The following is a 455181-nucleotide window of genomic DNA, read 5'->3' on the forward strand; positions in this document are numbered from 1 at the left end:
GCACGCCGAAACTGATCGGCACCGCCTTGCTTCGCGAATATCGCCCTAGCGGCCGCAGGAAATGGTCGGGCCAGATCTTCGTCCCCGACATGGGCCGCACCTTCGGGTCGACGCTGACGCTGGTCGACGCGAATACGATCGACGTGAAAGGCTGCCTGATCGGCGGGTTCCTGTGCAAGACGCAGACCTGGCACCGCGGTTGACCCGATGACGACTCGTCCGTTGATCATCCGGACCCGCGACTGGATCGCGCATCGCCGGGGCACGCTGATCGCGCTGGCGGTACTCATCGTCGCGGTGCTTGGCTTCGCTGCGATCCACAAGCTGACCGCCGAAATCCGTCTGTCCGAAGTGCGCGCCGCGTTTTCCGCGCTCGGCTGGTCGCAGCTCTCGGTGGCGATCGGGCTGACCGTCGTCAGCTATATCGCGCTGACCTTCTACGATTCGATCGCACTGAAAGTGATCGGCCATCCGCTGCCGTGGCGGACCGCTGCAGTCGCGTCGTTCACCAGCTACACGATCAGCCACAATCTCGGGCTGGCCATGCTGACCGGCGGCTCGGCGCGGTACCGCGTGTATAGCCGCGCCGGGCTAGACGAAGCCGCCGTGGCGCGCGTCGTGCTGATAGCCGGCGTGACGTTCTGGGCGGGGGTCGTCACGGTCGCGTGCCTGTCGATGGCGATCCATCCGGGGACGCTACCGATCGTGAGGTGGACGATGCCGCCTCTGCTGGAGCGCAGCGTCGGCATCGTCATCCCGCTCGTCATGCTGGGGGTCGTCCTGCGTCACCGGCGGGGTGGATCGATCGGGCTGCTCGGCTGGCGACTGCCCCTGCCGAATTGGCGGCAGGCCCTCGCGCTCCTGCTGGTCTCGACGGTCGACCTGGCGGCGGCAAGTGCGGCGTTGTTCGTGCTGCTCCCCAATGCCTCGCCCGAGCTCTATCCGGTGCTGTTCCTCGGCTACGCGGTGGCGATCGTCGTTGCGTTGATCAGCCATGTGCCAGGCGGGCTCGGCGTGTTCGAGGCGGTGATCATAGCGACGATGCCGCAGGACAATGCGACGGTCCTCGCCGCGCTGCTCGCCTACCGGATCATCTATTACGTCGCGCCGCTGATCCTCGCCGCAGTGTTGATGGCGTTCCACGAGGGACGCCAATGGCGTGGGCGAGGCACCGATCCGCTCGCAATCGCACTGCCGCTGGCGCCCTTGCTGCTGGGCGTGCTGGTGTTCCTGAGTGGCGCGATGCTGCTCGTGTCGGGCGCACTGCCCGCGGCGCCCGGTCGCATGGACACGCTGGCGACGATCCTGCCGCTGCCGATCAGCGAGATGGCGCACGTCGCGGCGAGCCTCGTCGGCGTCATGCTGCTGCTGGTCGCGCTTGGCCTGTACCGGCGGCTCGACGGCGCGTTCTGGGCGGCGCGGACGTTGCTCGTCGCAGGCGCGCTGCTGTCGATCGCCAAGGGCCTCGATTACGAGGAGGCGACGATCCTGCTGATGACCGCCGCCGCGCTGCAATGGACGCGCGCGGCGTTCTATCGGCGGACGCGACTGACTGCGGAGCCGTTGTCGCCCGAATGGCTGGTCGGCGTCGGCGCCGCGATCGGGTTGTCGGTGTTGATCGGCTTCTTCGCCTATCGCCGCGTCGGCTATTCGAGCGACCTGTGGTGGCAGTTCGAGACCAACGCCAACGCCTCGCGGTTCCTGCGCACCAGCCTCGCGGTCGGTCTGCTGCTGATCGGCGCGGCGATCTGGCGGCTGTTCGCGGCGGCGCCCGTGCCGATGGTCCACGACATGCTGCCCGACGACGTCGCGACCGCCGCGCTCGCGCATGCCGACCGCACCGACGCGATGCTCGCCTTCACCGGCGACAAGCGCTTCCTGGTCTCGGACAGCGGCGACGCGTTCCTGATGTATCAGGTGAAGGGCGCGAGCTGGATCGTGCTCGGTGACCCGGTGGGACCGAGCGAGGCATGGTCGGAGCTGTTATGGGCCATCCGCGCCCGCGCCGACGCAGCTCAGGGCCGGCTGCTGCTGTACCAGATCGGCCTGCGCATCGTCCCGATCGCGATCGAGATGGGCCTTAAGCTGGTCAAGTACGGCGAAGAGGCGACGGTCGAGCTCGACGGCTTCACGCTGGAGACGCCCGAGATGCGCAGCGTGCGGAAGGCCAGCCGTGTCGCCGAGCGGGCGGGCGCGGAGTTCGCGGTCGTGCCGGCCGCCGAAATGCCCGCGATCATCCCAGAACTGCAAGCGATCTCCGACTGGTGGCTCGCCGACAAGGATCATGCCGAGAAGAGTTTCAGCGTCGGTCGGTTCGAGCCGGGATACATGGCGAAGTTCGACTGCGCGGTGGTGCGGATCGAGGGCAGGATCGTCGCCTTCGCCAACGTCTGGGGCACGCCGAACAGGCAGGAGCTGTCGGTCGACCTGATGCGCCACGCCGAGGACATGCCGCAGGGTGGCATGGATTTCCTGTTCACGCGGCTGATGGTGTGGGGGCACGAGCATGGCTATCGGCATTTCTCGCTCGGCATGGCGCCACTGTCGGGAATCGAGGCGCGGCGGCTGTCCCCGACCTGGTCGAAGGTGGCGGCCTTCCTGTTCCGCCACGGCGAGCGTTTCTACGGGTTTGCCGGCCTGCGCGCGTACAAGGAGAAGTTCCGCCCGAACTGGACACCGCGCTATATCGCCTCGCCGGGCGGCACGTCCTTGCTGCGTGGATTGATAGATTTGCGGGCTTTGGTGAGTCGGTAAGGCTTGCTAGGGCTCACTAATGAGCTTCCTCCTGGCAATCGAAGGCGCCGACGGCGCGGGCAAGGCCACCGCCTCGGCATTGGTGGTCGAGCAGTTGCGCGCCACTGGCCGCACCGCCGACGTCGTGTCGTTCCCGCGCTATACCGAGACGGTCGGCGGCTGGGCACTCGGCGCGATGCTGGCCGGCACCTTGCCGCGCGGCACGTCGCCCAAGGCGGCGGCGGTGCTGTATGCGCTCGACCGGATGGAGTCGCGGGAGCACCTGCTGGCGACGATGGCGGCGAACGATGTGGTAGTGTTCGACCGCTATATCGCCTCGAACATGGCGTATCAGGCGGCGCAGGTGCCGGCGGACGAAGCGGACGCAATGATGGCGTGGATCGCCGACCTGGAAACGGGGTCGTTCGCGCTGCCGAAGCCTGATCTCTCGGTGTATCTTGACACCCCGGCCGCGATCGCGCGCGGGCTTATCCTGAAGAAGCGGAAGCGGTCCTACACCGACGATGCGTTCGATGCGTACGAGGCGGATACAGGACTGCAGGATCGGGTGCGGACTAATTACGCTGCGATGGCGGAGGCTGGGTTGCTGGGGCGCTGGGCGACGGTGTCGACGGTGGCTGACGGCGCGTCGCGCTTGCCCACCGAGATCGCCGCGGAAATCGTCGCCCTCCTCGCCTGACGCCGTACCACCCTGGCGGAGGCCGGGGCCCAATTGGAAATGTCACAGTAACGGCACGCGACGCTCGCCAAGCGTCGTCCCCCAATTGGGCCCCGGCCTTCGCCGGGGTGGTGTGCGGTTGCGCGTACGTGCGCGTCCGCAAATCCCTCTATTCGTTTTCAAACTTCTCGTTATGTAGCTCGACTATATAACGAAGGGGTGACGACAATGCGGGGACATGATTTCACGCGGCTGAGTGCCGCGCTGCTGGCTACAACTTGCCTGCCGATGATGGCAGCCGCGCAGGCCAGCGCCGCCAATCCGGAACAGGCTCGCACCGAAGGCAACGCGCAGGCGAGCATCGACCCCGACATCTCGATGGAAGTGATCGTCACCGCCCGTCGTCGCGCAGAAAACGCGCAGAAAATCCCCGGCTCACTATCCGTCGTCGGCGGCGCGTTGCTCGACCGCTCCTACACCGTAAACACGCAGCAACTGGCGCAGCTCGTCCCCGCGCTGAACTACAGCTCCGCGAACCCCCGCAACACCGCATTCACGATCCGCGGGCTCGGCAGCAGCGTCGTCGCGGTCAGTCAGGCCAATGACGGGCTCGAACCCGGCGTCGGCTATTATGTCGACCAGGTCTATCACGCGCGCCCCGCCACCGCCGCCTTCGACTTCAGCGACATCGAGCAGGTCGAGGTGTTGCGTGGGCCGCAGGGCACGCTGTTCGGCAAGAACTCCACCGCCGGCGCGATCAACATCACGACGAGAGCTCCGACCTTCACCACCGAAGGCGAGGCGGAGATCAGCTATGCAAGCTACAACTTCCTCCAGGTGAAGGGCGCTGTCTCAGGCCCGATCGTCGGCGACACGCTCGCCGGCCGCGTGTCGGTGGTCAGCACGCGCCGCGACGGCGTGATCGACAACGTCGTCACCGGCCGCGATCAGAACACCATCGGCAACCAGGCGATCCGCGGGCAATTGCTGTTCCGCCCTTCGGAAGTGTTCCAGGTGAAGGTCAGCGCCGACTTCACCAACTTCCAGAGCAACTGCTGCACGCAGGTCTATTACAATGTAGCGACCCGGCCCGGCAGTGGTACCGATGGCCGTCTGTTCCGCACCGCCACGCGCCAGTTCGGCGGCCCGACCGGCCTCGCCGCGCAGTTCAACTACGCACCGCCCAGCACCAATCCGTACGACCGCAAGACCGACATCGACGCGGCGCTCGGCGTCGATACCAACGAAGGCGGCGTCGGCGTGATCGCGGACTGGAACCTCGGGGCCGCGACGCTCACCTCGGTCAGCGCATGGCGGTTCTGGAACTGGGATGCCGACAACGATCGCGACTATACCGGCATCCCGATCCAGACCGAACAGCACATCCCATCGCGCCAGGACCAGTATAGCCAGGAATTGCGCCTCGCCTCGAACGGCGACCACAAATTGAGCTACGTCGGCGGGCTGTATTTCTTCCGCCAGCGCGTGATCGGCCGTCCGATCTCGATCTACGGCCCCGCCGCTGCACGCTACCTGATCGGCACGTCGACAGGCACGGGCGCCGCTGCAACTGCCGTCCCGAACAACCTGCTCGACGGCTACGGCACCGACGGCCGCACCGATTTCCGCTCGGACAGCTATGCCGCGTTCAGCGAAGTGAACTGGAAGCCGATCGACCGCCTGACGCTGACCGGCGGGCTTCGGTATACCTATGAGGAGAAGGAAGGGACGTACGACACCTTCACCTTCGGCGGCTTACAGACCACCAACGCCGCACTGAACGCGGCCAAGCTCTCGATCCTGCGCGGCCAGAACTACGCCGCCAGCGACAAGGACGGCGCGCTGACGGGGCGCGGCAACATCGCGTACCAAGCGACAGATAACGTCCTCGCCTATGCCAGCTACGCGCGTGGCGAGAAGTCGGGCGGTATCAACATGTCTGGCCTTCCGCTCAACGACCAGAACCGGCCGGCGATCGGCACCGCCGTCGTCCGCCCCGAGAAGAACACTGCGTACGAAATCGGCCTGAAGACGCAGCTGTTCGACAATCGCCTGATCTTCAACGTCGACGGCTATTACACGCGTGTCACGGATTTCCAGTCGAACGTGACCGATACGCGCGCCGCCGCCGCTTTGCGTACCTACCTCGCCAACATCCCGAAGGTCACCGTCCGCGGCTTCGAGGCGGACGCGACCGCGCTCGTCACCCGCAACCTCTCGTTGCGCGGCAGCGTCGCCTACGCCGACGGCAAGTTCAATTCCTACCCGGCCGCCCCCTGCCCGATCGAGCGGATCTTCAACACCGCGGCGTTCTGCGATCTCAGCGGCCAGCGCCTGTCGAGCCTGCCCCGCTGGTCGTACACGCTCGGCGCGGACTACAACCAGCCGATCGCCGACATCGGCAGCGGCTTCGTCCATGTCGACTCTAACACCCGCACGCGGCAGTTCGGTGATCCCTCGGGCTCGGCGTTCACGGTCATCCAGGGCTACACGATCGTCAACGGCAGCATCGGCTTTCGCTCGAAGGACGGCTGGGAACTCGCCGTCTTCTCGCGCAACCTGCTGAACAAAGACTACATCCAGAACGTGACGATCCAGGCGGGCAATTCGGGTTTGATCCTCGCCACGCCGAGCGACCCGCGTACGATCGGGCTTACCTTCCGCATCAAGCAGTAGGTAAGAGGGGGGCTATGACGCTACCGCCGGACCCCGCCCTCCACGCCACGATCCTGCTCGCCAAGGACCAGACCGGCCGCGTCGGCGCCGACCGGATCGCGCTGCTGCGCGCGATCCGCAACGGCGGCTCGATCACCAGCGCGGCGAAAGTCGTCGGCCTCAGCTACAAGGCGGCATGGGACGCGGTGCAGGTGATGAACAATCTGTTCGACCGCCCGCTCGTGCTCCCTGCGGCGGGCGGCAAGGACGGCGGCGCGAGCCCGATCACCGAGGCGGGCGTGGCGGTACTCGACGGCTATGCGGTCGCCGAAGCGGAGCTCGCGAGCGCGATGGCGCGGATCGAGGCTAGCGTATCGAACGGGCTGTCGCTGAAGCCGTTGCTGTGGGGAATCGGAATGAAGACGAGCGCACGCAACGTGTTGCGCGGCACCGTGTCGCGCGTGACGCCGGGGACGATCGATGCCGAGGTTACGCTGGCGGTGGCGGACGGCGTCGAGATCGTCGCGACGATCACGCGCGGCAGTGCCGAGGATCTGGGACTGGTACCGGGCGCGACCGCGCTGGCGCTGATCAAGTCGAGTTTCGTGATCCTCGCACGCGGTGACGAGAGCCTGCGGACCTCGGCCCGCAACACATTGGCAGGGACCGTGATTGCACGCGAAGACGGCGCGATCTCCAGCGAGGTGACGCTGGAACTGACGCTCGGCAAGACGCTGACAGCGACGTTGACCAAGGAGAGCGCGGAGGCGCTCGACCTACAGATCGGCACGCGCGCACTGGCGTTGATCAAGGCGAGCCATGTAATCCTGGCGGTCGAGTAAGACCTTTCCGTTGAGCGCACCACCCCGGCGGAGGCCGGGGCCCAATTGGGAGACGTCGCCAACTACACACTGCCCCCTGTTACCTAGGCCTTGCCAACGGGGCCCCGGCCTCCGCCGGGGAGGTGCCAATCGGTTTGGACGCCAATCCTAACATTTCCGTCATAAACCGATTCCGCATTGCAGCACACGCGATCACCATTACTTAGCACGCTAATGACTTCCCCCCGCGCCATCCTCGAGTCATCCTACGCTCGCACCCTTCTACCGCTTGCGAAGATGTGGCGGCGGGCGGCCGATCGGGCGTTGCGCGACATGAACGTGTCGGCATCGACCGGCTGGGCGCTCGTCCAGGTCGGGAGGCTCGGCGACGACGTGCGCCAAACCGACCTCGCGAACCAACTCGACGTGACGCAAGCCTCGCTGGTTCGCTCGATCGATCAGATGTCGGCCGCCAACCTCGTCGAGCGTCGCCGCGACCCCGTCGATGCACGCGTCAGCCGCATTCGCCTGACCGATCACGGCCGTGCGCTGGTCACCACGATCGAGGCGAAGTTCGCCAGCCTGCGCGCGGGGATGCTCGACGACGTGTCCGACGACGATCTCACCACTGCGTTGCACGTCGCGGAGCGGCTCGGCGCACGGTTCACGGCGGATCACGCCCGATGAGCCCGGCACGATGAACCTCACCCGGTTCGGCGGGAAGGAAGCGCTCTTCTCGGTCAAATGCCTGATCGCTGCTTTCCTCGCCTATTACATCGCGCTCAGGATCGGCCTGACGCGTCCGTATTGGGCGGTGACGACGTCGTACATCGTCGCGCAGCCGCTGGCGGGCGCGGTGCTGTCGAAGGCGGTGTTCCGCGTCGCCGGTACGGTACTCGGCGCGGCCGCGGCGGTGGTGCTGGTACCGAATCTGGTCAACGCGCCCGAGCTTCTCTCGCTCGGCCTGGCGCTGTGGCTCGGGCTGTGCCTGTATATCTCGCTGCTCGATCGGACGCCGCGCGCATATCTGTTCCTGCTCGCAGGCTATACGGCCAGCATCATCGGATTTCCGTCGGTCACGACGCCGGGCGCGGTGTTCACGATCGCCGCCTTGCGCGTGCAGGAGATCACGATCGGCATTCTGTGCGGGAGCCTGATCCACGGCTTCGTCTTCCCGCAGACCGTGACCGCCACTCTGCTCGCGCGGATCGATGCGATCCTGGCCGATGCCGAGCGCTGGTCGCGGGATTCGCTTGCAGGGGCGTCCGATGCCGCGCTCGACCGCGATCGGCGACGGCTGGCGCTCGACATCAACGAGCTTCACCAGCTGTCGATTCACCTGCCGTTCGACACCGCGCGCCTGCTGCCCCGCACGCGGACCCTGCGCGCGCTTCAGGCCGAACTGTCGATGCTGCTGCCCCTGGCGAGCGCGGTCGACGACCGGATCGTCGAACTGAAGCGCGGTGCCGACGCGCCCCGCCCCGAAGCGCTCGCGCTGATCGAGGACGTCCGCGAATGGTTGCGCGATCCGCCGCCCGTCGCTGAGCGTGGCGCGGCAGCGGACGCACTGATCGAACGCGCCCGCGTCCTCGAACCGGTGGTGGGCGATACGCTCATCTGGCGTGATGCGTTGCGGCTCAGCCTGCTCGCGCGGCTCGGCGAACTGGTCGACGCGCACCGTAACGCGCGCGACCTGCGCGACCAGATGCGCTCGCCGTCGCGCGCGCCGGTTACGCCCGCGGTCGCACGGCTGCTCGCCCGGATCGCCAAGCGACCGCTCCACCGCGACCGGGGTATCGCACTCCGCGCCGCCGCCGGCACCGTCGCCACCATCCTGCTCGGCTGCGTCTTCTGGATCGGTACGGGCTGGTCGGACGGGGCGGGCGCGGTGCTGATCGCCGGGGTGTGCTGCGCGCTGTTCGGCAACAGCGACGACCCCGCACCATCGATCCTGGCGTTCTTCTACGGCACGATCATCGGGCTGGTCATATCCGCCGTCTACGCCTTCGCGATTCTGCCGCGCGTGACCGATTTCGTGACGCTCGCCGCCGTGCTCGCACCGCCGATGCTGATCGGAGGGATGTTCCTAGCCCGTCCGGCGACCTTGCTGATGACGCTCGGCGGCTTGCTCGGGGCGCTGAACACGGTCGGCCTCAACGATCGGTTCGGTGGCAGCTTCGACGCGTTCCTCAATGGCGGCATCGCGCAGTTGATCGGCACGCTGTTCGCGGTCGTCACGGTCGGCCTGTTCCAGACGATCGGCGCGGATACCAGCGCCCGGCGGCTGATCCGCGCAGGCTGGCGCGAACTGGCGGCGCGCAGCGACTCGATGAGCCGCCCGGACGCGGCGGGCTGGATCGCCCGGATGCTCGACCGCATCGGCCTGCTCGCGCCACGGCTTGCTTTGCAGGGCGAGGATCCAGGCAAGCCGCTGCTCGACGCCTTGACCGATCTGCGCGTCGGCGTCGCGGTCGGCGAACTCAAGCAGTTGCGGATCGATGGCTCCCCCGACGAGGCCGCGATGATCACGCCGGTCCTTCGTGGTATCGGCGCGCATTACCGTGCGTTACGTCCGGATGAGCCCGCGCCACCCGAACCCGACCTGCTCGCCGGAATCGACGCCGCGATGACCGGTTTCGCGACCAGCACGCCCGATCGCCACCGCACAGGCGTGCTCGCGCTGACCTCGCTGCGCCGCAACCTCTTCCCGCAAGCGCCAGCCTACGGAGCACCCGCATGACCGGCGAAATCTCGATCGGCGGCGTCTATCTGCCGAGCATCCTGCTGCTCGCCGTCGCCGCGGTAATCCTCACCGGCATCGCCACGCGGCTGCTCGCGTTCGCGGGCGCCTACCGCGTGGTGACGTATCGACCGCTCGTCGACCTCGCGCTGTTCATCCTCATCCTCGGGCTGCTCGCCCTGCTGACCGGACCTTCCGCATGACCTCTTCCCGCCTCAAGTCGCTGTTCGCCCCGCTGGGTCGCTCGGCCGTCACGCTGATCATCGTCGCGCTAGCGGTGCTGGTCGCGCTGTGGCTGTGGAAGCGGTACGAGACCGATCCGTGGACGCGCGACGGGCACATCCGCGCCGACATCGTCCGCGTGACGCCCGACGTCGCCGGCCTCGTCACGCAGGTCGCGGTGCACGACAACCAGGCGGTGAAGCCCGGCGACGTGCTGTTCGTGGTCGATCGTCCGCGCTTCCAGCTGACGCTGGCGCAGTCCGACGCGTCGATCGCGAGCGCACGCGCGACGCTACTGCAGGCACGACGCGAGGCACAGCGCGATCTGGCGCTCGGCGATCTGGTCGCGAAGGAGACGCACGAGCAGAACGTCGCGCGCGTCGCCACAGCGTCGGCGGCACTGGCGCAGGCGCAGAGCGCACGCTCCACCGCGGCGCTCAACCTCGCGCGGACGACGGTGCGCGCGACGGTGCACGGGATCGTCACCAATCTCGATCTCCACCCTGGCGACTATATCGCGACGGGCGCGCAGGCGATGGCGCTGGTCGATACGGATTCGCTCCGCGTCGAGGGCTATTTCGAGGAGACCAAGCTCGGCAGCATCCGGGTCGGCGATCCGGTCGTCGTCCACCTGATGGGCGAACCACAGGCGTTGCACGGCCGCGTCGACAGCATCGCGGCCGGAATCAACGACAGCGAGCGGACCAACACGACCAACCTGCTGCCGAACGTGAATCCGACCTTCAACTGGGTACGACTGGCACAGCGTATCCCGGTGCGGGTCAAGCTGACCAGCGTGCCGAAGGGGACGCAGCTGATCGTCGGCCGCACGGCGACGGTGACGGTCCAGCCGCGCGTCGCACCGGGGACGACGGCATGATGTTCGGTCGCCGCCCCGCGTCGCTAGGCACCGCCCCTTCTTCCCCCCTCCCTTCAAGGGAGGGGCCGGGGGTGGGTCGGCTTCCACAAATCCGCACCGGTGTGCCTCAAGCAGGCCAACCCACCCCCAACCCCTCCCTTCCAGGGAGGGGAGCGGTTGCGTCGATGGCTGCCCTGGTAGCCTCCACGTTGCTAACAGCCTGCACGACCGCCGGCCCAAACTACGCGCTCCCCGAGTCCGCAGTCGTCAACCGCCCCTCCGCCCAAGGCAGTTTCGACAGCGGCCACGAGAAGGCGTTCGCCGACACCCCCCTCCCCGACCACTGGTGGCAACTCTACGGCGACGCCCGCCTCGACGCGTTCGTCACGGAAGCGCTCGCCGCCAACACCGATCTCCGCGCCGCCGACGCCAACCTGCGCCGCGCAGACGCGGTCGTCGCCGAAGTCGCCGCGGGCCGCACGTTGTCGACCGCTCTCGGCGGCGGCACATCGCTCGACCGTCCCTATACCACCGGCGGCAGCCTGCCCGGCACGCTCGACTACAACCTCGGCATCACGCTAGCCTACCCGCTCGACCTGTCCGGCCGCATCCGCCGTGCGATCGAGGCGGCTCAAGGCGATGCCGAGGCGGTCGCCGCCGCACGCGACAACGTCCGCGTCACCGTCGCCGCGGAAACCGCGCGCAGCTACGCCACCGCTTGCACCGCCAACTCGGTGCTCGCCGCGAACAACCGCATTCTCGCACTGCAACGCCAGACGCTAAACGTCACGCAACGCCTGCAACGCGGCGGGCGCGGCACCGCGTTCGACGTGACGCGCGCGCGCACCGCAGTCGACCAGAGCGAGGCGCTAATCCCTTCACAGGTCGCGACGCGCACCGCCGCGCTCTACCGCCTCGCCACGCTGATGGGCCGCGCCCCCGCCGACTATCCCAAGGACGTCGCGACCTGTGCGAAGCCCCCAGCGCTAACCCGCCCGCTGCCGATCGGCGACGGGACCGCGTTGATCCTGCGCCGCCCCGATATCCGCCAGGCCGAACGCTCGCTCGCCGCTGCCACTGCGCGGATCGGCGTGGCGACGGCCAACCTCTATCCGCAGGTCAGTCTAGGCGGCTCGGCCGGGTTCACCGGGCCGGTCTCGTCGCTCGGCTCGACCAATGCGTTCCATCTCGGGCTCGGACCGTTGATCAGCTGGAGCTTCCCCAACCGCCCGGTCATCCGCGCGCAGATCGCCCAAGCCGGCGCCACCGCGGACCAGGCCCTCGCGCAGTTCGACTCGACCACGCTCGAAGCACTCCGCCAGACCGAGACCGCACTGTCCGCCTATGCCCGCGAAGGCGACCGCAACGCAGCCCTCCGACGCGCGCAGTCCAGCGCCGCACGCGCCGCGGATCAGGCCGGCACGCTCTACCGCTTCGGCCGCACCGACTTCCTCTCGCTGCTGACCGCGCAAGCGGCGCTGACCACCGCGCAAGCCAACCTCGCCGCGTCCGATGCGCTGCTGGTCGATCGCCAGGTCGACGTCTTCAAGGCGCTCGGCGGGGGGTGGCAGACTTGAGGCTGCGTCGCCGCGGGCTGGCCTCGATCAACAGCGAAATCCGCGATGGCATCATGCCCGCCGCCGACACGATCGCGCGCGTTGCCAAGGACCCGGACGCGCTGCCGCACACGCCGAGCAACTACCGCATCACCGCGCTGATCATCGCCTGCGCGCTGTTCATGGAGCAGATGGACTCGACCGTGCTCGCGACCGCGCTACCGACGATGGCGCGCGATTTCGGCGTCCCCGCCACCAGCATGAGTTCGGCGCTGACGTCGTACCTGCTGGCGCTCGCGATCTTTATCCCGGCAAGTGGACGCCTCGCCGACCGGTTCGGCTCACGGACGATCTTCCGCGCGGCGATCCTGATCTTCGTGGGTGGCTCGATGCTGTGCGGCCAGGCGACCAGCCTGCCGTTCATGATGATCGCCCGCTTTCTGCAAGGGCTTGGCGGCGCGATGATGATCCCGATCGGCCGCCTCGTCCTGCTCCGCAGCGTCGCCAAGGAGGACATGGTCCAGGCGATGTCGTGGCTGATCATGCCCGCGCTGATCGGCCCGATCCTGGGTCCCCCGGTCGGCGGCGCGATCGTGACGTATCTCGACTGGCGCTGGATCTTCTACCTCAACGTCCCGATCGGCCTGCTCGGCGTGATCCTGGTGACGCGCTTCATCGGCGAGGTGCGCGAGAACAAACCGGCGCGCTTCGACGTACCCGGCTTCATCCTGTCGGGCGTGTCGCTCGGCTGTCTGTTGTTCGGGTTCGAGATGACCAGCCGCACCGGCGAACTCGCGCGTGCGATCGTGCTGATCGCGGTCGGGCTGGTCGCGGGCGTTGCCTATATCCGCCACGCGAAACATCGCAGCGACCCGATCCTCGACCTCTCGCTGATGCGCATCCCGACCTTCCGGCTGTCGGTGATCGGCGGATCGCTGACCCGAATCACGCAGGGCGCGCAGCCGTTCCTGTTGCCGATGATGCTCCAGCTTGGGTTCGGGATGACCGCGGCGGCGAGCGGCGCGATCACCATCGCCGGCGCGATCGGCTCGCTGATGATGAAGAGCCTCGCACCGCGCGTGCTCAGGCGCTTCGGGTTCCGCAACAGCCTGATCGTCGGCGGACTCTGCGCGAGTTCGGGCTATGCGGTCGCCGGCCTGTTCCGCCCCGACTGGCCGATCCCGGCAATCTTCGGCGTGCTGATGATCTCGGGCTTCTTCATGTCGTTCCAGTTCTCGGCGTACAATACGATCGCGTACGACGAGATCCCGTCGTCGCGGATGAGCAGCGCGACGAGCTTCTACGCGACGTTCCAGCAACTGATGCTGTCGCTCGGCATCTGCGTGGGGGCGGCATCGCTGCATGTCGGGATGCTGGGAACGGGCGCGACCCGGCCGGCGCTGACGGACTTCACACTGGCGTTCCTGGTGGTGACTGCGGTGTCGGCCTCAGCGACGATCTGGAACCGGCGATTTGCGGTGAATGCGGGGGCGGAGTTAAGCGGGCACCGGGCTTAGATCGGTTCAAAACGCGCCGTCATCCTGACGAAAGTCAGGATCCAGAGCCAAGACCGGCGACGCTTAGTTACCCTGGATCCTGACTTTCGTCAGGATGACGGAGGCTAGCCGCTATGCGCCGGCAGCGAAGGCCGCGAGAGCACCGATACATGCTCGCCGGGCTCGACGAACATCCCGTGCAACAGCGCCCACCGCCCCGCTTTCTCGCTCGCCGTCAGAATCGTCAGGAACGGACTGAGCAACAGCCCCAGCGTCACCGGCGCAAGCCACGCCGCCGTGACCGGCGCGAACGGCGTCACGAGCAACAACGCCACCCCCACTCCGACATGCCAGCGATACCGCGGCATCACGTCGCCAAGCGACAGCTCGTGCGCGTCACGGTTCTGCGGCGCCCAACCGGACTTCCGCCCCATTAGAATCCCCGCGAGGTCCATCGTCTGGGTCAGCGCGATCACCGGCGCGGACAGCATCGAGAACGGCACGTCGACCAGCACCGACCTGACGATCCCGCGCCGCCCGCCGAACCCCGCGCGACGCTCTGCATTCGAGAACGCCCAGATCACGCTTAGCAGCTTGGGCCCGAACAGCAGCAACAGCGTGACGAACAGCACCTGCAGAGACGTCTGCGCCTCGACGATATTCCGCTCGCCGATCAGCGCCTGCACGACGCTGGTCGCGATCATCAGCAGCCACACCGGCGAGGTGATGAACGCCGACGCGCCCATCAGCAATTGCAGCCGACTGACCCAGTGGAACCCCGACGACGTCAGCAGGCTTAGATGCTGGATGTTCCCCTGCGCCCAGCGCCGGTCACGCACCGCCGCATCGATCAGCGTCGGCGGATATTCCTCGAACGTCTCCTCGGTCATCAGCATATGGACGCGCCAGCCGCGCCGCCGTAACAGCGCCGCCTCGACCATGTCGTGGCTCATGATGACGCCGCCGAACGGCGCCCGCCCCGGCAGATCGGGGAGCCCGCAACTCGACGCGAACGCCTCGATCCGGATCATCGCGTTATGGCCCCAGAAGGTCGCCTCCGAACCCGACCACCATACGAGTCCGGCGGTGGAAATCGGACCATACAACCGACTGGCGAACTGCATCCAGCGCTGGAAGAACGTCACGCCGTTGATCACAGCCGGCACCGTCTGGAGCAGCGCCACCGCAGGCCGCCGCTCAAGCACCTGCGCCATGCCGATGATCGTGTTGCCGCCCATCAGGCTGTCCGCGTCGAGCATCAGCATGTAGCGATAGCCGCCGCCGAACCGCCGGATCCACTCCGCCACGTTGCCGGGCTTGCGGCCGACGTTCACGGTGCGGCGCCGGTAATAGAGCGCGCAGTCGAGCGTCGGGGCTAGGCGCTCCCACGCCGCGATCTCAGCCGCCTCCGCCGCTTCGCCGGAATCGCTCAGGATGAAGATATCGAACCGGTCGGCGACACCGCCGGCGGCGATCGCGCGCGCCATCCAGGCGATCCGCTCGAAAACCGCGTCGATGTCCTCGTTGTGGACCGGCATCAGGATCGCGGTGCGACCTTCGAGTGGTTCGGACTGGCGCGGCGTCGGAACGAACCCCGGATGCCCGCCGGTCATCAACAGCAAGAAGCCGATCGCCGCATTCATGAAGCCAAACGCGATCCAGGCGAACAGTGGGAAGAACAGCGCGAGCAATGCCGCGTCCCAGAAGCTCAATCCGTCGGCGAGCAGCGATTCCTGCACCGCCGATGACGCCGCGGTGGCCAGCAACCCGGTCATCAGCACGAGGAGGATGCGGCGCGCGAGCATGTCGTCGGAGGATACGACCATGCCCGGGCCCGGCTCAGGCGCGGACCAAGGCGGCGGCGGGCCGTCGAAACGCTGCGGGGGCATCTCGATCGGTGTTTCGCCCGGCATCATGGGAATCGCGGGCATCAGAAGATCGGGGTCAGGACGGTTTCGCTAAGCGCACGACCGCCGCGCGTGAGGAACAGCCTGACGTCGGCGGGCCCTTGCGCATCGGGGGCCACGTCGGCGGTGACGCGCCAGCGGTTCTTCTGGCCGACGACGGGATAGGCCGCGTTGGCGAGCACTTTGCCGCGGACGACATCGATCTTGGCGGTTACGCCGCTCTGGCGATCGAGACCAGCAAGACCCTCACCGATGAAATCGACCACGAGCTTCCGCGCGCCCTTCACCGGCTCGGCGCCCGGTCGGCCGGCGACGCCCTGCCAGCAATCGACGACGTGCGCTGTCGCGGCGACGGCGGTCGGATCGACCGATTTCCACGACAGCGAGTAATCGAACTGCAACCGCTGCCCCGCTTTCGCAGGCGCGGCCGGGGTCCAGAACGACACGACATTGTCGACCGTCTCACTGTTGGTCGGGAACGCATAGAGCATCACCGCGCCCTTGCCCCAGTCACCCTGCGGCTGGACCCACAGGTTCGGCCGCCGATCGTAAAAGGCGCCGTCGTCCTGGTAGTGATCGAAGTTCCGGTCGCGCTGGATCAGCCCGAAACCCTTGGGTGCTTGGTCCACAAAACTGTCCAGCGTATCATGCGGCGGGTTATTGAGCGGGCGCCAGATTCGTTCGCCGGCTCCGGTGAGGAGCGCCAAGCCGTCCGAATCGTGGATCTCGGGACGCCAGTCGACCGCAGCGGCGCGATTGCCTTCGCCGTACCAGAACATGCTGGTCGCAGGCGCGACGCCGAGCCGTTCGATGTCGCGACGGACGTTGAGCACGGACGAGACCTGCTGCTCGACGCCAGCGCCGGCGATGTGGCGCGACTGGATGCGGTACGCCCCGGTGACGCTGGCGCCGTCCATCAGCGCGTAGATCGTGTATGCGTCCGCGCCGGTCCGCTCGATCCAGAATTCGGTGAAGTCGGGAAATTCCTCGCGGCCCGGCAGCCCGGTGTTGATCGCGAGCCCGCGCGCGGACAGGCCATATTGGTCCTGCGCGCCGGCGGTGCGGAAATAGGATGCGCCCTGGAACGCCATCCAGTCGCTGGTGCCGCCCGGTGCCATCGCCCGGAATCCGGCGATGCCCAGCGCGGCGGCGTGGCCCTCTTCCGCCTCGAACAGGTCGCGCGAGAACTCGATGCGACGCGCCTGCCCGTTCTCGACGACGTTGATCGCGACCGGCATCGGCGCGTAGCGTCCGAGCGGGAACAGGCGGATGCCACCGGCGAGCGTCTTGTCGGCGCGGTAGCGGATGCTGCCGACCTTGTCGTAATCGATCGCGGCGGCGGCGGCGACCTTGGCCGGGGCGGCATATGGCTTGGTGGCGAGCGTCGCGGCGCGCTGCTGGAGCGCGTCCCAGGAGAACGGCTCGGCCTTGCCGGGCGCCGTACGCATCGCGGCAGCGGCCTGCGGGAGGACACCCAACAGACCCAGCGCGGTTACTACTTCGCGTCGACCGATCATGCAGAGCGCTCCCTTGTCGTCATCATGCTGCAATGCGGTAGCATAGAGACGACACGCGCGCGCGTCGACAGGTCCCGCCGCGGGCGCAGCCTATCGCGCGCGTTGCCAGCGGGCGCTGATCCTAACCGGGTCGTGGATATGCCCACCGACGACCACCAACATCGCGCCAGCACTCGCGCAGAGGAAGCCGATCGTGGCGAGCAGAAATGCGAGTGCGCCGGTTTGCTGATGGAGACGAGCGAGCGTGTAGATCGCGGTGGCGGCGATCGCGAGCGACAGGACACCGCTCGCGCGGAGGCTGAGATCGGTGCGGAGGCGGCGGGCGTCGGTCATGCGACACTTCAGCTATTTCCCCTCACATAAGCGTTCGAGATCGATAACGAAGGGAGCCATAGTGTTCACATAGTGCGCAACCCCGTCATCCCGGCGAAAGCCGGAACCTCGCGCGGCAGGGGCGACCTGCTGCGGGGAAACACACTAATATTCCCGGTTCAGGCGTCGACCAACAGCCGGTACCCGATGCCGAGTTCGTTCGCGATGACCGTGCCGACTCCCCCTGTCCCCTCCAGCTTCTGCCGCAAGTTACGCACGACGATGCGGAGATATTCGATCCGGCGGTCATGATCGGTCGGCCACGCTGCCTCCAATATCCGCTGATGCGTCACCACCCGCCCCGGATGCGCCGCCAACGCCGAGAGCACGTCGAACTCCTTCCGCGTCAGATGCGCCTCCTCGTTGCCGCGCCGGACGAGGCGGTGTTCGAAATCAATCTCGACCCCATGCGCATGCAGGACCGTCGGGCGAGACGTCGCCTCGCCCCGCCCGCGCAGCGCGACGCGGAGGCGGGCGAGCAGTTCCTCCGTATCGAACGGCTTGGTCACATAATCCTCGGCCCCCAGATCGAGCGCCGCGACCTTCTGGTCGGTCGCTTCGCGCGCGGACACGACAAGGATGATCGGATCGCCGAGCTTCTTCAGCAGCGGCACCAGTTCCAGCCCGTCACGATCAGGCAACCCCAGGTCGAGCAGCACTGCGGTCAACGGCCGGCTTCCCGCGATGCGCAGCGCCTCACGCGCGTCGACCGCTTCCTCGACGCCGTACCCCGCCCGCTCCAGCGTGTTCTTCAACAACCGCCGGATATGCAGTTCGTCGTCGACGATCAGGACCGTTTGCGTGCTCATAAGTTCGCTCCACCGATGTCGCGAACGAGCAAGGCCACGGGGAAGCACAGGCTGAACTGCGCGCCAGTGAGGTCTTCGCGGTTGCTGGCTTCGACGGTCATGCCCATCGCTTCGGCGAACGCCTTCACGATCGCAAGCCCCAGCCCGGTGCCGCCGACCGCGCGGTCGGAGCCTTCGAGGCGGCGGAACGTCTCGAACACCTCCTTCTCGCGGCCGGGGGGCAGGCCCGGTCCCTGGTCGATCACCGACAGCCGGAGCATTCCGAAGCGGTGTTCCGCGCGTACCACGATCGGCGTGCCGGGGTCGGCATAGCGGCCGGCATTGTCGAGCAGGTTGAGCAGGCAATGGTGGAGCAATTGCGGATCGACGCGGACCAGCGGCAGGTTGGGCGCGACGTCGAGGTCGATCGCATGGCCTTCGAGCACGCGCTTGGTGTCATGCACCGCGCCCGCGACCGCATCGGTGAGATCGGTTGGTTCAAGCCGCAACCGGAGCGCGCCCGCTTCCACGCGCGCCATGTCGAGCAGGTTGCCGACGAAGCGATTGAGCCGCGCTGCCTCGGTCTCGATCGTGTCGATCAGCTCGGGCGTGACGCCGCGGTGCAATTCCGCCGCCGCCGCCATCACCGAGGTCAGCGGCGTGCGCAGGTCGTGGCTGACCGACGACAGCAACGCCTGCCGCAACCGATCGCGCTCGCGCACCGCATCGACGTCGCGCATCTCGACCTCCAGCCGCGCGCGTTCGAGCACGAGCGACGCCTGGTCGACCAGGCTCATCAGCAACGGCAACTGGTCCGATCGCACCGGATCGCCACCCGCCTCACGCGCAAGGCCGAGCACCGCCAGCGTCCGCTCGCCCGAGCGCAACGGCTGGAAGAACCACTCCGATGCCGCCAGCGTGCCCGACCCACGACCTGCCGGCGTGCCCGTATCATAGGCCCATTGCGCGGCCGCCATCTCCATTGTCTCGAGCCGGTAGTCCGCGCCGTTCGCCGCCTGCACCGCAAGGCCGGGGTCCTCCGCGACGAGGATCACCGCACGCACGCCGAACAACCGGCCGATTTCCTCGCAGATCGCGCGGGCCAGCGCGACCGGCTCGTTGAGCGAGGTCAGTTGGCGGAGGAACCCGGCAAGCGCGGCGTTGGTGCGCGCGCTGGCGGCGGCGATGTCGGCCTGCGCGCGGACCCGCGACGTGAGCTGGCTCGTCACGAACGCGATGCCGAGCAGCACGAGGATCGAGATCACGTTCTCGGGATTGTTGATCGTCAGCGTGCCGGTCGGCGGCAGGAAGAAGAAGTTGTACGCGATCGACGAAACCACGCCTGCGAACAGCCCGGTGCGCAGGCCGAACAGGCTCGCCGCGGCCATCACCGGCAGCAAATAGAGCAGCGCGACGTTGCCGAGGTTGAGGATGTGGAACAGCGCGCTCGCCACGCCGGTAACGCCCGCGACCATCGCTGTCGTCCAGGCGTAGCCGGCTTTGCTACCCCATCCGCCGGTCCGCACGCGCGTGCCGCGGGGCGCAGTGGGCGGGTCCATCGGCAGGACGTGGACGGCGATCCCCGGTGACTCGCGGACCATCTGGTCGACGACCGAGCCGTGACGGAGTTCGAACCAGCGCGAGCGGGTGGACTTGCCGACGACCAGCTGCGTCGCGCGCGCCTCGGTGGTGAACGTCTTCAGGCCGTCGACCACCGACGTCGCCGGGACAGTCGCGACATCGCCGCCGAGTTGCGTCGCTAGGTTGAAAACCGCGGCAAGCTGGCGGTGCTCGGGCTCGCCGAAAGTCTGCGCGCGGGGCGTCTCGATATATACCGCGGTCCACGGCGCGTGCATCGCGTCGGCGATCCGCTTGGTCGCGCGGACGAGGCCAAGCGCGCCGGGCAACTCGCTGATCGCGACGACGATCCGCTCACCGCCCGCCCAGGTGCCGCCGACGCCCAATGCGCGGACGTGTTCGAGCATCTGCGCATCGACGGCTTGCGCGGCACGGCGGAGCGCGAGCTCGCGCAGGGCCGACAGATTCGACTTGGAGAAGAAGTGCGCGAGGGCGCGGGTGGCTTCGTGGGGGAGATAGACCTTCCCCGCCTTCAGCCGCTCGATCAGTTCGTCGGGCGGGATGTCGACGACTTCGATCTCGGCGGCCTCGACGATACTGTCGGGGACGGTCTCGCGGACGCGGACGCGCGTGAACGAGGCGACGACGTCGTTGAGGCTCTCGATATGCTGGATGTTGATCGTCGAATAGACGTCGATGCCGGCCGCGAGCAGTTCCTCGACGTCCTGATAGCGTTTGGGGTGGCGGCTGCCGGGGGCGTTCGTGTGCGCGAGTTCGTCGACGAGGACGAGCGTGGGCGCGCGTTCGAGGATGGCGTCGAGGTCCATCTCGTCGAGCGTGCGGCCTTCGTACGGGATCGCCTTTCGTGGGACGATTTCATGCCCCCGCGTGAGCGCTTCGGTTTCGACGCGACCGTGCGTCTCGACCACGCCGATGACGACGTCGACGCCGGCGCGGTGACGTTCCGCGCCTTCGGAAAGCATCTCGTAGGTTTTGCCCACGCCGGGGGCGGCGCCGAGGAAGATCTTCAGACGGCCGCGACCCTCCTGCGACGCCTGTCGCAGAAGGGCCTCGGGGGATGGTCGCGTGTCGTCGTTCAATGCGTTGCGTCGAGGGCGCGGTTGAGGGCGAAGACGTTCACGCGTGGCTCGCCGAGGATGCCAAACAGCGGGCCGTCGACGTTGGCGGTTACCAGCGCGCGGACCTTGTCGGCAGGAAGGCCGCGGGTACGGGCGACGCGGGCGACCTGGGCATAGGCCGAGGCTGGCGACAGGTCGGGGTCGAGGCCCGACCCCGAGGCGGTGGCGAGATCGGCCGGCAGCGGTCCGGTCACGCCTTCCGCGCGGCGCTTGGCGACGTCGACCTTGGTGCGGTCGACGAGCGCCTGGCTGGTCGGGCCGTAGTTCGAACCCGACGAGGCGAGGCCGTCATAGCCCTTGCCGGCGGCGGAGGGGCGCGTCTGGAAATAGCGATCGGTGGTGAAGGCTTGGCCGACGACGGTCGAGCCGATCGCCTTGCCGTTGGCCATGACGAGGCTGCCGTTCGCTTGCGCGGGGAAGATGGCCTGTCCGATCCCGGTCATGGCCAGGGGATAGACGATCCCGAGCAGCAGCGCGAACAGGATCGTCATGACGAACGCCGGACGGAGCGCGGAGGTGAAATCGGAAGTCATGCTGTCGTCTCCATGTGTCCCCGCGAAGGCAGGGACACAGTCTGGGCACCCGCCTTCGCGGGTGAACAATTCTTTGGGGTGAGGGCACACGTCGAAGCTTGCGACCAGCCACCTGGCACCTCCCCGGCGAAGGCCGGGGTCCAGTTGGGTGACGTTGCTAACTGCGGATGCGCTTCGTTACTGCGACCTTTCCATCTGGGCCCCGGCCTTCGCCGGGGTGGTGTTGGGGGTCGGTGCGAGGGTGCATGTGCGCGCAACGGACTGGTCTGGATCATCATGCGAGCCCCAGCGCACCGACCAGAAGGTCGATAAGCTTGATCCCGACGAACGGCGCGATCAGGCCACCCAGGCCATACACCGCCAGGTTGCGCGCCAGCAGCGGCCCCGCCGCCATCGGCTTGTACGCCACCCCCTTCAGCGCAAGCGGCACCAGCATCGGGATGATGATCGCGTTGAAGATGATCGCGGACAGGATCGCGCTTTCCGGCGAACCCAGCCGCATCACGTTGAGCACGCCCAACCCCGGATAGAGCGCGACGAACATCGCCGGGATGATCGCGAAATACTTGGCCACGTCGTTCGCCACCGAGAAGGTGGTCAGCGCACCACGCGTCATCAGCAACTGCTTCCCGAGACCGACGATCTCGATCAGCTTGGTCGGGTCGCTGTCGAGGTCGACCATGTTGCCCGCCTCGCGCGCGGCTTGCGTGCCGGTGTTCATCGCCACGCCGACATCGGCTTGGGCCAAAGCCGGCGCGTCGTTGGTACCGTCGCCGCACATCGCGACCAGTCGCCCGCCCTGCTGTTCCTTGCGGATCAGGTCGAGCTTGTCCTCGGGCGTCGCCTGCGCGAGGAAGTCGTCGACCCCTGCTTCGGCGGCGATCGCGGCGGCGGTAAGGGGGTTGTCGCCGGTGATCATCACCGTGCGGATGCCCATTGCGCGCAGCTCGCCGAAGCGCTCGCGGATGCCGGCCTTGACGACGTCCTTGAGGAAGATCGCACCTAGCAACCGACCGTCGCGTGCGACCGCCAGCGGCGTACCGCCTGCACGGGCGATCTCGTCGGTGATGCGGCGCAGTTCGGTGGCCGCGGCGGTTGCTCCTGCCCCCGGATTGGCCTTCAGGATCGAGTCCACGGCCCCCTTCTGGATCAGCGAGCCCCCGACGATCACGCCCGAGATTCGCGTCTGCGCGGTGAACGGGATGACCTCCGCGTCCCCCGGCAGTTCGCTGGTCGTCACGCCGAACTTCTCGCGCGCGAGGACGACGATCGAGCGGCCCTCGGGCGTTTCGTCGGCGAGGCTGGCGAGCAACGCCGCCTCGGCCAGATCCTCGTCACGCGTGCCGCCGACCGAGCGGAACTCGCTCGCCTGGCGATCGCCGATCGTGATCGTGCCGGTCTTGTCGAGCAGCAGGACGTCGATATCGCCCGCCGCCTCGACCGCGCGGCCCGACTTCGCCAGCACGTTGAAGCGCACCAGCCGATCCATCCCCGCGATCCCGATCGCCGACAGCAGCGCCGCGATCGTCGTCGGGATCAGCGTGATCAGCAGCGCCGCCAGGATCGCGACCGGCACGCGGCCGCCCGCATAGCTTGCGAAACCAGGGATCGTGCCGACCGCGATCAGGAAGATGATCGTCAGCCCGACAAGCAGCAACGTCAGCGCGATCTCGTTCGGCGTCTTCTGCCGCTCGGCGCCCTCGACGAGTGCGATCATGCGGTCGAGAAAGCCTTCGCCGGGATTGGCGGTGACCTTCACGCGGATCTCGTCGGAGATGACGCGCGTGCCCGCGGTCACCGCCGAGCGATCCCCGCCCGCCTCGCGGATTACCGGCGCGCTTTCGCCGGTGATCGCGGCTTCGTTGACCGAGGCGACGCCCCAGACGACTTCGCCATCCGCCGGGATCAGGTCGCCCATTGTGACCAGGACGATGTCGCCCGCGCGGAGCATGCTGGCGGGGACGGACTCGACCTGGTCGCCCTTCATGCGGCGGGCGGTCAGTTCGGCCTTGGTCGCGCGCAATGACGCGGCCTGCGCCTTGCCGCGGCCTTCGGCGAGCGCTTCGGCGAAGGTGCCGAACAACACCGTCAGCCACAGCCAGATCACCAGCTGTATCTTGAAGCCGACCGAGAGCCCGTCGCCGCCGACATTGACGAGGATCGTCAACAGCGTGGCAACGACCGCGGTGACGAACATCACCGGGTTGCGGATCAACTGCCGCGGATCGAGCTTGCGGAAAGCGTCGCCGATCGCGGGAACGATCAAGTCGGCAGTAAACAGCGACTTGGTAGGGGTGCGTGCCATTTTGGCTTGTCCCGTCAGAAGGTTTTGCCGCTGATCATCGCGAGATGATCGGCGATAGGACCGAGCGCGAGGCTCGGCAGGAAGGTCAGGCCACCGACGATCAGGATGATCCCGACCAGCAGGCCGACCCACAGCGCGCCCGTCGTCGGGAACGAGCCTGCGCTTTCCGGCGTGTATTTCTTGGCCGCGAGACCACCGGCGATTGCGAGCATCGGCACGATGATGAAGAAGCGGCCGAGCCACATCGCGACCCCAAGCAAGCCGTTGTAATAAGGCGTGTTGGCGGTAAGTCCGGCGAACGCGGAGCCGTTGTTCCCGACCGCGCTGGTGAAGGCGTAGAGGATCTCGCTGAACCCGTGTGGCCCCTTGTTGAGCGGCCCCGCGAGCCCGTCCGGCAGCACGGCGCTGAGCGCGGTGAAGCCGAGGATGACGAGCGGCAGGATGGCGATCGCCAGCACCGCCAGCTTCACTTCGCGCGCCTCGATCTTCTTGCCGACATATTCGGGCGTGCGGCCGACCATCAGGCCCGCGACGAACACGGCCAGGATGGCGAACAGCAGGAAGCCGTAGATGCCTGCGCCGACGCCGCCGATGACGACTTCGCCGAGCTGGATGTTGAGCAGCGGGATCATGCCGCCCAGCGCGGTGAAGCTGTCATGCATGCCGTTGACCGCGCCGCACGAGGCGGCGGTGGTGACGACGGAGAACAAGGCGGACGCGGCGATCCCGAAGCGGACCTCCTTGCCTTCCATGTTGCCGCCCGCAACGCCCATGTTGTGCAGGATCGGGTTGCCCGCGGCTTCCTGCCAATAGGTGATCGTGACGCCGGCGAGGAACAGCACGAGCATGGCCGAGAGGATCGCCCAGCCCTGCTTGGTGTTGCCGACGGCCTTGCCGAAGGTCCAGGTGAGACCGAAACCGATCAGGAAGATCGACAGCATCTGCACGAGGTTGACAAGCGCGGTCGGGTTCTCGAACGGATGCGCCGAGTTCGCGTTGAAGAAGCCGCCACCATTGGTGCCGAGCATCTTGATCGCTTCCTGGCTCGCCACCGGCCCGAGCGTCAGCGTCTGCTTGAGCCCTTCGAGCGTGGTGATGTCGACCGTACCGGCCATCGTCTGCGGTACGCCGCTGGCGATGTAGAAGAGCGTCACGACGACGCAGATCGGCAGCAGCACGTAGAGCGTGACGCGCGTCATATCGGCCCAGAAATTGCCGATCGTCGCACTCGAGCGCCGCGCGAACCCGCGGAACAGCGCGAACGCCAGCGCGATGCCGGTCGCCGCCGACAGGAAGTTGTGGATCGTCAGCCCGAACATCTGGCTGAAGTTCGACATGGTCGTCTCACCGGCATAGCTCTGCCAGTTGGTGTTCGTCGTGAAGCTGATCGCGGTGTTGAACGCGAGATGCGGGCTGAGCCCTGCGAGACCCTGCGGATTGCCGGGCAGCACGCCCTGCAGACGCAACACCGCGTAGGTCAGCGCCATCAGCATCGCGTTGAACATGATCATGTGGAGGGCGTAGCGGCGCCAGCCTTGCTCCGCCTTCGGGTCGATGCCGCTGAGCTTGTAGAAGCCGGTCTCGACGGGGCCGAGGATGGCGTGGATCGGCGTGCGACGGCCTTCGTACAAGGCGAACAGCCACATACCAACCGGTTTGGTCAACGCCAGCAGGATGCCGACGAAGCCCAGGATGAGGATCCATCCTTCGAATGTCATGATGACGCGCTCCTAAAAGCGTTCGGGACGGATCAGCACCGCCACGAGATAGAAAAGCAGCCCGAGCGCGACGATCGCGGCGAGCCAGAGGTCGAGGGTCATGATTGTGTCCTCATGGGCTCAGGCGTTGTCGCACAGGCGGACATAGGCGAGCGTCGCCGCCACCAGTCCGATCATGATGGCTATCCAGAGAAGGTCCTGCATGGCTGGGTTCCTTTCAGAAGGCTGCGGTGAGCGAGGCAACCACGGTGCCGTCGGCGATCGATCCGGTTCCGTCCTGGCCGCGGGAGAAGCTCGGCTGGAGATACGCAGCACTGCGACGCGTGATGTCTGTGTCGACATAGCTCACGTTCAGCGTCAGATTTTTATACGTAGTGTCCGCACCGAGCGACCAATCCCAGTAATCACCCGTCGGCGCCGCGCTGGTCGCGTTGGGGCCGAGCCCATCATTGCCCCAGCTATGGCCGATATGCGCCTTGGCGGTGATCGGCGTCCCTGCGATCGCGAACGCGCCGTCGCCGGTGAGGTAGAGGTTGTCCTCCTTGTCGCCCGCGTCGGTGTAGACTCCCGCCGCAGCATCGGCGCCGGTGCGATACCATTTGCCGAGCGCCTGCTGCTTCGGCGCATAGAAAGCGCTCGCGGTCAGCGTCGCAGGACCGGTCGTGCCGCTGAGCTTCACATAGGGCTCGGCATAGTCGGTCTTCGAGGCGCCGCCCGGATACATGTACCAGGTCAAGCCGACGTCGATCGTCGCATTGTTCGCGAGCTTGTGCTTGTAGCCGCCGATCAGGTCGAGCTCCATGTTCGAGCCGCCGAACGTGCCCCAGCCGGACAGGTTCGAGCCCCATGCGCCGACGTAGATACCGCTCTCGTGTGCGATCGTCAGCCCGCCCTGGATCGCGCCGTCCTTGTCCGACTGCGACACGCCGCGCAGGCGATAATCGGTCGCGAGCGTCACCGAACCGCTGACGGTCACGGGAGAAGGCGGCGCGGTGTCCTGCGCGAACGCGGGCGTGGCGATACCGGCGAGAAGTCCGGTGGCGGCGACGAAACGAAGAATGTGCATTGTGGTCCCCATGCGCGGGCCGCCGAAAGGATGGCGGTTCGCGAGGACTGGCAATTAGGCTCTAGCGACGTAGCAATTCGAGATCGATTGCCGGGGCGAAGCATATGTTTCACGTAGTATTGTCGAATTATTGTGCGGTGCGGCGAAGGATCAGCCAGCCAGCGACGCCCGACAGGATCGAGCCCGCGAACACCCCGACCTTTACCGCGTCCATCGCGTGCGGCGCGCCGGCGAAGGCGAGCCCGCCGATGAACAGGCTCATCGTGAAGCCGATCCCGCACAACACCGCCATGCCGTAGACCTGTGTCCAGCTCGCGTTCTTGGGCGCCTCGGCCAGCCGGAACGTCACGAGACCGCGGATCGTCGCGAAGATGCCGATCTGCTTGCCGAGGAACAGCCCCAGCATGATCCCGACCGGCAGCGGCGCGATCACGTCCGCCGCCACCATCCCGCCGAACGCGATGCCCGCATTGGCGAACCCGAACGCCGGCACGATCAGGAAACTCGACCAGGGCTGGAGCGCGTGTTCGAGACGCTTCAGCGGCGGCTCGCCGTCCCCGGTCCGCAGCGGGATCGTCAACGCGATCGCCACACCCGCGAGCGTCGCATGGACACCCGACAGCAAGACACCATACCAAATCCCGACGCCGATCAGCAGGTACAGCACCAGCGACCGCACGCCCGACAGGTTCAGAATGACGAGCACGCCGAGCCCGGCGCCTGCCGCAAGCAACGGCAACAGCGCTATATGGCCGGTGTAGAACAGCGCGATGACGAGGATCGCGAGCAGGTCGTCGATCACCGCGATCGCCGTCAACAACACTTTCAAAGAGGTCGGGACGCGCGATCCGAGCAGGGCAAGGATGCCGAGCGCGAACGCGATGTCGGTCGCCGCCGGGATAGCCCAGCCGCGCAGATTGTCGGGCGTTCCCATATTGACGAGCACATAGAGGGCCGCCGGCACCGCCATGCCCGCGAGCGCCGCCGCACCGGGCATGATGCGCTCGCCCCAGGTCGAGAGATGCCCCGAGACGAACTCGCTCTTCACCTCCAACCCGATCAGCAGGAAGAACAGCGCCATCGCGCCGTCGTCGATCCAGTGGTGGACGCTCATCCCGCCGACTGCGTGGTGCAGTGTCGCGAAGTACGTTGGCGCGAGCGGTGAATTTGCGACGAACAGTGCCGCTATCGCCGCCGCGAGCAGCACGATGGCGCCCGCCGCATCACTCGAGAAAAAGCGCCGGATCGCGGTCAAAGACCTTCGCCGCCGACCCATTGCGCGTTGGACAGGCGGCGCGCGAGATCCCAGCTCTGGACGCGGATATCGGGCACCGCGACCACCTCCCACAGCCCGCCGCGAGTCATCGGCCCGATGCAGTGGATCCGGTCATCGGGGGTCCCGTCGGCGCGGATCGCGCGCGACTGGGCATCGACGTCGACGCCGAGCCTGAGCGGGTCGGGCCGGATCGCACCCGCTCCGAGCAGGTGCTTCACGAGCGGCTCCTCCGAGCGCAGCAGGTCGCCCTGCGGCCCCGTGCAATTGACGATCCGCGCCGCGCGCGTGACGACCGGATCAGTCTCGCCCCGTGGTCGCCACGTCAACCTTGCCTGCGTACCGTCAGCTTCGGCGGACACGATCTTACCCGCCGCGAAGGTCAGCCGCCCGGTCGCAACGAGCGCCTCGACACGGTCCGCAACGGCCGGTGCGAGTCGGTGGCGGTGGACGTCCCAATACGGGCGTAGATGGCGAAGGAAGCGTCCGCGCACCTCCTGCGACGCTGCCGACCACAGCATCTGCGTGACCGGACGAAGCTCGTCGACGGCGCAGCGCCAGCCCTCTTCGGCGGCACGTGCACGAACATGGCGGACGAGGTCAGTCAGCCCGCCCTGGGGTTTGTCTGAGACACCGCGGTGCGCCGGCGCGCCATCGACATGCCGCCGTGGCGACAATCCGCGTCGCGACATCGCCAGGATGTTTCCGGCGAACCCCTGCGCATCGAGCAGCAACGCCGCGTCGATCGCGGTCAGCCCTGTTCCGACCAGCACGACGGTATCGTCCGCGCCCAGCCCCTCGGCGAGATTGGCCGCCCACGGGTCCGCGTAATAGACACCAGCCGGCAGCGCGTCCGGCTTCAACCCCGGCGGCGTGTGCGGGGGCAGGTTACCGAGCGCGAGCACCGCGGTATCGGCGGCGATCTTGCGCCCGTCCGCCATCGTCAGCGTCACGCCGTCGCCTTCGCCTTCGACCGGATCGATCGCGCAGACCTCACCCTCGACATGCACCAGCCGGCCGTCCGACTCCGCGATCGCGGCGTCGAGCAGTTCGCGCAGATACGCGCCATACGTCGTGCGCGGGACGAAGGTCTTGCGGTCGCCCTTGCCGTGCGCCTCCAGCCAGCGGACAAAGTGGTCGGGATCGTCGGGCAGCGCGCTCATGTTCCCCGCGCGGACGTTGAGCAGGTGATCGGGATGCGCCGCACTATACGCGACACCGCGCGCAAGCTGCCGGTCTCGCCTCTCGATCAACGTCACGCGCGGCCCCTCGTGGCGCATCAGATTGACTGCGAACAGCGCGCCCGAAAACCCGCCCCCGACGACGACGACATGATCCTCGGGCCCCGCAATACGCGGCATCGTCGCTCGGTCGTCCATCTGCTCGCTCACCTCGTTAGACGCAGACGCCATGCCTGATCGGCAGCGACTAGCCTACCCCCGAGCGACATCGCCACTTCCGAACCCGTCACATTGCCCCCTGTCCGTTCGCGCATCCCGAGCCGATTTACGACCACGTGATATCTGGCATTCCGACTGCAAGCCGAGCATGCTTGCGGGTGAACACGGCGCCAGCGCGGCCTGAGCTTACGGAAGATACGATACTATGCCGACCCTCCCTTGTGCCGCGCGCCTCCTGTTGATTGGCACGTGCCTGACGTCGGCAATCATGACGCATGCAAAGGCCGATCCGCTCGCGACGCTCGACCGCAACGGAAGCCTCGTCGCGATCGAACCCTATGCGCCGAACATCGTCCGCGTGACGATCTCGCTCGACCGCGCGCTTGCCGATGCGCCACCAGGCGAAGGCCCCAACACCAAGGCGGACGCGACCGGCTGGACGCACCGCACCGACGCAAGCGGCGACGTGTTCGCCTCCAGCGCGATGGCGCTGACCGTCAAGGCACAGCCCTGGCCCAAGGCGCCGTCGCAGATGGAACGGTACTTCGCGCCGTCGTTGCCGCCCGTATCGATCGCCGTGCGCAAGCCCGATGGATCGACGATCGCCGAGATGACCGGCTGGGAGATGTCGCCGCAGACCGTCAACGGCGAGAAGACGTTCCGCGTCGGCGCGAGCTTCGCGGTGCAGCCGAACGAGCATTATTACGGCCTCGGCCAGAACCAGGAAGGCGTGCTCGATCTCAAGGGGCGGACGATCGATTGCCGCCACAACTACGACGCGCCTGCGGGCGAAACGGTGTGCGTGCCGTTCATGGTCACCAACAAGGGCTACGGCATCGTCTGGGACAACCCATCGGCGACCACCGTCTCCCCCGGCCTGTCGAACTCGACGCACTGGCAGTCGAACGTCGGCGAGCGCGTGTCGTTCTTCGTCATCACCGGCAACACCACCGACGAATTGTACGCCGGTTATGCCAAGCTGACCGGCGCGACGCCGCTGCCGCCAAAGGCCGCATTCGGGCTGATCCAGTCCAAGGCACGCTACGAGACGCAGGCCGAACTGCTCGGTGTCGCCAACGGCTACCGGAAGCGCGGCCTTCCGCTCGACGTGATGGTGTTCGACTGGTTCTACTGGACGCGAATGGGCCAACTCGACATCGACCGCACCTATTTCCCCGATCCCAAGGGCATGAACGCCACGCTGAAGAACATGGGGATGCATTCGATCATCAGCGTGTGGCCGCGGTTCGAGAAGGAATCGCGCTATTTCAATTTCCTGGGCACCAAGGGGTGGCTGCTGAAGGACAAGGACGGCGGCGTGGTGGACGGCCTGCCTATCCGTTCGGACCGCGCCGGCGCGCTGCTCGATTCGACCAACCCGGATGCGCGCGGCTGGTTCTGGGACCGGATCCGCGACAATATCGCGAGCCAGGGCTTCGACTGGTTTTGGCTCGACGAGACCGAGCCGGATCTCGTGCCGGACGGCAATTTCTTCTCGATCGGGTCGGGCGACCGGTATCACAATCTCTATCCGCTGGTGCACACCAACAGCGTCGCGGAAGGGTCCGCGCGCGACCGGCCCGACTTCCGCAACCTGATCCTCGCGCGAGCCGCCTATCTTGGGACGCAGCGGAACGGCGCGCTGTTCTGGTCGTCGGACGTGCAGGCGAACTGGGAAACGCTGCACCGCCAAGTTCCCGCGGGGCTCGGCTTTACCGCGACCGGCATGGCCTATTGGAGCAGCGACACCGGCGGATGGCAGTACCCGAACGGGCCGAAGGCGGAGCATGCGCCGTTGCTCGATCCGGCGGGTGCGACCGCGATGTCACCGAGCTACAGCGACTATCCCGAACTGTTCACGCGCTGGTTCGCGTATAACAGCTTCACGCCGACGCTGCGCATTCACGGCCAGCGTCCGGCGACGGCGATCTGGGATTATGGTGCGGCGGCCGAACCGGTGCTCGCGAGCTTCCTGAAGCTGCGATATGCGCTGATCCCGTATCTCTATTCGCTCGGCTATCAGACCTACAGGACGGGCGCGCCGTTCATGCGCGCGCTGTTCATGGACTTCCCGAACGACCCCGCCGTCGCGACGATCGGCGACGAATATATGTTCGGTCCGGCCTTCCTGGTCGCACCGGTCACGCAACAAGGCGCCACAAACCGCAAGGTCTACCTCCCGGACGGGTCGGAATGGTATGATTATTGGACCGATCAGCGGTATGCCGGTGGTCAGACGATCGTGGCCGCAGCGCCGATCGACCGCATCCCGCTGTTCGTCCGCGCGGGTTCCATCGTGCCGATGGGCGTGCAGGTGCCGAGCACTGCGACGAAGCAGGCGCTCGAGACGATCAAGGTCTATCCCGGCCGTGACGCGAGCTTCACGCTGTACGACGATGACGGCGTGACCAATGGTTACAAGAAGGGCAGCGGATCTAGCGCTGCTCTTCGTTGGAACGATGCGGCGAAGACATTGACCGCGTCCGGTCCCCTGCCGACCCGCCAAGCGGTCAATCCGCTGGTGAAGATCGTGACGCCGCACCAGCCAGCGGCGGCACGCTAGGGCCCGGCGAAGGGCAGGTTCCGGCTGTTTAAAGGCGACCTGCCCTTCGCGTTCTCCTGCCCGGCTACGCGTCGATCAGGCGACTCAGCAGGTTCGCCATGCGCAATCTACCAAGTGCGGTGAGTTGGACATGCGATCGGCGGCCGTCGCGGGCATCGCGAATGCGTTCGACCAGATCCGCTTCCTGCAACATCGTCAGATAGCGTAGCGCGGTGGCCGACGGCGCGCGTGCGCCGATGCAGACCGCCGAGACGCTCAGCCGGCGCTGCTCGTGTTCCGAGATGAACAGGTCGAGCAGGATGTCCCAGGCAGGTTCCGAGAACAGTGCATCGCCGAGCATCGCATCCCGGACCTTGCGGAGTTCGTACAGCCGCCGGGCCATATCGACCAGAACGGTATCCGATACGGCGAACGGCGTCGCGCGCTTGGCGATATTGATTGGCGCCATGGCAAGTGCGTAAGTCATAAACGTCTTCCGAATTCGCTTATCGGATCGTGCGGTCCTGACGGCTCCAGTCGAGATCCCAGCCCTGGGCCTGGATCCGCCGCGAATGCCTGACCGTCCCGATCACGAGAAGCAGAACGATGGGATAACTCCAGACGGCAGAGAGGACGGCGTAGACGAGCCGGATGACGTCGGGGCTGATCGCCTTGGCCAGATGAGCCCCCGTCCCCAATGCGTGGAGCGCGGTGACCCAGGCTGGCCAGAAGCGATCGGCATGCAACGTGATCACCATCATCACGACGAGCAGGATCAGGTCGACGACCATGACACCGACCTCCGTCCCGGCGAACAATACCGGGATGTCGCGCTGGATGACGCTGGTGGAAAGCGCCGCCAGCAACAGGGCCAGGCCCGTCAACCGCTCCGGTGCCCCGCCCCGCAGGAGCGCATAGCCGGATGCGGTCAACTGTATCGCGTAGAACACCCAGACCCGATCCAACTCTTACCTCCGCAGGACCGTAGTCGGTCGTTCAGGCGACCGCGGCCAGATGGACCGGGGCGTCGAAGTCGGTTGCAAGCCGCAGCGCGCCTTCGTTCGGCGGGCATTCCGCGGTATCGCCGTAGCCGTAGAACTGGCCGAGACCGATCTCGGTACGGACGTCGACCAGCGAACGGTGCGCTTCGATGAAGCGCTGCCGGACGGCGACCATCTCGAACGACGCCTGCGAGACCATCTGCAATGCAGCGGCGCCCGTGCCGAGCGGCAGGTTCGCAGCGACGCGTTGCTGCATCAGTGTCGCCATGCACGAGGCGGTGAGCATCGCGGCCTTGTCGACCGCGGCCTCTGCCTCGAGAAAGTCATTGGCTACCCTGTCGGCAGCGCGGCGGCGTTCTCTCAACATCGAAATTCCTCCCCTGGGCACCGACGTTGCGGTGCCGTGCTCAGGAGCGTTCTGCTCTCGGTTCGATCGTAACAGCGTCGTCAACGTCATCGCCATATTGACCACCGCCATCGACGTGACAGCGATCAGTCCCATGAGTGCAAGCAGTCGAAATATCCTGTCGCCGATCGAAAACCGATTGCGCGCGCCCCCCGTCGATCCGCTGCCACCGGACAACCCGAGGAAGCGGCGAACAAACCCCCGCGGCTCGCTCTGATCACTGCTTGCAGACTTGGAGGGGCCGGGGGGAACGTCGAGTGGTTCGGATGGTAGCCGTTCGTATGCGGCGGCCGGGTCGGAAGGTAATACTGGCTCGGCACGGGCGTCGGGGTAGGAGGGAAGGCGGTCGCGAACGAGCAGGGCGTCGTCGGCCCCACCGCGCTCGTGCTCCTGCAGGCGACGCGCCGCCTCGAACCGCGTCCCGACGCCGAGGATCTGGATCGCACGCTCGATCCGCTTGTCGATCGCTGACGGCGACACGCCGACGATCAGCGCGATCTCCTTCGAATTATGATGGGTTAGTACGAGCCGGAGACAGGCGCGTTGGGCTTCGGTCAACTGATCGATGCGTCCTGCGGTCATTGCGCGATGGTAGCGCGAACCCATGGCGGTTGCACCTTCCGCGTGAGAGCGGAAGAAACTGAATTACAAACCTCTGAATTGGAAAGAATTTCTGGAGCCCAATCGACGGGCAGATCTTAGTATCGCCGCAAATAGAGAGGGTGCGATGATCGATGCTGCGGCAAACGCCAGGCTGGGCCTGCGCGTGGAGGAAAGGCAACGCCTGAGGCGGGGCGGATTTTCCCTGATTGCGGCGGCGATACTGTTCACGATGCTCGCCGGTTGCGTCAATCCGGTTGGCCGTTCGCTGTACCAGCCTGCCCCGCTCGCAACGACGCCGACATGGACCGGACGGACGCCAAGGCTGGTCGAAGCAATCGCGGCTGACGGAGTTCATTTGCACGGCTTGTTCTGGCCGCCGGAAACACCGGGCGGCGCGGTGCTGATCTATGTCCCAGGACGTGCGGGCAATCGCGACATCGCGGCGAAGGCAGCACAGGCCTTCGCGCGTGACGGCCGAGGCGTCCTCGTCGCGTCGTATCGAGGCTATGGCGACAATCCGGGCGTTCCGGACGAACGCGGACTGTACCAGGATGGCCGCGCGTTCGTGGATTTGGCGCAACGGCTCGTGCCAGACGGCAAGCACTTCCTGTTTGGCGACGGACTCGGCGCCGCAGTGGCGTTGCACGTGGCCGCGGATCTATCGGCCGGAGCGGGCGTCGACGGAGTCGTGACGCTCGGCGCGTTCGACTCTTTCGCGCGGTTCGTGCCTGGCCTGGAGCGTGGCCTATATGCAGCGGCGTTCGACAATGTTGCGGCTATTCGTCGCGTGACGGTGCCGGTGCTGCTGATGCACGGTCGCAAGGACGAGGTCGTGCCGTTCGCCGCGGCGGATCGGTTGCGCGCGGCGGCTGGTGGCAAGGCGTTGGTCGTGCCGATCGACGGTGAGGCGTATCACAGCTTCGACTTGAGCCACATCGCGCCAGTGGTGTGGCGTGCGCTGGACCAGATTGCCACGGACGGGGCAGCGACCAAGTAGCGAGTCAGTCTCGGGCGAAGATTTCGGCGTGGGGGATCGTAAGGCCGAGCGAGGGAATGACGAGGTCCAGCGAAGTCGAGAACAACGTCTCGATCCAGCCGCCCTCGATCCGCTGGTGAACCGACAGCGCCTCGGCATCGACGTCGACGAAGGCGAGCGTGTCGACGGAATCGATCGCGCGGTATTCGTCTCTCTTGACGGTCAGATCGAAGTGTCGGGTCGAGGGGGATAGTATCTCGATTATGACGCGAGGATCGGACAGGGTCAGATCGTCGGGCCGGTCGCCGGGCGCGCCACAGTCGATGGTGAGATCGGGGTAGCGCACCGATCGATCCTGCGTCCGGACTGCCATGTCGGAGCCGTAGGGTGTGCAGCCCGAGCCGCGCAGGGCAGAACGGACGAACGCCGTCAGGTTCACCTGTACGCGTGAATGATCGCGTGTGCCGCCGGCCATCATGCGGATGACGCCGTTGTCGAGTTCGGCCTTCATGTCGGCGCCGAAATCGATCTGGAGGAATTCCTCGGCTGTCAGCAGCCGGTAGTGCGGGTCGCTCGCCATGACGGGGGACATACGCTGGTTGGGTAGACAAACAAAGGGCCGGGGATTGCTCCCCGGCCCTTTGCTTTGGTCGGTGTGTTTGGCTTGGAACCGAGCAGCGGCAAAGCCGCTGCTTTCGTCGGACGGGATCGGTGGCTTGCGCCGCCGACCCGCCGGCCGTCCTCGAGCGAGTCCGTAGCCAGGGTGGCTACGGCCGCCCTGCGGATCAGAAGTCCATGCCGCCCATGCCGCCCATGCCGCCGCCGCCCATGGGCATGGCGGGCTTGTCTTCGGCCATTTCGCTCACGGCCGCTTCGGTCGTGATCAGGAGGCCTGCGACCGATGCTGCGTTCTGCAGCGCGGTGCGGACGACCTTGGTCGGATCGATCACGCCGGCTTCCACCAGGTTCTCGTACGTGTCGGTCGCGGCGTTGAAGCCGATGTTCGAGTCGTTGCCGTCGAGCAGCTTGCCCGAAACCACCGCACCGTCATGACCCGCATTCTGCGCGATCTGGCGAACCAGAGCCGTCAGCGACTTGCGGACGATATCGATACCGCGGGTCTGGTCGTCGTTCGCACCCTCGAGGCCATCAAGCGCCTTGGTTGCGTACAGCAGAGCCGTACCGCCGCCGGGGACGATGCCTTCTTCAACGGCTGCGCGGGTTGCGTGCAGCGCGTCGTCGACGCGGTCCTTGCGCTCCTTGACCTCAACCTCGGACGAGCCACCGACCTTGATCACGGCAACGCCGCCGGCAAGCTTGGCGAGACGCTCCTGGAGCTTCTCCTTGTCGTAGTCGCTGGTCGTGTTCTCGATCTGCTGGCGGATCGCTTCGGTGCGGCCCTTGATCGTGTCGTGATCGCCGGCACCGTCGACGATGACGGTGTTGTCCTTATCGATCGTGACGCGCTTGGCGGTGCCGAGCATGCCGAGCGTGACGGTCTCGAGCTTGATGCCGAGGTCTTCCGAGATCATCTCGCCCTTGGTCAGGATCGCGATGTCCTCGAGCATCGCCTTGCGACGATCGCCGAAGCCCGGTGCCTTGACCGCTGCGACCTTCAGGCCGCCGCGCAGCTTGTTGACGACGAGCGTGGCCAGAGCCTCACCCTCGATGTCTTCTGCGATGATCAGGAGCGGACGACCCGACTGGACGACGGCTTCCAGGATCGGGAGCATCGCCTGCAGGTTCGACAGCTTCTTCTCGTGAATCAGGATGTAGGGATCCTGAAGCTCGACGGTCATCTTCTCGGGGTTCGTGATGAAGTACGGCGACAGATAGCCGCGGTCGAACTGCATGCCCTCGACGACGTCGAGCTCGAATTCGAGACCCTTCGCTTCCTCGACGGTGATCACGCCTTCCTTGCCGACCTTCTCCATGGCTTCGGCGATCTTCTCGCCGACTTCACGGTCGCCGTTTGCCGAGATGATGCCGACCTGCGCCACTTCCTTCGAACCCGAAACCGGCTTCGAACGCGCCTTGACGTCCTCGACGACCTTGATGACGGCGAGATCGATGCCGCGCTTCAGATCCATCGGGTTCATGCCCGCTGCGACCGACTTCATGCCCTCGCGAACGATGGCCTGCGCCAGAACCGTCGCGGTGGTCGTGCCGTCACCGGCGATGTCGTTGGTCTTCGAGGCCACTTCGCGCAGCATCTGCGCACCCATGTTCTCGAACTTGTCCTTGAGCTCGATCTCCTTGGCGACGGTGACGCCGTCCTTGGTGATGCGCGGTGCGCCGAAGCTCTTGTCGATGACGACGTTGCGGCCCTTGGGGCCCAAGGTCACCTTGACTGCGTCGGCGAGGATATCGACGCCGCGGAGGATGCGCTCACGCGCGTCACGACCGAATTTTACGTCTTTGGAAGCCATGCTAGCTGCCCTTTCGTATAAGTTGAAAAGTCACGATTAGGTTACACCAAGGTAACCCGGCAGAAGTCAGCCGACGATCCCGAGGATGTCAGATTCCTTCATGATCAGAAGGTCTTCGCCGTCGACCTTGACCTCGGTGCCCGACCATTTGCCGAACAGGATCTTGTCGCCGGTCTTGACGTCGAGCGGGGTGATCGTGCCGTTCTCGGCGCGAGTGCCGGTGCCGATGGCGACGACTTCGCCTTCCTGCGGCTTTTCCTTGGCGGTGTCGGGGATGATGATGCCGCCAGCCGTCTTCTCTTCGGCTTCGAGGCGCTTCACCAGCACGCGATCATGCAACGGACGAAAGTTCATGGGGTCCATGTCCTTTTGGATTGTGACAGATTTCTGGCACTCGAGGTTATCGAGTGCCAACGGACGGCATATGTGCCTCGGGGTGCGGCATGTCAAAGGTTCCGGGGGTGAAATTTTTTCGGGCGAGCGTGGTATTCGGGCATCGTGGCTGAGGAGCATTGAACGACAGCACTGCCGTTCTCCTGCGAACGCAGGAGCCCAGGGTGGCGGAGGGCGGTGCCTGGTATCCTGGGCTCCTGCGTTCGCAGGAGAACACTTGGGCGGTTGGATGCTGCCTTCTGCTCCCCTTCCGCTTGCGGGAGGGGTCGGGGGAGGGGTTTCTTGGCCGGGTGCTCGTAGGACGCCCCTCCCCTAACCCCTCCCGCAAGCGGGAGGGGGATTGCGTGGTGATTGGGGCCGATGTGAGGGCTAGAACGCTTCCTGTGTTGGACGCGTAATACAGGGCATTTACCTGTGCGCCCCGTTGCTCTAGCTCTCGTCCCATGACCGATACCGCTGCGCCGTCCTACGCCCCCTCCTATGTCGACCCTGCCCGCCCGCCGCGGCGGAAATGGCGGCTCGTGCGGGGCGTGTGGAAGTTCCTTGTCGCGATCAAGGATGCGCTCGTCCTGATCGCGATGCTATTGTTCTTCGGGCTGATCTTCGCGGCGCTCAACGCGCGGCAGAGCACCACGGCGATCAAGGATGGCGCGCTGGTCCTCGACCTCAACGGCTCGATCGTCGAGCAGCCCGAGGAGCAGGCCGCGTTCGCAGCACTGTCGGGGCAGAGCCGGACGCGGCAATTTCGCCTGCGCGACGTGGTCCGCTCGATCGACACCGCGCGGACCGATGCTCGCGTGAAGGTGGTCGTGCTCGATCTCGACAGCTTCGGCGGCGCGTATCCGGCGGCCCTCGGCGAGGTCGGCGATGCGCTGGCGCGGGTGCGCGCGAGCGGCAAGCCGGTGCTCGCCTATGCGACCGCGTACACCGATGGCGGCTACCGTCTGGCGGCGAACGCGAGCGAGATCTGGGTCAACCCGCTGGGGGGCACGATCTTCATGGGGCCGGGCGGCAACCAGCTCTATTACAAGGGCTTGATCGACAAGCTCGGGGTCAACGCGCACGTCTACCGCGTCGGCCGTTACAAGTCGTTCGTCGAGCCCTACACGCGGGCGGATCAAAGCGAGGACGCGAAGGCGGCGAGCACCGCGCTGTACGGCACGTTGTTCGCGCAGTGGCGCGAGGCCGTCGCGAAAGCACGGCCCAAGGCGCAGATCGCTCAGTTCATGACCGCGCCCGACAAGGTGATCCTCGCGGCGAACGGCAACATCGCCGAGGCGAATTTGCGCGCGGGCATCGTCGACAAGCTCGGCGATCGGACCAGCTTCGGGCGGCGGGTGGCGGAGATCGCCGGCAGCGACGCCACCAAGCCGGCGGGCAACTACACCGCGATCAAGTACGACGCGTGGGTAAAGGCCAATCCCCTCCCCACGGCGGGCGATTCGATCGGCGTACTGACGATCGCGGGCGAGATCGTCGACGGCGAGAGCGGCCCCGGCAAGGCGGCAGGCAAGACGATCGAGAAGGCGGTGCTCGACGGGCTCGCCAAGAAGACGCTGAAGGCGCTGGTGGTGCGCGTCGACTCGCCGGGTGGCTCGGTGATGGCGTCGGAGCAGATCCGGCTCGCGATCCTCGAAGCCAAGCGGCAGAAGCTGCCCGTGGTCGTATCGATGGGCGGGCTGGCGGCCAGCGGAGGATACTGGGTGTCGACGCCCGCCGACGTGATCTTCGCCGAGCCCGGCACGATCACCGGCTCGATCGGCATTTTCGGGGTCGTGCCGACGTTCGAGAACGCGCTCGCCAAGATCGGCGTGACCAGCGACGGCGTGAAGACCACGCCGCTGTCGGGCCAGCCCGACATCACCGGCGGCACCACGCCGATGTTCGACGCGATTGCGCAGGCGGGAATCGAGAACGGCTATCGCCAGTTCGTCTCGCGCGTGGCGGCATCGCGGAAGATGACGCCGGCGCGGGTCGACGAGATCGGCCAGGGCCGCGTCTGGGATGGCGGCACCGCGCGTCAGATCGGGCTGGTCGACCGGTTCGGCACGTTGCAGGACGCGATCGACGAGGCGGCTAAACGCGCCAAGCTCGATCCGGCGAAGGTGCATGCCGAATATCTGGAGAAGAAGCCGGGCTTCCTCGCGACGATCGCGCAGGATTTCGGCAGTGACGGCGACGATGATGCAGGTGGTGGCGATGCGTTCGCGCATGTCGCGGCGGACCGGCGCCAGATGCTCGCGCGCGCCGTTGGTGACATGAAGCGGCTGGCGACCTCGGGCGCGATCCAGGCGCGCTGCCTGGAGTGTGGCGGGATGGGGCCGACGAGCGCGGGGATCGGCGATGCCAAGCTGCTCGATCTGCTGCTGGCACGGATCGGGTTCTGATGGCGATCCCCGCAACTGGCAACGGCGGCGGGATCGTCATCCGGGCGGCGGTCCCCGAGGACGCTGCGTCGATCGCGGCGATCTATGCGCCGCACGTGCTGGTCGGGACGGTATCGTTCGAGACCGAAGCACCCGATGCGCGGCAGATGCGCGCGCGGATGGCCGCGTCGGACGGGCTGTATCCGTGGCTGGTCGCGACGATCGGATCCGAGGGCGGCGTGCTTGCCTACGCCTATGCCGCGCCGTTTCACAAGCGCGAGGCGTACCGGTTCGCGTGCGAGACGACGGTGTATGTCGCGGATGCGGCGCAGCGTCAGGGTGCGGGGCGGCTGTTGTACGAGGCGCTGATCGATACGCTGCGGGCTCAGGGGTTTACGCAGGCGATCGGGGCGATTGCGCTGCCGAACGATTCGTCGATCAAGCTGCATGAGGCGGTCGGGTTTCGACGGGCCGGGGTGTACCGGGAGGTCGGGTACAAGAACGGGCAGTGGATCGATGTCGGGCATTGGCAGTGTGAGTTGAACGAGCCTGCGGTGCCGCCGGTGGAGCCGAAGCGATTTGCGAATGTCGGGGTGGTGCGGGGGTGACGCCTTTCTTGGGGTGGCGTTGACCGTAGTCGGAGTGGCGCACTCTGGCGGAGGCCACCACCCCGGCGAAGGCCGGGGCCCAGTTGGGGAACGTCGCTGACGTGCGCTGCGCTCCGTTACTCCAACCTTTCCAACTGGGCCCCGGCCTTCGCCGGGGTGGTTGCTGCGTTGGAGCGTGTCGCTCTCAACAAGTAGAGATCAGGCGCGCAAGATTGGATCGAGTAAGATCGGACCGTCGGCTCAAGCCCAACCACCGGCCCACCCATCCTTGTTCTCCCGCGAAGGCGGGAGCCCAGACTGGGTCCCCGCCTTCGCGGGGAAACATAGTAAAGGTCGGTGAGGTTAGCGGCGGCCGCCGTACGCAGGCAGCGCTAGATGAAAGCGGATTGCGGCCGCCCTCAGGGTGAAGCCGGCGCTCGCCGCAATCACCGCGGACAACCCGAGCGGCATCCCCAACAACACCAGCCCGACATAACTCGCCGCCGCCAGCGCCGCCGCCGTCACGTACAGCTCCGGTCGCATCAGTATCGACGGCTCGCCCGCCAGCACGTCGCGGATGATACCGCCGACGCACGCCGTCATCACCCCCATCAGCGCCGCCGGCACCGGTGGCACGCCATACCCCAAAGCCTTGGCCGCGCCGTACACCGCATACGCCGCCAGCCCGACCGCGTCGAACCAGCCGAGCGCTTCGTCCTTCCACCACCGCTCGGGCGTCACCCAGATCAGCAGTGCCACGCCCAGGCACACGCTCGCGGCGCGTGCGTCATGCACCCAGAACACTGGTGCGCCGATCAGCAGGTCGCGCACCGTGCCGCCGCCGACGCCGGTGATAAGCCCGAAGAACACGAGCGTCACGAACGTCTGCCCGCGCTTGGCCGCGGCGAGCGCCCCCGACGCGGCGAACACCGCGAGCCCGGCCAAGTCGAACCAGGGGGCGGCGACGGGGAGGATCTCGACGGGCAAGGGCACGGGCAACATCGCGGCGGCCTAACCGGCCTGCCATCCAGCGTAAAGCGGGACCGCGGAATGATGCCCGTCGGCTGTTGATAGCAATGCGCCGATGCCGGTCCCGAAGATGAACGCCGTGTTGTTTTTGGTTCATGCAACTGGCGGTATAGTCCCCTCGTTACATCAACAGATCAATTCACTAGGGAGTTACATGATGCGTAAGTTCGTTCTGGCCATGGGCCTCAGCGCAATGGTCCTGCCGACCGTCCTCGTGCCGGTTTCGGCCGCAGATGCGCGCGATCGTCGCGAATGGCGTGGTCGCGACGGCCGGGTCTATTGCAAGAAGAACAACGGCACGACCGGCACGATCATCGGCGGCGTCGGCGGCGCACTGCTCGGCCGCACGGTCGACACCCGCGGCGACCGCACGGTCGGCACGCTGGGCGGCGCCGTTCTCGGTGGCCTCGCCGGTCGCGCGATCGACAAGGGCACGAGCAACAATAACCGTCGTTGCCGCTGACACTCATCGGCTAAATCGATGCCGCTATTTCGATAGTTGCGCGTTGTGTAAGGGCGTCGTGGGAAACCGCGGCGCCTTTTTTCTTGTCCAGGTAAAGGATCAAACGATGACCACACGCAGCGGTTCGGCAAAGTATGAGGGCCTCGGCAAGAGCGGCAAGGGCCATGTCTCGACCCAGTCGGGCGTGTTGTCCGACAGCCCCTACGGCTTCAACACGCGGTTCGAGAACGAGCCCGGCACCAACCCCGAGGAGCTGATCGCGGCCGCGCATGCATCGTGCTTCACGATGGCGCTGAGCTTCGCGCTCGCCGGCAAGGGCTATGAGGCAGGCACGCTCGAGACGTCCGCCAAGGTGACGCTCGACAAGGATGGCGACGGGTTCAAGATCACCAAGTCGGCGCTGACGCTGAACGCGAAGGTCGACGGCATCTCGAAGGAAGAGTTTGAGGCGATCGCCGCGGATGCCAAGGCGAACTGCCCGGTGTCGAAGGTGCTCAACGCCGAGATCACGCTGGAGCACAACCTCGCCGAATAATTGCGGGTAGGTTTCGCAATCAGGAGGGCCCGGTGGAAACGCCGGGCCCTTCTTGCGTCAGATGATCCCGCCGCCGAGGCTGAGGCGGAGCGCGAAGATGATGATCAGCACGATGTTGAGGTTGCGGCCGCCGCTGCTCGACGAGAGCGCGCCGACTGCGGCACCGACGATGCCGATCGGGATGACGAGCCAGTTCATCCAGCCGAGCAGCGGGATGAACGCAACGAGGCCAAGCACCAGGGTGACGAGGCCGATGAGGATCGAGACGATGTTCAGCATAGAGTGAACATGGCGAGTCGCATGGGTTCGGGCAAGATCGGCGTCACGCGCTCGACTGGGGACATGCGGAAAACGCTTTCTTCACCGTCTTTCGCGCATAGGATGGCGGTGATGAGTTTTCCCCTGCGCCCCGCCCTGATCCTTTTGCCGCTTGCGCTGGTCGCGTGCGACCGGTCGTCGACCGACCAGCAGGATCTCAACAGCCTCGATGCCGAGCTGACCAACGGCGCGGCGCGCGATCCGGCGCTGACGTCGTCGCTGGGGGGGCAGATCATGGTCGATCCCCGGCTGGCGCAGTCGTCGAATACCGACGCGGTGCGGCCTCCTCCCCAGCCGGATAGTGGCGCGGTGCCGCCGGAAGGTCCGCTCAAGGCCGATCCGGTGGATCCGCGGACTCTCAAGCGCGCGCCGGCAGCGTCCAACGACTGTCCGGAGTGCAAGACCGCGAACGGCGCGCTGACGCTGGGGGCACTGGCGGAGCGGCAGACGACGCCGGATGCCGGGGTTTGCGCGCAGAAGATTGGGTATTCTGCGGGGTGGGCTAACCGGTTGCCGGCGGACCTGCCGCTGTATCCGGCGGCGCGGTTGACCGAGGCTGCTGGGGCGGATCGGGACGGGTGTCGCCTTCGCGTGGTGAGTTTCGCGAGTGCTGCGCCGATGCAGAAGATGCTCGACTGGTATTTTACGAAGGCTAGCGTGGCTGGGTATTCGGCGGGGCATAGCACCGACGGCAAGCAGCATGTGCTGGGCGGGGTTCGGGGGAATGACGCTTACGTGGTGTATGTGACGGCGCGGGCTGGTGGCGGGAGCGACGTGGATCTGGTTTCCAACGCTGGGCGGTGAGGTGTTGCGATAGGTGCACCACCCCGGCGGAAGCCGGGGCCCAATTGGGAAACGTTGCTAATTGAGCGCCGTCCTTCGTTACTCCGACCTTTCCAATTGGGCCCCGGCCTTCGCCGGGGTGGTGGCGTGCGGCGTGGTGGCGTAGTGGGTGGCGTCAATTCTTCCCTCCTTGTTCTCCCGCGAAGGCGGGAGCCCAGACTGGGTCCCCGCCTTCGCGGGGAAACAAGCTTTGGGACAGGGCTCGCACGGTGATCTCGAACTGACGCGGATAACGCGCGCACCCCTACCCTCAACCCCACCTTTCCGTTTTGCCCGATTCACGCTAGGGCGCGAGAATGCTTCCCCTTCTCTATGTCATGGTCGGTGGTGCGGTCGGATCCGGCGCGCGCTATCTGACCGGCCGCGCGATGCTGTCGTTGCTCGGCCCTGACTATCCCTTTAGTACGCTTGCCGTGAATCTGATCGGTGGGTTGCTGATGGGGGTGCTGGTTGGCGTACTCGCCCGCAATACCGCTTCGGAAACGTGGCGGCTGTTGCTCGGCGTAGGCGTGTTGGGGGGATTCACGACGTTCTCAGCGTTCTCGCTGGACGTCGTCACGATGATCGAGCGGGGCGCATTCGGCGTCGCGTTCGGGTATGTTTTGGTGTCGGTGATCGGTTCGGTCGCCGCGTTGTTCGCGGGTCTTTCCGCAGTAAGGGCCGTCGCATGACTGCGGGCAAAAGCGATAGCGATACGGGTTTCCGCGAGTTCAACGTCGGGTTCGACGATGACGGCATCCGGCTCGACCGGTGGTTCAAGCGGCATCTGCCCGACACGAGCTTCACGACGGTGGCGATGTGGGCGCGCACCGGGCAGCTCCGCGTCGACGGCGCGCGTGCGACGCCGGGCGACCGGATAGCGGCAGGCCAGATGCTCCGCGTGCCGCCGCCCGAAGCCGACAAGGCCGCCGCCGACGTCGACAAGCCCAGGCGCGTCCGCGAGCGCGTGATCCTGTCCGACGAGGAAACCGAACTCGCGCAGAGCATGGTCATCCACAAGGATTTCCAGGCATTCGTGCTGAACAAGCCGCCGGGCCTGGCGACGCAGGGCGGGACCAAGACGACGCAGCATGTCGATGGGCTGCTCGACGGGCTGCAATACGACAACGAGGGGCGGCCGAAGCTGGTCCACCGGCTCGACAAGGATACGTCCGGCGCGCTGCTGGTGGCGCGGACGTCGCGAGCGGCGGCGTTCTTCGCCAAGGCGTTTTCAGGGCGGACCGCGCGGAAAGTCTACTGGGCGCTGGTGGTCGACGTGCCGTCGATCGAGGACGGCATGATCGAGCTGCCGATCGCCAAGCAGCCGGGCACCGGCGGCGAGAAGATGCACGTCGACGAGGCCGAGGGCGCACCGGCGCGAACGCGGTACCGCGTGATCGAGCGCGCGGGCAACCGTGCGGCTTGGGTCGAGTTGCAGCCGTTTACCGGGCGCACGCACCAGTTGCGCGTGCACATGGCGGCGATCGGGCATCCGATCGTCGGTGATGGCAAGTACGGCGGGGCCGCTGCGTTCCTGACCGGCGGGATCTCGCGGAAAATGCATTTGCATGCTCGCCGCATCAAGGTCGATCATCCGGATGGCGGGTCGATCGACGTGACTGCCGAGCTGCCGACGCATTTCGCCGAGAGCCTCAAGCAATTAGGTTTCGAGGAGAAGCAGGGCGACGACCTGGTGCTCGACGAGAAGACCGCGCCGACGCGCGAGCAGATGAAGTCGCGGGCTAAGGCGCATGCGAAGTCGGTGCGGAAAGACCGTAAGGGTGAGCGGCGTGGGCGTGGGGTTGTCGAGGAGAAGGCGACGGGCAAGCCTGCGCCGAAGACGGGTGGGCCTCGGACCGGGGCTGGGTCGAAGTTCGGAGCGCCGCGGAGCGGGCCTCGGGTTGAGGGCGCCAAGCCGGCTGGGCGTGGGCGTCCGGGCGGGGCTGGTAAGCCTGGACCTCGGAGTGGGCCTGGGACTCGGTAGTTGATGCTCGTCGGCTTACGCGTGCCCTCACCCTTCCCACGGCCAAGCGGCCGCGGGCCCCTTCCCTCTCCCCTGAGGGGAGCGGGTGAAATGGGTACGTTTGCGCTGATCTTATAGTTGCCCCACCCCGGCGGAGGCCGGGGCCCAGTTGGGGGACGTGCTGACGGAGGGCATCGCTCCGTTATTGCCACCGTTCCAACTAGGCCCCGGCCTTCGCCGGGGTGGGGTATTTGGTTAGCGCTAGCTTCTCCGCGCATTGCATTCCCCCGCGAAGGCGGGGGTCCAGGGGCCATGATCGTCGCGCTGCTTGACTCCTGGGCCCTTGCGTTCGCGGGGGAACTGGTGAGCGCAGTTAGCGCCCTACCTCAGCCACCCGAGCAGCAACCGCCGCACGCCCTCCGTCACCGTCCCGAACACGATATGCGACGCCGCGCTATACAGATGCGTGGTCGGCGTGGTGTTCCACGGCGCATCGCCAAGCCCCACCGCCGGCACCGCCGCCTCATCGAGCAACGCCGTCGTCGCCGCAGCGAACGCGGTGCCGTAGCCGGCGGTCACCGAAGGCCGGTATTCCGCCGCCACCGCATAGGCGACCCCCAGCCCTGCCCCGAGCGCGTAATGCACGACCTGCCCCGCAAGCGGCTTGCGATCGTCGGGGATGTCGTGGCCGACCACGACCTGCGACACTTTGTCCGCCGCCTTCTCCGTCGCCGGTTCCGCATCGCTATCCGATGAGGACAGCGCGGCGATGCCGGCCTGGAACAGGTCCATCGCCAATGACGCGGCCAAGCCGGCGACCAGTCCCGCAGCGGCGGCGGCCCAGATGTTCGGGGTGTGGGTCTGTGCGTGCGCCATCGTTGAGTCTCCAGAGCTATCCGACACGAACCGTTCGCAGGCGCGCGCGTTCCGGTTTGGCGTTCCCTCGCGTGCACGCGTGATCTACGAGGCGGCGATGCGTTGGAAAATCTCATGATCCGTCTTGCCGTCTTCGATTGCGACGGGACGCTTGTCGACAGCCAAGCGAATATCTGTGTCGCCTGCGAGCGTGCGTTCGAGGGCGCCGGGCTGATCCCGCCGCCACGTGCGGACATTCGGCGGATCGTGGGCTTAAGCCTCGTCGAGGCGATGCAGGTGTTGCTGCCGGAGGCGGACGATGCGCGGCACCGGTCGCTCGCCACCGACTACAAGAACGCCTTCCATGCGATGCGCGCGAGTGGTGAGCTGGCCGACGAGCCACTGTTCGAGGGGATCGCCGAGGTGATCGAGACGCTCGCCGATGACGGCTGGGCGCTCGGCGTGGCGACGGGGAAGTCCGATCGCGGGCTCGCGCATATTCTTGCCGCGCACGGGATCACCGATCGGTTCGTGACGTTGCAGACCGCGGATCGGCATCCGTCGAAGCCCGATCCGGCGATGCTGCTCGCGGCGATCGCCGAGGCAGGTGCTGCCGTGGAGACGACCGCGATGATCGGCGATACGAGCTTCGACATGGCCATGGCCCGCGCGGCCGGTGTGCGCGCCGTCGGGGTCGCGTGGGGGTATCACGACGTGCACGAGCTTTCAGACGCGGGGGCGGATGTCGTCGCGACGGCCGTGCCGGACCTGCTGCATATGGTGGCTCGGCCATGACCGACGCGGACAAATTGGCGCAGCGGCGCTGGTTCGTGTTGGTCGTCGTACGGATGGCGGGCGTGGCAGGTGCGCTGCTCGGGCTGATCCTGATCGCGCGCGCGCATGACTGGGCGCCAAAGATCCTCGGGACGGCGATCGTGCTGTCGGCGATGGCGATGATTGCGATCGTGCCGCGCAGTCTTGCGCATCGCTGGCGGAGTCCTGACGCGTGAAGCGGTTCTGGAAAGACGTCGCGATCGATACGGATCGGGTGGTGACGCTCGACGGCAAACCGGTGCGGACGCCAGGGCGGCGGCCGCTCGCGTTGCCGAGCGATGCGCTGGCCGAGGCGGTCGCGGAAGAGTGGCGCGCGGTCGGCGAGACGATCAACCCGCGGACAATGCCGCTGACCGGCCTAGCCAATGCCGCGACCGATCCGATCGCGAACGATCCTGCGCAGTTTGCCGCGCGGCTGGCGGCGTATGGCGAGAGCGACCTGCTCTGCTACCGCGCCGAGGGGCCTCCTTTGCTGGTCGAGCGGCAGGCGGCGGCGTGGGATCCGCTGCTGGCGTGGGCGCGGGGGCGGTATGACGTGACGTTCGTGGTGACTGCGGGCGTGATGCACGTTGCGCAACCGGACGCGACGGTCGCGCGGCTTCATGAGGCTGTGGCAGCGTATGACGATTTTAGGCTGGCGGGCTTGTCGCCGGTGGTGACGTTGACCGGGTCGCTGGTGATCGGGCTGGCGTTGATCGAGGGCGAGATCGATGCGGATGCGGCCTGGGCAGCGGCGGGGATCGACGAGGACTGGTCGGTCGAGATGTGGGGCGAGGACTGGCAGGCGACTCAGTTGCGCGAGTTGAAGCGCAAGGAGTTTGGAGTCGGGGTGACGTTTCTGGGGCTGCTCTAAGCGTTCTCCTGCGAACGCAGGAGCCCAGGATACCAAACGCTACGGCCTGTAACCCTGGACTCCTGCATTCGCAGGAGAACGGGTCAGCGGGTTAGCGCGTCAGGCGGCGGATGAAACCGATCAGGCCGGTTTGGCGCGAGCGCTTGAGGCGTTCCGCCGCCAGGATCGTCTTCACGCCGCGGATGCAGCTGTCGACGTCGTCGTTGACCAGCACATAGTCATAGCCGTCCCAGTGGCTGACCTCGTTCGCCGCGCGCGACATGCGGGCTTCGATCACCTCGGTCGAGTCGGTGCCGCGGCTGGTGAGGCGGCGGTGGAGTTCTTCCATCGAGGGCGGGAAGATGAAGACGCGGACGACGTCGCCGCCGGCGATCTGGAATAGCTGTTGCGCGCCTTGCCAGTCGATGTCGAACAGCACATCCTTACCGGCGGCGAGCAGCTCCTCGACCTGTGCGCGGGGGGTGCCGTAGCGGTGGTTAAAGACGTGCGCCCATTCGAGAAACTCGTCTTTCGCGACCATGTCGCGGAAGCCCTCGAGGTCGGTGAAGTGGTAATCCTTGCCGTCGACTTCGCCGGGTCGCACCGACCGGGTCGTGACCGAGACCGACATCTCGAGTTCGTGCTCGTCCGCGAGCAATCTGCGCGCGATGGTCGACTTGCCGGCACCGGAGGGCGAGGACAGGACGAACAGGACTCCGCGACGACGGAAACCATGCGGGTCGGACGGAAGTGTGTGGGGCATGCGCGCCCTTGCCGCGGACCGCATATGGGCGTCAACCCATGCGCGGCCCGCGCGTGGTATTACGAAGGCGGATTAATAGCCGGCCTTGCGTGCCTTGTTGCGGTCATACGCCTTTTTGGCTGCGTAGCCGCCGCCGAGGATCATGCCGAGCGGCCCCATGCGGCGCATCAGGCCCATCGCCACGACGCCCTTTACTGCGCCCGAGGCGCCACCCGAGCCGTCGCGACGGCCCATCTCGCGGCCGACCAATGCACTGATAATACGTCCGATCATGCTTCTGACTCCCCGAAAACCTGGTCCTTGAGTTCCGCTGCACCGCGCAGCACTGCCCAGCCGATCGCGTAGGTCACGGCAATGGGCACGACGATCTTGAGTACGTTGGCGGTGATCGCACCGATGATCGCGCCGTCCGCGTTGCCGTCGTCGCCGCTGAGCGAGTCGATGCCTGCGCCGATCAGCGCGCCTATGGTCGTTGCGCCCACGTAATTTCTCCTGTCCGTGTGGCGGGTTAGCGTTTGGCGGAGGATTGGGTTCCCGCGCCCCACCGTCATCCGTCATCCTGACGAAAGTCAGGACCCAGGATTACTCAGCGGGCCGATCGTGGCTCTGGTTCCTGACTTTCGTCAGGATGACGGTGTGGGGAGATTACCGGCCCAACATCGACTCGGGTTTGACGACGCGGTCGAAGGTTTCGGCGTCGACGAGGCCTAGCGCGAGGCCGGCTTCCTTCAGCGTCAGCCCTTCGGCGTGCGCATATTTGGCGATTTTCGCCGCCGCGTCGTAGCCGATCTCGGGTGCTAGCGCCGTCACCAGCATCAGCGAGCGGTCGAGCAGGTCCGCGATCCGCCCGCGATTGGGTTCGATGCCATCGACGCAGCGTTCGGCGAATCCTTCCATCGCGGTGGCTAGCAGGTCGATCGAGCGGAGGACGTTGGCGCCGATCAGCGGCTTGAAGACGTTGAGTTCCAGATGGCCCTGCATCCCGCCGACGGTGACCGCCACGTGGTTGCCCATCACCTGGCCCGCGACCATCGTCAGCATCTCGCACTGCGTGGGATTGACCTTGCCGGGCATGATCGAGCTGCCGGGCTCGTTCGCGGGGAGGTCGATCTCGCCGAAGCCGCAGCGCGGGCCCGAGCCGAGCAGGCGGATGTCGTTGGCGATCTTGGTCAGCGCGACCGCCAGCGTGTTGAGCGTGCCCGAAAGGTGGACGAGCGGATCGTTCGACGCCAGCGCCTCGAACTTGTTGCGCGCGCTGACGAACGGCAGGCCCGTGATTTCCGCCAGTTCGTGCGCGATCGCGTCGCCGAACCGGGCGGGGGCGTTGAGGCCGGTGCCGACCGCGGTGCCGCCCTGCGCGAGAATGACCATGCCGTGGCTGATCGCGGGCTCGATACGGTGACGGCAGCGGTAGAGCTGGTTCGCATAACCTGAGAATTCCTGGCCGAGCGTCAGCGGCGTCGCGTCCTGTAGGTGCGTGCGGCCGATCTTGACGATGTCGTCCCAGGCGTTGGCCTTCGCGTCGAGCGCGGCGTGGAGCTTGTCGAGGGCGGGAATCAGGCGGCGTGTCGTGGCGATCGCGGCGGCGATGTGGAGTGCGGTGGGGAAGCTGTCGTTGGACGACTGGCTCATGTTGACGTGGTCGTTGGGGTGGACCGGGGACTTGCCGCCGCGGGTGCCGGTGAGGACCTCGTTCGCGCGGCCGGCGATGACCTCGTTCGCGTTCATGTTCGACTGCGTGCCGCTGCCGGTCTGCCAGATGACGAGGGGGAACTGGTCGTCGAACTTGCCGTCGATGACTTCCTGCGCGGCGGCGTCAATTGCGGTGGCGATGGTTTCGTCGAGGCCGTGCGACCGGTTTACGCGAGCGGCGGCTTGTTTGACGAGCGCGAGCGCGTGGACGATCTCGATCGGCATGCGTTCGCGGGGAGCGAAGGGGAAGTTCTCGATCGAGCGTTCGGTTTGGGCGCCCCAATAGGCGGCGGCGGGGACTTCGATCGGGCCGATCGTGTCGGTTTCTGTGCGGGTGGTCATAGAGGGAGAACCTTCCGGGGCTTGGCGGGATCCCTCGCCCCTTTGGGGAGAGGGAGGGAGGAGCCGCAGGCGACGGAAGGGTGAGGGGCGTTGGGAGAAAGCGGCTTTAGCCTCACTCCCCTCTCCCTTCCCACCGCAAGTGCGGCGGGCCCCTTCCCTCTCCCCGAAGGGGCGAGGGAGTTTGGGTCACTTCTTCCGTTTGAAATCCACGGCTACGACGTTCGAGCCATCCTCGATCGGCACTGCGGTCGGGCCGTCGTTTTCCGCTTCGTCGTGGTCGCCAAGCGCGTCCTCCGCACCTTCCTGTGCTTGGAAGCGGAGTTCGAAGCTTACCGCCGGGTCCTGGAACGCAGTGATCGCCGAGTATGGGATCACCAACTTCGAGGGCACCTGATTGAACGAAAGCCCGATCGAGAAGCGCTCGTCGTCGACGATGAGGTCCCAGTAGCGGTTCTGCATGACGATCGTCATCTCGTCCGGGAAACGCTCGATCAGCCGCTTGGGAATGTCGACTCCCGGTGCCTGCGTCTTGAAGGTGATGTAGAAATGATGCTCGCCGGGAAGCCCGCCGGCCTCCGCGACGGAGCCGAGCACGCGGCCGACCACGGCACGCAGGGCTTCTTGTACGATCTCGTCGTACGGAATCAGGCTATCGGGCAGTCCATCGGTCATCTCCCTTGGGTAGCGTCATTCGATTGGCGGTCAAGATTGCATGCGTCGTGGCGCACGTTATGGGAGGTGGCATGCGCACCGCCACGATCACCCGCTCCACCGCCGAGACGGCGATCGACGTCACCGTGAACCTCGATGGGACCGGCGTGTACGACGTCGAGACCGGGGTCGGTTTCTTCGATCACATGCTCGAACAATTGTCGCGCCACTCGCTGATCGACATCCGCGTGCGGACCAAGGGCGATCTGCATATCGACGAGCATCACACCGTCGAGGATACCGGCATCGCGATCGGCCAGGCGTTTGCGCAGGCGCTCGGCGATAAACGGGGGATCGTGCGGTATGGCGATGCGCTTTCGCCGATGGACGAGACGCTGACGCGGGTGGCGCTGGATATTTCCGGGCGGCCTTGGCTGGTGTGGAAGGATCTGTTCTCGCAGAAGCGTCTGGGCGGGATGGATACCGAGATGTTCGAGCATTTCTTCCACAGCTTCGCGCAGGCGGCGGGGATCACGCTGCACGTCGAGACGCTGTACGGGTCGAACAACCACCACATCGCCGAGGCGGCATTCAAGGGTGTCGCGCGCGTGCTGCGGACCGCGATCGAGATCGATCCGCGCAAGGCCGACGCGATTCCGTCGACCAAGGGGATCTTGTGAGCGAGCCGTTTGCGCGGACCGACGCGCCGTTGTGCGTGGTCGTACTGACCTACGTCGCGCCACTGGACGCGATCGATGCGCAGATGAAGGAGCACGTTGCATGGCTCGCCAAGGGCTATGCGGAAGGCGTGTTCCTGGCGTCGGGTAGGCAGATTCCGCGTACCGGCGGCGTCATCCTGATCCGTGGCGAGAAGGCGGCGGTCGAGGCGGTGGTTGCGACCGATCCGTTCGTGAGCGGCGGACTTGCGACGCCTGAGATCACCGCGTTCACCGCGAGCATGGTCCTGCCGGGGATTGCGGAGTTGCTGGCGTGACGCTCGCGCTGATCGATTACGGTGCGGGGAATCTGCATTCGGTCGAGAACGCGTTGCGGACGGCTGGGTGTGTCGATCTGATCGTGACTTCGGATGCGGACGTCGTTGCCAAGGCCGAGCGGATCGTGTTGCCGGGGGTGGGCGCGTATGGCGCTTGCGCGGCGGCGTTGCGCGCGGTGCCGGGGATGGTCGAGGCGCTGAACCGGCGGGTTCGCGACGAGGGTGCGCCGTTTCTCGGGATCTGCGTCGGTATGCAGTTGATGGCCGAGGCGGGGGAGGAGATGGGGACCCATGCCGGGCTCGGCTGGGTTCCGGGACGCGTGCGGCGGCTGGAGCCTGGGACGATGGAAGCAAAAGTGCCGCATATGGGGTGGAACGACGTCGTGCCGACCGTGGCGCATCCGCTAATCGAGCCGGGCGAGGCGTATTTCCTGCATAGCTTCGCGTTCGAGGGTTCCGACGTGCTTGCGACTACCGAGCATGCCGGCCCGGTCACCGCGGCGATCGGTCGCGATACGATGATCGGTGTGCAGTTTCATCCTGAGAAGAGCCAGCGCTACGGTCTGGCCTTGCTCGAACGTTTCCTGGAGTGGCGGCCGTGAGCCTTATCATTTTTCCTGCGATCGACCTCAAGGCGGGTCAGGTGGTGCGTCTCGCCGAGGGCGATATGGACCGCGCGACCGTCTATGGCGACGATCCCGCGGCGCAGGCGATGCTGTTCGCCGAGGCGGGTGCGGAGCATCTGCACGTGGTCGATCTCGACGGCGCGTTTGCGGGGGCTTCGGTCAACGGCGATGCGGTGCGATCGATCGTCGCGCAGTTTCCGGGGCATGTGCAGCTTGGCGGCGGGATCCGGACTCGGGCGAGCGTCGAGGGCTGGTTCGACCTGGGCGTATCTCGCGTCGTGATCGGCACGGCGGCGCTGGAGGACCCCGAGTTCGTGCGCGGCGTGGCGAAGGATTTCCCCGGCGGGATCGTCGTCGCGGTCGACGCGAAGGACGGGATGGTCGCGACCAAGGGCTGGGCGGATGTGTCGACCACGAGCGCGGTCGATCTGGCGCGGCGGTTCGAGGATGCGGGGGTGGCGTCGTTGCTGTTCACCGATGTCGGGCGCGACGGGATGCTGAAGGGGTGCAACGTCGACGCGACGGTCGACCTGGCGCGGTCGGTGGACATTCCGGTGATCGCCAGTGGCGGGGTGAAGGGGATTGCCGAGATCCACGTGCTGGCTTTGCATGTGCGGGACGGGGTCGAGGGCGTGATCACCGGGCGGGCGTTGTATGATGGGCGGCTCGATCTCGCTGCGGCGTTGAGTGTGGCGAAGGCTGCATGATGGTTCACGCGGAGACGCGGAGACGCGGAGAGAAGTTGAGCGCCGCAGGCAGAAACTTGTTCGCGCAGAGGCGCAGAGGCGCGGAGAGCAAGAAGTCAGGCCTTGCTCCCTTCCTCGCTCTCAGCGCCTCTGCGCCTCTGCGCGAAATATTCTTCTCAGCGGCTCTGCCGCGTCTCCGCGTCTCCGCTTCTCCGCGTGAACAAAACCTACGGCACAGCGCATGACAGTTCGCGCGCGCGTCATTCCGTGTCTCGACGTTGCCGATGGGCGCGTGGTGAAGGGTGTGAACTTCGTCGAACTGCGCGATGCGGGCGATCCGGTCGAGCAGGCGCGAGCGTATGACGCGGCTGGGGCGGACGAACTGTGTTTTCTCGATATCGGTGCCTCCCATGAGGGTCGGGGGACGATCCTCGACGTCGTGCGGCGGACGGCGGCGGTGTGCTTCATGCCGTTGACGGTCGGTGGCGGCGTGCGGACGGCGGATGACGCGCGTGCATTGTTGCTGGCGGGGGCTGACAAGGTGGCCGTGAACTCCGCGGCGGTCGAGCGGCCCGAACTGGTAGCGGATATCGCCGAGCGGTTCGGCAGCCAGTGCTGCGTCGCCAGCGTCGATGCGCGGCGGTCGGGTGAAGGCTGGGAGGTGTTCACGCATGGCGGCCGCCGCGCGACGGGGATCGATGCGATTGCGCATGCCTTGAAGCTCGCCGAACTCGGGGCTGGCGAGTTGCTTGTCACGTCGATGGACCGTGACGGGACGCGCAGTGGTTACGACCTCGACCTGATCCGCGCGATTTCTGATAGGGTAAGCGTACCGGTAGTCGCTAGCGGCGGGGTCGGCGGGCTCGACGATCTGGTGGCGGGCATCCGCGACGGGCATGCCAGCGCGGTGCTGGCGGCGTCGATCTTTCATTTCGGGCAGGCGTCGATCGGCGACGCGCATGCCGCGCTGGCGGCAGCGGGGATTCCCGTGCGCTCGCCGGTTCGGTCAGCCTGATCCGATGATCGCCCTGCCTCTCCTTGCGGTGCAGTCGGGGCATAGCGGCATCGTCCATCCCCGCACTGGCCCCGAACTGTCTGACATCGCGCTGTTTGCGTTTGCGGCGATCGGCGTGTGGCTGGTGCGACGGGCGTTGCGCAAGCGGTTCGCGAAGACCAAACCGCCCGCGGAGGATTGACCCGCCTGCGCGCCTGCTCCAGCACGCCGCGCATGGACCCCGTATTCGACCGCCTCGAGGCGACCATCCGCGCGCGTCGCGATGCGCCCGCCGACACCAGCTACACCACGAGCCTGTTCGCGAAGGGTCGGCCCAAGATCGCGCAGAAGCTCGGCGAGGAAGCCGTCGAGACCGTGATCGCGGCGTGCTCGGGCGACGAGGCGAGCATCGTGCCGGAAGCGGCGGACCTGATGTTCCATCTGGCCGTGTTGCTGGCGGATGCAGGGTTGAGTTTGGACGACGTGCGCGCGGAGTTGGAGCGGCGCGAGGGTGTTGGCGGTTTGGTCGAGAAGGCCGGGCGGACGGGGTGACCTGCTCCCCTTCCGCTTGCGGGAGGGGTCGGGGGAGGGCATGACGCACATGCTCCGCCGGGATCGGGATGGCCAGCCCCTCCCCTAACCCCTCCCGCAAGCGGGAGGGGAATATATGCCGATCGACGCCACCCAGCCTTATGACGACCAGAACATCTTCGCGAAGATCCTGCGCGGCGAGATCCCGTCGCAGCGGGTCTATGACGACGATTTCGCAATCGCCTTTCATGACATCAATCCGCAGGCGCCGACGCACCTGCTCGTAATCCCCAAGGGCGCCTACGTCTCGTGGGACGACTTTTCCGCGCGCGCACCAGACGCCGAGATCGCAGGCTTCATCCGCGCGGTCGGCACCGTCGCGCGCGCCGCTGGCCTCGTCGAACCGGGCTATCGCCTGCTCGCGAATGTCGGCCAGGACGGACACCAGGAGGTGCCGCATCTGCATGTTCATGTCTTCGGCGGGCGCCCGCTCGGGCCGATGCTGGCGCGATAGGCCAGCTTCACCGCACTAAAGGATTGCGCGTAATAAAATTGCCATTAGGCTCGCGGGATTGAGCAAGGGGGCCATTTGACCCGGCCCTCGCTATCCCCGGGGGACACCGCGTTGATTTTTGGTCGCGTAAAATCGCTGGATGCCATTCTGGCGACGGCAGAGAAAAAGGGTCTGGCGCGAACGCTCAGCGCCTTCCAGCTGACGCTGCTGGGCGTCGGTGCGGTGATCGGCACGGGTATCTTCGTGCTGACCTCCGAAGCCGCGCAGAAAGCCGGGCCGGGCATGTTGCTGAGCTTCGTCGTCGCGGGCTTCGTCTGCGCGGTCGCGGCGCTCTGCTATTCCGAGCTTGCGTCGATGGTGCCGGTGTCGGGCTCGGCCTACACTTACACCTATGCGGTCACGGGCGAGTTGCTCGCCTGGATGGTCGGCTGGGCGTTGATCCTCGAATATGCGGTCGGCGCTAGCGCGGTCGCGGTCGGGTGGTCGAACCATCTGGCCGGGCTGCTCGACGGGATCGGCTTCCATATTCCCAACGGGTTGCGCAACGCGGACGCGCTGATGGCGAACGTCCAGGTCGCGTTCGGCGCGACGCCCAACGCAGATCTGCAGACCGCGATGACCGTTGGCGGCTTCATGAACCTGCCCGCAGTGATCGTCATCGCGCTCGTCACGTGGCTGCTGGTGGTCGGCACGACCGAGAGCGCACGCGTCAACGCGGTGCTGGTGCTGATCAAGATCGCCGCGCTGACCGCGTTCATCGCGCTGACGATCCCGGTGCTCAAGGCCGACAATTTCCATCCGTTCCTGCCCTACGGCGTCGGCAATCCGCTGAGTTCGTCGGGTGTCGGCGTGCTGGGTGCGGCGGCGTCGATCTTCTTCGCCTATGTCGGCTTCGATGCGGTCTCGACGGCGGCGGAGGAGACCAAGAATCCGCAACGCAACGTGCCGATCGGGCTGATCGCAAGTCTCGGCATCTGTACGTTGTTCTACCTGCTGGTCGCATCGGGCGCGATCGGTGCGATCGGTGCGAACCCGGTGACGACAGCCGAGGGCGGCATCCTGGCACCGGGTTCGGCGGAGATGGCCGGGCGTTGCGCGGCGATCGTCGCAGGCGGGGCGATGGAGCCTTTGGTGTGCTCGAAGGAAGCACTCGTTCACGTGCTTCAGGTCATCAACTGGCCGATCATGGGTCGGCTGGTCGGGCTTGCGGCGGTGCTCGCGCTGCCGTCGGTCGTGCTGATGATGATGTTCGGCCAGACCCGCGTGTTCTTCACGATGGCGCGCGACGGTTTGTTGCCCGCCAAGCTCGCGTCGATCCACCCGAAGTTCCGTACGCCACACGTCGTCACGGTCGTGACGGGTATCGCCGCGGCGATCGCGGCGGCGGTACTGCCGGTCGGCAAGCTCGCCGATTATTCGAACGCGGGGACGCTGTTCGCGTTCATGATGGTCGCGATCTCGGTGATGGTGCTGCGCAAGACCGATCCGGCACGCAAGCGTCCGTTCCGCACGCCGGCGGTGTACATCGTCGCGCCGCTCGCGATCATCGGTTGCGTCGGGCTGTATTTGTCGCTGCCGCTGACGGCCAAGCTGGTCCTGCCGGGCTGGGGCGCGATCGGGCTGGCGATCTACTTCCTGTACAGCCGCTCGCGCAGCCATGTCGGGCTTGGCCTCGACGATGGTGCGGCCGAGGACGATCGGGCGCCTCCGGGTACGCTCTGAGACTGGACGCGAAAAGGGCCGCGGGAGGAAACTCCCGCGGCCCTTTTTTATCTGCATGAAAGCTTGTTCTCCCGCGAAGGCGGGAGCCCAGTCTGGATCCCCGCCTTCGCGGGGAAACAGTCTCCGTCAGCCAGTATGCTTGGTGGCGAGCGCCTTCATGTCGACCATGGGACGGGCACCGACATGGCTGATGATCTCGGCTGCGCAGACCGCGCCGAGCTTCAGCGATGCGTGCAGGTCGTAGCCCTGTGCCTGACCGTGGAGGAAACCCGCCGCGAACAGGTCGCCCGCGCCGGTGGTGTCGACGACCTTGGCGATCGGCTCGGCCTTGACCTCTGCACGCGCGCCGTTCTGGATCGCGCAGGCGCCGTGCTCGCCGCGGGTGACGACCAGGGTCGGGACCTGTGCCGAGATCTTGGCGACGGCTGCGCCGAAGTCGTCGGTCTCGGCGAGCGCGGCGAGTTCGCTCTCGTTGGCGAACAGGATGTCGATCAGGCCGTCCGACAGCAGCTGGCGGAAATCGCCGCCGTGGCGCGAAATGCAGAACACGTCGCTGAGCGTGAAGGCAACTTTTCGGCCTGCCCCGCGTGCGCAGTCGATCGCGGCGCGCATCGCGGCGCGCGGCTCTTCGGGATCCCAGAGATAGCCTTCGAGATACAGGATCGCGCTGTCGGCGATCATCGCGGTGTCGATCGCGGCGGCGGGGAGGAATTGCCCTGCGCCGAGGAAGGTGTTCATCGTGCGCTGGCCGTCGGGGGTGACGAAGATCAAGCAGCGGCCGGTGGTCGGGTCGCCGGCGCGGACGGGGGTGGCGAACTCGATGCCGATGCTGCGGACGTCGTGCGCGAAGACCTGGCCGAGCTGGTCGTCGGCGACCTGGCCAATGAACCCGCATTTGCCGCCGAGCGCGGCGATGCCGGCGACGGTGTTGGCGGCCGACCCGCCGGAGATTTCCATGCCCGGGCCCATCTTGGCGTAGAGCGCGTCGGCTTCTTCCGACGAGAACATGAGCTGCATCGAGCCCTTGGCGACGCCGATCTCGGCGATGAACGCGTCGTCGGCGGTGGCGAGGATGTCGACGATGGCGTTGCCGATCGCGACGACGTCGTAAGTGGGTGTGCTCAAGGGGAAACTCCGGGGGTGCGGGAAAGCCCTGCCGTAAATCGCGGGGGGGATTGGTGCAACTGGTGTGGGGGTCGAGGGATGCGCTCCCGCTGTTAGGCGGCAGGCTATGCGATGGCAGTACCCCCCCGGCGGAGGCCGGGGCCCAGAAAGGTGGTCGTAATGAAACGTGATCCGTTATTACCGTCGTTCCCCAACTGGGCCCCGGCCTTCGCCGGGGTGGTGGCTTTGGTTGGGGGGGCAGCGGTTACAACTGTTCGGACAGTTACAGCGGCTCGCGCGGTTCTGACGGTCGTCGCGGCACAAATACCTACATTTTTTCAACCGCACCGTCCTTTCCTGTTCCCCCGCGGACGCGGGGGTCCAGGGTCTCATGCGGTAGCCTTGGTTTAGCTGGGCCCCCGCGTCCGCGGGGGAACGGTGAGGAGCGGTATCCGCAGACGGGCCGACCCGTGACCGCTAAGAGTCGCGTTGACCTTCGCCTGCCCCCGCGCCATCCCGAGCCAATGCTCCGCGCCCTCGCCCTCTCGCTTGGTCAGCTTACCGATCCGCCCGTGCTCCGGGTGTTCGTCAAGTCGATGGTCGTCACGCTGCTCGTCTTCGCGCTGCTCGGCGTGGGCACGTGGTGGGGCACGCAGGCTGCGCTCGCCGCGTGGCTCGACTGGCATTCCGACGGACTCGCCGCTGCGTTCGCATTGTTCGTCACGATCCTGGCGCTGTGGCTGCTGTTCCGTGCCGTCGCGATCGCCGTGGTCGGGATTTTCGCGGACGAGGTCGTCGAAGCGGTCGAGGCGCGGCATTATCCCGACGCGCTGCGCACCGCCCGGCCGGTGCCGTTCGCCCGGAGCCTCGCAATGGGACTCCGCTTGGCCGGTCGCGTCGTGCTCGTCAACCTCGTGATGCTGCCCATCTACATCGCGCTGCTCGTCACCGGTGTCGGCACTGCCGCCGCGTTCTTCATCGTCAATGGCTGGCTGCTCGGGCGCGATCTGGGGGATATGGTCGCGGCGCGCCACATGGATGCGGCGGCGATGCGGGGCTGGCGTGCGACGACCAAGGGGAGCCGGTTCGTGCTGGGGCTTGCGAACACCGGGCTGTTCGTGGTTCCGGTCCTCAACATCGCCGCGCCCGTGCTGGGGGCCGCGATGGCGACGCATTACTTCCACAGCCAGTATTCTCGCAAAGGCCGACCATGACGCGATTGACCACTATAGCCATCGCGCTGGCCCTCGGCGGCGGCTTGGCCGGTTGCGCCGCTCCGGTAGCCAAGCCCGCAGTCGGACGTCCGGCCATCCCCTATACGAGCGTCGGGCTAGAGCGCGTGCTCGGCCAGGATGCCGCCGGCCTGACCAAGCTGTTCGGTCAACCCGACGCCGACGTGCGCGAGGGCAGCGCACGGAAGCTTCAGTTCCAGAGCGGGATCTGCGTGCTCGACGCGTATCTGTATCCCAAGGGATCCGATGCCCCCCGCGTGACGTATCTCGACGCACGCGAACCCGACGGCAGCACGATCGACCGTGCGAGTTGCGTCGCGGCGCTGACACGACGGGAAGGCGGAAAGTAACGCACGGTCGTGCGGTAGGCCAAGGTTTCCGCCTTCAACGCATCCGATAAGGATTAACCGCGCCGGCTTCGTCGATGAGCAACGGGAGTGCGAGATCGGTTCACCGTGCCGTCGCGTAAGGCGATCGCATACGACCTGCCGACACTATGGACGTGCGCTCCATCACGCCTCACGACGGCGATCCACCCGGGGGGCCGGAGTCAGTGATCGTGTTGAAGACCATGTGGAATATGCCCGCAAAGGTAGTGCGCGAGCATGCGGCGAACGAAGAGGACATCGGCAAGTCCGTCGCCAGCGGATCTTTGCAAGAGATGGTTCGGGCATTCGACGGGTATGACGACGCCGAAGCAGCGGACTTGATCATCCAGTGCGCGGGCCGCGACCGACCGATCACCTGGTACGAAATCCGGGACCTGCGACGTATCGAGGCCAAGACCGCGGGAGACTGACACGCGTCGACACCCCGCTGGTCATGGACTTGGTGCGGCGGAACGTTATGGGCGCCTGGAGACCCGACAGCGAAAGACGATCATGGCAACGACCGTAATTACCCCGAGCGGCCCCGGCGCGATGGAAGCCGGCCTGATTCTCGACGAAGACGGCCAGCGCTTCGTCGTGCTCACGTTCAAGGAACCGGGGGGCGAGCCGACGCTGGTTACCTTCACGGTTCCGATTTTCCAGCATTATGTCGAGCATCTTGTCCGCACGGCCGCATCGGCTGACGATGAGGCGAACTGGGGCATTCCCGGCTGAGCCTAGGCGGCGGGCAACTCGTCCGGAACAGGCCCTGCTTCAGGGCGCTGGCCGCTCCACCTGAGCCTCGGCCAGATACACGCCGAACAGACCTTCGGGATCGGTCCATGCCGCCACCGGCGTCCATCCGCCCGACCGCAGGAGGATCCGCGCATCCCGTGCGCCATATTTGTGGCTGTTCTCGGTGTGGATCGTCTCACCCGCGGTCATCTCGAACGATTGCCCGTCAACGGTGAACGCGACGTCGCGCACCGCCTCGAGGTGCATCTCGATCCGAGCGCGATCGTCGTTCCACACGGCTTTGTGCCGGAACGCGTCGACCGGGATGTCGCCGTCCAGTTCGCGGTTGATCCGTTCTAGCAGGTTCAGGTTGAATGCAGCCGTCACGCCCTGCGCATCGTCATACGCCGGCACCAGCACGTCCTCGCTTTTGATCCGGTCCATCCCGATCAACAGCATCGCGCCCACGCCGAGCGACGACCGCATCGCGCGCAACAGATCGACCGCCATCAGCGGGATCATGTTGCCGATCGTCGATCCCGGAAAAAAGCCGAGCTTCGGCGTATCCGCGATCGTCTTCGGCAAGCTCAACGGCCGCATGAAGTCCGCCTCGAACGGTAGCACCAGCAGGTCGGGGAACTGATCGCCCAGTACCTTCGACGACTCCCGGAGGAAATCGCCCGAGATGTCGATCGGCACGTATACCGACGGCGCAACGGCATCGAGCAGGATCGGCGTCTTGGTCGACGATCCCGAGCCGAACTCGACGACGGCACGCCCTGCGCCAGCAAGCGTCGCGACTTCGGGGCACGCGGTCTCAAGGATCGAGCGCTCGGTCCGCGTCGGATAATATTCAGGCAGATCGGTGATCTTCTCGAACAGCTCCGAGCCGCGCCGGTCGTAGAACCACCGTGCCGGGATCGCCCGCGGCCGCCGCGCGAGCCCGTCCAGCACGTCCGCGCGGAATTGCGGATCGGCGAGCGTCTGCTGGCCGTCCTCGATCTCAGGCTTCAACATCAAATATCTTTCGCGAGACGCACGCCGGTGAACTGCCACCGTTGGTGCGGATAGAAGAAATTGCGGTAGCTCGGCCGGGCATGACCACGCGGCGTGGCACAACTGCCACCACGCAGGATGAACTGCGAGCTCATGAACTTGCCGTTGTATTCGCCGACGGCGCCGGCCGCGGTCACGAAACCGGGATACGGGCGGTACGCGCTGCCGGTCCATTCCCAGACATCGCCGAAAAATGCCGGGCCATTCGCCGCCGGCCGAGGCTCGACCGGCCCCGCCACGTCCATCTGATTGCCACCGTTCGCGTCGTGCGAGGCCGCCGCCGCCTCCCATTCGAACTCGGTCGGCAACCGTGCGCCGGCCCAGCTCGCATACGCATCCGCCTCGAAGAAGCTCACATGCGTCACCGGCGCCGCTGGATCGATCGCGCGTCGGCCGTCGAGACCGAACCGCGTCCAGCCCGCCTCGCCCTGCTCCCAATACAGCGGCGCGACGATACCCTCGGCCTTCACCCACGCCCAGCCGTCCGCCAGCCAATGCCGCGCTTCGGTGTAGCCGCCATCGGCAATGAACGCCGCCCATTCGCCGTTCGTCACGGTCCGGTCGGCGATCGCATGCGGCACCAGCAAGGCGGCGTGACGCGGTCCCTCGCAATCGAACGCGAACCCGTCGCCGTCATGCCCAACCTCGACGATCCCGCTCTCGCGCGCAATCCAGCCGATCGGCCCCGGCATCTCGACCGGCACTTTCCGCGGCGCCGGCCACATCGCCGGCTCGAGCGGGTTCTCCGAAAACATGTGAAGAATGTCGGTCACCAGCAATTCCTGGTGCTGCTCTTCATGATGACACCCAAGTGCGATCAGCGTCTGCGCATCCGCCGACAGCCTAGGCAGCGCGTCGAGCAGTGCCGCGTCGACATGCGCGCGGTACGCCCGCACCTCGTCGAGCGACGGCCGCGTCACCATCCCGCGGCGATCGCGTGCATGGCGCCGCCCTTCGGCCTCGTAATAGCTGTTGAACAAAAACGGAAACCGCTCGTCGTGCAGCGCATAGCCGGCGACATGATCGCGCAGCACGAAGGTCTCGAAGAACCACGTCGTATGCGCCAGATGCCACTTGGTCGGTGACGCGTCGTCCATCGACTGCACCGTCGCATCCGCATCCGACAGCGGCGCGGCCAGAGCAAGCGACAACGCGCGTACAGTCGAGAAGCGCTCGCTCAAATCCGACGAAGGAGCGGGGGTGAGTTCGGGACGAATCGGCTGAGGCATCGGTTATCCTTCAATGCGTCGCCCAGTACCGCAACGCGCGAAAGCCGATCACGCCTGCGCGCGCGTAGCCCCCGGTCGCCATAGAACGTCGCCGGCCCCGTTTTGGTTCACCGCCCGCGACGCCACGAACAGGAAATCGGATAGCCGGTTAACATACGCTAATGCCGCCGGATTCAGCGGCAAATCGTGCGTCGCCGCGACCGCGGATCGCTCCGCGCGACGCGAAATCGCTCGCGCCAGATGCAGCGCTGCAGCCTGTGGCGATCCGCCCGGCAGGATGAAGCTCCGCAACGGCGCGAGGTGCACGTTCATCGCATCGATCTCTCGCTCGAGTCGCTCGACCTGCGCCGGCACGATCCGCAGTACCATCTCGGAAGGCTCGAATCCGTCGTTACCGGCGGGAGTCGCAAGGTCGGCACCAAGATCGAACAGGTCGTTCTGGATGCGCTCCAGCGCAGTGGCGAGCGGATCGTCGCCGAGCGCCACCACTGCCACGCCAATGGCGGAGTTCGCCTCGTCGACATCGCCGATCGCCTGCATCAGCGCACTCGCCTTCGACACCCGCGACCCGTCGACCAGCCCCGTCGTGCCGTCGTCACCGGTTCGCGTGTAGATCTTGTTGAGCTTGACCATCGGTCGATTCCTTCTGTCCGACCATGCTGTGCCACAAGTCCGTCACCCCAGCGAAAGCTGGGGTATCCCTCGTGGCTCGCGACATCCGCCTAACGTTGAGATCCCAGCTTGCGCTGGGATGACGGTGGTTAGGAAAGCGCGTTAGACCCTAGTTCCGCCCCGCCGCGAACAGGATCACGACGACGATCAGGATCGCCAGCGCCTGGAAGAAAATCCGCTGCTGCATCATCCGATTCGATTTGAGCGACGCCGCGCTCGGGCCGTTGCCGTCGCGAACCTGCGCAGTCCCCTCCTGCAGGAACGACACGACGCCCCGCACTAGGGCCACGACGGTCGCGATCATCGCCGCGATCAGGAGGATGACGAGGAATGTGTTCATGGACTGAATGTAAGCGCGCGCGCCGACGCTAGCAATGGCAAGGATAGTGTTGCGGACACGCTTGTGATGCGCGCAAATGCTGCATGTTATACTTGACGCTGAAAGCCTTGATTTCCGGCATTCTTATCGCCGCCGCCTCGGAGATCGCCAAGCGCTATCCCGGCTTCGGCGCGCTCGTGGCGTCGCTGCCGCTGGTGTCGGTGCTCGGCATGATCTGGCTCTGGCGCGACAAGCCCGACCCACGGACGATGGCCGCACACGCCGGCGCGACCTTCTGGTACGTGCTGCCGTCGCTGCCGATGTTCCTGCTGATCCCGGCGATGCTGCGACATGGCGCGCCGTTCTGGGCATCGCTGGTGGCCGGGTGCGTACTGACGATCGCGCTGTATGCTGCGATGACTTGGGCCGCGCCAAGGCTGGGGATCGAGCTGTAGCGCACCCATACAAGCAAAAGCCCCCCCCAAAAAAGAAGCAACACCCCGGCGAAGGCCGGGGCCCAGTTGGAAAGGTCGCAGTAACGAAGCGCAGCGTTCAGTCGACAACGTCCCCCAACTGGGCCCCGGCCTCCGCCGGGGTGGTGCGAGATTACTGACGTCCCACTCTCCTCATTGTTTCCCCGCGAAGGCGGGGACCCAGACTGGGCTCCCGCCTTCGCGGGAGAACAAGGAAGTGCAGACTGCGACCTTTTACGACCGCATCGCCGCCGAAAGTTGCAAGCACCGATTGATCCCCGCGCTGACCGCTGGAAACCTATTAACCCCCACCCCGCACCCGAGCCGCCAGTACCACCCCATCCTCCCCCGCAGCCCGCATCTCAGCCAGCGACAAAGCCCCGTCCCGCTTGGCCAACCGCCGCCCCGTCGCATCCACCACCAACGGATGATGATGATAGCGCGGCACCCCCAACCCCAGCAAAGCCTGCAAAACCCGGTGCACGTCGGTCGCCGCGAACAGGTCCACCCCACGCACCACGTCCGTCACGCCCTGCGCCGCATCATCCAGAGTCACCGCCAGATGATAGCTAGCAGGCGCATCCTTCCGCGCCAGCACGACGTCCCCCTGCGCCAACGGATCGGCGACAACCGTCCCCGCAGTCGCATCGTGCCACGCGAGCACGCCGGTAACCGCCACAGCCTTCGCCATGTCGAGCCGCCAGCAATGCGCCAGATCCCCCCGTGCAGCGGCCTCGTCCGCGGTCAGGCCCCGACACGTCCCCGGGTAGACCGGCCCGACATCCCCCTGCGGCGCCGACGCGCTCGCCGCGATCTCCGCCCGCGTACAGAAACACGGGTAGACCAGCCCGCGCGCCTTCAACTGCTCCAGCGCAACATCATACGTCGCCAGCCGTTCCGACTGGAACACCAGCGAATCCCACCGTAACCCGAGCCAGGCCAGGTCCTCCAAGATCCCCGTCACGAACTCCGGCCGGCTCCGCGTTCCATCGATGTCCTCGATCCGCAGCAGGAACCGCCCACCCCGCTCACGTGCGTGATCGTGCGCGCGTATCGCCGACACCACGTGGCCCAGGTGCAACCGCCCCGTAGGGCTCGGCGCGAACCGCGTTACGACCGGTCCGTCGCTCACCACGCTTGACCGACCGCCACGCGGCGTGCTGTCATGCCGGTGTCATCGCTGTCGTCCATAGGGCGCTCTGCGAAGCCTGAGTGGGAGGAGCCGTGTTTCACCCCGATCTGATGCGTCATCCGGATGGTTGTCCGGCGCTCGTGCTGAATGCCGACTACACGCCGCTTTCCTACTATCCGCTCAGTGTCTGGCCGTGGCAAACCGCGGTCAAGGCGGTGTTCCTCGACCGTGTCGACATCGTCGCCACTTACGAACGCGAAGTCCGCAGCGCCAATTTCGCGCTGAAGCTGCCCTCGGTGATCGCGCTCAAGCAGTTCGTCCGACCGTCGCAATTTCCCGCCTTCACTCGTTTCAACCTGTTCCTGCGCGACAAGTTCACCTGCCAATATTGCGGCAAGCTGCGCGATCTTACCTTCGACCATGTCGTCCCCCGCGCGCAAGGCGGTCGTACCACCTGGGAGAACGTCGTCACCGCGTGCTCGCCCTGCAACCTCAAGAAAGGCGGGCGCACGCCAAAACAGGCGGCGATGCCGCTGCACATCGAGGCGATCCGCCCGACCAACTGGCACCTCCAGGAACACGGCCGCAGCTTCCCGCCCAACTACCTGCACGACACGTGGCACGACTGGCTCTATTGGGACATCGAACTCGAAGCCTGACGGCATCGATACGACGGGAGATTCTATGCAGGTGAAACTGGTAACGGCGCTCGCCGCGACGGGAATTCTGGTGTCCGCGTGCGGCGACAAGGACGCCCAGCGCGCGCAGGCCGACGCCAACGCGGTCGGCTTCGTGCCGCCTTCGGTGACGTCGCGGCTCGATTTCGGCGCCAGCATGGAGCGCCGCTTCCGCACGCTCGACCGCAACGGCGACGATCGGGTTACCAAGGACGAACTCCCCTCGCCCAACGCGCGCATCAAGGCGTTCGACCGCAACAAGGACGGCGTCATCACCGCGATCGAGTGGAGCGAAGGCACGCTCGCCTGGTTCGACAGGATGGACCTGAACCACGACGGCACGGTGACGTCGGAAGAGCGCGCGGAGTCGCGGAAGCGCTGATCGGTGCAACAATCTGTCGCTCGGAGGTCCGTCGAAGCGACTATTTAAGCGTGTCGCCTAGCGTTCACGGTTGACCTGATCCCTGCCGCAGCGCAGCAGGGAATCATGGCAAGCCTCCCCGCAATCGCGAACAATTCCGACATCCGCTTCCTCGGCAAACTGCTCGGCGACGTCATCCGCGCCTATGGCGGCGAGCGGCTGTTCGCGGCAACCGAGACGATCCGCAAGGCGTCGGTCGAGCGCCACCGCGACGCCTCCGAAGGCAAGCCCGGCGACGATCGCGCGGTCGATCTCAGCCTCGAAAAACTGAGCCTCGACGAGACGCTCGATTTCGTCCGCGGCTTCATGCTGTTCTCGATGCTCGCCAACCTCGCCGAGGACCGCCAGGGCATCGCCGCGGAAGACGGCGCCGACCTCGCCTCCGCAATCGCCCAGCTCGAATCCGAAGGCATCGACCGCGCCCAGATCCGCACGCTGCTCGACCACGCGCTGATCGCCCCCGTGCTCACCGCGCACCCGACCGAAGTCCGCCGCAAAAGCATGATCGACCACCGCAACCGCATCGCCGAGCTGATGGCGTTGCGCGATCTCGGCCGCGACACCACGCCGGATGGCGACAGCGTCGACGACGCGATCCTCCGCCAGATCGCGCTCCTCTGGCAAACCCGCGTCCTCCGCCGCGACCGCCTCTACGTCACCGACGAGGTCGACACCGCGCTCAGCTACCTCCGCGACGTGTTCCTCCCCGCGCTCCCCGCGCTTTACCAGCGCTGGGACCGCGCCCTCGGCGAACGCACGCCTAGTTTCCTGCGCCCCGGCAGCTGGATCGGCGGCGACCGCGACGGCAACCCGTACGTCACCGCGGACTCGCTCAAGACCGCGCTGTCGAAGGCGAGCGAAGCCGTGCTCGGCTACTACTGCGACGCAGTGCACGCGCTCGGCGCCGAACTCTCGATCTCGACCGAGCACGCCCCCGCCGAAGCCGCCGTGCAGGCGCTGGCCGACGCCAGCGGCGACGATGCCGCGAGCCGCAGCGACGAGCCGTATCGCCGCGCGCTCTCCGGCATCTACGCCCGGCTGTCCGCGACGCACGACGCGCTGACTGGCAAGCACGCCCCCCGCCCCGGCCGCCTCGTCGGCGAGCCCTATGCGAACCCCGCCGACTTCCGCGCCGACCTCGTCACGCTCGCGCACGGGCTCGGCATCGCGCTGAAGACCGGCGGCGCGCTCGGCCGGCTGATCCGCGGCGTCGAGACGTTCGGCTTCCACCTCGCCACCTTGGACCTGCGCCAGAACAGCGCCGTCCACGAACGCGTCGTCGCCGAACTGCTGAAAGTCGCCGGCGTCGAGGACGAGTACCTCGCGCTCGACGAAGAAGCCCGCGTCGCGCTGCTCCGCCGCGAACTCGCAAACGCCCGCCCGCTCACCTCGCGCTTCGCCGAATATTCGCAGGAAACCGCCGGCGAACTCGCGATCGTCCAGGCCGCCGCCGACGCGCACGCAGCGTATGGTCCCGCGTGTATCACCAACTACATCGTGTCGATGGCGCAGTCGGTCAGCGACCTGCTCGAAGTGAACCTGCTGCTCAAGGAAGTCGGCCTCTACCGCCCCGGCGAAACCCCGACCGCGGCGATCATGGCCGTGCCCCTGTTCGAGACGATCGGCGATCTCGAAGCCGCCCCCGCCGTCATGACCGCCTGGTTCGCGCTCCCCGAGATCTCCACCATCTCGAAGGCGCGCGGCCATCAGGAAGTGATGATCGGCTATTCCGACAGCAACAAGGACGGCGGCTACCTCACCTCCACCTGGGAGCTCTCGAAAGCCTCGACCGCGCTCAAACCCGTCTTCGCAGCCGCCGGCGTCGGCATGCAGCTGTTCCACGGCCGCGGCGGCGCAGTCGGGCGCGGCGGCGGCTCGGCGTTCCGCGCGATCCGCGCGCAGCCGTCGGGCACCGTCCAGGGCCGCATCCGCATCACCGAGCAGGGCGAAGTCATCGCCGCCAAATACGGCACGCGCGACGCCGCAATGACCAATCTCGAAGCGATCGCGTCGGCCACGTTGCTCGCCAGCCTCGAACCCGAACGCCTCTCCAATGCCGACAACGCCAGCTTCTCGGCCGCAATGGACACGCTCAGCGACACCGCGTTCCACAGCTACCGCGACCTGGTCTACGGTACGGAGGGCTTCCGCACCTTCTTCCGCCAGATGACCCCGATCGCCGAAATCGCCGGCCTCAAGATCGGCAGCCGCCCCGCCAGCCGCACCAAGTCCGACCGCATCGAAGACCTCCGCGCGATCCCCTGGGTGTTCAGCTGGGCGCAGGCGCGCGTCATGCTCCCCGGCTGGTACGGGGTAGGCCGTGCGATCGCCGATTTCGAGGACAAGGCGCTGTTGAAGGACATGGCGCAAGGCTGGCCGCTCTTCGCCTCCGCGCTGGCGAACCTGGAGATGGTGCTCGCCAAGTCCGACATCGGCATCGCCGAACGCTATGCCGGGCTGGTCGAGGACGGCAAGCTCCGCGAGATCTTCACCACGATCCGCGACGGCTGGCACCAGACCCACGACGGGCTTCTGCAAGTCACCGGCCAGTCGCGCCTGCTCGAAAAGCACCCCGCACTGGACGCTTCAATCCGCCTCCGCCTGCCGTATATCGAGCCGCTCAACCTCCTCCAGATCGAACTGATCAAACGCCGCCGAGCAGGCGAGGACGACCCGCGGATAGGCGAAGGCATCCTCCTATCCATCAACGCCATCGCCACTGCCCTGCGCAACAGCGGCTAAAACTACTCCCTTCCCGCTTGCGGGAGGGGTCGGGGGAGGGGGTGTGCCCCACCAACCGGACGCCAGTACGTACGTCGCGCCCTCCCCTAACCCCTCCCGCAAGCGGAAGGGGGATTACGAGTAAAACGGCGCAGCGACATCCTCGCGCACCCGCATCAACCGCCCAGTCGCGCGGTCGAGCAAAGCCCAAGTGGTCACCGCCTGCAGCTTCACCTTCCCATCATCCCCGACGAACCGCACATGCCGATCGAACCGAGCCCCCTTAGGAGCCCCCTCGACCCAAGTCTCACCAACGACGGTCTCCCCCGCAACGACACTCCCGCGGTAATCGATCTCATGCCGCGTCACGACCCACACATACGCCAGCTTGTGCTCCGCCGGCGCCACAGCCTCCCAATGCGCGGTCGCAATAGCCTGGATCCACTGCACCCAGACCGCATTGTTCACATGCCCAAGCTCGTCGATATCCGCGTCCTGCGCCGTGATCGAGAGCGTGAACCGGCTCACCCCGCGACGCCAAGCTGCCACAGCACGAACGCATGCTCCTCCGCGCCCTCACGCAGCGATTCGAACCGCCCCGACTTGCCGCCATGCCCCGCGCCCATGTTGGTCTTGAGCAGCAGCACATTGTCGTCGGTCTTCATCAGCCGCAGCTTGGCCGCCCACTTCGCCGGCTCCCAATAGGTCACCCGAGGATCGTTGAGCCCCCCGCTGATGAACATCGGCGGATAAGCCTGCGCCTTCACGTTGTCGTACGGCGAATACGACCGGATCAGCTCGAACGCAGCCTCGTCCTCGATCGGATTACCCCACTCCGGCCACTCGCCCGGCGTCAGCGGCAGGCTCTCGTCGAGCATCGTGTTCAGCACGTCGACGAACGGCACGTCCGCGATCACCGCGCCCCACAGCTCGGGATCCGAATTGACCACCGCCCCCATCAGCTCGCCGCCAGCAGACCGCCCCGCGATCGCGATCTTCCCCGCCGACGTCCACTGCGCGTCGACCAGCGCCCTCGCGACATCGACGAAATCGTTGAACGTGTTCGCGCGCTTCTCGAGCTTGCCGTCCAGATACCATTGCTGGCCCAGATCATCGCCGCCGCGGATATGCGCAATCGCATAGGCGAACCCGCGATCGAGCAGGCTCATGCGGCCCGTCGAGAAGCCCGGCGGGATCGCATAGCCGTACGCGCCATACGCATAGAGGAACAACGGCGCCGACCCATCGCGCACGAACCCCGCCGGATACACGATCGAAACCGGGATCTCCGTCCCGTCCCGCGCAACGATCTTCAGCCGCTCGGTCGCGTATTTCGCCGCGTCATAGCCGCTCGGGATTTCCTGCACCTTGAGCATCGTCCGCTCACCGGTATCGACGTCGTAATCATACACAGTGCCAGGCGTGACCATCGACTCATACCCGAGCCGCAGCACCGTCATGTCGTACTCGGGATTGTCCCCCAGCCCTGCGACATAGCTCGCCTCGGGAAAGTCGATCCGCTTGCCCTCGGTCGGCGTCTCGTACCGGTGGATCGTGATCTGATCGAGCCCGTCCTCGCGCCCGTCGACGACGAAGAAGTCCTGATAGCACTCCACCCCGGTCATGTAGAACGTCGGGCTCGCCGGAATCAGCTCGCTCCACGCATCCGGCTCCTCGACCAGCGCGGTGCAAAGCCGGAAATTCGGATCGACGTCGTTGGTATGGATGAACAGCGTCCCGTCATGCTCGTCCACATCATATTCGCGGCCCACCTTCCGCGCCGAAACGAGGATCGGCACCGCCAGAGGCTCGTGCGCAGGCAGCAGGTACAGCTCGCTCGTCACATGGTCGCTGGTCGCAATCACGATCCACTTGCGCGAGCTCGTCTCGCCGACGCCGACGCGAAAGCCCTCGTCCTCCTCGTGGAACAGCACGACGTCCTCGGAGATCGGCGTCCCCAGCCGGTGGAACCGCGCATTGTCCGTCCGCCACTGCTCGTTCGCCAGCCCGTACAGGAAGCCCGCATCGTCCGCGGTCCAGACGATCTCGCTGAGCATCCCCGGGATCACGTCGGGCAGGTGCTCGCCGGTATCCAGATCCTTGACCCGAACCTCGAACCGCTCGCTCCCATTGTCGTCGATCGCATAGGCGAGATAGCGCCCGTCATTGCTGACCGAGAACGCGCCGAGCCGGAAATACTCGTGCCCCTCCGCCAGCGCCGGCTCGTCGAGCAACAGCTCGTCGTCACCGCCCGCAACGGGCTTCCGCCACCATTTCTTGTACTGCCCGCCGGTCTCGTACGCGGTCCAGTAGAACCAGTCGCCATCCTTCTGCGGCACCGAGGATTCGTCCTCCTTGATGCGCGCCTTCATCTCTTCGTAGATCGTGTCGACCAGCGCGGTATGCGGCGCCATCTGCTCTTCGAAATACGCGTTCTCGGCGGCGAGATACGCGAGGACGTCGGCGTCATCGACTTCCGGATAGTTCGGATCCTTCAGCCACGCATAGGGATCCTCGATCGTCACGCCATGCGTGGTGAAGCTGTGCGGCCGCTGTTCGGCGATGGGGGGCGTGGTCATGCCGGTGTGTTAGCCGTGCGGGGGGAGGATGCCAAACGCTGTGGTATTGGCAAGAACCGATCCCCGCCGCAACCACCACCCCGGCGAAGGCCGGGGCCCAATTGAAAAGGTCGCAGTAACGGCGCGCAATCCCTCGTTACCATCGTCCCCCAATTGGGCCCCGGCCTTCGCCGGGGGGCGGCTGGTCCTGCGAACCTGCACCAAGCTTGCTTCCCCGCAAAGGCGGGGACGCAGACTGGGCTCCCGCCTTCGCGGGAGAACAAGGGGGGCGGTGAAATCGATTTGCTAGTCTAGCGAATGTGCGTCCGGCGAGGTGTCGCCCCTCGCCGCTGTCCTACAAACCGCGTTTCTGCCACAACGCCCGGCATGACCCGGCAAACCCCGCTGCAATACCAACGGGACGCGCATCGCAACCTCGCCAGACTGTGAACTTTGTGAACTTCGGCCCCAACGAGAGACCCAAGACATGCCCCCGCTGACCGACCGCCTCACCGCCCTCCGCACCCAACTCGCCGCGCAAAACCTCGACGGCTTCGTCATCCCTCTCACCGACGAGCACATGAGTGAATATGTCGGCGGCTATGCACAGCGCCTCGGCTGGCTCACCGGGTTCGGCGGATCAGCGGGCACGGCGGTCGTGCTGGCCGACCGTGCCGCGATCTTTACCGACGGGCGCTACACGATCCAGGTCCGCGAGCAGGTCGATGGTGCGCAGTGGGACTATGAGCCCGTGCCGCAGACCAGCCCCGCCGCGTGGCTTGGCAAATACGCTCCCGAAGGCGGTCGGATCGGTTACGACCCATGGCTGCACACCGGCACCTGGGTCGCCGACGCCACCACCGCCCTTGCAGACCGTGGCGCGACGCTGGTTGCGGTCGACGTCAACCCGATCGATGCGATCTGGACCGATCGCCCCGTCCCCTCACCTGCCAAGCTGACCGTACAGCCAGACGAGTTCACCGGTGCCTCGTCCGCCGAGAAGCGCGCGAAGATCGCCGACTGGCTGTCCGAGCAGGGTGCCGATGCAGTCATCCTGTCCGCGCTTGATTCGATCGCTTGGGCGCTCAACGTCCGCGGCGGCGATGTCGATCACACGCCCGTGGCGCTCTCCTACGCGATCGTCGGCGCGGACGGCACGACCGACCTGTTCGTCGCGCCCGACAAGCTCGACGACGCGGTCCGCCAGCATTTAGGCAACGCGGTCCGCCTTCATGATCGCACCGCGTTCGCCGCTGCGCTGGGCACCTATGCCGGCAAGCGCGTCGCTGCCGACCCAGAACGCGCGGTCGCGGCAATTACGCAAGCGCTCCAGGCCGGTGGCGCGAAGATCCTGCCGCTGCGCGATCCCGTCGTGCTCGCCAAGGCGATCAAGAACCCGGTCGAGATAAGCGGCCACCGGGCTGCCTCGGCCCGCGACGGTGCTGCGCTCGCGCGCTTCCTGCGCTGGGTCGAGAGCGAGTGCGTGAAGGGCGGCCAAACCGAACTCAGCGCCGCCGCCAAGCTGCTCGCCTTCCGCGAACAGACCGGCCTGCTGAAGGACACCTCGTTCGACACCATTTCGGCGACCGGCCCGCATGGCGCGAGTCCGCATTACCACGTCACCGAGGAGTCGAGCGCACCGATCGAACCCGGCCAACTCTATTTGATCGACTCCGGCGGCCAATATGCGGACGGCACCACCGACGTGACGCGCGTGATGCCGATCGGCGAACCGACCGAAGAGATGCGCGACCGCTTCACGCGTGTCCTCAAGGGCCATATCGGCATCGCCACTGCGGTCTTCCCCGACGGCACGATGGGCGGCCAGATCGATGCGTTCGCACGCCGTCCGCTGTGGGAAGCCGGCCTCGATTTCGCGCACGGCACCGGCCATGGGATCGGCGCCTATTTGGCGGTGCACGAGGGTCCACAGCGGATCGCCTCGCCTAATTATCCCGGCGGCGCGGCGATGGAGCCCCTGCGCGCCGGCATGATGCTGTCGAACGAGCCCGGCTATTACAAGGCGGGCGAATACGGCATCCGGATCGAGAACCTGATCCTGATCGAGCCGCGTGCCATCCCAGGCGCCGACCGCGAGATGCTGGGCTTCGAGACGCTCACCTTCTGCCCGATCGAGCGCACGCTGATCGAGCCGGCGTTGCTGACAACCGAAGAGCGCCAATGGGTCGACGACTATCATGCACAGGTGCTGGCCGTCCTGACCCCGGAAATGACCGACGCGGCGGATCGCGCCTGGCTCACCGCCAAATGCGCACCATTGTCTTAAGGGCGGTCAGCTAGAGGAATCATCCTTGGTCGCAGGCGCAGCCCCGACGGCGCGCGCCTGCGCCTTCCTGCGCCGCAGGTTCTCGCGCAGCGCGGCGGCCATGCGCTCGGCCTTCTCCGCCGCCTTTCGATCCCGATCATCCATAAATATGCCCTACATTGCGGCGCGGTGCCTTGACAATCATCCCGCCCTCGTCTCTTAGCCCCACTCCGCCGGCAGCGATGCCGACGAGTGCTGCCGTAGCTCAGTGGTAGAGCGCATCCTTGGTAAGGCTGAGGTCGTGAGTTCAATCCTCACCGGCAGCACCATTTTCTTCCTGTATGTCACCGTGACGACCATCCCCTGCGGGGACACCGACTTCCGTCGGGGTCCGTATTGACGCTTCCGCGAACGTTCTAGAGCCCGAGTTCGGCCATCGTCACAACGCGGTGTTCACGGGCGCTGATCTCGGCGGCGGTGCCGATCGCGACGGCACGCAGGCCATCTTCCGCAGTGACCTGGACCGGCCCCTCCCCGCGGACCGCTGCGGCGAACGCAGCGTGCTGGTAGTAGGTCGCGCCTTCGTGCGAGCCGGCGGCCTTGGCGGCGGGATCGACGGCGACGTGGGCACGCTCGACCTGCTTCGGATTGAGGAAGCCGACACGCGGGGAATAGACCAGTTCGCCCGCGGGGATCAGCACGTCGAGGCGGGCGGCGTCGCCGGTGGCGGACATTTCCTCCTGGTTCTCGGCACCGTCGGCGAACATGCTGAGGTCGAGCATTGCGCGCACGCCGTTGGCGAAGTCGACGGTCGTGAAACTGTTGTCGATGATGTCGGGCCGCTGGCCGTCATAGCGTTCGTCGAGATGGTTCACGTCCATCGCGCCCGAGCAATACACGCGGACCGCTTCCGAGCCGACGATCAATCGCATCAGGTCGAAGAAATGGCAGCATTTCTCGACCATCGTGCCGCCGGTGTTGGCGGAGAAGCGGTTCCAGTCGCCGACCTTGGGGAGGAACGGGAAGCGGTGTTCGCGGATCGAGAGCATCTGGAGCCGGCCGACGCGGCCTGCGCGCACCTGTTCGATGAACGCGGCGGCGGGGGGCATGAAGCGGTATTCCATGCCGGTCCAGAACGGCTTCGCATGAGCAGCAGCGCGCTCGACGATCCAGCGCGCGTCCTCGATCGTCGTCGCCAACGGCTTCTCGCAGAGGATCGCGGCGTCCATGGCGAACAGTCGTTCGAGCACGTCGCGGTGCGTGTTGTTGGGCGAGGCGATGACGATCGCGTCGACATCGGCACCCTTCGCGAACGCCTCGACCGAGTCGAACCGCGCGACATTGGCGGCACGGTCGCCGAGCTCATCGCCCAGTGCATCTGTGGCCCAGTCGATCGAAGTCGCGACCGGATCGGCGATCGCGACGATCTCGGCGCCCGGCAGGATCGCCAAGTTGCGAAGGTGTTCGACGCCCATCATGCCCGTTCCGACGACGCCGTATCTGATCGTGGCTACCAAGCGGTCATTCCCTATGCCATGGCCGCCTGCATGACGACGATCCGCCTTTCCAACGACCTCCGCCCGCTCGGCAAGAGCGAAATCCTTGTTTCGCCGATAGCCTGGGGCATGTGGCGGCTGGCCGGAGAGATCGCCCCGGTCCACGCCATGATCGAGGCAGCCTTGGCGGCGGGGATCAACTTCTTCGACACCGCCGACATCTATGGCTGCGACGTGCCCGCCGGGTTCGGCTCGGCGGAGGAACTCTTCGGGCGTGCGCTGGCCGAAGACCGGTCATTGCGTGCGAAGATGGTGATCGCGACCAAGGCGGGCATCCGTCCCGGCATCCCGTATAATTCGAGCGCGACGTATCTTGCCGAGGCGCTCGACGCGTCGCTGACGCGGATCGGCGTCGAACAGGTCGACCTGTACCAGATCCACCGCCGCGACTTCCTGACGCATCCGCAGGAGGTGGGCGAGACGCTGACCCGGATGGTCGAGGCGGGCAAGATCCGCAGCATCGGCGTGTCGAACTACAGCGTGGACGAGTTCGACGCGTTGCAGGCTTTCCTAAGCCAGCCGATCGTCAGCACGCAGCCTGAGTTCTCCCCGCTGCAGACCGCGCCGCTGTTCGACGGGACGCTCGACCAGGCGATGCGGCTCGATGTCGCAGTGATGGCGTGGTCGCCGCTCGGCGGCGGGCGGCTGGCACAGGGCGATCATCCGGCGGCCAAGCTGCTGGCCGAGCATGGCGCGCGCTACGGCGTCGATGCGGCAACCGCGACGCTGGCGTGGATCATGGCGCATCCGGCGCGGATCATTCCGATCGTCGGGTCGCAGACTCCGGCGCGGATCGCCTCGTCGGCGGACGCGTACAAGGTCGAGTGGACGCGGGCCGAATGGTATGCAGTGCTGCAGGCCGGGATGGGCGAGAATTTGCCATGACGGATTTGCCTCCTTGCGAGATCAGCTGGTTCTCCGCGCTGTGTGACGACGATTACGAGTTTCTCGGCGTGCCCGACGAGGCTCTGAAGTCGAGCTGGGAGCATTGCCGCGACATCGTGATGCAGGCCGAGACCGCGGGCTACGACAACATCCTGCTGCCGTCGGGCTATGCGCTGGGGATCGACACGACCGCGTTCGCCGCGGGGATCGCGCCGATGCTCAAGCGGTTGCGGCTGCTGATGGCGGTGCGGATCGGCGAGAGCTGGCCGCCGCAGCTCGCGCGCCAGATCGCGACGATCGACCGGATGCTCGGCGGGCGCCTGGCGATCAACATCATCTCGAGCGACCTGCCGGGCGAGAAGCTGGAGAGCGCGCCGCGGTATGCGCGCACCGTCGAGGCGATGCACATCCTGCGGACGTTGCTCGACGGCAAGCCGCTCGATCATGACGGCGAGTTCTGGAAGCTGAAGGTCGATCCGCCGCGCGTGACGACGGTGTCGGGGGCGTGTCCGGCGCTGTATTTCGGGGGGCTTTCGGAGGCGGCGCGTGATGCGGCGGCGACCAATGCCGACGTGTACCTGATGTGGCCGGATACGATGGACGCCGTGCGGGCGATTGTTGCGGATTTGCGGTCGCGGGCGGCAAATTACGGGCGGACGTTGCGGTTCGGCTACCGCGTCCACGTCGTGGTGCGCGAGACCGAGGCCGAAGCACGCGCCGCCGCCGACCGGCTGTTGTCGAAGCTCGATGATGCCGAGGGGCGGGCTATCCGAGAGCGGTCTTTGGATTCGCAATCGGCGGGCGTGCGGCGTCAGGCCGAGCTGCGTGAAGGATCGGACGACGGCTATGCGGAGGCGAACCTGTGGACGGGCATCGGGCGGGCTCGGTCTGGATGCGGGGCGGCGATCGTTGGCGATCCGGACCAGGTTTTGGCTAAGCTGAACGCGTATCGGGCGGAAGGGATCGATGCGTTCATTCTCTCCGGGTATCCGCATGCGGCCGAGGCAGATTTGTTTGCGCGGCATGTGTTGCCGCGGATCGCGCATGGGCCTTTGGTTATTTAACGCCTCACTCAACTTCAGGCACCACCCCGGCGGAGGCCGGGGCCCAGTTGGAAAGGTCGCAGTAACGAAGGACTGCGCCCAGTTGGCACCGTCCCCCAATTGGGCCCCGGCCTTCGCCGGGGTGGTGTGGGGTCGGCGACGGCCCTCCCCCTCCCCTCCTTGTTCTCCCGCGAAGGCGGGAGCCCAGTCTGGGTCCCCGCCTTCGCGGGGAAACAAGCATGCTCGAAGGAGATGGCCGCCAAGCCAATCCGGAGTGAGCCCCTCCCCCTGCAACCAAATAACCGGCTCAGCGAAGAGAAACTGGCTGGCCACCGCGTGCCTCTCGTCCATGCTAGGCTCGTATGACAAAGCCTACCAAGACCGTCGCGCAACTCGGCGCCCGCGCCCGCGCGCTGCTGTTCGCGCTCGTCGTCACCGCGGGTATCCTCAACCTCGTCGACCGCCAGATCATCTCCGTCCTGAAGCCGATCATCGCCACTGACCTCGGCTGGAGCGACGATGATTACGGGACGCTCGCCGCATGGTTCCAGGGCGGCGCGGCGTTCGCATTCCTGTTCACCGGGTGGATCGTCGACAAGCTCGGCGTCAAATGGGCGAACCCGATCGGCGTTGCGGCGTGGAGCATTGCGGCGATGGCGCATGGCTGGGCACGGTCGATGACCGAGTTCGTGATGATCCGCGTCAGCCTCGGCGCGACCGAGGCGATGGGGACGCCGACCGGGATCAAGACGATCGCGTCCGTGCTGCCCAAGAACTGGCGATCGAGCGGGTTCGGCGCGACCAACGCCGCCAACAGCATCGGCGCGATCCTGGCGCCGCTGGCAATCCCCGGCGTCGCGCTGCTGGTCGGGTGGCGCGGGACGTTCGTCGCGGCGGGCGCGCTCGGGCTTGTCTGGGCCGCGGTATGGCTGATCGCGACGCGCCGCGTGACCTTCTCCCCGCCAAGTCCGGTCGAGACAGACGCCGCGCCTCCGACCGATTACGGACCGATCCTCCGCAACCGCCAGACCTGGGCGGTTGCCGGTGCGAAAATCCTGTCCGACGCAACCTGGTGGCTGCTGTTGTTCTGGCTCCCCGACTTCTTCCACCGGCAATACGGCCTGACCGGCGTCGCGCTCGGCGTCCCGCTCGCGATTGCCTATGGTGGCGCGGCGGTCGGGTCGCTGCTTGGCGGCGGGATTTCGACGCGGTTGCTGAGCCTCGGCTACAGCATCAACGCGGTTCGGAAAGGCATATTGCTGGTCGCCGCGCTCTGCGTGCTGCCGATCCCGCTGGTGCTCTACGCGGGCAACTACGCGGTCACGATCGGGCTCATGGCACTGACGCTCGCCGCACATCAGGCATTCTCGACCAATCTCTTCGCGCTGATCGCGGACGTCGTGCCACAGGACAAGCTCGGTCGCGTGACCGCGTTCGGATCGTTCAGCGGCAATGTCGGGGGGATGGTGATCGCCAAGGTCGCGGGGCTCGTGCTCACCGCGGGCCTCGGCTATCTCCCGCTGTTCGTCTTCGCGAGCGTCTCGTACCTGCTCGCGGTCGGCTGGATTCAACTGCTGCTGCCGGTGCTGCGGCCAGTCGAGCATCGCTAAAGCTGACACGAAGCGGCGCAATGCCGTTCTTTATACCCATCGTCAGAATGGGAATTAAAAGACGCTATCATTTCGGGAGGGAAACCATGCTCTATCCACGCACCCAGCGCAGTCTCGCGCTACTCGCCGGCACCGCCATGGCCGCACTCGCCATGCCGGCCTTTGCGCAGGAAGCGCCCGCACCCGCTACGCTCGCACCCGTCCCCACCCCCGCCCCGGTTGCGCAGAGCGACGAGGTGATCGTCACCGCGCGCTACCGCAACGAGACGCTCCAATCGGTGCCGATCGCGATCACCGCAGTCAGCGGTCAGTCGCTCGCCGAGCGCCAGTTGAACACGGTCGAGAACATCGCCGCGACGATCCCCTCGGTCGGCTTCCGCAGCGGCGCATCGAACAAGGATCGCACGATCTTCATCCGCGGCGTCGGCACGATCACGACCTCGCCCGGCGTCGAGCCATCGGTGTCGACCGTGCTCGACGGCGTCGTCCTCACCCGCCCCGGCCAGTCGACGCTCGACCTCGGTGAGGTCGAGCGGATCGAGGTGTTGCGCGGGCCGCAGGGCACGTTGTTCGGCAAGAACGCCTCGGCGGGCGTGGTCAACATCGTCACCCGCAACCCGACCGACGAGTTCCGCGCGTTCGGCGAGGCCGGCATCACCTCCGACGAGGAATACCGGATCAAGGCCGGCATCTCTGGCGCGCTCGTCCCCGGCAAGGTGCAAGCCCTGATCGGCGGGCTGTACGACGACTATAAGGGCAACGTCCGCAACGTCGCGCAAGGGAAAGACGTCAATGGCTACCGGCGCTATGGCGCACGCGGCAAGCTGGTCGTCACGCCGTCGGACGACCTGAAGTTCACGATCATCGGCGACTATCTCAACTCGCACGATACGACGCCGACCAGCGTCTATGCGGCGACCAGCCGCACCGCGCATCCGACCGGTGTCGTCACCAATTCGCCCGACCTCGCCGCCGCGCTGGGGGCAAGCGGGATCGTCGCCGGACCGAGCAATCGCCGGACCAACAACAATTCGATCACCGACGTGAAGGACGAGAATTACGGCGGGTCGTTCACCGGCGAACTCGCGCTTGGCGACTACCACATCACCTCGATCACCGGCTGGCGGCAATGGCTCAACAACCAGCGCCAGGATTACGACAGCGTCGCCGCGCTCTCGACCGCGTTCCCGTCGGGGCAGGATGCAGGTAGCGTCAATACCAAGCAATTCTCCGAGGAACTGCGGCTGACGTCGCCCAAGGGCGGGCTGATCGATTACGTCGTCGGCGCCTATTACCTGCACGCGACGACCGACGAGCAGTATCAGCGCACGCTGACGTCGCTCGCGGCCGGCGGCGCGCAAACGACGACCACGGGCGTTGCAAACTACGGCATCACCAACGACAATTACGCGCTGTTCGGTGAGGCCAACGTCAATTTCACGCCGAAATTCCGCGGTATCGCCGGCTATCGCTCGACGTGGGACAGCCTGGATTTCTATCACGTCCGCACCTCGACCGCGGATCCGCTCAACACCGGCGCGGCGGCGCTCGATCGGCCCGGCGTTCGCGCCTATCACAACGCGACCGGCGGGATCGACAAGCGCGGCGACAGCTATCGCCTCGGGCTGCAATATGATCTTGGCGAGCACGCGCAGACCTATTTCACCTATTCGCACGGCTATAAGGGCCCGGCGTACAACGTGTATTTCAACATGCGCTCGCTCAACGCGACGACACCGCTCGACGAAGTGCCGCTGCGCCCGGAGACGTCCAATTCGTACGAGGTCGGGCTGAAGGGCAGCACAGCGAACCGTGCGCTAAGCTATAGCCTCGCCGCGTTCACGACCAATTTCGACGGCTATCAGGCGAGCTTCAACGACGTCGTCGCGGGCGCGCAGGTCAGCCGGCTGATCAACGCCGGATCAGTGCGTTCGCGGGGGGTCGAGGCGGACGTGACGCTGCGCCCGACCAAGGGCCTGACGCTCGATATCTCCGCCGCCTATACCGACGCGACGGTGCGCAATTTCCTGTGCCCGACCGGCGCGCCGACGAGCTGCAACATCAACGGCCAGCCGCTCCCCTATGCGCCGAAGATCAAGTTGTACGAGAATGCAGCGTATAAGTTCGGGCTGACCGATACGCTGGCGCTGGAACTCCAGACCGACGTCACGTTCAGCAGCAAGGTGCAATATTCGCTCGCAGAGACGCCGAGCACGATCCAGCCGTCCTACGCGATCTGGAACGCGAGCGTCGCGGTGCTGAGCGATACGTCCGGCTGGCAGCTGCGCGCGTATGTGAAGAACCTGACGAACACGTCCTATTCGTCGTTCCTCACCGCGGGCACGTTTGCGGGCACGGTGCGGTTCGTGCCGCGCGACGACAAGCGCTATGCCGGGTTGTTGCTCCGCAAGGACTTCTGACCGAGCCTCGATTCTCCCCCCTGCTGATGCGTTGAGGCTGGATCGCCCCCTTCAGTAGACAAGCCGCTGTAATTGCGGCGCCATGCGGTACGCGCGTTCTTCCTATCGAACGCGTTTTACCACATGGTGCCTGCATGCCGACGATACCCGCCGTCTCGACGATCGCCCAGACGATCCAGCTTTCGCTAGCGCCCGTGTTCATGCTGGCGGGTATCGGCCAGTTGCTGAACGTGCTGGCCGGCCGCCTGTCGCGAGTGATCGACCGCGCGCGCAAGCTGGAGCATCTTCACGCGAGCAGCACCGGGCCGGAGCATGTCCGTTTCGTCTGGGAACTGCGCCTGCTCGACCGTCGGATGACGATCATCAACGCCGCGCTGTTCCTCGCGGTCTCCAGCGCGATCATGACGTGTATCCTGATCGCGTTGCTGTTCATCGCCGAACTCGCCAAGCTGCACTTCGGGACCTACGTCGCGGTGTGCTTCATCCTGGCGATGATCCTGCTGATCGCGGCGCTGATCTCGTTCATCTTCGAGGTGCGGATTTCGCTCCGCGCATTTCGTATCCGCCCCGAATTGCTGAGGCCCTTGCCATGACCGGCTCGATCGAGAAGCGCCTGTTGCAGGCCGTGATTGCGGTGGCGTGCCTGTTGCCGCTGATCGTCGGCGGCCAGGGTATCCTGCACGGCCCTGCGCCCTTCGGGCATCTGGCCGACGTGCCGAGGGATCTCGACAGCCATTTCCGGTATATCTCGGGGATATTCTTCGCGACCGGGCTCGGGTTCGTGAGTTGCATTCCGAATATCGAGCGCAAGGGGCCGCGGTTCCGGCTGCTCGGTGGGCTGATCTTCGTCGGGGGCGTGTCGCGGCTGATATCGCTGATCGCGGTCGGCGTGCCGTCGCAGGGTCATGTGCTCGGGCTGGGCATGGAGACGATCGTCGTGCCGTTGCTGATGCTGTGGCAATGGAATTTCGCAAGGCGGACCGCCGCATCTCACGCTTGATCTGAACGATGATCGCCAGCGTGCGTTTGGGGCCCGACACGTAAGCTCATGCAGACAGGAACGCCGTGACGAGATTATTGAAGATCGTCGGCGGTGCGATCCTGTTGCTGGCCGTGATCGGTGCGCTGATCGTGACGATCGTGCCGCAATTCCTCGACCGGATCTATTATCGCGGGTCCGTTTCGCGCCATTTCGACGGTGCGCGGTTCTTCAATCCCGACGGTGACGCGGATACCAAGCAGATCCAGCCCAAGGGCAGCGGCGGTGGCCGGGCGAGCTTCTTCTGGAAGTATTTCACCGGCAGCGATGGCCGGCCTGCGTGGCCGAAGTCGGTCGCGGTGAACCGGGTCGCGCCGCCTGCCCGCGTCGAGGGCGAGCGGATGGTCGTGACGTGGGTCGGCCATGCCAGCGTACTGATCCAGACGCAGGGTCTTAACATCCTCACCGATCCGGTCTGGGCGGAGAAGGCGGGGCCGCTGGGGACGGGGCCGCGCCGTGTCGCCGAGCCGGGGATCGCGTTCGATGCGCTGCCGAGGATCGACCTCGTGCTGGTCAGCCACAATCACTACGATCATCTCGACAAGGCGACGCTGAAACGACTTTGGGAGCGCGATCGGCCGCGGATCGTCACCAGCTTGGGCAACGACAGCGTGATCGGCCAGACCGGCGCGGCAGCGACCGCGCTCGACTGGGGACAGCGGCTGGCGATCAAGCCGGGCGTCGCGGTCACCGTGACCCGCAACCATCATTGGGGCAGCCGCTGGTTCACCGATCGCAACCGCGCTTTGTGGTCGAGCTTCGTCGTGACGCTGCCGGGTGGGAATGTGTTCTTTGCGGGCGATACCGGGATGGGCGACGGGCGGTGGCCGGTCGAGGCCGCTGCCCTCGGGCCGATCCGGTTGGCGCTGATCCCGATTGGTGCGTTCCGGTTCGTCGATGGGCAGATGGAGTCGGGAAGCCATATCGGGCCGGTCGATGCGGTCGAGGTCTATCGTCGTCTGAGCGCGGCGCACGCGATCCCGATCCACTGGGGGACGTTCCGGCTGTCGTTCGAGGGGTATGATACGCCGCCGAAACTGCTGGCGGCGGCGATGCGGTGTACAGGGGAGACGGGATTCGAGCCCGTGGCGATCGGGCGGCCAACGGAGATTGCTAGGTATGTGAAGCCGGCGGCGGTTAAGGCGATGCCGCGGGAGGCGTTGTTGCGGTGCCTCGATACGCCGCAGGTTCGCGCATTGCGCTAAATTGTCCGTCACTCCGGAGAAGTTCGGCGGCTATCCCCTTTGACCGAGTAAACCTGTTTCCCCGCGAAGGCGGGGACCCAGACTGGGCTCCCGCCTTCACGGGAGAACAACGAGAGAGAAGCGTAACGCCGGCTTCACATCCAACCACCCCGGCGAAGGCCGGGGCCCAATTGGGGAAGGCTGCTAACGGTGGACAGCCCCTCGTTACTGCCACCTTTCCAATTGGCCCCGGCCTTCGCCGGGGTGGTATTTCCCTCAATCGCGCCCGCACCTCACCCCATCTTGAACACGCAGAGCTTGTTGCCGTCCGGATCGCGGAAATATGCGCCGTAGAAGCCCATCTCCTCAGGCCCGCGCGTGCCGGCAGCGCCTTCGTCCGCTGCACCCAGTTCGATCGCCTTGGCGTAGACCTGATCGACTTGCTCGCGCGAATCCGCCGCCAACGCGACCATCGTGCCGTTGCCCGCGGTCGCGGCCGCGCCGTCATAGGGCTTGCCGATCACGAGCATCGGCTTGTCGGGGCCCGCGCCGTAGAAGGTCAACTGGCGGGCATCGGGCATCTGCATGAGACGCTTGCCGCCGACCGTTGCGAACAGCGCGTCGTAGAAGGTCAGCGCGGTATCAATGTCGTTGGTGCCGAGCGTCGCGTAACCGATCATGGGTCTCTCCTATTTTGGTGGAGAGGCCTATCGACGGGTTGCGCGGTGGAGACAATCCATCCGCATGCTGCCATCCGCCCAAACCGTCATCCTGGACTTGATCCAGGATCCAGAGCCACGATCGAAACCGCATGGGGCTCTGGATCCTGACTTTCGTCAGGATGACGGGGCGTCAGCCGACGAAGGCGCGCTCGATCACGAACGTGCCCGGCTTCGAATTCGCGCCCTCCTCGAAGCCCTGCGCCTCAAGCATCACCGCGAATTCCTTGATCATCTCGGTCGAGCCGCACAACATCGCGCGGTCGGTCTCGGGGTTAAGCTTCTGCTCGCCGCGGACAGGGTGGCCGAACAGCGACGCATCCTCGATCAGCGCACCGATCCGCCGCGTGGTGCGGAACGGCTCGCGCGTCACGGTCGGGATGTAGTGGAACTGCGTCTGCGCCTCGTCGGCGATCAGCGGGTCCTCCGCGAGCAGCCCGACCATCTCGTCGTGATAGGCAAGATCGCTCACGCGGCGCACGCTGTGCACGACGATCACCTGCTCATACGCGGCATAGACGTCTGGATCGCGCATCAGGCTGAGGAACGGCGCGAGGCCGGTGCCGGTCGAGAACATGAACAGGCGCTTCCCCGGCAGCAACGCGTCGAGCACCAGCGTGCCGGTCGGCTTCTTGCCGAGATACACTTCGTCGCCAGGCTGGATCAGCTGGAGCTTCGAGGTCAGCGGGCCGTCCTCGACCTTGATCGACAGGAACTCGAGCTCTTCCGAATAATGCGGGGACGCGATCGAATAGGCGCGCATGATCGGCTTGCCGCCTTCCTGCGGAAGACCGATCATCACGAACTCGCCCGAGCGGAAGCGGAAAGTCGAGGGCCGCTCGATCGCGAAGCTGAACAGATGTTCGTTCCAGTGACGCACCCACAGCACCTTGGCGTTGAGGAACGCAGGGGTCTCGGGGATCAGCGCAGGCGCGCGGGTTGCTTCGACGGTCGGGGCGGTCATGCGTCTATTCCTTGGCCTACGCGCGGGCGCTGGCGGATCGATGGCTTGCGAAACGGTCGCATTATGGGCGCGAGCCGGACGGGTCAACAACAGCTAAACTTGGCATCGCCCAAACAGGTCCCGTGGCCGTTGCCGACTCACCGTATGTTCCCCATATTCCCCCTCGATGGCCATTCAGATTCGCACCAGCCTCGCCGAGCCCGAAACCGGCGAAAGCTTCGTCCCGCACCGCCCGACCGCGCGCCCCGACAAAGTCGAGGGCGGCAAGCGGTTCAACCTCGTCAGCGAGTACGAACCCGCGGGCGACCAGCCCACCGCGATCGCCGAACTCGTCTCGGCGATCGGCGACGGCGAGAAGGACCAGGTGCTGCTCGGCGTGACCGGCTCGGGCAAGACCTTCACGATGGCCAGCGTCATCAACCGCGTCCAGCGCCCCGCGCTGATCCTCGCGCCGAACAAGATCCTGGCCGCACAGCTCTACGGCGAGATGAAGTCGTTCTTCCCCGACAACGCGGTCGAATATTTCGTCAGCTATTACGATTATTACCAGCCCGAGGCGTATGTCGCGCGCTCCGACACGTACATCGAGAAGGAGTCGTCGACCAACGAGTCGATCGACCGGATGCGGCATTCGGCCACCCGCGCGCTGCTCGAACGCGACGACGTCATCATCGTCGCGTCGGTGTCGTGTCTGTACGGCATCGGCTCGGTCGAGACCTATTCGGCGATGATCTTCGACCTCAAGAAGGGTACGACGGTCGATCAGCGCGAGATCGTGCGGAAACTCGTCGCGCTCCAATACAAGCGCAACGACGCGGCGTTCCAGCGCGGCAATTTCCGCGTGAAGGGCGATACGCTCGAGATCTTCCCGTCGCATTACGAGGACAGCGCGTGGCGCATCTCGTTCTTCGGCGACGATATCGAGGAGATCATCGAGTTCGATCCGCTGACCGGCAAGAAGGTCGCGTCGCTGAACTCGGTGCGCGTGTACGCGAACTCGCATTACGTGACACCCGGCCCGACGCTCAAGCAGGCGGGCGAGGCGATCAAGCACGAGTTGGCGGAGCGGCTGAAGGAATTGGTGCTGGAGGGCAAGCTGCTGGAAGCACAGCGGCTTGAGCAGCGGACGAACTTTGATCTGGAGATGATCGCCGCGACCGGATCCTGCGCGGGGATCGAGAATTACTCGCGCTTCCTCACCGGCCGCATGCCAGGCGAGCCGCCGCCCACGCTGTTCGAATATCTCCCCGACAACGCGCTGCTGTTCGTCGACGAGAGCCATGTCACGATCGGCCAGATCAACGGCATGTCGCGCGGCGATCACCGTCGCAAACTGACGCTCGCGGAGTATGGCTTCCGCCTGCCGAGCGCGATCGACAACCGCCCGCTGCGCTTCAACGAATGGGACGCGATGCGGCCGCCGACGACCTATGTCTCGGCGACGCCGGGCAGCTGGGAGATGGAACAGACCGGTGGCGTGTTCGCCGAACAGGTCATCCGCCCGACCGGGCTGATCGATCCGCCGGTCGAGATCAAGCCGGTCGAGGAACAGGTCCAGGACCTGATCGTCGAGGTCGGCAAGACCACGGCGCTAGGGTACCGCACGCTCGTCACCACGCTGACCAAGCGGATGGCGGAGGACCTGACCGAGTATATGCACGAGGCGGGGATCAAGGTCCGCTACATGCACAGCGACGTCGAGACGCTGGAACGTATCGAGCTGATCCGCGACCTGCGGCTCGGCGTGTACGACGTGCTGATCGGCATCAACCTGCTGCGCGAGGGATTGGACATTCCCGAGTGCGGGCTCGTCGCGATTCTCGATGCGGACAAGGAGGGCTTCCTGCGCTCCGAGACATCGCTGATCCAGACGATCGGTCGGGCGGCGCGCAACGTCGACGGCCGTGTGATCCTGTACGCCGACCGCGTCACCGGATCGATGGAGCGCGCGATGAACGAGACGTCGCGTCGCCGCGAGAAGCAGGTCGCGTACAACACCGAACACGGCATCTCCCCGACGACGATCCGCCGCAACATCGGCGACATCATCGCGCACGTGGCGAGCCAGGATCAGGTGACGATCCCGATCGACGAGGACCGCCCGCACATGGTCGGCCACAACCTGCGCGCGTATATCGAGGATCTCGAGAAGCAGATGCGCAAGGCTGCGAGCGATCTCGAGTTCGAGACCGCCGGGCGCCTGCGCGACGAGATCCGTCAGTTGGAGAACGAGGAACTGGGTCTGCCGGTCGACCAGCAGAAAGCGCCGGTCATGGGGCGTTCGAACGAGGGCAAGCCGGGCACGCGAAAGACGCGGTACGGCAAGAGCCAGAAGATGCGCATGGGGGGATCGCGGTCGCGGTGATCGCGGACGTCACCGGTGCGGGCAACTCACCCGCACCGGTCGAAATGTCGCTTAGCCGACGACCAGATCTTCGCTGCTCGACCCGTAATAGCTCGCCACACGGTCGGCATAAGCCTGGTCGAAGACGGGTGCGTTGTTTGCCCAACTCGGGCCGCCTTCGAGGACGCGCTTGTCGATCGTGACGACGTAGAGGTCGCGGACGGCGTCGAACTGGAGGAGCGCAAACGGCAGCGGGTAGAAGCTCTTGCCCATGCCGAGGAAGCCGCCGAGGCTGAGTACGGCGTGGGTGACGCGGCCGGTGCCCTTGTGGACCATGAACGCGTGGACCGAGCCGACATTGTCGCCATCGCGGCTCTCGACCTTCATCGTGCCGGAGATGTTCGACTGGACGAGCAGCTGGGTGGGCGTCTGGGCGGCGGTATCGGACATGGACGTTCTCCTGATTTCTTCGGTCGCTGAACCGGTATCACCGTGCGGCGGTTCCCGGCTAGCGCGCTTCGTCGTACTTGAGCGACCGCCGGGCGTGCCGCATAGCGATGCGATGCGCACCCCGTCCCCTTCCCTCGTCGGCTTGCGATCGCTTGCCAGCCCCCGCGTCCTAGCGCGTCTTGCCGGTCTGGCGGCGCTCGCGTCGATCGCCGGCTGCGTCCCGCCGCCGCGGGCCGAAGCACCGCCGCCCCCGCCGCGCACGGTGACGCGGCCCCCCGCGCCGGCGCCGCGGCCGGTACCGATCGCCGCCGACTGGCGCGACTGGCCGTATTCGCCGGGAACGTGGGTGTATCGCCGCGATGCGCGCGGTTCGATCGCACTGTTCGGGCCGGCCAATGCCGATGCGTCGCTGACGTTGCGCTGCGATACGGCTGCGCGCCAGGTTTACCTGTCGCGCGCGGGGAGCACGGCGACGCCGCTGACGATCCGCACGTCGAGCGTGACGCGCGCGGTGTCGGTCCAGCCGACCGGAGGCACGCCGCCCTATGTCGCGGCCGCGCTGATGCCGAACGATTCGTTGCTGGAGGCGATGGGGTTCAGTCGCGGGCGGTTCGTCGTCCAGCAGCCCGGCCTGCCGCCGCTCGTCGTGCCCGCCTGGGCCGAGATCGAGCGCGTCACCGAAGATTGCCGCGGCTGATTTCCATAGAGTCACCGGCTAGCCGGCAGTCGCACAGGATTGCCCGAAAACTTCCGTAAAACAAGGCTTGTATCGCAGGCGCGGTCGGCACACATTGGCGTTGCGGTCAGGCTTGGCCGCGTTGTTTCAACAAGCGAAAGGAGGTGATCCGATGTCTCATGGTTCAGCAGTGAGTTCGGTTCGGTTCGTTCGGGGGACGCACCGCTAAGTCCGCCGGTCCGCGTGGGGAGTATCCTCTCCCAGTCAACACGTGGTCCATAGGATAGGCGGTACGCATGGTCCTCCGGGCTGGAGCTCTCCGGCCGCTGACCATGTCAGGAGGTTGTCGGGTCGTCGGGAGACGATCCGGCAGCCTCTTTTCGTTTGTGGGGTGTCGGGTTGGCGGTGGTGGTCGATCCAGGTGCAGTTTGCGACATGCGTGAGCTAACGATGTCCGGCGTCGTCTAACCCACCCTCGCTGCGTCTAGCTGACGATATTGGCGGGCGCGGGATTGCAGGCGCGGGCGAGTGGGTGCTCGCTTCCTCTCCCCACAGGTCATCTCATGTGTCCTGCTTTATGGTCGAGGATTAGGCAATTAAACGTGAATCAGGCCAACGCTGAAGCAGCCGAAGCGTCCGCAAGTTCATGCCCCGCTCCCGCCGTCATCCTGACGAAAGTCAGGATCCAGGGTCGCGAAGGGCTGCATTCGGTTACTCTGGAGCCTGATTTTCGTCAGGATGACGGGAAATAGGCAGGACCGAGTGGGCTGCTGATGCAGGCAGCTCGACCTGCTACGCGTGCGCGCGCCGCGCCCTTGGTCTGTAACTACCCCTACAGGAACGACTTCGCCCGATTGAGGACGATGCTGCACATCCGCGTCTTCACCTGCCCGCCGAGGTCGTCGAGCGAAAACGCCTGCCCGTTCGGCGCCTGCACTTCGCCGTCTTGTCCGGCGGCATAGCCCGGCGACGTCTGCACACCCTGTCGTCCCGTCAGTCGCTGGAGGATCGATTGCGCGCCGGTCGTCGGGGCTCTCGTGGTGCTGCCCGCTCGCGGTGCATTCCGCCCACCGGTCAGCGCGCCAAGCGCGCCGCCCTGCCCGAGCAGATTGTTCTTCAGGCAATACCCGAGCAGGCCAGCCGCGTTCCCGGCACCGATCGATCCGACGCTCGGCAACGCACCACCGAGCAGGCCACCGAGACCGCCAAGTCCACCCAGACCGCCAAGACCGTTTTGCGTCGACGCCGACTCGGGTGCGCTGGTTTGGGCCGATGCGGAGGTCGCGAGGGCGAAGGCTGCGACGAGGGCGATTGCGGTCTTGGGCATGATACGGAGCTCCGATAAGGTCGTGTTACCAACAGGACTGGCCGGGGTGCGTTCCGGGCTCCGCTTCGTTCAGCCGCCCGCGAAGAACGCGTCGACCGATCCGCGCTTAGCGCCCAACGCCGCCGCCACCCGTCGGCGAGCATCGTAATATACCAGCGCCGGCGCGGCCGGATCGATCTGTCGAAGGCTGGCGGCCTTCGCGTCCGTCAGGCTGCTCTCGCGCGCGACATGATCCGCATACCCCTCCTGCTGCCAGGTCGGGAGCATCGCACTGCGCACTTCGCCAAGATGGTTGGCGACCATGATGTGCGTCGTCTCGTGTGCGATCACGCCGGACAGCGTCCGGGTACCACTGATCGCACGACCGTTCGTCACGCGGTCGGCAGCGACGTCGCTGCGGTTGAAAACGATCGCCGAACTGAAGGGCCGGCGGAATGCAAAGGCGCCCGGCGACTGGATCGCTAGAAGCCGCCACCGCCAGCCACCGTCCGTCAGGAACAGCGACCGATCGAGCGGGCCGGTGTAGATCGGACTGGTGCGCAACAAGCCCTCGGCACGCGCGAGTTCGCTGCTGATCCGAGGGTCGATCGGACGCTCGGCATAGACGGTGACGGTGCCGATCCGCTGCTCATACGGAAACGCTAGCAACTGCGGCGCGTAGACGACCGCGACGGCAAGCAGAAGGAGGAAGCCCACGATCCACCGGACGGGGCCCTGCCCCCTTCTGCGTGCGCGGGTCGTCATGCCGGTGTGAGCAATCCCTCACGCGCGATCTTCTCGCGCCACACCAAAGGCGCGAGCTGGTGGACGTTCTCGCCGGCGGAATCGACTGCAACTGTCACCGGGAAGTCGCTGACCTCGAATTCGTAGATCGCTTCCATGCCGAGATCCGCGAAACCGACGACCTTCGATCCCTTGATCGCACGTGCGACCAGATACGCAGCCCCGCCGACCGCCATCAGATACGCGGACTTGGCCTCCGCGATCGCCTTGGTCGCATCGCCCCCGCGCTCCGCCTTGCCGACCATCGCCAGCAGGCCCTGGTCGAGCATCATCCGCGTGAACTTGTCCATTCGCGTGGCGGTGGTGGGACCGGCAGGTCCGACGACTTCCTCGCCGACCGGATCGACCGGGCCTACGTAATAGATCACGCGACCCTTGAAATCGACCGGCAGCGGCTCGCCCGCATCGAGCATGTCCTTGATCCGCTTGTGCGCCGCATCGCGCCCGGTCAGCATCTTGCCGTTGAGCAGCAGGCGGTCGCCATGCTTCCACGTCTGCACGACGTCGGGCGTCAGCGTGTCGAGATCGACCCGGATCGCGGCCTTGTCGGGCGTCCAGTTGACATCGGGCCATTCCTCCAGCTTCGGCGCTTCCAGATACACCGGGCCCGAGCCGTCGAGCACGAAATGCGCGTGGCGCGTGGCGGCGCAGTTGGGGATCATCGCCACCGGCTTCGACGCGGCGTGCGTCGGCCAGTCGAAGATCTTCACGTCAAGAATAGTCGAAAGTCCGCCCAGCCCCTGCGCGCCGATGCCGAGCGCGTTGACCTTGTCGTAGATCTCGATCCGCAGCGCCTCGATGTCGTTCTTCGGCCCGCGCGCCTTCAGTTGCGCCATGTCGATCGCGCCCATGAGCGACTGCTTGGCGAGGATCATCGACTTCTCGGCGGTGCCACCGATGCCGATCCCGAGCATGCCGGGCGGGCACCAGCCGGCGCCCATCTGCGGGATCATCTCGAGTACCCAGTCGACGATCGAGTCGGACGGGTTCATCATCTTGAACTTCGACTTGTTCTCGCTACCGCCGCCCTTCGCCGCGACGTCGATCGAGACGGTGTTGCCGGGCACCATCTCGACATGCATCACGCTCGGCGTGTTGTCCTTGGTGTTGCGGCGGGTGAAGGCGGGGTCGGCGAGGATTGACGCACGCAGCTTGTTCTCGGGGTTGAGATACGCCTTCCGAACGCCCTCATCGATCACTTCCTGTAGCGAGCGGGTCGACTCAAGGCGGCAATCCTGGCCCCATTTGACGAAGATCGTGACGATCCCGGTGTCCTGGCAGATCGGGCGATGACCCTCGGCGCACATCCGGCTGTTGGTCAGGATCTGCGCGATCGCATCCTTGGCGGCGGGCGATTGCTCGGCCTCGTACGCGACGCCCAGCGCGCGAATGTAATCCATCGGGTGGTAGTAGCTGATGAACTGGAGCGCGTCGGCGACGCTTTCGATCAGGTCGGCTTCGGTGATGACGGTCATGCAGCGCCTTTACGGATACAGGTTTGCAGGCGTCTTAGCGGCGATCGTGCGATTTTTGAAGACGGGGCCGTGCCGGTGATCGGGCTGCAAACGGCTGAAGGTTACGATAAGGTCACACCAACGTGCCCTCGCGTATCCGATGCCCCCCAAACGGAAAAGGCCGGGATGGCGTTGACGCCACCCCGACCTTTTCTAGTTATCTCAAAGCGTAAGTGCGATTACATCGGTGGCGTCAGGCCGTCCTTGCCAACGGCGACCGACTTGGCGCCCTTGGAGTCGGTCGCAACGATCGCGAACAGCTTCTGGCCCTTGGCGAGGACCGTGCGCTCGGCCGGCTCGAACCGGACGATCGGCGTGCCGACGGGAACGACGACCTGGGCCTTGCCGCCCTTGTACGAGATGCTCAGCTTGGTCTCGCCGGGCTTGCCTGCGCCGCCGGTAACGGTGCCGTTGGTCATGCCGCTCTGTTGCGCGACCGTGCCGTTCGTCATCGCGCTCTGGCCATCGACGGTGCCGTTGGTCATCGCGCTCTGCCCGTCGACGGTGCCGTTGGTCATTGCACTGGAGCCGCTCGTACCGCCGCCTGCAGCCGCGACCGCGCCGGGGACATCCCAGGGATAATGCCCCTCGCCGGTGCCGCGCATCGCCTCGGGGAAGATCACGAGTTCGACCGCGCGCAGCGCGTTGTCGGGACCGGTCGTCGCGGTGCCGATGAAGTCGCCGTCCTTGAGCGTCGACAGGTCGGACTTCACCACCCAGGCGAACTTGGTGTTGGCGTCGAGCGGTACGGTGGCCGACTTGCCGTCATAGGTCTGGACGGTCAGCGCGTCGGTGCCGATCGCGGTGATGACGCCGCGGACACGGTTGACCGCCGGGGTCGCGCTCGCGGTGGTGTTGCCCATGGCGATGTTCGCGGTCGAGGTGTTCGAGTCTGTTGAAGTCGTCTGACCACAGCCGCCAAGGACCGCGACCACGCCGCTCAGCAGCATCAGCTTTTTCGTCAACATCGCATCGGATCCTTCAGTTCTGCCGGCCTAGACGCCGACATGGTACCTGCGAACGGGTCGCGGACGGCCACGGTGGCGTGGTCGATGCTGCTCAACGTCCGACGGGGGAAACCGGACGCATCGGTCCGATCGGATCACGCGATTGCGGCCCGTCCGCTTTTTCGAGTCGGACGTCGGCGGGGCGCAGCGCGGCGGGGGACACTCGGCCCTGTGAAGAGGCGACGGCCGGGGCTGAGCCTATCAGCCCCTCACGATGCCGGATGCCCCCGCGCCATCAGAACGTCGATCTTGCTCTTGGGAAGATTGATCAAAAGCCCGTTCTTGTTTTTTGCAAAGGAAGTGAAGTCTACCTCGACGCTACCGATCGCGCTCGACACCGTCGCAAAGCTTTTACCGACGGACTCGACTTTGCCGATCACCAATCCCTTTGAATCGTGAACGTCCAGCCCCTGCCTAATTTCTCCCGGCAGCGTCGGCACAGGCCGCCTCGTCAATCGATTGGAGTCGGCAACGCCTACTTGGAACTCTTCGAAAGTCCGCTGACGGTTTAGGTCTCCAGGACCGCTGTTGTTCGGCCCCGCTCCCGCGCCCCCTTGTTGAGCCTGTACTCCAGCCGCCGATGCGATGATTGAGACAATCATACCAAGTAGGAATCTACGCATTTCTTCCTCCCCTAAACATTTTATACTTTCAGCTTATCCTGATTGCGAGCTATCGACAATACTTGGCTATTGCCGCCGCCGAGTTGGCGAGACTTGGTATTCCCCTGCTCCAAAGCGGAAAGCCTGCTTTCCACCACTTTCCGACATTCCGTCACTCGCGTATTCTGTCGCCATGCGCGATATCCAGAACATTGTGATCTTGACCGGAGCCGGCGTTTCCGCCGAGTCCGGCGTCCCGACATTTCGCTCTAAGGGCGCCGTAACCTATTGGGATGTTTACGAAAACGATCTGGCTCCAAAAAGCTATAGGGTCGAAGACGTGTGCACCCCCGAGGCGCTCGCGGGGGATCCGGAACGGGTGCACCGGTTCTATGATCTGCGACGCGCGGCTCTGGCGACGGTCGTGCCTAACACCGCGCACCATGCGCTGGCGCGGCTGGATGCGGGTTGGGACGGCGAGTTGCTGATCGTTACGCAGAATGTGGATGACCTGCATGAGCGCGCGGGGGCGACGCGGATGCTGCATATGCATGGGGAGTTGTTGTCGGCGCTGTGTGCCGTGTGTGGGGCGCGTGAGCCTTGGACGGGGGTGTTGCCGGAGGGGTCGGTGTGCGGCGCGTGCGGATCCGCGGCGTTGCGGCCGGATATCGTGTTCTTTGGCGAGATGCCGTACCAGATGGAGCGGATCGAGGCGGCGTTGGCGAAGGCCGATCTGTTCGTGTCGATCGGGACTTCTGGGGCGGTGTATCCGGCGGCGGGGTTCGTGCAGACCGCGGCGTATCATGGGGCGCGGACGCTGGAGCTGAACCTCGATCCTTCGATGGGGAGCGTGTTCTTCGAGCAGACGCGGATCGGTGCGGCTGGGGTGTTGGTGCCGGCTTGGGTGGACGAGATGCTCGGCTCGTTACCTGGCCCAGTTGGGAAGGCCTGAGTAACGGAGCGCCGTCCGTCGTGACGACCGTCCCCCAACTGGTCCCCGGCCTTCGCCGGGCTGGTTGTGGGGTGGGCGCGGGTTGGTGCTGACCGATGTAGGAAAGATTGTTCTCCCGCGAAGGCGGGAGTCCAGTCTGGGCCCCCGCCTTCGCGGGGGAACAGTCTCTTGGGTGGAGGTCAGTCGACCCAGTCGAGGCCCATGTCGCGGTAGACTTCGCGGTCTTCGTCCCAGCCCGGCTTTACCTTTACGTGCAGGTACAGGTGGACGGGCTTGCCGGTTATCGAGGCGAGTTCGATGCGGGAGCGGGCGCCGATCTCCTTAATGCGGACGCCGCCCTTGCCGAGGACGATCGCACGCTGCGTCGGGCGTTCGACCAGGATCTGCTGGTGAATCTCCAACGAGCCGTCCTGGCGTTCGATATACTGCTCGGTCTCGATCGTGCTCGCATAGGGCAGTTCGGCGTGGAGCTGGAGATAGAGCTGCTCGCGCGTGACCTCGGACGCCAGCGCGCGCTCGGTCGAGTCGGAGACCTGGTCTTCGGGATAGTGCCACGGGCCTTCTGGCATCGCCTTAGCAAGCTCGGCCTTGAAGTGGGCGAGGCCGTCGCCGGTGCCGGCGCTGATGAAGAACGTCTCGGCGAAGGGGAGCAGTGCGTTCAGTTTCTCGGCGTGGATCAGCAGCTTGGTCTTGTCGGCGAGATCGACCTTGTTGAGGATCAGCCAGATCGGTTCGGTGCGTCCGACCAGCGACTCGACGATCGTCGTGACCTTGCCGCCGATCCCGCCCTTCGCGTCGACCACCAGCGCGATGATGTCGGAGCCTTCCGCGCCACCCCAGGCGGCGGCAACCATTGCGCGGTCGAAGCGGCGCTTGGGCTCGAAGATGCCGGGGGTGTCGACGAGCAGGATCTGCGTGTCGCCCTCAATGGCGACGCCCATCAGCTTCGCGCGCGTCGTTTGCGCCTTGGGGCTGACGATCGCGACCTTCTGGCCGACGAGCGCGTTGACGAGCGTCGACTTGCCCGCGTTCGGCGCGCCGACGATGGCGACGAGGCCGCAATGCTTGGGGGTGGAGATTTCAGGCGTGGTAGGTTCGGTCACTTAGGCTCTTTTCGGCATCGGGATATTCGGGGACGGTCATACAGATAAAACGCCCTCGCGTCATTCCCGCCGAACTGCGGCCCTGCCCGTGGTCGCGCGGTTCACTGTTTAGGAAAGAGAAGTTGGTTCACGCGGAGGCGCGAAGCCGCGGAGATGGTGTGGATGGGGCTCGCGCCGTCTGCGATCATGCGCCGCCGATTATCTCGGAGGCGTTCGGGGCAAGGCCGGAGTTCCAAACGCACCGCCTCCGCGGCTCCGCGTCTCCGCGTGATCCATTCTTCTCAGCCGAGCTTCTCGAGCAGCGCCTTGGCCGCGGCCGTTTCGGCTTCCTGCTTGCTAGAGCCCGTCGCGGTCGCTTCGGCTAGCTTGCCGACCGATACGAGCATCGTGAATTTGGGGGCGTGGCCGGGGCCGGTGCGTTCGACGATGGTGTATTCGGGGGGCTTGCGGTTGTGCGCGGCGGCCCATTCCTGGAGCGCGGACTTGGGGTGTTGCGGGGCTTTTGCGCCGGCCTGGACGCGATCGCCCCAGGCGCCGCGGACGAACTTGCGCGCGGCGTCTAGGCCGGCTTCCTGGTACCACGCGCCGATCAGCGCTTCCATCACGTCGCCGAGCACGTTGTCGCTGTCGCTGGCGCCGTCGTCGCGGGCCTGCTTGCCGAGTTTGAGGTGCGCGCGGACGCCGAGTTCTCGGGCGACGTCGGCGCAGACCGGGCCGGTGACGAGTGCGTTGAGGCGTTTCGACAGCGAACCCTCGGGATCGGTCGCGAACAGTTCGTAGAGCCACTCGGCGATGATCAGGCCGAGCACGCGGTCGCCGAGGAACTCGAGTCGCTCGTAGTTCGCCGCGGCCTGGCTGCCGTGCGTCAGCGCGCGCTCATAGGGGGCGAGGTTGGTCGGTGCGCGGCCGAAGAGCGTCTTCAGCCAGCCGGCGAGGTCGCTCAAAAGCCTTCCCCGATACGGCTCCAGCGCGCGGCACTGACCCAGGTCCAGGGCTTCAGCCATTCGGCATCGCCGTCGGTCGAGAAGAAGTTGACGACCGCCTTGCCCTCGACGTTCTCGAGCGGGACGTAGCCCATGCCCTGCGGCGCGGGGAAGCGGCTGTCGCCGCTGTCGTCGCGGTTGTCGCCCATCACGAAGATGTGGCCGGCGGGGATCGTGTAGAGCCCGGTGTCGTCGCGGTCGGGGAGTTCGGCCTGGTCCAGGACTTCGTAGCTGCGGCCGCCGGGGAGCGTTTCGCGGAAGCGGGGGTAGCGGCAGATCTGGACGTTCGCGACGACGTCGACGTACGGCGCGCCGCATTTCTCGGCGTTGAAGTTCTCGGTCAGCGGGATCGTGAAATCGGCGATGCGGAGCTTCGGGATTGCCTTGCCGTTGAGGTAGACGGTGCCCTGCCGCATCTGGACGGTCTCGCCGGGGAGGCCGATGACGCGCTTGATGACGTCGTGATCGAGCACTTCGGGTGCGCGGAAGACGACGACGTCGCCGCGGGTCGGCGTGCTGCCGAAGATGCGGCCGGGGATCAGGGGCACGCCGGCGGGGAGCGACCAGCGGGAGTAGCCATAGTTCCACTTCGAGACGAAGAGATAGTCGCCGATCAGCAGCCTAGGCAGCATCGATTCGGACGGGATGCTGAACGGCGCGAAGATGAAGCTGCGCAGGATCAGCACGACCACCGCCAGCTTCAGCAGGAAGCGGAACGTCTCGCTCGTTTCGGAGCGCTTGGGTTTGGTCTTCACGTCATTTGCCATGTGCGCGGGTTTGCTCAACCTGCGCCTATCGTCAAGCGTGTGCGGGATACGTGTCACCGAAAGAGCGTTGTCGCGGTCTCGCGCTTGCAGCATGACCGGCGCGCACGTCTATTCGGAGAAGCAGCATGACCGCCGACTGGTCCAAGATCGAAGCCCTGCCCGTCACCAAGCTGACCGACCTGTTCGCAGCGGACTCGGAGCGCCTCTCGAAGCTGAGCCTCGATGTCGCGGGGATCCACTTCGACTGGTCGAAGACTCACCTGACGACGGACATGGTGACGGCGTTCGAGGAGATGGCGAAGGCACAGGACCTATCGGGCAAGCGCCAAGCACTGTTCTCGGGCGAGGTCGTCAACGTCACCGAGGGCCGCGCGGTCGAGCACACCGCCGAGCGCGGCGAGGGCAAGCCCGAGAGCGTCGCGATCGCGCAGGCGAGTCACCAGCGGATGCGGACGCTGATCGATGCTATCGAGGCGGAAGCGCTCGGCCCGGTGCGGCATATCCTGCACGTCGGGATCGGTGGGTCGGCGCTGGGGCCGCAGTTGCTGGTCGATGCGCTGGGGCGTGACGACAAGCGCTACGACGTCGCGATCGTCGCCAATGTCGACGGCGTCGCGCTGGAGGACGTGTTCGCGAAGTTCGATCCGGCGGCGACGCTGCTCGTGGTTGCGTCGAAGACGTTCACCACAACCGAGACCCTGATGAACGCCGAAAGCGTGCTGCAGTGGATGACCGAGCATAATGTCGAGGACCCGTATGGCCGCGTGATCGCGCTGACCGCGTCGCCCGAGAAGGCGATGGAATGGGGTGTCGACGAGACGCGTATCCTGCCGTTCGCAGAAAGCGTCGGTGGGCGGTATTCGCTGTGGTCGACGATCGGTTTTCCGGCGGCGATCGCGCTGGGGTGGGACCGGTTCGAGGAACTGCTCGAGGGTGCGGCCGAGATGGATCGGCATTTCCGACTTTCGGCGCTCCACGAGAATGCGCCGGCGCTCGCGGCTTTTGCCGACCTGTATTACACGCAGATCCGTCATGCGGAGACGCGCGCGCCGTTCGCGTATGACGAGCGGTTGCGGTTGCTGCCGAGCTATCTCCAGCAGCTCGAGATGGAGTCGAACGGCAAGTCGGTGACGGTCGACGGTCAGCCGCTCGGGCGTCCTTCGGCGGCGATCACCTGGGGTGGGGTTGGCACCGAAGCGCAGCATGCGGTGTTCCAGTTGCTGCACCAGGGCACGCATCTCGTGCCGGTCGAGTTCATCGCGGTGATCGAGCCGGGCGATACGTTGCCCGAGGAGCATCATCGTGCGCTGTTGCTGAACGCGTTTGCGCAGGGGGCTGCGTTGATGGCGGGCAAGCAGGTCGAGGATCCGGCGCGGAGCTATTCGGGCGATCGGCCTTCGTCGACGTTGCTGCTGGATGATCTGGATGCGCGGACGCTCGGCGCGCTGATCGCGTTTTATGAGCACCGGGTGTTCGTGAACGGGGTGCTGTTGGGGATCAATTCGTTCGACCAGTTCGGGGTCGAGCTGGGGAAGGAAATGGCGAAGGCTGCGGAGAAGGGCGGGCAGACGTTCGATCCTTCGACGGACGACCTGATCAAGCGCGCGTTCGGGTAATTCCGAGAGGAAACCTATTTCGTGTTCCCCCGCGAAGGCGGGGGCCCAGGATACCACGCGTAGCGCTTGTAACCCTGGGCTCCCGCTTTCGCAGGAGAACTAGAGGGCGCTGGAGAACTGGAGAGGCTGAGGCGTTACATCCTCATGCCTCTACTCCTTGCCATCGCGCTCGCAGCCTCCCCCACCGTCGCGCAGATGAAGTGGGAGCGGCGCGTGTTGATCGTCTCTGCCTCGACCGCTGAAGACCCCGCGCTCACCGAGCAACGTCGTATTCTGGCCGCTTGGAAGACTAACGCCGCCGCCCGCGATCTTACCATCGTCGAGGTCGTCGGCGACACGGTCCGCGGTGTTGGCGACTCGGCCGCAGCGCTCCGCCGCAAATATCGCCTCCCCGCCACCTTTACCGCGATCCTGATCGGCAAGGATGGCGGTGAGAAACTGCGTAGTGCCAAGCCCTTCCCCGCCGCCGCGCTGGAGGCGACGATCGACGCGATGCCGATGCGCAAGGCGGGGCAGCGATAGGCTGAGCCGATCAGCGTGATCGCCGCGCCGGGGTTGCCGCTTCGCGCCCCCTGCCCCAGATGGCATGCAAAGCCGCCCCGCGGCACGCGACCTACGAGGACTGCCCGTGACCGAGACCACATCCGTGACCGACACCCAATTCGACTATGACCTCTTCGTCATCGGCGCAGGCTCGGGTGGCACGCGTGCGTCGCGCGTTGCCGCCGCGCACGGTGCGCGCGTCGCGGTAGCCGAGGAATACCGGGTCGGCGGGACTTGCGTCATCCGTGGCTGCGTGCCGAAGAAGCTGCTGATCTACGGCGCGCATTTCGCCGAGGATCTGAAGGATGCAAAGCGCTTCGGCTGGCAGGTGCCCGACAATTGCGCGTTCAGTTGGCCGACGCTGCGCGACAACGTGATGGAGGAGGTCGACCGGATCAACGGCGCCTACACGACCACGCTGCAGAACAACCATGTCGACATCATCCACCAGCGTGCGGTCGTTTCCGGGCCGAACGAAGTCACGCTCGCCGATGGCACCACGAAGACCGCCGCGAAGATCCTGATCGCGGTCGGTGCGCATCCCTTGACCCCGGAGTTCCCCGGCGCCGAACACGGCATCACCTCGAACGAGGTGTTCCACCTCGACGACGTGCCGAAGCGCGTTCTGATCGCTGGCGCGGGCTATATCGCCAACGAGTTCGCCGGGATCTTCCACCAGTTCGGATCGCATGTGACGTTGGTCAACCGGACCGACGTGATCCTGCGCGGCTATGACGAATCGATCCGCGATCGCCTGCTCCAGATATCGATGAGCAAGGGCATCGATTTTCGGTTCAACGCTGCGTTCGAGAGCATCGAGAAGGATTCGGACGGGCGCCTGACGGTCAAGATGAGCGGCCACGAGCCGATCGTCGTCGACCTCGTGATGTTCGCTACCGGCCGTTTGCCCAATACCAAGGGGCTCGGGCTCGAGAGCGCTGGCGTCGAGATGGACGCGGCGGGCGCGGTGATCGTCGATGAGGACAACAAGTCGAGCTCTGACTCGATCTTCGCGGTCGGTGACGTCACCAACCGCATCCAGCTGACCCCGGTCGCGATCCGCGAGGGGCAGGCGTTTGCCGACACGTTCTTCGGCGGTAAGCCAACCCGCGTCGATTACGCCAACGTTCCCGCAGCCGTGTTCAGCCACCCACCGATGGCCGGCGTCGGCATGACCGAATCGCAGGCCAAGCAGGCGCTGGGTTCGGTGAAGGTCTACACGTCCGACTTCCGGCCGATGAAGAACGTGCTGGCGGGCCGCAACGAGCGCTCGCTATACAAGATGATCTGCGACGGCGAGACCGATCGGGTCGTCGGCATCCACATGATCGGGCCCGACTGCCCCGAAATCCTGCAATCGGCCGCGGTGGCGGTGAAAGCCGGGCTTACCAAGGCCGATTTCGATGCAACCGTCGCGCTGCATCCGACGATGGCGGAAGAGCTTGTCTTGATGAAGTGAGGGGCGGCCCCGCTTCAAGCTTGTTCTACCGCGAAGGCGGTAGCCCAGTCTGGGCCCCCGCCTTCGCGGGGGAACAATCAGGTGGCGGTGAAATTGCCGGGACGGCGTTCGCTGACGGCGCGGACACCTTCGGCGAAGTCGTTGGTCTTCTGCAACCAGGCTTGTTCGGCGAGTTCGTGATCGGTCTGTGACTGGACCAGCGCGAACAGGTCTCCGCGCATCGTCTTTCGCGTCGAGCCGACCGCGAGCGGCGCGCCGGCCGCTATCTCCCTTGCGAGCGACAGCGCTTCAGCACGCAACTGGTCCGCAGGTACCACCGCGTCCGCCAGCCCCCAGGACTCCGCCTGCTCCGCCCGGATGCGGCGCCCTGTCAGGGTCATCAGCAGCGCGCGCTGGCGATCGATCACGCGTTCCAGCACCGCGGAGATCCCGAAGCCGGGGTGGAAGCCGATCTGGACGAAGTTGGCGACGAACTTTGCCTCGGGCGAGGCCACGCGGAAATCGGCGACCAGTGCGAGGCCAAGCCCTGCCCCGACCGCTGCGCCCTGGATCGCGGCGACGACCGGCGTCTCGACCGCGAACAGCCTGGCGGCGGCGACGTAGAACGGGTTGCGCTCGCCTTCCGTCCGGTCCGCGGCGACCGGATTGGCGTTGACGAGGTCCGCCCCCGCGCAGAACACCTTGCCCTCGGATTGCAGGACGATCGCGCGCGCGTCGCGGTCGGCATCCGCGGCGGCGAACGCGGCGCCGATCGCCTCGATCAGCGCGAGATCGGCAAAGTTGTGCGGCGGCCGCGCGAACGTGACGATCGCGACATGCCCGTCTCGGATGACGTCGACGCCGGAAAAACCCGAGGGATCATTGGTCATCTTCAGCCTCATTACTGTCGAACGCGGCTAATATGGGCCGCAAACATGGATTGTGGCGATTATGACACGGACCGTCGCCGAATCCACGCCCGACGTCTTCCACCCATTGGCAGAGTTCGAGAAGCGAGCGTAGAGCCTCGATCCCGGCAGCGCGACAAAGATCATGGCGCCGGGGCCGTCTTCATCGGGAGCGGCAACCGGAGAGGTCCAGGGCATGGGGTCGCGACCGTCGCGAGCAGCAGCATTCGGCACTGCCATCGGCAGGACAGCCCCGATTGTGCCCAGCCATTTGCCGATCCCGTCCAACACAGGGGACTATTCGACATGAAGACCATGATGGTCGCGGCGCTGCGCGCTGCGCTGGTGACGACGACGATCCTCGGTTCGGCAGTCGCCCTGCCGACCACCGCGACCGCGCAGACGACGACCGCCGCGATCCGCGGACAGGTGCGTGATTCGGCGGGCGCGGCGGTGGCGGGCGCGACGGTCGTGGCGGTAAACGGGGGGACCAACCAGAGCTTCCGCACGGTGACGGCAGCGAACGGGAGTTACATCCTCAACGGGCTGCGGCCGGCGCAGTACACGATCACCGTCACGGGTACGAACGGCGACGTATCGGTACAGCGCATCATCGTCTCGATCGGCCAGTCCGCGACGCTCGACGCAGTGCTCGCACCGGCGGCGGCGGCTTCGGCTGCGAACACCGACGCAACAGGCGCCACGACCGGCGGCTCGGCTCCGGCCACCGGCGATGGCCAGGAGATCGTGGTTACCGGCGGGCGACTGGTCGAGACCAGGACCAGCGAAGTCGCGACCAACGTCAGCCAGCAGCAGATTCGCAACCTGCCGCAGACCGATCGCAATTTCCTGTCGTTCGCAGCACTCGCGCCGGGCGTGAAATACAACGACAGCGAGACCAACAAGGGGTTCCAGTCGGGCGCGTCGACCGCCAGCCAGGTCAACGTTTTCATCGATGGCGTCAGCCTGAAGAACAAGCTGCGCGAGGGCGGCGTCGCCGGCCAGCAGAACAGCCGTGGCAACCCGTTCGGCCAGCTGGCGGTGCAGGAATTCCGCGTCCTGACGCAGAACTACAAGGCCGAGTACGAGCAGGCCGGCGCCGCGATCATCACTGCGGTCACCAAGTCGGGCACCAACGAGTTCCACGGCGAGGCGTTCGGCCAGTATACCGACAAGAGCCTCAGCGAGAAATCCTACCTCGACAAGGCCAACAACCGCCCCGAACCCGCCTTCAAGCGCAAGCAATACGGCGTGTCGCTCGGCGGCCCGATCATCAAGGACAAGCTGTTCTTCTTCGCGACTTACGAAGGCAACGACCAAGATCGCGCGTTCAACGTCGACAGCACCGGTTCGACTGCGGCGGTCGCCGATTTCGAGGCCAATTCGGGGCGTCGCCTTAGCGACTTCGAAGGCGCGTTCGTCAGCCCGTTCCGTGGCGATTTCTACTTCGGCAAGCTGACGCTGACCCCCGACAGCAACCAGGTGATGGACCTGTCGTTCAGCCGTCGCCAGGAAACCGACATCCAGAATTTCGGCGGCAACGTCTCGTATGAAAACGCCGAGAACAAGATCAACGTCGTCGACACGTATCTGTACAAATGGACCTATACCGGCAGCGACTTCATCAACGAGTTCAACGCCAATTACCTGAGCTACACGTTCAATCCGACGTCGCTCAACCCCGATCTCCCGACCTACGACTATGACGGCGTGATCATATTCGGCGGCAAGGATTCAACCCGTCGCGAGGTCCAGCAGGGCTACACGCTGCGCGACGACGTCACCTATACCGGCCTTCAGAACCACTCGTTCAAGGCGGGCGCCCGCGTCGAGATCACCGATATCGAGTTCGACAACCAGTCGTTCATCCAGCCGCGCTATACCTATCGGCGCGAGCCGCAAAATGGGCTGACCTTCGCGTCGCCGGCCGAAGCACGACTGGGCCTCGGCAGCGGCAAGATCCTCGCTTCGAACACGCAGATCGGCCTGTACGTACAGGACGACTGGGACGTGACGAGCAAGCTCCAGCTCAACGTCGGCGTCCGCTGGGATTACGAAACGAACGGCTTCAACAACGAATATCGTACGCCCGCCAACGCCGCCGCCGCGCTGCGCGCGCTGCCCACGACGTCGTATTTCGATCCGGAAAACTACATCACCGACGGCAGCAACCGCAGTCCGTTCGCTGGCGCGATCGCCCCCCGCTTCGGGTTTTCGTACGATCTGAAGGACGACCAGACCACGGTCATCTTCGGCGGGATCGGGCGCTATTACGATCGCAACAACTTCAACAACACGGTCGACGAGCTCAGCCGCACGATCAACCCGATCGGCGTGTTCCGCTTTTCGCCAAACGGCGCGCCGCGCGAGGGCCTGCCGACCGTCCAGTGGAATCCCGCCTATCTGACGCGCGACGGGCTGTTGCAGCTCGCTGCCACCTCGACGCAAGGGCTGCCGGAACTGTTCGCCGTAAAGAACGACGCGCGCCCGCCGGTCAACGACCAGGCGAGCATCGGCATTCGCCAGAAGGTCGGGATCTTCCAGGCCGCGTTGACCGCCTCCTACATTCGCGGGCGCAACGGCTATACCAACATCTTCGCGACGCGGACCCTGAACGGGCTCGGTGGCTGCTGCAACACCGCGCCGCTGCAACCGTTCGGCTATGCGAACGCGATCGTCGGCCTCGACGGACTCGATACGCGGTACAAGGCGATCTACTTCACGCTCGACAAGAACTACACCAAGTCGTCGGGCTGGGGCCTGAACGTCGCCTACACCTTCTCGAAGGGCGAGCAGAACGGCGGCGACCTGTTCAGCCTCGATGCGATCACGCCGGACGCCTATGGCTGGCGCCCGCGTGCCGGCGACGAACGTCACCGGGTGGTGATCTCGGGCATGGTCGACCTGCCGCTCGGCTTCCAGTTCTCGATGCTGAACACGCTGGGCAGCGGCCAGGCGTTCCAGGTCACCGACGCCACCAACGGCGCGGATTCGGGCTTCAACCGCTTCACCGCGCGCTATCCGCGGAAGAACTGCATCAAGGGCGTGTTCGCCTATTGCGAGGTCAACCTGACGCTTGCCAAGCGCTTCAGCGTGCTCGGCAAGGAGGATCAGTTCGAGGCGGCGGTCGATCTGCTCAACGCGTTCAACAACAAGAACTTCGAAGGGTTCGACGCCTCGTTCAACAACACGATCGATCCCGCGACCGGTCAGGCGACCGATCCGCTCGAGCCTGCACGGATCGGCACGAGCACGCTGACCCTCCCGCGGCGGATCCAGTTCAGGGTTGGTTACAGATTCTGATGCGTTAAGGACGGGCGACCCTTCCAGTCGCCCGCCTGACCTCATGGTCGTGGCGTACCCTGATCAGGAGTTCGGATGCTCGATCGACGGCAGTTTCTCGGCACCGGGGCGATCTCGCTCGGTGGACTTACCGCGGGATGCACATCGGTTGGGCGGCCGCTGGTCAAGGCGATCGAGAGCGTTACAGGCACGGCGCCGCCTGCACCGCCGCCGTCCGCCAACCCGCTGATCGACAATCTGCAGGAGCGTGCGTTCCTGTATTTCTGGGACACGACCGATCCGGTCACCGGGCTCGCGCTCGATCGCTGGCCGACGCCGTCCTTCTCGTCGATCGCCGCGGTCGGCTTCGCGCTGACCGCCTATCCGATCGGCGTCGTCAACGGCTGGATCACGCGCGAACAGGCGCGCAAGCGGACGCTGGCGACGATGGAGTTCTTCGCGATCGCACCGATGGGCCCCGAGCCGACCGGCAACAGCGGGTACAAGGGATTCTTCTACCACTTTCTCGGCATCACCAAGGGCCAGCGGTTCGCGCGCGCGGAACTGTCGACGATCGATACCGCGCTGCTGCTTGGCGGGATGCTGTTCGCGCAGAGCTGGTTCGACGGCGATCATCCCGAGGAACAGCGGATCCGCGCGCTCGCCGATCAGATCTACGGCGCGGTCGACTGGACGTGGATCACGCCGCGTGCGCCGTTCCTGTCGATGGGCTGGCATCCCGAGAGCGGCTTCATCCCGAGCGACTGGAATATCTACAACGAGGGGATGCTGATGTATCTGCTCGCGCTGGGCTCGCCGACGCATCCGCTGCCGCCATCGACCTGGGGGGCGCTGACCGAAAAGTTCGAGCCGTCGTGGCGCGGCGATCATCTCCATTATCCGCCGATGTTCGTGCACCAGTACAGCCATGTCTGGGTCGATTTCCGCGGCATCCGCGACGCGTATATCGCGACCAAGGGCATCGATTATTTCGAGAACAGCAAGCGCGCAACGATCGCACAGCGCGACTATGCGATCGCCAATGCGGGCGGGTTTGCGGGCTATGGCCCCGACATCTGGGGACTGACCGCGTGCGACGGTCCCGGCGATTTCAAGGCGACGATCGGCGGGCGGGCGCGGGAGTTCTTCAGTTACTCCGAACGCGGGCCCGGCGCGCGCGACGACGGTACGCTCGCGCCGACTGCGGCGGTCGGATCGATCGTGTTTGCGCCGGATCTCGTCATCCCCACGATCACCGCGATGGACGATCGATACGGCAAGGGGATCTACGGCAAATACGGGTTCTTCGACGCCTTCAACCCGACGTTGACCGAGATGGGCGAGCCGCTGAAGCATGGCCGGATCGTGCCCGGCGTAGGCTGGGTCGACGTCGACTATCTCGGTATCGACCAGGGGCCGATCGTCGCGATGATCGAGAACTGGCGGACCGGCATGGTATGGAACACGATGCGCCGGAACCCGCATATCCGACGCGGGCTGGACCGTGCCGGATTTACCGGGGGATGGCTCGCGCGCGTTCCTTAAGGGGTTTCGCCGCCGCGCCGGAAAGCCTAGGTCGAGTGCATACCCGATCCTCGAAAGGTTCCAGCATGCGTGAAGCCGCCATCGTCTCGACCGCCCGTACCGCTATCGGCAAGGCGTATCGGGGTGCGTTCAATGCGACCGAGGCGCCGGTGCTGGCGGGGCATGTGATGAACGCGGTGGTCGAGCGCGCAGGGGTAGATCCGACGCGGATCGACGAGGTGTTCTGGGGCGTCGGCAATCAATGGGGTACGCAGGGCGGCAATGCCGGGCGGATGGCGATCTTCGCGGGCGGGCTGCCGGAGTCGGTGCCGGCGTTCACGCTCGATCGGAAGTGCGGGTCGGGGCTGACCGCGGTGGCGCTCGCGGCGCGGACGATCATGTGCGACGAGGCGGATGTCGCGCTGGCGGGCGGGATGGAGTCGATCAGCTATACCGTGACGAAGGACGCGCCGCGCTTCGTCAACGCGAGCGTCGTGGCGAAGGAGCCGGCGGCGTATATCCCGATGATCGAGACCGCGGAGATCGTCGCGGAGAAATACGGGATCAGTCGCGAGGCCCAGGACGAATACGCCGCGATGAGCCAGCAGCGTGCTGCCGCCGGATTGGCGAGCGGAGCGTTTGCCGAGGAGATCGTGCCGATCACGGTGGAAAAGGCGCTGTACGACAAGCAGGGCGCGCATGCCGGGATCGAGAGCGTCACCCTGTCGCAGGACGAGGGCATTCGCGCGGGCACCACGCTGGAGGGGCTGCGCGGGCTGAAGACGGTGTGGCCGGGCGGCGAGTTCTCGGGGCCGGGATCGAGCGTGACTGCGGGCAATGCTAGCCAGCTTTCCGATGGCGCGTCGGCGCAGTTGCTGATGGACCGCAAGACGGCCGAGGCCGAGGGCAAGGATATCCTGGGCATCTATCGCGGGTTCCAGGCGGCGGGGTGCAGCCCGGCGGAAATGGGGATCGGGCCGATCTTCTCGATACCGAAACTGCTTGAGCGGGCGGGGTTGTCGGTTGGAGACATCGGGCTGTGGGAGCTGAATGAGGCGTTCGCGTCGCAGTGCCTGTACTGTCGCGATTTCCTCGGGATCGATCCGGAGAAGTACAACGTCAACGGCGGCGCGATCGCAGTCGGGCACCCGTTCGGGATGACGGGGTCGCGGCTGGTCGGGCATGCGCTGATCGAGGGGCGCAAGCGCGGGGTGCGCTATGTGGTGGTGTCGATGTGCACCGCGGGGGGCATGGGCGCGGCGGGGTTGTTCGAGATCGTTTGATGCAGGCCCGGTGAATGCGTGCCCTCACCCTTCCCACGGCGAAGGCGCCGCGGGCCCCTTCCCTCTCCCTGATGCGAGAGGGTGCTGTTGCCAAGACATCGGCGGCGGCGCAGGTTCGCGGCTCCTTAGATAGGGGTGCGGGCCTATGACGACGGCATTGATCACCGGCGCATCGGCGGGGTTGGGCGAAGGTTTTGCGCGGGCGCTTGCGGCCCAGGGCAATGCGCTGATCCTGACCGCGCGTCGGGTCGATCGGTTGGAGGCGCTGGCGGCCGAACTGCGTGCGGCGCACGGCGTCACGGTGCATGTCTTTGCCGCCGATCTTGCGGATCAGGCTGGTCCGGACACGCTCATTGCTGCCATCGCAGCTGCGGCGTTGCCGATCGACATACTCGTCAACAACGCGGGGTTCGGTGCACGGGGCGATTTCGCGGACCTCGATAGCGCGCTGCAACTGGGCATGATCGACCTCAATTGCCGTGCATTGGTGGCGCTGACGCATACCGTGCTGCCGCAGATGATCGCGCGTGGGTCTGGCGGGGTACTCAACCTTGCCTCGGTCGCGTCGTTCCAACCGGGGCCGTGGATGGCGGTCTATTACGCGAGCAAGGCGTTCGTGCTGAGCTTTTCCGAAGCGCTGCACGAGGAGGTGAAGGACAAGGGCGTGCGCGTGGCGGCGCTGTGCCCCGGGCCGACGCGGACCGAGTTCGCCGATGTGGCGGGGCTTGGCGATACCGCGCTGTTCGAGCGATTGGCGAGCGATCCGGCGGCGGTGGTGCGCGACGGGTTGGCGGCGCTGGCCGCAAACCGGGCGGTGAAGGTGTCGGGTGCGCTGAACTTCGCGATGGCCGAGGGGATACGGTTTACGCCACGCAGTCTTGCGCGGCGGATTGCGGGGTCCTTGCAGAAAGCCCGGGGGTAAGGCGCGACCTAAACAGCGGTTCCGCTTGCCGCCCCCTCCGTCAGGCTTTGCCTGCCACCTCCCCCTGGCGGGGGAGGATTGTCTGGGTTCTTCGCTTCCGCTGCGTAGGAGGGCGGCGGTTAGCGGCTGACCATGCCGGTTACGGTGATCTGGCCGCCGCGATCGACGATCTCGCCGTCGATCATCCCGCTGACGAGCACGGTTGCGCCGGGTTCGACGATCAGCGTGCCGTCGATCATCCCGGCGATCTCGGCGGTAGCGCCGGCCGGGACGATCGCGGTGCCGGCGAGCATGCCCTCGAATCTACCCTCGATCGTCAGGTTTCCGCGGTGCATGCCCTTCATTCTCGCTTAGTCGGCGAAGAGCAGGACGGGGGTTTCGAGGTACTTCTTGAGGCCCTGGACGAAGCTTGCCGCATCCCAACCGTCGACGACGCGGTGGTCGCAGCTGATCGACAGGTTCATCAGTTTCGCGCGAACCACCTCGTCACCCTTGAAGACGGGGCGTTCGACGATCTTGTTGGGGCCGATGATCGCGACTTCGGGGCGGTTGATGACCGGGGTCGTGGCGATGCCGCCGAGGGGGCCTAGCGAGGTTACCGTGATCGTGCCGCCGCCCATTTCGTTGGGGGCGAGCTTGCCGGCGCGGGCGGCTTCGGCGAGGCGCGTGATCTCGGTCGCGAGCTGCCAGACGTTGCGGTCCTGTGCGTCGCGGATCACGGGGACGGTGAGGCCCGCATCGGTCTGCGCGGCCATGCCGAGGTGGATGGCGCCGTGGCGCGTGACCACGCCGGCCTCGTCGTCGTAGCGCGCGTTGAGCATCGGGAAGTCGGGGATCGTCTTGCAGATCGCGACGATCATCAGCGGCAGCATCGTCAGCTTGGGGCGGCCGCCGCGGTTGGCATTGAGGTCGGCGCGCATCGCCTCCAGCGCGGTGACGTCGATCTCGTCGACATAGGTGAAGTGCGGGATGGCGCGCTTCGAGGCGGCCATGTTCTCGGCGATGCGACGACGCATGCCGATGACCTTGATGGGCTGGTCTTCGCGGGCGCGGCTGGCGTGCGGGGGGTGGTAGCCTTCGCCGGCGCCGTAGCGGAGGTAGGCGTCGAGGTCGGCGTGGCGGACGCGGTCGGAGTCGGATTTGACCGAGGCGAGGTCGATACCGAGGTCGCGGGCGCGGGCTCGGACTGCGGGGGATGCGAGCGCGTGGGCCTTTTGCTCCGCCTCAGCAGCAGGAACGGGTTGCGCCTTCTGCTCCCTCTCCCCGTTGGGGAGAGCACGTGCTTGCTGCTCCCTCTCCCCGTTGGGGAGAGGGCTGGGGTGAGGGGTCGGGGCAGTTGCCGGCGTTTCAGCCTGGGGCTGCCCCTCACCCCGACCCTCTCCCCGTAGGGGAGAGGGAGTTTCTGTTGCGACCTCTTCGACGCCCGGGTTCTCGGCTTCGTATTGTTCGGCGGTCTCGGCCTGTGCCGAGGTCAGTGGCGCGGCGACAACTTCGTCCGCGGTATCGACCGCGTCCGTCTCGATCACCACCAGCGCGGCGCCGATCGACACCTGGTCGCCGACTTCGCCCGCGAGTTCGACGACGATGCCGGTCACCGGCGATTCCATCTCGACGGTGGCCTTGTCGGTCATCATGTCGGCGATCGGCGAATCCTCCTCGACGCGGTCGCCGATGGCGACGTGCCACGCGACGATCTCGGCCTCGGAGATGCCTTCGCCGATGTCCGGCAGCTTGAAGGTGAAGCGGGCCATTATGCGTCCTTCATGATCTTTTTCAGGGCTTCGCCGATGCGAACCGGCCCCGGGAAATACGCCCATTCGAGGCTGTGCGGGTACGGCGTGTCGAACCCGGTCACGCGCTCGATCGGCGCCTCGAGATGGTAGAAACAGCGTTCCTGGACGATCGCCGACAGCTCCGCGCCGAAGCCGCTGGTGCGGGTCGCCTCGTGAACGATCATGCAGCGGCCGGTCTTCTTCACCGAGGCCTCGATCGTCTCGATGTCGAGCGGAACGAGCGTGCGCAGGTCGACGATCTCGGCGTCGATCCCGGCTTCGGCAACGACGGCCGCGCAGACATGGACCATCGTACCGTAGGCGAGGATGGTGAGCGCCTCGCCGGCGCGGACGATCTTCGCCTTGCCAAGTTCGATCTTGTAGTAGCCGGTCGGAACTTCGCCGGCCGGGTGCTTCGACCAGTTCTGCGACGGGCGATCCCAGTAGCCGTCGAACGGGCCGTTATAGATGCGCTTGGGTTCGAAGAAGAGCGTCGGGTCGTTATCCTCGATCGCGGCGATCAGCAGGCCCTTGGCGTCATACGGCGTCGACGGGATCACCGTCTTGATGCCGGACATATGGGTGAAGAGCCCCTCCGGCGACTGGCTGTGCGTCTGGCCGCCGAAGATGCCGCCTCCGAACGGCGAGCGCACCGTGATCGGCGAGGTGAACTCGCCGGCGGAGCGGTAGCGCAGACGCGCCGCTTCGGAGACGAGCTGGTCGAGTGCGGGGTAGATGTAATCCGCGAACTGGATCTCGGGGACCGGGCGCAGGCCGTACGCGCCCATCCCGACCGCGACGCCGATGATGCCGCATTCGGTGATCGGGGTGTCGAAGACGCGGGTCTTGCCGTACTTGGCCTGAAGCCCGGCGGTCGCACGGAAGACGCCGCCGAAATAGCCGACGTCCTCGCCCATGACGATCACGTCGGGGTCGCGCTCCATCATGATGTCCATGGCGGAGTTGATCGCCTGGATCATGTTCATGCGGGTGGTGGGTTCGGCGTCCGTTGTTTCGGACACGGGTGCCTCGATCATGTCGCTCATGCCTTGCGATCCCATGGACGGCCGCTGGCCGTTTCCTCATCGAGCATCTGCTGACGCTGCTCCTTCAGATGCCACGGCAGCTCCTCGAACACGCCGTCGAACAGCGACTCGAGCGGCTGGTGCAGGCCGTGGCCGAGGATGCCGTTCTTCTCGGCTTCCTTCTGCGCGGCCTTGACCTGCTCGGCGAGCTCCTTGTCTTGCGCGGCGTGACGCTCGTCGTCCCATTCGCCGATCGCGATGAGGTGGTCCTTCAGGCGCTTAATCGGGTCGCCGAGCGGCCAGGCGTTGGGTTCGCCCTCGCTGCGATACTGGCCGGGGTCGTCGGAGGTCGAGTGGCCTTCCGCGCGGTAGGTGAAATGCTCGATCAGCGTCGGCCCCTGGTTGGTACGCGCGCGCTCGGCGGCCCATTCGGTCGCTGCGTAGACCGCCAGCGCGTCGTTGCCGTCGACTCGAAGCCCGGCGATGCCGTAGCCGACCGCGCGCGCCGCGAAGGTCGTCGCCTCGGCGCCGGCGAATCCGGAGAAGCTGGAGATCGCCCACTGGTTGTTGACGACGTTGAAGATCACCGGCGCGCGGTAGACCGCGGCGAACGTGCAGGCGGAGTGGAAGTCGCCCTCAGCGGTCGAGCCTTCGCCGCACCAGGTTGCGGCGATCCGCGTGTCGCCCTTGGCGGCCGAGGCCATCGCCCAGCCGACGGCCTGCGGATATTGCGTGGTGAGGTTGCCGGAGATCGAGAAGAAGCCGGCTTCCTTGACCGAATACATGATCGGCAGCTGCTTGCCGCCGAGCCTATCGGCCGTGTTCGAATAGATCTGGTTCATCATGTCGACGAGGCTCCAGCCCCGTGCGATCAGCAGGCCCTGCTGGCGATACGAGGGGAAGCACATGTCCTCGTAGTCGAGCGCATAGGCCGCCGCGACTGCGACCGCCTCCTCGCCGAGCGCCTTCATGTAGAAGCTGGTCTTGCCCTGCCGCTGCGCGCGGAACATGCGCTCGTCGAACGCGCGGAGCAGCGCCATGCTGCGCAACATGCGGCGCATCACGTCAGGCGAAAGCTTGGGGTCCCACGGGCCGACCGCGTTGCCGTCGTCGTCGAGCACGCGGACCAGCGTATAGGCGAGATCGATGAAATCGGACGCCTTGTCCGCGGTGTCGGGGCGGCGCGCCTCGCCGGCGGGCGGCACGTCGACTTCGGCGAAGTCCACCGCGTCGCCGGGGCGGAACTTCGGCTCGGGGATATGCAGCGTAAGTGGCTGCAAATTGGCGCGCGGATGCTCGCTTGCCATCGTCATTCCATCTCCATGAGGCCGCTGTGACCGCGGAACACTCTTACCGAGGCTTGTTATAAAATTTCAACGCAGATTGCGAGGGGGAGTTGCGCATTCACGATGTGCCGCGCGGATTTTTTCTCCCCCTCCGCAGAATTCAGCCGCCGACGGTCTGCTCGATCACGCCGAAGATCGGATGGCGCTTGTCGTCTTCCGCCCAGATGCGGACGACGTCGCCCTGTTTGAGGAACGGCGTGACGGGCTTGCCGCCCTGGATCGTTTCGATCGTCCGCACTTCGGCGAGACAGGAATAGCCGACGCCGCCCTCGGCTACCGACTTGCCGGGACCACCATCGGGGCCGCGGTTCGAGACGGTGCCCGATCCGACGATCGTCCCCGCGCCGAGCTTCCGGGTCTTGGCGGCGTGCGCGACCAGCGTACCGAAGTCGAACGTCATGTCCTCGCCGGCCTCGGCGCGACCGAGCGGCTGGCCGTTAAGGTCGACCATCAGCTTGCGGTGCAGCTTGCCGTCCTTCCACCAGTCGCCGAGCGAGTCGGGGGTGACGAAGACGGGCGAGAACGCGCTGGCCGGCTTCGACTGGAAGAAGCCGAAGCCCTTGCCGAGTTCGCCGGGGATGAGGTTGCGCAAGGACACGTCGTTGGTCAGCCCGACCAGCAGGATCGCCGCCAGCGCCTCCTCGCGACTCGCGCCGAGCGGCACGTCGCCGGTGACGACAACGACCTCGGCCTCCATGTCGCAACCCCAGGACTCGTCGGCGAGCGGGATCGGATCGCGGGGTCCGAGGAACCCATCCGAACCGCCCTGATACATCAACGGATCATGCCAGAAACTGTCGGGCATCTCCGCCGCGCGCGCCTGTCGCACGAGCGCAACATGATTCACGTACGCAGAGCCGTCGGCCCATTGATACGCACGTGGCAGCGGCGACTCGGCGTCATGCTCGTGGAAGCGCCGCATCGGGATCATCTCGTGCTCAAGATCGGTCGACAGGTTCTTGAGGTCGATCGAAAGCCGGTCCCAGTCGTCGAGCGCGGCCTGCAGCGTCGGCGCGATGTGGCTCGCATCGGCATACCAGGCGAGGTCGTTGGAGACGACGACGAGCTTGCCGTCTCGTCCTCGGGTGGCGTCGGGATGCTTCAGGCTGGCCAGTTTCATGGGGCGGATCCTCTATATGTTTGCACGCATCCTACGCCCGTGACGGAGTTCAAGTCGAGCATGCAGCGCGCAGCAAACCTGATTTTGGTAAGAGCGGAGCCAATGTCGACCTGATAGGTTCGAACTTGCGTAACGGTCGAGGAAGGTGAGCATGCCCAGATACTTCTTCGATATCGACAACCATAAACACGTGAACGACGACGACGGCACGAATCTGGCGGACGACGAGGAAGCACGCGTCCAGGCGGTGATTTTCGCGGGTGATTATCTGAGCGATCATCCGGGGATCGCACGCGACGGCGCTCGGTTCAGCGTCGCCGTACGGAACGAGGCGGGTAGCGTTCTGCTGACGGTCACGGTGACGATCGACGAAACGAGCTAGGCGAACGGCTAGCCTCGTTTTTCGCCACGGTCCCGGCAATCGGGCGCATAAATGTCATAACATGGGTTTTGTCGGCCCGGTCAATCCTGGGATAAGGTGCGTATTGTTGCAACGCGCTATTCCAGAGAGGGTGACAGCGAGAAACGAGTGCTCCTGCACTGGATGCGGAGAGTGCACGTGGATATCTCCACCGTGACTGAGAAGGTGTTACGGAAGTTCGAATCGCGGATGGCGATGGGTGCGGACGACCGTGCGCAGATCGCGGCCTTGCCGTTCAAGGTCCGGACGATCGATGCGTCGACCTATATGCTGCGCGAGGGCCAGCGTCCGACGCGGTGCGCGTTCATTCTGGACGGCCTGGCCTATCGACAGAAGCTGACGCCGAACGGCGAGCGCGAAATCGTGTCGATCCTGATGCCGGGCGAGTTCGTCGATCTGCAGAACCTGTTCCTCGATGAATCCGATCATGACATCCAGGCGCTGACGCGGCTGACGCTTGCCGAAGTGCCGATCGCGGCATTGCGTCTTTTCATCGAGGCATGTCCGGCGGCGGGCCAGGCCTTGTGGATCGATGCGCTGATCGAGTCGTCGATCCACCGCGAGTGGCTGTTGAATGTCGGGCGGCGCAATGCGCGGAGCCGGCTGGCGCATCTGCTATGTGAATTTTCGGTGCGGTTCCAGAAATCGACGCTCGCCGATGCGATGGCGTATGAGTTGCCGATGACGCAGGAGCAGTTGGGCGATGCGCTCGGCCTCACCCCCGTCCACGTCAATCGCGTGTTGAAATCGCTCGAGACCGACGGCCTGATCGCGCGCAAGAAGCGCCAAGTAAGCGTGATCGACTGGCCCCGCCTGCGCGATGCGGCCGAGTTCAACGAGCGCTATCTGCACCTTGGGCAGATCCGCCGCTGACTCCGCCATGAGTGAAAAACGGGCCGAAGGTTGACTTTTCGACCGTGATACGCCAGATGGCCGCTATCGAGGCGTAATGCAGCGTGATTGGACCTTTAACGGTCTTAGCTCCGCCTCGGTCGTTTCCAACGGGCTTCCCTTTTCACGCGGGGTGTCAAAACACCACCGCCCCTCGCGCGTCCTTGTGTGGGTTCGCGAGCCCGGCATCTATTTGAGAGACTCTACATGTCATTTGCAAACCTCGGCCTTGCCGAGCCGCTCGTCCGTGCGCTCGAAGCCAAGGGCTATACCGAGCCGACGCCGATCCAGGCGCAGTCGATCCCGATCCTGCTCGAGGGCGGCGATCTGCTCGGCATCGCGCAGACCGGCACCGGCAAGACCGCGGCGTTCGTGCTGCCGTCGATCCAGCGCCTGACCGAAACCCAGAAGCGCGTCCTGCCGACGCATTGCCGCATGCTGGTGCTCGCGCCGACGCGCGAACTCGCCAGCCAGATCGCCGACAGCGCCCGCGCCTACGGCCAGTTCAGCAAGATGTCGGTGACCACCGTGTTCGGCGGCACCAGTATCAACAAGAACCGCCAGGACCTGAGCCGCGGCGTCGACATTCTCGTCGCCACGCCGGGCCGCCTGATCGACCTGATCGAGCAGGGCTTCTGCAACCTGTCGATGATCGAGATCCTCGTGCTCGACGAAGCCGACCAGATGATGGACTTGGGCTTCATCCACGCGCTGAAGAAGATCGTCCGCATGCTGCCGAAGAAGCGCCAGACGCTGTTTTTCTCGGCGACGATGCCGGTCGCGATCCGTGAGCTGGCCAGCCAGTTCCTGCTCGACCCGAAGACCGTGTCGGTCAAGCCGGCCGCGACGACCGCCGAGCGCGTCGACCAGTATGTCACCTTCTGCAACCAGTCGGAGAAGCAGGCGCTGCTGACGATCACGCTGGCCGATCCTGCGATCGACCGCGCGCTGGTGTTCACGCGCACCAAGCATGGCGCCGACCGCGTCGTGAAGCTGCTCGCGGGCAACGGCATCGCGTCGAACGCGATCCACGGCAACAAGAGCCAGGGCCAGCGCGAGCGGGCTCTCGGCGAGTTCAAGCAGGGCAAGGTCAAGGTCCTGATCGCGACCGATATCGCCGCACGCGGCATCGACGTCTCGGGCGTCAGCCACGTCATCAACTTCGAGCTGCCGAACGTCGCCGAGCAGTATGTCCACCGCATCGGCCGTACCGCGCGTGCGGGCGCGAGCGGCATCGCCGTCGCGTTCTGCGCGGATGACGAGAAGGCTTACCTTCGCGACATCGAGCGGATCACCCGCCAGAAGGTCCAGGTCCGGTCGCTGCCGGACGATTTCGTCAACCTGTCGAACCAGATCAAGCAGACGCGCGTGAAGACGATGGGTGCCGATCCCGAGGTTCGGATCGATCGTCCGCGCGATCCGGCACGGCCGCGCGCGACGCATTCGCCGCGGGCGACCGGGACGACCGGCCGTAACTATGCGGGTGCGAGCCGTGGTGGCCAGGGTGGCGGCGGCGGCCAAGGTGGCGGCGGTCGTCCGCAGGGCGGTGGTCGTCCTGGTGGTCAGGGCGGCGGTGGTCGTCCGGCTGGTGGCGGCGGCCGTGGTCCGAGCCGTGGCGCGGGTCCGAGCTCGGCACGCTAAGGAGCATTCGTTCGCCTCGCGGGTTTGGTGTAGACCGGTCCCGCGAGGAGAATGCTCATGGACGTTTCCACTACACCTGTCGCCGAACGCGTCGCACGCGTGCTGGCGGGACAGCGGATCAGCGCGAACGCCGGCGGCGATGCCGAGTCGGCTTCGCGGTTGATCGATGCGGCGTGGGCGGATTATCTGCCCGATGCGCTGGCAGTGCTGAAGACTCTCCGCGAGCCTGACAAGGCGATGGCCGCGGCGGGTGACCCTGCGGTTTGGGAGGCTATGATCCTTGCGGGGATCAAGGGGGCCAAGCCGGTGACGGTGGTGCTCTAAAAACTTGTTTCCCCGCGAAGGCGGGGACCCAGTCTGGGCACCCGCCTTCGCGGGTGAACAAGCTTGGCGACGAGCACTCAGCACATGCACTCCACCCCGGCGGAGGCCGGGGCCCAATTGGTAAGCCGACGTGACGAGGTGCTTCGCTCCGTTACCATCGTCACCCAATTGGGCCCCGGCCTTCGCCGGGGTGATGTCTTGGTTAGGGTCGATGGCCTAAATCAGCGGATCGTTGTCAGCCATTCCGCCTCGTCCGCACGCTCCGTGCGCAACGCATTGGCAGGTGCCCTCTTGTCCTCGTAGCCGATCGCCATGCCGCAAAAGAGCATGCGGTCTTCGGGCAGATCCAAGACCCTCCCGACTGTCTCCGGGTACATCGCCCAGCATTCCTGCGGGCAGGTGGCGAGGCCGGCTTCCACCGCGAGCAGCATCAGGTTTTGCAGGTACATGCCGAGGTCCGACCATTGCGGCGGGCCCATGCGGCGGTCGACCGTGCAGAAATAGGCGGCGGTGGCGCTGAAGAATTCGAAGTTCCGAGCGAACCATTTGTGCCGCGCCGGCTTATCGTCGCGGGGGATGCCGAGGTGGGCGTACATCGCTTCGCCGACCGAGAAACGGCGGTCTCGGTAGGGAGCGGCGAGGTCTTTTGGGTAGACGTCGTAGGCTGGGGTTTCGGTTGCGCCGGTTGCTAGCTTTTCGACCATCGTCGCCTTGAGGCGGGCCAGGGGTTCGCCTTGGACGATGGCGATGTGCCAGGGCTGGAGGTTGCCGCCGGTTGCCGCTCGGGACGCCTTTATCGCGAGGTCGCGGAGTAGCGCGGGATCGACGGGGGTGTCGAGGAAGCCTCGGACTGAGCGGCGAGCGGCTATGGCTTCAGTCACGTCCATGGTTTCTCCTCGCCAATTTGTTCTCCTGCGCACGCAGGAGTCCAGGGTTTACGAGCGTTTTGCCTTGTTACCCTGGATTCCTGCATTCGCAGGAAAACAATTACAGCACGAAGCGGCTCAGGTCGGTGTTGCGGGCGATTTCCTTGAGCTGGCTGTCGACGTAGGCACCGTCGATGACGAGGTTCGAGCCACCGCGGTCTTCGGCGTTGTAGCTTACCTCTTCCAGCAGCTTTTCCATCACCGTCTGCAGACGCCGCGCGCCGATGTTCTCGATCTCGGAGTTCACCTCGGCGGCGATGCGCGCAATCGCGGCGATGCCGTCTTCGGTGAACTCGATGCCGACGCCTTCGGTGGCGATCAGCGCCTTGTATTGCAGCGGCAGCGACGCCTTCGTGTCGGACAGGATCGCGACGAAGTCGGCTTCCGTGAGGCCTTTCAGTTCGACACGGATCGGCAGGCGACCCTGCAATTCGGGGAGCAGGTCGCTCGGCTTTGCGACGTGGAACGCGCCCGAGGCGATAAAGAGGATGTGGTCGGTCTTCATCGGGCCGTACTTGGTCGCAACCGTCGTGCCCTCGATTAGCGGGAGCAGGTCACGCTGGACGCCTTCGCGGCTGATCGAACCGCCGCGGCCGTCCGACACCGCGATCTTGTCGATCTCGTCGAGGAAGACGATGCCGTTGGCTTCCGCGTCGGCAAGCGCCGCGCGGCTGACCTCGTCCTGGTCGAGCCGCTTGTCGGCCTCTTCCTCGACGAGCTTGTCCCAGGCCGCGTGGACGGTGAACTTCCGCCGCTTCAATTGCTGGCCGCCGCCGAACGACTTCATCATCTCGCCGAGGTTGATCATCTGCGGCGCGCCGCCGGGGATTTCGAACGGCGTGGTCGGCGCCTGCTCGACCTCGATCTCGACTTCGGCAGAGTTCAAGTGACCGTCGAGGAAGCGCTGCTTGAAGCTTTCGCGCGTTGCGGTGCTCGAATCCTTGCCGACCAGCGCGTCGAGCAGGCGACCCATCGCTGCCTCCTCCGCCTTGTCCTTGACGGCTATACGACGCCGTTCCTTTTCGAGGCGGATGGCTTCCTCGACGAGGTCGCGGGCGATCTGCTCGACGTCGCGGCCGACATAGCCGACCTCGGTGAACTTGGTCGCCTCGACCTTCACGAACGGCGCGTCGGCGAGTTTCGCCAGACGGCGGCTGATCTCGGTCTTGCCGCAGCCGGTCGGTCCGATCATCAAGATGTTCTTGGGCGTGACCTCGTCGCGAAGGTCTTCGCTGAGCTGCTGCCGGCGCCAGCGGTTGCGCATCGCGACGGCGACCGCGCGTTTCGCGGCGGCCTGGCCGATGATGTGGGCGTCGAGCGCGGCGACGATGGCCTTGGGGGTGAGCTGGTCGTTCATTTTGTTACCTTCTCCCCTCCCGCTCGGGAGGGGTCGGGGGAGGGCGTGGCCGCAGCGGAAGGCGTGGGTGGGGTGTATTTCAGCCCCTCCCCTAACCCCTCCCGCAAGCGGGAGGGGGATTACGTAGTCGAATCCATAGTTTCGACCGTGAGGCGGTCGTTGGTGTAGACGCAGAGTTCGGACGCGATGTGCATCGCCTTGCGGCACAACACCTCCGCGTCGGTCTCGTATTCGACCAGCGCTCGGGCAGCGGCGAGCGCGTAGTTGCCGCCGGAGCCGATCGCGGCGACGCCGTTTTCGGGTTCGAGGACGTCGCCGTTGCCGGTGAGGATCAGCGTCACGTCCTTGTCGGCGACGATCATCATGGCTTCGAGGTTGCGGAGGAACTTGTCGGTGCGCCAGTCCTTGGCGAGCTCGACCGCGGCGCGGAGGAGCTGGCCCTGGTGTGCTTCGAGTTTGCGTTCGAGGCGTTCGAACAGCGTGAAGGCGTCGGCGGTGGCGCCGGCGAACCCGCCGATGACGCTGCCGTCGCCGAGCCTGCGCACTTTGCGCGCGTTGGGTTTCATGACGGTCTGGCCCATCGAGACCTGGCCGTCGCCGATCACGACGACCTTGCCGCCGCGGCGGACCGAGAGGATCGTGGTGCCGTGCCATGTCGGCATGGCTTGGGGGTCGTTGCTCATGGCAGCGATGTAGGGTTTGGTTTTGGGGGTGCAACGCCCCCCTGCCGCCTCCCATCCCCCTCTCCCATCATCCGTCATCCCCGCGCAGGCGGGGATCCAGACCCTCGGACCTCACCCGTTCATCACTGAGGTTTGCCAGTATGGGTTCCCGCCTCCGCGGGAATGACGAAGGAGGCTCGGGTGGTTACCGCCCCTTCCCCCATTCCCTGGCCACCGTGTAGCCGAGATACCCCGTGCCGAAGAGCGCGTAGAGCGGTTCGGGGATGGCGTTCAAATACGCCGCCATGCCCGCCGCGATCGCCTGCGCCATCTGCGGACGGACGGCGGCGATCAGGCCTGCGGGGATCGCGCCGAGCAGCAATGTGTACATCACGTAGAGGAACGTCGGGCGGGCTCGGGTGATCCAGGGGTCTGGCGCTGGATCAAGGGGTTGTGGGGTCATTGGCTGTCTCCGGAAATCTGGAAGTGCACAAAGTTCACACGCTGGGAGCGTTTTCGCAGGGGCCTCAGACGCGGTTCGCGAGCCAGCCGTAGAGGAAGGCTTCGTTCGCCGGGCGCGTCTCGGCGAGGGCGACGTAGCGTTCGCCCTGGAGCGCCTCGATCGCTTTCAGGAGCACGGTTTCGCCGCCGGGTTTGCGGCGGGCGAGGAAGGCTTCGAGCGCGGCGAGCGTGGCGGGGCCGATGCGGCCGTCGAGGATCATGTCCGGGTAGTCGGTGGCGCCGCGGTTCAGCGCGTTGAGGGCGCGTTGTAGGAAGGTGGCGGCGACCGCGGGGCCCATGTTGATGCCGGTGTCGAAGAGTTCTTCGGCGATTTTCGGGGCTCGGGGGGCGATCTGGTCGAAGGCCGGGCGGGTCCAGTAGAGGCGGTGGTAGATGGTTTCCGCCTGGTCGCGGGGGAAATTGCGCATGTCTCCGGGGTAGCCGTTGGTGCGGGCTACGCTTTCCGTGATGCCGTAGCGGGTGGGACCGCCTCGGTCTGCGGGGTGGTTCGAGTAGCCGCCTTCGCGGTCGATGACGGCGTCGATGAGGTGGTCGATGGTCATGGCTGGCTCCCGGTTTTGTTGGGGGCGAGCGAACCATATTGGTTCGTTGTAGGACAGGGGAATTTGGCGGTTCTTCGATCCTCCCCCGCTAGGGGGAGGTGGCTGGCGCTTGCCAGACGGAGGGGGAGGACACGCAACGGAGGTGACCGCTTGCCTCCCCCTCCGTCACCTTCGGTGCCACCTCCCCCTTGCGGGGGAGGATTGCCACTTCCCTCGTCTGCACCTCCCCGGCGGAGGCCGGGGTCCAACTGGGGGACGATGCTGACGAAGGACCGCGCTTCGTTAGGTCCGACGTTCCAATTGGGCCCGGCCTTCGCCGGGGTGGTGGCATATGGTGCACCCTCCCCACCCAAACCGACGCTACGTCCGCGCGGGGTTGGCGGATCGGTGCGCCTAAGGCTATGCGCTCCCTTGAACATTCGCCGCGGGCCTTGCCCGCGCGCTCAACCCGGTCGCCGCCGCGGCCGACAGGTTAGGAAGACCATGGAAGACGATTTCCGCAAAGCCGCGCTCGATTATCACCGTTATCCCAAGCCCGGTAAGCTCTCGGTCGAGGCGACCAAGCGGATGGCGACGCAGCGCGATCTCGCGCTCGCCTATTCGCCAGGCGTCGCCGCAGCGTGCGAGGAGATCGCCGCGGATCCGGACAAGGCGCGGGATTATACCGCGCGGGGCAATCTCGTCGCGGTCATCACCAACGGTACCGCGGTGCTCGGGCTCGGTGCGATCGGTGCGCTCGCGTCGAAGCCGGTGATGGAGGGCAAGGCGGTGCTCTTCAAGAAATTCGCCGGGATCGACTGTTTCGACATCGAGATCGACCAGCTCGATCCGCAGGCGTTCATCGAGGCGGTCCGCGTGCTCGAGCCGACGTTCGGCGGGATCAACCTCGAGGACATCAAGGCGCCCGAATGCTTCGAGATCGAGACGAAGCTGCGCGAGGTCATGAACATCCCGGTGTTCCACGACGACCAGCACGGCACCGCGATCGTGTGTGCAGCCGCGGTCCGCAACGTGCTCGAACTGCGCGGCAAGCGGCTCGACCAGATGAAGCTGGTGACGTCGGGCGCGGGCGCGGCGGCGCTGGCGACGGTCGACCTGCTGGTGTCGATGGGGCTCAATCCCGAAAACGTCACGCTGACCGATATCGCCGGCGTCGTGCACAAGGATCGCGGCGACGTGATGCCGCCGAACATGGCGCGGTACGCGCGCACGACCAACGCGCGGACCCTGCCGGACGTGCTGGAGGGGGCGGACATCTTCCTCGGGCTGTCGGCACCGCGCGTGCTGAAGCAGGAATGGCTGCATTTGCTCGCGCCCGATCCGCTGATTCTGGCGCTGGCGAATCCGGAGCCGGAGATCCAGCCGGCACTGGTGCATGCGACCCGGCCCGACGCGATCATCGCCACCGGCCGCTCGGATTTTCCGAACCAGGTCAACAACGTGCTGTGCTTCCCGTTCATCTTCCGCGGGGCGCTCGACGTCGGCGCGACCGAGATCAACGAGGCGATGAAGGTCGCGGCGGTCGATGCGATCGCGGCCCTGGCGCGTGCGACGGCGTCCGATGTGGTGGTCACCGCTTACGGCGGCGCGACGCCGGTGTTCGGGCCGACCTACATCATTCCCAAGCCGTTCGATCCGCGGCTGATCCTGCATGTCGCGCCGGCGGTGGCGAAGGCGGCGATGGACTCGGGCGTAGCGACGCGGCCGATCGAGGATTTCGATGCGTATCTGCGCGATCTCGAAGTGTTCGTGTATCGCTCGGGCCAGTTGATGCGGCCGATCTTCGCGCGCGCCAAGCAGGCGGGGCGCTCGATCGCCTATGGCGAGGGCGAGGACGACCGCACGCTGCGCGCGGTGCAGACGGTGATCGACGAGGGTATTGGGCGGCCGGTGCTGATCGGGCGGCGCGAGGTGATCGCCGAGAAGATCCAGTCGAGCGGGTTGCGGATGGCGATCGGCACCGATGTCGAAGTGCTCGATCCGGGTACCGACCGCGAAGTGTTCGATCCGTTGCTCGCCGGGTATAACGCGCTGGTCGGCCGTCGCGGATCGCCGCCCGATAGCGCCGAGCGCGCTCTGCGGACTCGGCCGAGCGTGGCGGCGGCGATGCTGCTGCGCGAGGGTCGCGTCGATGCGGCCCTCTGTGGTGGCATCGGCGACTGGTGGACGCAGATGACCTACGTCATGCCGCTGATACCGCGGATGCCGGGCGTCTCGCGGCTGTATGCGATGTCGGCGGTGATCCTGCGCACCGGGAGCCTGTTCTTCTGCGATACGCACGTGACGGTCGATCCGACCGCCGAGCAGATCGCCGAGATGACGTTGCTGGCGGCCGAGGCTGTGCGCGCGTTCGCGATCGAGCCGAAGGCGGCGTTGCTGTCGCATTCGAGCTTTGGTGCGTCGCGGTCGCCCTCGGCGCAGAAGATGCGCGCCGGGCATGCGTTGCTGAAGGACGCGGCGCCGGAGTTCGAGTTCGATGGCGAGATGCACGGCGATGCGGCGTTGTCCGAGGCGCTGCGGCGGCGGTTGGTCGCGGACAGCCCTTTGACCGGGTCGGCGAACCTGCTGGTGATGCCGAACATCGATGCGGCGAACATCGCGGTGTCGTTGCTGTCGGCATCGACCGAGTCGCTGCCGCTGGGGCCGATGCTGCTGGGGCTCGCCAAGCCGTTGCAGATGATGGTGCCTAGCGTGACCGCGCGGGGGATCGTTAACTTGAGCGCGGTGGCCGTGGGTCATGCGGCGACGGTGAGCGAGACGGCGTAAACCTTCTTCTGCCCCCCTCCCTGGCAGGGAGGGGTTGGGGGTGGGTCGGCTTCCGCCTGTTCGGACCGGTGAGACTCAAGCCGGCCTACCCACCCCCAGCCCCTCCCTTTCAGGGAGGGGAGCGCGGTTGTGGGCGGGGCGAGCGTCGCGTAAAAACCAACGCGCGCGGCTTGGCCAGCAGCGCTGCGTCTTTTCATCGATGTAAGAAAATGGTCGGAGCGACAGGATTCGAACCTGCGACCCCCACACCCCCAGTGTGGTGCGCTACCAGGCTGCGCTACGCTCCGACCGAACGGGCCGCATAGCAGCCCGAGCCGCGCGCTCTACGCAGGGTCGGCGCGCGATGCAAGTCGCAACGCCGCTTGCCCGCAAGAATTGCCTCAGTCGCCCATCAGCGTGCGCCAGAAGCTGCCGTCATACGCTTTCACGCTGACCTGCTCGATGGTGTACGCGCGCAGGGCGCGACCGAAGGCCTTCTGGTGATCGGCCTGACCGTGCGCGGCGATCGCTTCGGGACTCGCCCAGCGTTCGGAAATCCGGATCAGGTCGGGATCGACCAGGTCGAGCGCGAGATTGTAGAACTCGCAGCCGTCTTCCTTGGCGCAGGCGGCCATGTGCGCGATCAACGTATCGGCGATCTTTGCGCCCTCGCCTGTGGCCAGCTTGATATGTCCCATCACCAGAATCATCGCATCTCTCCTGTTTCGCCCCGGTTTCGCCGTGACTTCATCGTGGTCTCTACACGAACCGTCCGCGCCTGCGTCAGTTGCACGGGACACCAAGCGATGATAGCGGGCGGACCAATGCGACCGGCCGCGCGGCGCGCGAACCGAGCCACCCTTCACAGATACGGAACTCCATGTTCATCTCACCAGCATACGCCCAGGCCGCAGACGGCGCCGCCACGACGGCGGGAGGCGGGATCGCCTCGTTCCTGAGCCTCGCGCCGCTCTTCCTCGTGTTCGTCGTGTTCTATTTCCTGATGATCCGTCCGCAGCAAAAGCGCATGAAGGCGCTGCAGGCGTCGGTCGCTGCAGTGAAGAAGAACGACAGCGTCGTGACGTCGGGCGGGATCCTGGGCAAGGTGACCAAGGTCGAGGATAATGTCGTCGAGGTCGAGATCGCGCCGAATGTCCGCGTGCGCGTCGTCAAGGCGACGCTGACCGACATCACCAGCCCGAACACGAAGCCGGCGAACGACTGATGCTCGACTTCCCGCGCTGGAAAATCGGGTCGATCATCGGGTTGCTGGCGGCATTGTGCCTGCTGGCGATCCCGAGCTTCCTCCCCGAGAGCACCACGAGCCAATGGGGGCGGATTCCGCATCCGCACATCAACCTCGGGCTCGATCTCGCCGGCGGCAGCTATCTGCTGCTCGAGGCAGATACCGCCGACCTCGCCGCGACGCGGATCGAGGCGATGCGCGACAGCGTCGCGGGGACGATGCGCAACGGGACGCCGCGGATCGAGATCGGCGACATTTCGACGCGGGGCGGCCAGCTGACCTTCCTGCTGCGCGATCCGTCGCAGGTCGATGCGGCGCGCGAGCGCCTGCTGGCGATCACCGGCGGCGGCGCCGGGATGAGCGGCCAGCGCGAATGGGACATCAACGTCGTCGACACGAGCCGGTTCGTGCTCAAGCCGACCCAGGCCGGCCTGACGCAGGCGGTCGACACAGCGATGAAGGACGCGACCGAAGTCGTCCGTCGTCGTATCGACGCGCTCGGGACCAAGGAGCCGACGATCGTTCGCCAAGGCGCGACGCGGATCGTCGTCCAGGTGCCGGGGCTGAAGAACCCGCAGGCGCTGAAGGAGCTGATCGGCAAGACCGCCAAGCTCGAGTTCAAGCTGGTCGACGAGACCGCGAACCCGGCCGATCTGGTCAAGGGGATCGCCCCGGTCGGCAGCCAGGTGCTGCCGTATCCGGGTAATCCGCGCGGCGTGCCGTTCATCGCGGTCAAGCGTTCGGTGATCATCTCGGGCGACCAGCTCGCCGATGCGCGCCAGGAGTTCGAACCGCAGACCAACGCGCCGCAGGTGGCGATCACGTTCGACGCGGTCGGTGGCCGTCGCTTCGCCAAGGTCACGACCGAGAACACCAACAAGCCGTTCGCGATCATCCTCGACAATTCGGTGATCTCCGCGCCGAACATCAACGAGCCGATCCTTGGCGGTCGTGCGTCGATCTCGGGCAACTTCACCGTCGAGTCGGCGAACGCGCTGGCGATCTCGCTGCGGTCGGGCAAGCTGCCGGTCAATTTGAAGACCATCGCCGAGAGCACCGTCAGCCCCGATCTCGGCAAGGATTCGATCCGCGCCGGCGTGCTGGCATCGATCGTCGCCGCACTGCTCGTGATCGTGTTCATGTTCGTCACCTACGGGCGGTTCGGGCTGTATGCTAACCTCGCGGTGGTCATCAACATCCTGGTCATCGTCGCGGTCATGGCGATGCTGAACGCGACGCTGACGTTGCCCGGTATCGCCGGGTTCGTGCTGACGATCGGTACCGCGGTGGATGCCAACGTGCTGATCAACGAGCGTATCCGCGAGGAGCGGCGACGCGGGCGTAGCGTCGTCCAGTCGGTCGAGCTCGGCTACAAGGAAGCATCGCGGACGATCTTCGAGGCCAATGTGACGCACGCCATCACCGGCGTGATCATGCTGCTGCTCGGCTCGGGTCCGGTGAAGGGCTTTGCGGTCGTGCTGCTGATCGGGATCTGCACGTCGGTGTTCACCGCCGTCACGTTCACGCGGATGATGGTCGCGCTGTGGCTGCGGAAGAACCGCCCCACCACGATCAATATTTGAGGCGGGAGATAACCATGCGCCTGCTGAAACTCGTACCCGACAACACGAACCTGAAGTTCGTCTCGCTCCGCAAATGGGCGTTCGGGCTGACCCTGCTACTGTCCCTGCTCGCGGTCGGCCTCGTCGTGACGAAGGGCCTCAACATGGGCGTCGACTTCGTCGGCGGCGTCCTGATCGAGGAGAAGTTCGCGACCCCGCCGTCGATCGACGCGGTCCGTACCGAAGTCGATCGGCTCGGCGTCGGCGAAGCCTCGATCCAGTCGTTCAGCGATCCCAAGACGCTGTCGATCCGCCTGCCCGTGCCCGCCGGCGACGAAGGTGCTACCAACCGCCTCGTCAAGAAGGTGTCGGACGACCTCGCCGTGAAGTTCCCCGGCGCAACGTTCTCCAAGTACGACACGATCTCGGGCAAGGTCTCGGACGAGCTGATCAGCAAGGGTCTGCTCGCGGTCGGCCTCGCGATCCTCGGCATCGCGCTGTTCGCGGTGGTCCGGTTCGAGTGGCAGTTCGGCGTGTCGACCGTCGTCGCGATCGTCCACGATCTGTTGATGACGCTCGGCTTCTTCGCGCTGACGCAGTTCGAGTTCGACCTGAACATCGTCGCGGCGGTGCTGACGATCATCTCCTACTCGATCAACGACAAGATCGTCATCGACGACCGTATCCGCGAGAATATGCGCCGCTATCGGAAGATGGACATGCGCGAGATCACCGACCTGTCGGTGAACGAGACGCTGCCACGTACGGTGATGACGTCGGTGACGATCCTGCTCGCGCTGGTCGCGATGCTGGTGCTGGGCGGCCACGTGCTGCGCGGGTTCACCGCGGCGATGATCCTGGGCATCGTCGTCGGCACGTATTCGTCGATCTACGTGTCGTCGTCGCTGCTGATCACGCTGGGGCTGCGGGCCGATCCTGCTCCGCGCAAGGGCGGCGTGCAGGACGGTGCCGAGCGGGTTGGCCCGAAGGTCGAGCGTTGATCACGTCATGAGGATGGACCGCGAGAAGACTGATGGGCCGATGATCTCGGCAATCGGTCGGGCCGGGTTCAAGGTCGACGACGGCTATTATACCGCTTTGTCGATCAGTCCCGAGCGCGCGGATGGCTGGGAGCCGCCGGCGTTCGAGACGCTGAGCGCGACGGATGTGGCGGCGTTGCTGGCGCTCGATCCGCCGCCGGAGTTCCTGTTGCTGGGTACCGGTTCCGCGCTGCGTCAGCCGCCGCTTGCGTTCAAGAAGGCGGTCGAGGCACGGGGGTTCGGGATCGAGGCCATGGATAGCCGTGCTGCCGCTCGGGCTTGGGCGGTTCTGCGCGGCGAAGGTCGCTGGATCGTGGCGGCGCTGTACCCGCTCGAGGGGTGAGCTGAGACTGCTGATCCTTCCCCGCCAGGGGGAGGTGGCTGGCGCTTGCCAGACGGAGGGGGAGGAAAGGGCAACGGTCGTTGCGAGTTCCTCCCCCTCCGTCACCTTCGGTGCCACCTCCCCCTGGCGGGGGAGGATTCTAGATTCGGTGATTCGCGGCTAGCGTCGCCAAATGCTCGTAGAGCGCGGCGGTGTTGGCTTCCCAGGTGAAGCTGGCGACTGTGGCGCGCGTCGCCTGGGGCGACGGCGGATCGGCCAGTAGGGCGCCGATCGCGGCGGCGAACGCTAGCGAGTCGCCAATCGTGACGCGGCCAGCTTCGGGGGATGTCACCACGTCATGCGCGCCGCCGGCGTCGGTGATGACGATCGGGGTACCGCAGGCGAGCGATTCGACCCAGGCGTTGGCGAGGCCTTCGGACTCGGAGGCAAGCGCGCTGACATCGGCAGCGGCGATCAGCTTCGGGATTTCGGCGTGCGGCACGGCGCCGAGCAGGCGGATGCGGTCGGCTACGCCGAGTCGCGCGATCTGTGCTTCCAGTGTCGATCGCGCGGGGCCCTGCCCTGCGATCAGGAGCGTGACGCCGGGGAGCGCGGCGGCCGCGTCGATGACGATGTCGTGGCCCTTGCGTGGGATCAGCGCGCCGACCGAGACGACTAGCGGGCCCGCTACGCCGAGCGCTGCCTTGGCGGCGGCGCGGTCGACGGGGTGGAAGCGGTCCTGGTCGACGCCGGTGTGATGGACGCGGATGCGGTCGGCGGGCAATCCCATCGCGACCATGTCGACCTTCATCGCGGCGCTGACGGCGAGCATGCCCGCGGCGTTGCAGCCTGCGTCGCGGACCTGCGCGGCGGTGGCGGGCGCGTTGCCCCAGATGTGGATGTCGGACCCGCGCGCCTTGATCGAGACGGGGACGCCGTAGCGCTTGCCGAGTGCGACCGCGGCGGGGCCGTCGGGGAAGAAGAACGAGGCGTCGATGACATCGAACGCGAAGTCTTCGCGGATCGTGTCGAGGACGGGGATGAGCGCGCGCTGCAACGCTGCGGCGTGGTGGCGGCCCTGGAGGAACGGGCGGACGGTGAAGCGCGGGCGGTGGAGGTCGATGCCCTTCCAGCGTTCGTGCGTCGGGAGCGTGGCGAGGGCCGCGTAGTGGCCGAGGCGGCGGAGCGGGCCCGGGGGGAGGCCTATCGGTGCTACCGCTTGCAATGAAACGTCGGGGTGCGCGGCGAGGCCGAGCGTCTGGCGTTCGACGAAGACGCCGAAATTGGGGCGGGTCGCATCCGGGAACAGGGTGGAGAGGGTTAGGATGCGGAGCATGGTTTGGGGGTTACAGGGGGCGGGTTAATGTGGGGTGAGTTTGGGGGCTCGATGTCGTGGAACGCGAACTTGCTCACAAGACGCCACCCCGGCGGAGGCCGGGGCCCAGTTGGGGGACGTAGCTAACGGAGCGTAGTTCTCCATTATTGCCACCTTTCCACCTGGGCCCCGGCCTTCGCCGGGGTGGTGTTCATATGAGGAGTGGTTGCCCTCGATTACATTGTTTCCCCGCGAAGGCGGGGACCCAGACTGGGCTCCCGCCTTCGCGGGAGAACAAGGAGGTGGGAGGTGAAGGTGTTGCTCAGATTCGCTTCGCCAGCGGATACGCGAACAGCACGTCGGCATCCGCGCTCGTCGAGACCGTTTCGGTGCCCGTCATCGTCGCACACTCACCAGCCTTGAACGCGACGCCTGCGACATCGCCCGAGCCGGTGATCGGGATCACCCAGCCGGTTGTGCCTTCGGGCAGGTTGACGACGTGGTCGCCGCCCTTCCAGCGCTCGAGCACGAACTTGGGGCCTTCGACCATGATCGTGCGGCCGGTCTCGACTTCGATCGGCGGCGCGACGGGGACGTAGGGCGTGGGGTCGGCGACTTCGATGCCGTCCTTGAGGTGAAGCTCGCGGTCGCTGCCGTAATCGTAGAGGCGGTAGGTGGTCTCGGAGTTCTGCTGGACCTCGATCACGGTCAGGCCGCCGCCGATCGCGTGGATCGTGTCCGACGCGCAGTACATGAAGTCGCCCGGCTTGACTGGCTTCCAGTCGAGCTTGTCCTCGATCGTGCCGTCGATCGCCGACTGCCGGAGTTCGTCCTTCGAGATCGGCTGCTTCGTGCCGACCGCGATCGTCGAGGTCGGCTCGGCGGCGAGGACCGTCCAGCACTCGTCCTTGCCGCGCGGCAGGCCGCGGGCGTGTGCCTGTTCGTCGTTGGGATGAACCTGGACCGACAGCTTCTCGCTGGTGAACAGGTATTTGATCAGCAGGTCCGGCGTGGTGTTGCCGGGCTCCTGGAACCAGACTTCGCCGATCGGCGGCGTGCCGGGGGCGGCATCCTCGAACCCGGGCCAGAGCGTGTCGCGACCCCAGGGCTTCTCGACGCGGTGGGTGTGCAGCAGGGTGGCGGGCATGGGATATCCTCGACTGGAATGACGGGTCGGCAACGCACGACTATTGCCGTGTGATCCGGCTCACGGAAAGCCCCCATGGTCGACAACCGCAGGGCCGGTATTCAGGCGCCGAACGGGGGTGGCGAAAGGGATTGTTCGCGAAGCCCCGCATACGCTAAGGACAACGCCGATGCGTATCCCCCAGTCCCTTCCGAGCATGTCGCGTGCCTTTGCTGTCACGCTCATCGCAGCGCTTGCGCTCCCCATGGCCGGTTGTGCGGGTCGTTCCGCCAAGGGCGACCTTCCTTACGTCGCGCGCGACGTGGGCACGCTGTACTCGACCGCCAAGGCGCGGCTCGACCAGGGGCGCTACAAGGAGGCGGCACAGCTGTTCGACGAGGTCGAGCGCCAGCATCCCTATTCGATCTGGGCGCGCCGTGCGCAGATCATGTCGGCGTTCAGCTATTATCTCGCGAAGGACTACACCGCGTCGATCAGCTCGGCGCAGCGTTTCCTCGCGGTGCATCCGGGTAACCGCGACGCGCCCTATGCCTATTACCTGATCGCACTCGGCTATTACGAGCAGATCACCGACGTAACGCGCGACCAGAAGATCACGCGGCAGGCGCTCGATTCGCTCGGCGAGCTGATGCGGCGGTATCCGAACACGCGTTACGCATCGGATGCCCGGCTGAAGATCGATCTGGTCAACGACCATCTCGCCGGCAAGGAGATGGAGATCGGGCGGTTCTACGAGACGCGCGGCCAGTGGCTCGCAGCGAACGGCCGGTTCCGCACCGTGATCGACAAGTTCCAGCAGACCACGCACACGCCCGAGGCGCTGATGCGGCTGACCGAGACGTATCTGCAGCTCGGCGTGCCGATCGAGGCCGAGAAGGCCGCCGCGGTGCTGGGTCGCAACTATCCGGGCACCGACTGGTATGATCACGCCTACAAGCTGATGCAGGACCATCCGGTAAAGCCGATTGCACCGCTGGCACCGGGTGAGGCAGTCGTGCCGACAGGAACCGCAGGGACGCCGGGTACCGGGGCGCTGGAGCTTCCCAAGGCGAACGGCAACACCGGTGGCACGGGCGCGGGCAGCGTTTCCAGCCCCGCACCCGTCGGTCCGGGCAGCGCGACGCGGACCGGCCCCGGCAACTGATCAGGGAATACGCCATGAGAACCCGGGCGTGAGAACAATGGGGGATCAACTTCGCGTGCGGATCGTCTAAGACGCGCGGAATGCTGACCGATCTTTCCATTCGCGACGTGGTGCTCATCGAGGCGCTGGATCTGGGATTCGGCGAAGGGCTAGGCGTGCTGACCGGCGAGACCGGCGCGGGCAAGTCGATCCTGCTGGATGCACTGGGGCTGGCGCTGGGCGGACGTGGCGACAGCGGGCTGGTCCGGCACGGCGCGGCGCAGGCGGTGGTGACCGCGACGTTCGATGCCCCTGCCCCCGAGTCGCCACTCGCGCTGTTGTTCGACGAGAACGGGCTGGAGATCGAGCACGGCGAGCCGTTGATCGTGAAGCGCATCGTCAAGGCGGACGGCGGCAGTCGTGGCTTCGTCAACGACCAGCCAGCTTCGGCGGGGCTGCTGCGCGAGATGGCGCCGCATCTGGTCGAGATCCACGGGCAGCATGACGAGCGCGGGTTGCTGAATGCGCGCGGGCACCGGGCGTTGCTGGATATTTTCGGGCGGACCGAGCTTGGGGCTACGGGCAAGGCGTATGCGGGTTTCCGTGCGGCCGAAGCCGAGTTAGCGGCTGCGCGGGCGGATATCGAGACGGCGGCGCGGGATCGCGAATGGCTTGAGCATACGGTTGCAGAGCTGACTGCACTGGCGCCAGTCGCCGGCGAGGAGGAGACGCTGGCAGATACGCGGCGGTCGATGCAGCGCGCGGAGAAGATCGCGGACGACCTGGCGGCGATCGACGATTTCCTCGAGGGCAAGGACGGCGGGATGGCAAAGCTGCGCCAAGCCGCGCGTGTGCTCGAGCGGATCGCTGAAGATCATGTCGCGCTCGGCAATGCGTTGGCGGCGGTCGATCGCGCGGTGATCGAGGCGTCGGTTGCTGAGGAGAGCCTGCGCGATGCGCGGGCGGACATGGCGTATGATCCGCGCGCGCTGGAGGATGACGAGGCGCGGTTGTTCGAGCTTCGGGCGATGGCGCGCAAGCACCGCGTGCAGCCGGATGATCTTGCAGCGCTGGCGGACGAGATGCGCGCGCGGCTGGAGCGGCTCGATGCCGGCGAAGGCGGGATCGCGAAGATCGAGGCGCGGGTGGCGTCTGCGCGGAAGGCGTTCGATACGGCGTCCGATGCTTTGACGAAGCGGCGGCTGGCTGCGGCAAAGCGGCTCGACGTGGCGGTTGCGGGTGAGTTGGCGCCGTTGAAGCTGGACGCGGCGCGGTTCCAGACGGTGGTCGCGCCGCTGGGTGAAGAGGGCTGGTCGGCGGCGGGCAAGGACAGGGTCGAGTTCGAGATCTCGACCAATCCCGGTGCGCCGTTCGCGGCGCTGACCAAGATCGCGTCGGGCGGCGAGTTGTCGCGCTTCATCCTCGCGCTGAAGGTGGCGTTGGCGGAAGAGGGCGGCGCGTCGACGATGGTGTTCGACGAGATCGACCGCGGCGTCGGTGGGGCGGTGGCGAGCGCGATCGGCGAACGACTCGCGCGGTTGGCATTGAGCACGCAGCTGCTGGTGGTGACGCACAGCCCGCAGGTCGCGGCGCGGGGGGCGAAGCATCTGCTGATCGCCAAGAGCAGCGACGGCACGGTCACCCGGACCGGCGTGCGGGCCTTGAGCGAGGACGAGCGGCGGGAAGAGATCGCGCGGATGCTGTCGGGCGCGCAGATTACGGATGAAGCGCGGGCTCAGGCGGAGCGGTTGCTCGAGCGGGCTTAACGCGCTCAGGTTCAGATGGATTTACCACCGGTCTTGTTCCCCCGCGAAGGCGGGGGCCCAGGATACCACCCACAGCGTCCTTGACCCTGGGCTCCCGCGTTCGCGGGAGAACGGTGCCGCGAAAGGCTGATCTCAGGGCATCGCCTGTCGCGGGTGACCCAAGTGGATCTTCAGCACCGGCACGACGATGTAATCGCCGCCGACTTTGCGCAGGCCGTGCAGCGCCCGGCTGCCGAAATCGCCGTCTTCGTGGATCACCGCACGGACCGGCGCCTGTTCAGCGTGGATCATGTCGCCGAGCCCGGCGGCACTGGCGTCGGAGCGCGGCCATAGCGATTGCTGGACACGGTCGTCCGCGGACGAATCGTCGTTCCAGTCATAGCCGATCGCCGGGGCGGGCTCAGGGGAGACGTGAGTCTGCTGGGCGGCAGCGGGCGCGGCAAAGACTATGGCGATGATCGTAACTGCTGTTTTCATCGCACCCCCCGATCCCACCCCGGCGAAGGCCCGGGCCCAGTTGGGAAAGTTTAGCTGGGGAACACGGTGCTCCCTTACAACGACCTTGCCAACTGGCCCCCGGCCTTCGCCGGGGTGATGGGCGAATTCAAGACGCGCCGGTGCCGCCGTTCGCGCCGAAGAAGCTGCCGGTGGTGTAGCTGTCGCTCGGGTCCGCCAGCGCAACGTAGAGGCCCGCCAGTTCGGCCGGCTGACCGGCGCGACCGAGTGGCGTATCCTGCCCGAATTCGCCCATCTTGCCCGGCAATTGCCCGCCCGCGACCTGCAACGGCGTCCAGATCGGGCCCGGCCCTACCGCGTTGACGCGGATGCCCTGCTTGGCGAGCTGTTTGGCGAGCGCCTTGGTGAAGATCAGGATCGCGCCCTTGGTCGAGGCGTAGTCGAGCAGCTCCTTCTCCGGGCTGACCGAATTGACCGACGCGGTGTTGATGATCGAGGCGCCTGGCTTCATCAGCGGGATCGCCGCCTTGCAGAGGTGGAACATCGCGTAGACGTTCGTCTTCATGGTGCGATCGAACTGCTCGAAGCTGATCTCGGCGATCGAGTCCTTCGACTGCTGATAGGCCGCGTTGTTGACGAGGATGTCGAGCCCGCCAAGCTCGCGATTGGCGCGCGCGATCAGGTCGTTGCAGAATTTCGCATCGGTCAGGTCGCCGGGGATCAGGACGACTTTGCGCCCTTCCGCGCGGAGTAGCTTGGCGACGTCCTGCGCGTCGGGTTCCTCGGTCGGGTAATAGTTGATCGCGACGTCGGCGCCTTCGCGCGAGAACGCGATGACGGCGGCACGACCGATCCCCGAATCGCCGCCGGTGACGAGTGCCTTGCGACCGGCCAGGCGCCCAGACCCGCGATAGCTTGCCTCCCCGCAATCGGGAACGGGGTGCATGTTGCGCTGGAGCGCGGGCCATTTCTGGCGCTGTTCGGGGAACGGTTGCGAAGGATATTTGGTCTTCGGATCGGCGAGTGGAGCAGCACCTTGCGCGAAGGCGGGTGCGGCGGCGGCGGCGAGGCCGGTGACGGCGGCGCCCTTGAAGAGGTCTCGACGGCTGGTGTCTGTCATGATCATGTTTCCCTGAAAATGCCTTGGGATGTCAGCGCGCAACTCGGGCGAATGTTCACGCCATGTTGATCGAGGTCTTGTCGAAAGGTGGCCCCCTCCCCTAACCCGGCGCGATGTCAGACCTTCCCGCGACCGAAACCGAAGCCGCCGCCGAGCTGGAGACGCTCGCCGCGCTGATCGCGTATCATAACGCGCGCTATCACACCGACGACGCGCCCGAGATCAGCGATGCCGAGTATGATGCGCTGGTGCGGCGCAATGCGGCGGTTGAAGCAGCGTTTCCGGCTACGGTGCGGAGCGATTCGCCGAGCCGGACGGTCGGTGCTGCACCCGCGGGACACCTCGCGAAAGTCGCGCATGCCAAGGCGATGATGAGCCTCGACAACGCGTTTGCGGACGATGAGGTCGAGGAGTTCGTCGCGCGCGTGCGCCGGTTCCTGAAGCTGGCGGACGACGAACCGGTCGCGCTGACCGCGGAGCCGAAGATCGACGGGCTGTCGTGCTCGTTGCGGTATGAGGACGGGCGGCTGGTGCAGGCGTTGACCCGTGGCGATGGCCAGGTCGGCGAGGACGTTACCGCCAACGTCCGGACCATCGGCGACATTCCTCAACAGTTGAACGGCGAAGCGCCCGCAGTCTTCGAGGTTCGCGGCGAGGTGTATATGGCGAAGGACGACTTCGCCGCCTTGAACGCGCGCCTGCTCGCCGAGGCCAAGGAGACCGGCAAGGACGCGCGACAGTTCGCCAACCCGCGCAATGCCGCCGCCGGATCGCTGCGCCAGAAGGACGCGAGCGTCACCGCAAGCCGGACGCTGCGGTTCCTCGCGCATGGCTGGGGCGAGGCGAGCGTCGTGCCGGGCGAAACGCAGGCCGAAGTCGTCGACACGTTGCGCGGCTGGGGCTTCCCGATCGCCGAAGGGTTCGCGCGGGTCGAAGGAACGGCCGCGGCGCTCGACGTGTACCGCAAGATCGAAGCCGAGCGCGCCGACCTGCCGTTCGACATCGACGGCGTGGTCTACAAGGTCGACCGGCTCGACTGGCAGGCGCGGCTGGGTCAGGTCGCCAAGGCACCACGCTGGGCGATCGCGCACAAATTCCCCGCCGAGCGTGCGCAGACTTTACTCGAGAAGATCGACATCCAGGTCGGCCGGACCGGTGCGATGACCCCGGTCGCGCGGCTGTCCCCCGTCACCGTCGGCGGCGTCGTCGTGACCAACGCGACCCTCCACAATGCCGACGAGATCGAGCGATTGGGCGTGCGGCCGGGCGACCGCGTGCTCGTCCAGCGCGCCGGCGACGTGATCCCGCAGATCGTCGAGAACCTGACCCCGGACGCCAAGCGCGAAGCGTATGTCTTTCCGCATGTCTGCCCCGAATGCGGGTCGGCGGCCGAACGCGAGGAAGGCGAGGTCGTCTATCGCTGCACCGGCGGACTGATCTGCCCGGCGCAGCGAGTCGAGCGGCTGATCCACTTCGCGTCGCGCCATGCGTTCGACATCGGCGGCCTCGGCCAGACGCTGATCGAGGCGTTCTTCCGCGACGGGCTGATCGAATCGCCCGCCGACATCTTCCGCCTGACCGAGGAGCAACTCGCCGCGCGCAAGAAGGACGGGCGCGTCTGGGCGGCCAAGGTGATCGCGGCGATCGAGACCAAGCGGACGATCCCGCTCGACCGCTTCCTGTTCTCGCTCGGCATCCGCCACGTCGGCGAGATTACCGCACGAGACCTTGCGCGACGCTATGTGTCCGCACGCGCGCTCGGCACGGTGCTCCGTCACGCGGTGTTCCTGCGCGGCCAGATCGAACCGGTCATCGGCGAACCCGAGCGGAAATTCGTGCTCCGCCGCGACAAGCTGCTGGTCGGCGCGATCGAGACCGCGGGGATCGGCCCCGAGGTCGCGAGCGCACTCGTCGGCTTCTGCGCCGAGCCGCACAACCGCCGAGTCGTGTTCGACCTGTTGCGCGAAGTGAAGCCCGCGGACGTCGTACACGAGACGCGCGAGTCGCCGGTGACGGGCCAGATCCTGGTCTTCACCGGCAGCCTCGAAACGCTGAGCCGCGACGAGGCGAAGGCGCAGGCGGAAGCGCTCGGTGCCCGCGTTGCCGCGTCGGTTTCGAGCAAGACCGGCCTAGTCATCGCCGGCCCCGGCGCAGGATCGAAGCTCAAGAAAGCCACCGACCTCGGCATCCGGGTGATCACCGAAGCCGAATGGGCCGCGATCGTCGCCGCCAGCTAGGCGCGGCCCACACTCTCGGTATTGGTTCCAACTGCCCCGAAAGGGTTCGATTGCGTGGCTTTTTTGCAACGCACCATGACGGAGTGCGTCTGTGACACTTACCGACTCGCCAATGTCACAGAACCGAAATATCCGGCGTGCAGGGGCACGGATGTCCGGTGGGAAAGCCGACATCCAGAGCTACGGGCTCTAAGGGGACATTATTCAGATGCGTACCATGCTTGCTTGCGGCGTTGCTTTCGCCGCGCTCATGATTCCGGCTGCAGCCTTCGCTCAGTCGACCGCCACGATCGAAGCAGAAAACCCAGAAATCGTCGTCAGCGGCCAGCGCGGCACGCCAAGCGTCAACGGTATCCAGACGCCCGATACGCCCAAAGCCAAGGCCGTTCTGACGCAGGAACTCATCGAGCGTCGCACGCCGGGCCAGTCCATCCTCGATACGATCAACCTCGTCCCTGGCGTCAGCTTTACCAACAGCGACCCTTACGGCGGTTCGGGTGGCCAGTTGCGTATTCGCGGTTTCAGTGGTGACCGCGTTTCGCTGACGTTTGACGGTATCCCGCTCAACGATTCGGGCAACTATTCGATCTATTCGAACCAGCAGCTCGACCCGGAATTGATCCAGGAGGTCAACGTCAACTTCGGCGCCACCGACGTTGACTCGCCCACCGCCAGCGCTTCGGGCGGTACGGTCAACTACCGTTCGCTCACGCCGACCGACAAGATCAGCGCGGCTGGCGCATTCTCGCACGGCACGAACGACATGAACCGTGCGTTCGTGCTGCTGAACACTGGTACCTTCACGTCGTTCGGCACCAAGGCATGGCTGTCGGCCAGCACGCAGACCTATGACCAGTTCCGTGGCTACGGGAAGATCAACAAGCAGCAGTTCAACGGCAAGATTTACCAGCCGATCGGCAGCGGCCGCGACTTCATCTCGATCGCAGCGCATTACAACCAGAACCGCAACAGCTCGTACAGCAACCCGACGATCGCGAACATCCGCACCCGGCTCGCCGCTGGCGGAACGACCATCCCAGCCGCCACGGCGATCACGGCTGCAAACCCGTACACGCTCGACCTGAGCAATTCGCAGTACGATTATGTGTTCGACGACACGTCGCCCACGTATCTGTACGACCGCAGCTGCAACCTGGCATCGGCTGCCGGCGTTCGCGGCACGGTGCAGAACGATCGTAACTCGTGCAACAATGTCGCCGGCACCGCGATCAACCCGTCGAACACGGGCAACGTCCGTGTCAATTCGCGCTTCGGCATCACCGACAAGCTGACCTTCACGTTCGACGGTGCGTACAGCTTCACGCGCGCGAACGGCGGCGGATCGACGCTGATGGCCGAGAGCAATGCCGGGGCGACGACCGCCAACGGCACCTATGCGCAGCAGTATCAGCGCGTCGGCGCCGGGATCGCAGCGGGTGCGGATCTGAACGGCGATGGCGACCAGCTCGATTTTGTCCGCGTTTACTGGCCATCGAACACGCGCACGCAGCGTTTCACCGCGATCGCCAATCTGCGCTACGAGTTCGACTCGCATAACGCGGTCCGCCTCGCCTACACCTGGGATCGCGCCCGTCACCGCCAGACCGGCGAAGCTAGCTTGCTCGATCCGTTTGGCCGCCCCTATGAAGTGTTCAGCGCTCTGGACGGCGAAGGTCCCTATGCGGTCAACGATGCCGCCGGGAACGTTTTGAACAAGCGCAACCGTCTGTCCTACGCGATCCTCCACCAGGTTTCGGGCGAGTATCGCGGCACGTTCTTCGAAGACAAGCTGGACCTGACGCTCGGTGTCCGCGCACCGTTCTTCCGTCGCAACCTGTCGAACTATTGCTACACCATCCCCGGCAACTCGAGCGACGCATACTGCACCTCGCAGACCGCGGCACAGGTTGGCGCAACGCCCGCTACTGCTGGGTTTGGCCTCCCGTACAAGAACCGCATCAAGGCCTATGACGCGGTGCTTCCGAACGTCGGCTTCACCTACAACATCTTCGATCATCTCGGCATGTTCGGCAGCTATGCGAAGGGCGTCTCGGTTCCCAAGACCGACAACCTCTACTCGTTCGACGACGTGAAGATCGCGCCGGTCGCCGAAGTGAAGCCGGAAAAGACCGACTCGTTCGATCTTGGCCTTCGCTATAGCTCGCGGATCATCCAGGCGCAGGTCGCAGCCTGGTACATCTCGTACAAGAACCGCATCATCAGCTCGACGGTGCAGCTCGAGGGTGGCGGCACGCAGAGCCTCGATCGCAACGTCGGCAAGGTCGAGAGCAAGGGCATCGATGCCAGCCTCGGCATCCAGCCGATCAAGCACATCTCGGTGTACGGGTTCGTCTCGTACCTCGACTCGGAACTGAAGAACGACGCGACCGATCCAATCACGGGTGCGATCATCGTCGCAACGAAGGGCAAGTTCGTCGTCGAGACGCCTGAGTGGCAGTATGGCGGTCGTGCGCAGGTGTCGTTCGAGCCGGTCTCGGTCGGCGTGCAGGTCAAGCGTACCGGCAGCCGCTGGGTCACCGACGTCAACGATCTGAAGTCGGCGGGCTACACGATCGTCGATCTCGATGCGCGCTTCGACATGAAGCGGTTCGGCCTGGACAACACGTTCTTCCAGCTGAACGTGTCGAACCTGCTGAACGAGCGCTACTTCGGCAACCTGAGCACGAACACCGTTGCATCGAACAACCCGCGCTTCACCTTCGGTGCACCGCGTACGTTCATCGGATCGGTGCACTTCGGCTTCTAAAATATAACTGAACTAGTCGGTCGAATTGGCCGCCGCTTCCTTCGGGATGCGGCGGACTTTTTCGTTTGGCGGCCTAGCGCCCGACCAAACCGTTCGGCTTTTGCGTGTGCCTTGCGCGGCGTGTAAGACGGTGGGCCAATGGCTAATTCTTCCGTCCCGCCCCCCGGCTCGTCCGCCTTGAACTCGACCCGGCGCTTGCCCTTCACGGCGCGGCCGTTTTTCGAGAACAAGGCGCGGGCGTTCTGGATACTCCAGGCGGTCGGGTGGAGCGGATATCTGCTGCTGCGCGGCGTGGTGTCGATCTCGAACGGGCTGTCGCTCGACGGGGTGATCCCGGTGATCGTCGAGGCGATCGTCGGATATTGCATCACGCTGCTGCTCTCGACGATGTACGGCCAGTATCGGCGGATGAACCGGCTTGTCGGCATTTTCCTGACGATCGCGACGCTCGCCGCCGCGACGTTCCTGTACGCGGTGCTTGACGCATTCACCTTCTCGTTCATCGCGACCGCGACGCCGGGGGTGACTCTCACGCGGCTGCTCGGGTCGGTGTACGTCACGTTCACGGTGCTGTTCGGGTGGTCGGCGCTGTATTTCGGGATCAACTTCTACCTGATCGTCGAGCAGCAGATCGACCAGATGGAGCATCTGGAGAACCAGGCGTCGTCGGCGCAGCTGGCGATGCTGCGGTACCAGCTCAACCCGCATTTCCTATTCAACACGCTGAACTCGATCTCGACCTTGGTGCTGCTCAAGCAGACCGAGCGGGCGAACGCGATGCTCAGCCGGCTGTCGTCGTTCCTGCGCTATACGCTGGCGAACGAGCCGACCGCGCATGTCACCGTCGCGCAGGAGGTGGACCAGCTGAAGCTGTATCTGGAGATCGAGAAGATGCGCTTCGAGGATCGGATGCGGCCCAAGTTCGACATCGATCCGCGCGCCGAACGCGCGCGCCTACCGTCGCTGCTGCTGCAACCGCTGGTCGAAAACGCGATAAAATATGCCGTTACGCCGCAGGAGGAAGGCGCCGAAATCTGCGTCGAAGTGCGGCTCGCCGGGGAACGCGTGCAGATCGCCGTATCCGATACCGGTCCGGGCTTGATCGAGGGCCGGATCGGTTCAAGCCAATCCACAGGCGTGGGGCTCGCTAATATTAGAGACAGGTTGGCTCAGGCATATGGGCCCGACCACCGTTTCGAAACCCGCTCCACGCCCGCTGGCGGCTTCTCGGTCGAGATCGAGATTCCGTATCAGCTTGAAGACGTGAACAGAGAGGCCGCATGACCATCCGTACCATTCTCGTCGACGACGAGCCGCTGGCGATCCAGGGGCTGGAACTCCGACTCCAGGCCCATGAAGACGTCGAGATCATCGAAAAATGCTCGAACGGCCGCGAGGCGATTCGCGCGATCAAGACGCACAAGCCCGACCTCGTCTTCCTCGATATCCAGATGCCGGGGTTCGACGGGTTCTCCGTCGTGCAGGGCCTGATGGAGGTCGAGCCGCCGCTGTTCGTGTTCGTGACCGCGTATTCGGACCACGCGTTGCGCGCGTTCGAGGCGCAGGCGGTCGATTATCTGATGAAGCCGGTCGAGGAATCGCGGTTGGCCGATACGATCGAGCGGGTTCGGCAGCGTCTGTCGGAAAAACGCGGCGTCGAGGAAGTGGATCGGTTGCGCGAAGTGCTCGCCGATGTCGCGCCGGATGCGGCGGCGGATATGCCGGACGGCGATGCGGTGTCGGCGAACCGGTTCGAGAAGCTTATCAACATCAAGGATCGCGGGCAGATCTTCCGCGTCGATGTGGACACGATCGAGCGGATCGATGCGGCCGGCGATTATATGTGCATCTATACCGGCGATAATACGCTGATCTTGCGCGAGACGATGAAGGATCTGGAGAAGCGGCTGGATCCGCGGCGGTTCCAGCGCGTGCATCGCTCGACGATCGTGAACCTGGATCTGGTGAAGCAGGTCAAGCCGCATACCAACGGGGAATGCTTCCTGGTGTTGAATTCTGGTGCGAGCGTGAAGGTTTCGCGGTCGTATCGCGATGTGGTGGCGCGGTTCGTTCACTGAGTTCGAGCCGTCGTCCTAGCCGCGTCCCCGTCATCCTGACGAACGTCAGGATCCAGAGTCACTGAGGGCACGCTCGTTAATCTGGATCGTGACGTTCGTCAGGATGACGGACGCGGGGGTGTGGTCGGGGCGGCTTTCGGGAGCGTGCTCTTCCACGTCCGTCCTTGCCGATCGAGGTCCCGATTTCGTCGGGATGACGGGGGAGCTCCCTTAGCGGGCGCTTCCCCCGTTTCCCGTGGCCATTAACCAGTCCCTAAACCCCGCGGCCTAGAGCGGGGGGATGAAGACGTCGGGTTACGGCCTTTATCCCCATGCGCTGATCAGCCTGCCCGCTCTAGTGATGGCGACGTCGTGCGTGCCGGCGGATCGGCCGGCGGCGATCGCCCGGGTCCAGCCCGAGCGGAACTCGCGAGCCTTGCTGAGCCGAATGGCGTTACATGTGCCGGATGACATCTCCGCAAAGATCGCGACGGCCGCACCCGATGCGCTGTCTGCCGCTGCGGCGCCGTTCGTTGCTCCGCCGTTTTTGACTTCGAACTCTGTCGATGACGCGAGCCGAGCAGCCGAGTGCCTGACGGCGGCGGTGTACTATGAAGCGCGGTCGCAGTCGGAGGATGGGCAGCGGGCGGTGGCGCAGGTGGTGTTGAACCGGGTGCGCGACCGGGCTTTTCCGAACAGCGTTTGCGGAGTCGTGTACCAGGGGGCCGAGCGGCGGACCGGGTGCCAGTTCAGCTTTACCTGCGACGGTTCGATGAACCGGGCGCGGGAGCCGGGGGCCTGGGATCGGGCACGGGCGGTGGCGAGCGCGGCGCTTGGGGGGAGCGTGTATGCGCCGGTCGGGGCGGCGACGTCGTTTCATACGACGAGCATTTTGCCGTGGTGGGCGTCGAGCCTTGCGCGGATTACGACGGTTGGGGCGCACGTGTTCTATCGCTGGCAGGGGGCGTTGGAGCGGGCTCTGACGTTTCGGCAGGCTTATGCCGGGGTCGAGCCTGGGGTTCGGGGTGTGGGTTTAGCGAGCGGTGGTGGCGTGGCGGCGGTTGCGGCGCAGGTTGCTGGGGTTTCGGTGCATTATGGCAATCGGGACGACGTTGCGGAATCGAGTGCGGAGCCGGCCGATGCTCCGCATGGGGTGACGGTGCACCGGGGTGTGTTGCGTTCTGGTCCGGCGATTGCGGGTGCGGCGGTTGTGCAGACGCGGTTGGTTTCCGGAGTGCGAGTTCACGTTGGTGGGCGGGCGGCTGCGATGATCGGCAGTGGTACCGGGGACGATGCGGTAGTGTCGGACGAAACCTGATAGCTCCCTCCCCTTCAGGGGAGGGTCGGGGTGGCGCACTGCCCCGAGCGACACGTTCGCGGACAAGCCCCACCCCAGCCCTCCCCTAAAGGGAAGGGAGTTTTAGAGACTCCGTATTCCAATACCTGCACCACCCCGGCGAAGGCCGGGGCCCAGTTGGGGGACGTCGCCAACTGCGAACCGCGCTTCGTTACGACCACCTTTCCAACTGGGCCCCGGCCTTCGCCGGGGTGGTGGCTTATATAGAGAACGGATCGGCAATCTGATCCTCCCCCGCAAGGGGGAGGTGGCTGGCGCTTGCCAGACGGAGGGGGAGGCATGCGAAACGTCTGTTGCGTGGTCCTCCCCCTCCGTCGCCTTCGGCGTCACCTCCCCCTGGCGGGGGAGGATCGAGAGCGCATCGACCAGGGACCGGCCGGCAAACTCCCCCTGCCCCTCCCCTCGCAAAACCATGCTGCATCTGCTAACGGCACGGCCATGCTGAACCTGAACAATATCACGGTGCGCCTGGGCGGACGCGTTATCCTCGATGGCGCCACCGCTGCGTTGCCGCCCGGCTCGCGCGTCGGGCTGATCGGGCGCAACGGCGCGGGCAAGTCGACGATGGTGCGCGTGATCGCGGGACAGTTGGAGCCCGACGACGGCTCGGCCGACATGCCGAAGGGCGCCCGCATCGGCTACCTCGCGCAGGAAGCGCCGCACGGCGTGAAGACCCCGTTCGAGACTGTGCTCGAAGCCGATCTGGAGCGCGCCGCGCTGATGATCGAAAGCGAGACGAGCGAGGATCCCGACCGGCTCGGCGACGTATACGAGCGGCTGATCGCGATCGACGCCTATACCGCGCCCGCGCGCGCCGCGCAGATCCTGCTCGGCCTCGGCTTCGACGAGGACATGCAGGCACGGACGCTCGACAGCTTTTCGGGTGGCTGGAAGATGCGTGTGGCGCTCGCCGCGCTGCTGTTCTCGCAGCCGGACCTGCTGCTGCTCGACGAGCCTTCGAACCATCTCGATCTCGAGGCGGTGATGTGGCTCGAGGACTTCCTCAAGGGCTACAAGGCGACGATCGTGGTGGTCAGCCACGAGCGCGATTTCCTCAACAACGTGGTCGATCACATCCTGCATCTGCAGGGCGGCAAGATCACGCTGTATCCGGGCGGCTACGACGCGTTCGAGCGACAGCGCGCCGAGCGACTCGCGCAGATCGAGGCGGCACGCGCCAACCAAGCGGTGCAGCGCGAGAAGCTGCAGGAATATATCGCCAAGAACTCCGCGCGTGCGTCGACCGCGAAGCAGGCGCAGTCGCGGCAGAAGATGCTGTCGAAGATGCAGCCGATCGCCGAGAGCTACAACGATCCGACGCTGTCGTTCGGCTTCCCCAACCCGACCGAGCTGCGTCCGCCGTTGATCACGCTCGACATGGCGACGGTGGGCTATGCCGACGTGCCGATCCTGAAGCGGCTCAACATGCGGCTCGATCCCGACGACCGGGTCGCGCTGCTCGGCCGCAACGGCAACGGCAAGACCACGCTCGCGCGGCTGCTGGCGGCGCAGCTGACGCCGATGGATGGCGAGATGTCGTCGTCGGGCAAGATGAAGGTCGGGTATTTCACGCAGTATCAGGTCGAGGAACTCGATCCGACCGACTCGCCGATCGAGCACATGTCGTATCTGATGAAGGGCGCGACGCCGGCTGCGGTGCGCGCGCAGCTGGGGCGGTTCGGCTTCTCCGGCGACAAGGCGACGACGCGGGTCGGCAAGCTGTCTGGTGGCGAGCGGGCGCGTCTGGCGCTGGCGCTGATCACGCGCGATGCGCCGCATCTGCTGATCCTCGATGAGCCTACCAACCATCTCGACGTCGATGCGCGTGAGGCGCTCGTGCAGGCGCTTAACGCCTATACCGGCGCCGTGGTGCTGGTCAGCCATGACCGGCATATGCTGGAGCTGACCGCGGATCGGCTTGTGCTGGTCGATGACGGGACGGCGAAGGAATTTGACGGCAGCCTCGACGATTACATCGCGTTCGTCCTGAAGGGCGACGGCGGCAAGGGCGATGCGGCGTCGAAGGCGGACAAGAAGGCCGGGAAGAAGGCGGCGGCCGAGGCGAAGAGCAACGATGCGGCGCTTCGGAAGGCTCTGCGCGAGATCGAGGAGCAGACCGCGAAGTTCACCAAGGAGCGTAATGCTCTGGACCGCGCGATGGTCGATCCGGCCAATGCGGAGCCGCGGTTTTCGCGGATGTCGATGGGGGATCTGAGCAAGCGTCGCGCCGAGGTGCATGCGAAGCTCGAGGCTAGCGAGGCGAAGTGGCTCGAGGCTAGCGAGGCGCTGGAGGGGGTGGAGGCTTAAGGCCCCCCGCCCCGCGTAACGTCCCTCGCCATCGCCGTCATCCCAGCGAAAGCTGGGATCTCTCCATTCGGGTCGCACCATCCGCCAAGCGGGATACCCCAGCTTTCGCTGGGGTGACGGGATTTGTGAGGGGGCAGCCGTATTCCAGCGCGCCAGTAACTCAGCAACGGTTCGCGCTTCTATGTTCTCCCGCGAAGGCGGGAGCCCAGTCTGGGTCCCCGCCTTCGCGGGGAAACATGCTTTCCACGTTTTGGGAAATAAGCGCCAAACCTATTTGGCTCAGCCCTCGTCGGTGTCCGCGCCCGCTGCCGGACGCTCGAACCAGGCTTCCACCGGCCCGACCAGCTTCAGCGTCAGCGGGTTGCCGTTGCGGTCGACCTTCTTGCCGAGCGCGACTCGGATCCAGCCTTCCGAGATGCAATATTCCTCGACGTCGTGGCGGACCTTGTCCTTGAAGCGGATGCCGATGCCGCGTTCGAGCAGGTCCTGCTGGAAGAACGGGCTGCGCTGGTTGATCGACAGGCGATCGGGGGGCGTGTCGCCGGTTGCGGCCGGGGTGGCGGCGGCTTCGGTCTCGGGGGTGTTTGGCGTGTCGGTCATGGTCGCGCGTCTAGCGGCAAGCACTGGGGGCGCGCCAGAAAAAAGGCACCGGACGCAAGAGAGGCGCCGGGATTGCTCCCGACGCCTCTCCGCGATCTCATGATCGGATCAGCTGCAAACCTGCACCGCGACCCGGTCGCCGTAATAGGGGTCGACGCGCCACTCGTTCCAGCACCGCGGGCGGTAATCCTCGCGGTAGTAGGTGCGCACCGGCGGGCTGTAATACGCCACCGGTGGCTGCGCGTAATAGCCGCCGTTGTAGTACCCGCGGTCATAGTACCGATTGCGGTTGTTGCTGCTGGCGATCGCCGCACCTACACCTAGGCCGAGGATGCCGCCGAGCACTGCTGCGCCGGCCGCATTGCCGCCGCCACGATGGCCGTGCCAGCCGCCGCCGTAGCCGCGCCCATAACCACCGCGCCCCCAACGCTGCGCGTCGGCTGGTGCTGCTGCCGTCAGAGCCGTTGCGGCGAGTGCTACGCCGAGGCCTGCTTTCTTGAAAAATCCGTTCATCTCTTCCGAACTCCGTTACTAGTTACGCCCGGTCCGCTTGGGACAAACGCATAAGTGTCCGACCGTGTTTCAGGATTTAGGCGATTCGGCCTGAACTGGTTCGGAACGGCTTGTTAACCCACGGTATAGCTGGCGGAGGTGGTCCCGTGCGGGGACACGGCTGGCGGTGCGCTTGCGGGGCAATGTTTACGAATATCGGATAAGGTGCGGCGATGCGCAGGATGATGACGACGCGAGCGATCGCCTTTGCCGTGCTCGGCGGGAGTGCGGTGCTGATCGGTGGACTGGCCTTGTCCGGGTCGCCGGTGAAGGTACGGGCGGTCGAGGCGCCTGCTCGGGTGGCTCGGATCGCCGGGCCGGTTGCGAAAGCGACGCCGAAGCCGGTTGCGGTCGCTGCGGAGGACCCGGCCGATGCGTATGTCGTGAAGCGGGTGCTGAACGTGCCCGAGCCTTTGCGGCATGGCGCGTATTACTGGGATACCGAGGGTGTGCCCCAGGGGCCGATCGTGATCACGGTCGACCTGGTGGCGCAGACCTTGTCGATCTTTCGCGGCGGGTACGAGATCGGGACGGCGGCCGTGATCTATGGCGCGGATGAGAAGCCTACCCCGCTTGGCGTGTTCAAAATCACGCAGAAGGACGCGCATCATGTGTCGAACCTGTACGGGGCGCCGATGCCGTACATGATGCGGCTGACCAATGATGGGGTTTCGATCCACGGCAGCGCGTTGATGGATGGGAAGTACGCTACGCATGGGTGCGTTGGGGTGCCGACTGCGTTTGCGAAGCTGATTTTCGAGCAGGTTAAGCTTGGGGATCGGGTGATCGTTACGAGTGGGGAGATGTTGGCGCGAGGTGGGCGGATTACCGCTGCTTGAGGGTGGGGGCAGTGGGCGGTAGCGCTCCGTGCCCTCACCTTCGCCGCCTTTGGCGTCTCTTCCTCTCCCGATGGTAGAGGAATTTGGGAACGTCCTAAGTCCTAGCAGCAGGCACCTCCCCGGCGAAGGCCGGGGTCCAGTTGGGGGACGTCGCTAACGCAGGGCAGCGCTCAGTTACTGCGACCTTTCCACCTGGGCCCCGGCCTTCGCCGGGGTGGTGCACCTATTGAGTCCTGACCGCTCGCGTTGCCGCCAGCTTGAATGCTGCCCTCGGGCTTTCTCGCACAAAGAAAAGGGCCGGAGGTTTCCCCCCGGCCCTTCTGCATTTCTCGCCCAGCGCGACACGGCAAAGCCGCGTCGTCGGACCTCGCTTGAGCGAGGCCGGCCGAGCGCCTGAGGCTCAGCCGGCTTCGCCTTCGCTGGCCTCAGGCGCTCTGCTTAGCCCGGCTAGCGCGCTTGCGCTCGTTCGCATCCAGGAAGCGCTTGCGCAGGCGGATCGACTTTGGCGTGACTTCGACCATCTCGTCGTCGTCGATGTACGCGATCGCCTGCTCCAGCGTCGCGCGCTTCGGCGGGGACAGGCGGACCTGGTCGTCCTTGCCGCCCGACGCGCGGAAGTTGGTCAGCGCCTTGGTCTTCATCGGGTTGACCTCGAGGTCGTCCGGCTTGGCGTTCTCGCCGACGATCATGCCCTCATAGAGCGCCTCGCCGTGGCCCACGAACAGGATGCCGCGCTCTTCGAGCGGGCCCAGTGCGTAGTTGTTCGCCTCGCCCGAACCGTTCGAGATCAGCACGCCGTTCTTGCGGCCCTCGATCGCGCCCTTGTGCGGACCGTACTTCTCGAACAGCCGGTTCATGATCCCCGTGCCGCGCGTGTCGGACAGGAACTCGCCATGATAGCCGATCATCCCGCGCGACGGCGCCGAGAAGGTGATGCGGGTCTTGCCGCCGGTCGACGGACGCATGTCGGTCAGCTCGGCCTTACGCGTGTTCATCTTCTCGACGACGGTGCCCGAATGCTCCTCGTCAACGTCGATGATGACGGTCTCGTACGGCTCGGTCTTCTTGCCGTTCTCGTCCTCGCCGAACAGCACGCGCGGACGCGAGATGCCCAGCTCGAAACCTTCGCGGCGCATCGTCTCGATCAGCACGCCCAACTGAAGCTCGCCGCGGCCGGCGACTTCGAAGCTGTCCTTGTCGGCCGCCTCGGTCACCTTCACGGCAACGTTCGACTCGGCTTCGCGGAACAGGCGCTCGCGGATCATCCGGCTCGTCACTTTGCTGCCCTCGCGGCCCGCCATCGGCGAATCGTTGACGGCAAAACGCATCGACAGCGTGGGGGGATCGATCGGCTGCGCGTGCAGCGGCTCGGTCACCGTGATGTCGGCAATCGTGTCGGCAACCGTGGCGACCGAGAGACCTGCCAGCGAAATGATGTCGCCGGCCTTGGCTTCGTCGACGGGAACACGCTCGAGACCACGGAACGACATGATCTTGGACGCGCGACCGGTCTCGATGATCTTGCCGTCGTTATCGAGCGCGTGGATCGCCTGGTTGGTCTTCACGGTACCCGAATTGACGCGACCGGTGAGGACGCGGCCGAGGAACGGATCGCGGTCGAGCAGCGTGACGAGGAAGGTGAACGGCACGCCGGCGACTTCCACGGCGGGCGGCGGCACGTGCTTCACGATCGTCTCGAACATCGGGATCAGCGTGCCTTCGCGCGCGTCCATGTCGGTCGATGCATAGCCGTTGCGACCCGATGCGTAGAGCACGGGGAAGTCGAGCTGGTCGTCGTTCGCGTCGAGCGACACGAACAGGTCGAACACTTCGTCGAGCACTTCCTGGATGCGCGCGTCGTTACGATCGACCTTGTTGACGACGACGATCGGCTTCAGGCCGAGTGCGAGCGCCTTGCCGGTGACGAACTTGGTCTGCGGCATCGCGCCTTCCGACGAATCGACCAGCAGGACGACGCCGTCGACCATCGACAGGATGCGCTCGACTTCGCCGCCGAAATCGGCGTGGCCGGGCGTGTCGACGATGTTGATGCGGATGCTCTCGGACTCGCCGGGAGGGGTCCAGTCGACCGAGGTCGGCTTGGCGAGAATGGTGATGCCACGCTCTTTTTCGAGGTCGTTCGAATCCATTGCGCGCTCTTCGACGCGCTGGTTGTCGCGGAAGGTGCCGGACTGGCGGAAGAGCTGGTCGACCAGCGTCGTCTTGCCGTGATCGACGTGCGCAATGATCGCCACGTTGCGGAGGCTCATGAATGTATTCTCTTGAAACGAGGAACGGGGTTGGCGCGCGCCATAGCGTAATTGTTGCGCCGCGGGAAGACGCAGCGGCATTTCGTCGCCTTTAGAGGGAACCTCCGCGGCGCTTGTATGTTCCGGCGGCGAGAATAGCACGAGGATCGCGGACCGCCAGCATTGCCCTCAGCGCAGCGTGTTTGTCGGGTGCGGCGGCATAGTAACGCTGCCAGATCCGCAGCCCCATCCAATAGCCGAGTTCGGGCGGCCAGCCGGCGGGCGGCGTGGAGTAGTTACCAATCCAGCGCGCGTAAGCCTTGGCTTCGGGCGAGCCTTCCTCGGGATCGTCCTTGTCGGTGAGCTTGCGGGTGAGCGCGATGTCGGCCTGCATCTGGCGCCAGAGTTCGGCCTCGCGTGGGGTGGCCCAGGCGGCGCGGGCGGCGTCGGGCTCCTCGCCGGTGACGAGCCCAGCGATGAAGTCGGCGGCGCCCTCGACCAGGATCGCGGTGAGCAGCGGGTCGCGGGCGAGCGTCATCCCGGCGTCCTGCTGGAAGGAATGCACCGTCTCGTGCGCGAAGAAATGGCGGAGCGTCTGGCGGAGTTTCTCGGGCGTCGGCGACATGCGGCAGAGGACTTCGAGACCGAGTACCTGGGCGCCCGGCTTCGCGGTGCCACCGGACGTGTTCGCGCCAAAGACTATATAGACTTGCGGGAGCTTCACGTCGGGAAGTGCGCCGTGAAGGCCGAGGTAGATCGCGCGGAGATCGGCGGTGGCGGCCTTGGCGGCGGGGAGACAGGTCTTGATCGCCTGCGCGTAGCGGATCGGGTTGGCGGCGATGGCACGCGCGAGATTGTCCGCGTCGACGATCCGGCCGGGGGTGAAGACGCCGATCCCGAAACTGCCCTTGTCGAGATAGTCGCGTTTGAGTTGCGCGGCGGTGGGCTTGCCCTTGGTCTTGGCGAAGAGGGTCGCGAAGCGGTCGGCGTCTTCGGTGTGGATCGTGGCGGTGAGCGGGTCGGCTGGCGGGGGGCGATTCGTGGCGGCCGCAGGGAGGAAGGCGAGCGCGAGGATCAGCGGGCGGAGCATGAGGCGCAGCGTATCGTGTGTTTGCCGGGGCGCCAGAGCGGATATCGCAATCCTCCCCCGCCAGGGGGAGGTGTCGCCGAAGGTGACGGAGGGGGAGGACACGGAACAAAGGTTGGGGCGCGCCTCCCCCTCCGTCAGGCAAGAGCCTGCCACCTCCCCCTTGCGGGGGAGGATCGTTAGGTGGCGGCGACCTGCAACGCCCCACCCTCCATTCTATCCACCCCGGCGGAGGCCGGGGCCCAGTTGGGAAGGTGGCAATAACAGCGTACCGCGACCCGTCAGCAACGTCCTCCAACTGGGCCCCGGCCTTCGCCGGGGTGGTGGCGTTCCTCGAACTTAGAACCCCTCCAGCACGATCTTCCCCTTGGCCGTGTGACTCTCGATCCGCTCGTGCGCCTTGCGCAAATTCGCCGCGTCGATTTTCCCGAAATTCTCCGCGAGCGTCGTCCGGATCGTCCCCGCATCCACCAGCCGCGCGACCTCGTCGAGCAACTTGCCCTGCTCGCCCATGTCCGCGGTCTGGAACAGCGAGCGCGTGTACATCAGCTCCCAGTGCACCGAGATCGACTTCTGCTTCAGCGGCACGATGTCGAGCGTCTTCGGATCGTCGATCAACGCCAGCCGGCCCTGCGGCGCCAGCAGTTCGCCGATCTCGGCGATGTGTTCGTCGGTATGCGTGGTCGAGAACACGAACCCCGGCGCGCCGAGCCCGAGCGCCTCGACCTGCGCCGCGAGCGGCTTGCGGTGATCGATCACGTGATGCGCGCCGAGATCCTCGACCCAGCCGCGCGTCTCGTCGCGCGACGCGGTGGCGATCACGGTCAGATCGGTGAGCTGCCGCGCGAGCTGGATCGTGATCGAGCCGACCCCGCCTGCCCCGCCGATGATCAGGATCGCGTTCGCCGCGCCGGGGACGGGCTTCCGCACGTCGAGCCGGTCGAATAGCGTCTCCCACGCGGTGACCGAGGTCAGCGGCAGCGCCGCCGCCTGCGCCCAGTCGAGCGACTGCGGCTTGTGGCCGACGATGCGTTCGTCGACGAGATGATATTCGGAATTGGTACCGGGCCGATCGATCGCACCTGCGTAGAACACTTCGTCGCCGACCTTGAACCCGGTCACGTCCGCGCCGACCGCGACGACGACGCCCGATGCGTCCCAGCCCAGCACCTGCGACTTGCCGTCGGGATCTTCGCGACGCTGGCGGATCTTGGTATCGACCGGGTTGACCGACACTGCCTTCACCTCGACCAGCAGGTCGCGGCCAATAGCCTCAGGCTTGGGAAGATCGAGGGCGACGAGCGACTGCGGATCGTCGATCGGGAGCGACTTGGTATAGCCGATGGCGCGCATGCTGGAACTCCTGTGATGGCGCGACCAAGCTGTCCACGCGGCCGCCCGGTTTCAAGGAGAACTGTTGGCAAGCCTCGGTGTATTATCTATATACGCCACTTGAATGCGGGGCGGGTTGCAGCCACGATGCCCCACCGAACGGAGACACGAGCATGGCGACGACCCCGAACACGCTGACGGAAGAGCCGGGCCTGGTGCTGACCCCGCCCGATCCGGTGCCCACGGTCGCGGCCGCGAAGGCGTCCGGGCTGGTGCCCGTCGATGCCGGCGTGAAGTCGCAGCTGGAGGAGCGCGTGTCGGGCTTCGTCACCGATCTCGTCGCGCAGGACGTCAACTCGCCCGAATTCGGCAAGCGCGTCGATGCGATCACCGCGATGGGCGCGAAGGAAATCCGCGACGCCGCCGGCCAGTCGAACCGCTTCCTCGATCGCCCGGTGAAGGCGATGGATCAGGAGACCGGGGTCGGCAAGGATCTGGCCGAGCTGCGCCGCGTCGTCGAGGATCTCGATCCCGGCAAGAAGGGCAACCTCACCGCGCCGCAAAAGCTGTTCGGGATCATCCCGTTCGGTGGCAAGATGCGCAATTATTTCGACGGCTACAAATCGTCGCAGACACACATCGCGCAGATCCTGAAGAGCCTCAGCTCGGGCAAGGACGAGCTGCTGATGGACAATGCCGCGATCGATACCGAGCGCGCGAATTTGTGGGCGGCGATGGGCCGGCTCGAGCAGATGATCCACCTGTCGAAGACGATGGACGCCAAGCTTGAGGACGTTGCCAACGATCTCGACCACACCGATCCGGCCAAGGCGAAGGCGATCCGCGAGACGGCGCTGTTCTACACGCGCCAGCGCACGCAGGACTTACTGACGCAGATGGCGGTGACCGTGCAGGGCTATCTCGCGCTCGATCTGGTCAAGAAGAACAATGTCGAGCTGGTGAAGGGCGTCGATCGCGCCTCGACCACGACCGTCTCCGCGCTGCGCACCGCGGTGACGGTGGCGCAGGCGCTGACCAACCAGAAGCTGGTGCTGGAGCAGATCACCGCGCTCAACACGACGACCGCGAACATCATCGACTCGACCGGCAAACTGCTCAAATCGCAGACCGCGCAGATCCATGAGCAGGCGGCGTCGGCGACGATCCCTCTGGAAACGCTGCAACGCGCGTTCCAGAACATCTACGACACGATGGACGCGATCGATGTGTTCAAGCTGAAGGCGCTCGATTCGATGAAGGTGACGGTTGGCGCGCTGTCGAACGAGGTCGACAAGTCGCGTGGCTACATTGCGCGGGCTGAAGGCGCGACGCAGGGGCAGTTGGGCGGACCGTCCGCCAGCCCGTTCAAGCTGGAGGCGATGTAACCCTCGTGAGCGAAGTCGACGACGCCATCGCCAGCGCCCGCGCCTCCTGGTCGCGCATTTCCGACGACCGGACGGGCACCGTCATCGCACGCTCGCCATCGCGGGGGCGGGCAAGGCAGACTCAGGCGATCGGCAAGCGACTGACCCGGATCGCGGTCGCCGACGTCTCGATCCTGATCGCGGCGATGGTGATCGGCTGGATCGTGCCGCTCGGGATCGGCGGCGCGATGCTGGTGATGGCGCTGCTGGTCGCCGCCACGGTATTGTTCGCGGTCTGGCCGGCGGAACGCGCACCCACGCCCGAGCGGCTCGCGGCGGTCGACATCCGCGCGCTCCCCGCGCAGACCGAACGCTGGCTCGAAGCGCAACGCCCCGCCCTCCCCGCGCCGGCGATGACCCTGGTCGACCGGATCGGCCTGCGTCTCGAAACGCTGACCCCGCAGCTCGCGACGCTCGACGCGAACACGCAGGAAGCGGTCGACGTCCGGAAACTGATCGGCGAACAGCTCCCCGCCTTCGTCAAGGATTACGAGAAGGTGCCGGCGTCGCTCCGCACCACCCCGCGTAACGGCCGCTCGCCCGACGCCGAGCTGGTCGACGGGTTGAAGCTGATCGAGCAGGAGATCGGCGAAATGACCGCTCGCCTCGCGCAGAGCGACCTCGACAATTTGTCGACCCGCGGCCGATTCCTGGAGATGAAGTACAAGGATTGAGGCGGTGAAGCGCACCCGGCTCAGCGTCTGCCGCCGAAAGGCACGCTTTGTCTTAGAGGTCGACGCGCTGGCAGTGGCGGATACCGGACGCGTACCGCTCAAAGCCTATCGGTGCGACCGCTGCCTGCAATTCCACCTGACCAGCCGCACGAAGGGCAAGCGCGTGCTCAGGTAGCTGGCATTTCGCCGATCGGCCGGTGTTTCAATGAGAAGCGCTCGTCTGGCTTTCAGCGACCTCGACAATCTCGCGACGCGCACGTTTCTGAAATAAGATCGAATACGAGAAAAATGGCGCGCAGTAGCGCAAGCGCGTGCCACGAACTGTAATCAGACCCGATGAATTTAGACTTTGATCGTTGATCCGAATCATGCACGATGTCGCCTGATAGATCCGGAGGCTGGACCATGATCGGGTTGCTTTTCGTGCTGGCGATGCAGGCTGCTACACCCGACATCATCGTGTCGGGCAAACGTCTGGACGAAGCATACCAGGCCTGCGTCGAACAAGGTTGCCCGCCGCTTCGCGATGCGCAGGTCTCGATCGCGTTTGCCGAACAGCAATTCCGCCAAGGCGCCTATCAGCGGGCCAGGCGGACGCTCGCTGCCGCGGTTGCGCGCAACAAGCAGAATGCCGCGATCGCACCAAAGCCGGTCGCGGCGCTATATGAAGCCTATGCGACGGTGTCGCTGCACGACGGCGAAATGGATGTCTTCAAGAAAGCGGTAGGTGGCCAAGTTCGCACGCTGCGCGAGAATTTACCGCGCGACGATCCCGCGGTGACTGCCGCCGCGTTCGCCACCGGCGACATGTGGCTGGCACTGCGCGACGGACGCACGGCCGAGCTTTCCTATCGCGCGGTCGAACGGCAGGCGCTTGCCGACGGCAACGCGACGTTGGCGATGCTGGCGACATTGCGTCGCGCCGAACTGGCCAACGCGCGGAACGATCCCGCCGGGGCCGCACGCCTTCTCGCCGAAGCCGAGGCAAGACCCGCCGCGACCGACCCCGCGCTTCGATCGGTGTCGCGGGTGGTCCGCTTGCGACTGGCAGCGCAACGTGCCGATGATGGTCAAGTCGACCGGTTGGTGCGGGAGATCGGCCACGACACGACGACCCGACCGGTGCTGATCTGGGGCCCTCCCTATGAACCAACGGCAGAGGCGGCGGCACGGGACGCGGCCGCCAAATTCGACCTCAGGAACCCGGTGTCGGCCAGATCGTCCGATGTGGGCTCGATCCAGTGGGTCGATATCGGGTTCTGGATCAAGCCCGATGGCAAGACGGACGATGCCGAGATCCTGCGCGGATCGCGGTCGACGGGGTGGGCGGGGTATCTGGTCAAGCAGGTATCCGCGCGCCGCTATACGGGTACGGACGGAGCGGCGGGCGCGCGGGGCGTCTACAGGGTCGAGCGGTTCTCGCTGCGCGGCACGTATCAAACGCCTACCGGGAGTCTAATCAATAGACGGGCCGGCCCCGGCGAACTGGAGGTGCTCGACCTGACGCTACCGGATACGACGATAACGGCAAGTCGCTGACCGGCACTAGCCGTTGATCGCGCGGGCTCGGTCCGCCAGGCGCTGGACTGCCGATGCATGTATTCCCGGCGTCGAGACAAGTACGCCGAACGCCTGCGGGCGCGGCTTGTTAAAGATTAGCGGCGCACCAAGTGCATCGGTCACTACCGCCCCCGCTTCGCTCGCGACGAGTATTGCGGCGGCGATGTCCCATTCGTTGCCCCAGCGGAGGGTGGCAACGAGGTCGGCTTCGTCGGCGGCTACCATGGCTATGCGCAGGGCGATCGAGTTGGGTTTGTGGACCATGACGAGGTCTCGGTCGGCTTTGGGGAGGGCGTCCACCGGGGTGCGGCTGCCGGGGAAGTCGGTGCGGTTACCGGCTTTCAGCGGGATGCCGTTGCGCGTGGCGCCCTGCCCTGCGACCGCGTGCCAGCGTTCGTCGCGGGACGGCGCTTCGAGGATGCCGATCACCGGCTTGCCACGGTCGACCAGCGCGACCGAGACGCACCAGCCGGGACGTGCGCGGATATAGTCGCGCGTTCCGTCGATCGGGTCGACGACCCAGAGCAGGTCGTGGGCCAGGCGGTCGGCGTTGTCGGCGGTTTCCTCAGAGAGCCAGCCGGCTTCGGGGAGAAGGGTCGACAGCCGCGCCTTGAGCATCCGGTCGATCGCGATGTCGAGTTCGCAGACCGGGCTGCCGGGAGTCTTTTCCCAGCGCTGGAAGTCGGTGTCGAAGCGGTCGAGCGCCATCGCGCCAGCCTCTGCGGCGACACTCGCTACCGCGTCCGCCATAGCGCGCAGCCATGCCGGCGACCTCTCCGGCCCTCGATACCGGTCAGCCACTCGCCACCGTCATGCCCTCCACGCGGAGCGTCGGCACATTGACGCCGTAGCGGAATTCGAGGTCGTTGGCGGGGGTCATCGCGAGGAACATGTCCTTGACGTTGCCGGCGATCGTGAACTCGGCGACCGGCGTGGTGATCTGGCCGTTCTCGATGCGGAAGCCGGCGGCGCCACGGCTGTAATCGCCGGTCACGCCGTTCGCGCCGCCGCCCATCAGTTCGGTGACGTAGACGCCCGATACGATGTCGGCGATGAGCGTTTCAAGCGGCACATGGCCGGGCTCCATGAAGACGTTGCTCGTCGACACGCCAGGCCCGCCGCCGACACCGCGCGCGGCGTGGCCGGTGGGTTCGAGGCCGAGCTGGCGCGCCGAGGCGGAGTCGAGCAACCAGCGTTCGAGCATGCCGTCCTCGATGATGTCGCTCGGGGAGACGGGCAAGCCTTCGCCGTCGAATGGGCGCGAGCGCAGGCCGTGCGGGCGGTGCGGATCGTCGCGGATGGTGATGCCGTGCGCGAACACCTGGCTGCCAAGCGAATCGAGTAGGAAGCTGGTCTTCCGCGTGATCGCCTGGCCGGAGATCGCGCCGAGCATGTGGCCGACGAGCGATCCGCCGACGCGGCGGTCGTAGACGATCGTCGTAGCGCCGCTGACGACGCGACCGGGGTTGAGGCGCGCGACGGCTTGTTCGCCGGCGCGGCGGCCGATCGCTTCGGGGGATTCGAGATGCGCGCGGAGGCGGGCGCTGCTGTGCGCGTAATCGCGCTGCATGCCGCCGCCTTCGCCCGCGAGCACGCTGGCCGAGACGCCATAGCCGGTTGCGGCGTATGCGCCGGCGAAGCCGTGGCTGGTGGCGAGCGCCCAGACGCTGCGCGAGGCGCTGGCGCCGCCGCCTTCGCTGTTCGAGACACCGGGGACGGCGCGGGCGGCGTCTTCGGCTTCGAGCGCTGCGTCGCGGAGTTGCTCGGGGCTGGCTTCGCCGCCATCGTCGAGGCCTAGCATTGGGGTAATGCCGTGGAGCAGGCGATCGGCGGGGGCGAGGCCGGCCCAAGGATCTTCCGGTGCCTCGCGCGCCATCGCCACCGCGCGTTCGACCAGCGCATCCATCGCTACTGTCGACAGGTCGGAGGTGGAGACGCTCGCGGACCGCTGGCCGACGAACACGCGCAGGCCGAGGTCCTCGCTTTCGGAACGGCCGATATCCTCGAGCTTGCCGAGGCGGATCGACACGTCGAGCGCGGCGTCGGCGGCGAAGACCGCGTCGGCGGCGTCGGCGCCCGCCGCCCTCGCGCGCTGGACGATGTCGTGGGCGCGGTCGCGGGCTTGGTCTGGGGTCAGCATATCAGCGACTTAAGGATGCAGGCTCGTGCCGACAACCACGCAGGCTAGGAACATCAGCAGTCCGGCGAAACGGTTCGCGCGAAAGCGGGCCAGTGCTGCGGTGCCGGCGCCCTCATGCGTGTTCGGTTTGAGGGTACCGACCTGCCATGCAAGGTGGAGCGCAACGGGCACGAGCGCAGCAATCGCGAGCGGGTCGGGGCGGACTTGCCAGAAGGCTGCGGCCCATAACGCGACGGCGGCGGCGTAGAAGATGCCGACGCCGGCCTTGACGTGGCTGCCCATGCGGAGCGCAGAGGAGCGGATGCCGATCATCGCGTCGTCCTCGCGGTCCTGCAGCGCGTAGATCGTGTCGTAGCCGATCACCCACGCGATCGACCCGGCGTAGAGCAGCCACATCGGCGTATCCAGCGCGCCGGCGATGTCGCTCCAGCCGACCAGTAGCGCCCAGGAGAAGACGATGCCGAGCCACGCCTGCGGCCACCACGTGATGCGCTTCATGAACGGGTAGGCGGCGACGGGTGCGAGGCTGGCGAGCGCGACGATCGCCGCGAAGAAGGTGAGTTGCAGCAGGACGGCGAACCCGATCAGGCAGAGCGCGACGAGCCAGACCCAGGCGAGCTTGATCGAGACGAGGCCGCTCGGGATCGGTCGGGCGCGGGTGCGCGCGACCTGCGCGTCGAGGTCGCGGTCGACGATGTCGTTGAAGACGCACCCCGCGCCGCGCATCGCGATGCTGCCGAGCAGGAGCCAGAGGATCAGGTCCCAGCGCTTGACTGCGCCACCGGCGAGCGCGACGCCCCACGCGCCGGGCCAGAAGAGCAGCCACCAGCCGATTGGGCGATCGAAGCGGGCGAGCAGCGCGAGGCCGCGGAGGGTTGGCGGAAGGCGGCCGACTAAACCCCTGTGCTCGCTGTCGGGGACGATTTCAGCGTGGCTCGGCTTGGTCTGCATGATGGGGGCGTAGGAAGACGGGGTTTGGCGCGCAAGCCTTTGCCGGGTACCGGTGAGGCGTGACGCGTTCGGACCCTCCAGCATGATCGGCCTCTCGGTCGCGGTCGGCCGCTTCGTCGAGGCGTTGTTCTGGGGGATATTCCGGGTCGCAGGGGCGGTTGCAGGGGTGTTGATCCTTGGCGTTGTGGTCCTGGTTGTGACTTGGGTGATCGCGCGGAAAATGTGGGCGCGGCGGAAGCGGTGATCTGACTTGTCGCGTATGCCGGAAGCGCTAATCTTCTCCCCTCCCTGGAAGGGAGGGGTCTGGGGTGGGTCGGCTGCTTGGCGGACGTGCCGGCAGTTCCGAGCCAACCCACCCCCAGCCCCTCCCTTCCAGGGAGGGGAGCGAGAAGTGCCATCCTCCCCGGCACGGGGAGGGGGACCGTTCGCCGTCGGCGAAGGGTGGAGGGGGATCGCCGCGAGCGTAACGCTGACGGAAGTGCCAAATGCAAGCGCCTCTTGCGTGGAAGCCCCCCTCCACCAGCTTCGCTGGTCCCCCTCCCCGTGCCGGGGAGGATTTGCTAGAGGCGAGCTATGCCTGCAACCCCAGCCTGGCCGCCGCAATCCACGCCGCGCCTTTTCGTTGATACACCGCTTTCGGCTGGTCCGCTCCACGTCGACGGCCCCGCCGCGCACTACCTCGTCGGGGTGATGCGGATGAAAGTGGGCGATCCGGTGAAGCTGTTCGACGATCGGACCGGAGAGTGGCTCGGGGTGGCGTCGAGCGTCGGCAAGCGCGATCTGGTGCTCGACGTGACCGAGTTGCTGCGGCCGCGCGAGGACGTGCCCGATCTGTGGCTGTGTGCCGCCCCGCTCAAGAAGGGCCGGGTCGACTGGATGGCGGAGAAGGCGTGCGAGCTTGGCGTCGCGCGGCTGGTGCCGGTGGTCACGCGGCGGACGATCGTCGACAAGCCTAATACCGAACGCCTCCGTACTCAGATGATCGAGGCGGCCGAGCAATGTGGGCGCACCGCGCTGCCCGAAGTCGCCGAGCCGGTGAAGCTCGCCGCATTGCTGCGCGACTGGCCGGAGGACCGCGCGCTGTTCTTCGCGGACGAGACCGGCGGAGTGCCGGCGCTGGAAGCGATGCGGTCGCGGCCCGGTCCGGCGGCGATCCTGATCGGGCCCGAAGGCGGCTTCGATGCCGATGAACGCGAGGCGATTCGCGCGCATCCGAACGCGGTCGGCATCGGGTTGGGGCCGCGGATCCTTCGCGCCGAAACCGCGGCGGGGGCGGCCGTTGCCTTGTGGATGGCGGCGGCGGGAGATTGGCGCGACGAATGATCGATACGACATTGCTACCGATTGGTCCGGATACCCTCTAGCACCCTCGTTCATCGACGCGTAAGGCGCGGCGATGACGACGATTCCCGCTCCGAAAAAGACCAGCCCGACGATCGAGTCGCGCGACCAGTTGATCGCCAGCTTCGCGGGCGGCGAAAAGCCGAAGGACGCGTGGCGGATCGGCACCGAGCACGAGAAGTTCGTCTATGCGAACGGCGATCACCACGCGCCGTCCTATGACGAGCCGAGCGGCATCCGCGCGTTGCTCGGCGAACTGGAGCAATATGGCTGGAAGCCGGTCATGGAGGGCGGAAACGCGATCGCCATGTCGGGGCCCGACGGCAGCATCAGCCTGGAGCCCGCGGGCCAGTTCGAACTGTCCGGCGCGCCGCTCGACTCGTTGCACGAGACCTGCGCCGAGACCGGGCGCCATCTGGAGCAGGTGAAGGCCGCGGGCGAGAAGCTCGGCATCGGCTTTCTCGGGCTCGGCATGTGGCCGGACAAGACGCGCGCGGAACTGCCGACGATGCCGAAGGGGCGCTATGCGATCATGCTGCGGCACATGCCGCGCGTCGGCAGCATGGGGCTCGACATGATGCTGCGGACCTGCACGATCCAGGTGAACCTGGATTACGCGTCCGAGGCGGACATGGTGAAGAAATTCCGCGTCGGGCTGGCGCTTCAGCCGCTGGCTACCGCGCTGTTCGCGAACTCGCCGTTCACCGAAGGCAAGCCCAACGGCATGCTGTCGTATCGCAGCCATATCTGGTCGGACACCGATCCGCATCGCACCGGCATGCTGCCGTTCGTGTTCGAGGATGGCTTCGGGTACGAGCGCTACGCCGAGTACGCGCTCGATGTGCCGATGTACTTCGTCTACCGCGAGGGCAAGTACATCGATGCCGCCGGCCTCTCGTTCCGTGATTTCCTCAAGGGCGAATTGTCGGTGCTGCCGGGCGAGAAGCCGACGCTCGACGACTGGACCGACCATCTGTCGACCGCCTTCCCCGAGGTGCGGTTGAAGACGTTCCTTGAGATGCGTGGCGCGGATGGCGGGCCGTGGAACCGCATCTGCGCGCTGCCGGCGCTGTGGGTCGGGTTGCTGTACGATCAGGGTGCGCTCGATGCGGCGTGGGACCTGGTCAAGGACTGGACGATCGACGAGCGCCAGGCGTTGCGCGATGCGGTGCCGAGGCTCGCGCTGAACGCGCCGATCGCGGGTGGTGGCACGCTGCGTGATATCGCGGGCCAGGTGCTCGACATCGCGGGCGCCGGGTTGTCGGCGCGCGCGCGGTTCAATCGGGCTGGCGACAACGAGACCGGCTTCCTCGATCCGCTGCGGGAGATCGTGCGGAGCGGCAAGGTGCCCGCCGAAGTGCTGTTGGAGCGCTATAACGGCGCCTGGAACGGCGACGTGTCGAAGGTCTATGACGAAGCCAGCTTCTGATTGCTCCCCTCCCGTTTACGGGAGGGCGGGGGAGGGATTGGCCGCGGACGTCGCGCTAGAGGCATAGGTCAGCCCCTCCCCTAACCCCTCCCGCAAGCGGAAGGGGAATTAGCCGCGCAGCTTCGCGAACAACCGCGGCACCAGGCCGTTGCGCGACATCCAGTCGAAATAAACGCGGTAATCCGGGTCGAGCTTCAGATGCCGCTCCTCGGTTTTCGCGCGCCAATAATACACCCCGCTGACCGCCGCCATCAGCAGCGTCGCACGGGCCGCGTCGACCATGCTGCCGAGCGTCAGCACCGGGATCGTCGAGATCCACCAGAACAGGTTCTTCGACAGATACGCCGGATGCCGCGACACGGCATAGGGACCATGCGTCAGGATCCCCCGGTTGGTGAGGTTCGAGAAGCGAAAGCCGAACGCCATCGTCGCCCAGGCGTAGATCGCGGTCAGCCCGACCAGCACCGCGCCGATCAGCGCCAGCAGGATCGGATGCCCCTGAAACCAGTATGCCCAGTCCGACGTGCCCGGATGATAATCGAGCGGGCCACCCGTGGTCATCAGGATGAACGGCGGATAGCACATGAGCGCCGGCATCCAGGCCGCGGCGAACGGATTTGCGCTGCGGATATGCGAATCGAGCGGCCGGAACGTGAGCAGATAGCCGACCGTCGCGAATGCCACGTCGATCAGGAACATCAGCGTCACCAGCCAGCCCGACAGCGCGACCGGATCACGCAGCACCGACGCGACGTCGCCGCGGACGAAATTACCGAAGCCCGGCGGGACGATCGCCAGCATGAAGGCGAGGAAGAACGTCTTCACCCCCCATGCGCGCAGATGGCCGTAGATCGCCTCGCGGTCGACGCCGGCCTGCCCGGTCAACCACGCGCCGAGATGCCAGGCGCCGTCGCGCGGCTCGACGAGATAGCGGTCAATCCACAGCACATAGGGGATCGACGCGACGAACAGGATCGGTGCGGCATTGGTGAAGCACCACATCGCAAACGCGAAATTGCCTTCCCAGTAAAATCGCCCGGCACCGTAGATCACCGCGATCCCCGCCCAGGTCGCCCATAAGCCAGCCAGCTTGGTCAGACTGGTGTCGAGCGTCTCGCGCCACGGCCGGCCCGCTGACCAGTCGATCCCGGTACTGGGATTGCGATGAACCTTGTCGACCAGCAAAGACCAGACGATCATCGGCAACCCGCAGGCGACGACGTTGACGAGCGCCGAATATGGCCCGTCCATGCCGTAGTGTCGCGCGACCCCGATCCAGACAAGCACCCCGACGAGTCCCGACAGACCCGCGCCGTGACTGACCGCCGACTGCGGGCGAGGGTCGGTCTCGGCCGTACCGGCAAGCTGAGCGTCGTGATCCATAGCGGTGATCCGTAGCGCGGATTGGTAAGCAAGCCATGAAGCATGTTTGGCCGCCCAGTCAGAAGCAAGGTCATCCCCCTCGATTTAGGATGATCGGCAATGGCAGCATCGCATCCGAAATAACGCAGCGCGCGGGCAGGGCTGGGTGGGAAGAGAAACTCGCTCGGTGCTGAATATGAGGGGCAATCTGGACTCGGCGGCCTCCTGTGGATCACGAGCGCAGATGTTCTATTTCGGGACCTGAATGACCGCGAATTTAATCGCGGGCGTCCCGGCGGGCGTTACGTTGCGATCGAGGAGATCGCGATGTTTCAAAGACTTATCGGACGCGCCAAATGCATGATCGGCATACATCGTCGGTCTCGCAGACACACCATCTTCAAGGGTCGCGGCGCGGATACGAGCATCTGCCGCTACTGCAAGACGTCGATGCGGAGTACGCCGGCGGGCTGGGTCGTCGAACACTCGAACTGAGCCGATCGTCTGCATGCGAGGCGGGGCCGCAGGTTCTGTGGTACTCGTCGCGCTATCGCCCGCGAGGTGGTGCGATGAACGGACTAAAGCCCGGTCCGGCGGCGTGTCGTCGTCAGTGACGCCACAATTCGTAGATGTTGAGGATGACCTCGAACGCGATCAGCCCGATTACGGCAAGCTCGAGCCGTAACGAGCGCTTGTCCTGCACCAGGTCGAGCAGCCATTCGGCAGCGTCGCCGATCACCTCGAGCTTGCGTTCCATGGCGCGTGCGCGGTCGCCCAGTTCGAACTCGGCTTCGAGACGCCCGTAAAGCCGGTCGAGTTCGGGATGATCCCAGAGCAGGTCCGGCTTCTCGGAGATTTGCGCCCGGCCGACGACGCGGTGCTGCGCCGCGAGAACGTCACCGATGCTCTGCATGACGCGTCGGATCGGCATCACCGCACGACCGTGGATGCGCAGTTCGTTGATGAGCGGCTCCACGCGATCGAACGCTTCGGCAATACGGCCTTCATCCCGCGCGAGGACGACGCTCCGGGCGACGACGGTGGCCGTCAGCAACAAGCGTTCCCGCGACGCCTCCCTCAATCGTATGTGTCCGTCTGCGCTGACCGTTTCCTCGCGGTCCGCGGAAATCTCGATCCAGGCGGTTTCCGTTTCGGGCGTGGCCAGCGGATCGATGATGTGCTCGGACAGGGTTTCGATGAACCGACGCTCGGTTTCGACCGCCGCCCCGATCAGCACCAGGACACCGTAGCGAAAGACGAACGCGGCCCCGACCCCCGACAGGTTGAGGGTCTCGGGCTCCGCGAAGTCCTGCAAATTGCGGGTATCGATACGCGTACCCAGCAGAAGCGCTCGCACGTCGCCCCTGGCGGGTTCGCCAGGCAGGGGTGCACCCAGCACCTCCCTGATCCCGACGCTTATCGTTCGCAGCGATCCGCCTTCAACCATGTCGCGTCACAACCATGGGGCCGGCCTTATCAGTTTCAGACACATCTTCTCGCAACCGATTTAGCGGCTGCCGAGCTACACCGTAGCGTCACACGATTGTTGCCAGGCATGCAATCGATGAAAAGGACCGAGGCGACGCCAGTCCATTGCCTGCATCGGCAAAGCCGTGCCAACACCATGCAATGTCTCGCGCTCCATCCCTGGCGGTTTTGCCGCTGTTGCTGGTTGCCGCCCCCGCCTGGGCACAGCAACAGGATACGCAGGCGTGGGAGCAGCTCAACTTGGTCGTTCCCATCGCACCCAAATTGCGGGTGACGCTGGAGGAGATTGCGCGGACCAGCGACCGCCAGGACGGGATCTACACCACCGAATTCGGTGCGCTCCTCGGCTGGCAGTTGGCCAAGGGCGTCGAGCTTGGATTCGGCTACCGCCATGTCGGCTTTCACAGTCGCAACCTCGCGCCGGACGAGGACCGGCTCCGCCAGCAGATCGTGGTCACCAGCGGGCGCTTTGCCGGGCGATTGCGACTCGACGAACGCTTCAACCCCGACGGTAGCGAGATCGGCTTCCGGATCCGGCCGTTGCTGCGGTACAATTTGCCGCTCGGACCCAAGCGTTTGGCCTTGTTCGTCAGCCACGAGAGCTTTTTCCTGCCGAACAGTACGACCTGGGGCCAGCGCGCCGGGTATGAACGCATGCGCAACATCGTCGGGCTGGCTTTCCCGATCGGCGAGGCGGTGACGGCCGATGTCGGCTATCTCAACCAGTATCGGTTCGCGCGCGGTGGCGCACGCGCCCAGATGGACAATGCGCTGAACCTGCAGCTTACCTTGAACCTGGGGACACTTGGCGTGGCGGGCCTTCACGACTGAGGTCCTCGCGCTGGAATCCGGATCCCGACCTCGGGTTTGCCGCGTCATCATCGAAGCCCGGCCTCCGAACGTTCGCCCCTGTGTATCGGGACACCACTTGCGCGCGGTCCGCTTAGACGCAACGATAGGTCATGTCGTTCCTGCTCTCGCTCCTGCTTCTCCAGGCCGCCGTCCCCCAGACGCCGCCGCTTACGCCCGCGGTCAAGACCGCCCCGTCCACGTCGAAATGGCCGGCACGCGACGCGCAGTTCACGGTCCGCCGCTTTCGCTTCCGCTCGGGAGAGACTCTGCCGGAACTGCGCCTCAACTATACGACGCTGGGGCAGCCGCACCGGAATGCGCGGGGTGAAATCGACAATGCGGTGATGGTCCTGCACGGTACGGGTGGCACCGGCCGCCAGTTCCTCAGCCCGCAGTTCGCCGACGAACTCTACGGCCCGGGTCAGCCGCTGGACATCACGCGCTACTGGATCATCCTTCCCGACGGGATCGGACACGGCAAATCCTCCAAGCCGTCCGACGGGCTGCACATGCGGTTCCCGCACTATGATTATGACGACATGGTCGAGGCGCAGTACCGGCTGCTCCATGACGGCCTGGGCATCCGCCGCATGCGGCTGATCATGGGAACGTCGATGGGCTGCATGCACAGCCTGGTCTGGGGCGAGACGCACCCCGAGTTCGCCCGTGCGCTCATGCCGCTCGCCTGCGAACCTGTCGAGATCGCCGGGCTGAACCGCATGTGGCGCAAGCTCGCGATCGACGGGATCAAGGCCGATCCGGCCTGGGCGGGCGGCGAGTACCGGACGCCACCGGTACAGGGCCTGCGCACCGCCGCCAGCCTGCTGTTCGTCGCCGGTGGTGCGCCGCTATTCTTCCAGAAACAATATCCCGGGCGCGATGCCGCCGAGGCCTTTGCCGAGCAGCGGGTCGCGGCGTCGATCGACGGAACGGATGCCAATGACCTGGTGTATCAACTCGATGCCTCGCGGACCTATTCGCCCTGGTCGCGGCTGGAGGCGATCACCGCCCCGACGACCTGGATCAACTCGGCCGACGATTTCATCAACCCGCGCAATCTCGACTACCCACAACGCGCCGTTGCCCGCATGAAAAGCGCGCGATTCCGGATGATTCCGGAGAGCACCGACACGCGTGGCCACGGCACCCACACTGCAGCCAGGTTCTGGAAGCAGGACCTGGCCGACCTGCTGCAACGCACCGAATAGATGTCGGAGGACGCAGAGACAAAAATTGCGTAGTTCAGCCGTGCGTTATCGCCTGCGTGGCAATCGAGCCGTCAGACGCAAGATGGGAATGACATGCGATTTGTTCAGATCGAGATCCTGCCGCAGGGCAAGGCGCTGGTAGATATCGACAAGCTGACCCACGCGGTACCCGAGGGCGATGGATCACGCCTGTTCCTGGGAGCGCAGCACATCGACGTGCCGCATTCACTCGCCGAACTCGAGAACGTCCTGGCCGGTCGCGAGCGAACCGACGATGGCGCAAACAGCACGGCGGGGTTCGGCATCCGGTAGGCTGACGCGACGGCGTACGCTGGTGCAGATTTGACCTGCCGGCGCGGTCGTCAGCGGTCGCATTACGACCAGGTGGTTGCGTGTCAGGCCGTCGCCCGACGCATCAGGCCTCGTCGGTGGAGATCGGCTTCCTTGCTGCCATCTGGACCGGCTTGCCGATGACGGGACGGCCAGATGGCCATCGTCGCGCGATACAGCGGTCCTTGGCGATCCGGGCTACGCTGACGGTATCGCCCTGGTTGCCGCCGAGGACGTGATACGCGGTCGCGTCTTCGCCGACATAGAACCCGACATGCCCACCCCCCGGACGCTCGAACACCAGCACCGCGCCGGGAGCCAACCGCTCCGGCCGCAGTGCCGAGCCCCATGTCGACCATGACGTTGCGCGCACCGCGATAGCGACCGGCTCGATACCGTCCTCCTGAAGACAATAGGCGACGAACACCCCACACCACGGGACGCTGTCGGCATTATAGACCATCCCGAGGATCTTCGTCCCCAGGCGCTTCGCCCAACCCAGGATCGTTGCGCTGTTGGCCGATCCGGCGGCTTCCTTCGTGCCCAGCTTCGCGCGCGCGGCTTTCAACCATTTGGGCTCCGTCACCATGACTCACTCGGCCTCATAGCTGAAATCCGGGAACGCCCGTGGTTGCGCTCGAACACGGGCACTACAGCATCCGCTTTACGGTCGGCAGGATCGCCGCGACCACCGCTGCGATCGCCGCGGCGTTGGGATGCACCCGATCCGCCAGTACCATAGCGGAATGTCCCAACACGCCGGGCGGAAAGAACGGCCAGACGGTCGCGCCATGCTCGGCAGCCAACCCCGCGTGGATGCCAAGATACGCCGCAGCGCGATCACGGATGAACGCCGGGGGATCGACGGTGGTCAGCAACACGGGGATGCCGCAGCTACCCAGGCTCAGCAGGATCTGCTCGAGGTTCGCCCGCGTACGCGCCACCGGGATCTGCCGCAGGACATCGTTCGGTCCCACCTGAAGGATCGCGAGTACGGGCCGCTGGTCGAGCGCGGACAGCAAGCGGGGCAGGCGCCGCAGCACGTCGGCAGTGGTATCGCCCGACACCCCGGCGTTCACCACGCGGGCGCCAGGATGTGCCGTCTGCAGCGATGCCTGCAACCGTGCGGGAAAACTATCGGCAGCCTGCAGGCCGTAACCGGCAATCAGGCTGTCACCTATTGCCAGGATCAAGGGTCGGTCGGTCGTCATGCGTTGCCGCGAGATAGTCCACGTTCGACGCATTGTAAGACGTTCGGGTAAGACGCCCGGGTCCGGCGTCACGCCGCTATCGCGCCGAACCTTTGACGCTGGTGCTCGTTCCTACGTGATGACAGACGAACGGACGTCGCGGCGCTCATGAGCGTATTCTTCACGGCCGACACGCATTTCGGCGACCATCGCACGATCAACATCTCGCGACGACCGTTTGCCAACACCGCCGAAATGGATGCGGCGATGGTCGAGCGCTGGAACGCCGTCGTCGGCCCCGATGACGTGGTGTGGCACCTGGGCGACGTGGCACGTCGCCCGACGGATGTCGCCGAACTGCTCGCCCGACTGAACGGGAGCAAGCACCTGCTGCGTGGCAATAACGATCCGGATGCGACGCTGGCGGCGCACGGATGGGCGAGCGTCGGCGACTATGCGGAAATCGAGCTGGATGGCCGACAGCTTGTCCTGTGCCATTATCCGTTCCGAAGCTGGAATGGGCAGCACCGCGGCGCGCTGAACCTGCATGGTCACAGCCATGGTCGGCTGAAACCGATGCCGCGCCAGTTCGACGTCGGCGTCGATGTTCACGACTTCGCGCCGGTCCTGCTCGACAGCCTGATTCAAGCGCGCTGATACACCTGCATTCGACTATCCGTCGCTCCGCGAGCCAACCTCGGCGTGCATGCAATCAAGCGCGCATAGCCGTTACGAAGGCCTGGAAGGCGGCGGTGGGTTGGCGTCGGCTGGGATAATAAAGATGGTTCGGTGCCAGCGTGGGTGCCCACCCGGCCAGCACCTCGACCAGCGTGCCGTCGGCCAGGTGCAGCGCGGCGTGCGGCAGCGGCAGGCAGGTTACGCCCAGCCCCGACACCGCGGCGTCGCGCATCACGTCGATGTCGTTGGTCGTGAAGTCGCCGCGGACCGATCGTTCCAACGTCCGGCCATCCCGTTCGAATTCCCAGCGGTGGACCACCCCGGACGACGTGTACCTGTAACACAGGCAACGATGCGCCGAGAGATCGTCGGGATCGACCGGTGCGGCACGCCCGGCGAGATAGGACGGTGCTGCAACGAAGACGAGCGGCACCGGCGCGCTGATCCGGACCGATATCATGTCGGCTTGCAAACTCTGCGCGTGGCGGACGCCGCAATCGAAGCGGTCGGCGACGATATCGACGAACCCGTCATCGACCATCAGTTCGACGGCGATGTCGGGATAGGCGCGCGCAAAGTCGGTCAGCCGCGGCAGGATGGCGTAGATGGCGGCAACCCGGTGCGCGCTGACGCGGATCCGCCCCGCCGGTCGTTCGCGGACATTGTCGAGATCGGCCAGCGCGCCCGCGACCGAGGCGATCGCCGGCCTCAACCGTGCCAGCAGTTCCTCGCCTGCGGGCGTCGGCGCCAGCGACCGGGTGGTGCGGTCGAGCAGTCGAACGCCCAGTTTCGTCTCGAGCGATCGCATCGCGTGGCTGAGCGCCGAGGCGGACAACCCAAGGCGCGTCGCCGCCCGTGCGAAACTGCCAGCCTCGACGATCGTCTCGAACACCGCGAGACCCGACCAGAGATCGCGATCCATTCGTGAACATCCTTCAGCAACCCATGCGCCCCAGACGACCTAATCCTCGGGCGGTCCGGCGTCCATCTGGAGGCGACACAGTGCAGGATGCCATCATGAACCTCGACACCTATCGTCCACTTGGCCGCTCCGGCCTGCTCGTCAGCCCGCTGGCGCTCGGCACGATGACCTTCGGCACGCCGCGCAGGGGGCTGGACGAGCGCGGCAGCCGCGCGGTGTTCGATCGCTACACCGATCTCGGCGGCAATTTCGTGGATACCGCCGACGTCTATGCGGGGGGCCGATCGGAAGAGATGGTCGGCGCGTTCGTCGCCGCGCAATCGTCGCGCGACCGGATCGTCATCGCGACGAAATCCGGGTTCGCTACCGGCCGCGGCTATCATGCGGGCGGCAATGGCGCGCGCCACGTAGTGGCCTCGGTCGAGGGTTCGCTCCGCCGGCTCAAGACGGACTTCATCGACCTGTACTGGGTGCATGTCTGGGACGGCGTCACCCCCGCCGAGGAATTGCTGCGGACGATGACCGCGCTCGTCGCAGCGGGCAAGGTCCGCTATTGGGGCATATCCAATACGCCAGCGTGGTATGTCGCCGAACTCGCCACCCTGGCCCGCGTCCAGGGTCATCCGGCGCCGATCGGCCTGCAATATTTCTACTCGCTGGTCGAACGCGGCGTCGAGGCCGAGCACCTGCCGCTCGCGCGGTCGGCGGGCATGGGCCTCGTTCCCTGGAGCCCCCTCGCCTATGGCTTGCTGACCGGCAAGTACGACCGCGCCACCGTCGAGGCGGGTCCGAAGCGGGCGGGAGGCGTCCCCAACCAGGCCGGGTCGGACGACACCGCGCGGCCCGCGGACGACAAGCGGCTCGACGGCGACAATCCGTTCGGCGACACGCTGTTCACCGAACGCAACTGGCAGATCCTCGAAACACTCAAGCGCATCGCAGGCGAGATCGGCGAAACGCCGGCACGCGTCGCGTTGTCCTGGGTGGTCGGGCAGCCGGGGGTCGCATCGACGTTGATGGGCGTGAGCCGGCCCGAACAGGTGACCGACAATGTCGCCGCACTCGGTCTTCGCCTGCCGCCGGAACACCGTGCCGCGCTCGATGCGGTGAGCGGCGGCAACCTGCCGTTTCTCTACGGCCTGTTCCAACCTGCCGTGCGCAACCAGGTCGTCTTCGGTGGGGGAGATGTCCGAAGCTGAAGCTTCATACTGGAGCCGGCAACCTGGTACGAAATCTGCGCTCGTTCGGCTCCAATCGACAATCCTCGCGTTTGAGAATGTCCGGTCCGCTGCACGCTGGGATGTTGCGCGCCGGCACGGGGGTATCATGCGGATTGGGATCATCGGCGCGGGGATGGCAGGCCTGTCTTGTACGCATGCACTACGCGACCAGGGTCATCACCCCGTCCTGTTCGACAAGGGTCGCGGGCCCGGTGGCAGGATGTCGACGCGCCGGATCGACACGCCGCTGGGCGAGGCCGCGTTCGATCACGGCGCGCAATATCTGACGGCGCGCGATCCGGCGTTCGTCGCGCAGGTCGATCGTTGGGCGCAGGCGGGCCACGTCGCGCGCTGGTCGCCTGCGGGGCCCGATGCCTGGGTCGGGACGCAGGCGATGAATGCGCCGGTCCGCGCGATGGCGGGCGACCTGGATGTTCGATGGAGCACGGTGATCGACAGCGTCTCGCATGACGGCGAATGGCGGATCGGCGACGAACGGTTCGATGCGGCGATCGTCGCGGTACCTGCCGAACAGGTCGCGCCCCTGATCGCGGCTCACGACGGTGCGCTCGCCGATGCGGCCCGCTCCGCGGTGTCCGATCCGTGCTGGACCGTCATGGCGGCGTTCGATGGTCCGGTGCCGCTCGAATACGACCGGGTGACGAATTTGGGAGCGATCGGGTCCGCCGTCCGCAACTCGGCCAAGCCCGGGCGGACCGGACCGGAGGCGTGGGTACTTCAGGCCAGTGCCGACTGGTCGCGCGCGCATCTCGAAGATACGCCGGACGTCGTCGAACAGGCATTGCTCGCAGCCTTCGCCGACCACATCGGTGCCGCGTCGCCTGCCATCATCGCGACCAGCGTCCATCGCTGGCGGTATGCGAAGACCAACGCGCTGGACCGTGGTGCGTTCTGGAACGCGGACATCCGGCTTGGCGCCTGCGGCGACTGGCTCCTCGGGCCGCGGATCGAGGCTGCTTGGCTATCCGGGCAGCGGCTTGCGGCACTCGTTGGTCCAACCGGATCAACTGCCGCTGAAGGAGACTGAGACCTACCTTGCGCTGTCGACGCGCGCCTTCGTGCCCCCGCTACGATCGCTTTCGTAATACCGGCACCAAGCTCGGCCGACGCTAAGTTTCTTATATCCGTCGACCGATACGCGCGACGCGCCGCTTTGTCCGATACTTGAAACACCGAGAGATCGGCCGCTCTTCGCCGAGGCCGCCAGTCCAGTAGCACCGTGGTCAGGGAGCCGGCCATTTGCGAGATCGTTTCTCGCAACGCATATCCGCGAATGACTCTGTCGGGAAACCAGTGGCGGAGCGGGTGGGATTCGAACCCACGATACGCTTTTGACGTATACTCACTTTCCAGGCGAGCGCCTTCGACCACTCGGCCACCGCTCCGCATTGCTCTGGAAGCGGGTCTGCTAGTGCGGGTTTCGCGCGCGCGCAAGCGATTGCGTGCGGGGACGGCCTCGGGCAGTCTGCGGGGATGTTGAATATCCTTCTCGCTGCCATGCTTGCGCAAGCCGTTCCGGCCGCCGCGACGCTCCCGTCCGATCCGGTTGCGGCGGACTGGGTTGCGGTGCCGGACGACGAGCTGGTGGTGTTCACGCTGGCGAATGGGCACCGGTTTACCGTGCGGCTCGCGCCTCGCTATGCGCCGGTGCACGTCGCGAACATACGCAAGTTGGCGCGTGCGCATTGGTGGGATGCTGGGACGAGCGTCTACCGGTTGCAGGACAATTACGTCGCGCAATGGGGTGATGCGACGGAGAAGAAACCGTTGGTCGCGGGCGTCGTCGCGAATCCACCGGCGGAATATTCGCATGCAGGACCGACGACGGTGGCGCGGCTGTCGCAGCGCGATCCTTATGCCGAATGGGCGGGGTATAGTCGCGACGGGTGGCCGCTGGCGGGCAATGGCGCGACCGAGTGGGTGCCGCATTGCTATGGCATGGTCGGCGTCGCGCGCGATCTGCCGCCAAGCACGGGGAGCGGCGCTGAGCTTTATACCGTCATCGGGCATTCGCCGCGGGCGCTGGACCGGAACATCGCGGTGGTCGGACGTGTGATCGACGGGGTCGAGTGGCTGTCGTCGCTGCCGCGCGGGACGGGAGATCTGGGGTTCTACAAGACCGAGGGGGAGCGTAGCCCGATCGTGTCCGCACGCCTCGCAAGCGAACTGCCCGCCGCTGAACGACCGCATTTCGAATATCGCGCAGCGGACAATCCGCGGTTCGTCGCGTGGATCGCCTCGCGCGAGAACCGGGCGGGGCCGTTCTTTACGGTGCCTGCCGGGGGCGCCGACATCTGTGCCGCGCTGCCCCCGGTGCGCAAAGCGCTCTAGCGAATGACGGGCGGCTTGCCGAACAGGCCCGCGTTATAGTCCTCGATCGCGCGGACGATCTCTTCGCGGGTGTTCATGACGAAGGGACCGTGGGAGACGACGGGTTCGCCGATCGGGTCGGCGTGGCCGTAGAGGATCGTGGCGGGGGCTTCGGTCGTGACGGTGATCGTGTCGCCCTCGTTGCCGAATGTGGCGAGGTGATGCGGCTTGATTGGCGTGCCGTTAGCCGTGGGGGCGCCGGCGACGACGTAAAAGAAGACCGCGCGGCCGGTTGGGGCTGGCAGGTCGACCCTGGCGCCGGCTTCGAGTTCGATCGTCATCATCGCGACGTCGGTCAGGGATTCGATCGGGCCGTGTCGTCCGGCGAACGTGCCGGAGATCAGGTTCACGGTGCCGCCATCGACCGGGATCGTGGGAATGTCATCGCGCTGGAGGCCGGTATAGGCGGGCTTGGTCATCTTGAGGCGGCCGGGGAGATTGACCCAGAGTTGGAGGATCTCGAGCGGGCCGCCGTCGCGCTTGAACGAGGCGGGCGAGATTTCCGCGTGGATCAGGCCCGAGCCGGCGGTCATCCACTGGACGCCGCCCGCGCGGATGACGCTTTCGTGGCCGCCGCTGTCGAGATGCGCCATCTCGCCTTTCAGGATGAAGCTGACCGTCTCGAAGCCGCGATGTGGGTGCGGGCCGAACGGGAGGCCGGTGTTGCCGGGACGGTAGGTCTGGGGCCCGTGATGGTTGAGGAACAGGAACGGATCGACCTGCGGCAGGCCGGGGCCCGGTAGCGGGCGGCGGGTGACGAGATCGGCGATGTCGTCGCGCTGGGCGGGATATTGGTTGAGGATTTGGCGCATGTCAGGAGGCCTCGCGGTCTGCGGTGGTGGGCTGCGCTATGTCGGCGAGCAGATCGTCGATGCCGGCGACGAGGAAGTCGAGCGTGCGCTGGTCGGCCAGGCGACCGTCGGCGATCTTCTCGTGGACCGCGCCGACGACGGCTTGTGGGCGCAGGACGGTGCGGGCGCCGATCGACGCGAGCGTCTCGTTCAGTTGCGCGTGGGCGCGCGCGCCGCCGACGGCGCCGGGTGACGAGGTAAGCGTGAAGACAGGCTTGCCCGTGAGCGTCGCCTTGCCGTGCGGTCGCGAGGCCCAGTCGAGCGCGTTCTTCAGGACGCCGGACATGCCGTGATTGTATTCGGGGGAGGCGATGACGATCCCGTCGGCGGCGCCGATTGCCGCGCGCAGGGCTGCGACGGCGGCGGGGGGCGTGTCGGTGTCGGCGTCTTGGTCGTAAAGCGGGACGTCGTTCAGCGCGAAGACCGTCAGCGCGGCCTTGTCGGTGATCGCTTCGCCAAGCGTGGTCAGGATCGCGGTATTGTACGAGCCGCGGCGCAGGCTGCCGGAGATCGCGAGCAGGACGGGAAGAGCCATGGGAATTCCTTTAGTTGAAGCGGTAGCCGGAAATCGCGGTTTGCAGCACGCGCTCGTTGTAGACCTGCGCACCGGGCTGATCGGAGGCGCCGGCGGCGACCATCAGCGGGAGGAGATGCTCTTCGCGGGGGTGCGAGAGGCGGCCGGCGGGGGCTTCGGCCCAGCTGGCTAGCAATTCCGCCCGGGCGGTCGGTTCGGACTCGACCGCGGCGGTCAGCCATTGGTCGAAGGCTTCGGACGGCGCGGTGAAACGCGGGTCGCCGTAGCCGCGCATGTTGTGAAAGCTCATGCCCGAGCCGATGATCAGGACGCCTTCGTCGCGCAGCGGGGCGAGTGCGCGGCCGGCGGCGGCGTGGAGCGCCGGGTCGAGATCGCGGTCGACCGACATCTCGACGACCGGGATGTCGGCGCCGGGGAACGCGACCTTCATCGGGATGAAGACGCCGTGATCGAGGCCGCGGGTCGGGTCGACATTGGCGGTCAGGCCGGCGCCGCGGAGCAGGTCGGCGGCGCGAGTGGCCAAGACAGGATCGCCGGGCGCGTCATAGCGCAACTCGTAGGTATGCGCGGGGAAGCCGCCGTAATCGTAGATCAGCGGCGGCGTTACGGCGCCGCTGAACGCGAAGCCGCGCGTTTCCCAGTGGCCGGAGACGACGAGGATCGCCTTGGGCTTTTCGGGCAGCGAGGCGGCTATCGACCGGAGATACGCGGCCATGCCGGTCCAGTTCCCGGCGGGGTCGTCCATGAAGAAACAGGGCCCGCCGCCGTGCGGGATGAAGAGCGTGGGCTGGCGGGTGTGTGTCATAGTCTCGAGGTAGGCGGCGGTCGCGGCGATCGGAAGGTCGGGAATGGCAACGCTGCGTTGCCGGTGGGCGTGGCGGTCAGGTCCAGTAGAGGATGCGGGCCTGCGGAAGCTTGGCGGCGATCTCATCCTGGAAGAAGCTGCGGAGCGCGCGCATCGTGTCGGCGTCGTAGACATATTTGACCGAACCGAACTTGGTGCGTTTCTCGGTGCGGTTGGCCATGCTGAGGTCGAGCGACGAGCCGGGATACCAGGTTTCGAGCACTGCCTTCGATCCGGGGGTGTAGCGGTGGGTGATCAGTTCGATCGTCACGTCGGGTACATCGGCGAGCACCCGGCCTGCCTCTGCAAGCAACTCGCCATACGCCTCGCGCCAGCCTCCGGCGGCGATGATCGGCGCGACCGTCAGGCCGATCTTGTAGCCCGCGTCCGCCATTCTTCGTAGCGCGAGCAGGCGGGCTGCGACCGGACTGGTGCCACCCTCGAAGCGTGCATAGGCGGCGGGGTTGATCGAGGCGCGCATCCGGGTGCGGCCGCGGTGATCGAGCGTCAGCAATGGCTCGACCGCGTCGAACTTGGTGGTGAAGCGCAACTGTACGTCCGCCTCCCATGCGCCGAAATGCGCGATAAGCGCGGAGAGCGATCCGGTGACGTGCTCGATGCCGAGCGGGTCGGTGTAGCAGGAGGCCTCGAACGTGGTGCCTTCGTGCGCGCGGGCGGTCGAACGCGACGTGACGGTGCCTTGGCCGAGGTGCGCGGGGAGTTCGGCGAGGATCTCGGGGAGGTTCGCATAGACGCGCGTTATGGGCGGCCCCTTGAGCGAGCCGGCGAGGTAGCAATAGCCGCAATGCGCTGGGCAACCCTCGGCGAGGTCGATCCGCCAGTCCGCGCTGGGGGCGATCGGCTGGAGTTTCCGCTTCGAAGGTGGCGCGACGACCAGCGCCAGCGTGGCCTTGGCTTCGGCATAGGCGCGGCGGGAATCGTCGGGGAAGTCGAGCTTGAGGCGGTCGCTCGGTAGCGTCGTGACCGGGACGCCCAGCGCTGTTGCGCGCGCGGCGATCTCGGCACCGTGATCCCACGTCAGCGCCGACGGGGTCGCAAGCAGTCGCTTCGGCTGCCAGAGTCGTGAGGGTTTTGGCGCTGGCATCGAACGACAACGCGCGCCTTCGCCGAAGCGTTGCGGCTATTTTACCGGGCGTTTCTCGAGCTTTCGCGCGAGCGTGCGGCGATGCATGCCGAGGCGGCGCGCGGTCTCCGAAATGTTGAAGTCGGTTTCGGCGAGCGTGGTGTGGATGCGCTCCCATTCGAGCGTCTTGATCGAGGTCGGGCGTTCGGACAATTCGGTGTCGACGCTGCCCTCGGTGCGGTCGAACGCGGCTTCGATATCATCAGTGTTCGAGGGTTTGACGAGATAGTGCGACGCGCCGAGCTTGATCGCCTCGACCGCGGTGGCGATGCTGGCGAAGCCGGTGAGGACGACGACGAGGATCTCGGGGTCGTGCGCATGGAGCGTCTGGACGCAGACGAGGCCGGACGCGCCGCCGAGCTTCAGGTCGACGACGGCGTAACGGGGCGTGCGCTCGGCGAGTTGCTCGACGAGTTCCTCGTGGCTGGCCGCCTGCATGACCTCGTAGCCGCGGCGTTCGAACGAACGACGGAGCGTGCGGGCGAACGTCTCGTCGTCCTCGACGATGGCCAGGAGTTTCGGTTCGGTCATGACAGCGCGATCGCGGAGAGGGGCATGCGGATCGTGACTTCGGCGCCGCCGCCTTCGCAGTTTACCACCGACACGCCGCCACCGAGCTTGCGCATGACGTTGACGGCGAGGAACAGGCCAAGGCCGTGGCCGGGTTCGCGCTTGCTCGACTGATAGGGTTTGCCGAAGCTCGCGAGCCGTTCGTCGCTGAAGCCGGGGCCGCGGTCGCGGACGATCAGCGCGAGGTCGCCGTCGGTGCGTTCGCCGCGGAAGGCGACCCAATGCGGCGAGGCTTCGGCGGCGTTGTCGAGCACGTTGGCGATCACCTGTTTCAATGCGGGGTCGGAGACGACCTGGGGATCGTCGCCGACTCGCGTGGTATAGTCGAAATCGACCGACGGGTGCACCGCGCGCCATTCGTCGACGATTCCGTCGAGGAGCTGGTGGAGCGGCATGATCTCGGGCGCTTCGCCGCGCGCTTCGCCGGCCGATAGAAGGATACCGGTGACAATCGCCTTGCAGCGCTGGACCTCGGATTGCATCTCGACGATCTCGGCCTGGAGGTCGGCGTCCTGCGCGAGCGTCGGCATGCGGCGCCAGTCGGCTAGGATCACGGCGATCGATGCGAGCGGCGTGCCGAGTTCGTGCGCTGCGCCGGATGCCAGGAGCCCCATGCGGACGATGTGATCCTCCTCCGCGGCCTGCTGGCGAAGGTCGGCGAGGCGCGTGTCGCGGGCGCGCAAATTGCCGGTGATACGCGTCATGAATAGCATCAGCAGCGTCGCGATCAGCATGAAGCAGAGCAGCGAGCCGATCGTGTAGAGCAGGAAATACTCGCCGCTGTAATCGGGGGGCAGGATCAGCGGGCGGTAATAGAGCGTGAGCACGCCGAAACACGCCGCGGTGACGGCGACGATCGCCCAGCTCGACCAGCGATCGAGCAGCACCGCGCCAAGCACGACATGGAGCAGATAGAGCGAGATGAACGGGTTGGTCGCGCCGCCCGCCAGATAAAGCTGCGTGGTGAGCAGGCCGACGTCGAACAGCAGCGCGAGCAGCAGCTGGATGTTCGCGCCCTTGCGCCAGCCGTACAGCGGCATGCTCGCGAGGTTGAGGCCCACGGCGGCGGCGAGCGCGGCCATCATCGGCACGAGGGGGAGGTCGAAGCCGAGACCGAAGCGCGCGAACAAGATGGTGACGAACTGGCCGGCGACCGCGATCCAGCGCAGCGTCACCAGCTGACGCATGTTGGCGTTGCCGGTCGCGTCGGTGCGCGCGGTGGCGAGCGCGAGCCAGCGTTGCCAGCCTTGGCGTGCCGCCTCCGAGGTCATGCCGCCTCTAGCCGCTTGCGCGCATCCTGGCGGACGAACACGACGAACGCACCGATCGTCATCGCGGCGAGCGCGAACCACGTCAGCATGTAGACGAGATGGTTGTTGGGGAAGGCGATGATCGTCAGGCCGCCGACCGGGGCGGCAGTGCCGGACTTGTCCGCATCGACGAAATAGGGCGCTACGTTCGACAGGCCGCGTGCGCTGGCGATCGCGGCAACGTCGCGCGAATACCATTTGCCGGTGGCGGGATCGTTGTGACGCAGGAAGCCGCCGCCGGGCTCGGTGATGCGGAGATAGCCGGTGATCGTGATGGGGCCGCTGGGCTTGGTATGCGCGACGCGCTGCTCGGGCGAGACGTAGCCGCGGTTGACGAGGACGGTGAAGCCTTGGGCGGTCCGCAAGGGGGTCACGACCCAATAACCGCTACCGAGCGCGGTTGCCGCGCGGACCAGCGTTTCGCGAGTATTGTCGAGGGTCCCGTCGAGCCGGATGCGGCGATAGGCATCCGTGGTGGCGGTAATCGCGCCCCAGGAAGCGGGTCCGGGCGGGGCGACCGGCGCGGCGTGTGCACGCGCCGCGACCTGTTCGATCAGGTTGAGCTTCCAGGTGCGGCGCTCGACCTGCCAGATGCCGAGCGCCATGAACCCGGCGAACAGCAGCAGCGCGACCAGGCCTGCGACATAGACGGCAGGGCCCGGTCGCGTCCTCATCACATGTCTGCCGCGGCCTGCATCGGCATCATGTTCGTGTTCATGTGGTACATCACCCAGATCGATCCGCTGAGCGTGATGACGACGAGGATGATCGTGAAGATCAGCGCCATCATCGTCCAGCCGCCCTCCGACTTGCCGCTCATGTGCAGGAAGTAGATCATGTGGACGACGATCTGCGCGACCGCGAAGACCATCACGACGAGCGCCGCGGTCGACGGATCCTTGAACGCGCCGGTCATGACCGCCCAAAACGGGATCGCGGTCAGGATGACCGAGAGGAAGAACCCCTTGAGGTAGCTGCCACGGGTGCCGTGTGCTGCACCATTGTCATGGTCGTGATCGGCGTGCGGATTGTTCGCCGGTGCTTGGGGATCGCTCATCGCAGGGTGCCCATCAGATAGACGAAGGTGAAGACGCCGATCCAGATGACGTCGAGGAAATGCCAGAACATGCTGAGGCACATGAGGCGGCGCTTGTTCGCGGCGATCAGGCCGTGCTTCTGGACCTGGACCATCAGCGTGACGAGCCAGATCAGGCCCATCGTGACGTGAAGGCCGTGCGTGCCTACGAGCGTGAAGAACGACGACAGGAACGCGCTGCGGGTCGGGCCCGCACCCTCATGGATGAGGTTGGCGAACTCGTACATTTCGATCGACAGGAACGCGAGGCCGAACAGGCCGGTGAAGACCAGCCACATCTGCATGACGCGCTGGCGACCTTCCTCCATCGACAGCATCGCGAAGCCGTAGGTGATCGACGAGAACAGCAGCATCGCGGTGTTCACCGCCACCAGCGGCAGCTCGAAGATCTCCTTCGGGCTGGGACCGCCGGCGTAGCTGTTGCCGAGCACGGCATAGGCCGCGAACAGCACCGCGAAGATGAGGCAATCGCTCATCAGGTACATCCAGAAGCCCAGCATCGTGCTGGCGCCGTCGGGATGCTCATGCTCCTCGATGTCGTAGAACGAGACCTTCTCGGTCTCGTTCAGGCCATCCTTCATGGGTATTGCGGACATCGCGTCAGGCTCCCTGGGTCGCGAGCTGGCGGGTGCGCGCGTTCTCGGTGGCGATCACGTCCTCGACCGGGATGTGGAAGTCGCGCTTATAGTTGAACGTGTGGAAGATGGTGGTGCCGAAGATACCGGCGAGTGCCAGCCCCGCGAGCCACCAGACGTACCAGATCATCGCGAACCCGAACGCCACGCTGAGACCGGCGAGCACGACGCCCGTGCCAGTGCCGCTCGGCATGTGGATCGACTTGAAGCCGGTCACAGGCCGCTCGTGCTTGCGATCCTTCATGTCGTACCAGGCGTCCAGGTCGTGGACGATCGGCGTGAACGCGAAGTTGTACTCCGGCGGCGGCGACGAGGTCGCCCACTCCAGCGTGCGGCCGTTCCACGGATCGCCGCTGTGATCGGCCAGCGCCTCGCGGTTGCGGATGCTGACGAAGATCTGGAGCAGGAAGGCACCGATGCCGGCGGCGATCAAGGCTGCACCGAAGGCGGCGATGACGAACCAGATCTGCAGGTTCGGATCGTCGAAATAGCGCATCCGGCGGGTCACGCCCATCAGGCCAAGCACGTAGAGCGGCATGAACGCGAAGTAGAAGCCGACCACCCAGCACCAGAAGGATACCGTGCCCCACTTCTTGTCCAGCTTGAAGCCGAACGCCTTGGGGAACCAGTAGTTGATGCCGGCGAACATGCCGAACAGCGTGCCGCCGATGATCACGTTATGGAAATGCGCGACCAGGAACAGCGAGTTGTGCAGCACGAAATCGGCTGGCGGCACCGCGAGCAGCACGCCGGTCATGCCGCCGATCGTGAAGGTCACCATGAAGGCGATCGTCCACATCATCGGCAGTTCGAACCGGATCCGACCCTTATACATCGTGAACAGCCAGTTGAAGATCTTGGCCCCTGTCGGGATCGAGATGATCATCGTGGTGATGCCGAAGAACGAATTCACGCTCGCGCCCGAGCCCATCGTGAAGAAGTGGTGCAGCCAGACGAGATAGGCGAGGATCGTGATGACGAGCGTCGCATAGACCATCGAGCTGTAGCCGAAGAGGCGCTTGCCCGAGAAGGTCGAGGTGACTTCCGAGAAGATGCCGAACGCCGGCAGGACCAGGATGTAGACCTCGGGGTGACCCCAGATCCAGATCAGGTTGACGTACATCATCGGATTGCCGCCCGAGTCGTTCGTGAAGAACGCGGTGCCGATGTAGCGATCGAGCGACAGCATCGCGAGAACCGCGGTCAGAACCGGGAAGGCGGCGACGATCAGGATGTTGGTGCACAGCGACGTCCAGACGAAGATCGGCATCTTCATCATGGTCATGCCGGGCGCACGCATCTTGACGATGGTCGCGACCAGATTGACGCCGGACAACAGCGTCCCAATGCCCGCGATCTGCAGCGCCCAGATATAGTAATCGACACCGACGTCCGGCGAATACGCCAGTCCAGAAAGGGGCGGCATCGCGAGCCAGCCGGTCCGTGCGAACTCACCGATGAACAGCGACATCATGACGATCACGGCACCCGCCGCGGTCATCCAGAAGCTGAAATTGTTGAGGAACGGGAACGACACGTCGCGCGCACCGATCTGGAGCGGGACGACGTAGTTCATCAGCCCCGTGACCAGCGGCATCGCCACGAAGAAGATCATGATCACGCCGTGTGCGGTGAACACCTGGTCGTAGTGATGCGCGGTCAAATATCCTTCGGACCCGTTGAACGCCATCGCCTGCTGCGCGCGCATCATGATCGCGTCGGAGAACCCGCGCAGCAGCATGACGATCGCCAGGATGATGTACATGATGCCGATCTTCTTGTGATCGACGCTGGTGAACCACTGGTTCCACAGATAGCCCCAGACCTTGAAATAGGTCAGCGCGGCGACGAGACCGAGCCCGCCGATCGCCACCATCGCGAAGGTGGCGACGACGATCGGTTCGTGCAGCGGCAGCGACTCCAGGGTCAGGCGGCCGAAGATAGTCTTCAACAGGGTGTCGTTCATGATGGTTTCTCTAGCCGTTCGCGACGGGGCGCGTGCCCGGCATGGTGGAGGGGGTCAGCATCGTGTGATTGCGGTTCTGCTGCGAGCCGGGCGCGCCGTTAGCGCCGTCCTTCTTGATGTCGGCAGGCGCGGTCCAGTGGTTGCCGCTACCCTTTTCGTTCGCGTCCTTCATCAACGCGCCTTCGGGATGACCGGTGTCCTGCGGGCCCTTGCCGCCATTGACTCCGGGCATCGCCATGCCAGCGTGCGAGTCCCCCCCGCCTTTGCCGCCGTGCATCATCTGCGACATGCAGACCTTGCCGGGCTGGACGCACTGCTCGACGACCAGCTTGAACATGTTCGGCTCGACCGCATTGTAGTAGCGGACCGGGACCTTCTCGCTCGGCTTCTCCAGCTGGAGATAGCTCGCGCGATTGAGGCCGCCGCCACGCTGCTTGACCTGGTTGATCCAGGCATCGAAGCCCGCGTCGCTGACGCCGTGGAAGCGGAAGCGCATCCCCGAGAAGCCCGCGCCACTATAGTTGGACGAGAAGCCCTCATAGTTGCCGGGCTTGTTGATCACCGCGTTCAGCGTCGTCTGCATGCCGGGCATCGTGTAGATCATGCCGGCGAGCGCGGGGATGTAGAACGCGTTCATCACCGACGACGAGGTCATCTGGAAGCGGATCGGCCGATCGACCGGCGCAGCCAACTCGTTGACCGTGGCGATGCCGTATTCCGGATAGATGAAGAGCCACTTCCAATCGAGCGCGACGACCTGCACCTCGAGCGGCTTGCCGGCGCCGTTCGGACCGTTGCCCGCCTGCTGCTTGTCGACCAGGTTGCCGACCGGCACGTTGTTCGCGAGCGTCGGCGTGTCCGGCTTGATCCGGCCGAGCGGGCGGTACGGATCGAGCAGGTGCGTGCTGGTCCAGGTCAGCGCACCGAGCGCGATGATGATCAGCAGGGGGATGCCCCAGATCAGCAGCTCGAGGCCGACCGAGTGATCCCAGTTGGGTTCGTACTTGGCGGCCTTGTTCGACTGGCGATACCGGAACGCGAAGAACAGCGTCAGGCAAATCACCGGAACGATGATCAGCAACATCAGCCCGGTCGAGATCAGCACCAAGTCGCGCTGCTGCACTGCGATATCGCCGGATGGCGACATCACTACCCAGTCGCAACCGCTGGTGAGCAGTGCCAAGGGCATGGCCACCAACCATTTTCGAGCCGAGATTTTGGTGCGGGAAAGCTGTGTCACGACGGTCATTCGGTCCCCCTACGCCTCGGTTGCGCTGCGCTACAGTGGACAATTTGTCCAATGGGCGCTGCACTGCAACATCGGCATGACTTTATCGTCGCCCGGAGTAGCATAGATCACCCCTGCCCGCATTGGGCGCGGGAGATTGGCGCGGAATATATCTGCCCGCATCCGCCGGAACAGCGTATCATCGGGTTCGCGCCCTGAAGAGCGAGTTGAAGAATGAGTGCAAATACAGTCCCCGAGACGAGCTTCGAAGCCGATGCTCGCAGTATCCACAGCGACGGCGAGCACGTCACGCCCGGCGTGATCGCGATCGGCGTGGTGATCGGCCGCACCTCGGAATTCTTCGACTTCTTCGTGTATGCGATCGCCTCGGTGCTGGTGTTCCCGACCTTGGTCTTCCCGTATGTCGACCGGTTGCAGGGCACGCTGTATTCGTTCGCCGTGTTCGCGCTGGCATTCTTCGCCCGGCCGATCGGCACGGTAATCTTCATCGCGGTCGACCGCGCCTATGGCCGCAGCGTCAAGCTGACGATCTCGATCTTCTTGCTCGGCACGTCGACGGTCGCGATGGGGTTCATCCCGAGCTATGATTCGGTCGGCAACTGGTCGGTCGCGATCCTCGCGCTGCTCCGTATCGGCCAAGGGATCGCGCTTGGTGGCGCCTGGGATGGTCTCGCCTCGCTGCTGTCGCTGAACTCGCCGGAAAAGCATCGCGGCTGGTACGCGATGCTGCCGCAGCTGGGTGCGCCGATCGGCCTGCTGGTCGCCAGCGGCCTGTTCGCGTTCTTCGTCGCTGCGTTGCCGACCGAGGATTTCTTCTCGTGGGGCTGGCGCTATCCGTTCTTCGTGGCGTTCGCGATCAACGTCGTCGCACTGTTCGCTCGTCTTCGCCTGGTCGTGACGCCCGAGTTTGAAGAGATGTACGCCAAGCGCGAGCTCGAGCCCGCACCGGTGGTCGAGACCGTGCAATCGCAGTGGAAGGCGATCTGGCTCGGCTCGTTCGTCCCGCTCGCGAGCTTCGCGTTGTTCCACATGGTCACGGTGTTCCCGCTGTCGTGGGTCGTGCTGTTCACGCGTGAGGCACCGGCGCGCTTCCTGGTGGTCGAGGTGATCGGCGCGGTGATCGGCATTGGCGCGATGCTGGTGTCGGGGCTGCTCGCGGACCGGTTCGGGCGTCGCACGATGCTGGGCACGATCGCGGTGCTGATCGCGCTGTTCGCAATCGCCGCACCGAAGCTGCTCGATGGCGGCGACGTCGGCGAGCGTCTGTTCATGGGCGTCGGCTTCCTGCTGTTCGGCCTGTCGTTCGGCCAGTCCTCGGGCGCGATCGCCTCGAGCCTGTCGCCGCAGCATCGTTATACGGGCTCGGCGCTGACGACCGATTTGGCGTGGCTGTTCGGTGCCGGGTTCGCTCCGCTCGCGGCGCTGTTGCTGACGAGCAAGCTGGGGCTGGCGGCGAGCGGCGCGTACCTGTTTTCGGGCGCGGTGTTCACGTTGATCGCTCTGGGGTTGAACAAGCAGCTCGCCAAGCGCGACATCGCGCGGTGATTGGTCGGGGCTGACGGACTTACCGAGCGGCCCCCTCACGAACGATTAGCACCGCCCGTTCCGGTACGAACGCGACCCACACCCATCTGCACCACCCCGGCGAAGGCAGGGGCCCAGTTGGCAAGGTCGTTGTAACGATGCGCTGCCCTTAGTTAGCACCGTCCCCGAACTGGGCCCCGGCCTTCGCCGGGGTGGTGGCAGCTTGGTAGGATCGATACGTCCTCAATAGAGCAGTTCCCCCGCGAAGGCGGGGGTCCAGGAGCCACCAGCGCCACCGCCTGCAATCCTGGACTCCCGCCTTCGCGGGAGAACAGTACTCGGCGGAACATCATTCATACCCGCCGGCGATCCAGTCCCCAAGACACCGCCCAGATCACAAACCCGCCAAGCGCCAGCGCCGTCCCGACCCACCCAGTCGACGGCAACCCATACCCACCCGCGATCGCCAGCCCGCCAAGCCAAGGCCCAAGCGCATTGGCCGTATTGAACGCGGAATGGTTGAGCGCCGCCGCCAAGGTCTGCGCCTCCTCCGCGACGTCCATCAGTCGCGTCTGGAGAATCGTCGACAACCCGCCCCCGCACCCGATCAACACCACCACCGGCAGCATCGCCCACAGATGCGGCGTCGCCGGCGCGTAGAGCGCGAGCGCTCCTGCCCCGAACAGCAACGTAATCCCCGCCGCCGGCATCAGCGCCACGTCGGCCGCCTTCGCGCAGACCAAAGTCCCGATCGTCATGCCGACGCCGAACAAAGCGAAGGCCACCGGCGTGAATGCGGACGATACGCCCGTCACTTCGGTCAACGTCGAAGCGAGATAGGTGTAGACGCAGAAGATTCCGCCAAACCCGACCGCACCGATGGCGAGCGTCAGCCACACCTGCCCGTTACGCAGTGCAGCGAGTTCCCCCAGTGGGCTCGCATCCTTGGCAGGCCGCAAGACCGGCGCGAACCGAAACAGCATCGCCACCGTCGCGGCCGCGATGATCGCGACGATCCCGAACCCCCAGCGCCAGCCGAACCACTGACCGATGCCGTTCGCCAGTGGCACGCCAGCGATCGTCGCGATCGTCAGCCCGAGCATCATCCGCGACACCGCGCGCGACCGCTTCTCGCGCGGCACCATCGACGCCGCGACAAGCGATCCGACGCCGAAATACGCGCCATGCGGCAGGCCACTCAGGAACCGGGCGAGCAGCATCAGATGATAGGTCGGCGCGAGCTCGGACAGGCCGTTGGCGATCCCGAGGAAGGTCATCAACCCGATCAGCAACACCCGCCGCTCGATCTTCGCCGCCAGCACCGCGATCGTCGGCGCGCCAACGACCACGCCTAGCGCGTATGCGCTAATAACATGCCCAGCGGTCGGCTCGTCGATCCCGAGCCCGCGTGCGAACTGCGGCAACAGGCTCATCGCCGCGAACTCGGTGGTCCCGATCGCGAACCCGCCGACGGCGAGCGCGAGCAGCGCCATGCGCGTATCGACAGGTTTCATGGGGTATCGCTTTCTCAGGGTCGCTGCGGCGGCACAATGCTGCATCGCAACATGCACCCTCTATCACCCCGGGCGGCGCATCTTGAACAAGGAATCCTCCGTGATCGCAAAGTAATCCGCAGGGCCGCCGCCGCGCAGGATCGGGTTCGCGCGGGCGGTCTGGTAGACACCGTTCTCCAGCATCGCCGAGTCGATATGGATCGCGACCGCCTCGCCGAGCACCAGCCACTGGTCGAGCTCGCGGCCTTCCTTGGTCTCAAGCCGGATCAGCTGCGTGAGCTTGCACTCGAACTGCGCACGCGAGGCGGCCACGCGTGCTGGCTTGACCTTCGTCGAGGCCGCCATCTCTAGCCCTGCCAGCGCGAACTCGTCGACGTCGGCCGGCACGCTCGCCGAGGTCGCGTTCATCGCCTCGCCGAGATCGCGCGTGACGAGGTTCCAGACGAACTCGCCGGTCGCCTCGATATTGGCGACGCTGTCCTTCCAGCCCATCGACGAGAAGCCGATGATCGGCGGGGTGTAGTTGAACAGGTTGAAGAAACTGTACGGCGCGAGGTTCGGCACGCCGTCGGGGGATACGGTGCTGACCCAGCCTATCGGCCGCGGCGCGACGATCGCGTTGAGGGGATCGTGCGGCAGGCGATGGCCGTTCGCGGGCTCGTAAGAATGCCATTCGGTCATACATGTATTCCTGCTATGTCACGGTCCGACTGCCTATAGCGAAGGTCGAGCATGAACGATCCCACTGCCCCGACTATCAGCACCCCGGTCATCAAGCGCCACCGATTGGCGACGCGCGTCTGGCACTGGGTGACGGTGGTGACGATGTTCATCATGATCGGCAGCGGGATCGGCATCCTCAAGGCACATCCGCGGCTGTATTGGGGACGGTATGGCGCGAATTTCGATACCGCGTGGACGACGCTCGACCAGTGGCCGAGCTGGCTGGTGTCGCTGCTCAACCTCCTGACAATCCCGGCGGGCTACAACCTGGCATTGTCGCGGCGCTGGCATTTGCTGTTCGCGCTGGTGCTCGCCTTCGCGCTGCTCGGGTTCATGATCGTCAGCCTGATCAACAAGCATTTCCAGCGCGATCTTCGCGTGCGGGCGGCCGACCTGTCGCCGCGCGAAGTGGCGCACGACGTGAAGGAGCATCTCGCGTTCCGCTTCCACGATCCCAGGAAGCCGGGCGCGTACAATATCCTCCAGAAGCTGTCGTACGTGGTGACGATTTTCGTACTGATCCCGGTGATGATCCTGACCGGGCTGACGATGTCGCCGGGAATGGATGCGGCATGGCCGTGGCTGCTTGAGGTGTTCGGTGGGCGGCAGTCGGCGCGCTCGATCCACTTCATCGCCGCCACCGGGCTGGTGCTGTTCATCATCGCGCATCTCGCGCTGGTGATCCTTGCGGGGACCTGGAACGAGGTGCGGTCGATGATTACCGGGCGTTGGAAAGTGCCCGCCCACCCGTCGGAGGACGTCGCATGAGTTCGCTGATTACCCGCCGCTCGCTCGTCATGGGCGCGAGCATCGGTGCAGGCGCGCTGCTGGCCGGCTGCGACAAGATCGCCGCGAACCCGGAGGCGCGGAAGATCCTGTTCATGGGCGAGGACATGAATCGCGGACTGCAACGCGCGCTGACCAACCGCAACGCGCTCGCGCCCGAGTTCAGCCCGGCGCAGATGTCGCCGATCTTCCGCTCGAACGGGACGAGCAACCCGGGGACCGCGGAGTATACCACGATGGTCGCCAACAATTTTGCGGACTATCGGCTGAAGGTCGGTGGGCTGGTCGATCGGCCGCTGTCGGTGTCGCTGCCGCAACTCCGCCAGATGCCATCGCGTGCGCAGATCACGCGCCACGATTGCGTCGAGGGCTGGAGCGCGATCGGCAAATGGCAGGGGCCGAAGCTCGGTGCGCTGCTGACCGCTGCGGGGTTGCAGAAGTCCGCGCGCTACATCGTGTTCACCTGCGCCGACCTGTTCGGCGGCGCGAATTATTACGAATCGGTCGATCTGGTCGATGCGTTCCATCCGCAGACGATCCTGGCGTGGGCGTTGAACGATCAGGTGCTCGACGTCGCGCACGGCGCGCCCGTCCGGCTACGGGTCGAACGACAGCTCGGCTACAAGCACGCTAAATACGTCATGGCGATCGACGCGGTCGTCAGCCTCGCCGGGATCGGCAAGGGCAAAGGGGGCTATTGGGAAGATAACGTGGATTATGACTGGTACGCAGGCATCTGAGCCGCCCCGAGGGGTAGCGCAATTCCGTACCAGTCATTAGCTAACGCGGCATGGCCCTTTTCGATCGTTTCCTGGCGCGGCAGGTTAAAACCGGCGAACTCACGCTCATCCACGCGGACGGCACGACCAAGCATTTCGGCAAGCCCGATGCTGCGTATAACTCGGTCACGATCCGGCTGACCCAGCCCGGCGTCGCCGGCGCGATCGTCCGCCACCCGGCGCTGGGCGCGGCGGAAGCGTTCATGGATGGGCGCCTCGTCATCGAACGCGGCGACATTCGCGATCTGGTCAACCTGCTCAAGGGCAACAGCCCTTGGGAGCGTGGCGGTGGGCTCAATCCCTCGCTACCGATCAAGCTGCTCGACAAGGTCGTCCACCGCGTCGACCGCGTGAACATGGCGCGCCGGTCGAAGAAGAACGTCGCGCATCACTACGACCTGTCCGATCGCCTGTACGACCTGTTCCTCGACGCGGACCGGCAATATTCCTGCGCGTACTTCACTGACGCTGGCAACAGCCTGGAGCAGGCGCAGAACGACAAGAAGGCGCATATCGCTGCCAAGCTTGCGATCCAGCCGGGCATGCGCGTGCTCGACATCGGCTGCGGTTGGGGCGGGATGGCGCTGTACCTGCACGCGAAGACCGGCGCCGAAGTGCTGGGCGTGACGCTGAGCGAGGAGCAGTTGAAGGTCGCGCGGCGGCGGGCCGAGGAGGCTGGCGTCGCCGACAAGGTGAAGTTCGAGCTGATCGACTACCGCGCGCTGACCGGGAGCTTCGACCGGATCGTCTCGGTCGGGATGTTCGAGCATGTCGGCCCGGCGCACTACAAGGCGTTCTTCCGCAAGTGCCGCGACCTGCTGACCGACGACGGCGTGATGCTGCTCCACACGATCGGCCGGATGGGTGGTCCGGGCGTCACCGACACCTTCACGACCAAGTACATCTTCCCGGGCGGCTACAACCCGGCATTGTCGGAGATCGTGAAGGGGTATGAGGGGCTGCGGATGTTCCCGACCGATATCGAGGTGCTGCGCGTGCATTACGCGCTGACGATCGACATCTGGTATGATCGGACGGTGGCCGCGAAGGACGCGATCGTCGCTTTGTACGACGAGCGGTTCTACCGGATGTGGACATTCTATCTGGCGGGCGCCGCGGCGGCGTTTCGGACCGGGGGGATGGTAAACTACCAGATCCAGCTGTCGAAGAGCCGGATGACGTTGCCGCTGACGCGCGATTACATGATCGAGGGCGAGCGGGCTTTGCGCGAGGGCTGACCCGCTCCCCTCCCTGGAAGGGAGGGGCTGGGGGTGGGTCTGCTGCTTGGGATGAGCGACGCTCGCGAAACGGGCCGACCCACCCCTAACCCCTCCCTTTCAGGGAGGGGGATCGGTTGCGCTTTAGCGCGGGCCCTGCACGTCGGCCTTCGCCGCGGCGCGCTCGTCGCCGCCGATCTTGCCGTCCTTGTTCGCGTCGTATTTCGCGAAGGTCGCCGCGAGCAGAGCCTGCGCTTCGGCCTGCGTGACCTTGCCGTCCTTGTTCTTGTCCGCGCTAGTGAACCACAGGTCGGCGAGACGCTTGGCGTGAACGGGATCCGGACGGCCCTGCCCGCCGACCTTCATGTTGCCGATCCGTGCCTGCACTTCGGCGCGCGTGAGGACGCCGTCCTTGTTGGTATCCGACGCGGCGAACTCGGCTTTGAACTTTGCCGAGGCAGACGCGCGCGTTTCCTGCGCGAGCGCCGGGCCTGCAAGGCCGGCGAGGACGAGAAGGGTGAGGCTTTGGCGTAGCACGGTGGGTTAACTCCAGAGGATTTGCGGCGCGAATAGACCGGTTCGGTTGTACGCGCCATTAACGCGTGCGGTTGCATGCACAGGTTGCATGAGGGGCCCCCAGCGCATAGGGGCGCGGGCATTGGATATTGCCCGAAGGATTCTGCCCGTGACCGATCAGATCAACCGCGTCGTGCTCGCCTATTCCGGTGGCCTGGACACGAGCGTGATCCTGAAATGGCTCCAGCAGACGTATAACTGCGAAGTCGTGACCTTCACCGCCGATCTTGGCCAGGGCGAGGAACTCGAGCCGGCGCGCGCCAAGGCCGAGATGATGGGCGTCAAGCCCGAGCACATCTTCGTCGACGATCTGCGCGAGGAGTTCGTGCGGGATTACGTGTTCCCGATGATGCGCTCGAACGCGCTGTACGAGGGGCTGTACCTGCTCGGCACCTCGATCGCGCGGCCGCTGATCGCCAAGCGCCAGATCGAGATCGCCAAGATGGTCGGCGCCGACGCGGTCAGCCACGGCGCGACCGGCAAGGGCAACGACCAGGTCCGCTTCGAGCTCGGCTATTACGCGCTGTCGCCCGACATCAAGGTCATCGCGCCGTGGCGCGAGTGGGACCTGACGAGCCGCACGCGCCTGATCGAGTTCGCCGAGCAGCACCAGATTCCGGTCAGCAAGGACAAGCGCGGCCAGGCGCCGTTCTCGACCGACGCGAACATGCTGCACACGTCGAGCGAAGGCCTCGTGCTCGAGAACCCTTGGGACGAGGTCCCGGACTATGTCTACTCGCGCACGGTGAACCCCGAGGACGCGCCCGACGTCCCTGAGTACATCACGATCGATTTCGAGCGCGGCGACGGCGTCGCGATCAACGGCGAGGGCATGAGCCCGGCCACCCTGCTGTCAACGCTCAACGAATACGGTCGTCGCCACGGCATCGGCCGTCTCGACCTCGTCGAGAACCGCTTCGTCGGCATGAAGAGCCGCGGCATGTACGAGACGCCAGGCGGCACGATCTATCACCTCGCACACCGCGGTATCGAGCAGCTGACGCTCGACCGCGGCGCCGCGCACCTGAAGGACGAGCTGGCACCGCGCTATGCGGAGCTGATCTACAACGGCTTCTGGTTCAGCCCCGAGCGCGAGATGCTGCAGGCGGCGATCGACCACAGCCAGGAGAAGGTATCGGGCACCGTCCGTTTGAAGCTCTACAAGGGCGGCGTGTACGTGGTCGGCCGCAAGTCGCCGAACTCGCTGTATTCGGAGAAGGTCGTGACGTTCGAGGACGACCAGGGCGCCTACGACCAGCGCGATGCGGCGGGCTTCATCAAGCTGAACGCATTGCGGCTGCGCCTGCTCGGACGGCGTGATCAGTAGGGGCGACCAGTAACCCGTTCCCCGTCGGACCTCAGTCTAATGTCGAAGTTTGCGGGGAAGATCGTCAACTCGTCGTGCGCGCACTTGTCTAGTGCGCCCACCCGCCCCTAGGGTTCGACGATATGATTACTCAGGGGGAAAAGCTGCATTGGTGGCAGACGCGCGCATTCGTTGCCGCGGTTGCGATCGCATCGATCATACCGTTGCTGTGGCCAGAAATACCGCCGCTGGTCGACCTCCCCGGGCATATGGGCCGGTACCGCGTCCAGTTGGCGATCGCCGACAATCCCTGGTTGAATCAGTGGTATAACTTCCGCTGGCAGATGATCGGCAACCTCGGCATCGACCTGTTGATCGTGCCGCTTGCACCGATCTTCGGGTTGCAGCTGGCGGTGAAGCTGATCGTGATGGCGATCCCCGCGCTCACCGTGACCGGGCTGCTGTGGATCGCCCGCGAGGTGCATGGGCGAATCCCCGCGACCGCATTGTTCGCGCTGCCGCTCGCCTACAGCTATCCGTTCCAGTTCGGATTCGTGAATTTTGCGCTCGGCATGGCGCTCGCGCTCAATCTGTTCGCGCTGTGGCTGCGGATGGGGCGCCTCGACCGGCGGCAGCTCCGGACCATCATCTTCGTGCCCGTCTCGTGCCTGTTGTGGCTGTGCCATACGTTCGGCTGGGGTGTGCTGGGCGTGCTCGCCTTCTCCGCCGAGCTGATCCGCCAGCACGACATCCGCCGCGACAGCGATCCCAAGAGCTGGGCGCATGGCTGGTTCAAGGCGTGCATCCAGGCGGGGCTGAACTGCCTGCCGCTCGCGTTGCCGATGGTGATGATGATCGTCTGGCGCTCGGGCGATCATGTCGGCGGCAAGACGCAGGACTGGTTCAACTGGCGCTGGAAGATGAACTGGATCACGATGGTCCTGCGCGATCGGTGGATGACGTTCGACATCGCGTCGGTGACCGTGCTGTTCGTGATCCTGTTCCGCGGCGTGCGCGACCAAACCATCGAATATTCGCGCAACCTGAGCCTGTCGGCGCTGTTCCTCGCGATCGTGTACGTCCTGTTGCCGCGGATCGTGTTCGGCTCGGCCTATGCCGACATGCGACTCGCGCCGTTCATGCTGGGGATCGCGGTGATCGCGCTGCGGCCGCGGCACGGGCTGTCGCTACGCGGCGCGGCGGTGCTTGCGGTGCTGGGCTTCGCATTCTTCGGCGTGCGGCTGGCGGGGACGACGGTCAGCTACCTAATGTACGATCGCAGCTACGACCAGGCGATCGCGGCGATCGATACGGTGCCCGAGCACTCGCGCGTCGTGTCGTTCGTCGGGCGGCGGTGTCGCGACGACTGGGCCTATTCGCGGCTCGAGCATGTGCCGGCGCTGCTGCTCGAGCGGCGGCTGGCATTCACCAACGATCAGTGGTCGATGGCGGGCGCGCAGTTGATGACGACGCACTATCCGGCGGCGAAGGGCTTTGCTCACGATCCGTCCGAGATCGTCAGCGACATCAAGTGCCGTGGCCAGTTCTGGCGGCCGATCGGCGTCGCGCTGCAGAAATTCCCGCGCGATGCGTTTGATTATGTCTGGCTGATCCACCCGCCGAAGTTCGATTCGAAACTGGTCCGCGACCTGACGCTCATCCGGCGCGATGGCACCAGCCTGTTGTACCGCGTCAACCGGGTTGCTGCTGCTCGCCCCGCCGGAACGGAGTAAGCTCGCCGAGATACTCCTGCTGTTCGGCGACGGCTTCGCGCTCGCGGACGAGATAGTCGGCGATCGCGCGGCGGAAGTTCGGGTCGGGGATGTAGTGGGCGGAATAGGTCGCGACCGGGGCATAGCCACGCGCGAGCTTGTGTTCGCCTTGCGCGCCGGCCTCGACGGTCTTCAGGCCGCGCGCGATGGCGGCGTCGATCGCCTGGTAATAGCAGAGTTCGAAGTGGAGGAACGGCACCTCCTCCGTCGCGCCCCAGTATCGGCCGTAGAGCGTGTCGTCGCCGATCAGGTTGAGGGCACCGGCGATCGGTACGCCATCACGCTCGGCGAGAATGAGCAACACGCGGTCGCCCATTGTCTTGCCGATCTGGTCGAAGAAGCCGCGCGTCAAGTAGGGCTGGCCCCATTTGCGGCTGCCGGTGTCCTGGTAGAAAACCCAGAACGCATCCCAGTGCGCGGGCGTGATTTCGGCGCCGACGAGGTGGCGAATCGTCAGGCCTTCGACGGCGGCGGCGCGCTCCTTGCGGATAGCCTTGCGCTTGCGGCTGGCTAGGACGGCAAGGAAGTCGTCGAAGCTCGCATAGCCGTCGTTTTTCCAGTGGAATTGCGTGCCTTGGCGGATCAGCCAGCCCGCCGCCTCGAACAGCGCCACTTCGTCGGGGTCGATGAAGGTGGCGTGCGCGGAGGATAGCCCGCTCTGGTCGGTGACCGCCTCCAGGGCGGCGATCAGCGCAGGGGCTTGCTCGCGGTCGCGGAGCAGCAGGCGCGGGCCGGGAACCGGGCTGAACGGTGCTGCGATCTGAAGCTTTGGGTAATATTGCCCCCCTGCCCGCTCCCACGCGTCGGCCCAGCCCTGGTCGAACACGTATTCGCCCTGGCTGTGGCTCTTGGCATAGGCGGGCGCGATCGCGGCGGGCTTGCCGTCGGGGCCATCGACCACCACCGGCAGCGCCTGCCAGCCGGAACGGCCACCGACGCTTTTCGAGGCTTCGAGCGCGGAGAGGAAGGCGTGGCCGACGAACGGGTTGGCGGTGCCGGAACACGCCTCCCAATCCTCGGCCGCGATCGAGGTGACGCCTTGGGCGATGCGGGCTGTGACGGCGTTCATCCGCGACATTTGGGGTAGCGGGGTGCCGATAGCAAAGGGCGCGTCAGCTTATCTCGAAGGAAAACAGCCATCCGTCCCAAACGCTGTTCTATCGCAAAGGCGGGAGCCGAGGGCCACATGGGCTGCGGTTGGCGACCCTGGACTCCCGCTTTCGCGATAGAACAAGTCCGTCAGGCGGAAACTTGAACGATCGCGTCGATCTCGACAGCGGCGCCGAGCGGGAGGACAGGAACGCCGACTGCCGCGCGCGCATGCTTGCCGGCATCGCCGAACAGCGCAACCATCAGGTCCGAGGCGCCATTGGCGACTTTCGCCTGGTCAGTGAAATCGCCGGTCGAGTTGACGAACACGCCGAGCTTCACGATTCGCTCGACGCGACCGAGCGTGCCGAGAGCGGCCTTCATCTGTGCGACGAGCATGAGCGCGCAGAGCTTGGCAGCCTCTTGCGCGTCTTCGAGCGACACGCCGTCTCCAACGCGACCGGTAACCAGCGCGCCGTCCTTGAACGGCAACTGGCCCGAGATGTAGAGCGTGCCGTTCGCCAGCACGGTCGGGACGTAGGACGCCACGGGTGCGGCAGCCTGCGGGAGGGTGAGGCCCAGCTCTTCGAGCTTGCGGTCGATACGATCGGTCATGGGTGAGGTATCACCACAGCGGTGGGGGATGGGTCAAGGGGCCCCTTCTGCTCCCCCTCCCTGGAAGGGAAGGGCCGGGGGTGGGTCGGCTTCCGCATTGCACGGAACGGTGGCGACCAAAGCCGGCCTACCCACCCCCAACCCCTCCCTTTCAGGGAGGGGAGAATGCTGTGTTCGTGGTGACGTGGGCGACTCAGGCGTCCGCCGGCAAGCCCGCTTCGAACCGTGCGGCGATCCAGTCCGCCGCTTCGCGCCAGTCGTCGATCCGCGCATGCGCCTCGGGCGCCTTCGGCACGTTCACCGCCAGCGTCGGTTCCGAGACCATGTGCAGCCGGTGCACCCCCGGCGCGTGCTTGGCGACCGACTCGTGATGCACCGCCAGATCGTCGACGAACACCGTCACCGGCGAGCCGTATTCCGCGACCAGCCGCGACACCGGCGTCCCCTTGCCGCCCTGGTTGCATTCGACCCGGTGTTCGATGCCGAACTTCGCCAGCTGTTCGATCCGCGGCTGGCGGCATTCGTCTTGGAGGTTGGTGAGGATGACGATGTCCGCCACCTGGGCCAGCCGCTCCAACGCCTCGACCGCATGCGGTACCAGCGTCTGGCGGTGCATCTCGCCGGGAAAGAACTCACCCAGCATCGCCCACATGTCCTCGCGCGACGGCGGCGGGCCACCGTCACGCCGCGTCATCGCGGTCGAGAAATCGCCGTGCTGGATCGCGAAGTCGATGTCGTGGCGCTCGTCGAGCCAGACGCCGAAATGCTTGACCATGTGCAGCAGCACTTCGTCGCAATCGCTGATCAGCAACGGCCTCATGCTTCAAATTCTCCCTGGTCCAGCTTGGCGTGTGCGCGGACGAGTGCCTCTGGCTTCACACCCAGCGACTCGGCGCAGGCAATCAGGTCCGGCTCGTGGTTTTCGAGAAAGCCGAGCGCCGCGGACAGCACCGTCGGGTCGCTCGCCCGAGCGCGGAGGTCATGCGGCTCAAGGCCGGTCACCGACAGCAATCGCATAGCGCGATCGGGCTCGACCAGCGTCCATACCAGCGCACGCAGGGCGAGCGCTTCGGCGTCTTCGTTTGAATCACGGTCGCGCATTGCCTATCGTGCCTTCTTTCCGGATAAGGTGCGGCGGTGACAAAGAAGGTGCTCGTTGTCGAGGACAACGAACTCAACCTCAAATTATTCTGCGACCTGCTGCGCGCGCATCAGTTCGCCGTAGAGCCCGTGCGCGACGGCCGCGAAGCCGTTGCGAAAGCGCGGGAATTCGTGCCCGACCTGATCATCATGGACATCCAGATGCCGCACGTCACCGGCTACGAGATCATCCTCGAACTGAAGGCGGATGAGGACTTGCGCGCGATCCCCGTGATGGCGGTGACGGCGTATGCGGGGCGCGAGGACGAGGAGCGGATCCGGGCTGCGGGCGCGGACTCGTATGTGTCCAAGCCGATCAGCCTGGCGCGGTTCATGGATGCGGTCGGGGCGCTGATCTGAGGTGGGAGCGCGCGGATATCCATCTGCTCCGCCTGCCCGTTGCTTCCACCTGAAATTCGCTGCCTACCCGAACCCCCACCCCCATTCGTGCTGAGTAGAGACCGAGTAGCTTCGTCAGAAGCGTATCGAGGGCTCGTATCGAAGCATGGGTTCCGCGCGCCAACCTGTCCTTCGATACGCCATCTCGATACGCCGCCTACGGCGACTACTCGATGGCTACTCAGGACGAACGGGAGGGGGGACGAATGGAGGAGGGAATCCACGAACGCCAAAAGCCGCGGATATCGCTATCCGCGGCTTTTCGGATCTTCGCAATCAGACGGCGGTTCGCACCGCCGACCGGATTACTTGATCTTGGCTTCCTTGAACTCGACATGCTTGCGCACGACGGGATCGTACTTCGAGAAGGAGAGCTTCTCAGTCTTGGTACGGGGATTCTTCTTGGTGACGTAGAAGAAGCCGGTGTCAGCGGTGCTGAGCAGCTTGATCTTTACGGTGGTCGGCTTGGCCATGAGCCCAATTCCTATGGCTTGAAAATGCGAAAGCGGCGAACTGACGCCGCCGCTCCATCAGGGGCGGCGCATGGCGGACGTAGGGAGCGAAGTCAAGCTTTACCCCGTCGCTGCGCGTCGAGATCGTTCATTTAACCCGCTATTCACGACCACAAGCGCATCATATCATCAGATAAAGACAGGAGCGGGATCGTGGGGCAGGCGCTGATTCGAATCGACGACATGATCGCGGTGAAAGCCGATCTCGCGGCGCGAATCGCGGCGATCGATGTCCGAGCGCCCTATTCCCGCCCCTGCGACATCGCCACCGAGATCGATGCGATCCGCGTGATCGCGCATACCAACGGCCTCAACCCGGCGGTCACGGTCGCGCACTTCGTCGATTCGGCGCTGTCGCGCGGCGAGCATGGCGCGCTGGTGCATGGCTGGCTGTCGATCCTACGCGATGCGGTCGGGTGCGAGCGGCAGGACGTCCAGGCGTGCCACGCGTTCGCCGCAGCGTGTTCGGTGCGCCTTGCGGGATAATTCATGGACGCGTTGATGGCAGCGCTGGTCGCGGCGGCGCTCGCACAGGTCGGCGATCGAACGGCGTGGCTCGCGGCGATCCTGTCGGACCGATACCGAAAGCCTGGTCTTGTGATCGCGATGGCGGCGCTGGCGTTGTTCGCGGCGAGCGGCTTGGCGGCGGCGCTCGGCGCGGTGATCGGGCCGAAGCTTGCCCCCAATGCGCAACAACTGATGCTCGCGCTCGCGTTGCTGTTGCAGGGTGGTGGATCGTTCTTTCCGGCCAAGGCACCCGAGCGGCTGGATCGCTGGACAATCGGCGCGATCGCCACCACCGCACTTGGCCTGTTCATCCTGGCGTTTGGAGACGGCGTTCAGTTCATCGTCCTGACGCTTGCCGCGCGGACGCCCGTCCCGGCCCTCGCGGCGATCGGCGCGACGATCGGCTCGCTGGTGGTGATCGTCCCCGCTGCGCTGATGGGCGAGGCAGCGTGGCTGAAACTGCCGCTCAAGCCGCTCCGCATCGCCATCGGCACCGTGTTTCTGATCTTCGGTATCGTCCTGGCGCTCGGCGCACTACGCTTGGTCTGACGGCCGGGAGCAAGTGTGCGTTCGGATCGTTCCAGCGACGACTTTCCAACGGGAGCTAAACATGGCCGAGATCAACCCTGCCCTTGACACGCCGACCGACCTGCCGAGCAACAGCACCAAGTCGGTCGCCGACGCGCTGAATGCCGCGCTCGCCGATTGCTATGCGCTGTATCTCAAGACCAAGAATTTCCACTGGCACATGTCGGGGCCGCATTTCCGCGACTATCATTTGCTGCTCGACGACCAGTCCGCGCAGATCATCGGCGTGACCGACGCGATCGCCGAGCGCGTGCGCAAGACCGGCAACACGACTTTGCGCTCGATCGGCGATATCTCGCGGCACCAGACGATCGCCGACAACGACATGGCGTTCGTGGGCCCGACCGAGATGCTCGCCGAACTGCGCGAGGACAATCTGAAGCTCGTCGAGCAGTTCCGCATCGTCAAGGACGCTGCCGACGCCGCCAAGGACAACGCGACGAGCGGGATCGTCGACGAGTGGACGGATCATGCCGAAGAGCGCGCGTGGTTCCTGTTCGAGGCCAGCCGCAAGGGTTGAGCTCGGCGCCGTCGCCTCAATCCTCCCCCGCCAGGGGGAGGTGGCGCCGGTAGGCGACGGAGGGGGAGGACACGGAACATCAGTTCCCGCTTACCTCCCCCTCCGTCTGGCAAAGGCCAGACATCTCCCCCTTGCGGGGGAGGATTGTAAGGCCACTCCACCCTCAATTGCCCGACAACTTCGAAATGTCCGGATTAACCGTCGCCGGAGCCACCGGGCGGCGGTCGTTTCGCCTCTGCATCCCTTCGGGCAGCAGGCGCGTTGAACGACGATGCATGCTTTTGCCGCCCTGCTCGACTCGCTCACCTACACTCGGTCGCGTAACGCCAAGCTGAAGCTGATTGCGGATTACCTGCGCGCGACGCCCGATCCGGATCGTGGCTGGGCGATGGCGGCGCTGACCGGCGATCTCGATCTCAAGGGCGTGAAGTCCGCTGTGATCCGCGGGTTGATCGAGGAGCGCGTCGATCCGGTGCTGTTCCGGATGAGCCGCGATTATGTCGGCGATACCGCGGAGACGGTCGCGCTGCTCTGGCCCGAGCCGACGGTTCCGGTCGACCCGACCCCCTTGTCGATCACCGACGTCGTCGAGCGGCTGGCAGCGCTGTCGCGGGCCGATGCGCCGGGTGCGCTGGCGGACATGCTCGACCGGTCCGATGCCGAGGAGCGGTTCGCGTTGCTCAAGATGGCGACGGGCGCGTTGCGGATCGGCGTGTCGGCGCGGTTGGCGAAGACGGCGCTGGCGGATGCGTTCGGGCTCGATGTCGATGCGGTCGAGGAGGTCTGGCACGGACTCGATGCGCCGTATCCGAGCTTGTTCGCATGGGCGGAAGGGACCGGAGAGCAGCCGACGCCGGCGGACGTCCCCGTTTTTCGGCCGTTCATGCTCGCACACGGACTCGAAGACCTCCGCGTCGACCTTGTCGACTATGCCGCCGAGTGGAAATGGGACGGCATCCGCGTCCAGATCGTCCATGTCGCGGGAGAGACACGGCTTTACAGCCGGACCGGCGACGACGTGACGGGCAGCTTCCCCGAGATCGCCGCTGCGTTCCGGACGCCGGGAACGGTCGACGGCGAATTGCTAGTGAAGGGCGAGCACCAGGGCGGGACGCTGGAGGATGGCGGCGGGGCGGCGAGCTTCAACGCGCTCCAGCAAAGGCTCGGACGCAAGACCGTGTCGGCGAAGATGCTGGCGGACTATCCTGCGTTCGTGCGGCTCTATGACCTGTTGCTCGACGGCGACGAGGATTTGCGCGCGCTGCCCTGGACCGAGCGGCGCGCGCGGCTGGAGGCGTTCGTGCCGCAGTTGGATCCCGAGCGGTTCGACCTGAGCGCGGTGATCGAGGCGGACGACTTCACGGCGCTGGAGGCGATTCGCGCGACCTCGCGCGACGCGGCGATCGAGGGCGTGATGCTCAAGCGTCGCGATTCGCCCTATGTCGGCGGACGGCGCGCCGGGCTCTGGTATAAATGGAAGCGTGATCCGCTGACCGCCGACTGCGTTATGATGTACGCACAACGGGGGTCGGGGCGGCGGTCGTCTTATTATTCGGACTACACCTTCGGGTGCTGGACCGAGGAGGGCGAGCTGCTTCCTGTGGGGAAGGCGTATTCCGGGATTACCGACGAAGAGCTCAAAATGCTCGACAGCTTCGTGCGCAACCATACGCAGAACCGGTTCGGGCCGGTGCGCGAGGTGGAGAAGACGCTGGTGTTGGAGATCGCGTTCGATTCGCTGCACGACTCGAAACGTCATAAATCGGGCGTGGCGATGCGCTTTCCGCGGATCGCGCGGATCAGGACGGACAAGCCCGCAGCGGAGGCGGACCGGATCGAGACGCTCAAGCGGATGATTACGTAATCGGCGCTTCATCAAAGTAGGTGGCGATGCGGGCTATCGCGCCTGATCTTGGTACGCGTAAGGACGGTCCGGTGAAAAATTCGAAACAGCCGCGCACGGCATCCGCACGGCGTTGGCGGCGCGGCGCGTGGGTGACCGGCATCCTCTCCGCGATCGTCATGCTGTTCGTCTACCTAGCGGGCTATTTCGACCGCGATCCGGTGCATGTGTATCCGGCGATCGGCGTCCAGGCGTCGGGACCGCCACCGATCGCGGTGGTGAACTTCTCGGGCGATATGGGGCTGCGGTTCCTGCTCGGCGCGTCGACTTCGCGGGGGCTGACCGAGCACGGCATCCCGGTCGTCGGGATCACCACGCCAGCGTTGTTCGCGGAGCATCGGACGCGACAGGAACTCGATGCGATCATTGCGGAGGGCGTACGGACGGCGCTCTCGCGGACCGGGGCGAAGCGGGTCGTGGTGATGGGGCAATCCTACGGCGCGGATATCGTCCAGACCGGACTCGCCAACCTGCCGGCGGACTTGCGGCCACGCGTCGCCGCGATCGTGCTGATCCTGCCGGGTGACACGGTGTTCTATCGCGCCGATCCGTCCAGCTTGCTGTACGATCACGGCACGCCCGACAGCATGGGCGCGACCACCGGTAGCCAGCTGACCTGGGCGCCACTCACCTGCATCTATGGGGTGGAGGAAACCGACAGCCTGTGCCCGCTGCTGACGACGGCGAACGCGCGGAAGGTCGGGATGCCGGGGGGGCATAATATCCGTCACGATGCGGATGGCCTGCTGCGGCATGTGCTGGCGACGATACGGGCGGTGGCGCCGAGTGCGGGGCATGGGTTTTAAGGCTGGGCGATACGCTATCTTGTGACCCCTATTACAATCCCGACACTGTCCCGAACTTCCGCCTCCCAACCGTCATCCAGCGAACGCTGGGATCGCAGCATGTGGGGCACGCGCCTGCCAAACGGGGATACCCCAGCTTTCGCCGGGATGACGAGTTAGGCTCTAAGCGGCATGGCGGCAGCACTATTTGTTCTCCCGCGAAGGCGGGAGTCCAGTCTGGGCTCCCGCCTTCGCGGGAGAACAAGCAGAGGAGCGCTGTTAAGGAAACTAAACCGCGCGGACTATTGCGGCGTGGTGGCGATCTTGATCTCGAAGAGCGTCGGCCAGTATTTGCCCGTCACGAACAGACGGTCCGCCTTCGCGTCCCAGGCAATGCCGTTGAGCACGGCCTCTGGATCGGTCGCGGCGACTTCGGCGACCAGCGGGCGGAGGTCGATGACCGCAGTTACCTTGCCGGACGCGGGATCGATGCGGACGAGGAAGCCAGTGTGCCAGACGTTGGCGAGCAGCGCGCCGTGGACATATTCGAGTTCGTTGATGTCGCGTAACGGGCGGCCGTCGATCGTCACCGCCACGCGCTTGCGCTCGGCCAGCGTTAGCGGATCGCGGACGATGATGTCGGAACTGCCGTCGGACTGGAGCAGCGAGACGCCGTCGCTGGTCAGCCCCCAGCCTTCGCCGGTGTAGCGGTTCTGTCCCTTGGGTTTCAGCGTGCGAACGTCCCAGCGGTGCGCGATGCCGTCATGCCAGGTGAGGCTGACGAGCTGGTCCTTCCACAGCGCAAGGCCCTCGCCGAACTGCGCAGGATCGATTCGCGCCCTGGCGAGGATCTTGCCGTTCTTGAGCGAGACGCGACGGACGTCGGATTGCCGCTCCTGCCCCGTGCTCTCGTAGAGCGCACCGTCGTGCCAGAGCAGCCCTTCGGTGAACGCGGTGCGGTCGTGCGGATAGCGCGCGACGACCGTCGCCGAGAACACCGGCACGCGGGTCAGCTCGCGCGGAGCTGCGACAGCACCCTGCCCGGCCTGGGCCGCGGACGACAGCGAAGACGATGAAACGAGAACGGCCGGTCCCGCCAAAGCGAAACCGGCCGCAATCATTATCCTACCGAACACGGTACGATCAGCGTTCTGAGTCAGACAGCTATCAGCCGCCTGCGCTCAGGTTCACCGCTGCGTACTTGCCGCGACGATCGACTTCGAGCTCGAACTCGAGCTTGTCGCCCTCGTTCAGCGTCGACATGCCGGCGCGCTCGACGGCCGAGATGTGGACGAATGCGTCAGGCTGTCCGTCGTCGCGCTGGATGAAGCCGAAGCCCTTCATCGCGTTGAAGAACTTGACCGTACCGGTCGCCTTCTCGCCGGTGAGCTGACGCTGTGCGCCACCTGCACCACCGTCGCGGTCGCGATCGCCACCACGGGGCGCGCCCGGGCCGGCATCACGGTCACGCGGCGGGCCGCGATCGGTGACGGCCATCGGCTCGCCGTCGATCTTGAGGTCGGTTGCCGAGATACGGCCACCGCGGTCGACAAGCGTGAAGCCGAGCGGCTGACCCTCGGCGAGAGCGACCATGCCGGCCTGCTCGACGGCGCTGATGTGGACGAACACGTCCTCGCCGCCGTCATCGCGAACGACGAAGCCGAAGCCCTTCTGCGCGTTAAAGAACTTTACGACGCCCGTGCCTTCGCCGACGACCTGGGGAGGCATGCCGCGACCACCGCCGCCGCCGCCACCGCCCGAGAAGCCGCCGCCACCACCGCCGCCGCGGTAACCACCGCCGCCGCCGCCGCTGCCGCCACCGAAGCTGCTGCCGCCGCCGTAGCTGCTGCCACCGCCGCCACCGTAGCTCGAGCCGCCGCCGCCGCCATAGCTGCTACCGCCGCCGCCGCCGCCGCCGAACCGATCGCCGCCACCGCCAAAGCTGCTGCCGCCGCCGAACTCGTTGTCGCCGCCGCCGAAGCTGTCGCGCTTGTCGCGGCCACGCCCGCCACGGTTCCCGCGGCCACCTTTATCGAAACCCATAAGCTCTGTTCGTCTTCCCGGTTCGCCCGCAAATTTCTCAAAACCCTTGTGCCGGACGACGAACGCAGGTTTTCCAGCGCGAAACCTTTTGCGCCTTGAGGGTACCCTTAGCGCAAAATACAAGCCGTCGCGAATAGATTCTGATCCCGGGCCCCGCGATTTGGATCGATACTGACGCAAGTGTCGCTCGCGAGCCACGACTCGTCGCATCGACGATCGCAAAGCCTTCTTGTCGCCTGATTTGGATCGGTGACGCAGATAGAGGCATTGAGCGTTCAGCCTCGGGCGGCTACGGCCGGCGCATGACAGTTCATCTCCACGAAGGCGACATTCCCGCCGACCTGTTCGCGGCCGGCGCCGCGATCGCCGTCGATACCGAGACGATGGGGCTGATCACGCCTCGCGACCGGTTATGCCTCGTGCAGCTTTCCGATGGCGGCCCCGACGAGCACCTCGTCCGATTCGCCGCGGGTGCCGGCTACGACGCGCCCAATCTGAAGGCGTTGCTGGCCGATCCGGCCCGCGTGAAGCTCTATCATTTCGGCCGGTTCGATATCGCGGCGGTCCAATATTATCTCGGCGTCGTCGCGGCACCGGTTTATTGCACCAAGATCGCGTCGCGGCTGGTGCGGACCTACACCGATCGCCACGGTCTCAAGGAAATCGTCCGCGAACTGCTCGGCCAGGATATCTCGAAGCAGCAGCAGTCGTCTGACTGGGGCAGCCCCGAACTGTCCGAGGCGCAGAAGGATTACGCGGCGTCCGACGTCCGCTTTCTCCACCGGCTGCGGACCGAGCTCGACAAGCGGCTGATTCGCGAAGGCCGGATGGAGCTAGCGCAAGCCTGCTTCGACTTCCTGCCGACTCGTGCCGCGCTCGATATCGCCGGCTGGCCCGAAATCGACATTTTCGCACACGCTTGATGGACGTTCCGCCCCCCTCACCCGTCGCCCGTCGCGTCCGTAGCGCGCGACAGGACTGGGCCGCGCCCGGTGGCAGCCACGATCGGTTCGTGGCGATCGCCCGCGTCGGCCTGCCGACCGCGATCGGCGTGCTGGCGGCGTTCCTGGTGATGGCGCCGCTGACCGCGGGCGGCGACGTGTCGTTCCTGCTCGACAAGAACAAGGTCGACGTCGCGCAGGAGCGGATGAAGACGCAGGCGGCGCGCTATCGCGGCGAGGATACGAAAGGCCAGGCGTTCACGCTCGACGCGGCCTCGGCGATCCAGAAAAGCTCGGCCGAGCCGATCGTCCAGCTCAACCAGCTCGCCGCGCAGATCCAGCTGACCGACGGCCCCGCCAACATCAAGGCGAACACCGGCCGCTACGACATGGACACCGAGAAGGTGCAGCTGTTCGGCCCGCTCAACGCCACCGCGGCGGGTGGGTACGACCTGAAGACTACCAACGCGACCATCGACATGAAGGCGCGTACGCTCGAAAGCGGCGGGGCGGCGACCGGCACCGTCCAGCAGGGCACGTTCAGGGCGAACAAGCTGCGCGCGAACCTGGAAGAGCGGACCGTTACGCTCGATGGCAATGCGCGCTTGCGGATCATCCCCAGAGGGCCGAAATAGCCGCCATGCGCGCCACTCACATCTTCGCCGGCCTGTCCGCCGTCTTGCTCTCCACGACCGCGGTCGCGCAGCAGGCGCACAATTCCAACGCCCCGATCGATTTCGGCGCGGATCATATCGAGCTGCAGGACAAGGCGAACCGCGCCATCCTGTCGGGCAACGTCGCGGTCAAGCAGGCCGAGATGACGCTGAACTCGGCGCGGATGACGGTGGCGTACACCGGCCAGGTGATCGGCGGGAACCCGCAGGTCTCGCGACTCGACGCGTCGGGCGGCGTGATCGTCAAGCGCCCCGACCAGACGGCCAGAAGCCAGTATGCGATCTACGATCTCAATCGGCGCGTCATCACGATGCTCGGCGCGGTCACGCTGACGCAGGCGGGCAACACCGTGAACGGCGGGCGCCTGACAATGAACCTCGACACCGGGCGTTCGGTGATCGACGGGTCGTCGGTCGCAGGCGGCAGCGCGGGCGGATCGGCAGCGAGTGGTGGCACCGTCACGCAGACCGGCGGTCGCGTGACCGGTACGTTCTCGGTCCCCAAGCGCAACTGAGCCTGTGAGCATGTCGCGAGGGCTTCCTTCGAACGGCGCGCTCCTTCATGTTTCTTGCCAACCGTCTGCCGAGCGTTCGGCGGCACCATTCATGCCGAGTGTTCGGCGACTGATTATTGCGAGGGCCTGATCCCATGGACGCCACCACGCTGCCCCCGATCGAGGACGTCGCCCCGATCTCCGAGCCTCCGGTGAACAACGGGCTTCAGGTCGTCTCGATCGCGAAGTCCTACGATAAGCGCGTCGTGCTGACCGACGTGTCGGTGTCGGTTGGGCGCGGTGAAGTCGTCGGGCTGCTAGGGCCCAACGGCGCGGGCAAGACGACGTGCTTCTACTCGGTGATGGGCTTGGTGAAGCCCGACTCGGGCCGCATTATGCTCGACGGCGAGGACATCACGAAGCTGCCGATGTACCGGCGCGCGATCCTTGGTCTCGGCTATCTGCCGCAGGAAACGTCGATCTTTCGCGGGCTGACGATCGAGAAGAACATCCTGACCGTGCTGGAGTTGTCCGAGCCGGATAAGGCCGCACGCCAGCGGAAACTCGATACGTTGCTCGAGGAGTTCGGCCTCACCCGGCTCCGTGCTGCACCGGCGATGGCGTTGTCGGGCGGCGAGCGGCGGCGTGCGGAAATCGCTCGGGCGCTGGCGGCGGATCCGTCGATCATGCTGCTCGACGAGCCGTTCGCGGGCATCGATCCGATCTCGATCGCCGACATTCGTGATCTGGTGAAGGACCTCAAGCGTCGCGACATCGGCGTGCTGATCACCGACCACAACGTTCGCGAGACACTGGAGATCGTGGATCGCGCGTACATCATCTACGACGGGCGGGTGCTGTTCTCCGGCTCGCCCGAGGAACTGGTCGCGGATGCGAACGTCCGGCGCCTGTATCTCGGCGAAGGCTTCTCGCTTTAAGCTTATGAACAAGCTCGCGCATCCATTCCTCCCCGGCACGGGGAGGGGAACCAGCAAAGCTGGTGGAGGGGGCTTTCCGCAAACGCAGCGTCAGACGCGAGCCCCCTCCGTCGACGCGTCGCGCCGCCACCTCCCCTTGCAGGAGAGGATTTAGTGAGCCTCGCCCCTCGCCTGGACATCCGCCAGTCGCAGTCGCTGGTGATGACCCCGCAGCTCCAGCAGGCGATCAAGCTGCTGGCGCTGTCGAACCTGGAGATCGAGGGGTTCATCGCCGAGGAAGTCGAGCGCAACCCGTTGCTCGAAGCCAGCGCTGCCGAGGATAGCGACGCCCCCGACCGCGAGCCCGTTGCCGAAGTCCGCGACGAACGCGTGGCGGCCGACGAACTGGTCTCGGGTACCGGCGCCGGTGACGAACCAACGCTCGATGTCGATTACGCCACCGAAAGCCACCAGCAGGACAGCGTCGCCGACGGCGGCAGCGGGATGGACGGCGCGCTGTCGATGACCGGCGCGAGCGCGGGGGGAGCGGGCGGCGAGGACGGCCCCGATCTGGACGCGTTCGCGGATACCAGCCTCAGCCTCGCGGACCACCTGCTCGCACAGGCCGGGCCGGCGATCCCTCGCGAGGACGCCTTCATCGCTGCGCACCTGATCGACCAGATCGACGAGGCGGGATACCTGACCGTGTCGCTGCTCGACATCGCCAACCGGCTAGGCGTGCCGCTGGTCCGCGTCGAGCGCGTGCTCGCCACGATCCAGACCTTCGACCCGACCGGCGTCGGCGCACGGGATCTTTCAGAGTGCCTCGCGTTGCAGGCGAAGGAAGCCGATCGCTACGATCCGTGCATGGCGCGGTTGATCGACAACCTCGACCTGCTTGCGCGCGGCGAACTGACGCGGTTGAAGCGGATGTGCGATGTCGACGACGAGGACATGGCCGACATGATCCGCGAATTGCGCGGTTATGATCCGAAGCCTGGGTGCCGCTATGGGGGCGAGCCGGCGCAGTCGGTGACGCCGGACCTGTTCGTGGCGCGGACCAAGGCGGGCTGGGCGATCGAGATCAACGCCACCACGCTGCCGCGCGTGCTGGTGAATCGGAGTTACTACACCGAACTCTCGGGCGGGCAGCAGGACAAGGCGTCGAAGGCTTGGCTGAGCGATTGCCTCGCGAGCGCGAACTGGCTGGTGAAGGCGCTCGACCAGCGCCAGCGGACGATCATCAAGGTCGCCACCGAGATCGTGAAGCAGCAGGAGGCGTTTTTCCTGAAGGGCGTCGCGCACCTGCGCCCACTGACGCTGCGCCAGGTGGCGGACGCGATCGAGATGCACGAATCGACCGTCAGCCGCGTGACGAGCAACAAATACCTGTCGTGCGCGCGCGGGCTGTACGAGCTGAAATATTTCTTCACGAGCGCGATCCAGTCCGCGGACGGCGGCGAGGCGGTGTCGGCGCAGGCGGTGAAATCGGCGATTCGGGCGCTGATCGATACCGAGGGTGCGAAGATCCTGTCGGACGACACGCTAGTGGAGTTACTTAACGGCAAAGGCTTCGACATCGCACGCCGGACCGTGGCCAAATACCGCGAGGCGCTCGGGATCGGAAGTTCGGTACAGCGGCGGCGTGCAAAAGCGCTGGAGGGGGTTCGGTAGGCGTTGCGCGCGGGTGGGAGAGTTACGTTTCGAAAGAGAGCACCACCCCGGCGGAGGCCGGGGCCCAGTTGGCGGGTCCTAAGTAACGACGCGCAACATCCCTCAGCTACGTTTCCCAACTGGGCCCCGGCCTTCGCCGGGGTGGCGTACTCAGGAATGGCTCAGTTCGGAACCTGCCCCGGGTCCCCCGCCCCCGACACGCTTGCGCCACCCGGTGGCGTTGCGCTTCGCGCCTCGCCGATCGCCTGATCATACCAGCGCGCCAAATCCGCCTTCATCTGGTGCAGCGCCTCGGGGTTGAGATACGTCATGTGCCCCGCAGGATAATAGCGAAACGCCAGGTTCCGCTGCCGTGAGGGATCGAGCATCATGTGCCCGAGGTCGTTCTCCGTCCCGAAGAACGGCGTCGCCATGTCATAATAACCGTTCATCGACAGTACGTTGAGATACGGATTCTCGCGCATCGCCGCCGCCAGATCGACCGCGGTGTTGGGGTTGTTCTGCGACTGGCCGCCGCGACCCGGCGCATCGTGCTTCCAGTTCCACGTCCAGCCGGGCGCATCGCGTGCACTGAGGCGGTAGGGCATCTCGGTCTTGTAGCCGAGCGTGTGCGTCACGTAATCGTTGAACGTGGCGATGAACGCGCCGGCGATCGCGGTGTCCGACGCGTCCGTCTCCGGCCGCTCGCCCGCCGCGTCGCTGTCGACTCCGGTGTAGCGCGAGTCGAACCGGCCGAGCGTGAGACGTTGATCACGCAACAGTTCCTTCTGGAAGCGGGCGAGATCGATGCGGAGGTTGGCGCGCTTGATGAAGTCGGGCGAGATGCCGATCAGCTGACTCATCCGGTTGGCGACCGCATCGCGTTCCGCATCCGGGATCGTCTGGCCCTTCGACAGTGCCGCCGCATAGGGTCCGGTCGCGAATGCACGCGCTTCGGCGACCGTGGTGGCGACGTCGGCAGGGCGGTTCTGGAGGCGGTTATGATACCAGGCGCTCGCCGCATAGCTCGGCAAATAGTTGAGGTAGATCTCGTCGAGCCCAGGCTGGCGATAGCCATAGTTCATGATCGACGACAGCAGCACGACGCCGTTGAGCGCCATCCCGCGATCCTGCAACTGGTATGCGAGCGCGCCCGAGCGGGTGGTGCCGTAGCTTTCGCCGAACAGGAATTTCGGGCTATTCCAGCGGCCGTATTTGGTGGCGTACCGCAATATGCCCTTGGCGAACGCGTCGGCATCCTCGTCGACGCCGTAGAACGCGGAGGGCTTGGTATCGCCGAGCGGCCGCGAATAGCCGGTGCCGACCGCGTCGATGAACACCATGTCGGTCTTGTCGAGCAGCGTGTCGGGATTGGGACCGAAATCATAGGGCGCGGGCTTGATGTATTCGGGGTTGGCCGTGCGCAGCCGAACCGGCGCGAACGAGCCCATGTGCAGCCAGAAGCTGGGCGAGCCCGGCCCACCATTGTAGAAGAACGTCACTGGGCGTTTGGTGCCGGGCTTCACCCCGTCGAGCGTGTAGCCGGTGTAGAACAGACTCGCGGTCGGCTTGCCCTCGGTATCGCGCAGCGTCAGCGTGCCGACGGTCGCGGTATAGCCGAGCGACTTGCCGCCGACGGTGACGCGCCCCTTCGACTTGACCTCCTGCTCGGCGATGGGAGCGTTGGCGTAGTCCGCCTCCACCTCGGCCTTCATCCGGTCGGCGTTGGTCTCCGACTTGTCCTTCTTCGGCGCGTCCTGCGCGACGGCGGTGGTGGAAAGCGCGAGCAGCAACAGAGCGGCGAACTTGGTCGAACGGGCCACGGGATATCCTTGCGACAGAAGCGATACCCTATCCTGCCGCAGCCTCCACAAAGCGCAAGGGCTCAGTCGTCCTCGTCCTCGAACCCCACGAGCGCCAGCGCGCGCGCCTTGATCTGGCGGGTCATGCACCAGTGGACCAGCGCGTCCTCGCGGCCGTGCGTGACCCATACCTCGCGGGGCGCGATCTCGGTGAGCGTAGCGATCAGTTCGTCCCAGTCGGCGTGATCGCTGAGGATCAGCGGGAGCTCGACGTTCTTCTGGCGCGCACGGCCCCGGACACGCATCCAGCCGCTGGCCATCGCGGTGATCGGATCGGGCAGCCGCCGCGACCAGCGATCGTTAAGCGCTCCCGGCGGACACATCACGACGTGTCCCGCCATATCCGCCTTCTTCGCATCCGCCACCGGGAGCAGTTCGCCGAGCCTGACGCCGTGCTCGGCATAGAGATCGCACAGCCGTTGCAGCGCGCCGTGGATGTAGATCGGCGCTTCATGCCCGCGTTCGCGGAGTTCGGCGATCACGCGCTGCGCCTTGCCGAGCGCATAGGCACCGACGACCACGCAGCGGTCGGGATTGGCGTGGAGCGCGGCGATCAGCTTGTCGATCTCGTCACCGGTGTCGGGGTGGCGGAAGACCGGCAGGCCGAACGTGGCTTCGGTGATGAAGACGTCGCATTTGACGGGTTCGAACGGGGTGCAGGTCGGGTCCGCACGGCGTTTGTAATCCCCCGAGACGACGATCCGCTCGCCGCGATAGTCGAGCACGATCTGTGCGGAGCCGAGAACGTGGCCGGCGGGGACAAAGCCGATGTCCACCTCTCCCATCCGGATCGTCTCGCCGTAAGCAACGGGGTTGCCGGCCTGCGGGCCGTAGCGCGCGTCCATGATCGCCAGCGTCTCGGGTGTGGCCCAGACGGCTTCGTGGCCACCGCGGGCGTGATCGGCGTGGCCGTGCGTGACGAGTGCCTTGGCGGTCGGGATCGAGGGGTCGATCCAGGCGTCGATCGGCTTGACGAGAATGCCGTGCGGATGCGGTTCGAGCCAGTCGCCGAGTTTTGCCATGCCAGTACTACGCGTGAACCGGGCGTGCGGTGCCAGCATTGCCGAACGCACCGTGTCCAGTACGATGCGGGCGCTCACCGGGGGGATGTCGCATGAACGATACGATAGAAGACCCGGTCGACCGGCGAAGCGTGCCAGCACGGGTAGGCGTCGCCGCGCTCAACCTGATCCTGCCCGGACTTGGGCTGATCCGCGTCGGAGATCGGCGTGGGGCGGCGCTGACTTTCATGGCACAGTTCGCACTTGCCGCACTCGTCACGTTCGGGTTGGGGCACCTTCCCATCACAGGTTACGGTGTCGCGGTAGCGGCGCTGGTGCTGGTCATCGCGTTGTTCGGTGCCGTTTACGTCGTGCCGATCATGCTCACATGGCGCAAGAGCAGGCTTCGCGGTCCCACGCGTTGGTGGTCGCGCTGGTATGCGCTGGCGCTGATCGCCGTGGTCGTGCTGGGCCTTTGGGAACGCGTGCCGCCGATGATGCACCATTTCTACAAGCCGTTCTTCGCACCGTCCGACAGCATGGCGCCGACGATCGGCAGCGGTGACAAGTTCGTCGTCGACATGCGCTGGCGTGGGCCGCCAAGACGCGGCGACGTGATCGTCTTCCAGGCGGCTGACAGCGTCCGGGTCAGTCGGATCGCGGCGATCGCGGGCGACAGGATCGCGATGCGCGCTGGCCTGCCGATCGTGAATGGGGTGGCGGTCGCGCAGCACGCAGAAGGCAGGATGATGGTCGACGATATCGAAGGCCGACATCCTGCGACGATTCTGACGGAACGCCTGCCGGGCGAACGATCCAGCCATCGCATACTCGACACGGATACGTCGCTGTTCGACGACACGCGCGAGGTCACCGTCCCGCCGGGCCATGTCTTCGTGCTCGGCGACAATCGCGATCGATCCGCCGACAGTCGCGTGCCGCTCGAGCAACAGGGCGTCGGGATGGTGCCGACGACGACGATCATCGGCCGCGCTATGTACCTGTATTGGAGCAGCAATCGCTCGAAGATCGGCGATCGGCTCGACCGCTAGAGGATAGCTTCAAGTCTCAACGCCGCACCTCGCGGGAGCCGATCGCATGGAACGCCGGATTAGCGGCGGCGGCCTATTTTAATCGTCGCGACGATCGCGTCCATCTGGGCCGCGGCGACCGCCTGGGTCGGCGCGTTGCGTGCCGGCGCCGCCGCCTTGACCGCGTAGGTGACGCGATCGACCGCGTAGCAGGTGCCGTCGACGACGGTGCGCAGGTTCGTCGCGTTGACCTGTTGACTCATCCCCGCGTCGCCGTTGGCATAGACCGTCCAGCGGTGACCGCCGAGCATCCGGTTGGGCAGGCGCCGACCGCTTCCCGACTTCAGCCCCGCGGTGCCGCAGGTCGCGACGACCGCGGCGCTGCGGCTGAAACCGACCTGCACTATTTCTGTGACCTGGCCCTGGCCGTCGCTTGGCTTGGCGACCTGCCAGAAGCGGACGATGCCGACGCCGCGACCGACCGGGCTGCCGTCCCAAATCTGGCGCCAACCGGCGTTCATCAGGGCCCGGCCGGCGAAATTGCGCGTCGGGGTCAGCGCCGACGGGTAGGACAGCCGGACCATGCCGCCTGCCCCAAGGAAGGACTTGGTCGCGGCGCTGGCGTTGGCGAAGGGGAGAAAAGCGAGCAGTGGCAGTGGCAGCAAGAAGCGAAGAAGCGTCACCGATCGTCTTTCATAAAGAGAGGCTTGGCAGTGTGCCGGCCGTTTGCGCCGCGTCCATAGCGGTGCGGCGCAACGCCCCCATATGACGATGATGCGTGAACAGGCCGTGAGCGACCTCCCCCCTCCCCTCGAAAACTGGTTCGCGACGCGCGGGTGGCGGCCGCGGCGGCATCAGCTCGAGATGCTGGCGGAAGGCCGTGCTGGGCATCATGCGCTGCTGGTGGCGGCGACGGGGGCGGGGAAGACGCTTGCCGGGTTCCTTCCGACGCTTGCCGAACTGATCGAGGCGCCGACCAACGGGCTCCACACGCTGTACGTCTCGCCGCTGAAGGCGCTGGCGGTCGACGTGCAGCGCAACCTGCTGACGCCGATCGACGAGATGGGCGTCGATATTCGCGTCGAAACGCGGACCGGCGATACGCCGTCGGACCGGAAGGCACGGCAACGGATCAAGCCGCCGCAGATTTTGCTTACCACGCCCGAATCGCTGTCGCTGTTGCTGAGCTATCCCGATAGCATCACGATGTTCGAGAACCTGCGCACGATCGTCGTGGACGAGGTTCACGCGTTTGCGACCGGCAAGCGTGGCGATCTGCTCTCATTGTGCATGGCGCGCCTGCAGAAGATCTCGTCGGGCATGCGCCGCGTTGCGCTGTCGGCGACGGTCGCAGATGCCGACGGCTATCGCGCGTGGCTCGCCCCCGATGGCGACATCGACCAGGTCGCGATGGTCCGTGGCGAGGCCGGTGCGGATCCCAACATCGCGATCCTGCTGCCCGAAGGTCGCGTGCCATGGTCGGGACATTCGGGCCGCTATGCCGCCGCGCAGGTGATGGCGGAGATCGAGGCGCACGAGACCTCGATCGTGTTCTGCAACACGCGCAGCCTGGCGGAACTCATCTTCCAGGATCTGTGGAAGGTGAATTCAGGGAACCTGCCGATCGGCGTCCACCATGGCAGCCTGGCCAAGGAGGCGCGACGGAAGGTCGAGAACGCAATGGCCGAGGGGAAACTGCGCGCGCTGGTCGCGACGTCGAGCCTCGACCTCGGGGTCGACTGGGGCAATGTCGATTGCGTGATCCAGATGGGCGCGCCGAAGGGGTCGTCGCGACTGCTCCAGCGGATCGGGCGCGCCAACCACCGGCTCGACGAATCGTCGCAGGCGATCGTCGTGCCGGGCAACCGGTTCGAATATCTCGAGGCGCGCGCTGCGCTCGACGCGGTCGAGGCGGGCGAACTCGATGCGGACATTTTTCGCGTCGGTGCTCTCGACGTGCTCGCGCAGCACGTCATGGCCTGCGCGTGCGCGGCGCCGTTTCGCGAGGCGGACCTGCTCGACGAGATCCGTTCCGCGCTGCCGTATTCCGCGCTGCCGACCGAGACGTTCGAGCGCGTGCTGCACTTCATCAGCGACGGCGGCTATTCGCTGAAGGCGTATGATCGGTTCAAGCGGCTGACCAAGGACGCGGACGGGACATGGCGGGTGAGCCATCCCAAATTCATCGGCCAGCATCGACTGAATGCAGGCATCATCGTCGAGGCGACGATGCTCAACGTGCGGTTCGGCAATGGCCGCGTGCTGGGACGGGTCGAGGAGGCGTTCGCGGCGCAGTTGAGTCACGGCGATACGTTCTTCTTCGCTGGGCTCAGCCTCGAGGTGATGAAGATCGACCTTGAGGATCTGGTTGTGCGCGCGACGTCGAAGCCCGCGCGGATCCCGACCTATGGCGGCAGCCGGATGCCACTGTCGACCAACCTCGCCGACCGCGTTCGCGGGTTCCTCGCGCATCCCGGCGACTGGGCGCGCTTCCCCGACGACGTCCGCGAATGGCTGGAGATGCAGGCGTATCGATCGGTCATGCCCGAGCCCGGCCAGCTGCTGGTCGAGACGTTCCCGCGCGAGGGGCGGCACTACATGGTCGCGTACAGTTTCGAGGGGTGGAACGCGCACCAGTCGCTCGGCATGCTGATCACGCGGCGGATGGAGACGCAGGGGCTGAAACCGCTCGGCTTCGTCGCCAATGATTATGCGCTGGCGGTATACGGGCTGGAGAAGATCGTCGATCCGGCGACACTGTTCTCGGCGGATATCCTGGAGCACGAGTTCGTCGAATGGGTGCAGCAATCGCACCTGTTGAAGCGCGCTTTTCGCGAGGTCGCGGTGATCGGCGGGCTGGTCGAGCGCCAGCATCCGGGCAAGCGCAAGACCGGCAAGCAGGTGACGTTTTCGACCGACCTGATCTACGACGTCCTGCGCAAGTACGAGCCGACGCATTTGTTGCTGGAGGCGGCGTGGGCGGACGCGCGGGCGCGGATGACGGATGTCGGGCGGCTCGCGTCTCTGCTCGACCGCGCGGCGGCGACGATGGTGCATGTCGACCTGGAGCGGGTCACGCCGCTCGCGGTGCCGGTGCTGACGCTGATCGGGCGGGAGAAGATCTCGACGAACAGTTCGGACGACGCGCTGCTGATCGAGGCGGAGGCGATGATCGCCGACGCGATGCGGCCGGATTGAGCTACTCGATCCTCCCCGCCAGGGGGAGGTGGCTGGCACTCGCCAGACGGAGGGGGAGGCAAGGCAAAACCGCTGTTGCGTGGTCCTCCCCCTCCGTCGCCTACGGCGCCACCTCCCCCTGGCGGGGGAGTATTTCAGAATAGCTTCGACCCTCCCCAAACGAACGGTTGCTTGCCCGCAATATCAGGCGCAGCATTTGCAGCATGCACTGGTGGCTGGCCCCTCTACTGCTAGCCATTGCCGCCCAGGCTAGCGCTCAGGACGCAGCCTCTCCACGCCCCAATGCTGCACCTCCGCCCAGCGCAGCATCGGCAGCAGAATCTGACCCCGCCACGCTCCTGTTCGGTGACGACCAGGCCCGCATGACGGTGCCGGTCACGATCGCCGGCGCAGGACCGTTCGCGTTCGTCGTCGATACTGGCGCCCAGCGGACCGTCATCGCGCGCGAACTCGCCGCAACGCTAGGCCTGACGCCAGGCCGCATCGTCCGCGTGACCGGCATGACCGGATCGAGCGCCATCGGCACCGTCGTCATCCCCTCGCTGAAGGTCAGCGTGATCGGCAGCGCGGCGATCGAGGCGCCGGCGATCAGCGCGATCAATCTCGGCGCGCGCGGGCTGCTCGGAATCGATGCCTTGCAGGCCCACGCGGTAGGGATCGACTTCGACACCAACACGATGACCGTCACCCCCTCGCACAAACGGCAAAGCCGCGAGCGCGCGAGCCCAGACGAGATCGTCATCCGGGCGCGCAGCCTGTTCGGGCAGCTCGTCGTCACCGACGCCTATTGCAACGGCATCCGCATCCGCGTGATCCTCGACACCGGCACCTCGGTCAGCATGGCCAACGGCGCGCTCCGCCGGAAGGTGACGCGCAAGGGACTGGGCAGCGCGGGGTCAGCGCAGCCCGTGTCGCTCACCGGCGTCACCGGCGAGACCGTGATCGCCGACTATACGACGATCGACCGCGTCACGATCGGCAGCCTGACGCTCGGCGACCTGCCCGTGGCGTTCACCGCAGTCGATGCACCGCCGTTCCGCCTGTTCGGCCTCGCCGAGCGGCCGGCGATGCTGCTCGGGATGGACGTGCTGCAACTCTTCCGCCGCGTCGACATCGACTTTGCCAACCGCGAGGTGCGGCTCACCTTGCCACGCGAGACGCGCCGTCGTGGCGAGCTGCGCCGCTGAGGTTGCGTCCGCGTGCGTTCGCTGCAACTCTCCCGCCGGAAACGAAAAAGGGGATGACGATGCGCGCGACTGGCTGGCTACTCACGGCGGCAATCCTGACGACCCCGCTCTCAGCACAAGCGCAGTCGCGGCCCGACCAGAAGGCGTTCCTCGGGCTCTACAAGGAGCTGGTCGAGACCAACACGACGCTGTCCGCTGGCAGTTGCACGCAGGCCGCGGCACAGATCGGCGCGCGGCTGAAAACCGCGGGCTATGCCGATGCCGACATTACCTATTTCTCGGTGCCCGAGCATCCCAAGGACGGCGGGCTGGTCGCGGTGCTGAAGGGGTCGGACGCGTCGATCAAGCCGATGCTGCTGCTCGCCCATCTCGACGTGGTCGAGGCGAAGCGCGAGGATTGGGTACGCGATCCGTTCAAGCTGATCGAGGAAGGCGGCTATTACTACGCGCGCGGCACCGTCGACGACAAGGCGCAGGCGGCGATCTGGTCCGACGCGATGATCCGCTTCAAGACGGGCGGGTACAAGCCGAAGCGGACGATCAAGCTGGCGCTGACCTGCGGCGAAGAGACGACGTTCGCGTGGAACGGCGCGCAGTATCTGGCGAAGTCCAAGCCCGACCTGATCGCGGCCGAGTTCGCGCTGAACGAGGGCGGCGGCGGGCGGCTCGACGACAACGGCAAGCGCCAGTTGCTGGCGATCCAGGTCGGCGAGAAGGCGGCACAGAACTACACGTTTCTCGCCACCAATCCCGGCGGGCATAGCTCGCAGCCGATCCCCGAGAATGCGATCTATGAGCTCGCCGATGCGGTGAAGGCGGTGCAGGGCTACGAGTTTCCGGTGAAGTTCACCGACACCACCAAAGCGTTCTTTGCGGCGAGTGCGAAGGCGATGCCGGGCGAGATGGGCGATGCGATCACGAAGCTGCTCGCGAACCCCGAGGACAAGGCGGCGGATGCGATCGTCAGTCGTGACAAGGCGATGCACTCGACGCTCCGGACGACGTGCGTGGCGACGTTGCTGAGCGCGGGGCATGCGGAGAACGCGTTGCCGCAGCGGGCGACCGCGAACATCAACTGCCGGATCTTTCCGGGCGAGACGGTGGAGGGCACGCTCGTCAAGCTCAAGGAACTGGCGGGGGCCAAGGTGACCGTGACGGCGAACCAGCCGGTGCGGCCGACTGCGATCCCGCCGACCCTCGACCCGAAGATCATGGGGCCCGTGACCAAGGTGGCGGCGAAGCACTTCCCCGGCCTGCCGATTCTCCCACTGATGTCGACCGGCGCGACCGACGGCATCTTCTTCGAGGCGATCGGCATCCCGGTCTACGGCGCGCCGGGCGTCTTCATCGACAAGGACATGGGGGGCATTCATGGCCTTAACGAGCGAATCCGGGTGGCTTCGCTGTATGATGGCCGGGATTATCTGTTCGACTTGGTTAAGGCGTTTGCGGGGTGAGCGCCACGTCCCTCGCCCCTTCGGGGAGAGGGAGGGAGGAGCCTTAGGCGACGGAAGGGAGAGGGGCGTGGGGCTCGAGACGGTGCCCGACAACACCCCTCTCCCTTCCCACGGCAAGCGCCGCGGGCCCCTTCCCTCTCCCCGTAGGGGCGAGGGAGCACGCGCTCCCCCTCTTGAAACCGTCCGCCTTACTCTCGGCTTAGACGGTGACTTGTTCGCCTAGTTCCAACACCTTGCCGGGGGGGATCTTCAGGAAGTCGGTGGGGTCGCTGGCGTTCCTTTGCAGGAACAGGAAGATCCGGTCCTGCCATGGCGGCATGCCCTTTTCCGCATCGGGCTTCAGCGTGTTGCGGCCGATGAAGAACGAGGTGCGCATCGGGTCGAGCCCGAGCTGCTCGGTCTTGTTGCCGACGCCGAGATCGCGGGGCACGTCAGGGGATTCCATGAACCCGTAGGTCAGCACGACGATCGAGAAATTGTCGTCGACGCGTTCTACCTTCGCCCGCTGAGACTCCTCGACGAACGGCCGGTCGGCGGTGCGGATGCTGACGATCAGGTTGCGCTCGTGGAGCACCTTGTTGTGCTTCAGATTATGCAGCAGCGCACCCGGCGTCGCGTGCGGGTTGCCCGTCAGGAACACCGCCGTTCCCGACACACGCTCGGGCGGACGCTTTTCCAACGCCGAGGCGAGATCACTGAGCGGAATGCTCTGACGCTTCTCGAACGCGCTGACGATCTTCTTGCCGCGTACCCAGGTGAAGATGATCAGCCCGATCGCGGCGGCGATGACCAGCGGCACCCAGCCCCCCTCGATCACGCGGAGGATGTTGGCGCCGAAGAAGATCAGGTCGAGCGTCAGGAACGGCAGGATCGCCGCTAGTGCAAGCGGGCGTGACCAGTTCCAGCGATGCCGGACAACGATGTACGCGAGCAAGGTCGTGACGACCATCGTGCCGGTTACCGCGATGCCGTACGCGGCCGCCATCGCCGACGACGTCTTGAACTGGATCACCAGCACCAGCACGCCGATCAGCAACAGCCAGTTGATCGCCGGCAGGTAGATCTGGCCGGCGAACACGGCGGACGTCTGGCGGATGCGCAGGCGCGGGAGCAGGCCGAGCTGGATCGCCTGCTGTGTCAGCGAGAACGCGCCGGTGATGACCGCCTGGCTGGCGATGACGGTCGCGAAGCCGGCGAGGATGATCAGCGCCGGTCGCAGCGACTCGGGCGCCATCAGGAAGAACCAGTCCTGATTGACGAACGGTACGCCGCGCGCCGCTGCATCCTCGAGCCGCGACAAGGCGAATGCGCCCTGCCCCAGGTAATTGAGCGCGAGCGCCGGGAAGACGAGGAAGAACCAGCCGATGCGGATCGGCAGCTTGCCGAAATGGCCCATGTCCGCGGTCAGAGCCTCGGCGCCGGTGACGGTCAGGAACACCGCACCGAGCACGAACAAGCCGGTGACGCCGTGCGTCGCGAGGAACGAAATGCCGTAGGTCGGCAGGAACACGCGGACGATCGAGGGCTCGTCGGCGATGTGCCAGATGCCGAGCGCGCCGATCGCGACGAACCAGAGGATGCAGACCGGGCCGAACAGCTTCGATACCTGCGCCGTGCCGCGCGCCTGGATCAGGAACAGCCCGATCAGGATGGCGATCGTCAGCGCGCGCACCACGCCTTCGTTGAAGATATGCGCGGCGCTCGGGATCGTTCGCAGGCCCTCCATCGCGGAGAGCACCGACAGCGCCGGCGTGATGATCGCATCGCCGTAGAACAGCGACGCGCCCGCCGCGCCGAGCACGATCGCGATTCGCGACCGCATGCCGAGCGCACGACGGGCGAGCGCGGCGAGCGCGAGTACCCCGCCCTCGCCCTGGTTGTCGGCGCGCATCAGGAAGATGACGTATTTGACGGTGACGACGAGGAACAGCGACCAGAGCGCGAGGCTCAGCACGCCGAGGATTTCGGTCGGATCGATGCCGCCTGCGGACGTCTGGCCGAGTGCCTCGCGGAACGCGTAGAGCGGGCTGGTGCCGATATCGCCGAACACCACGCCGATCGCGCCGACGGTTAAGGCGGCGAGTGCGGGGTGCGGATGCAGATGCGCCGCTGACAGATCGCCAGGCGTTTCCGGTACAGCGGCAGTTTGGGGTGTTCCGGCGACGGACGTCATGGCGCGAAGAGCGCTCCTCCTGAGGGGACGGCGCGCTTTACGCCGATTGGGGGCATGCGCAAGTCCTGCCGGTTTCGGGCAATGGCGGGTTGATTCACCGGGCGGGCACCGGCATGGCGGGCAGATGGTTCCCTTTTCGTTCGGCGGGCATGCGCTTCTGGCGTTGGCGCAAGGCGCGCTGTTCTGGCCGGAGCGGCGTGCGCTGCTGGTCGCCGACCTGCATTTCGAGAAGGCGAGCTGGTTCGCCAAGCGCGGCCAGATGCTTCCGCCGTATGATTCGATCGCGACGCTGGCGGATCTCACTGCGCTGGTCGCTGCAACGGGCGCGCGCGAAGTCTGGTGCCTCGGCGACAGCTTCCACGACAGCGACGGGTGCGAGCGATTGCCGCAGCGCGCGCAGGACATGCTGCGGGCGATGACCGACGGGACGCGCTGGACGTGGATTACGGGCAATCACGATCCGGCTATCCTCGATCGGTGTGGCGGGGAGGTAGTGGACGAGGTGGTCGTCGATGGACTGATGCTGCGGCATGAAACGGACCGGGCAGAGACGCGGCCGGAGCTGTCGGGGCATTTCCATCCGAAGCTTCGGTTGCGCGTGCGGGGGAAATCGGTGGCGCGGCGGTGTTTCGTGGCGACGGCGACGAAGCTGATTTTGCCTGCGTTCGGGTCGCTGACTGGCGGGTTGGACGTGGACCATCCGGAGATCGTGCGCGCGGTTGGGGTTGGGGCTGAGGCTATGGTGCCGGTGGCGGACCGGATGCTGCGATTTCCGGTTGCTGCCTGACGTTCCTATCGGTCCCCCCGGAGCGATGCGATGCTTCCCTGTCGAAACATCACCCCATCCCTCCTTGTTCTCCCGCGAAGGCGGGAGCCCAGTCTGGGTCCCCGCCTTCGCGGGGAAACAAGCTACTTAAGTTCAGTGATCTACTGGGGGGCCCGCTAACGGAATTCAGCTAGAAATCGTCGGGAACGCCGCGCGGAAGGCGGCCACCTTCGGCTTGTCCCACATCACCACGTACGGGTGCGTCGGGTTCCGGTCATAGAAATTCTGGTGATACGCCTCGGCCGGGTAGAACGTCCCCGTCTCCAGCTTCGTCACGATCGGCCCGGAGAACGCATGAGTCGCTCCCAGCTGCGCAATGTAAGCCCGCGCGACCTGCGCCTGCGCCGGCGACTGCGGGAAGATCGCCGAGCGATAGCTGGTGCCGCTGTCAGGGCCCTGACGGTTCAACGTCGTCGGGTCATGCGCGATCGAGAAATATATGCGGAGCAACGTGCCGTAGCTGACCACGCGGGGGTCGTAGGCGATCTTGATCGCTTCGGCATGCCGGGTCGTCTCGGCGGAAACCTGGTCGTAAGTCGCGGTCGCCTTGGTGCCGCCGGCATAGCCGGTCGTGACGGCCTTAACGCCCTTCACATGCTCGAACACCGCTTCCATCGTCCAGAAGCAGCCGCCTGCGAGTACCGCGGTCTGGATACCGGGCGCTGCGGGAAGGTCGGTCTTGACGGCGGGGATGACGACGGCGCGGGCGCCTTGCGCGGTGCCGGTGGCAATAAACGCACCGGCGATACCGATGGCGGCGAGCGTGGCGAGAAGCGGCTTTTTCATGGTTCGATACATGGGGTTGCCGCTCGACTTCGCTAGGCCATCGTCGCTGTTATCGCGCGGTGGCGGAGACGCTGTGCTCGAAATGGCTGGCGAAGGTCTGGCGGGCTTCGGCGGGCTGGAGCGCGAGCAAGCCGATGGCGCCGAGGACGAAACCGCCGCTGAACTGCCAGAAGAAACTCGACTTTACGATGCTGCGCATAATGCGATCCCAATGAAACCCAGTGATGGCGCCGACCGGATAGGTCAGCGTCAGCTACGGACCGGCATGTCGTAGAGATGCCGGCCAACCACAATGTCGTTTTTAGAAACTCTCGATTAACGCGCCGTGGCCGATGCGTTCATCGTGCAGCAGGCATCGCCCGACAGGGTTGCCGGAAGATGTCGCCGCGTGTCTCGAGTGTTGCCGGCGTTATTTCAGCGCGGCGCACGCCGCCTGGATTCGCGTGCAGGCCTCGCGGAGCAGCGCATCCGACGTGGCATAGCTAATCCGGAACGCGGGGCTGAGGCCGAACGCGGCGCCCTGCACGACGGCCACCTTGGCGTCGTCGAGCAGATAGCCGACCATCGCCTCGTCGGTGTCGATCAGGCGGCCGTTCGGCGTCGTCTTGCCGATCAGATCGGCGAACGACGGATAGACGTAGAACGCACCCTCGGGCGTTGGGCAGTGCATGCCATCGATCTCGTTGAGCATCGACACGACGAGGTCGCGACGGCCCTGGAACGCGGTGTTGCGCTCGGCGAGGAAAGACTGGTCGCCGTTCAGGGCGGCGACAGCGGCGGCCTGGGCGATCGAGCACGGGTTCGAGGTCGACTGCGACTGGAGCTTGGCCATCGCCTTGATCAGCCACGCCGCGCCCGCGCCGTAGCCGATCCGCCAACCGGTCATCGCATACGCCTTCGAGCAGCCGTTGACGGTCAACGTGCGCTCGAACAGCTCGGGGCAGGCTTCCGCAATCGTCGCGAACTTGAAGCCGTCATAGACGATGTGCTCGTACATATCGTCGGCGAAAATCCACACGTGTGGATGCTTCGCGAGCACCGCACCGAGCGCCTTCAGTTCGTCGATCGTATAGCCGGCACCGGTCGGGTTCGACGGCGAGTTGAGGATCACCCACTTGGTTTTCGAGGTGATCGCGGCATTGAGCGCGGCGGGATCGAGCTTGTAACCGACCTCGGGACCCGCCTTGACGATGACCGGCACGCCACCGGCGAACTGCACGACGTCGGGATAGCTCACCCAGTAGGGCGCGGGGATGACGACCTCGTCGCCCGGATCGATCGTCGCGACCATCGCGTTGAACAATGTGTGCTTGCCGCCGACGTTCACGCTGATCTGGTCGGTGGTGTAGGTAAGATTGTTGTCGCGCGCGAACTTGGCGACGATCGCCTGCTTGAGCTCGATCGTGCCGTCGACGTTGGTGTACTTGGTCTTGCCGTCGCGGATCGCCTGGATCGCGGCCTCTTTCACGAAGTCCGGCGTATCGAAATCCGGTTCGCCCGCACCAAGCCCGATCACGTCGACGCCTGCGCGCTTCAGTTCGAGAACGCGCGAAGTGATCGCGAGCGTCGGCGAGGGGCTGATGCGGCCGAGCGCGGCGGATGCGTGCATGGTGTAACCTTTGCGGTTGTCCGCGAACATCGCCGCGGAATTTGCGGGCGCTATACGCGCCGATCGGTCGAATTCGCAACCGTAACGATGGCAGGAATGAGCCCGCGGACCGCATTTCCGATGAAGAATCCAGCGGTCAGGTCGGCTCGGGTTAGCGGGGCTTCGGTTGCGCGGCCCGATTCAAGGAGGTCGGCTCGCAATATCCCGGGGAGCAGGCCATGCCGTAGCGGCGGCGTGACGAGTGCTTCGCCGCGCTGGACAAACAAGGAGGTGAAGCTGCCTTCGGTGAGGAAGCCGTCGGCATCCTCAAACAGCACCTCGAACGTCCCCGCGGCTTTCCGCGCGTCGTCGTAGAAGGCGCGAGCGCTCGTCTTGTGGCGGAGGCGGAAGTCGGTCGCGGCGACGGGTAGCGGGATGATCGCGACGGTCGCTTGCGCAGGTGAGTGCGGGAGCGGTGCTGCCTCGATCGCGATCGCGCCGGATGGGCTGAGCAACAGGCGGATGCGGCGGGGGCCGCGCAACCGGAAGGTCGCGGCCTGAAGTTCGTTGCGCGCGGTGTGGCGGTCGAAGGTGAAGCCCAAGGCCTGGGCGCTGGCCTTCATCCGCGCGAGATGCGCCTCGAGACGGGCGAGGCCGTCGTCGGGATCGAACGCCATCGTCTCGATCAGATCGAAGCGGCGCTGGCCGGCGGTGACGAACGCGCCCTTCGCGTGGCACTCGTCCCACTCCGCGTCGGTTGCGCTGTCGGCGACGATACCTGAGCCGAGACTCATCATCGCTGCGCCGTCTTCGATCGCGATCGTGCGGATGGCGACGTTGAATATGGCGTCGCCGTTCGGATCGAACCGCCCGATCGCGCCGGTGTAGATGCCGCGGGTGCGGGCTTGCTCGACTTCGGCGATGACCTCCATCGCGCGTTGCTTCGGCGCGCCGGTGATCGATCCGCACGGGAACAGCGCGGTCAGGACGTCGACTGCGTCGCGGTCTGGTTTCAGGTTTGCGGTGACGGTCGAGGTCATCTGGTGAACGGTCGGATAGGTCTCGACGGTGAACAGGTCGGGGACCGTGACCTGCGTGGCGACACGCGACAGGTCGTTGCGCATCAGATCGACGATCATGAGGTTCTCGGCGCGCTGCTTCGGGTCGGCGGCGAGTGTTTCGGCGAGCGCGCGATCGGCGTCGAGGGTGTCGCCTCGCGGCGCGGTGCCCTTCATCGGGCGGCAGGTGAGCGTGTCGCCGTCGAGCGCGAAGAACAGTTCGGGGGAGAGCGACAGGAAGCGCGTCTCGCCGGTGTCGATCAGCGCGCCGTAGCCCGCCTTCGCCTGGCGCCGCAGCCGGGCGTAGAGCGCGAGAGGGTCGCCGACGAACGGCACGGTGGCGGCGAAGGTGAGGTTGGCCTGGTAGATGTCACCCGCCGCGATCAGGTCGAGCACGCGCGTGAGGCTGGCGTCGTAGGTGTCGCGGTCGATCAGCGGCTGGGGCGCACCGGTCCACGCGCCCGCGGGGTCGGGGAGGAGGGCGGCGACGTCTTCGGGTGCGATCGTCCGGTACTCGGCGAACAGGCCGAACCAGAGCAGCGGGCCTTCGGTGCGGACATCGACGGGCTTCGACGCAAGTGCGGCGCCGGCTTCATAGGTGAGGTAGCCGGCAGCGTGCAGGCCCTCCGCGCAGGCGCTTCGTAACGCATCGAGCGCAGGGCGGACCTCGGCGAGCGTATCGGCGCGGACGATCCGGACGGGATCGCGGTACACTCGCGCCGGGGCGCCTGCCGCGCGGGCGTCATCGAGCAACACGTAGGGCGCGGTCCACATCGCCTTCACTGTTGCACGGGCGATGGGGTAAACCGCAAGCGGCGATTGCTCCAAGCGGTGCGTCATCCTATTTCGAGGCCATGACAAATCCTCCCCTCCGCGCTGCGATCGTGCCCGTCACGCCGATCCAGCAGAACTGCACGCTCCTCTGGTGCACCGCGACGATGAAGGCGGCAGTGATCGATCCGGGCGGCGACCTGCCGCGGATCATGGCGGCGGTCGAACAGGCGGGGGTCACGGTCGAGAAGATCCTGCTGACGCATGGGCATATCGATCACGCGGGGGGCGCCAAGCGGTTGTCGAACGATCTCGGCGTGCCGATCGAGGGGCCGCACGAGGCGGACCGGTTCTGGCTGCAGCGGCTCGATCAGGACGGGCCGAAATACGGGATTTCGGGGGTCAATTTCGAACCGGACCGGTGGCTGGTCGAGGGCGACACGGTGTCGGTCGGCGACCTCGTGCTCGATGTGTACGAGACGCCGGGGCACACTGAGGGGCATGTGATCTTCCACCATGCGCCGTCGAAGTTCGCGCAGGTGGGGGATGTGCTGTTCCAGGGGTCGGTCGGGCGATCGGACATGCCTGGAGGGAATCATCAGGTGTTGGTGAAGTCGATCGTCGAGAAGCTGTGGCCGCTGGGGAGCGATACGAGCTTTATTCCGGGACATGGGCCGGCGAGCACGTTCGCACATGAGCGGGCGACGAATATGTTCGTTAGTGATCGGGCGCTGGCGGGTTGATCTTGCTTTCCTGTTCCCCCGCGGAGGCGGGGGTCCAGGATACCAAGCGGCAACGCCTGTAACCCTGGGCTCCCGCCTTCGCGGGAGAACAAGAAGAGGCAGCAACGCTACCTCTCAACGGCCCCACCCCGGCGAAGGCCGGGGCCCAGTTGGGGGACGAAGTTTGTCTGAGGTAGCGCTCCGTTACCGGGACCTTTCCAACTGGGCCCCGGCCTTCGCCGGGGTGGTTGCCTCTATGGAGGACAGTCCTTCTACTTCCGCTCCCCCACCGTCTCAGCCCGCACCGACTTGAACTCCGACCCGTCGCGCCACTCGGGCCACAGGCGGCTGTTCGCCAGCTTCGTGCCGATCGTCTTGAACAGGTCCACGTCCTGCGCCGCACCGCGCAAATCCCAGTCGGCGCCCCAAGCATCACACGTCTGGTGATAGCATTTCATATAGCCGTCGAGCCAAGCCTGCCCCGCGGCCCGGCCGCCCTTGACCAGATCGGGTGCGCCGCTGATCGCCATCAGCAGCAGTGTCGGCACGCCGCGCCGCGCGACCGAGAAATGGTCGGCGCGGTAGAACAGCCCGCGTTCGGGGAGCGCTTCCGGCGTCACGACGCGGCCTTGCGCCTTGGCGGCATCGCCGAGCATATCTTCGAGGCTGTTCTGGCCGGCCCCGACCAGCATGACGTCCTTCGCGGGGCCCGCCGTCTGGAGGATGTCGAGCGTCAAATTGGCGACCGTCTTGGCGGCTGGATAGACCGGGTTCACCGCATAGGTTTCCGAGCCGAGCAACCCGCGCTCCTCGCCGCTCCACAGCGCGAAGACGAGGCTGCGGTCGGTGCGGGGGGCCTTGGCGAAATTGCGCGCAAGTTCGAGGACGCCCGCCACGCCGAGGCCGTCGTCGTTGGCGCCGGGACGGATGGTACGCCCCTGCGCATCGGGCGCGCCGATGCCGTAGGCGTCCCAGTGCGCGCCGAACATCACGACCTCGTCCGCGTGTTTCGTGCCGGGAAGCTTGGCGAGAACGTTTTGGCTCACGGCGGTGTCGTGCTTGACCGGCAGGTCGGTGGTGAACGCCTGCTTCAGCGCGACCGGTCGGAAGTCGCTCCGCCGCGCCGCCTTGCGCAACGCCGCTAGGTCGAGGCCGGATGCGGCGAACAACCGGGTCGCCGCCCCACCTTCGAGCCAGCCCTGGAGCATCACCCGCGACTCAGGGTCTTTCCGGACGATGTCGTAATTCTCGCCGGCGGGGGCGGTGACGGTGTTCCAGCCGTAACCCGCGCCCGCCGTGTCGTGGACGATCAGCGCGCCAACCGCGCCACGTCGCGCGGCTTCCTCGTATTTGTACGTCCAGCGGCCGTAATAGGTCATCCGGCGATCACCGAACTTGCCCTTCGCATCGTCGCCAGCGACCGCCTCGAAGTCGGGATCGTTGACGAGGAACACGGCCACCTTGCCCTTGAGGTCGAGGCCCTTGAAGTCGTCCCAGCCGCGCTCGGGCGCGCTGACGCCGTAGCCGACGAACACCATCGGTGCGTTCTCGATCGCGACGCGGTCAACGCCGCGAACGGTGCTGAGATACACGTCGCGGCCCTGTACCAGCGCGGTGTCGCCGGCGCGGACGGTGCCCGCGCCCATCCGGGTGTGGACGAGCGGCACGGGTTGCGTCCAGCTGCCGTCCGGGCCGCCGGGTTGCGCCTTCATCGCCTTGAACTGTGCGATCAGCCAGGCGATCGTCTTGGTCTCACCGGGGGTGCCGGGCGCACGGCCCTCGAACGCGTCGGAGGCGAGCGTCTTCACGTCGGCGGACAACCGCTCTGGCGATACCTGCGCGGCGCCCGGTGATGCGGCCAGCAGGGTGGCGGCACCCAATAGACGAAGCGCGCTCATGCCCGGCCACCCGACGGCACGACCTGGAAGGTCTTGCCAGTGGGCACGCTGTTCGCCTGATACGCGATCGTCAGCGCCCAACCGGCCAATACCGCCATCAGCACCCAGGTCGCCAGCGCGCCCCCTGCCCGTGGCACGCTCGACGTCGTCCGGTCCATTCCGAACGCATGGGCGATTCGCGCGATCACGAACACCGCGCCCGCAATCCACAGCCACAGCGTCGATCCGCCGGCGAGCTCGATCAGTCCCATCAGGATCAGGATGAACGGCGCGTATTCGGTGAAATTGGCGTGCGCGCGCATCCGCGCCTGCAGGCGCTGGTTGCCGTCGTCGCCGATCAGCACGCTCTCCTTCACGCGCATCGGCACGATTCGGAAGGCGAGCCACAGGTTGACGACGGCGGCGGCCGCGGCGATCGTCAGCGTTACGGGTAATATCACGGCGTTGCCCCTCGAATATCAGGTCTTTTGTCAGGCGCATGCCCTGCCACTCTGGGCCAAAGCTTGCAACGCGGGGTGAAATCGCTATAGCGCCACGCTTCGCGAGCGTCAGGCCGCATGGGTTGCTTCAGGCGGCCGGCATTCTTGTCGGTTGCCTGTGTCCCGTGTCCGGACGTACTCGGAGTCCCGACCTTTAGATTGAACAAGGTGCCGAAATGGCCGTCCCCAAAAGAAAAACCTCGCCCTCCAAGCGCGGCATGCGCCGTGGCCACGACTCGCTCACGATCGCGTCGTTCCAGGAATGCCCCAACTGTGGCGAGCTGAAGCGTCCGCACAACCTGTGCGGTTCGTGCGGTCACTATAACGGTCGCGAAATCCTCTCGATCGAGGGCTGAGGCTTCCGTCCGGAACCTCTAACTTGAACGAAGGATAAGCGATGCCCGACAGCGGCTGGATCGCGGTCGATGCGATGGGTGGCGATGACGGGCTGGCAGTGATGCTTGCCGGGGTCGCGCGCGCGCGTCACCAATTCGAGGGCATGCATTTCTTCCTGGTCGGTGACGAGGCTGCGATTCGCGAGGGGCTGAAAGCTCATCCGAACCTGTCGCAGAACTCTGAAATCGTCCACGCCCCCGAAGTCGTCGGTTCGAGCGAAAAGCCGAGCCAGGCGATTCGGCGTGCGAAGAAGACGTCGATGGGCATCGCGATCGACCTGGTGAAACAGGGTCGCGCCGCTGCAGCGGTATCATCGGGCAACACCGGCGCGCTGATGGCGATGGCGAAGATATCGTTGCGGATGCTGCCCGGGATCGACCGGCCGGCCCTCGCGGCGCGTCTGCCGACGCTCGGTGACACCGACATGGTGATGCTCGACCTCGGCGCGAACACCGAGTGCGATGCACGCAACCTCGTCCAGTTCGCGATCATGGGCGCTGCCTATGCGCGCACCGCGCTCGACATCCCGCACCCCCGCGTCGCGTTGCTGAATATCGGCAGCGAGGACATGAAGGGTACGGACGAGATCCGCGATGCGGCCGCTCAGCTGCGCGCGACGCCGGCGGTGGACATGCAGTTCAACGGCTTCATCGAGGGCGACCGCCTGTCGCGCGGTGAGGTCGACGTCGTCGTGTGCGACGGCTTCTCCGGCAATATCGCGCTGAAGACCGCCGAAGGCACCGCGCGATTCGTCGCCGATTTGCTGAAGCGCGCGTTTCGTAGTTCGGTGCGGTCGAAGCTCGGCTTCCTGATCTCGCGGCCGGCGACCGAATTGCTGCGCGATCACCTTGATCCCAACAATCACAACGGCGCTGTGTTTCTCGGGCTCAACGGCATCGTCGTGAAGAGCCACGGCGGCGCCACCGAGCGCGGCGTCGCGACCGCGATCGGCAATGCCGCGAAGATGGTCCGCAACGACCTAGTTCGGCGAATTGCCGATGATCTCGGCAGCGTGGAGAAGGCGGCATGATCCGTTCGGTCGTCATCGGCACCGGCTCCGCCCTGCCCGCGCGTCGCGTCTCCAACGCCGAGCTTGCGGAGCAGGTCGATACCAGCGACGAGTGGATCGTTGAGCGCACCGGCATCCGCTTCCGCCACATCGCCGGCGAAGGCGAGACGACCGCGACGCTGGCCGCGGACGCGTGCCGCGCGGCTTTGACTGCTGCCGGGATCGAAGCGGAGAGCATCGACCTGATCGTGCTCGCCACCGCGACGCCCGACCAGACCTTCCCCGCCAGCGCCACCAAGGTGCAGGCAATGCTCGGCATCGACGATTGCGTCGCGTTCGACGTCGCGGCGGTCTGCTCGGGCTTCCTGTACGCGGTGCAGGTGGTCGACAGCATGATCCGCAGCGGCGTCGCCAAGCGCGCGCTGGTGATCGGCGCGGAGACGTTCAGCCGCATCCTCGACTGGGAAGACCGGACGACCTGCGTGCTGTTCGGCGACGGTGCCGGCGCGATCGTGCTGGAGGCGCAAGATACGGCCGATGACGGCGGTCGCGGTATCCTGACGACAAAGCTGCACGCGGACGGCCGCCACAACGAACTCCTCTATGTCGATGGCGGCGTTTCGACGACCGGCACGGTCGGCAAGCTCCGCATGAAAGGCCGCGAGGTCTTCCGCCATGCGGTCACCAACCTGGCCTCGGTGATGACCGAGTCGCTGGCGATGGCCGGCTTGTCTTCGGACCAGGTCGACTGGGTCGTGCCGCATCAGGCGAACGCCCGCATCCTCGACGCGACCGCGCGCAAACTGGGCCTCGCGGCCGGCAAGGTGGTGGTTACCGTCGACCAGCATGCCAACACATCGGCCGCCTCCGTGCCGCTCGCGCTTGACGTTGCGGTGCGTGACGGACGTGTCCGACAAGGCCAGATCGTCGTGCTCGAGGCGATGGGCGGCGGGTTCACCTGGGGCGCGGCGGTTATCCGCTTCTAATCTCGTAGAAAGAGATCGATTCACTTGTAGAACAAAAGTTCTTCCGGTCGCGATCCTGCTTGTGTAGAGAAGCGCCGAGACTGGGAGCTTGCGAATGACGATGACCGGTACATTGACGCGCGCCGATCTGGCCGAGTCCCTCCACCGCGAGGTAGGATTGTCGCGTGCGGATTCCTCGAAGATCGTGGAACAGATCCTTTCCGAGATGTGCGGCGCGCTGTCCGAAGGCGAGAACGTCAAGATCTCTGGGTTCGGCACATTCGTGCTCCGCGACAAGGGTGAGCGCGTCGGCCGCAACCCGAAGACGGGCATCGAGGTGCCGATCGCACCGCGTCGCGTCCTGACGTTCCGCGCGAGCCAGATGATGCGTGAGCGCATCGTCGGCGCCGACTGATTCTGTAATGCCCGATGACGCCGATACTTCCGGTGGCGATTTTACGGACGACATCGACGTAGCGGGCGATCCCGGTTCCGACGACGACGGCAGCCCATCCATAGGTGCCGTGGGTACAGCGGCGGCGGGTCCGGGCAAGGCGGGCGCTGCGTTCCGGACGATCGGCGAACTCTCGCGTGAGACCGGCCTGCCACAGCATATCCTGCGCTATTGGGAGACCCGGTTTCCGCAGTTGCGGCCGCTGCAGCGCGCGGGGAACCGGCGCTATTACCGCGCCGAGGATGCGGTATTGGTCCGGCGCATAGATACTTTGCTCAATCGCGAAGGCTATACCGTCCGCGGCGTGCAGCAATTGCTCGCGGCCGAAAAGACCACGCCGATCACGACAGAGACGATCGAGCCGGTGATGCCCGCGCTGCGTGCGATCCGCGCGCTTTTGGCGCAGGCACTGGTCGAGGACGGCCGGCGCGCATAACGCGCCGTGCGTAACTGGGTATCGTAAAGGGGAGAGGGGAAGGACGGCGCCCTCCCCCCTCGCCGATCTCAATCCTCGCTGCCGAGCGTCTTCTTGGCGGCATCCAGTGCTGCCTTGCCGCCCTTGCGAACGGTCTTCACTGCGTCTTCCGACGCCTTCTCGACCGTTGCACCGGCCTTGCGACCAAGCCCGATCGACTTCGCCATCGCACGGCGCGCTTCCGAATAGGTCGCGGCGACCATCGGATAGTCGGACTTCAGGTTGAAGCGCTCGCGATACTGCTCCGGCGTCATGCCGTTGGTCGACAGGTGACGACGCAGCGTCTTGTACTTCTTGCCGTCGAGCATTGAGATGATGTGGTCGGGCGACGCAAGCGACTTGCGCACCGAAACGGCTGGCTCGGACGTCGGCTGTGCCGTTGCCTCGGGCTCCGCTTCGCCATTGCCGACCAGCTTCTCGACGGCCGAATGCATCGCGACGAGGAACGCCGGCACGTCGTCGGCGGCAGTGCGCGTATTGGGGTTGGCAAGCCATGCTGCCGTCAGTTCGGCGGCGAGCTCGACTGTATTAAGTGTATCGGTCACGGTTTGTCCTTGAATTCGTAATGCACCCCTGCTGGCAGGCGCCTACTATATTTGTATGAAATTGAACACCAGGTGTTTAACATACGTGCATCATTACATTTTGTTCATCGTCCGACATAAATATAATCGGTTTGACTGATACTGGCTGGGCTTCGTCGCAACTTCGGCCCTGCTCGGTAGATGTCAGAGTAGATGATCAAATCTATGAAACGTGCCGGATTGCGCGCGCGCCACGGTAATATCACGCCGCATTAAACGTATTGCATCCTTACCTATCATGGATAGGCGGCGCGGAAGTCCGGTGGCTAACTAGCGTTACTTGCTTATCGGCACGGATTTTGCGGAAGGTCGCCGGCGACCCTATAACTCGCGGACTGCCCGCGACATCGTCGCGAACAGTCCTGTACCGTGAGTCCGGCGCCTATTTCGCCGACGCGACGATGCAATACAAAAGGATTGGCACGCCGATCACGAGGATCATGAGCACAAGATTCACGTCCATGAAGCGGTTCAACCAGTTCGGCTGCTTGCGCTCCCGACGATCGCCATCATCGGCAGAATAGTTTTCGACGATCTCCAGCTCGAACTTGTTCGAGAAAAAATGCTTCGGCCTCATTCTAAGGAAGGGCTGCGAGGCGCGATCCTGCAGTTCGACGTCATGATCCGCCAAAGGGCGACTATCTTTATCAGGGTTCTGTTCCGACACTGTGCGGTTTCCGTTTACTCGAGATCATGGGCGCGCAGAGCACGTCCCAAAGGTCAGATCGAATAAAGCCCGAACTCGAACGGCGAACAGCCGCGAGCTCGGGCTAACCGCGTGCGGCGAGTTGGCCCGAATGGTCGAGGAAACGCTTATGTGTCGCAGGAGCGTACATGCAAGTTACATCGGAGCCGTGACCATTAATGTCAACACGTATCGGACGTGACTAAACGGCCGCTGGATGTCAGCGACTTGGTCTTGCTTCCAATTAAATACGGTCGGGCAGCAGACGTGCTGCCCGACCGTCAGGGCCTCACTTCAGGCGAGCGTCAGGCCGACATCGACGTTGCCGCGGGTGGCGTTCGAATAGGGGCAGATTTCGTGTGCGGCATCGACCAGACGCTGCGCTTCGGCGCGGTCGATGCCTGGCAGCGACACGGTCAGGTCGGTGGTGATCCCGAAACCGCCAGCCGAGCGAGGGCCGATCCCAACCTTTGCGGTGACCGCGACGTCGTCGGGCAGCTTCACCTTCAACTGCTGGCCAGCGACCTTCAGTGCGCCGATGAAGCACGCGGAATAGCCGGCTGCGAACAGCTGCTCGGGGTTGCTGCCGTCGCCGCCTGCGCCGCCCAGTTCCTTCGGCGTCGAGAGCGCGACGTCGAAACGGCCGTCCTGCGACCGTGCATGGCCGTCGCGGCCGCCGGTTGCGGTGGCTTCGGTGGTGTATTTTACATCGACGGACATGCTGAAATCTCCATATTGCTTATCACGATAACTATTTATGATGTCGTGGTACCGAAGTCCAGTAAGATTTGCCGCGATAAGCAATTTTATGTACGTCGTGTATGAAGGAGCCTGCCGTGTCCGATCCCCTGCCCCTCGACGACCAGCTCTGCTTTTCGCTGTATGCCGCGACGATCGCGATCAATCGTGCGTACAAGCCCGTGCTCGACCGGCTCGGCATCACCTATCCACAGTTTCTCGTCCTCCAGACGCTCAACGAAGCGGAGGATGGCTGTTCGATCGGCGCGATCGCCGAACGGCTCGCGCTCGAACCGAGCACGATCACGCCCTTAGCGAAACGGCTAGAGGCGGCGGGGCTGGTTACGCGCATCCGCAACCCCGCCGACGAGCGGCAGGTACGCGTGCGGTTGACCGAGGCTGGCAGAACGCGGTGGACGGAGACCGGGTGCCTCGGCCCGCTGATCGTCGAGCGGTCCGGCATGACGCAGGATCGACTCGCGGCCCTGAACGTGGAGGTCGCAGCACTGCGGCGTGCGCTCGCAGGGGACCGCCCGGTAACGCAGTGATGCCCGTAATGCGGTTCTACGATCACCCGATGTCCTCCAATCCACGCGGCGAGGTGCCGCCGAGCGATCGCGGCGTGCCACCTTCCGCCTAGGATCGCATTCCGGGATACGCCCGGATAGGCTGCGGCGTTTCGATCTGGCAGGGAGGCCGTGATGACGACGCTCGCCAAGCCCTTCGTAGAGCCCCGTACCCCCTCCCGCGCCACCGCCGTCCTGCCGACGGTCGCCGACCTGCCCTGGCTGGTCGGGTATGCGCTCGCGTTCCTGGCGGCGCATCATATCGCCGCCGAATGGGGCGGGCGCGGTTTCTATTCGCTGCTGTATCCCGCCGCCGGCTTCCGCATCGCGCTGCTGTGGCGGCGTGGACCGCGGTTGACCCTTGCGATCATCGTGGCCGAGATCCTCGTGCAGATTGGCACCGGCGTGATCGATCCGCGGTCGGCGGGATGGCTGACCGCGCTGATCGGCGTTATCCGTCCGCCGCTGGTCTATGGCCTGATCGTGCTGCTGGTCCGGACGATGGCGGATCGTGCGCAGACGAGCATGAGCGTCGCGCCCATGCCGCTCGGCCTCGCCTCGGTCGGCGCACCCGCCGCCGCTGCGTTGACCGCGCTGCCCTGGTCGTTGCTACGCCCCGATCTCACCGGCGTGTCCGGACTGCGCGAGACGGTGACGTCGCTGACCGGGTTCGTCGTCGGCGACCTGCTCGGCGTCCTGCTGCTGGCGCCGCCTCTGCTCTGGGTGGCGGACCTTGCGACGGGCAGCGCGTTGCGGCCCGGACGCCCGAGCATGGCGTCGCTCGCGGAGGCCGTGGTGATCCTGGTCGCGTCGTTCGCGATCGAGATCCTGCTCGCGCGGATCGGCCTGGGCACGCCGCATACCCCCGTCCTGCTCGCGGTCGCGTGGATCGGGTTGCGGTTCGGGCGACTGGCGAGCTGGCTGGCGATCGTCGTCGTCGCGGCGATGGTCCTGCCGCAAACCGCGATGCCGATGGACATGGGCGGGCGCCTTGCGCTGCACATGAGCCTCGCCTCGATCATGGTCGTCGGGTATCTCGCCGGCAGCTTCGCCGATGCGCAGACCAGGTTGCGGAACGACCTGGAACGCCGCGATCGCCTGTTGTTCCAGGCCGAGCGGCTGAAGACGCTGCGGGCGATGTCGGTGGCGGTCATCCACGAGATCAGCCAGCCGCTCTCGACGCTGGCGATCGAGGCCAAGCATCTGCACGAGCTGACCGTCTCGGCCGATGTCGAGATCGCGACCACGGCGGCGCTGATCGATCGCAAGGCCGCCGCATTGTCGACGCTGGTCCGCCGGCTCCGGCGGTTCGGCGGACGGACGGTCGACGTACCGACGCCCCTGCCGCTCGCGACGTTGATCGACACCGTCGCGGCGCTGGCCCGCCCCGAGGCGAAATCGCAGGGTGTCGCGCTGTCGATCGACGCCGTCGCGCCCGACCTCGTCATCCTCGCGCAGGAAGTCGAGCTGGCGCAGGCGATCGTCAACCTGATGCGCAACGCGGTCCAGGCCTGCGGCAATGGCACCGTGACGCTCGGCGTGACGCGCACGAACCGAGGCGTGGAGTTGGTGGTCGTGAACGGATCGCGCCCGACCCGCCCCGAGCAACCCGGCATGGGCGTCGGCATCCTCGTCGCCCGCGCGATCGTCGAGGCGCATGGCGGCACCCTGTCGCGCGTCACCGATACCGCCGGAAACACGCGCGCGACCATTGCCCTTCCGCTCGTTGGAGAGTCCGAATGACCGATACGGCGAGCGGCATGGTGTATGTCGTCGATGACGACCAGGACCTCGGCGCGGCGGTCGCACGGCTGCTTCGCCGCCACGGCCATGTCGCGGAACCGTTCCTGGATCCCGCCCCGTTGCTGGCGGTGTACGAGCGGGCCCCGGCGCACTGCATCGTCACCGACGTGATGATGGGCGAGATCGACGGGTTCGACTTTGCCGACCGCGTCCGACTGCTCGACCCCGCGGTCGCGATCATCTTCATGACCGCATGGCCGACGACCGCCAATGCTGTGGATTCGGTGCGTCGCTATGGCGGCCTCGACTATCTCGAAAAGCCGATCGACGAGGACCGGTTGCTCGCCGCCATCGCCGAGGGGGTCGCCTGGTCCAAAGCGCAACGCTCGGTACTCGCACGGACCTCGGGGCTGACGCCGCGGCAGCGCCAGGTGTTCGACCTGCTCGTGAAGGGGCACAACAACCAGGCGATCGCCGCCGCGCTCGACATCAGTCCGAAGACGGTGGAGGATCACCGCGCCGCGATCGTCGCGAAGACGGGGACCAACGGCATCGCCCAATTGATCGCGCTCGCACGGTAATCCGCAAGGTCGATCAGACCACCGGATGGTTAAGCTTGATGTGGATACGGGCGATGCGGTCCGCGGCTGCTGGAATGCTGGGACCGCTATTCGGTCGATGCGCGCCAACCGGTCTCGCTCGCTATCGTCGGCGTTGCCGGCAATGCATGATGCGTCTCGGTATATTTCCCGGATTGGGTGCACTTCGACACCGGGATACGCATTCTCGACGATGATCCAACCAGATCGGATGAGAATTGCGCGCTTTGAAGGAACTCTCTGTTCCCTGTCGCATGAATGTCGGCGGCGAATGGTCGAACGGATGCATTCATGACGTGTCCGACAAGGGCCTGCTCGTATCGAGCAGCGAACCGCCGATCCTCGGCACTTATGTCGATATCCGCCGCGGGACTCTCGTCATCATCGGTCGCGTGGTGTGGAACGGCGGCAGCCGCTTCGGGGTGAGGACACAGGACCCGATCAGCCTCGCCGCATTGTTGAGCGAACCCGTCCTGAAACAACGCCCCCCTGCCGCCGACGCCGACCGCCGCGCGATGAAGCGCGAACAGTCCGCCCGGCGGATCGTCGAGCAGACCGACCGTACCAAACGCCGCGCATCGGCATTCCAGTTCGTCTGCCTGGCGATCATCGGCGCGGGTATCGCCTGCTTCGCGGCCATGTCCTGTTACCAGGCGCTGGTTGCTCCCCTCGGCACGACCGTCGACGTGCTCGCCGGCGCGGTGAGCTGACGCGCCTGCGGGGAACGACGGTTTCCGGCGAGCCGTGCTGCCGAGCGGTGCAAGCCGGCAGATTCACGGGACGGCGCCTTCACGCGGCTATGCGACCGAAGTCGATCGATTGGTCCATTCGATCATCTTGGTCGTGGCGACGGCGGTTTGCGCTTCCGTGCCGACGATCCGCTCCTGCGTCGTCGTCGAGTGCAGCGACTGGACCTTCAGCATCGCCAGGATCACCACGACGTCGCCGCCTTGCACGGACAACGTGGTTTCGGAATTCGACGGCTTGATGCCGTTGCGCGCCATCGCGGTCTCGACGGTGTACGTGCCGGGCGGGACCTCGGCCATGACGAACTGGTTCATCCGGATCTGTCCCGACGCGACGCCGTGGATATCGATTTTCATACCGGCCATGCCACCCATGAAGCCGCGCCGCACGACATAGATTCGCGCGCTACCCACAGTCGGCCGAAGCGTCCGCGCGTCCGCAATAAGGGCAGGCGGCGCAGTCTTACCGACCCTGTTGCCGGACAGCGACCAGATCACGAACGCGATGGCGGCGACGAACAGACCCCCGAAAATCACGACCGCAGCGCCGCCGGACAAGGATTGCGCCCCCGTCATGCCGAAGATTACGCCGAAGAATGTCGCTATCCCGGTGAGAACAAACCATTTTGTATTTTTCGGCCTCATAACTACTCCTCGGATAGTCTATAGATTTGCGCCACTGTTGAGCGGTCTGCGCCGATTACTGTTCGCGTAATAGCTCGCTACATTGCCCGATCAAGGCCGCCGCGCTGAACGATCGAGCGCCGCGGGTCGCTTTGCCCTGCCGTGCGCGGCCGGCACCAGCCGGCTGTCGCAACGGCGCCCGTCCCGCTAAGGAAGGCACCGCAATCATCGGGACGTGAGACAGACGCATGGCGCGCAAACATTCGAAACACGGTCCCTATGAAGATCCGCAGGCCGAGGAGGACGCGCCCGTCGCGGTCGTCGCGTGCTGGCTTTGCGGTCGTCCCACGGGCAAGACGATCGTCTGGCACCATCCCGTCCCCAAGAGCCGGGGCGGCCGCGACGTCGTGCCGATGCATCCGATCTGCCAGCAGACGCTGACCGCGAACTTCACCAATTCCGAGCTGCAACGCCACGGCATGGATGTCGAGGGGCTGCTGGCCGACCCGGCGGTGCGCAAGTTCGTCGACTGGGTCGCGAACAAGGACCCCGATTTCACTGCGACGCTGACCAAGAAACAGCGCTGATCGCACGGCGGCGGCGCCTGCCCGCATCTCGACAGCGAGATGACGGCACACCACATTCCGGTCAACGGAGTGCCGCCATGACCAGTTACCGCAAGACCGAAGATGCCGTCGCCGCGCTGACGCCCGAACAATACCGGGTGACGCAGGAGAATGCGACCGAGCGTCCCGGTTCCGGCGCGTTGCTGCACACCAAGGACGCGGGGATCTACGTCGACATCGTCTCGGGCGAGCCGCTGTTCGCCAGCACCGACAAATACGAGTCCGGTTGCGGTTGGCCGAGCTTCACGCGGCCGATCGAACCGGCGAACGTCAAGGCCAGGCGCGACTGGTCGATGCTGATCCCGCGTACCGAAGTCCGCTCGGCGCATGGCGACAGTCACCTGGGTCACGTCTTCAAGGACGGTCCGCGAAGCCGCGGGGGCCTGCGCTACTGCATCAACTCAGCGGCGCTGCGCTTCGTCCCGCGCGGGGAGATTGTGGCGCAAGGCTATGCCGCGTATCTCGATCAGGTCGAGGAAGTTCCGGCCAGGACCGAACGCGCGGTACTCGCCGGCGGATGCTTCTGGGGCATACAGGACCTGATCCGCGCGCTGCCCGGCGTGGTCTCGACCCGCGTCGGCTATTCGGGCGGGGACATCGCCAATGCGACGTATCGCCGCCACGGCAACCATGCCGAAGCGATCGAGATCGTCTTCGATCCGGCGCGCACCGACTTTCGCACGCTGCTCGAATTCTTCTTCCAGATACACGATCCGACGACGGTCAACCGGCAGGGCAACGATCGCGGCGTGAGCTACCGCTCGGCGATATTCTACACCGACGTCGATCAGAAGAGGGTGGCACAGGACACGATCGCCGACGTCGAGGCATCGGGCCTATGGCCGGGCAAGGTCGTGACCGAACTCTCCCCGGTCGGCGATTTCTGGGAGGCCGAGCCCGAGCACCAGGATTACCTCGAGCGCAAGCCGAACGGCTATACCTGCCATTTCGTCCGCCCGAACTGGAAACTGCCGCGCCGCGCCGAAGCGGCCTGAGCGCGGCGCGCATATTGATCAGCCTGCCTCGCGCTGCCAGTTGTCGCGCTCGGCAAACACGCGCGTGACCTCCGCCATGTTTTCGGTCCCCCAGGTGCACAGCGGCGCCAGCGCCTCGGCGAGGCTGCGGCCCATCGGCGTCAGCGTATAATCGACCCGGGGCGGAACCTCATGGTAATCCGTCCGCGTCAGCACGGCGTCCGCCTCCAGTTCCTTCAGTTGCTGGATCAGCATCTTGTCGCTGACGCCGCGCACCGCACGCTTAAGCTCCCCGTAGCGGTTGGGCCGCTGCAACAGGAAATACAGGATCAGCGGCTTCCATTTTCCCGCGATGATGCGGAGCGTGACGTCGAGACCGCAGGTGAAGCCGTCAGTCGGGGGCGCAATTGTCATAACTTGGTACTTACCAAAAGGTGCATACTTGTCGATAGGTATGCGGTCCGCCAGCTAAGGATCTTCGCAAACACGGAGACGACAGATGGACAGACTGAACGGCAAGACGGCGATCGTGACCGGTGGCGGCAGCGGGATCGGCCTCGCATCGGCCAAGCGCTTCATCGACGAGGGCGCGTTCGTCTACATCTTCGGGCGGCGGCAGGACGCGCTCGACGCGGCACTGGTCGAGCTCGGCGAGAATGCCCGCGCGATCAGCGGCTCGGTCTCCGACATGGCCGACCTCGATCGCCTGTTCGAGACGGTCCGGACGGAACGCGGTTCGCTCGACATCCTGTTCGCCAATGCCGGTACCGGCGAGTTAGTACCGCTCGGTGACATCACGCCGGAGCATTACGACCGGACGTTCGACGTCAACGTGAAAGGATTGCTGTTCACGGTGCAGAAGGCATTGCCGCTGATGCGGTCGGGCGGCTCGATCATCCTCACCGGGTCCAGCACAAGCGTCACGGGAACGCCGCGGTTCAGCGTCTACAGCGCGACCAAGGCGGCGATCCGCAATTTCGCGCGCAGTTGGGCGCTCGATCTGCGCGGCACCGGCATTCGCGTCAACGTGCTGTCGCCGGGACCGACCAGGACCGAACTCGCGCTCGAGGTCGTCGGCGAGAATGCGATGGTGGAAATGGGCGCCGGCACCCCGATCGGCCGGATCGGCGACCCCGCCGAGATCGCCGCTGCCGCCGCCTTCCTGGCGTCCGCGGACAGCAGTTTCATGACCGGCAGCGAGATGTTCGTCGACGGCGGTGTCGCACAGATCTGAATGACGCGAGGTTGCGCCGCGAGCGGTGCAGCCTCGCCTAGTTTCGAGGGAGCTTCGAAAGGGCCGAGCGCGACCGCTCGTTGCAGTTCGAGCGGACACGGGCGGCGCTTGCGGGAAATCCTGCCGCATCCTACCCCCGTGTCATCGCATCCAAAGGAACACGCGTTGTCCGTCAAATTGCTGCTTGCCGCTTTCCTGTCCACGACCGTCTGCAGCGCCGCGGCGAGTGCGCAGGCGTTGCCGTCTCCCGTCGCGCAACCGGGCGAGAGTGCGGACGATGCGCGGCTCAAGCGGGTGTTCTACGACAGCGACGAGGCGAGCCTGAAACGCAATCCGATCGAGGGGATCTTCCGCGGCGATTTGCGCTATGCGAACCGGCTGGGCGATTATCTGACCGATGCGTATCTGGCCGCCGAACGCGCGGCGATCGAGCATGATCTGGCCGCGCTCAAGACGATCGACCGGACGAAGCTGACCGCGACCGACCAGATCGCGTACGACGTGTTCAAGACGCGCAACGAGACCGACCTGGCCGGCTATGCCCCCGCAATCGTCAGGGTCGAGCGCGACTTGCCGATCGACCATTTCAACGGGTTCCAGACCTTCTATCCCGACCTCGCATCGAGCAAGGGCGCAGCGCCGTTCAAGACGCTCGTCGACTATGAGAACAACCTGAAGCGCAACGCGCAATATGCCACGGTGCTGGACCGCGCGATCGGGCTGTTCCGCCAGGGCATGAAGGACAGGATCGTCCAGCCGAAGCTGGTCGTGACCAACATGATCCAGGAGTTCGACAACCTCATCGCGGAGGGTGTCGAGGGATCGACCTTCTACGGCCCGGTGAAGACCTTCCCCGCGTCGATCTCGACCGCCGACCAGACGCGGCTGAAGGCGGCCTATGCGGCGCAGATCCGCGATGTCATCACGCCTGCGCACCAGCGGATGCGGGACTTTCTCGCCAAGACGTACCTGCCGATTGCGCGCGACACGGTAGGCTTGTCCGCGCTCCCCGGGGGCGATGCCTATTATGCGTATCTGATCCGCAAGAACACCACGCTGCCGATGACCGCCGAGCAGGTCCACCAGCTAGGCCTGTCCGAGGTCGCGCGGATTTTGAAGGGGATGGAGGCGCAGAAGCAGGCGGTCGGGTTCAAGGGCGATTTACCGGCTTTCTTCACCTTCCTGCGGACCGACAAGCAGTTCCAGCCGAGTTCGGTCGACCAGTTGCGCGACGGCTATCGTGCGATCGAGAAGCGCATCGACCAGCGCATTCCCGAGCAATTCTCCCTGACGCCGAAGACCGCGCTCGAGATCCGCCCGGTCCCAGCCTTCAAGGAAAAGACCGAGGCCGGTGGCTCGTATCAGGGCGGAACGCCTGACGGCCTGCGGCCTGGGGTATTCTATTACAATACCTACGACCTGCCCTCGCGCTACATGTGGGAGATGGAGACGCTGTTCCTGCACGAGGGCGTGCCGGGGCATCATTTCCAGATCAGTCTCGCGCAGGAGAACACCGCGCTCCCAGCCTTCATGCGGTTCGGTGGCAACACCGCGTATGTCGAGGGCTGGGCGCTGTATGCCGAGAGCCTTTGGAAGGAGTTGGGCATGGAGACCGATCCGTATCAGCGGATGGGCGGCTTGAACGACGAGATGCTGCGCGCGATGCGGCTGGTGGTCGACAGCGGCATCCATGCCAAGGGTTGGACGCGTGATCAGGCGATCGACTACATGCTGGCCAACTCGCCGATGGCGCGGACCGATGCGACTGCCGAGGTGGAGCGCTACATCGCCATTCCGGGCCAGGCGCTGGCGTACAAGATCGGCCAGCTGACGATCGCGCGGACCAAGGCGAAAGCGCAGGCCGCACTCTGCGCGAAGTTCGATCCGCGCGATTTCCATGCGCAGGTGCTCGATACCGGATCGCTGCCGATGCCGGTGCTCGAACGCAAGATCGACGCCTGGATCGCTGCCGGCGGCGGGGCAGCGAAATAATCGTACGGGCGCTACCCTGCTAGAATGGTTCGGTTGGCGCTTGGTGGACAGGGTTTATCCCTGCCTCGCCAAGCGCCAGTCATGAACCGCGGTGGGGACGACGCGTGAGCAGCTTGACCGCCTCGCGCCTAAGCCTTTCTCAGCGATTTGACCGCATGATCGGCGGCGCGCGCGGTCAGGGCCATGAAGGTCAGCGACGGGTTCACGCACGAGATCGATGCCATCTGCGCGCCGTCGGTGACGTAGAGGTTCGACGCAGCGTGCGCCTGACTCCATTCGTTGAGCACCGAGGTGCGCGGGTCGCGGCCCATGCGAGCACCGCCCATTTCGTGGATCGCGTCGCCGGGGACGTGCTCGCTCTCCGAACTCTTGACGTTGGTCAGCCCCGCTCCTTTCAGCATCGCCTCGCCCTGCGCCCGTGCGTCGGTCATCATCTTCAGTTCGTTGTCGCGGAAGCGGACGTCGAAGCGGACGAGCGGGACACCGAACCGGTCGACCTTGCTGGCGTGTAGCGAAACCTTGTTGTCGGCATAGGGCAGGCATTCGCCGAACGCGCCCATGCTGAAGCGCCAAGGCGCGTATTTGCGCATGCCCTGCTTCATCGATGCACCGAACCCGACCGGCGCGGCGGGATTGCGATACGCGCTGCCCTGATAGCCATAGCCACGCTTGAAGCCGACGCCCTCGTCGCCGCCGATATTGCGGAAACGCGGCACGTAGACGCCGCCCGGACGACGACCGAATTCGATGAACTCCTCCATGCCCGGGATATCGCCTTCGATCCCGACGCGGAAGATGTGGTCCATCACGTAGCGGCCGAGCGTGCCGCTCTCGTCGAAATAGCTGCGGTCGCTGCCCGGTGCTCGCGAGTTCAGCAGGATCTGCGTCGACGCGATCGCCGAGGCGCAGAGGAAGACGAGATCGGCGTTGACCGTTTCCGCTTTGCCTGTCTTGGCGTCGATGCAGCGGACGCCGGTGACTTTTTTGCGCGTCGCGTCGTACACCAGGTTGGTGACGACCGAGTCCGACTTGAGCGTCAGGCGGCCGGTTGCGCGCGCGGCTGGCAAGGTGACGGCCTGGGTCGAGAAATACGCGCCGAACGAACAGCCATTGCCGCACTGGTTGCGGAACTGGCACTTGGTGCGGTTCTGGTCGGGCTTGTCCTCGGTCATGTTCGACAGCCGCGTGTTGATGAGCTTCCGGCCCGGGAACTTGGTTTCGAGCCCCTGCTTGAGCCACTTCTCGGCGACGTTCATCGGCATCGGCGGCTGGAATTCGCTGTCTGGCAAATAGGCGAGGTTCTCGCGCGAGCCGGACACGCCGATGTATTTCTCGACATAGCTGTACCACGGCGCGACGTCGTCGTAGCGGATCGGCCAGTCGCCATCGAGGCCGTCGCGTTTGTTCGCCTCGAAATCCTCCGGGCTCCAGCGGAAACACCAGCGGCCCCAGATCAGCGACTTGCCACCGACCGCGCCGGGCCGGATCCAGTAGAATTTGCTGCCCTCGTCATAAGCGTACGGATTCAGCCGGTCGTCATTGTGGAACTCGCGGTTGCTAGGCTGGACATAGCCGTGCTTGGCGATGAAATAGTCGCTGTCCACCAATGGCTTAGGCATGATGTTGCGCGCGGGCACCTCGTATGCGGGCTTGCCATCATAGGTGTAGCCTTCGCCGTGCTCGACCATCTTGCCGCGGTCGAGCATCAGGACGCGGAGGCCCTTTTCGGTCAATTCCTTCGCAGCGAAACCGCCGCTGACGCCCGAACCGATTACGATCGCGTCGAACCTGTTGGTCTCGGCCATGATCTTCCTCTCCTAATATCCTGTGAGAAACGCGCCCGTTCAGAAGCAGCCAATCAGAACCGCAGCGCGCGCAACGTCCGGAAACTCGTGGTGATGTCGGGCAGGTACGGCGCGGGGGCCTGGTCGTTCTCGACGTAGAAATGCCGAACGCCAGCGCTGCCCTTCAGCTTGAACAGCGCAGCGAAATCGACCGTGCCTGCGCCGACCGCCGCCATGCTGCGATCGGGGCGCATGTCCTTGACATGGTAGGCGTAGATCCGCTGCGACAGGCGCTCGATCAGCGTCGTCAGGTTCTCGCCGGCATGCAGCGCCCAGTATAGATCGAGCTCGAGCTTCACGAGCGCGGGGTCAGTCTCCTTCAGCAGCCGCTCGTACAGGCTGACGCCGCCCGGCTTGGTGGTGAACTCGAAGTCGTGGTTGTGATATGCGAAGCCGAGCCCGGCCTTTTTCAGGTCGGTCGCGAACCGGTTGAAGTTCGGCAGCGCCGCGGTCCAGCCCGCTTCGTTGCGATGCTCGTCTGTCATGTACGGCAGCACCACCGTGGTGGCGCCGAGCGTCTTGGCCATCGTCACCGACTGGTCGAACCGCTGGAGCAGCGCGTCGTACCCGATATGCACCGAAGGCGCGGTCAGGCCGAGCTTGTCCATGGTCTTGCGCAGCTGCGCGTGGTCCATGCCTTCATAGCCACCACCGCCGAACTCGACCTCGCGGTAGCCGATCTTCGCGACCTGGCCGAGCGTGCCGAACGGGTCCTTCGAGAAGATGTCGCGGATCGTGTAGAGTTGCAGGCCGATCGCCTTCAACTGCGCCGCGGAGGCGGTCGGCACGAACGCGAGCGCTGCGACCGCGCCGGAGCCGGCGAGCAGGTTTCTACGGCTGAGGATCATGCGGAATACACCTTGTTGACCTGAGAATAGGGGAATGCGCCGTTATACTCGCCCGGCACCGGCAGATATTCGCGCTCCTGCGTCATGCCGATTTCCGACGTGTAGTAACCGGTGACGACGAGCTGTCGGAACGCCTCGAAGAAGACTCCGCCGGACGGGATCTGGTCGTTCATCGCCAGCGTCAGCAGCGCGTCGTGCTGCGCCGCCGTCGCCTTTGCGCCGGGGACCTTGTAGTCCGCCAAGCTTCGCGCCTCGATCGCGTCGAGGCCGGCGAGGATCGGCACGCGGTCGGCCGGCGCGGCCCAGTCGGCGAGCAGCTTCTCGATATAGGCGGGCACGCCCGCGGCTATCGCGCCTGGCGTATCGGTGGTCGGCAGCACGCGTTCGCTAAGCGCGGTCATTAGGGCGCGCTGGGGGGCCGTGAAGACCGCGACGCTGGGCGGCCCTTCGCTGATGACAGGGATCCCCGCCGCCGCGCCGGGGGCCTGGCCGACCCCTGCGGCGCGCGCGATGGGCGCATACAAAGCCGTGCCGAACATGGCGACGACACCGGCGAGTGCTGTTCTGCGGTCGATCATTTACCGTCCTTCTTCAGGTCCTGCGCGATCGCCGCTCCGGTCAGCGGACGGACCCAGATGTTGCGGAACGACACCGGTGAGTCGTGATCCTGCAACTGGATCGGCGCGGCATCGGCGTGCGCGGTATACGTAGCAACCTTGCGCCAGATGGTGGTGCCGAGCATCGCTTGGTGATTCTGGACCAGCACGCCGTTGAGCAGCGCGGTGACATAGGCCGGACGGAGCAGGCTGCCGTCAGCGGCAAAGCGCGGCCGCTCGAACACGATGTCGTAGGTCTGCCATTCGCCTGGTCGGCGCGCGGCGTTCACCAGTGGCGGCTTCCAGCCATAGACCGCGCCGACCGTGCCATCGGCGTAGGTCGGGTTCTGCGAGCCATCGAGGATCTGCAGTTCATAGCGTTGCATGAACCAGATGCCGCTGTTGCCGCGATCCTGCGACGTCTTGGTCGGTGGGTTGGGCGAGCGGAATTCGAGATGCATCTGCACGTCGCCGAAGCTCTGTTTCGAGACGAGGTTGTTCTCGCCGCCGCTCTTCGCGCGTGACGGGATCGTCAGCGCACCGTTGGCGATCGGCCAAGCGATGCGATCGGGCTTCCAGGCGTCGAGCGAACGCCCGTCGAACAGCACCACGGCGTCGGCGGGCGCACCGCCGGGGGTAGCGGCCGGCGCGACTATGGCCGGCGCGGGGCGGTCGGCATCATGGACGTGCCACTGGCCGCCGGGCAACATCGGCGTATCCTTGAAGCCGGGCTTGTCCTGCGCCGCAACTGGTCCCGCCAGCGCTACGATGACGCTCGCCATCACCACCGTCTTCATCCCCATCCCCTTCATGCTGCGTCGATCTCGCGATAGGCGGCGATCAGGCGATCCTCGCCTGCGCGGCCCGCGATCGAATTGCCGTGTTCCATGCCGATCACGCCGGTGTAGCGTTGCGCCTTCAGCCACTTCACGATCGAGGCGAAGTTGATCTCGCCGGTCGACGGCTCGTTGCGACCCGGATTGTCGCCGAACTGGATGTAGCCGATCTCGCTCCAGCAGGTGGCTAGCGTCGGGATCAGGTTCCCCGACTGGATCTGCTCGTGATACAGGTCGGCGAGGATCTTCACCGCCGGGCTGTTCGCACCGCGCGCGACCGCATAGCCTTGCGAAATCGTTTGCATATAGACGCCAGGATGGTTGGTCCGCGTGTTGAGCGGCTCCATGACCATCGCCGTGCCCGACGGCGCGACGATATCGCCCGCGCGGCGCATCACGTCGATCACGCGGGCGGTCTGGATATCGACCGGCACCTTCGGATCCATGAAGCCGGTGACGACGGTCATCCGCTTTGCGTTCAGCCGCTTGGCGACGTCGAGCGAGGCGCGGATATCGGCGAGGAACGCCTCGCGCTCGGCGCCGTCGTTAGCGCCGAGGAGCGGCCGCGACTTCGCCCATTTGGGCATGCTGGCGACGAACACGCCCATCGTCATGCCGCGCTGCGCGAGCGCCTTGGCCATCTGCTCCTGCTCGGCCACCGTTCGCGTTGCCGCCTCGTTGTCCTCCCAGGCGGTGAAGCCCTGATCGGCGGCGTAGGCGATCTGCTCGATCCGTCCGCCGCGACTGGCGAAGCTGCCTTCGTGCGGCGCGTAACCGAGCGAGAACCGTGCGGCGTTGCTGCCGCGACGCTGGGCGGCGATCCCGGCGGGGACCAGCGATGCCGCTGCACCGGCGGCGAGCAGGGTACGGCGCGAGAGCGTCATGCGCGCGGCGCGATCACTTCGCACCCTCCGCCTTGAGGTACGCGATGATCGCGGCACGTTTGGCGGCATCGGGCGTCGCGATCGGCATCCGCGTGCCCGGCACCTTCTTCTGGGGGGCGGCGAGATATTCGTTGAGCGTCTGCTCGTCCCAGCGCAGCTTCGACGCCTTCATCGCAGCCGAATAATTGAAGCCGGGCGTCGCCGCGGCGGCACGGCCGACCACGCCGTACAGGTTCGGGCCGATGCCGTTGCGGCCACCCTTCACGACGGTATGACACGCGCGGCAGGCGGCGAACGCCGGGGGCGAGGCTGCAGTCGATTGCGCGGTGGTCGGCACGGATATCGTGACCGCCGCAACCGCCGCGATGCTTCCCGCGACCAAGGCCATGAGCAACTTCATTCATTCTCTCCCGGATTTACTGAAGTCCATTTCTGGTCCGATGCGGCGTTGGCGATCACCGCTTCGATGAAGCGCATCGTGCGCAGGCCATCGGTCACGCCTGGAAACCAACGGTCGTTGCCATCACCGCGGATCGCTGAGGCGAATGCGCGGTAGAGGTTGGCGAACGCCTCGATGTACCCCTCGGGATGCCCCGCCGGAGTCCGCACCAGCGTGGCGGTCGCGTCGAGCATGCCGGGGCCGCCGGTCCGCACGATCTCGGTCGGGCGATCGAGCCAGTGGAGCGTCAGCGTGTTCGGCTCCATCTGTGACCAGTCGAGCCCGCCGCGTTCGCCGTGGATACGTAACCGCAGCCCGTTCTCCTCGCCCGCCGCGACCTGGCTCGCCTTGAGCACGCCGCGCGCGCCGCCCTCGAACCGGAGCAGCGCGCTGACGTCGTCGTCGAGCCGGCGGCCCTCGACATGCGTGGTGAGGTCCGCCGAGACCGACTGCACCGACAGACCGGAGACATGCTCGGCAAGCTGGAACGCGTGCGTGCCGATATCGCCGAGACACCCGCCGAGCCCGGCGCGCGCGGGATCGGTCCGCCATTCCGCTTGCTTGTTACCGTCGGTGTCGATTGGTTGGCTGAGCCAGCCTTGTAGATACTCGACCTGGACTAGGCGGATCGCGCCGAGATCGCCGCGTTTGATCCGAGCGCGTGCCTCTTCGATCATTGGGTAGCCGCTATAGGTGAACGCCAGCGCAAAGTGGCGGCCGCTGGCCTTGGCGGCGGCGGCGATCGCTTCGGCCTCGACGACGCTCATCGCCATCGGCTTTTCGCAGAAGACGTGGAAGCCGGCGTTCAGCGCCGCGATCGCCATCGGCGCGTGGAGATGGTTCGGCGTGACGACCGCGAGCGCTTCGATGCGCTGGTCCGCGGGCAGCGTCATTTCGTGCGCGATCAACGCGTCGATCGATGGATAGACCCGCTGCGGATCCAGACCGAGCAGCGCGCCGGTGCGCGTGTTGCGCCCACCATCGGTGCTGAACGCCCCCGCGACGAGGTCCCAATCGCCGTCGAGCCCGGCTGCCATCCGGTGGACGGCGCCGATAAAGGCCCCTTCCCCGCCGCCGACCATGCCGAGACGAAGCCGGCTCATGCCTGCCCCTCGGACAGTCCGAGCAGCTTGCGGATCGCAGAGCGATCGATCCCGCTGGCGGCGAAGTCGTCGAACGAGCGCTCGGTCTTGCGAATGATGTGATCGCGGATGAACGGTGCGCCTTCGCGGGCGCCGTCATCGGAGCGTTTCAGCGCGCACTCCCATTCGAGCACGGCCCAACCGTCATAGCCATACTGCGCCATCTTGCTGAAGATGGACGAGAAATCGACCTGCCCGTCGCCGAGCGAACGGAACCGGCCGGCGCGGTCTACCCAGTTCTCGTAGCCGCCATAGACGCCGGTGCGCCCGTTCGGATTGAACTCGGCATCCTTGACGTGGAAGCACGAAATCCGGTCGTGGTACCGATCGATGAAGTCGAGATAGTCGAGCTGCTGCAACACGAAGTGCGACGGATCGAACAGCAGGCGCGCACGGGGGTGGTTGTCGACGGCCGCTAGGAACCGCTCCCAGGTCGCGCCGTCATGGACGTCCTCGCCGGGATGCACCTCAATTGCGCAGTCGACGCCTGCTTCCTCGAACACGTCGAGGATCGGGGTCCAGCGGCGGGCGAGTTCTGTGAAGGCTTCCTCGATCAGCCCGGCGGGGCGTTGCGGCCAGGGGTAGACGTACGGCCATGCCAGCGCGCCGGAGAAGGTGGCATGCGCGGACAGGCCTAGGTTGGCACTCGCCCGCGCCGCCATTTTCACCTGTTCGACCGCCCAAATCTGGCGCTCGGCAGGCTTGCCATGGACTTCGGGGGGCGCGAAGCCGTCGAACAGCGTGTCGTACGCCGGATGCACCGCGACCAGTTGTCCCTGCAGATGCGTCGACAATTCGGTGACTTCGACGCCGTGTTTCGCCAATCTCCCACGAAGATCGTCGCAATAGGTCTTGCTTTCCGCCGCTAGCTTCAGGTCGATCAACTGCGCGTTGCAGGGGATCTGGACGCCGACATAGCCTAGCCCGGCCGCCCATTCCGCCAGACCGTCGAGTGTATCGAACGGCGCCTTATCTCCGAGAAACTGCGCGAGGAATATCCCTGGGCCCTTCATGCCGGTCATGCTGCGATCTTCCTCGTGTCGTCACGGAACGTGAACTGGAACAGCAACGCGATCACCGCCGCGGCGATCGCGGGATACCACCACATATGCTGCCAGTCGGCGATGGTCGGCGATGCGGGCAGCTGCGCGTACAGCAGCGCGCCGATCTGCGATCCGAGCAGCATTCCGACGCCGTAGGTGAACAGCGTCAGCATGCCCTGTGCCTGCGCGTTCACACCCTTCGGCGTGGCTATCGTGCCGGTGTAGATCGCGCCCGCTACGAAGAAGAAATCATAGCACACGCCGTGCAGCGCGACGCCGAGATACACCGCCCACAACGACGATCCGCCATCGCCGATCGCGAACAAAGCATAGCGCAGGGCCCATGCGGCCATGCCGACCAGCAGCAACGGCTTCACGCCGAACCGACGATACAGCCACGGCATCGAGAACATGAACACGAGTTCGGACATCTGCCCGATCGCGAGCGTGCCGCCGACGTTGCTGATGCCGGTCGCGCCGACATAGGGCGACGCATAGGCGTAATACATCGCCAGCGGGACGGAGATCAGCGTCGCGCAGGTCATGAAGATTAGGAACGAGCGCTGTTTCAGCAACCCGAACGCCTCGACGCAGAACACTTGGCGGAGCACGCTCTCGTCGCGGGGCGCATCCGCCGTCACGTTCGGCAGCGTGAAGCTGTAGAGCCCCAGCGCGATGGAGACGACCGCCGCAACGCGGAATATCTCGGGGCTCGCCGATAGCCCTGCCCAGCCGATGATCAGTCCCGCGGTGATCCAGCCGAGCGTGCCGAACGCGCGGACGAACGGGAACTTGTCGGTCCGCTCGCCAAAGCTCTTCAACGCGATCGTGTTCGCGAGGCCCACCGTCGGCATGTAGAGGATCATGTAGCAAAGCAGCAGCCAGACGAAGGTCTGTCCGTTCTCGGGTGTGACCAGCGCCGGGAGCAGGAACAGCAGCACGCCACCGACCAGGTGCAGGATGACCATCAGCATCCGCGGGCTGACATACCGCGCCGCCGCCATGCCGAGCAGGAAAGACCCGACGATCGACGCGATCGGTCCGACCGAGAAGGCGTTGCCGATGAGGTTGCCGATGCCGACGGTCTGCATGACGAGGCCGAGCGTGACGGTCCAGGCGCCCCAGACGAAGAACTGCATGAACATCATCGCGCTCAGGCGGCCGGTCAGCAGACCACCCGATTGGGCCATGCCTGTTGAATATTGTGCAGTGTCCGCAACGGCCATTCGCCACCTCTCCGATCGCAGTTTTACTGCTTGTCGGACATGAAGCTACGGAGCCTCCAATCGAATGTAAAGGATTACATCGGATATATATCGACAGTGCCGACGACCGGATACATGACGGCCTTATGCCGACGATCATCGAAGTGGCCGCTCTCGCAGGCGTCTCGACCGCCACGGTTTCGCGCGTTCTCAGCCGCCCCGAACAGGTGGCCGAGGAAACGCGGCGACGCGTCCTGGAGGTGGTTCGCGAGTCCGGCTACACGCCCAACGTCGCCGCACGCAGCTTGCGGACGTTGCGCGCCGCCAAGATCCTGCTGACCGTCCCCGACATCTCCAACGCGTTCTTCGCGAGCGTCATCCGTGGCGCCGAAGAAGCTGCACGTGACGCCGGCTATTCGGTCGTAGTCGGCGACACGCGGCACGACCCGGAGGTCGAGGATCAATATGCCGACATGCTCTCGCGCCGCGAGGTCGACGGGTTGATCTTTCTCGGCCACCGCCTGCCCGCCAGCCTCGCGCCGCTGCTGGCGCGCAAAGGCACCGCCGCACCGATCGTCAACGGTTGCGAATACAGCTCCGACCTCGGCGTCCCTAGCGTCCACATCGACAACGCCGCGGCGAGCGCCGACGCGATCGAGCATTTGATCGGCCTCGGCCACCGTAGGATCGGCGTGATCACCGGCCCGGAGATCAGCCCGATCAGCCGCGACCGCCTCGCCGGCGCGATCGACGCCGCGACCCGCGCCGGCCTGCGCGATGGCCTCCACATCCGGGTCGGCGATTATTCCGCCGGCTCGGCTGTCGACCAGACCCGCGACCTGCTCGCGCACGACGTCACCGCGATCTTCTGCTTTAGCGACGAGATGGCAATGGGCGCGCTCAGCACGATCGGCGACGCGGGGCTCAAATGCCCGAAGGACGTCTCGGTCATCGGCTTCGACGATCTCCCCCTCGCGCGCTATTTTCAGCCCCCGCTGACGACGATCGCCCAGCCCAAAGGCATGATCGGCCGCCGCACGGTCGAATTGCTCGTAGACATCCTCCGCGGCGGCGCAAGCCCGTCACAGCAGGTTACACTCCAACACGAACTCGTGATACGCAGCAGCACCGCGCCCCCTGCTTTGGGTCTTTGACCAGCATCGAACTCAGCGATTGTCGGTTTCAGCAGGAAGGCGTGGCCCGACATTTGTCTCTTGTGGAGAATCGAGTTGGCGCAGAACATCGTGCGCAATCAGCGACGAGATTGTCCACCACCGTGAGGGAAGTGATCAGTTGACCAATAGAATCCTATATTCGGACCGATAATAGGCGGGATGACTCGATACCGCGAGGTTGAACCTCGCCGCTACCGTCCGGCTGCCATTGTTCGATATCGGCAAACACCAGTTCGAACCAGTTTCAATGATATCGACGATTCTCGAAATGGTGCCGCTTACAGGACTCGAACCTGTGACCCCCGCATTACGAAGGCCAGTGACGCACCTGGAATAGTCGAACGTTTACATAGGCTTAGGTGGCAACAACCTCTACCCCGGCGGCGGCACCCAGCCGCTTCCCAGTTTGGGGTGAGATCACCGATCGGCCGCTTCCTAGTGAAAGCGCTTTGGATTGGGAAAAGCCGGAAAGCCGACCTACGCTATACCTGCGAGAGAGTGACTGACAGGTCGCTTCGATCGGATCGTTTTCGCCTTTGGAATGTTGGAAATGGGCAGGAAAGCGGGCTGGCGGCTTTGCCGCACGGCAACGCGTTCTTGGCCATTCGTTACGGTTCGACTCGTTGGCAACTTTACGCACCGAGGCGGCCATCTAAACGTCTGTCACTGGCCCCGTGAATAAATCGTAACGGGGCTTTTGCCCCTCAAGCGTCGGCCAAATTTCGGTTCACAGTCAGTCTCAGCAGAACTGTCCGATTTGGCTCTCAGATAGGTTACCATCCAACATGTTCAGGATGACAAATCAGAGAGCGTTCGTCTTATGCGTACGAGTTGCCTGCACGTCGCTTTGCGTTGTAGTGCAAATTAAGCCACCCGGTCCGCGACCGGCGGAGAGGGAAGGCGTTGCAGCGTGCTCAATAATTTATTCAGGCTGGACGGCACGCCGCAAATTCTCCCAATTGGGACGATGCCCTCGATGTCGCCCGGCGACGAAGTCAAAAATACGGTGTTTGTCCAAGGGGAATGGATTGGGTCTAAGAGAAAGATAAAAGATGTGACGTTTAAGAACGTTGCATTTTCCAAGGTATTAATCTCGCAGGTTACCTTTACGGATTGCGATTTCGAAGACTGCCTGTTCTCTGGCGCTCATCTCAGCGACGTAGAGTTTCATGGATGCAATATATTAAACTGTACCCTTTGGAAAATTCGACTGACTCGGGTGTATTTGCATCCGGATAGAGTGAGATTTGGTCGCAAATATCGAGTTGAAGCGGCAAACGTAGGAATCTCGATCTACCAAGCAATGCTATCCAATTTCACCGAAGAGCGTCAGGATATGTTTTTCATGCTCGCGGACATAAAATTCAGGAGGTGGAAAAGGTATCAGATTTGGCATGATCTTCGAGCGGAGAAAAAGACAAGACGTGAAGCCTGGTGGGAGTGGCTCTGCAGCATCACCCACGAGGGAATCGCCGGCTTTGGGTATCGACCACTGCGCTTCTTCATGCTCACAGTGGTTCTATTCCTCATTATCTCATGTATAAATTACATATTGATTGGTGATGCAATTCACGTTGCTGACGCAATGATACCTAAGGCGGGTCAGGTTCATGCCTCGTTTGTTGACACGATTTTCTACTCTTTTTCAGTTCTAACGGTTCTGGGGTTCTCTTCCGTCACCCCATCGTCCGACGGCGCCAAAATTCTGACGGTACTCGAAGCATTGGCATCGATAGGTTGGCTTGGTATTTTCACAGCCGTTTTGGTAAAAAGGTTCTTGCGTTGACGTTCTCGGACACATCTATGCGATTCGCATCTGCAGAGGCTCTCTTTGGTTCGGCAGCGCGAGGCGTTACAGACGCATTGAGCGACCGAGACGTGCTAATTGTCGACGACGATGTCGAAATACTTAACGTGCGATCGGCGGAACTAACAGCCCAAGGCGCATCAGTAGCCTCTTACACCTTCGCCAAAATCGCGGCGCTAGCAACTCGTGGCGCGCTCTTCATTCAACATCTCAAGCTTGAGGCACAGATCACCAGAGACGTGGATGATCGCCTCAATCAAATCCTGAGGAACTTCTCCCCACGCGCTAATTATTCGGTTGAGATAACGGCCAATGCGGAGCTTTCCGCCCTCGCGGGAACCGTGCCGACCGGTGCTAGAGGGGCGCTCTTTGCAGCCGACATTCTCTATGTCAGCGTGCGCAATTACGGGGTGCTCAGTCTCGCTGAGCGCGGTATCCATGCCTACGCATTCGACGCAGTCACATCCGGCCTTGAAGCACAGGGTATTATTGCACCTGGCAGCGCACGTGCTCTGGGCTCGCTCAGATTCCTAAAGTGCCTTTACCGAAGCGGCGAAGTAGGCCGTGGCGACGCCGCACGCGCAGCGGTTGAGACTGCCCTCGCGGTACTTCCGCCCGTGCTCTTCCCAACGCGGATCACGACTGCTGCCCCCCGCGATCTCATTGCCGCGCCTAATACGCTCAGCATCAGCCCCTACCTCATCTTACGAGATATCGAGCGCCGACTTATTGCTCTCCAAGAATTGGGATACGATCCAACAGTGGATGCTGACCTTGCGGAGGTTGCGCGTTGGATTACCAATCCGAGGGCCTATGCCTCACTCTCGCATCAGCTTGCTCCTCGCATCCAGATGGCGATTAAAAAGCTCGCGAATAGTGAGATCATAATCCGATCAGCTATGGCTGGAAAGCGCGGATAACTGCCGTTATCTCCCGTCCATGACTGGCGCTCAATCGAATGTTATCTCCCGGCGATATTTCTCGGCGGTACGCTTCGAAAGCTCTTCTACCAGGACGGTGGTTTCGGGGCTCCAGTCATCCGCTTCGGTATCAAATTTAAGGATGAAATCATCGAAGAAAACAACATGATGTAAGGCGTCCTTCGTTTTGGCGTTGGCGACATGAAGCAACGAAAGCGCTTCGATTGCGTCGGGGTAACGGGGCAGCATCGAGTTAAGCAGAGGCTGGATGAGATCGACTACGGCTTGGCCGTAACCGATTGCCTCATCGACAGTCGGAAAATAGCCCTCATGGATCACGCGATTGCGAAATGAAACGTGGTTCGCCGACAGCATTGGCGGCACCACCTTATTCTCTAGCTGATAGAGGGCAAGGTACATCCCGATTTGACGTTCCGACTGTTTGGCTACGAGCTTCCACGTCTGGTCGTAAACTATTCCGTTTAGCCCCGCCGCAAGACTGACGACCTTCACATAATACTCGAACACGCGCTCTAGCGAAGCAGCAAACGAGCTTACGGCGTCCCGATAATAGCCATCTAGGAGCGCTTGCATCGCGGTCTCCGCAAGTATTTCGAAGCGCATCTGTGATAGTACTATCTCATGAACATGCCCTTCTCCGCATTCAAACGTGTAGGATCCGCGCTCGTTAAAGGGCTGAGTTACGCGGCGTCCGAACGTACCTATTGGGCATCTCCAACACTGAAACTCTAACCTCATGACTCGACGTTTATGCGCTCGTACAAAAATGCCAAGGCACTTTCGCCTTTCAGCGGAATGGCAAGGATAGAGAAACGGGAAAAAGTGCGTTGCACCAATGGCCCCCTTTCGGGAGCGCCGATATCGGATCGAGCGTCAGGATGTGGGCGATTGCGTTGAAAAGTTGGCACGTTAAATTTTCGTGCTCTGGGATGAAGGCATAATACGTCCGCGCGGCAGTGTCTAAATCAATGGTCTTCAACCAAAGTATTCAATCCAGGGAATTTTGCGGCTTTCAAGGCCACCGACTTTTTCAACACAATCGTGCGCGAGCGGAGGTAGGATCATGCAGGTAAATCGATCTTTTAGGCCGGTTGGGACCTGCTTTGGGGGTGAGCATGAATACCGCTGCGCTTACCAAGCCGCTGACGCCCGAGACATACTTTTTCCTGCGGGGCTGATCGCTTCCTTAGCTGATTCAAGTGCTCCAGGTCAGAAAGCCTTCGGGCTTACCGTCATCTGGTTGCCGGTTTTTTGCCGGTGGGCTGTCCGGCCTCGATGCCGGCGGACCAACACTAGGCGCCTCGAAGGTTGATACTCTGACCAAGGACCGCGTAGATGGTCTTGGTGTCCTAGAGCTTGCGGAGTGGGTTGATGGGTGGTTCAATCACTCCATGACAAACAAACCTGAACGTCGCGAAGAGGAGGGTAGCGGTCCCGCCAGCCCTTCCGTCGGCGCCAAAGCGAGCCCTTTGTTCCTTAAGAGCTTGTATCCGGATGCCCAAGGTCTGCTAGATATCAAGTATGCCTCCCTGGAGGAGATAAAAGAGACGTGCTTAGTCGTGCTCGACGCGACCGCCATGCTGCTCCCTTACGTTATGGGACAAGTCACGCTCGGAAAGGTAATTGAGGTCTATCGCCCATTAGCACAGCAACGCCGGTTAATCGTTCCTGCGCAGGCTGCGCGCGAGTTTGCGAAGAACAGATCGACAAAGATTGGCGACATCATCCAACATCTTCAAAACTGGTCTAGCGCTGTTGTTGCACCAAAGCACCAGCACATAGGTATTTTAGCCGGAGACGCCGATTACGCGGAATTGCAGAGGTTATGCGACGAAGTCGGAAAGCTCGCAAAATCGATCCAGAGCAAGGTAAAGGTAATCGCCGAGCGAATTAGCAGCGAGATTGGGCGGGACCCGGTTTCGGAGGCTTATCGCGACGTTTTAAAAGGCTGTGTGCGTGACGAAAATGAACCCGAAGACGAGGCAACTTTTCGACGCGACATGGAAGAACGATATAAATCCCGGCGCCCTCCCGGTTACAAGGACATGAATAAATCGGACGGCGGCGCAGGGGACCTGATTATTTGGCAGACCGTGCTCCGTGCCGGTAATTCTACGGGCCGTGGATGCATTTTTGTGACTGGCGACACCAAGACAGATTGGTACACACAATCTAATGGCGCCTTCCAGCCGCGGCTTGAACTGATCGAGGAATACCGCCTTCATTCGAACGGTGGCTCGATCCAAATAATTCCACTCTCGCGCTTGATGGAGCTATACGGGGCCGGAACTGAGGCGGTTGCCGACACGAAGCAGGCCGAGTTAGACATTAGAAGCCCTACTGTTGATATCCCACCCACACGGCTTGCGCTCGTAGAATCGGAGTGGTTCTCGCTAAGCTCGGAATTGGTAGATATCGAGAAACGAATTGACGGTACTAATCAGCAGATGGCCTCGTTTGAACCAGAAGATTTTAACACGAGCTTATCTCTCCCGTGGAACCGGGCTGCCCACACCTTAAGAGTATCGATGCACAACTTGCTCACTAGGCAAGCCGATATAAAGAGACGCTTGCAGGAATTGGAAAGCTTCTCGGGCTCTGTCAATGTGACACCATTTTGATTATCCATTGGACGGGGTAGCCACCCCCTCTCGACGACAAACAACTGCTAGAGCGCATTGTAGACGTGCCATTCTTCTTCTTTAGACACCTGCATCAGCAAGCGCTTGATATCGCCTTCCCGGCAGTGAAATTAGATCACTGATCTCAGAATATTCACCGATGATACACATATCATTTCGCGAAAAATGCCTTCTGAACTTCGATATTTTCTTGCAAGCCCGTAAGTATATGTGGCAACGATATGCACTTAAATCTCACCGATAGGATTCCGAGAGCAAAAGTGTATGCTAGAAGCATAATGAAATAATAACTTTCATATCGCCCCAAAGTTGATTTGCTCGTCCTAAAAGGACTGATTACAGAACCGTGTGCACGTTCATTTCGTATAGTGAACAGAAGCAGCGACGCTAATACTTCAGAACGACGAGCGTAGTTCGGCACGTTTGATTGCTTTGTTAAGTCTAGAGCCGGATCAGATGCCGTCTTATGTCGTGTTCCTGGCTTACCTGACATATAAAGCTTGAGCAGCTTGGCTGCATTTGCGCGATTTTCATCCGCCGCACTGGCAATAAAGTTTCCGTCGGCGTCTAAGGCATACTTGGCCGAAAACGCATTATAGAATTTACTACCTAACGTATGTACAGATCGTTTGGATAAACGCTTATGCTCTTCCGAACCTGTATCACTTGAATTTATCAGACGTTTTGCCAGGAACTCGTATGTACGCAACGGCATATGAGCGCAGAGAGCATCTATAACCTGCTCCCAAGCCTCCTTGTTTTCTAAAAGGAGAGCGGACGAGGCCCCTTGGACGACACCTCTGATACCGTTGGTAGGAATTAGAGAAGATCCGGCCACATCAATGATACGGAAAAAATGATCAAAGGCGTAATCTGGGCGATTTGGAATTTGGTCCAGGGCGTCCAATAGGTGTCCGACGCAACGCTGATACTCCGCGTCATCATTATGCCCGATCGAGATGGCCCTGAATGGCGCAACCCCACCTTTCTCAGACAACCGAGCAGCGAACATCTGCTCACCCTTGAAGTTACCTCTCTTTGGCCAGAAATTATGTGCATCCACCCGCTCGTTCGAAAAGTTCAAGACCAGTTCTCCGTGGCAATAACTTCATCGCGTACGTCAACCGATGACAGACGATGGGTAGCCCGGTTTAGACCGCTTCGTCGAGCCAACTTTCGACGACAGCGCTGAACAATCAACGATATCGGTCCGACCGCAACAGCTAGGCTTCGTAAGGCATGCAAAGTATCTACCGGTGCCGAAAGTTGGCCCCCGGCATGTTGTACTAAGCCATTGATCCTGCGTCTCGCTTGTCAGGCTCGGGGTTTCCAATCGGCGTCCCTCGGAACTCCATCATTCTCCGATCTTTCCAGGATATCGCACGTGGTTGGGCCGGTCAGTGGGGGCCTGCCTTCGAAATCCGTTTGGCAGGACCGAAGCATTGCATCGCCGGACCGGACTGACTGCGCGTTAGCCCTCCAAACGACGCCGGGTTTCCTCTTGTGCTTGTTTGATCGTTTCGCAAGCGCCGGAAAGAAGTAGATCGAGGGCGCAGTAAACACGGTTGGCGTATGTCATCCCCGACCTCAAAGGAACGGCCGGTCTCATCGGTGGACCTAGCCGATAGAGCATGTGATCATTCCAATCTGCCCAGCGGTCGTTTCTGTCCCCGAGCGCGGCAACGATTTCGGCTTCTTCTACATGCCGGACGCTTTGAAGATGCCCGTGATAACGAAACCCCAGATAGTTCGGCGGCGTCGTGGGCCAGCCACCCTTATCAATCGGATGGAAGTAGGCGTTGTCTTTTTCCACAACGTCGATCCACGTATATCCGGGATGTATCTCGGCGGACGAAATCGCGACGACGTAAACAAGATTACTGCTCACAACCTGCGTTGCCACATATCCCTCCAAATGAAAATCCAAGTCCCGAAGCCACCGCCGTTCAGTCGACCCGTTGGCTATCGCCACCGTCTCAGCGATAAGCTGCCGGACGTCATTCCAGGACAGGTGTAAGACCGGAACGCCGCTTACCATGGAGGGCAAAACCCTTGATGCCATATGGGCGGTAGCGGCGGACACTGACGCAATGAGATTATTTCCTACAGCTGCGAACCGAGGGCGATACCGCTCCAACTGAGCCATACCGGCAACCGCTCCGCCGACCTTTGCTTCGATGATTACATGGCACTCACCTGGCGCAATGATTTCAATATCGGTGTAGCCACCATCGGTGCCGTGACGCTGCACCTCGATCCGGACATTGCCGATGGGCAACTGCATGCCGAGCCTAACTAGCAAGGCACCGAGCAAAGCATCACTCCTACTCAACGTCCATCCGAGTGCGAAGGTGGCCGCGTTCTCGTCAGCGCCGAGCAACGAAAAGACGGTAGTTGCCTCTGCGCCGCGGATTACAAGGGACGTCGTCATGAACTAAACGGGCCCCGTCAGGCAGCGAAGGTCCGTTGTCCGCATAGGGCGCACCTCACTTCTTTAGATGACAATAAGCCCAACCACTGGCTCCAGCGACTGCAACCGTGGCCGCTCCGGCGATCACAACGGGTGCGCTGACAAAACCAAGAGCCGTCGCTCCAGCGCCGCCAAGTGTACCTGCTAAATATCCGGTCCCGCCAGCCCCCACCGATGTAAGGATCGCTGCTCCGCTGCTATGCGCCACTGCGGCGACGCCAACGGTACTCGCAAGCGCACTTGCCCCCGCGACTGTGGTCCCGACCGTCGCAGCGCCGGCGGAAACCTTCTCACAGAGCGCCGTACCCATCGACGTGGATTGACGGACCTTGGACGGTTGCCCGAACGCAGGTGTGGTAAGCAAGCAAGACGTTAGAAGAACGCTAATTCCGATGCACTTACCGGTCATGACTCGATCTCCCCAAGCCGAAGCCATACCACCTACGCGTGAGAAACATGAAGTCAGTTTTCGGCCTAATCAAAGCGGCAACGCAAGCTGCCCCGTCTCGACATTCAAAGGCTGATACAATGCACTGTAGAAGTGCTCGGCAACCTCGCGTCGTGCATCCGCCCTCAGCCGCTCCTGCGGCACCGTAAGCCCCACGAGAGCCCAGCCAGGGGCCTGCTCGATCAGGTCCGCAATCCGCTCGGCGGTAAACACACTCGCCATCAACCGAACGCCATCACATGGGGCGACAGACCGCGTTTAGCGAACTCCGCCTCGATTGGCGCCAGCAAGCTTTCGGGGCCGTCCTCCATGCACTGAAAATAGACCGTCTGCATCTCGGCTGGCCGCAGCTCGGGCAAGATCTCCGCGATCAGATGGTGCGTCTGAGACAGCGGTTCAGCGCCATTGCGCATCGACTCGGGTGCGTGGCTCATGAGAACAAAGGTGAAACATGCTAACCCTGGAGTCAACATCCCACGCCGCGGTCGAACGTTCACCGTCCAGCGATTATGCCTGATGCGGACGAACTGCAGCCGCCTACCCACGTGGGGGGGGGGGGGCGTAAAGGCCACGTCGCCTCCACTTGTGCCGGTGGCGAGGTTTCGGTGTCTGGTGGACCTTGCAGATCACGAGAATCGAATGCTTGCCCCGCTCGTCCAACCAATCGGCGCATACGAGTCTTCCGGTACGTGCCTATGTTAGACACGCCTGCTGCCGACCCATCACCGCGCAACGATGATTCACCATCTAGCGAACCTGAAGCGGGTAGGCGGCACGAGCATTCAACCTGTGGCCGATCGGATGCTCGTGCCCGAGACGTTAGGAAAGCAAGCTGTACTGCTTCTCCGCGTCGCGACGCCAGTTAGGCACTTTCGACTTCCCAGCAGAGCTGTTGCTCAGAACCGCTCCGACGTGCCCGCGGCTAAAACCAAAGGTCATCGACGTTGCGATGATGGCGCCCGCAGAGGTGAAACCCGCCCCGATGCATGCCGTGATGACATTAACGAGCCGCTCGTTGTCGTTCGCGTCGGCGCAGGCTTCGAGCATTTCCTCAACTCCCACCCCGAAGTTCGCAAATTCTTTGTCGGACATCCGTCCTGAGATCATTGGCTTGGTCGCCATCGGCCTAACCGCACGGTCGGGGATGGCGATATTCCAAGGGGAAGTAGCCTTGTTCGTGTCATTCATTTTCATCGCTTTCAGATATGGTTATTTGGCGACCCGACGGGAAAACCAAAAAAATTTAGGTAGATGCCCCGACCCACACACCAGCAGCGCGCTAGCGAATGGATCGGGGTGGAGGTTTAGGCGGCGGGGCTCCAATCGATCTTCTGCTTCGCCGCGCCCGCCTCGACCGCAGCAAGGAGGGTATCGTTGGCTAGGTGCGAATACCGCTGGGTGGACTGGTACGAGGCATGACCAAGCACCTTCCCAACAGCGAACAGGTCGACGCCGCTATTGATCATGAACGACGCCGCTGAATGCCGCAGATCATGTATCCGCAGATCGTGCAGCCCCGCATCGTCCCTCGCCTTCTGCCAAGCGTGCTTGATCGTCGTAAAGGGCCTGAGGGTATCGGGGTTGGGCAGAAGATACTGACACCGGCCGACCCGAGGCAGCTGCTCGATTATGGCGATCGCCGCCTGGGAAAGCGGCACGTGACGGGACTTCCCGGTTTTGGATGTCGGGATAAGCCACGCGCGACGTTCGAGATCGACGTGCTGCCATTCAGCGTTGAGCAGCTCGGATACGCGCGCACCAGTCAGCAGGAGCAAGCCGACAATGGCAGGAAGCAACGTGTTGCGTGATGCCGCCACCGCTTTCTGCAGCCGCCGCGCCTCCTCTACGCTCAAGAAACGCTCTCGTGCATTATTGATGGCCGGACGACGAATTCCGACGACCGGGTTGCGAGTGACGCCGGCAGTGCCCCAGGTCAGTGCGAGCGAGAAGGATCGACCGAACGTCACCCGAATCTTCTCGACGGTTGCGGGTGCCAGCCCCTCCCCCGCTTTCAGCGCCAGCCATTGTGCGACGTCCTGCTGTCGAATCTCCGTCAGCCGAACCTTCCCCCAGCGCGGCAGGATGTGCCTGCGGATATACATTTCTGTTGTGTCGTAGCTCCGCTGGTAGGTCTTCGCGTGGGCAAGGTGCATAACCGCCAGCTCCGCGTAAGTCGGGACAGCTTTGACGTCCTCCTTCACCGCCGCAGGATCTCCCCCTAAAGTAATCGCCGATCGCAACCGTTTCGCCTCCTTGCGGGCTTGATCGAAAGTAATGTCTCCGAACACACCAATTTTGTGCTGGCGCTGGCGATCATGTTTGTCGTTGTAGCGCATGTAATAGGTCTTACCCCCAGAGGATCTTACCTCCAGGACGAAACCGGTTGTTATCGTATCGTAGAATGTTTCCTTAGATTTGCCTTCTGGGCAGAAGGCGATGAGGCAGAATGTATTATCGAGCTTTGCCTTAGGCATGATTTTGTTTCCTTATTTGTATGCGTAAACCGCGATCGCCCTAGAGAGGCAGAGAGCGACGGCAGCGACGCGGTAGGCAGCAGTGCCCGTTCGACCGAAACGTCGCTGAGTGGCCCTGCATGGATGCCTATTGGGTACATCCAATTGGCAGAGCCGCGAGCGAGGCTGCCTTCCGAGTGCGGGCAACAGTGGGGGCAGGGGGAGGCAACCAGCTGGAGTAGCCGCCTCCGTCCCCAACAGTACCGTCGCAACGCTAAAACGCATCTCCAACGGGAGGCTGCTTCGGTCCCATGCGCGGCGTCAGCAACGTTTCGGCCCGCTTTAACGGGACACGCCACTTGTCTCCGCCCTGGACCCGCCTTGGTTCGCCGCAAAACTCTCGCAGCACCGCGCCGCAATCCTTAGTCTGAGGATTGGTAGGTACAGCGATCCCAAGCCGCCTCAGAAGTTCGCTAGCGGACATATATCCATTCCCAGCATCTCCGGCCAAGGATAGATCCAGAGCATCCAAAACGATGTCGCGTATAGAACTAACCGATCGGTAGTTGAGATTACTGGCAGTCAGCAAAGCTTCCTCGCTCTCCGACAACCACCATTCACTCCCGTCCCGATACCGCACAGCAAGTTGTGCGTACACTTGCTGCATATCTATTGTATGGTTGTAATCCAGGCTGGCGACCGGGATGGTCCAGAACCGGCTGTTGCCGGTTTCGTCAACCAAGAAGTTTTTATGGTTGACCGTTGCAAAGCAAACTGTACGCCGCCCATACTCTGACTCCGTTCTCGCGTAAGGCCTCCTTATCTTGTCAGCGTTTCCGGTAATAAAGCTTTTCAAACGAGCAACATCTCGACGAAACGAACTGTCGAGTTCGCCGATTTCAACGATCCAGTGGGTAATAGCTGCCAAGACCGAGTCTTTGTTGCCAGCATCGAGATGATGCCCTAACTTCACAAATTGATCTCGCAAGCCGGGATCTGATACGAGCTTCATCCCCCAAGTGGTTTTACCGATACCTTGGCCACCTTGTAGCGTCAGGACGCCACGCGCATAAAACCCATGCTTGCTGAGCGCGGCGGCTACGAGGCTGAGCATCCACTTCTCGATCAGAATATTTTTTAGGTCCACCGAGAAGCCGTCTTGGGCAACAACCGTGCCGCAAAAACCCGCAAGACGGTCGCACCCGTCCCATGGGACTGACATAATCCAGTCTTTAACCGGGTTATAAGCGTTCCGATCACCAATGGCTTCAACGTACGACGGTATCTGCCCAACGGATAAGCCATGCAACGAAGCAAGGCTTATGATCGCCGTTAGCGTCGCGTTATCTCGATTATCGGCCGTCCCTTCATGATTTGGCACGAGGATTTCTATCCTCTTTTTAATCTCGTTGTATCTGACGGTAATTTTGAACCCTTTAAGTATATGCTCCAAGTTTTCTATGGTTGTCGGCAAATATGTCGAAGCTCCAACGGGACAATCGGGAAACTCACTTGCATCCAAGCGTCGATCGATCTTCGACACTCTGCCCGTTACCTGCCGTCCGATTGCGAGTGCCTGTGACGCCTCGGTCATAACGATTTGATCCTGAGCCACTTGGATCGGCACGGTTTCAGCATCGCTGTTATCATTAACTATATCCGCAGCGCATACACGCTGGGACACATTTGGGGTTCTAGCTTGAACGCTATCCATAAAACTCTCACGGCTTTCGGCTGCGAAACTGGGTCGAGCCGAGTTCAAATTATGTAGGGTGAAAGCTATTAGCAGTGCGCGGGTCCACATCCGCCGGAGCGGACAATTGAAGAGGGCGCTTAAAAAGCTAATAGTGCCGTGGCGATTAACCGGTCCTCATCGGGACAGCGACTAGCCAACGCGGATATAATGCTCAGAGGACCGAAAGGTTCATGCCGCGCGAAATTCTGATGGTAAGCGCATGCCAACTGTCGATGTCGCTGTGATGTGTGTACGGTGAACGGACCTATCTGAAGCGGATGCTACCGCATCACCAACCGCCAAGATCTTAATCTGACCGCTTTCTCGGCGCGACCCGCGCTACCGATGGAGGGACGAAGAGGCAGTTGCCGGTTAGCGCAAGTGCGGCTGCCGTCGGTGAGCGGTAGCGAAGTTTCGTTTTTGGCTCCCCCTCCCCCCACCGAGCCCAGTTGCTGCTAAAACCCTGTTGATGTCGCCAATCTAGCGATGGCTTGGGTTGCCGCCCCCTCCCCCCACCGCCGGGAGTACGGCACCATTCGTTTGTTGACTGATCTGAACGCGAACGGGCGGAGGCGTGATCATTGACCGATCGCGCTTCAGCATCATCAGGATGAGCGTCAAGCTGGCAATCCAGATGCATCCAACCGGGTGCGTCTTTAGAAGGCCGGCAAGCATGCCGAAGGCGAGCAGGCCGAACGTCTCAGCCGGACGAAGCAATATCCCAGCGACCAGGCCGATCAAGCCGACGACGAGCAGGACTGATAGCGCCGCCTGAAGAACGTTAAGGACGATCCCAGCGAGTAGCAGCATGCCAATGATTTTCATGGCTTGTTCCTTAATTGGTGTGCGCGTTGCACAGAGCAAGGAGATCGGGATCGACCCCTTCGGCATCCTCAATCAGTAGGATGTACGCGAAGCCGGAATCACCTACCGTCACGATCATCTCGAACCAGCCGCCCTCGTCTTGCAGCCAGTCCCAGAAGGGGTGGAAGGCCGTCGATCCGAAATGGGCACCGTCGATGGGGCTGGTTGTCGGATAAAGCCCGATCTCCCGCATAATGACGGCGGCAGTATCGCCCGGTTGGACCACGACAATATGCGTCAGGGAACCCAACCCGGCGGCTGCGTAGTGGATAATCCGGGTAGTCAGTAGATCGCGTAGGTGGGAACTGATCGGCAGTGCCAAAGCGGCCTGCATCGTTGCTTCATCGTGGAGTGAGAGCATGGTGGCTTCCTTCAGACATAAAAAAAGCACCCCGAAGGATGCTGCGATGCCGCTGGATGCGGCGGGTGTTGGTTGGACCAGTCAGGATGCGTAAGATTTGCAGAGGGCCAGAAGCCGCGGATCGACGCCCAGCTGGTCAGGGACGAGCAGAATGTGCCCGAAGCCATCGTCGGACAGCACGAAGGCCAGTTCGAAGTAGCCGACGTGACGCTCGATCCATTCCCATGACGGGACGAAATCGGAATGGCCAAACGCAACGCCGTCCACGAGGTTGATGTCGACGGGGAACCCGAGGGCCGCCTTTACCTCTATCATTCCGTCTCCCGCCTCGACGGCGTAGAAGTGGGCAAGGTCGCCGAGTTCGATATCCGGTTCGGTATCGTCTGCCAGCTGCGTTGCGCGGATAGCGAGGAGGTTGCGCAGCCCCGGATCAAGCAAGGTGTTTTGAATGGCGGCCTCAGCGGCGGCGCGTGTAGTAATTGACAGCATATATTATCTCCTGATTTTGTTCATAAAAAAAGGCCCCCGCGAACTGATCGCAGATTCCGTTGGGCAGATTGATAATAGTTACTTTGTTGTCGGTGCCGCCGCCGGTCAGAACAGCTTTAGAGACTTTCTCAGCTTCACGGTTTCAAACAGTGTTGGATACTGTGCATGAACTTCCCTGTCGTACTTCTCATTGGCGACGGTCATACGCCAGAGACCGAAGCCCAGGATTATTATGCCGATCACGGGATTTAGGATCATAGCTATCACGCCCGCACAAACTGGCCCGATGAACATCCAATTCTCTTTTGGCGTCCAGCGCTTGCGAGACTCCGACTTGAACATCTTTTGCACTTCGGTTTGCTTCATTGCCTCAAAGTCGGCCAACGGCGTCGGCTCTTGAACTAACGCTAACCCATCTCCGTCCCTCTTTAGCGTCACGCCATCAGCCGCCGCTTGGGGAGACAGCTCGTTGAGAACGACACCCATGTCCGCTTCATGGGCAGCTTGTTTCTGCTCTTCGACGGCGACCTTTTCATATTGCTGCTGGCGCTCCAGTTCAGCCCTTCGCGCGGCAACGCGTGTACTCATGTCCATGTTATACCTCCGCTTATTCGTTTGAAATGATGGCTGCGATAGCGGCGGCGCCGAGACCCAGCCCGAGCACGCCAGATGCGGCCCTACGGCCAGTTCGCTTGGCACCGTCCTCCGCTGCGATAACGTCGTCGATGACGCGGGCAGCACGGGCCTCCCGTTGACCCTCGGGGACGCGTCGTTCGAACGTGACCATCAACGTCTCGCGATCGCTGGTCAGCATGTAGCGTTGCTGGACCTTCTCCATGAACACCATGCGCCACCCTTCGGCAGCCAGGGCATTGATGTAGGCCTGGAGCACCGCTGTCTCGATGCGGCCATCGCCCAGCAGCACAGAGCTTATCGCGCCATCGGCTACGTCGATGACCTTGTACTCGTACTCCATGCTCAGCGCTTCCAGTTGGCTTCGGCGAACGCACGGCAGGCGGTACGGGCCTTGATGATGTTGCGGCCGGTCGAGACACGGATGGTCTGTTCGTTGATCGGCTCGATCTCGCGACCGCGGGTTTTGGCTTCATCGTAGGCGCGGGCCGTCACAAGCGATCGGCACGCCACCATCAGAGCAGCAGCCTCAGGGACGAATTGGTAGCGTGAGTAACGAACTTCGACGCTGAACCCCTTGGCAGTGTCCTTGAGGGTGAAGTGGGCGTTCTTATCGGCAACCTCGGTCAGAGGATGAGATACGTCAGCGGGATGGGTGCAGCCTGCGAGGGCGGCGAAAGCGCTGACGGTCAGCACTGACATTTTGACGTTCATGTTGTTCTCCCGTTGTTGTTGAAAGGATCGTTCCCCGCCTCGATCGGCAGGGCAAGCGAAATTGACACGATTGGTCTACAGACCCAGACGCGGGTCTCCGGTCACACCCAAGTATGGATGTGGTGCAGCTTCTCGGCGCGAACGTGCGCCATCATCGGAGGCTGAAGGGTATGTCGCAGGAGCGGCTAGCGCTCGATGCAGGTATGGAACGTAGCTACGTGAGCGACCTTGAACGCGGCACGAGGAACCCGTCTGTGCGAGCACTGGGGCGACTGGCGGACGCGCTTGGGATCGAGCCGAAGCTGCTGCTAGAAACGCCCGTAGGTGGACCTTCCATATAAGATACCCCGATTTGCTCGCGAACGCCTCGTACACCGAAGCTTCGATTAACTCGCTCGCCTTAGAATCTACCCCTTGATGTATCTGCATCAAGAAGTTCATGAGGAACGGTGCTCTATCTCACCGAAACCGAAGTCCGACGTATCGAGAAGATCGCGACCATCGCGGAAGGGCTGCAACCGGGCGGCTACACTCTGCCGGACCTATGCGGCCCCGAATGGCTTCTACTCAAAGAGTCTAATTCATTCAGCCGAAAATTCAAAAGGGCTGTTCAGGCGGCATGGCGCGGAACATACAGTTGGCCGCTAAAAAGGGGCCCAGAGACACGCTTGTTTACCTAGTCTGCCCAGGTTTGGGGAAGTGAAATAGCTCTCAAATTTGAATTGCGTTCCCGAGGCGTTCTCCTCATAAAGCCGCCTAACTGGTTACCGGAAAAATGGAGCGCGAGCGAACATGGCAACAGGAATCTCCGCGAAGGAGCAACTTAGCAAAGACGCGTTGACGGCCCATATACCGCACCGGGATCCCCACCCTCTGCCAAGCGGCGAGTTCGAGCCCTTCCTGTCCTACGATAATCGCCTCGGTGAGGCCGCAGCACTCGAAATCGTGCCTGGGTCCTTTTCGCGACTGGAAGGCAGCGAGTGGGGAAGTGCTTCCTTGGAACCGAACGCGCTAGCATTATGCGACAATCTCATGGGCCTCAGCGCGCTCGCGCAGTCTGGCCAGAAAGCACGCTTGATCTACCTAGACCCTCCCTACAATACCGGCTTCGGGTTTCAGTCGCGTAATCTTCAGCACGCGTACAAGGATGATCGCTCGACGGCGGCGTACGTAGAGTTCATGCGCCGGAGACTCATTCTCATGCGTGAATGCCTCGCCGACGATGGCTCCATATATGTTCATATCGGTCATCAGATGCTCGGTCATCTCAAAGTTATTTTGGACGAAGTGTTCGGATCGAAAAACTTTCGCAACATAATTGCACGTCGAAAGTGTTCATCAAAGAACTTCACCTCTAACAGCTATTCCAATATCCACGATTACCTACTGTTCTATACTAAGAGCGGCGACTACGTCTGGAATCAGCCGGGCCAGAAACCGACTGAGGAATGGCTTAACAAGGAATACACGAAGGTGGACGCGGAAGGCCGCTTTAAACTAGTGCCTGTCCACGCTCCAGGAACCCGCAACGGTGAAACTGGACTGCAATGGCGCGGGAAAAACCCGCCGCCGGGAAAGCATTGGCAATATGCTCCATCGAAGCTGGATGCGCTTGATGCGAAAGGTCACATTCATTGGAGCAAGACCGGCAATCCCCGCCGCAAAGTCTATTTAACTGAAGACAAGTTGGTACCATACACGGACCAGTGGGATTGTTTTCGTGATGCCCATCATCAAAGTATTGCAATAACCGGATATCCAACTGAAAAGAACATCGACATGCTGCGCATGATCGTCGGCGCAAGCAGTAATCCAGGCGACCTTGTCTTGGATCCATTTTGCGGCTCTGGTACAACACTTGCTGCTGCGGACGATCTTGGCAGGAAGTTTCTTGGCTTTGATGAAAGTTTCGTAGCTGTGCAGGCTACACTCAATCGCCTACGCTTCGGCGCGAAGGCGATGGGGGATTACGTGACTCGCGAACCCGCTGAAGAGCGACAAGGAACCCTTGGTGCATTATTCGACACCCCTCAACGAGTGGAGAACGTAGCGCCTGAGCGCGATTTCAAATTTATCGTAGACAATGAATTACTTCGCGACTTTCGCAAGGAGATCGAGCACGTCGCGGAAGTCTGACTTCTCTTCGCTCGTCTCACGCTCTCCCTTCAGCCACTCCGGTGTGACGCGTACCTTTGCCAATTTGAGGGTCGTCACCCGGACATTGCCATCCCACTCACCGTCAATATCGCAAGCTTCTTTCCAGGTGTCGTTATGCCCTAGGCCCGGGCCATCTGCGAGAAAGACAATGCGAAACGCTTCGCCGCTCCGCTGGCAGAACTGCTTAGCTTTCTCGACCTTCGACCAATTGCCGCCCGTGCGATCGTCCGACTGGGCCCCGCCCCGCGTGGCGTCGTAGCGGGCGAAGCCAACGGCCAGAACATCATCCCCGCTGCGGATCACGAAGTCGCAAGGATAACCACCGACAAAGCTGGTAAACACGCTGCTAAGTTCGACATCCCGGCCTGCGCGGCGCGGACCTTCGATCGTAAGTTCGCCGGCGAACTCTGCTTCAAACCAATCGAAAAATTGCTCAGTGAGGGCGTAGCCCGACTGGCCACGAGTGTCGTATTCGCCGATCAGAGCGGCAAGCGTCTCAAAGTCGCCCGGTCGTAGTTTTTCGAACTGTTCACGAAGCTTGTCTATGGGTTTGAACGTCGCGCCATAGCTGTTTACAAGTTCGGCCGTAGACACCTTGGTTATCTTTTTGCTCATTTCGGTGTCCAGCACCGGTGCAACGCAGCGACGGAACATCTTCAACATAGACATACGAGTATCTTTGTTCACCTTCGGTGAGCGGATACGTTCCAGCAGATGCGCAGTGCTTTTCGAGGTGGCGATCAAATCACGGAATTTGCTGATGTCGCTCTCGTACTTAGCGTAGCTCTGTTCAAGAATTTCGGGAAACCGGATCGCTGAATCGATGGGGGTAATGATACTGCTAGGCACTTCAATGTTGCAGAGATACTTCGTCATTTCGCCCCCAGGAGATACGTTTTCCTGGATGTCCGGTTACGAAGGATGAGAGTCAAGTGATCGAAGCACAACGACAGGCCGCCTATCATCATCTGAGGGTGCAAATTCCGATCATGGCACCCCTGATTTCGGCTACGGGCGAGTTGCCTATTCCAGGCTCGCAAAGGCGCTCCGTGGCGGCCGCCCTCGTCAACATAGTCGCAGGTCAAATGCTCTCCAGATCAGCCGCAAAGACGATCCTAGGCCGAATGACGGCTGCCGCGGCGGGTGCTGGCGTCGAGCATCTCTACCAATTGGGCTATGATGAACTGAAGGCCAGCGGATTGAGCGGCAGGAAGGCTCGCACGATCGCAGCTATCAGGGATCTGGCCGAAAATGAGCATGAAAGGTTAGAAAGTTGGCGTCGGCTGTGCTGGGCCGATCTCCAAAAAGAAGTTTCAAACGTCTGGGGTCTTGGCGACTGGTCAGCGGCAGTGCTGGCCATCTTCGACTTTGCGCAGCCTGACGTATTTCCGCTTGGTGACGGAAGCTTAGCCAAAGCGATGCGATTGATCGAGCGACACCACATGAACGACGGCAACGCGTTTCCACATGAACGAGGAACGCCCTACGGAAGTTATTTGGCAATCACACTCTGGGCTGCTTTAGACAACGGACATCTAGTCGCTGCTAGGCACGAGGTGACATCAATCTAGCTTCGCGCGCCTCAGATAGTTCGCACAGCCTTGCTTTGATACTGATTTGCCTACTGTCGATCGCCGAGCGATTTCCAACGACGAAGATCGGGCAAACGAACTCAAGAATACTGTGCAAGCCAAAAACGACCTTACTTGTTCATCATTGGACTTTGCAACGACCGGCAGACTAATAGTGTCGGGGTTCGAAATAAATTGAGAAATAACTTTATCTGATAACTTGCTACTTATTGACTTCGATAGAGAATAAGGATGCCACGCACCGTACCCCTGCCGATACTGAAGAACGTTCCGGAACCGTGAAAGCCAATTGCCTCCATTCGAACCATGAAGACTAAGTATCTTTCTGATGTCCCGTAACCTGCTCAGGAACATCTCTCGTTCTACATCGACTACAATTACCGCTTTTGATTGCACCTCCAATCCCTGCAAAAACGTGATGTAACTAAACCATAGCGCCTCATGGGAGCCACCTGCTGACATAGACTCGAAGTTCATTTCGTTGTTCAGGCTGTTCCAGCTAATTTGGTACAATCCGCCAAGTATCTTCCCAATACTACCGTTCATGCCATATAGTTTGGCCGTTTCATAAACCTTAGCGGCGTCTATAGCATCTAGGTTAGCGCAACTATGTCCACATGTGCGCATATGAGCGTGAGCAGCGAAGAACGCGGCATAATATAGCTTGATTAGTAGCCATGCCACAGACCTCGGGGATCGTTGTATTTCAGAAATACTAGCAATGGACTCACAGCAGCTGGCCGCCGTACGATCAGCAGTAACGGCAAAAAGCTTAGTACCGAGCTGAGTATCGCTGAACTGAATTGTGAAACTTCCCGAAGAACGGACTTCTTTTACGTAAAACTTCGACTCTTCTAGCCATGACGTAATAGTCATCCGAGGGTCGGACTTAACACCCGTAATACCAGGTATCCAAAACCGCTGCGCGGAACTCAGAAATGCCGACATCTAAAGCGAGAACTTAGGCTTAAGTGCATCCTCTAATATGTTAGAAAACATCTTGGGGCTATTTCCGGCCTTGGATAGCCTCGCGTGATTCAAACGCTCCACCATAGGAGAAACGATCTCGAAGAAATTTTCTTCGGTGTAATCCTTGCCAAATCGCTCTTGCACGCGCTGCGTAATCGAGGGAAAAGTAATCATTAGCCCGCGAAATGTCGTAGGGTCGACAATGGATATTGGCTTGTCGTGTATTTGAAATGCCGTGATAGCCGAGCGAATAAAACTCGCCAGTATTTTATATACTTCTGTGGTCGGCAGCGACGATACGATATTCAGGAGCGGCCTAACGCCATTGTTGAATGTAACGCGGGAAATGGAGCCTTTTTTCTTTGCACTCGGGCTCATGAGCCCTAGCAATGGACTATCTTGCGACTCATGAAATAAATCAAACAGGCTGCCGAGGAGTTTCTCTTGATCATCCTCATAATCTGCTAATTTTTTGATATCCAGCAATAACTCGTTAGGTACGGGCCGCTGCTTAGTATTTATGTCGATGAAAAGGCGTGACTCTTCAGCCTTTGAAAGGCCGTTGAATATGATGACAGGGACGCGGAGCTCAGACTGCGCTAAAGCGAAGCCATACACGCGGTGCTGCCCGTCGATTATTAGGAAGCTTTTAGGCATCTCGGCAAATTGTATTGTCTTTCCGCGCTCGAGAATATGAATTTCAGCTTCGGGTTGAGCAGAAAGGATTATCGCATTTGGGATCATACCCAGACCCGTATCAATGTAGCTCGCGATATCTTGAGCCCGCTTTCGGTCGAGAACGCGCTGGAACCCTTGTAGGGCATCCTCTTCTCGTGTCGTCGCGTAACACGTGCGGGCCAAAACGTCCGACGGTATTGTGAGGGAGTAAAACCGATGAGGCCCCTGTGTTACCTGGCTCACGGAAAAGCGAAGGTTCTCAGGCTTAATGCTCATATCGGTCCCGCTGGTTAATGCGTTAGGCTAGCAGTAGGGCGGGTATGTGAACAGGCGAAAACATAGAGGCTAGTAGGGGTCAGGCCCACTTCCCCCTACCCAAGGCGCTTCACGGCAACGCATCCGAATGACCTGTAGCCTCAGCCGCCGCCGTTACCCCGTGGAAAGGCCATGGCGAGGTGGCGGCACTTACAGGTGTCAGTCCCGAACCCGTTGCAACTTCGCAGACGCGCTTCCGAGTTCGACCTCTAGCACATCCGCCTTTGCGTCCAAGGCCCTCGCCTGGAAGTCGAACGGCTCAACGTCACTCGGGTGATAGATGAACCGATAGCTGTTCGGTCCACCAGCTTTCATGACGAACGAAGCAAGCCCCTTGCTGTCGGCTTCTCGCTCGACGCTCACCTCCCCAATGACCGGCCCCTCTTCCAGCCTCGTCGCGTTCTCGCCGCGGCTCATGTAGAACAGCCCGGCGGCGTTGGGCCACGTCACCGCAAGGCCTTCAGCGGGCGAACCGTTCGGTAACTGCGCAACGACTCGCAAGGCGACACTTAGGTCACGCGTAGGCGCCCCGGCCAGCTCCAGCTTGACCGGCCCAGGCTTGTTAAAAATGTGGATTCTGTCGCCGCACACATCCCAGGTGCCCTCCGCGCGGATGCCCACACTGCCCCCGACGCTGTAAACGGCGGTGCTGTCCGCATTCAGGCTGACGTCGACCGCGATGCCCTCTTCTTCGAAGTGGTACTTGCCCACGAGAAGCTGCTGATCGGGTACGAACACCGTTTGAGACGATGCGGGGGCCACAGCCAACAGTCCAGCCAAGGCAGAGGCACAGATCAAGCGAAGCATAGCCACGACTTCCTACCCAAAGCGCCCCACGTAGGACCCAAACGAATAGCCTAGCTAGACCGCCTCCCGTAGGAAACATGCTGCTGACCAACGTTAAGTAACTTAAAGAAGGTTGGTGCCGCTTACAGGACTCGAACCTGTGACCCCCGCATTACGAACGAAGCCGTTAGCCCGGACTTCTAACGTTCTTGCTTGGGAAATTCTAGAGCCGCGCACCATGTAGCCCGCAGAAATCCGCGATCGAAAGCGGACTGCACCGGAAACGCACCGGAGGCGACACCATCGACATCGAGCCCCGCAATCCCGGCTCCAGCGCCGGCCGATTGCCTGCCATCGACTTCCTTCGGGAGCCGACACGATGTCGAATTCACTGCCCGCCGCCACGCTCCGCCACGTATCCTCCGGCGCGAGCAATATCGCCCGCTCGTTTAGCGAAGTAACCACTGGCATCCGAGACCGCGCACGCTCCGGTCAACCAGTACGGCGCAACAGTCAGAATGCGGGCGGCGCGGAAGTCGCGCTATGGCGAGCGCACAATATGTTTTCCGCCACGGAGCATAACGCACGCATGCGCGCCGCGGAGGAATTCGACCACGAGACGAAGCTACCCGGCAAACGCAATGGCGCACTGGGCGCGATCGGGCTGGAAATCTTGCGGCTCATGCTCAGGATGCGCGGGCGGAAGACGGGGCGTCTCGATCTCAGCTACCAACAGATTGCCGACAAGATACATCGGTCACGCAGCGCCGTGGGCGACGCACTCGATCGTCTGAAGAAGTGCGGCTTCCTCGACTGGATCCGGCGTTGCCAGCCTATTGAGGACGCCCTGCCCGACGAGCAGCAAACCGAGCAGATCCCGAACGCATACATCCTCCTCCAGCCCCCGACCGTCCGTGAGTGCGTGAGGCGCATGCTGCGTCGGCCGAGTGAGTTCGTGCGCGCCGTCGCGGAGAAGCTCGCGCGGCAGAAGAAGATCGATACCGCGACGGTCGACGACGTGATTGCCGAAGTCCAGAATCCCGAGCTGCGCGCCCTGCTCGCTAAGGTCCGCCTTTCTGTTGATAGTGCAAATCCGTTGAGCGGTCAGACAGAAGCCCTGTAAGATCTAAATATAAAAGGAACGCCTATGGCGTGCGCAGTTTGAAGCGCCACCAAGCCCCCGAGGCCCCGAACCCAACGGGCTCAACATCCAGCGACCGCTGGCGATCGTGCCGGCTTGCGCCGTCCCGTGCATCCTGGGGAGGATGCGCAAATTCGGTGCCACTTCGTAACGGTAGTTGTGCTCGCTGCCGGGCGCAGCAGCCTCGTAGACCTACGGATTGGCCCTAACGTGGGTAGCTCAGCATGGCTCGGCTCCGCCGCTGCTAATCTAGGCAACCAAGGTAAATTGACGACGACACTTATCCCGCTACGATTTGTTCCTAAGGGGACATTCAAATGAACGAGATCGCAGATCAAATAGGCGAGATAACGCAGCCGCCGGTCGACCAACCCGCGGTAAAAACGATTTGGGACGAACTCGACACTTGGGGAGCGACGCTCTGCAACTGGCAATTTTACATCATCTCGCACGCGGTCAGGGACGGGGTTCTTAGCGACGAAAAAGTCAACGAGGCTTACCGGCTGTATTTGCGCGAAAAGAAACTTGACGATGGAACGAGCGAGCTGCCGGAGGTTCCAAAAACAGTATCCGGTCGCACGCTAACAGTGGGATCGCCGCTAATACTTACGGCAATGCGGTCCCTTAAGAACGTCAACGCAATACCCGAAGATGCTCACATCACTTTCGGTCCAAAGCTTACCATTATATACGGGCACAACGGCGCCGGGAAAAGTGGATTCGCTAGAGTTCTCTCATGCGCATGCTTCAGCCGATCTTCCTCGCGTATATTCCATAATATTTACGACGAACAAGCCTGTGAGGCGGCAGCTACGGCACAATTCGTCATTCACCGAGGAGACTCGTTAGACGTTCCAATTGAATTCACAGACGGCGATGAACACGATGACCTTAAGCGGGTTAGCGTCTTCGATTCGTCAGTTGCTCAAGTCCATCTGACTAAAGAAAACGCGCTTGGCTTTCAGCCGGCTGGGTTCGATGTTTTCGACGAGGCAATTCGCGTTCTCGGCTTGATAAGCGGTAAGCTGATTGCTGACGCGGATGCGAAAACCCGACCGAACAAATTTGGCCAGCTTTTTGCAGATCCAGGCATCGTTGCCGAGAAAATCGCGAGCCTAACGCACAAGTCGGATGTTTCAGATCTTCGAACACTCGCGATATTTGGCGATGACGAGCAGCTAAGGCTCGATGAGGTTGGTCGACAGGAGCACGACCTCCTTGCAAAATCACCGACTGAAATGATCCGCGGACTTACGGCAGCCATGACGGATATCGCAAATTTACAGACGAAAGTAGCTTCCTTCGCGGGCAAGCTAGGCGAACCGAGTTGCAATACGGCCCGATCCCTGATGGCGCGACAGAAGACCGCCCTCCTCGATGCGGTTAAGGCGGGTGCTGAAACTGTATCTCATCCTGCCCTAAGCCGCACCGGCTCCTCGGACTGGGACAATTTCGTTTTGGCGAGCCGAACATTGGGCAAATCTGAAAGAGAAACGTACCCCAGCGAAGGCGATCCATGTCTACTCTGCCACCGCCCACTCGATGAGCCTTCGGCCGCCCTCATAAGTAGGATGTGGGGCTATTTGGATCATGATGCACGTGCCGCGGCGGTCCGGGCCGATGGACAAATCGAACAATACGTCGGACTACTCCGCCAGCTTGAGTGCAGCCTGCTGCCCGTCGAAAGTCGGGCACGCGCCGATCTTGCGAAGGTCGATCCGGGCCTCGTCGCCGAAATGGACACGTTAGCGGCAACTCTAGCAAGCCGCCGCGCCTCAATCATCCTAGCCCTAGAAAAGGGTGACCCTGACCAGCTGCCCTCAGCCGATCTGACGCTTCCGTTGAATAGCCTGACAGAGGCAACCAGTAAGATTGCGACGCAGTTGTCGGCGTTGCAAGACGGCAAATTTCAAGATCTTCTAAATCAGCTTAAAGCTGAACATATCACGCTTCGACAGCGTCAGGTTCTAAGCAAAAATATCGACGATGTTGCGCAGTATATTTCAGATCTCGCTTGGATTGATGGCGCGCAGCGTGCCAAACCAAGCCCCCGGTTCATCACGGATCGGCAGAAGATTTTGTTCGAGAAACTTATCGAGGGAAACTATAAAGATCGCTTGGCTAATGAGTGCGAGCTTCTACTATGCTCCCTCCCTGTTGAATTCAAAGCACGAGGTAGCTCCGGCAAGACCCTCCGCAATTTGAAGGCCAAGGGTGGCCGCAAGCCAGAAGATATTTTCAGTGAGGGCGAACAGAGGGCGTTATCACTTGCCGACTTTCTAACCGAAGTTAATTTGAATCCCTCGAGTGCTGCAATTGTTCTCGATGATCCAGTGACCTCCCTAGATCACATGCGGAAACGAGCAATTGCAAAGCGGTTGGCGCAAGAAGCTCTGGTTAGACAGGTGATCGTCTTCACGCATGACTTAGTGTTCCTCACCATGTTGTCTGATATGGCGGATCAGATCGACTGTGAGACCATGGGTCACTGGGTTCAATGCCTCGAAGGCATCCCAGGATGCGTAGCAATCGAAGAAACACCGGCTAATAGCAAATCTTATAGAAAAACCACCAAAGCTAAAGCTTGCCTGGCTTCTGCTAAGTCCTCGAGCGGAAACGAGCGGGCTGATTTTATAAAAGCCGGTGCTGGCGCGCTTCGCCGTACCATTGAAGTAATCGTTGAACTCGACTTTTTAAAAGGAGCAGTGCAACGCTGGGACGAACAGATACGGCTAGGAGCGCTATCCAGAATTAATTGGTCGAATGATATAGCCGACGAGATCGTGTCGTTGCAGGATGAGACATCTCGCTTTCTAGAAGGCCATTCAAACTCAGACGAATTTACCGGCGGTATGCCGGAGGTGGACGATCTCGAAAAACTAATTATTCGCGTCGACGCTTTCATCAAGAACGTAAAACCTGAGCGAACGTAACAGGGCGTACCGTTGTACGCAGCACCAGTCCGGCGCTGCGTCGACGCCGCTTGCACGAAGTTTAGGCCCCGCCGGCACCAACCCACCGAGAGAGCGATTGGTGCACCGTACTGCACCCAAATTTCTGCATGTGATTGAGCCCTTCCGGCTAGCAGTTCCACGCAAAATCTATCGTTTCGAATCTGCACCTTTTACGACACGAAAAGACCGCGGGCGAGGCGGGGGGAAAAGCGTGTTTCTCGGGGTCGCAGGTTCAGGGGGTGGCGGGGCCGGCCTCGTCGATTTTGTAATTTTCTTTTGCGTAATTTTGTTGCGCCGGCCAACCCGGCCCCCCGCTTGGCGTTCCCTATCTGTTCCGCTATAGCATCGGCATGGAACACGCACCCGAGTCGATGCGCCACGGCGCACAGCCCTTCAGCCAGACGCACAACCTGATCGCTGAGATCCTGCCCGACATCCGCCCATGCGAGATGCAGACGATCTACTTCCAAGCGATGGAGGATGGGCCGGAGACGCTACTCGCGCCGATCGAGGCGGAGTTCGCCCGTCGTGGCCTGTCGCCGTACGCAACCTACTCAACCGACTACCTCTGATGGCTGGCATGATCACGGCAGAACGGATCGCCTCGTTAATCGAGGACGCCCCGGCCTGGGCGCTGATCGGTCTTGCCGCGCCAGGGGAAAGCCTGCGGGCGGCTGCTCAACTCGAAGTCGCGCAGCATGTTTATAGCGGTCTATTTCAGCCGATGAACGCCGAAGCGACACAGATTCCCTTGCCTTGGTGATCTGTGGGCAACGCGCGTTTCAGGACGCTGGGCGACTTTGCCAAACATGAAGCGAATGTCGGCGCTGTCTGTGGTCATTGCGGACGCAAAGGCGTCGTACATCGAGACGTTCTCGCCCGCTGGTGTTTCCTCAAGCGGGTAAACAGCGCGGTCGAGAACCTGCCGCGATACCTACGCTGTTCGAGATGCGGCGGCCGGCCGAACAGGATCGTGCCTACGCCGCTGCCGCCATCCTTCCCACTATACGGTCGGGACGAACGGCACTGGAAGCAGTTCGAGCGAAGGTTACGAGGTTAGACCGACGACATGCGCCATGTCGGAACACGCTACGAGATCGATGGAGGATACCGATGATTGGTGACCACGAACAACATGACGCACCGGCCGTGTCGTTTGGCGCCTGGCTGCTAACCCAGCGCGATGCCGGTGGCTTCGTCGGGCAACTCGCCAATGCCGCGGCGATCGACCGCGCGTTCCCGAGATCCGGTGACGTCGACGCGGCACGGAAGTGGCTGCAGGCGAACCGCGCCAGTGGCGATGACTGGGAAGCGCTGGAGGATGCCGAAACAAAGTGGATGGGGTAAGCAACGCCCTTATCGCGATCTGGCTAGGTTGATCCAATCTCGACTGAATCGCGGAGGGGCTTTGACGATGACGTGCGGCCCGCATAGCCTCCCCAGAGGGGGATCATATGCCATTTTTCGAACAGTTACGGGTTTCACTTGCACGTGATGAGGTCGGGCCGCTGCTGGAAGCTATCAAGCATGAGGAAAGCTACAGATCACGCCGTGCGTTTCTAGAAGCGGCATTCTCTAAAAGTCACTCGTTTCTGCACAGTAAAACTGGGAAGGCGTTCGACTTTTCTCCAATCGAAATCGATGGCGATTACGTCGCTGGGATCTTCAAGCGGGGCAAGCCTGTCTCTCTGCACGATCATGCTCTTCGCCCGTATAATGCAGAAAATTACGAAGGCGCGTTTGTTTTTATCTCCCTTGCCAAGGATCAGTTAGTTTGGGCGCAGTACAACCATAAGGTTGGGTCCACACGATCGTTGCTGGAGTCGTACTTTTCGTATCTGTCTGATAAGACAGATGTATCTGACTGGCAGGTTTATGTGGAGTATCTGCATGATGAGCGCGAATACTGGACGGTCATCGACGAGAAGGTATCCGAAATTGCGAAGATTACCTTTACGTTCATCCCGCCCAACGCCCTTAGCGCCGATGATGAAATCTATAATTTGATCAAGGCAGTAAAACAGGAGGCAAATCCTGATATTCAACAGCACGTGTACAAAGCCGAACCTGGAAAGATGAAACCGAACACCGAGCATATGAACGCAAGCGCTCGCATCGCTATGGCTGGCGGAGGCGATGCGGATGTGAGGGACCGGGGAGGGCGAGTGCTCTACTCATCCGCTCACGCCCGTGTTACACGGGAGGTGCCGGCGGATGAAATGCCGACTCCGGACAACGCGCCGTTAATTCAAAGAGTTAGGGACTGGCTTTTTAAGAAATGAAGGGCAACCGCGCAAATATTTGGCGTATTGGTATCCTCTTCGCATCCATCGCAATTGTCGGTGCGCTGAGCATCAGTAGGCCTGCCGTTTTCGCGAAGAACCGGTTTCTACAGGCTTTCATGGGGCCGGACATGGTGTCTGTCCTCATTGTGATGCTGACGATCACGTTCGCATCAGTCGCGAATATCCATTTGTCGATAACGCGCATGGTAGCTCTTGCCCCGGACCGCGCCGAAGCGGCGGGGGCCGCTGGGCGTGCGAGGGCACAGTTAAACACGAACGCCTGGACAATCTTTTGGGCGTTCGCGGTTTCGCTCCTGTCACTCATAGTGAACGGTGAGTATCCTAAGGACGAATTGGTTCAGTCAACCACCACGGGGGTATGTCTGGTCGTTCTAATCCTGAACGGGCTCGTTATGCACGACATCTACCGTTCCATATTCTTACTTGTGGCTAACGAGCCTCAAGGTGCTAGCGACAAACCAGACGATTATTCCTGATACCGCGCCGGCCGGCTACCCGTCGCCGGCAGGACGCGGCGTTTCTCGATCGCGACCGGCACGGCGAGGAAATGCTCGCGCGCCTCGCCGTCCCAGCTCGCAGGTGCTGCTGGATCGCGCCCCACTTCGCCTCGGCAAAGCTATCCCGCCACGGCCCTCGCGGCTCACCAAACACCGTCACGCGGTGTTCGCTCTTCGGGTCGGGAGTGATCCCCAGCTGGCCGCAAGCCAGTCGCCTCGCAGGGCGGGTAGCCGGGCGGGCGGATTCACTCCCCTGCCCGTCCGGCAGTTTTCCGCTTACCTAGCGGCGCCTCTCTCGCCATAATCGGCTCGGGAGGCGATTTTATGGATAATGACTATTCGGGGCCGGACGCGCAGTCCGTGCCGATTGGCTGGTTTCGCGAAGCAATCGAGGTTGCGCAGCGCGCCGCACCGGGCGGCTATGAACTAGCTATCCAGCTATTCGACAACGGGTTTGAGGTCGTAGCGCGCTCCGGCGATCGCACGGCGACCGAACGCTTGACGTTCTTCGATATGGCAATGGAGGCTGAGCGAGGAAATCCTTTCCTTCTTCATATCGGGCGTGCCATCTCGGCTATCCGCTAAGTCTGGAGGCTCCGCAGTGGCACTCAACATCAGCAAGTTCTCTGAAGATTTGGAGGGCCTAATCTTGCGGGCTTTCCAACTCGAAGAGTCGATGATCCTCACTTATTTGGGGAAGGAAAAGTTTCGCGAGCGGGTTCGCCCAGCGTTTCAAAAAGAAGAAAACGCAGACGAAACCATTGATAAATATGTCAAGGAACTACCGGAGTTTAACACCGGCTATCAGTCTTGGTATTCCGAGTCACTCGTGGTGGTGAGACAGTTAATTCCGGATCGCCTAGACGATTTCGTCAGCCATTATCAGAAGCCTCGAACTCGAAAAGATATTTCATTTGAGAACTATAAAATGCAGGATTATCTGCAGGGGCTTCGCGTAACACGCGGCGGCGGATCTGAAGTGGTTGTAGATCAGAGCGCCGGTATTCCGCAATTTCAGCAGCAACGTGCTATCTTAGCGTCCGCGAAGGCGCGGTTTACGAGTTCTCTCTTTGAGATTCGTCAACTGGTCCAAGCTGATCTATTTGATTCTGAAATTGAAGCCGCGCGTGAGTTGCTCAAGAACAAGTTTTTGCGCGGCGCTGGAGCAATTGCTGGAGTTGTCCTCGAAAAGCACCTTCGGCAGGTTTGCGACAATCACACCGTCAAAGTCGCAAAGAAAAATCCCGGCATTGCAGACCTCAATGATGCCTTGAAGAATGCTAGCGTTATAGATGTACCCCAATGGCGGCAGATTACGCTGCTGGGCGACTACCGGAATCTATGCGACCATAACAAGGCTAAGGAGCCGACCGTTGAGCAGGTGACGGACCTGCTAGATGGCGCAGACAAGGTAATTAAGACGCTCGCCTAGCAATCCACGCCGATCGAATAATCGGCTTCACGGCGGGCGCTACCGCCGCGACGCTTGCCAGTTCTTCTCCCTCCTGTCGAGGTTAGCCGTTACTAGTGTGCGGGCGGCATAGGCGCAGACAACACAGTCCAGCGCCTCCGCTCGCATACGGGGCGGCTCGACGCCGCCCCGGCCGTCATCGTGGGTCGAAGTTCGAGATAATAAGCTCGGCTGCTTTCACGGCCGCCCCAGCGCCGACCGTGTACGTCGTATCAGCCTCGATCATGTGGAACGCGGTGAACGTCGCGCGCACGCCAGGCGTATCGTTGATTGACAGCAGGAACTTGCCCTTGATGCCAGCGAGCTGCGCCGCGAGCTGGTCGAAGTCCGCGCGGCCGAACACGTCCTGGCCATAGTCCTTTTCGCAACCCCAATAGGGCGGATCGAGATAGAACAGCATGCCGGCGCGATCGTACCGCCGGATGAACTCACCATAGCCCAGCTGCTCGATCGTCACGCCGGCAAGGCGCTCGTGAATGTCAGCCAGCAGCGGCTCCAGCTTTGTGACGTTGAACCGGGCACCCTGGCTCTTGTCGACGCCGAACCCACGTCCCGCAACCTTCCCGCCGAACGCCAGCTTTTGCAGGTACAGGAACCGCGCTGCGCGTTCGAGATCGGTCAACGTCTCGGGGCGCTGCGCCTTCAGCCGTTCGAACTCTGCCCGGCTGGCGATGCGGAACCGCAGCATGTCGATCATGTAAGGGTAGTGCCGTTGCAGCACGCGGAAGAACGTCGCGACGTCGCCCGACACGTCGTTGATGACCTCGACCTTCGGCCGCGATCGGCGGCGAAGGAAGACGCCGCCCATCCCAACGAAGGGCTCGGCATAGCCGTCATGGTCGACGCGCTCGATTATCGCGACCAGGCGCGATGCCAGATTGCGTTTGCCGCCGATGTAGCCGGCTGCCGGTGATACGGGCCGCACGGAGTTAAGGGTGTACATGTAGGATTTCCTCGCCTTGTAGAGATCCCGCCCACGCAGATCGCGCGGGTGCGGGACGGCCGATTGGCCAATGGTCGTGGCGAGCGTGATCCTCGTCGGTTTGCCGGGCTCCACCCCGACATCCCCCGTCCGGCTATGCCGGACGTGAAAGCTTAGCTGGCTGGTGCCGGCGCCTTCCGCGGCGCGAACGCGACCGCTTCGACGCCCACCGCCTCGTTGATGTCCAACAGGCGCGCCTGAATCGGTTCGATCTCCAGCTCGAAAAACATATCAACCGCCTCGCTGGGCTTGCCGAGCGTCGAACCTTGCGCCGGCACGATGCCCAGCAGCACCGGTGGCGTGCGGTGCGCTGCCAGTACGTCGTCGCGCGTCGCGTTCTTGATCCCCATGAACTCGTCGTTCGCGCCGACCTGGGCGATCGGCAGGATCTTGATCCCGCCATCCTTGCCGCCAGGTTGGTGGACGAAGAGGTTGCGGAAATTACCCGGCCCCTTTGACCGCTTCAGCGCATCGCGGATCGCATTGACGTCGCCATCAGAGAACTCGCCGGTCGCATGTAAAATGAAACCCGCGTGACTACCGTTCAGATAGTATTTGCGGCGAAACAGGGTGGCGGCTTCATTGAGCAAGGCGGATTGCAGCGCCGAGATATACTCTGGCACACCGTAAATCTCCTGGTTGATGTCAGGCTGCATGACCTGAATCACGCTGCCGGGCCGAAACTCGAACTCGGACGCTAGGTTTTCCACGAAAAAATAACGGCCCTCTTCGATCCCGCGGCGTGTGAATTTAGCCAGGGAGTGATCGAGGCGCATCAATCCACCAAGGACGCTGCGGCGCTGCTCGACGAACCCGAACCCGAACACCAGATAATCGAACACAAGCTTTTCGAACGCGCCGCGAGACAGCCACGGCGTCGGCATGAACGACCGCACTAGTAGGTTGCGCTTTAGCAGGATCGCCGAACTGTGATGCGGGCTCGCGCGAAACGATCGGGCCAGGCCGTCGACGCTGATCGGCGGTTCGAACCACCGCCCGTTATGCGGGCACTCCAGCATATCGAGGATCTCGCGCCGGCTGTTGACCGGCTCGGGATCCCCAAACGAAAATGCTGCCACCGACGTCGACTTCTCCGGCGTCGTGACGATCGCGCCGGCTCGGCCGGCCTCGTGACGGCCCATGCGGCGTGCCTTGCCCATTATAGGATCTCCATAGTCGACTTGGGCGCTTCGCGGCCGTCGAGCGGTTCGTTGTTGAGGACGTGCATGATCGACCAGGCGAGATCCGCGTGGCCGTCGTCGCCGCCCCGGCCGGCCTTGAACGTGACGTTCCGGCCGCTGGTGGTCAGCGTTTTCTTGATCGAGACGAAGGATGAAACGACATCGAGCCAGCTCGCATCGAACGCCATGCGCCCGCGCGAGATCACATTCTGCGCCTTCATGATCATCATCGCCTTCACCTCGAGCGAATATTCGATCTTGGTGACGCCCTTGATCCCGGCATCGGGCTTGGCGAGCAGCTGATAGACGCCGGCGCCGACGCCCGACGCGTCGATGCCAAGAAACGTGCAATTGTACCGCGACAGCATACCCTTCACGAAGGTGGCCTGCTGTTCGAAGTCGAGACCGCGCAGTGGGTGGCGTTCGAGCAGGCGGAAAGCGCCGCCCTGGACGAGCGGCGGTGCCATGATCGACAGCGACGCATTATCGCCGTTCTCGCTGTTTTGCGGATCGTAGCCAGCCCAAACAGGGCGCTCGCCGTACGGGCGTGCGGCCTCCGGATTGAAGTCGGTCCAGTCCTCCATGGAGTCGCAGCCGCACTTGATCAGGTCGTTAAACCGGAACGCGGACAGGCTGTCGTCGACGAAGTCGCAGTCGAACAGGTTGGCAAACTCGTCTGGCGCATATTCGTCGCGCAGCTCGTCGATGTCGAACAGGTCGCAACCCGCCGCCTCGGCATCGGTGATCGTGACGATATGCCGCCAGATACGATCCGGCCCCTGCGCGCCGTCCTTTAGCGCGTCGTGGCTGACATCGATCTCAACGCGCTCGGCTTTGGCGCGTCGCCGATTGCGCCGCTCACCGGTCCAGTAGGGATAGGCCGCATGCGCGATCGTCGACGGCGTCGAGAAGTAGGTTTTACGCCACTTCTTGTGCGTCGCCATACCCGACGCGACCTTGTTCAACTCCTCGAAACTATGAACCCAAAAGAATTCGTCGAAGTAGAAGTTGCCGTGACGGCCCTGCGCAGTGCGGAAGTTCGTACCAAGGAAGTGTAGCTCGGCCGCGGCCTCCTCTGCCGGGCGTAGATCCGATGTGATATTCATCGGATCACCAGCAAGACTGACGCCGACCAGTTTGGCAAAGCTGACGATGTAGCTGCGGAACTGGTGCGCCTGCGCCTTCGACGCCGATAAGAATATCTGGTTGCGACCGGTTTCGATCGCGTCGATCAGCGCCTCGAACGCGAAATAGTAGGTCGCGCCGATCTGTCGCGACTTCAGTATCATGCGCGTTCGGAACGACAGCGCCTCGAACCACGCTTCTTGATACCCGTACAACTGGTCGAGGAAGATCGCCTTCAACTCGGCAGCCTGGTCGGCAGTGAAGTGGTTCTTCTTCGCCTTCTTCTTTTCGCCCGCGTTGCGGTTCGCGACCCGGTCGTTCAGATCGCCGGAATGACCGCCTGGTGCTTCATAGCGGCGGACCTTGGCCAAACTCTCGACCTGGCGGCGTAGCGCGTCCAACTCGGTATAATTGTCCCCGGTCTTCTTATCCTTGCAGATCAGCACCATCAGGCGCGTCTCAAGGCAGTCCTCCAGCTTGCGGATCGACGGCGCATCGTCCCAGTTATGCCGGCGCGCCCAGCTCTTCACCGTGTCGTATTTTACGTCCAGTTCGGAGCTGATCTGCGCCAGGCTCCACCCACGCCAGTACAGGCTGCGCGCCGCGCGGATCCGTTCTTCGACGGGCAGGGTCAGTGGGTCGGCAAGGATCGACATGGCACCGCCAGCCTAGCCACGCCGGCACGCCCCCCGCCCCCCACGGCTCTTGTAGAAAGTAATTCTACAAGAGCGCGCGCTTGAGGAAGGCACCGTATTCGGTCCCTGTTCGACCTCGCTAACGGGCGCTTGGCGCGCCGCAACCGACCGAACCGAGGACCAGCCGCCATGGGCACCAAGAGCAAGCCGTTTCGCATCTTCGTCGAAGGTGAAACCATCAGCGATGGCCGCAAGGTCACGGCCGAGATGATCGACGAGTGCGTCGCGACCTTCGCGCCCGCCACCTACAGTCCGCGCATCAACATCGAGCACGTCTCGGGCTACAGCCCCGAGCCACCGTTCAACGGCTATGGCGACGTCGTCGAGGTGGAGGCCAAGACCGACGACTTCACGATCGCCGGCAAGGTCGAGAAGCGCCGTGCAATGTACGGCGTCGTCGATGGCAACGACCAGCTCGTTTCGCTCGCGAAGGCCGACCAGAAGCCTTTCCCCTCGGTCGAGCTAACGCCCAGCTACGCGGGGAGCGGCAAGTTCGGCATCATCGGCTTGGCCTTCACCGACACCCCGGCGTCGATCGGCACCCAGCGTTTGCAATTCTCGAACCGCGCGCCGGGCAGCGTGTTCGCCTTCTCCACCGACGCGGTCACGATCGAGTTCGAGGCCAAGAAGGCCGAGGACGAGAAGGTTGAAAGCATCGTCGATCGCCTGTTCGCCGCGGTCACCGCCAAGTTCAAGCCGGTCGAGCCCGACAAGCCGAAGGACGAACCGAAGCCCAAGCCAGCCAACGACAACTTCGATCCGGCATCGTTCGCTGCCGATATCAAATCGATCGTCACCGGCGTCGTGACCGCCGCGCTCAAGCCGATCACGGAGACGCAGACCGCCCACCAGCGCGATTTCGCCACGCTCAAGACCCAGCTCGCGAACACCGAGCAGTCGGGCTTTTCGCGCGCGCCCGCGTCGGGCGGCGGGGACGACGCCGTCACCGACTGCTGATCTCCAGCCACCCGCCCAGACCGCCAAGCCTTCACAGGAACCGCCCCGATGCTCAACGTAACCCGCAACAAGTATGACGCCTACACCCAGCAGATCGGCAAGCTGAACAACGTCGCCGACCCCAGTCGTTCGTTCGAGGTGCTGCCGTCGGTGGCCCAGACGCTGCGTGCCAAGCTGAAGACGTCCAGCGACTTCCTGTCGAAGATCAACATCATCCCGGTGGTTGCGCAGGAAGGTGACAAGGTCGGCGTTGGCGTGAAGGGAACGATCGCGAGCCGCACCGACACCCGCGTGAAGGACCGCGAGCCTCGTTACCCCGGCGATCTCGACGAAACGCGCTACCGTTGCGAGAAGACCGACTTCGACACGCTGGTGCGATACGAGACGCTCGACGCCTGGGCGCATCAGCCGAATTTCCAGACCCTGCTGCGCGATGCGATCATCAGCGCCAAGGCCGTCGACATCATCACGATCGGCTTCAACGGCGTGAAGGTAGCCAAGGATACCGACCCGGTCGCCTATCCGCTCCTTCAGGACGTCAACAAGGGCTGGCTCCAGCACATCCGCGAAGACGCCCCCGAGCGCCACGCGGCCGGCGGTGACCTGAAGGCAGAAACCCGAGTGAACGGCGTCGTGACCGTACCAGGCGCGATCTACGTCGGGGCCGGTGAAGTCGGTGTCGAGGTCGATTACGTCAACATCGACGCAATGGTGTTCGCCGGCATCGAACTGCTGCACGAGAACTACCGCGAGGATACAGACCTGGTCGCGATCGTCGGCCGCGCGCTCGTCAACGACAAGTATTTCTCGATCGTCAACGCATCGGGCGACAAGGCAACCGAGCAGCTGGCGCGTGACGTCCTGCTTTCCGACAAGAAGATCGGCGGTTTGACCGCGGTCCGCGTGCCGAAGTTCCCCAAGAGCGCCATCCTGATCACCACGCTCGCCAACCTGTCGGTCTATGAACAGATCGGCACCGAGCGTCGCAAGATCGAGGACAACGCCAAGCGCGACCAGATCGAGAACTACGAGAGCGTCAACCACGCCTATGTCGTCGAAGACATGGGCAAGGCGGTGCTGATCGAGAACATCGTCATGGGCAAAGCCCCGGCCGCGCCTGCGCCGGCTGGCGGCTAACCCTTTCCCCCCGTTCCCGCCCCCACAGGACACGCCATGAGCTTCGCTCGACGCCAGGAACAAATCCTAGCCATGAAAGCGGCGTCTGCTCCTGCATCCGGGGGCGGGCACACCCGTACCGCCGCGGTCGTACCATCGGCCGCGGCGGACCAACTCCCCATTCCCACCGGCAACACGCCGGCCGCCCGGAATGCCGCGACCGTTGCCCTGCGCTTCCGCCATGATCGCCAGCGCCTCAAGCAGATCAAATCCAAGGAGCTGAAGGTCGCCGCCAAGCGTCAGATGCTTCCGGAATATCTGGCCTGGTGTGATGGGCTGCTGGACGCCGGCCGTCGTGTCGAAGGTCGGCAACTGGAACCCACCGGCGCCGACGATGTCCTGCCGAGCATCATGGTCTGGTGCCTGGACGTTGGCGACTGGACGCGCGGCCTGATGCTGGCGAGTTTCGTCCTCCGCTTTTCGATCCCCATGCCGAAGCACTTCGTGCGCGATGCCGCGACGCTGGTCCTGGAAGAGATCGCGGACGCTGCTTTGAGGGCACAGGCACGGAGCGAAGCATTCCCGTTGTACGTGCTGGAGGCCGTCGAAATGCTGACGGACGGCATCGACATGCACGACGAACCCAAGGCCAAGCTGTTCAAGGCGATCGGTGCCGAGCTGGTGCGTGCGGCCGGCGAGGCGACCGGCGACGCCATCGTGCCGACGATCGAGCGCGCCGTGGCCGTGCTGACCCGCGCACAGGACAAGAACGAACGTGTCGGCGTGAAGACGATGCTGCGCGGCCTCGAAAAAGCGAAGGCCGCAGCCATCAAGAACGCCGACGCCAGCATTGAAACACAGGCCGGCGATACCGCCGGCTGACCAAGCTCGCCCCCGGCGCTCGGGGACGGATCACGCGAGACGGGAGGCCTCCGGGTCGCAGGGCCGTCGATCGACCTGATCCCCACCCCCGTGAATTTCTAGGACCGTTCGATGGCCGACTTCCTCGTCAGCTCCCTGATCGCCTTCGTAGGCGTCGCCGCGTTGGTCGCAGCCGTCGCGATCACGCTGGTTGGCGGCATGCTCATGATCATCGCACGTAAGGGCGATCGACCAATCGAGCTTGAGCCGCGCCGCTTCGCCTGGTGCGCGATAACGCTCGGTGTGCTGTTGGGGGGGAAGGCGCTCGACGTCGTCGCCAGCGTGTCGCTGTGACCGGCCTGATCGCAACCGTCCTGCCAGACGAGGATACGCCCGCACCGGCGCTGATCGTCAACGACGGGTTCTTTCCGGACATCGATCCTGCGGTATTCCGCAAGCAGCATCGGATCCGCGACGCGGTGACGCCGGATCGCGCCCGCGAGGCGCTGATCGCGGCAATGCTCGCGGTCTATCGCGATCTCGCCGCCTGGGCATTGAGCCACCGCGCAGCGGGCACTCGGAAGCTTGACGACGTGCGGCTATCGGATGGGTCTATCTCGACGATCGACGGCATAAACACGCTTGTCCTGCTCTACCAGCGCGCCGTCTTCACGGCCGCGAAGGCGGAAGTCGTCGAGCGCTATCGCGACGTGGACCTGACCAGCGCCGGGCAGCGCAAGGCTGAGGATCTCGAACCGAGCGTCACCGAGCTGCGCCGCGATTCAATCCACGCGATCCGCGATATGCTGGGCGTCACACGCACCACGGTCGAGTTGATATGACCTCGTCGCTCGACATCGTTCGTGCGCGCGACGGCGACACGCTCGACGCGCTGATCTGGCGCGAACGCAACCTCGGCCCGGCCGATCTGCCCGCCGTGCTTGCCGCCAACCCCGGCGTCGCCGGCCTCGGCTCGATCCTGCCGAAGGGTCAGCCAATCAACCTCCCCGCCATCGCCGCGCCGGCTACCGCCGTCCGCACCGATGTCCTCAACCTGTGGGACTGACCGTATGAAGGATCTACTTCACGACTTCGGGACCTGGCTGCTGGCGTTCGTCATCAGCCTGGTCCCCGCCGGCCTCGGGTCTGTCGTCAGCCTACTTGTCGAAACCGGCCTCACTTGGGGCCAGCGGATCGCGCAAGTCTGGGTCGGCATCGTCGTCAGCTATTTCGTCACGAACGCCGCCAACGCGATGTTCGGCATGCACCCGTTCGTGTCGCAGGCGATCGGCTTTCTCGTCGCCATGGTCGCCTTCAAGGGCGCCCCCGGTTTCATTGCCGGCTGCAGCGCCGTCCTCGCCGAACTGCCCGGCAAGCTTAGCGAGCGGCTGCTCGCGCTCATCCCGCGAAAGGACCCCAAGTAATGCCCGGTTACGGACCGCCCCCTACTCCCGCGAAGAAGCTCCCCCCCAAGACGCTAATCGGGGTAATCGGCGCAGCCGCAGCGCTGATCGTGACCCCGTTCGTGTCCGGATGGGAGTCGGGCGGCACGCCGCGCCTCGTTGCATACCAGGACATCGTCAAGGTGTGGACGATCTGCGGCGGCGAGACGCTGGGCGTGAAGCCCGGCATGGTCGAGACGGTTGCGGGGTGCGAGCTGCGCGAGGAAGCGGCTCTCATTCGCCATGCCGAACCGGTCTTGGCCTGCACGCCAGTCCTGCGCTCGCATCCCAACCAGCTCTCAGCCGCAATCAGCCTCGCCTATAACATCGGCACCGGCGGGTATTGTGGATCAACCGTCGCGCGGCGCTTCAACGCCAGCAACTGGCGTGGTGCCTGCGATGCTTTCCTGATGTGGAACAAGGCGGGTGGCCAGGTCGTGCGCGGCCTCGACCGCCGTCGGCGCGCCGAGCGCGACCTCTGCCTGAAGGAGCTGCCCCGATGATCCGCACCCTGTTCGCCAAGGTGAAGGCCGAGGCCTTCTTCCTCGTCCTGCTCGCCGTCGCCGCGGTCGGTGCCTGGCTGTACGTCCAGTACCGCCAGGTCAGCGCCGACCGCGACGACCTGCGCCACCGCGCCGAGTTGATCTGCGCCGGATCCGGCGCGGACTTCGCCGCAATGGGTAACACCGCACGCGGTGTCCGGTGCGCACAAACGGTCGCCGGCCTGGTGAAATTCAAAAGCGACAGCGACCAGCTCACCGCCGCCACACTCGCACAGGCGATGGCCGATCACGACGCTCGACAGAACGACGACACCCGCGCCGCGCGCGCTGCTGCCGAGGCAGCAAGCTCGGCCGCACAACGAATGGAGATGGCAGATGCACAAGCTGAACGGACGAATCTTGTCGATAGCGATTGGTTTCGCGCTGTTAACGGCGTTGCCGGCCTGCGCCCGGCACGCTGACGCCCCGCCAGCGGTCATCTCAGCGCCGATCGTAGTGAAGGTGAAGGACACGCCCCCGGCAGAGCTTCTTACGTGCGCTACGCGCCCCGAGGGCCTGCCGGAGGATCCGTCGCTGATCGCGCAGATCCCGACCAAGATCCGTGCCGGCATTATCCGCCTCGCGCGTGCCTTCGCCGGCAACGCCGATCGCGCCGACCGCCTGGTCAACTGGAACGTGCCGGGCAGCTGCCCGGCCGCGAAAACGGCACCGTGAAAAAGCTCGATACCCTGCGCGCACATTTACTCGCATCTGTTCCCGAAATTGGGAACAGCCCCGAGAAGATGGAGATTTTCGTCGACAAGGGCGATGTGGCGGTGCGCGCAGGCTCGCTCTCGTTCGAGTATTCTTACACCGCTTCGGTGTGGGTGCAAGACTACTCGGGCAGTGTGGACAACCTCTTGGTGCCGATCCTCGCTTGGATAGCGGCGAACCAACCCGATCTATTCGAGAAGGGCGACCGCAAGCCCTTCACGTTTGAATCGGAGCTGCTCGACGCAGAGACGTGCGACATCACGATCTCGATCGACCTGACCGAGCTGGTCCGCGTCGAGCAACAGCCGAACGGCCTCAAGGTCATGCATCTACCCGAACCGGTTATGAACGACGCCTTTGCCGGTGTTCCGAACGGCACCAACCTATGGGCCGGCCTGATCGAGGACGGCACCGGCATGGTCGAGATCGTCACGCGATGAACGACTTCGCGCCGATCGAGCAGCTGGTACGCGATCTACTGGTCCGTACCGCCGCGCCGGAACGCGCGCGGCTGATGCGCTCGATCGGCCGCGAGATCCGCAAGAGCCAGTCGGACCGTATCGCTGCCCAGCGCGATCCCGAGGGCGCGGCGTTCGCCCCGCGCCGTCCCAAGCCCGATCGCGGCCGGAAGAAAGGCAAGCTTCGCCAGCAGAAGATGTTCCGCAAATTGCGCATGGCAAAGAGCCTGAAGGCGGGCGGCAACGGCGACGAAGTTTGGGTCGGCTTCGGCGGTCGCGCATCGCGCATCGCCAGCATTCACCAGGCCGGCCTGTCGGACGCCCCGGCACCTGGTCAACCGAAGGTACGCTATGCCCGACGCGTGCTGCTCGGCCTGACGGAAGCCGAACAACAGCGGATCCTCGATCTCATTCTCGCGCAGGTAACACCGGACTAATCTTGTAGAATGTGTTTCTACAAGAGCGCGCCATAGCCATGCCCTCGCCGCGCCGACGACATGGCCGGCGTCATGACCGCCACCACCGCCATCGTCGACCTGTCGAAGCTCGATCCGCCGACGATCGTCGAGCAGCTCGATTATGAGACGATCCTAGCGCGCAAGGTCGCGCGGATGATGGCGCTGTTCCCCGACTTCGACGCGACCGTCGACAGTGATCCGGCGATGAAGGTCCTGCAGATTGCCGCCTACGACGAACTGTTGCTTCGCCAAGACTTTAACGAACGCCTTGTTGGCCGCCTGGTCGCCTATGCGACCGGCGCAACCCTCGACCATATCGGCGCGGCGATCGGCGTCGCCCGTCTCGCTGTCACCCCCGCTAACGCCACCACCGGTGCGGCAATCGTCTACGAAGACGACGATAGCTTTCGTGCGCGCATCGTCCTCGGCCCGGAAGGCTTCACCGCAGCGGGTCCCGAGCTTGCCTATGTAAAGCGCGCGAAGGACGCCGGCACCGACGTCCTGGACGCGAGTGCGATCTCGCCCGCGCCGGGTGAAGTTTTGGTCACGGTCCTGTCGCGTTCGGGCGACGGCACAGCGCCGGAGTCTCTTCTCCAGGCAGTCCGCGACATCGTCCTCGATCCTGCCGTTCGCCCGGTCGGCGACCTGGTCACGGTCGCATCTGCAACCCAGCGCCGTTTCGTCATCGACGCGCGGATTTGGACGTTCGCCGGCCCGGATCCCGAGCTCCTGATCGTAACGGGACAGGGACGGCTCGCTAAGTATCTGACCGATTCACGCCGACTCGGCCGCAACGTCACGCTTTCCGGCATGAACGCCGCCATGACGGTCTCCGGCGTGCAGCGCGTGGAGATCCTATCCCCCGCGGCCGACATCGTTTGCGATCGAACCGAAGCAGCTCTCTGCACTTCCGCGACGGTCATTCATGGCGGCTATGACGACTAGCCTGCTCCCACCCAATGCAACGGGCCTCGAGCGCGCGTTAGAGGCCGGCGTCCGCGCCGGCAGCGTTACGACGCCCGTCGATCAAATCGACGTCGCAGAGACGTGCCCGGCAGAGCTGTTGCCTTGGCTGGCGTGGGGCCTCTCCGTTGATAGCTGGGACGGCAACTGGTCTGATGCGGACAAGCGCGAGGTTGTCGGCAATTCGCTCGCGTTCCATCGGCTTAAAGGCACGCGCCTCTCGGTTGAGACGGTGTTGGCGCGCTTCGATAAGCTCGCCAAATTAGTCGAGTGGCACGAGGCGGAACCGCGGCGCGCGCCTCATACCTTCGAAATTGTTCTTCCCCTCGTGCTGGACAACGGCACCGCGCCTGGTGGCAACCGCTCAACCGCCGCGTTTGCCGAGGCGATCATTCGCGAGGTCTCGCGCGTAAAGCCGCTCCGCGAACACTTCACGCTCGTCCACGCACTGACTTTGGACGGCATTATCGGCGTCCAGGGGGTCGCACGCGGCTTCATCGAAGTGCGGCAGGACATGGACCTGATCGCTGACACCTCACCCGAATGGGATTTCTATCTGCAGACCGAGGAAGGCGAGCCGCTGCTCGACGCCACGGACGGCAGCTATTTGGACACCAGCCTATGACCGCGCTCCGTCTCGTCCTCACGAAAGCGGGGATCACGCGCTTCGCTGCCGCCCAGCTTGGCGATCCGATCGACCTGACGGTCGCCGCGATCGGGCTGACCGCTGCGGACTTCATCGCGGTGCCGACGCTGACCGCGCTACCCGGCCAGTTTCGCCTCGTCACCGCCGTGTCGGGCGTCGTGGCCGGCGACAACACCGTGCATATCGTCATGCAGGACGCGGAAGAGGTTACCTACACGGTACGGGGATTCGGCCTGATCCTCGCAGATGGCACTCTGCTCGCCGCCTACGGGCAGTCGACGCCGATCGTCGAGAAGCCGTTGGCCGGCACCTTCTTTATGCCGCTCGATCTCGCCTTCCCAACCACGGCGATCAACAGCCTGACGTTCGGCAGCACGAATTTCCTCAACCAGGCCGCGACCACGACCAAGAAGGGCGTCGTCGAACTGGCGACCAAGACGGAAGGCCTCGCTGGCGAGGATCCGCTGCGCGTCCCGCCCGTCGCGGTCGTTCGCGCTATGCTTGAGCAGCATGTGCCGACCGGCTCGATCCTGCAGTGGTTCGGCGCGGTCGACACGGTCCCCAAAGGCTGGGCGATCTGCGATGGCAGCATCGTCGATCGCGGCGATGGCAAAGGCCAGATCACCACGCCCGATATGCGCGGTCGCGTTGCGGTTGGCGCGACGATCGACGCGCCGGCTGGCACCAAGTTCGGCGCGACGTCGAAGGATCTGACGACAGGCAGCGCTGGCGCTCACACGCCGATCGCGAACGTCACCGTCGAGAAAGCTTCGACCCTCGCCACTGTCAGCACGACGACGCGCAATGTCGACGCCGGCGGATCCGCGAACGGCGTCATCACCAGCGTCACCCTCAACGACCCGATGCACACGCACGCCGCGAGCGCGACTGTCGATGCGGTGCCGGCGCACGATCACACCCTCACGGTCGACGTCACCCAGCCGTCGCTGTCCCTTCACTACATCATGAAGATTTGATCCATGGCGAAGATCTCCCAGCTTCCGGCGCTCAACGATCCGAACGGCACCGAACTCGTGCCCGTCGTCAAAGACGGCAAGACCATGCGCGCGAGTGTCGCCGGCCTCGTCGCGGGCGCCGTTGCGGGCACTGTCGACAACCTGAAAGTCGACGCCGTTGCCTATATCGGCAGACCGGGGGACGCGGCGCTGGTCGACGGTACGCCGACCGGCATCGGCGCGATCTATTGGCATGACACGGTCGACGATACCGGCAGCGTTATCGCCGTCGATGTTTTTGATCGCGCGGCCGGCACGATCAACCTCGCGTCATATCGCGGTCCGCTCGGCGCGCTGGCGCGCTCGGCGCTCACCTCGGTCAAGACGACCGGAACGCGGACGTCGCGCCGCATCATGCTCGCAGAGCCGATCCCCGTTCGCGCAGGCGACATTCTGGCAGTGCAGCCGACCGATGGCGCACTCACGGTCGCCGAGGTCCAGTCGGGCGATATCGGCTACACTTACAGCGCGCCGTACCTGCCCGAAACCGTGGCGCTCGGTGCGCCGACGACCAACGGTCAAGTCCAGGTTCGATTCGTCATCGCCTACCGCAAACAGGTTGTGACGGCCGATACCTTCCTGTCCTCAACCAAAGCCAAGATCCTCGCGCCGCGCGCAGTCGCCTTGTCCAGCGACGTGAACCCGCGCGGCTATGTCGCATGGACGACCACCGGACAACCGACCGGGCATCTGGTGAAATGGGGCAACTACACCGCCACCCTCGACGGCAAGGCCCAGCGCATGGAGTTCCCCAACTTCTCGCTCGCGCAGCCATACGCCTTCATCGGCAATAGCCTGACGGACAGCACGGACGTCGTGAACCGCTGGTCGCAGGTGCTTGCCGCTCGATACGGCCAGCTGATGATCAGCGTGGCGCGCTATTCGTCGGATTGGCGCATGGTCTACCGCGTCGGCGCCAAGGAGATTGTGCTGACTCTTGCCGGCGCGCTCCCCGCAGCCGGCTCGGTGGCGGTCTCGAAGATCAATGGCGCGGCGATCGATGGCAACAACCCGGCCGCGTTCCTGACGACCGGCGATCCGGGCGTCGTCTCGGGCATGGCGATGAGCGGATACCTCACGCGGAACGGCGTCACCCGTCGCGCGACGGTGTCGGCACCGAACGGCGCGAGCTTTGCCTATGTGGTGACGCAAGCGGCGGGGCAGACCGCGATCACCTTCGACGGCCCGGTGACGTTCGTACCCGACTTCGCCTTGTCGGTTCCGGGGCGGATCTGCGTCATCTGGCTTGGCAACAACTACTTCTTCAGCGGCGTTGCGAACGCGTACGGCGACCACACCAACCCGCAGATGTGGGTCGATCTCAAGCTGATCGTTGCCTTCCTGCAAGCGCGCGGTTGCCGTGTGCTGCTGATCCCACTGATCCCGTCGGCTAACACGGCCGAGGGAGATAACTGGCTCGCGCGCGGTGCCGGCACGCCATACACCGCCATGGAGTCCGCCAATGCGCGCACCGAGGCGATGTTCCCCGGTCTGGTGGCGCGTCATGCGGACGGCCGGACCTTCCTGAAGTTCCTGCAGGATCGCAACGACGGCTCGCCGGAAGCCCTCGACGACGTCGCCAAGGGCTTCACGCCCCGGAACCTGCGGCGCAGGGCTGACGGGTCCTACGATCTGCTGCACATGTACGGCGACGGGACCGGGGATCTCGCGGTTGCCGACTTCGTCGACAGCGCGCTGCAGGCCCAGGCGTTACCCAACCTGGTCACACAGACGACCGACTTCATCATCACGGCGATCGGTGCGGAAGGGCAGCTTCCTGATACCGCGATCGCGCGCGTCAGCCGAGATACCGTCGGCGACATTGCGGACCGCCTCGCCATCGCGTCGGCAGCGGTATCCAAGGTCACCGCCAGCGTCGGCGGTATGAGCCTCGTCCCATACTCGAACCCGAAGTATTCACACGCTTTCGTCGACGAGGGCCGCCACATTCTGGCGCTGATCGAGCGTGCCGGCGCGTGTTGGAACGTCGCTCTTTCTCAAGACATGTTCGCCGCACCTGGGGATAGGACGTCGGCGTCGTTGATCCAGAATCCGGCTGGCACGGAGATCCAGATCGCCGCTGCGAACGCGGCGCGGTTCGGTTCGCTGAGCATCAAGGCGCTGACCCACAGCAAGTATTCGCATGCTCTGATCGACGAGTCGAAGAACATCCTCGCATATATCGAGCGGGCATCGGCAAAATGGCTGATCGCGCTCTCGGATGATGTAGCTATCAGTCCGCAAGCTATTCTTGGCGATGCGCGGTTTGCATCACAGGACGCCAAGCGTTCGGGCTTCCTGTTCCCATGGTACACCACCGATCGGACGCTGGTAGGCGGTATCCTGAACACCGGGAAGCTGCTGGCGAGCCTCGACGAGCGCTCGATCATTCCGCCCAGCACGGTGGCGGCTGCAATCGCAAGCCTGTTGGCTTCGTCGAACATGGGAATGCCGTCGAGCCGGTTCTTTTTCTCCGGCGACAGCCTCACCGCGGGTGCTGGCGGTGCCGGCACGACGATGCCGATCGTCATGGTCACCGCCTTGGGCGGGAAGCTCTACGTCAACACCGGTGTAGGCGGCACGCGATCGGACAGCATCGGCGTTCGCCAGGGCGCGATCGCGATGAACCTGACGCTCGCGGCCGACCTTCCTGCAGACACGTCCGAGGTCGACGTCACGGCATATTCGGTTGAATTTACCAACAACCAGGGCAGCCAGACGATTGCCGGTGTGATCGGCGGTGTTTCGGTCATTCTCCGCCGCTACGGTGTTAGCGGCAACGAGGCCGTCACGATGAAGTACACGGTCCGCCGCGTGACTGCGGCCGGATCGTCGACCGCTATCGCGCCTGGCACCCGGTTTTTCTCGACGATCGCGACGGGCAACGAACTCGACTTCCACTATATCCAGGCAGGCCAGAACGACGCCAAGACGACCCGCGCCGACAAGATCGCGATCCGCGATAATATCCTGAAGATGATCGACCGGATCGGCCATGATCGTTTCGGGATCATCGCCTTGAAGCCGACCGGTGTCGCAGAAGTCAGGGGTTCGTCCGGCTACACAATCAAGGCGGAGATCAACGACCTGATCGCGCAGGCGGTTGGTCCGCACTTCATCCGGTCATACGAATATATGGCCTCGGCCGGAGCGCTCGCTGACGCCGGTATCACCCCGACGCAAAGCGACCTGGACACAATCGCGGGCGGTGCAATTCCGCCCAGCCTGTTGGTCGACAGCATCCACGGGAACGCCGCGTATTACACCCTTGAAGGCAACTTCATGGCGCGCTGGCACCGTGGTCAAGGCTGGAACTAAGTAACTTTTAAGGAGAATTCTAATGGGTTCAGCACTTGTCCTTCCCGGTAGCGTCGACTTCTCGCCGTTCGGTAAGTTTCATGAGATCGAAGGAACGTGGGACAGCACGATTGCGCTGGTCGATTTTGGATTTAACCCCGTATCGGCAATCCCGGCGACCGGCGCGACGGTAACTAATCTCATGCGTTCGCGTATGGCAGAAGTGACCGGCTTGCCCGTAGCCTCTTGCGACCTCACGGTGGACAATAGCTGCAACAATGCCGACGCCGGGCGTGCGTCAGCCGAGGTGACGGCCAAGGGGGCTATTCACTGCGCCAGCCCCCAGTCGGGCGCGCAGACTATCGTTTCTGCCTTCGGCATGTATTTCTCGAAAGGCTTCGGCGATTGGCTCCTCGCCAACAGCGACGCCGGCAATGACTACGCGGTCATGGCGTCGGTGTTCGTTCGCTGCACCCGCAACCAGCTCGAGAGCGACCCTGGCAACGTCCGCCAGTCGATGATGCACATTGCCAACGGCGCTTCGGCAACCGGGAACAATATGTATATTCATCCGGCGCGGGTGACTGCTGGGCAAAGTAATCAGCGACCGACCGCTGCGGATGCCGGGTACATCATCGCTCCGACCCAAATCCCTATGGCAGGCGAGGCTGGCCTGGCGGCAATCGCGTCCCAAGGTTGGAACGGTAATAAACCGTCGGACTCGGCCGCACTCATTACCCGACGGTTATTCATCCTGGGTCTTTCCGATGCCTGGTCGGGCTTCAACCAGAACAAGGTCGGCAGTTATGTGATCTACCGCGCTCAGTTCGACATCATCAATCTGAGTGACATCGGCGGTGCAAACTTCGCAGCGAAGGCCGAGGCAATGAGGACGTCGCTTGCCGCTCAAGCCGCACGCGACTTTGCCCAGGGCGGTCGCTTCTATGGCGATACGTTCACCCCTGCCGCTACGCTGAAGCCCTGAAATGGAGACCGCAATGATCGATGCCGACACCCTGCTACGACGGCGTATCCGCGAAGCGATCGCGGACCAGACCGGGGCGACCGTCGACGAGATCTTGAACAGCGCCGAGCTGGCCGAGATCGGGGTCGCGGGGGCCGAGGAACGGCCGGCACTGATACACCACCTGGCTGGCGTCTTCGGTGTCCAGATCGAAGACGAAGAGGCCGAACAGACCGTCTATTTGGCGCAGCTCTACGACCTGATCACGATCAGGGTTCGAAATGTGGGCGACAAAGTCAGCGAGTAGCGCCACCATCGCGGTAGCCCCGCTCTTGTAGAAACCATTTCTACAAGAGCGGGGCCTCGCCTCTCGAAACGTCCCGCGCATGGTCGCCGCTATGGCCGAACATGCTGATACCCAGCGCCTCATTGGCGATCTTTTGCGCGAAGGCGTGGTCGTATCGGTCGACCACGCTGCCGCTACCGCACGGGTTCAGTTTGCGGACGATCTCACGACCGGCGATATTCCGTGGCTTGCAAGCCGCGCCGGATCGACGCGCACCTGGTCGCCGCCCGCTATTGGCGAACAGGTCATGGTCGTCGCGCCGGAAGCCGACACTGCGCGCAGCGTGATCATCGGCAGCCTGTCGAGTGACGCACACCCCCACCCGGCAAACGACGCGTCGACGCTGACCGAATATGAGGACGGCGCGCGCATCGGTTACGATCCTAAGTCCCACGCGCTGACCGCCATCCTGCCAGCCGGCGCAACTTTGCGGATCGATGCCGATGGCGGCCTCGTGTTCAAAGGCGACATGACGGTCGACGGCGACATCAAGTCGAACGGCACGATCACGGCAGACACCGACGTCGTGGGCGCAGGCAAGAGCCTCAAGGATCACGTACACCTTGGCGTCCAGCCTGGTGGCGGGCTGTCGGGGAAGCCGCAGTGATCGGCATGGATCGCCATACCGGCAAGCGCCTGGCTGGCGGGGACCACCTCGGACAGTCGATCGACGACATTCTTGAAACGCCGATCGGCACGCGATGCGGCCGGCGCGACTATGGTTCCGAGATCCCCAAACTGATCGACCAGCCGAACAACGAAGTCGGTCGCGTCCGGATCATTGCCGCCGCGGCGCATGCGCTGCTCCGTCAGGAAGGCCGCGCGCGGCTTTCCCGCGTCGTGCTTTCGCCGGGAAAACTCCCGCAGTCGGCCGTCCTCACGATCACCGGCCGTCGCACCGACGTGCCCGGCGCACCCGCCTTTACCCACTCGTCCACCGTCCGCGCCCTGTCGGCGCTCGCCTGAAAGGTCCGCACATGAGCTTCCTCCACGGGATCAACGTCAACGAGGTGAAGACCTCGCGCCGCTCGATCGTCACCGTCGCCACCGCCGTCATCGGTCTGATCGCCACCGCGCCAGCCGCGGTGGCCGGCGCGTTCCCGCTCGACACCGCGGTCGCGGTTACGAACATCGACGACGCGATCGAGAAGGCCGGCGCGGACGGCACGCTGAGCGCCGCGCTGAAGGCCATCGCCGGGCAGGTCGACGCGCCGATCGTCGTGGTGCGCGTTGCGCCAGGTGCTACGCCGGCAGCGACGGCGACTGCGGTCGTTGGTACCGATGTCGCTGGCGTAAAAACCGGCATGCAGGCGCTGCTCACCGCGTCGGCCCAGCTGAACCTGCATCCCCGAATCATCGGCGCACCTGGTCTGGAAGGTGAGGTGGTCACGAAGGCGATGGTCACCGTCGCCAAGCGGCTCCGCGCCCGCGTCTACGCGTACGCCATCGGCAACGACCGCGGCGAGGCCATCGCCCACCGCGCCCTGTTCCCTGACGCGCGCGAGCTGACGTTGCTCTGGCCCAGCGTAACCGCTCCCTACGGCGCGGACGGTGCAAGCATCGGCGTGCCGGTCGCGGCCGTCGCCATGGGCGCACGCGCTGCGATCGACCAGAAGCAGGGCTGGCACAAGACGCTGTCGAACGTCGCACTGCCGGAGGTCGACGGCCTGGCCGCAGATGTGACCTTCGATATTCAGGACGCCGATTGCGACGCGAACGTGCTGAACTCCTCCCAGCTCGTCACCGTCGTCCGTATCGCGGGCGAACTGCGCTTTTGGGGCAACCGCACTTGCGCCGCACCCGCCAGCGACTTCGTGTTCGAAAGCGCCTGCCGCACCGCGCAGATCCTTGCCGACACCGTCGCGCTCGGCCTGGTGTGGGCGATGGACAAGCCGCTACTGCCCAGCCTGGCGAAGGACATCGTTGAGCAGATCAACGAGAAGTTCCGGCAGGAAAAGCGCGCCGGCCGCATCCTCGGTGCCGTCGCGGTGTTCGACGCGGCCAAGAACCCGGTCGACCAGCTGAAGGGCGGCAAGCTGATGATTGGCTTCCGCTACACCTTCGTACCGCCGCTGGAGGCGCTCGGGATCGAGCAGGAGATCTCCGACGAGTTCTTTGCCGACTTCACCAGCCTCGTCGCCGGCAACTAAACCCACCTCACGCACGAAAGGTCGACGCGATGGCGTTCCCCAGCAAGCTCAAGCAACTGATGATGTTCAACAACGGCACCGCCTTTATCGGTGAAACCGTCTCGATCACTGTCCCGAAACTCGTCCGCAAGCTCGAAGACTATCGCGGCGGCGGCATGAGCCGCCCGGTTAAGGTCGATATGGGCGGAGAGCCGCTCGAAATGGAGGCGGTCTACGGCGGTCCGATGCGCGACGTCTTGCGCCAGTATGGTCAGCTGAACCTGTCCGGTGTCCAGCAGCGCTTCGTTGGCTCGCACCAAAATGACGACACCGGCGCGGTCGACGTCGTCGAGATCGTCACGCGCGGCCGACACGAAGAGATCGACATGGGCGAATGGAAGCCCGGCGAGGATACCGAGTTCAAGGTCAAGAGCCAGCTGAGCTACTTCAAACTGACGTGGAACGGCGTCGTCGAGATCGAGATCGATGTCCTGGGCATGATCGAGATCGTCGGTGGCGTCGACCTGATGGCCGACCACCGCGCCGCAATGGGCCTGTAGCGGCGTGACCGCGATCCGCCGGCCGCGCCGTCGCCCCGGCGCGCTTACCCAGCCACCGACCAAGTCCTGACAGGAACCGTACAATGACCGACCAGAATACCGCGACCACTGGCAAACGCTTTTCCTCGTTCAAGCTGGATGCCGACATCACCGTCAACGACCAGGTCGTGCATCCGGCGGGCACGGAGATTCAAGTTCGTCGGCCTGGCGCGGGCGAGCTGCGTGGCGTCGACATCTCCGCAACGATCAGCCGGTGCGATTACACCCAGATCGAGAAGATCGCGCCGCGTATCACGATGCCGATCCTGCACAAGGAGCATATCGCCGTCATGGATCCGGCCGACTTCGTGCAGCTCGGTGGTGAGATCGTCGATTTTTTGCTGCCGAAGGCCGTGAAGCAGGCGGCCTTCCAGCCCGAATAGAAGACATGATGGCGGACCTTGCCGAGTGCTGGGGGTGGGGTCCGCCGACGATGAACGACATGGGCGTTGCCGAGCTGATCGGCTGGCGGGTGCAGGCCCTGGAACGCCGCCAAAAGGATCGCTGACCGATGGACCGCAACCTCCGCATCCGTATGCTGCTCGAAGCCGGCGACCGCGCCAGCCGCCCGCTTCGTGAGATTGCGGGAGGCTCGGTCAAGGCGGCACTGGGCCTCAAGGCTGCCAGAGAGCAGCTCAAGGGCATTGACCGCGCGCAGGCCGACATCGGTAGCTTTCGCAGCCTGAAGGCCGGTCTGGCCTCCACCAGCGCCCAACTCGACCATGCTCGGTCCCGCGCCACTGCGCTCGGCAGGGAATTCGCGCAGACCGCCAATCCCAGCCGCGCGCTGACACGCGAGTTCACGCGCGCGAGAACCGAGGCGCAAAAGCTCGAACAGCAACATCACTCGGAAACGCGCGAACTATCGACGTTGCGAGATCGCCTGCGCGCGGCCGGTATCGCAACCGGTGACTTGGCGCGTCATGAGCGCGAGTTGCGTGACCGGGCACGAAAGACGAACGAAGAGATCGCGGAGCAGGAACGCCGCGTCGGCCGCCTCGCGGATCGCCAGCGACGGATGGCAGCAGCACGCGCTGGCTTCAGTGGTATTCAGGACCGCGCCGGTGGTGTCGCTGCCGGCGGGGCCGCAGCGCTTACCGCAGGCGTTGCGGTTGCGGCTCCGCTGATCGGCGTCGCCTCCGGTGCCATGGATCTAGAAGAAGGAATGGCCGGCGTCGCCAAGGTGACCGGTATGGCCGGTCCGCAGCTCCAGATGATGACCGACAAGCTGGTCGGCCTCAGCACCCGCATGCCGATGACAGCGGTTGAGCTTTCCAGCATCGCCGCCGCCGCCGGTGCGGCCGGCGTTGGCATGGACAAATTCGGTCGGCCGCTGCCCAGCCAGGCCGAGGACCTGGTCGCCTTCACCGACGCCGCGGCGCGCATGGGCATCGCGTTCGACATGACCGCCGAAGATGCTGGCAGTACGATGGCGAAATGGCGTCAGGCGTTTAAGATGACGCAGCCGGAAGTTGAGGCACTCGGTGACCGCGTCAATGCTCTGACGAATAAGTTCGGCGGTCAGGCGACAACGGTCGCCGGCATCATCACGCGCATCGGGCCACTTGGGGAAGTTGCCGGCATCGCCGCGCCGCAGGTATCCGCGTTGGCGTCGTCGTTGAACTCGATCGGCATCGAGGAAGAGGTTGCCGCAACTGGTATCAAGAGCCTGCTGCTGAACCTTACCAAGGGCAGCGCGGCTAGTAAGTCGCAGAGCAAGGCACTCAACACCCTCGGGCTCGATGCAACCAAGCTTGCGAAGTCGATGCAGGTCGACGCGAGCGGGACGATCATCACGGTCCTGGAGAAAATTCGCGCGCTAAGCAGGGACAAGCAGGCCAGCATCCTTAGCGAGATTTTCGGCACGGAATCGGTTGGTGCTATCGCGCCCTTGCTCACAAACCTCGACGGACTAAAGCAACGCCTCGATCTCGTGGGCGATCGGAGCAAATACGCCGGGTCAATGACCGCAGAGTTCTCCTCGCGAATTAGCACGGCCAAGGGAATGGCCGAGGTCGCCAAGAATTCGTTCGCAGCCGTAAGCCTGACTCTCGGCCAATCTCTGTTGCCGGTAGTAAAAACAGGCGCACTTCGCCTCGGTGCCATCGCGCTTCGCATGCAAGCGTTCGCCACGCGTCACCCGGAGCTAACGAAGAACGTCCTGATTGCGACGGGCGTGCTGGCGGGACTGTTCTTCATGCTTGGCGTAGGCGGCATTGCTATCGCCGCTATCATGGGGCCGATCGCGATCCTGAACGCTGGACTGATTGCCCTCGGCTTTTCAGGAGGCATCGCTGGTGCCGGTCTCGCCCTCATGTCCTTGCCGCTGCTGCCGATCGTTGCCGGCATCGCTGCGGTAGCGGGTGCGGTTGCGCTCGTAGTGGCGGCGTGGAACCATTGGGACACACTGACAGCCGCATGGTTTACGTTTTGGGGAACCATCCGGTCGGGCTTCGTAGCTGCTGGCAACTTCCTAGCTGCATGGGGTCCAACGGTAGGCCGGTATGTCATGGATGGCCTGCTTTCAGGTTTGAGTGCTGGGCCTGTGATCCGCGCCATTTGGGGGATTGCGAAGGGCGCGATCGGCGCGTTCAAGTCAGCGCTCGGTATTCACTCTCCAAGTCGGGTTTTTGCCGGGCTTGGTGGTTACATGATGGAGGGCTTGGCTGGCGGCATCGCCGGTGGCGAAAAGCAGCCAATCCGCCGCGTTGGATCCGTCGCGCGTCGCCTCACCTCTGCAATGGCGATTGGTACGATCCCAGCAACGATGGCCGCCGCAATGCCGCCGACGGTCGGCGGGGCCGTCGGACGGCCCGGCGTCGGCGCAACGTCCGGCGCTAGAACCTATAACATCACGGTCAATCAGTTGCCCGGACAGGATGCCGAGGCCCTCGCGCGCGCCATTGCCGATGAGATCGATCGTCGTGAACGCGAATCGGATGCGCGTGGGCGTTCCGCGTTTGCCGACACCCCTGACTATGAGACCGTTTGATGCTGCTCGCGCTTGGCCTCTTCACCTTTTCCATCGACACTCTAGCATTCGACGAGATCGCCAGACGCGCCGACTGGCGGCACGCGACGTCGCCGCGGATCGGTGCGCGTGACGCCACGCAATTTACGGGGCCTGGCGTCGAGACGATCGGTCTGCCCGGAACGGTGTATTTGGAGATCGCAGACGGAGCTGTTTCGCTCGACGAGCTGCGCCGCATGGCCGACACCGGCGACGCCTGGTCGCTGGTCGATGGCCGGGGCTATGTTTACGGCGCATACGTTATCACCGGCATCGACGATCGCGGTAAGGCGTTCTTTCCGGATGGCACTCCGCGACAGATCGACTTCTCGATCGACCTGCTCCGCGTCGATAGCGCCGTCGCATGATCTCGAATATCGCAGCCGTTCGCGTCGTGGTCGATGGCACGGACATCACGCCTGTTCTGGAAGGCAAGGTGACGCAGCCGAACGGGCGTCCCCCGCGTCGTCGCCTGGTATCGCTGGGAATAAGTGAGAAGCGGGGCGAGGAAGCCGACCAGCTCGACCTCGTCATTGACGATACTGACGGTGCTGTGGCGCTGCCTCCGACCGGGGCCAAGATCCACGTATGGCTTGGCTGGAAGCAGGGCAGCGAGGTTACCGCGGGCCTGGTCGACAAGGGGTGGTTCATCGTCGACGAGGTGGCACATGGCGGCCCACCCGACCTCGTAACCATCCGTGCCCGCTCTGCCGACTTCACAGGCGATCTAAAGACGCGTCGGGAGAAGGGCTGGCATGGCACGACGTTGGGTGCGATCGTGACGGACATCGCTCAGCGCCACCAGCTCACGCCCCGCTGCGCCGCTAGTCTCGCCAGCATCGCCATCACGGCAAAGGCGCAGAACCGCGAGAGCGATCTGGCCTTCCTGCGCCGGCTTGGCCGCGAACGGGGCGCAGTTGCCAAGATCGCGCGCGGCGTGCTGATTTTCTCACCAATATCTGCCGGTGTGACCGCGACGGGCAAGCCGATCGCGGCCGTTACGATCGCCAGGCGCGACGGCGATGCCCATCAATACAGCCGCCAGAAGCGTGACGACGTGCCGGGAGTGAAGGCGACGTGGCACGATCGAAAGTCGGGCAAGCGACAGCAATTCGTTGCCGGCAAAGCCGAAGGAGCGAAATCTCTATCACGCGTTTACGGCAACGAAGTTGACGCGCAGGCTGCCGCGAACGCTGCAACGGGCCGCGCCAGCCGCGAACCAGTCTCTCTAACCCTCACGCTTGCACTAGGCCGGCCAGACATCCATCCAGAGACAAAGGCGAGCGTCATAGGCTACAAAGCGGCGATCGACGCGACGAAGTGGCTGGTAGCCGAGGTTACTCATACTTTGGGTGACCGAGGCTTTACTACTGGGATCAAGCTGGAAGCGGCTTAGCCGTTCGTGCCGTTGCCTCAGCTAGGCGAGCCGCTTCGAGCAATTCAGCAAACTGCATCGACCAGTGATGCTCGTCGGCACAGATGACACCGTCGGCGGCAATGACGCGCTGTACGAAACGATTGAGGACTGCTGCCGACGTATTGCTATGTGCATATTGGCCAATGGCGGATCTGAAGACGTCGCCATCGGGTGCCAACCGGCGCGCGTGGGCGAGGATTTTATCGATCGGAGGATCGTTCTCCCACTCCTTACGCATCCACAAGGTGCAAACGAAATCCTCGATCACCTGTTCTTCTAGCGGATGCCAAACGCCGTCGCAGCGCGCCATGAATGACAGGACGTTTAGACCCGCAACGATCAGCGACTTACGTTGCGACGTCGTGTTCCATGTCTCGGCTTGAGGCTTGGTTGCACCAACGACGAACTGCTCGAAGAACGTTCCGTTACCAAGGCATTCCCCTGTGTGTGCGTCGCTGACTTCCAAGATGCGGTCACAACGAAAAAGTTTGTAACGGCTGGATTTCAAACAGATCGCGCCGACTCGCGGATTGTCGTTATGCACCTCGTACCGGCGACAGGATATAAGCCGCTCTGATACCTCGCCGTTTGCATCGGCATATTCGATGATGCAGATGAACCCAGCGATAGCTTGTGGAACGCCGTCTTCGTCATCCAAATGGACGGCTTCACCTGCCTCTGGCGTATCCCCGTGAATCAACGAGGGAAGAACAGCAGGTTTCTCAATCAAACGCGCAACTTCACCCGACAATTCTACCATCATACCCCCCGTTTGATTCAGACGATTTAGAAACCCAAAGCTTCGTCCCACGGCATGACGCGGTGGACCGACGAAACCTGTTCGTTCGGCACTTCGAATTCGACGATCGGATTGAATTGACGCAGCACGACGACGCCAGGCCGGCGACGGACCAGCTGCTTGATCAGCACATGCCGGACTTCTTCGCCGTCGAAGGTTGGACCCCGAAGCTGTACGACGACGTCGTCGCCGACGCCGGGCGATCGTTTCGGATCGACCAGCACCCGCCGCCCTGAATCGTAGCGTGGCTCCATCGAGTGCCCAGAGACGACAACAACGTACAGGTCCGGCCGGCCGGTAACGCCGATCGGCCGAGCCATATAATCCGTGGAGCCTGACATGTGAATTTCCGTCTGCTCCACATTCACTACGATCCCGTTTCCGTCCGGAAAGGAAAGGTCAGCTCCCAATGCGCTGCCGTAGATAGGTAGCGTCTTAGGCAGGCGTCGAAGCGCGGCTTCGGACGTATTGCCGTCCTCCGGAATGGTGCGTTCGATGCCTTGCTCACGACCCAGCAGCCAGTCGGATGTGGTGTCCAAAACCTCTGCGATTGCGTCCAGCCGTTCGAGGCCTGGCATATGACCGGCGAGTATCGCACGGATGGCGTCTGGCTTGTTGAGCGCCGCGATCGAGACCTCACGCGGTGACATATTCTTCTCGGCAACCTTGGCCGACAGGCGTTCCTTCAGGATGTCAGGTACGTTCTTCCTCATGCTGCACTCATGACGCACGGCGTGACGTAAGGCATGCGGAATATTTACGTTGACCCGTGCGGCATGCGTGACGTAAGTATGCGTTATGAGCGCAGCATACGAGAACGCATTGCGAACGATCGCCGATTCGTACGACGTTGAAGTCGTTCGATGGGGCGGCAAGTCGCTGTCCCGCGTAGCCACAATCGTCGTCAACAGCGGCGCGTTCTTCAATCGTCTTCGCGATGGTAAGACCTTCTCGGTAGGCAACCTCGAAAAGTTCGCCGCGTGGTTTCGTGTGCCGGCCAACTGGCCCGATCGCGCGATACCTCACGACGCCGTCGCTGCATTGACCAGCATCGGTCGCCCACCTCTTCCTGCCAGCACCATGCCGCATCCGTACCGCACGCCTGACGCATCGGTCGATTGCGATCTCCGCGGCGTTTCGCAGCGTCGCCGAATCGCATGACCAAGCCTCGCACCCCCGACAGCTTCGCCGACGCAATGACCAAGGTGATTGCGCAGATCGGCGCGGTCGCTGCAGCGAAGGTCGTCGATCGTGCCGAGCGCACCATTTACGAGTGGGCGAACCCCGACAGCGATACGCTGCCGACACTGACCCAGGCGCTTGCGCTCGATGCCGCCCACCGCCTCAATGGCGGCGAAGACGCGCCGTTCCGCGATGCCTTCAGCCACCAGCTCGATATCAAGGTCGAGCAGCAGGACGCCTGCCGCCGCGCGCTTATCAGCGACTCGGTCGAGTTCATTGGTGAAGCCAGCGATCTGCAGGCCGCTCTCTTCATTGCCGTTCAACCTGGCGCTTCCCCGCTCGATCTCTATCGCGCGCTGGTCGAGGCAACGCAGGTTGAAGGCGTCCTGCGCCGCATACGTCGGCGCCTGCCCAGTTTCCTTCGTCCTGCCATGTCGACGGGGCCGGGGAATGCCGGGGGGACCCATCAGTGACTAAGACGAAGAGAAACTACACGCCGCGCGTACCCGCAACGGTGTGCCCGCACTGCCTGACGCGCTCGATCGCATACGACTCCGTCCAGCTCGACGTGTTCACGCGCGAGATCCGCTACGTCTGCCAGGACGCCGATTGCCAACACACCTTCGTTGCGCAGCTCGGCATCTTCCGGACGGTGCGGCCGAGTATGAAGCCAAACCCCGCGATCACGGAAGCGATCCTGCCGCACGGCCAGTGGCGCTCGAAGCCCGCGAACGATGACCAGCGGGTGCCTGCCAACGACGATCAGCCCGACGCGGCGGAGGTCGCGCCCGCTCCTGGCTAATCCCCTGACCTGATCCCCGCGGCCTCGGCCGCAAACGTCCTGAACCATCCCCCCGCCATCCGGAAGCACCCGCTTCCGGCACCGCTACCCCCTTGCCGAAAGGAATGCCCGATGATGCACGTCTTCCCGCGCACATTCACGATGCCGATGCAGCGAGGCGAGCGCGCCACGACCACCAGCGCCGCGCCACTAACGCCCGCCGCGTACGTCCGCCTGCGCCGCGAGGCGGCTGGCCTGTCGATCAAGGAAGTCGCCGGCATGCTCGCCCGGAACGCCGACGAGGTCGCGTCTGCGCTGGACCTAATCTACGCGCTGGAGACGCCCGGCAACACCGCGCGCCGCCCCGAGACGCTGGAAGCCCTGCGGAGCATCTTCCCGTTCGACCCGGACGTCTACCGCCAGCTCGCGACCGAACCCGCTGATCGCCACCCGCTAATCTGCCGGGGCTGCGGATGCAGCTACTGGGATCCATGCGACAGGGAGGAAGGCACCTGCGCTTGGGCGACGTCGACCGCTTGCACGGCCTGCCTGCCCGACACCGCGCCGGTGGAGTGCTGCCAGTGATCGCCGTCGCAACCAGCGCGACGCAGCTCGAGCGCGCCATGCGCCGTCGCCGCATCGCCAAGATCGTCCTCGCGATCCTGTTCGCGGTCATCTGGATCCCCGTCGCGATCGTCATGCTCGTCGCCGGCACGTCGGATCGGCGTCGCTGATGCTGCAGGATGTCCTCACAGGCTTGGCGCTGACCGTGTTCGGCAGCGCAGGCGCGACGGCGATCGGCGTCATGCGCGCGTCGCTCGCGCCGCAGTGGAGCCGGATCTGCCGGCTGGCACTCGGCAACATCGAGCCCGCGTACAAACCCCTGTCCGCGACGCCGTTCGCCAAGACGGTCCGCTCGTGACGTGGGCGACGTCGCAATCTGTGGCGGCGACCGTGCCCTCTTCCAAGGGCTCGGCCGCGCCGGAAAGCAGTGCGACGTCCTCGCCGTCCGCAAGGTTTTCGCCTCGGTCCGCTTCGACGACGGACAGGCCGTCCTCTGCCTCGCCAGGGACCTGCACCCGATCCGGCGACGCCCCCCGCCCATGTTCTGACCCGCTCGCCGCTCTTGGCGAAACGCTTTCTACAAGAACGGCCGCTGGCGCGACCGCTCGATCCCCTCGCACCAACAGGATCTCCATGATGATCAGCGCCGCTCCCCCCGAAGCTCGCCAGTCTCACCTATCGCCACAACATACGAACTGTTCCCAAAAGAGGGAACAGCGCGGCATGCCAGTCGAAATGGTCCGCATCATGGGGCTGGACACCGCAGCCCAGCTGCTCGGCAAAGGCCGGCTTGCTGACGAACTCTGCATCACGGTCCGCGCCCTTAACTACAAGATCGACGCCGGGCGCGGCGTATCGGATGCTGACGTGGTCGCAGCGGCCCGCGGCCTTGAAGAGCGGGCCGAGCGGTTTCTCGCGCACGCGCAAAAGTTGCGGGCCGTGATCGCACCCGCCGTGTCGGGCACCGTGACCGCCGCGCCATTGGGCCAGGCGAGCATCGTTCTCGCTCACTGCGACCACGTCGAGCGCTTTGCCTATGAGCGCCAGGGACGCGGGCTCGATGCGTCGCCCCACATGCTCGCAGCGGCCGCACGGAAGTTGGCAGAGGCAATCCTACCAAAGACGAAGAACATCGTCCGCGCGACGGCCGACCAAGCGGACGCGCAGTAATGGCCATGACCGTGCAGCACTTCGTCGGCATCAGCAGTGGCAAGGATAGCACTGCGACGGCATTGCTTGCGAAAGAACGGATGCAGCGCCGGGCGGACTTCCGACCGCGTTTCCAGTTCGTCGATGTCGGAAACGAAGAGCAGCGCGCGCTCGATCACGTGGATTACCTGGAACGGATGCTCGAACATCCAATCGAGCGCTTGTCAGCTTATGATGTACCCGGTCTATGCGACGCTGACGCATTCGCCCGGAAGCGCGAGTCGATCCGGAAGAACTGGCCCGTCGAGCTTCGCCGCAAACGCCACACAACTGTCTGCGCCGACCGCAAAGCCAAGATCCCGGAGCTGGCGCCAGGCTGCCGGCACTCTCCCGAGCGTAGCGCGGCGGTCAAGGCGTGGGCGGCAGCTTGCGAATGCCCGATCATCGTTTCGCCACCAGTGTCGCAGGATCGCATAGAGGAAGCGGTCGCGGCCCTGCAGCCGACCGGTATCGCGTTCCTCGACGTTTGCCTGATCCACGGACGGTTCCCGAGCCGTAAGGCGAAGTTCTGTACTGAGGATCTGAAGCTTGCGCCCCTGTTCGCCACGCGGACGCCGTTGCTAGAAGCGGGCGTTTCCACCGTCGACTGGGTCGGCGAGCGGGCCGCAGAGAGCAAGGCGCGAGCGAACAAGCCGATACTTGAGCGCCGCCACGAAGCATCGGGCGCGTCACGCGTCGTCTATCGCCCTATCCACGGATGGACCGCGGCCGAGACGTTCGCGATCGCCAAGCGTCACGGTGTCCGGCCGAACCCGCTCTATCTATTGGGCGCGTCGCGTGTCGGCTGCTGGCCCTGCATCAATTCGCAGAAAAGCGAGATCGCTCTCGTCGCGAAGCATACGCCTCAAATTATCGACCGGCTTCGTGAATGGGAACGCCTCGTTTCGCTCGTCTGCCGGCGGGATCAGAGCGCTGGCGAAGCATACGCAACATTCTTCGCAATGGATAAGACGCCTGGCGATGATGACGACTGGTCTCGCTCGGCTATCGACAAGGTTGTCGAGTGGACAAAGACCAGTCGGGGTGGACGGCAGTTCGATCTGATCTCTGCAATCGACCGCGACGCGCCACCGGCGTGCTTCTCTCAATACGCCCTCTGTGAATGAAAGCGCAGGCAATGAACGCTCCGTCGCTCGTCAAACTCTCCCGCAAGCTGATGCGCGCCGCGGACGTCGGGAAAGGCGTCCGGATCGAGTCTCCCGACCTCGATCTACTCGGAAGCCTTGGACTCTTCGACATCATTAATCGCGCCGTAGCCGACTACTTGAAAGAACAGACACAATGCCGCGACGCACTCCGCCGGTTTACCAAAGAGGGAAATACTGGCTCGCCCACGATGAACGGGCAGACGGAACCCTTCGGAGTCCCAATCTCTACATCTGGTGGTACGACAGCGGAACGCGACGCGAGCGCAGCACGTCGACGGCTACAAGCGACGTAGCGGCGGCAATTCTGGAACTCGACAAGGTCTACCTTGCCGACAAGGGCGAAGCGCCGGCCTTCTGTCACGCATGCGGCCAGCCGCTCGCGCAGGCGCAGGCGTATCTCCTGACCGACGCCATCGCAGACTATAAGATCGAGTGGGGCAACACACGCGCCTCGGCCGACACGATCTCAGGCCGCCTGGCGCACGCCGTGGCGTTCCTTGATGCAGAGCAGGCCCTTGGTGCGGAAGGCCGGTTCGGCCACTCCACCAGCTGCGCGACCGCGTGCGGCACTGTCTTCGTCAACGCCTTCCGCGCCTGGTCGCGGTTGCAGCCAGTCGAATGGCGCAACGGCAAGGGCGAAGTGACCGTGTCGCGCGCGCGCTCGCCGGCCGCGACCGAGGCGTCGATCGCGCAGCTGATAGCCGTCTTGAATCATGCCGCCAACGCGGAGCCGGCGCGCTCCGATAAGCGGCCGATCTACAAGCCGCTTCCCGCCCGCCAGGTGCAACGCCAGCGCCGCACCCGAATCGGTGTCGAGGAACTGGCGAAGATGTTCGCCTACGCGGCCGAGCCCGATCGCCAGCGCGGTTCGCTACACGCGTTCCTCGTCGCATCGGTCTGCACGATCGCGCGGCCTGGTGCTGTCGTCGACATCAACGTCGCGCCCGACCGTGAGCAGTGGTGGCCGGGCGCGCCGACGCTCGACCTCAACCCGCACGGCCGCACACAGAACAAGAAGCATCGCGCCGTCCTGCCGGTCCTGCCGCTGCTCGATCGCTGGCTGCGCGAGGAATACGAGACGTACATGGCGCTGCCGATACCGGAACGCGCCGGCAGGGGCTGGCTGGTGAACTATCACGGCCGCGCCATCCAGGACGTCGATCGCGCGTGGGATACGATGCTGACGAACCTCGACATGCCCGCCGGCCGCGAGTGGCGTCCGTACCTGCTGCGCCACAGCCTCGCGACCCTCGTCCGTAACAACGGCGCGAAGAAGTGGGATCTGGAAGGCTTCATGGGCCACCGCGACGGAAGCCAAACCGAGGTCTACGCGATCGGTGAATTTCCCACCGTCGTGCGCGCCCTGAATCGCATCATCGCCAAGATCGAGAAGCTGGCTCCCGGCTCGACGCACCGGAACCCTACCGGAACCGGCGTTGCCGAAAAGTCGGCTGGAGACATAAAAATGTGAGTTAAATCAACCACTTGTCGATGGTGCCGCTTACAGGACTCGAACCTGTGACCCCCGCATTACGAATGCGATGCTCTACCAGCTGAGCTAAAGCGGCCCGATGACGGATGTATCCGGTCGAGGGGGCGGCAACTACCAGCGGTTTTGCGGGCTGACAAGCGGTTTGCGAGTTTACTCTGTGTTTACCAAGCGCGGTGCACAAGCGGGGCGACGATACGGGGATCTTTGGGCATGACGACGGCGCGCAGCGTAGAGGATGGACGCGTAGCGGGCGCGGATGGCGTGGCGATTGCGGAGGCTCCGCCACGGGCGGCTGCGCATACCGGCGCGTCCGATTCGACCGATGCGGGCGTCAACGACGTGATGTTCGATCTCGGCGGCGACGAGCGGCGGATGCACGTGCGCGCCTATAACCATTGGGTGTCGCTGCTGAAGGACCGCCCCTATCCTTCGATCGCCGACCTCGAGCCCGAGACGATCACCGATTTCGGCCCGCACAGCGTGCTGCTCGATTTCAGTCACGGCATGGGCGATCCGAAGATCGCGTATCTTGGTCGCGCGCTGCGCGAGGAATGCGGGCTTGAGGGGCCGATCGCGACGATCGCCGACGTGCCGAGCCGGTCGCTGCTGTCGCGGCTGACCGATCATTACCTGCAGATCATTGCCAATCGTGCGCCGATCGGCTTCGAGGCGGAATTCGTCAGCAGCCGGGGGCGGACGACGCTGTACCGCGGGATCCTGATGCCGTTCGCGTCTGGCGGGGTGACGATCGATTTCATTTACGGCGTCATCAATTGGAAGGAGCTCGCGGACGCTGATTTGCAGGCTGCACTGTCGGCCGAGCTAGATGCCGCCGTTCACGCAACCTCGTATGGCTCGGGCGCGACCGCGCAGGTGTGGGCGGATGGACCGAGCGGTGGCTTCGATATCATGCCTGCCGAGCCGACGCCTGCTGCCTTGCAGGAACTGGTGCTGGATGACCCCTTGCCCGCCGACTATGTGCTTGTCGGAAGGCTCGGCGAGCAACTGGCGATGGCGCGTGAGAGCGCGGCGCAGGTCCGCGCGGCTGAAGCGCGCAGTCGGATGGCGCTCCACAGGACGTTGGGTCGGGCGCATGATCTCGCGGTGTCTGCCGAGCAGGATAGCGATAATTTCACGGCGATTCTCTCTGCTGCTTGCGTGCCGGGTGGGGCGGAAGCGATGATGCAGATCGTTGCGCTCGTCTTTGGCGCGAATTTCGAGGCAGCTAGGTTGGAGACGTTCGCGACGGTGCTGCGTCACGCCCAGCGGCATCAGGTGCCGGCAGGCGGTTTCGCAAGCTTTCTGAGTGGCTTCGGCAGCGACCTGGCGGCGATCGAAGCCGTGGAGCGATCCGCGTTTTAGGTGCGCCGCAGCATAATCCTTCGCACCTGCCACAAGGGTTGAGATAGGCGAACGGGGGGCGCATAGGCCCTGACCTATGGCGAACCAATCGTTGAACACGCTCACCGAGACCCTTGCAGGCCGGTTGACCGAACGGGCCCTTCCGGGCGAACTGAGGGACTTCGGGGCGAGCGAGGTCGCGCAGGCGGCGGCGTTCGTTGCCGCGACTGCCGCGCACCGCGACGACGGTGCGCCAGCGATCGCGATCGAGCCGATCAGTGGCGACGACACGCGGCGGCGAATGCGTCTTGCGATCGTCAACGACGACATGCCGTTCCTGGTCGATTCGATCGCGGCGGCGATCGGCGCGCAGGACATCGCGGTCGATCGGATCATCCACCCCGTCGTCCGCACGACGCGCGCGCCCGATGGCACGCTGCATGCGATCGACGCGGATGGCCAGGGTGCAGGTCGGCCCGAATCGATGATCTATCTCGAGATGGAACGCGCCGATGCGCGTGACCGTCGGGGGTTGATTGAGGATCTGACCGCAGTGCTGGCCGACGTCCGTGCCGCTGTGGGCGACTGGCGCGCGATGCAAGCCGCGCTCGACGACGATATTGCGATGCTACCCGAGGGTGAAGGTGCCGCGCTGTTGCAGTGGTTCCTGAACGGGCATCTGACGCTGCTCGGGCATCAGATCTGGCATTGTGACGGGAGCGGCCACGCTGCTCTCGGTATTGCGCGCAACGAACACCGCGTGCCGATCCTTGCCGAGGCCTCGCGCGCACTCGCGATCAAGTGGTTCGAGGCGGGCAACGACGCGCCGTTGTTGCTGAAGTCGAACCTGATCTCGACCGTCCACCGTGCGGTGCCGCTCGACCTGGTCGTCGTACCGGTGATGGAGGGCGCGACGGTCGCCGGGCTGTCGATCTACAGCGGCCTGTGGACCAGTGCCGCGCTCGCCGCGATGCCGCGCGACGTGCCGGTGTTGCGCACGCGGCTTGCCGCGATGAAGGCAAAGTTCGGGTTCGATCCGCGTGGTCATGCCGGCAAGGCGCTAACGCATGCGTTCACTGCGCTGCCGCACGACCTCGTGATCGCGTTCGCACCCGATGCGCTGGAAGACCTTGCGCTGACCGCGATGAGCATCGCAGATCGGCCACGGCCGGCGCTCGTGTTGGTCGAATCGGCGCTCGGGCGGCATCTGTTCGGGTTCGTGTGGTTGCCGCGCGACGATGTCACCACCGGCCGACGGGTCGCGATCGGCGACATGCTGGCCGAGGCCGCGAATGCGAGCGTGCTCAACTGGTCGATTGCGCTGGAGGACGGCGAGGTCGCGATGATCCGCTACACGCTCGATCTGCGCGGCGATGGCCGGATGCCCGACGTCGCGCCGCTCGCGCTGCGGTTGCAGCGGATGGTGCGTGGCTGGGTGTCGGACGTCGAGGCTGCGCTGGTCGAGACGTTGCCGCCGCCACGCGCTGCGCGTCTTGCGCTCAAATGGGCGGCGGCGTTCCCGCAGAACTACCGCAACCTCAGCACGCCCGCCGAGGCCGCCGAGGATATCCAGCGGATCGCCGCGCTGGCCGATACGGACGCGCGTGGCGTGCGCCTTGTTCCGGGCGAAGCCGGCGCCGATCCGCAGTTGAAGATCTACAAGCTCGGCGGGGCGCTCCCCCTGTCGGACGCGGTCCCGGTGCTGGAGAATTTCGGCTTCCGCGTGATCGGCGAACTGCCGACGCGGTTGCGCGACGACAGCGTGCCGTTCGTGCATGACTTCGTGCTGGAAGCGAACGACGCCGCGCAGCAGAGCGACGCCCCCGTCCTCGAAGGCGCGATCGCAGCGGTGCTGGAAGGCGCCGCCGAGAACGATGCGTTCAACCGGCTGATCGTCGAACTCGGCATGCGGCCCGAGGCGATCGTGCTGTTCCGTGCGTGGTTCCGGTATCTGCGCCAGGCGGGGCTTCCGTATGGCCTGACCACCGTCGTCGACGCGCTGCGCCGTGCACCGAAGGTCGCCGCCGCGTTGATCGCGCGGTTCACCGCGGTCCATCATCCGGAGCACCCGGGCAACGCGATCGAGGCGGACCAGGCGATCGAAGCCGGGCTCGATGCCGTCACGGCGATCGACGACGACCGTATCCTGCGTGCGTATCGCAACCTGATCGCAGCGACGCTGCGGACCAACGCGTTCACGCCTGCCGCCTCGGAAGCGCTCGCGTTCAAGCTCGACAGCCATCTGATTCCGGGCCTCCCCGCCCCGGTGCCGTGGCGCGAAGTATGGGTCTACTCGCCTCGCGTCGAAGGCATCCATCTGCGTGCCGGCCCGGTGGCGCGTGGCGGCCTGCGCTGGTCCGATCGTCGCGACGATTTCCGCACCGAGATCCTCGGGCTGATGAAGGCGCAGCGCGTCAAGAACGCGGTGATCGTGCCGACCGGCGCGAAGGGCGGCTTCTATCCCAAGCAACTCCCCGCCCCGTCGAACCGCGACGCGTGGCTGGCCGAGGGCACCGAGAGCTACCGGATCTTCATCCGCACCTTGTTGTCGATCACCGACAACATCGTCGAAGGCAAGGTCGTGCATCCCGACGGCGTGACGATCCTCGACGGCGAGGACCCGTATTTCGTCGTCGCCGCCGACAAGGGCACCGCGACGTTCAGCGACGTGGCGAACGCGCTCGCGCTTGAACGCGGCTACTGGCTCGGCGACGCGTTCGCCTCCGGTGGCTCGGTCGGGTACGATCACAAGGCGATGGGGATCACCGCCAAGGGCGCGTGGCTGAGCGTCCAGCGGCACTTCGCCGAGCGCGGCCTCGACGTGCAGAGCGAAAGCATCACCGTCGTCGGCTGCGGCGACATGTCGGGCGACGTGTTCGGCAACGGCATGTTGCTTTCGAAGACGCTGAAGGTCATCGCGGCGTTCGATCATCGCCACATCTTCCTCGATCCCGATCCCGATCCGGCGGCGAGCTGGGAAGAGCGCAACCGGATGTTCGCGCTGCCGCGGTCGAGCTGGGCGGACTACGACGCCAGCCTGATCTCGAAGGGCGGCGGCGTGTTCGCGCGCACCGCCAAGGTCGTGAAGCTGTCGCCACAGGTGCAGGCTGCGCTCGGCGTAACGGTGAGTGAGATGGAGCCGGGCGCGCTGATCTCGGCGATCCTCAAGGCGCCGGCCGACCTGCTCTGGTTCGGCGGCATCGGCACCTATGTGAAGGCCGCGTCGGAACCGAACGTCGCGGTCGGCGATCCGGCGAACGACCGGCTGCGCGTCAACGCCGAGGATCTGCGTGTGATCGCGATCGGCGAAGGCGCGAACCTGGGCGTCACGCAGGCCGCGCGTATCGCGTTTTCGGCACGCGGGGGTCGGATCAACACCGACTTCATCGACAATTCGGCCGGCGTCGACTGCTCGGATAACGAGGTCAACATCAAGATCGCGCTCAACCGAGAGATGATCGAGGGGCGGCTCGACTATGAGGACCGCAACACGCTGCTCGCCAGCATGACCGACGACGTCGCGCACCTGGTGCTGGAGGACAACCGCCTCCAGACGCTGGCGCTGTCGATCGCCGAGGCGGACGGTGCGGTCGCGGTGCCGAGCTATGTGCGCGTGATCGAGATCTTCGAGGGCGCCGGGCGGCTCGATCGTGCAGTCGAAGGGCTTGCGTCGAACGACATCCTGCTCCGTCGTGGCCAGGATGGGCTGGGGCTCACGCGGCCTGAGCTCGCGGTGCTGCTGGCGACCGCCAAGCTCGGGTTGCAGGACGCGATCGAGCACAGCGACATCGCCAAGGATGATGCTCTGAAGCCGGATTTGCATGCCGCGTTCCCGGCGGCGATGCGCGAGCGGTTCGGGACGGCGATCGACGAACATCGGCTGCGGCCCGAGATCGTCGCAACCAAGCTCGCCAACCGGATCGTCAACCGATTGGGCATCCTCTACCCGTTCGAACTGGCGGAAGAGGAAGGCGCGGCGATGGGCGATATCGCGGCGATGTTCGTCGTCGCCGAGCGCCTGTTCGATCTGCCCGCGTTGTGGGCGGAAATCGAGACCGCGGTGATGCCCGAGGCGGCGCGGATCGCGCTGTTCGACGAGGTGGCCGTGGCGACCCGTTCGCAGATCGCCGACCTGCTGCGCGTGTCGGCGCCGGGCGCGGTGCCGGGCGACGTCCTCGCGCGGCTGGCGAAGGGCATCACGCAGCTCGACAGCCAGACTGCGGCGTTGCTGCTCGAGGAAGCAAGTGCGCAGAGCAGCCGCATCGCGGGGCAGCTTGAGGCGGTCGGTGCGCCAGGCGATCTGGTGCGCAAGGTCGTTCGCCTGTTCGAGATGGACGGCGCAGTCGGGCTGGCGGATCTTGGCGAGCGGATGTCGCTCGACGAGGCGGTGGTGACGCGGGCGTTCACGCATCTCGGGCAGGCGCTGGGGCTCGACTGGGCGCAGGCGAATGCGGCGCGGATCAGTCCGACCGATCCCTGGGAGCGGTTGCTGGTCGCCGGGCTTGCGCGCGATTTCCAGCAGCTGCGGTTGGAGTTTCTCGCGCGGTGCGGTGCGCAGGATCCGCAGGGTGCGGTCGAAAAATGGCTGCTGACGAACGCGGCACGGGTGGCGCAGTTCAAGGCGGTTATCGACCGCGCGCGCCACGCGGCGGTGCCGAACGCGGCGATGCTCGCGCAGATCGCCGGGCAGGCGCGGGTGTTGCTGGGGCGGTAACTTAACCCCTCGCCCCTGCGGGGAGAGGGAGGGGCCCGCGTGCTCTTGCGCGTGGGAGGGTGAGGGGTGTGAGGCTCGGAACGCGAGTCCCAACTCCCCTCACCCTCCCGTCGCCAAGAGGCTCCTCCTTCCCTCTCCCCGAAGGGGCGAGGGAGACTGGCTACGTTGCACACCGCGCTGCCAACTCAGCCTTCCACTTGCGCGCACGCCACCACATGATAACGCCGGTCACCGCCAGTACCGCGGGCAATATCCCGCCCAGGAAGATGATCACCTGCCACAGCGCACCCATGTCGGTGCCATCGTGGATCCGCCGCATCCACCGCGCCACACCGCCCTGAGGCCGCGCCGGCGCCGCGGTCGCGCCGCCGGTGTCGTCCGCCACCTTCACCCCGATCGGCGCGCCGCCGCCCTGAAACGTCACCGTCCAGTCCGCGCTGAGGTCGGTCGGCCAGGTGATGCTCCGCAACGGCGCATTATCGACGATACCGCGCGCCTTGCCGATCGCCACCGCGAGAGGCTGCGCGGGCGACGCCAGCGGTTTCGCGCGCATCATCGCGCCGCGATCGGGACCGCCTCTCGGCCGCGACGTCTCGCCGATGAGCTTTCCGAGGACCTGCGGGAACGAGATCCACGCGCCGGTCAGCGACAGCACGAACAACGGCAGCGCGATCCAGAAGCCGAACAGGTGGTGAAGGTTGGTCTCGACGTCGCGGTGCCGGCGGAACCGGAGCCCGCGCGTCCACTTGCCCATCGTCGGCCACCACAGCCATAGCCCGGTAAAGCTCGACACCATCATCGCCACGCCGATCCAGCCGACGATCGAGCGTCCAATGCCGGGTAGTTGCAGGCTACCGTGCAGAACATGCAGGAACCGAACGAGTCCGCCGTTCGGCGGCGACACCTCCAGCACGCGCGCGGTCGGTGGATCGAGATAGACCATCGTCCGCTGCGGTGGTCCTGGCCGGGTCGGCACGCTGGCCGAGGTCGCCGCGACGATTACCGGGCCGCCGTCATCGGGCATCGTCAGCGTCGCGATCCGTTCGCCATGCCTCAGCACCGCGCGCGCCGCGGCGACGTAGCTGTCGGGGCCGAGCACCGTCTTGCCGGTGACCGCATAGCGCGCCGGATCGACGATCCGATCGAGCGCGTCATGCCACACCAAAGCCGCGCCGCTCAGCGACAGCGGGATGATGAGGATCGCCAGTACCAGCCCGATCCACTTGTGGACCTGGAACCACGCGCGTCGCATCGCCAGCTTGCTCATTATCTACTCCCTGTGCGGTGAGCGTCGCATGAGGGGGCGGCTCAAGTCCACATTAGAGACGGCGCTCACCAATGCTCCCCTCCCTGGAAGTGAGGGGTTGGGGGTGGGTCGGCCTGCTTTGGTCGCGGCGTCTGGATATGCGGAAACCGACCCACCCCCTGCCCCTCCCTTTCAGGGAGGGGAGCAGAAGTCAGGCGTCCGCCCAGCGGCGAAGGAGGTTGTGGTACACGCCGGTCAGCCGCACGGTCGCCGGATCGCCCTGGCCTTGTGCGGCCGCGACCGCCTGCACGCCCTGGTCGAGATCGAACAGGATCCGCCGGGCGCCGTCGTCACGCACCATCGACTGGAGCCAGAAGAACGACGCGGTACGCATCCCGCGCGTGACCGGCGTCACCCGGTGCAGGCTGGACGCGGGGTAGAGGACCATGTGCCCGGCGGGCAGCTTGACCGACTGTGGACCGAACTGGTCCTCAATCACCAGTTCGCCGCCGTCGTACGTTGCGGGGTCGTCGAGGAAGAGCGTTGCCGACAGGTCGCTGCGGATGCGGAAGTCGGTGCCGCGCTTCATCCGGATCGCGTTGTCGACGTGAAGCCCGAAATCCTGTCCCCCGGCGTAACGGTTGAACAGCGGTGGGAACACTTTGAGCGGCAGCGCCGCCGCCACGAACAGCGCCGACCGGCCGAGCGCGTCGAGGACCATCCCGGCCGCCTCCCGCGCGGCGACCGAGTCCTCGGGCAATTGCTCGTTGCGCTTGGCGAGCGCGCTCTGCGGACCCGACGTCGCGTTGCCGTCGATCCACTCGGCGTGGTCGATCAGTGCGCGAACACGGGCGACGCCGGCCGCATCGAGCACATCGGGGATCGCGATCAACATGGCGTCACTCTAGAATGCGGCGGCGATACCGGCAAACTGCCCGCGTCGCCGCCGAGCCTCACAGGCTGTAGAACAGCGTCAGCCGCACCGAACGCGCCTCGCCCGGCGTCGCCCAGCCATTGTTGCGGATGCCGGTGTAGTATTTTTCGTTGGTGAAGTTCTGCACGTTGAGCTGCGCGGTCAGGCCGTTGCCCACGGTGTACGACAGGAACGCGCGATGCGTGAGGTAATCCGCCGAGTGGAATACCGGCGTCACCACGGTCGTCGGCGCAAGCGGCGTCGCCAGCGCGCTGTTGTTGAGCGCGAATGCCCCCTGATAGGTCAGGCCGTAGCCAAGCTGGAGGCCGAACGGCAGCGTGTAGGTGGTGAACAGGCTGCCCGAATGCTTCGGCGTGTTGGTGAGCTCCTGCCCCGCCTGCGTATCGAGGATCGCAGCCGAGTTGCCACAGGGATTGGTCGTCGTCGTGGTCGTGCCGACGGTCGTACGGACCGGCCCCGGATTGGCGAGACAGAAGTTCGAGACGCTCTGGATGATCTTCGCCTTCAGATACGTGTAGTTGGCGAAGATCGAGAATGCGTGCGAGATGCTGCCGCTTGCACCCAGCGCGATGCCGTCGACGCGCGAGCGGCCGTCGTTGACGCCGAGCGTCGTGACGATCGGGTCGTTCGTAGCGACGCGGTAATTGGTCCGCTCGTTGCGGAACACCGCCGCCGTCAGTTGCAGCTTGCGCGAGAACAGGTCCGCCTTGGCCCCGAGTTCGTAGTTCACCGCCTTTTCCGGCTTGACGTCGCACGGGTCGAGCTGGCCCGCGGGTGCATTGATCAACGTACCGCAACCTAGCCGGACGGTCGCAGATGTCGGCGTGGTGGCGTTGCCGTACGACGCATACAGGCTGACGGTCTCAATCGGCTTGAAGTTGATGCCGCCGCGGTACGAGAACAGCGTTTCATCACTCGTCTGGTTCAGGCCGCGCGCATAGGTGCCGAGTGTCGCGTCGGGCACGACCGAGAAGGTATCGGCGCGGAAACGGCCCTTGGCATGCTCGTAGCGCAGGCCGAAATTGACCTCGATCTGCGGGATCACCTTGATCGTGTCGAAGGCGTAGACCGCCGCATTGCTCGTCGTGCCCTGCGACCGGCCGGCCTGGATGAAGTTGAACGGGCCGGTGTAGTCGGTGTTCGGGTTGGCGAGGTTGATCGGTGGCTGGACAACCGTCGCACCGGTCGTGGTACGCAGCGTGTTGCCCGTGACGATCGTGTAATCCTCCTGCGAGACCGACGCGCCGAGCACCAGCGTATGCTCGAGCCCCGCGGTATCGAAGACCGAACGGAGATCGGTCTGGTTATAGAGGATCTGGTTTTCCTGATTTCGGACGAAACCGCGAGGGCCGCTCGGGTAATAGGAACCGGGTATGTTCTGACCCGGAGCGGTTGCCGTCGGGGCGGGACAGGCCGCCGGCGTCGTCGCGACGTTGGTCAGCGGCTGGGGCTGGAACCCGGTCGACAGGCAAAACACACCTTGCGGGGCGCTCGTCAACGAGTCCTGCTGGACGCGCTGCCAGCGGCTCAGGTTGCGGATCGAGACCTTGTCGGAGAAGCTGTGGCTGACCGTCGCGGTCGCCTGGTCGACGGTGATGTCCTGCTTGTCGAGATTGCGGATGCCGTAATAGGCGGAGTTGTCGGCACCCGGCAGCGGCCCGTTGTTCACCGCATTGCGGAAGTACGGCACGCCATAGACGGGGACGTTCTCGTCCTCCTGATGCAGATATTGCAGCGTCAGGCTAGTCGGGCCCTCCACGCCGACGATCAGCGACGGCGCGACGGCCCAACGCTTGTTGCTCTCCACATCGCGACCGGGAATGTCGTTCTTGTGCGCAACTGCGTTGAGACGGACCGCGACCAGATCGCTGACCCGGACGTTCGAGTCGAGCGTCGTTCGGTAATAATCGTCGCTACCGACGCCGCCCGACACGACCGTCAGCGTCTCCGCCTGCGGGCGCTTGGTGATGAGGTTGATCGTGCCGCCGACCGATCCGCCGCCGCCGAACACGCTGTTCGCGCCGTTGTAGACCTCGACCTGTTGCAGGTTGAACGTCTCGCTGCGGCTATACTGCGCGCTGTCGCGGACGCCGTCGATCGTGATGTCGTTGTTGGCGGAATAGCCACGCAGGTTGATGCTGTCCCCGTATCCGCCGCCGCCTTCGCCCGCACCGAAGGTGATGCCGGGGATCGGCTGCAACACGTCGCGCAGGGTGAGCAAATTCTGCTTGCGGATCGTCTGGTCGCCGATGATCGTCACGGTCTGCGTCGTGTCGAGCAGGCTGCGCGTCGCCTTCGGGCTCTCCAGCGTGGTCGCGGGGACGGTCTTGCCGTTGACGACGATTTCGTCGCGGTTGAGCTGCTTTTCCTGGTCGTCGGCCGCGTGAACCTTTGCCGATTCAGCCGGGCGATCGGCAGCATAGGCTGGTGCGCTGGCAATGAACCCTACGCACGAAAGCGCGAGAAATGCAGGCGCGGCGGACGAACGCGACGAAGGACCAGACATGCGAAACCCCTTATTGTTGCGGGTTCGCTATTGAGAGTCGTTCTCACTGTCAACGCTATTGCGACTAATTCTCATGCGCCGTTCGAGAACAGCCATGATCTCAAGGCGCTAGCGAGATTGGGGGGATCGTCGGCCAAGATGCGTATCGCGTCGATCTCTGCGACCAGTGCAGACAAGGGCAACGCTAGACGCGCCGCAGCGGCCTCCAGCGCTTGCCAGAAGATGGGTTCGAGGCTGATGGACGTCTGGTGGCCTGCAATCGTGATCGAGCGTTTTACGGGTCCGTGGAACCCGCCCGCGGGCGTCGTAATACCGCCGCCCGCTGTCACCGACGGATCATTCGGTATCGAACAGCGAGGCCAGCTGTTCGATGATCGTCCCGCCAAGCTGTTCGACGTCCATGATCGTGACGGCGCGCGCGTAATAGCGAGTGACATCGTGGCCGATGCCGATCGCGACGAGTTCGACCGGCGACTTGCTCTCGATCCAGCCGATTACTTGGCGCAAATGGCGCTCCAGGTACGATCCAGAGTTCACGCTGAGCGTCGAATCATCGACCGGGGCGCCGTCGCTGATCACCATCAGGATGCGGCGTTCCTCGGGCCGGGCGACCAGCCGCGCATGCGCCCACATCAGCGCCTCGCCGTCGATATTCTCCTTCAGCAACCCCTCGCGCATCATTAGCCCGAGCGAGTTGCGCGCACGCCGCCACGGCTCGTCGGCGCGCTTGTAGACGATGTGGCGGATGTCGTTCAGCCGGCCCGGCTGCGGCGGACGCCCGGCGGCAAGCCACGTTTCGCGGCTCTGCCCGCCCTTCCAGGCTCGCGTCGTAAAGCCGAGGATTTCGGTCTTCACGCCGCAGCGTTCCAGCGTGCGCGCGAGAATGTCCGCGCTGATCGCCGCGATCGAGATCGGGCGGCCGCGCATCGAGCCGGAGTTGTCGATCAGCAACGTCACGACGGTGTCACGGAAATCGGTCTCGCGCTCGGCCTTGTAGCTCAGCGACAGCGTCGGGTTGACGATCACGCGTGCCAGCCGCGCCGCGTCGAGGATGCCCTCCTCCTGGTCGAAATCCCACGACCGCGACTGCTGCGCCATGAGGCGCCGCTGGAGCCGGTTGGCGAGCTTCGACACGGTCGATTGCAGGTGCACGAGCTGCTGGTCGAGATAGCCGCGCAGCCGCGCCAGTTCGTCGGCGTCGCACAGCTCGGTGGCTGCGATCACCTCATCGAACTGCGTCGTCCACGGCTTGTAGTCGAACGCACCGCCCATGTCCGCGAAGGGACGGTTCGGGCGGACCGGCTGCATGCCTTCCTCGCCATCGTCACCGGGCTCGCCGTCGATGTCGTCCATCGACTCGTCGCTCTGCTCCTGGCCGTCGCTTTCCTCGTTCTGCTGCTCGGACTGTTCGCCGCGCGCCTCGACTTCGCCCTGGCCGTCCTCGCCCTGGTCGTCGCCTTCGTCGCCCTCGTCCTGCTGCTGCTCGTCGGTGCCCTCGTCCTCGGAGCCGCCTTCGTCGCTCTCCTCGGGGACCTGATCACCCTCGACCAGTTCGAGCTCTTGCAACATCTTCCGCGCAAGGCCTTGGAACGCCTTCTGGTCGTCGAGCGCATAGGCGAGCGCGTCGAGGTCGGTCTTGCTCTCGATCCACTCGCGGACCAACGCGAGGCCGGGCGCGGCGATCGCGGGGGATTCCTGTCCGGTCAACCGCTCGCGGACCATGAGGCCCAGCGCGGTCGACAACGGCACCTCGTCACGATTGCGCGCGCGCGTGATCGGATCGGCGCGTAACCGCACGTCGAGCGCCCGTTCGAGGTTCTCGGTAATCCCCGCATAACCGCGCGACCCAAGTGCTTCGACTCGTGCAGTCTCGACGGAATCGAACACCGCGCGCGCCACCGCCTCAACCGGCGCCGCACGATTATGCAGTGCGATGTCGTGATGCTTCAGCCTAAGCGCGAAGCCGTCTGCGAACCCGCGCGCCTCAGCGACCTGCTCGAGCGGAAGAGCGCGAGCGGGCATCGGCACCTTGATGTGCTTACCCGACTGCGTCGGCGCATCGGCGGTGAAGGCGAGTTCGACCTCCGGCTCCTCCGAGATCGCACGTGCGGTGCCGGCAAGAACCGCCTTGAAGCGATCGAGAGGAGTTTCGTTGGCCAAAGGTTTAGGCCTTGCCCACCACGCTCTCGGGAAGATCCTTGCCGAACACGCGCTGGTAATATTCGGCGACCAGCGGCCGCTCCGCTTCGTCGCACTTGTTGAGGAACGATAGGCGGAACGCGAAGCCAACATCGCCGAAGATCAGCGCGTTCTGCGCCCAGGTGATCACGGTGCGCGGGCTCATCACGGTCGAGATGTCGCCGTTGACGAAACCCTTGCGGGTCATGTCGGCGACCCGGACCATGTTCTCGACGGTCTTCTTGCCCTCGGGCTTGTCGTATTCACCGGACTTGGCGAGCACGATCTGCGCCTCGACCTTGGCGGGCAGGTAATTGAGCGTGACGACGATGTTCCAGCGGTCCATCTGGCCCTGGTTGATCTGCTGCGTGCCGTGATACAGCCCGCTCGTATCGCCGAGGCCGACCGTGTTGGCGGTCGCGAACAGGCGGAACCACGGATTCGGACGGATCACGCGGTTCTGGTCGAGCAGCGTCAGCTTGCCTTCGGTCTCCAGCACGCGCTGGATCACGAACATCACGTCGGGGCGGCCTGCGTCGTACTCGTCGAACACCAGCGCGGTCGGGGTCTGCAGCGCCCAGGGCAGCAGGCCTTCGCGGAACTCGGTGATCTGCTGACCGTCCTTCAGCACGATCGCATCGCGGCCGATCAGGTCGATACGGCTGATGTGCGCATCGAGGTTGATGCGGATGCATGGCCATTTCAGGCGCGCCGCAACCTGCTCGATATGCGTCGACTTGCCGGTGCCGTGATAGCCCTGGACCATCACGCGACGGTTATGCGCGAACCCCGCCAGCACGGCGAGTGTGGTGTCGGCATCGAAGACGTACGCCGGATCAAGATCGGGCACGCGCTCGTCGGCTTCGGAGAAAGCCGGCACTTCCATGTCGGAATCGATCCCGAACATCTCGCGCACCTTTACCATACGGTCGGGTGCATCGAGGATCGTGGTCTCGCGGCTATCTGGCTGGGTATTCGGGATATCGGTCATGTTGGCCTCGTGTTCCCGGTAGCTTTAGGCCAAGCGCGGGCAGTTACTCAACCGCCGCTGTACGATTGGGCGATTGACCGGAAGAGTTAGACGAACCTCTCGCCAGCCGTGCGGTTCCGGCGGAGGCGTCGTGAAATATCGATCAGAGTAAGTATGGATCACATTCCCGTTACGTCAGGCAAACGCCGTGGCACCTTTCAGGTGCTGGTAGGCGGCGATCACCTTCTGCAATTCGGCCTCATGCGCCCGGTCGCCGCCGTTGCGGTCGGGATGATAGCGGCGGACGAGTTCGCTGTAGCGTTTGCGCAGCTGCGAGCGGTCGGTGTCCGTCCCGAGTCCGAGTACGCGCAACGAGCGCCGTTCGCCGTCGGACAGCACGCGGCCGCCCTTGCGCGCTGCCGCCATCCGCTCGCCGAAGCGTGCACCGATCGCATCGATCGGGTCGGCGAAGTCCGCCCATTTCGGCGGGGTGTCGCCGCCGCCGTGCGCGAATGCCCGCGTCTCGCGTTCCCAGCCCGCCAACGGGCGCTGCGCATAATGAATCTCGTCCGCGGTCATGCCGTCGAAGAAATTATAACCGGAGTTGAACGCGCGGACGTGCTCGAGGCAGAACCAGCGGAACTGCGGCGGACCGCCGTCGCTCGGCCCTTCGAGCGGTGGCGCACGAAATTCGCCGGGCTCCTCGCAGTCGCGCCACATGCAGACGCGCCCCGTCCCTTCCACGCGGCCGTGAAACCGTGGGCTGGGGCGTTCTTTCCGCTCTTTTCGCCCATCGTTTGTGTATCCGTCGTCCGCCACCGGCTCCCCGCGCTTCCAAAACGGGCTATATAGGGAGCATGACAGACCTCGCCACCGGCTCCGTACAGGACCAGATCACCGCCCGCCTTACCGCGACACTCGCCCCGACGCAGCTGACCGTCGTCAACGAGAGCGGGCTTCACGCCGGCCATATGGGCGACGACGGCACCGGCGAGACGCATTTTCGCGTCGAGGTGGAAACCCCGCAGTTCGAAGGCCTTAATCGTGTCGCGCGCCAGCGGCTCGTGAACCAGGCGCTCGCCGAACTGTTGAGCACGAAGATTCACGCGCTCGCCATCAAGGCCCGCGCGCCTGGGGAAATCTGATGGCGTACAAGCTCTGGTACTGGCCCTCCCTCCAAGGCCGCGGCGAGTTCGTCCGGCTCGCGCTCGAAGGTGCCGAGATCGCGTATGAGGATTGCGCGCGTGGCGTAGGCGAAAAGGGTTTGCTCGCCGATCTGAACGACCGCACCGGACGGACGCCGTTCGCGCCGCCGTATCTGGAGCTCGACGGCCTAGTGATCGCGCAGGTCGCCAACATCCTGATGTATCTCGGCGAGCGCCACGGTCTCGCGCCGTCGAACATGGCGGACCGGCTGTGGCTCAACCAGCTCCAGCTGACGATCGCCGACCTCGTCGCGGAGGTTCACAACGTCCATCATCCGGTCGCGATGATGGACTATTACGACGATCAGAAGCCCGAGGCCGCACGTGCGGCGAAACAGTTCCGCGAGGCGCGGATGCCGAAGTATTTGGGACATTTCGAGGATGCCGCGCAGGCCAATGCGGGCGATTGGCTGATCGACCACAAGTGGAGCTACTCCGATACGTCGCTGTTCCAGGTGATCGAGGGGCTGCGGTACATGTTTCCGCAGCGGATGAAGACGCTCGAACCGGACTATCCGAATTTGGTCCGTATCCATGATCAGGTCGCTGAGTTGCCGGGCATCACGGCGTACCTGAAAAGCGACCGCCGCCTCGCCTTCAACACCGACGGTATCTTCCGCGCCTATCCCGAACTCGACGCGGTATGAGGCTTGGCAGTGTCCTGACACTCAGCACGTCGCCGGCCAGCACCTCCCCGGCGAAGGCCGGGGTCCAGTTGAGAGACAGTGGTAAAGAGGGGCAGCCCGTCGCCATATCGACCTTTCCAACTGGGCCCCGGCCTTCGCCGGGGAGGTGCTGGTTGTGAGGACCCCGCGCCCAGCAGCTAGGATACTTCTCGTCGACGGCCAGGACCGCGTGCTGATGTTCCGCTTCACGCCCACCGACCGCCCCCCGCTCTGGTGCACGCCGGGCGGCGCGGTCGATCCCGGCGAGAGCTACGCCGCCGCCGCCCGCCGCGAACTCTGGGAGGAAGTCGGGCTCGACATCGACTGCGGCCCCGAAGTCGCGCGCCGCGTCGTCGACTTCCGCACCTTCGAAGGCACAGAGGTCACCGCCGACGAACGCTATTTCCGGATCGACGTCGACACCTGCGACGTAAAGGCGGGCAATCTCACCGAACAGGAGAAGCAACTGCTCGTCGGTCACCGCTGGTTTTCCCGAAACGACATCGCGGGCTTCCACGAAACGCTCTATCCAGCAGACTTGGTCGAACTGCTCGACGCCACGGAACCTGCCAAGGGATAACGCCATGCTCGATGATTTCGTCCTCCAGACCATCCTGCCGTCGACGCACGATCTCGGCGGGTTCAAGGTCCATCGCACGCTGCCGAACAAGGAGCGGACGATGGTCGGGCCGTTCCTGTTCTTCGACCAGATGGGCCCTGCGCATCTCGACGTTGGGCAAGGCATCGACGTGCGCCCGCATCCGCATATCAACCTGTCGACCGTCACCTATCTATTCGATGGCGCGATAGATCACCGCGACTCGCTTGGCACGCAGGCGCGGATCGAGCCGGGCGCGGTCAATCTGATGACCGCGGGTCACGGCATCGTCCATTCCGAACGCTCGCCCGGCGACGAGCGCGCCGAGGGGCCGAACCTGTCGGGGATCCAGACCTGGCTGGCGATGCCCGAGGCAGTCGAGGAGATCGACCCCGCGTTCGAGCACGTCACTAAGGCGCAGCTGCCGACGATCGAGGCGCACGGCGCACGCTCGCGGATCATCATGGGGAGCCTGTGGGGCCAGACAGCGCCGACCACGACCTATTCGGGGACGATATACGCCGACATCGCGCTCGATCCCGGCGCGAGCGTGCCGATCGATGCCGCGGCGGAGGAGCGCGCGATCTATCTTGCGATGGGCGAGGCGACGCTGGAAGGCGTGAAGCTGGAGCCGCAAGTCCTCTATGTCCTCCGCCCCGGTATCTCCGCGACGCTGAGGTCCGCGCATGGCGGCCGCGCGATGCTGTGCGGCGGCGATGCGTTCACGACGCCGCGCCACGTCTGGTGGAATTTCGTCAGCTCGAGCCGTGACCGGATCGAGCAGGCGAAACGCGATTGGAACGCGGGGAATTTTCCGAAAGTGCCCGGCGATGAGAAGGAATGGATCGAGATTCCGGCGGTGCCGAAGACGGTCAGCTATCCCTAACTCTTCCCCTACCCCCTTCCGCAAGCGGGAGGGGGTAGGGGGGTGGGCACGCGCTATCGCGCCCGCTCCGTTTGAAACTGGCCGCGAGCCCACCCCCGGCCCCTCCCGCGTGCGGGAGGGGAGCAGAAGACGTAATCTCCCCTCCCGCTTGCGGGAGGGGTCGGGGGAGGGCATGCTCCAAGGGCAGCGCGACGGGCAGGCCCTCCCCTGACCCCTCCCGCAAGCGGGAGGGGAATCATGACACTTCAACGCATCGCGTTATCCACAGGCGTCGAACTCGACGTGGCGATCAGCGGCGACCCGGCGAACCCACCCGTCATCCTGCTCCACGGCTTCCCAGAATCGCACCGCACCTGGCGCGATATCGCCCCGGACCTCGCCCGCGATCACTACGTGATCGCTCCCGACCAACGCGGCTTCGCGCGCTCCTCGAAGCCCGAGGGCGTCGACAGCTACACCCCCGACAAGATCGTCGCAGACTTGATCGCGCTCGCCGACCATCTCAAGATCGACCGCTTCACGCTGATCGGCCACGACTGGGGCGGCGCGGTCGCCTGGATGGCGGCGTTGCGTCACCCGGAGCGCATCGCCAAGCTCGTCATCATCAACGCCCCCCACCCGCTCGTCTTCCAGCGGACCATGTTCGACGACCTCGAACAGCGCGCCGCCAGCCAGTATATCCGCGCCTTCCGCAACCCCGATCTCGAAAAGCATATCGAATCGATCGGCCTCGAAACCTTCTTCGATACCAGTTTCTCGAAGCATGCCGATCTTGCCGCGATGGCGGAGGACAAGGTCGCCTATCTCGACGAATGGGGCCAGCCCGGCGCGATCACCGGCATGCTCAACTGGTACCGCGCGAGCGCGATCGTCGTCCCCGCGATGGATGAAACCCCGCCCCGCCCCGCGTTCCTCGACGCGCCGTTTCCACCCACCAAGATGCCGGTACTGGTGATCTGGGGGATGCAGGACAGCGCGCTGCTGCCCAGCCAGCTCGACCTTGGCGATTACGTGCCCGACCTCACGATCGAGAAGATCGATGCGGGCCATTTCGTGCCGTGGCAGAAACCCGACGCTGTGATCGCCGCGATGCGCTGTTGGGGTGTCTGAGCCGACCGTCGGTCAACGACGTAAGTACCCTCTGCCTCCACCCCGGCGAAGGCCGGGGCCCAATTGGGGGACGGTCGTAACTCGGGACGGCGCTACGTTACTGCAACCTCTCCAATTGGACCCCGGCCTTCGCCGGGGGGGCGTATCCCGCGGCGCATGTCCGCCTATAACTCCGAACTTTCGCCACCTGTCTGAATCCTGACGACCGTATTCGGCGATCGTTCAGCGGCGCTAGAGCAAAACCTTCTCCATGCCGTTGATCCGGCGTCGAAACAGGAGAGCAGTCATGCATAAGATGATCCTTGCGGCCGTAGCCGCCGCCACCCTCGTCCCTACCTTCGCGACCGCGCAAAGCTACGGCGAAGTCCGCCGCGACCAGCGCGAGATCCGCGAGAGCCGTCGCGACCTCGATCGCGCCCGCCGTTACGGCAACCGCGGCGACGTCCGCGAAGCCCGCCAGGAACTGCGCGAAGACCGCCGTGAAGCGCGCGAGGACTGGCGTGACTATCGCCGTACGCACGGTAACGTCTATCGCCGCCCCGCCTATGTCGGCCCGCGCGGCTACCGCTATCGTCCGGTGAGCGTCGGCTACCGCTTCGCACCGAACTATTACGGCCGCCAATACTGGATCAACGACTATCAGACCTATCGCCTGTCGCGCCCGGCCTACGGCTATCAGCGCTGGGTCCGCTACGGCCGCGACGTCGTGCTGGTCGACACGCGCAACGGCCGTGTCGCCCAGGTGAACAACGGCTTCTTCTACTAAACCTTCTACCAAGATCAGTCGGCCCGGGAGCGATCCCGGGCCGACCTCGTATCTGGCGCCTCAGTCCTTCTCGTACGCCCCACGTCGCATAACGTAGTCCCGTGTCTCATACGGCGCGCAGAGCCCCTCGACCCAGGCGCCATGCGCATGCGTCAGCGCAACCAGTTCCATTGGCCGCTCCCCCGGCCAGCCGCGCACGCGCACCTCATGTCGGTGGAGATCGCGGTTCGGCTCCATCATGACCCAGCCGAGCGGTCGTTCCACCGTCGCCCGCGCACCCGCCGCGTCCATCGCGACCCGGATGCGTTCGCGCGATGCCGCCGGCAGATACTGCCACACCACCGAATGCATCAGCACGCGCGTGACGCCCTCGGGTTGCGGCTCGGCCAATTGCGCCTCGACCCAGTCCGCCGCATCGCCTTCGACCAAATCGACACCGCCCTCGCGCACCATCGCGATCGCCGCCGCCAGCCGCGCCTGTCGCTCGACCGCATCGACCCAGACATACGCCTCGAGCCGCGCCGCTGCGGCCGGATCGGCGACGTCCACCGGGTGGATATCGACGCCGCGTGTCGACTCGATCTCTACCGGCGCGCCTGGCGGCGGCGCGCCCCGCCATTCGGGGTGGAGAATCACAGGCGATGCCGATGGCCCGACATTCACACCGCCAAGGTCGAACCGATAGCGATCGATCAGCAGATTGAGTCCCGCGCTCGAGCCGATCTCCAGCACCTCGAACCGCGGCCCGTACCGCTCGGCCAGATGCAATAGGCCGGTCATCATTCCGGCGGACCGCGCCGCCTCGTTGGTCTGCGGCGGTCCGTCGAGCCACGGCAGCAACCCCGCATTCTGCGCGACGAGCGTTGCCTTTAGTATCGCGACGATCCGCGCCGGGTCGGTTTCTACGCCGGCGAATACGGCAGAAAGCTCCGGATCGACGCCCGCGCGATGCAGTGCGTGCAGTCCACCCACCAGCCGTAACGCCAAGGCATCCGCGACCGGCTCGCCCGCCCAGTCGAGCACCCGCCGCCCCGTCTCGCTATCCCGATCGAGCGACTCCGCCAGCGCGCTGCAAACCCGCGCCGTGATCGGCGCATCCATCGCCGCGCAATAGCCCGCCTGAATTCCGAACGCGGAGCAACTTGCCATTACATTTGCCATACGCACGTTGTTGCACCCGCCATGCCCCCCCCGTAAAGCCCGGCGCGTGCCAGATACTCAGCCCCCCTCCCAGATCATCATCGCCGTCCCCAAGGGACGCATCCTTGCCGAGGCCTTGCCGTTGCTCGCGCGCGCCGGGGTTCATCCCGAAGCGTCGTTCTCGGACGAGAACTCGCGCGCGCTCCGGTTCGCGACCAACGATCCGGCGATCTCGCTGATCCGGGTGCGCGCGTTCGACGTCGCCACCTTCGTCGCGCACGGGGCGGCGCAACTTGGCATCGTCGGGTCGGACGTGATCGCGGAGTTCGGTTATTCGGAATTATACGCGCCGGTCGACCTCGGCATCGGCCATTGCCGGCTGTCGGTCGCCGAACCTGCCGAGATGGCCGCGCAGGACGATCCGCGCGGCTGGAGCCACGTCCGCGTCGCGACCAAATACCCGCACGTGACGGCCGCGCATTTTGCCGCTCGCGGCGTCCAGGCGGAGTGCGTGAAGCTCAACGGCGCGATGGAACTGGCGCCGACGCTCGGCTTGGCGCCGCGCATCGTCGACCTCGTATCGTCAGGCCGCACGCTGCTGGAAAACGGCCTGGTCGAGGTCGAGGCGATCATGGAGGTCACGAGCCGGTTGGTCGTAAACCGCGCTGCGATGAAGACGCGCGCACGGGTCGTGCCGCTGGTCGAGGCATTCCGCCGCGCGGTCGCAGCGCAGGAAATCGAAGCATGAGCGCTTACCTTCTGCTCCCCTCCCGCCTGCGGGAGGGGTCGGGGGAGGGCACGCCCGCCCCGATCGTAGCGTGCGAGGCTATGTCATTCCCTCCCCTAACCCCTCCCGCAAGCGGGAGGGGGATGTGATCCGCCTCTCCACGTTCGACGCGGACTTCGCGACTCGCTTCACCGCGCTCGTCGAGGACCGTCGCGAATCCGACGCGGGCGTGACGCAGGACGTCGCCGCGATCATCGCGGCGGTCCGCCGCGATGGTGAAACCGCGCTCCGCGACCTTACGCAGAAGCACGACCGCCACGACATCGAGACCACCGGCTGGCAGATCGACGACGCCGACTGCAAGGCCGCGTTCGATGCACTCGACCCGGACCTGCGCACCGCGCTCGAACTCGCCGCTACTCGTATCCGCGCGTATCACGAGAAACAGCGCCCGCTCGACAGCGACTCGGTCGACTCCGCGGGCGTAAGGCTTGGCGCGCGATGGCTCCCCGTCGACGCCGCCGGCATCTATGTCCCCGGTGGACGCGCCGCCTACCCCTCGTCGTTGCTGATGAACGCGATCCCCGCCAAGGTTGCGGGCGTCGGCCGTCTCGCGATGGTCACGCCGACACCGGATGGCCAGATCAACCCGCTGGTCCTCGCCGCCGCACATCTCGCGGGCGTCGATGAAGTCTGGCGAGTCGGTGGCGCGCAGGCTGTCGCCGCGCTCGCGTACGGCGCGGGCCGGATCGAGCCGGTCGACGTGATCACCGGCCCCGGCAACGCTTGGGTCGCCGAAGCCAAGCGGCAGGTCTACGGCGTCGTCGGCATCGACATGGTCGCGGGGCCTTCCGAGATCGTCGTCGTCGCCGACGCGCTCAACGATCCCGAATGGACCGCCGCCGACCTGCTCAGTCAGGCCGAGCACGACGTGACCACGCAGTCGATCCTGTTCACCGACGACGCTGTGTTCGCCGACAAGGTAGCAGAGGCTGTGGACCGCCAGTTGCGCGACCTCGCTACCGAAGCCGTCGCGCGCGTCGCTTGGGACACCAACGGCGCGATCGTTGTCGTGGAGACTTTGGCGGACGCGATCCCGCTGGTCGATCGCCTCGCCGCGGAGCATCTCCAGTTGGCGATCCCCGACCCGCAGGGCTTCTTCAACCGCATTCGCCACGCCGGGTCGGTGTTCCTTGGCCGCTACACGCCGGAAGCGATCGGCGATTACGTCGCCGGGCCGAACCACGTCCTCCCGACCGGCCGCCGTGCGCGGTTTGCCAGTGGACTGTCGGTGCTCGACTTCATGAAGCGCACCAGCTTCTTGGCGCTCGACGAAGCGGCATTGCGCGAACTCGGGCCCGCGACCGTCGCGCTAGCGAATGCCGAGGGACTACCTGCGCATGCGAAATCGGTGGCGTTGCGGCTTCGCCTGAACAGTTAGTGTGTTCGCGCAGAGGCGCAGAGAGCGCGGAGGTGTTGCGTGCGGCGCAGCCACTTCGATCCCTCATGGGCTGGCGATGGGAGGGCCGCTCCGCGGCAAGCGCAACACCTCCGCGCTCTCTGCGCCTCTGCGCGAACCATTCTTCTCTGCCAAAGCGCCCGAAAACGCAAAGGGCTGACACACAGCCCCCCCGCGCCTACAGGCAACCGCTTATGACTCGAACCGCCCCCCGCACCAAGGCGCGTGCCGCCGCACGCCTCGCCGCCGTCCAGGCCACGTACCAGCACGAGATGGAGGGCACCGCGATGCCCGTCCTGCTCAACGAATTCCACCAGCACCGGCTCGGCGCGACGATCGAAGACGTCGAATATGCCGAGGCCGATGTCGACTTCTTCGACGACCTGGTGACCGGCGCCAACGCGCGCGCCGGCGAGATCGACGTGCTCATCGAGGGCAAGCTCGCCAAGGGCTGGACGCTGGCGCGGCTCGACAAGCCGATGAAGGCGATCATCCGCGTCGGCACGTATGAACTGCTGGCGCGCAAGGACGTGCCGGTCGCGGCGGTGATCAGCGAATATGTCGATGTGGCGCATGCGTTCTACGACAAGCGGGAGTCCGGCTTCGTGAATGGGTTGCTTGATGGCATCGCGAAAGAGGTGCGGGCCTGACGAACTCCCTCTCCCCTCCGGGGAGAGGGTCGGGGTGAGGGGCTGCCAAGCAGTGCGGCGCCTGGAACAGCCCCTCACCCCAGCCCTCTCCCCGGAGGGGAGAGGGAGCAGAAAGTGACCGAAGCCGAGTTTATTGCCGCTCTCCGCCGGCTCCCGCTGCACCGGGCGGCGCTTGGGCTCACCGACGATACCGCGCTACTCGACGCTGGCCCGCTCGTCGTCACGACCGACACGCTGGTCGAAGGCGTGCATTTCCTCCCGACCGACCCAGCGCTAGACGTCGCGTGGAAGCTAGTCGCCACCAACCTCTCCGACCTCGCCGCCAAGGGTGCCAAGCCCGAAGGCATCCTCCTCAACTACCCTCTCGGCGACGACACGTGGGACCACGCGTTTCTCGAAGGGCTCTCGGAAGTCCTGACGGCCTTCGACACGCGCATTATCGGCGGCGATACCGTGACGCTCTCCCCGAACACCCCCCGCGTCCTGACGGTCACCGCGTTCGGCAGCGACGCCGCCGCCCCTGCCCGCAACGGCGCACGGGTAGGCGACGCCCTCTACGTCACGGGCACGATCGGCGACGCTGGCGCTGGGCTCGCGATCGCACTCGGTGCACAAGGCCCTGCCGAACTTCTCGCCGCGTACCGGCGCCCGCAGCCACGGCTCGCCGACGGCCGCATACTTGCCCCACAGGTCCACGCGATGATGGACGTCTCCGACGGGCTGCTCATCGACGCGTCCCGCATGGCGCTCGCCAGTGGCCTCGCCGTCAGCATCGACCTCGCGCGCATTCCCCTCTCCAACGCTTATCGCACCTTTTCCGGCGACCGGCTCGCTGCGGCCACCGCAGGAGACGACTACCAACTGCTTTTTGCTGCACCGCAAGATTTCGTTACCGACGCCGCGCGGATCGGCGCGTTCTCGGCCGGCTCGGGACTTACCCTCCACGACTCCGGCAAACCCGTCCCGCTCCCGCCAAGTCTAGGCTACGAACACCACCCGATCGGATAACTTGCGCAATGCTCCTGCACTGATAAGTTCCTTACATCGGGACTCGGCAAAGCCGGGACCGGAGCGGACCTGACAAGAGGGATAGCGCCGTATGACGACCGTCTATTTGGCCATGATCTGCGGCGTCATCGCCGTCCTATATGGTTTCGTCACCAGCCGGCAGGTGCTCGCGGCCTCCCCCGGCAACGAGAAGATGCAAGACATCGCCGCCGCGATCCAGGAAGGCGCGAAGGCCTATCTCGGGCGGCAATACACCACGATCGCGATCGTCGGCGTCATCGTCGCGGCGATCCTCTTGTTCACGCTCGGCTATATCTCTACGATCGGCTTCGTCATCGGCGCGGTGCTGTCGGGCGTCGCTGGCTATGTCGGCATGAACATCTCTGTCCGCGCCAACGTGCGCACCGCCGAGGCCGCGCGCACGTCGCTGCAGGCCGGGCTGACGCTGGCGTTCCGATCGGGCGCGGTGACCGGCATGCTCGTGGCGGGTCTCGGCCTGCTCGCGATCAGCGCATTCTTCTGGTACCTCACCGGTCCCGCGGGCCATGCGCCCAACGACCGGATCATCGTCGAGGCGCTCACCGCGCTCGCGTTCGGCGCCTCGCTGATCTCGATATTCGCACGGCTTGGCGGCGGCATCTTCACCAAGGCGGCGGACGTTGGCGCGGATCTGGTCGGCAAGGTCGAGGCAGGTATCCCGGAGGACGACCCCCGCAACCCCGCCGTGATCGCGGACAACGTGGGCGACAACGTCGGCGACTGCGCGGGCATGGCCGCCGATCTGTTCGAGACCTACGTCGTCACGCTGGGTGTCACGATGATTTCGATCGCACTGCTGATCCAGGCGAGCGGCGCCGAACTGATGCGGCTGATGACTCTCCCGCTGCTCGTCGGCGGCGTGTGCATCGTCACCTCGATCATCGGCACGTACATGGCGCGGCTCGGTGGCGGCAGCATCATGGGCGCGCTCTACAAGGGCTTCTTCACCTCGACGATCCTGTCGATCCCGGCGATCTATCTCGCCACCAAGTATGTGCTGGGCGATCTCCACCGCGTGATCGGCGGTGCCGGTTTCCTCGATCCCGCGACCGACGATCTGACGACGCAGGCCGCGCCGTCGCTGACGCAGAGCTTCACCGGCATGGACCTGTTCTGGTCGATGATGATCGGCCTCGTCGTGACAGGGCTGATCGTGTGGATCACCGAATATTACACCGGCACCAACCACCGCCCGGTCCAGTCGATTGCCAAGGCGTCCGAGACCGGTCACGGCACCAACGTCATCCAGGGCCTGGCGATCAGCCTCGAGTCCACTGCGCTGCCGACGCTGGTGATTGTCGTCGCGGTGATCGTCGCGTACCAGCTTGCCGGGATCATTGGCATCGCCTTCGCGGCGACCGCAATGCTCGCCCAAGCCGGCATGGTCGTCGCGCTCGACGCCTACGGTCCGGTCACCGACAACGCCGGCGGCATCGCGGAAATGGCAGGCCTGCCCGACGACGTCCGCCAGCGGACCGACGCGCTCGATGCGGTCGGCAACACCACCAAGGCGGTGACGAAGGGCTATGCGATCGGCTCGGCCGGGCTCGCCGCGCTCGTCCTCTTCGGCGCGTACACCACCGATCTTGCGACGTACTTCCCCGATGTCACGGTCGATTTCAGCCTCAGCAATCCGTACGTCATCGTCGGGCTCCTGCTCGGCGCCTTGCTCCCCTATCTGTTCGGGGCGTTCGGCATGACCGCGGTGGGTCGCGCAGCTGGCGCGGTCGTCGAGGAGGTCCGCGAGCAGTTCCGCAACAACCCCGGCATCATGCTCGGCACCAGCCGCCCCGACTACGCACGGACGGTCGACCTCGTCACCAAAGCGGCGATCCGCGAGATGATCGTGCCCTCGCTACTACCGGTGCTGTCGCCGCTCGCGGTGTACTTCATCATCACCGCGGTCGCAGGCCAGGCCGCCGGCTTCGCCTCGCTCGGCGCGATGCTGCTGGGCGTGATCGTTTCCGGGCTGTTCGTCGCGATCTCGATGACGAGCGGTGGCGGCGCGTGGGACAACGCCAAGAAATACATCGAGGACGGCCATCACGGCGGCAAGGGGTCCGAAGCGCACAAGGCCGCGATCACCGGTGACACGGTCGGCGACCCCTACAAGGATACTGCAGGCCCCGCGGTGAACCCGATGATCAAGATCACCAACATCGTGGCACTGCTGCTGCTCGCGGCTCTGGCCGGCGGCGGAGTGGGGTGAACTGAACAGGATCGCCGATCGGCCAGTTACGCTGGCCGGTCTGCGATCCATTCCCTGCCCGGTGCTTCAATATTTGCCATCCATTCCCGCCCGATAACAAGGCAGTGCGCCGCGTGCGCAATTTCCGCTCAGTCCCATCGACCTCGGTGTTGCACTGATCCGCTGCAGCCTCCTCTTGTGCCGGCTACCGAACGCGATACTCTGCGCAAACGGTCGTTGGGGAATGGCCGGGGGGACTGATGATGACGTGGCGTACGAGCCTGCTGGCCGGTGCAATGATACCGACGATCGCGGTCGCGCAGACTGCGCCGCCGCCCGCCTCCGCGCCGAAGGCGATCGCCACGCTCTCGGACCGGGTGCCGGTCGAAACCTTTGCCAAACTGCCCGGCATCGCCAATCCGAAGCTCTCGCCCGACGGCAGGCGTATCGCCGCGAAGATGGCGATCGACGGCGTCCAGGTGCTGGTCGTCGCGCCGCTGTTCTCCGGTGGCAAGCTTGCCGCGATCAAGGTCGGGGCGACGGTCGACATCAACTGGTGGCGCTGGGTCGGTGACGACTGGCTCGCGGTCGGCATCGGATCGCAGGACATGCTGTACGGTGAGGACATCTACGTCACGCGCACACTGGGCGTCAAAGCCGACATGACCAAGATCAACCGGATCGACTGGAAGAATTCGGGTGTCCGCGCGGACGAGATCCTCTGGGCGGCGCGCGACGGCACGCCGCGTGTCCTGCTGTCGCGCCAGACCGGGATCGAAAGCGAAAGCCAATGGTATCCAGCAGTTGCCGAGGTAGATCTGTCGACCGGCAAGACCAAGACCGTTGCCGGCAGCCAGACGAACGTCTTCGACTGGTATGCCGATGGTGCGGGCGTCGTCCGGATGGGCTATCGCTACGACGACGACACCCGCAAAGGCTCGCTTCTGTATCGCAGCGCCAATCGCGATCCGTTCAAGGTCATCGCATCGGCCCGCGGCAAGCAGGATATCGTCATCCCGGTGACATTCCGCGCCGACGGCACGGCCATCGCGACGGACGATTCCGGCGGTCGGGACGAGGTGTTCGAAGTGTCGCTGCCCGACCTGAAGCTGGGCAAGAAGCTATATGGCGCCGATAGCTACGACGTCGATGGCGTGGTCGAGAACGCGACCGGCGACGACATCGACGGCATCACCGTCACCGATCGCTTCGGCCATATTGTCTGGCTGAACCCCAAGCTGAAGGAAATCCAGGACGCGGTCGACAAGGCGGTCGGCGAGCGGCGTGCGCGCATCGTCTCGTGGGACCGCACCCGGTCCAAGTTCCTTGTGCAGGTCGGCTCGCCATCGCAGGCGGGTGCGCTGTATTTCTACGATCCCGCGAACGGATCGATGCAGCGCTATTCGTGGCAGAACAGCGACCTCAAGGCGCGGACATTGTCGCCGGTGTCGACGATCCGGTACAAGGCACGCGACGGGGTCGAGATCGAGGCGCTACTGACCCTCCCCCGCGGGCACAGTCCCAAGAACCTGCCGTTGATCGTGTTGCCGCACGGCGGCCCTTTCGCGCGCGATTCAGAAGATTGGGACTGGTGGACGCAGTATCTGGCGGAAACCGGCTATGCCGTCGTCCAGCCCAATTACCGTGGATCATCGGGGTATGGCACCAGCTTCGCCAAGCTCGGCGAGGGGCAATGGGGCCTGAAGATGCAGGACGATCTCGACGATGCGATCACGCATCTGGCCAAGCAGGGCATCGCCGATCCGAAGCGCGTCTGCATGGCGGGGGCGTCCTATGGCGGCTATGCGGCGATGCGCGCGGCGCAGCGGAACGGCACCGGCGATGCGGCGCCCTATCGGTGCGCGATCTCCTATGCCGGCGTGTCCGATCTGCAGTCGATGCAGCGCTATGACGGCAAGTTCCTGTACGGAAAGACCCGCGGCGACTGGTTGAAGAAGCAGGCGCCCGACTATCGCAGCGTCTCGCCGCGCTTCGGTGCGCAGACCTTCTCGATCCCGATCCTGATGCTGCACGGCAAGGAGGACAAGCGCGTGCCCGTGAAGCAATCGCGGATGATGGCAGCTGCGCTAAAGGAGGCGGGTAAGCCGTACGAGTATATCGAGCAGCCCCTCGGCGATCATCATTTCACGCGCGGCGAGGACAGACTCGAGTTCCTGAAGGCAATGGGTGCATTCCTGACGAAGTATAATCCAGCATAACGCACGGGTACTGCCCGCCAAAACTCCATAACGGAGCATATACGCCGACTGTGGATGCATCTTGTTTGGACGAACGCAGTTTTGTCTCCGCATCATCACCGGATGCGCAACCGTCCCGAGAATCATCTCTTCTACGGCGACAATCTTGCCGTCCTTCGCAAGGAGATCGCCGACGAGAGCGTCGACCTAATTTACCTGGACCCGCCGTTCAATTCGAACGCCAATTACGGCATCCTGTTCAAGGAGCCCGACGGCAAGTCCTCCAACGCGCAAATCGAGGCGTTCGAGGACACCTGGCACTGGAACGACAGCGCCGAGGACGCCTTCGACCAGGTGCAGCGGAGCGGTAGCACCAAGGCGTTCGACCTGCTGAACGCGATGCGCGGGTTCCTCGGCGACAACGACATGATGGCGTATCTGGCGATGATGGCGGTCCGGCTGCTCGAGTTGCACCGCGTGCTGAAGCCGACCGGTAGCCTGTATCTCCACTGCGATCCGACCGCGAGCCATTACCTGAAGCTGCTGCTCGACGCGATCTTCGGCAAGCGCCAGATCGCGAACGAGATCATCTGGTGCTACCGGCGCTACACCGCGGCCAGCAACCGGTTCCAGCGGCTTCACGACACGCTGCTGTTCTACGGCAAGACCGACCAGCGGCGTTTCAACGACATTCGCATTCCGTATGGCGAGACCTCAGGCAAGAAGGACTCGCACTATCGCCAGGACGGCGATGGCCGCTGGTTCCGCTGGCAGAAGCGCAAGGACGCCGAACCCTATCGCATCTATCTCGCGGACGGGGTCAGGCTGGGCGACTGGTGGGACATTCCGATCATCAACGCGTCGTCGAAGGAGCGCCTGGGGTATCCGACGCAGAAACCGTCCGCGTTGCTGGAGCGGATCATCGCCGCGTCGTCGAACGAAGGCGACGTCGTGCTCGACCCGTTTTGCGGCTGCGGCACCGCGGTCCACGCAGCGGAAAAGCTCAAGCGACAATGGATCGGGATCGACGTCACGCATCTTGCCATCTCGCTGATCGAAAAGCGGATGAAAGACGCGTTTCCCGGCGTCACCTTCACCGTCGAGGGCACGCCGAAGGATCTCGCCTCCGCCTATGATCTCGCGCTGCGCGACAAATATCAGTTCCAGTGGTGGGCCGTCTCGATGGTCGACGCGCTGCCGTTCGGCGGCAGGAAGAAGGGGGCGGATGGCGGGATCGACGGGCTGATCTACTTCAACGATCACGACCCGGCGTCGGGCAAGATGGTGACGCACCGCGCGATCGTGTCGGTGAAGGGCGGGCTCAATCCCGACACTGCGATGGTCGAAACGCTCGCCGCGACGATCGCGCGCGAGAAGGCACCGATCGGCATCCTGATCATGAATGCCAAGCCGACACGCGAGATGGAGCGCCGGGCCGCCGCCGTCGGCATCTACCGCGCGGGCGTCGACGAGGCGTTTCCGAAGCTCCAGATCCTGACGCTGGCGGACCTGTTCCAGGGCAAGCGACCGCGCATTCCCAACGTCGACCGCGCCGCGTTCCGGCGTGCCGCGCGCGAGGCCACCGCGCTCCAGCCCAGCCTGCTGTGATAGCGCCCGAGTCTGTCGCTCTTGTTCAATTGCCATCGAAGGCCGATATACGGAATACGCAAGTGGGTGCGGGCATGACGCCTGTGCCTGCTGTCGGCCGTGCTTTCCTTTTTCGCGAACCTGCGGTAAGGGCGCTCGTCCCGAAATTCCCCCAATTCAGAGATTATATTTGGCCAAGGAAGAACTGCTCGAGATGCGCGGCCGCGTGGTGGAACTCCTCCCCAACGCGATGTTCCGGGTTCAGCTCGAAAACGACCACGAGATTCTCGGTCACACCGCCGGCAAGATGCGTAAGAACCGCATCCGCGTGCTGGTCGGCGACGAGGTGCTGTGCGAACTCACGCCGTACGATCTGACCAAGGGTCGCATCACCTACCGCTTCAAATAAGCCCGTGGGTGCCTAGGCGCCTGCCGCTTTTATAACGAGGCACCAATGCTGGTCCTGGCCTCTTCCTCGCCCCGCCGCCGCGATCTGCTCGCACGGCTCGGCGTCGTGCCGTCGCGCGTGGAACCCCCCGATATCGACGAGAGCCCGCGCAAGGCCGAACCGCCCCGCGCCTATGCTCTTCGCCTCGCAGTCGAGAAGGCCAGCGCTGTCGCACGTGCGGAGGGCGAGATCGTCCTCGCCGGCGACACCACGATCGCGCTCGGCAGCCGCATCCTGCCCCCCGCCGACACGATCGAGATCCAGCGAGACCTGCTCGGCAAGCTGTCGGGTCGGCGCCACCATTGCCTGTCCGCGGTCTGCGTGATCGACGCGACCGGCAAGGTGCGGACACGGATCGCCGACACGATCGTCGCGTTCAAGTCGCTCTCGCCTGCCGAGATCGACGATTATCTCGCGTGCGGCGAAGGTCTCGGCAAGGCCGGCGGCTATGCGATCCAAGGCCGCGCGGAGGCGTTCGTTCGCTTCCTGTCGGGCAGCCATTCTGGCGTCGTAGGCCTGCCCCTGTTCGAGACGCGCGCGCTGTTGAAGACCGCAGGCGTCGCACTTGCCTGATACGGGGCCTGCATGGCTCTACGAGGCCGGTATCGGCGAAGCGCGCGCCGCGCTGGTGGACAATGATCAGATTGTCGAAGCTGCGATCGAACTCGACACCGAGGCATTGAAGGTCGGTCTCGTCGCTCGCGCGCGGCTCGTCGAACTGCTGCCGGGCCGCCGCGGTCGCGTCGTGCTCGACGGCGGCGAGGCGTTGGTCAACCATCTCCCCCCGGGCATCACGCAGGGCGCGAGCCTGACAATCGAGATCGTCCGCGAGGCACTGCCCGAAACGGGCCGTGCGAAGCTTGCCAAGGCCGTCCCTAGCGACCTGCCGCCCTGCCCCGCCCCGACGCTGTACGAGCGCCTCATGGCGACGGGCCTGCCCGTCCTGAGCCCCCGCTCCCACGAAACTGACGCGCTGGAAGCGGCGGGCTGGTCCGAACTCCTCGACGAGGCTGCGAGCGGCGAGATCGTGTTTCCACTTGGTGCACTCCGCCTTTCGCCTACCCCGGCGATGACGCTGTTCGACGTCGACGGCGCGCCGCCGCTGGATACGCTCGCAGTCGCCGCCGCGCATGCCGTGGCACGCGCGATCCGCCGACACGGTATCGGCGGCTCGATCGGCATCGATTTCCCGACGTTGCAGGGCAAGGCGCAGCGCAACGCCGTCGCCACCGCGATCGACGAGTCCCTGCCGCAACCGTTCGAGCGCACAGCGATGAACGGGTTTGGCTTCCTCCAGATCGTTCGGCCAAGGCCCCGCGCGTCGATCCCCGAGATCCTTCGCGCCGATCCGGTCGGCGCAGCGACCCGCGCGGCGCTTCGTACGCTCGAACGCACGCCGCCGACCGCCTCGCGTCGCCACACCCTGCCCGCAGCCGTCCATGCACGCCTGATGACGCGCCCGGATTGGCTCGCGGAACTCACGCGCCGTACGGGCGTCGTCCACGAACTGGAGAGTGCCCGATGACGCCCACCGCCCCCACCGTCAAATGCCCGATCTGCGACCAGCCTGCGGTGGCTGAGTACAAGCCGTTCTGCTCGAGCCGCCACCGCGACCGCGACCTGCTGCAGTGGCTCGGCGAAGGCTATCGCATTCCCGGCCGATCAATTGCGCAAACGGGGCTGGACAGCGCCGAAGACCCCGACTAAACGCGCCCTTCCGATCGCAAGGTCGGACGCTTCTCCGGTCTCAGACCGGACGTGCCCGGATAGCTCAGTTGGTAGAGCATGCGACTGAAAATCGCAGTGTCGGCGGTTCGACCCCGTCTCCGGGCACCATTTTTTCAACTTGTGATTTAAGCGGCCGGATCATTCGCGAAGCCGCGAGCTTGGACACCAAATTCCGTTCGTGTCGAGCGTAGTCGAAGCACTTTCGCTTGGGGCACACCCTTCGACTTCGCTCAGGGCGAACGGAGGGAGGGCCGAATGGAATTGAGCGATATCCCTGATAGGGGCCTTTAGCGGACGATCCGTGTGACATGGCCCATCTTACGCCCCGGTCGCGCGGTGCCTTTGCCGTACAGGTGCAGATGCGCGCTGGGCTCGGCGAGCAGTTCCGCCCAGCGGTCGGCGTCGTCGCCGATCAGGTTTTCCATCGTCGCTTCACGTCCGGTCAGCGTCGTCGCGCCGAGCGGCAGGCCGCATATCGCGCGGATGTGGTTTTCGAATTGCGAGCATTCGGCGCCTTCGATCGTCCAGTGCCCCGAATTGTGCACGCGGGGGGCCATCTCGTTGAACACTGGGCCGTCGGCGCCAACGAAGAACTCGCACGCCAGCACGCCGACATAGTCGAGTTCGGCGGCAATCCGTTCGGCCAGCGCGGCGGCTTCGTCGGCCTGCGCCAGTACGACGGCGGGTGCGGGGACGGTGGAGTGGCGGAGGATCGCGTCGCGGTGGACGTTGAGCGGTGGATCGTAGCGCGCGATGGTACCGTCGAGGCCGCGGGCGATCAGGATCGAGAACTCGTGGTCGAACGGTACGAAGGCTTCGAGGACTGCGGGACCACCGATCGTGTCCCAGGCAGCTTGTGCGCCTTCGGGCGTGGCGATCTTGACCTGGCCCTTGCCGTCGTAGCCGAAGCGGGCGGTCTTGAGGATGGCGGGGGTACCGATCGCTTTCAGGCCCGCCTGCAGGCTTTCGAGGCTGTCGACCGCGGCCCAAGGTGCCGGGCGGCCGCCGACGGTCTCCACGAAGCGTTTTTCGCCCATGCGCTCCTGTGCGACGCGGAGCGCGCGGGGGCTTGGGTGGACGGGGACGCGGTCTGCGAGCCATTCGACGGGCTCGACTGCGATGTTCTCGAACTCATAGGTGATGACGTCGCAGGCGTCGGCGAAGTCGGCGAGGACGATGCGGTTGTGATAGTCGGCACGCGTCATGGTCGAGGCGGACTGCGCGGCGACGCTCTCCTGGTCGGGCGCGAGGACGTGCGTGTGATAGCCGAGCTGCGCTGCGGCGGTCGCGAGCATGCGGCCGAGTTGGCCTCCACCGAGGATGCCGATGGTCGATCCGGGGGGAAGCGGCGTCATGTCAGCGTCTTTCAGGCGGGGTCGGTGGCGACGGAGTCGGTCTGTGCCGCGCGCCATGCCTTCAAGCGCTCGGCGAGCGCGTCGTCGGACGTCGCGAGGATCGCGGCCGCCAGAAGCCCGGCGTTGATCGCGCCGGGCTTGCCGATCGCCAGCGTGCCGACCGGGATGCCGCCGGGCATCTGGACGATCGAGAGCAGGCTATCCATGCCCTTCAGCGCTTTCGATTCGACGGGAACGCCGAGCACCGGGAGGTGCGTCATCGAGGCGGCCATGCCGGGAAGGTGGGCCGCGCCGCCTGCACCGGCGATCACCACCTTGAGGCCGCGATCGGCGGCGGTGGTCGCATAGTCGTAGAGGCGTTGCGGGGTGCGGTGTGCGGAGACGACCTTGGTCTCGTAGGCGACGTGGAGCGCGTCGAGCGTCTCGGCGGCGTGGCGCATCGTCTCCCAATCGGAGGTGCTGCCCATGATGATGCCGACTAGAGCCATTTCCGTCCCCGGATCAAAGGAGCGACGTGCCTAGCGACGTGGGGGGGATTGGGCAATGTTGTTGGTACACTGCTCCCTTCCCTGGAAGGGAGGGGGTTGGGGGTGGGTTGGCTAATTGGGATCCGGAGCGCTCGCCAAGCGGCCGACCCACCCCCGGCCCCTCCCTTCCAGGGAGGGGGGAAGTAAAGGCCGGTGGCGTCAGCGCTCGCTGAGGTAGTAGCGGTCGGTGGCGTTCAGGTCGGCGTCGAGTTCGTAGACGATCGGCTGGCCGGTCGGGATCTCGAGGCTGGTGATCTCGTCATCGGGGATGTTGGAGAGGTGCTTGACCAGCGCGCGGAGCGAGTTGCCGTGGGCGGAGATGAGGATGCGCTGGCCGTCCTTCAACGCGGGGGCGATCCGCTCGTCCCAATAGGGAAGGACGCGCGCGATGGTGTCCTTGAGGCTCTCGGTCTTGGGGATCGCGATGCCGTCGTAGCGCCGGTCCTTCGACAGGTCGAACTCGCTGCCGTCGTCGAGTACGGGCGGCGGGACGTCGAAGCTGCGGCGCCAGATATGGACCTGCGCGTCGCCGTGCTTGGCCGCGGTCTCGGCCTTGTCGAGGCCGGTGAGGCCGCCATAGTGACGCTCGTTCAGGCGCCAGTCCTTCTCGACCGGGAGCCAGAGCCGGCCCATCGCCTCCAGCGCGATGTTGAGCGTCTTGATCGCCCGCGTTTGGAGGCTGACGAAGGTCTGGTCGAAGTCGAGGCCCTTGGCGGCCATCAGCTCGCCTGCGGCCTTGGCCTCGGCCTCACCCTTGGCGGTCATGTCGACGTCCCACCAGCCGGTGAAGCGGTTCTCGAGGTTCCAGGTGGACTGGCCGTGGCGGATGAGGACTAGGGTCGGCATTCGGGCTCCTGCGATGGCGGGACTGAACGGAAGGGTTCAAAGGTTAGGATAAGGTTAGGCCAACGCACGGTCCGCAGCGCTTGAACCCAAGCCTCCAAACCATGCCAAGCCGTTGTTATCAGGTCAGATTTCGTCGATCATGCCGGCGAGCGTCTCGAGCATCGCATGCGCGAGCTGTTTCGAGCGCTCGGGCGACCAGCCGAACTCGGGATCGGCGTTGGCGTCGTGATCCTTGAACGGCATCTCCAGCGTCACCGACACCGCACCGAAGCGCTCGGCGAGCTGGTTGGTCGACATCGACAGGTTCGCCGAGCCCGGTGCGGACTTGGGATAGCCCTTCTCGGTCTGGAAATCGGGCGTGTGCGCCGCGAGCCGCCGGCCGTATTCGTAGAATTTCTCGCCGTGCGCGTCGGTCCAGGACGGGATGCCTTCGAAACCGGCGATGAAGTTCGCGGGGATCGCCTCGTCGCCGTGGATGTCCATGGCGACGTCGACGCCGGTCTGGTCCATCGCGTTGCGCACGCAGAGGACTTCGGGGCTCTTCTCCGGCGTCGGCGTGTGCCATTCGCGGTTGAGGTTCACCCCGACGGCATTGGTGCGCAGATGACCCCGGCGCGTGCCGTCCGGGTTCATGTTGGGGACGACGTTGAAGGTCGCCTTCGCCAACAGCGCGGCAGTGATCGGATCGGCCGAATCGGTCAGCCGCTCGAGCGCGCCTTCCATCCACCATTCGGTCATCGATTCGCCGGGATGCTGGCGACCGTAGATCCAGACCTGTTTCGGCCCCGAGCCGATCGTGAAGCAATCGATCGCCTGCCCGTCGAGCGACCGGCCAAGTTCGCGGTGCGCGACGCACGGCAACAGCGCGGTGCGCGCCACCAGAGCCTCGTGCATTTCCATCGTGTACGGCGCGAAATAGGCGAACCAGGCGAGATCGGTATCGGCGGTGAAGTCGAATTCGAGCACGCCATTTTCATAGCGTGTCTCGATCATCCGCCACGCCTGCCGATCGGTGCTGGCGCGCGTCTTGTAGCCCGGCCAGCCGAACGGATAGGCCGACTTGCCCGCGTTGAGGATGCGGTAGGTCAGCGTACGTCCCGCCGCCCCCGCCACGCGGAAATAGAACCACTGGAAGAAATCGGACTGGAAATCGGTGACGATCTCCAGGTCGATTCGGTCTCCCTCGACGGCGACAACACGGATGTTGCCGCCATCGAAGGCTGCGTTGACGGTGACGGGGCTCATGGTTTGCGCGTTCATTTCACCTGGATAGTGCGACCGGACTCGCCGGGGAACCCCATGAACAGCGCGCGGGCGAGCTTCCCGGCCTGGATATCGGTCGTCGCGTCGGCCTTGCGGGCATCGGCGAACGACTGCGCGCGGCCTTCCCAGACGGGCGACTGGTCGGCGCTGCGCTTGATCGTTACCGACAGTTCGGAGACGAGGATCGCGGTGCTGCCGCCACCACCGATCGGGAAGCCGACCCCGCCACCGAGCCCGAGGCCGCCGCCACCGCGCCCGCCGCTGAAGCCACCGCCGCCAAGGCCGATGCTGATCGGCGAGCGCTTCGGCGGACCTGCCTGCGTTGTGCGGGTGAAGCCGACGGTCGCCACCAGCAGCGGCTTGGCGCCGGGTGCGGGGACGCTGTAGCCGGCCTGGAGCAGCTGGCCCTGGACGGCGGCGGCATAGGTCTTGAACTCGATGCTGGCCGGGCCGCCGGCGGTCAGCGGCTGGACGGCGATGGTGCCGCGGTCGATCGGCTCGCCGAGATGATAGCGCAGCACCTCGGTCGGCGGCAGCGACGGGCCTGTCGCGCACGCGGTGAGGGATGCGCCTGCCAGCGCCAGGACGAGAATCGAACGAACCGCCATCGGGGACTTCCTTAGAATGTTGCGCTATAGTAACGCTCCGACCAGCCGAGTGGGTTCCCGGATGGCATGAGCGTGTCCGTTGCTTGACTTGGACACACCCCGCCATTAGGCGATCCCGTCTTTCCGCACACCTAGATTTGAAAAGAAGCGAATCGATCATGAAGATCCGCAATTCCCTGAAGTCGCTCAAGGATCGTCACCGCGATAACCGCGTGATCCGTCGTCGTGGCCGTACCTACGTCATCAACAAGACCAACCGTCGCTTCAAGGCACGCCAGGGCTAAAGCCCTGATTACCGCCGTCATTTTCGACGTCGGTCGTGTTCTTTACGACTGGGATCCCCGGATCCTGTACGAGCGCCTGATCGATGACGATCGGGCGCTCGACGCGTTCCTGCGCGACGTCGTGACGATCGACTGGCATTTCCAGCACGACGCTGGCCGCGACTTCGCCGACACCTCGGCGGAGCTCGCCGCGTTGCATCCGCAGCATGCCGACCTGATCGCTGCCTGGGGGCCGCGATTCAACGAGAGCATCGGCGCGCGAATCGCTGGCATGCACGAGATCGTCGAGCAGCTGGACGCGGCCGGCATACCGCTGTTCGCGATCACGAACTTCAGCCACGAGTTCTGGCCACCCTTCCGCGCGCGTGAAGCGCATCTGTTCGACCGGTTCCGCGACGTGGTCGTATCGGGCGAGGAGAAGATGGTGAAGCCGGGTGCGGCGATCTATCGGCTGGCGCTGGAGCGATTCGGGCTGGCGGCGGAGGAGGCCGTGTTCGTCGACGACAATGCGGCGAACGTGGCGGCGGCGCGGGCGTTGGGAATCGAATCGGTGCTGTTTACCGATGCGGCGGATTTTCGCGCGCGGTTGGTTGAGTTGGGTCTCCCGATCGCGGCTTAGCCGTTACCCGCAGACGTGTTCGGCATTTATTCCCATCAAACATTTAATCGTCATTCCCGCGCAGGCGGGAACCCATACTGGCAAACCTGGCGGCATGATCGCGACCGTTTGAGGTTATGGGTCCCCGCCTCCGCGGGGATGACGGTGGGGTAGCCGATCAACCGAGATGGCTGCCTGACAAATTCACTGCTCGAGCGAAATCGACTGGCGCAGGTTCGCTACGGCCGTCTCCTGATCCGCGACCGGCGCTTCCGGCATCACGCCACCCTCGAAATCGTCGGTCACCGTCACGGTCGTCCCCAGCGTCGTCACCCCGAACAACTGCTTGGCAAAGCCGAGCGGCACGCGGATGCAGCCGTGCGATGCGGGGAAACCCGGGTTGCGGCCTGCATGGATCGCGATGCCGTCCCAGGTCAGCCGCTGCATGAACGGCATCGATGCATCGTCATACAGGCTCGACCTGTGGACCGCGTTCTTCTGCAGGATCGGATAGGTGCCGACCGGCGTGTCCTTGCCGTCCTTGCCACTGGAGATCGTCGTTGCAGCGATCATCGTCGACCCGCGATAGACAAACGCGCGCTGCTCCATCAGGCTGACGACGATGCTGACGGGCTCGCTGGAACCATTGTCCTTCCAGACGAACTGGTTGGGCGAGAGCTCGGTCGCGGCCTGTTCGATCGGCATCGCGGCAATGGCGGCCGCCGATGCGGCCTGCGCAGGGTTTGCGCCCGCGAGGATCGCAAAGGTCAGCCCCACTGCCATGAACGACTGCGCCGTTCTGTTCGCCATCTTGCCCATCGTCGCGTCCGTCCTCGAATCCCGGTATTTTCGCCCAACGCGCGATTCTTGAAAACGTGCCGTCGGAGGATTGAGTCGACGAACCGACCCCAAGCCGGGGTAGTTTGAGGGAACGGACCCACAACCAGTGGAAATGGTTGCAGAATATTCACGGAAAATCGGCTATAGGATGTTCCAAGAAACGGGGCAATTTCGGGAAAATCGATGCACGACGAGCAAGGTCTTGTGCGCGAACGACGCGCGCTTCTGAAGAATGGTTTGGTATTGGCGGGGGCTTTGGTGGTGCCGGGGGCAGTGTCGGCGACGACGCGTCTCGGACGTCCGCTGACCGCACGTGACTTGAAGCCGATGACGCAGCCACCGCTGCCGCGCACGACGGTCGCACTGACCTCGCCGAAGGTGGTTCGTCCCGACCTGCTGCGTCAGGCAATGGCGTCGCTGAGCCGTCACGGCAGCCGCATCCAGCATCACGACCGGATCGCGATCGCCGATTTCGCGGCGCCGTCGGGCAAGCCACGCTTCCACTTCATCGATCTCGCCAGCGGGCGCAGCACGTCGCTGCTGGTCGCGCATGGCAGCGGCTCGGATCCGGCGCACACCGGGTATCTGGAGCGCTTCTCGAACCGCTTCGGCTCGAACGCCTCGTCCGAGGGCGCGTTCGTCACCGACGATTATTACGTCGGCAAGCATGGCCGCTCGCAGCGCTTGATCGGGCTCGATCCGACCAACGACAATGCGCTCGATCGTGCGATCGTGGTGCATTCGGCGTGGTACGCGAACAAGGACATGATCGAGAGCCACGGCATGCTGGGTCGCAGCCAGGGGTGCTTCGCGGTCGGCGAGCGCGATCTCGACCAGGTGTTCGCACGGCTCGGTGCCGGCCGGATGATCTACGCCGCCAAGGTCTGAAATACCGGCCCGGACCGCGCTACTCCGCGGTCTGGGCCATGCGGCTCTGCTGCATCCTCCGGCGGGCGCGCCTGACGCCGCCGATGAGCCCCGACCACAACAGAGCTTCGACGCCGGCATAGCCGAGCCCGAGATGATCGGGGCGTACCGCCAGCACGTCTTGCAGGCTGACCGTCCCGGCGCGTAGCCCTGCCCGGCCGATATCGCCCCAGCGCCGTGCAGTCTCCCAGCGGATCAGGCGGATGTCGTGTGCCGAGCAGTCGTGCGCCGCCAGGAAGTCCGCCTGGATGACGCTCAGCGCACTGCCCAGCGTCGCCAGCGCGGCGCGATCGGGGACCGGGCGCTTGGCCATGTTGTGGAGCATGATCAGGCGCGCGATCCGCTCCGCGCGATCGTCGAACAGCCGGGCGTAGCGTTCGGTCAGGACGCGGACCGAGGCGGCCTCCATCGTATCGACGAAACGCTTCGAGACGCCGCCGGGATGGACGCGGTACAGCACTAGCGCTTCGTCCAGCCGCGCGATCGCGCCGAAATGCTGTATCCGCTGATACAGGTCGAAATCCTCGGCATACAGGAGCTCCGGCCGGGTCACCGGGTCGAGCTGTCGTGCCACCTCGGTCCGCATCATCGTCGACGACCAGACGAGCGGGTTCTCGATACAGGTGAGCCATGCGACCAGCGCGGGCGTGGTGGTCGGCGCATAGCTGGACGGGCCGACCACGCCCGCGGTCAGGAGTTCGGCGGCGGTGCCCAGCAAGACGGTGTTGGGATGCGCGTCGAGATACGCCACTTGCCGCTCGAAGCGATCGGGGCGGCAAATGTCGTCATGATCGAGCGCGGCGATGTAGCGGCCGCGCGCCTCGGCAAACCCGCGGTTGCGGGCGAGCACCGGGCCGCCGTTCTTCGCCATCTGGACCAGTCGGACACGGGGATCGCGCCAGGCGCGCACCACCTCGCGCGTGTCGTCGGTCGAGCAGTCGTCGACCACGATCACCTCGAAATCGCTGAAGGTCTGGGCTTGCAGGCTGGCGAGCGTCTCCTCGATCAACCCGGCGCCATTATACGCGGCCATGACCACGCTGACGACGGGGCTAACGGCGGGGCTCACGACGGGATCAGCCGTTCGATCGTCCGACGTCACGCTGCTGCCAGTGCCTTCGATGCCATCACCTGATCGATTATCATCAACCCCACGTCGTTCTGCCAGAGCCATAAGCCATTGGCTTGCCCGGAGAAACTGGATTCGCCACCGAGAGCGCCCCAGGGCACGAAGCCGGCGGCCAGGCCGAGCCCGTACAGGCCTGGGATCGGCGTGCCCTGATCGTCGACGATCCGGCAGTGGCGGTCGACCATCGGCTTTCCGTCATGTGCGGCCAACGGCATCTGCGCGCCGTCTCGATCGGCGAGCGGCATCGCGATCGGTCGATAGCCTAGCGCCGCGATGACGAGGTCGGCTTCGGCGATTGCCGCCTGTGCGACCGCGTCGTCGTCGCCCGTGATCCGGTGCAGCGCCACGCGGGGATCGGGCACACGACCGTCGATACCGAGCATCCGCAGCACAAGGTCGCGCGCTTCGAGGCGGAAACCGGCGAGGCGGTAGACGAAGCCCGAGACCGGGCAGATGTCGTCAGGGCCGAAATCGGTGAACCCCTCGGCATGTGCGGCCTCGACCGAATGATAGAAGGGACGCAGCGGCTTGCGGTGCAGGAGCGTGATGGCCCCTGCCCCCAACGGCAGCGGCGGCTGGCTCTTGAGCAGCAGCGCGATCGTGGTCAGCGCGCTGGTCGAACCGCCGATCACCGCGATCTTCGGCGCGCGCTTGCCGGTCAGGATGTCGGCGACCTTCTCGAACCCGCCAGTCGTCAGCACGTCGTCGGACTGGAGCAGGCGCCCGCTCGCCAACTCGATCAGGCCGGCGCCCGCGACCTGCTGCGTGGCGAGCCGGTCGAGCGGCTGGTGACCGCCGGTCGCGACGACGATGTTGCGCGCGAGTTGCTCGAAGACATGGCCATCGGCGAGGCGGCGGACCTGGACGCTCCACAGGCCTTCGCCGACGCGTTTTGCACCTAGTGCCTCATGCCCGGTCAGCACGACGCCGCCATTGGCGCGGACGATATCGGTCAGGCGGTCGCCGGTCGCGCGCAGCAGCGGCCCGACCTCGGTCAGCGGTACGCCGAGCGCGCCCTCGTGCGCCGCAACCGCGCGTCCGGCGGGATGATCGACCAGCCGGGCGAGTTCGGGATGCACATTGCCTCGGACCGCGGTCAGGAAGGTCTGCGCGGTCGAATCCGACGTGATCGCATAGCGACCGAGCCGCCCGCCACCGATCGCATTGCCGCGCTCGATCACCATCAACCCCGACGCGGCGAGATCGGGGAGCAGGCCGCGCTTGGTCGCCGACGTCAGCATCGCCGTCCCCGCGGGGCCGCCGCCGATCACGATGACCGAGGCGATCTTGCCGCCCGCCCCGCGCATCGAAGCGCGCCGGTCGAGCGGCCGGACGATCGCGGCGCAGGCGTTCGCGAGCGCCTCGGCAGCCCGTCGCGCGTCTTCGACCGACATCGCATCGGTGATCGGCAGCGACAGCATCCGCCCGGCGATCTTGTCCGCGACCGGAGTCGGCTCGATCATCGCTGTCGCCTGGAACCAGGGCTGTTCGCCGAGGTGCGGGCTGAAATAGCGGCCGCAGCCGACCCCGTTCGCCTCGATCGCCTCGACGATCGCGTCGCGGTGATGCGCGATGTGTTCGGGGAGCAGCACCGGCATGAACTGCATCGAGCGGCGTCGGCCCGAAACCGCCTGGAACTGGAAATCGGGGAGCGTGGCGCGGTAGGTTTCCTCCAGCACGGCACGGTGGTTTGCGATTGCGTCGATCTCGGCCAGCTTGGTCTGCGCCATGATCGCGGTGATCTCGGGCAGCTTGGCGTTGATGCCCGGCAAAGTCGCGTTGCGGCTGCCCTCGAACCCGAAATTCCCCATCGACCGCAGCGTCGCGATCAGGTCGACGTCGCCGCTGTGGATCAGGCCGCCCTCCCCCACCGCGAACGTCTTGGTCGCGTGCATCGAATGCACGACGGCGAAGGGGGCATGCGCGCCGAAGCCGAGGCCCGAATCGTCGAGCGTGCCGAGCGAGGAGGCCGCGTCGATCACGATTCCGACGCCGTAGCGCCGCTGGAAATGGACGTAGCGGTCGAGGTCGATCGCATTGCCGAACGTCGCATAGGGCACGACCACGCCGATCCGCTCGCCGTGGCGTTGGAGCAGTCGCTCTTCCTCGAGCGCGCACGCACCCCAGTCGTCTGCGTCGATGTCGCAGACCAGCGGCGTCAGCCCCGCCCATGCCGCGGCCTGTGCGGTCGCGGCGAAGGTGAGCGCGGGCATCAGCGCGAGCGTGCCCTGCTTGGGGTTCAGCCCGCCGGTCCGCATACCCGATGCATGGCGGATCGCGAGCATCAGCCCGAGCGTGGCATTGCCGACGGCGAGGCTGGCGCCGTGGCCGCCGAAGAGCTTATCGGTGACGCCGGCCTCGAACGCGCGAACCTCGGGACCGTTGTTGCTGAACACGCCCGACGCCTCGACGCGGCGCAGCGCATCGAGGTGCTCGCTCAGCCGCGGCGGGTTCGGCGCGATCAGGGGGAGGCGTTTCATCGGCGATCCGGTCTGTTGTGCCGCAGACCTATGATCCACGGCCTCCTAAGAACCAGTTACGCTGCCACATTACGACGGATGCAGGGCGATGTTTTCCTTACATCATCCCGGAACGTATCCGGGATGATGTAAGACTAATCAACGTATTAGCGGAAGGCTGATGTAACTTTCGTCGGGTCCGGCGACCGTCACCTTCTGCGTCGCCTTCACGTAATCCTTCGGTTGCGCGAAGAAGATGTTCGCGACGAAGGTCTGCGGGTTGCGATCGTAGAGCGGGAACCAGCTCGACTGGACCTGCACCATGATCTTGTGGCCGGGCAGGAAGACGTGGTTGGTGGTCGGCAGCGCGAACTTGTATTTCAAGGGCACGTTCGCCGCGATCGGCTTGGCGACCGCCAGGCTCTCACGATACCGCCCGCGGAAAATGTCCATCGCGACCGACAATTGATAGCCCGCCATCGCCTTGTCGCCGGGATAGACGTCCGGATACACGTCGATGAGCTTCACCACCCAGTCGCTGTCGGTGCCGCTGGTCGAGGCGGTGAGGTTCACCTCCGGAACGCCTGCGATCGTCGTCGGCGTGGTGAGCGCATTGGTGGTGAAAGTCAGCACGTCGGGACGGCCCGAGACGGCGCGCTGGTCGTCGACCAGCCACTGTTTCCACGTCGATCCGCTCGCATAGGTCGGCAGCGTTGGGCGCACCCGGTAGCTGACGGGTGCGGCGGGGTCGGAGATGTAATCCGCGGTCGTCGCCGCGCCGCCAGCCGCCTGGAAGCCGAGTGCGCTGCCGGGCTTGAGGTACAATGGCGTGCCCGCGGCCTGCGCGGTCGCCCATTTGTCGAGCCTCTGCCATTCGTTGCGGCCCGACTGGAACATCGTCACCGGCGCGACGTCCATCGCCGGCTGGTCGCTCTTCAGGTAATGTGCGAGGAACGGTGCGAGGACGTGCCAGCGCCACCATTTGGCGGTGTCGGCATCCCATTTGATCGCGCCCAGCGCGCTGCCGTCGCGCACCTCCTGGCCGTGATACCACGGGCCCATCGACAGATAGACCATGTCGTTGGCGGTGTCCTTGGGCTCCAGCGCGCGATAGACCGCGGGCGCACCGTAGATGTCCTCCTGATCCCACAACCCGCCGACGATCAGCGTCGGTACCTTCAATGGCTGGCCGGCGAGCACGGTGTCCATTGCCTGGGTCGACCAGAACGAGTCGTACGCAGGATGCTGCGTGATCTTGCGCCAGAAGCCGAGCTGTTCGAGACACTGCGCCTTGCCGATCGCGCCGGCCGAACCGCCCTTGAGGTAATAGTCATAATCGTCGGCGGTGTCGGTGATCCACGGCGTGCCGGCATCCTTGGTCGCTTCCTGCCCGAGGACGTAGGGCATCATGCCCTCGCGGAAGGCACCGTTGTGGAACCAGTCGTCGCCGCGCCAGCCATCGACCATCGGGTTCATCGGCACCGAGACCTTCAACGCCGGGTGCGGATTGATCAGCGCCATCAGCGGCAGGAAGCCGTCATAGCTGATCCCGCTGATCCCGACGCGGCCGTTCGATTCGGGGACGTGCTTCACCAGCCAGTCGATCGTGTCGTAGGTGTCGGTCGAATCGTCGGTCTTGGTCGGGTTCTGCGCAGTGCCGGCGCGCGCGGGGTTCATCATGTAGATGCCCTGCGATCCGTGCATGCCGCGGACGTCCTGGATCACGCGGATATAGCCCGCTGCGGCGATCACGTCGCCCGCGCCGTCGCCGTGCTCGAGGATGCCGGCATAGGTGCCGCTGTCGACCTTGGTCTGGCCGTCGGCATCATAGGGCGTGCGGGTCATAAGGATGCCGGCGTCCTTCGCGCCCTTCGGCACGATGATGACGGTGTGGAGCTTCACTCCGTCCCGCATCGGAATCTCGACCACCTTGCGCACATAGTCGTAGCCGACGTCGCGCGGCGCCATCTTGGCGGGGCGTTCGTCGTAATTCTGCGCGGTCGCGGGAGTGGTTGTCGCGGTAGCCAGCGCGGCGATGGCGCAGGCGGCAAACAGACGGGTGGTCGAACTCATTTTCTTCTTCCTTCCCTCCCGGACTGAAAAAGAAAAAGGCCCGCCTTTCCGTGTGGAAAGACGAGCCCCTCTCGTAGCAATTCAGGCGATCAGGCCGTCCGCGTGCCGGTCAGCGGGAAGCTGCCGAACGCGCCGGCTGCGACGCTGCCCTTGAGGACGTCGTCCTCGACGGTCGCCTTGCAGTCGAGCGTCATCGGCATCGGCACGGTCATGCTCTGCTTCCAGGTGATCGTGTCGCCATCGACGTCACCGGTGACGTCCATGCCGCCCATCGCGCCCGACACCGCACCGGTGAAGGTGCTGCCGGCGCTATTCACGGTCAGCGTCATCTTCTGATCGCCCAGCGGCGACTTTACCACGCAATCCCAGCTGCCATCGACGTTTGCCATTGCATTCTCTCCTGAAATCATTTGGCGCCGGCTACCGACGCCGCGGGAATGACCTCGACCGGGAGGCCGATGCTGTCAAGCTGCGGGCGCACCGTCTTCGCATCGCCGACCACGACCCAGATCGTCTTCTTCGGGTCGAGCGCCTGCTGGATCGCGGTGTTGAGTTGCGGCAGGTTAAGACCCTGGTATCGCTGCGTGATCGTCGCGTAGTAATTGTCGGGCCGCTTGAGCAGATCGTTCTGCTGCATCGCGCTCAGTACAGCATCGGACGTCTCGAAATTACCCGAAAGCGAGCGGATCGCGCCGTTGATCGCCCGATCGAACTCCGCCTGCGTCATCGGCTCCTTGCCGAGGAACGCGCCGATATCGCTGCGCAGTGCAGCGATTGACGGGCCGGTCTGGTCCGCCTGCACCGGTGCCGACAGGATGTACGGCGCGGCATTTTCCGACTGCTGGAAGCGACCCGAGACGCCGTAGGACCAGTGCTTGCTCTCGCGCAGGTCCATGTTGACGCGGCCGAGGAAGCTGCCGCCGAGCGCATCGTTCGCGGTCGCGATCGGCAACAGGTCCTGCGTGCCCTTCAATCCGGTCGGCACGCCCGCGATGATCAGCGACTGTGGGCTGTCCGGCCGGTCGATCAGCACGATCTTCGGCGCGGACGGCGTCACCGTCGCCGGGAACGCCTTGACGCCCGCCGCCCCGGTCGGCCGCCATGTTCCGAAGCGCGCGTCGAGCGTCGCCTTCACCTCGGCGAGCGGACGATCGCTGACGACGAAGATCTTCGCCTTGTCGGGCCGCAGCCATGCCTGCTGGAACGCGACCAGATCGGCACGGGTCAGCGCCGCCACCGCCTTCGGATCACCACTGCCCTGTGCCTTGGCATAGGGCGAGTTCGGCCCGAGCAGCGGCGGCAGGACACGCGTCGCCAGCCCCTGCGGGCTGGTCAGTTCCTGCGCGATCTGCGCGAGTTGCTGGTTCTTGACGCGCGCGACCTCGGCATCGGCGAACGCGGGATTCTGCGCGATGTCGGCGAACAGGTCGACCGCGGGTGCGAGATTGGCGCTCGGCACCTGCAACGACAGGAAGGTCCGGTCGTTCGACGCACCCGTGCCGATTTCCGCGCCGAGCCGCTCCTTGGCTTCGGCAAGCGCGACCGAATCGCGGGTCGGCGTGCCTTCGTCCATCATCGACAGCGTCAGCTGTTGCGTACCGAGCTTGCCGGGGACGTCGGCCGCAACGCCCGCATCGAAGCTGAGCACCGCCTGCGTAACAGGAACGGCGGTGCGCTGCGCGTAGACCAGCTCGATACCGTTCGCGAGACGGGTACGCTGGACCGCCGGGAAGCTGAGACCAGCTACGGTGCCGACGCCGGGCAGCGGCCCGCGCGTACCCTTGAACGGCACGTCAGCGGCCGGCGGTACGTCGACCTTGGGCGGCACGACCGCGTTGGCATAGGCGTCGCGCGGCCCGGGCACGACAGTCAGCGAATAGGCCGGGCGCGACAGCCACTTGGCCGCCGCGGCCTTCACGCTCGCGGGCGTTTCGGCTGCAAGCTGCAGGAGCTGTTTCTTATAGAAGCCCGGATCGTTCGAATACAGCGCGCCCTCGGCCAGCGTCACCGCCTTGCCGCCGAACCCACCGACGGACTCGAGGCCTTCCATCGTGCTGGCCGCGGTCGTCGTTGCGACGCGGCTGACCTCGTCGGCGGTCGGCCCGTTCTTGATGAAGTCCGCCATGATCTCGTCGATGCGCTTCGATACGAGCGCGGGGTCGACGCCCTGCCGGACGATCGCACGGATGCCGAACATGCCGAGCTGGCTGAAGCTGCGGTTATAGGCGGAGATGCTGACGACGAGCTTCTCCTTCTTGACCAGCGCGGTGTCGAACCGGCTGCTGGCGAGGCCGCCGAGCACGCCTGCCGCGACGTCGAGCGCGGTGCCGTCCTTGTCGTTCAGGCCGGGCACCACCCAGTTGCGGCTGACCATGACGGCGGCGACGCGGTCCTTGATCGTCTCGCTGACCGGTGCCGGCAGGGTCGGGATCGGCGCGGGCGGGACGATGCTTTCGGGGCCCTTCGGGATGCCGCCGAAATACTTCTCCGCGAGCCGCTTGGCGGTCGCCGTATCGACGTCGCCGGCGAGTACGAGCACCGCGTTGTTCGGGCCGTAATGATCCTTGAACCAGTCCTTCACCGTCTGCAGCGAGGCGGCATCGAGATCCGCCATCGAGCCGATCGTGGTGTGGCCGTACGGGTGATCCGCGGGGAACAGGCCCTCGGTGATCTTGTACTGGGTCAGGCCGTAGGGCTGGTTGTCGCCCTGGCGCTTCTCGTTCTGGACGACGCCGCGCTGCTCGTCGAGCACGCCCTGCGTGATCGCGCCGGTAAGATAGCCCATGCGGTCGGATTCGAGGAACAGCGCGCGATCGAGCGCCGCGGTCGGCACCGTCTCGAAATAATTGGTGCGGTCGAAATAGGTGGTGCCGTTGAAGTCGGTCGCGCCGACCTGCTTCAGCGGTTCGAAAAAGTCGCCGGGTGCGTTCTCGGAGCCGTTGAACATCAGATGCTCGAACAGATGCGCGAAGCCGGTCTTGCCCTTGGGCTCGAACTTCGAGCCGACATTATACCAGACGGACACGGCCACCACTGGCGCCTTGCGATCGGTGTGCACGACGACGCGCAGGCCGTTCTTCAGCGTGAATTGCTGGTAGGGAATATCGACCGACTTGACGAGATCGGCGACCGGTGCAGGCTTTGCCGCGGGGGTCGCTGCGCGCTGGCCCTGACCGAATGCGGGCGAGACGAGAGCAATTGCGGCGACGCCGGCAAGCGCGGTCATTTTCAAAGCCATATGCGAACATTACCCCGTGTTTCAGAATGATATCGTCGCAGCATAGCCACGCTTTGTCGGCGGGCAACAGATAGATACGTCGAGTTTCGAGGCGATCTGCGCTGGTACGCCGGGACGTCTCACAGGTATCGCCACCACCAGCCGGTATGGGTCCGTTTGAACCGTCCGAACCACCGGCACGCGAACCAGCACGGGACGGCGGCGGCGGCGGCAATGAGCCAGATCGACGCGACGTTCGGGACGCTGACCAGCCCCTTGATCGCACCGCCCGTCACCGCACCGGTCAGGCTGTTCACGCCGTGGAGCAGGAAGAGGTGCAGGATGTAGAAGAACAACGGCGCCGATCCGAACACCACCAGTACGCGGTTCAGCCGCGCCGATGTGCGCTCGAACGTCGCCAGAAGCAGCATGCCGATGCCGAGCGTCAGCAGGACAAAGTCCGCGGACGGCGGATATTTGGTGAGGTTGAGGATGCTCATGACCGTTGCGAGCGGCGTCGTACCGACCTGCCACGGCAGCGGTTCGCCGTAGCCGTTGAGCGCGCGCAGCACCGCGAACAGCGCGAGCGCAGCAGCGCCGGTCACCATCAGGCGGCGGCAACGAACATCGCGGTCGACTTGCCGCGCGAACCACGGTCCGATCGACCAGCCGAGCGCGATGACCCCGATCCAGGGCAGCAACGGGTAGGACGTGCGCGCCCGCGCGCCGAACGGCAGGTCGATGAACCCGCGGTCGTGCAGCATGCTCCAGGCGACATAGCCCGGCTGGTCGGGCGCAAACGTGATCGGATCGAGCAGGTTATGGCCCAGCACGATCGCCAGCCCGAGGACGAGCACGGCGATGCGCGGAAGATGGACCAGCGCCGCCAGGGCGATCATCGACAGCCCGATCACCCAGATCACCTGGAGATAGACGATCGCGGGGGTGGGATCGAACGACCAGGCGAAATTGACGACCGTCACTTCGAGCGCGACGAGGAACAGCCCGCGCTTCAGCAGGAACGACGACGCCGCGGCCCTGCCGCCGCCGGCATCTCCGCCGCGGGAATCCGCGTATAGCGATGCGGCGAGCCCGGTCAGCAACACGAAGACAGGCGCGCACAGATGCGCCGTGAGCCGCGTGAAGAACAGGGTCGGCGGCGTCGCGGGCAACGCCATCGGGTCGCTCACCTGCATAGGGTAATAGAAGAGTTCGCGGGTGTGATCGACGAGCATCAGCAGCATGACGAACCCGCGCAGCGCATCGACCGAGACGATCCGCGACCGCTTGGACGGCGCGCCCGCCGGAGCTTGCACATGGGTATCTGACGCCGAGGCCGGCGTTCCGGCGACGTCGGGCATTGGACTGAAAACGGTTGACAAGATCGAAGCACCTCCGCCAATCGCGATGTTACATCATCACAGAGAAGGCAACATTTTTTGTCGACGCGTCCACGATCGATCGCCTTCGCGAGCATTCTTTTGCTGCTGGCCTGCCCCGTTACCGCCGAGGCGCAGGACGAGGCCGACCGCGAGCCGGAGCGCGAGGAACGACGGGTCGATGGCGAGGCCGAGACGATCGTGGTTCTCGGCACGCGCAGCACACGGGCGGATCGGACCCTGTCGTCGGACCTCGCCACCGAACGCATGTCGCAATCCAGTCGCTCGCTCGAGCGCGACCTGCTCACCGCGGCGGGGACGTACCGGCTCGGCGACGCGCTCGAACTCGTCAGCGGCGTCAGCAACCAGAACAACCGCGGCGGCTTCCTCGACAATTTCGCGATCCGTGGGTTTCTCGGCACGCCCGACGGCGGCGCCGAATATTATGTCGACGGATTCCTCGCCAATCGGGGCCTCGCGCCGCCGCGCGATCCCGCGACGACCGAGCGGATCGAGGTGTTGAAGGGCCCGGCCGGCGCGCTGTTCGGCGACATCGATCCGGGCGGCCGCGTCAACATCGTCAGCAAGACTCCGCGCTTCACGCCGGCCGCGACCGCGACGTTCACCTATGGCTCGTTCGATACGCGCCGCGTCGAGATCGACGCGACGGGTCCGCTATCCGACACGATCGCCGCGCGGATCGTCGTTGCCACCGAGGACAGCGATGGCTGGCGCGATTTCGTGCCGTTGCGCCGCCGCGTCGTCGCGCCCTCGCTGACCTGGGCGCCGCGCGATGGCCTTCGGCTGACCTATGTCGGCGAGATCACGCGGTTCGATGCGCCGTTCGACCGCGGCATCCCGGCGATCGGCGGCGACGCCAACGCGTTGCCCCGGTCGCGCTTCTACGGGGAGCCCGGCGACGGCACGACGCGGTTTCGCAACCAGCGTCACCAGCTGACCGGCGAGGCACGGCTCGACGACCGTATCTCGCTCAACGGTGGCGTGGCCTGGCGGACGGGATCGCTCCGCGGGTTCTCGTCCGACCAGTCGCGGCTCGTCGGCGGCCAGACGCTGTGGCGCCAGCGACGCGCGCGCGACTATACCGTCGACGATCTGTCCGCGCGGCTGGAACTCACCGGACGGTTCGGCGCGCACCGTGCCAGCGTCGGCGTGAAGGGCTATACGCTCGACTATCACGAGGGGCTGTTGCGGCGGAACCCGACTGCGGCCAACCCGTATGCGATCGACGTGTTCGCGCCGGTTTACGGCGGGCAGGCGCTGCCGCTGGCGCCGTTCACGGACAATGACGAGACGCGGCGGTCCGCCACGCTGTATGCGCAGGACATGTGGGACGTGACCGATCGGTTCACGTTGACCGGCGGCGTCCGCTTCGACGCGTATCGCCAGCAGATCCGCAACAACCGTACCGGCGTGGTCGGGCGAACGGTCGACGAGCCGGTGAACTTCCGGCTGGGTGGCCGATACGCGCTGAACGACGTCTTCGCGGTCCATGCGAACTGGGGCGAAAGCTTCCTGCTCAACTCGGGCACAGGGCGCGACAACCAGGGCTTCGCACCCGAACGCGGCAAGGGATACGAGATCGGCGGCACGGCCGCATTGCCGGGCGTCGACGTCGCGGTGACGTATTTCGACATCGCCAAGCGCGACATCCTGACCAACGACCCGGTCGATCCGAACTTCCTCGCGCCGGTCGGCAAGCTGTCGAGCAAGGGGATCGAGTTCGACGCGTCGGTGCGCCTGGCGAAGCGCTGGCAGGTCGTCGCGAACTATGCGTGGACGCGCGCGCGGACCGACGACAGCATCTTCGCGACCGACCGCGTGTTGAACGTGCCCGAACATGCCGCGACAGTGTTCGCGATCGGGCGCTTCCTCGACGACGAGGGGCGTGGGCCATCGATCAGCGCCGGTGCCAGCTATGTCGGCAAGCGGGCGGGGGCGATCGATACCAGCGGGCTCGTCCTGCCCGACTATGTGAAGGCCAAGGCGGCGGTCGAATACGCGGTCTCGCGGCGCCTGTCGGTGCGCGCCGAGGCCGACAATCTGTTCGACGCCCGGTTCGCGCAGAGTTCGTACAGCCCGGTGTGGATCTTCCCGGGGGCGCCGCGGACGGTCCGGCTGTCGGTCCGACTGAGCCAGTGATCCGCGGCGACCGTTGCCCCGTTAGAAGAACAGCTTGCGGATGCTGAGGCGGACGGTGCGGCCAAGCGGGTCGAGATAGTCGGGCTGGTAGGTGTTGGGGACGGCGCCGGTCGCGTCGGTAACGCGCTGGCGGGTGTTGAAGACGTTGTCGACCGACAGGCTGACGCGCATGCCGCGCAGCCACGGATGCGCCTTTACCCATTCGAGTCGCTGGCCAAGATCGGCGAACAGGCGGGCATTGGCGGTGGCGAGGCCGCCGAAGTTGAGCGTCTCGGGCGCGGCGATCGTGCCGCCGTTGACGCGCGTGCCGGTGGCGTAGTTGGCGGAAATGCGCGCGCCGAGGCCGTTGTTGGTGTATCCCGCCTGCGCCTCCAGCTCGTGACGCGCCTGCCCGCCGCTGTTGCCGATCGCGTCGCCGTTCAGCAGGTTCAGGCTAGGCCCGCCGTCTGCGACGAGGACGCGGTCGGTGAAGTGCCAGGTGTGGTAGACCGCGAACTGGATTCGTCCACCGGCTTGCCCGCCACGTCCGCCGAAGCCACGTCCACCGCCGGCTCCGCCGCCGGGACCACCAGCGCCGGGACCACCGGCACGCGCACCGTCGCCGCGTGCGCCCTCACCGCGCGGTCCGTCGCCGCCTGCGCCACCGGGACGACGGAAGCCACCTGGCGGTTGCAGACCCTCGAACGGGTTGGGACCGGTGCCGGCACGATACGCCTCGAGCTCGCGCTGGATCTTCGACTTGAGCGGCGCGGAGAAGTTGATTCCCCAGCGTAGTTCGGAGCGATCGCTGCGCGCGAAATTGATTGGCCGCCGATCGACCTGCAGCAGAGCGCCGCCCGCGTCGCGCTGGAAGCGATCGGGGAACGCCGCCTCGATCGCCGCGGTCGCTGCCGGGAAGGCCGCGATCGGGTTGTCGACCCGGCTCTCGACATAATTGGCGGTGATCGAGAGGTCCTTGCCGGACCAGGGCTTCAGCGTCAGCCCGACTTTCTTGACGTGGTTATTGTCCGCGACCAGCCCGGGATTGCCGCCGCTGATCGTCGTGACGGTCGCGGTCTCGCCGCGCACATAGTCGAACACGCGGACGTTGGGCGTGGTGATCGACGGGTTGCCGAGCTGCTGCGCGGTCGGCGCCTCGTCGGTGTCGGTTACGGACGCGATCACGCGCACGCCTTCGATCGGCGACCAGTTCGCGCCGTAGCCGAGTGTTTGCAGCGTGCCAAAGTCCGACAGATGATCCTCGGCAAGATTGAAGTTCGCCGACAGCGTGCCGAGGAACGGCAACACGTCCTTCGACCGGCTCGTCAGCGGCACGTCGACATTGACCTGCCCGTTGACCGTGTCGCGCGACACCCGGCCTTGCGTATCGACCCCCAGGAGATTGACGGTGCGGTACGAGCGGCTTTTGAAATCGGCGGTTTCGGCACCGAGCTTGATCGTCGTCGAGACCGAGCCTGCGGGCAGCGAGAAGAGGTTACCGTTCGCGACCGCGTCGACTTCGCCGGTGCTCTGCGTCGCATAGGCACGGTTGCCGGGCAGTGCGCCGAAGTCGCTCGCGCTCAGGCGGCCGAACGGGTTCGCGGTCGGATCGCCGGCGCGGATGCGGGCAGCGAAAGCGCTCGCGTCGACGCCGGTCTCCGTGAAGGTCTGCGTGTCGCTGCGATCGTAATTGCCCGTCACGTTCCACCGCCACGTGCCGATATCGCCGTTGAGCGTGGTGCCGAGATGCGCGGCGATCGACGAGGTGCGCTGGGTCAGCGGCAGGACGCCGTCGTCCTCGATCGCGCGATTGACGGACGTGGTGCTGCCGAACGGAGTCAGCGCAACGACGGGCAGGCCGTTGAGGCTGCGGCTGTCGGTCGATTCGAGGCGGCCATTGATCGTCGCGCCGATGTTGCCGAAGATGTTGCGCGCATAGACGCTGTTCGCGGTGAAGGTGCTGGTCGCGGACTGGAGCGTGCGGAACGGCCGCTGGTCGACGACGGCGCCGTCCGCGCCGAGCGCGCTGTTCGCGGTGCGCTGAGGCTGGAGGATGTCGCGCTGCGATTCGGTTAGCGGCTCGCTCGACGTGTATTCGACGTGCAGGTTGAGCCGGCGATCGCGCGCGATGTTGAGCATGTCGAGCGAGCCCTTGGGGGTGTTGCCGCCACCCTCGGTTGCCTGCGTGTCGGCGGCCTCGGCGGTCACCGCGCGGAAGCGGCGGCGCAGGACGAAGTTCACGACTTTCTGGTCGGCACGATAACCGTATTTGAGCGCGACCTCCTCGGGCAGGATCTCGACGCGCTGGATCGCCTCGGTCGGGATGTCGCGAATTTCGCTGAAGCTGGAGATGCGGCGGCCGTTGAGCAGCACGACCGGCGCGCCGCCGCTGCCGCGACCGCTGGTGGTCTGCGGACTGAGTTCGTTGAGCAGGTCGGAGACCGTGCTGACGCCGTAGGAGCGGATCTCGGCCTGGCCCAGCGTCTGGTCGGGCGGGATATCGCCGATCACCGCGCCGGGCAGTTTGCGCGAACCCGTGACGACGATCTCCTCGGATTCTGCGCCCTCGTCCTGCTCGGGCGCTTGCGCGGCGGGCGCGGCGGCGGGACGCGACGGTGCCTGCTGCGCGGCCACCATTGCAGGCATGCTCACTGCCAGAACCAGACCCAAACTGCGCATACCCGTTCCACCCCGATGATCGAGCATGCCGATTAGGCGGCAATTGTCGCAGGATTGTGCCGGTTCGGCGGCGCTTTCGTCACATGCGCGGGTTATCGCGACATATGCGCTTCCATCTCCTCCAGCGGCACGCCCTTGGTCTCGGGGAAGTAGAGGAACACGGTGACGAACTGGACGGCCATCATCGCCGCGAAGAACAGGAACGGGGCGCCTGCCGACCATGCCGCGGCGACGGGGAAGACCTGCGCGATCACCGCGTTCCAGCCCCAATGGCTCGACGAGCCGATGCTCGATCCGCGCGCACGGACGTTCTGCGGGAAGACCTCGGAGATATAGACCCAGATCACCGCGCCCGAACCCGGCGCGAAGAACATGATGAAGACGATCAGCGACGGTAGCAGCAGCCAGTTGGGCAGCACGCCGAGCAGCGCCAGCCCGCCGACGGTCAGCGCCGCGGTCATGCCGGCCGAGCCCCATAGCAGCAGCGTTCGCCGCCCGATCCGGTCGATCAGCAGCATGCCGAGCAGCGTGAAGACCATGTTGGCGACCCCGATCATCACCGCCTGGAGATCGGGCGAGAGGCTGCCGCCGGACGCCTTGAAGATATCGTTCAGGTAATAGAGGAACGCGTTGATGCCGCTGAACTGGTTGAACATCGCGACCAGGAAGGCGAGCGTGATCGGCTTGCGGTGGCGCGTCCAGGACAGCGACGCATCGCCCTTGGGCGCATCGAGTTCGGCGCGCGCGACGTCGGGGCTCATGCCGACCAGCGCGAGCACCTGCTTCGCCTCGACGTCGCGGCCCTTGGCGAGCAGCCAGCGCGGCGAATTGGGGATGCGGAACAGGAGCGCGAAGAACACCAGCGAGGGGGCTGCAACGATGCCCAGCTTCCATCGCCACTCGACATCGCCGAGTTCGAGCGAACCGATGACCGCGTTCGAGACATAGGCGAGCAGGATGCCGAGGATCACGGCGAACTGGAACCCGCCGACCATTTTCCCGCGCTGGGCAGGCGGTGCCAGTTCGGCGATATAGGCGGGCGCGAGCACCGACGAGCCGCCGATCGCGATGCCGTTGATGAAGCGGAAGCCGATGAAGCTGTGCCAGTTCCACGCCAGTGCACAGCCGAGCGCGGTGACGACGTAGAGAAAGGCGAGCATCCGCAGGACGTTTCGGCTGCCGTAGCGATCGCCGAGCGTGCCCACGAACAACGCGCCGATCAACGTACCCCAGAGCGCGGACGACACGGTGAAGCCGAGCCACGCCTCGCTAAGCGCGAACTTCGCCTTCAGCGCGCCGGTTACCCCCGCGATCACTGCGGTGTCGAAACCGAACAACAGCCCGGCGAGCGCGGCGGTGGCGACGCTCGCGATCAGGATCGTGCGGGGCTGTGCGCTCATCGGGCGCGGTATCGCGGAGGGGTGATCGTCATCACCGTGTTGTGAACGTTTTATGCGCCTTCGCAAGACCGACGCCGGCCATTTCGATGCGCGAAAACACCCGTTTCCGGTTCTTCAAAACGCATTAACGAATGTGGGGATAGCGCTGAAGCATCGAAACGGGTGCGAGGGATGCGGTGGGTATCGAACATGGTCTGGCAACGGCGTCGGCGCGCGGCGTAAAGCGACTGGTCGCCGCGGTGTTGCTGTGTCTCGGGGTCGCCGCGGCCCCGGCGTTTGCGTGCGATATCGTGACGCCGTCGACCGCCAATATGGGCACCCTGTCACCGACCGCGGTGCCGACGGCGGGCTTCATCGCGACCACGGGATCGTTCAAATGCACGAACGTCAGCATCCTGACGTTGCTCGGCGCCGATTACCTGCGCGCGACGCTCCTGACGACGGCCCCGCTGACGCTGACCGCCACTACGGGCGGATCGATCACCTATTCGCTATCCGCAAGCCAGGACGGCACCACGCCGTTCGTCGCGAACACCAGCCAGTCGTATATCGAGGGCTCGACGCTGTCGTTGCTGAGCACCAGCAAGGCTTCGGTGCCGATCTATATCAAGCCGATCAGTGCGACGGCACCGCCTGCGGGAATCTACAAGGGCAATTTCCAGGTTCGCTGGGCATGGAGATTCTGTGACGGTGTCGCCGTTGCAGGCATCTGCGCGTTAGGCGACAACGATGTCGGCAACAAGATCGCGTCGGTCGACGTGACGATCACGGTGGCGCGCGACGCCATCGTCACGATCACGCAACGCGCGACATGGGAAGCCTCGGCGACGACCAACAACCCGAAGGCCATTCCCGGCGCGAAACTGCGCATGGCGATGCAGATCGAGAACCCCAATCCGTTCGCGCTGGACGGCAACACGCTGGCGTTCACATTGCCTACGCCCGCCCGGCTACAGATCGCGCTCGATGGCGACGGGACCGCTTCGACCGCGTATGTCATGACGGCGGAAGGCACGCCCGCATCTTCGCTGGCGGTCACCTATGCCAGCCCGGCGAGCACCACGGACGATGTGGACTTCTCGTCGAACAACGGCGGCAGCTGGACCTATGACCCGACGACGGCACCCCGATCGGTCACCACCGTGCGGATCCGCCCGCGCGGAACCATGGCGGCTGGATCGAAATTCACCGTGTCCTTGCCTTACGCTCTATTCTGATCAGGGGTCTGCTCGGAGACGGGCGGAGTCGGCATGCTACCGACGATCTCCATCTTGGTCGCGGTCGAGCCGACTTCGATGCCCGCCTCGCGGAACTGGCGGAGCAGCGTGAACAGCAGTTCGCTGCGCATCGGATAGGCATCGCGCGGGCTCGCGACGTACGCGAAGCAGTTGAACTTGGCGCGGCCGGCGTCGATCGAATCGATGAACACCTTGGGCTCGGGATCGTCGAGCACCTCGTGCTTCTCCGCGAACGCCGCGAACAACATCGTCCGCACCGCGTCGAGATCCTCCTCGAGCGGCACCGAGAATTGCAGCTGGATCCGGCCGATGGGTGCTGCCAGCGTCATGTTCTGGATCGTCTTGGTGATCAGCTCGGAATTCGGGACGATCAACGTCGAGCGGTCCGCCACCTGGATCTCGGTCGAGCGGACGTTGATCCGCTTCACGTCGCCCTCCATGTTGCCGATCCGGACGAGGTCGCCGATCTTGACCGGGCGTTCGGCGAGCAGAATCAGCCCTGACACGAAGTTCTGCGTGATCGCCTGGAGGCCGAAACCGATCCCGACCGACAGCGCGCCAAGCACCACGGCGAGCTTCTCCATGCCGATGCCGAGCGCGCCGAGCGCCCACAGCACCGCGGCGATGATCCCGGCATAGCGCGCGACCATCATCACCGAATTCTGCGCGCCCGCATCCATCGCGGTGGTCGGCAGATAGCTGTTCACCAGCCAGTGCTGCAGCCCGCGCATGATCGCGAGCGCGACGAACAGCACCGCGATCGAGCGCAGCACGGCGCCCGGCGAGATCGTGACCTGGCCGATCGTGACGCCGTTCGCGACCGTCCCGAACAGCTCGAACGCCGACCCGACGCCCGCCCCGAACGGCGCCATCACCGCGCCGACCGCGAGCAGGATCAGCAACAGCCGCAGCACCGCCGACAGCAGCACGCCGATCTGGTCGACGGTCTTGTTGTCGACCCCGAAGCCGCTGTTCGCCGACCGGCCGAGACGGTTGCCACTCGACAGCAACGTCCGACACGCGTCGTCGGTGAAGGTCATCATCAGGTACAGCGACGCGCCGACGATCGCGCCCCACAGCAGCCACGTCGCGACCTTCAGCGCGAAGTTCACATAGCCGATCAGCCCGGCGACCAATGTGACGAGCAGCACCAGCCAGACCAGCGTCGCGACGATCGCGAGCAGCGTATTGCGCGCGGGCTTCGTCGGGTCAGGCAGCGCGGCGGCGCGCAACCGGCCGAGCGTCACCAAAATCGCGCCGAGCAGGACGATGTGGAGCAACGCAACGACCGCGTTGGCGGCGCTCGATGCGGGCGCGCTGATGCCGATCAGCATGTTGGTCGCGATCAGCAACTGGCCAAAGAAGATCAGCCCGGCGGCCATCCAGGTGTACGGGCGCAGCGCCTGTGCGGCCGGGTCGCCGATCGGCAGCAGCCGCCACGTCGACTGGCCGCGCAGCAAGAGCGCGCCGCCGAGCGACGACACGAACGCGCAGAACCATGTGATCCCGACGAAGAGCGCGCCGAACCGACTCCAGGCGGGCGACACGAGCCCGGCCCAGCGCAGCGACGCGACGATCGCCCAGGCGGCGAAGCCGGGCAGCGCGGTGCCGATCACGACCAGCCATAGCGCGTAGGCCGAGCGTCGCAGGCGACCGCCGGGCGCGTGGTTGGTTGCGTAGCGCCGTCCGACGCCGTGCAGCCAGCGCCGCAACGGCACGATCAGCACCAGCGCGGTCAGGATTCCGATCAGCAGGCCGGTGCCGGCGCGCATGTCGAACCGCGCGCCGAACTGGCGGATCTCGACATTGGCGAACCGCATCATGCGCGCGGTGTCGCGCGGCAGGTGATCGACGATCGCGGCCCACAATGTCGGCGACAGCGGCGAGCCGGTGTTTTCGGACAATTGCTGGCCGAGTTCCTCCGCCTCGGCCGCACCGATGTCGTCGATCTGCTGCTTGGCCTCGATGCCGATGAGGCGCGCGCGCTTGATCGCGGAGTCGATCGTGGACTGGCTCTGCGCGAGGAGCTTGCGTTGCGCGCGAATCTCGGGCGCTTCGACCACGCCGGGGGTGGCGGCGCCGAGTTCCGCGACGCGCGCCTGGACGAGGGCCATCTCGGGGGTGAGCGTGCGGACGGCGTCGGCGGCGGTGGTCTGCACGGTTTGCGCGCGGGTACGGAGGGCTTGCCGCGCCTTGTCGTCGCGTGCGGCGGGCGTGGCATCGTCGATCGCCTGGAGCTCGGCGGAGGCTTGCGTCAGGCTGGCGGCAACGGTCGCGACCTTGGGCTCGTCCTGCGCGATCGCGGGGAGCGCGGTGGCTAGGAGGAGGAGCGCGGCGAGGTAACGGAGGAGGGTCATCCGGGGTGCTTTACAGCGGTAGGGCGGGAAACGGGAGGGGTGGTAGCGTTGGGCTTGGGTACCGGCACCGCTGCCGCTGTTTTCGGCAAGGCCTCAGGATAAGCGCGTTCCCATCACACGTCCCACCCCGGCGAAGGCCGGGGCCCAGTTGGAAAGGTCGCTGTAACGGAGCGCTGGCCTCAATCACCTGCCGCTCCCAACTGGGCCCCGGCCTTCGCCGGGGTGGTGTTAGGGGGGGACGCGGTCCTGCAAACACAGCTGCCGGCCTACCCTTCCTTGTTCTCCCGCGAAGGCGGGAGCCCAGGCTGGGTCCCCGCCTTCGCGGGGAAACAATAGTGCGGTCAACTGCCTGGCGTTAGGTGTCAGAAACGTACCTCCCTCTCCGTCACCCCGGCGGACGCCGGCCCACCGGCCCGCATGCTCCGTTTTATCGGGTGTGCGGAACGGTGGATGCCGGAACGAGTCCGGCATGACGGGCGGGACGAGTGAAGCGCTAACTCAGTCGAGCTCGAGGATCACCTGATCCACCGCCAAGCTGTCCCCGGTCTTCGCGGCGACCGACTTCACCGTGCCCGTCTTCTCGGCGCGGAGAATGTTCTCCATCTTCATCGCCTCGACCACCGCCAGCGGCTGCCCCGCCTCGACCCTGTCGCCCGCCGCGACGTCGAGCCGGACCAGCAACCCCGGCATCGGGCAGATCAGGAACTTCGACAGATCGGGCGCGACCTTCTCGATCAGATGCGCGGTGTACGGCGCGACGCGAGCGGGAAGGACGCGGGCGACATGGCTTGCCCCTCGTGCGGTAAGCTTGAAGCCAGCGCGGGCCTTGGCGATGCGGATCGTGAGGTGTTCGTCGCCATCTGTCTCATGACCGTCGGCGACCACCATGCGATCGCCGGGCGTGTATTCGAGCGACAGGTCGAGCTCTTCGCCGTCGACCATGATGCCGTCGGTCGAGACCGTCACCGCGTGGTCGATCTTGTCGATGGACACCACCCAGTCGGCGGGCGGGCGGAGGCGCTTGCCGAGTTGGCCGTCGATGCGGCGCGCGCGGTCGGCTTCTGCTGTCGCGGCGAAGGCTGCGACGGCGGCGAGCGTCTTCAGCAATTCGGCGTCGGCGGGGGCGCCGTGGAAGCCGTCGGGATATTCCTCGGCGATGAAGCCTGTGGTGAGCGCGCCCGACTGGAAGCGCGGGTGCTGCATGATCGCCGAGAGGAAATCGATGTTGTTGCCCGGCCCCTCCAATTCGAACGCGTCGAGCGCGGCGATCTGCGCGGCGATCGCGCCGTCGCGCGTGGGCGCCCAGGTGATGAGCTTGGCGATCATCGGGTCGTAGAACATGCTGACCTCGCCACCCTCGCGGACGCCGTCGTCGACACGGACCCTCGCTTCCCCCCCGCCCGCTTGCGGGAGGGGAATGGGGGGTGGGCTCGCGCCATCATCAAGCGTAACCGTGGAGGAGAGCGCGTGCCCACCCCCGGCCCCTCCCGCTTGCGGGAGGGGGGAGGTTTCGGGCGGATTATATCGCACCAATCGACCGATCGATGGCAGGAACCCACGATACGGGTCCTCCGCGTACACACGGTTCTCGATCGACCAACCGTTGAGCTTCACCTCGTCCTGCGTGAACCCGAGCGGTTCGCCAGCCGCAACACGGATCATCAGTTCGACGAGATCGAGCCCAGTGATCTCTTCCGTCACCGGATGCTCGACCTGAAGCCGGGTGTTCATCTCGAGGAAGTAGAACCCCTCCCCCGTCGTGTCCGCGCCCGAGACGATCAGCTCGACCGTGCCCGCCGAAAAATACCCCACCGCCTGCGCCAGTGCGACGGCCTGCTCACCCATCGCTTTCCGCATCTTCGGCGTCACGAACGGCGACGGCGCCTCCTCGACGACCTTCTGATGCCGCCGCTGAATCGAGCATTCGCGTTCGTTGAGATAGACGATGTTGCCGTGCTGGTCGCCGATCAGCTGAATCTCGATATGCCGCGGGCTTTCGATGAACTTCTCGATGAACACGCGGTCGTCGCCGAAGCTGGCGAGCCCCTCGCGCTTGGTCGCCTCGAAGCCTTCGCGGACGTCCTGTTCGCTGTACGCCAGCCGCATGCCCTTGCCGCCGCCGCCGGCCGACGCCTTCATCATCACCGGATAACCGATGCCGCCGGCGATCTCGACCGCGTGATCGGTGCTGTCGATCTCGCCGAGATAGCCCGGCACGACGTTGACGCCCGCGGCCTTGGCGAGCTTCTTCGATTCGATCTTGTCGCCCATTGCGGCGATCGCGTTGGGTGGGGGGCCGACGAACGCGATCCCGGCCTCGGCGCAGGCCAGCGCGAAACTCTCGCGTTCGGAGAGGAAGCCGTAGCCCGGATGGATGCAGTCCGCGCCGGTTTCCTTGGCCGCGAGCAATATCAACTCGGCCTTGAGATAGCTCTCCGCGGCGGGTGCCGGCCCGAGCCGGACGGACTCGTCGGCCATCAGCACGTGCGGCGCGCGCGCGTCGGCGTCGGAATAGACCGCGACGGTCTTGATGCCCATCGCCTTGGCGGTCCGCATGACCCGACACGCGATCTCGCCCCGATTGGCGACCAGGATTTTCTTGAACATCACTCGCCCTACTCTGTGCCGTCTTGCCGGACGCGGTCCGGGTGCGGACTGGTTATTGGTACCAAATCATCGTCTTGAGTTGCTTCGTGCGGGCCTGCGTCAGGTCGGTCCTACACCCGGCAATTGTCATGCCCTGCGCCGAACCGCCCGCGTATTGCCCGCCTTCGATCACGCACTGCGTATCGCGGAACTTGAGCCACGCGCGCTGGCTCTCCAGCAGCGCCGCCGCATAGCCGAACCCGCCGCCGCGCGACCCGTCCTGCGCGTCGCGACCCTTCATGTAGGCGTAGGTCCGCTTCCACTGCGCAGTCATTGCTGCATCCGCCCGCGCGTAACTCGTGCCGGCGGACGCGTTCATCGTCGCCTGCGACTGCATCGGCGCGGCGGCCATCAAAAGTGCGATCAGCAGCATGTCTTGGCCTCTCTCATCGGCTCCGCGCCGACCATCGGTTTCATCCCCAGCTTCGCCAGCAGCGTCGCGTCGGCGCTGTCGCCGGCGTTACCGGTGGTCAGCAGCTTGTCGCCGGTGAAGATCGAGTTCGCGCCGGCCATGAAGCAGAGCGCCTGGGTAGCCTCCGACATGCTCTCGCGCCCGGCCGACAGCCGCACCATGCTGAGCGGCATCGTGATCCGCGCGACGGCGACCGTCCGGACGAACTCGATGTCGTCGATCTGCGCCATCGGCGTGCCGGCGAGCATGTCGCCGAGCGGCGTGCCCTTGACCGGGACCAGCGCGTTGACGGGCACGCTCTCGGGGTGGCGCGGCAGCGTGGCGAGCGCGTGGACGAAGCCGACGCGGTCGCTGCGCGTCTCGCCCATGCCGACGATCCCGCCGCAGCAGACCGAGATCCCGGCGTCACGGACGTTCGCCAGCGTATCGAGGCGATCGCCGAAGGTGCGCGTGGTGATGACGTTGCCGTAATTCTCGGGCGAGGTATCGATGTTGTGGTTGTAGTAATCGAGGCCGGCTTCGGCGAGCTGCTTGGCCTGGTCCGCGTCGAGCATGCCGAGCGTCATGCACGTCTCGAGCCCCATCGCGCGGACGCCCTCGACCATCGCGACGACCTTCGGCATGTCGCGCGGCTTCGGGTTGCGCCAGGCGGCACCCATGCAGAAACGCTGCGAGCCGGCGGCCTTGGCCTGCGCGGCGTCGGCGAGCACCGCGTCGACGTCCATCAGCTTTTCCGCCTTCAGGCCGGAGTCGGACGACGCGGACTGCGAGCAATAGCCGCAATCCTCGGGGCAGCCGCCGGTCTTGATCGACAGCAGCGTGCAGAGCTGGACTTCGCCGATCGCGTGATGCGCGCGGTGGACGGTCTGCGCGCGGAACATGAGTTCGTCGAACGGGAGGTCGAACAGCGCGGCGATTTCCGCGCGAGTCCAGTCGGTCCTAGACTCCCCTACCGCCTGCGGGAGGGGTCGGGGGAGGGTCTGTCCAGAAGCGGCGGCAGCAGTGTTCGCGGCACTGCCCTCCCCTAGCCCCTCCCGCAGGCGGGAGGGGGACATCAGCGTAGTGGTCGTCATTCGGCGGCTTCCTCTTGCGGGGCCATGTTGTGGCCGAGGAGTTTCAACACGTCCTCGGCGGCCTGGATCAGGTTGGTGCCGGGTCCAAAGATCGCCTGGACCCCGGCATCGCGCAGCGCCTGATAGTCCTGTGCGGGGATAACGCCACCCGCGATCACCTTGATATCCGCGCGGCCCGCCTCCCGGAGATAGCCGATCAGCTCGGGGATCAGCGTCTTGTGGCCGGCGGCGAGTGACGAGGCACCGACGATATCGACGTCGTTTTCGAGCGCGAGCGCGGCGGCTTCGGCGGGGGTCTGGAACAGCGGGCCGGGGACGATCTCGAAGCCGAGGTCGCCGAACATCGACGAGACTAGGTTGGCGCCGCGGTCGTGGCCGTCCTGGCCCATCTTGGCGACCAGCATGCGCGGCTTACGCCCCATCCGGCGTTCGGTGGCTTCGACGCCGTCGGTGAGGCGGGTCCAGCGTGCATCGTCTTCGTAAGCGCCGCCATAGATGCCGGAGACGGGGGTGGGCTGCGTGCCGTAGCGGCCGAACACGTCTTCCATCGCGGAGGAGATTTCGCCGAGCGTGGCGCGGGCGCGGGCGCACTCGACCGCAAGCGCGAGGAGGTTTTCGGAGCCCTTCGCGCCTTCCCGCAACGCATCGAGGGCAGCACGGCATGTCGCCTCATCCCGCGCGGCCTTCACCCGCTCGATGCGTTCGATTTGGCCCGCCCTCACTGCGACGTTGTCCACGTCGAGGATCTCGATCGCGTCCTGTTCGGCGAGCTTGTACTTGTTCACCCCGACGATGACGTCCTCGCCGCGATCGACGCGCGCCTGGCGGCCGGCGGCGGCTTCCTCGATCATCGCCTTGGGCCAGCCCGCCGCGACCGCCTTCGCCATGCCGCCCTCGGACTGGATCCGCTCGATCAGCGTCCAGGCGCCGTCGACCAGCGACTGCGTCAGGCTCTCGATATAATAGCTGCCGCCGAGCGGGTCGACGACCTTGGTCATCCCCGTCTCTTCCTGGATCACGATCTGCGTGTTGCGCGCGATCCGTGCCGAGAAGTCGGTCGGCAGCGCGATCGCCTCGTCGAGCGCGTTGGTGTGGAGCGACTGCGTACCCCCCAGCATCGCCGCCATCGCCTCGATCGTCGTGCGCATGACGTTGTTGTACGGGTCCTGCTCGGTGAGCGAGACGCCGCTGGTCTGGCAGTGCGTACGCAGCATCTTGGAGCGCTCGTCCTGCGCGCCCAATTGCGTCATCGCGCGGTGCCAGAGCACGCGGGCGGCGCGAAGCTTGGCGATCTCCATGAAGAAGTTCATGCCGATCGCGAAGAAGAACGACAGCCGCCCGGCGAACTTGTCGATGTCGAGCCCGGACGCGACGCCGTATTTCACATATTCCATGCCGTCGGCGATCGTGAAGGCGAGCTCGTGGAGCTGCGTCGCTCCCGCCTCCTGCATGTGATAGCCGCTGATCGAAATACTGTTGAACTTGGGCATCTCGCGGCTGGTGTAGCCGAAGATGTCCGAGATGATCCGCATGCTCGGCTCGGGCGGGTAGATGTAGGTGTTGCGGACCATGAACTCTTTGAGGATGTCGTTCTGGATAGTCCCGTCGAGCAGTTTGCGGTCGACGCCCTGCTCCTCGCCCGCGACGATGAAGAAGGCGAGGATCGGGATCACCGCGCCGTTCATCGTCATACTGACCGACATCTTGTCGAGCGGGATGCCGTCGAAGAGGATCTTCATGTCCTCGACCGAATCGATCGCAACGCCTGCCTTGCCGACGTCGCCGGTGACGCGGGGGTGGTCGGAATCATAGCCGCGGTGGGTGGCGAGATCGAATGCTACCGAGAGGCCTTTCTGGCCGGCGGCGAGGTTGCGGCGGTAGAAGGCGTTCGAGGCTTCGGCGGTGGAGAAGCCGGCGTATTGGCGGATCGTCCAGGGGCGACCGGCGTACATCGACGCGCGGACGCCGCGGGTGAAGGGCGCGAAACCTGGGAGGCCGGGGTCGGCGGTGACGTCGTCCGCGGTGTAGAGCGGCTTGACGTCGATGCCTTCGGGTGTCGGCCAGGTGAGGTCGGCGCCCTTTACTTCCTTGGCGGCGGCGGCCTGCCAGTCCGCGAGGGTGGGGTTCGGTTTGTCAGTCATGCGGAGAACACCACCCCGGCGAAGGCCGGGGCCCAATTGGAAAGGTTGCTGTAACGGAGAGTTGCACCGGCCTCCGCCGGGGTGGTGGTTAGAAATGCCGGGGTGGTGTTGGAGGCGGAGGTCATTTCCCGGTGAACACCGGCTTGCGCTTTTCCAGGAAAGCGCGGCCGCCCTCCATCGAGTCCGCAGACCCACGCGCGTCGCGCTGGTTCGCCGCTTCGGCCTGCATCGCGGTCGCGTAATCCGTCTCGTACGCAGCCGTAATCGCCCGGCGCATCAACCCCAGCGCGACCGTCGGCATCGCCGCCAGCCGCTCCGCCAGCGCGAACGCCTCGGCATCCAGCGCATCGTCCGCCACGACCTTATGCACCATTCCCCAGTCGAGCGCCTTGGCGGCCGGCACGCGCTCGCCGAGCATCATCATTTCCGTTGCCCGCGCGCGCCCGATCAAGCGAGGCAGCATCCACGACGCGCCGCCGTCCGGCACCAGCCCGATATTCACGAACGCCTGGAGAAAATACGCGTTCTCGCTCGCGACGCAGAAATCCGCAGCGAGCGCGAGGCTGCAGCCGATCCCTGCCGCAGGACCACGCACCGCGCTGACCACCGGCACCGACAGGTCGGCGAGCGCCGTCATCGTCGGATTGTAGCTGCCGGTCAGTGCCGCGAACGTCGCCTCGCCTGGATTGTCCGAACCAAGCGCCCCGCCGCCGACATCCGCGCCCGAGCAGAACGCGCGTCCCGCACCCGCAATCAGAACAGCGCGCGCACTGTTCAAGTCGCCCAACGCCGCGCGCAACTCCTCGAACATCGCCGGCGGTGCGGCGTTCAGCCGGTCGGGCCGGTTGAGCGTCAGCACCAGCACGTCGCCGCGCCGTTCGCTCAGGATATGCTCGTACGCGGCCATCATATCTCTCCTAGTGCGCGCCGGTATCGCCCGGCGTCTCCATCAACTCGACCAGCATGCCGCCAAAGTCCTTGGGGTGCACGAACACGATCGGCGTGCCATGCGCGCCGATCCGCGGCTCGCCCAGCACGGTCGCACCCTTCGCCTTCAGGTCGGCGACCGCGGCGGCGATATCGGCGACTTCGAAACAGACATGATGCTGACCACCGGCCGGGTTCTTGCGCAGGAAGCCGGCGATCGGCGAACTCTCGTCATACGGCTCGATCAGCTCGATCTGCGTGTTGGGCGCATCGATGAAGCACACCTTTACGCCCTGCGCAGGCAGGTCGAAGGGCTCGCCAATCGCGGTCGCACCGAGCAGCAGGCGATACGTCTCGACCGACTTCGCGATCGACGGCGTCGCAACTCCGACATGGTTGAGGCGGCCCAATGTCATTGCGCATCCTTCGGTGGCGGCGGCGGCGTGGGAACGACACCCAGCGTGTAACCGCACACGCCGAGCACCTGCCGGATCATCGCATCACTGGTCGGCGCGACGAAATTCGCCTGCACCGCGAAGTTCGCGCCGTTGGTGGTCTCGACCCGTACCGTCTTCGATTTTACCAGAAACGTCGTCAGCCTGGTGATCGCCTCGGGATCGGTGACGTAGGTCCCCGTGCCCGGAAACTGCCAGTTATAGGTGAACGCCGGCCCGCCATCGAAGCGCACCGCGACGGGTTTGTCCGCGCCTGACCCGAGCGGCTGCGGCTGGATGAACTGGATCGAGACGATAGGCTCGGCCGCGACATCGCACTTCACCACGAACCGCGACAGACCATCGTTGCCGGTGACCGACGCGGAGATGCTGCGCACACCCGCCTGATTGGTGCGATCCGCGAGCTTCCAGGTTGGTGCAGGTGCCGCCACGGCTGCGGCTTGAAGCAGAAGAAACGCAATCATTGCTCGATCCTCCGCTGCTGGGCCGCCGCCATTGCAGCGCCTTCGATCACCCCTTCCAAGCGAGACACCCGATCGCGCAGGTCACCATGCGCACCGGCAAGACCCGCGAGCCGCCCGCCAAGCTGAGCGACGTCTCGATCGAGACCATCGAGCTGATCCTTCAGCGTCAGGATCGTCTTGAAAACGCCAAATGCTTTCTCACCCGCACTCACGGTCTTTCGCCCGCCAACACCGCATCGACCACAGCGCAGGTGCGCGCGATATTCTCCCGCATCGACTGAATGGACATCTTCATGTCGTCGACAGCGGCCTCGATCTCCGGTGCGAGAAACGCCAATGCCGCTTCCTCGTCGTGCGACGCCGGTGCAGCAATGTACCGCGTTGTCGCTTCACGCACGACGCGGCCGACGGACATGCCGCTGTTCGCCGCGAACGCATCGAGCGCTGCCTTGTGATCGGGCGTAGTCAGAAACGTCACGCGTTCGGTCTGCATGTCACGACTCCTTCGCATGACATGATAATGTGCTTATCATCATGCAACAAGCCGCCGGATCACAACGGGATGTTGTCATGCTTCTTCCACGGATTTTCCAGCGCCTTGCCGCGGAGCTTCCGGAGACCCAGCGCGATGCGGCGGCGGGTCGAATGGGGCTGGATCACTTCGTCGATGAAGCCCTTGCTTGCCGCCACGAACGGATTGGCGAACCGCGCCTCGTATTCCGCGGTGCGTTCGGCGATCTCCTCCGGCGTCTTGCCGCGGAAGATGATCTCGACCGCGCCCTTCGCGCCCATCACTGCGATCTCGGCGGTCGGCCATGCATAGTTGAGATCGCCGCGCAGGTGCTTCGACGCCATCACGTCGTACGCGCCGCCATACGCCTTCCGCGTGATGACGGTGATCTTGGGCACGGTCGCCTCGGCATAGGCGAACAACAGTTTCGCGCCGTGCTTAATGATGCCGTTATGCTCCTGCGCGGTGCCGGGCAGGAAGCCGGGGACGTCGACGAAGGTCACGATCGGGATCTCGAACGCATCGCAGAAGCGCACGAACCGGGCGGCCTTCTTCGACGAATTGATGTCGAGCACGCCGGCCAGCACCATCGGCTGATTCGCGACGAAGCCGACCGTGCGGCCTTCGATCCGGCCGAAGCCGGTGATGATGTTGGCCGCATGTGCCGGCTGAGTCTCGAAGAAATCGCCTTCGTCGACGGTCTTTCGGATCAGCTCGTGCATGTCGTAGGGCTGGTTCGCCAACGCCGGGATCAGCGTGTCGAGGCTCTCCTCAAGTCTGTCCCATTCGTCCGCGGTAGAACGCTCGGGCACGCCCTCGCGATTGGATGCGGGCAGGAAGTCGAAGAAATCGCGCGCCGCAAGTAGCGCTTCGATGTCGTTCTCGAACGCGTTGTCGGCGACCGACGTCTTGGTGGTGTGCGTCACGGCGCCGCCGAGCGCTTCCTGCGTCACGACCTCGTTGGTCACCGTCTTGACCACGTCGGGGCCGGTGACGAACATATAGCTCGAATCCTTCACCATGAAGATGAAGTCGGTCATCGCGGGGGAATAGACCGCGCCACCCGCACAGGGTCCCATGATCAGCGAAAGCTGCGGCACGACACCGCTGGCCAGCACGTTGCGCTGGAACACCTCGGCATAGCCACCGAGCGAGGCGACGCCCTCCTGGATGCGCGCGCCGCCGCTGTCGTTGAGGCCGATGACCGGCGCGCCGACCTTCATCGCGCTGTCCATCACCTTGCAGATCTTCTGCGCGTGACGCTCGCTGAGCGACCCGCCGAACACGGTGAAATCCTGGCTGAAGACGAAGACGAGGCGGCCGTTGATCGTGCCCGAGCCGGTGACCACGCCGTCGCCGGGGATCACCTGGTCCTGCATGCCGAAATCGACGCAGTTATGCTCGACATACATGTCGAGCTCCTCGAACGACCCCTCGTCCAGCAGCACGTCAAGGCGCTCCCTCGCGGTAAGCTTTCCCTTGGCGTGCTGCGCTGCGATCCGCTTGAGGCCCCCGCCGACTCTGGCGGCTTCGCGGCGGCGTTCAAGCTCTTCGATCGTGGATGACATCGTCTCTCCGTCCTGCTGACTGCCTTCACAGAGCGGGATGCGATGCGCAAATGCAATGTTGCAAACTTGTCCGAGGCATGTTTGCAAACTAGGCGGGGATATGACTTTGCCCGCGCGTCGCCTCTTCGTCGGACACCGCCTGCGCGACCTGCGCCGGGTGCTCGGGATCAGCCAGGCCGCGATGGCCGTGCGGATCGGGTTGTCGGTGAGCTACCTCTCGCAGATCGAGAATGGCGACCGGCCGGTGACCGAGGGCGTGCTGATCACGCTGGCGCGCGAGTTTCCGGCGGATTGGGGGAGCATCGACGCGGCGGACGATACTGCGCTGCTGATCGCGACGCTGGAGGCGGTGTCGGACACGAGCGTCGAGGCGCCCGCGCTCGACGAGACCGCGGTGCGGCGTGCGGTGAAGCACCAGCCGCTGTTGGCGCAGCGGTTGGTTGCAATGCACGACGCGTATCGGCGGGCGCAGGAGCAGTTGCGCGCGCTCGACGACCGGTTGGTGGCGGGATCGGGGGCGCCTGGGTTGTTGCCGTGGGAGGACGTGCGCGACTGGTTTCACGCGGCGGGCAATTATGTCGATGCGCTCGATCGGCGGGCGGAGGAGATCGGCGAGACGCTGGGGGCGGACCGGATCGCTGCGCTGGAGGCTCGGCTCGCGGCGCGCGGCGTATCGGTCGCGATTTCGGGCGGGCTCGCTGCACCTTTGCGCGACTATGACGGCGCAACGTTGCGGCTCGATGGATCTCAGCCCGGTGAGACGACCTTGTTCTCGCTCGCGCACCAAGTCGCGCGGCACGAGTTCGGCGACGTCATCGGCGGGATCGTCGCGGCGTCGGAAATGGCGTCGGAGACGGCGCGCGCGTTGCTGACGGCGGGGCTGACCAACTACGCGGCGGGGGCAATCGTCATGCCCTATACCCGCTTCCGGACGGAGGCACGGAGCGTCCGCCACGATATCGACCGGCTGCGGCGGATTTTCGGGACGAGTTTCGAGCAGACCTGCCACCGGCTCTCGACGTTGCAGCGACCGGGCGCGCTGGGCATCCCGTTCTTCTTCTGCCGCGTCGACATGGCGGGGAACATCACCAAGCGGCACTCGGCCACGCGCCTGCAGTTCGCGCGGTTCGGGGGGGCGTGTCCGCTGTGGATCGTCCACGAGGCGGTGGCGATCCCCGACCGAATCCTGACGCAACTAATCGAGACGACCGACGGCATCCGCTACGTCTCGATGGCGAAAGGGCTGGTGAAACCGTCCGAGACGTACACGCGACCGGCGCGGCGCTACGCGGTGGCGCTGGGGTGCGAGGAGGCGAACGCGTCGGAGTTCATCTATGCGGATGCGCTGGGGACCGGAGGCATCGCTACGCCGATCGGGTCGTCGTGCCGCATCTGCCTGCGCACCGACTGCGACCAGCGCGCGTTTCCGCCGGCCGCCAGCGAGATACGCGTCGACCCCGACCGCCGCGGCGCCGTGCCGTACGAAGTGGTTTAGCCCACCCCTCCAAACTCGATCGAAGTACCACTTCGTTCGACATAAAAAAGGCCCGGTGTGTTTCCACACCGGGCTAAGGTTGTCCGCAGGAGGAACGTCGTGGGTGCGGGCTCGACTGGCCCGCTACCGATTAGTTGTAAGCGCGCTCGCCATGTTCGCCGATATCGAGACCCTCGTGCTCGACTTCCGGCGATACCCGCAGACCGGTGACGGCCTTGGCGACGTAGATCGCGATCGTGGTGCCGATCGTGGCCCAGATGATCGTCACGATCACCGCCTGGAGCTGCACGAAGAGCTTGGCGCCCATCGCATAGTCCGCAGCACCGGGCCCGCCGAGCGACGGGGCATAGACCACCGCGGTGCCGATCGCGCCGATCATGCCACCGATGCCGTGGATCCCGAAGGCATCGAGCGAGTCGTCGTACCCGAGCATCGGCTTGAGCTTCGACACTGCCATGAAGCAGACGAGCGAGGCGATCGCACCGAGGACGATGGCGCCGAACGGGCCGGAGTTGCCTGCGGCCGGCGTGACGGCGACAAGGCCAGCGACGATGCCCGAGCAGAAGCCGAGTGCGGAACCCTTGTGACCCGAGAGCTTCTCGGCAAGCATCCAGAACAGCGCAGCCGATGCCGTGGCGACGAAGGTGTTCAGCATCGCAAGCGCGGCAGACCCGTTCGCCTCGAGCGCGGAACCGGCGTTGAAGCCGAACCAGCCGACCCAGAGCAGCCCGGTGCCGATGCCGGTCATGACCAGCGAGTGCGGTGCCATCGGCTCCTTCGGATAGCCGATACGCTTGCCGAGGATCAGGGCTGCGACCAGTGCCGAGACGCCGGCGTTGATGTGGACCACGGTGCCGCCGGCGAAATCGAGCGCGCCTGCCTTGAAGAAATAGCCGCTCGATGCCCACACCATGTGCGCGATCGGGAAATAGACGATCGTCAGCCAGACCAGGCCGAACACCATCACCGCCGAGAACTTCATGCGCTCGACGACCGAGCCCAGGACCAGCGCGATGGTGATCGCGGCGAAGGTCATCTGGAAGCAGATGAAGACATATTCGGGGATCTCGACGCCAGCCGTGAAGGTCGCGGCCTGCGAAGCCGGCGTGACACCCTTCAGGAACGCCTTGTCGAAGCTGCCGATGAAGTTGCTGAGCAGCGGGTTGGTCACGTCGGGACCGAACGCCAGCGTGTAGCCCCACATCACCCAGATGAGCATCGCGAGCGCCGCGACGGCACCGATCTGAGTCATGGTCGACAACATGTTCTTCGACCGCGTGAGGCCGCCATAGAACAGCGCGAGGCCGGGCAGGATCATCATCAGGACGAGGATCGTCGAGGTCATCATCCAGGCGGTGTCGCCCTTGTTCACGGTCGCGACGACAGGCGCGACCACCGGTGCGGCTGCGGCCTGTGCCCAGGCGGGTGCGGCGGCGATCATCGTCGCGCCGAACCCTAGAGCCGCGACGGCGACCTTCTTCAAATCATGCTTCATCTCGTCCCCCCTCAGAGCGCTGAATCGTCGGTTTCGCCGGTGCGGATCCGCACTGCCTGGCCGACGTCGAGCACGAAGATCTTGCCGTCGCCGATCGCACCGGTGTTCGCCGATGCCTGGATCGCCTCGACCACGCGGTCGGACAGGCTGGCGGCGCAGACCACCTCGATCTTGATCTTCGGCACCATGTTGGTGCTGTACTCGGCCCCGCGATAGATCTCGGTCTGGCCCTTCTGACGGCCGAATCCCTTGACCTCGGTGACCGTCATGCCCGCCACGCCGATCGTGGTGAGCGCTTCGCGCACCTCGTCGAGCTTGAACGGCTTGATGATGGCAATGACGAGTTTCATCGCGCCCCTTCCCCTTGTTACGGCAGGTGCCTCGCAATGTGCGTGCCAGTTGCGGTGTGGAGGGGTGGTGTGTGCTCGCGGGCGGAGCAGCGGGGGTTTTGGGGTTAAAACTTGTGCAACGCGGTGTGGGTGCCTCTTTTATGGGCAACCTCACCGCACACGCTGTTCTCCCGCGAAGGCGGGAGCCCAGGGTTACGAACGATGCCGTTTGTGGTCCTGGGCCCCCGCTTTCGCGGGGGAACAGTTAGCGCAAGCGATCCGAGCGCGTCGAACTCAGTGCCGGAAGTGACGCATGCCGGTGAAGACCATCGCGAGGCCGGCTTCGTCCGCTGCGGCGATGACGTCGGCGTCGCGGATCGAGCCGCCCGGCTGGATCACTGCCGTCGCGCCGGCCTCGACCGCTGCCAGCAACCCGTCGGCGAAGGGGAAGAACGCGTCGGAGGCGACCGCCGAGCCGATCGTGCGCGGGGTCGACCACCCGGCCTTTTCCGCCGCGTCCTTTGCCTTCCACGCGGCGATGCGCGCGGATTCGAGGCGGTTCATCTGGCCGGCGCCGATCCCCGCGGTGCTACCGTCCTTGGCATAGACGATCGCGTTGGACTTGGTGTGCTTGGCGACGGTCCAGGCGAAGCGGCAGTCGAGGAGTTCCTGCTCGGTCGGCTGGCGCTTGGTGACGACTTTCAACTCGCCGGGCGTGCCGTTGTCGCGGCCCTGGACGAGCCAGCCGCCAGCGATCGACTTCGCCGTCAAGCCGAGCCGCGCGGGATCGGGGAGGTCGCCGGTGAGCAGCAGGCGGAGGTTCTTCTTGGCGGCGAACAGCGCGATCGCCTCCTCGTCGGCGTCGGGGGCGACGACGACTTCGGTGAAGATGCCGGTTATCTGGCGCGCGGTTTCGGCGTCGAGCGTGCGGTTGACGGCGATGATGCCGCCGAATGCCGACACCGTGTCGCAGGCGAATGCCGCGGCATAGGCTTCGGCGAGGGTGGCGCCGGTGGCGACGCCGCACGGGTTGGCGTGCTTGACGATCACGACGGAGGGCTCGGCGTCGCGGAACTCGGCGATGAGTTCGAGTGCGGCGTCGGCGTCGTTGAGATTGTTGTAGCTGAGCGCCTTGCCCTGGAGCTGGCGGGCCTGGCCGATACCGCGGACGGTGCCGGTTGCGGTGTAAAAGGCGGCGGACTGGTGCGGGTTCTCGCCGTAGCGGAGCGTGTCGCCGCGCTTGAGCGTGATCGGCAGGGTGGCGGGGAATTCCTCGGCCTGATCTACCGTGCCGAACCAGGTCGCGATTGCCGAATCATAGGCGGCGGTGGTGGCGAAGGCCTTGGCCGCGAGCTTCTTGCGGTCGTCGAGTGTCGTCGTGCCGCCGGAGACGAGCGCATAGTCGGCGGGGTCGGTGACGATCGCGACATAGGCGTGGTTCTTGGCCGCCGAGCGCACCATGCTGGGGCCGCCGATGTCGATGTTCTCGATCACGGTGTCGCGGTCGGCGCCCTTCGCGACGGTCGCCTCGAACGGGTAGAGGTTGACGATCACGAGGTCGATCGCGCCGATCTTGTGCTCGGCCATCGAGGCGGCGTGGCCGGCGTCGTCGCGGACCGCGAGCAGCCCGCCGTGGACCATCGGGTGAAGCGTCTTGACGCGGCCGTCCATCATTTCGGGGAAGCCGGTGAGTTCGCTGACGTCGCGGACGTCCAGCCCGGCAGCGCGGAGGGCGGTGGCGGTGCCGCCGGTGGAGACGAGTTCGACGCCGTGGCTCGCCAGCGCCTTGCCGAGATCGACGATCCCGGTCTTGTCGGAGACGGACAGGAGCGCGCGCTTGATCGGGATGCTGGTCATGAGGGTCTTTCGTCGGGGGTCGCCGTGCGGCGGTGCCTTAGCGTTGGTTGCCGTCGGGGAACAGGGCTCCTCTGCTCTGTCGAGCCGCTCAACAAAGGTAGCACCTCCCCGGCGGAGGCCGGGGTCCAAGTGGAAAGGTGGCAATAACGGAGTGCCGTCCCCGGTTAGCGACGTTTCCCAATTGGGCCCCGGCCTTCGCCGGGGGGGCGCTTTAATCGAGTGTGGCTGTCAGGCCTTTTTCAGCGCCCAGCTTACGCTCGCGCCGCCGGCTGCCGCTTCGCCGGTGATCATCAGTTGTTGCGTCGCGACCGGGCGGCCGTCGGCGTCGATCCAGACGCTGTCCTCGACCACCAGCGCACCGCCGCGGCAGCGGAATTGCCACAAGGGCCCACCGGGGAGGCGGAGGATCGCGCCCAGGCCATCCGCGGTAGGGGAGACTTGCACGCCCTCCCCCAGGTGGAAACGGATCGCGAACAGCGACAATCCGGCGCGGCGCTTGCGACCCTGCGGCAACAGCGCGTCCTCGCCGCGGAGTTCGCGGCCGTCGCCGGTGAGCATCAGCTGGCGGCGGTGGAGGAAGCCCCAGCGGCGGACATAGCCGTCGTGGCTCGCCTCGATCCGGCTGGCGGCGTCCGATTCCTGGCGGCTGAGCTCGACTTCGCCGACGCCGCGGCCGAGCGTGCCGTCGGTGAGGATCGCGGTCGAATTGCTGTCGGCGATCGTCAGCGTCGAATGCGCCGCGGTCGAGCGCAGGCCTTCGACCATCGCGGGGGGGAGTTGGGCGATGCCCGCACGGGCGCCGCCGCAATTGACGACGATCCGCGCAGGGCCGTCGGAGAATTCGAACGCCAGCGTCGAGGCGCAGCCGCCTTCGACTAGGCGGGCAATCGGCGGCGGGGCAGCGTCGACGATCAGCACCGCGGTGCCGGCGGCGAGGCGTTGATAGCCCCAGTCGCGCGCCTGGCGGAGGGGACGCGTGCGGACACCGCTGGCTTCGACGACCGCTGCGACCTGCGTTTCGCTGGCGGGGCCACCACCCTGCCAGCTCGACAGGCCGCGATCGGCGTGCGCGACGCCAAGCAGCGCCGCGACCATCCGGGTCAGCGTAACCGCCACCATCTCGGGCAGTTCGGTGCCACGCGCGGCGTAGCTTTCCTGAAGCAGCGTCAGCAACTGGATCGAATCGAGCAGCATCGCCGGACTGCGCGAGACCGAGCCCCCATCGTCGAACAGGCCGGTGCCGAGTGCGCGGAGCAGGCCGGCTTCACCGAACGCCTGGCGCGGTTCTCCGCCGGGGATTAGCAGCCCGGCCGCGACGACTCCGCACCACGCGGCGATGCGCGGGGCACCCGCCGGGGCCTTGTCGGCGTTGCGATCAAGGTGGAGCGCGCCTTTTGCGAGCGCGTTGAGCACCTTCGAGCGATAGATCTGGTCGGAGGAAGACAGGATCAGCGGCGCGTGCGCGGTCCAGGCGAGGATGCGGCGGCCCCACATGTCGGGGCGCCATGCGATCCCGCCCTGGGTGTCGGCGTACGCGGTCAGCCAGAGCCCCATGAGGTATTCGGCGATCGGGGCGCCCCGCGCGCGGGTCGCGACGGTCGAAAGGTCGCGTAGCCATGCGAAACTGTGGAGATATTCGGCAAAGGGCTTTGGGAGCGGTTTCGTAAGATCGAGCGTCTCGATGTCGCGCGCTTCACCGCGGAACGAGAGGACGCCCTCCAGCAGCATCGTGCCGCGGGGGATGTCACCGAGAATGGGGTCGTCGGGGACCGCGATCAGCTTCAGCGGATACCGCCCCTTGAGGCGGAGCGTGTGGAGCGGGGTGCGCCACGTCAGGCGGTGGAAGCGCTCGGCCAGCCGATCAGCGAGCGACAGCCCCTTGTCGCCGCCGAGACGGATCAGGCGGCGGCCTTCGTCGATCCCGTCCGGCGCGGGATCGGTTACAGGATCACGCGGTTCGTTCACCCCCGCAACGCGGCGATGTTGGCGGCGTAGTGGTCGGGGCCGCCGCGGAAGACCGAGGTGCCCGCGACCAATGCGTCGGCGCCGGCTTCGATGCAGCGCTTGGCCCATTCGGCATCGACGCCGCCATCGACTTCGAGATCTATCGCGCGGCCGCTCTTTTCGATCATCGTGCGGATCGCGCTGATCTTCTTGAGCTGGCTCGGGATGAAGCTCTGGCCGCCAAAGCCCGGGTTGACGCTCATCACGAGGACGAGGTCGACCATGTCCATGAGGTAGTCGAGCATCTTTGCGGGGGTGCCGGGGCAGATCACGACGCCTGCGCGCTTGCCGAGGCCCTTGATGTGCTGGAGCGAGCGGTGGATGTGCGGCCCGGCCTCGTAATGCACGGTGATGCAGTCGGCGCCGGCCTCCGCGAACGCGTCGAGATAGGCGTCGACGGGCGAGATCATCAGGTGGACGTCGAACGGCTTGGTCGTGACGCCGCGGACCGACTTCATGACCGCGGGGCCGAACGAGATGTTGGGGACGAAATGACCGTCCATCACGTCGATGTGGATCCAGTCGGCGCCGGCTGCGTCGATGGCGCGGACTTCCTCGCCGAGCTTGGCGAAGTCGGCGGAGAGGATCGAGGGGGCGATGCGGACGGGTTGCATGAGATTGTCCTAGCGCGGGATTCGCGTGGTGCGAAGGCCTTGGTTTTCGCCCCTCCCTGGAAGGGAGGGGTTGGGGGTGGGTCGGGTTCCGCATGTTCCTGCGGTTGCGGCCCGAGCCGGCCTACCCACCCCCGGCCCCTCCCTTTCAGGGAGGGGGGAGGCAGAAGGTTAGCTTCGTTTTAGCCGGGCGATGAAAAAGCCGTCGCAGCCGCCTTGGTCGGCGAGCATGCCGGGGAGCGTGCGGATCGTGCCGGCCTCCGTCGGGGTGATACCGGCGGGAAGTTCGGACTGGTCGACCGGGGCGATCGTGTAGTCGTTGCGGGCCGCGAGGAACGCGTCGAGTTGCGCTTCGCCTTCCGACGGTTCGAGCGAGCAGGTTGCGTACACTAACGTGCCGCCGGGCTTCACCCAATCCGCCGCCCGCGCGAAGATGCGCGCCTGCAACGCCGCGGTCTCGGCGATGATCGAGGGGCGGACGCGGTGGAGGACGTCGGGGTGGCGGCGGAAGATACCCGTAGCACTGCACGGCGCATCGATCAGGATCGCGTCGGCGGGCTCGGTCGGCGCCCATTCGAGGATGTCGGCGTTGACCACCTCGGCCTTCAGATGCGTGCGGTAGAGGTTCTCGCGGAGACGCTTGATGCGGCTCTGCGAATTATCGACCGAGGTGACGGTCCAGCCGGCGCTCGCGAGTTGCAGCGTCTTGCCGCCGGGGGCTGCGCAGAGATCGAGGACGTGGCCGCCACCTTCTGACGGGGCCTTCCCCAGCAACCGCGCGGGGAGCGAAGCGGCGATGTCCTGCACCCACCACGCGCCGTCGCCGAAGCCGGCCATGTCGGGGACGGAGTCGTGATCGCCGAGACGGAGATGGCCGGGCATGAAGCTCTCGCCGCCGAGTTTCTCGCGCCAGCCTTCGGTCTCGGACGGGTCGGCGATCGTCAGGTCGAGCGGCGGCACCTGCGCGATCGCGCGGCCGGCGGCATCGACCATCTCCTCGCCCCACGCAGCTTCCCAGCGCAGCTCGACCGGGGCGGGCAGCGTCGGCACTTCGGGGAGCAGCATGTTGGCGCGGAACAGCGTGCCGAACACGCCGTGGACGAGCTTGCGCGGGCCACCGTCGACCAGCGGCAGCACGGTCGAGATCGCGGCGTGCGAGGGCGTGCCGAGGATCAGCACCTGGACGAGCGCGATCCGCAGCGCCATCCGCGCCTTCGCATCGTCGGGCAGGTTGGTCTTGGTCACCGAATCGATCATCGCGTCGAGATCGGGCAAGCGGCGCAGCGTCTCGGCGGCGATCGCATGCGCGAGGCCACGATCAGGGCCGTGGATCGCGCGCGTTGCGGCGGGCAATGCGGATTCGAGCGACTCGCCGCGACGCAGGACGGCGTCGAGCAGGCGGAGCGCGGCGCGTCGGGTCGGGACGCCAAGCGGCTCTGGGGCGTGGGTATAGTCGGGCATATCAAGGTCCTTCGCGTTCGGTTTGGCGCGCGGCTTGTGGCAAAGCGACGCGACAGGGCCCATGTGGCGGTTACGACGCCAACACGCAAATCCGGAGAGCCGCGATGGGCCAGCGCCCCGATCACGTTAAGCCACCTGAATATCTGGCGAAGAATACGCCGGTGCCAAAGCCTGAGGCGATCGTGCCGGACAAGGACCCCGAGCCGCGCGATCCTACGCGGTACGGAGATTGGGAGCTGAAGGGCATGGCGATCGATTTCTGAGGACCGATCGTCCCAGGCGTATCAGTCCTTAAGGTCGGTCTTCGGGAAGAAATGCTCGACGACGCTGTTCGCGAGGCGCGATGGGCGCAGCGTCTCGGCATCGAGGCAGCACCAGCTCGACTTGACCTCGGCGAGCACGTCCTCGCCGCGCTTGATGATCGTCTCGTAAAACGCGCGCGCGCCCTGGACCTTCTCGAGCAACACTGTCGCGATGACGTCGTCGTCGAGGAACGCGGGCTTGCGGTACGTGATCTCGTGCTTCAGCGCGACCCAGAGGTGCCCGGCAACCGCCTCGGCGGGCGCGAGACGCTGCCAATGGTCGATCACCGCGGCCTGTACCCACTTCAGATAGTTCGCGTTGTTGACGTGACCCATGAAGTCGATGTCGGCCGGCTCGATGCCGATGGCGTAGGTATGGGGGAGCGCTGTTGACACGCGCTGCATATAGCATGCGAACCTGAACATAGCGATGACGGCGGCGCTTCGATACCGACAATAAACGCTATTCCGGATGCCTCGCGCGGGCCCTAGCATCCGACCTGCGCGCGCCTCTTGTGTTGCCCAAATACAACACCATCTTTCGGCCAACACCAAAACACTCCCACAGGAATTCGTCATGAACATCGACAAATTCACCGACCGCGCGAAGGGCTTCCTGCAATCCGCGCAGACCGTCGCCATCCGCATGAACCACCAGCGGATCGCCCCCGAGCATCTGTTGAAAGCGCTGCTGGAAGACGAGCAGGGCATGGCCGCCGGGCTGATCGCGGCAGCGGGTGGCGACGCCAAGCGCGCGACGTCGGAGACCGATCTGGCGCTCGCGAAAATCCCGGTCGTCTCGGGCTCGGGCGCGCAGACTACGCCGGGGATCGACAACGACGCGGTGCGCGTGCTCGACCAGGCCGAGCAGATCGCGAGCAAGGCGGGTGACAGCTTCGTTACCGTCGAGCGGCTGCTTGTCGCGCTCGCACTGTCGCTCAACACTGCGGCGGGCAAGGCGTTGAAGGCCGGCGGCGTGACGCCCGAGGGGCTCAACACCGCGATCAACGGCTTGCGGCAGGGTCGGTCCGCCGACACCGCGGGCGCCGAGGATCGTTATGATGCGCTCAAGAAGTTCGCGCGCGACCTCACCCAGGCGGCACGTGACGGGAAGCTCGATCCGGTGATCGGTCGTGACGAGGAGATTCGCCGCACCATCCAGATCCTCGCGCGCCGCACCAAGAACAACCCTGCGCTGATCGGCGAACCTGGCGTCGGCAAGACCGCGATCGCCGAAGGGCTCGCGCTGCGCATCGCCAATGGCGACGTGCCCGATACGCTGAAGGACCGCCGGCTGATGTCGCTCGACCTCGGCTCGCTGATCGCGGGTGCCAAATATCGCGGCGAGTTCGAGGAGCGGCTGAAGGGCGTGCTCGACGAGGTGAAGGCCGCCGAGGGCGACATCATCCTGTTCATCGACGAGATGCACCAGCTGATCGGCGCGGGTAAATCCGAGGGCGCGATGGACGCGGGCAACCTGCTCAAGCCGGCGCTGGCACGTGGCGAGCTGCACTGCGTCGGCGCGACCACGCTCGATGAGTACCGCAAATATGTCGAGAAGGACCCGGCATTGCAGCGGCGGTTCCAGCCGGTGATGGTCGGCGAACCGACCGTCGAGGACACGATCTCGATCCTGCGCGGGCTGAAGGAAAAGTACGAGCTTCATCACGGCGTGCGGATCACCGACGGCGCGATCGTCGCTGCCTCTACGTTGTCGAACCGCTACATCACCGACCGCTTCCTGCCCGACAAGGCCATTGATCTGATGGACGAGGCCGCGTCGCGAATCCGTATGGAGGTGGAATCGAAGCCCGAGGCGATCGAAAATCTCGACCGCCGGATCATCCAGCTCAAGATCGAGCGTGAGGCGTTGAAGCGCGAGACCGACGACGCGTCGGTCGACCGGCTCGACACGCTGGAGGGCGAACTCGTCAATCTGGAGGAGCAATCCGCCGAGCTGACGACGCGCTGGAAGGGCGAGAAGGACAAGATTAACGCCGAGGCGCGGGTCAAGGAACAGCTCGATGCCGCGCGGCTCGAACTGGAGCAGGCGCAGCGGTCGGGCGATCTCGCCAAGGCGGGCGAGCTTTCCTACGGTACGATCCCGGGGTTGCAGCGCCAACTCGACGAGGCGGCGGGGGCGACCAAGGGCGCGATGCTGCGCGAGGAAGTCACCGCGGACGATATCGCCGGTGTCGTCAGCCGCTGGACGGGGATCCCGGTCGAGCGGATGCTGCAGGGCGAGCGCGACAAATTGCTCGCGATGGAGGCGACGATCGGCAAGCGCGTGATCGGGCAGGCGCATGCGGTGAAAGCCGTCTCGACTGCGGTCCGCCGGGCTCGCGCCGGGTTGCAGGACCCGAACCGGCCGCTGGGGTCGTTCCTGTTCCTCGGGCCAACCGGCGTCGGCAAGACCGAGCTGACCAAGGCGCTGGCCGAATTCCTGTTCGACGATCCGTCGGCGATGGTCCGCATCGACATGAGCGAGTTCATGGAGAAGCACGCCGTCGCGCGGCTGATTGGCGCGCCTCCGGGCTATGTCGGTTACGAGGAGGGCGGCGTGCTGACCGAGGCGGTGCGGCGCCGGCCGTATCAGGTGATCCTGTTCGACGAGGTCGAGAAGGCGCACGGCGACGTGTTCAACGTGCTGTTGCAGGTGCTCGACGACGGGCGGCTGACCGATGGGCAGGGGCGCACGGTGGATTTCAGCAACACGCTGATCATCCTGACGTCGAACCTCGGCAGCCAGTATCTGGCGAACATGGCGGAGGGCGACGACGTGTCGTCGGTCGAGCCGCAGGTGATGGAGATCGTCCGCGCGCACTTCCGACCAGAGTTCCTCAACCGGCTCGACGAGGTGATCCTGTTCCACCGCCTCGGCCAGGCGCACATGGCACCGATCGTGGATATCCAGGTGTCGCGCGTCGACAAGCTGCTCGCCGACCGCAAGATCGTCCTCGACCTGACGGACGCGGCGCGCGCGTGGCTGGGACGCGTGGGGTACGATCCGGTGTACGGTGCGCGGCCGCTGAAGCGCGCGGTCCAGCGGTATCTGCAGGATCCGCTCGCCGACATGATCCTCCGCGGCGAGGTGAAGGATGGCTCGACGGTGAAGGTCGACGAGGGCGACGGGAAACTGGTGCTTCAGGTCGCCTGACACGCTCATCTTCGAACGACAAAGGGGCGGCAGATCGATGATCTGCCGCCCCTTTTTCTTGGTCCCGTAGGATCGATTACATGTCGATGGTCAGACCAACGAACAGGTAGCGACCGATCGCTTCGTAGATGCCTGGGTAGGTGTTGCCGTTGCCGAACGAACCGATCGGCGAAGCCGTCGCGCTGAGGATCGGCGGCGTCTTGTCGAGGATGTTGTTGACACCCATGCGGTAGGTGAACTTGTCCGCGACCCGCACCGTTGCGGCGAGATCGAAGTAGTTCTGCGCCTTCACGCGGGCATCATTGACGAAGAACGGCGCAGCAAGATCGGCATCGCTGCTGGTACGCTCGAACTTGGTGGCCGACAGATAACGCCAGTTACCCGACAGACCGATGCCGTTCGGCGTGGTCAGCGAGATGCGGGCCTGGTGACGCCACTTGGACATCGGGTAGCCGCACTGTGCGCCGTACAGGCCCGCGCAGTCGAACTTCGCGCCGGCCTTGTCCGACGTGAACTTGTCGACGTACGTGCCGTTGAACGAAAGCCCGATCGTGCCGATGCTGTCCGAACGGTAGGTATAACCGGCCGACGTCTCGATGCCCTGAGTTAAAAGTGACCCAGCGTTGACGTTGGTATCGATGATGTAACCGCTCGTACCCTGGAACAGCGTACCGTTGGTACCGCGCTTGATCAGGCTGCAGAGCGCCTGATCACCGGTCGCAAGGCACTGTGCAATGGTCGTATCCGCGCCGATGACGCCAATCCGATCCTTCAGCTTGATCCGGAAACCATCGACCGACAGGTTGAAGCCCGGCAGGAACGAAGGACGCAGGATCACGCCAGCGGTGAACGTGTCGGCCTTTTCGGGCTTCAGGTTCGGGTTGCCGCCCAGCAGGCCGTTATACTGCTCGGACTCGTTTGGCTGAACCAGACCGAACTGGTTTGCCGCGACACCGGTGAGCGCACATTGTGCAGCCGTATTGCCATTGACGAGACCATTGACGCGCGGACCCGCGCAAGGATCGGTTGCACCGTCGATCTGCACCGACTGGGTTGCGAACAGTTCCTGCGTATTCGGAGCACGGACCGCACGGTTATAGCCGCCACGGAAGCGGACATCGGAGATCGGCGCCCAGACGATCTCGCCCTTGTACGAGCTCGCCGAACCCGCCGTGCTGTAGCTCGAATAGCGGTAGCCGCCATTGACCGTCAGTTCGTTGAAGAACGGGCGATCGCTGACGAGCGGAACCTGAAGTTCGCCGAACACTTCCTTCACGTCGTAGCTGCCACGGATCGGCAACGTCGCGCCGCCTTGGCCAGCGAGATCGCCGCTCAGGAAGGCATTGTCGACTTCGAGAACGAGCGACTCCTTGCGATATTCGCCACCAACGTTCAGCGCGATGCCTTCGCTGGCGAACGGCGACTGGACGCCATATTCCCCGCCCTTGAAGGTCATCGACGCGTTGACGACCTTTTCCTTGTTCTCGCCCGACTGGAAGCCTGGGGTCTGGACATAACCCAGTGCCGCCGGGGTGATGCCCGCGGAACCGAAGATGTTGAGCGGGACGCAGTTCGGATCGGTGCCGTCGACGACCGAGCGGCAAACCGCCTGGCCAAGCGTGGCCGAACCCGGACGCGTGTCGGTGATCGCGTCGAGTGCGCGGGTCGTGCGCGAAACCGAGAACTCGTTGCGATACACCTGGTTGAACACGGTGCTGCCGAACTGGCCGTACGCTTCGTACGAGATGCCCTTGTCGATGTCGCCGCGTGCACCCGCAACGAAGCGATACTGGGTGTGACGGAGATCGGCCTGACGACCGCCACCCTCGACGTTACGGCGACCGATCTGGACGCTTGCCTGCTGATACTGAGTACCATCGGGGTTCGTCAGGTTGATGACGTTGCCGTTCGCATCCCGAACCAGATTGGTGTCGCGGAAGAAGGTCGCCCGCTGAGCCGCCGACAGGAACGGATTGTTGCTGTTCAGAACCGTGGTGTTGCTGAAATTACCCGATGGCGCGATCTGGGCGGTCGAGCGATCGTCCATGAACATGAATTCGGCGTAAGGCTTGAACGCCTTGCTGACTTCATAATTTGCGAGGAAGCCAGCCGTGTAGCGCTTGTCGGGACGCTGGTAGTAGTTCAGCGGGTTGGCATTGTAGAGCGTACGCCCCGCCACGAGCTGACCTGCGGAGTTCAGCGTATAACCGGTCGGAGGACCGCCCTCTCTCGCATCGCCCAGCGTGAAGTTGGCCGGAAACGCGGTTGGCGATCCACCGCAGACATAGTCGTTACCGCCGGCGCCCGGGGTGTTCAGGCCGCACGAGCTGTAATCGCGCGAACCCTGCAGGATCGCGCCGATCTTGCGGTAGCCGCCGTAGCCGACAACATGGCCGCGACCGTCGCTGGTGCCGGCACCGACCTTGAAGTTGATGTCGAACTGTGTGCCGTCGAACGCTTGGCCGCTCGGGGCGGGGTTGCCGCTCGCCGCTGACAGGGCCTGGAAGCGCTCACTGCGGTTGTTGTGGTTGTAGATACCGCCCGAGGTATCGATGCTGAAACCTTCGTAATCGGTGTCGAGCACGAAGTTGACGACGCCGCCGATGGCGTCCGAACCATAGACCGAACCCGCGCCGCCGGTGAGCACGTCGACGCGCTTCAACAGCGAGGCCGGGATCATGTTGACGTCGGCAGCGGCGCTGGCCGTGCTGCTCGACGATGGGTTGCCCGGCATCAGGCGGCGGCCGTTGACCAGCACCAGCGTGCGCGATTCACCGAGGTTGCGAAGGTTGATCGTCGCGGTACCGGTCGAACCGTTCGACACCGACGAGGTCTGCGTTGCGAACGACGACGGCAGGCTGTTGAGCACGTCCTCGATACGCGTCGCGCCGCGCAGCTTGATATCTGCAGCATTAACAACCGTTATCGGGCTCGCCGACGTCAAGTTCGGGTTCGAGATGCGCGAACCGGTGACGACGATATCGCCGCCGCCCGCGGTGCCGGCGGCTGCGGGATCCTGGCTAGGCGTGTTGGAGATCGCCGGCGTGGTCGATGCTGCACCGTCGTCACTCGTCGTGCCCTGCGGCGCGGGTGCCGGGGCGGTCTGCGCGTAGGCGGGCAATGCAATCGCAGCACCCGCGATCATCGTCGATGCGAGCAGGCAGTCCCGAAACATATGGTTTCGCATGGTTGGTCTATCCCTTTTATATCGGCGAACGTTTCCGGCCGATACGATCTATTGTGCGGTCGCCCGACCGCAGCTGACGACGATCTCGCAAGTCAGAGGTGCCTTGTCCAAAAGAAAATTACGGGATCGCCGCCACTCGTCGCATTACGACAGTTATGTTACCCAATGGCCACAATTTCGGGACGATGCCGTAACGGCATGCTGCACGTGATGGACTTGCCGCTCTGGCCGGCGCTGCCTATTCCGACGCTTCTCGCTAACGAGGTAGGACGCTCATGCGGATCACGATTCTGGCAATTTCAACCTCGTTGATCATGGCGCAGTATCCTGCGGCCGCGGCGTCCAAGCCGCGCAAGGCGGAGCGGTCCCCGCTGCTGGTTGCCGTTACCCAATGCCGCACCGTGACCGAACCATTGGCGCGGCTGGCCTGCTTCGATCACTCGGTGGCGGCGCTGGATACCGCGGAAGCCGATCAAGCGGTCGTCGTCATCGACCAGCAACAAGTTCGCGAAACGCGCCGAAATCTGTTTGGGATAACGCTGCCCGATACCGGCTTGTTCGGCAACGGCAACGACCTGCCGCAGATCGAGACGACTCTCACCGGTGCGTCGGTGGATGGCGCCGGCCGATGGAGTTTCCAACTGGCCGATGGCGCGCGATGGATTCAGACGGATGATTACACGATCGCGCGGCGTCCACGGGCAAACGATAAAGTCGTCATCAAGCGCGGTGCCTTAGGGAGTTTCAAGCTAAGCGTCGGCGGCCAGCCGGGTGTGAAGGCGAAACGGCTGAACTGAGCGCTCGTCACCTACGGTCGCATTGCGCCAGCAACCAGCATTGGGTCGAGCTTGGCGTCGCGCCATCGTAACGCCCAGTGGAGGTGGGGGCCGGTGGCGCGGCCGGTCATGCCGACGGCGCCGATCGGTTGGCCCTTTGCCACGTGGTCGCCGGGTTTCACGTCGATCCGCGACAGGTGAAGGAACGCGCTGTTGAGGCCCATGCCGTGGTCGAGCATCAGGAGGTTGCCCTCCAGCGTGAAGGGGTGGTCCGCCGCGAGGATCACGACGCCGTCGGCGGGAGCGGTGACGATCGCGCCGGTTGGCTTGGCGATGTCGGTGCCTGAATGATAGCTGCCGGGGTCGCCCTTGTAGATGCGTTGCGCGCCGAACAGGCCGGAGATGCGGCCTGTTGCCGGCCATGCGAAGGCCTGGCGCCAGCCTTGGGCGTCGGTGGCGCGCGCGCGCGCAGCGACGATCTGGGCGAGTTCGGGTGGGCGCAGTTGCGCGAAGACCGGGTCGGGCGCGGGGAATTTGGGGAGCGTGTCGAGGCGCTCGATCCGCCAGGCTCTAGGCGCAATCGTCAGCGGCTGGGTAATGGTGCGTCCATCGGCGAGGGTAGCGGTCAGTATCGCCTGCGGCCCCGCGTCGCGGTCGAAACCGGCGATGAAGCGGCCATCGGGGGATAGCGCGACCGGCTTGCCGTCGAGCATGAGCGTGCGCGTAACAGCAGGGGCGGTGCCTAGGATCAGCCCGCCCTGGCTGAGCGTGCCGGTCCAGCGGAAGGCGGACTGGGACGCGGTATTCGAGGGCGGTGCTTGCTGGGCGGCGGTACCGGTGGCAGCCAGCAGGACGAGCACCGCCGCGCGGATCATCGTGGCGCCATCGCTTCGCTGGCAGCGGCAGCGGTGGCGTAGGCTTCCTGGCGCGCGACGCTCCAGTAGCGCAGGTCTTCGAGCGCGATCCGGTGGCCGGTCGCGGCGCAGGCGACGTGGTCGCCGGGGCTGAGCACGCGGAAACCGTTGGCCATATAGTGCAGGCGCGCGGCGCGGTCGGAGTTGGACATCAGCATGACGGGTCTTCTCTACAGCAGGGTCGGCTGGCGCGGCGCGGCGTCGGACGCGGGCTTCGCCTTGGGGGCAGCATAGGTTTTGGCGGACGGACGCTCAAGGCCGGTGTCCGTCACCGCGTCCACCACGCCGTCGCGGAAGTGGAGTGTCAGCGTCCCCGCGTCGCGCGCCGACGTGGCCGAGGCGAGCGTCTCGCCGCCGGGCCGGGCGGTGACACGCGCATAGCCACGGTCGAGGATCGTGTCGGGGTTGAGTGACTGGACCAAGCGCCACGTCGCGTCGAGCTGCGCGCGCTTGGCTTCGAGCTTGCGTTCCAGCGTGGCGGGACGCAGCGCTGCGCCCGAGCGATCGAGACTGCCGCGTGCGAGGGTCAGCCTACGCTCCAGCCCGCGATCGAGACGCTGGCCAAAGTCGTCCGCGCGCTGGCGCTGAGGCCCGAGCAACTGGTCGCGCTTCGGCAACAACCGCGCCAACGCATCGAGCCGCTCGCGGCCACGCTCGACATGACGCCGCGCACACCGCTCGGTGCGGTTGCGGTGGCTGTCGATCGTCAGCCGCAGGTCGGCGAGCACGGGCACGGCGATCTCGGCGGCGGCGGTCGGCGTCGGCGCACGCAGGTCAGCGGCGAAATCGCACAAGGTGGTGTCGGTCTCGTGACCGACGGCGGAGATGATCGGGATCGTGCAGGCGGCGACCGCGCGAACGACGACTTCCTCGTTGAACGACCACAGATCCTCGACCGAACCGCCCCCGCGCGCGACGATCACGAGGTCGGGGCGCGGCACCGGGCCGCCGGGGACGATCGCGTCGAACCCGCGGACGGCTGCGGCGATCTCGGCGGCGGAACCCTCGCCCTGCACCTTCACGGGCCACACGATGACGTGCGTCGGGCAGCGATCCTCGAGCCGGTGGAGGATGTCGCGGATCACCGCGCCGGTGCCCGAAGTGACGACGCCGATCACCTTCGGCATGAACGGCAGGCGCTTCTTCCGCGTGCCGTCGAACAGTCCCTCGCCTGCCAGTTTCGCCTTCAGTTTCTCGAGCAGCGCCATCAGCGCGCCGGCGCCGGCCAGCTCCATCCGCTCGATGACGATCTGGTATTTCGAGCGGCCGGGATAGGTGGTGAGCTTACCGGTCGCAATCACCTCGATGCCGTCCTGCGGCACGAAGGCGAGGCTCGACGCGTTGCCCTTCCAGATGACGCCGTCGATCACCGCCTGGTCGTCCTTCAACGACATGTAGCAATGCCCGGAGGCGACGCGTTTCCAGCCCGAAATCTCGCCGCGCAGCCGGACATGGCCGAATTCGCCCTCGACCATCCGCTTCAGCTTGAACGCGAGTTCGCCGACCGACATGGCCAGTGCGTTGTCGCCGGCGACCGGCTCGGCTACCAGCCGGCCCATGTCGCTGGACACATCATCGGAAAAGGGATCGGGCATGAACGTCCTGCTGCTGGGCTCGGGGGGGCGCGAACATGCGCTCGCGTGGAAGCTGGTGCAATCTCGCGGCCTCGATACGCTGTATGCCGCGCCGGGCAACCCCGGGATCGCGCGCGTTGCGACGCTCGTGCCGCTCGATGCGACGGATCACGCCGCCGTCGTCGCGTTCGTGCGCGAGCATGAGGTCGGGTTGGTCGTGATCGGGCCGGAGGCGCCGCTGGTCGACGGATTGGCTGACTCGTTGCGTGCGGCCGACGTTCCGGTGTTTGGGCCATCGAAGGCGGCGGCACAGTTGGAGGGGTCGAAGGGCTTCACCAAAGATCTGTGCCTGCGCGCCGGCATCCCGACCGCGGGCTATGTCCGCGTGAAGAGCCGCGAAGAGGCGGATATCGCCCTCGCCCGCACCTTCTCGCTGCCGGTGGTCATCAAGGCGGACGGGCTCGCGGCAGGAAAAGGCGTCGTCATCGCGTTCAGCGCGGCCGAGGCCGATGCCGCGCTCGACGCGCTGTTCGCCGACGGGGAAGCCGAAGCGGTGATCGAGGAATTCCTCGAAGGCGAGGAGGCGAGCCTCTTCGTGCTGACCGACGGCGTGTCGCTGATGCCGTTCGGCTCCGCGCAGGATCACAAGCGCGTCGGCGAGGGCGATACCGGGCCGAACACCGGCGGGATGGGCGCGTACAGCCCTGCCCTCGTGCTGACACCCGCGCTGGAGAAGCGCGCGATCGATAAGATCGTAGCGCCGACCGTCGCTACGATGGCGGCGGAGGGCATGCCGTTCTCGGGCGTGCTGTACGCGGGACTGATGCTGACGCCGCAGGGGCCGAAGCTGATCGAATATAATGCGCGGTTCGGCGATCCCGAGACGCAGGTGCTGATGATGCGCTTCCAAGGCGACCTGCTCGCGACGATGCTGGCGGTGGCAGAAGGGCGGCTTAGCGAGATGCCGCCGGCGCAGTTCAGCGACGAGACCGCGTTGACGGTGGTGATGGCGGCAGAGGGCTATCCAGGGAATCCCAAGGCTGGCGGCGCGATCGTCGGGCTGGATTCGGCGCGGGCTGCGGGGGGCACGGTGTTCCACGCAGGCACGCGCCTTGAGGACGGGGGGCTGGTCGCATCGGGCGGACGCGTGCTCGCGGTGACCGCGACCGGCGACACCGTCGCAACGGCGCAGGCGAACGCGTATCGCGCGGTCGAAGCGATCGACTTCGCGGAGGGCTTCTACCGCCGCGATATCGGCTGGCGGGAAATCGCGCGCGGGTGATGCACGCCTGATCCTCCCCCGCCAGGGGGAGGTGGCTGGCGCTTGCCAGACGGAGGGGGAGGAAAGGGCAACCTCTGTTCCGTGTCCTCCCCCTCCGTCACCTTCGGTGCCACCTCCCCCTGACGGGGGAGGATCAGACAAGTCCGCCTGGCCAATTAGGTCTCGCCGCCTTTCGCGCGCATCGCTACGGTATGGGAATGAACGAAACTTCCGCGACCTCCACCTCCGGCCTGAGCCTGTTGCCCGATGGCATCGCCACGCTGACGGCGATCCACTTCACGATCATCGCCGTCGTCGCGATCCTGGTCCTGATCGGCCTGATCTGGGGTATCAGGGCGAAACGCAGCCGCACTAAGGCGACGCGCGACGTGATCGCACACGCCAAGGAGGCCGGTGTTGCGCCTGAGCCCATCGCGGAGGAACGTAAGGATGAAAGCCGGGTCAGCGAGCAGTCCCAGTCGCAAACGCGGACGGTTGCGCCCGCACCTGCCGCGGTGGCGCCTGCTCCAACACCCGAACCGAAGCCCGTCTCGGCACCGGTCGAACCTACGCCAAACCCGATCGCGTCCCCACCGGCGGTCGCACCGCTCGCCCCTCAGGTCGATAGCGCGAGCACTTCCGACCGGTTGAACGACGAACCGATCGCCGCCGCATCGCCGATGGAGGCGAGCCCGGCGGCCGAGGCGATGGCCCCGGTCGAACCGTCTGCGCCCGCGCCGTCCTATGCCGACGGGCCCGTGACGCAGTTGAAGGGGCTTGGCCCGAAGGTCGCTGCGCAGCTTGGCACGCTGGGCGTGTCGACGGTCGGCGAGATGGCGGCGCTGTCGGAGAGCGAGGCGCAGCGCATCGACGCGCAGCTTGGCAATTTCACTGGTCGGATGGGTCGCGATCGCTGGATCGAGCAGGCGCGGTTGCTGGCGGCTGGCGACAAGGCCGGCTTCGAAGCGGTGTTCGGCAAGCTCTGACCGACGCCTTCGCGCGAGACGACCCACGCCGGGATCGCCACGCGATCGGTTAACCGCGATACGCACGCGCGGATGACGATTGGCTCTATGCTGCACGCGCGCTGACGGGCATGTCAGGCGCGTCGCATCTCGATGTAGGAGAGCGGCCGATAACAGGGCGATGAGTGCACATGCTGGTAACGATGAGCGCAATGCTGTTGACGGCTGCCCCCGTTCACGTGACGGCCGCGCCGATAGCGTTGCCCGGCGTCGGTGCGAGCGTGGCGCTGCCCGGCGCGGTAATGTCGCCGTTCGCGGGTGACTTCCAGCCCGTCGCGCCGCTCGCGCTCGCCGCGTCGCTTCCGGCGATCGATATTTTCGCCCAGGGGCTCCCGACGCAGGATATTCCGCCGGTCGGTCCCGCTCCGTTGGGCACCCCGCCCGTCCAGCGGACGCCCAACGACATCATCGTCACTGGCCGCAAGGAAACCGCGGGCGATCCGCTGCGCGCGGTCAACGCCGAGTCGTTCGCGGTGACGCAGAAGGTCGACGACGCGGTGATCGGCCCGGTCGCGCGGACCTACAAGAAGACTGTGCCGAGTCCCATTCGACGCGGCATCCACAATTTCCTCTACAATCTGCGCGAGCCGATCGTCTTCCTGAACTTCCTGCTCCAGTTCAAGCCGGGCAAGGCAGCGGAGACGGTCGGACGGTTCGCGATCAACACGACGATCGGCGTGGCGGGCGTGCTCGACGTCGCCAAGAAGAAGCCGTTCCGCCTGCCGCGGCGGTCGAACGGGTTCGCCAACACGCTCGGCTATTACGGCGTCAAGAACGGCCCGTTCCTGTTCCTGCCGATCGTCGGGCCGACGACGATCCGCGACCTGCTCGGCGGCGCGGTCGATCGTCTGATCCTGCCGGTCGCCATCGGCAAGCCGTTCACCAGCACGGCGTACGCGATCCCCGCGGGTATCCTGGGTGCGCTCGATCACCGGTCGGAATTCGACCAGACGCTGAAGGACCTACACGACAACTCGCCCGATCCGTATGCGGCGACGCGGTCGTTCTATCTCAACCGGCGGCAGGCGGAGATCGACCACCTCCACGGGCGGGTCGAGGGCGATCCGGCGGGGATGTCGGGGCCGCCGCCAAGTGTGGTGCCGTTCGTGCCGAGCGATTTGGAGCCTGGGGCGAAGACGGTTTCGGAAACGCCGATGGAGGCTCCGGCAGTCACGACTCCCGCGGTCGATGCGAAGCCTGCGGCCGAAACTGGTCAGTAAAGGGGACGGAGCCGAACGGTCTCGTCTCTTCTTCCCTTCTCTACCCTTCCCGTTCGTGCTGAGTAGAGACCGAGTAGCTTCGCAGAAGCGTATCGAGGGCTCGTATCGAAGCATGAGTTCCGCGCGCCAACTCGTTCTTCGATACGCCGCTTCGATAAGCTCGGCGGCTACTCAGTACGAACGGATTGTGGGATCAGCGAGTCCTCGGCGCGTGAGCCACGAGCACCTGAGTGAAGAGCGTACCCAACCCAATCACCACCCCGGCGGAGGCCGGGGTGGTGCAGAACGGAGACGCTGTGTTCGACCTTACCCGCGCCACGCCCAGCCCTCAGACTTCGCTCACCAGCAGCTTGTCGATCCGCCGGCCGTCGAGGTCGACGATCTCGAACTTCCAGCCCTGCTCGACGAAGCTCTCGCCCTCGCCCGGCAGGTGGCGGAACACCGACAGCGCGAGGCCGGCGACCGTCGCGTAATCCCGGTCCTCGGGTAGGTCGATACCGAGGCGATCGGCAAGCGAGTCCGCCGCCATCGTCCCTGCCACGAGCAGTGAACCGTCGTCGCGCACCACGACAGACGGCGCATCGTCCGGATCGGAGTCCGACTTGAACTCGCCGGCGATCGCCGCGAGCAGATCGGCCGGCGTAACGATGCCCTCGAAATGACCGTATTCGTCGTGGATCAGCGCCATCGGCACCTCGGCTTCGCGCAGCGCCAGCAGCGCGTCCATCGCGTCGATCTGGTCGATCACGACGGGGGCTTTGCGCATCAGCGCGCGCAGGTCGATCGGCTCGCCGCGGAACAGCGCCGCGGCGATGTCGCGCGCCTGGACGACGCCCTTGACCGCATCGATCGAGCCTTCGCCGACCGGCAGGCGGGTGTGCTGCGAGGCGAGCAGCGTCTCGCGAATCTCGTCGGGGCCCCAGTCGCAGTCGAGCCAGTCGATCTCGGTGCGTGGCGTCATCACTTCGCGGACCGGGCGATCCGCGAGACGGACGACGCCCGAGATGATCGAGCGCTCATGCTCCTCGATGATCCCCGACTTCGACGCCTCGGCGACGATCATGTGGAGCTCTTCGGCGGTGACGTGCTCTTCCGATTCGCGGTTGAGGCGCAGCGCGCGGAAGATCAAGGCGCTGGTCGAATCGAGCACCCAGACGATCGGCGCGGTGCCGATCGCGAGCCAGCGCATCACCGGCGCCATGAACGACGCGATCGCCTCGGGCGCACGCAGCGCGAACTGTTTCGGCACGAGCTCACCGATGATCAGCGACGCGTATGTCGTGAGGCCAATGACGATCGCGAACCCGGCGGTCTCCGCAGTCGAGGCGGACAGGCCCCACGCCTGCAACCGCGCGGCGGTCGGCATGCCGAGGCTGGAGCCCGAATAGGCACCCGCTAGAATGCCGATCAGCGTAATGCCGATCTGGACGGTCGACAGGAACTTGCCGGGGTCGGCGGCGAGCACGAGGGCGGCGCGCGCGCCCTTCTTGCCCGAGCGCGCCATTGCCTCGAGCCGCGCTTTGCGTGCGGAGACGATCGCGAGTTCGCTCATCGCGAACACGCCGTTCAACGCGACGAGCGCGAGGATGATCGCGACGTCGATCCAGGGGAAGGGGGGAAGCGGTGCCATTGGCTCACGCGCTCTTTGCAGGACAACGGTCCGTCGCACAACCGTCCTTACGTACTGGCCTGCGCATACTCGACATCGGACCGCGAAGATGGTCAGGCTCGGTTCAGTGCGCAGGCGGAACAATCGTCGTGACACCGGGTTATCGGCGGTATCGGGCGAAATGCCGTCATCCATCACGTCTCAGGGAGATTATCTATGAAAACCAATATGTTCGCAGGTGCTGCGATTGCCGCACTGATCGCCACCAGCGGCTGCACGACCGATCCGGAGACGGGTCGCCAGACGATCTCGAAGACCGCATTGGGCGGCATCGGCGGCGCGCTTGGCGGCTATCTGCTCGGCGATGTGGTCGGTGGACGGCACGACCGGACCGAGAAGCTGCTGGGCGCGGGCATCGGCGGTCTCGCGGGTGCGGGCATCGGCGCGTACATGGACAAGCAGGAGCGCGACCTGCGCGCGCGCACTGCCGGCACCGACGTGCAGGTGATCCGCCAGGGCGACGACCTGGTGCTCAACATCCCGTCGGGCATCACCTTCGCGTATGACAGCGCCAACGTGCAGCCGCAGTTCCAGCGGACGCTCGACCAGGTCGCGGATACGCTGTCGCAGTACAATCAGACGTATATCGACGTGTACGGTCATACCGATTCGACGGGCAGCGACGCTTACAACCAGACTCTGTCGGAGCGCCGTGCGCGGTCGGTCGCGGATTATCTGGCGGGCCACGGCGTCCAGACTGCGCGCATCGGCACGCGTGGCTACGGCGAAACGCAGCCGATCGCGTCGAACGATACCGATGCGGGCCGGGCAGCGAACCGTCGCGTCGAGGTGAAGATCGTGCCGATCACGCAGAACGACCTGCGCCAGTAAGCGGCGGGGTGCTGCTGATCCTCCCCCGCCAGGGGGAGGATTAAGCTTCAGAACAGTCGCCCGCCGTTCGGGACCGGTCCGGTCGGCGAGATCAGCACCACCTTCCCATCCGCATCGGGAAAGCCGAGCGTCAGGACTTCGGACATCATCGGGCCAATCTGGCGCGGCGGGAAGTTGACCACCGCGGCCACTTGCCGACCTACCAGCGTCTCAGGCGTATAATGTTCGGTGATCTGCGCGGACGAGCGCTTCACGCCGATCTCCGCACCAAAATCGATCCGCAGCTTGATCGCGGGTTTCCGCGCTTCCGGGAAGGGTTCGGCCTCGACGATCGTGCCGACGCGGATGTCGACCTTCTCGAAGTCCGGATAGGCGATCCGTTCAGAAATCGACATTGTCGTAGTGCGCTGGTGGGGAGATTAGCTCCATCCGTTCGGACAGCAGCGGGCGGAAGCTCGGGCGGCTCTTGAAGCCGCGATACCAGCGGGCGGTCTGGTCGTGGCCCTTCCAGTCGATCCCGCCGAGATAATCGGTGACCGAGATCTGCGCGGCGGCCGCCAGATCGGCGAGGCTCATCGTCGCGCCGCCCAGCCAGTTCCGGTGATCGAGCAGGTAGTCCATATAATCGAGATGCCCGACCGCGGCCTTCATCGCCTCGCGCAGGCCCTTCGCGTCGGGCGCGGTGCGGTGCGCGAGGCGCTTGACCATGCGTTCGTGGAGCAGAGGTCCGGTCACGTCGCGGTAGAAATGCGTGTCGAACCATGTGACCAAGCGGCGGATCTCGGCGCGGTTCGTCGCGGTGCCGTTGATCATCGCCGCCTTCTCGACGGTTTCCTCGAAGAATTCGCAGATCGCCATCGAATCGATCAGCGGCGCGACCCCGCGCGATGCATCGACCATCACCGGGGTCTGGCCGGCGGGGTTCATATCCATGAACTCGTCGCGGCGATCCCAGGGCGATTCGCGCACCAGTTCGTAGCCGACGCCCTTCTCGCCCAGCAGCAGGCGCACCTTTCGCGAGAAGGGACACAGGGGGAATTGATAAAGCTGCCACATGCCATCCGTTTAGGCGGTGGGGGGCGGCTGTGTCACTAGCGCGGGTTGGCGCCGAGCAAGAAGATTTGGTTCACGCGGAGGCGCGGAGACGCGGAGGTGTTCCGCTTGTCGCGAAGCCCGCATTTCTGCAACGCGCGCTGGGGTGCAAGCGGCCCGTTCCGGGCGCCCCGCTTCCGCGTCCTCTGCGTCTCTGCGCGAAACCAACTTACTACTCCACCCCGGCGAAGGCCGGGGCCCAGTTGGAAAGGTCGCGGTAACGAAGCGCCGTCCTTCGTTAGCGACGTCCCCTAACTGGGCCCCGGCCTTCGCCGGGGTGGTGTTTGTGTGGCGTCACTCTACTCCGCCGCGACCAGTTCCGCGCTGTCGTCCAGCGGGTGCGACAAGCGCGTCAGCATTTCCTTCGGCACGACCTGCCAGAAATGCGGAGCTACCCGGTCCCAGTCCTCGAGCAGGCCCTTCGACCATTTGCTGTCAGTATGATCCGCGTGATCGCGAACCAGGTCGAGCAGCACGTCAGCCCAGTGGAGCGACTTCACGCGGTCCCAGGTGATGTTCTCGGGGTTGGCGCGCTTCGCGAACACGCCGTCGGGATCGTAGACGAACGCCATCCCGCCGGTCATCCCCGCGCCGAAGTTCGCGCCGACCGCGCCGAGCACCACGGCGATGCCGTTGGTCATGTACTCGCAGCCATTCGCGCCACAGCCTTCGACGACGACGATCGCGCCCGAGTTGCGGACCGCGAAGCGTTCGCCCGCCTGCCCTGCCGCGAACAGCCGGCCCGACGTCGCGCCATAGAGCACGGTGTTGCCGATGATCGTGTTGTCCTGCGACGCCAGCGGCGAACTGACCGCCGGCCGCACGATGATCGTGCCGCCCGAGAGCCCCTTGCCGACGTAATCGTTCGAGTCGCCGAACACCTCCAGCGTGATCCCCTTGCACAGGAACGCACCGAGCGACTGGCCCGCCGAGCCACGCAGACGGATCGTCACGTGATTGTCCGCGAGCGTCGACATCCCGAACTTCCGCGTGATCTCACTCGACAGCCGCGTGCCGACCGCGCGGTGCGTGTTGCGCACCGAGTAGGTCAGCTGCATCTTCTCGCCGCGCGAGAACACCGCGGACGCGTCCTTGATGATCTGCGCGTCGAGGCTGTCCGGGACTTCGTTGCGGAAGGTCGAGAGCGAGAATCGCCGCTGCGAATCGTCGGCATCGACCTTCGCCAGGATCGGGTTCAGATCGAGATCGTCGAGATGCTCCGCGCCGCGGCTGACCTGCCGCAGCAGCTCGGTGCGGCCAATCACGTCGTCGAGGCTCTTCACGCCGAGCCGCGCGAGGATGTCGCGGACTTCCTCGGCGATGAAGGTCATCAGGTTGATCACCTTCTCGGGCGTGCCGACGAACTTCTGGCGGAGCGCATCGTTCTGCGTGCAGATGCCGACCGGGCACGTGTTCGAATGGCACTGCCGCACCATGATGCAGCCCATCGCGACCAGCGACAGCGTGCCGATCCCGAACTCCTCCGCACCGAGGATCGCGGCGATGACGATGTCGCGCCCGGTCTTCAGCCCGCCATCGGTGCGCAGCCGCACGCGCCCGCGCAAGCCGTTTAGCGTCAGCACCTGGTTGACCTCCGACAGGCCCATCTCCCACGGCGTGCCGGCATATTTGATCGAGGTCTGGGGCGAGGCGCCGGTGCCGCCGACGTGGCCGGCAATCAGGATCACGTCGGCATGTGCCTTTGCGACACCCGCCGCGACCGTGCCGATACCCGCCGACGAGACGAGCTTCACGCACACCCGAGCGCGCGGATTGATCTGCTTCAGGTCGTAGATGAGCTGGGCGAGATCCTCGATCGAATAGATGTCGTGATGTGGCGGCGGTGAGATCAGCGTCACGCCAGGCGTCGCATGACGCAGCTTGGCGATGAACTCGGTGACCTTGAAGCCGGGCAGCTGACCGCCTTCGCCCGGCTTGGCGCCCTGCGCGACCTTGACCTCGATCTCCTCGCACGCGTTCAGATATTCCGCCGTCACGCCGAACCGGCCGGAGGCGACCTGCTTGATCGAAGAGTTGGCGTTGTCGCCGTTCGCGTAGGGCACGAAGCGCGACTTGTCTTCGCCGCCCTCGCCCGAGACGGCTTTCGCGCCGATCCGGTTCATCGCGATCGCCAGCGTCTCGTGCGCCTCCGGTGACAGCGCGCCGAGCGACATGCCGGGGGTGACGAAACGCTTGCGGATCTCGGTGATCGCCTCGACCTGGTCGACCGGCACGCCCTCCGCGGGGAAGTTGAACTGGAGCAGATCGCGCAGATACACCGGCGGCAGGTCGGATACGCCGCGCGAGAATTGCAGATAGCTCGTATAGCTGTCGGTCGCGACCGCGGTCTGCAGCAGGTGCATCAGCTGCGCGGAATAGGCGTGCGTCTCGCCGGTATGGCGCTGGCGATAGAAGCCGCCGATCGGCAGCGTCGCGACCGCCGGGTCGAACGCCGCTTCGTGACGATCGGTCGCGTTGACGTGGAGCGAGGCATAGCCCTCGCCGCTGATCTTCGCCGGCATTCCCGGAAACAGGTCGTTCACCAAACTGCGCGACAGCCCGACCGCCTCGAAATTATAGCCGCCGCGGTAGGACGAGATGACCGCGATGCCCATCTTCGACATGATCTTGAGCAGCCCCTCCTCGACCGCGACGCGGTGGCGGCGGAGGCATTCGGCGAGGTCGAGATCGCCGAACAACCCGCGCGACTGGCGATCGAAGATCGCGGCCTCGGCAAGGTACGCGTTCACGGTGGTCGCGCCGACGCCGATCAGCACCGCGTAATAATGCGTGTCTAGGCATTCGGCCGAGCGGACGTTGATCGATGCGTAGGAGCGCAGGCCACGGCGGACGAGGTGCGTGTGGACCGCAGCGACCGCGAGCACGCCGGCGATGCCGACACGGTCTTCGCTGATCGCCTCGTCGGTGAGGAATATCTCGCTCTTGCCCTGCCGGACGGCTTGCTCCGCCTCGTTGCGGATCCGCTGGATCGCCGCGCGGAGCTTTTCCGGGCCACCGCCGACGTCGAACGTGCAGTCGATCTCGGCGACCGCGTTACCGAAATGCGCCTTCAACCGCGACCAATGCTCGCCCGTCAGGACCGGCGAATCAAGCACCAGCACGCGTTCGCGCTGGTCGCGCACGTCGAGGATGTTGGCGAGGTTGCCGAACCGGGTCTTGAGCGACATCACGTGACGCTCGCGCAGCGGATCGATCGGCGGGTTGGTGACCTGCGAGAAGTTCTGGCGGAAGAACTGGCTGATCAGCCGCGGCTTGTCCGAGATGACCGCGAGCGGCGTGTCGTCACCCATCGACCCGATCGCTTCCTTGGCGGATTCGACCATCGGCGACAGGATCAGTTCCATGTCCTCCATGGTCTGCCCCGCCGCGACCTGACGGCGTGCGAGCTCGGCACGGTCGTAGCGGACGATCGCGTCCTCGACCGAGGGCAGGTCGGCGAGCGTATGGAATTCGCCGATCATCGCGGCGTAGTCCGCCTCGCCCGAGATGCGATCCTTCACTTCGCGATCCTGGAGCAGGCGCCCTTCGTCAAGGTCGACCGCGATCATCTCGCCCGGTCCGAGCCGGCCCTTGGCGACGATGGTCGATTCGGGAACGACGACCATGCCGCTCTCGGACCCGACGATCAGCAGGCCGTCGGAGGTCAGCGTGTAGCGGAGCGGACGCAGCGCGTTGCGGTCCATGCCCGCGACCGCCCAGCGGCCATCGGTCATCGCCAGCGCGGCAGGGCCGTCCCACGGCTCCATCACCGACGCGAGATACTGGTACATCGCGGTATGCTCAGGGGGCATGTCCGGGCTGGCGGCTTCGGGCACCAGCATCAGCTTGGCGGTCGGCGCATCGCGGCCCGAGCGACAGATTGCCTCGAACACGGCATCCAGCGCGGCGGTGTCCGACGCGCCGGCGGGGATCACCGGCTTGATGTCCTCCGAATTGTCGCCGAACGCGAGGCTCGCCATCCGGATCTCGTGGGAGAGCATCCAATTCTTGTTGCCGCGGATCGTGTTGATCTCGCCGTTATGCGCAAGGCAGCGGAACGGTTGCGCCAGCCACCATTGCGGGAAGGTGTTGGTCGAATAGCGCTGATGAAAGATCGCGACGCGGCTTTCGAAGCGCTGGTCGCACAGGTCCGGGTAGAAGACGGACAGCGATTCGGCGAGGAACAGCCCCTTGTAGATGATCGAACGGCATGACAGCGAGCAGATGTAGAAACCCTGGATCTGCGCCGCGATCACGCGCTTCTCGATCCGGCGGCGGACGAGGTACAGCGTCTTCTCGAACTCGGCGGCGTCCTGCTCCTCGGGCAACGGACCAGCGATCATGATCTGCTCGATCTCGGGGCGCGTGGCTTGCGCCTTCTGGCCGATCACCGACACGTCAACTGGCACCTGCCGCCAGCCATAGATGGTGTAGCCCGCCTCGATGATCGCGCTCTCGACGATCGTCCGGCAATCCTCCTGCGCGCCGAGATCGGTCCTCGGCAGGAAGATCATGCCGACCGCGAGACGGTTCGGGCGGACCTTGTGCCCCGAGGCTGCGACCGCGTCGTCGAAGAAGCGCAGCGGCAGATCGATGTGCAGGCCTGCGCCATCGCCGGTCTTGCCGTCGGCGTCAACCGCACCACGGTGCCACACGGCCTTAAGGGCATCGACTGCGGACTGCACGACACGCCGCGATGCACGGCCATCAGTCGCGGCGACTAGGCCTACACCGCACGCATCGCCCTCGAATTCTGGGCGGTACATGCCGTGCTCGGCGAGGCGGGCGCGCTGATCGATCATCGGAAAACCCTGTTCGTTGCTCATGCCGCCACCTTCGCGTTGGCCGCCTTGGTCTTCAGCCATTTGTGCATCGTCGCGGCGACATCGCGGCCGTCGCGGATCGCCCAGACGACGAGGCTGGCGCCGCGGACGATGTCGCCCGCTGCGAACACGCCGTCGAGCGAGGTCATCAGCGTCTTGCCGTCGACCAGCACGGTACCCCAGCGGCTGACGCCCAGTTCCGGCGTCGCGAACAAGGTGGGCAGGTCCTCGGCGTCGAAGCCGAGCGCCTTGATGACCAGGTCCGCATTCACCGAATAATCGCCCGCGGGATCGGGTTCGGGCGCGCGGCGGCCGCTCGCGTCGGGGGCGCCGAGACGCATCTTCCGAACCTTGACGCTCGAGACCACATCACCTCCGTCGAAGCTTTGCGGGCCCGAAAGCCAGACGAACTCGACGCCCTCTTCCTCGGCATTGGCGACTTCGCGCTGCGAGCCGGGCATGTTGGCGCGGTCGCGGCGGTAGAGGCACTTCACCGACTTTGCGCCCTGGCGGATCGCGGTGCGGACACAGTCCATCGCGGTGTCGCCGCCGCCGATCACGACGACGTCCTTGCCCTCGGCATTGAGGCTGCCGTCGTCGAACGCGGGGACGGCGTCGCCGAAGCCCTTGCGGTTCGAGGCGACGAGGAAGTCGAGCGCGGCGACCACACCGTTCGATCCGCCACCGGGCAGGTCCATCGCGCGCGCCTTGTAGACGCCGGTCGCGATCAGGATCGCGTCGTGGCGCTGGCGGAGATCGTCGAGGCTCGCGTCGTCGCCGACCGCGAAGCCTTCGTGGAAGACGATACCCGCCGCCTTGAGACGCTCGACGCGGCGCATGACGATCGGCTTCTCGAGCTTGAAGCCGGGGATGCCGTAAGTGAGCAACCCGCCCGCGCGGTCGTAGCGGTCGTAGACGTGGACGTCATAGCCGTGCCCGCGCAGATATTCCGCCGCGGTCAGGCCCGCCGGGCCGGCGCCGATCACGCCGACCGACTGGCCGCGCGACTTGCCGGGGACCAGCGGCTCGACCCAGCCATTCTCCCAGGCGGTGTCGGTGATGAACTTCTCGACCGAGCCGATCGTGACCGCGCCGTGCCCGGTGAACTCGATGACGCAATTGCCTTCGCACAGCCGATCCTGTGGGCAGATGCGGCCGCAGATCTCGGGCATCGTCGAGGTCGCGTTGCTGAGCTCATACGCCTCGCGCAACCGACCTTCCGCGGTCAGCCTGAGCCAGTCGGGGATATGGTTGTGCAGCGGGCAGTGGACCGAACAATAGGGCACGCCGCACTGCGAGCAGCGCCCGGCCTGCTCCTCGGCGGGTTGAACCGCGTATCGCTGCGCGATCTCACGGAAATCCTCCTGCCGCTCATCCGCGGTGCGCTTTGCCGGATAGGATTGCTCCCGCCCGACAAACTTTAGCATCGAATCGTTCGCCATACATGCCTCCGACAGCCGCGTTATTGCGCCGTCGGAGGCTTGTCACCGTAAAATCGCCCATTATGCCAGGATAGCTGACGTATTAATTCGTCAAATCAGGTAAATTGTGTAAGAACAACTCTCAACAAGGCTTATTTATTCCGAAACGGACCTACTTGCTGAGCAGCCAGACCAGCGCGGCCGAGCCGGCAGCTACCCGGTACCAGGCAAAAGGCACGAACCCGTGCTTGGTGACGATCCCGACGAACCACTTCACCACCAGCAGCGCGACGACGAACGACACTGCGGCGCCGATCGCGATCGCGCCAAGCCCGACCCCGCCGCCGCTCGCGATCGCATCGCGGTTCTTCAGCAACTCGAGCGCGCTTGCCCCCAGCATCGTCGGGATGGCGAGAAAGAAGCTGAACTCGGCCGCAGTGCGCCGCTCGACACCCAGCGCCAACGCACCGAGAATCGTCGCACCGGAGCGGCTGACGCCAGGGACCATCGCAAGGCACTGGAGAAAGCCGATACCGATTACCGTCTTCAGGGGGATGTCCGCCACGCCGCTGATGTCGCTGCGCGGGGCGAACCGCTCGACCGCGAGGATCGCGAAGCCACCGACGATCAGCGCGATCGCGACGACCTCGGCGTTCCCCAGCAACGCCTCGATATGCTTGTGCAGCGCGAGGCCGATCACCGCCGCCGGGATGAACGCGACCACTAGGTTGCGCAGGAACAGCCAGGATTTCGGTTCACGCTTCAACAGCCCCATGCCGACCGCCCAGAACGTTCGCCAGTACAGCACGACGATCGCCAGGATCGCGCCGAGTTGGATGACGACGTTGAACACCTCCCAGCGCCCCGCATCGTAGCCGAGCAGCCTCGTCGCGAGGATCAGATGCCCGGTGGAAGAGACGGGCAGGAATTCGGTGATCCCCTCGACGATGCCGAGGAGGATGACGGTGAGAAGTTCGGTCAAGCGGGAGCTCCGGCGCGGTAGGTCAGGGCAATCTCAAAGGGTAGGTAGCACGCGCAGGATCAGGCGACATGGACTTCCGCATGCGTCTCGGCGCGACGGCCGAACCGTCCGGCCTTGCGAAAGCGCACCAGCCAGCCCGGCGCGACCGTAGACAGTGGTGTAGCCTCGATCCCGAACGCGGCGAGGCCATTGGTGCCGGTGACGATATTGTCGGTCTGCAGCATCGTCCACTGGTCCTTGGTGATCGGTGCACCCGGCAGGAAGCCGCCCTTGGCAATCAGCGCGCCGGCAAAGTCCGGGAGTTCGACGATCGAGGGGTTGCGACCGATAGTCTTGGCGATCCAGCGGATCAGGTTGCCCATCGTGATGATGTCGGGCCCGCCGAGCTCGAAGGTCTTGCCGCCGAACGTCTCGGGATCGGACGCCGCGGCCACCACCGCGTCCGCCACGTTGCCGACGAACACCGGCTGGAACTTAGCGCCCGCGCGCAGCACCGGCACCACCGGCGCCTTGGCGATCATGCCGGCAAAGCGGTTCACGAACTGGTCTTCCTGGCCGAACACGATCGACGGCCGCAGGATCGTCGCGTTGGGGAACGCCTCGAGCACGGCGGCCTCGCCCTGCCCCTTGGACTTGCCGTACGCCGACGCGGACTCCGGATCCGCGCCGATCGCCGAGACGTGCACGAGCGCGCCCACGCCGGCCTTCGCCGCAGCCTGTGCCACCGTCTGCGCGCCAAGAGCCTGGACACGCTGGAAATCGCCCGCCAGCACGCCGACTAGGTTCACCACCACGTCCGAGCCGTGCACCGCATGCGCGATCGTCTCGGGCTTGGTGACGTCGGCCCCGACGAACTGCGTCTGGCCGAGCCCGCCGAGCGGTTTCAGGAAGAACGCCTGCCGCGGATCGCGCTGCGCGATGCGGACGCGTGCGCCCGTCGCCAGCAGCGCCTGTGCGACATAGCGGCCGACGAAACCGCCGCCCCCGATCAGCGTCACCAGTTTGTCGTTCATCGCGCGTCCGTCCACTTTGTTTTGCCTGCCAATCACGAATAACCCCTTGCCCCAGCAAGAGGCGTGTTGACAAGCATCGCGACCCTCCCCTAGAGGCGCCCTCCTACCCCGTGCCCGGATGGCGGAATTGGTAGACGCACCAGCTTCAGGTGCTGGCGATCGCAAGGTCGTGGAGGTTCGAGTCCTCTTCCGGGCACCACACTATAAGCATTGCGCCTTATAGACGATCAAGCTGCGCACCACTGGGTGCCGCGCTTGACTTGTAGGACAAGGTTGCTCAGATGTTCTCACCGCAAAGACAGCGGGGGACGGCATGGTCGAGACATCAGGAATTAGCGAGCGGAACGCGTTCTTGCGGCGGCTGCGAACGGGTAAGGTGCCATCGGCGCTGGGTCCTGACGGTCTCTAACTCAAATATAATCCATGGCATGATTTGGCGGACGGCCAGTTTACCTTCGCAGGTGCGGGACGCCATGATGGATCGAGCAACGGCGATACGACTAACGCCGGGAGCGGTCGCACGTCCTCCCATGTCGGTTGCGCTCCAAGAATCGGGTCGCGGACTGCGGCGCACCCGAAAGCCAAAGTGCCGGAGGCGAGACCGCTAGCGGGCGTTGGCCAGAGATCATTAGAGCACGGGTCGGTCGGAATACCGCCCGCGCGCTCCGGTAACGCCGCCAAGTAGTCAGTCGAGCCCTGTTGCCGAATTCGTCGGTGGAGTCGGTCAGGGGCTTTACGATGTCAGCGCGGGAACGGTGGCTGGCGTACGTGCTGCGCTGACGACAAATCCGGTTACCAGGGCGATTACGTGATCGACCGGAAATGGAAAATAGTCACCGCACCACGTGCACGGTCCCAGATTTCGCGACAATCGGAAGTCTTGGCACAACCTCGCCTTATTGGAGTATGGGAATTCCCTACTCCTGTGCAGAAGATTAAGGCCTTAAAGCTCCTAAAGATGATGAACGTCACCAACATCAAGGGAAGGGTAGTCAAACCATGATAGTTACCCAGATCGCGCACATCATTGCGGATTATGTCGTTTTTCTTGAGCTGACCGAGGAAGAGGAGCTAAACCTCGATACGGCCGTCACGATGATGGAAGCGCTAGCGGACCAGCTCGAAAATTTAGATAAAGATTTTCTACGCGAGCTGGTCGACGCTTTCGCCGCAATCGCCGAGGAATATAGCGGCGAGGCGCAGCGGGTGGTGCGGAATATAGCGCACAATTTTTATCTCGAAGAGGCGCTCGCAGCCGACGATCCGGTGAGACTGGTTCAGTTGGACGCGCTGCGCGATGCAAGGGAATGAACGCGAGGATATCAGCGCCCCAAGCATGTGAAAGTAACGACGTCGAACAGTCGATACCGCCCTATTGATAACGCTGGCTGAGAGCGTTTCAACCAATATATGCGCCTGGCTTTGGCCTCAGTGGGCAAATTTTCAGCGCCAAGGCGGCGTGGAGCATGGCGACTGCGTCTTGCATCGTGACCGGCGGATTTATGTCCCGAGGCGACTTTGAACAAGCGGCTTCCGTGTCGCCTAACTCGACCGAGTGCGAAACGGCGTTTAACCGACCGAGCGGCCGGTCGACGTACGCAGAGATCATCAAGCGCCAGGGTACTCGTTGAACCCTTAGTTGCTTTGGAATTGCCTCGACCGCTCAGGCGGGAAGCGCTGGATGCCCCGTGAGGATTCGAACCTCAATAGGCGGTATCAGAAACCGCAGTCTTACCATTAGACGACGGGGCATCAGCGAGGGCGGGCTCTACGGGTGGCCGCCGAGGCTGTCAACGCCAAGATGATGCCGTTCCGCCACTTCGCTTGCGTAATCGCGCCGCCGCGCTACATTCGTGTCCAAGCACCGGGCGGGTATTTTCCCGCGGCGGCAGACATAGATAGCGAGTTTTACGGCGATGGGGGATGTTTCCGCCCGAATGCCGTTCCGGCAGGGTAGTCCTGCCCGTCCGGCGGCGACCCGGCCCTCTCGTGGGCGGTGGGCCGATGCGCAGGCGTTTGCCGCGCTGGATCTCGGCACCAACAATTGCAGATTGCTGATCGCGCGACCGCAGGCTGGCGGGTTTGCGGTGATCGATGCGTTCTCGCGAATCGTGCGGCTGGGCGAGGGATTGGCTTCGACCGGCAAGCTGAGCGATGCGGCGATCGAGCGGACGATCGCTGCCTTGCGCGTGTGTTCGGACAAGCTCCAGCGGCGCAACGTCACGTTGGCGCGATCGGTCGCGACGGAGGCGTGTCGGCAGGCGTCGAACGGGCCTGCGTTCATCGCGCGCGCGCTTGCCGAGACGGGAATCCATCTCGACATTATTTCCGCCGAGGAAGAGGCGCGGCTGGCGGTGCTCGGCTGCCATGCACTGATCGAGCCGGGGGAGGATCCCGCGCTCGTGTTCGATATCGGCGGCGGCTCGACCGAGCTCGTGCTAGTCGATACCTCGACGCCGATCCCGACCGTGCTCGACTGGCATTCGGCGCCGTGGGGCGTGGTGTCGCTGACCGAGCATGCCGGTGGCGGCGAGGGCGAAGGCGGCCGTCGTGCCGCGTATGCGAAGATGCGTCAGGTCGTTGCCGACAGTTTCGCGGGGTTCGCTAGCCGCCTACCCCGGCATATCGAGCGGCCGCGTTTGCTCGGCACCAGCGGCACGGTAACGACGCTCGGCAGCGTGCATCTCGGGCTCAGCCATTACGATCGCTCGGTGGTCGATGGACTGATCGTGCCCGCGTCGGCGATGCGCAAGATCAGTGCCGACCTTTCCCATATGTCGATCACGGAGCGCGCCAAGCTGCCGTGCATCGGCAACGAGCGCGCCGACCTGGTGGTCGCGGGCTGTGCCATTCTGGAGACGATCATGGATTTGTGGCCCGCCGAACGGCTCGGCATCGCCGACCGCGGTATTCGCGAGGGTATCCTGCGCGGACTGATGGGCTCGCCCAAGCCCGGCAAAGCCACGGGAGCGGTGGCATGAGCCGCGGCGGTTCCGGCGGGCATGTCCGCGTGCTCACTGCGCGCAAGCGGACTGCGCAGTCGACGAGGTGGCTCGAGCGGCAGCTGAACGATCCGTATGTGAAGCGCGCGAAGGCGGACGGCTATCGCAGCCGGGCGGCCTACAAGCTGATCGAGCTCGACGAGCGGTTCGAGTTGATCCGCGGATCGAAGCGTGTGGTCGATCTCGGCCTCGCGCCGGGCGGCTGGGCGCAAGTGATCCGGCGGCGGATACCCAAGGCGACGGTCGTCGGGATCGACCTGCTGCCGGTCGATCCGATCGAAGGCGTGACGATCTTCGAGATGGATTTCCTCGACGATGCGGCGCCTGGCAAGCTGATCGAAGCGCTGGGCGGCGCGCCGGACCTGGTGCTGTCGGACATGGCGGCGAATACCGTCGGGCATCCGCAGACCGATGCGTTGCGGACGATGGCGCTGGTCGAGACGGCGCTGCACTTTGCGTGCGAGGTGCTGGAGCCAGGTGGCACGTTCGTGTCGAAGGTGTTCGCGGGCGGCGCGGATTCCGAGCTGGTTGCGGAAATGAAGCGGAACTTCAAGACGGTGAAGCATGCCAAGCCGCCGGCAAGCCGTAAGGGGTCGGTCGAGTGGTTCGTGGTAGCACAGGGGTTTAAGGGTCGGTCAGCGGATTAGCGTGGCTAATCCGCGTCGCGGACCGACCCCGGCCAGCGTTGCGCAGCAACGACTGACGACGCGGCTTTGCCGTGGCGCCCTACCTTAGCGTGGTCACAAGCAATGCGGTTGGAATGAATCATAAGCATGTTTCCCCGTGAAGACGGGGATCCAGACTGGGCTCCCGCCTTCGCGGGAGAACAAGGAGGCGGGGTCGCACTACTACGTGCCCTCACCCTTCCCACGGCAAGCGCCGCGGGCCCCTTCCCTCTCCCCTTCAGGGAGAGGGTACAAAGAAAAAGCCCGTGGACCTTTTGGGTCCACGGGCTCTCTCTATTCCGCGCGCCGCGGCAAAGCCGCGTCGTCGGCCGGGCTATGCCCGCCGGCCGGGGTTTCGGCCAAGGCGCGGATTAGCTTTCGCTAATCCTGCTGCCTCAACCCTCGTAATCAGCCCCGAGATTCTGGTTCCGCGGCGGTGCAGCGGCGGTAAGCCGCAACGCCTCGGCCGAAGCGGCCAAGCTGCCGACGGCATCGACCTCGTCGTCGTCGTCGACGCGAACCTTCTGCAGGCCCTGGATGACCTGTTCCTTGAGATGCGCCGGCTTGACGTTCTCGTCTGCGATCTCACGCAGCGCGACGACCGGGTTCTTGTCGCGGTCGCGGTCGAGCGTCAGTTCGGCGCCGCCCGAGATCTGGCGCGCACGCTGGGCCGCGAACAACACCAGGTCGAACCGGTTGGGGATCTTGTCGACACAATCCTCGACGGTAACGCGCGCCATGCGGCTTCCTTCGTAACAACGATAGAATGAGAATGCGTCGCCTACGGGGGGTGGCCCGCAAAGTCAAGAAATGCGCGGATCACCGCCATCGGGTTGCCACCCGAGCGCCCGGTGTCCATCACGCACGCCATGGACGATCCCGCAGACCAGCCGACTTTCAGCGTCGACGGCAACCAGATGACGCTGCTCGATACCGGCCCCCGCCGCCTCGACGCGGTGCTCGCGCTGATTAACGGCGCCGAGCGAACCCTGCGGATCCTCTATTACATCTACGCCGACGACGAGTCCGGAAAGCGCGTCAACGCAGCGCTCATCGCCGCTGCCAAGCGCGGCGTCGAGGTCGCGCTGATCGTCGACGGGTTCGGTAGCGACGATGCGCCGCAAGCCTTCTTCGAACCGCTAAAGACCGCCGGCATCTCGGTATGCCGCTTCTCCGCCCGGTTCGGCCGCCGCTATCTGCTCCGCAACCACCAGAAGCTCGCGCTTGCCGACGAAACGCGGATCATCATCGGCGGCTTCAACATCGAGGACGATTATTTCGGCACCGCCGCGGAACAGGCATGGCGCGATTTGGGCTTGCTCGTCGAGGGTCCGGCGGCGGGGCGGCTGGCAGGCTATTTCGATGCGCTGAAGGACTGGATTCATGAACCCAAGGGCAAGCTGCGTCATCTGAACGCTGCGCTATCGCACTGGAGCGAGACCAAGGGCCCGACCCGCTGGCTGATTGGTGGACCGACGCGGAAGCTGTCGCCCTGGGCACGTGCCGTGCGCGACGACATGCGACGCGGGCGGCGGATCGACATCATCGCCGGGTATTTCACGCCTAGCCCCGCGCTGCTCCGGCGGCTCGACAAGGCCGGGCGGCGGCAGGCCGAGGTACGGGTCGTCACGGCCAGCAAATCGGACAACAACGCGACGATCGCGGCGGCGCGGTTCACCTATGCAGGACTGTTGCGCAAGGGCGTGCGGCTGTTCGAATACCAGCCGACCAAGCTGCATACGAAGCTCTACGTGATCGACGATGCGGTACATATCGGCTCGGCGAACTTCGACATGCGCAGCCTGTTCATCAATCTCGAACTGATGCTGCGGATCGAGGATGCGGCGTTCGCAGCGCATGTCAGGGGGTATATCGATGGCGAGGTGGCCAAGTCGACCGAGGTGACCAAGGAACTATACCAGGCGAACACCGGGTGGGTGCAGCGTATCAAACAGCTCGGGGCGTATTTCGTGGTGGCGGTGGTCGACCCGAGCTTGTCGCGCGGGCTGAACTTCGGGATCGACGAGTAGGGGTCGGGGGCCGAGGGGCATCTACTCTTTCCCGTCATCCTGACGAAAGTCAGGATCCAGGGTCGAGAATGCCATACTAATTGGCTCTGGGTCCTGACTTTCGTCAGGATGACGGAGAGGATTTGGACGAGGTTTCCGTTTACCTGACTCAGAGCAGCACCAGCGCCGACGGCAAAGCCGCCGTCGGACGGGTTCGGCTATCTTAGCCGACCCGCCGGCCGGGCCTGAAGCTGCGCTTTGCGCATCGGCGCGGACGTGGCCGCGCCTGCTTCAGTCCTTCCACGCCCAATACAGCTGCGCCGGCGGCACGTTCCACCACTCCATGTCGTGATCGATCGACTCGAAATGCGGCGTCAGGAAGTCCTTAACCTTGGGCGAGAACTGATAGACCAAGAACGCACCGCCGGTCCGCAGCACCGAGTGCGTCGCGGTCGCGATCGCCGGGCCGACACCAGGCGGCAATGTGGAAAAAGGAAGCCCGGACAGCACGTAGTCCGCTTTTTCGAAACCATGGTCGGCGACGATGGTCTCGACCTCGTCGGCCGACCCCAGCACCGCGAAGAAGCGTGGGTCGGTGATCGTGTGGCGCAGATACTGAATGAATTCGGGGTTCGTATCGATCACCACCAGCTTGGCGTCGGACGCCATCCGGTCGAGGATCGGCCGGCAGAACGTGCCGACGCCCGGGCCGTATTCGACGAACAGCTTGCAGTTCGCCCAGTCCACCGGACCGAGCATCTTGCGGATCAGCTTGTCCGACGACGGCACGATTGACCCGACCATCACCGGGTGTTTCAGGAACCCTGAAAAGAACATCTGCCACGGGGACGGCACGCCGGCTGGTCGGCTGCGTGCACGCCGGGTGGCGGTGGTCGAACTGGGCATCGCGTTCCTTACGGTCAGGGGTCCCGCACGCTGGCGAGGCTTTGGCCCTCCCGTCGCACGAATTCCGAACGCGTTTCAAGGGCCGCAGGTTGCATCGGGCGACGAACCGAAGCGGAAGTCGTGCTGCGCCAAGTGGTTCTGGCAGCTTTGCCAAGCGTACGGCATCGCTTAAGCACACATCATGAACGACGATCGGGCAGGACAGATTGCTGTTATTTTCGTGTCGATCCGTAACGATGCGGACGCCGCAGGTTATGGCGAGGCCGCCATGGCCATGGACGCGCTAGCCGCGGCTCAACCTGGCTATCGCGGCGTTGACAGCGCGCGCGAAGCGGGCGGCATAGGGATCACCGTCAGTTATTGGGCGGACGACGCCGCGGCGATCGCGTGGCGCCACCATCCCGAGCACACCGCGATTCGCGAGTTCGGGCGCGCGCACTGGTACGACAGCTATTCGGTCAACGTCGCGCGGATCGAGCGCGCCTATCACTGGACACGAGCGTGACCGGTGCGGTAATTGGCGGGGCGACCGAAGGCCCGAAGATCGACGACCCGAAGATTGATCGGCGCTTCGCGCTGATGTTCCTGGTTATGCTGACGATCGCGGCGGGAAATACCGCGCTACAATCGGTGTTGCCTGCGCTCGGGCGGTCGCTCGGGGTGGCCGACAGTGCGGTCGCGGCGGCGTTCTCGGTGTCGGCGTTGCTGTGGGTAATCGCCGCGCCGTTCTGGGCGAACCGGTCTGACAAGCACGGCCGGCGCGCGATGATTCTGCTCGGCGTCGGTGGGTTCAGTGTGTCGCTGACCGTGTGCGGCGTGTTCCTGCTCGCCGGGATCAACGCCTGGATCGGCGGCACGACCGCGTTCCTGTGCTTCATCGGCGGCCGGCTGATCTACGGCACGTTCGGCGCGGCCGCACCGCCGGCGGTGCAGGCGCTCGTCGCCGGCGAGACGACGCGGGAAGAGCGGACCAAGGCGCTGACGTTGCTCGCCTCGGCATTCGGGCTCGGCACCATATTGGGGCCGGCGATCGCGCCGTATTTGATCCTCGGCTCGATCGGCGGAGTCGAGATCGGCTTGGCGGGCCCCGCGTTCCTGTTCGCGGTGTTCGGGGTGGCGGTGTGGATCACGGTGCGGCGGATGCTGCCCGACGACAAGATCGTCGCCCCGCACGAGACGCACGGCGCGAGTTCGGCCTATCCCTCGATTGGTGGTGCGCCGACCGGGGCCTCGGTCGCCGCCGCGACCGGATCGCATGTCGAGCATGTCGGCTACACGGATCCCCGCATCCGCGCGTGGATGATCGCCGGGCTGGTGATGGGCCACGCGCAGGCCATGACGGGGCAGGCGATCGGCTTCCTCGTGATCGACCGTCTCCACCTCGCCCCTGCCCTCGCGCTGGAGCCGACGGGCATCGTCCTGATGATGGGCGCTGGCGCCGCACTGCTGGCGCAATGGGGCATTATCCCCCGCCTCAACATGACCCCGCGGCAACTCGTGCTGACCGGACTGGTGCTTGCCGCGGCCGGCACCGCGCTGACCGGGATCGCGACCTCGCTCTACACGATCGCGACCGCCTATGCGCTGGCGAGCCTCGGCTTTGGCTTCACGAGACCGGGGTTTACCGCCGGGTCCTCGCTCGCGGTTGGCGCCAACGCGCAAGGCTCGGTCGCGGGCAAGGTGACGTCGATCAACGGCGCGAGCTTCGTGCTGGGGCCATCGATAGGCGTCGGACTGTACGAAGCGCAGCACTCGCTGCCCTATCTGGTCGCGGGCGCGGCCTGCGTGGTGATGATCGGCTATGCTTGGGTTTCGCTGCGTGATGCGAAGGACGTTTAGGCTTGATCAGGCCGATTACGCATCGGACCTGCCATGACATGCCACCGCGTCGAGCAAAATCCCTTCCAGCCGACGGACGATCCGCACGAACGCGGTCTCGTCACCCAACGCGCGCGCCAGGACGATCGCGCCCTGGATCCCGGCAACCGTGTCTTCCGCGAGGCGCACGGCCAGCGTTGACGGGATAGCGCTCGCTTCGAGGCAATGCGCCAAGGCCGATATCCAGCGGGAAAAATACCCGCTGATCCGGACCGCGAAAACGTCGCCTGAGGCGCCCAGACCGAGCCAGCCGACGAGGCAGACCCTGCCCCCGGACTGGAAATACGCCGTCACATCCTCGATCATGGCGGTGATTGCCGATGCCGGGTCGGTCGCCTGCTCCAGCGGCACGAAGATCGTCGTCGCGAACCAATCGTCTATCTCGGCGAGGACGGCGTCCATCATCTCCACCTTCCCGCCGGGGAAAAAGTTGTAGAGGCTGCCCTTGCCGAGCCCGGTCGCCTTCGAGAGCGTCGACAGGCTGGCGCCCTCGAAGCCGTGCTTGCGAAACGCCTCGGCGAGTGCCGGCAAGGCGTCGGCGCGATCGGTCAGGACGCGCTTCGCGGTCAGAGGCCGAGATCGCTCAGCGAGGGATGGTCGTCGGGGCGACGGCCGAGCGGCCAATGGAACTTGCGGTCGCCGTCCGCGATCGCGCAGTCGTTGATCGAGGCGATGCGGCGCGCCATCAGCCCGGCGTCGTCGAACTCCCAATTCTCGTTGCCATAGGAGCGGAACCAGTCGCCGGCGTCGTTGCGCCATTCATAGGCGAACCGCACCGCGATCCTGTTGCCGTCATGCGCCCAGACTTCCTTGATGAGGCGATAGTCGAGTTCCGCCGCCCATTTGCGCGTCAGGAAGACGACGATCGCGTCGCGGCCGGTCAGGAACTCGGTCCGGTTCCGCCAGACGCTGTCGGGCGTGTAGGCCAGCGACACCTTGTCCGGATCGCGACTGTTCCACGCGTCCTCCGCCATGCGCGCCTTCTGCGCTGCGGTCTCATGCGTGAATGGAGGCAGTGGCGGTCGGGACATGGCGGCACCTATCAACTAACTTGTACCAAATGGTACAACATGGCCATGCCGCGTGCAACGATGATCCCGGTGGCCGGCTCGCTACGCCCATCTTCCCACCCGGCGGGAACCGGGTGGGAAGCGAGGATCAGTCGTCCGCCTTGCTGGGGAACGCGAAGCCCAGAGGCTGGATCGCCGTCGCGTCCTGCTTCAGGCGGGCGGCCATCTGTTCGTATTCGCGTTCGGTTTCCGGGGTCACGCTGGCACGCGACTCTTTCAGCGCGCCTTCGAAGTCGGCCATCGTCACGTCGGTCGAGTCGATCGAGCGGCGCAACGCCACCAGGCCGGCGCGGCGGACGACGTCCTCCAGATCCGCACCCGAGAAGCGGTCGGTGCGGTCTGCAAGACGGTCGAGATCGACGTCGGACGCAAGCGGCATCTTCTCGGTCTGGATGCCGAGGATGCGACGACGGCCGGCCTTGTCGGGGACACCGACATAGACGAGTTCGTCGAACCGACCGGGACGCAGCAATGCCGGATCGATCAGGTTGGGCCGGTTGGTCGCGCCGATCACGACGACCGATTGTAGCTCCTCAAGCCCGTCCATCTCCGCGAGAATCGTGTTGACGACACGCTCGGTCACCTGCGGCTCGCCAGCACCGCTGCCCCGTGCGGGCACCAGTGAATCGAGCTCATCGATGAAGATCACGCACGGCGCGACCTGGCGTGCGCGCTGGAACAGGCGGGCGATCTGCTGTTCGCTTTCGCCGTACCATTTGCTCAGCAGGTCGGACGATTTGGTGGCGATGAAGTTCGCCTCCGCCTCGCGCGCGACCGCCTTTGCGAGCAACGTCTTGCCGGTGCCGGGGGGGCCGTAGAGCAGGAAGCCCTTGGCCGGGCGGATACCGAGACGGCGGAACGCGTCTGGGTTCTTGAGCGGGAGCTCGACGCCCTCCTTCAGCCGCATCTGCGCGTCGTCGAGACCGCCGACATCGGCCCACCGCACGGTCGGCGCCTGCACCATCACTTCGCGCATGGCCGAGGGCTGGACGCGCTTGAGCGCCCCCAGAAAATCCTCGCGCGTGACCGACAATTCGTCGAGCACCTCGGGCGGGATCGTCCGCTCCTCGAGGTTGAGCTTCGGCATGATCCGGCGGACCGCCTCGATCGCCGCCTCGCGGGTCAGCGCGGCGAGATCGGCACCCACGAAGCCGTAGGTGGTGCGCGACAGCTCGTCGAGGTCGACGCGGTCGCCGAGCGGCATGCCGCGCGTGTGGATGCCGAGGATCTCGCGACGGCCGCGCTCGTCCGGCACGCCGACGACGATCTCGCGATCGAACCTGCCCGGACGACGGAGTGCTTCGTCGATCGCCTCGGGACGGTTGGTGGCGGCGATCACGACGAGGTTCGCACGTGATTCGATGCCGTCCATCAGCGTCAGCAACTGCGCGACGAGACGCTTTTCCGCCTCGCCCGACACCTGGCCACGCTTCGGCGCGATCGAATCGATCTCGTCGATGAAGACGATCGAAGGCGCTGCCTTCGCGGCTTCCTCGAACACTTCGCGTAGGCGCGACTCGGACTCGCCGTACGCCGAACCCATGATTTCCGGACCGTTGATCAGGAAGAACTGTGCGTCGGATTCATTCGCGACAGCGCGCGCGAGGCGGGTCTTGCCGGTACCGGGAGGGCCATGAAGCAAGACGCCCTTGGGTGGATCGACACCCAAACGCTGGAAGAGTTCGGGATAGCGGAGCGGCAGTTCGACCATCTCGCGCAACTGGTCGATCGTCTGCGCCATGCCGCCGATATCGTCGTAGGTGACGTCGGCGCGGCGAGCGGCCTGCGGCTCTTCATACTCGGAGCGGAGTTCGATCTCGGTATTCTCGTCGATGTGTACCACGCCCTTGGGGCTGGCGGCGATCACCGCGAGGCGGATCTCCTGCAACGCGTAGGCCGGCGCGTTCATGAACTGCTGGACGCCCGGCGGCATGTTGCCGACGCGCTGATGCCCCGCGGTCGCGACGATATCGCCCTGGCAGATCGGCCTGCCGAGGAACGTGCGCTTGAGCGCGTTGGTCGAACCCTGGAGGCGAAGGTTCTGCTGCGCCGGCGCGAAGACGACGCGGGTCGCCGGTTTCGATTCGGCCTTGCGCACCTCGACGTAATCGCCCGAGCCGACGCCGGCATTGGCGCGCTGGAGGCCATCGAGGCGGAGAATGTCGAGACCCTCGTCCTCCGGATACGGACCGACGGCGCGCGCTGGTGTGTTCTGCTTACCGAGAATCTCGATGACGTCGCCTTCGCCGATGCCGAGCGTCGCCATCAGCGCGCGCGGCAGGTGCGCCAGGCCGCGGCCACTGTCTTCGGGACGCGCGTTGGCGACCTGAATTTTGCGCGTGGGGATTTCGCTATCGGCCATGTCGACTCCATTCGATCTCGTAGCGTCCGAGATAGGGGGCCGGTTCCAGCCTTGTCAGGGGTTGAAAACACAAAAAAAGGGCCGGCCAATGAAGGCCAGCCCATGAAAGTTTTTAGGAGAGGATGCCTAAAAGGCGAGGTCTTTTTGCGTCGAGACGGTTCGTGTTGCAAGTGCGAAGGGATCAGCTACGATTGCGCTAACTGCAATCGCATGCATGAATGCGTCCAGCGGTCGTTGTCACACTCGTCGATTCGAAAGAGGAATCATGCGCAGGCTGCCGCCATTGGGGGCTATCGAGGCGTTCGTGCAGGTCGCTCGGCTGGGGTCGATCAAGGCCGCCGCCGAGGATCTGGCACTGTCCGCACCTGCGCTCAGCCGGCGTGTGCAAAGCCTTGAGCGGTTCATCGCCAAGCCGCTGTTCGCGCGGCGGCATCAGGCGATGGTGCTGAATGCGGATGGGGAGCGGTTGCTGGCGCAGATCGCACCGGTGCTCGATTCGCTGTCGGACGCGGTCGAATCGCTGACCAGCACGACCGAGGTGCTGCGGCTGCGTCTCGGGATCCTACCGCTCTATGCGTCGCAGAAGCTGTTCCCCAAGCTGGGCGAGTTGCGCACGTCGCATCCCGAGCTGCATCTCGATATCGATACCGCGGCGCATCTGGTGTCGCGGCTCGGCGATGGACTCGACGCGGTGATCGCCCTGTCGCGCGAGATCGATCCGGCCTTCTACGCGCGGCGACTGGATCGCAATTCGGTCTATGTGATCGGTGCGCGGAGCCTGTTGGAGCGGGCGGACCCGATCACGCGGCCCGAACAGCTCTCGACGCTGACGGCGCTGGTGCACCGCGACATGACGGATACGTTCACCGCGTGGCGGACGGCGGCGGAGCTAGACGATATCGAGCCGCTGGCGATCGATCATTTCGATTCGGGCGCGCTGATGCTGGAGGCTGCCGCGCAAGGGCTCGGCGTCGCGTTCATGCACGCGAGCCATTTCGAAGATGCGAATGATCCGCGACTGGTGCGGCTGTTCGATATCGAGGTGGAGAGCCCGTACAGCTACTGGTTCGTATGCCGCCCGCGAGCGTTGCAGACCAAGCCAGTCAAGCTGTTCCACGACTGGCTGATACGGACCGTAGCGGAGGTATGACCGCTGCTCCCCTCCCGCTTGCGGGAGGGGTCGGGGGAGGGGCGTACCTCACGCACCGGACGCCGGTACGTACGTCGCGCCCTCCCCTAGCCCCTCCCGCGAGCGAGAGGGGAATTCAGCTTACGCAGCGCGTGCCTTGACGATCTTGCCCGGCGAACGCGGGGGCTCGCCCTTCGGCAGCGCGTCAATCAGGTCCATGCCGTCGGTGACTTCGCCCCAGACGGTGTACTGCTTGTCGAGGAAGCGCGCGTCGTCGAACACGATGAAGAACTGCGAGTTCGCCGTGTCGGGCTGGTTGGTGCGCGCCATCGAGCAGACGCCGCGGACGTGCGGCTCGGCCGAGAATTCCGCCTTGAGGTTGGGCTTGCTCGACCCGCCGGTGCCGTCGCCGCGACCACCGTCACCGCCCTGCGCCATAAAGCCCGGGATCACGCGGTGAAAGGGTACGCCGTCGTAGAAGCCTTCGTTCGCCAGCTCGACGATCCGCTCGACGTGCTTGGGCGCCAGATCTGGACGCAGCTTGATCGTGACATCGCCGCCATCGAGGGTCAGCGTCAGCGTTTCGGGGGTGTCAGCCATTCATGTTCTCCTGAATTGATGCGCGGCAGATAGGGAGCCGCACTCCGACTGGCAAATGCGCGCCGGCCGCGTTAGGGCCCAACCGCGCATCTTTTAAGGGAGGCAGCCATGAGCGAACTCGAGCTTCCCGAGGTCGAAACCGACACCCAGCCCGAAAACCAGCTCGATCGCGACGACCATCTGCGGCCCGAATTCGTGCGGGCGGTGCTCGATGCGGTCGAGGACGGCGACGACGAGGCGGCGCGTACGCTGGTCGAACCGCTGCACCCGGCCGACATCGCCGATCTGTTCGAGCTGACCCCGCAACAGGATCGCGCGGCGCTGGCCCGGGCGGTCACCGACCTGCTTGACGGCGACGTGTTCGCCGAGATGAACGATTACGTCCGCGAGGATCTGATCGATGCGCTCGAGCCGCACCAGGTCGCCGATCTCGCCTCCGAGCTCGATACCGACGATGCCGTCGCGATCATCGAAGACATGGACGAGGACGAGCAGCGTGCAGTGCTGCGCGCGCTCGACCCGGACGACCGCGCGGCGATCGAGGAGGCGCTGAGCTACGCCGAGGAGTCCGCCGGTCGCCTGATGCAGCGCGAGCTCATTGCGGTCCCCGAGCATTGGACCGTCGGCGACGCGATCGATTATCTGCGCGGCCACGAGGAGCTGACGACCGATTTCTGGGAGATCTTCGTCGTCGACCCTGCGCACAAGCCGATCGGCACGTGCCAGCTGTCATGGATGCTGCGCACCCCGCGCGGGATCGCGATCGCCGACGTGATGAAGCGCGAGCAGACGCTGATCCCGGTCGACATGGACCAGGAGGAAGTCGCGCTGCGCTTCCAGAAATACGCGCTCATCTCGGCGGCAGTCGTGGATCATGGCGGCCGACTGGTCGGGATGATCACGGTCGATGATATCGTTCACATCATTTCGGAAGAAGCGGGCGAGGATACGCTGCGTCTCGCGGGTGCAGGCGACGGCGACATCAACGAGCCGATCCGGCTGACGGTGCGGACGCGGTTCACGTGGCTGGTGGTCAATCTCGGCACCGCGATGGTCGCGTCGTCGGTCGTGGGGCTGTTCCAGGGGACGATCGCGAGCTTCGCGCTGCTCGCGGTGCTGATGCCGATCGTGTCGGGAATGGGCGGCAATGCCGGCACGCAGACGCTCGCCGTGGTGGTCCGCGCACTGGCGACCAACCAGCTGACGAGTTCGAACACCGCGCGGATGATCGGCCGCGAGTTCCGCATCGCGGCGGCGAATGGCGTCATGCTGGGCGCGCTGATCGGACTCGGGACGTATCTGATCTTCCACAACCAGAATCTGTCGATCGTGATCGCGGCGGCGATGCTGACCAACAACATCGTCGCGGGCTTAAGCGGCGTGCTGGTGCCGGTGACGCTCGACAAGTTCCGGATCGACCCTGCGGTATCGTCGGCGGTGTTCGTTACGACGATGACCGACACGATGGGATTCTTCTCGTTCCTCGGGCTTGCATCTTTGTGGGGTCTACACGGTTGATCGTCCGGTATTAACGCCCATTTCCAACGCTATGCCGCTCCACCTCACCAAAGTCGCGTTCGGCGCGGAAAGCGTCGACCATCTGGCGGAGCGGTTCCGGCTGCGTGGCGAAGAGGGGCCGGTGTTCCTCACCACGCGCTATCTGCCCAAGCGGCATGAGGAGGTCGCTGGTCAGGGTTCGATGTTCTGGATCCTGAAACACCAGCTGATTGCCCGCTCGCCGATCCTCGGGTTCGGCGAGGCCGAGGAGGGCCGCGTGGCGATCCACATCGATCCGAAGCTGGTGCTGGTGCAGGCGCGGCCGAAACGCGCGCATCAGGGGTGGCGGTATCTTGAAGGGGCAGATGCGCCGCTCGATCTGGGCGGCGATGCGACCGGGTTGGACGTGATGCCGCCCGCGCTGATGACCAAGCTGGCGGAATTGGCGCTCATTTAAGGGGTGGGAGCCAGAACTCGTCGAGGTTCATCCCACCCGACGATAAACTCCACCGTCATCCCCGCGCAGGCGGGGATCCATGTCCTCAGAGGATAGCGATCTCAGTGTGAGGTCAGCCAGTATGGGTTCCCGCCTCCGCGGGAATGACGACACACGTTCGGAAGGTATGAGGGCCGATACGGATAGGGTAACTCGCTCGATCCAGATGCGGATATCGCCCGGGAGAGGTCGGTGTGGATGGGGCAGCAGCACACCATCCCCTTCTACGGAGCAGAGACTCCCGCCGCCGGCTTCCCACACACCACCGGCCCACCGGCCGCTGCATCGACGCGGCATTTCGCGTTGCCGGTGATCGTGACCGTTCCCAGCCCGCTGTTCGTCACCTGCGCCGTGTAGCGCGCCGCCGCCTTCGTCTCGCCGACGCCGTCGAGGTGGACGGTCAGATCGTTGACCGCCAGCCCCGATGCGTCGATCGCGCCCGGCCCGCTCGTCACGAGGCGCGCGCGCGCCGCGCGGCCGGCGAGCGTCATCTGGCCGGCGCCGATCAGCGTCGCGTTCAGCTGATCGGTATCGGCCGCCGCGAGGGCCAAGCTCCCGTTACCGCTGACCGTCACGTCGACGCGCATGCCGCGCATCTTCGCGATCGTGAGCCGCCCGCCGGCCGCGACGCTGGCCGAGGTCAGCTCGGGTGTCGAGAGCGTCACGACGGTCGGCCCCGCCCCGCCGCCGCCACGCGTCTGCTCGCCCCAGCCGCCGGTGCCCTTGCGCACCGACAGCGTGGTACCATCGACCCGGACGGCCACATCGTCCCCCCTGCCCAGGCCGGTGATGGTCGCACGCGGAGAGCCGATCGTGACGCGGACCTCGAACGGCCCCTCGACCCGCACACGATCGAAGCTACCGACCGAGACCGTCCGGCTCGTCGCGGAAGACTGGGCGAATGCCGGCGAGGACAGGAGCAGCGACGCGGCGAGCAGATATTTCATACCCGCGAACGTCGCCGGTTATGTACCCCCGCGCAAGTCCGGCGGCGACTTACCGCCCGCAGCGGACACGCCCCGAGCCCATCTTGGAGATCGTGCAGCGGGATTGCGGCCCGAGATCGACGTCACCCGAGCCCAACATGGCGACCTTCGCAGCGCCGTTCACCACCGCGCGCACGCTTCCCGAACCGGCGATCTCGACCGTCGCCGATTGCGCCTCAAACCGGGTGCCGTCGAGATCGCCCGAGCCTGCGATGTCCACCGTCAGATCGCGTGCCGTGCCGCTCGCGTGCGCGGTACCCGATCCGGCGATCGAGAATTTCGCAACGTCGACCTTGATCGCGGCGATGTCGAGATTGCCCGATCCGGCGATTCCGCCTTCGAACCCACCGCCCTCGACACGATCCACGGCCATATTGCCCGATCCAGAGACACTCGCGTCGGTGAGCCGTGGCAGGGTGACGTACACCTTCACTTTGGCCCCCTTGCTCCAGCCCATGCTTGCCCCGTTCTTGCGACCGATATTGAGCGTATCCCCGTCACGCTCGATGCGCAGGCGATCGAGTTGTTCGCTCGGTCCCTCGGCGCGAACCGAGAAGCCGGTACCGACGCGGACGTCGACGTCGTCCGAGCCCCGAAGGTCGATGCCGTTGAAACCGGCAACCTGGAAGGTCCGGGTGGTCCCCGAACCGGCCGCCGCAGCCCCGGAGCCTTCATTGTCGCCGTTCCAGCTGAACGAGCAGGCCGCGAGAGGAATGATCAGTCCGAGCGCAAGAAAGTTCATCGCATCCTCCTGTGTATTATTGATACAATACACCTGCTACGGGGCTGCGCAATGGGAAACTTGTCTGGCCCAAGCTCGCTGAACGGCCCCCTATCTTGAGGAAGGAAGCAGCAGAACGAAAAAGGGCGGCCCCCAGGACCGCCCCTTCGTCTCACAAAGCGCCCAGCAGTTAAGCCGGCACCTTGTCCTTGTTATAGATCGCAGCCGCGGCGCGGAGGATGTCGAGGATCTTCTCCTGCGCCTTGGGCTCGTCGAGCTCTTCCATCGCCGCCAGTTCGCGCGCGAGGCGGCTGGTCGCGCCTTCGAAGATCTGGCGCTCGGAATAGCTCTGCTCGGGCTGGTCGTCGGCACGGAACAGATCGCGGACCACTTCGGCGATCGACACGAGGTCGCCCGAGTTGATCTTCGCTTCATATTCCTGCGCGCGGCGCGACCACATGGTGCGCTTGACCTTGGGCTTGCCCTTGAGCGTGTCCATCGCCTCGCGCATCGTCTTGTCGGACGACAGCTTGCGCATGCCGACGCTTTCGGCCTTGTTGGTCGGCACGCGGAGCGTCATGCGCTCCTTCTCGAACCGGAGGACGTAGAGTTCCAGTGTCATGCCGGCGATTTCCGAGCGCTGGAGCTCGATCACACGGCCGACCCCGTGCTTGGGATAAACGACGAAATCACCGACATCGAAGGACAGTGCCTTGGCAGCCATTTGGGGCCTTTCCGGATCAGGCCTCGCCGCGACGCCTCGACGAAGGACTCGTCGCTGCTGCATCGGGGGAGGGATAGGTCTGTACGTCAAGCGGATGACGTGAATCATCGCGCCCGTCGCGGACCCAAATAGCAGCTTTGCAACAAAATTACCAGCCGAACGTGGCAGGCGGCTTGCCCTTTTCGGGATTCGCCGCCTCTTATCAGTCGCCTGCGCCGGGTTCGGGCGAGAAATACTTGTCGAACTTGCCCTCGACACCCTTCATCGCGTCGGCATCCGGCGGCGTCTGGTTGTCGTTGCGCGTGACGTTGGGCCATTGCGCCGAGAACGTCGTGTTCAGCTCGAGCCACTGCTCCAGCCCGCTCTCGGTATCGGGCAGGATCGCCTCGGCGGGGCATTCGGGCTCGCACACGCCGCAGTCGATGCACTCACTGGGATTGATCACCAGCATGTTCTCGCCTTCGTAGAAGCAGTCGACCGGGCACACTTCCACGCAGTCCATGTACTTGCAGCGGATGCAGGCATCGGTGACGACGTAGGTCATTGCAGAACTCCTGGGCCGGATTCCTTTCCGGCGACGAACGCGCCAGCGACTATGCGCGCCTGCCCCTCGCGTCAATCATAGCAAGCCTTCTGCGAGACGTTATCAGGCTTTCACGTGGCTTGATCCTCCCCTGCAAGGGGGGAGTGGCTGGCACTTGCCAGACGGAGGGGTATCCGAACTATCGATAGGGTGTCACCCCTCCGTCAGTCCTGCGGACTGCCACCTCCCCTTGCAGGGGAGGACTATTCGGAAGCCGGGTCGCGGACGGTACCGGCCGGCGTCTTCCCCGCAATCAGATCCTGATAGCATCCTTGCGCCTCGGGCGCCGGCCCCCGTCGTGCTGGCAGCGCCTCGACCCGGATGACGCGGACTTGGTCGTTGGCTGCGAAGGTCAGCACATTCCCAACCCGCACCGGGCAATGCGCGCGATCGATCGGACGACCATCGATGCGCAAATGCCCCTTCTCGGCGATCGCCTGCGCGGCGCTGCGCGTTTTCGCGAGCCGCACGAACCACAGGAACCGATCGATCCGCATCGCGCCTTCAACCATGGCGGACCAGTGCGGCCAGCCCGGCAAAGGCGTTCTGCTGCGACGGATCGATCGACGTCGGAGCCACAGCCCGCGCCGGCGGACGCCCGCGCCAGACCCAGCGCGGCGTGTCCCCCGCCAGCGCCTTGAACCCGAGTTCGGCCATCAACCGCTCCAGCGACGCGGCATCGACGCCGATCGAGGTTGCCAGCGCAGGATCGGGCGCGAACGGCGTACGCCCATGCCGCGAGTCATGTGCGGCACGCGCGATGCGCTCGATCAGATCTATACGGACCGCCTGAAGTCCAAGCGGACGGAACCCCGCCTCGAGAACCGCACCCTCGCTGCCACGCGCCAGCACGGTCGCCCCATCTCGCGGGGCGGCGATCGTCGTACCGCGGGCCGCCGCGAGAATGCGCCGCCACCGCGCCGACTCGGGCTTGAGCAGCCGCGCGTCGAACAGGTCGAGCGCACCGACCGTAATCCCGATCTTGCGCAAACGCTTGCGCTCGTCAGGATCGATCGCGTCGAGCGCCAGCCGCATCGGCAACCGCGGCAGGATCCCGCCGGCCTCCTCGATCGCACTCGCGACGGCACGCAACGCCGGCGTGGCATTCGGATCACGACTCAGTTCGGCGAGGTGGACCAGCACGGCGATCCGCCGCTTGAGCATCCCCGCAAGCCACAGCGACAGCCGCGCCTCGATCCGATCTCGCGCAGGCTTGTCGAGGCAGTCGAGCGAGCGATCGAGGATCAGCTTCGGCCGTGCGAACGACGGCCCCGCGCTAAGTTTGGCGACCGGATGACCCGCCCAGATGACCTGCGCCGCATCGTCGAGCGCGATATCGGCGTCCGGCGCATCGACCAGCGACTGCCCGCGCCGCGACCGCTCGCCGGTAAGACGCTTTTCCGCCGCCGCGAGCAGGAGACGCTTGTCGCTTGCCCGCGCGTCCGCCGCGACGGTGAAGCGGAACCCGTCGAGTCGACCGATCTGATGATCCTCGACCATCACCTCGCCCTCGGGCCCGATCACCACCGGCAACGCGCCCGCATCCGCGCCGATCTGGCGCATCAATGCGGTCGTGCGCTTGTCGACGAACCGCTGCGTCAGGCTCGCATGCAGTGCATCCGACAGGCGCTCTTCGAGCGCGGCGGTACGCGCGGCCCAGAGCGTCGGCTCGGCCAGCCAGTCCGCCCGTTGGGCAATATACGCCCAGATACGCGTCGCCGCGATGCGCCCGGCGATCACCGGGACGTCACCCGCCACCGTATCGAGCCGCGCGATTTCGTCCGCGAACCATTGGTGCGGGATATGCCCCCGCCCCTCGCTCAGATGCCCGAACACCCGCGACACGAACCGCGCATGCGGATCGAGGCCGACTTTGCGGAAATCGGGCAACCCGCATGCAGCCCACAGTCGCGCGACCATCGCCGGATGCCGCGCCCGCTCGCGGACCCAGCCCTCCTCGGCCAACCGCTTCAATACCCCGAGGTCGAGCGCTTGCGGCGCGGCACGCAAAACGCCGGCAGGCGGGCGCGCCTCCAGACTGGCGATCAGCGCGTCGATACTGGAAAAATCAGGCTCGCCCTGCCGCCAATAAAGGTTTTCGAGACGTGGAAACCGGTGCTCCTCGATCGCCAGCACTTCCTCGGGCAGGAACGCGCCGGGGCCGTCGTCGGACAGCGCGCCGAACGTGCCATCGCGCTGATGCCGCCCAGCGCGACCCGCGATCTGCGCCATCTCGGCCACCGTGAGGCGACGCTGGCGCTTGCCGTCGAACTTATTGAGGCTGGCGAACGCGACGTGCGCGACATCCATGTTGAGCCCCATCCCGATCGCATCGGTCGCGACCAGGTAATCGACTTCGCCCGCCTGGAACATCGCGACCTGCGCGTTGCGGGTGCGCGGCGACAGTGCCCCCATGACGACGGCCGCACCACCGCGAAGGCGCCGAAGCATCTCGGCGACCGCGTACACTTCCTCCGCGGAGAACGCGACGATCGCCGAGCGCTTGGGCAACCGGCTGATCTTCTTCGCGCCCGCGTAGGTCAGCGTCGAGAAGCGCGGCCGGTTGACGATCTCCGCACCTGGGACGAGCTTCTTGATCATCGGCCGCAGCGCTTCGGAGCCGAGGATCATCGTCTCCTCGCGCCCCCGCGCGCGCAGCAGCCGGTCGGTGAAGACGTGGCCGCGCTCAGGATCGGCACCGAGTTGCGCTTCGTCGATTCCGACGAAAGCGACGTCGCGGTCGGGCATCGACTCGGCGGTACACAGGAACCAGCGCGCGTCGGGCGGGACGATCTTCTCTTCGCCCGTGACAAGTGCGACTCGGTTCGCACCCTTGATGGCGACGACGCGGTCATAGACCTCGCGCGCGAGCAGACGCAGCGGGAAACCGATCATGCCGCTGGAATGCGCGCACATCCGCTCGATCGCGAGGTGCGTCTTCCCCGTGTTGGTCGGGCCGAGAACCGCGGTCACGCCAGCGGAGACTTCGTCGCTCATGGCGGGCAACATCGGGGGTAAAGTGGGCTGGCGCAATGACCTGGGTGGAATTGCGCGGTGTCGGCGGGGTGAATGTTGGGTTCGCTCGATTGCTGTACCAGCGGGCGGAGAGGACGCGTTCACTTATATCCAACACCACCCCGGCGAGGCCGGGGCCCAGTTGGGCAGGCCAAGGTGACGAAGCGTGGCCCTATGTTAATCCTGTTTCCCAACCGGGCCCCGGCCTTCGCCGGGTTGGTAGAAAGGTTTGGACGGTCTTCGAACCGGACAGTCAAAAGTCAGGGCATCCTTCTCCAAATCTCGTCCGCCCCGACCCGAGCACGCCCCGCCGCCGCCAAAGCCCACAATCACCCCGGTTAATTTGACTTTAGCATGTTCCCGCCACAATCCGACGCCTGCGCCGGGGATGAAACGGCGCACGAGCATTCGGACGATTTCGGGGCGGGCACGCGTGTATTTGCAGACGGATCAGGCGCTGGAACTGGCGGGCGGCGGGGCACGCGGATTTGGTCGTGCGCTCGATCGGCAACCGGATATCGCGCTAGAGGCTTCCGCCTCGCGGATCGACTGGGTGCCCGATCTCGGCGCACGGATCGGCAGTCGCGACTGGTGGCGCGGCCTCGCAACCTGCACCGTGCTGTGTGCCGCGACCGTCATGCTAGCGCCGGGGTTCAAGCCGCTGGTCGGTGCGGTGCCAGCGCCGCTCGCCGGTGCCGAGTGGGAGGAAACGCACGCGCAGGGCATTGCGCCGCTCGGCCAGGGCGCGACCACCGGGCGGCGGATGGCGGCCAACGATCTCGTCGCGCCGCTCGCCGACGTGCCCGAACGGCCGACGCTCGAACTGTCGGCGACGCTCGGCCAGGGCGATGCGTTCGACCGGGCGCTGATGCGCGCGGGCGTCGGTCGGAACGATGCCGAAGCCGCGGCGGCGCTGGTCGCGCAGTCGGTCGATCCGAAAGCCATCCCCGCCGGCACGCGGATCGCGCTGACGCTCGGACGTCGGCCAGATCGCACCGTCGCGCGGCCGTTGGAGCAACTCGATTTCCGTGCGCGGTTCGATCTGGCGCTGTCGCTGACGCGCGGAGCGGGCGGGCTGTCCGTAAACCGCAAGCCGATCGCGGTGGATACGACCCCGCTGCGGATCCAGGGCCTGGTCGGCTCCAGCCTGTACCGATCCGCGCGCGCCGCCGGTGTTCCCGGAAAGGCCGTGGAGTCGTTCATCAAGGCGATCTCGACGCGACTTTCGATCGGCCGCGACGTGACCTCCGCGGATAGCTTCGACGTGATCGTCGAGCGCGAGCGTGCCGCAACCGGCGAGACCCGGATCGGTGACCTGCTGTTCGCCGGGATCGATCAAGGACGCCGAAAGGTACAGCTCGTCCGGTTCGCGCCGGACGCGGCGAATGTCGATGACGAGTCGAATCGCGGCGGCTGGTTCGATGCGAACGGCCAGACCGAACGCCGCGCCGTTTCTGGCATGCCGGTCACCGGCCGGATCACGTCGAACTACGGCATGCGGTTCCACCCGCTGCTGGGCTTCACCCGCATGCACAAAGGCCTCGACATTGGCGCACCGTACGGATCGCCGATCCACGCGATGACCGATGGCGTCGTAGCATTCGCCGGGCGGACCGGCGGCTATGGCAATTTCGTCAAGCTCGTTCACGGCGGCGGGATGGCCAGCGGATACGGCCATATGAGCCGGATCGCGGTATCGTCGGGCACGCGGGTCCGGCAGGGCCAGGTGATCGGCTATGTCGGATCGACCGGCATGTCGACTGGCCCGCATCTGCACTGGGAAGTGTGGAAGAACGGCGCGGCGATCAACCCGCGCTCGGTCTCGTTCGCAAGCGTCGCGCAACTGTCGGGGGAGAAACTACGCGCGTTCAAGGCAAGGGTCGCCCAGCTGCTGGCAATACGGGTCGGCGTCTAACCATCTGATGAACGTCGACGCGATGCGCGACGGCGGCATCGACGGAATTTGTTGTTGGTTGCCCATTGTGAACCGTGCGCTCGTCATCAACGTGAGGAACGGCTATTCTTCGTGCGAATGGCTCATTGCATTGGGCGACATTGCTCGGAGGATGCGTGGCGAACTCTTTTCTTCACGGCACTGTCCATACCGCCAGCGACGATCTCCAGTCGGCGATCTGCTCCAATCCAAGCCTCTTTGCACTGTGGCAGAGGCTGACGCCGCTCGGCCGGAACGAGTACATCTGCTGGATAGAGGACGCGAAACAGCCGAAAACGCGACAGCGCCGCATAGAGCGTACGGGTCAGGAACTGTTCGAGGGCAAGAAGCGCCCCTGTTGCTGGGCGGGCTGCATTCACCGTACCGACAAGGCTCCGAGCCGATGGCAGCAGGCCGTCCTGATCGACCGAAAAACAAAGACCGGCATGTGATCACGTGCACGATCAGATCCCCTCTTTTACCGGAATACAGCTAGCGACGGGTTATGCTTGTCGATCCCTGCACTGACCGATCGCACCTATTTGCCTTGTGCTCGCCAGCGCTGGATCGTGCGGCCGATGATCTGGTCCTCGCCGCCGACGTCGCGCCACAGTTCGGAGAATAGCGGATCGCCCGAGGCGGGGCGTTTCTCCTCCTCCAATCCGTCGAAGCTTACACGGATCGGGATCGTCACGCCTTCGCCGCAGATGATGCATTCGCGATTACGTAGTGCAGGAATGGAGTCGAGAAACCCTCGCGCACCCTCGGGCATCGCCGCACGGACGAAGGCCTGGTCGCGGTCGTTATTGAGGCGCATCGCGATGATCGTGCCGCATTGCGACAGCACGCCCTCCGCGAGATCCGACGGGCGCTGCGTGATGAGGCCCAGCGACACGCCGTATTTGCGGCCTTCCTTGGCGATTCGGCCGAGGATCCGACCAACCGAACTGTTCGCCTCCTGCCCCGCTGGGATGTAGCGATGCGCCTCCTCGCAGACGAGCAGGATCGGCCGCTGCGGTTCGTTGCGCGACCAGATCGCGAAGTCGAACGTCATCCGCGCGAGCACCGCAACCACCACCGAGGTGATATCCGACGGTACGCCAGAGACGTCGATGATCGAGATCGGCTTGCCGTCGCCGGGCAGGCGGAAGATGCGCGCGAGGAAGCTTGCCATCGTGTCGGCGACGAGCATGCCGGAGAACATGAAGCCGTAGCGCGGATCGGCCTTGATCTCGTCGATCTTGGACTTGAGCCGAAGATAGGGCGCGGTGTCGCCGGCGCGGTCCATCTTGCCCATCTCTGCGCTGATGATCGTCGTCAGATCGCTGAGCATATACGGGATCGGCGCGTCGACGGTGAGCTTTGCGATCTCCTGCCCCAGACGGCTTTTCGCCTTCGCCGCGAGCAGGCATTTGGCGAGGATGTCCGCATCGAACTGCCGCGCGGAGCCGCTGCTGGTCAGGAAGACCTCGCAATGCTCCTCGAAGTTCATCAGCCAATACGGCATCTGCAGGTTCGAAACGTCGTAGATCGCCCCGTTCGATTTGAACGCTGCGGCATATTCGCCATGCGGGTCGATCATCACGATATGCCCCTGCGGCGCGAGTTCGCAGATGCGGTGCAGGATCAGCGCGGCGCTGGTCGACTTGCCCGTGCCGGTCGACCCGACGAGCGCGAAATGCTTGCCGAGCATCGCGTCGACGTACAGCGCGGCGGGGATATCGGTGGTTGGATAAACCGTGCCGATCGTGATGTTCGCACGGTCGTCGGCGGCATAGACCTGCTGCAAGTCAGCAGTGGTGATCGGGAACACCTCGCAGCCGGGCATCGGATAGCGCGTCACGCCGCGGCGGAACCGGTAGAGCTTGCCGGTAAGTTTGTCCTCGTCGCCTTCCCCCAGATAGTCGATCTCCGCGGCGACGCAGGTGCCCGCGGCATCCTCCAGCTTGAGCGAGCGAATGTTGGCGACCAGCCATGTCGCGCCGACGCGCATCTTGATCTGGCTGCCGACTTGTCCGGCCGCTGCGACGACCGGATCGGCATCGTCATGCAGCACCGCGATCGCAGCGCGATCGAGCAGGATGCGGCTGCTCGATCCGGCGATCGCGAAGACGACGCCGACAGGTGCCGCCGCGGCGCCGGCGCCAGCGAATCCGCCCGTCAGGGGTGCCGCGCGCAAGAATGCGCCAGGTCCCGGCATGTCGCTCATTGCCGCAAAGTCTCCAGTCATTTCGGACCGACCCTGCCGCGATAATTGTAAATATCCGATGACGACGGTGTTGAACTTGCTGAGAAAACCGGCGCGTTGGTACGCGTTTAGTCGCTGAGACGCGCTAAACCCTGCGCGCGATCCAGCCCGCTGCCCAGCCAAGGAACACCGACAGCGCAACCGCGACCAGCCCGTACGTTACCGACGAGCGATCCGCGGCGCGCGCGACGAATCGCTCGAAACCCGATTTGCGAATGTCGATGTCGCGTACTGCGGCCGCCAGAACGCGGCCGTCGCGGATCAGGAAGGTCTCCGCAGTAAACCGGCCGACGGGCACGCGGGCGGGTATGGACACGCGCGCACGGTAGAGCACGCCGTCGGTGATCTCGACAGCACGCGGCGCCTCGTAATACAGGCCGGCGCGGCGCTTGAGGTCGACGAGCCCTTTCTGGAAGCGGTCCTGGATCGGCGCCGGCGCGCTCGACGCCGGCGACAATTGCAGGCTGTCGAGGCCGAGCTCGTAGATCGCGCGCGTCCGGTCGTCGACGAGGCGGTCGATCGGTTTTGACGAGGCGATCGCGTAGAAACTGGGGGCGGAGCGGTATCTGAGGCGCGCGGCGTTGACCCAGATGCCGGCGACCTTCTCCTTCTCGCGCATCAGGATCGACTGGGTCGGCCCCTTGACGACGACGACGATGTCGGTGGGTTGCTCACCGGTCGGCAGGCGCCCGCCGGGATAGAGAATCGCGCCGAACAGCAGCAGTTCGGCACCGGTGAAGCTGTAGGCGATCTCGATATTGCGTTGCGACACGTCGGGGACGAGCACGGGCTTGGCCTGCGCCATCAGCAATGGCGTCAGCGCCAGAAGCGGCCACGGCTTCATGTCCCGGCCGTCACGACAGCGTGACCGAGAAGATCTCCTCGGGACGCCAGACCAAGCCCAGCAGGATGCGTGCGCCGACCAGCAGCACCATGACCGCGAGCCCGAGGCGGAGATATTCAGGGCGGAACTTGGTCGCGAACCGCGCGCCGACCTGCGCCCCCACCACCGAGCCGAGCAGGAGCAACGCCGCCAGCACGATGTCGACGGCCTTGGTGGTGGTCGCGTGGACCATCGTTGCCACCGCCGTCACGAACAGCGTCTGGAACAGCGACGTCCCGACCACGACCGACGTCGCCATGCCCAGCAGGTAGATCATCGCGGGGACGAGAATAAAGCCACCGCCGATGCCGAGCAGGATCGTCAGGATGCCGGTAAAGAACCCCAGCAACAGCGGTGCGAGCGGCGAGATATAGAGCCCCGACGCGTAGAAGCGCGTCCTGAGCGGTAGCGCGGCGACGAGCGGGTGATGGCGACGCTTGCGCGCCTTGGGAGGGCGTCCAGTGCGCGCGCGGCCGATCGTGCCGATCGATTCCTTCGCCATCAGGCCACCGATCGATCCGAGCATGACGACGTAGACGATGGCGATCACCGTATCGATCTGGCCGCTCTGCTGGAGTAATCGGAACAGCCACGCACCAAAGAACGAACCCAAGATACCGCCCGCGACAAGAACGCCGCCCATCTTGGTATCGACGCCCTTGCGCCGGAAATGCGCGAACACGCCGGAGACGCTCGCGCCGGTCACCTGGCTCGCGGACGAGGCGGCGGCGACGGTCGGCGGGATGCCGTAGACGATCAGCAACGGCGTCGTCAGGAAGCCGCCGCCGACGCCGAACATCCCCGACAACAGTCCGACTCCCCCGCCGAGCAGGATGATGACGAGCGCGTTGACCGACAGGTTCGCGACGGGAAGATACAGATCCACGACGGCTGCGTTACACCGGATTGCGCGGGCGGGGCTAGGCTCGACCGCTTAGAAGTCGCTACCGATCGACAGGGCCGGTCCGGAGCCCGGACGCGCGCCACCGGCGATGTGTTCGCGCCAGTCGAGTGTCAGGCGGATCGTCTTGCGGGCGACCGGCAGCGCGGCGACGAGCGAAGGTCCGATATCGAAGCGTTCGGCGTCGCGTTGCGCACTTCCCCAGGCGCCAACGCCAATGTCTACGGTCGCGCCGGCAAGCTTTCCCAGCGGATGCGTGAGTCGTGCGGAGGCGTCGACGAAACCTTCGATTCCGTCACGCGCAATCCCGCCGGCCTGGCCGTATGCTTCCAGACGGAGGCCGCGTGCGACGTCGGCCGGACCATAGCCGGCAATTACGCCGACCGTCGGTCCGCCACGTCCGCCATCGAGCGCGAACCGCTGCTCGGCGACGAGGCGGATCGGCAAGCGCGTCGGTTGCCATTCGATCCCGAGTGCGGCCTCGCGTCCGGCGCCTTTGAGCGGCGTGGCGATGCGCGCCACCAGCGCGACCTTGCGACGGCTGCCGAGCGCATAGGCTAGTCGCAAACCGCCCTGCGACGCGCCGAGTTGCCCGCCCGACACCGTACCGGCGGGACCACCACGCGCGAGCAGCCATGCGCTTCCGCTGAGACGACCCGGTCCTCGGAGGACCAAGGGCGGCGCTACCGGTGACGGAATGAGGTATGTCCGAGGCTCTGCGACGGCCCGCCAATCGGGAAGAACGCGCGCTACGGGGCGTGGCGGCGCAATCGTCGGTGCCTGCCATGGTCGACCCTTGGCGGAAATCGGCGATGCGACAGCGACGCGTGGCATGGTCAACACCCGCGGAGGCACGCGGGGTCGCCCGAGAATTGCTGCGGCGACTTGCGGCACGAGCACTTCGATTACCCGTGGGATCATGTCCGACGGTGGAAGCGAGGCGACTTCCGGCAACAGCAACGCCACGCGGACCATTACCCATCCGCCCAACGCCAATGCGAGAAAGCGCAGCGGGCGGCCGACGCTCATCGTACCGCGGCGGCGAGGCCTGGATGGTTAATGCTGTCAGTGATGACGTCGATGGGCAGCGCGTCAGGAAACTCGTGCTGTGTCTTGTCCCAGACCGGCGCCGCGCCGCGCAGCATGCCGATATAGACGATCACCGCGCGCGGTGCGGCGATCAGCGAGACGAGGTTGCCCACGAGAAACCGCGGCAGCGCCCAGATCGCCTCGCGCATGCCATAACTACGTCCCGTGAATATCATCCGCACGATCAACCGCCACACCAGCAACGCGCCATTGGCGACGAGCAGCCAGAACGCGATCGGGTAAGCGCCGTTCGCGTAGGGTGACGCCCCACCGGCTTGGCCATGCGCCAGCAGCGACAACACCCATATCGGCACCGCAAGATAGCCGACCGCTAGGATCACGACGGCCAGCGGCGCGCGCCGATCGCGCATTCGCATCCAGTGATCGGCGATCGCGCGGGGCTGCCCCCAGCCGGTACGATCCCAGCCCGCGAGTGCAATACCCATCATCCACCGCGTTTTCTGGCGGACCGAGCCGCCGAGCGTGCATGGGAAATACGCGCGTACCGCGACCACCGTCCCAGCGTCGTCCGCCGCAACGCGCGCAAAGATGCCGCGAGCGCCTAGCTCTGCGAGTCGCAAGCCCAGCTCGTAATCCTCGGTCAGACTGGTCGCATCGAACGGATCGCCGCCCCGTGCCTGCGCAATCATCGCGAGGACGGCCGGTGCGATCGCACAGCCCGTGCCGGCAAGCGGCATCGCGGCGCCCAGCGCGGTCCGCACGACGATCTGCTTGGCGTGGGATTCGGCGAACTCGTCGGCATAATGCCCCGACACAAGCCGCGCACCGCGGTGGACTAGCGGCAGGACGGGAAGCTGGATGACGTCGTATCGCTCGATCAGGCTGTCGAAGACACGCAACTCCTGCGCGTGCACGACATCTTCGGCATCATGGAGCACGACCGCCTTGGTCGGTCGATCCGTCCCTGCCCCCTCGCGCAGATCGTCGCGGCACAGCGCGTGCCACAGGGTGTTGAGGCAGTCGGCCTTGGTCGTCGGCCCGTCTCGTAGCCCGATCACGAGCCGGATCCGCAAGTCGCGCTCGGCGACCGCGGCAATCGCATCGATCGTCCCCCGGTCGTTTGGATAGGCGCCGACATAGATGCGGTAATTATCGTGTTCGTAGCGATCGAGCGCAGTCGTCAGCATCCCGCCGATCACCGCGACCTCGTCCCACGCCGCGACGAACACAGCGATCCGTCCTGCAATGCGCGGCGACGGCAGAGTGGCGAGAGTCAGGCGAGCCCGGCCGCCATGCCTGATCCGGTGACCGATATAGACAAGATCGACCAGCAGATCATCGATACCACCGAGTAGCAGTCCGACGCCCGCAAACAGCAGCATCTCTCGCGCGGACGCGTCGATGATCCACAGCGACTCGCCCAAGCCACACCCCCGGACGGAGGGTACCGCAAGTCACCGTCGTAACGGATATAGTCTTATCGAGAACGGATGTTTGTCGTTTTCTCGAATTACGGCGGCACATGGCGAACCATCGCGTCGAACGTGCGTTACGACGATGATCCCTTTCCCCCCTTTCGGGATCGGCGCCGATGATGCCCGGCCCGGCCGCACCGCTGCTCAGGCATGCGGTGCGGCCTAACCGGCCTCCGGACTGTCCAGCGAATGCCTAGCCTTTACGGCTGATTGCGGCCGCCGCCGCCAGTGTTGCTGCCATTGCCCTGACCGCCGCCAGCCCCAGCCGCGCCGACGGTGCCGATATTGCCGAACAGATCCTGGAAGAATCCGCGCTCGCGACCCAGCGTCGGCGTCTTCTTGCCATAAGGTGCGATCGACGCGACCTGCTCGAGCCCGCCGCGGCGAATCGCGGTGACGGTGCCCTTCTGGTCGAAGCTGATCTGCAACGTGATCTGCGCGTTGGCGCGTGGGTTGCGGAACGCGAGGTTGCGGCTGTCACGCGCCAGATAATACCAGTCGCCCTGGTCGAACTGGCCGGCGAGCGTCGGCTTGCCGAGCGTGGCGAGCACCGACTGGCGGTTGTCGACGCCCGGCTGGACCGAGTTGACGAGGTCGGTATCGACGACATAGCCCTGGTGCGAGCGCAGCTGAGTGCAGCCCCCACTGGCCAATGCGGCGACCGCAAGTGCGGCGGCGAGACCCGTACGGGCGGAAAACACGCTCATATAAACTCCCAACCGGGGCACGCGAAAACACGTGACGGGTCCCACGCGATTGCATCGGCCGCCGATCGCCTCGATATGCGAGGATGCGCGGGCAAACAAGCCGAAGCGCGGCTTCGTGTTGAGGACGATAGATTTTGAGCTGGTTGGGAAGACTGCTCGGCGAGAAGCCCGACGAGGCGCTGCCGCTTTACAACGCTGTTGTCGGCCGGGCCCGCGCGGAACATTGGTATCGGGAGGGCGCGGTGCCGGACACCGTCGACGGCCGCTTCGACATGATCGCGACCTTGCTGGCGATCGTCATGCTGCGGCTCGAGACGGAGCCCGCTGGCGGCGAACCCGCGACGCGTCTGACCGAGCGCTTCGTCGACGACATGGACGGGCAATTGCGCGAGATCGGGATCGGCGACATCATCGTCGGCAAGCATATCGGCAAGATGATGAGCATGCTTGGCGGGCGGCTTGGCGCGTACCGCGACGGGCTGGCGGCGGGCGATATCGCGCCGGCCCTCGTGCGCAACCTGTACCGGGGCGCCGCGCCGGACGCTTCCGCGCTGACTCACGTCCGCGAGTCGGTAATGGCGTTTCATGCGGGGCTGGCTGCGACGCCACTACCAAATCTGTTATCTGGAGAATTGCCGTGAAGCCCGAGTTCAGCCGCCCCGAACGCCTCGACACGATCGGCGAGCGCGAGCGGATCGTCGAGATCGCCGCGACCGAGGATGAGCGCGCGGCGCTGGCGAAGCGGTTCGCGCTGCTCTCTATCACGCGACTCGACGCGCGATTGGGGATCAAGCGCACCGACAGCGGCATCGTCGTGAAGGGCCGCGTGACCGGCGCGGCGGTGCAGGCGTGTTCGGTGACCGACGAACCGCTCGATACGCAGATCGACGAGCCGGTCGCGCTGCTGTTCGTCGATCAGCTGGTGTCCGAGGGCGACGAGGTCGAGCTGTCCGACGACGCGCTCGATACGGTCGCGATCGAGGGTGGCACGATCGATCTTGGCGAAGCGGCGGCGGATACGCTGGCGCTGGCGATCGATCCGTTTCCTCGGGGGCCGAACGCGGCGGCGGCTCTGGCGGCGGCAGGGGTGATCAGCGAGGACGAGTTCCGGCCGGCGAATGCGTTCTCGGATCTGAAGGCTAGGATGGCGGAGAAGAGCTGAGCAGCGGCGCGGTCTCGGGCTTGTTCGAGATTAGCTTACCAAAAAATCTGCACCACCCCGGCGAAGGCCGGGGCCCAATTGGGGGCCGATAGTGAGGTAGGGCGGTCCGCCGTTACAACTACCTCTCCAATTGGGCCTCGGCCTTCGCCGGGGTGGTGTGAAGTTGAAGGAGCGGAACGCTCACGCCGCCTTGTTCTCCCGCGAAGGAGGGAGCCGAGTCTGGGTCCCCGCCTTCGCGGGAGAACAAGGCTTTAGTCTGCGTCGGGCCCTAAAGTCGGATCGAGATCGCGGGGGCGGATGAAGCGGGTCAGGCGAGCCGTACCGGTTGCAACATCCACCCACTTCCCCTCGAACTGAAGCTCGGCAATGCTCGCCGTTGGATATTTGTCCTCGACCGCGTCGCGCAGCGGATCGCGCCCATCCGCGACCAGCATCAGGACGAGATCCTCCAACCCGGGATTGTGCCCGACCAGCAACGCACTCTCCGCCTCGGCCGGAAACCCGTGCACCACATCCAGCAACGTCGCCGCCGACGCGAGATACACCCGCCGGTCCAGGTCCGGTGCGATCGTCCGGCCATAGCCCGATTCGATCTGCTCCAACGTCTCCGAAACCCGCACCGCCGGCGACGCGATCGCGTGATCGAACGTAAGCCCCAGCGATCGCATGTGCCGCCCCACCATCGCCGCGGCGCGCTTGCCCTTGGCGTTGAGCGGGCGGTCGAAATCGCGCGCGACCGGATCGTCCCAGCCGGACTTGGCGTGGCGCAACAGCGTCAACGTCTTCATGGCAATCCTCGAGCGGGTTCGCGGCTCTCATGCCCTACCGCCGCGCCAGAAGAAAGTGGATTGGAGGAAAGCCGGCTTGCGACCCGGGCCACCGCTTCCTCGAGCGTGACGCGGGCGATCGGCACGCCCGGCGGGAACGCGCTGAGCAACCGCGAGGGCATCGCGGCGGACAGCATCACGAACACGCCGGAGTCGTCTGCGCGACGGATCAGGCGACCAAATGCCTGTGCGAGCCGCGCGCGAACGAGCCGATCGTCATACGCCGAGCCGCCACCGGCCAGACGCCGCGCGGCGTGCAGAACGGACGGTTTAGCCCAAGGCACGCCCTCCATAACCACCAGCCGCAACGATTCGCCGGGCACGTCGACACCATCGCGCAGCGCATCGGTGCCAAGCAACGATGCCCCCGGATCATCGCGGAAAATATCGACCAGCGTGCCGGTGTCGATCGGATCGACGTGCTGCGCATGGAGCGGCAGGCCTTCGCGGGCGAGTCGGTCGGCGATGCGGCCGTGGACACCGCGCAACCGCCGGATCGCGGTGAACAGCCCGAGCGTGCCGCCGCGGCTGGCGACGATCAGCTGCGCATAGGCATTGGCGAGTGCACCGATATCGCCCCGCTTCACGTCGGTGACGATCAGGACTTCGGCCTGGCGGGTATAATCGAACGGGCTCTTCGCCTCGAACCGGGCGGCGGGGCGCAGCAGATGCGGCGCACCGGTTCGCGCTTCGGCGACTTCCCAATCGCCGCCGCCGGTCAGCGTCG

General features: G+C 65.1%; 437 protein-coding genes, 7 tRNA genes and 1 pseudogene (2 of these 445 only partly in view). 226 read left to right on the forward strand and 219 right to left on the reverse strand.

The window, feature by feature from the left end:
• The 11 genes from AC59GX_RS07620 to AC59GX_RS07670 all read left to right on the forward strand — a co-directional run.
• Positions 1 to 203, forward strand: partial view of a DUF2147 domain-containing protein gene (locus AC59GX_RS07620; protein WP_120301320.1) — the 3' portion only. Its footprint begins 184 nt before the window's first position; the window shows 203 of its 387 coding nt (coding positions 185-387); the start codon falls outside the window, past its left edge; it ends in the stop codon at positions 201 to 203.
• A 4-nt stretch (positions 204 to 207) separates the two neighbouring features.
• Positions 208 to 2754, forward strand: a complete 2547-nt coding sequence (mprF, locus tag AC59GX_RS07625; protein ID WP_426279739.1) for a bifunctional lysylphosphatidylglycerol flippase/synthetase MprF — start codon at positions 208 to 210, stop codon at positions 2752 to 2754.
• A 19-nt stretch (positions 2755 to 2773) separates the two neighbouring features.
• Positions 2774 to 3433: a dTMP kinase gene (locus tag AC59GX_RS07630; protein ID WP_426279740.1), complete on the forward strand. Its 660-nt coding sequence runs from the start codon at positions 2774 to 2776 to the stop codon at positions 3431 to 3433.
• 207 nt (positions 3434 to 3640) lie between these two features.
• Positions 3641 to 6088: a TonB-dependent receptor gene (locus tag AC59GX_RS07635; RefSeq protein ID WP_426280385.1), complete on the forward strand. Its 2448-nt coding sequence runs from the start codon at positions 3641 to 3643 to the stop codon at positions 6086 to 6088.
• A gap of 14 nt (positions 6089 to 6102) precedes the next feature.
• The gene (locus AC59GX_RS07640) at positions 6103 to 6909 is read left to right on the forward strand and encodes a TOBE domain-containing protein (RefSeq protein WP_426279741.1); all 807 of its coding nucleotides are present in this window, start codon (positions 6103 to 6105) and stop codon (positions 6907 to 6909) included.
• A 276-nt stretch (positions 6910 to 7185) separates the two neighbouring features.
• Positions 7186 to 7575, forward strand: a complete 390-nt coding sequence (locus tag AC59GX_RS07645) for a MarR family winged helix-turn-helix transcriptional regulator (RefSeq protein WP_426279742.1) — start codon at positions 7186 to 7188, stop codon at positions 7573 to 7575.
• Positions 7576 to 7585: 10 nt separating this feature from the next.
• The gene (locus AC59GX_RS07650) at positions 7586 to 9628 is read left to right on the forward strand and encodes an FUSC family protein (protein WP_426279743.1); all 2043 of its coding nucleotides are present in this window, start codon (positions 7586 to 7588) and stop codon (positions 9626 to 9628) included.
• Positions 9625 to 9831, forward strand: a complete 207-nt coding sequence (locus AC59GX_RS07655) for a DUF1656 domain-containing protein (protein WP_056065737.1) — start codon at positions 9625 to 9627, stop codon at positions 9829 to 9831. Before AC59GX_RS07650 ends, AC59GX_RS07655 begins: the two co-directional genes overlap by 4 nt.
• Complete coding sequence (locus AC59GX_RS07660) at positions 9828 to 10730, forward strand: efflux RND transporter periplasmic adaptor subunit (protein WP_056065727.1); 903 nt, start codon at positions 9828 to 9830, stop codon at positions 10728 to 10730. Before AC59GX_RS07655 ends, AC59GX_RS07660 begins: the two co-directional genes overlap by 4 nt.
• A gap of 164 nt (positions 10731 to 10894) precedes the next feature.
• Positions 10895 to 12286 (forward strand): efflux transporter outer membrane subunit, encoded by a 1392-nt coding sequence (locus AC59GX_RS07665; RefSeq protein WP_426279744.1) that lies wholly within the window; start codon positions 10895 to 10897, stop codon positions 12284 to 12286.
• Positions 12283 to 13782 carry a DHA2 family efflux MFS transporter permease subunit gene (locus tag AC59GX_RS07670; protein ID WP_426279745.1) on the forward strand — a complete coding sequence of 500 codons (1500 nt, stop codon included), beginning with the start codon at positions 12283 to 12285 and terminating at the stop codon, positions 13780 to 13782. The genes AC59GX_RS07665 and AC59GX_RS07670 overlap by 4 nt, the downstream gene beginning before the upstream one ends.
• A gap of 104 nt (positions 13783 to 13886) precedes the next feature.
• Here the strand turns inward: AC59GX_RS07670 and mdoH are convergent, their stop codons facing one another.
• From mdoH to AC59GX_RS07730, 12 genes are all read right to left on the reverse strand, one after another.
• The gene (mdoH, locus tag AC59GX_RS07675) at positions 13887 to 15692 is read right to left on the reverse strand and encodes a glucans biosynthesis glucosyltransferase MdoH (protein ID WP_426279746.1); all 1806 of its coding nucleotides are present in this window, start codon (positions 15690 to 15692) and stop codon (positions 13887 to 13889) included.
• Positions 15692 to 17185: an OpgD/OpgG family glucan biosynthesis protein gene (locus tag AC59GX_RS07680; protein WP_426279747.1), complete on the reverse strand. Its 1494-nt coding sequence runs from the start codon at positions 17183 to 17185 to the stop codon at positions 15692 to 15694. The genes mdoH and AC59GX_RS07680 overlap by 1 nt, the downstream gene beginning before the upstream one ends.
• 90 nt (positions 17186 to 17275) lie before the next feature.
• On the reverse strand, positions 17276 to 17518 hold the full coding sequence (locus AC59GX_RS07685; RefSeq protein ID WP_426279748.1) for a hypothetical protein: 243 nt from the start codon (positions 17516 to 17518) through the stop codon (positions 17276 to 17278).
• 158 nt (positions 17519 to 17676) lie between these two features.
• On the reverse strand, positions 17677 to 18366 hold the full coding sequence (locus AC59GX_RS07690) for a response regulator transcription factor (RefSeq protein ID WP_426279749.1): 690 nt from the start codon (positions 18364 to 18366) through the stop codon (positions 17677 to 17679).
• On the reverse strand, positions 18363 to 21023 hold the full coding sequence (locus tag AC59GX_RS07695) for a DUF4118 domain-containing protein (protein ID WP_426279750.1): 2661 nt from the start codon (positions 21021 to 21023) through the stop codon (positions 18363 to 18365). The genes AC59GX_RS07690 and AC59GX_RS07695 overlap by 4 nt, the downstream gene beginning before the upstream one ends.
• Complete coding sequence (kdpC, locus tag AC59GX_RS07700) at positions 21020 to 21595, reverse strand: potassium-transporting ATPase subunit KdpC (protein ID WP_426279751.1); 576 nt, start codon at positions 21593 to 21595, stop codon at positions 21020 to 21022. Before kdpC ends, AC59GX_RS07695 begins: the two co-directional genes overlap by 4 nt.
• A gap of 274 nt (positions 21596 to 21869) precedes the next feature.
• Positions 21870 to 23900: a potassium-transporting ATPase subunit KdpB gene (kdpB, locus tag AC59GX_RS07705; protein ID WP_426279752.1), complete on the reverse strand. Its 2031-nt coding sequence runs from the start codon at positions 23898 to 23900 to the stop codon at positions 21870 to 21872.
• 14 nt (positions 23901 to 23914) lie between these two features.
• Positions 23915 to 25618 (reverse strand): potassium-transporting ATPase subunit KdpA, encoded by a 1704-nt coding sequence (kdpA, locus tag AC59GX_RS07710; RefSeq protein ID WP_426279753.1) that lies wholly within the window; start codon positions 25616 to 25618, stop codon positions 23915 to 23917.
• A 12-nt stretch (positions 25619 to 25630) separates the two neighbouring features.
• Positions 25631 to 25720, reverse strand: coding sequence for a K(+)-transporting ATPase subunit F (gene kdpF, locus AC59GX_RS07715; protein ID WP_055875324.1), 90 nt, complete (start codon positions 25718 to 25720; stop codon positions 25631 to 25633).
• A gap of 115 nt (positions 25721 to 25835) precedes the next feature.
• The gene (locus AC59GX_RS07720) at positions 25836 to 26684 is read right to left on the reverse strand and encodes a TorF family putative porin (RefSeq protein WP_426279755.1); all 849 of its coding nucleotides are present in this window, start codon (positions 26682 to 26684) and stop codon (positions 25836 to 25838) included.
• A 127-nt stretch (positions 26685 to 26811) separates the two neighbouring features.
• On the reverse strand, positions 26812 to 27939 hold the full coding sequence (gene nhaA / locus AC59GX_RS07725; protein ID WP_426279757.1) for a Na+/H+ antiporter NhaA: 1128 nt from the start codon (positions 27937 to 27939) through the stop codon (positions 26812 to 26814).
• Complete coding sequence (locus AC59GX_RS07730) at positions 27936 to 29336, reverse strand: FAD/NAD(P)-binding protein (protein ID WP_426280386.1); 1401 nt, start codon at positions 29334 to 29336, stop codon at positions 27936 to 27938. Before AC59GX_RS07730 ends, nhaA begins: the two co-directional genes overlap by 4 nt.
• A 289-nt stretch (positions 29337 to 29625) precedes the next feature.
• On the opposite strand from AC59GX_RS07730, the gene AC59GX_RS07735 reads away from it, so the two are divergent.
• A complete protein-coding gene (locus AC59GX_RS07735) occupies positions 29626 to 31920 on the forward strand; it encodes a glycoside hydrolase family 31 protein (RefSeq protein WP_497301423.1) in 2295 nt (764 codons plus the stop codon).
• Between the two features lie 64 nt (positions 31921 to 31984).
• Here AC59GX_RS07735 and AC59GX_RS07740 read toward each other — a convergent pair whose 3' ends face one another.
• The 3 genes from AC59GX_RS07740 to AC59GX_RS07750 are packed head-to-tail and all read right to left on the reverse strand — an operon-like array spanning position 31985 to position 33888.
• Positions 31985 to 32386: a winged helix DNA-binding protein gene (locus tag AC59GX_RS07740; RefSeq protein ID WP_497301425.1), complete on the reverse strand. Its 402-nt coding sequence runs from the start codon at positions 32384 to 32386 to the stop codon at positions 31985 to 31987.
• 19 nt (positions 32387 to 32405) lie between these two features.
• Complete coding sequence (locus AC59GX_RS07745; RefSeq protein WP_426279763.1) at positions 32406 to 32864, reverse strand: hypothetical protein; 459 nt, start codon at positions 32862 to 32864, stop codon at positions 32406 to 32408.
• Between the two features lie 31 nt (positions 32865 to 32895).
• On the reverse strand, positions 32896 to 33888 hold the full coding sequence (locus AC59GX_RS07750; protein ID WP_426279765.1) for a sigma factor-like helix-turn-helix DNA-binding protein: 993 nt from the start codon (positions 33886 to 33888) through the stop codon (positions 32896 to 32898).
• A 145-nt stretch (positions 33889 to 34033) separates the two neighbouring features.
• On the opposite strand from AC59GX_RS07750, the gene AC59GX_RS07755 reads away from it, so the two are divergent.
• Entirely contained in the window at positions 34034 to 34906 is an 873-nt protein-coding gene (locus tag AC59GX_RS07755; protein ID WP_426279766.1) for an alpha/beta hydrolase, read from the forward strand.
• A 4-nt stretch (positions 34907 to 34910) separates the two neighbouring features.
• On the opposite strand, the gene AC59GX_RS07760 is transcribed toward AC59GX_RS07755, so the two are convergent.
• From AC59GX_RS07760 to groES, 3 genes are all read right to left on the reverse strand, one after another.
• Positions 34911 to 35465 (reverse strand): Uma2 family endonuclease, encoded by a 555-nt coding sequence (locus AC59GX_RS07760; RefSeq protein ID WP_426279768.1) that lies wholly within the window; start codon positions 35463 to 35465, stop codon positions 34911 to 34913.
• A gap of 205 nt (positions 35466 to 35670) precedes the next feature.
• Positions 35671 to 37314: a chaperonin GroEL gene (gene groL, locus AC59GX_RS07765; RefSeq protein ID WP_056052034.1), complete on the reverse strand. Its 1644-nt coding sequence runs from the start codon at positions 37312 to 37314 to the stop codon at positions 35671 to 35673.
• 66 nt (positions 37315 to 37380) lie between these two features.
• A complete protein-coding gene (gene groES, locus AC59GX_RS07770) occupies positions 37381 to 37668 on the reverse strand; it encodes a co-chaperone GroES (RefSeq protein ID WP_056052039.1) in 288 nt (95 codons plus the stop codon).
• Positions 37669 to 38150: 482 nt separating this feature from the next.
• Between groES and sppA the strand changes: the two genes are divergently transcribed.
• Both sppA and AC59GX_RS07780 read left to right on the forward strand, forming a co-directional pair.
• A complete protein-coding gene (gene sppA / locus AC59GX_RS07775; RefSeq protein ID WP_426279771.1) occupies positions 38151 to 40094 on the forward strand; it encodes a signal peptide peptidase SppA in 1944 nt (647 codons plus the stop codon).
• Complete coding sequence (locus AC59GX_RS07780; protein ID WP_497301427.1) at positions 40094 to 40681, forward strand: GNAT family N-acetyltransferase; 588 nt, start codon at positions 40094 to 40096, stop codon at positions 40679 to 40681. Before sppA ends, AC59GX_RS07780 begins: the two co-directional genes overlap by 1 nt.
• Before the next feature lie 342 nt (positions 40682 to 41023).
• Here the strand turns inward: AC59GX_RS07780 and AC59GX_RS07785 are convergent, their stop codons facing one another.
• Positions 41024 to 41662: a trimeric intracellular cation channel family protein gene (locus tag AC59GX_RS07785; protein WP_353434969.1), complete on the reverse strand. Its 639-nt coding sequence runs from the start codon at positions 41660 to 41662 to the stop codon at positions 41024 to 41026.
• Positions 41663 to 41846: 184 nt separating this feature from the next.
• Here AC59GX_RS07785 and AC59GX_RS07790 point away from each other — a divergent pair, with 184 nt between their 5' ends.
• Together AC59GX_RS07790 and AC59GX_RS07795 are read left to right on the forward strand one after the other, a co-directional pair.
• Positions 41847 to 42152: a glycine zipper 2TM domain-containing protein gene (locus tag AC59GX_RS07790; protein ID WP_056489725.1), complete on the forward strand. Its 306-nt coding sequence runs from the start codon at positions 41847 to 41849 to the stop codon at positions 42150 to 42152.
• Positions 42153 to 42258: 106 nt separating this feature from the next.
• Positions 42259 to 42687, forward strand: a complete 429-nt coding sequence (locus tag AC59GX_RS07795; protein ID WP_426279776.1) for an OsmC family protein — start codon at positions 42259 to 42261, stop codon at positions 42685 to 42687.
• Positions 42688 to 42744: 57 nt separating this feature from the next.
• On the opposite strand, the gene AC59GX_RS07800 is transcribed toward AC59GX_RS07795, so the two are convergent.
• Positions 42745 to 42966, reverse strand: coding sequence for a hypothetical protein (locus AC59GX_RS07800; protein WP_056052052.1), 222 nt, complete (start codon positions 42964 to 42966; stop codon positions 42745 to 42747).
• Between the two features lie 111 nt (positions 42967 to 43077).
• Between AC59GX_RS07800 and AC59GX_RS07805 the strand changes: the two genes are divergently transcribed.
• The 3 genes from AC59GX_RS07805 to AC59GX_RS07815 all read left to right on the forward strand — a co-directional run bounded on the left by AC59GX_RS07805 (position 43078) and on the right by AC59GX_RS07815 (position 45811).
• On the forward strand, positions 43078 to 43809 hold the full coding sequence (locus AC59GX_RS07805; protein ID WP_426279778.1) for a hypothetical protein: 732 nt from the start codon (positions 43078 to 43080) through the stop codon (positions 43807 to 43809).
• Positions 43810 to 44144: 335 nt separating this feature from the next.
• Complete coding sequence (gene crcB, locus AC59GX_RS07810) at positions 44145 to 44519, forward strand: fluoride efflux transporter CrcB (RefSeq protein ID WP_426279779.1); 375 nt, start codon at positions 44145 to 44147, stop codon at positions 44517 to 44519.
• Positions 44516 to 45811: an RluA family pseudouridine synthase gene (locus AC59GX_RS07815; protein ID WP_426279781.1), complete on the forward strand. Its 1296-nt coding sequence runs from the start codon at positions 44516 to 44518 to the stop codon at positions 45809 to 45811. The genes crcB and AC59GX_RS07815 overlap by 4 nt, the downstream gene beginning before the upstream one ends.
• Before the next feature lie 360 nt (positions 45812 to 46171).
• On the opposite strand, the gene AC59GX_RS07820 is transcribed toward AC59GX_RS07815, so the two are convergent.
• A complete protein-coding gene (locus tag AC59GX_RS07820; RefSeq protein ID WP_426279783.1) occupies positions 46172 to 46666 on the reverse strand; it encodes a DUF1440 domain-containing protein in 495 nt (164 codons plus the stop codon).
• Between the two features lie 114 nt (positions 46667 to 46780).
• Between AC59GX_RS07820 and AC59GX_RS07825 the strand changes: the two genes are divergently transcribed.
• Genes AC59GX_RS07825 through AC59GX_RS07835 form a run of 3 tightly spaced genes read left to right on the forward strand, consistent with a single transcriptional unit; the run spans position 46781 to position 48332 of the window.
• Positions 46781 to 47440, forward strand: coding sequence for an HAD-IA family hydrolase (locus AC59GX_RS07825; protein ID WP_426279785.1), 660 nt, complete (start codon positions 46781 to 46783; stop codon positions 47438 to 47440).
• Entirely contained in the window at positions 47437 to 47655 is a 219-nt protein-coding gene (locus AC59GX_RS07830; protein ID WP_426279787.1) for a hypothetical protein, read from the forward strand. Before AC59GX_RS07825 ends, AC59GX_RS07830 begins: the two co-directional genes overlap by 4 nt.
• Positions 47652 to 48332, forward strand: a complete 681-nt coding sequence (locus AC59GX_RS07835; protein WP_426279789.1) for an ATP12 family chaperone protein — start codon at positions 47652 to 47654, stop codon at positions 48330 to 48332. The genes AC59GX_RS07830 and AC59GX_RS07835 overlap by 4 nt, the downstream gene beginning before the upstream one ends.
• Positions 48333 to 48423: 91 nt before the next feature.
• Here AC59GX_RS07835 and gmk read toward each other — a convergent pair whose 3' ends face one another.
• The 5 genes from gmk to AC59GX_RS07860 all read right to left on the reverse strand — a co-directional run bounded on the left by gmk (position 48424) and on the right by AC59GX_RS07860 (position 51780).
• Positions 48424 to 49074 (reverse strand): guanylate kinase, encoded by a 651-nt coding sequence (gene gmk, locus AC59GX_RS07840; RefSeq protein WP_056065649.1) that lies wholly within the window; start codon positions 49072 to 49074, stop codon positions 48424 to 48426.
• A gap of 72 nt (positions 49075 to 49146) precedes the next feature.
• Positions 49147 to 49347 (reverse strand): hypothetical protein, encoded by a 201-nt coding sequence (locus AC59GX_RS07845; RefSeq protein ID WP_056052077.1) that lies wholly within the window; start codon positions 49345 to 49347, stop codon positions 49147 to 49149.
• Positions 49344 to 49556, reverse strand: a complete 213-nt coding sequence (locus tag AC59GX_RS07850; protein ID WP_426279792.1) for a hypothetical protein — start codon at positions 49554 to 49556, stop codon at positions 49344 to 49346. Before AC59GX_RS07850 ends, AC59GX_RS07845 begins: the two co-directional genes overlap by 4 nt.
• 163 nt (positions 49557 to 49719) lie before the next feature.
• Positions 49720 to 51108, reverse strand: coding sequence for a class II fumarate hydratase (gene fumC / locus AC59GX_RS07855; protein WP_426279794.1), 1389 nt, complete (start codon positions 51106 to 51108; stop codon positions 49720 to 49722).
• Between the two features lie 186 nt (positions 51109 to 51294).
• On the reverse strand, positions 51295 to 51780 hold the full coding sequence (locus AC59GX_RS07860; RefSeq protein ID WP_056489744.1) for an SspB family protein: 486 nt from the start codon (positions 51778 to 51780) through the stop codon (positions 51295 to 51297).
• 71 nt (positions 51781 to 51851) lie between these two features.
• Here AC59GX_RS07860 and hisB point away from each other — a divergent pair, with 71 nt between their 5' ends.
• From hisB to AC59GX_RS07905, 9 genes are all read left to right on the forward strand, one after another.
• Entirely contained in the window at positions 51852 to 52439 is a 588-nt protein-coding gene (gene hisB, locus AC59GX_RS07865; RefSeq protein ID WP_426279796.1) for an imidazoleglycerol-phosphate dehydratase HisB, read from the forward strand.
• The gene (locus AC59GX_RS07870) at positions 52436 to 52753 is read left to right on the forward strand and encodes a YciI family protein (protein ID WP_253071257.1); all 318 of its coding nucleotides are present in this window, start codon (positions 52436 to 52438) and stop codon (positions 52751 to 52753) included. The genes hisB and AC59GX_RS07870 overlap by 4 nt, the downstream gene beginning before the upstream one ends.
• The gene (gene hisH / locus AC59GX_RS07875; RefSeq protein ID WP_426279798.1) at positions 52750 to 53355 is read left to right on the forward strand and encodes an imidazole glycerol phosphate synthase subunit HisH; all 606 of its coding nucleotides are present in this window, start codon (positions 52750 to 52752) and stop codon (positions 53353 to 53355) included. The genes AC59GX_RS07870 and hisH overlap by 4 nt, the downstream gene beginning before the upstream one ends.
• Complete coding sequence (gene hisA, locus AC59GX_RS07880; RefSeq protein ID WP_120301399.1) at positions 53352 to 54086, forward strand: 1-(5-phosphoribosyl)-5-[(5-phosphoribosylamino)methylideneamino]imidazole-4-carboxamide isomerase; 735 nt, start codon at positions 53352 to 53354, stop codon at positions 54084 to 54086. Before hisH ends, hisA begins: the two co-directional genes overlap by 4 nt.
• Before the next feature lie 220 nt (positions 54087 to 54306).
• Positions 54307 to 55080, forward strand: coding sequence for an imidazole glycerol phosphate synthase subunit HisF (gene hisF, locus AC59GX_RS07885; RefSeq protein ID WP_426279801.1), 774 nt, complete (start codon positions 54307 to 54309; stop codon positions 55078 to 55080).
• 4 nt (positions 55081 to 55084) lie between these two features.
• Positions 55085 to 55261: a hypothetical protein gene (locus tag AC59GX_RS07890; RefSeq protein ID WP_426279802.1), complete on the forward strand. Its 177-nt coding sequence runs from the start codon at positions 55085 to 55087 to the stop codon at positions 55259 to 55261.
• A 32-nt stretch (positions 55262 to 55293) separates the two neighbouring features.
• On the forward strand, positions 55294 to 55611 hold the full coding sequence (locus AC59GX_RS07895) for a phosphoribosyl-ATP diphosphatase (RefSeq protein WP_426279804.1): 318 nt from the start codon (positions 55294 to 55296) through the stop codon (positions 55609 to 55611).
• Between the two features lie 115 nt (positions 55612 to 55726).
• The gene (locus AC59GX_RS07900; RefSeq protein ID WP_426279806.1) at positions 55727 to 56104 is read left to right on the forward strand and encodes a histidine triad nucleotide-binding protein; all 378 of its coding nucleotides are present in this window, start codon (positions 55727 to 55729) and stop codon (positions 56102 to 56104) included.
• Between the two features lie 111 nt (positions 56105 to 56215).
• Positions 56216 to 57826, forward strand: a complete 1611-nt coding sequence (locus AC59GX_RS07905; RefSeq protein ID WP_426279807.1) for an amino acid permease — start codon at positions 56216 to 56218, stop codon at positions 57824 to 57826.
• 126 nt (positions 57827 to 57952) lie between these two features.
• On the opposite strand, the gene AC59GX_RS07910 is transcribed toward AC59GX_RS07905, so the two are convergent.
• Positions 57953 to 58951, reverse strand: a complete 999-nt coding sequence (locus AC59GX_RS07910) for an adenosine kinase (RefSeq protein ID WP_426279808.1) — start codon at positions 58949 to 58951, stop codon at positions 57953 to 57955.
• Between the two features lie 503 nt (positions 58952 to 59454).
• On the opposite strand from AC59GX_RS07910, the gene AC59GX_RS07915 reads away from it, so the two are divergent.
• The 4 genes from AC59GX_RS07915 to AC59GX_RS07930 all read left to right on the forward strand — a co-directional run bounded on the left by AC59GX_RS07915 (position 59455) and on the right by AC59GX_RS07930 (position 61265).
• The gene (locus AC59GX_RS07915) at positions 59455 to 60144 is read left to right on the forward strand and encodes an EI24 domain-containing protein (protein WP_426279809.1); all 690 of its coding nucleotides are present in this window, start codon (positions 59455 to 59457) and stop codon (positions 60142 to 60144) included.
• Positions 60141 to 60512 carry a hypothetical protein gene (locus tag AC59GX_RS07920; RefSeq protein ID WP_136188472.1) on the forward strand — a complete coding sequence of 124 codons (372 nt, stop codon included), beginning with the start codon at positions 60141 to 60143 and terminating at the stop codon, positions 60510 to 60512. The genes AC59GX_RS07915 and AC59GX_RS07920 overlap by 4 nt, the downstream gene beginning before the upstream one ends.
• Positions 60513 to 60664: 152 nt before the next feature.
• Positions 60665 to 60961 (forward strand): hypothetical protein, encoded by a 297-nt coding sequence (locus AC59GX_RS07925; protein ID WP_497301432.1) that lies wholly within the window; start codon positions 60665 to 60667, stop codon positions 60959 to 60961.
• 82 nt (positions 60962 to 61043) lie between these two features.
• Positions 61044 to 61265, forward strand: a complete 222-nt coding sequence (locus AC59GX_RS07930) for a hypothetical protein (protein WP_136188474.1) — start codon at positions 61044 to 61046, stop codon at positions 61263 to 61265.
• A 39-nt stretch (positions 61266 to 61304) separates the two neighbouring features.
• On the opposite strand, the gene egtD is transcribed toward AC59GX_RS07930, so the two are convergent.
• The 4 genes from egtD to AC59GX_RS07950 form a co-directional block, all read right to left on the reverse strand.
• On the reverse strand, positions 61305 to 62282 hold the full coding sequence (gene egtD / locus AC59GX_RS07935; protein ID WP_426279811.1) for an L-histidine N(alpha)-methyltransferase: 978 nt from the start codon (positions 62280 to 62282) through the stop codon (positions 61305 to 61307).
• Positions 62282 to 63550, reverse strand: coding sequence for an ergothioneine biosynthesis protein EgtB (egtB, locus tag AC59GX_RS07940; protein ID WP_426279812.1), 1269 nt, complete (start codon positions 63548 to 63550; stop codon positions 62282 to 62284). The genes egtD and egtB overlap by 1 nt, the downstream gene beginning before the upstream one ends.
• Before the next feature lie 48 nt (positions 63551 to 63598).
• A complete protein-coding gene (locus AC59GX_RS07945; protein ID WP_426279813.1) occupies positions 63599 to 64183 on the reverse strand; it encodes a cob(I)yrinic acid a,c-diamide adenosyltransferase in 585 nt (194 codons plus the stop codon).
• A 148-nt stretch (positions 64184 to 64331) separates the two neighbouring features.
• Positions 64332 to 64562, reverse strand: a complete 231-nt coding sequence (locus AC59GX_RS07950; protein ID WP_056052241.1) for a twin transmembrane helix small protein — start codon at positions 64560 to 64562, stop codon at positions 64332 to 64334.
• Positions 64563 to 64645: 83 nt separating this feature from the next.
• Here AC59GX_RS07950 and AC59GX_RS07955 point away from each other — a divergent pair, with 83 nt between their 5' ends.
• Entirely contained in the window at positions 64646 to 64996 is a 351-nt protein-coding gene (locus AC59GX_RS07955) for a DUF3147 family protein (protein WP_426279814.1), read from the forward strand.
• A gap of 319 nt (positions 64997 to 65315) precedes the next feature.
• Here the strand turns inward: AC59GX_RS07955 and gluQRS are convergent, their stop codons facing one another.
• On the reverse strand, positions 65316 to 66146 hold the full coding sequence (gluQRS, locus tag AC59GX_RS07960; RefSeq protein ID WP_426279815.1) for a tRNA glutamyl-Q(34) synthetase GluQRS: 831 nt from the start codon (positions 66144 to 66146) through the stop codon (positions 65316 to 65318).
• Positions 66147 to 66238: 92 nt separating this feature from the next.
• On the opposite strand from gluQRS, the gene AC59GX_RS07965 reads away from it, so the two are divergent.
• The 3 genes from AC59GX_RS07965 (at position 66239) to ppc (ending at position 69986) form a co-directional block, all read left to right on the forward strand.
• On the forward strand, positions 66239 to 66805 hold the full coding sequence (locus AC59GX_RS07965; RefSeq protein ID WP_056052248.1) for an HNH endonuclease: 567 nt from the start codon (positions 66239 to 66241) through the stop codon (positions 66803 to 66805).
• 25 nt (positions 66806 to 66830) lie between these two features.
• Positions 66831 to 67205 (forward strand): EF-hand domain-containing protein, encoded by a 375-nt coding sequence (locus tag AC59GX_RS07970; RefSeq protein ID WP_426279816.1) that lies wholly within the window; start codon positions 66831 to 66833, stop codon positions 67203 to 67205.
• A 105-nt stretch (positions 67206 to 67310) separates the two neighbouring features.
• Complete coding sequence (gene ppc / locus AC59GX_RS07975; RefSeq protein WP_426279817.1) at positions 67311 to 69986, forward strand: phosphoenolpyruvate carboxylase; 2676 nt, start codon at positions 67311 to 67313, stop codon at positions 69984 to 69986.
• A 114-nt stretch (positions 69987 to 70100) separates the two neighbouring features.
• Here the strand turns inward: ppc and AC59GX_RS07980 are convergent, their stop codons facing one another.
• Together AC59GX_RS07980 and AC59GX_RS07985 are read right to left on the reverse strand one after the other, a co-directional pair.
• A complete protein-coding gene (locus tag AC59GX_RS07980) occupies positions 70101 to 70493 on the reverse strand; it encodes an acyl-CoA thioesterase (RefSeq protein WP_200924201.1) in 393 nt (130 codons plus the stop codon).
• Complete coding sequence (locus AC59GX_RS07985; protein WP_426279818.1) at positions 70490 to 72544, reverse strand: S9 family peptidase; 2055 nt, start codon at positions 72542 to 72544, stop codon at positions 70490 to 70492. The genes AC59GX_RS07980 and AC59GX_RS07985 overlap by 4 nt, the downstream gene beginning before the upstream one ends.
• A gap of 466 nt (positions 72545 to 73010) precedes the next feature.
• On the opposite strand from AC59GX_RS07985, the gene AC59GX_RS07990 reads away from it, so the two are divergent.
• Entirely contained in the window at positions 73011 to 74810 is a 1800-nt protein-coding gene (locus AC59GX_RS07990; RefSeq protein WP_426279819.1) for an aminopeptidase P family protein, read from the forward strand.
• 6 nt (positions 74811 to 74816) lie between these two features.
• Here the strand turns inward: AC59GX_RS07990 and AC59GX_RS07995 are convergent, their stop codons facing one another.
• Entirely contained in the window at positions 74817 to 74954 is a 138-nt protein-coding gene (locus AC59GX_RS07995) for a hypothetical protein (protein ID WP_165895508.1), read from the reverse strand.
• Positions 74955 to 75043: 89 nt separating this feature from the next.
• On the opposite strand from AC59GX_RS07995, the gene AC59GX_RS08000 reads away from it, so the two are divergent.
• Positions 75044 to 75118: transfer RNA gene (locus AC59GX_RS08000), tRNA-Thr, on the forward strand.
• 87 nt (positions 75119 to 75205) lie between these two features.
• Here the strand turns inward: AC59GX_RS08000 and AC59GX_RS08005 are convergent.
• Positions 75206 to 76294 (reverse strand): Gfo/Idh/MocA family protein, encoded by a 1089-nt coding sequence (locus AC59GX_RS08005; protein ID WP_426280387.1) that lies wholly within the window; start codon positions 76292 to 76294, stop codon positions 75206 to 75208.
• Positions 76295 to 76336: 42 nt separating this feature from the next.
• On the opposite strand from AC59GX_RS08005, the gene AC59GX_RS08010 reads away from it, so the two are divergent.
• From AC59GX_RS08010 to AC59GX_RS08040, 7 genes are all read left to right on the forward strand, one after another.
• On the forward strand, positions 76337 to 77230 hold the full coding sequence (locus AC59GX_RS08010) for an aldo/keto reductase (RefSeq protein ID WP_426279820.1): 894 nt from the start codon (positions 76337 to 76339) through the stop codon (positions 77228 to 77230).
• Entirely contained in the window at positions 77227 to 78294 is a 1068-nt protein-coding gene (locus tag AC59GX_RS08015; protein ID WP_426279821.1) for an LLM class flavin-dependent oxidoreductase, read from the forward strand. The genes AC59GX_RS08010 and AC59GX_RS08015 overlap by 4 nt, the downstream gene beginning before the upstream one ends.
• 341 nt (positions 78295 to 78635) lie before the next feature.
• The gene (locus AC59GX_RS08020; RefSeq protein ID WP_497301435.1) at positions 78636 to 79883 is read left to right on the forward strand and encodes an MFS transporter; all 1248 of its coding nucleotides are present in this window, start codon (positions 78636 to 78638) and stop codon (positions 79881 to 79883) included.
• An 86-nt stretch (positions 79884 to 79969) separates the two neighbouring features.
• On the forward strand, positions 79970 to 82303 hold the full coding sequence (locus AC59GX_RS08025; RefSeq protein WP_426279823.1) for a TonB-dependent receptor: 2334 nt from the start codon (positions 79970 to 79972) through the stop codon (positions 82301 to 82303).
• 134 nt (positions 82304 to 82437) lie between these two features.
• Positions 82438 to 82896, forward strand: a complete 459-nt coding sequence (locus tag AC59GX_RS08030; RefSeq protein ID WP_056065567.1) for a DUF2721 domain-containing protein — start codon at positions 82438 to 82440, stop codon at positions 82894 to 82896.
• A complete protein-coding gene (locus AC59GX_RS08035; RefSeq protein WP_426279824.1) occupies positions 82893 to 83303 on the forward strand; it encodes a DUF4345 domain-containing protein in 411 nt (136 codons plus the stop codon). The genes AC59GX_RS08030 and AC59GX_RS08035 overlap by 4 nt, the downstream gene beginning before the upstream one ends.
• A gap of 65 nt (positions 83304 to 83368) precedes the next feature.
• A complete protein-coding gene (locus AC59GX_RS08040) occupies positions 83369 to 84547 on the forward strand; it encodes an MBL fold metallo-hydrolase (RefSeq protein WP_426279825.1) in 1179 nt (392 codons plus the stop codon).
• 272 nt (positions 84548 to 84819) lie between these two features.
• On the opposite strand, the gene AC59GX_RS08045 is transcribed toward AC59GX_RS08040, so the two are convergent.
• Complete coding sequence (locus AC59GX_RS08045) at positions 84820 to 85206, reverse strand: VOC family protein (RefSeq protein ID WP_426279826.1); 387 nt, start codon at positions 85204 to 85206, stop codon at positions 84820 to 84822.
• Between the two features lie 172 nt (positions 85207 to 85378).
• Positions 85379 to 86209 (reverse strand): ferredoxin--NADP reductase, encoded by an 831-nt coding sequence (locus tag AC59GX_RS08050; RefSeq protein ID WP_056065556.1) that lies wholly within the window; start codon positions 86207 to 86209, stop codon positions 85379 to 85381.
• Positions 86210 to 86375: 166 nt separating this feature from the next.
• Here AC59GX_RS08050 and uvrB point away from each other — a divergent pair, with 166 nt between their 5' ends.
• Positions 86376 to 88574, forward strand: a complete 2199-nt coding sequence (uvrB, locus tag AC59GX_RS08055; RefSeq protein WP_426279828.1) for an excinuclease ABC subunit UvrB — start codon at positions 86376 to 86378, stop codon at positions 88572 to 88574.
• Between the two features lie 51 nt (positions 88575 to 88625).
• On the opposite strand, the gene AC59GX_RS08060 is transcribed toward uvrB, so the two are convergent.
• Positions 88626 to 89003 (reverse strand): PRC-barrel domain-containing protein, encoded by a 378-nt coding sequence (locus AC59GX_RS08060; protein WP_056065550.1) that lies wholly within the window; start codon positions 89001 to 89003, stop codon positions 88626 to 88628.
• Positions 89004 to 89115: 112 nt separating this feature from the next.
• On the opposite strand from AC59GX_RS08060, the gene AC59GX_RS08065 reads away from it, so the two are divergent.
• Complete coding sequence (locus tag AC59GX_RS08065; RefSeq protein WP_426279829.1) at positions 89116 to 89700, forward strand: hypothetical protein; 585 nt, start codon at positions 89116 to 89118, stop codon at positions 89698 to 89700.
• Between the two features lie 811 nt (positions 89701 to 90511).
• On the opposite strand, the gene AC59GX_RS08070 is transcribed toward AC59GX_RS08065, so the two are convergent.
• From AC59GX_RS08070 to AC59GX_RS08090, 5 genes are all read right to left on the reverse strand, one after another.
• Positions 90512 to 91006, reverse strand: coding sequence for a DUF2501 domain-containing protein (locus AC59GX_RS08070; RefSeq protein ID WP_426279830.1), 495 nt, complete (start codon positions 91004 to 91006; stop codon positions 90512 to 90514).
• 69 nt (positions 91007 to 91075) lie between these two features.
• A complete protein-coding gene (locus AC59GX_RS08075; RefSeq protein ID WP_426279831.1) occupies positions 91076 to 91702 on the reverse strand; it encodes a hypothetical protein in 627 nt (208 codons plus the stop codon).
• A gap of 44 nt (positions 91703 to 91746) precedes the next feature.
• A complete protein-coding gene (locus AC59GX_RS08080; RefSeq protein WP_426279832.1) occupies positions 91747 to 93264 on the reverse strand; it encodes a fumarate hydratase in 1518 nt (505 codons plus the stop codon).
• Between the two features lie 218 nt (positions 93265 to 93482).
• Entirely contained in the window at positions 93483 to 94271 is a 789-nt protein-coding gene (locus AC59GX_RS08085) for a hypothetical protein (RefSeq protein WP_107954642.1), read from the reverse strand.
• A gap of 248 nt (positions 94272 to 94519) precedes the next feature.
• The gene (locus AC59GX_RS08090) at positions 94520 to 94933 is read right to left on the reverse strand and encodes a hypothetical protein (RefSeq protein WP_497301440.1); all 414 of its coding nucleotides are present in this window, start codon (positions 94931 to 94933) and stop codon (positions 94520 to 94522) included.
• Between the two features lie 172 nt (positions 94934 to 95105).
• Here AC59GX_RS08090 and AC59GX_RS08095 point away from each other — a divergent pair, with 172 nt between their 5' ends.
• The gene (locus tag AC59GX_RS08095; protein WP_426279834.1) at positions 95106 to 95864 is read left to right on the forward strand and encodes an NAD-dependent deacylase; all 759 of its coding nucleotides are present in this window, start codon (positions 95106 to 95108) and stop codon (positions 95862 to 95864) included.
• Between the two features lie 179 nt (positions 95865 to 96043).
• Here AC59GX_RS08095 and era read toward each other — a convergent pair whose 3' ends face one another.
• From era to lepB (AC59GX_RS08110), 3 genes are all read right to left on the reverse strand, one after another.
• The gene (era, locus tag AC59GX_RS08100) at positions 96044 to 96967 is read right to left on the reverse strand and encodes a GTPase Era (protein WP_426279835.1); all 924 of its coding nucleotides are present in this window, start codon (positions 96965 to 96967) and stop codon (positions 96044 to 96046) included.
• A 281-nt stretch (positions 96968 to 97248) separates the two neighbouring features.
• Entirely contained in the window at positions 97249 to 97911 is a 663-nt protein-coding gene (gene rnc / locus AC59GX_RS08105; RefSeq protein ID WP_056065532.1) for a ribonuclease III, read from the reverse strand.
• Positions 97908 to 98717 (reverse strand): signal peptidase I, encoded by an 810-nt coding sequence (gene lepB, locus AC59GX_RS08110; RefSeq protein ID WP_426280388.1) that lies wholly within the window; start codon positions 98715 to 98717, stop codon positions 97908 to 97910. The genes rnc and lepB (AC59GX_RS08110) overlap by 4 nt, the downstream gene beginning before the upstream one ends.
• Before the next feature lie 125 nt (positions 98718 to 98842).
• On the opposite strand from lepB (AC59GX_RS08110), the gene pgi reads away from it, so the two are divergent.
• The 3 genes from pgi to gorA all read left to right on the forward strand — a co-directional run bounded on the left by pgi (position 98843) and on the right by gorA (position 102335).
• Positions 98843 to 100333, forward strand: coding sequence for a glucose-6-phosphate isomerase (pgi, locus tag AC59GX_RS08115; RefSeq protein ID WP_426279836.1), 1491 nt, complete (start codon positions 98843 to 98845; stop codon positions 100331 to 100333).
• Positions 100334 to 100477: 144 nt separating this feature from the next.
• Positions 100478 to 100855: a DUF4174 domain-containing protein gene (locus tag AC59GX_RS08120; protein WP_426279837.1), complete on the forward strand. Its 378-nt coding sequence runs from the start codon at positions 100478 to 100480 to the stop codon at positions 100853 to 100855.
• A 106-nt stretch (positions 100856 to 100961) separates the two neighbouring features.
• Positions 100962 to 102335, forward strand: a complete 1374-nt coding sequence (gorA, locus tag AC59GX_RS08125) for a glutathione-disulfide reductase (RefSeq protein ID WP_497301441.1) — start codon at positions 100962 to 100964, stop codon at positions 102333 to 102335.
• Between the two features lie 77 nt (positions 102336 to 102412).
• Here the strand turns inward: gorA and AC59GX_RS08130 are convergent, their stop codons facing one another.
• The gene (locus AC59GX_RS08130) at positions 102413 to 103204 is read right to left on the reverse strand and encodes an enoyl-CoA hydratase/isomerase family protein (protein WP_426279839.1); all 792 of its coding nucleotides are present in this window, start codon (positions 103202 to 103204) and stop codon (positions 102413 to 102415) included.
• Positions 103205 to 103528: 324 nt separating this feature from the next.
• Here AC59GX_RS08130 and AC59GX_RS08135 point away from each other — a divergent pair, with 324 nt between their 5' ends.
• From AC59GX_RS08135 to AC59GX_RS08150, 4 genes are all read left to right on the forward strand, one after another.
• Entirely contained in the window at positions 103529 to 106525 is a 2997-nt protein-coding gene (locus AC59GX_RS08135; protein WP_426279840.1) for a TonB-dependent receptor, read from the forward strand.
• A 75-nt stretch (positions 106526 to 106600) separates the two neighbouring features.
• Positions 106601 to 108049, forward strand: coding sequence for a glucoamylase family protein (locus AC59GX_RS08140; RefSeq protein WP_426279841.1), 1449 nt, complete (start codon positions 106601 to 106603; stop codon positions 108047 to 108049).
• A 65-nt stretch (positions 108050 to 108114) separates the two neighbouring features.
• Positions 108115 to 109311 (forward strand): thiolase family protein, encoded by a 1197-nt coding sequence (locus AC59GX_RS08145; RefSeq protein WP_426279842.1) that lies wholly within the window; start codon positions 108115 to 108117, stop codon positions 109309 to 109311.
• A gap of 145 nt (positions 109312 to 109456) precedes the next feature.
• Entirely contained in the window at positions 109457 to 110233 is a 777-nt protein-coding gene (locus AC59GX_RS08150; protein WP_497301442.1) for an SDR family NAD(P)-dependent oxidoreductase, read from the forward strand.
• Between the two features lie 119 nt (positions 110234 to 110352).
• Here AC59GX_RS08150 and AC59GX_RS08155 read toward each other — a convergent pair whose 3' ends face one another.
• From AC59GX_RS08155 to AC59GX_RS08175, 5 genes are all read right to left on the reverse strand, one after another.
• Positions 110353 to 110568 carry a hypothetical protein gene (locus AC59GX_RS08155; RefSeq protein ID WP_426279844.1) on the reverse strand — a complete coding sequence of 72 codons (216 nt, stop codon included), beginning with the start codon at positions 110566 to 110568 and terminating at the stop codon, positions 110353 to 110355.
• A 15-nt stretch (positions 110569 to 110583) separates the two neighbouring features.
• On the reverse strand, positions 110584 to 111984 hold the full coding sequence (locus AC59GX_RS08160; RefSeq protein WP_497301443.1) for a dihydrolipoamide acetyltransferase family protein: 1401 nt from the start codon (positions 111982 to 111984) through the stop codon (positions 110584 to 110586).
• Positions 111984 to 112991, reverse strand: a complete 1008-nt coding sequence (locus AC59GX_RS08165; RefSeq protein ID WP_426280389.1) for an alpha-ketoacid dehydrogenase subunit beta — start codon at positions 112989 to 112991, stop codon at positions 111984 to 111986. The genes AC59GX_RS08160 and AC59GX_RS08165 overlap by 1 nt, the downstream gene beginning before the upstream one ends.
• Before the next feature lie 56 nt (positions 112992 to 113047).
• On the reverse strand, positions 113048 to 114337 hold the full coding sequence (locus tag AC59GX_RS08170; protein WP_056053050.1) for a thiamine pyrophosphate-dependent enzyme: 1290 nt from the start codon (positions 114335 to 114337) through the stop codon (positions 113048 to 113050).
• Between the two features lie 139 nt (positions 114338 to 114476).
• The gene (locus AC59GX_RS08175) at positions 114477 to 115496 is read right to left on the reverse strand and encodes a fumarylacetoacetate hydrolase family protein (protein ID WP_426279846.1); all 1020 of its coding nucleotides are present in this window, start codon (positions 115494 to 115496) and stop codon (positions 114477 to 114479) included.
• Positions 115497 to 115647: 151 nt separating this feature from the next.
• Here AC59GX_RS08175 and AC59GX_RS08180 point away from each other — a divergent pair, with 151 nt between their 5' ends.
• The 4 genes from AC59GX_RS08180 (at position 115648) to AC59GX_RS08195 (ending at position 118773) form a co-directional block, all read left to right on the forward strand.
• Positions 115648 to 115878, forward strand: coding sequence for a DUF6894 family protein (locus tag AC59GX_RS08180; RefSeq protein WP_056066769.1), 231 nt, complete (start codon positions 115648 to 115650; stop codon positions 115876 to 115878).
• 177 nt (positions 115879 to 116055) lie between these two features.
• Entirely contained in the window at positions 116056 to 116790 is a 735-nt protein-coding gene (locus tag AC59GX_RS08185) for a Crp/Fnr family transcriptional regulator (RefSeq protein WP_243650061.1), read from the forward strand.
• Between the two features lie 225 nt (positions 116791 to 117015).
• On the forward strand, positions 117016 to 118449 hold the full coding sequence (locus AC59GX_RS08190) for a DEAD/DEAH box helicase (protein ID WP_426279847.1): 1434 nt from the start codon (positions 117016 to 117018) through the stop codon (positions 118447 to 118449).
• Between the two features lie 57 nt (positions 118450 to 118506).
• A complete protein-coding gene (locus AC59GX_RS08195) occupies positions 118507 to 118773 on the forward strand; it encodes a hypothetical protein (protein WP_132896051.1) in 267 nt (88 codons plus the stop codon).
• A 221-nt stretch (positions 118774 to 118994) separates the two neighbouring features.
• Here AC59GX_RS08195 and AC59GX_RS08200 read toward each other — a convergent pair whose 3' ends face one another.
• The 5 genes and pseudogenes from AC59GX_RS08200 to AC59GX_RS08220 all read right to left on the reverse strand — a co-directional run bounded on the left by AC59GX_RS08200 (position 118995) and on the right by AC59GX_RS08220 (position 122782).
• Entirely contained in the window at positions 118995 to 119660 is a 666-nt protein-coding gene (locus AC59GX_RS08200) for a nitroreductase family protein (RefSeq protein WP_426279848.1), read from the reverse strand.
• A gap of 100 nt (positions 119661 to 119760) precedes the next feature.
• Entirely contained in the window at positions 119761 to 121056 is a 1296-nt protein-coding gene (gene hslU / locus AC59GX_RS08205; RefSeq protein ID WP_426279849.1) for an ATP-dependent protease ATPase subunit HslU, read from the reverse strand.
• A 119-nt stretch (positions 121057 to 121175) separates the two neighbouring features.
• A complete protein-coding gene (gene hslV, locus AC59GX_RS08210; RefSeq protein ID WP_056053053.1) occupies positions 121176 to 121718 on the reverse strand; it encodes an ATP-dependent protease subunit HslV in 543 nt (180 codons plus the stop codon).
• Between the two features lie 205 nt (positions 121719 to 121923).
• Positions 121924 to 122157, reverse strand: a pseudogene (locus AC59GX_RS08215) (3TM-type holin); the annotation flags it as partial.
• An 88-nt stretch (positions 122158 to 122245) separates the two neighbouring features.
• Positions 122246 to 122782: a glycoside hydrolase family 108 protein gene (locus AC59GX_RS08220; RefSeq protein WP_426279850.1), complete on the reverse strand. Its 537-nt coding sequence runs from the start codon at positions 122780 to 122782 to the stop codon at positions 122246 to 122248.
• A gap of 483 nt (positions 122783 to 123265) precedes the next feature.
• On the opposite strand from AC59GX_RS08220, the gene AC59GX_RS08225 reads away from it, so the two are divergent.
• Entirely contained in the window at positions 123266 to 125548 is a 2283-nt protein-coding gene (locus tag AC59GX_RS08225) for an NADP-dependent malic enzyme (RefSeq protein WP_426279851.1), read from the forward strand.
• Positions 125549 to 125758: 210 nt separating this feature from the next.
• Here AC59GX_RS08225 and AC59GX_RS08230 read toward each other — a convergent pair.
• Positions 125759 to 125835, reverse strand: a tRNA-Pro gene (locus AC59GX_RS08230).
• A gap of 93 nt (positions 125836 to 125928) precedes the next feature.
• Complete coding sequence (locus tag AC59GX_RS08235; RefSeq protein WP_426279852.1) at positions 125929 to 126237, reverse strand: putative quinol monooxygenase; 309 nt, start codon at positions 126235 to 126237, stop codon at positions 125929 to 125931.
• A 170-nt stretch (positions 126238 to 126407) separates the two neighbouring features.
• Here AC59GX_RS08235 and yajC point away from each other — a divergent pair, with 170 nt between their 5' ends.
• From yajC to AC59GX_RS08255, 4 genes are read left to right on the forward strand one after another with little or no spacing between them, the layout of a single operon-like run.
• A complete protein-coding gene (yajC, locus tag AC59GX_RS08240) occupies positions 126408 to 126752 on the forward strand; it encodes a preprotein translocase subunit YajC (RefSeq protein ID WP_056066746.1) in 345 nt (114 codons plus the stop codon).
• Positions 126752 to 128356: a protein translocase subunit SecD gene (gene secD, locus AC59GX_RS08245; protein WP_107954621.1), complete on the forward strand. Its 1605-nt coding sequence runs from the start codon at positions 126752 to 126754 to the stop codon at positions 128354 to 128356. The genes yajC and secD overlap by 1 nt, the downstream gene beginning before the upstream one ends.
• A 14-nt stretch (positions 128357 to 128370) precedes the next feature.
• Positions 128371 to 129336, forward strand: coding sequence for a protein translocase subunit SecF (secF, locus tag AC59GX_RS08250; protein WP_426279853.1), 966 nt, complete (start codon positions 128371 to 128373; stop codon positions 129334 to 129336).
• A gap of 7 nt (positions 129337 to 129343) precedes the next feature.
• Complete coding sequence (locus tag AC59GX_RS08255) at positions 129344 to 129718, forward strand: MTH938/NDUFAF3 family protein (RefSeq protein WP_426279854.1); 375 nt, start codon at positions 129344 to 129346, stop codon at positions 129716 to 129718.
• Positions 129719 to 129857: 139 nt separating this feature from the next.
• Here the strand turns inward: AC59GX_RS08255 and AC59GX_RS08260 are convergent, their stop codons facing one another.
• Positions 129858 to 131033 (reverse strand): glycosyltransferase, encoded by a 1176-nt coding sequence (locus AC59GX_RS08260; protein ID WP_426279855.1) that lies wholly within the window; start codon positions 131031 to 131033, stop codon positions 129858 to 129860.
• Between the two features lie 301 nt (positions 131034 to 131334).
• Complete coding sequence (locus AC59GX_RS08265; protein ID WP_426279856.1) at positions 131335 to 132159, reverse strand: class I mannose-6-phosphate isomerase; 825 nt, start codon at positions 132157 to 132159, stop codon at positions 131335 to 131337.
• 244 nt (positions 132160 to 132403) lie between these two features.
• Here AC59GX_RS08265 and AC59GX_RS08270 point away from each other — a divergent pair, with 244 nt between their 5' ends.
• Both AC59GX_RS08270 and recN read left to right on the forward strand, forming a co-directional pair.
• Positions 132404 to 133303 carry an outer membrane protein assembly factor BamD gene (locus tag AC59GX_RS08270; protein ID WP_426280390.1) on the forward strand — a complete coding sequence of 300 codons (900 nt, stop codon included), beginning with the start codon at positions 132404 to 132406 and terminating at the stop codon, positions 133301 to 133303.
• An 80-nt stretch (positions 133304 to 133383) separates the two neighbouring features.
• Positions 133384 to 135048 (forward strand): DNA repair protein RecN, encoded by a 1665-nt coding sequence (gene recN / locus AC59GX_RS08275; RefSeq protein ID WP_426279857.1) that lies wholly within the window; start codon positions 133384 to 133386, stop codon positions 135046 to 135048.
• Between the two features lie 132 nt (positions 135049 to 135180).
• Here recN and AC59GX_RS08280 read toward each other — a convergent pair whose 3' ends face one another.
• Together AC59GX_RS08280 and AC59GX_RS08285 are read right to left on the reverse strand one after the other, a co-directional pair.
• Positions 135181 to 135525, reverse strand: coding sequence for a hypothetical protein (locus AC59GX_RS08280; protein ID WP_426279858.1), 345 nt, complete (start codon positions 135523 to 135525; stop codon positions 135181 to 135183).
• A 127-nt stretch (positions 135526 to 135652) separates the two neighbouring features.
• Positions 135653 to 136624 (reverse strand): SDR family oxidoreductase, encoded by a 972-nt coding sequence (locus tag AC59GX_RS08285; RefSeq protein ID WP_133020412.1) that lies wholly within the window; start codon positions 136622 to 136624, stop codon positions 135653 to 135655.
• 113 nt (positions 136625 to 136737) lie between these two features.
• On the opposite strand from AC59GX_RS08285, the gene ligA reads away from it, so the two are divergent.
• From ligA to AC59GX_RS08315, 6 genes are all read left to right on the forward strand, one after another.
• On the forward strand, positions 136738 to 138861 hold the full coding sequence (ligA, locus tag AC59GX_RS08290; RefSeq protein WP_426279859.1) for an NAD-dependent DNA ligase LigA: 2124 nt from the start codon (positions 136738 to 136740) through the stop codon (positions 138859 to 138861).
• 208 nt (positions 138862 to 139069) lie between these two features.
• On the forward strand, positions 139070 to 141628 hold the full coding sequence (locus AC59GX_RS08295; RefSeq protein WP_426279860.1) for a TonB-dependent receptor: 2559 nt from the start codon (positions 139070 to 139072) through the stop codon (positions 141626 to 141628).
• Between the two features lie 138 nt (positions 141629 to 141766).
• Positions 141767 to 142912, forward strand: a complete 1146-nt coding sequence (locus AC59GX_RS08300) for a sensor histidine kinase (protein WP_082441718.1) — start codon at positions 141767 to 141769, stop codon at positions 142910 to 142912.
• The gene (locus AC59GX_RS08305) at positions 142909 to 143706 is read left to right on the forward strand and encodes a LytR/AlgR family response regulator transcription factor (RefSeq protein WP_031393111.1); all 798 of its coding nucleotides are present in this window, start codon (positions 142909 to 142911) and stop codon (positions 143704 to 143706) included. Before AC59GX_RS08300 ends, AC59GX_RS08305 begins: the two co-directional genes overlap by 4 nt.
• A gap of 280 nt (positions 143707 to 143986) precedes the next feature.
• Entirely contained in the window at positions 143987 to 145003 is a 1017-nt protein-coding gene (locus AC59GX_RS08310; RefSeq protein WP_426279861.1) for a cell wall hydrolase, read from the forward strand.
• A 477-nt stretch (positions 145004 to 145480) separates the two neighbouring features.
• Positions 145481 to 147349 carry an ABC-F family ATP-binding cassette domain-containing protein gene (locus AC59GX_RS08315; RefSeq protein ID WP_426279862.1) on the forward strand — a complete coding sequence of 623 codons (1869 nt, stop codon included), beginning with the start codon at positions 145481 to 145483 and terminating at the stop codon, positions 147347 to 147349.
• A gap of 279 nt (positions 147350 to 147628) precedes the next feature.
• Here AC59GX_RS08315 and AC59GX_RS08320 read toward each other — a convergent pair whose 3' ends face one another.
• Together AC59GX_RS08320 and AC59GX_RS08325 are read right to left on the reverse strand one after the other, a co-directional pair.
• On the reverse strand, positions 147629 to 147949 hold the full coding sequence (locus AC59GX_RS08320; protein WP_132737347.1) for a DUF3297 family protein: 321 nt from the start codon (positions 147947 to 147949) through the stop codon (positions 147629 to 147631).
• A 108-nt stretch (positions 147950 to 148057) separates the two neighbouring features.
• On the reverse strand, positions 148058 to 148462 hold the full coding sequence (locus AC59GX_RS08325; protein ID WP_132737344.1) for a hypothetical protein: 405 nt from the start codon (positions 148460 to 148462) through the stop codon (positions 148058 to 148060).
• 224 nt (positions 148463 to 148686) lie between these two features.
• Between AC59GX_RS08325 and AC59GX_RS08330 the strand changes: the two genes are divergently transcribed.
• A complete protein-coding gene (locus AC59GX_RS08330) occupies positions 148687 to 149340 on the forward strand; it encodes a L,D-transpeptidase family protein (protein ID WP_497301451.1) in 654 nt (217 codons plus the stop codon).
• A gap of 425 nt (positions 149341 to 149765) precedes the next feature.
• On the opposite strand, the gene typA is transcribed toward AC59GX_RS08330, so the two are convergent.
• The 3 genes from typA to AC59GX_RS08345 form a co-directional block, all read right to left on the reverse strand.
• Positions 149766 to 151610 carry a translational GTPase TypA gene (typA, locus tag AC59GX_RS08335; protein ID WP_056051990.1) on the reverse strand — a complete coding sequence of 615 codons (1845 nt, stop codon included), beginning with the start codon at positions 151608 to 151610 and terminating at the stop codon, positions 149766 to 149768.
• 91 nt (positions 151611 to 151701) lie between these two features.
• Positions 151702 to 152679, reverse strand: a complete 978-nt coding sequence (locus tag AC59GX_RS08340) for a DUF2268 domain-containing putative Zn-dependent protease (RefSeq protein ID WP_426279864.1) — start codon at positions 152677 to 152679, stop codon at positions 151702 to 151704.
• A gap of 336 nt (positions 152680 to 153015) precedes the next feature.
• Entirely contained in the window at positions 153016 to 154029 is a 1014-nt protein-coding gene (locus AC59GX_RS08345) for a zinc-binding alcohol dehydrogenase family protein (protein WP_426279865.1), read from the reverse strand.
• Between the two features lie 152 nt (positions 154030 to 154181).
• Between AC59GX_RS08345 and AC59GX_RS08350 the strand changes: the two genes are divergently transcribed.
• The 4 genes from AC59GX_RS08350 to AC59GX_RS08365 all read left to right on the forward strand — a co-directional run bounded on the left by AC59GX_RS08350 (position 154182) and on the right by AC59GX_RS08365 (position 157645).
• Positions 154182 to 155393 carry a toxic anion resistance protein gene (locus AC59GX_RS08350; RefSeq protein ID WP_426279866.1) on the forward strand — a complete coding sequence of 404 codons (1212 nt, stop codon included), beginning with the start codon at positions 154182 to 154184 and terminating at the stop codon, positions 155391 to 155393.
• 5 nt (positions 155394 to 155398) lie between these two features.
• Positions 155399 to 156106, forward strand: a complete 708-nt coding sequence (locus AC59GX_RS08355) for a hypothetical protein (RefSeq protein ID WP_426279867.1) — start codon at positions 155399 to 155401, stop codon at positions 156104 to 156106.
• A 4-nt stretch (positions 156107 to 156110) separates the two neighbouring features.
• Entirely contained in the window at positions 156111 to 156281 is a 171-nt protein-coding gene (locus AC59GX_RS08360; protein WP_497301452.1) for a hypothetical protein, read from the forward strand.
• Between the two features lie 230 nt (positions 156282 to 156511).
• Positions 156512 to 157645: a hypothetical protein gene (locus AC59GX_RS08365; protein ID WP_426279868.1), complete on the forward strand. Its 1134-nt coding sequence runs from the start codon at positions 156512 to 156514 to the stop codon at positions 157643 to 157645.
• 6 nt (positions 157646 to 157651) lie between these two features.
• Here the strand turns inward: AC59GX_RS08365 and AC59GX_RS08370 are convergent, their stop codons facing one another.
• Genes AC59GX_RS08370 through ubiA form a run of 3 tightly spaced genes read right to left on the reverse strand, consistent with a single transcriptional unit; the run spans position 157652 to position 160757 of the window.
• Positions 157652 to 158416 (reverse strand): 3'(2'),5'-bisphosphate nucleotidase CysQ, encoded by a 765-nt coding sequence (locus AC59GX_RS08370; RefSeq protein WP_426279869.1) that lies wholly within the window; start codon positions 158414 to 158416, stop codon positions 157652 to 157654.
• Between the two features lie 43 nt (positions 158417 to 158459).
• Positions 158460 to 159806, reverse strand: coding sequence for a TldD/PmbA family protein (locus AC59GX_RS08375; protein WP_426279870.1), 1347 nt, complete (start codon positions 159804 to 159806; stop codon positions 158460 to 158462).
• Between the two features lie 9 nt (positions 159807 to 159815).
• Complete coding sequence (ubiA, locus tag AC59GX_RS08380; protein ID WP_426279871.1) at positions 159816 to 160757, reverse strand: 4-hydroxybenzoate octaprenyltransferase; 942 nt, start codon at positions 160755 to 160757, stop codon at positions 159816 to 159818.
• Between the two features lie 82 nt (positions 160758 to 160839).
• On the opposite strand from ubiA, the gene AC59GX_RS08385 reads away from it, so the two are divergent.
• The 3 genes from AC59GX_RS08385 to AC59GX_RS08395 all read left to right on the forward strand — a co-directional run bounded on the left by AC59GX_RS08385 (position 160840) and on the right by AC59GX_RS08395 (position 163527).
• The gene (locus AC59GX_RS08385; RefSeq protein ID WP_426279872.1) at positions 160840 to 161001 is read left to right on the forward strand and encodes a hypothetical protein; all 162 of its coding nucleotides are present in this window, start codon (positions 160840 to 160842) and stop codon (positions 160999 to 161001) included.
• 329 nt (positions 161002 to 161330) lie between these two features.
• Complete coding sequence (locus AC59GX_RS08390; protein ID WP_426279873.1) at positions 161331 to 162080, forward strand: 16S rRNA (uracil(1498)-N(3))-methyltransferase; 750 nt, start codon at positions 161331 to 161333, stop codon at positions 162078 to 162080.
• A gap of 73 nt (positions 162081 to 162153) precedes the next feature.
• Positions 162154 to 163527 (forward strand): glutamate--cysteine ligase, encoded by a 1374-nt coding sequence (locus AC59GX_RS08395; protein ID WP_426279874.1) that lies wholly within the window; start codon positions 162154 to 162156, stop codon positions 163525 to 163527.
• Positions 163528 to 163635: 108 nt separating this feature from the next.
• On the opposite strand, the gene AC59GX_RS08400 is transcribed toward AC59GX_RS08395, so the two are convergent.
• A complete protein-coding gene (locus tag AC59GX_RS08400) occupies positions 163636 to 164910 on the reverse strand; it encodes a methyltransferase family protein (protein ID WP_426279875.1) in 1275 nt (424 codons plus the stop codon).
• 586 nt (positions 164911 to 165496) lie between these two features.
• Positions 165497 to 166246 carry an RMD1 family protein gene (locus AC59GX_RS08405; RefSeq protein ID WP_235524791.1) on the reverse strand — a complete coding sequence of 250 codons (750 nt, stop codon included), beginning with the start codon at positions 166244 to 166246 and terminating at the stop codon, positions 165497 to 165499.
• A gap of 272 nt (positions 166247 to 166518) precedes the next feature.
• Between AC59GX_RS08405 and AC59GX_RS08410 the strand changes: the two genes are divergently transcribed.
• The 3 genes from AC59GX_RS08410 to AC59GX_RS08420 all read left to right on the forward strand — a co-directional run bounded on the left by AC59GX_RS08410 (position 166519) and on the right by AC59GX_RS08420 (position 168749).
• Positions 166519 to 167208, forward strand: coding sequence for a DUF2490 domain-containing protein (locus tag AC59GX_RS08410; RefSeq protein WP_426279877.1), 690 nt, complete (start codon positions 166519 to 166521; stop codon positions 167206 to 167208).
• A 131-nt stretch (positions 167209 to 167339) separates the two neighbouring features.
• A complete protein-coding gene (locus tag AC59GX_RS08415; protein ID WP_426279878.1) occupies positions 167340 to 168437 on the forward strand; it encodes an alpha/beta fold hydrolase in 1098 nt (365 codons plus the stop codon).
• Between the two features lie 93 nt (positions 168438 to 168530).
• Positions 168531 to 168749, forward strand: a complete 219-nt coding sequence (locus AC59GX_RS08420; protein WP_426279879.1) for a hypothetical protein — start codon at positions 168531 to 168533, stop codon at positions 168747 to 168749.
• 103 nt (positions 168750 to 168852) lie between these two features.
• Here the strand turns inward: AC59GX_RS08420 and AC59GX_RS08425 are convergent, their stop codons facing one another.
• Together AC59GX_RS08425 and AC59GX_RS08430 are read right to left on the reverse strand one after the other, a co-directional pair.
• Complete coding sequence (locus AC59GX_RS08425; protein WP_497301455.1) at positions 168853 to 169356, reverse strand: TIGR02594 family protein; 504 nt, start codon at positions 169354 to 169356, stop codon at positions 168853 to 168855.
• 61 nt (positions 169357 to 169417) lie between these two features.
• Positions 169418 to 169978, reverse strand: a complete 561-nt coding sequence (locus AC59GX_RS08430; protein ID WP_426279881.1) for a GDSL-type esterase/lipase family protein — start codon at positions 169976 to 169978, stop codon at positions 169418 to 169420.
• 147 nt (positions 169979 to 170125) lie between these two features.
• Here AC59GX_RS08430 and AC59GX_RS08435 point away from each other — a divergent pair, with 147 nt between their 5' ends.
• Positions 170126 to 170614, forward strand: coding sequence for a metallophosphoesterase family protein (locus tag AC59GX_RS08435; RefSeq protein ID WP_426279882.1), 489 nt, complete (start codon positions 170126 to 170128; stop codon positions 170612 to 170614).
• Positions 170615 to 170669: 55 nt separating this feature from the next.
• Here the strand turns inward: AC59GX_RS08435 and AC59GX_RS08440 are convergent, their stop codons facing one another.
• Entirely contained in the window at positions 170670 to 171557 is an 888-nt protein-coding gene (locus tag AC59GX_RS08440) for a LysR family transcriptional regulator (RefSeq protein WP_426279883.1), read from the reverse strand.
• Between the two features lie 95 nt (positions 171558 to 171652).
• Here AC59GX_RS08440 and AC59GX_RS08445 point away from each other — a divergent pair, with 95 nt between their 5' ends.
• Complete coding sequence (locus tag AC59GX_RS08445; RefSeq protein WP_497301456.1) at positions 171653 to 172756, forward strand: aldo/keto reductase; 1104 nt, start codon at positions 171653 to 171655, stop codon at positions 172754 to 172756.
• A gap of 127 nt (positions 172757 to 172883) precedes the next feature.
• Positions 172884 to 173825: an NAD(P)/FAD-dependent oxidoreductase gene (locus AC59GX_RS08450; protein ID WP_426279885.1), complete on the forward strand. Its 942-nt coding sequence runs from the start codon at positions 172884 to 172886 to the stop codon at positions 173823 to 173825.
• A 267-nt stretch (positions 173826 to 174092) separates the two neighbouring features.
• Here AC59GX_RS08450 and AC59GX_RS08455 read toward each other — a convergent pair.
• Positions 174093 to 174183, reverse strand: a tRNA-Ser gene (locus tag AC59GX_RS08455).
• A gap of 112 nt (positions 174184 to 174295) precedes the next feature.
• Here AC59GX_RS08455 and AC59GX_RS08460 point away from each other — a divergent pair.
• Positions 174296 to 175129: a peptidylprolyl isomerase gene (locus AC59GX_RS08460; protein ID WP_497301458.1), complete on the forward strand. Its 834-nt coding sequence runs from the start codon at positions 174296 to 174298 to the stop codon at positions 175127 to 175129.
• Here the strand turns inward: AC59GX_RS08460 and AC59GX_RS08465 are convergent.
• From AC59GX_RS08465 to AC59GX_RS08515, 11 genes are all read right to left on the reverse strand, one after another.
• Entirely contained in the window at positions 175126 to 175980 is an 855-nt protein-coding gene (locus tag AC59GX_RS08465) for a pirin family protein (protein ID WP_497301460.1), read from the reverse strand. The two genes, AC59GX_RS08460 and AC59GX_RS08465, sit on opposite strands and share 4 nt — an antisense overlap.
• Before the next feature lies 1 nt (position 175981).
• A complete protein-coding gene (locus AC59GX_RS08470; protein WP_426279888.1) occupies positions 175982 to 176554 on the reverse strand; it encodes an NADPH-dependent FMN reductase in 573 nt (190 codons plus the stop codon).
• A 10-nt stretch (positions 176555 to 176564) separates the two neighbouring features.
• Entirely contained in the window at positions 176565 to 177359 is a 795-nt protein-coding gene (locus AC59GX_RS08475; protein WP_426279889.1) for a DODA-type extradiol aromatic ring-opening family dioxygenase, read from the reverse strand.
• 76 nt (positions 177360 to 177435) lie between these two features.
• Positions 177436 to 178503: a spore photoproduct lyase family protein gene (locus tag AC59GX_RS08480; RefSeq protein ID WP_426279890.1), complete on the reverse strand. Its 1068-nt coding sequence runs from the start codon at positions 178501 to 178503 to the stop codon at positions 177436 to 177438.
• Between the two features lie 36 nt (positions 178504 to 178539).
• Entirely contained in the window at positions 178540 to 179073 is a 534-nt protein-coding gene (locus tag AC59GX_RS08485) for a response regulator transcription factor (protein WP_056490014.1), read from the reverse strand.
• Complete coding sequence (locus AC59GX_RS08490) at positions 179070 to 180383, reverse strand: ATP-binding protein (protein WP_056063525.1); 1314 nt, start codon at positions 180381 to 180383, stop codon at positions 179070 to 179072. The genes AC59GX_RS08485 and AC59GX_RS08490 overlap by 4 nt, the downstream gene beginning before the upstream one ends.
• Positions 180380 to 181096 (reverse strand): SURF1 family protein, encoded by a 717-nt coding sequence (locus tag AC59GX_RS08495; protein WP_426279891.1) that lies wholly within the window; start codon positions 181094 to 181096, stop codon positions 180380 to 180382. Before AC59GX_RS08495 ends, AC59GX_RS08490 begins: the two co-directional genes overlap by 4 nt.
• Positions 181096 to 181479 (reverse strand): cytochrome o ubiquinol oxidase subunit IV, encoded by a 384-nt coding sequence (gene cyoD, locus AC59GX_RS08500; RefSeq protein WP_056063531.1) that lies wholly within the window; start codon positions 181477 to 181479, stop codon positions 181096 to 181098. The genes AC59GX_RS08495 and cyoD overlap by 1 nt, the downstream gene beginning before the upstream one ends.
• Positions 181476 to 182099, reverse strand: coding sequence for a cytochrome o ubiquinol oxidase subunit III (gene cyoC / locus AC59GX_RS08505; RefSeq protein WP_093400566.1), 624 nt, complete (start codon positions 182097 to 182099; stop codon positions 181476 to 181478). Before cyoC ends, cyoD begins: the two co-directional genes overlap by 4 nt.
• A 19-nt stretch (positions 182100 to 182118) precedes the next feature.
• Complete coding sequence (gene cyoB, locus AC59GX_RS08510; RefSeq protein ID WP_056490025.1) at positions 182119 to 184119, reverse strand: cytochrome o ubiquinol oxidase subunit I; 2001 nt, start codon at positions 184117 to 184119, stop codon at positions 182119 to 182121.
• 10 nt (positions 184120 to 184129) lie between these two features.
• Positions 184130 to 185368, reverse strand: coding sequence for a ubiquinol oxidase subunit II (locus tag AC59GX_RS08515; RefSeq protein ID WP_426279892.1), 1239 nt, complete (start codon positions 185366 to 185368; stop codon positions 184130 to 184132).
• Positions 185369 to 185581: 213 nt separating this feature from the next.
• Between AC59GX_RS08515 and AC59GX_RS08520 the strand changes: the two genes are divergently transcribed.
• Positions 185582 to 186913 carry an MFS transporter gene (locus AC59GX_RS08520; RefSeq protein WP_056490031.1) on the forward strand — a complete coding sequence of 444 codons (1332 nt, stop codon included), beginning with the start codon at positions 185582 to 185584 and terminating at the stop codon, positions 186911 to 186913.
• A 332-nt stretch (positions 186914 to 187245) separates the two neighbouring features.
• Here AC59GX_RS08520 and AC59GX_RS08525 read toward each other — a convergent pair whose 3' ends face one another.
• Positions 187246 to 188406, reverse strand: coding sequence for an MFS transporter (locus tag AC59GX_RS08525; protein ID WP_497301463.1), 1161 nt, complete (start codon positions 188404 to 188406; stop codon positions 187246 to 187248).
• Positions 188407 to 188469: 63 nt separating this feature from the next.
• The gene (locus AC59GX_RS08530) at positions 188470 to 189087 is read right to left on the reverse strand and encodes a flavin reductase family protein (protein WP_426279894.1); all 618 of its coding nucleotides are present in this window, start codon (positions 189085 to 189087) and stop codon (positions 188470 to 188472) included.
• Between the two features lie 51 nt (positions 189088 to 189138).
• Here AC59GX_RS08530 and AC59GX_RS08535 point away from each other — a divergent pair, with 51 nt between their 5' ends.
• The 3 genes from AC59GX_RS08535 to AC59GX_RS08545 are packed head-to-tail and all read left to right on the forward strand — an operon-like array spanning position 189139 to position 191932.
• Complete coding sequence (locus AC59GX_RS08535) at positions 189139 to 189897, forward strand: cytochrome b/b6 domain-containing protein (RefSeq protein ID WP_426279895.1); 759 nt, start codon at positions 189139 to 189141, stop codon at positions 189895 to 189897.
• Positions 189894 to 190655, forward strand: a complete 762-nt coding sequence (locus tag AC59GX_RS08540) for a molybdopterin-dependent oxidoreductase (RefSeq protein WP_426279896.1) — start codon at positions 189894 to 189896, stop codon at positions 190653 to 190655. Before AC59GX_RS08535 ends, AC59GX_RS08540 begins: the two co-directional genes overlap by 4 nt.
• Before the next feature lie 50 nt (positions 190656 to 190705).
• The gene (locus AC59GX_RS08545) at positions 190706 to 191932 is read left to right on the forward strand and encodes a class I SAM-dependent methyltransferase (protein WP_426279897.1); all 1227 of its coding nucleotides are present in this window, start codon (positions 190706 to 190708) and stop codon (positions 191930 to 191932) included.
• Positions 191933 to 192055: 123 nt separating this feature from the next.
• Here the strand turns inward: AC59GX_RS08545 and AC59GX_RS08550 are convergent, their stop codons facing one another.
• Positions 192056 to 192448 carry an EF-hand domain-containing protein gene (locus AC59GX_RS08550; protein ID WP_426279898.1) on the reverse strand — a complete coding sequence of 131 codons (393 nt, stop codon included), beginning with the start codon at positions 192446 to 192448 and terminating at the stop codon, positions 192056 to 192058.
• A gap of 148 nt (positions 192449 to 192596) precedes the next feature.
• Between AC59GX_RS08550 and AC59GX_RS08555 the strand changes: the two genes are divergently transcribed.
• On the forward strand, positions 192597 to 193814 hold the full coding sequence (locus AC59GX_RS08555; RefSeq protein ID WP_426279899.1) for an argininosuccinate synthase: 1218 nt from the start codon (positions 192597 to 192599) through the stop codon (positions 193812 to 193814).
• A 122-nt stretch (positions 193815 to 193936) separates the two neighbouring features.
• Positions 193937 to 195526, forward strand: a complete 1590-nt coding sequence (locus AC59GX_RS08560) for a hypothetical protein (RefSeq protein WP_426279900.1) — start codon at positions 193937 to 193939, stop codon at positions 195524 to 195526.
• Here AC59GX_RS08560 and AC59GX_RS08565 read toward each other — a convergent pair.
• From AC59GX_RS08565 to AC59GX_RS08580, 4 genes are all read right to left on the reverse strand, one after another.
• The gene (locus AC59GX_RS08565) at positions 195486 to 196634 is read right to left on the reverse strand and encodes a GNAT family N-acetyltransferase (protein ID WP_426279901.1); all 1149 of its coding nucleotides are present in this window, start codon (positions 196632 to 196634) and stop codon (positions 195486 to 195488) included. The two genes, AC59GX_RS08560 and AC59GX_RS08565, sit on opposite strands and share 41 nt — an antisense overlap.
• Before the next feature lie 170 nt (positions 196635 to 196804).
• A complete protein-coding gene (locus AC59GX_RS08570) occupies positions 196805 to 197269 on the reverse strand; it encodes a RidA family protein (protein WP_426279902.1) in 465 nt (154 codons plus the stop codon).
• Between the two features lie 193 nt (positions 197270 to 197462).
• On the reverse strand, positions 197463 to 198089 hold the full coding sequence (locus AC59GX_RS08575; protein WP_426279903.1) for an HAD family hydrolase: 627 nt from the start codon (positions 198087 to 198089) through the stop codon (positions 197463 to 197465).
• Positions 198086 to 198370: a DUF3572 domain-containing protein gene (locus AC59GX_RS08580; RefSeq protein WP_056054478.1), complete on the reverse strand. Its 285-nt coding sequence runs from the start codon at positions 198368 to 198370 to the stop codon at positions 198086 to 198088. Before AC59GX_RS08580 ends, AC59GX_RS08575 begins: the two co-directional genes overlap by 4 nt.
• Positions 198371 to 198406: 36 nt before the next feature.
• Between AC59GX_RS08580 and AC59GX_RS08585 the strand changes: the two genes are divergently transcribed.
• Complete coding sequence (locus AC59GX_RS08585; protein ID WP_426279904.1) at positions 198407 to 198769, forward strand: response regulator; 363 nt, start codon at positions 198407 to 198409, stop codon at positions 198767 to 198769.
• Between the two features lie 344 nt (positions 198770 to 199113).
• On the opposite strand, the gene rpmG is transcribed toward AC59GX_RS08585, so the two are convergent.
• On the reverse strand, positions 199114 to 199281 hold the full coding sequence (gene rpmG / locus AC59GX_RS08590) for a 50S ribosomal protein L33 (protein WP_055881863.1): 168 nt from the start codon (positions 199279 to 199281) through the stop codon (positions 199114 to 199116).
• Between the two features lie 192 nt (positions 199282 to 199473).
• Here rpmG and AC59GX_RS08595 point away from each other — a divergent pair, with 192 nt between their 5' ends.
• The 5 genes from AC59GX_RS08595 to AC59GX_RS08615 all read left to right on the forward strand — a co-directional run bounded on the left by AC59GX_RS08595 (position 199474) and on the right by AC59GX_RS08615 (position 203644).
• Positions 199474 to 199806 (forward strand): hypothetical protein, encoded by a 333-nt coding sequence (locus AC59GX_RS08595; protein WP_426279905.1) that lies wholly within the window; start codon positions 199474 to 199476, stop codon positions 199804 to 199806.
• Positions 199807 to 199809: 3 nt separating this feature from the next.
• Positions 199810 to 200376 (forward strand): TMEM165/GDT1 family protein, encoded by a 567-nt coding sequence (locus AC59GX_RS08600; RefSeq protein WP_426279906.1) that lies wholly within the window; start codon positions 199810 to 199812, stop codon positions 200374 to 200376.
• A gap of 61 nt (positions 200377 to 200437) precedes the next feature.
• On the forward strand, positions 200438 to 200935 hold the full coding sequence (locus tag AC59GX_RS08605) for a Dps family protein (protein ID WP_056063578.1): 498 nt from the start codon (positions 200438 to 200440) through the stop codon (positions 200933 to 200935).
• A 271-nt stretch (positions 200936 to 201206) separates the two neighbouring features.
• A complete protein-coding gene (locus AC59GX_RS08610) occupies positions 201207 to 202799 on the forward strand; it encodes a cisplatin damage response ATP-dependent DNA ligase (protein WP_426279907.1) in 1593 nt (530 codons plus the stop codon).
• Positions 202800 to 202870: 71 nt separating this feature from the next.
• Positions 202871 to 203644, forward strand: a complete 774-nt coding sequence (locus AC59GX_RS08615) for an AcvB/VirJ family lysyl-phosphatidylglycerol hydrolase (RefSeq protein WP_426279908.1) — start codon at positions 202871 to 202873, stop codon at positions 203642 to 203644.
• 281 nt (positions 203645 to 203925) lie between these two features.
• Here the strand turns inward: AC59GX_RS08615 and AC59GX_RS08620 are convergent, their stop codons facing one another.
• Both AC59GX_RS08620 and AC59GX_RS08625 read right to left on the reverse strand, forming a co-directional pair.
• Positions 203926 to 204744: a glutaminyl-peptide cyclotransferase gene (locus tag AC59GX_RS08620; protein ID WP_426279909.1), complete on the reverse strand. Its 819-nt coding sequence runs from the start codon at positions 204742 to 204744 to the stop codon at positions 203926 to 203928.
• Between the two features lie 46 nt (positions 204745 to 204790).
• Positions 204791 to 205666, reverse strand: a complete 876-nt coding sequence (locus AC59GX_RS08625; protein WP_426279910.1) for a cold-shock protein — start codon at positions 205664 to 205666, stop codon at positions 204791 to 204793.
• Positions 205667 to 205968: 302 nt separating this feature from the next.
• On the opposite strand from AC59GX_RS08625, the gene AC59GX_RS08630 reads away from it, so the two are divergent.
• From AC59GX_RS08630 to rpoN, 5 genes are all read left to right on the forward strand, one after another.
• Positions 205969 to 206589 (forward strand): ribonuclease D, encoded by a 621-nt coding sequence (locus AC59GX_RS08630; RefSeq protein WP_056063589.1) that lies wholly within the window; start codon positions 205969 to 205971, stop codon positions 206587 to 206589.
• Complete coding sequence (gene lptC, locus AC59GX_RS08635; RefSeq protein ID WP_426279911.1) at positions 206589 to 207242, forward strand: LPS export ABC transporter periplasmic protein LptC; 654 nt, start codon at positions 206589 to 206591, stop codon at positions 207240 to 207242. Before AC59GX_RS08630 ends, lptC begins: the two co-directional genes overlap by 1 nt.
• Positions 207243 to 207247: 5 nt before the next feature.
• Positions 207248 to 207796, forward strand: coding sequence for an LptA/OstA family protein (locus tag AC59GX_RS08640; protein WP_426279912.1), 549 nt, complete (start codon positions 207248 to 207250; stop codon positions 207794 to 207796).
• Positions 207797 to 207930: 134 nt separating this feature from the next.
• Positions 207931 to 208713 (forward strand): LPS export ABC transporter ATP-binding protein, encoded by a 783-nt coding sequence (lptB, locus tag AC59GX_RS08645; protein ID WP_056063598.1) that lies wholly within the window; start codon positions 207931 to 207933, stop codon positions 208711 to 208713.
• 153 nt (positions 208714 to 208866) lie between these two features.
• Positions 208867 to 210366, forward strand: coding sequence for an RNA polymerase factor sigma-54 (rpoN, locus tag AC59GX_RS08650; RefSeq protein WP_426279913.1), 1500 nt, complete (start codon positions 208867 to 208869; stop codon positions 210364 to 210366).
• A 161-nt stretch (positions 210367 to 210527) separates the two neighbouring features.
• Here the strand turns inward: rpoN and AC59GX_RS08655 are convergent, their stop codons facing one another.
• Both AC59GX_RS08655 and AC59GX_RS08660 read right to left on the reverse strand, forming a co-directional pair.
• Complete coding sequence (locus tag AC59GX_RS08655; protein ID WP_426279914.1) at positions 210528 to 212168, reverse strand: S10 family peptidase; 1641 nt, start codon at positions 212166 to 212168, stop codon at positions 210528 to 210530.
• Between the two features lie 62 nt (positions 212169 to 212230).
• A complete protein-coding gene (locus tag AC59GX_RS08660) occupies positions 212231 to 213229 on the reverse strand; it encodes a ligase-associated DNA damage response exonuclease (protein ID WP_133029610.1) in 999 nt (332 codons plus the stop codon).
• A gap of 92 nt (positions 213230 to 213321) precedes the next feature.
• On the opposite strand from AC59GX_RS08660, the gene lepB (AC59GX_RS08665) reads away from it, so the two are divergent.
• A complete protein-coding gene (gene lepB / locus AC59GX_RS08665) occupies positions 213322 to 214260 on the forward strand; it encodes a signal peptidase I (RefSeq protein WP_426279915.1) in 939 nt (312 codons plus the stop codon).
• A 59-nt stretch (positions 214261 to 214319) separates the two neighbouring features.
• On the opposite strand, the gene AC59GX_RS08670 is transcribed toward lepB (AC59GX_RS08665), so the two are convergent.
• On the reverse strand, positions 214320 to 214922 hold the full coding sequence (locus AC59GX_RS08670; protein ID WP_426279916.1) for a hypothetical protein: 603 nt from the start codon (positions 214920 to 214922) through the stop codon (positions 214320 to 214322).
• A gap of 91 nt (positions 214923 to 215013) precedes the next feature.
• On the opposite strand from AC59GX_RS08670, the gene AC59GX_RS08675 reads away from it, so the two are divergent.
• The 3 genes from AC59GX_RS08675 (at position 215014) to AC59GX_RS08685 (ending at position 220081) form a co-directional block, all read left to right on the forward strand.
• A complete protein-coding gene (locus tag AC59GX_RS08675) occupies positions 215014 to 217437 on the forward strand; it encodes a ligase-associated DNA damage response DEXH box helicase (RefSeq protein WP_497301468.1) in 2424 nt (807 codons plus the stop codon).
• 362 nt (positions 217438 to 217799) lie between these two features.
• Positions 217800 to 218624, forward strand: a complete 825-nt coding sequence (locus tag AC59GX_RS08680; protein ID WP_426279918.1) for an aspartyl protease family protein — start codon at positions 217800 to 217802, stop codon at positions 218622 to 218624.
• Positions 218625 to 218677: 53 nt separating this feature from the next.
• Positions 218678 to 220081: a M20/M25/M40 family metallo-hydrolase gene (locus AC59GX_RS08685; RefSeq protein WP_426279919.1), complete on the forward strand. Its 1404-nt coding sequence runs from the start codon at positions 218678 to 218680 to the stop codon at positions 220079 to 220081.
• 199 nt (positions 220082 to 220280) lie between these two features.
• Here the strand turns inward: AC59GX_RS08685 and AC59GX_RS08690 are convergent, their stop codons facing one another.
• Positions 220281 to 222254 carry a potassium transporter Kup gene (locus AC59GX_RS08690; protein ID WP_426279920.1) on the reverse strand — a complete coding sequence of 658 codons (1974 nt, stop codon included), beginning with the start codon at positions 222252 to 222254 and terminating at the stop codon, positions 220281 to 220283.
• A 124-nt stretch (positions 222255 to 222378) separates the two neighbouring features.
• Between AC59GX_RS08690 and pdeM the strand changes: the two genes are divergently transcribed.
• Positions 222379 to 223041 (forward strand): ligase-associated DNA damage response endonuclease PdeM, encoded by a 663-nt coding sequence (gene pdeM / locus AC59GX_RS08695; RefSeq protein WP_497301470.1) that lies wholly within the window; start codon positions 222379 to 222381, stop codon positions 223039 to 223041.
• A gap of 165 nt (positions 223042 to 223206) precedes the next feature.
• On the opposite strand, the gene msrA is transcribed toward pdeM, so the two are convergent.
• From msrA to pabB, 4 genes are all read right to left on the reverse strand, one after another.
• Positions 223207 to 223866: a peptide-methionine (S)-S-oxide reductase MsrA gene (gene msrA / locus AC59GX_RS08700; RefSeq protein ID WP_426279922.1), complete on the reverse strand. Its 660-nt coding sequence runs from the start codon at positions 223864 to 223866 to the stop codon at positions 223207 to 223209.
• Positions 223867 to 223915: 49 nt separating this feature from the next.
• On the reverse strand, positions 223916 to 224065 hold the full coding sequence (locus tag AC59GX_RS08705; RefSeq protein WP_165895481.1) for a hypothetical protein: 150 nt from the start codon (positions 224063 to 224065) through the stop codon (positions 223916 to 223918).
• Positions 224066 to 224275: 210 nt separating this feature from the next.
• A complete protein-coding gene (locus AC59GX_RS08710; RefSeq protein WP_426279923.1) occupies positions 224276 to 225475 on the reverse strand; it encodes a pyridoxal phosphate-dependent aminotransferase in 1200 nt (399 codons plus the stop codon).
• A 50-nt stretch (positions 225476 to 225525) separates the two neighbouring features.
• A complete protein-coding gene (gene pabB, locus AC59GX_RS08715) occupies positions 225526 to 227286 on the reverse strand; it encodes an aminodeoxychorismate synthase component I (RefSeq protein ID WP_426279924.1) in 1761 nt (586 codons plus the stop codon).
• 80 nt (positions 227287 to 227366) lie between these two features.
• Here pabB and AC59GX_RS08720 point away from each other — a divergent pair, with 80 nt between their 5' ends.
• Positions 227367 to 228026: an MBL fold metallo-hydrolase gene (locus AC59GX_RS08720; RefSeq protein WP_426279925.1), complete on the forward strand. Its 660-nt coding sequence runs from the start codon at positions 227367 to 227369 to the stop codon at positions 228024 to 228026.
• A 251-nt stretch (positions 228027 to 228277) separates the two neighbouring features.
• Here the strand turns inward: AC59GX_RS08720 and AC59GX_RS08725 are convergent, their stop codons facing one another.
• Complete coding sequence (locus AC59GX_RS08725) at positions 228278 to 229903, reverse strand: M28 family metallopeptidase (protein ID WP_426279926.1); 1626 nt, start codon at positions 229901 to 229903, stop codon at positions 228278 to 228280.
• Entirely contained in the window at positions 229900 to 230343 is a 444-nt protein-coding gene (locus tag AC59GX_RS08730) for an MAPEG family protein (protein WP_426279927.1), read from the reverse strand. The genes AC59GX_RS08725 and AC59GX_RS08730 overlap by 4 nt, the downstream gene beginning before the upstream one ends.
• Before the next feature lie 215 nt (positions 230344 to 230558).
• Here AC59GX_RS08730 and rpmF point away from each other — a divergent pair, with 215 nt between their 5' ends.
• The 5 genes from rpmF to AC59GX_RS08755 all read left to right on the forward strand — a co-directional run bounded on the left by rpmF (position 230559) and on the right by AC59GX_RS08755 (position 233642).
• On the forward strand, positions 230559 to 230738 hold the full coding sequence (rpmF, locus tag AC59GX_RS08735) for a 50S ribosomal protein L32 (protein ID WP_056054400.1): 180 nt from the start codon (positions 230559 to 230561) through the stop codon (positions 230736 to 230738).
• 41 nt (positions 230739 to 230779) lie between these two features.
• Complete coding sequence (gene plsX / locus AC59GX_RS08740; protein WP_426279928.1) at positions 230780 to 231808, forward strand: phosphate acyltransferase PlsX; 1029 nt, start codon at positions 230780 to 230782, stop codon at positions 231806 to 231808.
• A complete protein-coding gene (locus AC59GX_RS08745; protein WP_426279929.1) occupies positions 231805 to 232773 on the forward strand; it encodes a beta-ketoacyl-ACP synthase III in 969 nt (322 codons plus the stop codon). Before plsX ends, AC59GX_RS08745 begins: the two co-directional genes overlap by 4 nt.
• Before the next feature lie 94 nt (positions 232774 to 232867).
• Positions 232868 to 233167, forward strand: coding sequence for an integration host factor subunit alpha (locus AC59GX_RS08750; protein WP_056063634.1), 300 nt, complete (start codon positions 232868 to 232870; stop codon positions 233165 to 233167).
• A gap of 109 nt (positions 233168 to 233276) precedes the next feature.
• The gene (locus AC59GX_RS08755; protein ID WP_426280391.1) at positions 233277 to 233642 is read left to right on the forward strand and encodes a MerR family transcriptional regulator; all 366 of its coding nucleotides are present in this window, start codon (positions 233277 to 233279) and stop codon (positions 233640 to 233642) included.
• A 68-nt stretch (positions 233643 to 233710) separates the two neighbouring features.
• Here AC59GX_RS08755 and AC59GX_RS08760 read toward each other — a convergent pair whose 3' ends face one another.
• The 3 genes from AC59GX_RS08760 to AC59GX_RS08770 form a co-directional block, all read right to left on the reverse strand.
• The gene (locus tag AC59GX_RS08760) at positions 233711 to 234226 is read right to left on the reverse strand and encodes a Ros/MucR family transcriptional regulator (protein ID WP_056490139.1); all 516 of its coding nucleotides are present in this window, start codon (positions 234224 to 234226) and stop codon (positions 233711 to 233713) included.
• A gap of 421 nt (positions 234227 to 234647) precedes the next feature.
• Complete coding sequence (locus tag AC59GX_RS08765; protein WP_426279930.1) at positions 234648 to 234932, reverse strand: hypothetical protein; 285 nt, start codon at positions 234930 to 234932, stop codon at positions 234648 to 234650.
• A gap of 312 nt (positions 234933 to 235244) precedes the next feature.
• A complete protein-coding gene (locus tag AC59GX_RS08770) occupies positions 235245 to 235670 on the reverse strand; it encodes an organic hydroperoxide resistance protein (protein ID WP_056490142.1) in 426 nt (141 codons plus the stop codon).
• A gap of 116 nt (positions 235671 to 235786) precedes the next feature.
• Between AC59GX_RS08770 and AC59GX_RS08775 the strand changes: the two genes are divergently transcribed.
• The 4 genes from AC59GX_RS08775 to AC59GX_RS08790 all read left to right on the forward strand — a co-directional run bounded on the left by AC59GX_RS08775 (position 235787) and on the right by AC59GX_RS08790 (position 239306).
• Complete coding sequence (locus AC59GX_RS08775; protein ID WP_426279931.1) at positions 235787 to 236236, forward strand: MarR family winged helix-turn-helix transcriptional regulator; 450 nt, start codon at positions 235787 to 235789, stop codon at positions 236234 to 236236.
• A 153-nt stretch (positions 236237 to 236389) separates the two neighbouring features.
• Positions 236390 to 237997 carry a sensor histidine kinase gene (locus AC59GX_RS08780; RefSeq protein WP_426279932.1) on the forward strand — a complete coding sequence of 536 codons (1608 nt, stop codon included), beginning with the start codon at positions 236390 to 236392 and terminating at the stop codon, positions 237995 to 237997.
• On the forward strand, positions 237994 to 238578 hold the full coding sequence (locus AC59GX_RS08785) for a response regulator transcription factor (RefSeq protein ID WP_426279933.1): 585 nt from the start codon (positions 237994 to 237996) through the stop codon (positions 238576 to 238578). The genes AC59GX_RS08780 and AC59GX_RS08785 overlap by 4 nt, the downstream gene beginning before the upstream one ends.
• A 245-nt stretch (positions 238579 to 238823) precedes the next feature.
• A complete protein-coding gene (locus AC59GX_RS08790) occupies positions 238824 to 239306 on the forward strand; it encodes a PilZ domain-containing protein (protein WP_497301721.1) in 483 nt (160 codons plus the stop codon).
• 87 nt (positions 239307 to 239393) lie between these two features.
• On the opposite strand, the gene AC59GX_RS08795 is transcribed toward AC59GX_RS08790, so the two are convergent.
• Positions 239394 to 239987: a DUF2846 domain-containing protein gene (locus tag AC59GX_RS08795; protein WP_426279934.1), complete on the reverse strand. Its 594-nt coding sequence runs from the start codon at positions 239985 to 239987 to the stop codon at positions 239394 to 239396.
• 227 nt (positions 239988 to 240214) lie between these two features.
• Here AC59GX_RS08795 and AC59GX_RS08800 point away from each other — a divergent pair, with 227 nt between their 5' ends.
• Complete coding sequence (locus AC59GX_RS08800; RefSeq protein ID WP_426279935.1) at positions 240215 to 240553, forward strand: hypothetical protein; 339 nt, start codon at positions 240215 to 240217, stop codon at positions 240551 to 240553.
• Between the two features lie 77 nt (positions 240554 to 240630).
• On the forward strand, positions 240631 to 241587 hold the full coding sequence (locus tag AC59GX_RS08805; protein ID WP_426279936.1) for a bifunctional methionine sulfoxide reductase B/A protein: 957 nt from the start codon (positions 240631 to 240633) through the stop codon (positions 241585 to 241587).
• An 18-nt stretch (positions 241588 to 241605) separates the two neighbouring features.
• Here AC59GX_RS08805 and AC59GX_RS08810 read toward each other — a convergent pair whose 3' ends face one another.
• Positions 241606 to 241980, reverse strand: coding sequence for a winged helix-turn-helix transcriptional regulator (locus AC59GX_RS08810; RefSeq protein ID WP_497301475.1), 375 nt, complete (start codon positions 241978 to 241980; stop codon positions 241606 to 241608).
• Positions 241981 to 242065: 85 nt separating this feature from the next.
• On the opposite strand from AC59GX_RS08810, the gene AC59GX_RS08815 reads away from it, so the two are divergent.
• Both AC59GX_RS08815 and AC59GX_RS08820 read left to right on the forward strand, forming a co-directional pair.
• Positions 242066 to 242800 carry an SDR family NAD(P)-dependent oxidoreductase gene (locus tag AC59GX_RS08815; protein WP_426279938.1) on the forward strand — a complete coding sequence of 245 codons (735 nt, stop codon included), beginning with the start codon at positions 242066 to 242068 and terminating at the stop codon, positions 242798 to 242800.
• Positions 242801 to 242965: 165 nt separating this feature from the next.
• The gene (locus AC59GX_RS08820; RefSeq protein WP_426279939.1) at positions 242966 to 244792 is read left to right on the forward strand and encodes a DUF885 domain-containing protein; all 1827 of its coding nucleotides are present in this window, start codon (positions 242966 to 242968) and stop codon (positions 244790 to 244792) included.
• Positions 244793 to 244920: 128 nt separating this feature from the next.
• Here AC59GX_RS08820 and AC59GX_RS08825 read toward each other — a convergent pair whose 3' ends face one another.
• Genes AC59GX_RS08825 through AC59GX_RS08865 form a run of 9 tightly spaced genes read right to left on the reverse strand, consistent with a single transcriptional unit; the run spans position 244921 to position 253614 of the window.
• Complete coding sequence (locus AC59GX_RS08825; RefSeq protein ID WP_426279940.1) at positions 244921 to 246597, reverse strand: GMC oxidoreductase; 1677 nt, start codon at positions 246595 to 246597, stop codon at positions 244921 to 244923.
• A 53-nt stretch (positions 246598 to 246650) separates the two neighbouring features.
• A complete protein-coding gene (locus tag AC59GX_RS08830) occupies positions 246651 to 247484 on the reverse strand; it encodes a sugar phosphate isomerase/epimerase family protein (RefSeq protein WP_426279941.1) in 834 nt (277 codons plus the stop codon).
• Positions 247481 to 248062, reverse strand: coding sequence for a gluconate 2-dehydrogenase subunit 3 family protein (locus AC59GX_RS08835; RefSeq protein ID WP_426279942.1), 582 nt, complete (start codon positions 248060 to 248062; stop codon positions 247481 to 247483). The genes AC59GX_RS08830 and AC59GX_RS08835 overlap by 4 nt, the downstream gene beginning before the upstream one ends.
• Positions 248059 to 248883 carry a 3-keto-disaccharide hydrolase gene (locus tag AC59GX_RS08840; protein ID WP_497301723.1) on the reverse strand — a complete coding sequence of 275 codons (825 nt, stop codon included), beginning with the start codon at positions 248881 to 248883 and terminating at the stop codon, positions 248059 to 248061. The genes AC59GX_RS08835 and AC59GX_RS08840 overlap by 4 nt, the downstream gene beginning before the upstream one ends.
• A gap of 5 nt (positions 248884 to 248888) precedes the next feature.
• The gene (locus AC59GX_RS08845; RefSeq protein WP_497301476.1) at positions 248889 to 249824 is read right to left on the reverse strand and encodes a hydroxypyruvate isomerase family protein; all 936 of its coding nucleotides are present in this window, start codon (positions 249822 to 249824) and stop codon (positions 248889 to 248891) included.
• The gene (locus tag AC59GX_RS08850) at positions 249814 to 250200 is read right to left on the reverse strand and encodes a c-type cytochrome (protein WP_426279945.1); all 387 of its coding nucleotides are present in this window, start codon (positions 250198 to 250200) and stop codon (positions 249814 to 249816) included. Before AC59GX_RS08850 ends, AC59GX_RS08845 begins: the two co-directional genes overlap by 11 nt.
• Positions 250197 to 251342: a Gfo/Idh/MocA family protein gene (locus AC59GX_RS08855; RefSeq protein ID WP_497301478.1), complete on the reverse strand. Its 1146-nt coding sequence runs from the start codon at positions 251340 to 251342 to the stop codon at positions 250197 to 250199. Before AC59GX_RS08855 ends, AC59GX_RS08850 begins: the two co-directional genes overlap by 4 nt.
• Positions 251339 to 252403: a sugar phosphate isomerase/epimerase family protein gene (locus AC59GX_RS08860; protein ID WP_426279947.1), complete on the reverse strand. Its 1065-nt coding sequence runs from the start codon at positions 252401 to 252403 to the stop codon at positions 251339 to 251341. The genes AC59GX_RS08855 and AC59GX_RS08860 overlap by 4 nt, the downstream gene beginning before the upstream one ends.
• A complete protein-coding gene (locus AC59GX_RS08865; protein WP_426279948.1) occupies positions 252400 to 253614 on the reverse strand; it encodes an MFS transporter in 1215 nt (404 codons plus the stop codon). Before AC59GX_RS08865 ends, AC59GX_RS08860 begins: the two co-directional genes overlap by 4 nt.
• A 161-nt stretch (positions 253615 to 253775) precedes the next feature.
• Here AC59GX_RS08865 and AC59GX_RS08870 point away from each other — a divergent pair, with 161 nt between their 5' ends.
• The 3 genes from AC59GX_RS08870 (at position 253776) to AC59GX_RS08880 (ending at position 257531) form a co-directional block, all read left to right on the forward strand.
• Positions 253776 to 254783: a LacI family DNA-binding transcriptional regulator gene (locus AC59GX_RS08870; RefSeq protein ID WP_426279949.1), complete on the forward strand. Its 1008-nt coding sequence runs from the start codon at positions 253776 to 253778 to the stop codon at positions 254781 to 254783.
• 931 nt (positions 254784 to 255714) lie between these two features.
• Entirely contained in the window at positions 255715 to 256590 is an 876-nt protein-coding gene (locus AC59GX_RS08875) for a pentapeptide repeat-containing protein (RefSeq protein WP_497301480.1), read from the forward strand.
• A 77-nt stretch (positions 256591 to 256667) separates the two neighbouring features.
• On the forward strand, positions 256668 to 257531 hold the full coding sequence (locus tag AC59GX_RS08880; protein WP_497301481.1) for a hypothetical protein: 864 nt from the start codon (positions 256668 to 256670) through the stop codon (positions 257529 to 257531).
• Between the two features lie 30 nt (positions 257532 to 257561).
• Here the strand turns inward: AC59GX_RS08880 and AC59GX_RS08885 are convergent, their stop codons facing one another.
• On the reverse strand, positions 257562 to 258155 hold the full coding sequence (locus tag AC59GX_RS08885; RefSeq protein WP_497301482.1) for a hypothetical protein: 594 nt from the start codon (positions 258153 to 258155) through the stop codon (positions 257562 to 257564).
• Positions 258156 to 258751: 596 nt separating this feature from the next.
• Between AC59GX_RS08885 and AC59GX_RS08890 the strand changes: the two genes are divergently transcribed.
• Positions 258752 to 260173 (forward strand): PIN-like domain-containing protein, encoded by a 1422-nt coding sequence (locus AC59GX_RS08890; protein ID WP_497301483.1) that lies wholly within the window; start codon positions 258752 to 258754, stop codon positions 260171 to 260173.
• A 172-nt stretch (positions 260174 to 260345) separates the two neighbouring features.
• Here the strand turns inward: AC59GX_RS08890 and AC59GX_RS08895 are convergent, their stop codons facing one another.
• The 13 genes from AC59GX_RS08895 to AC59GX_RS08955 form a co-directional block, all read right to left on the reverse strand.
• A complete protein-coding gene (locus AC59GX_RS08895; RefSeq protein WP_497301484.1) occupies positions 260346 to 261278 on the reverse strand; it encodes a hypothetical protein in 933 nt (310 codons plus the stop codon).
• A gap of 387 nt (positions 261279 to 261665) precedes the next feature.
• Positions 261666 to 262478: a hypothetical protein gene (locus tag AC59GX_RS08900; RefSeq protein ID WP_497301486.1), complete on the reverse strand. Its 813-nt coding sequence runs from the start codon at positions 262476 to 262478 to the stop codon at positions 261666 to 261668.
• Between the two features lie 664 nt (positions 262479 to 263142).
• Positions 263143 to 263334 (reverse strand): DUF6771 family protein, encoded by a 192-nt coding sequence (locus AC59GX_RS08905; protein ID WP_497301487.1) that lies wholly within the window; start codon positions 263332 to 263334, stop codon positions 263143 to 263145.
• Positions 263334 to 263546, reverse strand: a complete 213-nt coding sequence (locus tag AC59GX_RS08910) for a hypothetical protein (protein WP_497301489.1) — start codon at positions 263544 to 263546, stop codon at positions 263334 to 263336. Before AC59GX_RS08910 ends, AC59GX_RS08905 begins: the two co-directional genes overlap by 1 nt.
• 385 nt (positions 263547 to 263931) lie before the next feature.
• Complete coding sequence (locus AC59GX_RS08915) at positions 263932 to 264306, reverse strand: hypothetical protein (protein ID WP_497301491.1); 375 nt, start codon at positions 264304 to 264306, stop codon at positions 263932 to 263934.
• A 110-nt stretch (positions 264307 to 264416) separates the two neighbouring features.
• Entirely contained in the window at positions 264417 to 265586 is a 1170-nt protein-coding gene (locus AC59GX_RS08920) for a site-specific integrase (protein WP_497301492.1), read from the reverse strand.
• Positions 265587 to 265839: 253 nt separating this feature from the next.
• The gene (locus tag AC59GX_RS08925; protein ID WP_497301494.1) at positions 265840 to 267249 is read right to left on the reverse strand and encodes a VapE domain-containing protein; all 1410 of its coding nucleotides are present in this window, start codon (positions 267247 to 267249) and stop codon (positions 265840 to 265842) included.
• 531 nt (positions 267250 to 267780) lie between these two features.
• On the reverse strand, positions 267781 to 268125 hold the full coding sequence (locus AC59GX_RS08930) for a hypothetical protein (RefSeq protein WP_497301495.1): 345 nt from the start codon (positions 268123 to 268125) through the stop codon (positions 267781 to 267783).
• A 10-nt stretch (positions 268126 to 268135) separates the two neighbouring features.
• Positions 268136 to 268525: a hypothetical protein gene (locus AC59GX_RS08935; RefSeq protein WP_497301497.1), complete on the reverse strand. Its 390-nt coding sequence runs from the start codon at positions 268523 to 268525 to the stop codon at positions 268136 to 268138.
• Positions 268526 to 268606: 81 nt separating this feature from the next.
• Positions 268607 to 269014, reverse strand: coding sequence for a hypothetical protein (locus AC59GX_RS08940; RefSeq protein WP_497301498.1), 408 nt, complete (start codon positions 269012 to 269014; stop codon positions 268607 to 268609).
• A 105-nt stretch (positions 269015 to 269119) separates the two neighbouring features.
• Positions 269120 to 269608, reverse strand: a complete 489-nt coding sequence (locus AC59GX_RS08945) for a hypothetical protein (RefSeq protein WP_497301499.1) — start codon at positions 269606 to 269608, stop codon at positions 269120 to 269122.
• Positions 269609 to 269621: 13 nt separating this feature from the next.
• The gene (locus tag AC59GX_RS08950; protein WP_497301500.1) at positions 269622 to 269990 is read right to left on the reverse strand and encodes a DUF4177 domain-containing protein; all 369 of its coding nucleotides are present in this window, start codon (positions 269988 to 269990) and stop codon (positions 269622 to 269624) included.
• Positions 269991 to 269992: 2 nt separating this feature from the next.
• Positions 269993 to 270361 carry a hypothetical protein gene (locus AC59GX_RS08955; RefSeq protein WP_497301502.1) on the reverse strand — a complete coding sequence of 123 codons (369 nt, stop codon included), beginning with the start codon at positions 270359 to 270361 and terminating at the stop codon, positions 269993 to 269995.
• A 113-nt stretch (positions 270362 to 270474) separates the two neighbouring features.
• On the opposite strand from AC59GX_RS08955, the gene AC59GX_RS08960 reads away from it, so the two are divergent.
• The gene (locus AC59GX_RS08960; RefSeq protein ID WP_497301503.1) at positions 270475 to 270702 is read left to right on the forward strand and encodes a helix-turn-helix domain-containing protein; all 228 of its coding nucleotides are present in this window, start codon (positions 270475 to 270477) and stop codon (positions 270700 to 270702) included.
• Between the two features lie 451 nt (positions 270703 to 271153).
• Entirely contained in the window at positions 271154 to 272497 is a 1344-nt protein-coding gene (locus AC59GX_RS08965) for a site-specific DNA-methyltransferase (protein WP_497301505.1), read from the forward strand.
• Here the strand turns inward: AC59GX_RS08965 and AC59GX_RS08970 are convergent.
• Positions 272450 to 273394 carry a hypothetical protein gene (locus tag AC59GX_RS08970; RefSeq protein ID WP_497301506.1) on the reverse strand — a complete coding sequence of 315 codons (945 nt, stop codon included), beginning with the start codon at positions 273392 to 273394 and terminating at the stop codon, positions 272450 to 272452. The two genes, AC59GX_RS08965 and AC59GX_RS08970, sit on opposite strands and share 48 nt — an antisense overlap.
• Positions 273395 to 273450: 56 nt before the next feature.
• On the opposite strand from AC59GX_RS08970, the gene AC59GX_RS08975 reads away from it, so the two are divergent.
• Positions 273451 to 274089 (forward strand): DNA-3-methyladenine glycosylase family protein, encoded by a 639-nt coding sequence (locus tag AC59GX_RS08975; RefSeq protein ID WP_497301508.1) that lies wholly within the window; start codon positions 273451 to 273453, stop codon positions 274087 to 274089.
• A 969-nt stretch (positions 274090 to 275058) separates the two neighbouring features.
• Here the strand turns inward: AC59GX_RS08975 and AC59GX_RS08980 are convergent.
• Entirely contained in the window at positions 275059 to 276033 is a 975-nt protein-coding gene (locus AC59GX_RS08980) for a DGQHR domain-containing protein (RefSeq protein ID WP_497301509.1), read from the reverse strand.
• Positions 276034 to 276231: 198 nt separating this feature from the next.
• Entirely contained in the window at positions 276232 to 276879 is a 648-nt protein-coding gene (locus AC59GX_RS08985; protein ID WP_497301511.1) for a hypothetical protein, read from the reverse strand.
• A gap of 358 nt (positions 276880 to 277237) precedes the next feature.
• On the opposite strand from AC59GX_RS08985, the gene AC59GX_RS08990 reads away from it, so the two are divergent.
• The 7 genes from AC59GX_RS08990 (at position 277238) to AC59GX_RS09020 (ending at position 283735) form a co-directional block, all read left to right on the forward strand.
• A complete protein-coding gene (locus AC59GX_RS08990; RefSeq protein ID WP_497301512.1) occupies positions 277238 to 277981 on the forward strand; it encodes a hypothetical protein in 744 nt (247 codons plus the stop codon).
• Between the two features lie 335 nt (positions 277982 to 278316).
• Positions 278317 to 280932, forward strand: a complete 2616-nt coding sequence (locus AC59GX_RS08995; RefSeq protein ID WP_497301514.1) for an AAA family ATPase — start codon at positions 278317 to 278319, stop codon at positions 280930 to 280932.
• Positions 280933 to 281303: 371 nt separating this feature from the next.
• Positions 281304 to 281525 (forward strand): hypothetical protein, encoded by a 222-nt coding sequence (locus AC59GX_RS09000; protein ID WP_107955482.1) that lies wholly within the window; start codon positions 281304 to 281306, stop codon positions 281523 to 281525.
• Positions 281525 to 281716: a DUF6771 family protein gene (locus AC59GX_RS09005; protein WP_497301515.1), complete on the forward strand. Its 192-nt coding sequence runs from the start codon at positions 281525 to 281527 to the stop codon at positions 281714 to 281716. Before AC59GX_RS09000 ends, AC59GX_RS09005 begins: the two co-directional genes overlap by 1 nt.
• A gap of 350 nt (positions 281717 to 282066) precedes the next feature.
• Entirely contained in the window at positions 282067 to 282300 is a 234-nt protein-coding gene (locus AC59GX_RS09010; protein ID WP_497301517.1) for a YozE family protein, read from the forward strand.
• Positions 282301 to 282407: 107 nt separating this feature from the next.
• Positions 282408 to 283235 (forward strand): hypothetical protein, encoded by an 828-nt coding sequence (locus AC59GX_RS09015; RefSeq protein ID WP_107955480.1) that lies wholly within the window; start codon positions 282408 to 282410, stop codon positions 283233 to 283235.
• Positions 283232 to 283735: a hypothetical protein gene (locus AC59GX_RS09020; protein ID WP_107955479.1), complete on the forward strand. Its 504-nt coding sequence runs from the start codon at positions 283232 to 283234 to the stop codon at positions 283733 to 283735. The genes AC59GX_RS09015 and AC59GX_RS09020 overlap by 4 nt, the downstream gene beginning before the upstream one ends.
• On the opposite strand, the gene AC59GX_RS09025 is transcribed toward AC59GX_RS09020, so the two are convergent.
• Positions 283726 to 283860: a hypothetical protein gene (locus AC59GX_RS09025; protein WP_497301519.1), complete on the reverse strand. Its 135-nt coding sequence runs from the start codon at positions 283858 to 283860 to the stop codon at positions 283726 to 283728. The two genes, AC59GX_RS09020 and AC59GX_RS09025, sit on opposite strands and share 10 nt — an antisense overlap.
• Positions 283861 to 284080: 220 nt before the next feature.
• On the opposite strand from AC59GX_RS09025, the gene AC59GX_RS09030 reads away from it, so the two are divergent.
• Both AC59GX_RS09030 and AC59GX_RS09035 read left to right on the forward strand, forming a co-directional pair.
• The gene (locus AC59GX_RS09030) at positions 284081 to 284341 is read left to right on the forward strand and encodes a hypothetical protein (RefSeq protein ID WP_497301520.1); all 261 of its coding nucleotides are present in this window, start codon (positions 284081 to 284083) and stop codon (positions 284339 to 284341) included.
• A 16-nt stretch (positions 284342 to 284357) separates the two neighbouring features.
• Positions 284358 to 285188 (forward strand): hypothetical protein, encoded by an 831-nt coding sequence (locus AC59GX_RS09035; RefSeq protein ID WP_497301522.1) that lies wholly within the window; start codon positions 284358 to 284360, stop codon positions 285186 to 285188.
• Positions 285189 to 285363: 175 nt separating this feature from the next.
• Here AC59GX_RS09035 and AC59GX_RS09040 read toward each other — a convergent pair whose 3' ends face one another.
• The 3 genes from AC59GX_RS09040 to AC59GX_RS09050 all read right to left on the reverse strand — a co-directional run bounded on the left by AC59GX_RS09040 (position 285364) and on the right by AC59GX_RS09050 (position 289171).
• Positions 285364 to 286170: a DNA adenine methylase gene (locus AC59GX_RS09040; protein WP_497301523.1), complete on the reverse strand. Its 807-nt coding sequence runs from the start codon at positions 286168 to 286170 to the stop codon at positions 285364 to 285366.
• Positions 286171 to 286322: 152 nt separating this feature from the next.
• Entirely contained in the window at positions 286323 to 287228 is a 906-nt protein-coding gene (locus AC59GX_RS09045; RefSeq protein WP_497301724.1) for a phage portal protein, read from the reverse strand.
• 140 nt (positions 287229 to 287368) lie between these two features.
• Positions 287369 to 289171, reverse strand: coding sequence for a terminase large subunit domain-containing protein (locus AC59GX_RS09050; protein WP_497301525.1), 1803 nt, complete (start codon positions 289169 to 289171; stop codon positions 287369 to 287371).
• A gap of 168 nt (positions 289172 to 289339) precedes the next feature.
• Here AC59GX_RS09050 and AC59GX_RS09055 point away from each other — a divergent pair, with 168 nt between their 5' ends.
• The 27 genes from AC59GX_RS09055 to AC59GX_RS09185 all read left to right on the forward strand — a co-directional run bounded on the left by AC59GX_RS09055 (position 289340) and on the right by AC59GX_RS09185 (position 310124).
• On the forward strand, positions 289340 to 290167 hold the full coding sequence (locus AC59GX_RS09055; RefSeq protein WP_497301526.1) for a GPO family capsid scaffolding protein: 828 nt from the start codon (positions 289340 to 289342) through the stop codon (positions 290165 to 290167).
• A 48-nt stretch (positions 290168 to 290215) separates the two neighbouring features.
• Positions 290216 to 291304, forward strand: coding sequence for a phage major capsid protein, P2 family (locus tag AC59GX_RS09060; RefSeq protein WP_497301527.1), 1089 nt, complete (start codon positions 290216 to 290218; stop codon positions 291302 to 291304).
• Between the two features lie 36 nt (positions 291305 to 291340).
• Positions 291341 to 292165: a phage terminase small subunit gene (gene gpM, locus AC59GX_RS09065; protein ID WP_497301529.1), complete on the forward strand. Its 825-nt coding sequence runs from the start codon at positions 291341 to 291343 to the stop codon at positions 292163 to 292165.
• Positions 292166 to 292276: 111 nt separating this feature from the next.
• Positions 292277 to 292498, forward strand: coding sequence for a hypothetical protein (locus AC59GX_RS09070; protein ID WP_497301531.1), 222 nt, complete (start codon positions 292277 to 292279; stop codon positions 292496 to 292498).
• Positions 292495 to 292986, forward strand: a complete 492-nt coding sequence (locus AC59GX_RS09075) for a head completion/stabilization protein (RefSeq protein WP_353468569.1) — start codon at positions 292495 to 292497, stop codon at positions 292984 to 292986. The genes AC59GX_RS09070 and AC59GX_RS09075 overlap by 4 nt, the downstream gene beginning before the upstream one ends.
• Positions 292983 to 293210, forward strand: a complete 228-nt coding sequence (locus tag AC59GX_RS09080; protein WP_056063734.1) for a tail protein X — start codon at positions 292983 to 292985, stop codon at positions 293208 to 293210. The genes AC59GX_RS09075 and AC59GX_RS09080 overlap by 4 nt, the downstream gene beginning before the upstream one ends.
• Positions 293211 to 293214: 4 nt before the next feature.
• Entirely contained in the window at positions 293215 to 293568 is a 354-nt protein-coding gene (locus AC59GX_RS09085; RefSeq protein WP_056063737.1) for a hypothetical protein, read from the forward strand.
• Complete coding sequence (locus tag AC59GX_RS09090) at positions 293568 to 294089, forward strand: lysozyme (RefSeq protein WP_497301533.1); 522 nt, start codon at positions 293568 to 293570, stop codon at positions 294087 to 294089. The genes AC59GX_RS09085 and AC59GX_RS09090 overlap by 1 nt, the downstream gene beginning before the upstream one ends.
• Positions 294086 to 294550: a hypothetical protein gene (locus AC59GX_RS09095; protein WP_107955468.1), complete on the forward strand. Its 465-nt coding sequence runs from the start codon at positions 294086 to 294088 to the stop codon at positions 294548 to 294550. Before AC59GX_RS09090 ends, AC59GX_RS09095 begins: the two co-directional genes overlap by 4 nt.
• A gap of 40 nt (positions 294551 to 294590) precedes the next feature.
• Positions 294591 to 294803, forward strand: a complete 213-nt coding sequence (locus tag AC59GX_RS09100; RefSeq protein ID WP_497301535.1) for a hypothetical protein — start codon at positions 294591 to 294593, stop codon at positions 294801 to 294803.
• Positions 294800 to 295282: a phage tail protein gene (locus AC59GX_RS09105; RefSeq protein WP_497301536.1), complete on the forward strand. Its 483-nt coding sequence runs from the start codon at positions 294800 to 294802 to the stop codon at positions 295280 to 295282. The genes AC59GX_RS09100 and AC59GX_RS09105 overlap by 4 nt, the downstream gene beginning before the upstream one ends.
• Positions 295279 to 295737 (forward strand): phage virion morphogenesis protein, encoded by a 459-nt coding sequence (locus AC59GX_RS09110; RefSeq protein ID WP_497301537.1) that lies wholly within the window; start codon positions 295279 to 295281, stop codon positions 295735 to 295737. The genes AC59GX_RS09105 and AC59GX_RS09110 overlap by 4 nt, the downstream gene beginning before the upstream one ends.
• 72 nt (positions 295738 to 295809) lie before the next feature.
• Positions 295810 to 296703 carry a baseplate assembly protein gene (locus AC59GX_RS09115; RefSeq protein ID WP_497301538.1) on the forward strand — a complete coding sequence of 298 codons (894 nt, stop codon included), beginning with the start codon at positions 295810 to 295812 and terminating at the stop codon, positions 296701 to 296703.
• Complete coding sequence (locus AC59GX_RS09120; protein WP_497301539.1) at positions 296693 to 297346, forward strand: phage tail protein I; 654 nt, start codon at positions 296693 to 296695, stop codon at positions 297344 to 297346. Before AC59GX_RS09115 ends, AC59GX_RS09120 begins: the two co-directional genes overlap by 11 nt.
• Entirely contained in the window at positions 297343 to 298344 is a 1002-nt protein-coding gene (locus AC59GX_RS09125; RefSeq protein WP_497301541.1) for a tail fiber protein, read from the forward strand. The genes AC59GX_RS09120 and AC59GX_RS09125 overlap by 4 nt, the downstream gene beginning before the upstream one ends.
• 3 nt (positions 298345 to 298347) lie before the next feature.
• Positions 298348 to 301701 carry a hypothetical protein gene (locus AC59GX_RS09130; protein ID WP_497301543.1) on the forward strand — a complete coding sequence of 1118 codons (3354 nt, stop codon included), beginning with the start codon at positions 298348 to 298350 and terminating at the stop codon, positions 301699 to 301701.
• A 22-nt stretch (positions 301702 to 301723) separates the two neighbouring features.
• Positions 301724 to 302665, forward strand: a complete 942-nt coding sequence (locus AC59GX_RS09135) for a hypothetical protein (RefSeq protein WP_497301544.1) — start codon at positions 301724 to 301726, stop codon at positions 302663 to 302665.
• Positions 302666 to 302678: 13 nt separating this feature from the next.
• Positions 302679 to 302951 carry a hypothetical protein gene (locus AC59GX_RS09140; RefSeq protein ID WP_497301546.1) on the forward strand — a complete coding sequence of 91 codons (273 nt, stop codon included), beginning with the start codon at positions 302679 to 302681 and terminating at the stop codon, positions 302949 to 302951.
• Between the two features lie 91 nt (positions 302952 to 303042).
• Entirely contained in the window at positions 303043 to 303597 is a 555-nt protein-coding gene (locus AC59GX_RS09145; protein ID WP_497301548.1) for a phage baseplate assembly protein V, read from the forward strand.
• 5 nt (positions 303598 to 303602) lie between these two features.
• Entirely contained in the window at positions 303603 to 303956 is a 354-nt protein-coding gene (locus AC59GX_RS09150) for a GPW/gp25 family protein (protein ID WP_497301725.1), read from the forward strand.
• Between the two features lie 11 nt (positions 303957 to 303967).
• Positions 303968 to 305140 (forward strand): phage tail sheath subtilisin-like domain-containing protein, encoded by a 1173-nt coding sequence (locus AC59GX_RS09155; protein ID WP_497301550.1) that lies wholly within the window; start codon positions 303968 to 303970, stop codon positions 305138 to 305140.
• 29 nt (positions 305141 to 305169) lie between these two features.
• A complete protein-coding gene (locus AC59GX_RS09160) occupies positions 305170 to 305679 on the forward strand; it encodes a phage major tail tube protein (RefSeq protein ID WP_497301552.1) in 510 nt (169 codons plus the stop codon).
• An 83-nt stretch (positions 305680 to 305762) separates the two neighbouring features.
• On the forward strand, positions 305763 to 306101 hold the full coding sequence (locus AC59GX_RS09165; protein WP_497301553.1) for a phage tail assembly protein: 339 nt from the start codon (positions 305763 to 305765) through the stop codon (positions 306099 to 306101).
• A gap of 8 nt (positions 306102 to 306109) precedes the next feature.
• Positions 306110 to 306226 (forward strand): GpE family phage tail protein, encoded by a 117-nt coding sequence (locus AC59GX_RS09170; protein WP_497301554.1) that lies wholly within the window; start codon positions 306110 to 306112, stop codon positions 306224 to 306226.
• Positions 306227 to 306229: 3 nt separating this feature from the next.
• Positions 306230 to 308710, forward strand: a complete 2481-nt coding sequence (locus AC59GX_RS09175) for a phage tail tape measure protein (RefSeq protein WP_497301556.1) — start codon at positions 306230 to 306232, stop codon at positions 308708 to 308710.
• Entirely contained in the window at positions 308710 to 309096 is a 387-nt protein-coding gene (locus tag AC59GX_RS09180) for a phage tail protein (RefSeq protein WP_497301557.1), read from the forward strand. The genes AC59GX_RS09175 and AC59GX_RS09180 overlap by 1 nt, the downstream gene beginning before the upstream one ends.
• Complete coding sequence (locus AC59GX_RS09185) at positions 309093 to 310124, forward strand: contractile injection system protein, VgrG/Pvc8 family (protein ID WP_497301558.1); 1032 nt, start codon at positions 309093 to 309095, stop codon at positions 310122 to 310124. Before AC59GX_RS09180 ends, AC59GX_RS09185 begins: the two co-directional genes overlap by 4 nt.
• Here AC59GX_RS09185 and AC59GX_RS09190 read toward each other — a convergent pair.
• Positions 310105 to 310905 carry a tellurite resistance TerB family protein gene (locus AC59GX_RS09190; protein WP_497301559.1) on the reverse strand — a complete coding sequence of 267 codons (801 nt, stop codon included), beginning with the start codon at positions 310903 to 310905 and terminating at the stop codon, positions 310105 to 310107. The genes AC59GX_RS09185 and AC59GX_RS09190 overlap by 20 nt on opposite strands.
• 26 nt (positions 310906 to 310931) lie before the next feature.
• Positions 310932 to 311657 carry a S24 family peptidase gene (locus tag AC59GX_RS09195; RefSeq protein WP_497301561.1) on the reverse strand — a complete coding sequence of 242 codons (726 nt, stop codon included), beginning with the start codon at positions 311655 to 311657 and terminating at the stop codon, positions 310932 to 310934.
• An 85-nt stretch (positions 311658 to 311742) separates the two neighbouring features.
• Here AC59GX_RS09195 and AC59GX_RS09200 point away from each other — a divergent pair, with 85 nt between their 5' ends.
• From AC59GX_RS09200 to AC59GX_RS09240, 9 genes are all read left to right on the forward strand, one after another.
• Positions 311743 to 312105, forward strand: a complete 363-nt coding sequence (locus tag AC59GX_RS09200; RefSeq protein ID WP_497301563.1) for a hypothetical protein — start codon at positions 311743 to 311745, stop codon at positions 312103 to 312105.
• The gene (locus AC59GX_RS09205; RefSeq protein WP_497301564.1) at positions 312102 to 312599 is read left to right on the forward strand and encodes a hypothetical protein; all 498 of its coding nucleotides are present in this window, start codon (positions 312102 to 312104) and stop codon (positions 312597 to 312599) included. Before AC59GX_RS09200 ends, AC59GX_RS09205 begins: the two co-directional genes overlap by 4 nt.
• The gene (locus AC59GX_RS09210) at positions 312596 to 312928 is read left to right on the forward strand and encodes an Ogr/Delta-like zinc finger protein (RefSeq protein ID WP_497301565.1); all 333 of its coding nucleotides are present in this window, start codon (positions 312596 to 312598) and stop codon (positions 312926 to 312928) included. The genes AC59GX_RS09205 and AC59GX_RS09210 overlap by 4 nt, the downstream gene beginning before the upstream one ends.
• Positions 312929 to 313039: 111 nt before the next feature.
• Entirely contained in the window at positions 313040 to 313492 is a 453-nt protein-coding gene (locus AC59GX_RS09215) for a hypothetical protein (protein WP_497301567.1), read from the forward strand.
• Complete coding sequence (locus AC59GX_RS09220) at positions 313489 to 313641, forward strand: hypothetical protein (protein ID WP_168711545.1); 153 nt, start codon at positions 313489 to 313491, stop codon at positions 313639 to 313641. Before AC59GX_RS09215 ends, AC59GX_RS09220 begins: the two co-directional genes overlap by 4 nt.
• A complete protein-coding gene (locus AC59GX_RS09225) occupies positions 313641 to 313829 on the forward strand; it encodes a hypothetical protein (protein WP_497301568.1) in 189 nt (62 codons plus the stop codon). The genes AC59GX_RS09220 and AC59GX_RS09225 overlap by 1 nt, the downstream gene beginning before the upstream one ends.
• Positions 313830 to 314206: 377 nt before the next feature.
• Positions 314207 to 314641 carry a hypothetical protein gene (locus AC59GX_RS09230; protein ID WP_497301569.1) on the forward strand — a complete coding sequence of 145 codons (435 nt, stop codon included), beginning with the start codon at positions 314207 to 314209 and terminating at the stop codon, positions 314639 to 314641.
• On the forward strand, positions 314641 to 315786 hold the full coding sequence (locus AC59GX_RS09235) for a phosphoadenosine phosphosulfate reductase domain-containing protein (protein WP_497301570.1): 1146 nt from the start codon (positions 314641 to 314643) through the stop codon (positions 315784 to 315786). The genes AC59GX_RS09230 and AC59GX_RS09235 overlap by 1 nt, the downstream gene beginning before the upstream one ends.
• A 175-nt stretch (positions 315787 to 315961) precedes the next feature.
• A complete protein-coding gene (locus AC59GX_RS09240) occupies positions 315962 to 317299 on the forward strand; it encodes a site-specific integrase (RefSeq protein ID WP_497301571.1) in 1338 nt (445 codons plus the stop codon).
• Between the two features lie 21 nt (positions 317300 to 317320).
• On the opposite strand, the gene AC59GX_RS09245 is transcribed toward AC59GX_RS09240, so the two are convergent.
• Positions 317321 to 317396, reverse strand: a tRNA-Thr gene (locus AC59GX_RS09245).
• Positions 317397 to 317530: 134 nt separating this feature from the next.
• Between AC59GX_RS09245 and AC59GX_RS09250 the strand changes: the two genes are divergently transcribed.
• Positions 317531 to 318682 carry a PAS domain-containing protein gene (locus AC59GX_RS09250; RefSeq protein ID WP_426280010.1) on the forward strand — a complete coding sequence of 384 codons (1152 nt, stop codon included), beginning with the start codon at positions 317531 to 317533 and terminating at the stop codon, positions 318680 to 318682.
• A 76-nt stretch (positions 318683 to 318758) separates the two neighbouring features.
• Entirely contained in the window at positions 318759 to 323375 is a 4617-nt protein-coding gene (locus tag AC59GX_RS09255; RefSeq protein WP_426280012.1) for an NAD-glutamate dehydrogenase, read from the forward strand.
• Between the two features lie 160 nt (positions 323376 to 323535).
• Here AC59GX_RS09255 and AC59GX_RS09260 read toward each other — a convergent pair whose 3' ends face one another.
• The 7 genes from AC59GX_RS09260 to AC59GX_RS09290 form a co-directional block, all read right to left on the reverse strand.
• The gene (locus AC59GX_RS09260; RefSeq protein ID WP_426280014.1) at positions 323536 to 324642 is read right to left on the reverse strand and encodes a PepSY-associated TM helix domain-containing protein; all 1107 of its coding nucleotides are present in this window, start codon (positions 324640 to 324642) and stop codon (positions 323536 to 323538) included.
• A gap of 190 nt (positions 324643 to 324832) precedes the next feature.
• The gene (locus AC59GX_RS09265) at positions 324833 to 325516 is read right to left on the reverse strand and encodes a Fe2+-dependent dioxygenase (protein WP_426280016.1); all 684 of its coding nucleotides are present in this window, start codon (positions 325514 to 325516) and stop codon (positions 324833 to 324835) included.
• A gap of 58 nt (positions 325517 to 325574) precedes the next feature.
• Positions 325575 to 328061 carry a TonB-dependent receptor gene (locus tag AC59GX_RS09270; RefSeq protein WP_497301573.1) on the reverse strand — a complete coding sequence of 829 codons (2487 nt, stop codon included), beginning with the start codon at positions 328059 to 328061 and terminating at the stop codon, positions 325575 to 325577.
• 71 nt (positions 328062 to 328132) lie between these two features.
• Positions 328133 to 328390: a ribbon-helix-helix domain-containing protein gene (locus AC59GX_RS09275; RefSeq protein ID WP_426280019.1), complete on the reverse strand. Its 258-nt coding sequence runs from the start codon at positions 328388 to 328390 to the stop codon at positions 328133 to 328135.
• 7 nt (positions 328391 to 328397) lie between these two features.
• Positions 328398 to 330221: a cobaltochelatase subunit CobT gene (cobT, locus tag AC59GX_RS09280; RefSeq protein ID WP_120300697.1), complete on the reverse strand. Its 1824-nt coding sequence runs from the start codon at positions 330219 to 330221 to the stop codon at positions 328398 to 328400.
• 4 nt (positions 330222 to 330225) lie between these two features.
• Positions 330226 to 331230: a cobaltochelatase subunit CobS gene (gene cobS / locus AC59GX_RS09285; RefSeq protein WP_056052421.1), complete on the reverse strand. Its 1005-nt coding sequence runs from the start codon at positions 331228 to 331230 to the stop codon at positions 330226 to 330228.
• Between the two features lie 174 nt (positions 331231 to 331404).
• The gene (locus AC59GX_RS09290; protein ID WP_426280022.1) at positions 331405 to 331929 is read right to left on the reverse strand and encodes a J domain-containing protein; all 525 of its coding nucleotides are present in this window, start codon (positions 331927 to 331929) and stop codon (positions 331405 to 331407) included.
• A 137-nt stretch (positions 331930 to 332066) separates the two neighbouring features.
• Here AC59GX_RS09290 and AC59GX_RS09295 point away from each other — a divergent pair, with 137 nt between their 5' ends.
• The 6 genes from AC59GX_RS09295 to AC59GX_RS09320 all read left to right on the forward strand — a co-directional run bounded on the left by AC59GX_RS09295 (position 332067) and on the right by AC59GX_RS09320 (position 336439).
• A complete protein-coding gene (locus AC59GX_RS09295; RefSeq protein WP_093398431.1) occupies positions 332067 to 332354 on the forward strand; it encodes a BolA family protein in 288 nt (95 codons plus the stop codon).
• Entirely contained in the window at positions 332354 to 333061 is a 708-nt protein-coding gene (locus AC59GX_RS09300) for a glutathione S-transferase (RefSeq protein ID WP_426280023.1), read from the forward strand. Before AC59GX_RS09295 ends, AC59GX_RS09300 begins: the two co-directional genes overlap by 1 nt.
• A gap of 148 nt (positions 333062 to 333209) precedes the next feature.
• Positions 333210 to 333659 (forward strand): NUDIX hydrolase, encoded by a 450-nt coding sequence (locus AC59GX_RS09305; protein WP_426280394.1) that lies wholly within the window; start codon positions 333210 to 333212, stop codon positions 333657 to 333659.
• A 4-nt stretch (positions 333660 to 333663) separates the two neighbouring features.
• Positions 333664 to 334563 (forward strand): pirin family protein, encoded by a 900-nt coding sequence (locus AC59GX_RS09310; RefSeq protein WP_426280025.1) that lies wholly within the window; start codon positions 333664 to 333666, stop codon positions 334561 to 334563.
• 237 nt (positions 334564 to 334800) lie between these two features.
• The gene (locus AC59GX_RS09315; protein WP_426280027.1) at positions 334801 to 335673 is read left to right on the forward strand and encodes an alpha/beta fold hydrolase; all 873 of its coding nucleotides are present in this window, start codon (positions 334801 to 334803) and stop codon (positions 335671 to 335673) included.
• A 286-nt stretch (positions 335674 to 335959) separates the two neighbouring features.
• Complete coding sequence (locus tag AC59GX_RS09320; RefSeq protein WP_426280028.1) at positions 335960 to 336439, forward strand: RcnB family protein; 480 nt, start codon at positions 335960 to 335962, stop codon at positions 336437 to 336439.
• Between the two features lie 60 nt (positions 336440 to 336499).
• Here AC59GX_RS09320 and AC59GX_RS09325 read toward each other — a convergent pair whose 3' ends face one another.
• The gene (locus AC59GX_RS09325; protein WP_497301577.1) at positions 336500 to 337600 is read right to left on the reverse strand and encodes a DUF2332 domain-containing protein; all 1101 of its coding nucleotides are present in this window, start codon (positions 337598 to 337600) and stop codon (positions 336500 to 336502) included.
• 46 nt (positions 337601 to 337646) lie between these two features.
• Between AC59GX_RS09325 and hisG the strand changes: the two genes are divergently transcribed.
• From hisG to AC59GX_RS09385, 12 genes are all read left to right on the forward strand, one after another.
• Positions 337647 to 338327, forward strand: a complete 681-nt coding sequence (hisG, locus tag AC59GX_RS09330; protein WP_426280032.1) for an ATP phosphoribosyltransferase — start codon at positions 337647 to 337649, stop codon at positions 338325 to 338327.
• A gap of 124 nt (positions 338328 to 338451) precedes the next feature.
• The gene (gene hisD, locus AC59GX_RS09335; RefSeq protein ID WP_426280033.1) at positions 338452 to 339747 is read left to right on the forward strand and encodes a histidinol dehydrogenase; all 1296 of its coding nucleotides are present in this window, start codon (positions 338452 to 338454) and stop codon (positions 339745 to 339747) included.
• A gap of 212 nt (positions 339748 to 339959) precedes the next feature.
• Positions 339960 to 340415 carry a transcription antitermination factor NusB gene (gene nusB, locus AC59GX_RS09340; RefSeq protein WP_056488135.1) on the forward strand — a complete coding sequence of 152 codons (456 nt, stop codon included), beginning with the start codon at positions 339960 to 339962 and terminating at the stop codon, positions 340413 to 340415.
• Between the two features lie 114 nt (positions 340416 to 340529).
• Complete coding sequence (gene thiL / locus AC59GX_RS09345) at positions 340530 to 341423, forward strand: thiamine-phosphate kinase (protein WP_497301579.1); 894 nt, start codon at positions 340530 to 340532, stop codon at positions 341421 to 341423.
• A gap of 91 nt (positions 341424 to 341514) precedes the next feature.
• Positions 341515 to 343671 (forward strand): sodium-translocating pyrophosphatase, encoded by a 2157-nt coding sequence (locus AC59GX_RS09350; protein ID WP_497301581.1) that lies wholly within the window; start codon positions 341515 to 341517, stop codon positions 343669 to 343671.
• A 242-nt stretch (positions 343672 to 343913) separates the two neighbouring features.
• Positions 343914 to 345869, forward strand: a complete 1956-nt coding sequence (locus tag AC59GX_RS09355; protein WP_497301582.1) for an alpha/beta hydrolase family protein — start codon at positions 343914 to 343916, stop codon at positions 345867 to 345869.
• A 102-nt stretch (positions 345870 to 345971) separates the two neighbouring features.
• A complete protein-coding gene (locus tag AC59GX_RS09360) occupies positions 345972 to 347456 on the forward strand; it encodes a DNA-methyltransferase (RefSeq protein ID WP_426280037.1) in 1485 nt (494 codons plus the stop codon).
• A 169-nt stretch (positions 347457 to 347625) separates the two neighbouring features.
• Complete coding sequence (infA, locus tag AC59GX_RS09365; RefSeq protein WP_031441079.1) at positions 347626 to 347844, forward strand: translation initiation factor IF-1; 219 nt, start codon at positions 347626 to 347628, stop codon at positions 347842 to 347844.
• A 45-nt stretch (positions 347845 to 347889) separates the two neighbouring features.
• Positions 347890 to 348456 carry a Maf family protein gene (locus AC59GX_RS09370; RefSeq protein ID WP_426280038.1) on the forward strand — a complete coding sequence of 189 codons (567 nt, stop codon included), beginning with the start codon at positions 347890 to 347892 and terminating at the stop codon, positions 348454 to 348456.
• Positions 348449 to 349408, forward strand: a complete 960-nt coding sequence (locus tag AC59GX_RS09375; RefSeq protein WP_426280039.1) for a ribonuclease — start codon at positions 348449 to 348451, stop codon at positions 349406 to 349408. The genes AC59GX_RS09370 and AC59GX_RS09375 overlap by 8 nt, the downstream gene beginning before the upstream one ends.
• Positions 349405 to 349590 (forward strand): DNA gyrase inhibitor YacG, encoded by a 186-nt coding sequence (locus tag AC59GX_RS09380; protein WP_060525858.1) that lies wholly within the window; start codon positions 349405 to 349407, stop codon positions 349588 to 349590. The genes AC59GX_RS09375 and AC59GX_RS09380 overlap by 4 nt, the downstream gene beginning before the upstream one ends.
• A gap of 53 nt (positions 349591 to 349643) precedes the next feature.
• Positions 349644 to 349719: transfer RNA gene (locus tag AC59GX_RS09385), tRNA-Phe, on the forward strand.
• 179 nt (positions 349720 to 349898) lie between these two features.
• On the opposite strand, the gene AC59GX_RS09390 is transcribed toward AC59GX_RS09385, so the two are convergent.
• From AC59GX_RS09390 to AC59GX_RS09410, 5 genes are all read right to left on the reverse strand, one after another.
• Positions 349899 to 350966: a 5-(carboxyamino)imidazole ribonucleotide synthase gene (locus AC59GX_RS09390; RefSeq protein WP_426280040.1), complete on the reverse strand. Its 1068-nt coding sequence runs from the start codon at positions 350964 to 350966 to the stop codon at positions 349899 to 349901.
• Positions 350967 to 350977: 11 nt separating this feature from the next.
• Positions 350978 to 351454, reverse strand: a complete 477-nt coding sequence (gene purE, locus AC59GX_RS09395) for a 5-(carboxyamino)imidazole ribonucleotide mutase (RefSeq protein WP_426280041.1) — start codon at positions 351452 to 351454, stop codon at positions 350978 to 350980.
• A gap of 198 nt (positions 351455 to 351652) precedes the next feature.
• Positions 351653 to 352339 carry a 2,3-diphosphoglycerate-dependent phosphoglycerate mutase gene (gpmA, locus tag AC59GX_RS09400; RefSeq protein ID WP_056063882.1) on the reverse strand — a complete coding sequence of 229 codons (687 nt, stop codon included), beginning with the start codon at positions 352337 to 352339 and terminating at the stop codon, positions 351653 to 351655.
• Between the two features lie 123 nt (positions 352340 to 352462).
• Entirely contained in the window at positions 352463 to 353599 is a 1137-nt protein-coding gene (locus tag AC59GX_RS09405) for a M14 family metallopeptidase (RefSeq protein ID WP_426280042.1), read from the reverse strand.
• Positions 353596 to 354210: a DUF4136 domain-containing protein gene (locus tag AC59GX_RS09410; protein WP_426280043.1), complete on the reverse strand. Its 615-nt coding sequence runs from the start codon at positions 354208 to 354210 to the stop codon at positions 353596 to 353598. The genes AC59GX_RS09405 and AC59GX_RS09410 overlap by 4 nt, the downstream gene beginning before the upstream one ends.
• A 158-nt stretch (positions 354211 to 354368) precedes the next feature.
• Between AC59GX_RS09410 and ykgO the strand changes: the two genes are divergently transcribed.
• Together ykgO and AC59GX_RS09420 are read left to right on the forward strand one after the other, a co-directional pair.
• Positions 354369 to 354494, forward strand: a complete 126-nt coding sequence (ykgO, locus tag AC59GX_RS09415) for a type B 50S ribosomal protein L36 (protein WP_003046794.1) — start codon at positions 354369 to 354371, stop codon at positions 354492 to 354494.
• A 4-nt stretch (positions 354495 to 354498) separates the two neighbouring features.
• On the forward strand, positions 354499 to 355113 hold the full coding sequence (locus AC59GX_RS09420) for an HAD-IA family hydrolase (protein WP_426280395.1): 615 nt from the start codon (positions 354499 to 354501) through the stop codon (positions 355111 to 355113).
• Positions 355114 to 355296: 183 nt separating this feature from the next.
• Here the strand turns inward: AC59GX_RS09420 and AC59GX_RS09425 are convergent, their stop codons facing one another.
• Positions 355297 to 355902, reverse strand: a complete 606-nt coding sequence (locus AC59GX_RS09425; protein WP_426280044.1) for a L,D-transpeptidase family protein — start codon at positions 355900 to 355902, stop codon at positions 355297 to 355299.
• Between the two features lie 213 nt (positions 355903 to 356115).
• On the opposite strand from AC59GX_RS09425, the gene AC59GX_RS09430 reads away from it, so the two are divergent.
• The gene (locus tag AC59GX_RS09430; protein WP_056063892.1) at positions 356116 to 356820 is read left to right on the forward strand and encodes a murein L,D-transpeptidase catalytic domain family protein; all 705 of its coding nucleotides are present in this window, start codon (positions 356116 to 356118) and stop codon (positions 356818 to 356820) included.
• 19 nt (positions 356821 to 356839) lie between these two features.
• On the opposite strand, the gene AC59GX_RS09435 is transcribed toward AC59GX_RS09430, so the two are convergent.
• From AC59GX_RS09435 to AC59GX_RS09460, 6 genes are all read right to left on the reverse strand, one after another.
• On the reverse strand, positions 356840 to 357928 hold the full coding sequence (locus AC59GX_RS09435) for a glycosyltransferase family 2 protein (RefSeq protein ID WP_426280045.1): 1089 nt from the start codon (positions 357926 to 357928) through the stop codon (positions 356840 to 356842).
• 29 nt (positions 357929 to 357957) lie between these two features.
• Complete coding sequence (locus tag AC59GX_RS09440) at positions 357958 to 360468, reverse strand: DegT/DnrJ/EryC1/StrS family aminotransferase (protein ID WP_426280046.1); 2511 nt, start codon at positions 360466 to 360468, stop codon at positions 357958 to 357960.
• A 138-nt stretch (positions 360469 to 360606) separates the two neighbouring features.
• On the reverse strand, positions 360607 to 362520 hold the full coding sequence (locus tag AC59GX_RS09445; protein ID WP_426280047.1) for a CocE/NonD family hydrolase: 1914 nt from the start codon (positions 362518 to 362520) through the stop codon (positions 360607 to 360609).
• Between the two features lie 89 nt (positions 362521 to 362609).
• Positions 362610 to 362909, reverse strand: coding sequence for a hypothetical protein (locus AC59GX_RS09450; protein ID WP_060525867.1), 300 nt, complete (start codon positions 362907 to 362909; stop codon positions 362610 to 362612).
• Positions 362910 to 362926: 17 nt separating this feature from the next.
• On the reverse strand, positions 362927 to 365758 hold the full coding sequence (locus tag AC59GX_RS09455; protein ID WP_497301589.1) for a M16 family metallopeptidase: 2832 nt from the start codon (positions 365756 to 365758) through the stop codon (positions 362927 to 362929).
• A gap of 119 nt (positions 365759 to 365877) precedes the next feature.
• Entirely contained in the window at positions 365878 to 367098 is a 1221-nt protein-coding gene (locus AC59GX_RS09460) for an acetyltransferase domain-containing protein (protein ID WP_497301590.1), read from the reverse strand.
• Between the two features lie 78 nt (positions 367099 to 367176).
• On the opposite strand from AC59GX_RS09460, the gene AC59GX_RS09465 reads away from it, so the two are divergent.
• A complete protein-coding gene (locus AC59GX_RS09465) occupies positions 367177 to 369276 on the forward strand; it encodes a TonB-dependent siderophore receptor (RefSeq protein ID WP_426280050.1) in 2100 nt (699 codons plus the stop codon).
• A 21-nt stretch (positions 369277 to 369297) separates the two neighbouring features.
• Here the strand turns inward: AC59GX_RS09465 and AC59GX_RS09470 are convergent, their stop codons facing one another.
• Positions 369298 to 371901 carry a TonB-dependent receptor gene (locus AC59GX_RS09470; protein ID WP_426280051.1) on the reverse strand — a complete coding sequence of 868 codons (2604 nt, stop codon included), beginning with the start codon at positions 371899 to 371901 and terminating at the stop codon, positions 369298 to 369300.
• 125 nt (positions 371902 to 372026) lie between these two features.
• Positions 372027 to 373334, reverse strand: coding sequence for a sugar porter family MFS transporter (locus AC59GX_RS09475; protein WP_426280052.1), 1308 nt, complete (start codon positions 373332 to 373334; stop codon positions 372027 to 372029).
• Between the two features lie 176 nt (positions 373335 to 373510).
• Here AC59GX_RS09475 and AC59GX_RS09480 point away from each other — a divergent pair, with 176 nt between their 5' ends.
• Positions 373511 to 374551, forward strand: coding sequence for a spore coat protein U domain-containing protein (locus AC59GX_RS09480; RefSeq protein WP_056488074.1), 1041 nt, complete (start codon positions 373511 to 373513; stop codon positions 374549 to 374551).
• Here AC59GX_RS09480 and AC59GX_RS09485 read toward each other — a convergent pair.
• The 11 genes from AC59GX_RS09485 to AC59GX_RS09535 all read right to left on the reverse strand — a co-directional run bounded on the left by AC59GX_RS09485 (position 374536) and on the right by AC59GX_RS09535 (position 387126).
• Positions 374536 to 376929 carry a DUF3772 domain-containing protein gene (locus AC59GX_RS09485; protein ID WP_426280053.1) on the reverse strand — a complete coding sequence of 798 codons (2394 nt, stop codon included), beginning with the start codon at positions 376927 to 376929 and terminating at the stop codon, positions 374536 to 374538. The genes AC59GX_RS09480 and AC59GX_RS09485 overlap by 16 nt on opposite strands.
• A gap of 498 nt (positions 376930 to 377427) precedes the next feature.
• Positions 377428 to 379536, reverse strand: a complete 2109-nt coding sequence (locus AC59GX_RS09490) for an ATP-binding protein (RefSeq protein WP_426280054.1) — start codon at positions 379534 to 379536, stop codon at positions 377428 to 377430.
• A gap of 52 nt (positions 379537 to 379588) precedes the next feature.
• A complete protein-coding gene (locus AC59GX_RS09495; protein ID WP_426280055.1) occupies positions 379589 to 379948 on the reverse strand; it encodes a lysozyme inhibitor LprI family protein in 360 nt (119 codons plus the stop codon).
• Complete coding sequence (gene bioB / locus AC59GX_RS09500; RefSeq protein WP_497301593.1) at positions 379939 to 381060, reverse strand: biotin synthase BioB; 1122 nt, start codon at positions 381058 to 381060, stop codon at positions 379939 to 379941. The genes AC59GX_RS09495 and bioB overlap by 10 nt, the downstream gene beginning before the upstream one ends.
• The gene (gene scpA / locus AC59GX_RS09505) at positions 381057 to 383201 is read right to left on the reverse strand and encodes a methylmalonyl-CoA mutase (RefSeq protein WP_426280057.1); all 2145 of its coding nucleotides are present in this window, start codon (positions 383199 to 383201) and stop codon (positions 381057 to 381059) included. Before scpA ends, bioB begins: the two co-directional genes overlap by 4 nt.
• Before the next feature lie 121 nt (positions 383202 to 383322).
• Positions 383323 to 384111, reverse strand: coding sequence for an enoyl-CoA hydratase-related protein (locus tag AC59GX_RS09510; protein ID WP_426280058.1), 789 nt, complete (start codon positions 384109 to 384111; stop codon positions 383323 to 383325).
• Positions 384112 to 384118: 7 nt separating this feature from the next.
• Positions 384119 to 384544: a methylmalonyl-CoA epimerase gene (gene mce, locus AC59GX_RS09515; protein WP_253071401.1), complete on the reverse strand. Its 426-nt coding sequence runs from the start codon at positions 384542 to 384544 to the stop codon at positions 384119 to 384121.
• Positions 384541 to 385047, reverse strand: coding sequence for a hypothetical protein (locus tag AC59GX_RS09520; RefSeq protein ID WP_426280059.1), 507 nt, complete (start codon positions 385045 to 385047; stop codon positions 384541 to 384543). Before AC59GX_RS09520 ends, mce begins: the two co-directional genes overlap by 4 nt.
• The gene (locus AC59GX_RS09525) at positions 385044 to 385259 is read right to left on the reverse strand and encodes a hypothetical protein (RefSeq protein ID WP_056063944.1); all 216 of its coding nucleotides are present in this window, start codon (positions 385257 to 385259) and stop codon (positions 385044 to 385046) included. Before AC59GX_RS09525 ends, AC59GX_RS09520 begins: the two co-directional genes overlap by 4 nt.
• A complete protein-coding gene (locus tag AC59GX_RS09530; RefSeq protein WP_093400483.1) occupies positions 385256 to 385540 on the reverse strand; it encodes a hypothetical protein in 285 nt (94 codons plus the stop codon). The genes AC59GX_RS09525 and AC59GX_RS09530 overlap by 4 nt, the downstream gene beginning before the upstream one ends.
• A 59-nt stretch (positions 385541 to 385599) precedes the next feature.
• Entirely contained in the window at positions 385600 to 387126 is a 1527-nt protein-coding gene (locus AC59GX_RS09535; protein WP_497301595.1) for an acyl-CoA carboxylase subunit beta, read from the reverse strand.
• 100 nt (positions 387127 to 387226) lie between these two features.
• Here AC59GX_RS09535 and AC59GX_RS09540 point away from each other — a divergent pair, with 100 nt between their 5' ends.
• Entirely contained in the window at positions 387227 to 388621 is a 1395-nt protein-coding gene (locus AC59GX_RS09540; RefSeq protein ID WP_426280061.1) for a helix-turn-helix domain-containing protein, read from the forward strand.
• 130 nt (positions 388622 to 388751) lie between these two features.
• Here AC59GX_RS09540 and AC59GX_RS09545 read toward each other — a convergent pair whose 3' ends face one another.
• The 6 genes from AC59GX_RS09545 to AC59GX_RS09570 all read right to left on the reverse strand — a co-directional run bounded on the left by AC59GX_RS09545 (position 388752) and on the right by AC59GX_RS09570 (position 396378).
• Positions 388752 to 390116, reverse strand: coding sequence for an ammonium transporter (locus AC59GX_RS09545; RefSeq protein WP_426280062.1), 1365 nt, complete (start codon positions 390114 to 390116; stop codon positions 388752 to 388754).
• Between the two features lie 11 nt (positions 390117 to 390127).
• On the reverse strand, positions 390128 to 390466 hold the full coding sequence (locus AC59GX_RS09550; protein ID WP_056053652.1) for a P-II family nitrogen regulator: 339 nt from the start codon (positions 390464 to 390466) through the stop codon (positions 390128 to 390130).
• 273 nt (positions 390467 to 390739) lie between these two features.
• The gene (gene purH / locus AC59GX_RS09555) at positions 390740 to 392302 is read right to left on the reverse strand and encodes a bifunctional phosphoribosylaminoimidazolecarboxamide formyltransferase/IMP cyclohydrolase (RefSeq protein ID WP_497301597.1); all 1563 of its coding nucleotides are present in this window, start codon (positions 392300 to 392302) and stop codon (positions 390740 to 390742) included.
• A gap of 228 nt (positions 392303 to 392530) precedes the next feature.
• Positions 392531 to 394267: a heparinase II/III family protein gene (locus AC59GX_RS09560; protein WP_426280064.1), complete on the reverse strand. Its 1737-nt coding sequence runs from the start codon at positions 394265 to 394267 to the stop codon at positions 392531 to 392533.
• A complete protein-coding gene (rpe, locus tag AC59GX_RS09565; protein WP_426280065.1) occupies positions 394264 to 394920 on the reverse strand; it encodes a ribulose-phosphate 3-epimerase in 657 nt (218 codons plus the stop codon). Before rpe ends, AC59GX_RS09560 begins: the two co-directional genes overlap by 4 nt.
• Before the next feature lie 168 nt (positions 394921 to 395088).
• The gene (locus tag AC59GX_RS09570; RefSeq protein ID WP_426280066.1) at positions 395089 to 396378 is read right to left on the reverse strand and encodes an RsmB/NOP family class I SAM-dependent RNA methyltransferase; all 1290 of its coding nucleotides are present in this window, start codon (positions 396376 to 396378) and stop codon (positions 395089 to 395091) included.
• 104 nt (positions 396379 to 396482) lie between these two features.
• Between AC59GX_RS09570 and AC59GX_RS09575 the strand changes: the two genes are divergently transcribed.
• A complete protein-coding gene (locus AC59GX_RS09575; RefSeq protein WP_107963485.1) occupies positions 396483 to 396641 on the forward strand; it encodes a DUF1674 domain-containing protein in 159 nt (52 codons plus the stop codon).
• Between the two features lie 21 nt (positions 396642 to 396662).
• Here the strand turns inward: AC59GX_RS09575 and AC59GX_RS09580 are convergent, their stop codons facing one another.
• The gene (locus AC59GX_RS09580; protein ID WP_107955557.1) at positions 396663 to 397076 is read right to left on the reverse strand and encodes an acyl-CoA thioesterase; all 414 of its coding nucleotides are present in this window, start codon (positions 397074 to 397076) and stop codon (positions 396663 to 396665) included.
• Between the two features lie 181 nt (positions 397077 to 397257).
• On the opposite strand from AC59GX_RS09580, the gene clpB reads away from it, so the two are divergent.
• Positions 397258 to 399837, forward strand: coding sequence for an ATP-dependent chaperone ClpB (gene clpB / locus AC59GX_RS09585; protein WP_426280067.1), 2580 nt, complete (start codon positions 397258 to 397260; stop codon positions 399835 to 399837).
• Between the two features lie 76 nt (positions 399838 to 399913).
• On the opposite strand, the gene AC59GX_RS09590 is transcribed toward clpB, so the two are convergent.
• The gene (locus tag AC59GX_RS09590) at positions 399914 to 403024 is read right to left on the reverse strand and encodes a TonB-dependent receptor domain-containing protein (protein WP_426280068.1); all 3111 of its coding nucleotides are present in this window, start codon (positions 403022 to 403024) and stop codon (positions 399914 to 399916) included.
• 275 nt (positions 403025 to 403299) lie between these two features.
• Between AC59GX_RS09590 and AC59GX_RS09595 the strand changes: the two genes are divergently transcribed.
• Positions 403300 to 403821 (forward strand): hypothetical protein, encoded by a 522-nt coding sequence (locus tag AC59GX_RS09595; protein ID WP_426280069.1) that lies wholly within the window; start codon positions 403300 to 403302, stop codon positions 403819 to 403821.
• Positions 403822 to 403832: 11 nt separating this feature from the next.
• On the opposite strand, the gene AC59GX_RS09600 is transcribed toward AC59GX_RS09595, so the two are convergent.
• The 3 genes from AC59GX_RS09600 to xseA are packed head-to-tail and all read right to left on the reverse strand — an operon-like array spanning position 403833 to position 406309.
• Positions 403833 to 404675 (reverse strand): M23 family metallopeptidase, encoded by an 843-nt coding sequence (locus AC59GX_RS09600; RefSeq protein WP_426280070.1) that lies wholly within the window; start codon positions 404673 to 404675, stop codon positions 403833 to 403835.
• On the reverse strand, positions 404672 to 404872 hold the full coding sequence (locus AC59GX_RS09605) for a DUF2093 domain-containing protein (protein WP_055881745.1): 201 nt from the start codon (positions 404870 to 404872) through the stop codon (positions 404672 to 404674). The genes AC59GX_RS09600 and AC59GX_RS09605 overlap by 4 nt, the downstream gene beginning before the upstream one ends.
• A 12-nt stretch (positions 404873 to 404884) precedes the next feature.
• Entirely contained in the window at positions 404885 to 406309 is a 1425-nt protein-coding gene (gene xseA / locus AC59GX_RS09610; RefSeq protein ID WP_426280071.1) for an exodeoxyribonuclease VII large subunit, read from the reverse strand.
• Here xseA and purD point away from each other — a divergent pair.
• The 3 genes from purD to AC59GX_RS09625 all read left to right on the forward strand — a co-directional run bounded on the left by purD (position 406308) and on the right by AC59GX_RS09625 (position 409794).
• Positions 406308 to 407570, forward strand: coding sequence for a phosphoribosylamine--glycine ligase (gene purD, locus AC59GX_RS09615; protein WP_426280072.1), 1263 nt, complete (start codon positions 406308 to 406310; stop codon positions 407568 to 407570). The genes xseA and purD overlap by 2 nt on opposite strands.
• A 197-nt stretch (positions 407571 to 407767) precedes the next feature.
• Positions 407768 to 408535, forward strand: coding sequence for a helix-hairpin-helix domain-containing protein (locus tag AC59GX_RS09620; protein WP_497301601.1), 768 nt, complete (start codon positions 407768 to 407770; stop codon positions 408533 to 408535).
• Between the two features lie 170 nt (positions 408536 to 408705).
• Complete coding sequence (locus AC59GX_RS09625; protein ID WP_426280074.1) at positions 408706 to 409794, forward strand: MlaA family lipoprotein; 1089 nt, start codon at positions 408706 to 408708, stop codon at positions 409792 to 409794.
• 328 nt (positions 409795 to 410122) lie between these two features.
• Here the strand turns inward: AC59GX_RS09625 and AC59GX_RS09630 are convergent, their stop codons facing one another.
• Positions 410123 to 411424: a hemolysin family protein gene (locus AC59GX_RS09630; protein WP_056488005.1), complete on the reverse strand. Its 1302-nt coding sequence runs from the start codon at positions 411422 to 411424 to the stop codon at positions 410123 to 410125.
• Positions 411425 to 411619: 195 nt separating this feature from the next.
• Between AC59GX_RS09630 and AC59GX_RS09635 the strand changes: the two genes are divergently transcribed.
• Complete coding sequence (locus AC59GX_RS09635) at positions 411620 to 412294, forward strand: YiaD family glycine zipper/OmpA-like lipoprotein (RefSeq protein ID WP_426280075.1); 675 nt, start codon at positions 411620 to 411622, stop codon at positions 412292 to 412294.
• 47 nt (positions 412295 to 412341) lie between these two features.
• Here AC59GX_RS09635 and AC59GX_RS09640 read toward each other — a convergent pair whose 3' ends face one another.
• The 6 genes from AC59GX_RS09640 to AC59GX_RS09665 form a co-directional block, all read right to left on the reverse strand.
• Positions 412342 to 412689: a tRNA-binding protein gene (locus AC59GX_RS09640; protein ID WP_426280076.1), complete on the reverse strand. Its 348-nt coding sequence runs from the start codon at positions 412687 to 412689 to the stop codon at positions 412342 to 412344.
• On the reverse strand, positions 412676 to 413350 hold the full coding sequence (locus AC59GX_RS09645) for a glutathione S-transferase family protein (RefSeq protein WP_056054264.1): 675 nt from the start codon (positions 413348 to 413350) through the stop codon (positions 412676 to 412678). The genes AC59GX_RS09640 and AC59GX_RS09645 overlap by 14 nt, the downstream gene beginning before the upstream one ends.
• 335 nt (positions 413351 to 413685) lie before the next feature.
• Positions 413686 to 418188, reverse strand: a complete 4503-nt coding sequence (gltB, locus tag AC59GX_RS09650; RefSeq protein WP_426280396.1) for a glutamate synthase large subunit — start codon at positions 418186 to 418188, stop codon at positions 413686 to 413688.
• Between the two features lie 20 nt (positions 418189 to 418208).
• Complete coding sequence (locus AC59GX_RS09655) at positions 418209 to 419651, reverse strand: NAD(P)-dependent oxidoreductase (protein ID WP_426280077.1); 1443 nt, start codon at positions 419649 to 419651, stop codon at positions 418209 to 418211.
• Positions 419652 to 419802: 151 nt separating this feature from the next.
• Positions 419803 to 420612: an undecaprenyl-diphosphate phosphatase gene (locus AC59GX_RS09660; RefSeq protein WP_133020223.1), complete on the reverse strand. Its 810-nt coding sequence runs from the start codon at positions 420610 to 420612 to the stop codon at positions 419803 to 419805.
• 59 nt (positions 420613 to 420671) lie between these two features.
• Positions 420672 to 421625: a complex I NDUFA9 subunit family protein gene (locus AC59GX_RS09665; RefSeq protein WP_426280079.1), complete on the reverse strand. Its 954-nt coding sequence runs from the start codon at positions 421623 to 421625 to the stop codon at positions 420672 to 420674.
• A gap of 112 nt (positions 421626 to 421737) precedes the next feature.
• Between AC59GX_RS09665 and AC59GX_RS09670 the strand changes: the two genes are divergently transcribed.
• A tRNA-Leu gene (locus AC59GX_RS09670) sits at positions 421738 to 421824 on the forward strand.
• An 800-nt stretch (positions 421825 to 422624) separates the two neighbouring features.
• On the forward strand, positions 422625 to 422936 hold the full coding sequence (locus tag AC59GX_RS09675) for a hypothetical protein (protein WP_426280080.1): 312 nt from the start codon (positions 422625 to 422627) through the stop codon (positions 422934 to 422936).
• Between the two features lie 367 nt (positions 422937 to 423303).
• On the opposite strand, the gene AC59GX_RS09680 is transcribed toward AC59GX_RS09675, so the two are convergent.
• Positions 423304 to 423377, reverse strand: a tRNA-Gln gene (locus AC59GX_RS09680).
• Between the two features lie 185 nt (positions 423378 to 423562).
• On the opposite strand from AC59GX_RS09680, the gene AC59GX_RS09685 reads away from it, so the two are divergent.
• Both AC59GX_RS09685 and AC59GX_RS09690 read left to right on the forward strand, forming a co-directional pair.
• Positions 423563 to 424606, forward strand: coding sequence for a Ppx/GppA phosphatase family protein (locus AC59GX_RS09685; RefSeq protein WP_497301603.1), 1044 nt, complete (start codon positions 423563 to 423565; stop codon positions 424604 to 424606).
• Entirely contained in the window at positions 424603 to 425274 is a 672-nt protein-coding gene (locus tag AC59GX_RS09690) for an RlmE family RNA methyltransferase (protein WP_056487962.1), read from the forward strand. Before AC59GX_RS09685 ends, AC59GX_RS09690 begins: the two co-directional genes overlap by 4 nt.
• A 413-nt stretch (positions 425275 to 425687) precedes the next feature.
• On the opposite strand, the gene rpoZ is transcribed toward AC59GX_RS09690, so the two are convergent.
• Positions 425688 to 426032 (reverse strand): DNA-directed RNA polymerase subunit omega, encoded by a 345-nt coding sequence (rpoZ, locus tag AC59GX_RS09695; RefSeq protein ID WP_055882033.1) that lies wholly within the window; start codon positions 426030 to 426032, stop codon positions 425688 to 425690.
• Between the two features lie 129 nt (positions 426033 to 426161).
• Here rpoZ and AC59GX_RS09700 point away from each other — a divergent pair, with 129 nt between their 5' ends.
• Positions 426162 to 427322: a phospholipase D-like domain-containing protein gene (locus AC59GX_RS09700; protein WP_426283394.1), complete on the forward strand. Its 1161-nt coding sequence runs from the start codon at positions 426162 to 426164 to the stop codon at positions 427320 to 427322.
• A gap of 270 nt (positions 427323 to 427592) precedes the next feature.
• Here AC59GX_RS09700 and AC59GX_RS09705 read toward each other — a convergent pair whose 3' ends face one another.
• Positions 427593 to 428207: a class I SAM-dependent methyltransferase gene (locus AC59GX_RS09705; protein WP_136188766.1), complete on the reverse strand. Its 615-nt coding sequence runs from the start codon at positions 428205 to 428207 to the stop codon at positions 427593 to 427595.
• A 181-nt stretch (positions 428208 to 428388) separates the two neighbouring features.
• Between AC59GX_RS09705 and AC59GX_RS09710 the strand changes: the two genes are divergently transcribed.
• Both AC59GX_RS09710 and AC59GX_RS09715 read left to right on the forward strand, forming a co-directional pair.
• A complete protein-coding gene (locus AC59GX_RS09710) occupies positions 428389 to 428712 on the forward strand; it encodes an antibiotic biosynthesis monooxygenase (RefSeq protein ID WP_426283391.1) in 324 nt (107 codons plus the stop codon).
• 74 nt (positions 428713 to 428786) lie between these two features.
• On the forward strand, positions 428787 to 430046 hold the full coding sequence (locus tag AC59GX_RS09715) for an MFS transporter (RefSeq protein WP_426283504.1): 1260 nt from the start codon (positions 428787 to 428789) through the stop codon (positions 430044 to 430046).
• 15 nt (positions 430047 to 430061) lie between these two features.
• Here the strand turns inward: AC59GX_RS09715 and AC59GX_RS09720 are convergent, their stop codons facing one another.
• The 3 genes from AC59GX_RS09720 to AC59GX_RS09730 all read right to left on the reverse strand — a co-directional run bounded on the left by AC59GX_RS09720 (position 430062) and on the right by AC59GX_RS09730 (position 433517).
• A complete protein-coding gene (locus AC59GX_RS09720) occupies positions 430062 to 430616 on the reverse strand; it encodes a TetR/AcrR family transcriptional regulator (protein ID WP_426283389.1) in 555 nt (184 codons plus the stop codon).
• A 35-nt stretch (positions 430617 to 430651) separates the two neighbouring features.
• Positions 430652 to 431116, reverse strand: coding sequence for a nuclear transport factor 2 family protein (locus AC59GX_RS09725; protein WP_426283387.1), 465 nt, complete (start codon positions 431114 to 431116; stop codon positions 430652 to 430654).
• Positions 431117 to 431243: 127 nt separating this feature from the next.
• Positions 431244 to 433517: a CDC48 family AAA ATPase gene (locus AC59GX_RS09730; RefSeq protein ID WP_120300751.1), complete on the reverse strand. Its 2274-nt coding sequence runs from the start codon at positions 433515 to 433517 to the stop codon at positions 431244 to 431246.
• 265 nt (positions 433518 to 433782) lie between these two features.
• Here AC59GX_RS09730 and AC59GX_RS09735 point away from each other — a divergent pair, with 265 nt between their 5' ends.
• The gene (locus AC59GX_RS09735; protein WP_426283384.1) at positions 433783 to 434667 is read left to right on the forward strand and encodes a LysR substrate-binding domain-containing protein; all 885 of its coding nucleotides are present in this window, start codon (positions 433783 to 433785) and stop codon (positions 434665 to 434667) included.
• A 120-nt stretch (positions 434668 to 434787) separates the two neighbouring features.
• On the opposite strand, the gene AC59GX_RS09740 is transcribed toward AC59GX_RS09735, so the two are convergent.
• On the reverse strand, positions 434788 to 435246 hold the full coding sequence (locus AC59GX_RS09740) for a peptidylprolyl isomerase (protein ID WP_133020215.1): 459 nt from the start codon (positions 435244 to 435246) through the stop codon (positions 434788 to 434790).
• Between the two features lie 108 nt (positions 435247 to 435354).
• On the opposite strand from AC59GX_RS09740, the gene mgtE reads away from it, so the two are divergent.
• Together mgtE and AC59GX_RS09750 are read left to right on the forward strand one after the other, a co-directional pair.
• A complete protein-coding gene (gene mgtE, locus AC59GX_RS09745; RefSeq protein WP_253071424.1) occupies positions 435355 to 436764 on the forward strand; it encodes a magnesium transporter in 1410 nt (469 codons plus the stop codon).
• Between the two features lie 31 nt (positions 436765 to 436795).
• Positions 436796 to 437200, forward strand: coding sequence for a DUF1489 family protein (locus AC59GX_RS09750; protein WP_426283381.1), 405 nt, complete (start codon positions 436796 to 436798; stop codon positions 437198 to 437200).
• A gap of 263 nt (positions 437201 to 437463) precedes the next feature.
• Here the strand turns inward: AC59GX_RS09750 and AC59GX_RS09755 are convergent, their stop codons facing one another.
• The 6 genes from AC59GX_RS09755 to AC59GX_RS09780 form a co-directional block, all read right to left on the reverse strand.
• Positions 437464 to 438186: a GIN domain-containing protein gene (locus tag AC59GX_RS09755; RefSeq protein WP_497301609.1), complete on the reverse strand. Its 723-nt coding sequence runs from the start codon at positions 438184 to 438186 to the stop codon at positions 437464 to 437466.
• 49 nt (positions 438187 to 438235) lie between these two features.
• Positions 438236 to 438967 carry a head GIN domain-containing protein gene (locus AC59GX_RS09760; protein WP_426283378.1) on the reverse strand — a complete coding sequence of 244 codons (732 nt, stop codon included), beginning with the start codon at positions 438965 to 438967 and terminating at the stop codon, positions 438236 to 438238.
• Between the two features lie 169 nt (positions 438968 to 439136).
• Positions 439137 to 439670: a CarD family transcriptional regulator gene (locus AC59GX_RS09765; RefSeq protein WP_056053923.1), complete on the reverse strand. Its 534-nt coding sequence runs from the start codon at positions 439668 to 439670 to the stop codon at positions 439137 to 439139.
• Between the two features lie 202 nt (positions 439671 to 439872).
• Positions 439873 to 440214, reverse strand: a complete 342-nt coding sequence (gene fdxA, locus AC59GX_RS09770; RefSeq protein ID WP_031393648.1) for a ferredoxin FdxA — start codon at positions 440212 to 440214, stop codon at positions 439873 to 439875.
• Positions 440215 to 440456: 242 nt separating this feature from the next.
• Positions 440457 to 440750: an RNA-binding S4 domain-containing protein gene (locus AC59GX_RS09775; RefSeq protein WP_497301610.1), complete on the reverse strand. Its 294-nt coding sequence runs from the start codon at positions 440748 to 440750 to the stop codon at positions 440457 to 440459.
• Between the two features lie 7 nt (positions 440751 to 440757).
• Positions 440758 to 443250, reverse strand: a complete 2493-nt coding sequence (locus AC59GX_RS09780; RefSeq protein WP_426283374.1) for a helicase-related protein — start codon at positions 443248 to 443250, stop codon at positions 440758 to 440760.
• Positions 443251 to 443701: 451 nt separating this feature from the next.
• Between AC59GX_RS09780 and AC59GX_RS09785 the strand changes: the two genes are divergently transcribed.
• Positions 443702 to 445183: a peptidoglycan DD-metalloendopeptidase family protein gene (locus tag AC59GX_RS09785; RefSeq protein WP_497301612.1), complete on the forward strand. Its 1482-nt coding sequence runs from the start codon at positions 443702 to 443704 to the stop codon at positions 445181 to 445183.
• Between the two features lie 155 nt (positions 445184 to 445338).
• Positions 445339 to 445653 carry a YdeI/OmpD-associated family protein gene (locus AC59GX_RS09790; RefSeq protein ID WP_426283370.1) on the forward strand — a complete coding sequence of 105 codons (315 nt, stop codon included), beginning with the start codon at positions 445339 to 445341 and terminating at the stop codon, positions 445651 to 445653.
• Between the two features lie 86 nt (positions 445654 to 445739).
• Here the strand turns inward: AC59GX_RS09790 and AC59GX_RS09795 are convergent, their stop codons facing one another.
• From AC59GX_RS09795 to AC59GX_RS09820, 6 genes are all read right to left on the reverse strand, one after another.
• Positions 445740 to 447410, reverse strand: coding sequence for an ATP-binding protein (locus AC59GX_RS09795; RefSeq protein WP_426283502.1), 1671 nt, complete (start codon positions 447408 to 447410; stop codon positions 445740 to 445742).
• A gap of 124 nt (positions 447411 to 447534) precedes the next feature.
• On the reverse strand, positions 447535 to 448293 hold the full coding sequence (locus tag AC59GX_RS09800) for a TIGR02186 family protein (RefSeq protein ID WP_426283368.1): 759 nt from the start codon (positions 448291 to 448293) through the stop codon (positions 447535 to 447537).
• Between the two features lie 10 nt (positions 448294 to 448303).
• Positions 448304 to 449218 carry a sulfite exporter TauE/SafE family protein gene (locus AC59GX_RS09805; protein ID WP_426283367.1) on the reverse strand — a complete coding sequence of 305 codons (915 nt, stop codon included), beginning with the start codon at positions 449216 to 449218 and terminating at the stop codon, positions 448304 to 448306.
• 48 nt (positions 449219 to 449266) lie between these two features.
• The gene (locus AC59GX_RS09810; RefSeq protein WP_426283365.1) at positions 449267 to 450262 is read right to left on the reverse strand and encodes a hypothetical protein; all 996 of its coding nucleotides are present in this window, start codon (positions 450260 to 450262) and stop codon (positions 449267 to 449269) included.
• Positions 450259 to 451707: a glycosyl transferase family protein gene (locus AC59GX_RS09815; RefSeq protein WP_497301614.1), complete on the reverse strand. Its 1449-nt coding sequence runs from the start codon at positions 451705 to 451707 to the stop codon at positions 450259 to 450261. The genes AC59GX_RS09810 and AC59GX_RS09815 overlap by 4 nt, the downstream gene beginning before the upstream one ends.
• A 251-nt stretch (positions 451708 to 451958) precedes the next feature.
• A complete protein-coding gene (locus AC59GX_RS09820) occupies positions 451959 to 452465 on the reverse strand; it encodes an outer membrane protein assembly factor BamE (RefSeq protein ID WP_056487899.1) in 507 nt (168 codons plus the stop codon).
• 134 nt (positions 452466 to 452599) lie between these two features.
• On the opposite strand from AC59GX_RS09820, the gene AC59GX_RS09825 reads away from it, so the two are divergent.
• Together AC59GX_RS09825 and AC59GX_RS09830 are read left to right on the forward strand one after the other, a co-directional pair.
• On the forward strand, positions 452600 to 453106 hold the full coding sequence (locus AC59GX_RS09825; protein WP_497301615.1) for a ubiquinol-cytochrome C chaperone family protein: 507 nt from the start codon (positions 452600 to 452602) through the stop codon (positions 453104 to 453106).
• The gene (locus tag AC59GX_RS09830) at positions 453103 to 453627 is read left to right on the forward strand and encodes a YceD family protein (protein WP_136188778.1); all 525 of its coding nucleotides are present in this window, start codon (positions 453103 to 453105) and stop codon (positions 453625 to 453627) included. The genes AC59GX_RS09825 and AC59GX_RS09830 overlap by 4 nt, the downstream gene beginning before the upstream one ends.
• A 251-nt stretch (positions 453628 to 453878) precedes the next feature.
• Here the strand turns inward: AC59GX_RS09830 and AC59GX_RS09835 are convergent, their stop codons facing one another.
• Entirely contained in the window at positions 453879 to 454415 is a 537-nt protein-coding gene (locus tag AC59GX_RS09835) for a SixA phosphatase family protein (RefSeq protein ID WP_136188779.1), read from the reverse strand.
• Positions 454412 to 455181, reverse strand: the 3' end of a protein-coding gene (locus tag AC59GX_RS09840) for an ATP-dependent DNA helicase (protein ID WP_426283326.1). It continues 1957 nt past the right edge of the window; only the last 770 of its 2727 coding nucleotides appear in the window; its start codon lies off the right edge, out of view; the stop codon is at positions 454412 to 454414. The genes AC59GX_RS09835 and AC59GX_RS09840 overlap by 4 nt, the downstream gene beginning before the upstream one ends.

The organism is Sphingomonas sp. 320_CC, from assembly GCF_059691795.1.

Bases quoted from the DNA above. Each gene is read 5' to 3' on its own strand.
- AC59GX_RS08935 (WP_497301497.1), bottom strand. From the start codon at position 268,525: ATGCTCTCACTCCACGATGAAGCAACGATGCAGGCCGCTTTGGCACTG.
- AC59GX_RS09380 (WP_060525858.1), top strand. From the start codon at position 349,405: ATGACGCCCACCGCCCCCACCGTCAAATGCCCGATCTGCGACCAGCCT.
- lptC (WP_426279911.1), top strand. From the start codon at position 206,589: ATGGACGTTCCGCCCCCCTCACCCGTCGCCCGTCGCGTCCGTAGCGCG.
- AC59GX_RS09810 (WP_426283365.1), bottom strand. From the start codon at position 450,262: ATGAGCGTCGGCCGCCCGCTGCGCTTTCTCGCATTGGCGTTGGGCGGA.
- AC59GX_RS08945 (WP_497301499.1), bottom strand. From the start codon at position 269,608: ATGGACATGAGTACACGCGTTGCCGCGCGAAGGGCTGAACTGGAGCGC.
- AC59GX_RS07955 (WP_426279814.1), top strand. From the start codon at position 64,646: ATGTTATACTTGACGCTGAAAGCCTTGATTTCCGGCATTCTTATCGCC.
- purD (WP_426280072.1), top strand. From the start codon at position 406,308: ATGAACGTCCTGCTGCTGGGCTCGGGGGGGCGCGAACATGCGCTCGCG.
- lepB (WP_426280388.1), bottom strand. From the start codon at position 98,717: ATGGCAAATGACGTGAAGACCAAACCCAAGCGCTCCGAAACGAGCGAG.
- secF (WP_426279853.1), top strand. From the start codon at position 128,371: ATGCGCCTGCTGAAACTCGTACCCGACAACACGAACCTGAAGTTCGTC.
- AC59GX_RS09290 (WP_426280022.1), bottom strand. From the start codon at position 331,929: ATGTGGCGCGACTGCGAGGAGCCCGGCGAATTTCGTGCGCCACCGCTC.
- yajC (WP_056066746.1), top strand. From the start codon at position 126,408: ATGTTCATCTCACCAGCATACGCCCAGGCCGCAGACGGCGCCGCCACG.
- kdpC (WP_426279751.1), bottom strand. From the start codon at position 21,595: ATGACTTCCGATTTCACCTCCGCGCTCCGTCCGGCGTTCGTCATGACG.
- AC59GX_RS08135 (WP_426279840.1), top strand. From the start codon at position 103,529: ATGAAGACCATGATGGTCGCGGCGCTGCGCGCTGCGCTGGTGACGACG.
- AC59GX_RS09800 (WP_426283368.1), bottom strand. From the start codon at position 448,293: ATGAAGCCGTGGCCGCTTCTGGCGCTGACGCCATTGCTGATGGCGCAG.
- AC59GX_RS08345 (WP_426279865.1), bottom strand. From the start codon at position 154,029: ATGCGCGCCATCGGCTATACCAAGTCGCTCCCGATCGACGATCCGCAG.
- AC59GX_RS07930 (WP_136188474.1), top strand. From the start codon at position 61,044: ATGGCAACGACCGTAATTACCCCGAGCGGCCCCGGCGCGATGGAAGCC.
- AC59GX_RS08950 (WP_497301500.1), bottom strand. From the start codon at position 269,990: ATGGAGTACGAGTACAAGGTCATCGACGTAGCCGATGGCGCGATAAGC.
- AC59GX_RS09690 (WP_056487962.1), top strand. From the start codon at position 424,603: ATGAGCCGCGGCGGTTCCGGCGGGCATGTCCGCGTGCTCACTGCGCGC.
- AC59GX_RS08800 (WP_426279935.1), top strand. From the start codon at position 240,215: ATGGCGCGCAAACATTCGAAACACGGTCCCTATGAAGATCCGCAGGCC.
- AC59GX_RS08490 (WP_056063525.1), bottom strand. From the start codon at position 180,383: ATGACCTCGGAGGCGGCACGCCAAGGCTGGCAACGCTGGCTCGCGCTC.
- AC59GX_RS08195 (WP_132896051.1), top strand. From the start codon at position 118,507: ATGGACGTTTCCACTACACCTGTCGCCGAACGCGTCGCACGCGTGCTG.
- AC59GX_RS09190 (WP_497301559.1), bottom strand. From the start codon at position 310,905: ATGGTAGAATTGTCGGGTGAAGTTGCGCGTTTGATTGAGAAACCTGCT.
- AC59GX_RS09090 (WP_497301533.1), top strand. From the start codon at position 293,568: ATGCCCGGTTACGGACCGCCCCCTACTCCCGCGAAGAAGCTCCCCCCC.
- AC59GX_RS08640 (WP_426279912.1), top strand. From the start codon at position 207,248: ATGCGCGCCACTCACATCTTCGCCGGCCTGTCCGCCGTCTTGCTCTCC.
- AC59GX_RS08545 (WP_426279897.1), top strand. From the start codon at position 190,706: ATGGCCCTTTTCGATCGTTTCCTGGCGCGGCAGGTTAAAACCGGCGAA.
- rpe (WP_426280065.1), bottom strand. From the start codon at position 394,920: ATGCAACCCGTCCGCATCGCCCCCTCGATCCTCTCCGCCGACTTCGCC.
- AC59GX_RS09085 (WP_056063737.1), top strand. From the start codon at position 293,215: ATGAAGGATCTACTTCACGACTTCGGGACCTGGCTGCTGGCGTTCGTC.
- AC59GX_RS07660 (WP_056065727.1), top strand. From the start codon at position 9,828: ATGACCTCTTCCCGCCTCAAGTCGCTGTTCGCCCCGCTGGGTCGCTCG.
- AC59GX_RS09160 (WP_497301552.1), top strand. From the start codon at position 305,170: ATGGCGTTCCCCAGCAAGCTCAAGCAACTGATGATGTTCAACAACGGC.
- AC59GX_RS08350 (WP_426279866.1), top strand. From the start codon at position 154,182: ATGGCGACGACCCCGAACACGCTGACGGAAGAGCCGGGCCTGGTGCTG.
- AC59GX_RS08745 (WP_426279929.1), top strand. From the start codon at position 231,805: ATGATCCGTTCGGTCGTCATCGGCACCGGCTCCGCCCTGCCCGCGCGT.
- AC59GX_RS09240 (WP_497301571.1), top strand. From the start codon at position 315,962: ATGCCGCGACGCACTCCGCCGGTTTACCAAAGAGGGAAATACTGGCTC.
- AC59GX_RS08825 (WP_426279940.1), bottom strand. From the start codon at position 246,597: ATGGCCGAGACCAACAGGTTCGACGCGATCGTAATCGGTTCGGGCGTC.
- AC59GX_RS08525 (WP_497301463.1), bottom strand. From the start codon at position 188,406: ATGAAACCTGTCGATACGCGCATGGCGCTGCTCGCGCTCGCCGTCGGC.
- fdxA (WP_031393648.1), bottom strand. From the start codon at position 440,214: ATGACCTACGTCGTCACCGATGCCTGCATCCGCTGCAAGTACATGGAC.
- AC59GX_RS08865 (WP_426279948.1), bottom strand. From the start codon at position 253,614: ATGGCCCAATCGGGTGGTCTGCTGACCGGCCGCCTGAGCGCGATGATG.
- AC59GX_RS08020 (WP_497301435.1), top strand. From the start codon at position 78,636: ATGACAAAGCCTACCAAGACCGTCGCGCAACTCGGCGCCCGCGCCCGC.
- AC59GX_RS09315 (WP_426280027.1), top strand. From the start codon at position 334,801: ATGACACTTCAACGCATCGCGTTATCCACAGGCGTCGAACTCGACGTG.
- AC59GX_RS09470 (WP_426280051.1), bottom strand. From the start codon at position 371,901: ATGCCTGCAATGGTGGCCGCGCAGCAGGCACCGTCGCGTCCCGCCGCC.
- AC59GX_RS08220 (WP_426279850.1), bottom strand. From the start codon at position 122,782: ATGACCATCGACCACCTCATCGACGCCGTCATCGACCGCGAAGGCGGC.
- AC59GX_RS07985 (WP_426279818.1), bottom strand. From the start codon at position 72,544: ATGACCACGCCCCCCATCGCCGAACAGCGGCCGCACAGCTTCACCACG.
- AC59GX_RS09715 (WP_426283504.1), top strand. From the start codon at position 428,787: ATGTTCCTGGTTATGCTGACGATCGCGGCGGGAAATACCGCGCTACAA.
- AC59GX_RS08090 (WP_497301440.1), bottom strand. From the start codon at position 94,933: ATGCGTAGATTCCTACTTGGTATGATTGTCTCAATCATCGCATCGGCG.
- AC59GX_RS09255 (WP_426280012.1), top strand. From the start codon at position 318,759: ATGGCGAACCAATCGTTGAACACGCTCACCGAGACCCTTGCAGGCCGG.
- AC59GX_RS08540 (WP_426279896.1), top strand. From the start codon at position 189,894: ATGAGTTCGCTGATTACCCGCCGCTCGCTCGTCATGGGCGCGAGCATC.
- AC59GX_RS09260 (WP_426280014.1), bottom strand. From the start codon at position 324,642: ATGAGCAAGCTGGCGATGCGACGCGCGTGGTTCCAGGTCCACAAGTGG.
- AC59GX_RS09070 (WP_497301531.1), top strand. From the start codon at position 292,277: ATGGCCGACTTCCTCGTCAGCTCCCTGATCGCCTTCGTAGGCGTCGCC.
- AC59GX_RS08685 (WP_426279919.1), top strand. From the start codon at position 218,678: ATGACGATGCGCGCGACTGGCTGGCTACTCACGGCGGCAATCCTGACG.
- AC59GX_RS09205 (WP_497301564.1), top strand. From the start codon at position 312,102: ATGACCAAGCCTCGCACCCCCGACAGCTTCGCCGACGCAATGACCAAG.
- AC59GX_RS08720 (WP_426279925.1), top strand. From the start codon at position 227,367: ATGACAAATCCTCCCCTCCGCGCTGCGATCGTGCCCGTCACGCCGATC.
- AC59GX_RS09145 (WP_497301548.1), top strand. From the start codon at position 303,043: ATGGCCGAACATGCTGATACCCAGCGCCTCATTGGCGATCTTTTGCGC.
- AC59GX_RS09750 (WP_426283381.1), top strand. From the start codon at position 436,796: ATGCCGCTCCACCTCACCAAAGTCGCGTTCGGCGCGGAAAGCGTCGAC.
- clpB (WP_426280067.1), top strand. From the start codon at position 397,258: ATGAACATCGACAAATTCACCGACCGCGCGAAGGGCTTCCTGCAATCC.
- AC59GX_RS07785 (WP_353434969.1), bottom strand. From the start codon at position 41,662: ATGTTGCCCGTGCCCTTGCCCGTCGAGATCCTCCCCGTCGCCGCCCCC.
- AC59GX_RS09130 (WP_497301543.1), top strand. From the start codon at position 298,348: ATGGCGAAGATCTCCCAGCTTCCGGCGCTCAACGATCCGAACGGCACC.
- AC59GX_RS08850 (WP_426279945.1), bottom strand. From the start codon at position 250,200: ATGAAGTTGCTCATGGCCTTGGTCGCGGGAAGCATCGCGGCGGTTGCG.
- AC59GX_RS09165 (WP_497301553.1), top strand. From the start codon at position 305,763: ATGACCGACCAGAATACCGCGACCACTGGCAAACGCTTTTCCTCGTTC.
- mdoH (WP_426279746.1), bottom strand. From the start codon at position 15,692: ATGCCCGCGATTCCCATGATGCCGGGCGAAACACCGATCGAGATGCCC.
- AC59GX_RS09265 (WP_426280016.1), bottom strand. From the start codon at position 325,516: ATGTTGATCGCGATCCCCGATGTGCTCGATGCGGCCGGCGTCGCCCGT.
- AC59GX_RS09195 (WP_497301561.1), bottom strand. From the start codon at position 311,657: ATGAGGAAGAACGTACCTGACATCCTGAAGGAACGCCTGTCGGCCAAG.
- hisF (WP_426279801.1), top strand. From the start codon at position 54,307: ATGACAGTTCGCGCGCGCGTCATTCCGTGTCTCGACGTTGCCGATGGG.
- AC59GX_RS08805 (WP_426279936.1), top strand. From the start codon at position 240,631: ATGACCAGTTACCGCAAGACCGAAGATGCCGTCGCCGCGCTGACGCCC.
- AC59GX_RS08370 (WP_426279869.1), bottom strand. From the start codon at position 158,416: ATGGCGGACGCGGTAGCGAGTGTCGCCGCAGAGGCTGGCGCGATGGCG.
- AC59GX_RS08860 (WP_426279947.1), bottom strand. From the start codon at position 252,403: ATGACCGGCATGAAGGGCCCAGGGATATTCCTCGCGCAGTTTCTCGGA.
- AC59GX_RS09635 (WP_426280075.1), top strand. From the start codon at position 411,620: ATGAAAACCAATATGTTCGCAGGTGCTGCGATTGCCGCACTGATCGCC.
- AC59GX_RS09045 (WP_497301724.1), bottom strand. From the start codon at position 287,228: ATGCTGGAGTGCCCGCATAACGGGCGGTGGTTCGAACCGCCGATCAGC.
- AC59GX_RS07690 (WP_426279749.1), bottom strand. From the start codon at position 18,366: ATGAGCACGCAAACGGTCCTGATCGTCGACGACGAACTGCATATCCGG.
- AC59GX_RS09730 (WP_120300751.1), bottom strand. From the start codon at position 433,517: ATGGCCGATAGCGAAATCCCCACGCGCAAAATTCAGGTCGCCAACGCG.
- AC59GX_RS08960 (WP_497301503.1), top strand. From the start codon at position 270,475: ATGGATGTGGTGCAGCTTCTCGGCGCGAACGTGCGCCATCATCGGAGG.
- AC59GX_RS08170 (WP_056053050.1), bottom strand. From the start codon at position 114,337: ATGGCAAGCGAGCATCCGCGCGCCAATTTGCAGCCACTTACGCTGCAT.
- AC59GX_RS07665 (WP_426279744.1), top strand. From the start codon at position 10,895: ATGGCTGCCCTGGTAGCCTCCACGTTGCTAACAGCCTGCACGACCGCC.
- AC59GX_RS08175 (WP_426279846.1), bottom strand. From the start codon at position 115,496: ATGAAACTGGCCAGCCTGAAGCATCCCGACGCCACCCGAGGACGAGAC.
- AC59GX_RS08910 (WP_497301489.1), bottom strand. From the start codon at position 263,546: ATGAGCCACGCACCCGAGTCGATGCGCAATGGCGCTGAACCGCTGTCT.
- AC59GX_RS09590 (WP_426280068.1), bottom strand. From the start codon at position 403,024: ATGCGAAACCATATGTTTCGGGACTGCCTGCTCGCATCGACGATGATC.
- AC59GX_RS09625 (WP_426280074.1), top strand. From the start codon at position 408,706: ATGCTGGTAACGATGAGCGCAATGCTGTTGACGGCTGCCCCCGTTCAC.
- AC59GX_RS09360 (WP_426280037.1), top strand. From the start codon at position 345,972: ATGCGCAACCGTCCCGAGAATCATCTCTTCTACGGCGACAATCTTGCC.
- ppc (WP_426279817.1), top strand. From the start codon at position 67,311: ATGGCAAGCCTCCCCGCAATCGCGAACAATTCCGACATCCGCTTCCTC.
- pgi (WP_426279836.1), top strand. From the start codon at position 98,843: ATGACCGCCGACTGGTCCAAGATCGAAGCCCTGCCCGTCACCAAGCTG.
- AC59GX_RS09665 (WP_426280079.1), bottom strand. From the start codon at position 421,625: ATGAACGACAAACTGGTGACGCTGATCGGGGGCGGCGGTTTCGTCGGC.
- AC59GX_RS09475 (WP_426280052.1), bottom strand. From the start codon at position 373,334: ATGAGCGCACAGCCCCGCACGATCCTGATCGCGAGCGTCGCCACCGCC.
- AC59GX_RS09410 (WP_426280043.1), bottom strand. From the start codon at position 354,210: ATGGCGGTTCGTTCGATTCTCGTCCTGGCGCTGGCAGGCGCATCCCTC.
- AC59GX_RS08465 (WP_497301460.1), bottom strand. From the start codon at position 175,980: ATGCGCCAAATCCTCAACCAATATCCCGCCCAGCGCGACGACATCGCC.
- recN (WP_426279857.1), top strand. From the start codon at position 133,384: ATGCTGACCGATCTTTCCATTCGCGACGTGGTGCTCATCGAGGCGCTG.
- AC59GX_RS07815 (WP_426279781.1), top strand. From the start codon at position 44,516: ATGACTGCGGGCAAAAGCGATAGCGATACGGGTTTCCGCGAGTTCAAC.
- ykgO (WP_003046794.1), top strand. From the start codon at position 354,369: ATGAAGATCCGCAATTCCCTGAAGTCGCTCAAGGATCGTCACCGCGAT.
- AC59GX_RS08255 (WP_426279854.1), top strand. From the start codon at position 129,344: ATGAGGATGGACCGCGAGAAGACTGATGGGCCGATGATCTCGGCAATC.
- AC59GX_RS08470 (WP_426279888.1), bottom strand. From the start codon at position 176,554: ATGGCTCTTCCCGTCCTGCTCGCGATCTCCGGCAGCCTGCGCCGCGGC.
- AC59GX_RS09570 (WP_426280066.1), bottom strand. From the start codon at position 396,378: ATGCCCGACTATACCCACGCCCCAGAGCCGCTTGGCGTCCCGACCCGA.
- AC59GX_RS09595 (WP_426280069.1), top strand. From the start codon at position 403,300: ATGCGGATCACGATTCTGGCAATTTCAACCTCGTTGATCATGGCGCAG.
- AC59GX_RS08300 (WP_082441718.1), top strand. From the start codon at position 141,767: ATGGCTAATTCTTCCGTCCCGCCCCCCGGCTCGTCCGCCTTGAACTCG.
- AC59GX_RS09405 (WP_426280042.1), bottom strand. From the start codon at position 353,599: ATGAACGCGCAAACCATGAGCCCCGTCACCGTCAACGCAGCCTTCGAT.
- AC59GX_RS08420 (WP_426279879.1), top strand. From the start codon at position 168,531: ATGCGATTTGTTCAGATCGAGATCCTGCCGCAGGGCAAGGCGCTGGTA.
- AC59GX_RS08450 (WP_426279885.1), top strand. From the start codon at position 172,884: ATGCGGATTGGGATCATCGGCGCGGGGATGGCAGGCCTGTCTTGTACG.
- AC59GX_RS08080 (WP_426279832.1), bottom strand. From the start codon at position 93,264: ATGACCGTCATCACCGAAGCCGACCTGATCGAAAGCGTCGCCGACGCG.
- AC59GX_RS08625 (WP_426279910.1), bottom strand. From the start codon at position 205,666: ATGGGTTTCGATAAAGGTGGCCGCGGGAACCGTGGCGGGCGTGGCCGC.
- AC59GX_RS08160 (WP_497301443.1), bottom strand. From the start codon at position 111,984: ATGGCCCGCTTCACCTTCAAGCTGCCGGACATCGGCGAAGGCATCTCC.
- AC59GX_RS09140 (WP_497301546.1), top strand. From the start codon at position 302,679: ATGATCGATGCCGACACCCTGCTACGACGGCGTATCCGCGAAGCGATC.
- AC59GX_RS09050 (WP_497301525.1), bottom strand. From the start codon at position 289,171: ATGTCGATCCTTGCCGACCCACTGACCCTGCCCGTCGAAGAACGGATC.
- AC59GX_RS07735 (WP_497301423.1), top strand. From the start codon at position 29,626: ATGACGCATGCAAAGGCCGATCCGCTCGCGACGCTCGACCGCAACGGA.
- mgtE (WP_253071424.1), top strand. From the start codon at position 435,355: ATGAGCGAACTCGAGCTTCCCGAGGTCGAAACCGACACCCAGCCCGAA.
- AC59GX_RS09175 (WP_497301556.1), top strand. From the start codon at position 306,230: ATGGACCGCAACCTCCGCATCCGTATGCTGCTCGAAGCCGGCGACCGC.
- AC59GX_RS09080 (WP_056063734.1), top strand. From the start codon at position 292,983: ATGACCTCGTCGCTCGACATCGTTCGTGCGCGCGACGGCGACACGCTC.
- gltB (WP_426280396.1), bottom strand. From the start codon at position 418,188: ATGATCGATCAGCGCGCCCGCCTCGCCGAGCACGGCATGTACCGCCCA.
- AC59GX_RS08675 (WP_497301468.1), top strand. From the start codon at position 215,014: ATGCGTGAACAGGCCGTGAGCGACCTCCCCCCTCCCCTCGAAAACTGG.
- AC59GX_RS08265 (WP_426279856.1), bottom strand. From the start codon at position 132,159: ATGCCCGCCACCCTGCTGCACACCCACCGCGTCGAGAAGCCCTGGGGT.
- AC59GX_RS07845 (WP_056052077.1), bottom strand. From the start codon at position 49,347: ATGATCGGACGTATTATCAGTGCATTGGTCGGCCGCGAGATGGGCCGT.
- AC59GX_RS08970 (WP_497301506.1), bottom strand. From the start codon at position 273,394: ATGACGAAGTATCTCTGCAACATTGAAGTGCCTAGCAGTATCATTACC.
- AC59GX_RS08030 (WP_056065567.1), top strand. From the start codon at position 82,438: ATGCCGACGATACCCGCCGTCTCGACGATCGCCCAGACGATCCAGCTT.
- AC59GX_RS09775 (WP_497301610.1), bottom strand. From the start codon at position 440,750: ATGCGGATCGATCGGTTCCTGTGGTTCGTGCGGCTCGCGAAAACGCGC.
- AC59GX_RS08305 (WP_031393111.1), top strand. From the start codon at position 142,909: ATGACCATCCGTACCATTCTCGTCGACGACGAGCCGCTGGCGATCCAG.
- AC59GX_RS08340 (WP_426279864.1), bottom strand. From the start codon at position 152,679: ATGCTCCGCCCGCTGATCCTCGCGCTCGCCTTCCTCCCTGCGGCCGCC.
- gpmA (WP_056063882.1), bottom strand. From the start codon at position 352,339: ATGCCGACCCTAGTCCTCATCCGCCACGGCCAGTCCACCTGGAACCTC.
- AC59GX_RS08565 (WP_426279901.1), bottom strand. From the start codon at position 196,634: ATGAACGCCGTCACAGCCCGCATCGCCCAAGGCGTCACCTCGATCGCG.
- AC59GX_RS08575 (WP_426279903.1), bottom strand. From the start codon at position 198,089: ATGAGGCCGTTGCTGATCAGCGATTGCGACGAAGTGCTGCTGCACATG.
- typA (WP_056051990.1), bottom strand. From the start codon at position 151,610: ATGAGCCTCCGCAACGTGGCGATCATTGCGCACGTCGATCACGGCAAG.
- AC59GX_RS08295 (WP_426279860.1), top strand. From the start codon at position 139,070: ATGCGTACCATGCTTGCTTGCGGCGTTGCTTTCGCCGCGCTCATGATT.
- rpoZ (WP_055882033.1), bottom strand. From the start codon at position 426,032: ATGGCGCGCGTTACCGTCGAGGATTGTGTCGACAAGATCCCCAACCGG.
- AC59GX_RS08780 (WP_426279932.1), top strand. From the start codon at position 236,390: ATGACGACGCTCGCCAAGCCCTTCGTAGAGCCCCGTACCCCCTCCCGC.
- pabB (WP_426279924.1), bottom strand. From the start codon at position 227,286: ATGTGGACCGCGCCCTACGTGTTGCTCGATGACGCCCGCGCGGCAGGC.
- AC59GX_RS08130 (WP_426279839.1), bottom strand. From the start codon at position 103,204: ATGACCAATGATCCCTCGGGTTTTTCCGGCGTCGACGTCATCCGAGAC.
- AC59GX_RS07645 (WP_426279742.1), top strand. From the start codon at position 7,186: ATGTGGCGGCGGGCGGCCGATCGGGCGTTGCGCGACATGAACGTGTCG.
- AC59GX_RS09725 (WP_426283387.1), bottom strand. From the start codon at position 431,116: ATGTCCCGACCGCCACTGCCTCCATTCACGCATGAGACCGCAGCGCAG.
- hisB (WP_426279796.1), top strand. From the start codon at position 51,852: ATGCGCACCGCCACGATCACCCGCTCCACCGCCGAGACGGCGATCGAC.
- AC59GX_RS07780 (WP_497301427.1), top strand. From the start codon at position 40,094: ATGGCGATCCCCGCAACTGGCAACGGCGGCGGGATCGTCATCCGGGCG.
- AC59GX_RS08435 (WP_426279882.1), top strand. From the start codon at position 170,126: ATGAGCGTATTCTTCACGGCCGACACGCATTTCGGCGACCATCGCACG.
- AC59GX_RS09270 (WP_497301573.1), bottom strand. From the start codon at position 328,061: ATGTCTGGTCCTTCGTCGCGTTCGTCCGCCGCGCCTGCATTTCTCGCG.
- AC59GX_RS08260 (WP_426279855.1), bottom strand. From the start codon at position 131,033: ATGCTCCGCATCCTAACCCTCTCCACCCTGTTCCCGGATGCGACCCGC.
- AC59GX_RS08600 (WP_426279906.1), top strand. From the start codon at position 199,810: ATGGACGCGTTGATGGCAGCGCTGGTCGCGGCGGCGCTCGCACAGGTC.
- AC59GX_RS09520 (WP_426280059.1), bottom strand. From the start codon at position 385,047: ATGATTGCGTTTCTTCTGCTTCAAGCCGCAGCCGTGGCGGCACCTGCA.
- mprF (WP_426279739.1), top strand. From the start codon at position 208: ATGACGACTCGTCCGTTGATCATCCGGACCCGCGACTGGATCGCGCAT.
- AC59GX_RS08095 (WP_426279834.1), top strand. From the start codon at position 95,106: ATGCGCGATATCCAGAACATTGTGATCTTGACCGGAGCCGGCGTTTCC.
- hslU (WP_426279849.1), bottom strand. From the start codon at position 121,056: ATGAACGACCAGCTCACCCCCAAGGCCATCGTCGCCGCGCTCGACGCC.
- AC59GX_RS08060 (WP_056065550.1), bottom strand. From the start codon at position 89,003: ATGTCCGATACCGCCGCCCAGACGCCCACCCAGCTGCTCGTCCAGTCG.
- AC59GX_RS08375 (WP_426279870.1), bottom strand. From the start codon at position 159,806: ATGCTGACCCCAGACCAAGCCCGCGACCGCGCCCACGACATCGTCCAG.
- AC59GX_RS07685 (WP_426279748.1), bottom strand. From the start codon at position 17,518: ATGACCGACGCCCGCCGCCTCCGCACCGATCTCAGCCTCCGCGCGAGC.
- cyoC (WP_093400566.1), bottom strand. From the start codon at position 182,099: ATGAAGGATGGCCTGAACGAGACCGAGAAGGTCTCGTTCTACGACATC.
- AC59GX_RS08885 (WP_497301482.1), bottom strand. From the start codon at position 258,155: ATGCGCTTCGAAATACTTGCGGAGACCGCGATGCAAGCGCTCCTAGAT.
- AC59GX_RS07755 (WP_426279766.1), top strand. From the start codon at position 34,034: ATGATCGATGCTGCGGCAAACGCCAGGCTGGGCCTGCGCGTGGAGGAA.
- cyoD (WP_056063531.1), bottom strand. From the start codon at position 181,479: ATGAGCGATCCCCAAGCACCGGCGAACAATCCGCACGCCGATCACGAC.
- AC59GX_RS09530 (WP_093400483.1), bottom strand. From the start codon at position 385,540: ATGCAGACCGAACGCGTGACGTTTCTGACTACGCCCGATCACAAGGCA.
- AC59GX_RS07635 (WP_426280385.1), top strand. From the start codon at position 3,641: ATGCGGGGACATGATTTCACGCGGCTGAGTGCCGCGCTGCTGGCTACA.
- AC59GX_RS09000 (WP_107955482.1), top strand. From the start codon at position 281,304: ATGGAACACGCACCCGAGTCGATGCGCCACGGCGCACAGCCCTTCAGC.
- AC59GX_RS08225 (WP_426279851.1), top strand. From the start codon at position 123,266: ATGGAAGACGATTTCCGCAAAGCCGCGCTCGATTATCACCGTTATCCC.
- AC59GX_RS07800 (WP_056052052.1), bottom strand. From the start codon at position 42,966: ATGCTGAACATCGTCTCGATCCTCATCGGCCTCGTCACCCTGGTGCTT.
- ligA (WP_426279859.1), top strand. From the start codon at position 136,738: ATGTCAGACCTTCCCGCGACCGAAACCGAAGCCGCCGCCGAGCTGGAG.
- AC59GX_RS08980 (WP_497301509.1), bottom strand. From the start codon at position 276,033: ATGAGCATTAAGCCTGAGAACCTTCGCTTTTCCGTGAGCCAGGTAACA.
- AC59GX_RS08285 (WP_133020412.1), bottom strand. From the start codon at position 136,624: ATGACAGACACCAGCCGTCGAGACCTCTTCAAGGGCGCCGCCGTCACC.
- AC59GX_RS09430 (WP_056063892.1), top strand. From the start codon at position 356,116: ATGCACGACGAGCAAGGTCTTGTGCGCGAACGACGCGCGCTTCTGAAG.
- AC59GX_RS08385 (WP_426279872.1), top strand. From the start codon at position 160,840: ATGATCGGCCTCTCGGTCGCGGTCGGCCGCTTCGTCGAGGCGTTGTTC.
- AC59GX_RS07680 (WP_426279747.1), bottom strand. From the start codon at position 17,185: ATGATCGGTCGACGCGAAGTAGTAACCGCGCTGGGTCTGTTGGGTGTC.
- AC59GX_RS08015 (WP_426279821.1), top strand. From the start codon at position 77,227: ATGACGGATTTGCCTCCTTGCGAGATCAGCTGGTTCTCCGCGCTGTGT.
- kdpB (WP_426279752.1), bottom strand. From the start codon at position 23,900: ATGGCACGCACCCCTACCAAGTCGCTGTTTACTGCCGACTTGATCGTT.
- AC59GX_RS09155 (WP_497301550.1), top strand. From the start codon at position 303,968: ATGAGCTTCCTCCACGGGATCAACGTCAACGAGGTGAAGACCTCGCGC.
- AC59GX_RS08430 (WP_426279881.1), bottom strand. From the start codon at position 169,978: ATGACGACCGACCGACCCTTGATCCTGGCAATAGGTGACAGCCTGATT.
- AC59GX_RS07825 (WP_426279785.1), top strand. From the start codon at position 46,781: ATGATCCGTCTTGCCGTCTTCGATTGCGACGGGACGCTTGTCGACAGC.
- AC59GX_RS08280 (WP_426279858.1), bottom strand. From the start codon at position 135,525: ATGAAAACAGCAGTTACGATCATCGCCATAGTCTTTGCCGCGCCCGCT.
- AC59GX_RS09325 (WP_497301577.1), bottom strand. From the start codon at position 337,600: ATGGCAAATGTAATGGCAAGTTGCTCCGCGTTCGGAATTCAGGCGGGC.
- AC59GX_RS09020 (WP_107955479.1), top strand. From the start codon at position 283,232: ATGAAGGGCAACCGCGCAAATATTTGGCGTATTGGTATCCTCTTCGCA.
- AC59GX_RS09550 (WP_056053652.1), bottom strand. From the start codon at position 390,466: ATGAAACTCGTCATTGCCATCATCAAGCCGTTCAAGCTCGACGAGGTG.
- AC59GX_RS08690 (WP_426279920.1), bottom strand. From the start codon at position 222,254: ATGACGTCCGTCGCCGGAACACCCCAAACTGCCGCTGTACCGGAAACG.
- purE (WP_426280041.1), bottom strand. From the start codon at position 351,454: ATGGCTCTAGTCGGCATCATCATGGGCAGCACCTCCGATTGGGAGACG.
- AC59GX_RS08705 (WP_165895481.1), bottom strand. From the start codon at position 224,065: ATGCGCAGCATCGTAAAGTCGAGTTTCTTCTGGCAGTTCAGCGGCGGT.
- AC59GX_RS08315 (WP_426279862.1), top strand. From the start codon at position 145,481: ATGCTGAACCTGAACAATATCACGGTGCGCCTGGGCGGACGCGTTATC.
- groL (WP_056052034.1), bottom strand. From the start codon at position 37,314: ATGGCTTCCAAAGACGTAAAATTCGGTCGTGACGCGCGTGAGCGCATC.
- AC59GX_RS08400 (WP_426279875.1), bottom strand. From the start codon at position 164,910: ATGGATCACGACGCTCAGCTTGCCGGTACGGCCGAGACCGACCCTCGC.
- fumC (WP_426279794.1), bottom strand. From the start codon at position 51,108: ATGACCACCCGCACAGAAACCGACACGATCGGCCCGATCGAAGTCCCC.
- AC59GX_RS08425 (WP_497301455.1), bottom strand. From the start codon at position 169,356: ATGGTGACGGAGCCCAAATGGTTGAAAGCCGCGCGCGCGAAGCTGGGC.
- AC59GX_RS08180 (WP_056066769.1), top strand. From the start codon at position 115,648: ATGCCCAGATACTTCTTCGATATCGACAACCATAAACACGTGAACGAC.
- AC59GX_RS08330 (WP_497301451.1), top strand. From the start codon at position 148,687: ATGACGACGCGAGCGATCGCCTTTGCCGTGCTCGGCGGGAGTGCGGTG.
- AC59GX_RS09425 (WP_426280044.1), bottom strand. From the start codon at position 355,902: ATGGCGAACAGAACGGCGCAGTCGTTCATGGCAGTGGGGCTGACCTTT.
- AC59GX_RS08320 (WP_132737347.1), bottom strand. From the start codon at position 147,949: ATGACCGACACGCCAAACACCCCCGAGACCGAAGCCGCCGCCACCCCG.
- AC59GX_RS09355 (WP_497301582.1), top strand. From the start codon at position 343,914: ATGACGTGGCGTACGAGCCTGCTGGCCGGTGCAATGATACCGACGATC.
- AC59GX_RS07970 (WP_426279816.1), top strand. From the start codon at position 66,831: ATGCAGGTGAAACTGGTAACGGCGCTCGCCGCGACGGGAATTCTGGTG.
- AC59GX_RS09540 (WP_426280061.1), top strand. From the start codon at position 387,227: ATGACTTTGCCCGCGCGTCGCCTCTTCGTCGGACACCGCCTGCGCGAC.
- xseA (WP_426280071.1), bottom strand. From the start codon at position 406,309: ATGCCCGATCCCTTTTCCGATGATGTGTCCAGCGACATGGGCCGGCTG.
- AC59GX_RS09685 (WP_497301603.1), top strand. From the start codon at position 423,563: ATGCCGTTCCGGCAGGGTAGTCCTGCCCGTCCGGCGGCGACCCGGCCC.
- AC59GX_RS08870 (WP_426279949.1), top strand. From the start codon at position 253,776: ATGCCGACGATCATCGAAGTGGCCGCTCTCGCAGGCGTCTCGACCGCC.
- AC59GX_RS09030 (WP_497301520.1), top strand. From the start codon at position 284,081: ATGGATAATGACTATTCGGGGCCGGACGCGCAGTCCGTGCCGATTGGC.
- AC59GX_RS07790 (WP_056489725.1), top strand. From the start codon at position 41,847: ATGCGTAAGTTCGTTCTGGCCATGGGCCTCAGCGCAATGGTCCTGCCG.
- lepB (WP_426279915.1), top strand. From the start codon at position 213,322: ATGAACGATACGATAGAAGACCCGGTCGACCGGCGAAGCGTGCCAGCA.
- AC59GX_RS08930 (WP_497301495.1), bottom strand. From the start codon at position 268,125: ATGAAAATCATTGGCATGCTGCTACTCGCTGGGATCGTCCTTAACGTT.
- AC59GX_RS07915 (WP_426279809.1), top strand. From the start codon at position 59,455: ATGCTCCGCGCCCTCGCCCTCTCGCTTGGTCAGCTTACCGATCCGCCC.
- nusB (WP_056488135.1), top strand. From the start codon at position 339,960: ATGACTCGAACCGCCCCCCGCACCAAGGCGCGTGCCGCCGCACGCCTC.
- cyoB (WP_056490025.1), bottom strand. From the start codon at position 184,119: ATGAACGACACCCTGTTGAAGACTATCTTCGGCCGCCTGACCCTGGAG.
- AC59GX_RS08830 (WP_426279941.1), bottom strand. From the start codon at position 247,484: ATGATCCTCAGCCGTAGAAACCTGCTCGCCGGCTCCGGCGCGGTCGCA.
- hslV (WP_056053053.1), bottom strand. From the start codon at position 121,718: ATGCCGACATGGCACGGCACCACGATCCTCTCGGTCCGCCGCGGCGGC.
- AC59GX_RS08310 (WP_426279861.1), top strand. From the start codon at position 143,987: ATGAAGACGTCGGGTTACGGCCTTTATCCCCATGCGCTGATCAGCCTG.
- AC59GX_RS08515 (WP_426279892.1), bottom strand. From the start codon at position 185,368: ATGACCGTCGTGACACAGCTTTCCCGCACCAAAATCTCGGCTCGAAAA.
- AC59GX_RS07920 (WP_136188472.1), top strand. From the start codon at position 60,141: ATGACGCGATTGACCACTATAGCCATCGCGCTGGCCCTCGGCGGCGGC.
- AC59GX_RS07990 (WP_426279819.1), top strand. From the start codon at position 73,011: ATGCCCCCGCTGACCGACCGCCTCACCGCCCTCCGCACCCAACTCGCC.
- crcB (WP_426279779.1), top strand. From the start codon at position 44,145: ATGCTTCCCCTTCTCTATGTCATGGTCGGTGGTGCGGTCGGATCCGGC.
- AC59GX_RS08025 (WP_426279823.1), top strand. From the start codon at position 79,970: ATGCTCTATCCACGCACCCAGCGCAGTCTCGCGCTACTCGCCGGCACC.
- AC59GX_RS09010 (WP_497301517.1), top strand. From the start codon at position 282,067: ATGATTGGTGACCACGAACAACATGACGCACCGGCCGTGTCGTTTGGC.
- AC59GX_RS09040 (WP_497301523.1), bottom strand. From the start codon at position 286,170: ATGTACACCCTTAACTCCGTGCGGCCCGTATCACCGGCAGCCGGCTAC.
- AC59GX_RS08085 (WP_107954642.1), bottom strand. From the start codon at position 94,271: ATGTTGACGAAAAAGCTGATGCTGCTGAGCGGCGTGGTCGCGGTCCTT.
- AC59GX_RS09545 (WP_426280062.1), bottom strand. From the start codon at position 390,116: ATGAAGCATGATTTGAAGAAGGTCGCCGTCGCGGCTCTAGGGTTCGGC.
- AC59GX_RS08190 (WP_426279847.1), top strand. From the start codon at position 117,016: ATGTCATTTGCAAACCTCGGCCTTGCCGAGCCGCTCGTCCGTGCGCTC.
- AC59GX_RS07760 (WP_426279768.1), bottom strand. From the start codon at position 35,465: ATGGCGAGCGACCCGCACTACCGGCTGCTGACAGCCGAGGAATTCCTC.
- AC59GX_RS08495 (WP_426279891.1), bottom strand. From the start codon at position 181,096: ATGAGGACGCGACCGGGCCCTGCCGTCTATGTCGCAGGCCTGGTCGCG.
- AC59GX_RS07895 (WP_426279804.1), top strand. From the start codon at position 55,294: ATGGACCCCGTATTCGACCGCCTCGAGGCGACCATCCGCGCGCGTCGC.
- AC59GX_RS08915 (WP_497301491.1), bottom strand. From the start codon at position 264,306: ATGAAAATGAATGACACGAACAAGGCTACTTCCCCTTGGAATATCGCC.
- AC59GX_RS09310 (WP_426280025.1), top strand. From the start codon at position 333,664: ATGCTCGATGATTTCGTCCTCCAGACCATCCTGCCGTCGACGCACGAT.
- AC59GX_RS09575 (WP_107963485.1), top strand. From the start codon at position 396,483: ATGGGCCAGCGCCCCGATCACGTTAAGCCACCTGAATATCTGGCGAAG.
- AC59GX_RS08810 (WP_497301475.1), bottom strand. From the start codon at position 241,980: ATGACAATTGCGCCCCCGACTGACGGCTTCACCTGCGGTCTCGACGTC.
- rpmF (WP_056054400.1), top strand. From the start codon at position 230,559: ATGGCCGTCCCCAAAAGAAAAACCTCGCCCTCCAAGCGCGGCATGCGC.
- AC59GX_RS08835 (WP_426279942.1), bottom strand. From the start codon at position 248,062: ATGATCGACCGCAGAACAGCACTCGCCGGTGTCGTCGCCATGTTCGGC.
- AC59GX_RS09760 (WP_426283378.1), bottom strand. From the start codon at position 438,967: ATGAACTTTCTTGCGCTCGGACTGATCATTCCTCTCGCGGCCTGCTCG.
- AC59GX_RS09125 (WP_497301541.1), top strand. From the start codon at position 297,343: ATGACCGCGCTCCGTCTCGTCCTCACGAAAGCGGGGATCACGCGCTTC.
- AC59GX_RS07805 (WP_426279778.1), top strand. From the start codon at position 43,078: ATGAGTTTTCCCCTGCGCCCCGCCCTGATCCTTTTGCCGCTTGCGCTG.
- egtB (WP_426279812.1), bottom strand. From the start codon at position 63,550: ATGCCTCAGCCGATTCGTCCCGAACTCACCCCCGCTCCTTCGTCGGAT.
- AC59GX_RS08440 (WP_426279883.1), bottom strand. From the start codon at position 171,557: ATGGATCGCGATCTCTGGTCGGGTCTCGCGGTGTTCGAGACGATCGTC.
- AC59GX_RS09115 (WP_497301538.1), top strand. From the start codon at position 295,810: ATGACCGCCACCACCGCCATCGTCGACCTGTCGAAGCTCGATCCGCCG.
- gmk (WP_056065649.1), bottom strand. From the start codon at position 49,074: ATGCCCCACACACTTCCGTCCGACCCGCATGGTTTCCGTCGTCGCGGA.
- lptB (WP_056063598.1), top strand. From the start codon at position 207,931: ATGGACGCCACCACGCTGCCCCCGATCGAGGACGTCGCCCCGATCTCC.
- AC59GX_RS08940 (WP_497301498.1), bottom strand. From the start codon at position 269,014: ATGCTGTCAATTACTACACGCGCCGCCGCTGAGGCCGCCATTCAAAAC.
- AC59GX_RS09455 (WP_497301589.1), bottom strand. From the start codon at position 365,758: ATGGCTTTGAAAATGACCGCGCTTGCCGGCGTCGCCGCAATTGCTCTC.
- plsX (WP_426279928.1), top strand. From the start codon at position 230,780: ATGCCCGACAGCGGCTGGATCGCGGTCGATGCGATGGGTGGCGATGAC.
- AC59GX_RS08155 (WP_426279844.1), bottom strand. From the start codon at position 110,568: ATGCACCGCGGAAACCTGACGATCGAGGGTAGATTCGAGGGCATGCTC.
- AC59GX_RS08815 (WP_426279938.1), top strand. From the start codon at position 242,066: ATGGACAGACTGAACGGCAAGACGGCGATCGTGACCGGTGGCGGCAGC.
- AC59GX_RS09755 (WP_497301609.1), bottom strand. From the start codon at position 438,186: ATGAAATATCTGCTCGCCGCGTCGCTGCTCCTGTCCTCGCCGGCATTC.
- AC59GX_RS08200 (WP_426279848.1), bottom strand. From the start codon at position 119,660: ATGGACGTGACTGAAGCCATAGCCGCTCGCCGCTCAGTCCGAGGCTTC.
- AC59GX_RS09235 (WP_497301570.1), top strand. From the start codon at position 314,641: ATGGCCATGACCGTGCAGCACTTCGTCGGCATCAGCAGTGGCAAGGAT.
- AC59GX_RS09185 (WP_497301558.1), top strand. From the start codon at position 309,093: ATGATCTCGAATATCGCAGCCGTTCGCGTCGTGGTCGATGGCACGGAC.
- scpA (WP_426280057.1), bottom strand. From the start codon at position 383,201: ATGACTGACAAACCGAACCCCACCCTCGCGGACTGGCAGGCCGCCGCC.
- AC59GX_RS08990 (WP_497301512.1), top strand. From the start codon at position 277,238: ATGTCGAATTCACTGCCCGCCGCCACGCTCCGCCACGTATCCTCCGGC.
- AC59GX_RS08710 (WP_426279923.1), bottom strand. From the start codon at position 225,475: ATGCACGCATCCGCCGCGCTCGGCCGCATCAGCCCCTCGCCGACGCTC.
- AC59GX_RS09460 (WP_497301590.1), bottom strand. From the start codon at position 367,098: ATGCCCGACGTCGCCGGAACGCCGGCCTCGGCGTCAGATACCCATGTG.
- AC59GX_RS09390 (WP_426280040.1), bottom strand. From the start codon at position 350,966: ATGACGCCGCTTCCCCCCGGATCGACCATCGGCATCCTCGGTGGAGGC.
- AC59GX_RS09180 (WP_497301557.1), top strand. From the start codon at position 308,710: ATGCTGCTCGCGCTTGGCCTCTTCACCTTTTCCATCGACACTCTAGCA.
- AC59GX_RS08120 (WP_426279837.1), top strand. From the start codon at position 100,478: ATGCCTCTACTCCTTGCCATCGCGCTCGCAGCCTCCCCCACCGTCGCG.
- bioB (WP_497301593.1), bottom strand. From the start codon at position 381,060: ATGACGACCACTACGCTGATGTCCCCCTCCCGCCTGCGGGAGGGGCTA.
- AC59GX_RS09445 (WP_426280047.1), bottom strand. From the start codon at position 362,520: ATGAGTTCGACCACCCGTCTGTTTGCCGCCTGCGCCATCGCCGCGCTG.
- AC59GX_RS09005 (WP_497301515.1), top strand. From the start codon at position 281,525: ATGGCTGGCATGATCACGGCAGAACGGATCGCCTCGTTAATCGAGGAC.
- AC59GX_RS09135 (WP_497301544.1), top strand. From the start codon at position 301,724: ATGGGTTCAGCACTTGTCCTTCCCGGTAGCGTCGACTTCTCGCCGTTC.
- AC59GX_RS07740 (WP_497301425.1), bottom strand. From the start codon at position 32,386: ATGACTTACGCACTTGCCATGGCGCCAATCAATATCGCCAAGCGCGCG.
- groES (WP_056052039.1), bottom strand. From the start codon at position 37,668: ATGAACTTTCGTCCGTTGCATGATCGCGTGCTGGTGAAGCGCCTCGAA.
- AC59GX_RS08045 (WP_426279826.1), bottom strand. From the start codon at position 85,206: ATGATCGGTTACGCGACGCTCGGCACCAACGACATTGATACCGCGCTG.
- AC59GX_RS08630 (WP_056063589.1), top strand. From the start codon at position 205,969: ATGACAGTTCATCTCCACGAAGGCGACATTCCCGCCGACCTGTTCGCG.
- ubiA (WP_426279871.1), bottom strand. From the start codon at position 160,757: ATGCAGACCAAGCCGAGCCACGCTGAAATCGTCCCCGACAGCGAGCAC.
- AC59GX_RS08750 (WP_056063634.1), top strand. From the start codon at position 232,868: ATGACGATGACCGGTACATTGACGCGCGCCGATCTGGCCGAGTCCCTC.
- AC59GX_RS09675 (WP_426280080.1), top strand. From the start codon at position 422,625: ATGATAGTTACCCAGATCGCGCACATCATTGCGGATTATGTCGTTTTT.
- AC59GX_RS09765 (WP_056053923.1), bottom strand. From the start codon at position 439,670: ATGGCTGCCAAGGCACTGTCCTTCGATGTCGGTGATTTCGTCGTTTAT.
- AC59GX_RS08365 (WP_426279868.1), top strand. From the start codon at position 156,512: ATGATCGGGTTGCTTTTCGTGCTGGCGATGCAGGCTGCTACACCCGAC.
- AC59GX_RS09605 (WP_055881745.1), bottom strand. From the start codon at position 404,872: ATGCTGATGTCCAACTCCGACCGCGCCGCGCGCCTGCACTATATGGCC.
- AC59GX_RS08905 (WP_497301487.1), bottom strand. From the start codon at position 263,334: ATGGCGAGTGTGTTTACCGCCGAGCGGATTGCGGACCTGATCGAGCAG.
- AC59GX_RS09740 (WP_133020215.1), bottom strand. From the start codon at position 435,246: ATGGCTGACACCCCCGAAACGCTGACGCTGACCCTCGATGGCGGCGAT.
- AC59GX_RS09320 (WP_426280028.1), top strand. From the start codon at position 335,960: ATGCATAAGATGATCCTTGCGGCCGTAGCCGCCGCCACCCTCGTCCCT.
- AC59GX_RS08985 (WP_497301511.1), bottom strand. From the start codon at position 276,879: ATGCTTCGCTTGATCTGTGCCTCTGCCTTGGCTGGACTGTTGGCTGTG.
- AC59GX_RS07950 (WP_056052241.1), bottom strand. From the start codon at position 64,562: ATGAACACATTCCTCGTCATCCTCCTGATCGCGGCGATGATCGCGACC.
- AC59GX_RS09495 (WP_426280055.1), bottom strand. From the start codon at position 379,948: ATGCTGCTGATCGCACTTTTGATGGCCGCCGCGCCGATGCAGTCGCAG.
- AC59GX_RS08390 (WP_426279873.1), top strand. From the start codon at position 161,331: ATGCCTGCAACCCCAGCCTGGCCGCCGCAATCCACGCCGCGCCTTTTC.
- rpmG (WP_055881863.1), bottom strand. From the start codon at position 199,281: ATGGCCAAGCCGACCACCGTAAAGATCAAGCTGCTCAGCACCGCTGAC.
- AC59GX_RS08620 (WP_426279909.1), bottom strand. From the start codon at position 204,744: ATGATTGCGGCCGGTTTCGCTTTGGCGGGACCGGCCGTTCTCGTTTCA.
- AC59GX_RS07750 (WP_426279765.1), bottom strand. From the start codon at position 33,888: ATGACCGCAGGACGCATCGATCAGTTGACCGAAGCCCAACGCGCCTGT.
- AC59GX_RS07860 (WP_056489744.1), bottom strand. From the start codon at position 51,780: ATGACCGATGGACTGCCCGATAGCCTGATTCCGTACGACGAGATCGTA.
- AC59GX_RS08445 (WP_497301456.1), top strand. From the start codon at position 171,653: ATGAACCTCGACACCTATCGTCCACTTGGCCGCTCCGGCCTGCTCGTC.
- AC59GX_RS09200 (WP_497301563.1), top strand. From the start codon at position 311,743: ATGAGCGCAGCATACGAGAACGCATTGCGAACGATCGCCGATTCGTAC.
- AC59GX_RS08995 (WP_497301514.1), top strand. From the start codon at position 278,317: ATGAACGAGATCGCAGATCAAATAGGCGAGATAACGCAGCCGCCGGTC.
- AC59GX_RS08900 (WP_497301486.1), bottom strand. From the start codon at position 262,478: ATGCAGTTGCCCATCGGCAATGTCCGGATCGAGGTGCAGCGTCACGGC.
- AC59GX_RS09735 (WP_426283384.1), top strand. From the start codon at position 433,783: ATGCGCAGGCTGCCGCCATTGGGGGCTATCGAGGCGTTCGTGCAGGTC.
- AC59GX_RS09300 (WP_426280023.1), top strand. From the start codon at position 332,354: ATGGCGTACAAGCTCTGGTACTGGCCCTCCCTCCAAGGCCGCGGCGAG.
- AC59GX_RS08460 (WP_497301458.1), top strand. From the start codon at position 174,296: ATGCTTGCGCAAGCCGTTCCGGCCGCCGCGACGCTCCCGTCCGATCCG.
- AC59GX_RS09490 (WP_426280054.1), bottom strand. From the start codon at position 379,536: ATGTTCAAGAAAATCCTGGTCGCCAATCGGGGCGAGATCGCGTGTCGG.
- AC59GX_RS09170 (WP_497301554.1), top strand. From the start codon at position 306,110: ATGGCGGACCTTGCCGAGTGCTGGGGGTGGGGTCCGCCGACGATGAAC.
- AC59GX_RS08680 (WP_426279918.1), top strand. From the start codon at position 217,800: ATGACGGTGCCGGTCACGATCGCCGGCGCAGGACCGTTCGCGTTCGTC.
- AC59GX_RS08480 (WP_426279890.1), bottom strand. From the start codon at position 178,503: ATGCCAGCGCCAAAACCCTCACGACTCTGGCAGCCGAAGCGACTGCTT.
- AC59GX_RS08325 (WP_132737344.1), bottom strand. From the start codon at position 148,462: ATGAACGGATTTTTCAAGAAAGCAGGCCTCGGCGTAGCACTCGCCGCA.
- AC59GX_RS09620 (WP_497301601.1), top strand. From the start codon at position 407,768: ATGAACGAAACTTCCGCGACCTCCACCTCCGGCCTGAGCCTGTTGCCC.
- AC59GX_RS08785 (WP_426279933.1), top strand. From the start codon at position 237,994: ATGACCGATACGGCGAGCGGCATGGTGTATGTCGTCGATGACGACCAG.
- AC59GX_RS09710 (WP_426283391.1), top strand. From the start codon at position 428,389: ATGAACGACGATCGGGCAGGACAGATTGCTGTTATTTTCGTGTCGATC.
- cobS (WP_056052421.1), bottom strand. From the start codon at position 331,230: ATGACCGATATCCCGAATACCCAGCCAGATAGCCGCGAGACCACGATC.
- AC59GX_RS08580 (WP_056054478.1), bottom strand. From the start codon at position 198,370: ATGCGCGACCGTGATTCAAACGAAGACGCCGAAGCGCTCGCCCTGCGT.
- AC59GX_RS08475 (WP_426279889.1), bottom strand. From the start codon at position 177,359: ATGACACACACCCGCCAGCCCACGCTCTTCATCCCGCACGGCGGCGGG.
- AC59GX_RS08770 (WP_056490142.1), bottom strand. From the start codon at position 235,670: ATGTCCGTCGATGTAAAATACACCACCGAAGCCACCGCAACCGGCGGC.
- AC59GX_RS08920 (WP_497301492.1), bottom strand. From the start codon at position 265,586: ATGCCTAAGGCAAAGCTCGATAATACATTCTGCCTCATCGCCTTCTGC.
- AC59GX_RS08145 (WP_426279842.1), top strand. From the start codon at position 108,115: ATGCGTGAAGCCGCCATCGTCTCGACCGCCCGTACCGCTATCGGCAAG.
- AC59GX_RS07655 (WP_056065737.1), top strand. From the start codon at position 9,625: ATGACCGGCGAAATCTCGATCGGCGGCGTCTATCTGCCGAGCATCCTG.
- secD (WP_107954621.1), top strand. From the start codon at position 126,752: ATGCTCGACTTCCCGCGCTGGAAAATCGGGTCGATCATCGGGTTGCTG.
- AC59GX_RS08065 (WP_426279829.1), top strand. From the start codon at position 89,116: ATGCGCACCCCGTCCCCTTCCCTCGTCGGCTTGCGATCGCTTGCCAGC.
- AC59GX_RS08150 (WP_497301442.1), top strand. From the start codon at position 109,457: ATGACGACGGCATTGATCACCGGCGCATCGGCGGGGTTGGGCGAAGGT.
- msrA (WP_426279922.1), bottom strand. From the start codon at position 223,866: ATGAAAAAGCCGCTTCTCGCCACGCTCGCCGCCATCGGTATCGCCGGT.
- AC59GX_RS09120 (WP_497301539.1), top strand. From the start codon at position 296,693: ATGACGACTAGCCTGCTCCCACCCAATGCAACGGGCCTCGAGCGCGCG.
- AC59GX_RS07995 (WP_165895508.1), bottom strand. From the start codon at position 74,954: ATGGATGATCGGGATCGAAAGGCGGCGGAGAAGGCCGAGCGCATGGCC.
- AC59GX_RS08520 (WP_056490031.1), top strand. From the start codon at position 185,582: ATGAGTGCAAATACAGTCCCCGAGACGAGCTTCGAAGCCGATGCTCGC.
- AC59GX_RS09295 (WP_093398431.1), top strand. From the start codon at position 332,067: ATGACAGACCTCGCCACCGGCTCCGTACAGGACCAGATCACCGCCCGC.
- AC59GX_RS09640 (WP_426280076.1), bottom strand. From the start codon at position 412,689: ATGTCGATTTCTGAACGGATCGCCTATCCGGACTTCGAGAAGGTCGAC.
- AC59GX_RS09485 (WP_426280053.1), bottom strand. From the start codon at position 376,929: ATGACCCTCCTCCGTTACCTCGCCGCGCTCCTCCTCCTAGCCACCGCG.
- egtD (WP_426279811.1), bottom strand. From the start codon at position 62,282: ATGTTGAAGCCTGAGATCGAGGACGGCCAGCAGACGCTCGCCGATCCG.
- AC59GX_RS09440 (WP_426280046.1), bottom strand. From the start codon at position 360,468: ATGAAACGCCTCCCCCTGATCGCGCCGAACCCGCCGCGGCTGAGCGAG.
- AC59GX_RS08140 (WP_426279841.1), top strand. From the start codon at position 106,601: ATGCTCGATCGACGGCAGTTTCTCGGCACCGGGGCGATCTCGCTCGGT.
- AC59GX_RS09780 (WP_426283374.1), bottom strand. From the start codon at position 443,250: ATGAGCGACGAAGTCTCCGCTGGCGTGACCGCGGTTCTCGGCCCGACC.
- AC59GX_RS09060 (WP_497301527.1), top strand. From the start codon at position 290,216: ATGCTCAACGTAACCCGCAACAAGTATGACGCCTACACCCAGCAGATC.
- AC59GX_RS08570 (WP_426279902.1), bottom strand. From the start codon at position 197,269: ATGACCGATCGTATCGACCGCAAGCTCGAAGAGCTGGGCCTCACCCTC.
- AC59GX_RS09510 (WP_426280058.1), bottom strand. From the start codon at position 384,111: ATGATGGCCGCGTACGAGCATATCCTGAGCGAACGGCGCGGCGACGTG.
- AC59GX_RS08560 (WP_426279900.1), top strand. From the start codon at position 193,937: ATGATTACTCAGGGGGAAAAGCTGCATTGGTGGCAGACGCGCGCATTC.
- AC59GX_RS09095 (WP_107955468.1), top strand. From the start codon at position 294,086: ATGATCCGCACCCTGTTCGCCAAGGTGAAGGCCGAGGCCTTCTTCCTC.
- AC59GX_RS09230 (WP_497301569.1), top strand. From the start codon at position 314,207: ATGGTCCGCATCATGGGGCTGGACACCGCAGCCCAGCTGCTCGGCAAA.
- AC59GX_RS09370 (WP_426280038.1), top strand. From the start codon at position 347,890: ATGCTGGTCCTGGCCTCTTCCTCGCCCCGCCGCCGCGATCTGCTCGCA.
- AC59GX_RS07720 (WP_426279755.1), bottom strand. From the start codon at position 26,684: ATGCACATTCTTCGTTTCGTCGCCGCCACCGGACTTCTCGCCGGTATC.
- AC59GX_RS08270 (WP_426280390.1), top strand. From the start codon at position 132,404: ATGGCCGGTTGTGCGGGTCGTTCCGCCAAGGGCGACCTTCCTTACGTC.
- AC59GX_RS08070 (WP_426279830.1), bottom strand. From the start codon at position 91,006: ATGCCCAAGACCGCAATCGCCCTCGTCGCAGCCTTCGCCCTCGCGACC.
- AC59GX_RS07650 (WP_426279743.1), top strand. From the start codon at position 7,586: ATGAACCTCACCCGGTTCGGCGGGAAGGAAGCGCTCTTCTCGGTCAAA.
- AC59GX_RS08035 (WP_426279824.1), top strand. From the start codon at position 82,893: ATGACCGGCTCGATCGAGAAGCGCCTGTTGCAGGCCGTGATTGCGGTG.
- AC59GX_RS08415 (WP_426279878.1), top strand. From the start codon at position 167,340: ATGTCGTTCCTGCTCTCGCTCCTGCTTCTCCAGGCCGCCGTCCCCCAG.
- AC59GX_RS09535 (WP_497301595.1), bottom strand. From the start codon at position 387,126: ATGTCATCCACGATCGAAGAGCTTGAACGCCGCCGCGAAGCCGCCAGA.
- AC59GX_RS09350 (WP_497301581.1), top strand. From the start codon at position 341,515: ATGACGACCGTCTATTTGGCCATGATCTGCGGCGTCATCGCCGTCCTA.
- AC59GX_RS08235 (WP_426279852.1), bottom strand. From the start codon at position 126,237: ATGATTCTGGTGATGGGACATATCAAGCTGGCCACAGGCGAGGGCGCA.
- AC59GX_RS09150 (WP_497301725.1), top strand. From the start codon at position 303,603: ATGGATCGCCATACCGGCAAGCGCCTGGCTGGCGGGGACCACCTCGGA.
- AC59GX_RS08965 (WP_497301505.1), top strand. From the start codon at position 271,154: ATGGCAACAGGAATCTCCGCGAAGGAGCAACTTAGCAAAGACGCGTTG.
- sppA (WP_426279771.1), top strand. From the start codon at position 38,151: ATGACCGATACCGCTGCGCCGTCCTACGCCCCCTCCTATGTCGACCCT.
- AC59GX_RS07830 (WP_426279787.1), top strand. From the start codon at position 47,437: ATGACCGACGCGGACAAATTGGCGCAGCGGCGCTGGTTCGTGTTGGTC.
- AC59GX_RS08535 (WP_426279895.1), top strand. From the start codon at position 189,139: ATGAACGATCCCACTGCCCCGACTATCAGCACCCCGGTCATCAAGCGC.
- AC59GX_RS08050 (WP_056065556.1), bottom strand. From the start codon at position 86,209: ATGACCGCCCCGACCGTCGAAGCAACCCGCGCGCCTGCGCTGATCCCC.
- AC59GX_RS09250 (WP_426280010.1), top strand. From the start codon at position 317,531: ATGACGACGGCGCGCAGCGTAGAGGATGGACGCGTAGCGGGCGCGGAT.
- AC59GX_RS07730 (WP_426280386.1), bottom strand. From the start codon at position 29,336: ATGGACGACCGAGCGACGATGCCGCGTATTGCGGGGCCCGAGGATCAT.
- AC59GX_RS08165 (WP_426280389.1), bottom strand. From the start codon at position 112,991: ATGAACATGATCCAGGCGATCAACTCCGCCATGGACATCATGATGGAG.
- AC59GX_RS08660 (WP_133029610.1), bottom strand. From the start codon at position 213,229: ATGGCAAAACTCGGCGACTGGCTCGAACCGCATCCGCACGGCATTCTC.
- AC59GX_RS09835 (WP_136188779.1), bottom strand. From the start codon at position 454,415: ATGAAGACGTTGACGCTGTTGCGCCACGCCAAGTCCGGCTGGGACGAT.
- AC59GX_RS08610 (WP_426279907.1), top strand. From the start codon at position 201,207: ATGCATGCTTTTGCCGCCCTGCTCGACTCGCTCACCTACACTCGGTCG.
- AC59GX_RS08010 (WP_426279820.1), top strand. From the start codon at position 76,337: ATGACGACGATCCGCCTTTCCAACGACCTCCGCCCGCTCGGCAAGAGC.
- kdpA (WP_426279753.1), bottom strand. From the start codon at position 25,618: ATGACATTCGAAGGATGGATCCTCATCCTGGGCTTCGTCGGCATCCTG.
- AC59GX_RS09450 (WP_060525867.1), bottom strand. From the start codon at position 362,909: ATGGCAAACGTCGATGGCAGCTGGGATTGCGTGGTAAAGTCGCCGCTG.
- AC59GX_RS08410 (WP_426279877.1), top strand. From the start codon at position 166,519: ATGTCTCGCGCTCCATCCCTGGCGGTTTTGCCGCTGTTGCTGGTTGCC.
- AC59GX_RS07630 (WP_426279740.1), top strand. From the start codon at position 2,774: ATGAGCTTCCTCCTGGCAATCGAAGGCGCCGACGGCGCGGGCAAGGCC.
- AC59GX_RS09700 (WP_426283394.1), top strand. From the start codon at position 426,162: ATGGACGATCCCGCAGACCAGCCGACTTTCAGCGTCGACGGCAACCAG.
- AC59GX_RS08855 (WP_497301478.1), bottom strand. From the start codon at position 251,342: ATGAGCCGGCTTCGTCTCGGCATGGTCGGCGGCGGGGAAGGGGCCTTT.
- AC59GX_RS09110 (WP_497301537.1), top strand. From the start codon at position 295,279: ATGAACGACTTCGCGCCGATCGAGCAGCTGGTACGCGATCTACTGGTC.
- AC59GX_RS07820 (WP_426279783.1), bottom strand. From the start codon at position 46,666: ATGGCGCACGCACAGACCCACACCCCGAACATCTGGGCCGCCGCCGCT.
- AC59GX_RS07640 (WP_426279741.1), top strand. From the start codon at position 6,103: ATGACGCTACCGCCGGACCCCGCCCTCCACGCCACGATCCTGCTCGCC.
- AC59GX_RS09705 (WP_136188766.1), bottom strand. From the start codon at position 428,207: ATGCCCAGTTCGACCACCGCCACCCGGCGTGCACGCAGCCGACCAGCC.
- AC59GX_RS08725 (WP_426279926.1), bottom strand. From the start codon at position 229,903: ATGAGCGCGCTTCGTCTATTGGGTGCCGCCACCCTGCTGGCCGCATCA.
- AC59GX_RS09630 (WP_056488005.1), bottom strand. From the start codon at position 411,424: ATGGCACCGCTTCCCCCCTTCCCCTGGATCGACGTCGCGATCATCCTC.
- AC59GX_RS08605 (WP_056063578.1), top strand. From the start codon at position 200,438: ATGGCCGAGATCAACCCTGCCCTTGACACGCCGACCGACCTGCCGAGC.
- AC59GX_RS08795 (WP_426279934.1), bottom strand. From the start codon at position 239,987: ATGAGGCCGAAAAATACAAAATGGTTTGTTCTCACCGGGATAGCGACA.
- AC59GX_RS08530 (WP_426279894.1), bottom strand. From the start codon at position 189,087: ATGACCGAATGGCATTCTTACGAGCCCGCGAACGGCCATCGCCTGCCG.
- AC59GX_RS09215 (WP_497301567.1), top strand. From the start codon at position 313,040: ATGATGCACGTCTTCCCGCGCACATTCACGATGCCGATGCAGCGAGGC.
- AC59GX_RS08485 (WP_056490014.1), bottom strand. From the start codon at position 179,073: ATGACCGAACCGAAACTCCTGGCCATCGTCGAGGACGACGAGACGTTC.
- purH (WP_497301597.1), bottom strand. From the start codon at position 392,302: ATGACCAGCATCCCGATCAAGCGCGCGCTCCTGTCCGTCTCCGACAAG.
- AC59GX_RS09795 (WP_426283502.1), bottom strand. From the start codon at position 447,410: ATGAGCGACATGCCGGGACCTGGCGCATTCTTGCGCGCGGCACCCCTG.
- AC59GX_RS09225 (WP_497301568.1), top strand. From the start codon at position 313,641: ATGCTGCAGGATGTCCTCACAGGCTTGGCGCTGACCGTGTTCGGCAGC.
- AC59GX_RS09015 (WP_107955480.1), top strand. From the start codon at position 282,408: ATGCCATTTTTCGAACAGTTACGGGTTTCACTTGCACGTGATGAGGTC.
- AC59GX_RS09655 (WP_426280077.1), bottom strand. From the start codon at position 419,651: ATGGCGAACGATTCGATGCTAAAGTTTGTCGGGCGGGAGCAATCCTAT.
- AC59GX_RS08840 (WP_497301723.1), bottom strand. From the start codon at position 248,883: ATGGGGATGAAGACGGTGGTGATGGCGAGCGTCATCGTAGCGCTGGCG.
- AC59GX_RS08955 (WP_497301502.1), bottom strand. From the start codon at position 270,361: ATGAACGTCAAAATGTCAGTGCTGACCGTCAGCGCTTTCGCCGCCCTC.
- pdeM (WP_497301470.1), top strand. From the start codon at position 222,379: ATGGTTCCCTTTTCGTTCGGCGGGCATGCGCTTCTGGCGTTGGCGCAA.
- AC59GX_RS07890 (WP_426279802.1), top strand. From the start codon at position 55,085: ATGATCGCCCTGCCTCTCCTTGCGGTGCAGTCGGGGCATAGCGGCATC.
- AC59GX_RS07795 (WP_426279776.1), top strand. From the start codon at position 42,259: ATGACCACACGCAGCGGTTCGGCAAAGTATGAGGGCCTCGGCAAGAGC.
- AC59GX_RS07945 (WP_426279813.1), bottom strand. From the start codon at position 64,183: ATGGTCAAGCTCAACAAGATCTACACGCGAACCGGTGACGACGGCACG.
- AC59GX_RS09645 (WP_056054264.1), bottom strand. From the start codon at position 413,350: ATGTGGCAGCTTTATCAATTCCCCCTGTGTCCCTTCTCGCGAAAGGTG.
- uvrB (WP_426279828.1), top strand. From the start codon at position 86,376: ATGGCCATTCAGATTCGCACCAGCCTCGCCGAGCCCGAAACCGGCGAA.
- AC59GX_RS09055 (WP_497301526.1), top strand. From the start codon at position 289,340: ATGGGCACCAAGAGCAAGCCGTTTCGCATCTTCGTCGAAGGTGAAACC.
- gpM (WP_497301529.1), top strand. From the start codon at position 291,341: ATGAGCTTCGCTCGACGCCAGGAACAAATCCTAGCCATGAAAGCGGCG.
- AC59GX_RS07900 (WP_426279806.1), top strand. From the start codon at position 55,727: ATGCCGATCGACGCCACCCAGCCTTATGACGACCAGAACATCTTCGCG.
- AC59GX_RS09820 (WP_056487899.1), bottom strand. From the start codon at position 452,465: ATGAGCGTGTTTTCCGCCCGTACGGGTCTCGCCGCCGCACTTGCGGTC.
- kdpF (WP_055875324.1), bottom strand. From the start codon at position 25,720: ATGACCCTCGACCTCTGGCTCGCCGCGATCGTCGCGCTCGGGCTGCTT.
- AC59GX_RS09600 (WP_426280070.1), bottom strand. From the start codon at position 404,675: ATGATCCGCGCGGCGGTGCTCGTCCTGCTGGCTGCCACCGGTACCGCC.
- AC59GX_RS08395 (WP_426279874.1), top strand. From the start codon at position 162,154: ATGACGACGATTCCCGCTCCGAAAAAGACCAGCCCGACGATCGAGTCG.
- mce (WP_253071401.1), bottom strand. From the start codon at position 384,544: ATGACATTGGGCCGCCTCAACCATGTCGGAGTTGCGACGCCGTCGATC.